Annotated in this window: 406 protein-coding genes, 8 tRNA genes, 3 rRNA genes, 1 other RNA gene, 5 pseudogenes and 1 riboswitch (2 of these 424 cut by a window edge); of the genes and pseudogenes, 132 read left to right on the forward strand and 291 right to left on the reverse strand. The window is 61.3% G+C overall.

Going from position 1 to position 461,373, the window contains the following annotated elements; genetic code table 11:
* A protein-coding gene (locus tag JQS30_RS11280) for a hypothetical protein (RefSeq protein ID WP_213170369.1) crosses the window boundary here: on the forward strand, positions 1–285 show its 3' portion. The gene continues 177 nt to the left of window position 1, outside the view; 285 of the gene's 462 nt are visible here — the last part of the coding sequence; the start codon falls outside the window, past its left edge; its stop codon occupies positions 283–285.
* Between the two features lie 482 nt (positions 286–767).
* On the opposite strand, the gene JQS30_RS11285 is transcribed toward JQS30_RS11280, so the two are convergent.
* The 4 genes from JQS30_RS11285 to JQS30_RS11300 form a co-directional block, all read right to left on the reverse strand.
* Entirely contained in the window at positions 768–1,871 is a 1,104-nt protein-coding gene (locus JQS30_RS11285; RefSeq protein ID WP_213170370.1) for a hypothetical protein, read from the reverse strand.
* Positions 1,872–2,050: 179 nt separating this feature from the next.
* On the reverse strand, positions 2,051–2,959 hold the full coding sequence (locus tag JQS30_RS11290; RefSeq protein WP_213170371.1) for a glutaminyl-peptide cyclotransferase: 909 nt from the start codon (positions 2,957–2,959) through the stop codon (positions 2,051–2,053).
* Positions 2,960–2,961: 2 nt separating this feature from the next.
* Positions 2,962–3,825, reverse strand: a complete 864-nt coding sequence (locus JQS30_RS11295) for a putative RNA methyltransferase (protein ID WP_213170372.1) — start codon at positions 3,823–3,825, stop codon at positions 2,962–2,964.
* Complete coding sequence (locus tag JQS30_RS11300) at positions 3,818–4,453, reverse strand: TetR/AcrR family transcriptional regulator (protein ID WP_213170373.1); 636 nt, start codon at positions 4,451–4,453, stop codon at positions 3,818–3,820. Before JQS30_RS11300 ends, JQS30_RS11295 begins: the two co-directional genes overlap by 8 nt.
* 268 nt (positions 4,454–4,721) lie before the next feature.
* On the opposite strand from JQS30_RS11300, the gene JQS30_RS11305 reads away from it, so the two are divergent.
* Positions 4,722–7,205 carry a beta-glucosidase family protein gene (locus tag JQS30_RS11305; protein ID WP_213170374.1) on the forward strand — a complete coding sequence of 828 codons (2,484 nt, stop codon included), beginning with the start codon at positions 4,722–4,724 and terminating at the stop codon, positions 7,203–7,205.
* Positions 7,206–7,359: 154 nt separating this feature from the next.
* Here the strand turns inward: JQS30_RS11305 and JQS30_RS11310 are convergent, their stop codons facing one another.
* Positions 7,360–7,665, reverse strand: a complete 306-nt coding sequence (locus JQS30_RS11310; RefSeq protein ID WP_213170375.1) for a hypothetical protein — start codon at positions 7,663–7,665, stop codon at positions 7,360–7,362.
* A gap of 234 nt (positions 7,666–7,899) precedes the next feature.
* On the opposite strand from JQS30_RS11310, the gene JQS30_RS11315 reads away from it, so the two are divergent.
* Together JQS30_RS11315 and JQS30_RS11320 are read left to right on the forward strand one after the other, a co-directional pair.
* Positions 7,900–7,972 (forward strand) — tRNA-Asn (locus JQS30_RS11315).
* Positions 7,973–8,087: 115 nt separating this feature from the next.
* Positions 8,088–8,243, forward strand: coding sequence for a hypothetical protein (locus tag JQS30_RS11320; RefSeq protein WP_213170376.1), 156 nt, complete (start codon positions 8,088–8,090; stop codon positions 8,241–8,243).
* A 193-nt stretch (positions 8,244–8,436) separates the two neighbouring features.
* Here the strand turns inward: JQS30_RS11320 and JQS30_RS11325 are convergent, their stop codons facing one another.
* Positions 8,437–8,676 (reverse strand): hypothetical protein, encoded by a 240-nt coding sequence (locus tag JQS30_RS11325; RefSeq protein WP_213170377.1) that lies wholly within the window; start codon positions 8,674–8,676, stop codon positions 8,437–8,439.
* Between the two features lie 1,238 nt (positions 8,677–9,914).
* On the opposite strand from JQS30_RS11325, the gene JQS30_RS11330 reads away from it, so the two are divergent.
* Positions 9,915–10,691, forward strand: a complete 777-nt coding sequence (locus tag JQS30_RS11330; RefSeq protein WP_213170378.1) for an AfsR/SARP family transcriptional regulator — start codon at positions 9,915–9,917, stop codon at positions 10,689–10,691.
* Between the two features lie 586 nt (positions 10,692–11,277).
* Here JQS30_RS11330 and JQS30_RS11335 read toward each other — a convergent pair.
* From JQS30_RS11335 to dnaG, 5 genes are all read right to left on the reverse strand, one after another.
* Positions 11,278–12,141, reverse strand: coding sequence for a ThuA domain-containing protein (locus JQS30_RS11335; protein WP_213170379.1), 864 nt, complete (start codon positions 12,139–12,141; stop codon positions 11,278–11,280).
* A 64-nt stretch (positions 12,142–12,205) separates the two neighbouring features.
* Positions 12,206–13,003 (reverse strand): ABC transporter permease, encoded by a 798-nt coding sequence (locus JQS30_RS11340; protein ID WP_213170380.1) that lies wholly within the window; start codon positions 13,001–13,003, stop codon positions 12,206–12,208.
* Between the two features lie 122 nt (positions 13,004–13,125).
* Positions 13,126–13,968 (reverse strand): ABC transporter permease, encoded by an 843-nt coding sequence (locus tag JQS30_RS11345; RefSeq protein WP_213170381.1) that lies wholly within the window; start codon positions 13,966–13,968, stop codon positions 13,126–13,128.
* Positions 13,969–14,922: an ABC transporter ATP-binding protein gene (locus JQS30_RS11350; RefSeq protein ID WP_213170382.1), complete on the reverse strand. Its 954-nt coding sequence runs from the start codon at positions 14,920–14,922 to the stop codon at positions 13,969–13,971. It lies immediately after the preceding gene.
* 228 nt (positions 14,923–15,150) lie between these two features.
* Positions 15,151–17,034, reverse strand: coding sequence for a DNA primase (dnaG, locus tag JQS30_RS11355; protein ID WP_213170383.1), 1,884 nt, complete (start codon positions 17,032–17,034; stop codon positions 15,151–15,153).
* A gap of 426 nt (positions 17,035–17,460) precedes the next feature.
* Here dnaG and JQS30_RS11360 point away from each other — a divergent pair, with 426 nt between their 5' ends.
* Both JQS30_RS11360 and dusB read left to right on the forward strand, forming a co-directional pair.
* Positions 17,461–19,947, forward strand: a complete 2,487-nt coding sequence (locus tag JQS30_RS11360) for a hypothetical protein (RefSeq protein ID WP_213170384.1) — start codon at positions 17,461–17,463, stop codon at positions 19,945–19,947.
* 171 nt (positions 19,948–20,118) lie between these two features.
* The gene (gene dusB, locus JQS30_RS11365; RefSeq protein WP_213173061.1) at positions 20,119–21,273 is read left to right on the forward strand and encodes a tRNA dihydrouridine synthase DusB; all 1,155 of its coding nucleotides are present in this window, start codon (positions 20,119–20,121) and stop codon (positions 21,271–21,273) included.
* Here dusB and JQS30_RS11370 read toward each other — a convergent pair.
* Both JQS30_RS11370 and JQS30_RS11375 read right to left on the reverse strand, forming a co-directional pair.
* Entirely contained in the window at positions 21,270–22,100 is an 831-nt protein-coding gene (locus JQS30_RS11370) for a hypothetical protein (protein WP_213170385.1), read from the reverse strand. The genes dusB and JQS30_RS11370 overlap by 4 nt on opposite strands.
* Positions 22,101–22,255: 155 nt before the next feature.
* The gene (locus tag JQS30_RS11375; RefSeq protein ID WP_213170386.1) at positions 22,256–23,791 is read right to left on the reverse strand and encodes an alpha/beta fold hydrolase; all 1,536 of its coding nucleotides are present in this window, start codon (positions 23,789–23,791) and stop codon (positions 22,256–22,258) included.
* A gap of 557 nt (positions 23,792–24,348) precedes the next feature.
* On the opposite strand from JQS30_RS11375, the gene JQS30_RS11380 reads away from it, so the two are divergent.
* Positions 24,349–25,665 carry a DUF2254 family protein gene (locus tag JQS30_RS11380; protein WP_213170387.1) on the forward strand — a complete coding sequence of 439 codons (1,317 nt, stop codon included), beginning with the start codon at positions 24,349–24,351 and terminating at the stop codon, positions 25,663–25,665.
* Between the two features lie 82 nt (positions 25,666–25,747).
* Here JQS30_RS11380 and sigJ read toward each other — a convergent pair whose 3' ends face one another.
* The 3 genes from sigJ to JQS30_RS11395 all read right to left on the reverse strand — a co-directional run bounded on the left by sigJ (position 25,748) and on the right by JQS30_RS11395 (position 28,091).
* Positions 25,748–26,605, reverse strand: coding sequence for an RNA polymerase sigma factor SigJ (gene sigJ / locus JQS30_RS11385; protein ID WP_213170388.1), 858 nt, complete (start codon positions 26,603–26,605; stop codon positions 25,748–25,750).
* Positions 26,606–26,663: 58 nt separating this feature from the next.
* The gene (locus JQS30_RS11390; RefSeq protein ID WP_213170389.1) at positions 26,664–27,107 is read right to left on the reverse strand and encodes a carboxymuconolactone decarboxylase family protein; all 444 of its coding nucleotides are present in this window, start codon (positions 27,105–27,107) and stop codon (positions 26,664–26,666) included.
* Positions 27,108–27,239: 132 nt separating this feature from the next.
* Entirely contained in the window at positions 27,240–28,091 is an 852-nt protein-coding gene (locus tag JQS30_RS11395; protein WP_213170390.1) for an alpha/beta hydrolase family protein, read from the reverse strand.
* Positions 28,092–28,771: 680 nt separating this feature from the next.
* On the opposite strand from JQS30_RS11395, the gene JQS30_RS11400 reads away from it, so the two are divergent.
* Together JQS30_RS11400 and JQS30_RS11405 are read left to right on the forward strand one after the other, a co-directional pair.
* Positions 28,772–29,185, forward strand: a complete 414-nt coding sequence (locus JQS30_RS11400; protein WP_213170391.1) for a DUF4234 domain-containing protein — start codon at positions 28,772–28,774, stop codon at positions 29,183–29,185.
* A gap of 414 nt (positions 29,186–29,599) precedes the next feature.
* A complete protein-coding gene (locus JQS30_RS11405; protein WP_213170392.1) occupies positions 29,600–30,151 on the forward strand; it encodes a hypothetical protein in 552 nt (183 codons plus the stop codon).
* 98 nt (positions 30,152–30,249) lie between these two features.
* Here the strand turns inward: JQS30_RS11405 and JQS30_RS11410 are convergent, their stop codons facing one another.
* Entirely contained in the window at positions 30,250–31,449 is a 1,200-nt protein-coding gene (locus tag JQS30_RS11410) for an RtcB family protein (RefSeq protein WP_213170393.1), read from the reverse strand.
* A 427-nt stretch (positions 31,450–31,876) separates the two neighbouring features.
* On the opposite strand from JQS30_RS11410, the gene JQS30_RS11415 reads away from it, so the two are divergent.
* The gene (locus JQS30_RS11415) at positions 31,877–32,089 is read left to right on the forward strand and encodes a hypothetical protein (RefSeq protein WP_213170394.1); all 213 of its coding nucleotides are present in this window, start codon (positions 31,877–31,879) and stop codon (positions 32,087–32,089) included.
* Between the two features lie 46 nt (positions 32,090–32,135).
* On the opposite strand, the gene JQS30_RS11420 is transcribed toward JQS30_RS11415, so the two are convergent.
* Entirely contained in the window at positions 32,136–32,387 is a 252-nt protein-coding gene (locus JQS30_RS11420; protein ID WP_213170395.1) for a type B 50S ribosomal protein L31, read from the reverse strand.
* A 62-nt stretch (positions 32,388–32,449) separates the two neighbouring features.
* Positions 32,450–33,709: a CobW family GTP-binding protein gene (locus JQS30_RS11425; protein ID WP_213170396.1), complete on the reverse strand. Its 1,260-nt coding sequence runs from the start codon at positions 33,707–33,709 to the stop codon at positions 32,450–32,452.
* Positions 33,710–33,803: 94 nt separating this feature from the next.
* Here JQS30_RS11425 and rpmB point away from each other — a divergent pair, with 94 nt between their 5' ends.
* The 4 genes from rpmB to JQS30_RS11445 all read left to right on the forward strand — a co-directional run bounded on the left by rpmB (position 33,804) and on the right by JQS30_RS11445 (position 35,430).
* On the forward strand, positions 33,804–34,043 hold the full coding sequence (gene rpmB / locus JQS30_RS11430; protein WP_213170397.1) for a 50S ribosomal protein L28: 240 nt from the start codon (positions 33,804–33,806) through the stop codon (positions 34,041–34,043).
* Positions 34,036–34,206: a 50S ribosomal protein L33 gene (rpmG, locus tag JQS30_RS11435; protein WP_213170398.1), complete on the forward strand. Its 171-nt coding sequence runs from the start codon at positions 34,036–34,038 to the stop codon at positions 34,204–34,206. Before rpmB ends, rpmG (JQS30_RS11435) begins: the two co-directional genes overlap by 8 nt.
* Complete coding sequence (gene rpsN, locus JQS30_RS11440) at positions 34,206–34,511, forward strand: 30S ribosomal protein S14 (protein WP_213170399.1); 306 nt, start codon at positions 34,206–34,208, stop codon at positions 34,509–34,511. The genes rpmG (JQS30_RS11435) and rpsN overlap by 1 nt, the downstream gene beginning before the upstream one ends.
* Before the next feature lie 670 nt (positions 34,512–35,181).
* Entirely contained in the window at positions 35,182–35,430 is a 249-nt protein-coding gene (locus tag JQS30_RS11445; protein WP_213170400.1) for a hypothetical protein, read from the forward strand.
* Between the two features lie 368 nt (positions 35,431–35,798).
* Here JQS30_RS11445 and JQS30_RS11450 read toward each other — a convergent pair whose 3' ends face one another.
* From JQS30_RS11450 to JQS30_RS11460, 3 genes are all read right to left on the reverse strand, one after another.
* Entirely contained in the window at positions 35,799–37,178 is a 1,380-nt protein-coding gene (locus JQS30_RS11450) for a glycine--tRNA ligase (protein ID WP_213170401.1), read from the reverse strand.
* Between the two features lie 313 nt (positions 37,179–37,491).
* Positions 37,492–38,247, reverse strand: a complete 756-nt coding sequence (locus JQS30_RS11455) for a RodZ family helix-turn-helix domain-containing protein (protein ID WP_213170402.1) — start codon at positions 38,245–38,247, stop codon at positions 37,492–37,494.
* Positions 38,248–38,253: 6 nt separating this feature from the next.
* Complete coding sequence (locus tag JQS30_RS11460; RefSeq protein WP_213170403.1) at positions 38,254–38,613, reverse strand: antibiotic biosynthesis monooxygenase family protein; 360 nt, start codon at positions 38,611–38,613, stop codon at positions 38,254–38,256.
* Between the two features lie 241 nt (positions 38,614–38,854).
* Here JQS30_RS11460 and JQS30_RS11465 point away from each other — a divergent pair, with 241 nt between their 5' ends.
* Complete coding sequence (locus JQS30_RS11465) at positions 38,855–39,139, forward strand: hypothetical protein (protein ID WP_213170404.1); 285 nt, start codon at positions 38,855–38,857, stop codon at positions 39,137–39,139.
* A gap of 2 nt (positions 39,140–39,141) precedes the next feature.
* On the opposite strand, the gene JQS30_RS11470 is transcribed toward JQS30_RS11465, so the two are convergent.
* The 6 genes and pseudogenes from JQS30_RS11470 to JQS30_RS11495 form a co-directional block, all read right to left on the reverse strand.
* Positions 39,142–39,447 (reverse strand): DUF397 domain-containing protein, encoded by a 306-nt coding sequence (locus JQS30_RS11470; RefSeq protein ID WP_213170405.1) that lies wholly within the window; start codon positions 39,445–39,447, stop codon positions 39,142–39,144.
* A gap of 147 nt (positions 39,448–39,594) precedes the next feature.
* Positions 39,595–39,969 (reverse strand): annotated as a pseudogene (locus JQS30_RS17715) (Fur family transcriptional regulator); the annotation flags it as partial.
* Positions 39,970–40,067: 98 nt separating this feature from the next.
* Positions 40,068–40,376 (reverse strand): ArsR/SmtB family transcription factor, encoded by a 309-nt coding sequence (locus JQS30_RS11480; protein ID WP_213170406.1) that lies wholly within the window; start codon positions 40,374–40,376, stop codon positions 40,068–40,070.
* A 25-nt stretch (positions 40,377–40,401) separates the two neighbouring features.
* A complete protein-coding gene (locus JQS30_RS11485; RefSeq protein ID WP_246497888.1) occupies positions 40,402–41,463 on the reverse strand; it encodes a metal ABC transporter permease in 1,062 nt (353 codons plus the stop codon).
* A complete protein-coding gene (locus JQS30_RS11490) occupies positions 41,460–42,239 on the reverse strand; it encodes a metal ABC transporter ATP-binding protein (RefSeq protein ID WP_213170407.1) in 780 nt (259 codons plus the stop codon). Before JQS30_RS11490 ends, JQS30_RS11485 begins: the two co-directional genes overlap by 4 nt.
* A gap of 152 nt (positions 42,240–42,391) precedes the next feature.
* The gene (locus JQS30_RS11495) at positions 42,392–43,501 is read right to left on the reverse strand and encodes a metal ABC transporter substrate-binding protein (protein WP_213170408.1); all 1,110 of its coding nucleotides are present in this window, start codon (positions 43,499–43,501) and stop codon (positions 42,392–42,394) included.
* 358 nt (positions 43,502–43,859) lie between these two features.
* On the opposite strand from JQS30_RS11495, the gene JQS30_RS11500 reads away from it, so the two are divergent.
* The gene (locus JQS30_RS11500; protein WP_213170409.1) at positions 43,860–44,861 is read left to right on the forward strand and encodes an ion transporter; all 1,002 of its coding nucleotides are present in this window, start codon (positions 43,860–43,862) and stop codon (positions 44,859–44,861) included.
* Positions 44,862–44,878: 17 nt separating this feature from the next.
* Here JQS30_RS11500 and JQS30_RS11505 read toward each other — a convergent pair whose 3' ends face one another.
* The 8 genes from JQS30_RS11505 to glpK form a co-directional block, all read right to left on the reverse strand.
* A complete protein-coding gene (locus tag JQS30_RS11505; protein ID WP_213170410.1) occupies positions 44,879–45,865 on the reverse strand; it encodes a hypothetical protein in 987 nt (328 codons plus the stop codon).
* Entirely contained in the window at positions 45,862–46,212 is a 351-nt protein-coding gene (locus JQS30_RS11510) for a GntR family transcriptional regulator (protein WP_213173064.1), read from the reverse strand. The genes JQS30_RS11505 and JQS30_RS11510 overlap by 4 nt, the downstream gene beginning before the upstream one ends.
* Before the next feature lie 215 nt (positions 46,213–46,427).
* A complete protein-coding gene (locus tag JQS30_RS11515) occupies positions 46,428–47,225 on the reverse strand; it encodes an isoprenyl transferase (protein ID WP_213170411.1) in 798 nt (265 codons plus the stop codon).
* 166 nt (positions 47,226–47,391) lie between these two features.
* Positions 47,392–48,138 carry a DNA repair protein RecO gene (gene recO, locus JQS30_RS11520; RefSeq protein ID WP_246497890.1) on the reverse strand — a complete coding sequence of 249 codons (747 nt, stop codon included), beginning with the start codon at positions 48,136–48,138 and terminating at the stop codon, positions 47,392–47,394.
* Positions 48,139–48,181: 43 nt separating this feature from the next.
* Positions 48,182–48,751, reverse strand: a complete 570-nt coding sequence (locus JQS30_RS11525) for a hypothetical protein (RefSeq protein ID WP_213170412.1) — start codon at positions 48,749–48,751, stop codon at positions 48,182–48,184.
* A gap of 86 nt (positions 48,752–48,837) precedes the next feature.
* The gene (locus JQS30_RS11530) at positions 48,838–50,475 is read right to left on the reverse strand and encodes an alpha/beta hydrolase (protein ID WP_213170413.1); all 1,638 of its coding nucleotides are present in this window, start codon (positions 50,473–50,475) and stop codon (positions 48,838–48,840) included.
* Complete coding sequence (locus tag JQS30_RS11535; protein ID WP_213170414.1) at positions 50,472–50,870, reverse strand: hypothetical protein; 399 nt, start codon at positions 50,868–50,870, stop codon at positions 50,472–50,474. Before JQS30_RS11535 ends, JQS30_RS11530 begins: the two co-directional genes overlap by 4 nt.
* A 104-nt stretch (positions 50,871–50,974) precedes the next feature.
* Positions 50,975–52,453, reverse strand: coding sequence for a glycerol kinase GlpK (gene glpK, locus JQS30_RS11540; protein WP_213170415.1), 1,479 nt, complete (start codon positions 52,451–52,453; stop codon positions 50,975–50,977).
* A gap of 257 nt (positions 52,454–52,710) precedes the next feature.
* Here glpK and JQS30_RS11545 point away from each other — a divergent pair, with 257 nt between their 5' ends.
* Together JQS30_RS11545 and JQS30_RS11550 are read left to right on the forward strand one after the other, a co-directional pair.
* Positions 52,711–53,631, forward strand: a complete 921-nt coding sequence (locus tag JQS30_RS11545) for an ABC transporter ATP-binding protein (protein WP_213170416.1) — start codon at positions 52,711–52,713, stop codon at positions 53,629–53,631.
* Positions 53,628–54,680 (forward strand): ABC transporter permease, encoded by a 1,053-nt coding sequence (locus tag JQS30_RS11550; protein WP_213170417.1) that lies wholly within the window; start codon positions 53,628–53,630, stop codon positions 54,678–54,680. Before JQS30_RS11545 ends, JQS30_RS11550 begins: the two co-directional genes overlap by 4 nt.
* A gap of 288 nt (positions 54,681–54,968) precedes the next feature.
* Here JQS30_RS11550 and JQS30_RS11555 read toward each other — a convergent pair whose 3' ends face one another.
* Positions 54,969–55,325: a hypothetical protein gene (locus JQS30_RS11555; protein ID WP_213170418.1), complete on the reverse strand. Its 357-nt coding sequence runs from the start codon at positions 55,323–55,325 to the stop codon at positions 54,969–54,971.
* Positions 55,326–55,527: 202 nt separating this feature from the next.
* Between JQS30_RS11555 and JQS30_RS11560 the strand changes: the two genes are divergently transcribed.
* The 4 genes from JQS30_RS11560 to JQS30_RS11575 all read left to right on the forward strand — a co-directional run bounded on the left by JQS30_RS11560 (position 55,528) and on the right by JQS30_RS11575 (position 58,188).
* Positions 55,528–56,358: a helix-turn-helix domain-containing protein gene (locus JQS30_RS11560; protein ID WP_281398811.1), complete on the forward strand. Its 831-nt coding sequence runs from the start codon at positions 55,528–55,530 to the stop codon at positions 56,356–56,358.
* A complete protein-coding gene (locus JQS30_RS11565) occupies positions 56,355–56,528 on the forward strand; it encodes a DUF397 domain-containing protein (protein WP_213170420.1) in 174 nt (57 codons plus the stop codon). Before JQS30_RS11560 ends, JQS30_RS11565 begins: the two co-directional genes overlap by 4 nt.
* 106 nt (positions 56,529–56,634) lie before the next feature.
* Positions 56,635–57,150: an NUDIX hydrolase gene (locus JQS30_RS11570; RefSeq protein WP_213170421.1), complete on the forward strand. Its 516-nt coding sequence runs from the start codon at positions 56,635–56,637 to the stop codon at positions 57,148–57,150.
* A gap of 132 nt (positions 57,151–57,282) precedes the next feature.
* Complete coding sequence (locus JQS30_RS11575) at positions 57,283–58,188, forward strand: alpha/beta fold hydrolase (RefSeq protein ID WP_213170422.1); 906 nt, start codon at positions 57,283–57,285, stop codon at positions 58,186–58,188.
* Here the strand turns inward: JQS30_RS11575 and rsmI are convergent.
* Positions 58,133–59,164 (reverse strand): 16S rRNA (cytidine(1402)-2'-O)-methyltransferase, encoded by a 1,032-nt coding sequence (rsmI, locus tag JQS30_RS11580; RefSeq protein ID WP_246497892.1) that lies wholly within the window; start codon positions 59,162–59,164, stop codon positions 58,133–58,135. The two genes, JQS30_RS11575 and rsmI, sit on opposite strands and share 56 nt — an antisense overlap.
* Before the next feature lie 164 nt (positions 59,165–59,328).
* On the opposite strand from rsmI, the gene JQS30_RS11585 reads away from it, so the two are divergent.
* The gene (locus tag JQS30_RS11585; RefSeq protein WP_213170423.1) at positions 59,329–59,976 is read left to right on the forward strand and encodes a restriction endonuclease; all 648 of its coding nucleotides are present in this window, start codon (positions 59,329–59,331) and stop codon (positions 59,974–59,976) included.
* A 127-nt stretch (positions 59,977–60,103) separates the two neighbouring features.
* On the opposite strand, the gene JQS30_RS11590 is transcribed toward JQS30_RS11585, so the two are convergent.
* The 3 genes from JQS30_RS11590 to JQS30_RS11600 all read right to left on the reverse strand — a co-directional run bounded on the left by JQS30_RS11590 (position 60,104) and on the right by JQS30_RS11600 (position 63,948).
* Positions 60,104–61,390, reverse strand: a complete 1,287-nt coding sequence (locus tag JQS30_RS11590; RefSeq protein ID WP_213170424.1) for a S1C family serine protease — start codon at positions 61,388–61,390, stop codon at positions 60,104–60,106.
* Between the two features lie 96 nt (positions 61,391–61,486).
* Entirely contained in the window at positions 61,487–63,190 is a 1,704-nt protein-coding gene (locus JQS30_RS11595) for a sensor histidine kinase (RefSeq protein WP_213170425.1), read from the reverse strand.
* 44 nt (positions 63,191–63,234) lie between these two features.
* Entirely contained in the window at positions 63,235–63,948 is a 714-nt protein-coding gene (locus tag JQS30_RS11600) for a response regulator transcription factor (protein WP_213170426.1), read from the reverse strand.
* Between the two features lie 193 nt (positions 63,949–64,141).
* On the opposite strand from JQS30_RS11600, the gene JQS30_RS11605 reads away from it, so the two are divergent.
* Together JQS30_RS11605 and JQS30_RS11610 are read left to right on the forward strand one after the other, a co-directional pair.
* Positions 64,142–64,489 (forward strand): STAS domain-containing protein, encoded by a 348-nt coding sequence (locus tag JQS30_RS11605; protein ID WP_213170427.1) that lies wholly within the window; start codon positions 64,142–64,144, stop codon positions 64,487–64,489.
* 605 nt (positions 64,490–65,094) lie between these two features.
* Positions 65,095–68,769 (forward strand): multifunctional oxoglutarate decarboxylase/oxoglutarate dehydrogenase thiamine pyrophosphate-binding subunit/dihydrolipoyllysine-residue succinyltransferase subunit, encoded by a 3,675-nt coding sequence (locus tag JQS30_RS11610; RefSeq protein WP_425498870.1) that lies wholly within the window; start codon positions 65,095–65,097, stop codon positions 68,767–68,769.
* A 178-nt stretch (positions 68,770–68,947) separates the two neighbouring features.
* Here JQS30_RS11610 and JQS30_RS11615 read toward each other — a convergent pair whose 3' ends face one another.
* The 3 genes from JQS30_RS11615 to JQS30_RS11625 all read right to left on the reverse strand — a co-directional run bounded on the left by JQS30_RS11615 (position 68,948) and on the right by JQS30_RS11625 (position 71,058).
* Complete coding sequence (locus tag JQS30_RS11615; protein ID WP_213170429.1) at positions 68,948–69,370, reverse strand: SH3 domain-containing protein; 423 nt, start codon at positions 69,368–69,370, stop codon at positions 68,948–68,950.
* A gap of 199 nt (positions 69,371–69,569) precedes the next feature.
* Positions 69,570–70,541, reverse strand: a complete 972-nt coding sequence (locus JQS30_RS11620; RefSeq protein ID WP_213170430.1) for a zinc-binding dehydrogenase — start codon at positions 70,539–70,541, stop codon at positions 69,570–69,572.
* A 22-nt stretch (positions 70,542–70,563) separates the two neighbouring features.
* Positions 70,564–71,058 (reverse strand): AAA family ATPase, encoded by a 495-nt coding sequence (locus JQS30_RS11625; protein ID WP_213170431.1) that lies wholly within the window; start codon positions 71,056–71,058, stop codon positions 70,564–70,566.
* Positions 71,059–71,571: 513 nt separating this feature from the next.
* Here JQS30_RS11625 and JQS30_RS11630 point away from each other — a divergent pair.
* Positions 71,572–72,003: an ATP-binding protein gene (locus JQS30_RS11630; RefSeq protein ID WP_213170432.1), complete on the forward strand. Its 432-nt coding sequence runs from the start codon at positions 71,572–71,574 to the stop codon at positions 72,001–72,003.
* A gap of 695 nt (positions 72,004–72,698) precedes the next feature.
* Here the strand turns inward: JQS30_RS11630 and JQS30_RS11635 are convergent.
* Positions 72,699–72,953 carry a WhiB family transcriptional regulator gene (locus tag JQS30_RS11635; RefSeq protein WP_213170433.1) on the reverse strand — a complete coding sequence of 85 codons (255 nt, stop codon included), beginning with the start codon at positions 72,951–72,953 and terminating at the stop codon, positions 72,699–72,701.
* Positions 72,954–74,868: 1,915 nt separating this feature from the next.
* Positions 74,869–75,794: pseudogene (locus tag JQS30_RS11640) on the reverse strand (diacylglycerol/lipid kinase family protein).
* A 254-nt stretch (positions 75,795–76,048) separates the two neighbouring features.
* Between JQS30_RS11640 and JQS30_RS11645 the strand changes: the two are divergent.
* Complete coding sequence (locus JQS30_RS11645) at positions 76,049–76,540, forward strand: hypothetical protein (protein ID WP_213170434.1); 492 nt, start codon at positions 76,049–76,051, stop codon at positions 76,538–76,540.
* On the opposite strand, the gene JQS30_RS11650 is transcribed toward JQS30_RS11645, so the two are convergent.
* From JQS30_RS11650 to JQS30_RS11680, 7 genes are all read right to left on the reverse strand, one after another.
* The gene (locus JQS30_RS11650; protein ID WP_213170435.1) at positions 76,426–77,187 is read right to left on the reverse strand and encodes a sirohydrochlorin chelatase; all 762 of its coding nucleotides are present in this window, start codon (positions 77,185–77,187) and stop codon (positions 76,426–76,428) included. The two genes, JQS30_RS11645 and JQS30_RS11650, sit on opposite strands and share 115 nt — an antisense overlap.
* Positions 77,184–77,897, reverse strand: a complete 714-nt coding sequence (locus tag JQS30_RS11655) for a phosphoadenylyl-sulfate reductase (RefSeq protein WP_213170436.1) — start codon at positions 77,895–77,897, stop codon at positions 77,184–77,186. Before JQS30_RS11655 ends, JQS30_RS11650 begins: the two co-directional genes overlap by 4 nt.
* Positions 77,869–78,096, reverse strand: a complete 228-nt coding sequence (locus JQS30_RS11660) for a hypothetical protein (RefSeq protein WP_213170437.1) — start codon at positions 78,094–78,096, stop codon at positions 77,869–77,871. Before JQS30_RS11660 ends, JQS30_RS11655 begins: the two co-directional genes overlap by 29 nt.
* Positions 78,097–78,153: 57 nt before the next feature.
* A complete protein-coding gene (locus tag JQS30_RS11665) occupies positions 78,154–79,827 on the reverse strand; it encodes a nitrite/sulfite reductase (protein ID WP_213170438.1) in 1,674 nt (557 codons plus the stop codon).
* A gap of 445 nt (positions 79,828–80,272) precedes the next feature.
* Entirely contained in the window at positions 80,273–81,751 is a 1,479-nt protein-coding gene (locus JQS30_RS11670; protein ID WP_213170439.1) for a sensor histidine kinase, read from the reverse strand.
* Positions 81,752–81,852: 101 nt separating this feature from the next.
* On the reverse strand, positions 81,853–82,884 hold the full coding sequence (locus JQS30_RS11675; protein WP_213173067.1) for an SIS domain-containing protein: 1,032 nt from the start codon (positions 82,882–82,884) through the stop codon (positions 81,853–81,855).
* 462 nt (positions 82,885–83,346) lie between these two features.
* Entirely contained in the window at positions 83,347–83,562 is a 216-nt protein-coding gene (locus tag JQS30_RS11680; protein WP_213173068.1) for a biotin/lipoyl-binding carrier protein, read from the reverse strand.
* 107 nt (positions 83,563–83,669) lie between these two features.
* On the opposite strand from JQS30_RS11680, the gene JQS30_RS17860 reads away from it, so the two are divergent.
* Positions 83,670–83,744 (forward strand): 50S ribosomal protein bL37, encoded by a 75-nt coding sequence (locus tag JQS30_RS17860; RefSeq protein WP_425498871.1) that lies wholly within the window; start codon positions 83,670–83,672, stop codon positions 83,742–83,744.
* 469 nt (positions 83,745–84,213) lie between these two features.
* Positions 84,214–84,813 (forward strand): TetR/AcrR family transcriptional regulator, encoded by a 600-nt coding sequence (locus tag JQS30_RS11685; RefSeq protein ID WP_213170440.1) that lies wholly within the window; start codon positions 84,214–84,216, stop codon positions 84,811–84,813.
* Positions 84,814–84,908: 95 nt separating this feature from the next.
* Here the strand turns inward: JQS30_RS11685 and JQS30_RS11690 are convergent, their stop codons facing one another.
* Genes JQS30_RS11690 through JQS30_RS11700 form a run of 3 tightly spaced genes read right to left on the reverse strand, consistent with a single transcriptional unit; the run spans position 84,909 to position 86,144 of the window.
* Positions 84,909–85,055 carry a hypothetical protein gene (locus tag JQS30_RS11690; protein WP_213170441.1) on the reverse strand — a complete coding sequence of 49 codons (147 nt, stop codon included), beginning with the start codon at positions 85,053–85,055 and terminating at the stop codon, positions 84,909–84,911.
* Complete coding sequence (gene arfB, locus JQS30_RS11695; RefSeq protein ID WP_213170442.1) at positions 85,052–85,471, reverse strand: alternative ribosome rescue aminoacyl-tRNA hydrolase ArfB; 420 nt, start codon at positions 85,469–85,471, stop codon at positions 85,052–85,054. The genes JQS30_RS11690 and arfB overlap by 4 nt, the downstream gene beginning before the upstream one ends.
* A 7-nt stretch (positions 85,472–85,478) precedes the next feature.
* Complete coding sequence (locus JQS30_RS11700; RefSeq protein ID WP_213170443.1) at positions 85,479–86,144, reverse strand: TetR/AcrR family transcriptional regulator; 666 nt, start codon at positions 86,142–86,144, stop codon at positions 85,479–85,481.
* A gap of 83 nt (positions 86,145–86,227) precedes the next feature.
* Here JQS30_RS11700 and JQS30_RS11705 point away from each other — a divergent pair, with 83 nt between their 5' ends.
* Positions 86,228–87,412 carry a DUF418 domain-containing protein gene (locus JQS30_RS11705; RefSeq protein ID WP_213170444.1) on the forward strand — a complete coding sequence of 395 codons (1,185 nt, stop codon included), beginning with the start codon at positions 86,228–86,230 and terminating at the stop codon, positions 87,410–87,412.
* 396 nt (positions 87,413–87,808) lie between these two features.
* Here the strand turns inward: JQS30_RS11705 and rsrA are convergent, their stop codons facing one another.
* The 4 genes from rsrA to JQS30_RS11725 all read right to left on the reverse strand — a co-directional run bounded on the left by rsrA (position 87,809) and on the right by JQS30_RS11725 (position 91,180).
* Positions 87,809–88,102 carry a mycothiol system anti-sigma-R factor gene (gene rsrA, locus JQS30_RS11710; protein WP_213170445.1) on the reverse strand — a complete coding sequence of 98 codons (294 nt, stop codon included), beginning with the start codon at positions 88,100–88,102 and terminating at the stop codon, positions 87,809–87,811.
* Between the two features lies 1 nt (position 88,103).
* A complete protein-coding gene (locus JQS30_RS17865) occupies positions 88,104–88,961 on the reverse strand; it encodes a sigma-70 family RNA polymerase sigma factor (RefSeq protein ID WP_281398356.1) in 858 nt (285 codons plus the stop codon).
* 719 nt (positions 88,962–89,680) lie between these two features.
* Entirely contained in the window at positions 89,681–90,208 is a 528-nt protein-coding gene (locus JQS30_RS11720) for a WhiB family transcriptional regulator (RefSeq protein WP_213170446.1), read from the reverse strand.
* A gap of 183 nt (positions 90,209–90,391) precedes the next feature.
* Complete coding sequence (locus JQS30_RS11725) at positions 90,392–91,180, reverse strand: SOS response-associated peptidase (RefSeq protein WP_425498823.1); 789 nt, start codon at positions 91,178–91,180, stop codon at positions 90,392–90,394.
* On the opposite strand from JQS30_RS11725, the gene aroA reads away from it, so the two are divergent.
* From aroA to JQS30_RS11745, 4 genes are all read left to right on the forward strand, one after another.
* Complete coding sequence (gene aroA, locus JQS30_RS11730) at positions 91,179–92,474, forward strand: 3-phosphoshikimate 1-carboxyvinyltransferase (protein WP_213170448.1); 1,296 nt, start codon at positions 91,179–91,181, stop codon at positions 92,472–92,474. The genes JQS30_RS11725 and aroA overlap by 2 nt on opposite strands.
* Before the next feature lie 35 nt (positions 92,475–92,509).
* Complete coding sequence (gene rsgA / locus JQS30_RS11735; protein ID WP_246497897.1) at positions 92,510–93,469, forward strand: ribosome small subunit-dependent GTPase A; 960 nt, start codon at positions 92,510–92,512, stop codon at positions 93,467–93,469.
* 110 nt (positions 93,470–93,579) lie between these two features.
* Complete coding sequence (hisN, locus tag JQS30_RS11740; RefSeq protein ID WP_213173070.1) at positions 93,580–94,374, forward strand: histidinol-phosphatase; 795 nt, start codon at positions 93,580–93,582, stop codon at positions 94,372–94,374.
* 152 nt (positions 94,375–94,526) lie between these two features.
* A complete protein-coding gene (locus tag JQS30_RS11745; protein ID WP_246497899.1) occupies positions 94,527–95,429 on the forward strand; it encodes an arginase family protein in 903 nt (300 codons plus the stop codon).
* A gap of 126 nt (positions 95,430–95,555) precedes the next feature.
* Here the strand turns inward: JQS30_RS11745 and JQS30_RS11750 are convergent, their stop codons facing one another.
* Positions 95,556–96,203: a response regulator gene (locus JQS30_RS11750; protein ID WP_213170450.1), complete on the reverse strand. Its 648-nt coding sequence runs from the start codon at positions 96,201–96,203 to the stop codon at positions 95,556–95,558.
* A gap of 63 nt (positions 96,204–96,266) precedes the next feature.
* Positions 96,267–97,481 (reverse strand): sensor histidine kinase, encoded by a 1,215-nt coding sequence (locus JQS30_RS11755; RefSeq protein ID WP_213170451.1) that lies wholly within the window; start codon positions 97,479–97,481, stop codon positions 96,267–96,269.
* 49 nt (positions 97,482–97,530) lie between these two features.
* Between JQS30_RS11755 and JQS30_RS11760 the strand changes: the two genes are divergently transcribed.
* The 4 genes from JQS30_RS11760 (at position 97,531) to JQS30_RS11775 (ending at position 101,535) form a co-directional block, all read left to right on the forward strand.
* Positions 97,531–97,752, forward strand: a complete 222-nt coding sequence (locus tag JQS30_RS11760; RefSeq protein WP_213170452.1) for a hypothetical protein — start codon at positions 97,531–97,533, stop codon at positions 97,750–97,752.
* Complete coding sequence (locus JQS30_RS11765) at positions 97,752–98,477, forward strand: ABC transporter ATP-binding protein (RefSeq protein WP_213170453.1); 726 nt, start codon at positions 97,752–97,754, stop codon at positions 98,475–98,477. The genes JQS30_RS11760 and JQS30_RS11765 overlap by 1 nt, the downstream gene beginning before the upstream one ends.
* Entirely contained in the window at positions 98,474–100,438 is a 1,965-nt protein-coding gene (locus tag JQS30_RS11770; RefSeq protein ID WP_213170454.1) for an FtsX-like permease family protein, read from the forward strand. Before JQS30_RS11765 ends, JQS30_RS11770 begins: the two co-directional genes overlap by 4 nt.
* A gap of 368 nt (positions 100,439–100,806) precedes the next feature.
* Positions 100,807–101,535 carry a glycerophosphodiester phosphodiesterase gene (locus JQS30_RS11775; RefSeq protein ID WP_213170455.1) on the forward strand — a complete coding sequence of 243 codons (729 nt, stop codon included), beginning with the start codon at positions 100,807–100,809 and terminating at the stop codon, positions 101,533–101,535.
* Positions 101,536–101,646: 111 nt separating this feature from the next.
* On the opposite strand, the gene JQS30_RS11780 is transcribed toward JQS30_RS11775, so the two are convergent.
* A complete protein-coding gene (locus JQS30_RS11780; RefSeq protein ID WP_213170456.1) occupies positions 101,647–102,465 on the reverse strand; it encodes a TrmH family RNA methyltransferase in 819 nt (272 codons plus the stop codon).
* Positions 102,466–102,575: 110 nt separating this feature from the next.
* Here JQS30_RS11780 and JQS30_RS11785 point away from each other — a divergent pair, with 110 nt between their 5' ends.
* Positions 102,576–103,013, forward strand: coding sequence for an NUDIX hydrolase (locus tag JQS30_RS11785; RefSeq protein ID WP_213170457.1), 438 nt, complete (start codon positions 102,576–102,578; stop codon positions 103,011–103,013).
* A gap of 43 nt (positions 103,014–103,056) precedes the next feature.
* On the opposite strand, the gene JQS30_RS11790 is transcribed toward JQS30_RS11785, so the two are convergent.
* From JQS30_RS11790 to hemW, 19 genes are all read right to left on the reverse strand, one after another.
* Positions 103,057–103,710 (reverse strand): GNAT family N-acetyltransferase, encoded by a 654-nt coding sequence (locus JQS30_RS11790; RefSeq protein ID WP_213170458.1) that lies wholly within the window; start codon positions 103,708–103,710, stop codon positions 103,057–103,059.
* A gap of 40 nt (positions 103,711–103,750) precedes the next feature.
* Positions 103,751–104,698, reverse strand: coding sequence for a DMT family transporter (locus JQS30_RS11795; protein ID WP_213170459.1), 948 nt, complete (start codon positions 104,696–104,698; stop codon positions 103,751–103,753).
* A gap of 38 nt (positions 104,699–104,736) precedes the next feature.
* A complete protein-coding gene (locus tag JQS30_RS11800) occupies positions 104,737–105,336 on the reverse strand; it encodes a phosphoribosylanthranilate isomerase (protein ID WP_213170460.1) in 600 nt (199 codons plus the stop codon).
* A 169-nt stretch (positions 105,337–105,505) separates the two neighbouring features.
* Positions 105,506–105,838, reverse strand: a complete 333-nt coding sequence (locus JQS30_RS11805) for a hypothetical protein (RefSeq protein WP_213170461.1) — start codon at positions 105,836–105,838, stop codon at positions 105,506–105,508.
* Positions 105,839–106,144: 306 nt separating this feature from the next.
* Positions 106,145–107,476: an MFS transporter gene (locus tag JQS30_RS11810; RefSeq protein ID WP_213170462.1), complete on the reverse strand. Its 1,332-nt coding sequence runs from the start codon at positions 107,474–107,476 to the stop codon at positions 106,145–106,147.
* A gap of 95 nt (positions 107,477–107,571) precedes the next feature.
* Positions 107,572–108,432, reverse strand: a complete 861-nt coding sequence (locus JQS30_RS11815) for a hypothetical protein (RefSeq protein ID WP_213170463.1) — start codon at positions 108,430–108,432, stop codon at positions 107,572–107,574.
* A 211-nt stretch (positions 108,433–108,643) separates the two neighbouring features.
* The gene (locus JQS30_RS11820) at positions 108,644–109,447 is read right to left on the reverse strand and encodes a M55 family metallopeptidase (protein ID WP_213170464.1); all 804 of its coding nucleotides are present in this window, start codon (positions 109,445–109,447) and stop codon (positions 108,644–108,646) included.
* A gap of 316 nt (positions 109,448–109,763) precedes the next feature.
* A tRNA-Met gene (locus JQS30_RS11825) sits at positions 109,764–109,840 on the reverse strand.
* Positions 109,841–110,069: 229 nt separating this feature from the next.
* Entirely contained in the window at positions 110,070–110,972 is a 903-nt protein-coding gene (gene era, locus JQS30_RS11830) for a GTPase Era (protein ID WP_213170465.1), read from the reverse strand.
* A complete protein-coding gene (locus JQS30_RS11835) occupies positions 110,972–111,304 on the reverse strand; it encodes a cytidine deaminase (protein ID WP_213173072.1) in 333 nt (110 codons plus the stop codon). Before JQS30_RS11835 ends, era begins: the two co-directional genes overlap by 1 nt.
* 1 nt (position 111,305) lies before the next feature.
* Positions 111,306–112,601 carry a hemolysin family protein gene (locus tag JQS30_RS11840; RefSeq protein WP_213170466.1) on the reverse strand — a complete coding sequence of 432 codons (1,296 nt, stop codon included), beginning with the start codon at positions 112,599–112,601 and terminating at the stop codon, positions 111,306–111,308.
* A gap of 5 nt (positions 112,602–112,606) precedes the next feature.
* On the reverse strand, positions 112,607–113,077 hold the full coding sequence (gene ybeY / locus JQS30_RS11845; RefSeq protein ID WP_213173073.1) for an rRNA maturation RNase YbeY: 471 nt from the start codon (positions 113,075–113,077) through the stop codon (positions 112,607–112,609).
* A 26-nt stretch (positions 113,078–113,103) separates the two neighbouring features.
* Positions 113,104–114,129 carry a PhoH family protein gene (locus JQS30_RS11850; protein WP_213170467.1) on the reverse strand — a complete coding sequence of 342 codons (1,026 nt, stop codon included), beginning with the start codon at positions 114,127–114,129 and terminating at the stop codon, positions 113,104–113,106.
* 321 nt (positions 114,130–114,450) lie between these two features.
* Positions 114,451–114,798, reverse strand: a complete 348-nt coding sequence (locus JQS30_RS11855) for a histidine triad nucleotide-binding protein (RefSeq protein ID WP_213170468.1) — start codon at positions 114,796–114,798, stop codon at positions 114,451–114,453.
* Positions 114,799–114,816: 18 nt separating this feature from the next.
* Positions 114,817–115,542, reverse strand: a complete 726-nt coding sequence (locus tag JQS30_RS11860) for a 16S rRNA (uracil(1498)-N(3))-methyltransferase (RefSeq protein ID WP_213170469.1) — start codon at positions 115,540–115,542, stop codon at positions 114,817–114,819.
* 547 nt (positions 115,543–116,089) lie between these two features.
* Complete coding sequence (dnaJ, locus tag JQS30_RS11865) at positions 116,090–117,238, reverse strand: molecular chaperone DnaJ (RefSeq protein ID WP_343076219.1); 1,149 nt, start codon at positions 117,236–117,238, stop codon at positions 116,090–116,092.
* A 31-nt stretch (positions 117,239–117,269) separates the two neighbouring features.
* On the reverse strand, positions 117,270–118,280 hold the full coding sequence (gene hrcA / locus JQS30_RS11870; RefSeq protein WP_213170471.1) for a heat-inducible transcriptional repressor HrcA: 1,011 nt from the start codon (positions 118,278–118,280) through the stop codon (positions 117,270–117,272).
* A 142-nt stretch (positions 118,281–118,422) separates the two neighbouring features.
* Positions 118,423–119,628, reverse strand: coding sequence for a CapA family protein (locus JQS30_RS11875; protein ID WP_213170472.1), 1,206 nt, complete (start codon positions 119,626–119,628; stop codon positions 118,423–118,425).
* A 351-nt stretch (positions 119,629–119,979) separates the two neighbouring features.
* On the reverse strand, positions 119,980–121,197 hold the full coding sequence (gene hemW / locus JQS30_RS11880) for a radical SAM family heme chaperone HemW (RefSeq protein ID WP_213173074.1): 1,218 nt from the start codon (positions 121,195–121,197) through the stop codon (positions 119,980–119,982).
* Between the two features lie 90 nt (positions 121,198–121,287).
* On the opposite strand from hemW, the gene JQS30_RS11885 reads away from it, so the two are divergent.
* Positions 121,288–122,070, forward strand: a complete 783-nt coding sequence (locus JQS30_RS11885; protein WP_213170473.1) for an enoyl-CoA hydratase-related protein — start codon at positions 121,288–121,290, stop codon at positions 122,068–122,070.
* 140 nt (positions 122,071–122,210) lie between these two features.
* On the opposite strand, the gene lepA is transcribed toward JQS30_RS11885, so the two are convergent.
* On the reverse strand, positions 122,211–124,043 hold the full coding sequence (gene lepA / locus JQS30_RS11890; protein WP_213170474.1) for a translation elongation factor 4: 1,833 nt from the start codon (positions 124,041–124,043) through the stop codon (positions 122,211–122,213).
* Between the two features lie 402 nt (positions 124,044–124,445).
* On the opposite strand from lepA, the gene rpsT reads away from it, so the two are divergent.
* On the forward strand, positions 124,446–124,721 hold the full coding sequence (gene rpsT, locus JQS30_RS11895; protein ID WP_213170475.1) for a 30S ribosomal protein S20: 276 nt from the start codon (positions 124,446–124,448) through the stop codon (positions 124,719–124,721).
* Positions 124,722–125,113: 392 nt separating this feature from the next.
* On the opposite strand, the gene JQS30_RS11900 is transcribed toward rpsT, so the two are convergent.
* The 16 genes from JQS30_RS11900 to obgE all read right to left on the reverse strand — a co-directional run bounded on the left by JQS30_RS11900 (position 125,114) and on the right by obgE (position 143,412).
* Positions 125,114–125,383 (reverse strand): hypothetical protein, encoded by a 270-nt coding sequence (locus JQS30_RS11900; RefSeq protein WP_213170476.1) that lies wholly within the window; start codon positions 125,381–125,383, stop codon positions 125,114–125,116.
* Position 125,384: 1 nt separating this feature from the next.
* Positions 125,385–126,371, reverse strand: coding sequence for a DNA polymerase III subunit delta (gene holA / locus JQS30_RS11905; protein WP_213170477.1), 987 nt, complete (start codon positions 126,369–126,371; stop codon positions 125,385–125,387).
* 233 nt (positions 126,372–126,604) lie between these two features.
* Positions 126,605–129,097: a DNA internalization-related competence protein ComEC/Rec2 gene (locus JQS30_RS11910; RefSeq protein WP_213170478.1), complete on the reverse strand. Its 2,493-nt coding sequence runs from the start codon at positions 129,095–129,097 to the stop codon at positions 126,605–126,607.
* Positions 129,098–129,283: 186 nt separating this feature from the next.
* Positions 129,284–130,312: a ComEA family DNA-binding protein gene (locus JQS30_RS11915; protein WP_213170479.1), complete on the reverse strand. Its 1,029-nt coding sequence runs from the start codon at positions 130,310–130,312 to the stop codon at positions 129,284–129,286.
* 84 nt (positions 130,313–130,396) lie between these two features.
* Positions 130,397–131,329, reverse strand: coding sequence for a DegV family protein (locus JQS30_RS11920; RefSeq protein WP_213170480.1), 933 nt, complete (start codon positions 131,327–131,329; stop codon positions 130,397–130,399).
* A 13-nt stretch (positions 131,330–131,342) separates the two neighbouring features.
* Positions 131,343–131,870 (reverse strand): hypothetical protein, encoded by a 528-nt coding sequence (locus JQS30_RS11925; protein WP_213170481.1) that lies wholly within the window; start codon positions 131,868–131,870, stop codon positions 131,343–131,345.
* A 50-nt stretch (positions 131,871–131,920) separates the two neighbouring features.
* Positions 131,921–132,571, reverse strand: a complete 651-nt coding sequence (locus JQS30_RS11930) for a histidine phosphatase family protein (protein WP_213170482.1) — start codon at positions 132,569–132,571, stop codon at positions 131,921–131,923.
* 53 nt (positions 132,572–132,624) lie between these two features.
* Positions 132,625–133,032: a ribosome silencing factor gene (gene rsfS, locus JQS30_RS11935; RefSeq protein WP_213170483.1), complete on the reverse strand. Its 408-nt coding sequence runs from the start codon at positions 133,030–133,032 to the stop codon at positions 132,625–132,627.
* A gap of 150 nt (positions 133,033–133,182) precedes the next feature.
* Positions 133,183–133,803, reverse strand: a complete 621-nt coding sequence (gene nadD, locus JQS30_RS11940; RefSeq protein ID WP_213170484.1) for a nicotinate-nucleotide adenylyltransferase — start codon at positions 133,801–133,803, stop codon at positions 133,183–133,185.
* Between the two features lie 262 nt (positions 133,804–134,065).
* On the reverse strand, positions 134,066–134,599 hold the full coding sequence (locus JQS30_RS11945; protein WP_213170485.1) for a DinB family protein: 534 nt from the start codon (positions 134,597–134,599) through the stop codon (positions 134,066–134,068).
* 121 nt (positions 134,600–134,720) lie between these two features.
* Positions 134,721–135,083 carry an Rv3235 family protein gene (locus JQS30_RS11950; protein ID WP_213170486.1) on the reverse strand — a complete coding sequence of 121 codons (363 nt, stop codon included), beginning with the start codon at positions 135,081–135,083 and terminating at the stop codon, positions 134,721–134,723.
* A gap of 319 nt (positions 135,084–135,402) precedes the next feature.
* Entirely contained in the window at positions 135,403–135,870 is a 468-nt protein-coding gene (locus tag JQS30_RS11955; RefSeq protein WP_213170487.1) for a GNAT family N-acetyltransferase, read from the reverse strand.
* A gap of 172 nt (positions 135,871–136,042) precedes the next feature.
* Positions 136,043–136,159 (reverse strand): 5S ribosomal RNA (gene rrf / locus JQS30_RS11960).
* Positions 136,160–136,310: 151 nt separating this feature from the next.
* Positions 136,311–139,438 (reverse strand): 23S ribosomal RNA (locus JQS30_RS11965).
* A gap of 446 nt (positions 139,439–139,884) precedes the next feature.
* A 16S ribosomal RNA gene (locus JQS30_RS11970) occupies positions 139,885–141,421 on the reverse strand.
* Together the 16S, 23S and 5S rRNA genes form the textbook arrangement of a ribosomal RNA operon.
* 527 nt (positions 141,422–141,948) lie before the next feature.
* On the reverse strand, positions 141,949–143,412 hold the full coding sequence (obgE, locus tag JQS30_RS11975) for a GTPase ObgE (RefSeq protein ID WP_213170488.1): 1,464 nt from the start codon (positions 143,410–143,412) through the stop codon (positions 141,949–141,951).
* 186 nt (positions 143,413–143,598) lie between these two features.
* Between obgE and JQS30_RS11980 the strand changes: the two genes are divergently transcribed.
* Positions 143,599–143,671 (forward strand) — tRNA-Lys (locus tag JQS30_RS11980).
* Between the two features lie 168 nt (positions 143,672–143,839).
* On the opposite strand, the gene JQS30_RS11985 is transcribed toward JQS30_RS11980, so the two are convergent.
* The 11 genes from JQS30_RS11985 to JQS30_RS12035 all read right to left on the reverse strand — a co-directional run bounded on the left by JQS30_RS11985 (position 143,840) and on the right by JQS30_RS12035 (position 157,084).
* Positions 143,840–144,580 (reverse strand): sulfite exporter TauE/SafE family protein, encoded by a 741-nt coding sequence (locus JQS30_RS11985; RefSeq protein ID WP_213170489.1) that lies wholly within the window; start codon positions 144,578–144,580, stop codon positions 143,840–143,842.
* Positions 144,577–145,521 (reverse strand): EamA family transporter RarD, encoded by a 945-nt coding sequence (gene rarD / locus JQS30_RS11990; protein WP_213170490.1) that lies wholly within the window; start codon positions 145,519–145,521, stop codon positions 144,577–144,579. The genes JQS30_RS11985 and rarD overlap by 4 nt, the downstream gene beginning before the upstream one ends.
* Positions 145,522–146,097: 576 nt before the next feature.
* Positions 146,098–146,817, reverse strand: a complete 720-nt coding sequence (locus JQS30_RS11995; protein ID WP_213170491.1) for a TetR family transcriptional regulator — start codon at positions 146,815–146,817, stop codon at positions 146,098–146,100.
* A gap of 64 nt (positions 146,818–146,881) precedes the next feature.
* Positions 146,882–147,580, reverse strand: coding sequence for a DUF4190 domain-containing protein (locus tag JQS30_RS12000; RefSeq protein WP_213170492.1), 699 nt, complete (start codon positions 147,578–147,580; stop codon positions 146,882–146,884).
* 304 nt (positions 147,581–147,884) lie between these two features.
* Positions 147,885–148,097, reverse strand: coding sequence for a DivIVA domain-containing protein (locus JQS30_RS12005; protein WP_213173075.1), 213 nt, complete (start codon positions 148,095–148,097; stop codon positions 147,885–147,887).
* Between the two features lie 229 nt (positions 148,098–148,326).
* Complete coding sequence (locus JQS30_RS12010; RefSeq protein ID WP_213170493.1) at positions 148,327–150,579, reverse strand: transglutaminase TgpA family protein; 2,253 nt, start codon at positions 150,577–150,579, stop codon at positions 148,327–148,329.
* On the reverse strand, positions 150,579–151,625 hold the full coding sequence (locus JQS30_RS12015) for a DUF58 domain-containing protein (protein WP_213170494.1): 1,047 nt from the start codon (positions 151,623–151,625) through the stop codon (positions 150,579–150,581). The genes JQS30_RS12010 and JQS30_RS12015 overlap by 1 nt, the downstream gene beginning before the upstream one ends.
* 99 nt (positions 151,626–151,724) lie before the next feature.
* Entirely contained in the window at positions 151,725–152,702 is a 978-nt protein-coding gene (locus tag JQS30_RS12020; RefSeq protein ID WP_246497904.1) for an AAA family ATPase, read from the reverse strand.
* Positions 152,703–152,718: 16 nt separating this feature from the next.
* Positions 152,719–155,379: a fibronectin type III domain-containing protein gene (locus tag JQS30_RS12025; protein ID WP_213170495.1), complete on the reverse strand. Its 2,661-nt coding sequence runs from the start codon at positions 155,377–155,379 to the stop codon at positions 152,719–152,721.
* Between the two features lie 635 nt (positions 155,380–156,014).
* Positions 156,015–156,326, reverse strand: coding sequence for an AzlD domain-containing protein (locus tag JQS30_RS12030; protein ID WP_213170496.1), 312 nt, complete (start codon positions 156,324–156,326; stop codon positions 156,015–156,017).
* Positions 156,323–157,084 carry an AzlC family ABC transporter permease gene (locus JQS30_RS12035; protein WP_246497905.1) on the reverse strand — a complete coding sequence of 254 codons (762 nt, stop codon included), beginning with the start codon at positions 157,082–157,084 and terminating at the stop codon, positions 156,323–156,325. Before JQS30_RS12035 ends, JQS30_RS12030 begins: the two co-directional genes overlap by 4 nt.
* 67 nt (positions 157,085–157,151) lie before the next feature.
* On the opposite strand from JQS30_RS12035, the gene JQS30_RS12040 reads away from it, so the two are divergent.
* On the forward strand, positions 157,152–157,712 hold the full coding sequence (locus JQS30_RS12040) for a helix-turn-helix domain-containing protein (protein WP_213170497.1): 561 nt from the start codon (positions 157,152–157,154) through the stop codon (positions 157,710–157,712).
* Positions 157,713–157,749: 37 nt separating this feature from the next.
* Here the strand turns inward: JQS30_RS12040 and JQS30_RS12045 are convergent, their stop codons facing one another.
* Positions 157,750–159,303 carry an MFS transporter gene (locus JQS30_RS12045; protein WP_213170498.1) on the reverse strand — a complete coding sequence of 518 codons (1,554 nt, stop codon included), beginning with the start codon at positions 159,301–159,303 and terminating at the stop codon, positions 157,750–157,752.
* Between the two features lie 666 nt (positions 159,304–159,969).
* Between JQS30_RS12045 and JQS30_RS12050 the strand changes: the two genes are divergently transcribed.
* The gene (locus JQS30_RS12050) at positions 159,970–160,182 is read left to right on the forward strand and encodes a phage holin (RefSeq protein ID WP_213170499.1); all 213 of its coding nucleotides are present in this window, start codon (positions 159,970–159,972) and stop codon (positions 160,180–160,182) included.
* Positions 160,182–160,565 (forward strand): hypothetical protein, encoded by a 384-nt coding sequence (locus JQS30_RS12055; RefSeq protein WP_213170500.1) that lies wholly within the window; start codon positions 160,182–160,184, stop codon positions 160,563–160,565. The genes JQS30_RS12050 and JQS30_RS12055 overlap by 1 nt, the downstream gene beginning before the upstream one ends.
* Before the next feature lie 119 nt (positions 160,566–160,684).
* Here JQS30_RS12055 and JQS30_RS12060 read toward each other — a convergent pair whose 3' ends face one another.
* The 4 genes from JQS30_RS12060 to cobA form a co-directional block, all read right to left on the reverse strand.
* Positions 160,685–161,692, reverse strand: a complete 1,008-nt coding sequence (locus JQS30_RS12060) for an acyl-CoA desaturase (RefSeq protein WP_213170501.1) — start codon at positions 161,690–161,692, stop codon at positions 160,685–160,687.
* Positions 161,693–161,987: 295 nt separating this feature from the next.
* Positions 161,988–162,629 carry a LuxR C-terminal-related transcriptional regulator gene (locus JQS30_RS12065; protein ID WP_213170502.1) on the reverse strand — a complete coding sequence of 214 codons (642 nt, stop codon included), beginning with the start codon at positions 162,627–162,629 and terminating at the stop codon, positions 161,988–161,990.
* A 36-nt stretch (positions 162,630–162,665) separates the two neighbouring features.
* A complete protein-coding gene (locus tag JQS30_RS12070) occupies positions 162,666–164,090 on the reverse strand; it encodes a sensor histidine kinase (protein ID WP_246498155.1) in 1,425 nt (474 codons plus the stop codon).
* Positions 164,091–164,233: 143 nt separating this feature from the next.
* A complete protein-coding gene (gene cobA / locus JQS30_RS12075; RefSeq protein WP_213173078.1) occupies positions 164,234–165,424 on the reverse strand; it encodes a uroporphyrinogen-III C-methyltransferase in 1,191 nt (396 codons plus the stop codon).
* Positions 165,425–165,933: 509 nt separating this feature from the next.
* On the opposite strand from cobA, the gene JQS30_RS12080 reads away from it, so the two are divergent.
* Positions 165,934–168,084, forward strand: coding sequence for a transglycosylase domain-containing protein (locus JQS30_RS12080; RefSeq protein ID WP_213170504.1), 2,151 nt, complete (start codon positions 165,934–165,936; stop codon positions 168,082–168,084).
* Between the two features lie 109 nt (positions 168,085–168,193).
* Here JQS30_RS12080 and JQS30_RS12085 read toward each other — a convergent pair whose 3' ends face one another.
* Positions 168,194–168,967, reverse strand: coding sequence for an SURF1 family cytochrome oxidase biogenesis protein (locus JQS30_RS12085; protein WP_213170505.1), 774 nt, complete (start codon positions 168,965–168,967; stop codon positions 168,194–168,196).
* A 35-nt stretch (positions 168,968–169,002) separates the two neighbouring features.
* Here JQS30_RS12085 and JQS30_RS12090 point away from each other — a divergent pair, with 35 nt between their 5' ends.
* From JQS30_RS12090 to JQS30_RS12100, 3 genes are all read left to right on the forward strand, one after another.
* Positions 169,003–170,364: a dipeptidase gene (locus JQS30_RS12090; RefSeq protein ID WP_246497907.1), complete on the forward strand. Its 1,362-nt coding sequence runs from the start codon at positions 169,003–169,005 to the stop codon at positions 170,362–170,364.
* 653 nt (positions 170,365–171,017) lie between these two features.
* The gene (locus JQS30_RS12095; protein WP_213170507.1) at positions 171,018–173,324 is read left to right on the forward strand and encodes an efflux RND transporter permease subunit; all 2,307 of its coding nucleotides are present in this window, start codon (positions 171,018–171,020) and stop codon (positions 173,322–173,324) included.
* Positions 173,325–173,511: 187 nt separating this feature from the next.
* Positions 173,512–173,835: a hypothetical protein gene (locus JQS30_RS12100; protein WP_213170508.1), complete on the forward strand. Its 324-nt coding sequence runs from the start codon at positions 173,512–173,514 to the stop codon at positions 173,833–173,835.
* Positions 173,836–174,111: 276 nt separating this feature from the next.
* On the opposite strand, the gene JQS30_RS12105 is transcribed toward JQS30_RS12100, so the two are convergent.
* Positions 174,112–174,185, reverse strand: a tRNA-Arg gene (locus JQS30_RS12105).
* 430 nt (positions 174,186–174,615) lie between these two features.
* On the opposite strand from JQS30_RS12105, the gene JQS30_RS12110 reads away from it, so the two are divergent.
* Positions 174,616–175,614: a M48 family metallopeptidase gene (locus JQS30_RS12110; protein ID WP_213170509.1), complete on the forward strand. Its 999-nt coding sequence runs from the start codon at positions 174,616–174,618 to the stop codon at positions 175,612–175,614.
* 79 nt (positions 175,615–175,693) lie between these two features.
* On the opposite strand, the gene JQS30_RS12115 is transcribed toward JQS30_RS12110, so the two are convergent.
* Positions 175,694–176,089, reverse strand: coding sequence for an MscL family protein (locus tag JQS30_RS12115; RefSeq protein WP_213170510.1), 396 nt, complete (start codon positions 176,087–176,089; stop codon positions 175,694–175,696).
* A gap of 314 nt (positions 176,090–176,403) precedes the next feature.
* Positions 176,404–176,749: riboswitch (cyclic di-AMP (ydaO/yuaA leader) on the forward strand.
* A 306-nt stretch (positions 176,750–177,055) separates the two neighbouring features.
* Between JQS30_RS12115 and JQS30_RS12120 the strand changes: the two genes are divergently transcribed.
* Entirely contained in the window at positions 177,056–178,069 is a 1,014-nt protein-coding gene (locus JQS30_RS12120; protein ID WP_213170511.1) for a C40 family peptidase, read from the forward strand.
* A 377-nt stretch (positions 178,070–178,446) separates the two neighbouring features.
* Positions 178,447–179,259, forward strand: a complete 813-nt coding sequence (locus JQS30_RS12125) for a TetR/AcrR family transcriptional regulator (RefSeq protein WP_213170512.1) — start codon at positions 178,447–178,449, stop codon at positions 179,257–179,259.
* 253 nt (positions 179,260–179,512) lie between these two features.
* On the opposite strand, the gene JQS30_RS12130 is transcribed toward JQS30_RS12125, so the two are convergent.
* The gene (locus tag JQS30_RS12130) at positions 179,513–180,466 is read right to left on the reverse strand and encodes a sigma-70 family RNA polymerase sigma factor (protein WP_213170513.1); all 954 of its coding nucleotides are present in this window, start codon (positions 180,464–180,466) and stop codon (positions 179,513–179,515) included.
* Positions 180,467–181,011: 545 nt separating this feature from the next.
* Between JQS30_RS12130 and orn the strand changes: the two genes are divergently transcribed.
* Together orn and JQS30_RS12140 are read left to right on the forward strand one after the other, a co-directional pair.
* On the forward strand, positions 181,012–181,638 hold the full coding sequence (orn, locus tag JQS30_RS12135; protein WP_343076220.1) for an oligoribonuclease: 627 nt from the start codon (positions 181,012–181,014) through the stop codon (positions 181,636–181,638).
* Positions 181,639–181,756: 118 nt separating this feature from the next.
* Positions 181,757–181,832, forward strand: a tRNA-His gene (locus JQS30_RS12140).
* A 123-nt stretch (positions 181,833–181,955) separates the two neighbouring features.
* Here JQS30_RS12140 and JQS30_RS12145 read toward each other — a convergent pair.
* Entirely contained in the window at positions 181,956–182,759 is an 804-nt protein-coding gene (locus JQS30_RS12145; RefSeq protein ID WP_213170514.1) for an aminotransferase class IV family protein, read from the reverse strand.
* A gap of 26 nt (positions 182,760–182,785) precedes the next feature.
* On the opposite strand from JQS30_RS12145, the gene JQS30_RS12150 reads away from it, so the two are divergent.
* Positions 182,786–183,184 (forward strand): MerR family transcriptional regulator, encoded by a 399-nt coding sequence (locus JQS30_RS12150; protein WP_213170515.1) that lies wholly within the window; start codon positions 182,786–182,788, stop codon positions 183,182–183,184.
* Positions 183,185–183,227: 43 nt separating this feature from the next.
* On the opposite strand, the gene JQS30_RS12155 is transcribed toward JQS30_RS12150, so the two are convergent.
* From JQS30_RS12155 to secE, 39 genes are all read right to left on the reverse strand, one after another.
* Positions 183,228–183,689: a DUF1707 SHOCT-like domain-containing protein gene (locus JQS30_RS12155; RefSeq protein WP_213170516.1), complete on the reverse strand. Its 462-nt coding sequence runs from the start codon at positions 183,687–183,689 to the stop codon at positions 183,228–183,230.
* Between the two features lie 132 nt (positions 183,690–183,821).
* The gene (map, locus tag JQS30_RS12160) at positions 183,822–184,661 is read right to left on the reverse strand and encodes a type I methionyl aminopeptidase (RefSeq protein ID WP_213170517.1); all 840 of its coding nucleotides are present in this window, start codon (positions 184,659–184,661) and stop codon (positions 183,822–183,824) included.
* Between the two features lie 13 nt (positions 184,662–184,674).
* A complete protein-coding gene (locus JQS30_RS12165; RefSeq protein WP_213170518.1) occupies positions 184,675–185,310 on the reverse strand; it encodes an adenylate kinase in 636 nt (211 codons plus the stop codon).
* 15 nt (positions 185,311–185,325) lie between these two features.
* Complete coding sequence (secY, locus tag JQS30_RS12170; protein ID WP_213170519.1) at positions 185,326–186,663, reverse strand: preprotein translocase subunit SecY; 1,338 nt, start codon at positions 186,661–186,663, stop codon at positions 185,326–185,328.
* 264 nt (positions 186,664–186,927) lie between these two features.
* Positions 186,928–187,386, reverse strand: a complete 459-nt coding sequence (gene rplO, locus JQS30_RS12175) for a 50S ribosomal protein L15 (protein ID WP_213170520.1) — start codon at positions 187,384–187,386, stop codon at positions 186,928–186,930.
* A gap of 2 nt (positions 187,387–187,388) precedes the next feature.
* Positions 187,389–187,571: a 50S ribosomal protein L30 gene (gene rpmD, locus JQS30_RS12180; RefSeq protein ID WP_213170521.1), complete on the reverse strand. Its 183-nt coding sequence runs from the start codon at positions 187,569–187,571 to the stop codon at positions 187,389–187,391.
* Between the two features lie 14 nt (positions 187,572–187,585).
* Positions 187,586–188,185, reverse strand: a complete 600-nt coding sequence (gene rpsE, locus JQS30_RS12185) for a 30S ribosomal protein S5 (protein WP_213170522.1) — start codon at positions 188,183–188,185, stop codon at positions 187,586–187,588.
* A gap of 1,290 nt (positions 188,186–189,475) precedes the next feature.
* Positions 189,476–189,871: a 50S ribosomal protein L18 gene (rplR, locus tag JQS30_RS12190; protein WP_213170523.1), complete on the reverse strand. Its 396-nt coding sequence runs from the start codon at positions 189,869–189,871 to the stop codon at positions 189,476–189,478.
* The gene (gene rplF, locus JQS30_RS12195; protein WP_213170524.1) at positions 189,871–190,410 is read right to left on the reverse strand and encodes a 50S ribosomal protein L6; all 540 of its coding nucleotides are present in this window, start codon (positions 190,408–190,410) and stop codon (positions 189,871–189,873) included. Before rplF ends, rplR begins: the two co-directional genes overlap by 1 nt.
* Positions 190,411–190,428: 18 nt before the next feature.
* Positions 190,429–190,836, reverse strand: coding sequence for a 30S ribosomal protein S8 (rpsH, locus tag JQS30_RS12200; RefSeq protein ID WP_213170525.1), 408 nt, complete (start codon positions 190,834–190,836; stop codon positions 190,429–190,431).
* A gap of 245 nt (positions 190,837–191,081) precedes the next feature.
* Complete coding sequence (locus JQS30_RS12205) at positions 191,082–191,267, reverse strand: type Z 30S ribosomal protein S14 (protein WP_213170526.1); 186 nt, start codon at positions 191,265–191,267, stop codon at positions 191,082–191,084.
* Positions 191,267–191,833 carry a 50S ribosomal protein L5 gene (gene rplE / locus JQS30_RS12210; RefSeq protein WP_213170527.1) on the reverse strand — a complete coding sequence of 189 codons (567 nt, stop codon included), beginning with the start codon at positions 191,831–191,833 and terminating at the stop codon, positions 191,267–191,269. Before rplE ends, JQS30_RS12205 begins: the two co-directional genes overlap by 1 nt.
* Complete coding sequence (gene rplX, locus JQS30_RS12215) at positions 191,833–192,147, reverse strand: 50S ribosomal protein L24 (protein WP_213170528.1); 315 nt, start codon at positions 192,145–192,147, stop codon at positions 191,833–191,835. The genes rplE and rplX overlap by 1 nt, the downstream gene beginning before the upstream one ends.
* Positions 192,147–192,512 carry a 50S ribosomal protein L14 gene (gene rplN, locus JQS30_RS12220; RefSeq protein ID WP_213170529.1) on the reverse strand — a complete coding sequence of 122 codons (366 nt, stop codon included), beginning with the start codon at positions 192,510–192,512 and terminating at the stop codon, positions 192,147–192,149. Before rplN ends, rplX begins: the two co-directional genes overlap by 1 nt.
* 12 nt (positions 192,513–192,524) lie before the next feature.
* Positions 192,525–192,794 carry a 30S ribosomal protein S17 gene (gene rpsQ / locus JQS30_RS12225; protein WP_213170530.1) on the reverse strand — a complete coding sequence of 90 codons (270 nt, stop codon included), beginning with the start codon at positions 192,792–192,794 and terminating at the stop codon, positions 192,525–192,527.
* A complete protein-coding gene (gene rpmC, locus JQS30_RS12230) occupies positions 192,791–193,024 on the reverse strand; it encodes a 50S ribosomal protein L29 (protein ID WP_213170531.1) in 234 nt (77 codons plus the stop codon). The genes rpsQ and rpmC overlap by 4 nt, the downstream gene beginning before the upstream one ends.
* Positions 193,024–193,449 carry a 50S ribosomal protein L16 gene (rplP, locus tag JQS30_RS12235; RefSeq protein ID WP_213170532.1) on the reverse strand — a complete coding sequence of 142 codons (426 nt, stop codon included), beginning with the start codon at positions 193,447–193,449 and terminating at the stop codon, positions 193,024–193,026. The genes rpmC and rplP overlap by 1 nt, the downstream gene beginning before the upstream one ends.
* 5 nt (positions 193,450–193,454) lie before the next feature.
* Positions 193,455–194,213 carry a 30S ribosomal protein S3 gene (rpsC, locus tag JQS30_RS12240; protein ID WP_213170533.1) on the reverse strand — a complete coding sequence of 253 codons (759 nt, stop codon included), beginning with the start codon at positions 194,211–194,213 and terminating at the stop codon, positions 193,455–193,457.
* Entirely contained in the window at positions 194,213–194,698 is a 486-nt protein-coding gene (gene rplV, locus JQS30_RS12245) for a 50S ribosomal protein L22 (protein ID WP_213170534.1), read from the reverse strand. Before rplV ends, rpsC begins: the two co-directional genes overlap by 1 nt.
* Before the next feature lie 27 nt (positions 194,699–194,725).
* Positions 194,726–195,007, reverse strand: coding sequence for a 30S ribosomal protein S19 (rpsS, locus tag JQS30_RS12250; protein ID WP_213170535.1), 282 nt, complete (start codon positions 195,005–195,007; stop codon positions 194,726–194,728).
* A gap of 3 nt (positions 195,008–195,010) precedes the next feature.
* Positions 195,011–195,850 carry a 50S ribosomal protein L2 gene (gene rplB / locus JQS30_RS12255; protein WP_213170536.1) on the reverse strand — a complete coding sequence of 280 codons (840 nt, stop codon included), beginning with the start codon at positions 195,848–195,850 and terminating at the stop codon, positions 195,011–195,013.
* 23 nt (positions 195,851–195,873) lie between these two features.
* Positions 195,874–196,188 (reverse strand): 50S ribosomal protein L23, encoded by a 315-nt coding sequence (gene rplW, locus JQS30_RS12260; protein WP_213170537.1) that lies wholly within the window; start codon positions 196,186–196,188, stop codon positions 195,874–195,876.
* Positions 196,185–196,838 (reverse strand): 50S ribosomal protein L4, encoded by a 654-nt coding sequence (rplD, locus tag JQS30_RS12265; protein WP_213170538.1) that lies wholly within the window; start codon positions 196,836–196,838, stop codon positions 196,185–196,187. Before rplD ends, rplW begins: the two co-directional genes overlap by 4 nt.
* Positions 196,838–197,485: a 50S ribosomal protein L3 gene (rplC, locus tag JQS30_RS12270; RefSeq protein ID WP_213170539.1), complete on the reverse strand. Its 648-nt coding sequence runs from the start codon at positions 197,483–197,485 to the stop codon at positions 196,838–196,840. The genes rplD and rplC overlap by 1 nt, the downstream gene beginning before the upstream one ends.
* Positions 197,486–197,496: 11 nt before the next feature.
* Positions 197,497–197,805 (reverse strand): 30S ribosomal protein S10, encoded by a 309-nt coding sequence (rpsJ, locus tag JQS30_RS12275; protein WP_213170540.1) that lies wholly within the window; start codon positions 197,803–197,805, stop codon positions 197,497–197,499.
* Positions 197,806–198,319: 514 nt separating this feature from the next.
* Positions 198,320–199,513, reverse strand: a complete 1,194-nt coding sequence (tuf, locus tag JQS30_RS12280) for an elongation factor Tu (RefSeq protein ID WP_213170541.1) — start codon at positions 199,511–199,513, stop codon at positions 198,320–198,322.
* 256 nt (positions 199,514–199,769) lie between these two features.
* Entirely contained in the window at positions 199,770–201,821 is a 2,052-nt protein-coding gene (fusA, locus tag JQS30_RS12285) for an elongation factor G (protein ID WP_246498158.1), read from the reverse strand.
* An 80-nt stretch (positions 201,822–201,901) separates the two neighbouring features.
* On the reverse strand, positions 201,902–202,372 hold the full coding sequence (gene rpsG, locus JQS30_RS12290; RefSeq protein ID WP_213170543.1) for a 30S ribosomal protein S7: 471 nt from the start codon (positions 202,370–202,372) through the stop codon (positions 201,902–201,904).
* 3 nt (positions 202,373–202,375) lie between these two features.
* Positions 202,376–202,747, reverse strand: a complete 372-nt coding sequence (gene rpsL, locus JQS30_RS12295; RefSeq protein WP_213170544.1) for a 30S ribosomal protein S12 — start codon at positions 202,745–202,747, stop codon at positions 202,376–202,378.
* 688 nt (positions 202,748–203,435) lie between these two features.
* A complete protein-coding gene (locus JQS30_RS12300) occupies positions 203,436–203,798 on the reverse strand; it encodes a hypothetical protein (RefSeq protein WP_213170545.1) in 363 nt (120 codons plus the stop codon).
* Positions 203,799–204,064: 266 nt separating this feature from the next.
* On the reverse strand, positions 204,065–207,940 hold the full coding sequence (locus JQS30_RS12305; RefSeq protein WP_213170546.1) for a DNA-directed RNA polymerase subunit beta': 3,876 nt from the start codon (positions 207,938–207,940) through the stop codon (positions 204,065–204,067).
* Between the two features lie 107 nt (positions 207,941–208,047).
* Positions 208,048–211,479, reverse strand: coding sequence for a DNA-directed RNA polymerase subunit beta (gene rpoB / locus JQS30_RS12310; protein WP_213170547.1), 3,432 nt, complete (start codon positions 211,477–211,479; stop codon positions 208,048–208,050).
* 1,596 nt (positions 211,480–213,075) lie between these two features.
* A complete protein-coding gene (locus JQS30_RS12315) occupies positions 213,076–214,209 on the reverse strand; it encodes a hypothetical protein (protein WP_213170548.1) in 1,134 nt (377 codons plus the stop codon).
* 338 nt (positions 214,210–214,547) lie between these two features.
* The gene (gene rplL / locus JQS30_RS12320; protein WP_213170549.1) at positions 214,548–214,934 is read right to left on the reverse strand and encodes a 50S ribosomal protein L7/L12; all 387 of its coding nucleotides are present in this window, start codon (positions 214,932–214,934) and stop codon (positions 214,548–214,550) included.
* Between the two features lie 46 nt (positions 214,935–214,980).
* Complete coding sequence (gene rplJ, locus JQS30_RS12325) at positions 214,981–215,517, reverse strand: 50S ribosomal protein L10 (RefSeq protein ID WP_213170550.1); 537 nt, start codon at positions 215,515–215,517, stop codon at positions 214,981–214,983.
* 419 nt (positions 215,518–215,936) lie between these two features.
* The gene (gene rplA, locus JQS30_RS12330; RefSeq protein ID WP_213170551.1) at positions 215,937–216,635 is read right to left on the reverse strand and encodes a 50S ribosomal protein L1; all 699 of its coding nucleotides are present in this window, start codon (positions 216,633–216,635) and stop codon (positions 215,937–215,939) included.
* A 107-nt stretch (positions 216,636–216,742) separates the two neighbouring features.
* Positions 216,743–217,174 (reverse strand): 50S ribosomal protein L11, encoded by a 432-nt coding sequence (gene rplK / locus JQS30_RS12335; RefSeq protein WP_213170552.1) that lies wholly within the window; start codon positions 217,172–217,174, stop codon positions 216,743–216,745.
* Between the two features lie 433 nt (positions 217,175–217,607).
* Entirely contained in the window at positions 217,608–218,366 is a 759-nt protein-coding gene (nusG, locus tag JQS30_RS12340) for a transcription termination/antitermination protein NusG (protein ID WP_246498159.1), read from the reverse strand.
* Positions 218,367–218,773: 407 nt separating this feature from the next.
* On the reverse strand, positions 218,774–219,073 hold the full coding sequence (gene secE, locus JQS30_RS12345; RefSeq protein ID WP_213170553.1) for a preprotein translocase subunit SecE: 300 nt from the start codon (positions 219,071–219,073) through the stop codon (positions 218,774–218,776).
* A gap of 389 nt (positions 219,074–219,462) precedes the next feature.
* Here secE and JQS30_RS12350 point away from each other — a divergent pair, with 389 nt between their 5' ends.
* The gene (locus tag JQS30_RS12350; protein WP_213170554.1) at positions 219,463–220,422 is read left to right on the forward strand and encodes an arsenic resistance protein; all 960 of its coding nucleotides are present in this window, start codon (positions 219,463–219,465) and stop codon (positions 220,420–220,422) included.
* Between the two features lie 72 nt (positions 220,423–220,494).
* Here the strand turns inward: JQS30_RS12350 and JQS30_RS12355 are convergent, their stop codons facing one another.
* Complete coding sequence (locus tag JQS30_RS12355; protein ID WP_213170555.1) at positions 220,495–221,205, reverse strand: TetR/AcrR family transcriptional regulator; 711 nt, start codon at positions 221,203–221,205, stop codon at positions 220,495–220,497.
* Positions 221,206–221,424: 219 nt separating this feature from the next.
* On the opposite strand from JQS30_RS12355, the gene JQS30_RS12360 reads away from it, so the two are divergent.
* The 4 genes from JQS30_RS12360 to JQS30_RS12375 all read left to right on the forward strand — a co-directional run bounded on the left by JQS30_RS12360 (position 221,425) and on the right by JQS30_RS12375 (position 229,009).
* Positions 221,425–221,688, forward strand: coding sequence for a hypothetical protein (locus tag JQS30_RS12360; RefSeq protein ID WP_213170556.1), 264 nt, complete (start codon positions 221,425–221,427; stop codon positions 221,686–221,688).
* A gap of 36 nt (positions 221,689–221,724) precedes the next feature.
* Positions 221,725–222,345, forward strand: a complete 621-nt coding sequence (locus JQS30_RS12365; RefSeq protein WP_213170557.1) for a GNAT family N-acetyltransferase — start codon at positions 221,725–221,727, stop codon at positions 222,343–222,345.
* 141 nt (positions 222,346–222,486) lie between these two features.
* Positions 222,487–225,861 (forward strand): ATP-dependent helicase, encoded by a 3,375-nt coding sequence (locus JQS30_RS12370; protein ID WP_213170558.1) that lies wholly within the window; start codon positions 222,487–222,489, stop codon positions 225,859–225,861.
* Positions 225,854–229,009, forward strand: a complete 3,156-nt coding sequence (locus JQS30_RS12375) for an ATP-dependent helicase (protein WP_213170559.1) — start codon at positions 225,854–225,856, stop codon at positions 229,007–229,009. Before JQS30_RS12370 ends, JQS30_RS12375 begins: the two co-directional genes overlap by 8 nt.
* 18 nt (positions 229,010–229,027) lie before the next feature.
* Here the strand turns inward: JQS30_RS12375 and JQS30_RS12380 are convergent, their stop codons facing one another.
* A complete protein-coding gene (locus JQS30_RS12380) occupies positions 229,028–230,302 on the reverse strand; it encodes a Tm-1-like ATP-binding domain-containing protein (protein WP_213170560.1) in 1,275 nt (424 codons plus the stop codon).
* A gap of 416 nt (positions 230,303–230,718) precedes the next feature.
* Between JQS30_RS12380 and JQS30_RS12385 the strand changes: the two genes are divergently transcribed.
* Positions 230,719–230,868, forward strand: coding sequence for a hypothetical protein (locus JQS30_RS12385; RefSeq protein ID WP_213170561.1), 150 nt, complete (start codon positions 230,719–230,721; stop codon positions 230,866–230,868).
* A 98-nt stretch (positions 230,869–230,966) separates the two neighbouring features.
* On the opposite strand, the gene ssrA is transcribed toward JQS30_RS12385, so the two are convergent.
* The 7 genes from ssrA to JQS30_RS12420 form a co-directional block, all read right to left on the reverse strand.
* Positions 230,967–231,337, reverse strand: a transfer-messenger RNA (tmRNA) gene (gene ssrA / locus JQS30_RS12390).
* Between the two features lie 184 nt (positions 231,338–231,521).
* A complete protein-coding gene (smpB, locus tag JQS30_RS12395) occupies positions 231,522–232,031 on the reverse strand; it encodes an SsrA-binding protein SmpB (RefSeq protein WP_213170562.1) in 510 nt (169 codons plus the stop codon).
* Between the two features lie 118 nt (positions 232,032–232,149).
* The gene (locus JQS30_RS12400) at positions 232,150–233,460 is read right to left on the reverse strand and encodes a M23 family metallopeptidase (protein ID WP_213170563.1); all 1,311 of its coding nucleotides are present in this window, start codon (positions 233,458–233,460) and stop codon (positions 232,150–232,152) included.
* 344 nt (positions 233,461–233,804) lie between these two features.
* Entirely contained in the window at positions 233,805–234,680 is an 876-nt protein-coding gene (gene ftsX, locus JQS30_RS12405) for a permease-like cell division protein FtsX (RefSeq protein WP_213170564.1), read from the reverse strand.
* 25 nt (positions 234,681–234,705) lie between these two features.
* Positions 234,706–235,386, reverse strand: coding sequence for a cell division ATP-binding protein FtsE (locus JQS30_RS12410; RefSeq protein WP_213170565.1), 681 nt, complete (start codon positions 235,384–235,386; stop codon positions 234,706–234,708).
* A gap of 195 nt (positions 235,387–235,581) precedes the next feature.
* Positions 235,582–236,700 (reverse strand): peptide chain release factor 2, encoded by a 1,119-nt coding sequence (gene prfB, locus JQS30_RS12415; RefSeq protein ID WP_213170566.1) that lies wholly within the window; start codon positions 236,698–236,700, stop codon positions 235,582–235,584.
* Between the two features lie 377 nt (positions 236,701–237,077).
* Positions 237,078–237,587, reverse strand: coding sequence for a PadR family transcriptional regulator (locus JQS30_RS12420; RefSeq protein ID WP_246497909.1), 510 nt, complete (start codon positions 237,585–237,587; stop codon positions 237,078–237,080).
* Between the two features lie 729 nt (positions 237,588–238,316).
* On the opposite strand from JQS30_RS12420, the gene JQS30_RS12425 reads away from it, so the two are divergent.
* Positions 238,317–239,141 carry a PP2C family protein-serine/threonine phosphatase gene (locus JQS30_RS12425; protein WP_213170567.1) on the forward strand — a complete coding sequence of 275 codons (825 nt, stop codon included), beginning with the start codon at positions 238,317–238,319 and terminating at the stop codon, positions 239,139–239,141.
* A gap of 85 nt (positions 239,142–239,226) precedes the next feature.
* On the opposite strand, the gene JQS30_RS12430 is transcribed toward JQS30_RS12425, so the two are convergent.
* From JQS30_RS12430 to eno, 4 genes are all read right to left on the reverse strand, one after another.
* Positions 239,227–240,186 (reverse strand): Ppx/GppA phosphatase family protein, encoded by a 960-nt coding sequence (locus JQS30_RS12430; protein ID WP_213170568.1) that lies wholly within the window; start codon positions 240,184–240,186, stop codon positions 239,227–239,229.
* An 87-nt stretch (positions 240,187–240,273) separates the two neighbouring features.
* Positions 240,274–240,798, reverse strand: coding sequence for a DUF501 domain-containing protein (locus JQS30_RS12435; RefSeq protein WP_213170569.1), 525 nt, complete (start codon positions 240,796–240,798; stop codon positions 240,274–240,276).
* 49 nt (positions 240,799–240,847) lie between these two features.
* On the reverse strand, positions 240,848–241,387 hold the full coding sequence (locus tag JQS30_RS12440; protein ID WP_213170570.1) for an FtsB family cell division protein: 540 nt from the start codon (positions 241,385–241,387) through the stop codon (positions 240,848–240,850).
* A 295-nt stretch (positions 241,388–241,682) separates the two neighbouring features.
* On the reverse strand, positions 241,683–242,969 hold the full coding sequence (gene eno / locus JQS30_RS12445; RefSeq protein ID WP_213170571.1) for a phosphopyruvate hydratase: 1,287 nt from the start codon (positions 242,967–242,969) through the stop codon (positions 241,683–241,685).
* 521 nt (positions 242,970–243,490) lie between these two features.
* Here eno and JQS30_RS12450 point away from each other — a divergent pair.
* Complete coding sequence (locus JQS30_RS12450; protein WP_213170572.1) at positions 243,491–244,150, forward strand: hypothetical protein; 660 nt, start codon at positions 243,491–243,493, stop codon at positions 244,148–244,150.
* A gap of 116 nt (positions 244,151–244,266) precedes the next feature.
* Here JQS30_RS12450 and thpD (JQS30_RS12455) read toward each other — a convergent pair whose 3' ends face one another.
* From thpD (JQS30_RS12455) to ppc, 10 genes are all read right to left on the reverse strand, one after another.
* On the reverse strand, positions 244,267–245,178 hold the full coding sequence (gene thpD / locus JQS30_RS12455) for an ectoine hydroxylase (protein ID WP_213170573.1): 912 nt from the start codon (positions 245,176–245,178) through the stop codon (positions 244,267–244,269).
* Between the two features lie 276 nt (positions 245,179–245,454).
* Positions 245,455–246,357: an ectoine hydroxylase gene (thpD, locus tag JQS30_RS12460; protein WP_213170574.1), complete on the reverse strand. Its 903-nt coding sequence runs from the start codon at positions 246,355–246,357 to the stop codon at positions 245,455–245,457.
* A complete protein-coding gene (locus tag JQS30_RS12465; protein WP_213170575.1) occupies positions 246,354–246,782 on the reverse strand; it encodes an ectoine synthase in 429 nt (142 codons plus the stop codon). The genes thpD (JQS30_RS12460) and JQS30_RS12465 overlap by 4 nt, the downstream gene beginning before the upstream one ends.
* Positions 246,783–248,039, reverse strand: a complete 1,257-nt coding sequence (ectB, locus tag JQS30_RS12470; RefSeq protein ID WP_213170576.1) for a diaminobutyrate--2-oxoglutarate transaminase — start codon at positions 248,037–248,039, stop codon at positions 246,783–246,785.
* Between the two features lie 120 nt (positions 248,040–248,159).
* The gene (gene ectA, locus JQS30_RS12475) at positions 248,160–248,927 is read right to left on the reverse strand and encodes a diaminobutyrate acetyltransferase (RefSeq protein ID WP_213170577.1); all 768 of its coding nucleotides are present in this window, start codon (positions 248,925–248,927) and stop codon (positions 248,160–248,162) included.
* A gap of 302 nt (positions 248,928–249,229) precedes the next feature.
* Positions 249,230–250,357, reverse strand: a complete 1,128-nt coding sequence (locus JQS30_RS12480; protein ID WP_213170578.1) for a nucleoside triphosphate pyrophosphohydrolase — start codon at positions 250,355–250,357, stop codon at positions 249,230–249,232.
* A gap of 5 nt (positions 250,358–250,362) precedes the next feature.
* A complete protein-coding gene (locus JQS30_RS12485; protein ID WP_213170579.1) occupies positions 250,363–251,022 on the reverse strand; it encodes a hypothetical protein in 660 nt (219 codons plus the stop codon).
* 420 nt (positions 251,023–251,442) lie between these two features.
* Positions 251,443–255,075 carry a transcription-repair coupling factor gene (gene mfd / locus JQS30_RS12490; RefSeq protein ID WP_213170580.1) on the reverse strand — a complete coding sequence of 1,211 codons (3,633 nt, stop codon included), beginning with the start codon at positions 255,073–255,075 and terminating at the stop codon, positions 251,443–251,445.
* Between the two features lie 255 nt (positions 255,076–255,330).
* Positions 255,331–256,149 carry a metal-dependent hydrolase gene (locus JQS30_RS12495; protein WP_343076136.1) on the reverse strand — a complete coding sequence of 273 codons (819 nt, stop codon included), beginning with the start codon at positions 256,147–256,149 and terminating at the stop codon, positions 255,331–255,333.
* A gap of 532 nt (positions 256,150–256,681) precedes the next feature.
* Positions 256,682–259,423: a phosphoenolpyruvate carboxylase gene (gene ppc / locus JQS30_RS12500; protein ID WP_213170582.1), complete on the reverse strand. Its 2,742-nt coding sequence runs from the start codon at positions 259,421–259,423 to the stop codon at positions 256,682–256,684.
* 499 nt (positions 259,424–259,922) lie between these two features.
* Between ppc and cysC the strand changes: the two genes are divergently transcribed.
* Complete coding sequence (cysC, locus tag JQS30_RS12505) at positions 259,923–261,467, forward strand: adenylyl-sulfate kinase (RefSeq protein WP_213170583.1); 1,545 nt, start codon at positions 259,923–259,925, stop codon at positions 261,465–261,467.
* A gap of 458 nt (positions 261,468–261,925) precedes the next feature.
* On the opposite strand, the gene JQS30_RS12510 is transcribed toward cysC, so the two are convergent.
* Both JQS30_RS12510 and JQS30_RS12515 read right to left on the reverse strand, forming a co-directional pair.
* Positions 261,926–262,561: a vitamin K epoxide reductase family protein gene (locus tag JQS30_RS12510; RefSeq protein WP_213170584.1), complete on the reverse strand. Its 636-nt coding sequence runs from the start codon at positions 262,559–262,561 to the stop codon at positions 261,926–261,928.
* A 222-nt stretch (positions 262,562–262,783) separates the two neighbouring features.
* A complete protein-coding gene (locus JQS30_RS12515) occupies positions 262,784–263,695 on the reverse strand; it encodes an SDR family NAD(P)-dependent oxidoreductase (RefSeq protein WP_213170585.1) in 912 nt (303 codons plus the stop codon).
* A gap of 88 nt (positions 263,696–263,783) precedes the next feature.
* Between JQS30_RS12515 and amrA the strand changes: the two genes are divergently transcribed.
* Positions 263,784–264,395: an AmmeMemoRadiSam system protein A gene (amrA, locus tag JQS30_RS12520; RefSeq protein WP_213170586.1), complete on the forward strand. Its 612-nt coding sequence runs from the start codon at positions 263,784–263,786 to the stop codon at positions 264,393–264,395.
* 172 nt (positions 264,396–264,567) lie between these two features.
* Positions 264,568–265,713 carry an Mrp/NBP35 family ATP-binding protein gene (locus JQS30_RS12525; RefSeq protein WP_213170587.1) on the forward strand — a complete coding sequence of 382 codons (1,146 nt, stop codon included), beginning with the start codon at positions 264,568–264,570 and terminating at the stop codon, positions 265,711–265,713.
* Positions 265,714–265,795: 82 nt separating this feature from the next.
* Here the strand turns inward: JQS30_RS12525 and dapD are convergent, their stop codons facing one another.
* Positions 265,796–266,725, reverse strand: coding sequence for a 2,3,4,5-tetrahydropyridine-2,6-dicarboxylate N-succinyltransferase (gene dapD / locus JQS30_RS12530; RefSeq protein WP_213170588.1), 930 nt, complete (start codon positions 266,723–266,725; stop codon positions 265,796–265,798).
* 39 nt (positions 266,726–266,764) lie between these two features.
* On the opposite strand from dapD, the gene dapE reads away from it, so the two are divergent.
* Both dapE and JQS30_RS12540 read left to right on the forward strand, forming a co-directional pair.
* Entirely contained in the window at positions 266,765–267,865 is a 1,101-nt protein-coding gene (gene dapE, locus JQS30_RS12535) for a succinyl-diaminopimelate desuccinylase (RefSeq protein WP_213170589.1), read from the forward strand.
* Between the two features lie 108 nt (positions 267,866–267,973).
* A complete protein-coding gene (locus JQS30_RS12540; protein WP_213170590.1) occupies positions 267,974–268,663 on the forward strand; it encodes an LOG family protein in 690 nt (229 codons plus the stop codon).
* Between the two features lie 107 nt (positions 268,664–268,770).
* Here the strand turns inward: JQS30_RS12540 and folP are convergent, their stop codons facing one another.
* A complete protein-coding gene (folP, locus tag JQS30_RS12545) occupies positions 268,771–269,655 on the reverse strand; it encodes a dihydropteroate synthase (protein ID WP_425498872.1) in 885 nt (294 codons plus the stop codon).
* 459 nt (positions 269,656–270,114) lie between these two features.
* On the opposite strand from folP, the gene JQS30_RS12550 reads away from it, so the two are divergent.
* The 8 genes and pseudogenes from JQS30_RS12550 (at position 270,115) to JQS30_RS12585 (ending at position 278,992) form a co-directional block, all read left to right on the forward strand.
* Complete coding sequence (locus JQS30_RS12550; RefSeq protein WP_213170592.1) at positions 270,115–271,401, forward strand: M18 family aminopeptidase; 1,287 nt, start codon at positions 270,115–270,117, stop codon at positions 271,399–271,401.
* A 313-nt stretch (positions 271,402–271,714) separates the two neighbouring features.
* Positions 271,715–274,243, forward strand: a complete 2,529-nt coding sequence (locus tag JQS30_RS12555) for an FtsK/SpoIIIE domain-containing protein (protein ID WP_213170593.1) — start codon at positions 271,715–271,717, stop codon at positions 274,241–274,243.
* Positions 274,240–274,887: a hypothetical protein gene (locus JQS30_RS12560; protein ID WP_213170594.1), complete on the forward strand. Its 648-nt coding sequence runs from the start codon at positions 274,240–274,242 to the stop codon at positions 274,885–274,887. The genes JQS30_RS12555 and JQS30_RS12560 overlap by 4 nt, the downstream gene beginning before the upstream one ends.
* Before the next feature lie 134 nt (positions 274,888–275,021).
* On the forward strand, positions 275,022–275,492 hold the full coding sequence (locus JQS30_RS12565) for a DivIVA domain-containing protein (protein WP_213170595.1): 471 nt from the start codon (positions 275,022–275,024) through the stop codon (positions 275,490–275,492).
* Positions 275,493–275,594: 102 nt separating this feature from the next.
* The gene (locus JQS30_RS17395) at positions 275,595–276,089 is read left to right on the forward strand and encodes a hypothetical protein (RefSeq protein WP_246497910.1); all 495 of its coding nucleotides are present in this window, start codon (positions 275,595–275,597) and stop codon (positions 276,087–276,089) included.
* A 147-nt stretch (positions 276,090–276,236) separates the two neighbouring features.
* A pseudogene (locus JQS30_RS12575) lies at positions 276,237–276,398 on the forward strand (DUF3117 domain-containing protein); the annotation flags it as partial.
* Positions 276,399–277,153: 755 nt separating this feature from the next.
* Complete coding sequence (locus tag JQS30_RS12580) at positions 277,154–278,356, forward strand: S1C family serine protease (protein ID WP_213170596.1); 1,203 nt, start codon at positions 277,154–277,156, stop codon at positions 278,354–278,356.
* A gap of 210 nt (positions 278,357–278,566) precedes the next feature.
* The gene (locus tag JQS30_RS12585; protein ID WP_213170597.1) at positions 278,567–278,992 is read left to right on the forward strand and encodes a twin-arginine translocase TatA/TatE family subunit; all 426 of its coding nucleotides are present in this window, start codon (positions 278,567–278,569) and stop codon (positions 278,990–278,992) included.
* 38 nt (positions 278,993–279,030) lie between these two features.
* Here the strand turns inward: JQS30_RS12585 and dapC are convergent, their stop codons facing one another.
* On the reverse strand, positions 279,031–280,149 hold the full coding sequence (gene dapC, locus JQS30_RS12590) for a succinyldiaminopimelate transaminase (protein WP_213170598.1): 1,119 nt from the start codon (positions 280,147–280,149) through the stop codon (positions 279,031–279,033).
* A gap of 129 nt (positions 280,150–280,278) precedes the next feature.
* Positions 280,279–280,605: a ferredoxin gene (gene fdxA / locus JQS30_RS12595; RefSeq protein WP_213170599.1), complete on the reverse strand. Its 327-nt coding sequence runs from the start codon at positions 280,603–280,605 to the stop codon at positions 280,279–280,281.
* 97 nt (positions 280,606–280,702) lie between these two features.
* Here fdxA and JQS30_RS12600 point away from each other — a divergent pair, with 97 nt between their 5' ends.
* A complete protein-coding gene (locus JQS30_RS12600) occupies positions 280,703–280,930 on the forward strand; it encodes a putative acetyltransferase (RefSeq protein WP_213170600.1) in 228 nt (75 codons plus the stop codon).
* A gap of 104 nt (positions 280,931–281,034) precedes the next feature.
* Here JQS30_RS12600 and JQS30_RS12605 read toward each other — a convergent pair whose 3' ends face one another.
* Both JQS30_RS12605 and JQS30_RS12610 read right to left on the reverse strand, forming a co-directional pair.
* Entirely contained in the window at positions 281,035–281,535 is a 501-nt protein-coding gene (locus JQS30_RS12605; protein ID WP_213170601.1) for a hypothetical protein, read from the reverse strand.
* Positions 281,536–281,540: 5 nt separating this feature from the next.
* Positions 281,541–282,014, reverse strand: a complete 474-nt coding sequence (locus tag JQS30_RS12610) for a hypothetical protein (protein ID WP_213170602.1) — start codon at positions 282,012–282,014, stop codon at positions 281,541–281,543.
* Between the two features lie 50 nt (positions 282,015–282,064).
* Here JQS30_RS12610 and JQS30_RS12615 point away from each other — a divergent pair, with 50 nt between their 5' ends.
* Positions 282,065–283,096: an endonuclease/exonuclease/phosphatase family protein gene (locus JQS30_RS12615; RefSeq protein ID WP_213170603.1), complete on the forward strand. Its 1,032-nt coding sequence runs from the start codon at positions 282,065–282,067 to the stop codon at positions 283,094–283,096.
* 143 nt (positions 283,097–283,239) lie between these two features.
* Here the strand turns inward: JQS30_RS12615 and mshB are convergent, their stop codons facing one another.
* Positions 283,240–284,166: an N-acetyl-1-D-myo-inositol-2-amino-2-deoxy-alpha-D-glucopyranoside deacetylase gene (gene mshB, locus JQS30_RS12620; protein WP_213170604.1), complete on the reverse strand. Its 927-nt coding sequence runs from the start codon at positions 284,164–284,166 to the stop codon at positions 283,240–283,242.
* Between the two features lie 468 nt (positions 284,167–284,634).
* On the opposite strand from mshB, the gene JQS30_RS12625 reads away from it, so the two are divergent.
* The 3 genes and pseudogenes from JQS30_RS12625 to JQS30_RS12635 all read left to right on the forward strand — a co-directional run.
* Complete coding sequence (locus JQS30_RS12625; RefSeq protein ID WP_213170605.1) at positions 284,635–285,429, forward strand: hypothetical protein; 795 nt, start codon at positions 284,635–284,637, stop codon at positions 285,427–285,429.
* A 54-nt stretch (positions 285,430–285,483) separates the two neighbouring features.
* On the forward strand, positions 285,484–287,436 hold the full coding sequence (locus JQS30_RS12630; protein ID WP_213170606.1) for a fumarate reductase/succinate dehydrogenase flavoprotein subunit: 1,953 nt from the start codon (positions 285,484–285,486) through the stop codon (positions 287,434–287,436).
* A 2-nt stretch (positions 287,437–287,438) separates the two neighbouring features.
* Positions 287,439–288,185 (forward strand): annotated as a pseudogene (locus tag JQS30_RS12635) (succinate dehydrogenase/fumarate reductase iron-sulfur subunit); the annotation flags it as partial.
* Positions 288,186–288,377: 192 nt separating this feature from the next.
* Here the strand turns inward: JQS30_RS12635 and JQS30_RS12640 are convergent.
* On the reverse strand, positions 288,378–289,136 hold the full coding sequence (locus JQS30_RS12640; protein WP_213170608.1) for an alpha/beta fold hydrolase: 759 nt from the start codon (positions 289,134–289,136) through the stop codon (positions 288,378–288,380).
* Positions 289,137–289,323: 187 nt separating this feature from the next.
* On the opposite strand from JQS30_RS12640, the gene ychF reads away from it, so the two are divergent.
* Positions 289,324–290,397, forward strand: coding sequence for a redox-regulated ATPase YchF (ychF, locus tag JQS30_RS12645; protein WP_213170609.1), 1,074 nt, complete (start codon positions 289,324–289,326; stop codon positions 290,395–290,397).
* 18 nt (positions 290,398–290,415) lie between these two features.
* Here the strand turns inward: ychF and JQS30_RS12650 are convergent, their stop codons facing one another.
* A complete protein-coding gene (locus tag JQS30_RS12650) occupies positions 290,416–290,988 on the reverse strand; it encodes a GNAT family N-acetyltransferase (RefSeq protein WP_213170610.1) in 573 nt (190 codons plus the stop codon).
* A 9-nt stretch (positions 290,989–290,997) separates the two neighbouring features.
* On the opposite strand from JQS30_RS12650, the gene JQS30_RS12655 reads away from it, so the two are divergent.
* The 3 genes from JQS30_RS12655 to JQS30_RS12665 all read left to right on the forward strand — a co-directional run bounded on the left by JQS30_RS12655 (position 290,998) and on the right by JQS30_RS12665 (position 293,625).
* Complete coding sequence (locus JQS30_RS12655; RefSeq protein ID WP_213170611.1) at positions 290,998–291,654, forward strand: phosphotransferase; 657 nt, start codon at positions 290,998–291,000, stop codon at positions 291,652–291,654.
* Positions 291,655–292,145: 491 nt separating this feature from the next.
* Positions 292,146–292,964: a hypothetical protein gene (locus JQS30_RS12660; protein WP_213170612.1), complete on the forward strand. Its 819-nt coding sequence runs from the start codon at positions 292,146–292,148 to the stop codon at positions 292,962–292,964.
* 112 nt (positions 292,965–293,076) lie between these two features.
* Complete coding sequence (locus JQS30_RS12665) at positions 293,077–293,625, forward strand: GNAT family N-acetyltransferase (protein ID WP_213170613.1); 549 nt, start codon at positions 293,077–293,079, stop codon at positions 293,623–293,625.
* A gap of 163 nt (positions 293,626–293,788) precedes the next feature.
* Here the strand turns inward: JQS30_RS12665 and JQS30_RS12670 are convergent, their stop codons facing one another.
* On the reverse strand, positions 293,789–294,184 hold the full coding sequence (locus tag JQS30_RS12670; RefSeq protein WP_213170614.1) for a RidA family protein: 396 nt from the start codon (positions 294,182–294,184) through the stop codon (positions 293,789–293,791).
* Between the two features lie 121 nt (positions 294,185–294,305).
* Between JQS30_RS12670 and JQS30_RS12675 the strand changes: the two genes are divergently transcribed.
* Together JQS30_RS12675 and JQS30_RS12680 are read left to right on the forward strand one after the other, a co-directional pair.
* Positions 294,306–295,274, forward strand: coding sequence for a helix-turn-helix transcriptional regulator (locus tag JQS30_RS12675; protein WP_213170615.1), 969 nt, complete (start codon positions 294,306–294,308; stop codon positions 295,272–295,274).
* A gap of 223 nt (positions 295,275–295,497) precedes the next feature.
* Positions 295,498–296,079, forward strand: coding sequence for a dihydrofolate reductase family protein (locus JQS30_RS12680; protein WP_213170616.1), 582 nt, complete (start codon positions 295,498–295,500; stop codon positions 296,077–296,079).
* A gap of 128 nt (positions 296,080–296,207) precedes the next feature.
* Here JQS30_RS12680 and JQS30_RS12685 read toward each other — a convergent pair whose 3' ends face one another.
* From JQS30_RS12685 to JQS30_RS12715, 7 genes are all read right to left on the reverse strand, one after another.
* Positions 296,208–296,555: a nuclear transport factor 2 family protein gene (locus tag JQS30_RS12685; RefSeq protein ID WP_213170617.1), complete on the reverse strand. Its 348-nt coding sequence runs from the start codon at positions 296,553–296,555 to the stop codon at positions 296,208–296,210.
* Positions 296,556–296,672: 117 nt separating this feature from the next.
* The gene (locus JQS30_RS12690) at positions 296,673–297,491 is read right to left on the reverse strand and encodes a MerR family transcriptional regulator (protein ID WP_213170618.1); all 819 of its coding nucleotides are present in this window, start codon (positions 297,489–297,491) and stop codon (positions 296,673–296,675) included.
* A 55-nt stretch (positions 297,492–297,546) separates the two neighbouring features.
* Positions 297,547–298,035 (reverse strand): VOC family protein, encoded by a 489-nt coding sequence (locus JQS30_RS12695; protein WP_213170619.1) that lies wholly within the window; start codon positions 298,033–298,035, stop codon positions 297,547–297,549.
* 117 nt (positions 298,036–298,152) lie between these two features.
* A complete protein-coding gene (locus JQS30_RS12700) occupies positions 298,153–298,629 on the reverse strand; it encodes a GNAT family N-acetyltransferase (RefSeq protein ID WP_246497911.1) in 477 nt (158 codons plus the stop codon).
* Positions 298,630–298,667: 38 nt separating this feature from the next.
* Positions 298,668–299,504 (reverse strand): phosphotransferase family protein, encoded by an 837-nt coding sequence (locus JQS30_RS12705; RefSeq protein WP_213170620.1) that lies wholly within the window; start codon positions 299,502–299,504, stop codon positions 298,668–298,670.
* Between the two features lie 19 nt (positions 299,505–299,523).
* Complete coding sequence (locus JQS30_RS12710) at positions 299,524–300,063, reverse strand: GNAT family N-acetyltransferase (protein ID WP_213170621.1); 540 nt, start codon at positions 300,061–300,063, stop codon at positions 299,524–299,526.
* 44 nt (positions 300,064–300,107) lie between these two features.
* Complete coding sequence (locus JQS30_RS12715; RefSeq protein WP_246497912.1) at positions 300,108–301,424, reverse strand: alpha-hydroxy-acid oxidizing protein; 1,317 nt, start codon at positions 301,422–301,424, stop codon at positions 300,108–300,110.
* 154 nt (positions 301,425–301,578) lie between these two features.
* On the opposite strand from JQS30_RS12715, the gene JQS30_RS12720 reads away from it, so the two are divergent.
* From JQS30_RS12720 to JQS30_RS12730, 3 genes are all read left to right on the forward strand, one after another.
* Positions 301,579–302,379 carry a GyrI-like domain-containing protein gene (locus tag JQS30_RS12720; RefSeq protein ID WP_213170623.1) on the forward strand — a complete coding sequence of 267 codons (801 nt, stop codon included), beginning with the start codon at positions 301,579–301,581 and terminating at the stop codon, positions 302,377–302,379.
* Between the two features lie 154 nt (positions 302,380–302,533).
* On the forward strand, positions 302,534–303,103 hold the full coding sequence (locus JQS30_RS12725; RefSeq protein WP_213170624.1) for a VOC family protein: 570 nt from the start codon (positions 302,534–302,536) through the stop codon (positions 303,101–303,103).
* Positions 303,104–303,278: 175 nt separating this feature from the next.
* Entirely contained in the window at positions 303,279–303,863 is a 585-nt protein-coding gene (locus JQS30_RS12730) for a GNAT family N-acetyltransferase (RefSeq protein WP_213170625.1), read from the forward strand.
* Positions 303,864–303,939: 76 nt separating this feature from the next.
* Here the strand turns inward: JQS30_RS12730 and JQS30_RS12735 are convergent, their stop codons facing one another.
* Positions 303,940–304,305, reverse strand: coding sequence for a hypothetical protein (locus JQS30_RS12735; protein WP_213170626.1), 366 nt, complete (start codon positions 304,303–304,305; stop codon positions 303,940–303,942).
* A 518-nt stretch (positions 304,306–304,823) separates the two neighbouring features.
* Here JQS30_RS12735 and JQS30_RS12740 point away from each other — a divergent pair.
* Entirely contained in the window at positions 304,824–305,255 is a 432-nt protein-coding gene (locus JQS30_RS12740) for a (deoxy)nucleoside triphosphate pyrophosphohydrolase (RefSeq protein ID WP_213170627.1), read from the forward strand.
* A 169-nt stretch (positions 305,256–305,424) separates the two neighbouring features.
* Here JQS30_RS12740 and JQS30_RS12745 read toward each other — a convergent pair whose 3' ends face one another.
* Positions 305,425–308,733 carry a S8 family serine peptidase gene (locus JQS30_RS12745; protein WP_213170628.1) on the reverse strand — a complete coding sequence of 1,103 codons (3,309 nt, stop codon included), beginning with the start codon at positions 308,731–308,733 and terminating at the stop codon, positions 305,425–305,427.
* Positions 308,734–309,468: 735 nt separating this feature from the next.
* On the reverse strand, positions 309,469–310,215 hold the full coding sequence (locus JQS30_RS12750; RefSeq protein ID WP_213170629.1) for a hypothetical protein: 747 nt from the start codon (positions 310,213–310,215) through the stop codon (positions 309,469–309,471).
* 123 nt (positions 310,216–310,338) lie between these two features.
* Here JQS30_RS12750 and JQS30_RS12755 point away from each other — a divergent pair, with 123 nt between their 5' ends.
* Positions 310,339–311,475 (forward strand): DNA recombination protein RmuC, encoded by a 1,137-nt coding sequence (locus JQS30_RS12755; protein WP_213170630.1) that lies wholly within the window; start codon positions 310,339–310,341, stop codon positions 311,473–311,475.
* Positions 311,476–311,517: 42 nt separating this feature from the next.
* On the opposite strand, the gene JQS30_RS12760 is transcribed toward JQS30_RS12755, so the two are convergent.
* Both JQS30_RS12760 and JQS30_RS12765 read right to left on the reverse strand, forming a co-directional pair.
* A complete protein-coding gene (locus tag JQS30_RS12760) occupies positions 311,518–312,717 on the reverse strand; it encodes a DUF418 domain-containing protein (RefSeq protein ID WP_213170631.1) in 1,200 nt (399 codons plus the stop codon).
* Positions 312,718–312,939: 222 nt separating this feature from the next.
* Positions 312,940–313,902: a 4-hydroxy-3-methylbut-2-enyl diphosphate reductase gene (locus JQS30_RS12765; RefSeq protein ID WP_246497913.1), complete on the reverse strand. Its 963-nt coding sequence runs from the start codon at positions 313,900–313,902 to the stop codon at positions 312,940–312,942.
* 43 nt (positions 313,903–313,945) lie between these two features.
* On the opposite strand from JQS30_RS12765, the gene xseA reads away from it, so the two are divergent.
* Together xseA and JQS30_RS12775 are read left to right on the forward strand one after the other, a co-directional pair.
* Positions 313,946–315,271: an exodeoxyribonuclease VII large subunit gene (gene xseA / locus JQS30_RS12770; RefSeq protein WP_246497914.1), complete on the forward strand. Its 1,326-nt coding sequence runs from the start codon at positions 313,946–313,948 to the stop codon at positions 315,269–315,271.
* Positions 315,268–315,477 (forward strand): exodeoxyribonuclease VII small subunit, encoded by a 210-nt coding sequence (locus JQS30_RS12775; protein ID WP_213170633.1) that lies wholly within the window; start codon positions 315,268–315,270, stop codon positions 315,475–315,477. Before xseA ends, JQS30_RS12775 begins: the two co-directional genes overlap by 4 nt.
* Before the next feature lie 187 nt (positions 315,478–315,664).
* On the opposite strand, the gene JQS30_RS12780 is transcribed toward JQS30_RS12775, so the two are convergent.
* The gene (locus tag JQS30_RS12780) at positions 315,665–316,396 is read right to left on the reverse strand and encodes a DUF4245 family protein (RefSeq protein ID WP_213170634.1); all 732 of its coding nucleotides are present in this window, start codon (positions 316,394–316,396) and stop codon (positions 315,665–315,667) included.
* Between the two features lie 111 nt (positions 316,397–316,507).
* On the opposite strand from JQS30_RS12780, the gene JQS30_RS12785 reads away from it, so the two are divergent.
* The 3 genes from JQS30_RS12785 (at position 316,508) to JQS30_RS12795 (ending at position 319,234) form a co-directional block, all read left to right on the forward strand.
* Positions 316,508–317,395: a carbohydrate kinase family protein gene (locus JQS30_RS12785; RefSeq protein ID WP_246498162.1), complete on the forward strand. Its 888-nt coding sequence runs from the start codon at positions 316,508–316,510 to the stop codon at positions 317,393–317,395.
* Positions 317,396–317,707: 312 nt separating this feature from the next.
* Positions 317,708–318,682 carry an L-histidine N(alpha)-methyltransferase gene (gene egtD / locus JQS30_RS12790; protein ID WP_213170636.1) on the forward strand — a complete coding sequence of 325 codons (975 nt, stop codon included), beginning with the start codon at positions 317,708–317,710 and terminating at the stop codon, positions 318,680–318,682.
* A gap of 186 nt (positions 318,683–318,868) precedes the next feature.
* Positions 318,869–319,234: a DUF488 domain-containing protein gene (locus JQS30_RS12795; protein ID WP_213170637.1), complete on the forward strand. Its 366-nt coding sequence runs from the start codon at positions 318,869–318,871 to the stop codon at positions 319,232–319,234.
* A 23-nt stretch (positions 319,235–319,257) separates the two neighbouring features.
* Here JQS30_RS12795 and JQS30_RS12800 read toward each other — a convergent pair whose 3' ends face one another.
* From JQS30_RS12800 to JQS30_RS12815, 4 genes are read right to left on the reverse strand one after another with little or no spacing between them, the layout of a single operon-like run.
* Complete coding sequence (locus tag JQS30_RS12800; protein WP_213170638.1) at positions 319,258–319,983, reverse strand: response regulator; 726 nt, start codon at positions 319,981–319,983, stop codon at positions 319,258–319,260.
* A 22-nt stretch (positions 319,984–320,005) separates the two neighbouring features.
* A complete protein-coding gene (locus JQS30_RS12805) occupies positions 320,006–321,211 on the reverse strand; it encodes a sensor histidine kinase (RefSeq protein WP_213170639.1) in 1,206 nt (401 codons plus the stop codon).
* A 10-nt stretch (positions 321,212–321,221) separates the two neighbouring features.
* Entirely contained in the window at positions 321,222–322,052 is an 831-nt protein-coding gene (locus JQS30_RS12810; protein ID WP_213170640.1) for a hypothetical protein, read from the reverse strand.
* Positions 322,053–322,079: 27 nt separating this feature from the next.
* Entirely contained in the window at positions 322,080–322,982 is a 903-nt protein-coding gene (locus JQS30_RS12815; protein ID WP_213170641.1) for an ABC transporter ATP-binding protein, read from the reverse strand.
* A 319-nt stretch (positions 322,983–323,301) separates the two neighbouring features.
* Between JQS30_RS12815 and JQS30_RS12820 the strand changes: the two genes are divergently transcribed.
* From JQS30_RS12820 to JQS30_RS12840, 5 genes are all read left to right on the forward strand, one after another.
* On the forward strand, positions 323,302–323,817 hold the full coding sequence (locus JQS30_RS12820) for a DoxX family protein (RefSeq protein ID WP_213170642.1): 516 nt from the start codon (positions 323,302–323,304) through the stop codon (positions 323,815–323,817).
* Positions 323,818–323,936: 119 nt separating this feature from the next.
* Complete coding sequence (locus JQS30_RS12825; RefSeq protein ID WP_213170643.1) at positions 323,937–324,476, forward strand: hypothetical protein; 540 nt, start codon at positions 323,937–323,939, stop codon at positions 324,474–324,476.
* Between the two features lie 491 nt (positions 324,477–324,967).
* Positions 324,968–325,828 (forward strand): endonuclease/exonuclease/phosphatase family protein, encoded by an 861-nt coding sequence (locus JQS30_RS12830; protein ID WP_213170644.1) that lies wholly within the window; start codon positions 324,968–324,970, stop codon positions 325,826–325,828.
* A gap of 308 nt (positions 325,829–326,136) precedes the next feature.
* A complete protein-coding gene (locus JQS30_RS12835; protein ID WP_213170645.1) occupies positions 326,137–326,409 on the forward strand; it encodes a hypothetical protein in 273 nt (90 codons plus the stop codon).
* Between the two features lie 158 nt (positions 326,410–326,567).
* Positions 326,568–328,031, forward strand: coding sequence for an alpha/beta fold hydrolase (locus JQS30_RS12840; protein WP_213170646.1), 1,464 nt, complete (start codon positions 326,568–326,570; stop codon positions 328,029–328,031).
* 124 nt (positions 328,032–328,155) lie between these two features.
* On the opposite strand, the gene JQS30_RS12845 is transcribed toward JQS30_RS12840, so the two are convergent.
* Together JQS30_RS12845 and JQS30_RS12850 are read right to left on the reverse strand one after the other, a co-directional pair.
* Positions 328,156–328,782: an SRPBCC family protein gene (locus JQS30_RS12845; protein WP_213170647.1), complete on the reverse strand. Its 627-nt coding sequence runs from the start codon at positions 328,780–328,782 to the stop codon at positions 328,156–328,158.
* Positions 328,779–329,174 carry an ArsR/SmtB family transcription factor gene (locus tag JQS30_RS12850; RefSeq protein WP_213170648.1) on the reverse strand — a complete coding sequence of 132 codons (396 nt, stop codon included), beginning with the start codon at positions 329,172–329,174 and terminating at the stop codon, positions 328,779–328,781. The genes JQS30_RS12845 and JQS30_RS12850 overlap by 4 nt, the downstream gene beginning before the upstream one ends.
* Before the next feature lie 405 nt (positions 329,175–329,579).
* Between JQS30_RS12850 and JQS30_RS12855 the strand changes: the two genes are divergently transcribed.
* Entirely contained in the window at positions 329,580–330,575 is a 996-nt protein-coding gene (locus tag JQS30_RS12855) for a hypothetical protein (RefSeq protein ID WP_213170649.1), read from the forward strand.
* Between the two features lie 161 nt (positions 330,576–330,736).
* Here JQS30_RS12855 and JQS30_RS12860 read toward each other — a convergent pair whose 3' ends face one another.
* Genes JQS30_RS12860 through tmk form a run of 4 tightly spaced genes read right to left on the reverse strand, consistent with a single transcriptional unit; the run spans position 330,737 to position 334,394 of the window.
* Positions 330,737–331,618: a hypothetical protein gene (locus tag JQS30_RS12860; protein WP_213170650.1), complete on the reverse strand. Its 882-nt coding sequence runs from the start codon at positions 331,616–331,618 to the stop codon at positions 330,737–330,739.
* Positions 331,619–331,654: 36 nt separating this feature from the next.
* On the reverse strand, positions 331,655–332,161 hold the full coding sequence (locus tag JQS30_RS12865; RefSeq protein ID WP_281398364.1) for a methylated-DNA--[protein]-cysteine S-methyltransferase: 507 nt from the start codon (positions 332,159–332,161) through the stop codon (positions 331,655–331,657).
* 15 nt (positions 332,162–332,176) lie between these two features.
* Positions 332,177–333,646, reverse strand: a complete 1,470-nt coding sequence (locus tag JQS30_RS12870) for a DNA-3-methyladenine glycosylase 2 family protein (protein WP_213170651.1) — start codon at positions 333,644–333,646, stop codon at positions 332,177–332,179.
* 55 nt (positions 333,647–333,701) lie between these two features.
* Positions 333,702–334,394, reverse strand: coding sequence for a dTMP kinase (gene tmk, locus JQS30_RS12875; protein WP_213170652.1), 693 nt, complete (start codon positions 334,392–334,394; stop codon positions 333,702–333,704).
* A gap of 117 nt (positions 334,395–334,511) precedes the next feature.
* Between tmk and JQS30_RS12880 the strand changes: the two genes are divergently transcribed.
* The 4 genes from JQS30_RS12880 (at position 334,512) to JQS30_RS12895 (ending at position 338,194) form a co-directional block, all read left to right on the forward strand.
* The gene (locus JQS30_RS12880) at positions 334,512–335,222 is read left to right on the forward strand and encodes a DNA alkylation repair protein (RefSeq protein ID WP_213170653.1); all 711 of its coding nucleotides are present in this window, start codon (positions 334,512–334,514) and stop codon (positions 335,220–335,222) included.
* A 192-nt stretch (positions 335,223–335,414) separates the two neighbouring features.
* The gene (locus JQS30_RS12885; RefSeq protein ID WP_213170654.1) at positions 335,415–335,975 is read left to right on the forward strand and encodes an NADPH-dependent FMN reductase; all 561 of its coding nucleotides are present in this window, start codon (positions 335,415–335,417) and stop codon (positions 335,973–335,975) included.
* Between the two features lie 96 nt (positions 335,976–336,071).
* Complete coding sequence (locus tag JQS30_RS12890) at positions 336,072–337,265, forward strand: hypothetical protein (protein WP_213170655.1); 1,194 nt, start codon at positions 336,072–336,074, stop codon at positions 337,263–337,265.
* Positions 337,266–337,348: 83 nt separating this feature from the next.
* Positions 337,349–338,194 carry an SDR family oxidoreductase gene (locus tag JQS30_RS12895; RefSeq protein WP_213170656.1) on the forward strand — a complete coding sequence of 282 codons (846 nt, stop codon included), beginning with the start codon at positions 337,349–337,351 and terminating at the stop codon, positions 338,192–338,194.
* A gap of 64 nt (positions 338,195–338,258) precedes the next feature.
* On the opposite strand, the gene JQS30_RS12900 is transcribed toward JQS30_RS12895, so the two are convergent.
* Both JQS30_RS12900 and JQS30_RS12905 read right to left on the reverse strand, forming a co-directional pair.
* Positions 338,259–338,594, reverse strand: a complete 336-nt coding sequence (locus JQS30_RS12900) for a plasmid stabilization protein (RefSeq protein ID WP_213170657.1) — start codon at positions 338,592–338,594, stop codon at positions 338,259–338,261.
* A gap of 37 nt (positions 338,595–338,631) precedes the next feature.
* On the reverse strand, positions 338,632–340,743 hold the full coding sequence (locus JQS30_RS12905) for a catalase (protein ID WP_213170658.1): 2,112 nt from the start codon (positions 340,741–340,743) through the stop codon (positions 338,632–338,634).
* A gap of 271 nt (positions 340,744–341,014) precedes the next feature.
* Here JQS30_RS12905 and JQS30_RS12910 point away from each other — a divergent pair, with 271 nt between their 5' ends.
* The 3 genes from JQS30_RS12910 (at position 341,015) to JQS30_RS12920 (ending at position 344,673) form a co-directional block, all read left to right on the forward strand.
* Entirely contained in the window at positions 341,015–342,874 is a 1,860-nt protein-coding gene (locus JQS30_RS12910) for a transketolase (RefSeq protein WP_213170659.1), read from the forward strand.
* A gap of 417 nt (positions 342,875–343,291) precedes the next feature.
* A complete protein-coding gene (locus JQS30_RS12915; protein WP_213170660.1) occupies positions 343,292–343,483 on the forward strand; it encodes a hypothetical protein in 192 nt (63 codons plus the stop codon).
* 290 nt (positions 343,484–343,773) lie between these two features.
* The gene (locus JQS30_RS12920; RefSeq protein WP_213170661.1) at positions 343,774–344,673 is read left to right on the forward strand and encodes a phenylalanine 4-monooxygenase; all 900 of its coding nucleotides are present in this window, start codon (positions 343,774–343,776) and stop codon (positions 344,671–344,673) included.
* A gap of 66 nt (positions 344,674–344,739) precedes the next feature.
* On the opposite strand, the gene JQS30_RS12925 is transcribed toward JQS30_RS12920, so the two are convergent.
* From JQS30_RS12925 to JQS30_RS12935, 3 genes are all read right to left on the reverse strand, one after another.
* The gene (locus tag JQS30_RS12925) at positions 344,740–345,690 is read right to left on the reverse strand and encodes an alpha/beta hydrolase family protein (protein WP_213170662.1); all 951 of its coding nucleotides are present in this window, start codon (positions 345,688–345,690) and stop codon (positions 344,740–344,742) included.
* A gap of 2 nt (positions 345,691–345,692) precedes the next feature.
* Entirely contained in the window at positions 345,693–346,232 is a 540-nt protein-coding gene (locus tag JQS30_RS12930; protein WP_213170663.1) for an ArsR/SmtB family transcription factor, read from the reverse strand.
* A 316-nt stretch (positions 346,233–346,548) separates the two neighbouring features.
* Positions 346,549–347,709, reverse strand: a complete 1,161-nt coding sequence (locus tag JQS30_RS12935) for a saccharopine dehydrogenase family protein (RefSeq protein WP_213170664.1) — start codon at positions 347,707–347,709, stop codon at positions 346,549–346,551.
* 498 nt (positions 347,710–348,207) lie between these two features.
* Between JQS30_RS12935 and JQS30_RS12940 the strand changes: the two genes are divergently transcribed.
* Both JQS30_RS12940 and JQS30_RS12945 read left to right on the forward strand, forming a co-directional pair.
* Entirely contained in the window at positions 348,208–348,549 is a 342-nt protein-coding gene (locus tag JQS30_RS12940; RefSeq protein ID WP_213170665.1) for a DUF1330 domain-containing protein, read from the forward strand.
* Between the two features lie 3 nt (positions 348,550–348,552).
* Positions 348,553–349,173 carry a class I SAM-dependent methyltransferase gene (locus JQS30_RS12945; RefSeq protein WP_213170666.1) on the forward strand — a complete coding sequence of 207 codons (621 nt, stop codon included), beginning with the start codon at positions 348,553–348,555 and terminating at the stop codon, positions 349,171–349,173.
* A gap of 21 nt (positions 349,174–349,194) precedes the next feature.
* On the opposite strand, the gene JQS30_RS12950 is transcribed toward JQS30_RS12945, so the two are convergent.
* Together JQS30_RS12950 and JQS30_RS12955 are read right to left on the reverse strand one after the other, a co-directional pair.
* Positions 349,195–349,890, reverse strand: a complete 696-nt coding sequence (locus tag JQS30_RS12950) for a polyamine aminopropyltransferase (RefSeq protein WP_213173086.1) — start codon at positions 349,888–349,890, stop codon at positions 349,195–349,197.
* A 357-nt stretch (positions 349,891–350,247) separates the two neighbouring features.
* Positions 350,248–350,724 carry a hypothetical protein gene (locus tag JQS30_RS12955; protein WP_213170667.1) on the reverse strand — a complete coding sequence of 159 codons (477 nt, stop codon included), beginning with the start codon at positions 350,722–350,724 and terminating at the stop codon, positions 350,248–350,250.
* Positions 350,725–350,947: 223 nt separating this feature from the next.
* Here JQS30_RS12955 and JQS30_RS12960 point away from each other — a divergent pair, with 223 nt between their 5' ends.
* Positions 350,948–351,793, forward strand: coding sequence for a Crp/Fnr family transcriptional regulator (locus JQS30_RS12960; RefSeq protein WP_213170668.1), 846 nt, complete (start codon positions 350,948–350,950; stop codon positions 351,791–351,793).
* Between the two features lie 164 nt (positions 351,794–351,957).
* On the opposite strand, the gene JQS30_RS12965 is transcribed toward JQS30_RS12960, so the two are convergent.
* The 6 genes from JQS30_RS12965 to JQS30_RS12990 all read right to left on the reverse strand — a co-directional run bounded on the left by JQS30_RS12965 (position 351,958) and on the right by JQS30_RS12990 (position 359,385).
* Positions 351,958–353,943: a hypothetical protein gene (locus JQS30_RS12965; RefSeq protein WP_213170669.1), complete on the reverse strand. Its 1,986-nt coding sequence runs from the start codon at positions 353,941–353,943 to the stop codon at positions 351,958–351,960.
* Positions 353,940–355,097 carry a 5'-methylthioadenosine/S-adenosylhomocysteine nucleosidase family protein gene (locus JQS30_RS12970; protein WP_213170670.1) on the reverse strand — a complete coding sequence of 386 codons (1,158 nt, stop codon included), beginning with the start codon at positions 355,095–355,097 and terminating at the stop codon, positions 353,940–353,942. Before JQS30_RS12970 ends, JQS30_RS12965 begins: the two co-directional genes overlap by 4 nt.
* The gene (locus JQS30_RS12975; RefSeq protein WP_246497916.1) at positions 355,094–355,831 is read right to left on the reverse strand and encodes an NUDIX hydrolase; all 738 of its coding nucleotides are present in this window, start codon (positions 355,829–355,831) and stop codon (positions 355,094–355,096) included. The genes JQS30_RS12970 and JQS30_RS12975 overlap by 4 nt, the downstream gene beginning before the upstream one ends.
* Positions 355,832–356,443: 612 nt before the next feature.
* Positions 356,444–356,516 (reverse strand) — tRNA-Ala (locus JQS30_RS12980).
* A 161-nt stretch (positions 356,517–356,677) separates the two neighbouring features.
* Complete coding sequence (locus JQS30_RS12985; protein ID WP_213170672.1) at positions 356,678–358,051, reverse strand: amidase; 1,374 nt, start codon at positions 358,049–358,051, stop codon at positions 356,678–356,680.
* A 188-nt stretch (positions 358,052–358,239) separates the two neighbouring features.
* A complete protein-coding gene (locus tag JQS30_RS12990; RefSeq protein ID WP_213170673.1) occupies positions 358,240–359,385 on the reverse strand; it encodes a cystathionine gamma-synthase in 1,146 nt (381 codons plus the stop codon).
* A gap of 143 nt (positions 359,386–359,528) precedes the next feature.
* On the opposite strand from JQS30_RS12990, the gene JQS30_RS12995 reads away from it, so the two are divergent.
* Positions 359,529–359,804, forward strand: a complete 276-nt coding sequence (locus tag JQS30_RS12995) for a hypothetical protein (RefSeq protein WP_213170674.1) — start codon at positions 359,529–359,531, stop codon at positions 359,802–359,804.
* Positions 359,805–359,894: 90 nt separating this feature from the next.
* Here the strand turns inward: JQS30_RS12995 and JQS30_RS13000 are convergent, their stop codons facing one another.
* Positions 359,895–360,296, reverse strand: coding sequence for a VOC family protein (locus JQS30_RS13000; protein WP_213170675.1), 402 nt, complete (start codon positions 360,294–360,296; stop codon positions 359,895–359,897).
* Positions 360,297–360,397: 101 nt separating this feature from the next.
* On the opposite strand from JQS30_RS13000, the gene msrA reads away from it, so the two are divergent.
* On the forward strand, positions 360,398–360,970 hold the full coding sequence (msrA, locus tag JQS30_RS13005; RefSeq protein WP_246497917.1) for a peptide-methionine (S)-S-oxide reductase MsrA: 573 nt from the start codon (positions 360,398–360,400) through the stop codon (positions 360,968–360,970).
* A 252-nt stretch (positions 360,971–361,222) separates the two neighbouring features.
* Here msrA and JQS30_RS13010 read toward each other — a convergent pair whose 3' ends face one another.
* The gene (locus tag JQS30_RS13010) at positions 361,223–363,970 is read right to left on the reverse strand and encodes a helix-turn-helix transcriptional regulator (protein ID WP_213170677.1); all 2,748 of its coding nucleotides are present in this window, start codon (positions 363,968–363,970) and stop codon (positions 361,223–361,225) included.
* Between the two features lie 416 nt (positions 363,971–364,386).
* Here JQS30_RS13010 and JQS30_RS13015 point away from each other — a divergent pair, with 416 nt between their 5' ends.
* Positions 364,387–365,892 (forward strand): S1 family peptidase, encoded by a 1,506-nt coding sequence (locus JQS30_RS13015; RefSeq protein WP_213170678.1) that lies wholly within the window; start codon positions 364,387–364,389, stop codon positions 365,890–365,892.
* Positions 365,893–366,078: 186 nt separating this feature from the next.
* On the opposite strand, the gene JQS30_RS13020 is transcribed toward JQS30_RS13015, so the two are convergent.
* The 7 genes from JQS30_RS13020 to JQS30_RS13050 form a co-directional block, all read right to left on the reverse strand.
* Positions 366,079–367,446: a cystathionine beta-synthase gene (locus JQS30_RS13020; protein ID WP_213170679.1), complete on the reverse strand. Its 1,368-nt coding sequence runs from the start codon at positions 367,444–367,446 to the stop codon at positions 366,079–366,081.
* Positions 367,447–367,590: 144 nt separating this feature from the next.
* The gene (gene purE, locus JQS30_RS13025) at positions 367,591–368,121 is read right to left on the reverse strand and encodes a 5-(carboxyamino)imidazole ribonucleotide mutase (RefSeq protein ID WP_213170680.1); all 531 of its coding nucleotides are present in this window, start codon (positions 368,119–368,121) and stop codon (positions 367,591–367,593) included.
* Positions 368,122–368,123: 2 nt separating this feature from the next.
* Entirely contained in the window at positions 368,124–369,290 is a 1,167-nt protein-coding gene (locus JQS30_RS13030) for a 5-(carboxyamino)imidazole ribonucleotide synthase (RefSeq protein WP_213170681.1), read from the reverse strand.
* A 470-nt stretch (positions 369,291–369,760) separates the two neighbouring features.
* Complete coding sequence (locus tag JQS30_RS13035) at positions 369,761–370,381, reverse strand: GNAT family N-acetyltransferase (RefSeq protein ID WP_213170682.1); 621 nt, start codon at positions 370,379–370,381, stop codon at positions 369,761–369,763.
* Positions 370,378–371,616, reverse strand: a complete 1,239-nt coding sequence (locus tag JQS30_RS13040; protein ID WP_246497918.1) for a molybdopterin molybdotransferase MoeA — start codon at positions 371,614–371,616, stop codon at positions 370,378–370,380. The genes JQS30_RS13035 and JQS30_RS13040 overlap by 4 nt, the downstream gene beginning before the upstream one ends.
* A gap of 62 nt (positions 371,617–371,678) precedes the next feature.
* Entirely contained in the window at positions 371,679–372,611 is a 933-nt protein-coding gene (locus JQS30_RS13045) for a UTP--glucose-1-phosphate uridylyltransferase (protein ID WP_425498825.1), read from the reverse strand.
* Between the two features lie 237 nt (positions 372,612–372,848).
* Complete coding sequence (locus tag JQS30_RS13050; RefSeq protein WP_213170684.1) at positions 372,849–374,795, reverse strand: diguanylate cyclase; 1,947 nt, start codon at positions 374,793–374,795, stop codon at positions 372,849–372,851.
* A 102-nt stretch (positions 374,796–374,897) separates the two neighbouring features.
* Between JQS30_RS13050 and JQS30_RS13055 the strand changes: the two genes are divergently transcribed.
* Positions 374,898–375,461, forward strand: coding sequence for a 5-formyltetrahydrofolate cyclo-ligase (locus tag JQS30_RS13055; protein WP_213170685.1), 564 nt, complete (start codon positions 374,898–374,900; stop codon positions 375,459–375,461).
* Positions 375,462–375,667: 206 nt separating this feature from the next.
* On the forward strand, positions 375,668–376,018 hold the full coding sequence (locus tag JQS30_RS13060; RefSeq protein WP_213170686.1) for an FmdB family zinc ribbon protein: 351 nt from the start codon (positions 375,668–375,670) through the stop codon (positions 376,016–376,018).
* A gap of 307 nt (positions 376,019–376,325) precedes the next feature.
* Here JQS30_RS13060 and JQS30_RS13065 read toward each other — a convergent pair whose 3' ends face one another.
* From JQS30_RS13065 to JQS30_RS13145, 16 genes and pseudogenes are all read right to left on the reverse strand, one after another.
* Positions 376,326–377,318 carry an LPXTG cell wall anchor domain-containing protein gene (locus JQS30_RS13065; RefSeq protein WP_213170687.1) on the reverse strand — a complete coding sequence of 331 codons (993 nt, stop codon included), beginning with the start codon at positions 377,316–377,318 and terminating at the stop codon, positions 376,326–376,328.
* 114 nt (positions 377,319–377,432) lie between these two features.
* Positions 377,433–378,395, reverse strand: coding sequence for an NADH-quinone oxidoreductase subunit NuoH (gene nuoH / locus JQS30_RS13070; protein ID WP_213170688.1), 963 nt, complete (start codon positions 378,393–378,395; stop codon positions 377,433–377,435).
* Positions 378,388–379,077, reverse strand: coding sequence for an NADH-quinone oxidoreductase subunit C (locus JQS30_RS13075; protein ID WP_213170689.1), 690 nt, complete (start codon positions 379,075–379,077; stop codon positions 378,388–378,390). The genes nuoH and JQS30_RS13075 overlap by 8 nt, the downstream gene beginning before the upstream one ends.
* Positions 379,077–379,592, reverse strand: coding sequence for an NADH-quinone oxidoreductase subunit B (locus tag JQS30_RS13080; protein WP_281398815.1), 516 nt, complete (start codon positions 379,590–379,592; stop codon positions 379,077–379,079). Before JQS30_RS13080 ends, JQS30_RS13075 begins: the two co-directional genes overlap by 1 nt.
* Positions 379,593–379,759: 167 nt before the next feature.
* Positions 379,760–380,128, reverse strand: coding sequence for an NADH-quinone oxidoreductase subunit A (locus JQS30_RS13085; RefSeq protein ID WP_213170690.1), 369 nt, complete (start codon positions 380,126–380,128; stop codon positions 379,760–379,762).
* A 418-nt stretch (positions 380,129–380,546) separates the two neighbouring features.
* Positions 380,547–382,691: pseudogene (locus JQS30_RS17725) on the reverse strand (dipeptide ABC transporter ATP-binding protein).
* Between the two features lie 8 nt (positions 382,692–382,699).
* Positions 382,700–383,638, reverse strand: coding sequence for an ABC transporter permease (locus JQS30_RS13100; protein WP_213170693.1), 939 nt, complete (start codon positions 383,636–383,638; stop codon positions 382,700–382,702).
* Positions 383,631–384,653: an ABC transporter permease gene (locus JQS30_RS13105; RefSeq protein ID WP_213170694.1), complete on the reverse strand. Its 1,023-nt coding sequence runs from the start codon at positions 384,651–384,653 to the stop codon at positions 383,631–383,633. Before JQS30_RS13105 ends, JQS30_RS13100 begins: the two co-directional genes overlap by 8 nt.
* A 517-nt stretch (positions 384,654–385,170) precedes the next feature.
* Positions 385,171–386,904, reverse strand: coding sequence for an ABC transporter substrate-binding protein (locus tag JQS30_RS13110; RefSeq protein ID WP_213170695.1), 1,734 nt, complete (start codon positions 386,902–386,904; stop codon positions 385,171–385,173).
* A gap of 911 nt (positions 386,905–387,815) precedes the next feature.
* Positions 387,816–389,606 carry an ABC transporter family substrate-binding protein gene (locus JQS30_RS13115; protein WP_213170696.1) on the reverse strand — a complete coding sequence of 597 codons (1,791 nt, stop codon included), beginning with the start codon at positions 389,604–389,606 and terminating at the stop codon, positions 387,816–387,818.
* Between the two features lie 658 nt (positions 389,607–390,264).
* Entirely contained in the window at positions 390,265–392,049 is a 1,785-nt protein-coding gene (locus tag JQS30_RS13120; protein ID WP_213170697.1) for an ABC transporter family substrate-binding protein, read from the reverse strand.
* Positions 392,050–392,579: 530 nt separating this feature from the next.
* Complete coding sequence (locus tag JQS30_RS13125; RefSeq protein WP_213170698.1) at positions 392,580–394,352, reverse strand: ABC transporter substrate-binding protein; 1,773 nt, start codon at positions 394,350–394,352, stop codon at positions 392,580–392,582.
* 636 nt (positions 394,353–394,988) lie between these two features.
* A complete protein-coding gene (locus tag JQS30_RS13130) occupies positions 394,989–396,752 on the reverse strand; it encodes an ABC transporter substrate-binding protein (protein WP_213170699.1) in 1,764 nt (587 codons plus the stop codon).
* Positions 396,753–397,015: 263 nt separating this feature from the next.
* On the reverse strand, positions 397,016–398,782 hold the full coding sequence (locus JQS30_RS13135; protein ID WP_213170700.1) for an ABC transporter substrate-binding protein: 1,767 nt from the start codon (positions 398,780–398,782) through the stop codon (positions 397,016–397,018).
* Between the two features lie 593 nt (positions 398,783–399,375).
* On the reverse strand, positions 399,376–401,136 hold the full coding sequence (locus JQS30_RS13140; protein ID WP_213170701.1) for an ABC transporter substrate-binding protein: 1,761 nt from the start codon (positions 401,134–401,136) through the stop codon (positions 399,376–399,378).
* 548 nt (positions 401,137–401,684) lie between these two features.
* Positions 401,685–403,427, reverse strand: coding sequence for an ABC transporter family substrate-binding protein (locus tag JQS30_RS13145; protein ID WP_213170702.1), 1,743 nt, complete (start codon positions 403,425–403,427; stop codon positions 401,685–401,687).
* A gap of 665 nt (positions 403,428–404,092) precedes the next feature.
* Here JQS30_RS13145 and JQS30_RS13150 point away from each other — a divergent pair.
* Both JQS30_RS13150 and JQS30_RS13155 read left to right on the forward strand, forming a co-directional pair.
* Positions 404,093–404,881 (forward strand): NAD(P)-binding domain-containing protein, encoded by a 789-nt coding sequence (locus tag JQS30_RS13150; RefSeq protein WP_213170703.1) that lies wholly within the window; start codon positions 404,093–404,095, stop codon positions 404,879–404,881.
* Positions 404,882–405,191: 310 nt separating this feature from the next.
* Complete coding sequence (locus JQS30_RS13155; RefSeq protein WP_213170704.1) at positions 405,192–406,337, forward strand: protein kinase family protein; 1,146 nt, start codon at positions 405,192–405,194, stop codon at positions 406,335–406,337.
* Positions 406,338–406,453: 116 nt separating this feature from the next.
* Here the strand turns inward: JQS30_RS13155 and JQS30_RS13160 are convergent, their stop codons facing one another.
* From JQS30_RS13160 to JQS30_RS13195, 8 genes are all read right to left on the reverse strand, one after another.
* The gene (locus JQS30_RS13160) at positions 406,454–408,544 is read right to left on the reverse strand and encodes a HelD family protein (protein ID WP_213170705.1); all 2,091 of its coding nucleotides are present in this window, start codon (positions 408,542–408,544) and stop codon (positions 406,454–406,456) included.
* 210 nt (positions 408,545–408,754) lie between these two features.
* Complete coding sequence (locus JQS30_RS13165) at positions 408,755–410,080, reverse strand: MFS transporter (RefSeq protein ID WP_213170706.1); 1,326 nt, start codon at positions 410,078–410,080, stop codon at positions 408,755–408,757.
* A complete protein-coding gene (locus tag JQS30_RS13170; RefSeq protein WP_213170707.1) occupies positions 410,071–411,414 on the reverse strand; it encodes a radical SAM/SPASM domain-containing protein in 1,344 nt (447 codons plus the stop codon). The genes JQS30_RS13165 and JQS30_RS13170 overlap by 10 nt, the downstream gene beginning before the upstream one ends.
* Before the next feature lie 1,202 nt (positions 411,415–412,616).
* Positions 412,617–413,660, reverse strand: a complete 1,044-nt coding sequence (locus tag JQS30_RS13175; protein WP_213170708.1) for an ABC transporter ATP-binding protein — start codon at positions 413,658–413,660, stop codon at positions 412,617–412,619.
* Positions 413,657–414,814 carry an ABC transporter ATP-binding protein gene (locus tag JQS30_RS13180; RefSeq protein WP_213170709.1) on the reverse strand — a complete coding sequence of 386 codons (1,158 nt, stop codon included), beginning with the start codon at positions 414,812–414,814 and terminating at the stop codon, positions 413,657–413,659. Before JQS30_RS13180 ends, JQS30_RS13175 begins: the two co-directional genes overlap by 4 nt.
* Before the next feature lie 5 nt (positions 414,815–414,819).
* Positions 414,820–415,788: an ABC transporter permease gene (locus JQS30_RS13185; RefSeq protein WP_246497919.1), complete on the reverse strand. Its 969-nt coding sequence runs from the start codon at positions 415,786–415,788 to the stop codon at positions 414,820–414,822.
* Between the two features lie 2 nt (positions 415,789–415,790).
* Positions 415,791–416,792, reverse strand: coding sequence for an ABC transporter permease (locus JQS30_RS13190; RefSeq protein ID WP_213170710.1), 1,002 nt, complete (start codon positions 416,790–416,792; stop codon positions 415,791–415,793).
* Between the two features lie 464 nt (positions 416,793–417,256).
* Positions 417,257–418,894 (reverse strand): ABC transporter substrate-binding protein, encoded by a 1,638-nt coding sequence (locus tag JQS30_RS13195; RefSeq protein ID WP_213170711.1) that lies wholly within the window; start codon positions 418,892–418,894, stop codon positions 417,257–417,259.
* A gap of 908 nt (positions 418,895–419,802) precedes the next feature.
* Between JQS30_RS13195 and JQS30_RS13200 the strand changes: the two genes are divergently transcribed.
* Positions 419,803–420,045, forward strand: coding sequence for a hypothetical protein (locus JQS30_RS13200; protein WP_213170712.1), 243 nt, complete (start codon positions 419,803–419,805; stop codon positions 420,043–420,045).
* 855 nt (positions 420,046–420,900) lie between these two features.
* On the opposite strand, the gene pruA is transcribed toward JQS30_RS13200, so the two are convergent.
* A complete protein-coding gene (pruA, locus tag JQS30_RS13205; protein ID WP_213170713.1) occupies positions 420,901–422,529 on the reverse strand; it encodes an L-glutamate gamma-semialdehyde dehydrogenase in 1,629 nt (542 codons plus the stop codon).
* 326 nt (positions 422,530–422,855) lie between these two features.
* On the opposite strand from pruA, the gene JQS30_RS13210 reads away from it, so the two are divergent.
* Positions 422,856–423,923, forward strand: coding sequence for a hypothetical protein (locus tag JQS30_RS13210; protein ID WP_213170714.1), 1,068 nt, complete (start codon positions 422,856–422,858; stop codon positions 423,921–423,923).
* A 55-nt stretch (positions 423,924–423,978) separates the two neighbouring features.
* On the opposite strand, the gene JQS30_RS13215 is transcribed toward JQS30_RS13210, so the two are convergent.
* The 6 genes from JQS30_RS13215 to JQS30_RS17410 form a co-directional block, all read right to left on the reverse strand.
* The gene (locus JQS30_RS13215) at positions 423,979–424,686 is read right to left on the reverse strand and encodes a hypothetical protein (RefSeq protein ID WP_213170715.1); all 708 of its coding nucleotides are present in this window, start codon (positions 424,684–424,686) and stop codon (positions 423,979–423,981) included.
* A 38-nt stretch (positions 424,687–424,724) separates the two neighbouring features.
* On the reverse strand, positions 424,725–425,813 hold the full coding sequence (locus JQS30_RS13220) for a hypothetical protein (RefSeq protein ID WP_213170716.1): 1,089 nt from the start codon (positions 425,811–425,813) through the stop codon (positions 424,725–424,727).
* Between the two features lie 72 nt (positions 425,814–425,885).
* On the reverse strand, positions 425,886–426,281 hold the full coding sequence (locus JQS30_RS13225) for a hypothetical protein (protein WP_213170717.1): 396 nt from the start codon (positions 426,279–426,281) through the stop codon (positions 425,886–425,888).
* 146 nt (positions 426,282–426,427) lie between these two features.
* A complete protein-coding gene (locus JQS30_RS13230) occupies positions 426,428–426,961 on the reverse strand; it encodes a DUF6912 family protein (RefSeq protein WP_213170718.1) in 534 nt (177 codons plus the stop codon).
* Positions 426,962–427,037: 76 nt separating this feature from the next.
* Positions 427,038–429,965, reverse strand: coding sequence for a preprotein translocase subunit SecA (gene secA / locus JQS30_RS13235; protein ID WP_213170719.1), 2,928 nt, complete (start codon positions 429,963–429,965; stop codon positions 427,038–427,040).
* 132 nt (positions 429,966–430,097) lie between these two features.
* Complete coding sequence (locus JQS30_RS17410) at positions 430,098–430,580, reverse strand: MmyB family transcriptional regulator (protein ID WP_246497920.1); 483 nt, start codon at positions 430,578–430,580, stop codon at positions 430,098–430,100.
* Between JQS30_RS17410 and JQS30_RS13245 the strand changes: the two genes are divergently transcribed.
* The 4 genes from JQS30_RS13245 (at position 430,479) to JQS30_RS13260 (ending at position 435,316) form a co-directional block, all read left to right on the forward strand.
* Positions 430,479–431,186 carry an SDR family NAD(P)-dependent oxidoreductase gene (locus tag JQS30_RS13245; protein ID WP_343076137.1) on the forward strand — a complete coding sequence of 236 codons (708 nt, stop codon included), beginning with the start codon at positions 430,479–430,481 and terminating at the stop codon, positions 431,184–431,186. The genes JQS30_RS17410 and JQS30_RS13245 overlap by 102 nt on opposite strands.
* A gap of 56 nt (positions 431,187–431,242) precedes the next feature.
* A complete protein-coding gene (locus JQS30_RS13250) occupies positions 431,243–432,388 on the forward strand; it encodes a GNAT family N-acetyltransferase (protein WP_213170722.1) in 1,146 nt (381 codons plus the stop codon).
* The gene (locus JQS30_RS13255; protein WP_213170723.1) at positions 432,372–433,409 is read left to right on the forward strand and encodes a GNAT family N-acetyltransferase; all 1,038 of its coding nucleotides are present in this window, start codon (positions 432,372–432,374) and stop codon (positions 433,407–433,409) included. The genes JQS30_RS13250 and JQS30_RS13255 overlap by 17 nt, the downstream gene beginning before the upstream one ends.
* A 710-nt stretch (positions 433,410–434,119) precedes the next feature.
* Entirely contained in the window at positions 434,120–435,316 is a 1,197-nt protein-coding gene (locus JQS30_RS13260) for a L,D-transpeptidase (protein WP_213170724.1), read from the forward strand.
* A gap of 585 nt (positions 435,317–435,901) precedes the next feature.
* Here the strand turns inward: JQS30_RS13260 and hpf are convergent.
* The 5 genes from hpf to JQS30_RS13285 all read right to left on the reverse strand — a co-directional run bounded on the left by hpf (position 435,902) and on the right by JQS30_RS13285 (position 441,677).
* Positions 435,902–436,534, reverse strand: a complete 633-nt coding sequence (hpf, locus tag JQS30_RS13265) for a ribosome hibernation-promoting factor, HPF/YfiA family (RefSeq protein WP_213170725.1) — start codon at positions 436,532–436,534, stop codon at positions 435,902–435,904.
* Positions 436,535–437,488: 954 nt separating this feature from the next.
* Complete coding sequence (locus JQS30_RS13270) at positions 437,489–438,217, reverse strand: ComF family protein (protein ID WP_213170726.1); 729 nt, start codon at positions 438,215–438,217, stop codon at positions 437,489–437,491.
* 16 nt (positions 438,218–438,233) lie between these two features.
* Positions 438,234–439,478 (reverse strand): ABC transporter permease, encoded by a 1,245-nt coding sequence (locus JQS30_RS13275; protein ID WP_213170727.1) that lies wholly within the window; start codon positions 439,476–439,478, stop codon positions 438,234–438,236.
* Positions 439,478–440,689, reverse strand: a complete 1,212-nt coding sequence (locus tag JQS30_RS13280) for a hypothetical protein (protein ID WP_213170728.1) — start codon at positions 440,687–440,689, stop codon at positions 439,478–439,480. Before JQS30_RS13280 ends, JQS30_RS13275 begins: the two co-directional genes overlap by 1 nt.
* A 271-nt stretch (positions 440,690–440,960) precedes the next feature.
* Positions 440,961–441,677: a ferritin-like fold-containing protein gene (locus tag JQS30_RS13285; RefSeq protein WP_246497922.1), complete on the reverse strand. Its 717-nt coding sequence runs from the start codon at positions 441,675–441,677 to the stop codon at positions 440,961–440,963.
* A 335-nt stretch (positions 441,678–442,012) separates the two neighbouring features.
* On the opposite strand from JQS30_RS13285, the gene JQS30_RS13290 reads away from it, so the two are divergent.
* Both JQS30_RS13290 and JQS30_RS13295 read left to right on the forward strand, forming a co-directional pair.
* Complete coding sequence (locus JQS30_RS13290; RefSeq protein WP_213170729.1) at positions 442,013–443,635, forward strand: DEAD/DEAH box helicase; 1,623 nt, start codon at positions 442,013–442,015, stop codon at positions 443,633–443,635.
* 344 nt (positions 443,636–443,979) lie between these two features.
* Positions 443,980–444,231 carry a hypothetical protein gene (locus JQS30_RS13295; protein ID WP_213170730.1) on the forward strand — a complete coding sequence of 84 codons (252 nt, stop codon included), beginning with the start codon at positions 443,980–443,982 and terminating at the stop codon, positions 444,229–444,231.
* 6 nt (positions 444,232–444,237) lie between these two features.
* Here JQS30_RS13295 and JQS30_RS13300 read toward each other — a convergent pair whose 3' ends face one another.
* The 15 genes from JQS30_RS13300 to JQS30_RS17580 all read right to left on the reverse strand — a co-directional run bounded on the left by JQS30_RS13300 (position 444,238) and on the right by JQS30_RS17580 (position 457,446).
* Positions 444,238–444,795 (reverse strand): hypothetical protein, encoded by a 558-nt coding sequence (locus JQS30_RS13300; protein ID WP_213170731.1) that lies wholly within the window; start codon positions 444,793–444,795, stop codon positions 444,238–444,240.
* Between the two features lie 159 nt (positions 444,796–444,954).
* Entirely contained in the window at positions 444,955–446,223 is a 1,269-nt protein-coding gene (locus JQS30_RS13305) for a hypothetical protein (RefSeq protein ID WP_213170732.1), read from the reverse strand.
* Entirely contained in the window at positions 446,220–446,846 is a 627-nt protein-coding gene (locus tag JQS30_RS13310) for a SigE family RNA polymerase sigma factor (protein ID WP_213170733.1), read from the reverse strand. The genes JQS30_RS13305 and JQS30_RS13310 overlap by 4 nt, the downstream gene beginning before the upstream one ends.
* A gap of 340 nt (positions 446,847–447,186) precedes the next feature.
* A complete protein-coding gene (locus JQS30_RS13315) occupies positions 447,187–448,104 on the reverse strand; it encodes a PH domain-containing protein (protein WP_213170734.1) in 918 nt (305 codons plus the stop codon).
* Between the two features lie 4 nt (positions 448,105–448,108).
* Positions 448,109–448,270 (reverse strand): hypothetical protein, encoded by a 162-nt coding sequence (locus tag JQS30_RS13320; protein ID WP_213173118.1) that lies wholly within the window; start codon positions 448,268–448,270, stop codon positions 448,109–448,111.
* Between the two features lie 443 nt (positions 448,271–448,713).
* On the reverse strand, positions 448,714–449,412 hold the full coding sequence (locus tag JQS30_RS13325) for a TrmH family RNA methyltransferase (protein ID WP_246497923.1): 699 nt from the start codon (positions 449,410–449,412) through the stop codon (positions 448,714–448,716).
* A gap of 468 nt (positions 449,413–449,880) precedes the next feature.
* On the reverse strand, positions 449,881–452,178 hold the full coding sequence (locus JQS30_RS13330) for a heavy metal translocating P-type ATPase (RefSeq protein ID WP_213170735.1): 2,298 nt from the start codon (positions 452,176–452,178) through the stop codon (positions 449,881–449,883).
* A 31-nt stretch (positions 452,179–452,209) separates the two neighbouring features.
* A complete protein-coding gene (locus tag JQS30_RS13335; RefSeq protein WP_213170736.1) occupies positions 452,210–452,740 on the reverse strand; it encodes a DUF7144 family membrane protein in 531 nt (176 codons plus the stop codon).
* A gap of 149 nt (positions 452,741–452,889) precedes the next feature.
* Positions 452,890–453,309 (reverse strand): MaoC/PaaZ C-terminal domain-containing protein, encoded by a 420-nt coding sequence (locus tag JQS30_RS13340; RefSeq protein ID WP_213170737.1) that lies wholly within the window; start codon positions 453,307–453,309, stop codon positions 452,890–452,892.
* A gap of 3 nt (positions 453,310–453,312) precedes the next feature.
* Entirely contained in the window at positions 453,313–453,738 is a 426-nt protein-coding gene (locus tag JQS30_RS13345) for an FAS1-like dehydratase domain-containing protein (RefSeq protein WP_213170738.1), read from the reverse strand.
* A gap of 100 nt (positions 453,739–453,838) precedes the next feature.
* The gene (gene rpmG / locus JQS30_RS13350; protein ID WP_213170739.1) at positions 453,839–454,006 is read right to left on the reverse strand and encodes a 50S ribosomal protein L33; all 168 of its coding nucleotides are present in this window, start codon (positions 454,004–454,006) and stop codon (positions 453,839–453,841) included.
* 198 nt (positions 454,007–454,204) lie between these two features.
* Positions 454,205–454,276, reverse strand: a tRNA-Met gene (locus JQS30_RS13355).
* 64 nt (positions 454,277–454,340) lie between these two features.
* Positions 454,341–454,413 (reverse strand) — tRNA-Thr (locus tag JQS30_RS13360).
* 355 nt (positions 454,414–454,768) lie between these two features.
* On the reverse strand, positions 454,769–457,297 hold the full coding sequence (locus JQS30_RS13365) for a putative bifunctional diguanylate cyclase/phosphodiesterase (protein ID WP_213170740.1): 2,529 nt from the start codon (positions 457,295–457,297) through the stop codon (positions 454,769–454,771).
* 26 nt (positions 457,298–457,323) lie between these two features.
* Positions 457,324–457,446 (reverse strand): hypothetical protein, encoded by a 123-nt coding sequence (locus tag JQS30_RS17580; protein ID WP_281398369.1) that lies wholly within the window; start codon positions 457,444–457,446, stop codon positions 457,324–457,326.
* Between the two features lie 671 nt (positions 457,447–458,117).
* On the opposite strand from JQS30_RS17580, the gene JQS30_RS13370 reads away from it, so the two are divergent.
* From JQS30_RS13370 to JQS30_RS13380, 3 genes are all read left to right on the forward strand, one after another.
* A complete protein-coding gene (locus JQS30_RS13370) occupies positions 458,118–458,864 on the forward strand; it encodes a biliverdin-producing heme oxygenase (RefSeq protein ID WP_213170741.1) in 747 nt (248 codons plus the stop codon).
* The gene (locus tag JQS30_RS13375; protein ID WP_213170742.1) at positions 458,861–459,175 is read left to right on the forward strand and encodes a DUF2470 domain-containing protein; all 315 of its coding nucleotides are present in this window, start codon (positions 458,861–458,863) and stop codon (positions 459,173–459,175) included. Before JQS30_RS13370 ends, JQS30_RS13375 begins: the two co-directional genes overlap by 4 nt.
* A 597-nt stretch (positions 459,176–459,772) precedes the next feature.
* Positions 459,773–460,603, forward strand: a complete 831-nt coding sequence (locus tag JQS30_RS13380; RefSeq protein ID WP_213170743.1) for a M23 family metallopeptidase — start codon at positions 459,773–459,775, stop codon at positions 460,601–460,603.
* A 91-nt stretch (positions 460,604–460,694) separates the two neighbouring features.
* Here JQS30_RS13380 and pcrA read toward each other — a convergent pair whose 3' ends face one another.
* Positions 460,695–461,373: the 3' portion of a DNA helicase PcrA gene (pcrA, locus tag JQS30_RS13385; protein ID WP_213170744.1), read on the reverse strand. 1,718 nt of this gene lie beyond the right edge of the window; 679 of the gene's 2,397 nt are visible here — the last part of the coding sequence; the start codon falls outside the window, past its right edge; the stop codon is at positions 460,695–460,697.

The raw sequence follows: 461,373 nt of genomic DNA on the forward strand, positions 1-461,373 counted from the left end.
CTCAATTTGCAGTATACGGTACACGCAGGGGAGCTCGAATGGTTCATGTGGGGGCCGGACACAGCGATGGCTACAGGTCAAATCACGGGAAAGTGGTGCATTCCAGAGTGTCATGATAGCCCATATGAAGCGACAATTATTCTGTGCGACGTCCAGGATAATCACTTTAAGAGATATTCAATTCAAGGCGACTTCCAATGGAATTCTGGCACTAATGACCTCGAAGGTTTGATTAATATTTCAGATCGCGCCCAAGAACATGGGTGTGCTAGTCCCCAGGCTTAGGTTCACCTCAAACATTCAAGGGGGCTGGAGCAAGAATTCTTTCTCCAGCCCCCGCTCGGTGAAGGAGGCGAAAACCAAGAAACGACAGAATCGGTTCATGTCGGCCATATCTTGTCTCGTCGCTTAGAGGTTTCTAGTTTGTTTCTCATTTGATGTGAGTGCCGATAAACTGCACACGGGGATCTGTGAGGAATGCCCGACCATCAGAGAACGAGACCAAGCCGATCATTGGCGCGAGGCCATCATCCGACACACCGCCGCTTTGGCACCCCAGGTTATCGACCAGACCGAGCCATGAGCCAACGCGCCACACAGCCCGGCTGGCACTACGGCTCGTTTCTCAACGGGGCCAGTTATTTCTTCGAACGTCAAGCCGCTCGATAGTCTGCGCGCTAACGACAGCTCGTGGCGTGACACTATCGCGCATGAGTCGGGGGGCTGGAGACCGCTTAAGCGGCTTCCGGCCCCCGAAATGCACGGTTCTAGTTCTCAAGGCGTTCTTCGGGCTCGATGCCCTCGTAACGAGGCCAGGCGCGAGACGAACGCGGTTCGATACCGCTAGTGGGCTGCACAGTGACCACGATGAGAGCCGCCACCGCCGCGGCGACCAGCGGGACGCCCGACCACATGTGTGCGGCGGCCCATTCTCCCGCTTGCAGACGCCCCACAATGAAAAAACCCAGCCACGTGGCGAAGGCCCAGCCTGCGGCGAAGATGATCAAGTCGCGACGGCGGCTCAAATGCGGGCGCACGAACCAGGCCAGCCCGTCGGCCAGCACTCCGCTGAGGAGAAACAGCAACACCATGCCCTTGTTGTCAAACCCGGCCACGGCTCCCACCATGAGGGCAGGGCCGAAGAACAACAGAGTGAAGGTGCCCAGTGGCGTTTGCCAGCGCCGACCCACAAATAGCAGCAGGGTCACGATCAGGACGGTGGTCAGAACGATCGAGGCCAGCAGCGCGACTGTATGCGGGCCGAAGGCCCCGGTGGCGTCGGGTCGCAGCAACTCCACCGTGGCGGGGCCATGGTAGAGGAACGCTATGCCGAAGCTAAGCAGAAGCGTCACGACCGCGAGTACGGCGGAGAGGCTACCCAGGGCGGGCAGGAAATCCAGCGGGCGTGGGGCACTGCCGGTCTCCAGACGGGGCATAGCGGCGAGCCACGGCGCACTGGCCATGAGTATCAAGGTAATCGCGACAGCCAGCTGCGCGGGGCTCATGAGGACCTCGGGGCCGATTTCGACGCCGAAGGTGCCGTGCCAGATGAGGTTGACGAGCCCGGCGATGAGGAACAGGGGCACTGCGGCCACGAGAGGGCCGTATCCGAGCGCGATGGCGGCCAGCCCGGAGCGCCCGGAGCGAATCTGTTGGTAGAGGAGAAGTCCGACCCAGGCGGCTAGGGCGAGCAGGCCGGTATAGAAGATCAGCTGCCAGCTGTTGGCCCCGTCGCCGCGCCCAGTGGCGTGGGACCAGACGGAGACTATGAGCCCACCGATCAGCCAGGTGGATGCGAGCGCGGTGATCGCGTCTTGGTTCCAGCTGGTGACAGGGCGCGGATGACGAGAGGTGTAAAGCAGTTGTTTCATGCGGGCCAGGATTCTATCGAGAGGCGTGTGTGAGGAGTCGTTGGTGTGCGTCCTCACATGCGGGGATGTGGACATGTCTCACATCATTGCAGGTGCCTGCCACTTATGCGCAAAGCCCCAGCCCCGCGCGGTCTCGATGCGAGCTGGTTTCGACCCGGATTCCAGCGGCGCCGCGATTGTCACCGCCGTGGCAGTTCCGCGGCTCCGTCCTCGGGGTCGAGTTCGTGCTCTGGCAAGAAGCGCACCTTGTAGATCGTCGGCCAGCGTTTACCGGTGAGCAGGAACGTGTTGTCGTTGGCCACGTGGGTTATGCCATTGAGGACGTCGTCGGGCCCTAGTTGTTCGCGTTCGTCCTCGTCCAATAGTTCCGAGGCGTCGACGACGGATCGGACTACGCCTTCGTCGGGGTCGATTCCGATGATGTTGTCGGTCTTCCACACGTTGGCCCATACCCTGCCGTTGACATAGGCGAGGTCGTTGATGTCGTGTTGTTCGAGGCCAGCGCGGGTGATGGTCTGTGTTCCCAGAAGCCCGAACGTCTGGGGGTCGCGGAAGGTGAGCGTGGAGGTGCCGTCGCTCATGATGAGGCGGTAACTATCCCGGTCAAGGCACAGCCCCCAGCCTTCTCCGGAGTAGGTTGCCACGTCGAGCACTTCGAGTGTCTCGGCATCGCGCTTGTAGGCGATCCCCTCTTTCCAGGTCAACTGCCAGACGATGTTGTCGACCACGGCGATACCTTCGCCGAATACACGCTCGGGAAGACGGTCGATGCGCAGGATTTCTCCGGTGTAGGCATCGACAATGCGCATGGTGGACTCACCGTATAGACCAGTGCTTTCGTATAGCGTGCCCTGGTGGAATTCCAGGCCTTGTGTGAAGGCCTCTTCGTCGTGGGGGAAGGTGTCGAGGATTTCCACGCCCAGGCTTTCGGGCAACGGATTGGTCCGGCTGACCCGACTTTCACCGGGGATGGCTAGGGCCAGCGCGCCGATGGCGGGGACGGTGAGAAATCGGCGTCGGGTCCAGATTGCCGCAACGCCCTTGGCTTCGCCGTCGTTGGCGCCCGGCAGTACAAAACGGTCTGACAAGGCTACGTCTTCCAGATCGAAACGGTCACTGCCACGGTTATCTTCCAGGGCTCGCTGTGCCTGTTCAGTTGCGAGCGCAGTTTGCCTATGTCGAGGTGGCGGGCACTGGGGCCCATCAGCACTAGAGATTCAATATACGCCAGTGGCCAGGTTGCCCAATAGTCAATGGTCTCCGTGTTGAGGCGGTGAAACCATTGGCCGAGCGATTTTTCGACTCGGCTTTCTTTATCGAGGTCAACGGTCAGCATGTCGAGGCGTTCGACCAGTTGGTGCAAGTGATGCGGTTGCGGAGTGACGACGACTAGATGGCCTTCGGGGTGGAGGATGCGGGCGATTTCGGCGCCGTTGCGGGGAGCGAAGACGTTGAGGACGCAGGCGGCGGAGCCGGTGCGTAGGGGTAGGTGGTCCCAGGCGTCGGCGAGAACCGCCGCAATGCGCGGGTGGGCTCTGGCTGCTCGACGTAGAGCGTATTTGCTGGTGTCGAGGCCAATGCCCAGACGGGTCTGGTTTGAGTCGGGCTCGGAAGAGTCCAGCTGTTCCTCCAGCGTCGCGGCAAGATAGTAGCCGGTACCGCATCCGGGTTCGACCACGCAGCCGGGCGCGGTAGTGCGGCTGGCGGTGGCGACAGCTTCCCGCAACTGCTCGTAGGCTCCCGTGGCCAGGAACGACTCTCGCGCGGCCACTTGGTCGGCGGTATCACCGGTGGTGGTGTTGCCTCGGCCCGTCAGCAGCGGGGCATATCCTTGTTTGGCTAGGTCAAAGCTATGGCCATCCGCGCAGCTGAGTCGCCGCTCTCGCAGGGCCAGGGGCGCCCGACAGTGTGGGCACCACAGCGAGGCCACCGCGTCGGGGGGAAAGTTAGACATAGTCGCTCGCTGTCTCGTCCCAACCCGGATCGATCAAGCGTAGGAACTGGCGCACCAGGTCCTCCATGTCGAGGGCTTGATCATCGTGTAGCCACTGGTATTGCAAGCCGTCGAACACCGCGACAATGAGCGTGGCGGCAGCGTCAGGGTCGAGGCCCGATGGCAAGCGTTGGCCATACACGTCGCGCAGGTGCTGGGCCATGGTCTGCCGCGAGAGGCGATATCGGCTCCGAAAGTACTCACCAGCCGGGTGGTCGCGTGTCACCGATTCGCCCAGGAGCACCGAGAACAACCTCACCAGTTCTGGGCGCTGGGTGTTCACGGCCACCAGCAACGGCAATCGTTCAACAGTCCACAGTGGCCCTGGTATCGCGTCAGGGGTCGAACCATCGGCCTCGCCTCCATTGTCGACCTCGTCGCGCCACTGCAACACCGCGATCAGGAGGTCTTCACGGGTCGGGAAATAGTGGAGCAGTCCCTGCTGGGTCAACCCCACCTTCTCACTGACCGCCCCCAGCGACATGCCCCTAAAGCCTCGTTCGGTGATGACCTCCAGCGCGGCGCGAACTATCTGAGCGCGTCTCCGCTGCCCCCGCGCGCCATGTTGCGCCGTCATTGGTGTGGCCATGTGCGACCCCTTCCCTCTTTGCGCCCGGGCCGCCCCTGGAGGAATGCCCGCGACGACCTTACGCCACAGCACCGCATCTCCAGCCAGGAGATTCCAGTGCGAGCACGCCTGAGAATCGCCGTCTTTGACCCCACCCAAGCACACAGTGCGAGATTATTTGATCACAATCAAATAACATCCCCTACCAGGTATCAGGTAATAGTGTCACACTGGCCACAAGTACACCCATTGACATGCAATAACTCTCATCCGTGAGGACGTGAGCGCCATGAGCCGCACTTGGTCGACCCCACCAGACCGCCCCCACTACGACGACGTCATCGAAACCGCACTGGGAAAACTCGACCTGGATCGCAAATGCGCCCTCTTGGGCGGAGCGGACATGTGGCGGCTACCCGCCATGCCCGACATCGGCCTCAAAGCCATCACCATGTCCGATGGCCCCATCGGCGTACGCGGCCGTCACTGGAGCGCCACCAGCCCCTCCATCGCCCTCCCCAGCTCAACGGCCATGGCAGCCACCTTCAGCCCCGACCTGATCGCCGAACTAGGGCACCTGCTCGCCCAAGAAGCCCACCGCAAAGGCGTCCACGTCCTGCTAGCCCCCACGGTCAACCTGCACCGCTCTCCCCTAGGCGGCCGCCACTTCGAAAACTTCTCCGAAGACCCCTACCTGACCGGAACGATCGGCGCGGCCTTCGTAGCCGGAGTGCAACAAGGCGGCATCGCCACCACCATGAAGCACTTCGTCGCCAATGACTCCGAAACCGACCGGCTCACCGTCAACAACGTCATCTCCGAGCGTGCCCTGCGCGAACTGTACGTACAACCGTTCGCCATGATCATCGACCAAGCCCGGCCCTGGGGCGCGATGGCCGCCTACAACTCGATCAACGGCACCACCGCCACCGAAAACGGGCCACTCCAAAACGACCTACTACGTGATGAACTGGGATTTGACGGCTTTATCGTCTCCGACTGGGGAGCCGCCCGCAACACCTCCCGAGCACTCCAAGGCGGACTCGACATAGCCATGCCCGGCCCCCGCACCGTATTCGGACCCCAGCTGGCCCAAGCCGTACGCGACGGCGACGTCAACGAAAAAGACGTCGACCGCGCCGTCAGCCGCGTACTGCTCCTAGCCGCACGAACCGGGGCGTTGGCCGGAGCTGATCCGGCCGTAGCCCCCAGCCAACGACCCCGCGTCCACAACCCCATCCCCCTGGCCCGCGAAGCCGCCCGCCGCTCAATGGTTCTGGCCCAAAACCGCCCCGCCCTCGGAGAACGCGAAGCGGTATTGCCCCTGTATCCCTACGGACTGGGAACCCTCGCCGTCAGCGGCTTGGCCGCCCGCGACGCCCGCATCCTCGGCGGAGGTTCGGCCACCGTGTTCCCCGAAAACGTCATCTCCCCCCTACAGGGCCTACGCAACGCCCTAGGCAGTGACCGAGTGACCTTCGATATCGGAGCCGATCCCAACGAACAAATCCTCCCCGCCAGCAATGGATTTCAGCTGCGTGCACAAGTCATCCACAAAGACGGCACCACCACCGAAGCCGAACCACTGGTAGACGGAGCCGTGCACTGGATGGGAGAGACTGCCACCGGCATCGACCTAGCCACCGTTGACCGAGCAATGATTATTGGCACCTACACGGCCAACGAAACCGGGCCCCACACCTTCGGCACTAGAGGGGCTGGCTGGTATCGCCTCACCGTCGACCACACAGTGCTCTTCGAAGGCGTACACATCCCCGCCTCCGCTGACCCACTTGAAATGTTCACCGGTCAACCCGCCGAACACGGTGCCATCGAACTGCAAGCAGGCGAACAGGTCAGCGTGTCACTAGAACACCGCCCCATCGAAGCGGCAAGCGAATACCTACCTTCGATCATCTTCGCGCTGATGCACCGACCACCCGAACACGACGCCGAGGCACTCATAGCCGCCGCAGCGTCCTCCGCCGCCAAAGCCGGGGCCGCCCTCGTGGTCGTGGCCACCACCGAACAGGTCGAAAGCGAAGGCTACGACCGCACATCGCTGGCACTACCGGGCCGCCAAGACGACCTAGTCCGGGCCGTGGCAAAAGCCAACCCGCGCACCATAGTCGTGGTCAACACAGGATCCCCAGTCGAAATGCCCTGGCGCAACGAGGTGGCCGCCGTCCTGCTCAGTTGGTTCCCCGGCCAAGAGGCTGGCAACGCGCTTGCCGATGTGCTGTTGGGCGCGGAGGAGCCCGGAGGGCGACTCCCCACGACCTGGCCAGCCACACTGGCCGACGCGCCAGTGCGCAACACCACGCCGGTAGACGGTGACCTGCTCTACGACGAAGACGTCTTCGTCGGATATCGGGCCTGGAAAAAACCGGGCAAACCCGAACCGGCTTACTGGTTCGGCCACGGCCTCGGCTACACCACCTGGGAATACGATTCGATCTCATACCAGCATGGGCGGGCCATCGTTCGCGTCACCAACACGGGAAACCGCAGCGGCCGCGAAATAGTGCAGGTCTATGTCTCCCCCACCGCACGAACCCGCGAATCTGTTCCCGGCGGCATCGAGCGCCTACGTTTGGCGGGTTTTGCCTCGGTGGTGGCACAACCAAAGGAAACCGTCGAAGTGGCGATCGACATTCCCGCCCGCGCATGGCAAATCTTCGACCACGGTTGGCGCACGGTCGAGGGAACCTGGATGGTCACGGCTGGACGCTCCGCTGGCGATCTGCGAATTGGCGTCGACGCTTTTATCTAAACCGCGTATACACAGCACAATGCCGGTGGCCCCGCGGGGCCACCGGCATTGCCTCGTTTCGTGCCGCGGGCGCGGTGTCGCGGCCAAACGCGGCGCCAGTTACCGGCGTGGGGTTTATGAGCGAAAGATCCCGCCACGGCGCAAAAGCACTCGATTACTTGCGGGCCTCTTCGGCTTTCAACTCCTCGTCGATCTCTTCCTTCAGATCGTCAATCTCCGAAGCGAAGCGAGCCGACAGCTCCTCCACCTTCGCACCGAACTTGGTGTCCTTCAACTTGTCTTGGGCGGCCGAAACCGCTTTGTCACAGCCAGCCTTCACCGACTTGGTGGCCGACTGGATACGTTCGTCCTCCCTGAGGCGGCAGGCCATCGAAGCCAGCTGCTCGTAACGCTCGCGACCGGCCTTGGCTCCCAAAACATAGCCAACCGCAAGTCCAGCAACGAAATACCACTTACGCATAGTCTGTCCCTCCTCGGCGGTAATCCTCTTCATTGTGCCCTGTGAGTCAAACTCGGGGGCTCCAACCTGGAAACGAAGTCGCCCACTCACCCCGGAGATGCCGCTGGTGACCAGTGCCCGCCAATACTGCTCCCCCCGTGAAAACCCAAGGCCGACAGTACTGTAATCTTGTCTCCGGTTCCACAGACAGACTCTTCGGAGGAAGTTTGCGAAACCTCTCCTTAAGGGATGTAATCCCCGATAGCTCAATTGGCAGAGCAGCCGGCTGTTAACCGGCAGGTTGTTGGTTCGAGTCCAACTCGGGGAGCAAACTGAGAAGCCCTCTGCACAGGCACTGCGCCTGGACAGGGGGCTTAGTTTTTGTCTCATGTTCTCCTGGCCGAACCCAGTGGCCCACCAAAGAGCCCAGTACAGCCGGGACGATGGCCATCACCCCGAACCTGGGACTGTCCGACGTGACCTGTCCTAGCCAATTCCGCGACTCCGGTGGCGTTGGCCAGGCCGCCCGCAAAGGCCTCCCCGTTGCTGCCAAACACCGCTGGTCCAACCTGATGGAGATACAGCACCACCAGGGATGAGGCGGGCGTATGCACTCTGGCGGACAGCAGCGCTGGGCTGACACCCAGTTACCTTCGCCGCAGGTATGGCACGAAGTAAGGCGACCTATTCGATCGCCCGAACTAAAAGTGGGGTGCCAGTGCGTCACCTGGCACCGTGTGGGCGGTCGGGCGTCCGGGGGAACCGGGCACGAAAAGACCAATCCGGATAGGGTCAGTCCTCTAGTGGCTCATCCCCAAGCAAGTCGTTGATCGTGTGGACGTTCTCCAACACCCGACGTTCATCGCCACGCAGGGCGCAATCTTCGGCGTAGTCACACAAACGCGTGTACGACAAATTGGTGCTGGCAATCAACATATTGCGCAGTGCGCGCAATTCGTCCTCGCTCATTGACGAAGCGGTGGACATGTCAATGGATTCGCTGGCCGGACGTGGTTTAAGTCGCTTGGCCATAGCGCCATCCTCCTTGCGGGTTTCGGGTCTGGGCTCGACGGTTGCCGACCAGAACCACTCATTTCCAAGTTAGTGCCTGGGGCCGACAGCTCTGAGAATTTCGTTCCCGGGCGGACATATGTGACTGTCGACATCTTGCCACCAATACCGCCCTGGGGCAGCAATTGAGTCGACAAGCTGACGAACCAGTCCTTCAATGCAGGGTGTTGAATAGGGCTTGAGCTGCTGTTTTACAAACCGGACGATGGTATGACAGCCAGCCCTTCGAGCGTGACCGGCATCCGGGCCATCGACAACCTGAAAACGGCCAGAAATACTGGTCGTTCGCTGCCCGCACCCCTTCGTTACGGTGAGACGACGTTGATCGCCGCACCGCGTCCGTGCCGTGACCGACACGATCATGGGGCCGTGCATACGCCACGTTCATTCACATTCCGGCGGATGTCCGCGAAGCGTCTGGTTGCCATTCCCCGAAGGCTAGTCGCTTACCTTTCGTAACCACGTCGAGCACAATCTCACCCGGCGCGTCGACGGACAAGAGTGCCCACATTCGGGCCAACTACGTCTCGCAAGAACCAAACATAGCCCCCTTCCCCGAGGGATTAGTGACGCCCCTCACTAGTGAACGCTACGACTGGTGGGGCCAGAGGGCTAGAGAACTGTCTGGAACGCGACCGCAGTGAGTATCAGTGCCAACCCCTTCGACCCCGAAGCTCCGCGAGCGCTGCCCCAGCGGCCCAGGTGGTGAATCTGATGCGGTGTGGCCATTAGACGCGCGCGCCAGGCTGTCGGCTCCCTGAGCGCGATCTCAGCCGCGTCAACGCCGGGAAGGGCCTTGGCCTCGACGTGGATCAACCGAAGCGAGCAAGCGTCGGCCCGGGGCCGGCCCTAACCTGTTCGGTCCGTATTTCTCCCACGCGAGGCCTAGGGCCGAATGGCTTTCTGCGCGCCGCGATGTAGCTGCCGGTCATGCCAGAGGCCGGGCAACTGATGCCAGAGACCGCTTCGGCTCGATCCCCATCACCTACATTCTCGTTTCATTAGTATAGATTCTCATCCAAATACTTCGATGAAACAAGATCACGCATTCCGACTTAATACACAAAACCACTTCGGCAAATTTTGTACCCGATCGGCGTCGTGATTTATCGCAGATAATCGTTTACTCTGGCCATAGCCACGCATGACTGAAGCGAACTTTTATTTCCCCCACCCCTGACTACGAGGTGCTGTCGAGCATGCGAATTCAATTGTGTGGGCCAGTGACGATATGCGGAGACGGGGCACCGCTTTCCCCCACCGGCCGAAAACAACGCGGGATCTTGGCGCTATTGGCGGTCAATAGCGGACAAACCGTCTCTACTGAAACCATGATCAATTGCTGCTGGGACAATCCACCTAGCTCCGCCCGAGCTAATGTTCGGTCTTATGTTGCATCTTTGCGGCGCGATCTTGAATCTGCGTCACACGGGTCATCAAAGCTTTTCAGTTTCAACAACCGTTGCGGCAGCTATCGGCTTTCGCTCGGATCAAACGATGTTGACATAACCGAAATATCCCGCCTCGTCAACGCGGCGAAATCATGTCTGGAAACCCAGCCCGAGACGGCTGTGTCCTACTGCCTAAAAGCCAAGAGAATCTGGCATGGCGATCCGGGCAACGACCTTCCCAACACCTCGTGGTTTGCCATCCATACCATGAATTTGCAGGAACTTCGCCAACGCGGCGATAAGATACTCTCCACCGCACACCTCCTGAGCGGACATCCCTACCATGCCTTGCCCATCCTGCGAAACCTACTGGGTCAAGCTCCCCAACATCCTCAATATCAACTACTTTTGGCAGCTGCGCACTATCTCAATAAACAAACCCCCGAAGCTCTCCACGTCATCCGCTGCGCGCGCGAATCCTTCAATGAGATGGGGCTCGACCTACCCAATGATGTGAACGAACTATTGCAGGCAATACTCAATTCGGATACCGAATTGGTATTGCAGCGCATCAAAGCCAACTGATCTACAGTAATGCATTCGCCCGACCCGATCTAGGCAAGCTGGGATTCGTAGCACCCCAGGCGGTGGGCGAACGACGTCGAAAGACGCTGGCTGAACAACGGCAGCATACCTGCCAGGCGTGGGCATGGAGCGTGCCTTTAAGAATGCCGCATTTCCTGTCTCGAAATCACCGCCGACATGCCTCATTGCATCCGAGATGGGCCCGGCTACCGGACCAAGGCCGCGGCGACTTCAAAGGCAGTCCTGGTTAATTATGACCAGCCCAAGCCACAAATTAGGTAGCGTATCGACAACAACGGCTAAGCACACAATGGGCTGACGAATATCTCGAAACTGCGGCCGGAAACAGATGCGCCCAGCCGACCGGATTTTACTCTCCCGCCCCACATTCCCTCTGCTACCGCCTAGGACATGGCGGGCTGGAGGAAGGGTGGCTACAACTACTAGCCCCACTTCGATGAGGGGACCAACAGCGTTGACCTAAGCCTAATTGGGCCACAGACCTGTGCGATGTTTCCCATTAGCGGTAGCTCCCACCCCAAGCTCAGAGTTCAAGGACGTCCCGCGCGTGCTTACCGATTCTGCCTCACGTGCGCTTCGGTTGGCCCTCAGCGGAGGCCGGTCGCCGCGTGGCCTGCTCTGAACGCGCCACCGCGATTATTCCGCCGGTCGCGACCGCTCCCACCAGCAGTATGAATGCAGCCGTGTAGGGCCAGTGGGGGGCCGCCGCCGTCGAATCTTGGCGTAGCCCAGCGTCGTTTCCAGCCGCCCACCAGGTGGCCTGTCGCAAGAACTTCCCGAACTCCCGTTCGCCCCAGGTGCCATAGGCCCCACCCAGGGAGGTGTAAAAGGATCGCCCATGCCCTAGTTGCTGTTGCCAAGCCACGGGATGCCCCGAGTCCACAGAGGCCACGATAGTCGCGCCCATCTGTTCTGGGTCGCGGTCGAAGGTCAGCCAGTGATCCGATGGCTCCCAGTCATCGCCCATTCCACGCGCGGCCAAGTGCTCCGTGGCAAAGGTGACCTCTTTGCTTGTTTCAGCCCTATCGGCATCGGTCGCCACGGCTCCGATCAGCTCGTGAAAGTAGGGCCATTCGGTCTCGGTGCTGGCGGCCGAACCGACCCCCACAAAGCCTCCGCCTTGGCGCATATAGTCCTCTAGCGCCTGCCGCTGCCCCTGGTCAAGAATCCGGCCCAGGGTGTGCAGGAAGACAACCACGTCGGTGTTGGCCAGCGTATGAGCATTGACATCGCTGGGGTCGCCCTTGGTGTAGTCCATCCCCCAGCGCCGCAACTCCATCCCATAGCGTTCCAGCGCATAGTCAATCACGATCTGGCGCTCATCACTATTGTGAGAATTGGTGACGATGAGAACCTGCGGCTTCGGCTCTTGGGCAACTACGGGAGCGGGGGCGAAGGCCAGCAGGCACACGAAAATCACGCTGGTCACTCGCGTTCCCCACCAAAACCGGGTGTGAGTCAATCGCCGCACGGCACCAACTTAGAGCACCACCTCAGCTGTACATTTTCCGGGTGATGCGCCGCTGCGCCACATAGAGGCCGACGAAGCCGATGACGAGCAGGTACAACACGTTCACCAGCAGCCATGGGCTCAACATCCCCAGGCTAATGCCGCGCACAACCTCGATTCCGTGGTACAGCGGCAGCGCGTACACGACTCCCTGCAAAATGGCCGGGTAGTCCTCCACCGGCACGAACGTGCCGCTGAAAAGGAACATGGAGAACACCAGCGCGGCCATCCAGTCAAAGTCGGGCCAGCCTCGAAACAGGGTCGCGAGCACGAAACCCACGCCGATAAACGCCCAGGCCACTACCAAACAAGCTGGAATCGCCAAGATTGCCCACCATGAGGTGATGAGGCCGAACGCGGCCATGGTGAGCACAAACATGACGATGTAAATACTGCCGCGCACCATCGCCCACATCGCCTCGCCCAACGCGATGTCCCACGGACGCAACGGCGTGTTGAAAATGCCGTCGTAGACCTTCATCCACTTGAGTTTGGCGAAGATATTGATTGACGTCTCAAAGATGACACCCATCATGGCCGAGGTGGCCAGGATGGCGGGCGCGACGAACGCGACGTAGTCCAGTTCTCTTCCATCGGGCAACTCGATGGTGCCGACCAGGGAACCGACTCCAAAGCCGAAGGCCAACAACATGAGAACCGCTTCCAGCCCGCCGGTGACGACGAGAATCCAGTGACGGCTCATCGCCCGATAGTTGCGGTAGGTCATCGACCCAGCGCGTTCCAGGCTGCGACGGTCATACGAATAAGCAATGGCGGACATGATTCTCCACAGGCATACGCCCGGCACGGTTTGGGGCCCTCAGGGCAGGAACAAGAGACGACAACTCCGGGCCAAACGCCGAAGCGGGAGCGAGACAACAACAATGACGCATGTTCACTCCCCTAGTCGCTGAGTCGCTTGTAGATGATGTGACGGGCCGCGAACCAGCCCGCCGTGGCCAAGGCCACCAGGTAGACCACATTCGTCCACATGGGCCACGAGGTTTCCACCCCGGCGGTGAAGTAACGCGCGATCTCGACCCCATGCCACATCGGCGAGGCGTAGACCAACGGCAGGAGGAAACTCGGCATGACGCTGGCGGGGAAGAACACTCCAGAGAACAGGGTGATCGGCACGAGAATGACCCGCTGCACGATGACGAGGTTCTGGTCTCTCTTGATCCAGCTGGCCAGAAAAAACACCCAGGGAGCGATGGAGGCGGCCACTCCAATGGCCGCCAAGATCGCCATCGGCGCCATCCACGGGTTGGCAAATACTCCGAAGATCAGCATCACGGAGGTGAAGAGCAAGCAGCCAAACGGCACCCGAAAAGCCAGCACGTACAGCATGTGGCCGTTGAGGATGTCCACCGGACGAGCCGGGGAGGCATGTTGGGATAGATAGTGGCCGCCCCAATCCTTGTACCCGCCAAAGACCGGGAACGTGAGGTCGGAGTTCATCATCATGAGCACCATGGCGCACAGAGTGCCCGGGAGCACGAACTGAAGATAGGACACTCCGCCCGGCAACAGGCCATCGTCCACATACGCGCCGACGGCGACGCCGAAGGTCACTAGGTACAGCATCGGCATCAACGTCGCGGAAAACAGCGTGCCGTGCCAGGTCTTTCGATACAAGGTCAGGTGATAGCGGGCCAGCCGGTAGGCCGCCGCCAGCGCGTTGGGAGGAGGGCCGCCGCGAACGGCCGTGCCTTCGCCGGTGGGCTGTTGGTCGAGGATGGTCATCTACGCCTCCGCCAGGGTACGGCCGGTGAGACGTAGGTAGACGTCTTCGAGCGTGGCGCGGCGTTCGTAGGCGCTGGAGGGTTCAAGTCCTCGGTCGCGTACTTCGGCGACGGTGCCGCTGGCGTGGTTGGTGTAGATGAGGATGCGGTCGGGAAGTGCCTCGATCTGCCCGTCAAGGTCGGCGAGTTTTTCGGCCAGGTCGGCCAGCTCGGTGGTGTGCGCGCCGTTGAAGCGTAGTTCGACGACTTCTTTGGTCACGTGTTCGGTGATGAGCTCCGAGGGTGAACCCTGAGCGATGATCTTTCCGTTGTCCATGACCACGAGCCGGTCACACAGTTGTTCTGCCTCGTCCATGTAATGAGTGGTGAGGAGAATGGACACGCCGCGTTGTTTGAGTTGGAAGAGTCGCTCCCACACCATGTGGCGGGCCTGCGGGTCCAGCCCAGTGGTGGGTTCGTCGAGAATGATCATTTCGGGGTCGTTGACCAGGCCACGGGCGATGGCGAGGCGGCGTTTCATGCCGCCGGAGAGCTCATCGACCTTGTCTTTGGAGCGGTCGGAGAGCTTGACGAAGGTGAGCAGCTCGCTGGCCTTGCGTTTGGCGAGCTTGCCCGAAATGCCGAAGTAGCGGGCGTAGATTTCGAGGTTCTCATGCACGGTCAGCATGGAGTCGAGGGTGTCTTGCTGGGGAACAACCCCAAGGCGGGATCGGATGGCGACACCGTCGTGTTGGGGGTCGAGGCCCAGAACCGTCAGCTGCCCGGAGGTGGGGATCGACACGCAGCCGATCATACGCATAGTCGTGGATTTGCCAGCCCCATTGGAGCCGAGGAAGCCGAAGGCCTCACCAGCGGCGATGTCGAGATCTATGCCCCTGACAGCCGCTTTGTCGCCATATCGCTTTTCAAGATCACGGGCGTAGACGAGTGTCTCGGGAGTTGATTCAGCAGGCATAGTTGTGAGGTTATGCGATTAGTGTGACAACGTGCCACTGATTTGCGAGCTGGGTTCATACCTTCGATCATCGTTGACCGTCGCCGCGCTGGAAGCCGTGACGAGGGTCTCCCTTTCTGGACCGGATCAGGCCTCGGGATGGGCAGGCGGTCCTAGCGCCCGCTAGTGACTCATCACGTTGGAGGCGGCCTCCGGCCGCACCCGGTCTTGATTGTTCATGTCGGGCCGCTACTGCGTGGAGGTCAAGCCGGGCGCGCCCGATGCCTGATCTTTCAGTGAGCGGCAGTGCTGTTCCATCGTCACCAGCGCCCCGAACAACCTCATGTACTCCTCCTTGTCGGAAGAGGGGTTGACACGTTGCAGCTTCGACTTCAATTGCCGCAGCTCTTCTTCGACCACCGGCAGTTGTAGACGCGCCAAAAGCGGGCGGATATAGGCGATGTCAGGCTCGCCGTTGACGTTGAGCGACTCCACGGCTAGCTCGGCGACTAGCGCCTGCGCGGCTAGGTCCGGGCATTTGTCGGCCACGGCCGCCATCCAGTTCGCGCCGCCTTCGGTGCTGGCGGTGCCCCCGGCCGCTTCGATGGCTTCGCGGATGAGGCGTAGCTGTTGGTCGGTATATGGGGTGGCGTCGACCGCGTCAAAGTAGGTGCCCGCCACAACTGGGTATTGCAAGGCGACTTTGATGGCCTCCCGCTGGGCCTGGTATTGCTGGGAGTTAACGTCCTTACCGGTGATCACGCGCTCGGGCGGGGTGGCTCCCCCCTGCCCTCGCCCTCGGGATGCCTCTTTGACAGCGGCCCGCAACGGCGCCAGGTCCACACCGATGAGGGCGGCGACCCGTCGCGCATAGCCTTGCAAGAGCGCCCGGTCCTTGATGGCGGCCAGCATCGGGGCCACGGCGCGAGTGGCGGCGACTTGACCCTCGACGGTATCGAGATCGTGCTTGGCGATTTCGGAACGCATCGCGAAGTCGATCAGCGGCTCCCGCCCGGCGACCAGGTCCCGTACTGCCGCGTCTCCGCGCTGTTGACGCAGGTCGCATGGGTCCATGTTGTCGGGGGTGATGGCCACGTAGGTCTGGGAGGCGAATTTCTGTTCGTCGCCGAAGGCTTTGCGCGCGGCTCGTTGTCCGGCCTCGTCTCCATCGAATGTGAAGATGATTTCACCGGAAAAGGCGTCGGAGTCGAACAAGAAGCGTCGGAGCACCGAAATATGGTCGGAGCCGAAAGCGGTTCCACAGGTCGCGACCGCCACTGGTACGCCTGCCAGGTGGCAGGCCATCACGTCGGTGTAACCCTCCACAATGACCACTCGCCCTTGCTTGGCGATTTCACGCCGGGCCAAGTCGATGCCGTAGAGCACCTGAGATTTCTTGTATAGGGGGGTCTCAGGCGTATTGAGGTACTTGGGGCCTTGATCATCCTCGAACAGCTTGCGCGCCCCGAAGCCAATCACCGAACCAGAGGTGTCCCGAATTGGCCACATGAGACGGCGCCGAAAACGGTCGATCAGGGAACCGGACCGGGAGGGTTTCGACAACCCGGCCACGGTCAGCTCCTCCGCCGAGAAACCCTTGCGGTGCAGGTGATTGGTCAGCGCGTCCCAAGAGTCGGGGGCGTAACCACAGCCAAACGTCGCCGCCGCGTCTTTGTCAAAAGCCCGCTCAAGCAAGAACGCGCGAGCCACCTGCCCCTCTGGGCTGTGCAACGCCTCGGCGTAGAACTCCGAAGCGGCGGTATGCGCTTCCACCAGCCGTTGTCGTTGGCCGGGTTTGGTACGTCCGACTGAGCTTCGACCTGCGGAGTCCTCATAGGTGAGCTGAATTCCCGCCCGCGCGCCCAGCCTTTCGACAGCTTCGACAAACGTGAGCCCATCGGCTTCCATGACAAAGGCGAAGACGTCTCCACCTACCCCACAACCAAAGCAGTGGTACATCCCGCGCGAGGGAGTGACGTTAAAGCTAGGGGAACGTTCCTCATGAAAGGGACACAGGCCCTTCAGATTGCCGCCGCCAGCGTTACGCAAGGTCACGCGCTCACCGATGACTTCGGCGATATCGACACGGGCGCGCACCAATTGAATGTCGGCGTCCCGAATGCGACCTGCCATGTCACCTCCGCCAATTCATAGTTGCTCGATCCCCTTGTGCGCCGCTGCGTCTTCGTCGCCTCGCAGTGGTTGTGCGCCATGTTTTCTCAACACCGAGTCGTTGTGACCCAGTGTCGGTTTGCGGTGGTTTCCCACAGCCATGCCACCCTGTGAGATGCGACATCGTTTCTGCCCCATTGTTTCCGGTCTTAGCGACCCACAACGGCCCCGACCACAATCCGAACAACGGTGGTCACCATTGTCACCGAGTCGCCACCAGAAGTATTCACACCTCACGTGACCTCGCAATTGACGATGCCGCAAGGTCTTTCGCACCGCTGCCGCAGCAGGTGGAGGCCACCAGATCAGCCTATAGCATTAGCCTCGGCCACTATGTACGCAACGGTGGTCGCCTGAGGGACCGAGCATCCGCTAAAGTCGAATATCATGCCGGACCAATCGCCCGAGCAACCGCAGCAACCGCCGACCTGGCCCCCCAGTGAGTCCACGGCGGAACCGACGCGACCCCCGAAGGTCACTGCCAAAGGCGTCAGCCACATGCAGTGGGAACCTTCGGAGGACGACGGATCCAACGAGCTGCCGCACCCGCATCACAGACCGCAATCGCCGCAGCCCCCTGCCGCGCCTGCGGCCTCTGGCGCCCATGACCCACACGATCCATGGGGCGCGCCTCCCGCCACACCAGCTGGCCAGTCACCTCCGCCAGCACTGGAGACGCGGCAACCGCCTTCGCAACCGCGCGGATACTTCGACGACGGCCCCGCCCCGCACCACGACCCGATGGCTGGCCAGGGCCACGTCGTCGGGCAGCACGACGCCTGGTCTGCGCAGCCAGAGGGGCCATCCGGCGCACACCAGCCTTACGGAAACGCCACTCAGGAAGCTTTCGACCAGCTCTCCGGCCCCGCACACCCTCCCAGCAGCCAGCCGCTGGACTCCACCCAGGAATGGCACCCGGGTCCACCTTCGGGCGAGCATCCACGCCTTCCCCACCAAAGCGGCCCACACGACCACGGCCACGAAGCACACGCCAGCGGGCAACGCGCAGGCGCGGCATTTGCCGATCAACTACGCGAGCAACCAAGCGAGCCCCAGAGCGCGCCCGCTCAAGAGGCGCCTAGCGTGCCCGCGCAGTCCACCCCAGCAGACCACGGCGAAGCTCCGGCGACGATCCAAGTCGAGCCGGAGAAAAAACCCGCCCATCCGCCCACCCATGGGCGGCGGGTGCGCTACACGATCTACGGAGTCGGCGGGCTGATCACCGTGGCGCTCATCATCGCGATCGTGTGGATGCTAGGCGCGCCACCACCGGGCTCTTCCTCCAGCGGCGAGGAGCCCGAAACGGCTCCCGAAACCGACACCACGGCCCTAGTCGACAGCGAGGGACAGATCAATTGGGACCTCTACGAGAGCCTTTCGGCCTCGGCTGGTTCAGCCGAGTGGATGGAATGGCGGCATGGGGAGCCACCTGCGGGAACCGCCGCTGAGGACGAGCAGGCCCAGGTGTTCGAGCCCGAAACCTCAACCGTCGATGCCAACGGGCTGGAACGCCTCTACCAGTACGGTGAGGCCGCCGACGTGACAAACTGGCGCAACGTGCAAGGCCAATTGGCCTTCGTCACCGACAACGACGCCCTGTCTGGAATCGACCATATTACGAGCGTTGAGGTGGCATCCGACCTAGTGGGTTTTACCCCGCGTCCGGGAGGGCGCTGGTCAGACGAGGGCTCGCCTGAACTAGAGCTGGAACAGGGATCGACCGCAGACTGCCTCGCTGAGGTCGAACGTGACCTGGGCAAGCCGGTTGATATGGCGCGCGCCACCGGCATGGAGATGAACGCCCACGCGGTGACGGTCTTCTCCACCGGAATACTCGCCACAACAGGCATCAGCGGCGCGCAGGGTGGCACCTGCCTAGCCCTGCCCGAGGGATATGTGCCCACCGCCGTCGCCCTCACCTCGAACAATGAGTTTTCCTTGGTGACGGCCTGGAATGCCACCGAACGACACGCCATCTTGGCTGTGATCGCGATGGGCGACCAGGCCGGTTCCTACCAGTCTTCGTGGCCCGAGCCCTACCCGGGACTGCCCAATCCTGGCCACTTCGGTTCCGCCCAGCTGCTGGGCGTCGTTGAGCTGCCTGTCTCTGCGCCAACCTCGCTATCGGCCTATTCCAACGCCTCGGCATCCGTGTGGACCAACCGCGCCGGCCAGGTCGGCGGCCCAACCGCCGAGCAAGTCGACACCATCGCCTCGGCTGGTTATGCCCTCGTTGGCTCGTTGGAGGAAAAGCGGACAGTCGTGGTCGACCTGGCACCGCTATTGGCCTATGTCTCGGACAGCTATTTTTCCGGCACTGGCGACATTGACCCCTTCGAGGCCGATCAGGCTCCCCAGATTGCCTCGGAACTGGAGTTCTCCGGCCTGGTCACGGACGTGAACGCACGGGAAGGCGAGGCGGCAGTGTCCACTCGCGACGGCACCGTACACCTGGTGGACACGACGGACCTGCGCTCCCTGGCCACATTGGGCTCAGTTGAGGTCGGCGCTAACCCGACCTGCCTAGAGTGGGGCGCGCACAGTGAGGCACTGCTGGTCACCTCGCGCGCGGACGCGACCATCCAGTGGGTGGGCGACGGCGAGATCACCCGCCAGCTGCGCGATGAGCGACTACATGACCCGATCTGCGCCTCAGAGAACGCACGCACCGACGTGCTGGACTATGCCGGCAGTGCCCCCTCGGTGCTTGTGGCCGACTTCGAAGGTCAAGCACTACACTCCTACCGGTTCGCGACCGCACGATTCGCCAGTGGCGCGGAAATCCAGCTGGAGGGCGACTTCGAATACGGTGGGGCCTACTCCCCCGACGGGAAACCCTTTGCCGTTTCGGTCGCCCTCGACCTAGACGACTGAAGCCGCGCCCACATCAGGTTCACTCCCTGGTCGCCACCGTGACTGGCATGTCATCCTCATAGTGTGACTGTGACCGAATCTTCCTTGGTGGGGCCGGAGCTCTACGGCACTGAGGCCGCCCGTAGTGCCCAAGGCTTCGCGTTGCCCCAGATCCCGGTGATACTCGCGCCAATGGCGGGCATCACCAACATCGCCTTTCGCAAACTGTGCCGCGAACACGGCGCAGGGCTGTACGTCTGCGAGATGATCACCACGGCGGCACTGCTGGAGCGCAACCCGAAGACGATGCGCATGGTCGCGTTCGACTCCAGCGAGAAGCCCCGCAGCCTCCAGCTATATGGGGTCGACCCGATCAATATGCGCCGGGCCGTGCAAATGGTGGTCGATGAGAACCTAGCCGACCACATCGACTTGAACTTCGGCTGTTCGGTCCCGAAGGTCACACGCAAAGGAGGCGGATCGGCCATTCCGTGGAAGCGCGGCCTGTTTCGCCAGATCGTCTCCGAGGCAGTCAAGGCCGCCGCGCCAGCGGGGGTGCCCGTCACAGTGAAGATGCGCAAAGGCATCGACGAGGACCACCTCACCTATCTCGAAGCCGGACGCATTGCCCAAGACTGTGGTGTTGCTTGGGTCGCACTACACGCGCGTACCGGGGCCGACCGCTATTCGGGCGTCGCCGACTGGGAGGCGATCGCCCGGCTCAAGGAAAGCCTCGACGTCCCCGTCCTGGGCAACGGCGACATATGGGAGGCCAACGACGCCATCCGGATGGTCGAACAGACCGGCTGTGACGGGGTCGTGGTGGGACGCGGATGTCTAGGGCGACCCTGGCTCTTCGGAGACCTCGAAAGGGCATTCGCCCGTCGTAACGCGGGCTCCACCGAACCCACCGAACCGCTTCTGCCCTCGCTAGGCGAAGTCGCGGCCGTCATGGCCCGCCACGCGCGTCTACTGGTGGAGTGGATCGACTCGGGCGCCAATCCCGAGGCCACCCCCGGTAAAGTGTCGCGTCCGGAATATCGACGCAACATCAGCGCCGAGGAACACGGCTGCAAAGACTTCCGTAAGCACGTGTCGTGGTACTTGAAAGGATTCCCCGTCGGAGGGGACCTGCGCCGGTCACTGGCGATGGTCTCCAGCCTCAGCGAACTCGACGATCTGCTCGGACAGCTCGACTCTGAGACACCTTTTCCACGGCAAACCCTCGGTTTGCCGCGCGGACGCACGAACACTCCCGGCAAAGTAATCCTGCCCGAAGGCTGGCTGGACGACCGCGACGACGTGACCGTGCCCGATGGCGCCGAGTTGGATACTTCCGGCGGCTAGGTGCCCACCGGAATTTCGGCCAATTCGATCATGTTCACTGACGTCATCGTCGGCTCGTATTTGACTAGCGAGAGCGACTCGATGATCTGTACGCCGTATGAGGTTTCACGTCGGCGGGCTACATAGTCGGCCAGTTCAGCGTTCACGGCGTGTGGAGCCTGGAAAACTACCAAAGCGGCGTGCGCCATGTCGCGAATCCGGGCCTCGTCGATCCCTCGCACCCCGAGCGAGCCCGTGGACTGCTGGTCGATATGGAGGCGTTCGCGCAGCTCCATCAGAGACCGGCTCGGGTAGCCACACGCGAAAACGCCATTGAGGCTACCGCCCAGACCCCGATAGTCGATCGCGAGCGGCCCCAGGTCGGCCACGAGGTCCACTAGCTGGCGGCACACTTGGTCGACATAGTGACGCACCTGCACCTCGGGGACGAAATCTTGGAATCCTTCCAAGCTGCGAACGGTGGTGTGCAGTTGGTTAGGGCTAAACATCAGATGCGCGGAGCTCAAGGCCGCGTTGATGCCCATCAGCTCATCGGTCAGATTGGCTAGGACGTCACCTCCCACCCGTGCCACAACGCTGATGCCCCACCGATGGTCGCCGTGTTGGGGCACCGGAACGGTGTTATAGGTGCCCTTTCGCAGTGCCTGATCACAGTCAGCCCACAGGCTGTCGTACAAGTCCTCCAGGTGAGCTTTGAGATGGTTGTCGAGATACGCGCCCAAGGGGGAGCCACTGTTGGACTCGCTCGCGGGCACAGCCGGTGCCTGCGAGTCACCATTTCCACGCAAGGAGGATAGAGGAACGTGGCCAGGAGCGTCATTGGTCATGAGCCCATTGTCCCATGCAGGCGTACAACGACTATGGCCCCAATGACTCATCGTCGCCAGTGAACCAGTTTGCTCCCTTAGCTTGCCGGGTTCTCCAATGACCGTGGCTGGCGCCCCGAGGTTCACGAATGGATTCCCCCGGGGCAGCAGTTCGCCTAGCGGCCGAAGGGCCCCGGGACCTCAGGTCGGTCGGTGGAACTGAGGTGGCCGTTCGCATCCGCGTCGGCGTAGTCCCGCCGCTGGCAGCTCAGGCCATCCTTAGGAACCACCAGCTCCAGAAAGTAGGCGTCAATCGCCTCGTCGATGCAGGAATAGCCGTGGCCATAGATCGTATGGCCGAAGCCCTCATAGGTCACCAGGGCCGCGCCCGACTGTTCGGCGGCGGATTGGGTCCACTCGTAGACGGTCGCATAGTCGTGCACCGTCCCGATCATGACGATGTCGAGCTCAGGGTCAATATCCAATGGTTCCTGTGGATTCGTCGCCTCGCCGTCGTAACCCAGGCAGTTGAGCGCGTGGGTGTTGTAGGGCGTCCACTGCATATTCGGGAATTCCTCGGCTAGCTGGTCGGCATAACCGGACCATTGGTCGAAGTCAGTGACCGGGTAGTCCCAGTCCAGGCACCAGATCGCCTGGAGCGGGTAGTTGACTATCTCTTGGGCCTGCAGGAGCGCGGCGGCCGGGCTATGTCCTGCACGCAAGTCGGCCAGCAGCTGGCCTAGCTCCTCCCACCCTCCGGGGTTGTTCGCATAGTTAAAGGTGATGCCGTTGAGCTCTTCGAAGCTCAACGGGCCCCGGACCGGGTCGACCAAGTCGCCCTCCCGAGCCGCATCACGTAGCTGGCCATACAGTGACTCAATGTCATCGCCGTGGATAGCGCAAGTGGGCTCGGTGTCGCACCAGGCTACGAAGGCGTTGAAGTTGCGCTCGGCGGCCCGAGTTTCGGTCTCCAAGAATTCCCAGGTCGTACTAAGACTGTGGTCCATGTTCCCGTCGAGCACTAGGGTGCGGACATGGTCGGGATACACCTGCGCGTATTGCTGCCCCATCAGGGAGCCATAGGAATAGCCCAGAAAGTTAAGCTGTTTGTCGCCCAGGGAGGCCCGGATCGCGTCGAGGTCTTCGACCGTCGCCAGGTTGTCGACATGGTCGAATAGCTCACCGGTAAGCGCGCGGCAGGTTCCCACCAGCTGCTCTTGGCCGGTCAGAAGGTGTTGGAAGTCCTCTTCGTTGGAGGGCCAGCGGTATTCCAGGACCCGGTCGATGTCCTCACGATCGCAGTTGATGGTCGCGCTGTCTGCGATGCCGCGCGGATCGAATCCGACCACGTCGAATTTCTCAAGGACCGCCTCGCTCACCCAATGATGGCCTTTGACCGCACCGACTCCCGAACCACCCGGTCCACCCGGGTTCATGACGATTGTTCCAACTCTGGCCTCGGGGTTGGTCGCCTGACGGCGAGCCAAGGCGATCTCAATGGTGTCCCCACCAGGGTCAGCCCAGTTCAGCGGTACGTGGATCGAACCACAATCGACGCGGGGAGCATCTTCGCATTCCTGCCATTGGATTGTGGAGGGTTGATATTGGTCGACGGAGTCGGCTGGGTCAGCGTGTGCCGTCTTCATCAGGAGCGCCGAGGCTCCCACCAACGCGGCCGCCGACACGGCCAAGAGAGGGGATGTTCGTTTCACTATTCGTCTCTCATCCTTGAGGGGTCATGGATGTGACTGGGGAAGGTCGCAGCCAATTCTATTGATCCCAGGCGCCCGCGCGCAGGAGACAATTCCCTGAACAGAGTGTCCACATAGTGCACGAATAGCTACCGGTCGTTATCTTCCCTTGTGAAGAAGGCCCTTGCCCGCCCATGTCGTCAGAGAAACCGGCGAGGTCCACTGAAAAATGCGCATTGACGACGAAGTGGATGGTGACCGAATCACCGCTAGGCCACGTGTTAGCGCATCTTGAAGTAGTGATGACCAGTGGCTTCTACGGCCGCGAATGAATAGCGCAGGCGCGATATCGCCTTCCCCTGCCCTTCGCGCAGACTCACAGTGGCAGCAACTGAGCAAAGGTCGCGATCGGCGCCGAGACCCGGACAATTTCGCATGCGCGCGGTAACGTCACAGCCAGACCAAAGAGAAGGGACCGAAGACGCACCACAGTCGTTAACGACAAGGGAGCACAGTATGAGCCGAAACCCCACCGCGCCAAGTTCCAATACCCGCTTGGGTCAGGGGTGAACAGCACCATGCCTTCATTGAGATCCTCACAGCACAGTTCTACTGCTGCGGCTCCGCGCAAGGACCGGTCTCTCTTTGGGCTCATGGCATACGCGGGCGTGGCTGGTACCGCCGTGGGAGTGGCGATTCTGGCCGCGGACGCGCTCATAGCAAACTTCCTCACCGTTGAAGTGAGCAATGTCGAGTCTGCACGCACCCTTATCGGTTCCATCCTCGGAGGAATCATCACCGTAGCGGTGTTCAGCCTGTGGATGCGGACCGTGGTCGTCGGCCTGGTGTCCGACCAGTTCTCCCCGCGCACCATGGCGGCCTTCCTCAGCGACCGATTTCAACACCGTCTGCTGTCGGTGATGGCCGGTGCGATCGTGATCGAAGCCGTTTTGCTGCTGGGGCTGTCCGAAAACCCCGAAGACCCCGCTCCCCCACTGGCGACGCTAGCGGCCATCGCTGTCGCGCTGCTGGCAGTCGGGGGCGTTCTGTTGGCGATTCGCCGGGCCATCAAGGCTTTGACGTTGCCCGAGGTCGTGCGAGAGCTAACTGAGAAGGTCATCGAAGTGCTCGACTCGCAAGAGCGTAGCGATACCCAGGTGGAATGGCAGCCACCGCACGAGCACGGGCAAACCGTCTACGCGGCTTCCACCGGCTGGGTTCGACGGGTCGACACAGACGCATTGATGGAGGCGATGCCGCCGGGCTGTGTGGTTCATCTGCATACCAGGACCGGGGACTTCGTGACCCATCGCCGGGCCATCGCGACGGTATCGCTAGGACGTGAGAGCGACCGCTGTGAGCTGGAGGCCATCGCCAATGCGATCCATATCGGACGCACTCGCGACGCGTCGATCGATTTGGCGCTGGCGCTGGGGCAGCTGGTGGACGTGTCGAGCCATGCTCTCAATGGCGGCAAGGACTCCGCGACGGCTCACGAGGCGCTGGTACACGTCGGGGCGGCGCTGGAGGAAATCACCGCCGCCCGCCTGCGTCCGGTCCATCGGGCCGACGATGAGGGACGCCGACTGTTCGACGACAAGGCTTGGCTCGCCCACGATCATGTGCGATTGTTCGCCCGCCGCATGCGCGGCGCGGCCGCCATCGAGCCACTCGCGGCCCGCAACATGTTGCAGTTGTTCTGGCACTTGCGCAAGACCGCCCAAGAGGTCGCAGATGCCCAGGTGATCGCGGAGGTCGATCACCAGGTGCGGGTCCTACTCAATCTTGCCGAGCATCACGGCATGGCTGAGCACGAACTAGAACAACTACGCGAGACCGTCGAGGAGAGCTTCACCGATCAGGCCGCCCAGGCACCTCCGCCCACGCGGGAATGATGTCCTGGCCACTGCGCGGACATGAGAAGCGTGGCCGGGCCACACGGTGGATATCGAGAGCCTATATGCGCATACGGCCGACTCACACCCCAGCGATAGTGGTCAGTTTGTCCGGGTTGGAGACCACAAATGCCCCACTGATACGTCCATCATGAACAGCGAAGCTGATCGCCTGGGTGAAATCGGCCAGGCGCATGATCGCTCCGGGCGCGCCATTGAGCTCGACGAACGTCGTCGTCATCCCATCGCGTAGTCCATAGACTCCAGCGAAAAAGCGGCTAGTTTTGTCGGCACCGACGATGGGATTGCGGGCGGCCTTCGTAGCTCCACCGCTATCAGTCCAGGCCACGACTTCCTCGTGCAGAAGCGCGCGTAGCGCCGGAACATCGCCTTGGCACGCGGCGGCCAGGAAGCTCGCCAGTAGCGCAGCGTGTTCGGCTCGACTGGGCGAGAAGTGTCGCTGATCCTCGTCCAGACGTGCCGAGGCCCGTCGAAAGAGCTGCCGGCAGTGTCCTTCGGAGCGCTGGACCGTTTCGGCTATCTGGACGTAGGGAAGCTCAAAGGCTTGCCGCAGTACGTATACGGCCCGCTCCACTGGGTCGAGACGCTCCATAATGTGCAGCGTTGCGATTGCCACCGAGTCGCGTCGCTCGGCCGTCTCAGCCGGGTCTAGTAGCTGCGCTGGCGTTGAGGTGAGCACAGGCTCGGGCAGCCACTGACCCACGTAGGTCTCGTGGCTACCCCGGGCCCGAAGCCGGTCGATGGCGGCACGGGTGACAATGCGCGACAGGTAACGTCGCGGCTGCCGAATCTCTTCGTGGCTGACGCTACGCCACTTCAGGTAGGCGTCTTGCAACACGTCCTCAGCATCGGCGACGCTGCCCAGCAGCCGGTAGGCCAGACCAAACAGCATGGGGCGATGTTCTCCGAGCGGATCCATGCCCAGGACGTTACCGGCTCGGTCCCCTATGCGCGCCATCGAACTCAGCTCCCCTTTCTCACACCGTCTGGGGCGGGGCCTTCCGGGTGGGTACGGCGATTCGGTTCCACACGTTAATGGTGCAGATGGCCAGGAGCAGGTCGGCCAGCTCCTTTTCGGAGAACGCCGCAGTGGCTTGTGACCAAACCTGGTCGGTCACGCCTTCTCGGCCGAGGGTGGTGACTTCGTCGGTCAGGGCCAATGCCGCCCGCTCCCGCTGCGAAAAGAACGGGGATTCACGCCAGGCCGCGACAGTGAACAACCGGCGCGAGTCTTCCCCGGCCGCTAGTGCGTCACGGCTGTGCATGTCCACGCAGTATGCGCATTCGTTAATGATCGAGGCGCGGAGCTTCACTAGTTCCAGTAGCGAGTGCTCCACGGCCTCACGGACATACATCTCCAGGTTGAGTACAGCCTTGTAGCCGTCGGGAGCGGCCTGCGAGATGTCCATACGTTCGCTCATCGTGTTTCGTCCTTACGGTTTGTCGTGGTGTTTCATTCCTACGACGGAGTGAACGACCGCAAACGTGACAGCATCGGCTGTGAAAGGCGACACAATGGGGAGCTTGGTGCTCGCCCGGCCCTGAAGCCTGCCTTAGCTGGGGCAGGTATCGCGGTATTCGACGATGCCCTCACCAGGCTGCGGCGGCGGACACAGCCGGTTCGCATAAGTGGAGTCCTCGTCCAAGAACAGCGTGAACCAGGCCACGACCTGTTCGGTGACGATCCGCGAGGGAGAGTTAGCCACAAAGTGATCGCCGTACAGGTTGAGATAGGCCTTCTGCTGGGAGTTATCGATGGCTTCGTAGAGCGGTTCGGCGTGCTCTTCGTTTGTCGTAACCTGGTCGTACTCACCGCCGATGATCAAGGTGGCGGCGGTCAGCGCCGACCAGTCACGATCGGCGCCGTAGTAGGGAGTGAGGGCGACGACCGCGTCGATGTCGCCCTCGGCGGCGGCTACGAGGGCACCACCTCCGCCCATCGAATGCCCCAATACTCCCCGGCTGTGCGGGTCGGCGATGGCTGAGGCCGCGCTGTCCTCGATGACGTATTCCAGCGCCTCGAGTATCTGCGCACCACGTGCGTCTGGCTGATCGTTCGTCGCCAGCGTGTCCATTGTGAGAAGAATGAACCCGTGCGAGGCCAGCAAGTCCCCGTACCACGAGACCATGTTCTCTCGCGCGCCAAGTCCAGGAGCGGCAACGATCACCGCATAGGTTTCGCTGTTGTCATCCGGGTAGTACAAAGTTCCTCCGCCGAAGCGACCCGCGACGTTCTCTGCCTCCACCGGGTCGGTCATCACCTCGTAGGGGCCTTCTTCGACCTGAGAGTCAAGTTCAAGCGGTTGCTCGTTCCGGTCCTGGCTGCCGCATCCGGCCGCCACCAGCGGGACTGTCGCCACTGCCGTGAGCCACGTGCGGGAGGTTCGGGTCAAAGTTCGTACCATGCGATGCGCTCCCTCGTTTCGTTGTGGCATTCGACCCTATCAATCCGATGGCTGTGCGGTGTTCGCCCAAAATGAGGCCACCGACCGCTTTCACAACTGGCGTTAGAGCAACAGGTAGTACCAGAGTGTGATCAATCGTTTGGCAATATAACCGAACTCATTCGCAATTGGACTCTAGGGGTGGATACATCCCGATTCTCCGGCGAGTTAGTCACCACGCAAAAGGTACTATTAACTCTTATCCAAATCAGTTGTCACGCATACGTATCCACGAATCGCCGCTCTTCAAAGGCGTGCTAGCGTAATGGTGGCATTGCCCAATGCCACCAACCCCCCGCAATCAGCGACCAGACTTTCTGTCCATTGAGTATCGCCTTACCAAGTAACTAGGCTTATGCAAAAGTGCACATTCAAGGCCGCAGGAGGCGAAGTTTACGCAGGTAAACGAGTCGACAAGAACGCCGAAAGCGCCTTTTGCATAAGCCTCATCGGATCACTGAGGTGGCCGCCATGCTCAGTTAGTCCACTTCCGGCCGCGCATCCCAGACTCGATTCCTCTGGCCAGCCAAGCAACCCCTGTTGTATGGATCGAGTACCTCGGGCCCGCGAATGCGGTATCTACCCGCCCCGGTTCGACCAGTGAGGCCGCTATTGCACACCCTGAATTGGAGATACATCCAGTGCTCATTGTCAAACACCGTCAACCAGCCGTCACTTGGATTCTCGGAATCGTCACCCTCGGCATATACAACCTCATATGGATGGCGAAAATCTGTGACGAGGTACAGAATGTTAATCCGCAAGGGCGTAAGAATGTTGGCGGCGCAAATGCCGTCCTTTCATGCCTCTTCGGATTTATCACCCTCATGATTTGGCCGATCATCAATTGGTTCAAATTCTGCGAATCGATGAAACAACAACAGCAAGCCGTCGGCATTGCCCCCTCGTTCAGCACGGGAGTAGCCACGCTACTGGTTTTTGTCTTCGGCACTCACGTCATCTACGTCCAGTCGCAGCAAAACCTAGTAGTGACCACCGCTGAAGCCAATGCGGCCGCGGCAACGCATCACCCTCAGCAGCCCCTGGCTGCCTGAGCGCGATCCTGACGACAAACGGGTAGGCATCACCTGAGGACGGTGACGCCTACCCGTTTGTCGTCGGAGTTTCCCTGGTGAGGACCTCACTGCGCCCACAGCGACGCCGTTGCACACGCTGTCGATGTCCGCAATAGCATGGCCCCCGTAGCCATACTCGACTGAAGGATTGCCGTGTCCAACCCGCTCCACCACCAGAATCCGCACCCGATGGAACCTGGCCCCCACGGCCCCAACCACCCAGCTCAGCCCTACGGGCCCCGTTCTTCCGGCCCAGAGTCCGCACCGAGTATGGGGCAACCAGGCCCTGTGCCCACGCAGATGCCGCCGTCGCCCCCCGTGCCGTATAGCCGGTCACCTATGCCCGGCCCGGCCTCGGCAATGGGTCCTGCGATCCCTGGCACCATGCCCGGCGTGGCCACAACCGTATTGGTGTTCTTGCTATCGATCGTCGCCATCTCCGGGCTTGGAATCTACACAGTGTGGGCGATGTTTCAAGACTTCGTGCCCGCTGCCGTGGCCTATGGGCTCGAGGACGGAAGCGACCGCACCATGGAGTACTTCTTCTACTCCCTACCGATGCCAATAATCTTGTTCGGCCTGATCAGTGCCCTAGGCTTGGCCCGCCGGTGGTTCTGGATTCGCATCTTCACCCCAATCTGGATTGGGCTCCTCATCGTTCCGATCACCTTTGGCATCGGTTTTGGCTTCGTCCTCATTGATGAGGCCTACGAGTCCAACTTCCCCCCATTTATGCTATTCACACTGATCATGCTGGCCACCATGCCGCTACTGATGCTCCTGACGTTCGTCATGATGTTCGCTCCAGGAGTGCGCCGATGGGCCATCAGCAAAACGAAGCGGGCACAGCTGACAATGGCGCAACCGGCCATGCCAGGCCCGCCCAGTCAACCGGGCTTGACCTACCAACACCAACCCCCTGGCGGATACCCACCGCCGAAGTAACCTCAGCTATCGGGCAATACCGGCCCTTTAACGAGGTCAAAAGAATGGTGGCGCACAAACGCTTAGTTCATGCGCCACCACACGTTCGGGCCTCGATATCAGCCCTTGACACAGACGATCTGCTTGAGCTGGGCAACAATCTCCACCAGGTCGGTCTGGGCCGCCATCACTTCGTGGATGTCCTTATAGGCAGATGGGATCTCATCGATCACGCCACCGTCTTTGCGGCACTCCACACCAGCGGTCTGCGCCCGCAGGTCCTCGGCAGTGAACTCGTTGCGCGCCTTGGTGCGGCTCATTTTCCTACCGGCACCATGCGAGGCCGAATCATACGCATTGCCATTTCCCAGCCCACGCACGATGAAGCTTGCCGCGCCCATGGAGCCGGGAATGATTCCCATGTCACCGCGTCCAGCGCGTATTGCGCCCTTCCGGGTGACGAGCAGCTCCTGGCCATCGTGAGTCTCCTCGGAGACATAGTTGTGGTGCGCCGAGATCTCAGGTTCGAAAGAGACCGTGGGGAACTGCCGGCGGATGACACCACGAAGCAGACCCATCATGACCGCCCGGTTGCGCTTGGCGTATTCCTGCGCCCAGTACAGGTCTTGGCGGTATTGCCGCATCTGTGGGGTGTCGGCTACGAACACCGCCAGGTCCGGATCAGGCAGGTCCTGGTTGTGAGGCAGCTGCTTGGCCTTCTCGATGTGGTGCATCGCCAGCGCGTTACCGATATAGCGGGAACCGGAGTGCAGCATCAGCCATACGCGGTCTTGCCCGTCGAGGCACACTTCGATGAAGTGGTTACCGCCGCCGAGGGTTCCCATCTGCTTGTGCGCTTTGCCCTTCAGCGACGAGGAGGCTCCCTTGACGAGGTCGGAGAATCCGTTCCAGAACTCCCACCAGTGGCCGATGTCGAGCTTGATCGCATCGGGGTCGACGGCCCGCTTGTGGGCTCCACGCCCGACCGGAATGTCTCGCTCAATGTTGGCACGCAGTTTGCGCAGGTTATCGGGCAGGTCAGCGGCTGTCAGCGAGGTGAGCTGGGCAGTCATTCCGCAGCCGATGTCGACGCCGACAGCTGCGGGCGACACCGCTCCTTGCATCGCGATCACCGATCCGACAGTCGCGCCCTTGCCGTAGTGGACGTCGGGCATGACCGCCACTCCATGTACCCAAGGCAGGGCGGCGATGTTGTGCAGTTGTTGACGCGCGGAGTCTTCGACTGCGTCTGGGTCTCCCCATAGGCGAATGGGAGCCGTGGCGCGATGGCCTTGCTTGACGAGTTCGGTAAAAGTCATGACACAGCTCCTTTCTGTAGAAACTAACGCTCAGTCCATTGCGGACTCTCATCGCGGGCGCACAGATGCCTAGGAATCCCGTGGTGTGGGGTCTCGGACACACTGGCGGAACGTTGTACGTGCCGTGTCGGTGGTTGAGTCTGGCGTATGGCGCGTCTAGGCGCAACGTATTTGTTTGAGCGCAAGCGAGGCCACGCCACCGGCGCGGCCACATTCTGTGGACGATTGCCGCCCATTCCGCCCCAGGAACGAAGGCGCAGCGTTTTAACTTTGAGACCACACTGATTCGGGGACGGCATTCAGTGAATTCTTTCCCAGCTCAGAAGGCTCTCAAGCGACTCATGTCCGGTTTAGCCTCATAGCAGTTTCGTGCGTTCGACCAATCACACCCCGATGACGCAGAACCACGTGCCATGGGGCGATTGATGTGACCAGCCCCGATATGAACAACTACGAGGTCACTGACATCCATGTCGCCAGTGACTACAATTGGCCGGTCAGTCGGGCCAATGATTGGGGCCTCTTGAAGCTAGCCGGGCCGGTCGTCGGCGGCGAGACGGTCACGGTGGAGAGAGTTGGCGGTGACCCGGCCACGTCTTCGTTCTCTCGCGGAGAGGAAACCGGCCACAACGGAGTATGACTGCTGCGGCCGGTTTCCTAAGTGTGCGGGTATTCGGGTGACAAGGTCACGAACTGGTCTTGCCATAGCGGCGACGGAACTTCGCCACTCGGCCCTCATCGTCGATGACTCGCTGTTGGCCGGTCCAGTACGGGTGTGAGGCGGCCGAAATCTGCACGTCGATAACCGGGTAGGTTTGGCCGTCTTCCCATTCCATCGTCTCGGTGGACGTCATGGTCGAACGGGTGAGCACGGCCCAGTCCGCGCCTTTGTCCCGGAAGATGATTGGTGCGTAGTCAGGATGGATTCCCGGTTTCATGATTCTCCTTAATGGCGTGTCGATAGCTGAGGCCGACGCGGTGTTGCGCGAACGTGGCGAGCTCAGGCGACGTCTTCGTCGGTCAATGGGAAGCAGCCCGCGAAGGGGTCCTCGTAGGACTCCCAGGCCTTGGCCCCGGCCGCGATTTCCTCGTCGGTTAGCAAGCTGTACGAGAGCAAGCGGTGAATGTGCTCCACGTCCATGCCCACTCCTATGAAGGCCAGATGGTTTTCCCGGTCTCCCCATTCGGGGGTCCAGTTCAGGGAGGCCGCGACATGGCGTTGGGGGCTGATGTCGTCCCAGTCGGCGTCTTCGGCGGCTGCCATCCACTTGCCCAGCGACCCCATGGAGACGCCGCCACCGGCGGACTCCCAGGCCACGGCGGTCGAGTGTTGCGAGGCAATCCACAGGTGTCCGCGTCCGCGCAGGCTGATCGAGGCAATGCCGTCCAGTGATTCGTGGAGGCGTTGGGGATGAAACGGGCGGCGGGTGCGAAAGACGGTGGCCGTGACGCCGCAGTCGGCCACCGGTTCGTTGACGCCAACGCCGAAGCCTTCCAGACCCCGGCCAATGAGGTCGGGAGTTGTCTCGGCGTAGCGCTCGCTGCGCAGTAGTTCGGAGGCGAGGGCAGCGGGGGTGAGTCCGTAGGTGTGCAGATGCGCCGCCCACGGGTTCAGCCGCTGTAGCAGCACGCTTACGCGCGCGTCGTCAAAGGTGATGTCGGTGCCAGCCGTCCACAACACCACGGTGTCGGCGTATTCAATTTGACGGCAGGCCACGTCGGCCAGCGCTCGGTGGTCGTTGTCGGCCGCATTGATTCCTCGGTCGGCCAAGTCATCGGGGCTCTCTAGTGACAGGGCGATTGAGGCCGAGTCGCACACGGTCACCACCGAGTCTAGGCGTACCGAGTCGGTGACGGGCTTGCCGTCGACGAGGCACCAGGTGCACACGGCCGCCACTGCCTCGGGTTCGACGGCGGCGGGGAGGGCGACGACGAGGTCGCGGCGCGGGTGAGTCTTGGCCAGACGCACCAGGGTTGGGAGGAGGTCTTCGCGCAACGTGCACGACAGGCACGGGTGGTCCGGGGCGAACTTTTCATCCTCCAGTACTCCATTGCCGTCGCGGACGGTCCGTATGACAGTCCCGTTGACGAGCAGCTCGGTGAGTTCGTGCTCCACCACTAGCAGGGTCGGGTCGGCCTGCAACAGGTTGTCGGCGACGTCTCGGGTGGCCACGGGGTTGAGGCCGGCCAACAGTGTGACCGCGGGCCGCAGATCGTCGCGTCGAGTCGTTCCGGCCCCGGGGGCACTGAGGTAGGTCATTCTCACCCTCCTGATTTCTTGGACACGTCGTTCTTGACCGCGCTGCTATTGAAAACGATTATCATTATATACTCTGCGGCGAAGGAGGTACAGCATGGCCAAAAAGTGTGACGTCACTGGCATCGGACCCAGTTACGGCAACAACGTCTCCCACTCACAGCGCAAAACGCGCCGCCGCTGGGAGCCCAACCTGCAACGGCGACGGTACTGGCTACCCAGCGAACAGCGTTGGATTCGCCTTCGGGTCTCGACCACCGCCATCAAAATCATCGACAAGCGCGGTATCGAGGCCGTCGTCGCCGACATGAGGAAGAGGAAGGGCGCTCATGGCTAAGAAATCAACCGATATCCGGCCGGTCATCAAAATGCGCTCGACCGCAGGCACCGGATTCACCTATGTGACCACCAAGAATCGCCGCAACAATCCCGACCGTCTGCGCCTGCGCAAGTACGACCCGGTCATCAAGCGGCACGTCGAATTCAGAGAGGAACGCTAATGGCCAAGAAGAGCGCCGTGGTCAGGCAACAAAAGCGCACAGTTCTGGTAGAGCGCCACCGCCAAAGGCGGCAAGAGCTAAAGCAGATCATCAGTGACGTGAACACACCGGCCGACGAACGAGCCAGGGCCGTACACAAGCTGGCGTCGCTGCCACGAGACTCCTCCCCTAGCCGCCTACACACTCGCGATGTCGTCGACGGGCGGCCCCGCGCGGTATACCGCAAATTCGGTCTCTCCCGCGTGCGGCTACGCGAGATGGCCCTCCGCGGAGAACTCCCCGGGGTCCGCAAAGCCTCCTGGTGAGGTCTCCCGGCCTCAGCTCGGTCAACGCATCAGAGGCAACAGCCATCGTCACCAAAGGCACATGATGCCTTTGTGTCGCTATGGACTTAAGCATTTTGTGGCTCGCCCGCACACTCGCGCTAACATTTTGCCGCCTCTTTTTCGCGCATTCTTACCCTTGATATCAACGCCGCGCTGGGCCGTCACAGACAAACCTGTGGCGGCCCAATAAAGCCCCTCAACCAAAAGGACTACCCCGCGTCCACCTCATCGGTATCATGTCCCGGCAAAGTGGCAATAAGACCGTTATCAACTCTGATCCGTCGGTAATCACAATTAGTACCGGCGTTATATTTAAGGTCAGTACTTCGCTATCGTTGAATGTCACATTCTTGCCACATTGCGCCGGCCAGCGCCGTGCATAGGTCACGCTCACGCCTCCAGACTGGCGGGCAAAAGGCGGCGAAACACCAGCGTAAGCCTGCCGCCGGTAGGCGAGTCCATCGCCGGGGCCGCCCCAGGAGTCAATCCCACTAGCAATACCGACCATCCCACATTATGGAATTGCTGCTCTCTTACTTGCGAATATCATTTACTGTGGATCAATTCCCTTAGTGACATGGCTCCAAAACCCGTAACCTTTAGAGGTATTGGTGCGTTTAGAGGGTGAATCAAGGAGATGATCCAAGTAATGTCGCAACAATTGCAATCCGGCCGGGCAGTGGAGAACGCCTCCCGCGGCTCAGAGGTGAGCGAACCCGAACCGGCCCCATCTCGAATGGCCAACAACGACCTCGCCGCCTCTAAGGTGACTGTTCCGCAGAGCCCCGCCTCACTCTGGGCCTCGACTTCCCGACCGATTTCGGTGAAGCACAGCTCTGGCGTAGCAACAGATCCGACCGGATGGATTGAAACCTCCAGCATCGTCACCTGCGAATAAACCGCAAGCGCACAGCCTGTCTTCGACACATCTGCCAGCGCTTGGCAACCGGCAACACCACATACTTTTCACACTCTCGCACTGTCACTGAGTCTCTAAGAGCTCCTATCAGGTTTGTTTCCGTGGCGAGGATGGTGTGCTGTCAGTGCGTGGGGAGGCGGAGGCCCTTGTTCATACCCAGCGGGTATGGGCAAGGGCCGACAACGCGGCCAGGCGCGACATCACTCCACCGCAGTAGGAAGAGAAACCTGATAGGAGCTCTAAGCCGGTTGCGCAGAGTTCTCGACCTACACTGTGGGGCGGCAACCAAAGGTTGCCGCCCCACAGTCATATACGAATTCTCACCCCATGGGGTGAGCCGCTGGCAGTTACTTGTTCAGACGTTCAAACAAGTACGTGCTCACCTGGTCCAAGCTCACCCGCTCCTGCGCCATCGAGTCCCGGTCGCGAATCGTCACCGCGTGATCGTCCAAAGTGTCAAAGTCCACCGTCACGCAGTATGGAGTACCGATCTCGTCGGCGCGGCGATAGCGACGCCCGATCGCACCCGCGTCGTCGAAGTCAACATTCCAGTTCTTGCGCAGCTCCGCAGCGAGATCCTTTGCCTTCGGCGACAGTTTCTCGTTACGCGACAGCGGCAGTACCGCCACCTTGATCGGGGCCAGACGGGGATCAAACCGCATCACCGTGCGCTTGTCGACCCCACCCTTGGAATTCGGGGCCTCGTCGACATCGTAGGCCTCCATCAGGAAAGCCAAGACCGATCGGGTCAGACCCGCGGAAGGTTCGATGACATAGGGGGTCCAACGCTCGCCCTTTGCCTGGTCGAAGTACGACAGGTCCGCGCCTGAATGCTTGGCGTGGACACCCAAGTCGAAGTCGGTGCGGTTGGCCACACCCTCCAGCTCGCCGAACTCACTGCCGCCGAACTTGAAGCGGTACTCCAGGTCGATGGTGCGCTTGGAGTAGTGGCTCAGCTTGTCCTTCGGGTGCTCGTAGCGGCGCAGGTTCGCCTCCGAAATACCCAAGTCGACATACCAGTTCCAGCGCTCGGTGAGCCAATACTCGAACCACTCTTCATCGGTGCCGGGCTCAACGAAGAACTCCAGCTCCATTTGCTCGAACTCCCGAGTGCGGAAAATGAAGTTACCCGGCGTGATCTCGTTTCGGAACGCCTTACCAACTTGGGCGATACCAAACGGCGGCTTCTTACGCGCCGAGGTCATCACGTTGGTGAAGTTCGTGAAGATACCTTGCGCGGTCTCCGGACGCAGGTAGTGCTCGTTATCGGTGCTCTCGACTGCCCCGAGGAACGTCTTCATCATGCCGTTGAACATGCGTGGTTCGGTAAAGCTGCCGCGCGTGCCGCAATTGGGACAGGCCAGTTCGTCGAGGCCCTTCTCCGGCTCGTGACCGTGCTTCTCCTCATATGCCTCGATCAGGTGATCGGCGCGGAAACGCTTGTGGCACGAGTGGCACTCGGTCAGCGGGTCGGTGAACTCCTTGAGGTGACCCGAAGCCTCCCAGACCTGGCGAGCGAGGATCACCGCGGAGTCGATGCCGACCACATCGTCACGGCCTTGCACCATCGCCTTCCACCACTGACGACGCACGTTTTCCTTGAGCTCTACTCCCAGCGGCCCATAGTCCCAAGCAGAGCGCGTACCCCCGTAGATCTCGCTGGAGGGGAAGACGAACCCTCGGCGTTTACAGAGGCTGATAATCGGGTCAATGCTGTCTTTGGACATGGTGAATCTACTCCATCCGGCTGGCGGTCGGTGAGAATGGTTTCTCTGAGTTTCGTCGTCGAAAACCCGGTGCGCAAGCTAATTATCCCTCGTCAAGCGAGGTCAGTAGCTGCGGGGAATGGGTGGCCGTGAATACCTTCGGCCCCACCCAGGACGCTAGCCTACCCCGAGGTAGGCCGCAGACCGGCAGCAGTGTCACATGCCCCGGCGCGCCGTCGGCCTCTCGGAGGGCCTGGTCGAGGTCATGCGGGAGAGCTAGCCTCTATGGTCTCGCCAGCGGTAACCATGAGCCACCCACAGCTAGCGGGTACCCCTAGTCGCGCTCCCAGTCGCACACCTGGATGTCCAGGAGGTTATCGCCACCATCGAAGGAGATCTCGAAAAGCCACTCCTGGCCATCGGCGAACTCCACCGGCAAAAGCAGGTCACCGGCCGCAGTCTGACTGACCCGACTAATGTCGGCCGTCCAACCAGAGGTGTCCCAGCCCTGCCATTCCCGCTCGTAAACGCGTTGATCGGCCTCGTCGCGCTTAGAGTTGCACAGGCTCTCATAGGCCGACTGATAGCGCTGCTGCTCGATATCTTCGAGAAATTGGTCAGTCACGGCCACGACCTCCTCGCGCACCGCCGACTCCAACTGAAAGGTCATCGTCACCACAGCGAAGATCACTCCGCCGCACAACAACACCGCTCCGAGGATGCCACCGACGAGGGCCAGCGTAAAACGAGTGCTGTTGCGTTCCTTCGGAGGAGCCGCGAAGGGAACGATATCCCCGTCGAAGTCCGGAGGAGGCGGGCCATGGTAGCCAGGCTGGCCCGACTGTGCCGCGAAAGGTCCTCCTAGAGCCGCAGCGGGCCCGGGCACCGGCTGCCCAGTCATCGGCTGGTCCGCAGCCGAGTCGGAGGCTGGATTCGTAGAGAGGCCCGCAGGGGCTTGAGAGTTCGCCGTGCTGTCGCTCGCGGCGGCTTGGTGGGGTTGTTGTTCGGCCGACGGCATGCTGGTGACATCAGATGAGGGCTGTTGCGCCTGTTCGCTGGACGCGGAAGCGCCCGAATGAGAGTCGGTCACGTCGATTCAGCTCCCTTCGCCAGCCAAGTCTGAGTCTAGAAGGCGCGGTCCACCAGGGCCATCGCTGGAAGCCAAGACCTCAAAACCAGAAGCCTCCGGCTCGGCCCTGCCCAAGAACGGAGTACACATCTTCACACCGAAGTTCGATAGCGCCCGGCGGTAGGAACCAACGTTGTCCCAGGTGGTCAACATAAGCCAGGTTTCGGGCTCATCCACGGCGCGAGCAATACGACCGGTCCGGAAACCCGCACAGGCGCCAAGCGCCTCCAGCGCCGTGGTCGCCTCATGGAGAAACTGTTGCGGGTCATCTCCAGCACCACCGTCGGTGTCTTCGCCCCGCAACCTAAACCTATTAACCACCAACATGTTTGGCCTTCCCTGAATCTGCGATCATAGGGACTCTTTCACGTCTGCACGCGCCACGACCGGGAGGGAGGCTCTCGGCGTTACATACCTGTTCGGTCCCAAAGCGCGCCGACGTTTGTAGACTTCACCTGCGGCCACACTCAAGCGCCTCGGCACACCGCACAGGCCCTGCTCTCTATCGAACCTGGGCCCACCGCACCACCGTGCCCTGGCAAACCTACCGGATCGGAGACGACCGACCATGGACAACAGCGACCAGACGGAATCGACCACCCTAGCTCGCTTTGTGGCGCGAGCGGAGCAATATTCCCCGGTCGCGATCTTCTTGATGGTGGCAGGCGGTGCCGCTGTCATCCTACTCATTCCCGGCATCCTGGGCGGCATCCTGACCCTGGCGTTGGCGGCACTCGCGGCGAGTGTGGCCTGGTTGGGACGAGCCAAGCAGACGGCACCGGGCATGGCCCTCATGCGAATCCTGGCGATCGCGATGCTGACCGGGCTGGGAATATATAAGTTCTTCGGCTGAATTCAGCCCTTGTCGCTAGACTCGGCGGCGGTGGCCTGCTCGGCGGCTTCCAATTCCGCCGCCTCCTCCTCGAACGTTTCGGGATCGAACTCGCCATCGCGTACCCCGGCCACAAAGGCATCCCATTCGTCTTTGGTGTAGATGAGGATGTCGCCGTCCGGATCTTCGGCCATGCGCAGGGCCACGAGGCCATTGCGACCGTAGCCAATCTCCAGCGCACCAGGCGTGCCGTCTTCGCGCTCGGTTCGCTCCCAGGTGGCCGAATCAACGTCGAATTCGCCTTTGAGCGGGTGCTCACGGATGGTCATGGGGCCTCTCCATGTCAATTGTGTTTGGTCACTCGATCACCATCGGCGCTCGAGACTGGCTGACCTGAGGACCTCGACGCGGTCAACACCCACATCGGGCCATACACAGCCACATCCGGCGCGAGGTATGACTAACTGCTCGGAGCTCGAACAGTCAGCACAGCGGCCGAACAGCTCGAACGTGTGATTCACATTGGTAAAGCCGTACTCGGCGGCGACCTTATCGGCCCACGTTTCCACAACCGCCCCTTCGACCTCAACGGTTTTGCCGCAAACCCGACATACGAGGTGATGGTGGTGGCCATCGGAGCACAACCGATAGAAGACCTCGCCGCCGTCAAGCCGCATGACATCGACCGAACCGGCATCAGCCAGCGCTTGCAATGTGCGGTAGACGGTGGTCAAGCCGATGCGCGAACCTTGTTCGCGCAAGGTCGCGTGCAGTTCTTGAGCGCTGCGGAAGTCGCTGACCTGGCCAAGTAGATCCATAATGGCGCTGCGTTGTTTGGTGGAGCGGGCCATCGATTCGGTCGGTGGCTTACCGGTGACGCTCTTGGCTGCGGGGCGGCGTTTGGGGCCGCTGGCGGTGTCCCTCGGCTTGGGAGAAGTGTCGGCTGCCATCAGTCCTCCTCCCGGACGTGTTGAACTGCGTCGGTGACAATGTGGGCAATGTGGTGGTCGGTCAAGGAATAGCTGATCTCCCGGCCAGAGCGCTTGCCCTTGACTACTCCGGCGCTGCGCAGCACCCGCAGATGTTGGGAGATCAGCGGTTGCGGAGCGTCCAACTCGTCGACCAATTCATGGACGCACTTGGGTCCGGCGTTGAGCGCTACAACGATACCGATCCGCGCGGGCGCCGAGAGCGCACGCAACAGCTCCCCGGCTGCTTCGTAGCTGCTGGGTGTCTCTGAGTTCGTCCTACCATCCACACGTCTAAACCTAACGCGCGAAACCTCAGCTGCGACTGCCAGGTCCGGTTTCGGCCATTTCCGAGGCGTCATCTGCGTCGCCAGTGGCATCGGAAACGGTGGGGCCAACGCTTCTGCCGGGCGTGACCTCAAGACTATCGGCGGGGACAGACCCCCCAGAGGTGGGCTCTTGAACAGGAATTTCAGGTTCCTTTGATGCTCGCGCGCCGTCGAGTGGCTGTAGAGGCACTCCCTTGGTGCGTGCCCCGAGGAATCCCTGCCAGCGCCTCCATAGGGCGGTGAGGATCGCGGTGAGAATAAACGCGACCACCCCCAGGAGGACCACGGTGGAGCCGGGCGGCACATCGAGTAGTCCGGCGGCGACCACGCCCGAGCCCGCGGTCACGAACCCAAGCCCCATCGCCGAGAACATCGTGGCGGAAAATCCCCGCGTGAACTGTTGCACCGTCACAACGGGCACGACCAGCAGGGCCGACACCAGCAATAGGCCCACTGCCCGCATGGAAACGGAGACGACCACTGCCGTGGTCACCATGAGCAGGAGGTTAAGGAAGACCACGGGCAGGCCCGAGACACGAGCGTGTTCCTCGTCATGGCAAATCGCGGCCAACCAAGGTCGCAGGGCCAACATGATCGACACGACAATCGCGCCGCCGATACCGATAACCCAGATGTCGGCCTCGCTGGTGGTCAGCAGAGAACCGAAAAGGAAGGCGTGCAGGTCCACGGAGCCACGGTCACTGACCAAACCGGTGAGGAACACGCCGCCAGCCAAACCGCCATAGAACATCATCGCCAACGCGACGTCACCGGAGGTCTTGGAGTAACGCCGCATCAATTCCATCACCACGGCGGCGACGACGGTAGTGGCCAGCGTGGTCCACATCGGTGAGGTGGAGGTAAGGAACCCGATGGCGACACCAGTGAGGGCGATATGTCCGATTCCATCGCCGATGAGGGCCAGGCGTTTTTGGACCAGGAACACGCCGACGGCCGGGGCACAGAATCCGACGATGAGCGCGCCCAGCAGGGCTCGTTGCATGAAGTCGAATTGGAAGATCGTCAGGTCGATTCCGAACAGGGTCATGTGGCACCCCAAATGTTGCGGTCGGGCACGGTGGTCTGGTCGCCGTGGCAGTGTTCGCCCTGCTCTACGGGGTGTTGTTCGGGAGTCTCGCAATCGTGGTCGCCGCTCGGGGCGGGCCCTTCATAGATGATGTCACCCTCGGAGAGCATGAGCGCTCTCTCGACCGTGGATGAAAGGGGGCCCAGTTCGTGGGTGACCAAGAGGACCGCGCATCCAGCGCGAATCCGGTCCCCGACGACTTCGGCGAGGGTGGCTTGGGTGTCGGCGTCCACGCCGACGGTGGGTTCGTCCAGAATCAGCAGGTCGGGTTCGGTGGCGAGGGCCCGGGCGATGAGGACTCGCTGCTGTTGGCCGCCGGAGAGCGTCGTCACGGCTTCCGTGGCGCGGTGGGCTAGTCCGACAGCTTCGAGACTGTCGGATATGACGGCCCGGTCACGCTTACGACTGGGCATGAGGAGTCGACGGTGGGCCAGGCGTCCGGCGGCGACGACTTCACCGACTGTGGAGGGGACACCTCCGGCGACTCCCAAGCGTTGGGGGACGTAGCCGATGCGTTTCCAGTCGCGGAACCGACGCTGTGGAGTGTCGAAGAGCTCAATCTTGCCGGCGGTGAGCGGGGCGAGTCCGAGGATGGCCCGCACGAGGGTGGACTTGCCCGATCCGTTGGCTCCCATGAGGGAGACCGACTCGCCCGGTTGCAGAGTCAGGCTCGCTTCACGCAGGACGGCGCGACCGCCGTAGGAGACGGTCACGCCATGCGTTTCGATAATGGACATCTGGTCGGTGGCGATCCTTTGTCGTTGGTGGGGTCCTACCGCGAACGGGTAGGACCCCGAGGTTCGATCAGTTGTTCTCGCAGTTCCCAGTCGCGGCCAGTTGAGATCATGCGGCCGGCGGCTGGGCGAGAGCTACTGAGGAGCCCCTTTCTTTACCCTTGTTCCCCTCCGAGCGCCTTCACGAGCTCGTCGAGGTTGTCGTGCATTACGGAGAAGTAGTCGGCATCGTCCTCATCGGCGGAGAACCCTTCGAGTGGATCGAGGACTGCGGTTTGGGCGCCGGTTTCGGCGGCGATGGTCTCGGAGATATCTGGCGAGACGAGGGTCTCGTAGAAGATCGTGGTGATGTTGTTGTCGTTGACGTAATTGGTGACCGTCGCCATGCGGCCCGAAGAAGGTTCGGCTTCGGGGCTGAGGCCGGAGATGGCGATCTGGTTGAGGCCATAGCGTTGTGCCAGGTAGCCAAAGGCGGCGTGTGAGGTGACGATGTCGTCGCTTACGCGGTCGGCCAGACGGGTCTCAAATTCTTCGTGCAGGTCATCGAGTTGCTCATTGAACTGGGCGAGATTGGACTCGTATTCATCGGCGCCAGCGGGGTCGAGCTCGGCGAACGTGTCGGCGATGGCGGTGGCGATGTCCTGGTAGCGGATCGGGTCGAGCCACACGTGCGGGTCGATGGAGTCCGGGTCCGCCTCGTGGTGGTGGTCGTGGCCGTGGTCGTCCTCTTCCTCTTCACCGTGGTCGTCGTGATCGTCGTGGCCGTCATGATCGTGGTCATGGTCATGGTCATGGTCATGGTCATGGTCATGGTCATGATCGTGGTCATGGTCATGGCCGTCGTGGTCATGATCGTGGTGTTCGTCGTCGTCTTCGTCGATGATTGTGGTGTCGTCGCCCAGACGCACCATGTCTACGAAGTCAGCCACATTGAGGGCGGTCTCTGGGGTGTGCTCGGCGACAGCCGCGTCCAGTTCGGGCTGCATGCCCTCGAGGTAGACCACGTAATCGGAGTTCACGATCGTAGCCAGATCCTGCGGGGACAATTCGACGTCATGCGGTTCGCCACCAGGAGGAGTGAGGTTGGTGACGGAGACGCGATCTCCACCGATTGACTCGGCGGCGAAGGCCAAGGGATAAAAGGCAGCGGTGATGTCGAGCTCGACGCCTTCGGCGTCGGCTTCTTCATCGGTGGCACATGCGGACAGCGCGGAAGCGGCAAGAGCTCCGGCCAGGGGGAGGGCAAAGAAAGTTGAGCGTCGCATGCTTTCACTATGCGCGCTATTGATAATCATTGCCAACAGCGCATGAATAGGAATATGCCTCATTTGTTCGGATTAGATGCATTCTCGACCCCCTCGATGGATACTCATACCCACTCCAGAGTGACAAACAACACAGCAAAGCGGAGTCTGCTATCCGACTCGTCACCACTTTGAAGTGGCGCAGGAGAAAACCCCTCCGCACCTGTCGCGCCAAGCGTCAATCGCCCACGGGGCCGCCCGGCTCTCAGCTGCGGCTGGGCGGACGCGCCACAGAAGAATGCCACCTGGAATCATCTGCGCCCGCACGCTTGCCGGAGCATCCCAAAGTTCACTAGCGAACAACCGGTAGATTTTTACCGTGTACGAACCCTCCACTAACCAATGCGTCCTCTTGTGCCGCTACCTTGTGTCGTCGACGTGGTTTCAATGGCTGTCCATAACTGTCATCCTCCTCAACGCCATCTCACTGGGAATCGGCACCTACCCCGACGCCGTCGCCACGGGAGGATTCGCACTCGCCTGGGTCGATACCGCAGCGCTGACCTTCTTCACCCTCGAGGTCATCATCGGGCTCATCGCCTTCGGGCGCAGACCGTGGCACTACTTCAAGCACGGCTGGAACGTCTTCGACTTCATAGTCGTCGTCGCCGCCCTCACACCCGGCATGCGGGAAAACGCCACGTTGCTTCGTCTACTGCGGCTGGCCCGGATTCTCAAGCTCTTCCAAGCGTTCCCCAGTTTGCGCGTCGTGGTGATGGGAGCGGCGCGATCGATCCCAAAGTCAATTGGGCTCATCGCGCTGACCATCGTGATCGTCTATCTGTGGGGGATGTTGGGCTGCATCCTGTTTGGCCAGACATATCCTGAACGATTCGGCACCATCGACCGCGCGGCGCTACACCTGTTTCAGCTCATGGTCCTCGACGACGTGGGAAACGTAATGCGCGCGGGCATCGAAGTATCGATCCTGACAATTCCCTACTATTTGACCTTCATCTTCATAGGCGCGTTCATCCTGTTCAATATCTTGATCGGGGTGGTGCTCGCGTCGATGGAAGAAGCACGCAAAAGCGGCCACCCCAGCGACCCCGGCCATGAGGACTCCCCCACGCCCGTCTCTCCAGAGCCGATTGCTCCCGAGGAGGGCAGAGCCATTCCTCAAAGCGACTCGCAATCGCGCTTCGCTGGGATTTCCACCCTCGACCAGACCACCGCGCTGGTCGAACAGGCTCCCGCTGATTCTTCTCAGATGGCGTTGCTCTTGGAACGCACCGCACAGCTACACGAAACCGTTGAGGCGCTGCGCGCGGAATTGGCCGCGCAGCGTGAACCCAACGACATCGTGCGCGAGACCAACTAACCAAAGCTAATTGGCGGTCAAGAATTTTGCGGTGCCTGCTGCAAAGTGCTGATAGTCGACGCGGCTGTCTGCGCGTCGTCAATGCTGATCGTTACCTCACCGAGTGATCCCTTGCGTTGCAAGACCAGGCATTGTCCGCTGCGCAACATGACGGCCTTGCCGCCCGAATAGAAGCGGAAGCCCCATCCACCAACCTCAGAGCCATGTCGCTCTTGCGCCGAGGCCTGTTCGATGTCGTCCAGGGGAATGACCCAACGAGGCCAACCCACAACACCAAAGCGGATCACGACCCCAACTTTGCCCACCGAGACCGAGACGCTACCTAGGATCAGCGTCCCGAAGGCCAGTACTGGCAATAGCGATACAAAGATGAGGTGCGCCGCGAGAGTGAACCCGAGCGATGCGTACACGAGCACTATCGAGCTAATGAGCGAGATCGCCACGACTACCGGCAACCACACCGAGGAGATGCTTCCGCTCCAGGTAAGGCGCTCCCCGGCTTCCAGCGGAAACGCCTCGGCTGGATCGACGGCTTTGCGATTTGCCGCCACGCCCAGAAACCAACCGAGAGTCGCTGCGGCAATCGAAGCTGCCAGTGCGGTGAGGACACCGGGCAAAGGACTGCCGGCTTCCGACCAATGATTCAGTCCGTGGTTGACGTAAATGAGCGAGAAATAGACGCTGGCCGCGAAAGTAGCCCAGCCGAGGCTAAATGAGGTCACGAAACGTGAGTCAATGGCGTTTTCCTCTCCGGCGGCTTTCGCACTCGCCGAATAGAGGTTGAGGCACAACACGATAATGAATTGGATGATCACCAGGCCGGAGGCAAAACCGAGAAACATCAGGTGGCCTTGCGAGCCATTGGGCAGGTTCGAACTGCTCCAGTGGGTGGCCAGTGGGTCCGGAAGGCTAGCTCGGAAGAACGGAAAAGTGCCCCAGATGAGAAGCAAGGCCACTATGCCGCTTCCCCAAGAAATAAGATAGGCGCGGCGCTCAGGAGTCATGGATGAGTCCTTTCGATGAGGGTAATGAGGTCTGCGCGGGTGTACCCGAGTCGATTGGCTTCGCCCAAGAGCTCGACGATCAATTGTTGAAGCTCACCGTGGACTTCAGCGCCAGGGCAGACGCGGATGCCACGCCCGCGTCGAAACTCCAAGAGCCCTTCGTCACGCAAATCGCGGAGAGCTCGCAAGGCGGTGTTGGCGTTGATGTCGAGTTGCTCGGCCAGTTCTTTGGCCGGAGGGATGCGGTCGCCCGGCTTGAGCTTGCCATCGACCAGGGCACGGCGGATACTGCCGGCGAGTTGCTCGTGCAGCGGCAGGGGGTCTTGGGAACTCACTCTAAACAGTATGATGCTAGCAATAATAGCACTATACGGTTGATGGTCATAGTTCCATTAGCACTAAATCACGATGAAGGCTCCACCAGGTCTGGGGACTTGGGGCGGAGGCGCCAAGGCGGCTCCAACGCTGCGAGAGTACGGTTCACACCACACCAACGTGCCGGAAAGACCACAGCGCTTGCCATAGGCCTCCTAGAGCCGCGCCGAAGCTGCGGCGGAACTGGCTATTGACCGCTGGTGGCAGGTACCGGGTTCGGAATCGCCCCGCCCATGCGACGGTCGCGCTCCGTATAGGCCTCACACGCTGCCCACAAATGTCGCCGGTCAAAGTCAGGCCACAACACGTTGTCCATAAACACGAACTCCGCATAGGCCGACTGCCAGGCCAAGAAGTTGGACATACGTTGCTCTCCCGAACAGCGTACGAACAAATCCACATCAGGCAAGTCAGGGTTGTACAAGTAGCGCGCGAATGTCTTCTCGGTCACCCGGTTGGGATTGATCTTGCCAGCTTTCGCGTCCCGGGCCAGGGCTGCGGCCGCGTCGGCGATCTCAGCGCGGCCCCCGTAGTTCACGCAAAACTGCAACGTGAGCTTGTCGTTGTCCCTCGACATTTGCTCAGCCACTTCGAGTTCCCTAATGACCGACTTCCATAGCTTCGGGCGACGCCCCGCCCAACGAATACGCACGCCCATGGCATTGAGCTCGTCCCGGCGCCGGTGGATGACATCGCGATTGAAGCCCATCAACCAACGCACTTCCTCAGGCGAGCGCCGCCAATTCTCCGTGGAGAACGCATACGCCGACAGCGTAGACACGCCCAGCTCCAGCGCGCCCTCAATGACGTCGAACAGCGACGATTCACCCGCCGCATGGCCCTCGGTGCGCTTGAGTCCGCGTTGCTTGGCCCAGCGCCCATTGCCGTCCATCACCAAAGCGACATGCTGCGGGATGAGGTTCGACTCGATCGCGGGCGGTCGAGCGCCGGTCGGGTGGGGGTTGGGTGGCTGGTAGCGGCTCAAGAATCCTCCTAGGCAAGATGTCGGGCCATGTGGCTAGAGACTCCGCCATTCTGCCGCTACCTATTGGCTGCGATTAAACGGCCCCTGTACCACCGTGAGGTCCGCCGAGTCAGCTCTGTGAACCGCGTTGGCCCCCTTTTACGGCCTGCTGGAGCAAATAGCCTCCTCAGCGAGGAACATAGGTGAGGGTATGCAGGGGCCGTTGCGAATGCCATTGGAAATGAGCGGCGATCAAACCAGCCGCTTCGTTACGTTCCCGCACACCCGTATCGACCACATCTGCCCACTGGCCTTGGTCCAGCGCCCGCATCAGCGCTACCGCCGGTGCTGAGGGAATGGACGAGCCAGGCGGGCGGCAATCCGAACACACCGCTCCCCCAGCGGGCACGGAGAACGCTCGATGTTCCCCCTCGCCGCCGCAGGTGGCACAGTTGGTGAGTTCGGGGGACCATCCGGCCGTTTTCATCCCGCGCAGCAAGTACGAGTCCAGTACCAGCGGGCCGGGCAGATCAGTCTCCGCCAGCGCCCGAAACGCCCCCAGCGTGAGCTGGAACAGTTCGACCTCAGGCTCATTGTCTTCGGGCACCAGACGTTCCACGGCTTCGGCGATCGAACACGCTGAGGTGTAGCGACTCCAGTCTGAGGAAATCACGCCACCGTTGAGGTGCATCCCCACCGCTTGGGTGACAGTGTGGAGGCCGCTGCGGCCCTCGATAAGTTGCAAGTCGACGTGCCCGAAAGGGGCCAGACGTGCCCCGAACTTCGAAGAGGTACGCCGCAGGCCCTTGGCCACCGCGCGGAAGCGACCGGTTTTGCGCCCGAAACAAGAGACGATGGAGTCCGCTTCCCCTAGTTTGTAGGTACGCAGCACCACCGCGTCGTCGCGAAAGAACTTACGCATGCCACCGGCCACAGACTGATTTTATCCCTCGCAGCCGACACTTCACGGGCAGTGCTCAGTCCCGGAACGGGTTGATGGCTTCCTCGGAAGTCTCTTCGGCAGAGGGCTCATAGGGCGGGTTGTTACGCAAGGGGTCGTTCTGGGGCGGCACCCCACCCGCGGGCGGGATATACGGCTCTTCGATGTCCAAACTGCCGCGAACGCACCCGGACTGGACCTTGAGAGAGGAGATGTTGGCGACGCTATACCAAAGGTTAATGCCGTCTGGGCGACGAGCTTCCAACGAGTGGAACTCGCCGTCGCCTCTGATGTCTTCAGTGTGGATGTTGTAACCCTGTTTATCCCAGTGTTCCCGGATCGCTTCAAGGTATTCTTCACGCACTATCGGCAGTTTCGAGTCATCACGACTAAACCGGTAGTTGATCTCGATACGAACAAAATCGGTCTCTTGCATCTGCGGGCCATAGCAATCCTGTGTCCTGTAAATGCGGGTCTCGAACCCAATGAAGTCATCAATGGTTTCAACCCAGCTGCGAACCTCTTCCTCCATCAGGCCATACGCCATCACCTGGTCGAATTCTCGTTCCGGCGGGGGCTCGAACCCCGATCGCCCATCACTGCTCATGCATCCTCCCAACACCAGTGGCACCATTGCGAATGCCGCTATCAGCTTCCTCATTCGTGGGACCACGTTTCGTCTTGCCCCCTTCATCACGAAATCATCCCAGTTTGACCGGTAATGATGAATGCGAAATTCCTGCGGGACGGGTTTCCCTCATCCCAGTAAGCGCTATGAGCCTCGTCCGGACGCCAGGTCATATTGTCGCTGGTGAAAGTCTGCCCACCGAACTCGTCACTCACCGGATCTGGGCCGTGTACGCGATCCCAATCAGCCGGAATTTTGATAATGTCAGCAGGCGACCGGGTCGACCACACGTTCTCTGCCCCGATTCCGAGATCATCGGCGTGGTCTGCACGTGTTCCTGGACTGCCGACATTGATGATCTGGTCCACATTGAGGTCGCTGTTGACCGCGGTTTCGCCGATTACCGTGGAACCATACGAGTGGCCCAGCAAGGTTGTCCGCGCACCATCTGAATTCTGGTGGGAAGCATCGATGCCATCCATGAAACGCGCCAAAGGATCAACGGCGCCTTCAGCATAAGACCCCCATGGCGAATGCAGTGCCACATTCTGCGGGGCATCGTAGCCGAGCCAGGCAACGACGGCGGTCGAATCGCCATCAGGACCATATTCCAAAGCGTCGTCAGCCATCGTTTCGGCGCGGCTCAAGGTTCCGCCGAACCCGCTCAAGGTGGATCCAGTGCCGGGAACGTAAACGGCGGTGTTGTCGGCCTCATCAGGGTTGCCAACAGCGACCACCGCTTGGCCATTGCCATCGGTGCTGAAGTCCAGCAAGAAGTACTCAGCTACGAACGCCCCTTCGGGCCCATTACCAGCACGATTTTCGATATTTCCCTTGAGCCGTTGAAGGTCATCGAGAGTCTTCTGCAACTGGTCGCGCGCTTCCGGTCCATACGCACCGTCCACCGGTCCCAAGAACGGCGGGTCATCATCGAAGCCCTTGATCTTCCGCTCATACTCGGCGATCTTTTCGTCCAGCAGAATCCGGTTCGCCGTGTCGCGCGCCTCGGCCGGGAATCCGTCGGTGGGCCCTACTAGGTGCGGATGCGACTCCACTAGGGCGTCACGCTCGGCGGCGGGAAGCTCCAGCCACCAGTCATTGAGTTCTTGCGGGGTCGCGCCGTTTTCAAGAAGGTCGTAAAGCTGATCGATGTTGCGCTCATGGGTGCCGTATGGCCCAGGTCGCCATTCGGAGGGCGAACCAACCGACTTCGCAATAGCCGCTTCAAGGTCGCCGTTGAGATCGTTCGCACGAGACAGGACACTGTCAAGCGTGCCTTGGAAGTAACGGGTGGCCTCGTGGTAGTTCCTGCCGCCCGGCAACTGCCCGCGATCGACTTCGACGATCGCGATGACTGAGCCGCCTTGCGAGACGTGCAGCCCTTCGTACGGCAGCTCCAGTAGCAGATCCGTAAGGTCGCGCTGACACTGAATCAAGCCCATGGCCGTATCCTCAACGGCCGTCCCCAGCGCCCGTGCCTCTTCTACGGCGAGGTCAAGGTCGTCGGTGATCGCGCGGAGGCCGTCGCGCGCGATATCAGCCGTCTGCCCCGCGAAGACTTCTTCAGCGAGAGTCTTGCGCCGAACGTGGTCGGTCTCATCAGATATTTCGTCTAGGTGGTGCGAGAGCCGTAGCCAGCGCTCGGCAGCCTTAACCAGCGGCGCGAAGTCGGCATCGCGCAGTCCCCGAGCGGTGATGCTCACATCGCCTCCAGGGGCACCGACTCATCATTGGTCGGTGCAGGGAGGTCGTTGGGAGTGGATTCGGGGAACAGCTGGGAGTCCAGATTTCGAAACATCGAGGCGGAGAACTCGTCGACTTCCACCTGCTGATGGGCATGGACGGCCAAGAACTGCCCTGCGTGTTTCACATGCTGCCGCAAGGCCGGTATTCGGTGGCTCCGCCAGTCGTCAGTCGCCCTCGCCAGCCGGGCGATGGCGGTGAACTCGCCGGTATCCGCCGAGTCGGCCAAGTCATGGCCCGCAGAGGACACCGGCCGAAAGCGGTCGCGCAGCTCGCTGCCAAGGTCAAGCAGTTGCCTGGCTGCGCGATTGAGCGCATCAGGCTCCATGACGTAGTCGTCGCCGGGAGGACACACGATTTCTCCAGAGGGGGTGGAGGACTAACAGAATGTATCGATCTCACAATACTGTGTAATGGCCAATTCGTGCCTCCCAGCGACTTCCCGCAGGTTACGTGCGCCTACTCGACCCAGCCATCCGACTTCGTAACTGCTTTCTTCCACTGTGGGTAGTCAGCGTCGCGGTCGGACTTGGGCTCCCACGTCTGGGTCTCGATATCCAACTCTTCGAGCGCTTCGAGCGAATCCCACACCCCAGTTGCGATCCCAGCCGCATAGGCGGCACCAAGCACAGTCGTTTCCGGGTTCGCCGGGCGAACCACCGGGACTCCGGCGATGTCGGCCTGCAATTGCAAGAACAGCTCGTTGACCGTCATGCCACCGTCGACGTACAGCGCGTCCAAGGCGGTTCCCGTGTCGGCCGTCATCGCCTCAATGACGTCCCGGGTTTGCCAACAGGCCGCTTCCAGGGCCGCCCGAACCAGGTGCTCGCGACGTACAAAACGTGTCAGGCCACAGATGGTCCCACGAGCATCTGATTTCCAGTGAGGGGCGAACAGACCAGAGAACGCTGGCACTATGTATGCACCACCGGTGTCGTCCACAGCTGCGGCGAGTTCTTCGGTGTCGGCGGCATGCGAAATAAGGCCGATCTCGTCCCGTAGCCACTGGATAAGAGCTCCCGTGTGCGCGATCGAGCCTTCCAACGCATAGTGCGCCGGCTGGCCCTCGATTTGGTAGGCCACGGTCGACAGTAGTCCGTGCTTGGAGGAATGTAGTTCGGTGCCGGTATTCATGACCAGGAACGAGCCGGTGCCGTAGGTGTTCTTGGTATCGCCTGCGCGGAAACACCGTTGCCCTAGCAGCGCCGCATGTTGGTCACCCAGAGCCGCAGCCACTTCGATCCCCTCGAAATCTCCGATTCCGGTGCCGAAGTGGCCCGAGGAGGGCCTGATACGCGGCAGCATGGCCGCTGGGATATTGAGCGTCTCCAGAATGTCGGCATCCCATTCCAGGGTTCGCAGGTTCATCAACATCGTTCGCGAAGCATTGGTGACGTCGGTGGCGTGTTCACCGGTGAGTTTGAAGATCAGCCACGAGTCGATCGTGCCAAAGCACAGCTCACCGGCTTCGGCGCGTTGTTGCAGTTCCGGGTCGTGGTCAAACAGCCAGCGCAGCTTCAGGCCGGAGAAGTACGTCGACAATGGCAGCCCAGTGATGCCGCGAAAACGGTCCACGCCGCCGTCTTCAGCCAGTCGTTTGACCAAGGCATCGGTGCGCAGATCCTGCCATACGATGGCTCGATGCACCGGCTGGCCAGTTTCTCGGTCCCACACCACCGTCGTTTCACGTTGATTGGTGATTCCCAGGCCCGCTAGATCCGCGATCGTCAAGCCCGCTTGGTCGAGCGCGGCGAAGACGACATTCGAGGTTGTCTCCCAGATGTCGTTCGCGTCGTGTTCCACCCAGCCTGGCTGCGGAAAGTGCTGTTTGAATTCCTTTTGGGCACTTCCCACCTTGGTGGCCGAGTCATTGACGATCACGCAACGGCTCGACGTGGTGCCTTGGTCAATAGCGGCGATATAGCGGGCTGTTGACACGATGTTCTCCTCGCGGCTGGTTTTCGAACTTATGCAACACGGGTGTGTTTTCGCTCATGTTTTCACGTCTGCGCGGCGCGCGTCGACGTACCGGACCCCAAGGGCACCGGTTCCCTTCTGGGCGCTACTGACACCACTGTGGCATGCCCATGCCCACGTCCAGGCAGCACTTGCGCCGACGAGTTGCTCCCCAGATGGAAGTCACGGCCATGGCCCTCGCGGCTGGGCTCAGGGCGGCAGGCGGCTACGGTGTTGGCATGTCTTTGGCTATTGAGGTCACTGACCTGCGTAAGGTGTTCACCGATCGACGCGCAGGCGACATAGTGGCCGTGGATGGTGCCTCGTTCAGCGTCGCCGAGGGAGAATTCTTCGGCATTCTCGGGCCCAACGGCGCGGGCAAGACCACCACTCTCGAAATCATCGAGGGGTTGCAGACACCCGACTCCGGCGGCGTGAAGGTACTCGGTCAGTCCCCCTGGCCGCATGACCCGAAGCTGATGCGGCGGTTCGGGGTGCAGTTGCAGGCCAGCTCGTTCTTCCCGTTCCTGAAAGTCGGGGAACAGATCAACGCCTTCGCCGAGCTGTATGGCGTCGGTGGCGAGCAGGCGGCGGCAACCCTTGAGCGAGTCGGTCTAACCGACAAGGCGAAGACTCTCACCAGCAAGCTTTCCGGTGGACAGGCACAACGCCTCTCGATCGCCTGCGCGCTAGTTCACGATCCGGAGTTGTTGTTTCTCGACGAGCCGAGCGGCCCACTGGACCCGCAAGCGCGGCGCAACCTGTGGGACGTGCTGCGCGACATCAACGCCGAGGGGCGCACCGTCGTGCTCACCACCCACTACATGGAGGAGGCCGAGGCGCTGTGCGACCGGGTGGCCATCATGGACTCCGGGCGCATCCTGGACGTTGACTCCCCAGCGAGCCTGGCGCGCGCGCTTGACGCGCCGACCCGGATCACCGTCGCTGCCGGACAGCTGTCCGGTGAACAGCGCCAGCAGCTGGCAAACGCCGGTGACGAGTTGAGCGGGCGCAACGGCGCCGAGATCATCTCAACGCGTGACCCGAAGCGAGTGCTAACCCAGCTCGCGAACTGGGAGGCCCTGGAGGATCTCTCGGTGCACACAGCGAATCTCGAAGACGTGTTCTTGGCTTTGACCGGACGGGAGTGGCGCGAGTGAGCAGTTACCTGAGCCTCTGTAAGGCGCAGTTGCGCGGATTCACCCGCGACCGATCGATGCTCTTCTTCACCATCTTGTTCCCGGTGATGTTCATGGTCATCTTTAACGGCTTCTACGGGGGGCAAGAGGAATCCACGCCCAGTGTGCTGGCCATCGGAGACGTGTCGGTGCTGGATCAGGCTGACGAAGACGAGTTCTCCATCTCCCAGGTGGACTCGCTGGATCAGGCCCGTGAGCTGCTAGCCGACGGCGACGCCCACGCGGCCGTGGAACAGACCGGCGAGGACCTCACCATCTATTACTCCGAGGCCAACCCGATCGCGGCCCAAGCGGCCATCGGCAGCTTGGAGGCGCTGGTCAACGCGTCGAACATCGCGCAGCTGTCCGCCGCCGCGCCCGATATCGAGATGGTCTCACCGCAGACCATCCCGGTCGAGGACGAAACGCTCTCACCCGTGCAGTTCCTGACGCCTGGCCTGTTGGCGTGGGCCATCGCCATTTCCGGCGTGTTTGGTGCGGCGGGCACCATCGTGGATTGGAAGCGCACGAAGCTGCTGCGGCGGCTTCGGCTCTCGCCTGCTCCTGTGACGACCGTGATGGGGGCGCGCATCAGCGTCAGCCTCATGATTGGGCTGCTGCAACTGGCGATCTTCCTCATCATGGCGACTGTGTTCTACGGGTTGCATCTGCCGACGTGGTGGTGGGTGTCGATACCGCTGGTGGTTCTGGCGAACATCTCGTTCCTGGCCATCGGGGTCGTCGTGGGGTCGATTGCCGAAACCGGACCCGGAGCCGCCGGTCTGAGCAACCTCATCGTCATGCCAATGGCGTTCGCCTCCGGGGCGTTCTTCCCGCTGTCACTGTCGCCGGACTGGCTGGCCACACTGTCGCTGCTGTCGCCCATGCGGTATCTCAACGAAGGCTTGCAAAAAGTCATGGTGCAGGGTGAGTCGCCCCTGTCGCTCGGCCCGCAAGTGGGGATGCTCCTGCTGTTCACAGTCGTCATTACCGCAATAGGCGTGAAGTTGTTCAAGTGGGAGCAGGTCTAGTCGCGCCCGAAGCGCCACGGTCCGCCGACGAGACCGGACTGAGAGTCCCCACGCAAGCGGTTCCGTGTCTGGACATAGATATGCCCGGGCGCGTCCTGTATGGGACCGGCGCGCCCGGGCGTTGGTATCTCACCGGGTCAGCCTGGCAGTTGGTGAGGACCAGTGTGGGGTCGGCGTCCGTCAATCCCCACCAGGTAGCGAGAAAACCTCGGTAATGACGGACGCCGACGGGTCCCGTGCGTATCGGAGGCTGGGGGGTCTTCAAGCCTCGGCACGCCCGGGAGTCTGTTAGCCCATCGGGCTGGCGGCTGAAGAACGCGAATTGGCGGGGCTTTCGGGGTTGGTCCGCCAGATGGTGAGCGCTTCGCGTTCGATCCATTCGCGCCACATTTCGCTGAAACGCAACCATTCACAAGACCAGTGGGTGACCGGGCCGGAGTGGCTGCGCAGTGCGGTCATGGTGCAGACCATCTCCGGGCGGCCATCGGCGTGGTCGATAAAGACATGCAACGTATTCGATTCCTGAGCATCATTAGACGTGACCACATAGGAGCGAACATCATCGGTAAAACGACCCCATTCCCGCTTGCCATGAAAGAAAAGCCACTCAAGCGCTCCGGATTTGGCAATCGTGTGCTCTTGCATTCTGAGTCCCCTTCGTAGCGAGCGATGCAAGTCAAGACTAGGTAACGTTTTGGCTGGTGGGAAGAGTGAAAGTTGCTGTCGCAGAATCCTGTCGTGCTATAGAGACAGGTTCTTGCGACAAGAAATCCGAACGCTGAAACACGACACTTATCGGTGAATGTCCTTGTATCCCTTGGAACTTGGCATAGGCCATAATGGCGAGATGAGCAGACCAACTTCATTTACTCAGTGGCGCATAGCATCGGCTATTCGGCGGCTTCGAGAAAACAAAGGGTGGACAGTGCGGGAGGCCGCCGCGAACATGGGAGTTCCCAAGGACGCGATCAACCACATTGAGAATCTTAGAGTTCAAAAGCCCAACCCGATGGTCGTCAGAGGGATGGCCGCCAAACTAGGAGCTGACGAAGAGGTGGCGCTGGAGCTAGAGGCGATGGCGAAGCAGTGTCGGAACCTTGATGCGACTGGGTGGTCCACTTCGTTGGAGTCAGTTCCGCACTGGTTCAAACCTGTGATGTCGATGGAGGCGGAAGCCGCCAGTCACCGAGCATTCTCTCTGAACGTAATCTACGGTTTGTTCCAGTCCGAAGGATACATGCGCGCGATGCTATCGCTCGATCCATCGCATCCTGAGGAAAAGATCGCCGAAAATCTCAACCTACGCCGCAACCGTCAACGAGACATCTTGGGTCATCCAGACGGCCCGCCCGATATGACGGTGCTTCTAAGCGAAGAGTGTCTGGCACGGGTCGAGCACGAAGACTTTTTCCAAGAGCAGGTCGAGCGGCTGCTTGAGCTTGACGACCTTCCTCAAATCGGGATCTTCATCCTGCCGTTCTCTGCTGGCCTGCACCAGTCAATCGACGATTCCTACACCATCTTCGGGTTCGAGGAACCTGACATGCAAGTCATCTACTTGGAAAGCCATCTGATTGGGCACTTCGAGACGGCAAAGAAGGAGGTTGAGCACTTCGGTAGGATGTTCACAGGCTCAATGGTGGCAGCAGTACCTCTAGGAAGAAGTAGATTCGTATGACTAATTGGCGTAAGTCCAGCCGCAGCAATTCCCAAGGTCAGCAGTGCGTTGAGGTCCGCTCTGGCCGCGTGGTGATGCAGCTGCGTGACAGCAAGCTTGGCGACGTCTCTCCGGTCTTCGATATGGCACCCGCCGAGTTCTCGACCTTTTTGAGCAGCCTTAAGCGCTAGATAGTATGGGCGCGTGGTTACTTCGCGGACGATGGCCAGAGGTTGCCTTTATCTAGACGTGATAGCAGAACCGGGCCGGTTTCCAACTAGCTGAGTTGGGAGAGTAGTGCGCTGGCGGGTCAACTCCAAGCGAACTTTATACCAGGACCAATGGGTCCACCTGCGCACAGCTGACGTTGAGCTGCCCGACGGCCGCCACCTAGATCACCGGCTCATCGAGACCGGCCCCGGAGTCGGCGCGGTGGTCGTGGTCGACCACAAAGTCTTGCTGCTGTGGCGGCATCGGTTCATCACCGACACCTGGGGCTGGGAAATCCCCCTCGGCGGCATTGAACCTGGCGAATCCGCCGAGGCCGCCGCCCGGCGCGAAGTCGAGGAAGAAACCGGCTGGCGCCCCACCGGAGCGTTGACCCCACTGACCTACACCCAGCCCTCACCCGGCCTCATCACCTCCGAACACCACATATTCAGGGCCGAGCAAGCCGAGCTCATCGGCGAACCTCGAGACTATTTCGAGTCCGAACGCATCGAATGGATACCCCTCACAGACGTTCGCCGACTCATCGACACCGGCGACATCACCGCCGCAACCACCCTCACCGTCCTGCTCTACCTCGCCTAGCGAGGTAGGCCAGCATTGGTTTAACCCTTGCCTCCAAACGACACGCGCACTCCGGCGCGTGTCGCGGAAATTCGTGCCCAAATCGTGACATTATGTCATTTCGCACAATTTCCGAGGAGGACTTTCATCCGCATGACTGTTCACAGTGCCGTCATCGAACCAGCGCCCCTGGCCGCCTCAACCTGCGAGGTCTCGGTGGCGACTCACTATTGGCAAGGTTACCGCTATTTCTCCCGCCGCCTGCGCTGCGCCAGCCCCCAGCTAGCACCCATCGTGCTCATCGGCGGAGCCTTTCAACGCAAAGAGGAATGGGGCCGTCTGGAGGCAGAGCTGGTGCGTGTCGCCGATGTCCTCAGCGTGGATCTGCCTGGCTGGGGCGCGGCCGATGACCTACCGGTTGGCTGTAGCGTCGACCTACTCGCCGAGGCCCTTGCCCATCTCATAGGCGACTTGGACATTGAGGCGGTCAACGTGTTCGGCGGCTCTTATGGCTCGGCCATCGCCTACCGCTTCGCTCGCCTCAATCCCACTCTGGCCAAGCGGATCGTGCTTCTTGGAACTGCCGGGTCTATACCCTCTTCGCTGCGCGAGGTGTCGCAGAAGTCGCTGACGATGCTGGAATCCGGCCCCCGGTCCGAATTCGCCGAAGCCGCCGTCACCTCACTTATGGCCAGTCCGCCAGGGGCCACAATCGTGCGTGGTCGGGCCGTACAGCGTCTCTTGCAGCGCCAGTTTTTGAACCTCAGCCCCGCCGACGTTGCCAAGTATCGTGCCAACACCGAGCGGCTACTGAGCGAACAGCTCATCGACACCACACAACCGCCCGCCCATCCGACGTTGGTCGTCGTTGGAGAGCATGACCGGCTCACCCCACCGGAGGGGGCGCGGGAAGTCGCCCAAGCATGCACCCAAGGTCAGCTGAGAGTCATCGCCGAGGCCAATCACTTGCTGCATCTACAACGCACCGGGGAGCTGGCCGAGCTCATGATGCGTTTCTACCAAGGTCACGACACCAGCGGCCTACCTTTCCTGCGGTGAGAAGGGCGCAACCGCACCCTGGTAACTGCGAGTCGGTCGACTTTTGCGCCAAAACGGCCCCGTACACGTCACGGCGGGACAGCCCGAACTTACTGGCCACCAGTTTCATCGCATCTTTGCGAGGCATTCCGTCGGCTTCGAGGCGTTCCACCTCCAATGCCAGGTTTTCACTAGTGGCCTCAGAGGCATCCGGGCCTTCCCAGCCAGCCACGACCAGGGTGATCTCCCCTAGCGGCGGTTGAGCCTCAACCCCGGAGAGCACTTCACCGATAGTTCCACGCCGGACTTCCTCATAGGTCTTGGTCAATTCCCGACACAGTGCGACCGGACGGTCAGCTCCGAACGCCTTCCCCATATCCGCCACAGTGGAGATTATCCGACGGGGAGACTCGAAGAAGACCATCGTGCGCGGTTCTTCGGCCAGCTCAGTGAACAGCCGGGTCCGTTCGCCAGCCTTACGCGGCACGAACCCCTCGAAGCTGAATCGGTCACACGGCAAGCCCGACAACGCCAGCGCGGTCGTTACCGCGCTGGGACCGGGCACCGCGGTCACCGCTATCTGGGCGTCAATGGCCGCGCGTACAAGGCGATACCCAGGGTCGGATACCGAGGGCATGCCACCGTCAGTAATGAGGACCAAGTGGGTGCCTTCGCGTAGCAGTTCGAGCAGTTCGGGGGTGCGGCGTGCCTCGTTTCCCTCGAAGTACGACACGATGCGCGCGTTCGTCTCCACGTGCAGGTCGGCCAACAGTCGCTTGAGCCGGCGCGTGTCTTCGGCCGCTATGACGTCGGCGGTGGCCAGTTGGGAGGCCAGGCGCGCCGAGGCGTCACCGGGGTTGCCCAAGGGGGCACCGAGCAGGACCAAGGTTCCAGTGGGTTGTTTTATCACCCGCCCAGTATCGGATACCCTGACCTCGGCCCGTACACCAGCGGCAAAATCGTCCGCATCGGTTTCATACGCCTTTTGCATCAACATGTGGCCTATGCAACGTGAGTACGCACATTGTCAGGTTGTCGACAGAACCTTGGACATGAGCCCCCAAACTTGAGAAAATGTGGTAACCCCAAGGCTACGCGTAGTAAAAGTTCATACGCCACAACAACAATCGACGATTCCAAGAGCTACCTCCGGAGGCAAGTGTGTCTATTGTGATACGTCTCGGCGTTGTCATTGGTGTTCTCGTTGGCCTCTACTTTGCCGTCGGATGGGTTGCCGCCAACTGGATCTGGTTTGCCAGCGCTGCGGCCGTCGTCGCCTCAACTCTTCTCGCCGCCTGGGTTCTGCTGCGTCGTCCCTCTGAGACGCCGGATCGGGCGGTCCTCGCCGCGCGCGAGGAAATCATGCATGATGTCGACCAAATGTCGGTGCCGGTGTTCGACGAGATGGTCACGAAGCTGTTGAAGCGATGTGAAGCTCGCAAGATCAAGAAGTTCGGCCACAAGGGATCGGATCTGGGCTGTTCGTTCGTCCTGACTATGTGCGATGGGCGGCGAGTCGTCGTTCGCTCTAAAAAGGACGACGGCACGATGCGGAAGCGGGGCGCTCGTCATATCCAAGCGCTGGGAGCCGAAACGAATCCGCGCTGGGAGGCGGACATGTCGGTCCTGGTCACCAACGCGGACCTGCATTGGTTGCGTTACGCGGGACGAAACAAGGCCTTGGCCTCACAATTGAACGTCACGCTGATGGACCGTAAGGGGCTCGCGGCATGGTTGACGACTGGCACCCCGCCCAAGGCGTTGCAATGTGAGCCCAAGGCTATAGCGGCGACCGCTTCCAGGCGCTAACTGACCCGACGACGTTGCCAGTGGGGCACGGCTGTTGCCGCGCCCCACTGGGGTCGCATAGTGGCGTTGGCACCAAGTTTTCACAACTTGCGTGGGGTATGGCCTCCAGGTGGAAGGCGATAGTGAGCTAGTTTCCGGCTTGCTGGGCGGCGATATCGATTCTCAGCGTGCCAGTGTCTCCGTCGCGCACGTATGTCACTTCCACGCTCTGCCCTGGCTCGGTACCGCTGACGTAGGTTCGCACGTCCGATCCGCGCAGGATGTCTTCTCCGTCAATGGCCACGATGATGTCTCCTGGCTCTAGTCCGGCCTCCGCGGCGGGGCCCTCGGGGTCCACACGCAAGACCATCGCGCCGTCTTCGACGTCGGCCACCGCCACTCCCATATAGGGCTGCTCGACCGAACCGGTCTCGATGATTTGGGAGGCCACATCGGCGGCCGTCTCAGAGGGGATGGCGAACCCCAGTCCGATGGAGCCGTGTTCGGTCGAGGCGATCGCGGTGTTGACACCGACCAGTTCCCCGTTTCCGTTGACCAACGCGCCTCCGGAGTTGCCCATATTGATCGCCGCGTCGGTTTGGATGAGGCCTTCCAGCGTCGTGGCACCTGCTGGCCCCTGCGGGGCATCGCCGCCGACGCTGATCGCCCGGTCCAACGCCGAGACGATTCCCGAGGTCACTGTCCCTTCCAAGCCCAATGGTGAGCCAATGGCGAGCACCAGGTCCCCCACTTGGATGCCGCTGGAATCACCGATCCTGATCGGTTGCAGGTCACTGGTGTTCTCCACTTGGATGACCGCCAAGTCCTGGCTGGGGTCGGCCCCCACCACCACCGCCTCATCGGTGCGGCCATCGGAGAATCGGACCGTTACGGAATCTGCCCCTGCCACGACGTGGTTATTGGTGATGATGTAGCCCTCATCGGAGTAAATGACACCCGATCCCTCACCGGAACCGGAAACTATGGCCACCACGCTAGGGCTGACGTCTGCCGCCACCGCGGCGATGGTGTCGTCGCTGACGGTCATCGACGGTGAGGCGACGACCTCGGTGCGGTCGGCCATGAAATAGCCAATCGCGCCGCCCACGCCACCGGCAAGCAATGCGATGACCAACGCCCCAGCCAGGAGCTTCCAACCCGACGGTTTGGTTGCCGCCGGTGGGCCTGCTGGTGGAGCGACGCCAGGCGGGACGTTGGCCGTGGCCATGGGGCCAGGCTGGACGTTGCCCGGTGGCACAGGAGGGACGGGCCCGCTGGCGGGTGCGCCATGGGTACTGCTGGGAACTACCGGATTCGCCGCGATGTTCTCGTTCGGTGGCTGGGGGTTTTCCGGCGGGTTCTCAGGGCTGTTTTCCCCGGTGGGCCCGCCTGGGTGGGGTTGTGGGGGTTGATTGTCCATTCCATTGTTCATCATGGAGTCAGCATGCCTCAGAAATTTGAGAAACCCCTGCAAAAAGCACTAAATGTCTCTGGGAAAATGGCGATCGGCACTGAAGTTATCAGCGGGTGTTTAGGAACCGCCGCCCCTAGTGGGCCCGTCGTCATCCGTTCGCGCAGAGGTTTCAGGTCGGTCATTGTCTTCGTCGGGGCCGCTTGGGGGGCCATCATGGCTTTCGCCCTCCCGATCGCCCTCGGATTCGGAGCCTGCGGGCCTATCGGTGGCTTCCGCGTTGGAGACGGGTGCCTCGGGCGTGCCAGGCACCGCGCCGAGGATGCTCTCAGGGCTCGAGGCCCCTGTTGGGCGGCTGGCGCCGCTTTGGTCGGCAAAGCCTAGCCGCACGGTGAATGTTGTTCCCTCTCCCTGTGTGGACTCGACTTGCACCGTACCTCCGTGGGCCCCCACCAGCGCGGCTACGATAGCCAGGCCCAAGCCGGTGCCTCGTTCGGCGTCTTTGGAGCCTTTGCGTCCAGCCCGAGTTCGTGACTCATCGGCTCGGTAGAAACGTTCGAAGACTCGATTGGCGACGTCGGTCTCCATCCCCGGTCCCGTGTCACTGACCTGCAATACCACGTCGGTGTCGTCGGCCCATAGTTTCACCGACACGCTAGTGCCGCTGGGAGTGTGCCGGACGGCGTTGGAGAGAAGGTTGTCGACCACTTGTCGCAGACGGTCTTGGTCGCCTAGGACCATGAACGGCCCGCCTTCGGCCGTCACGTCCCAGTTATGTCCACTATCGACAAGTTGCGCGGCCTGAATGGACTCGGTCGTGATACTCAAGAGATCCACCGGGCGCATCTGGAAGGGCCGTCGCTGATCCATGCGTGCCAACAACAACAAGTCCTCAACCAAGAGCCCCATGCGTTTGGCGTCGTCTTCGATACGGCGAATGTAGTCTTGCCGCTGTTCGGCGGCCAACTCAGGATTGGACCGACACAGTTCGGCATATCCCCTGATCGTGGTCAACGGTGTGCGCAGTTCGTGGGAGGCATCGGCGACAAATTCGCGCATGCGTTGCTCGGACGCCCGGGCCCGCTCCTCGGAGGCCTCGCTATTGCGAATGGAGCGTTCGATCTTGCGCAGCATCATGTTGATCGCCCAGCCCAAGCGACCGACCTCAGTGGCGGGATCACGCTCAGGGACTCGCCGCGAATAATTCCCCGCCGCGATCAGGGCCGCAGTGTGCTCAATGTCACGCAGTGGGTTCAAACTGGCGCGCACCAGACCCACACCGACGGCCGCAAGCCCTGCCAGCACTCCCACGGCGACCAGCAAGTTGATCCACACCAAACCAGCCACAGTGGAGTCAAACTGCTCGAGTCGGTAAGCCAACACCAAATAGCGTTGCGGCTCACCGTCGTTCTCGGCCAGCTCCGCGGCCAAGGAGCCCTCCGGGGGCCAGGCCTCGGCCAGCACCCGCCAACGCGCGTTTCCGTCAGCAGACAGGGCCGTGTAGGGCCGTCCAACGTTTTCTGAGACCTCCGCGTAGTCGATCGCGGGGCGGTTACTCGCATTGCCGGGCACAGTGAAGACCACCACCGGATTGGGGTAGTACAGGATCATGTATTCGCTGGGACGGTGCGGCTCCCGGTTGCCCTGCCCCACGGCGTCTTGAATTTCCTCGGCTTCAAAGTTGGCCAAGCGTTTATGCAGATCCGAATCCACCGTGTGCATGAAATAGGTGTGCAAGGCGACGATCGAAGACACGCTGATGAGAACGAGCGACCCGGCCACCAGGGCCAAGACAGCCGCCACTAGCCGCACGCGCAGAGGCATGCGGTCGAATTTGCGCCTTATGGCCTTCCAGGGCCGCCACTTACTCACCGATTGGGCTCCCGCAGCACGTAACCGATTCCGCGCAACGTCTGGATCAACTTGGGTTCAGCCGTGTCGATCTTGCGACGCAGATACGACACATAGGACTCGACGATGCCGTCGTCTCCGCGGAAGTCGTACCGCCACACGTGATCGAGGATTTGCGATTTCGACAGGACCCGACCAGCGTTGATCATGAAGTACTGCAACAGCTTGAACTCGGTGGGCGATAGTTGGATGGGTTTGCCCGCGCGCCACACTTCGTGAGTTTCCTCGTCCAACTCCAAGTCGGCGTATTGCAAACGAGCGGGGCGGGGCAGATCGCCCTGACTGCGGCGCAACACCGCACGGATGCGGGCGACGACCTCATCGAGGCTAAACGGCTTGGTTACGTAGTCGTCGCCGCCGACAGCCAAGCCCTTCACAGTGTCTTCTGTGGCGTCCCTCGCGGTGAGATATAGCACTGCGGTCGAATCGGATCCCGACCGTAGCCGTTTGACCACCTCGAAACCCTCCATATCGGGCAACATAACATCGAGAACCACCAGGTCAGGGCGGTGACGAGGCACTGCTTTGAGCGCTTCCTCCCCGGTCGTGGCGGTGTGGACCTCGAAGCCGGCGTAGCGCAAAGAGGTGGCGAGGAGCTCACAAATGTTCTCATCGTCCTCAACGACCAGAAGTGTGGCTTCGCTCTCGGTACGTGACGGTGATTGGGCCATAATCCCTATCTTTGCTCATCCAGACTGGGTTCTACCTGTGGGAACTCTGAGAATACGCCGAATGCCGCGCCACGCCCAACCCATGGGCGAGGCGCAATGAGACTGTCAATTGTCGTCTCGATCCGATAAGCTGAAAAGCCACCCGGGCACAATGCGCCTGTGGTGTCAGACAACCAGGGCGGGTAGGCAACTAATGACGCTGTCAATCGACACCAGCACTGCTGACAACGGAGACGTAACCATCACCTTGAGTGGCGAGGTAGATTACGCCACAGCTCCCAACATCCGGCAGACCATCACCGATCTGCTCGAATCCCAGTCCATCCCCACCATTCGCGTTGATGTCGCGAAGGTGACGGTGCTGGATTCGACCGGAATCGGCACCATCGTGGTCGCCTACCGGATTGCGCGGGACATGGGCGTTGCCCTGCGGGTAACCAACCCCAACCGGTTCGTCACCCGCCTGTTTGCAGTGGTCGGGGCCGAGGAGCTCCTCGAGGAGCCCACCGATACCTTTGCTAACACTGCAAAGACCAGCTAGTTCACTCAGACGTCGTCGCGATCTCCAGTTGACGCGCCCAAGCGCGATCTACTGGGTTTGTGGCGGCGTTTCTTTATGTGTCCGATCTCAAACGGACACGCCCGCAGGTGGGCGCCACCAAGGCGACCGCCCCTCGCGCTGTCCCCGACGACGCGCCAGCACAGTCGCCTTCTGCCTGACTTTTGTGGCCGCTACCCATTAACATTGACTCTTGGCCCTGTGGTGAGTTCCAAAGCCTGTGGTCGCCATCATCAATGCTGGCCCCGCGAGCAGGTCGAACAGTGGTGAAGGCCCGGATGGCAGCACGCCTAACCGGTGCCTACGCAGTGGTCGCGCACCTGGACAAGTTTCCCAAAACCGAACGAAGCCGGGCGAGTGCGCACATCGTGTCAGGTACCACTAGTGAGGTGCTCCGCAGGGGACCGCGCTCAACTACCAAACCGTTTTACGAGCCAGTAGGCTCATACCCTAAGGACAATACTGTCCACTCACGCAATGACGCATACAGAAGAGGCGATCTAGCCGTGGCGACTCCAGGCAGCACGTCAGCAGGTAATTCCAACCCGCTAGAAAATTTCGGACACAATGAGTGGCTGGTCGACGAGATGTACGAGCGTTATCTCGACGACCCCAATACCGTCAGCGCCGGATGGCGCGAATTTTTCGCCGATTACCGCAAGGGCGACACGACCAACAACAGCTCTAAACCAGCAGCGACAACGTCGGCGGGCTCCGAGTCCTCGGCGTCGGATGCGAAGAAACCTGCACCCCGGGCCAAGCAGGCCCCAGAGGCAACTCCCGCTGCCACGCCTCAACCGCGTACTCAGGCACCCACGGAGCCTAAGCCGACTGCCGACAATAAGAACCGACGCGCCAAGTCCGACCAGAAGCAGAAAGACAGCCTGAACGTGAACCAGCCGACGCCAGGGGTAAAGCCCCTCAAAGGCATCGCCGCCAAGGTCGCCAGCAACATGGACGCCTCCTTGGAGATCCCCACCGCCACCAGTGTCCGAGCGGTCCCTGCCAAGCTGCTCTTCGATAACCGGATCGTCCTGAACAATCACCTGCGTCGCGGCCGTGGCGGCAAGGTCTCCTTCACGCACCTCATCGGCTACGCGCTGGTCAAGGCCGCGCAGCTGCACCCGGGTATGAACAACTCATACCAGGTCATCGACGGTAAGCCACAGGTCGTAACGCCCGAACACATCAACTTGGGTCTCGCGATCGACCTGGCCAAGCCCGATGGTTCCCGCACCCTCGTGGTGCCCTCCATCAAGAACTGCGAAGACATGGACTTCCGCACCTTCTGGGGTGCGTATGAGGACCTGGTCCGCAAGGCTCGCAACAACAAGTTGACGATGGATGACCACACTGGGGCCACCTTCACGTTGACCAACCCCGGCGGCATCGGCACCGTCCACTCGGTGCCGCGCCTCATGAAGGGGCAAGGGCTCATCGTCGGAGTCGGCGCCATGGAGGTGCCCGCCGAATTCGCCGGAGCCTCCGACGAGACGCTGGCGGACCTAGGCGTCTCGAAGATCATGACGTTGACCTCGACATACGACCACCGCATCATTCAGGGCGCGGAATCGGGCGACTTCCTCAAGACCGTCCACCGTCTGCTGTTGGGCGAAGACAACTTCTTCGACGAGATCTTCACGTCGCTGAAGATCCCCTATGAGCCGGTGCGTTGGGTCCGCGACGTCGCCAAGACCTCCGAAGGTCAAATCGACAAAACCGCCCGGGTCATCGAGCTCATCCACGCCTACCGGGTACGCGGTCACCTCATGGCCGACACCAACCCGCTCGACCACGACTCGCGACACCACCCCGACCTGGACATCCTCTCGCACGGACTAACTCTGTGGGACTTGGACCGCACCTTCCCCGTGGGCGGATTCGCAGGGCAACAGCGCATGACGCTGCGCGACATCCTCGGAGTGCTGCGCGACACCTACTGTCGTCGAGTCGGCATCGAGTACATGCACATCCAGGACCCCGAAGAGCGCCAGTGGTTGCAAAAGCACATCGAGGTGCCTTTTAAGAAGCCTGATGTCACCGAACAAAAGCACATCCTGGGGCGCCTCAACGCCGCCGAAGCCTTCGAGACATTCCTGCAGACGAAGTTCGTCGGGCAGAAGCGCTTTTCCCTCGAAGGCGGCGAATCCCTGATTCCGCTGCTAGACCAGGTGCTCACCAATGCCGCTGACGAGTCGCTGGACGAAGTCGTTATCGGCATGCCGCACCGCGGGCGTCTCAACGTGCTGGCCAACATTGTCGACAAGCCGCTCAGCCAGATCTTCACCGAGTTCGAGGGGCACATGGACCCCAAGACCGTGCACGGCTCCGGCGACGTCAAGTACCACCTGGGCATGACCGGCGAGTTCCACACGCCCGACAGCCGTGCATCCACCACCGTGTCCGTGACGGCCAACCCATCGCACCTAGAGGCGGTCAACCCTGTCGCCGAGGGCATCGTGCGCGCCAAGCAGGACCGCCTCAACCTGGGCGAGGATGGCTTCACAGTGCTGCCGTTGCTCATTCACGGCGACGCGGCCTTCGCTGGGCAAGGCGTCGTGGCCGAGACACTGAACCTGTCTCAGCTGCGCGGCTACCGTACCGGCGGCACGGTCCACGTCATCGTCAACAACCAGGTTGGTTTCACCACCGCCCCGGCTCACTCCCGCTCCAGTCTGTACTGCACAGACGTCGCGCGTATGATCCAGGCCCCGATCTTCCACGTCAACGGAGACGACCCCGAAGCGGTCGTGCAGGTGGCGGCGCTCGCGTTCGCATACCGTCAGAAGTTCCGCAAGGACGTCGTCATCGACATGGTCTGCTACCGTCGGCGCGGACACAACGAGGGCGATGACCCGAAGATGACCAACCCGATGATGTACCAGGTCATCGACGAGAAGCGCTCGGTGCGCAAGCTCTACACCGAGGATCTGATCGGTCGGGGCGACATCACCATGGACGACGCCGAAGAGGCTCTCGCCGACTACCAGCAAAAGTTGGAGCGGGTATTCCACGACACCAAGGAAGCCCTATCGGGCCGAGCGGGGCCGGTGCCACAGCGCATCCAGACCACGCCGTACTCCGATGTCAACACCGCCACCGATGCCGAGACGATCGCGATGATCGGCAAGGCGCACACCACTTTGCCGGACGGATTCCGTCCCCACAAGGTGGTGCAGCGCATGCTGACCAAGCGCGCGGACATGGCGACCTCGGGCAATATCGACTGGGCGTTCGCGGAGATTCTCGCGTTCGGTTCGCTGGTCTCCCAAGGGGTTCCGGTTCGACTGGCCGGGCAGGACTCACGACGTGGCACGTTCGTGCAGCGTCACTCCGTCGTGGTCGACCAGGAGACTGACGCCGAGTACATGCCCATCGCGAACCTGGGCGAGAACATCGAGCGCTTCTTCGTGTACGACTCGCTACTTTCTGAGTTCGCGGCCTTGGGCTTCGAATACGGCTACGCGGTGGAAAACCCCGAAGCGCTCGTGCTGTGGGAAGGTCAGTTCGGCGACTTCGTCAACGGGGCCCAGTCCATCATCGACGAGTTCATCTCCTCGGGTGAGGCCAAGTGGGGCCAACGCTCCGGCGTCGTCATGTTGTTGCCGCACGGCCATGAGGGTGCTGGCCCCGACCACACGTCGGGGCGCATGGAGCGTTTCCTACAGCAGTGCGCTGAGGACAACATGCGCATCGCCAACTGCACGACCCCGGCGAACTACTTCCACCTGTTGCGCCGCCAAGCGCTGGACCCGGTCAAGAAGCCACTGGTTGTCTTCACTCCCAAGTCGCTGCTGCGTCACAAGAAGTGCGTCTCCGACGTCGAGGCGTTCACCTCAGGCTCTTTCCAGCCGGTGTTGTCCGACCCAGCCGTCACCGCTGGCACGGTGAAAGCCGAGAATGTCAAGCGGGTGCTGCTGTGTTCGGGCAAGGTCTACTACGACTTGGAGAAGGCGCGCGAGGAACGGGGCATCACTGACACGGCGATCATTCGCCTCGAACAGTTGTTCCCACTTCCAGTCGACCAGATCCGGTCGGCTCTGCAGTCGTTCCCCAACGCGGAGGACACCTGCTGGGTCCAAGAAGAACCAGCCAACCAGGGAGCCTGGCAATACATCGCGCTGAACCTGTTGGAAGACCTCGAAGGCGTGCATCTGCGCCGCATCTCCCGTCCGGCGGCGGCGGCCCCGGCGGCCGGTTCTGCCAAGGTCCACGAGATCGAGCAATCGTCGCTGATCGATGTGGCGCTGCCAAAGACCTAATCCCAGGCAGGGGCCGACACAAGTGTCAGCCCGGGATTGTCGCTAAAGACAGCGCGGAATTAATGGCTGTGGGCCCGTCCAAGTGGATGGGCCCACAGCCATTGTCCGTTGAATTGGTCTGAGAAACCCCTCGTCGCAGTGCCACCGGTGATGAGGAACGATGAGCGGTCGGGCAGCCCTATGGGGCTTCAAAGAGCCCCTGGCGTTGCAAGCACGAGGACAGGGCCCATCCTTGGCGATCGGCAAATGTCACCTTCACCCACTCATCTTCGAAACCTAGGCCAGCGCAGCCAAACGCGCGGTCGCCGGTTTGCGTCGTGCAGTCCCCTTGCACCTCATGACCGTGCGGAATGCGGCCCATCGTGTAGGCGACCATGCTCGGCTCTTCCCGAACGTTGGTTCCGAAGTATCCCTGTGCGATGTAGCTGCACAACGGAGGTAGCGTCTGCTCGGGAAAGTTCCCGAAGACGCCCTCGGCTGGCCGTTCCTCGTGAGCGAACGCGTTTCCGGCGATCAAACCGGCGAGAAATGCGCTACCGGCGGCGATGATGAGGAGACGCCGAACGAATCCGCGGCGCCTCGGTGGCGATGAATATGGCATTGCCCCTCCTGGTGTGGATGTCTCGACGCTGCGGTGAGATCGGCGTCGACAACCTCTCCTAGGATGGATGGCCACAGACCGGCATGAGCGGACAATGGCCTAAAGCCTTTGTCGCGTTACCGACATCGCAGTCTAGGGCCCAGAAATGGCGATAGAGACACGCTGGCAATGCCTCGCAGGCAGGTGCCGAAAATATCAGTCACGGCTCCACCACGACCTTTCCAAAGGCCTTCCCCGATTGCAGATGCCGCAGGGCCGATTCGGTCTCGCCCAAGGAAAAGCAACTATCGATGATCGGCTCGACGCCGTTTCGTTCGCAGAAATCCAACAGCTGCGACAGTTCCTCCAGGGTGCCCATGGTGGAGCCGATCAGTTCGATTTGGTGGAAGAACAGTCGCCGCAAGTCCACCTGCGCGCGATGGCCGCCGGTGACTCCACACAGCACGACCCGGCCACCCGGCTTCGCGCAATTGATCGAGTGGTTGAGTCCTTCTCCGGCAACGGAATCGACCACCACGTCCACCCGCCGTGGTAGATGCGCGCCAGGCTCGAAGGCCCGCGTCGCGCCAATCTGGAGGGCCCGGGCCCGGCGGGCGGCTGTTCGGCTCGTGACGTACACCGTCGCGCCCAGCGCCCGGGCCAGCACAATGGCGGCGGATGCCACTCCCCCACCCGCGCCCTGGACCAGCACGGTTCCGTCGCGAGCTGGCAGGCGCCCGCGAGTGGTGAGCATACGCCAGGCGGTCAGATAGGCTGCCGGAATGCAGGCCGCTTGCGCGAATGTCATTGCCGGGGGTTTACCAACCAGGTTGCGTTTCGGTGCCCATACGTACTCGGCGAGAGTCCCCGGGTATTTCTCGGACAGAAGAGTTCGCTGCGGGTCCATGGTCTCGTCACCGTCGCCTGCGGCGTGGTCGCCGATGACAGAGTGCACAATGACCTCCCGTCCCTCATCGGTGATTCCGGCAGCATCACAACCGAGGATCATGGGGCATTGGTCGGAGCCTAGACCGACTCCCGCGAGAGACCACAGGTCATGATGGTTCAGCGCGGCCGCCTTGACCTGGACCCGGACCCAGTCTTCAGGGACGGGTGGAGGATCGATCTGCGCGACGCTCAGCGCGGAAAACGGATTATCGGGGCAGGTGGTCCTAGCGAATGCGGCGAGCATTCTCCGAGACTAAATGGCTGGGCTACCCCGCCGAGCCGCGGCTGGCCTCCGCTATGACTTCAAGCTGATCCGCGACCTCACCCACAAAGACCTGGGTGTCGATCTCGTGGGTCGACGTCTGTCGCAGTAGCGGCTCCACGCTATCGATATAGCGCACGATCTCCTGGCGTTCGTCGGGGTTCTTGCCGTAATCATTGCCCGGTCGCGTTTCCACGCGTTCGAGCACGATCGCGGTGGGAGCGCTCAAGAGCACGACCGCATCGAACTTCGGATAGAACTGCCCTTGATTGGAAACACAGGCGGATACGTACAGATCGCCCTTTCTGTGGCCGTCCAAGAGCGCATTGATACGGTCTGGCCGCCACAGCTGTTCGGTCTCGCCATCCTGGGTGGGAACCGCTTCCTCAAATTCAGGGTGATAGTCGGTGTCCACCACGCGGTGACCACGGGAGGCGAGTTCGACCAGAACGGTGGACTTACCGGTACCGGACATTCCTGTCACCAATATTTTTGACATCTGCGGACGATAGCAACGGTGACCGACATTGTCGGCCACGGCGCATAGTCGCACATGCATTGTCACCAGAGGCCAACGATCAGGTTGCAAAACGACCGGGGCCAGTGTCGATATCCCGACACCAGTGCCTGCGGCGAGGGCAGTAACCGATGCCGCAGGACATCGTTTTGCCCAGTACAGGCGCTACCCGGGGGCGACTAGAACTGTTCGCAGAGCCCACTTCCCCCTCACCAGAAGCAATGATTAAGAATATGAGGAAAATGAACTTCGAGAATCAGGACGCGCGCACGCTCCCTAGCAGTAGCAATGACCGACCTTGCCCAGGTGCGGTAAAGTTCTCGCCTCACGAGGGCGAGGATGGAACGCGAAGCACGCTCAAACCTACTATGGTAGGGGGACATGATGTGGTCATGTCCCCCTATTCTTGATATATCTATTGAAACTGGGACAAGCCGGATTGATCGGGTTGTCCGCGAACGTACTCACGACGACAACGGAGGGGAGGCAACGGCAATGAAGACTGGCGACGATGTCTTGCTGTTGGAAGTCCCCTCGGGCAGTGAATACATGTCCGTGCTCCCCACGGCAACCGCTGGCGTGGCAACGCGACTAGGGTTCGGGCTAGCCGATATCGAGGACCTCCGGGCGGCTGTCAATGCCGCCGCGACCTTGTTGCTCGAGTCTTCCTCGGCAATTGGCACCACCCTGCGATGCCGACTAGAGGTATCGGCCACCGACCTCATGATCTCCATCGAAATGCCCGGCCGCCGCGAACTACCTAGTTCCTCGGCCTACCAGTGGCAAGTGTTGCAAGCTTTGGCGGGCGATGTCTCCACCGCAATTAGTGAAACCGAGACGCACATTCAGCTTCGGCAACCGCGCCCGCCCACCGAGGCCGATATGGACACACACCCCCATCAAGCCGCAGGCCCCTTCGTATATTGACCCCAGGCTTAAGCAAAACGCACTTTCGGCGCTTACGTCGGCTCGTCTATCTGCGTAAGCCTTGCCCCCGCGGCCTTGCTTTTGCACTCCTACCTAAGCCTCCCAGTACACCAGACGCACTCAGACCAGCATTGCGACTCCAACCGTTGGCTCGTCGGTACCGTTTGGACCACAACGTGAATCAAACCTGTGGGCGATCGGCTGGACTACTGAGATTTGCTCCACCTCACCGGCACCGCGAAGACCACACATCGCACGTACCTGGAACCAACCGCTGGCAATCCCGAGCGGCACCGGACCGGAGCCTGGTGAAGCGCAGCTTTTCCGTTCACCGCGAGACCATGGTGGTCCTCAAACAGGCAAAATTATGGCCCGGCATCGCTGCCGGGCCGGACGTACATTTCTGTACGGTGGTTTAGGGCGTGATTCCGTCTGGAATTCTGCCGCTCCTAGGCGGCCGCCCAAACCCATGTTTTGTTGTCGTGTTGGTGTTTTCGAGACTCGAAGTACAGTCCGCTTGGTGGGCTAGACCGTGGCGTCGCAGTCGCATTTAGGTGCTTGGTCAAAGTCGAAACTTAGACACTCGCTACCACGACTCCATCGTGCTTGGTTCCCGCTGAGAATGACGCGGCTTTCCTCGCCAATTCTCCACACGACCTGTGTGCACGAGGGCATTTGAGCCTACCCTTGGCGTGTTATGCCTGGACAGCGAGTGTACGCAGGCCACTGCGACGCTTGAGCTCACGGCGCTCGACTTCGCTTAGTCCGCCCCAGACTCCCGCGTCTTGGCCAGACTCAAGGGCCCACTGCAAGCACGACTCCGATACCGGGCAACGACCGCAGACAGCTTTGGCCTGCTGAATCTGACCCAGTGCCGGACCGGTGTCTCCAATCGGGAAGAACAGTTCCGGGTCTTCGTCTCGGCAAATAGCCCGGTGGCGCCAATCCATCAGTGCAACTCTCCTTGCTGAGTAAGTAAACCATTGCTTGGTTTTTTGTTTCCTTAGTGAACTGCGAGGGGCATAGAAAATGCCTCCGGGCAATCCGGCGAACCCGCATCGGCGCGTTCTTATCGTCTATTAGTTGTGGGCGTTAAGCCACCCTGGGCAACAGGTCGTGGATGGCTTCTACACCGCACGTATGAAACGTCCACTTCGAGTACCGCATGGCCGGGGGAACGCCGAGCCTGGCGTCGCCCAATAGGCGTGAGTGTCTTCGATTCCCTATCGGAAGCGAAACTCTAACCTCTTTGCACCAGTCGCATCAACTTTTACAGCGTGTCGCGTTTCTATCCTTCGGGTCCGCCACCAGATTCAACCTTGAAGGCCTGGTAGAGACCCTGCAACACGCCCAAGTACCACCTTGTGAATACTTTCACAAGGGCGCGGTTTGTTCAAGAGGTTCAGACCCAGAATCTTGTCCGGAGTGAGTGAACTCACCGGGCAGGTCCACAAGTGGTCATTACTTGTCAGTCCCTGGATCACAATCCCAGCCTCTAATTGAAGCTTAACGATGATTCCGCTCAGTGACCGCTCGATTGAGCAAAGTCACTAAGGCCCACCTCTCGAATTTCCACCCACCTCCCGACACATTCGTCGGGGCTGGAAGTGAAACCCGCGTTACCAATTCGCAATCGTTATGCCGCAGCCGAACCGGCGATGTACCTAACAGTTGGTTGACAAACAGTCAATCAAACTGTCATCCCACCGCTGCCGAAACAGACAAATGAGAAATAGGAGTAGGTCAGTGATTCCGAAGGTCGCAACCTTTTCAGGGAACCAAGAGCCGCGATCGCCTTGTGAGGCACGTTGCCCATAGGTTCCAATGAAGTTGGCGACCGCACCGCGTTTCCCTGTTCGCCGGTAGGCGAATCGTAAAAACCGGTCGGTGATTCACCGCCTTAACGCCAGCCCACCTCAGCTGCGCCATCAGACCGCTGGGCACTCGTGGAAAACTCCACGAGCCGCACCCACGCTCAGGTGTACCAGAGCAACTCGAACAACGATTCACGTCGCTGACGTGTGTGCCCACCGTGCTGTGAACACGACGCCCACGAATAACGTCTTGGAACTGCTGCGCTGAGAACACCACGCGAGACAACTCATCGAGACGCCATCTCGCAAACTGCATTGGGAGCGACCACAGAGAACCTGGGTCATATCGGGAGTCTCATAAGGCGGACCTCATGCTGACCCCCGAAGCGAATTGCGAATCGGCTCTGGCAAGATCAATTCTGATAGACCCTCAGCGAGAGCTTCACTACGGGATTTCCTAAATAACCTGTCACGAACGACTGTCGCCTGGCCCAGCCATTCAGCGACGCTGTGACAACAGCGGCCCTGGACGACGGGTCGTGGTAGCAGCCCCTCGCGATCGGCCTCCCGAGACGAAGAAGCTCGCCAACTGGGTCCCCATGAACAATGGGGAGAACCAATCTGACACACTGTGACTGACGCTGGGAACCCGGTAACGGAATCCTCGCCAGCCGCGCTTGAGCTCTCATAAGAGCTTGCGGGCTTAAGCGGGAATTACGGTCGAGTTCCAGCCTGCCCGAAAGGGCCAGCCACGCATGTGTGAGTCGTTTGCCGCGACTCAACCATGCTGATACGCACCGAAGTGTGAAAACTATATGTGATTATAGGAAGTTTCGGTCACCTTATTACGAGTTGAGCGTTCTTAACTCGATTCCGGTGGCAATGCCGTTAAGAGGCATTGTCAACCTTGCCCGCTGCTCAACATCTTGTCAACAGTTATAACGACTGTTTTAGACAACTGTTACGCAAAAAACCGCAGCGAATCCTTGGTTGTACGCAGAGTGTCTAGATGCACCGTTTCCCGTGCACGCCACGGTAGCGGTCGATGCTGTCAGCACACCACCCGCAGCGCGTTCGGTATCGCTTGAAACTGCACGTCGTCGTGCTCGCCCAGGTAGTCCCCATCGAGCTGGAAGGCCTCAGGCCGCGAAAAACGCAACCGGAAACTCTCCAGGTCGTGATATGAGTCCACCTGCTTGCCACTGGGGCCCTCACGGCCGGTCAGGACTTGAGCGGCCGATCTAGCGGCGGCCGACAATCCAAGTTTACGCACCAGGAGGAGGTCAAGTCCAGCATTAAAGGATGCCCGCGCGTTGAGATTCACCGGCAGCTCTCCCAAATACGTCCACGGGGCGGTGTTCTGGATGACCGCGGAGCCACGACCATGTTTGACAGTGCCATCCGGCAGCTCCAGCTCCACATCCGGCTCTTGCCGATCAGGAGCGGGCATGAGCTCGGCCAGCCCCGCCCTGAAGTACAAACCAGGTGTGGCCTGCTTACCCAGTTCCCGATAATGCTCGACGCGACGGATAACCGCCGCGTCCCAACCGATACCAGCGCAGAAGGTGAAAAGTCGCCCAGCGGCCCGGCCCAAGCTAATGCGGCGGAATTTGCCCTCCCGAACGGATTTCAAAACCTGGGCGGCGGCCTCAATGGAATCATCGGGTAGCCCCAATGCCCTGGCAAACACGTTAGTCGAACCGCCGGGCACCGGAATGAACAGCGGCGCGTCATCGGCGCTGCGACCGTCACCGACTAGACCATTGACGACTTCATTGATGGTCCATCACCGGAGAGGGTCGCCACCGCGTCTACGCCGCCTTCGGCGCCTTCGCGGGCCAAATCCATAGCGTGGCCACGGTACTGCGTCTCTTTGACCTCTACATCGAACTGACCTGTCAGGGCTGAGATCAGCACCTGACGCGCCTTCGACGACGTCGTCGTCGCGGCCGGATTCACAATTAGAAGGGCTCGCACGGGTGCAGACTATCCTTGAGGCACCACCGTTGCCAATCGAACCCGGCTCAAACTAGCCGCTCACGCTGGCTTTCCCCATCTACGGGAACGATGAGGTGAAACGAGTGTCGCCTATCCCACACACCGGGGCTATTCCTTGCCAGAAGTCGCCCCCGTACGCCGCCCATGGGCCCGGCCGCCGGGCCCATGGGCCCCTAGCCACAGACTGGATGGGCATGGACATCAGGCCTCGGCCACGTCGATACAATTTTTTCGTGACAGCCCATGAAGCCACCGGGTCCGATGACCACCATGACGAGACCGATGACGACGTCCGGCTGCCCTGGCAGCTGTGGGCTGCCATCGGGCTCATTTGCGCCCAAGCGGTCGCCCTGATAGGCCTAGGCCTCATCATGGCCCTCAAGACGGTCACCGGCGAAGCTCAGTTCCTGAGCGCGGCAATTGGTGAAATCGTCGTCGTGCTCGGCGTGGCCACGCTTCTGCTCTACTTGGCCAAAAGACTACGCGGGCGGCATGCTTCCGCTCGTGGCCTCAGCGTTTTCATGGGCCTGCTATGGCTGCCCATCGGATGGTTTCTGCATCAAGCTGGGCTTACCGACTGGACCTTCGTGGCATGGGCCATTGCCGTGACTCAAACAGTCTTGCTGGTCGTGGCCCCGACGAGAGAAGCCCTCGGAGTGGAGACGCGCCTGCCGATGGCAGCCGATATCGACGAGGAGCCCGATTCCGAGACGCCCAAGGGCTGACCGACAAAGATCGCTCCCCCCTCCCTGGCGGAATGCATCGCAACGTCCGACAACTTGCCCGGGGCGATGAAATACGACACGGCGGCAACGCGACGCGCCCCTTGGGCCCGCAACTGCCGCACCGCCTCGGCGGGTCTAAGCCCCTCCCCCGTGGCAAATCCAGCCAACGCCGGAACTCCCAGAAGGCGGCCCGTTTCGGCCGCGACCGCGTGAATGTGGGAGCGGCCGGCCGCGACTCGCGTGCCAGCCGCTCCCACGACCACACCATCGCAGTCGGGCAGGCCCACTACCAAACTGCGTGCATGTGAGAGGGTCCCCACCGGTGTGGCCTGGTGAATGTCGATAAATCCGCTCGCCTCGGCCGCAATGCGAGGGACGTCGATGCGAGCGTGGTAGGCGTTGGTCAGCAGCAACGGCACGAGAGTCGCGCTGAGATGCCCCTGGTCGGCCAATTCGCGCAATGCGGTCAACGGATGCGGTTGGTCGAATTCAAGGAACGAGGCGTGGGCCCCACAGCGTTCGGCCAGCGCGCGGACCACCGGCGCGGATCGCGGGTCCGGGCTGCCGTGGGCTACGAGTAGCACGGCCTGGTTTGACCGCCGCTGGGACCGAAACTCGTCGGGACGGTCCTGATCGTGAGGTCTCATACGTGGAGTCCGCATTCGGATTTGTCGAACATCGCCCATCGTCCAGCGCGGGGATCTTCTCCGGGGGCGGTACGACGTGTGCACGGCCAGCAGCCCACGGAGCCATATCCGTTGCGTAGTAGCTGGTTGACCGGAATATCGTGTTTCTCAATGTAGGCGTCGACGTCGGCCTCAGTCCACTTGGCGATCGGTGAGACCTTGACTTTCTTTCGCGAGGGGTCGAATCCCACCACTGGGGTGTCGGCTCGCGTTGGCGACTCGTCGCGCCGGAGGCCGGTGGCCCAGCCGTCGTAATCGGCTAGGGCGTCGGCTAGGGGGAGAACTTTTCGCAAAGCACAGCATTCGTCGGGTCGGCGGTCCCACAGACGGGGGCCAAATTCGCCGTCTTGGAGCCCGACGGTCTGGCGTGGCCTGATGGAGCGGACGTTAACCGGGAAGGTGAACATCACTTCGTCGCGAACTTCGAGAGTCTCGGGGAAATGCAGGCCCGTGTCCAGGAAGACCACGTCAATACCGGGAGCCACAATGCTGGCCAGATGGGCCACCACGGCGTCGGCGAACGAAGAGGTGACGCAGAAGCGTTCACCGAATTCGCCGACGGCCCACTCCAGGATTTCCAGAGCTGAGGAGTCTTCTAGGTCGCGTCCGGCTTGGTCGGCCAGGTCTTTGAGTTCAAAAGGGTCACGTGCTGGGGTGGTTTGTGACGTCATTGGGTATCACCATTCCTTGGAAGGCCACGGTGAAGACGCGGGTGCAGCTGGTGCAGTGCCAGGCGCCTCGCACGGCCTTGGGTTCAGCATTGGCTGGATGGGGATCAGTGGTCTCCTCAGGCTCGCTGGGAGCCCAGGGGCGGAGGTCTTCATCGGCGCAGTAGGGGCAGAAGTAGGGGACGACGCGGGCGTTACTCATGGGGTTCCCCTTTCCTCATCGCCGACTGGCCCAGGTTGAGCGCGGTGGGTAGTGACCTCATTTGAGGTCCTCCTCATCAGCGCGGGTGGCCCAGTGCGCGAAGGTTTCGCCTTCGTTGCGCTGGTCCAGGTAGCGACGCGTGACTTTCTCGACATAGTCGGCCAGGTCGGTCGCGGCGACCTTGTGGGCGCGCAGCTTGCGGCCCAGCCCGGCGTCGAGCCCGTGGCCTCCCCCAAGGTGGACCTGGAAGCCTTCTGCTTGTTTGCCATCGACGGTGACAAGCTGCCCTTTGAGGCCGATGTCGGCGGTTTGGGTGCGCGCACAGGCGTTGGGGCAGCCGTTGACGTGTACGGAGATGGGAACGTCAAGCTCCGGGACGCGCTTTTCGAGCTCGGCGACGAGTTCGGCGGCGCGGTCCTTTGTGTTGACGATCGCGAGTTTGCAAAATTCGATGCCGGTGCAGGCCATGGTTGAGCGCCGCCACGGCGAGGGGTCGGCGTGTAGTCCAAGTTCGCGTAGGTCTGCTTTGGCCTCTTCGACCCGCTCTTCGGGCACGTCAAGCAGGAGCAGTTTCTGCATCGGTGTTGTGCGAATGCGGTCGGAGCCGTACTTCTGGGCGATATCGGCCAAGCGGTCAAGGTGAGTACCGGTGAGCCGCCCCGCCACAAGAGCGGTGCCAAGGTAGTACTTACCGTCAGCTTGTCTGTGCGCGCCCACGTGGTCCACAAGCTTGTCTGGCAACGGCGGCGCGTCTAGGTCGGCGAGCTTGTAGCCCAGGTAGTCGTCCTGCAAGATGTCGCGGAACTTCTCGACCCCCCAGTCCTTGAGGAGATATTTCAGGCGAGCGCGCGTGCGCAGACGCCGGTAGCCATAGTCGCGGAAGATACCGACGACCCCGGCCCACACGTTGGCGACCTCGGCCGGACTGATCCAGGTGCCAAGCCGCTGAGCGAGCATCGGGTTGGTGGAGAGCCCACCGCCTACCCACAGGTCGTATCCGGGTCCGTGTTCGGGGTGCACCGCTCCTAGGAAGGAGATGTCGTTGCATTCGTAGGGGATGTCGGGCAGCCACGAGATGGCGGACTTGAACTTGCGTGGCAGGTTCGAGTACGCCTTGTCGCCGACGTAGCGGGCGGTGATCTCGTCAATAATGCCGGTGGCGTCGAGTACTTCGTCGGCGGAGACCCCCGCCACGGGGCTGCCGAGGATGACGCGGGGGCAATCGCCACAGGCTTCCTGAGTGTGGAGGCCAACCTCTTCCAGACGTTTCCAGATGTCGGGGACGTCCTCGATCCGAATCCAGTGCAATTGCACGTTCTGGCGGTCGGTGACGTCGGCTAGGTCGCGGCCGTATTCTTTGGCCAGCGCGGCGACGACTCGCAGCTGGCGCACGCTGAGTTGTCCGCCGTCGATGCGGATACGCAACATGAAGTACCGGTCGTCGAGGTCCTCGGGTTCGAGTAGGGCGGTCTTACCGCCGTCGATTCCGGGTTTGCGTTGGGTGTAGAGGCCCCACCAACGAAGGCGTCCGCGTAGGTCGGCGGGGTCGATGGCGTCAAATCCGGCGTGGGCGTAGATGTTTTCCACGCGGGCGCGCACATTGAGACCGTCGTCGTCTTTTTTTACCTGCTCGTTCTTGTTCAAGGGCTCGCGATGCCCCAGCGCCCATTGCCCTTGGCCTTTGGGCCGGGAGGGCTTACGGGGGCGAGGGTTGCGGGTAGGTGTAGTCACGTTTCTCCAAAGGTGCGCTTTGCGAATGCCGCAGTGGCTGAGCGGGCATTCGCATTCTTTGCCATTCGCTGCCGAGTCTTGAAAAAGAGATCTTCGCAGGTTGAGTTACCTGCCCAGAATTGGCTGATAAGGCGACGATGCCGCAATTACATGTCCGAGTGACACGCAGCGCTGAACACACGCCCGAAGTCCACGTGGAGGCGAGCCACGAGGAGCAGGCGTGAAGGTTGTTCGGCTGACATGGTGAAAGATTGACACAGTCCGCCGCTGGTCTCACCCGGCGTTGCCAATCTGCCACATAGTGGGACGCCTGGTTTGTCTCCGGTGGGGTTCCGATCCGCTCGTGACGTTCGTCCGGTTGTGTCTGCTGGCGCATGGATGTGTGGGACGGCCCAGGGGCCGCCCCGTGTTTGAGGCGACGGCTCCGAGAGCGAGGTTGGAGGGATCATTGCAAGGCAAACTCGACGATGGCTTCTGTTCCGCCGCCTTCGCGGGGACGCATCTCGATGGTCCCGCGCAGTTCTCCGGTGACGAGGGTGTGCACGATCTGTAGGCCGAGCCGGTTGGAGTTGTCGACCCGGAATCCAGCCGGGAGACCCCTTCCGGCGTCGAGGACTGTGACATTGAACGTGTCGCCGGTGCGACGCACTCGCACTATGACTTCTCCAGTCTGGCCTGGCGCGTAGGCGTGCTCCACGGCGTTTTGCAGCAGTTCGTTGACAACCATGACCAACGGAGTGGCTTGTTCGGAGGGCAGGACACCGAAAGAGCCGTCCCTGCGGACGCTCACTCGCGATTCCGTGGCGGCGACTTCTCCGGCCATTGCGGAAACCCTGTCGACGATGGAGTCGAAGCTAACCGATTCATCGGAGGACTGTGCGAGCGTTTCGTGCACCATCGCGATGGAGGCGACACGGCGTACAGATTCTTCCAACGCGCTGCGAGCCTGGGGCGACCCCATGCGTCGAGCTTGTAGCCGCAACAGTGCGGCGACGGTTTGCAGGTTGTTCTTGACTCGGTGGTGAATCTCGCGGATGGTCGCGTCTTTGGTCACAAGTTCTCGGTCCAGCCGCCGCACTTCGGTGATGTCGCGGACCAAGATGAAGGCCCCGGCTGGTTCGCCCTGCGGACGCAGTGGCAAGGCTCGCATGAGAACTGTGGCTCCGCGTGCCTCAAGCTCCTTGCGGCGAGGGGTGTCTCCGGCCAGCGCGACTTTGATGCGCCGAGCGGCGTCCTTGCCCACGGCGGGATCGTTGGGCAAGGAGCGGGTGAGTTCGACCAGGTTCTCGCCCTGCAGGTGACCCGAGACTCCCATGCGGCGATAGGCCGACAGCGCGTTGGGCGAGGCGTAGCGGACGATTCCGTCTGGGCCGATTCTGACGACGCCGTCGCCGATGCGTGGAGCGGTGGTCGGTTCGCCGGGTAGCAACGGCGGGGGAAATCCGCCCTCGGGAATCATTTGCACTAGGTAGTCGGCAGTCTTGAGGTAGTTAAGTTCCAGGTGGGAGGGGCCACGGGTGTCGATGAGATTGGTGTCGCGGGCGACGATGGCGATGATTTTCTTGCGGTCGCGTCTGCGCACGGGCACCGCTTCGTGACGGGCGGCGACTTGGTCGCGCCACACGGGGTCGCCTTCGCGAAAGATGCGTCCCTCGGTGAAGGCGGCATGGATGTGGGCGGCCTCGGCCCCGTCGACAATCCGCCCTACTTGATCCTCGTAGTATGCCGTTTGCGCCGTGGTTGGCCGCACTTGCGCCAAACACACATATTTTCCCGCGTCGCGCTGGACTGGGGCCCACAGCAGCAGGTCGGCGAAGGATAGGTCGGCTAGTAGCTGCCATTCGGCCACTAGCCGCTGTAGGTGGGATACGGAGTTGGACGACAGGTCGGTATAGGAGTGGATGACGTCTCGCAGAGTTGACACGCAAGCAACAATACTCCCCCGCCCTAGACCGGACACCGTACGCAAACGACGCGCCCTCCCTGCGGGTGACGCGCCGTGGCCTTGGAGTTCTCGACTCCTTATTAGTAAGTCTCGGTGATCTTCTTCAGGCCGCGCGGCGCATCGGGGTTCTCTCCCCGGGCGATGGCGATGTGCATGGCCAGTTCTTGCAACGGCAGGATGTCGAGCATTGCCGCGACGCGCTCATCAACGTCAGGGCTACTCATGCGGGCCGATTGGCCGGGAAGGTCGTGGGGTCCGATGGTGACGATGTCGGCACGCCGCTCGTCGAGTCGGGTCAACACCTCGCGCATGGCGTGGCCGCCGGGCCCGGATCCGACTATGGCCAGCACTGGCACGGCTGAGTCGGCCATGGCCAACGGGCCGTGCAGTAGGTCGGCTCCCGAAAACGCCAGGGCCGGTACGTAGGAGGTCTCCATGAGTTTGAGCGCGGTCTCTCGGGCGGTCGGGTAGGCGTAGCCACGTCCGGTCGTGATCAGTTTCTGCGCGAAACGGTATCGCTCGGCCAGTTCTTTGGCCACGGAGTTCTCTAGGGCTTGCGAGGCGAGGTCGGGCAACTGTGCCAACAGCTCCTGTTCGGGCGCGGCCAAGGTCCCCGTTCCGGTGCGTATTCCTTCGATGAGCATCAGGAGGGCCAGCAACTCGGCGGTGTAGGTCTTGGTCGCGGCGACAGCGCGTTCGTGACCGGCCGCGACATCGATGTGCAGGTCGGCGGTTTCGGCTAGTGGCGAGTCGGGGTTATTGGTGATGGCCAGGGTTGTGGCCCCGGATTTACTCGCGGCTCGCAGTACGGCGGTGAGGTCGGGGGAACCGCCGGACTGGCTAACACCGACGACGAGACTGCCAGCGTAGTTTGGGGTGCCGCCGTACACGCTCATGACCGAAGGGCTGGCCAGGGAGGCCGGGATGCCAAGTCGAATTTCGCTGAGGTAGGTGCCGTAGAGGGCGGCGTGGTCAGAGGTGCCGCGCGCGGTGAACACAATCGAGCGTGGTTTGAGCTCAGAAATGCGGGCGGCCACGGCCGCGATCTGGGCTGCCTGATTACTCAAAAGACCTGCGTAGACCTCGGGTTGTTCTCCGATGTCCTGGTGCATTCCCACACCTGGAATGGTGTCGCTGTCGGGTGCGTTCACGGGTGGCCTCCTGACCTCAGAATGAATTGCGTGATTAATTAAAGCTTACTTTCTGATTGCAAATGACGTCAACCTCCTCATTTCGATCACAATCAATCACACACACATGAGGTTGGCGGACCCTCAAGCACGACGAACCCGCCGTTTCCACATGCATGGCCTCACCTTCGCCCCCATTCCTAGGGCTAGCCGGGCGGCCGGGCGATCGGGAAACGTCGAGTCCATCGACAGTGTTTGCATGCCAGCAGAGACCTCTTTAGGAAATGACCGGTGCCAGCACGTGGTCAGCGGGGAAACCACCAGTTGAAAGACCAACCACGTACTCCACTTAGGAGGGACTGCGCACCGGGGCGCGAAACTAGAGGCCTCTGTAAAGCTAGACAGCCTTCGCACCGCCAGGCCGACAGCCACCACTTGTTTCCTTTATTCCAGCACTGCGATGAGGTCGCCCTCTTGAATGACATCCCCAGCGGCCACGGCAATCCGCGCGACCCGGCCAGGCTCCTCTGGCACCGCAGGTATTTCCATCTTCATCGACTCCAGTAGCACCAGGGTCTGACCTGCCTTGACCTCCTGGCCGACCTCAACTTCAATGCGCAGAACGTTCGCAGGAATTTCGGCTCGCACTTCTTCGGCCACGTCGGGCTCCTCTCCTTGGTCGTCGCTCAGACAGTACGTCGACAACTCTGCGGCGCGTTCCACAGGCCCCGGTATTGTGGGCCCCTGATCCAATTAAAGGAGGAGTCATGGCTCGTCGCGCACGGAAACGCAAAGGTCGCAAAAAAAAGGCCGCCAACCACGGCAAACGACCGAACAGCTAGGGTGGACGCACTGAACCGGTCCCGGTGAGGGCGGCACCGCCCGGCCCGCCTGGATTCGCGGTTTGGCAATTCGTACAGTGAGATGGGTCCCGACAGGGCCTGTGATGAGGAAAGGCGTCGGAGGTGCTGCAATGACTCCGACGGCATAGGTGGCCTAACCTGGGGAGACCCCGGAATGACCACCCGCCCGAATTTCGCGTTCGGGCCGCCACAGCCAGACATAATGTCTGGGCCCATCTCAAATGAGTGGCCTATGCAAAGTGGGTTGGAAAGGCAATCGCGACACCGCCTAGCGGATGGACGATGACTCGTCAGTGTCGCTGGCAAATGCCCTCCAGCTCGCTTTTTCATAAGCCCAAACGAGTGCTGTAGCCGTTGGGACACAGTACCTTTGAACGAAGCGTTACTTTACTAATGCTTCGGTGATCGCCCGAAGATGTGCCCCACCCTGAGACAAGAACCGAGACGGATGAGCGAACAACCACGCAATACCCGCGAAAAGATCCAAAAAACCGCTATCGAGCTGTTTTCAGAACAGGGATACGAACAGACCTCGCTGCGTGAAATCGCGGACCGTCTCGGAGTGACTAAGGCGGCCCTGTACTACCACTTCAAAACCAAGGAAGAGATCGCGGCAAGTTTCTTCGACTCCTATGCCTCCGATGTCGACGAGATCTGCGAGTGGGCCGAGGGCGAACCGCGCTCCATCGAGACCCGCATCGAGATCGTTCGGCGGTACTCCGAAGTCATCCAGGCCCACGTCCCCGTCTTGAAATTCATGTATCACAACCAAGCCGCACTCTCACGGCTCGACCGGGGCTCGATTTTCCGAGAGCGAATCATCCGGCTGCACAATCTCATGGTCGACGAGAACGACCCCCTGATCAACAAATTGCGAGCCTGGGATTCTCTCAGCAGCCTGTACTCGGCGTGGATCACATATCGCGGCGCTCGCCACGCCGATCCCGGCGAACTATACGACGCGTCGATGCAGATCTCCATCAGTCTGCTCCAAGCTAATGACGCGGGCACAGATACGCTGCCTTCGCAGGTAGCGGTACCTGAATAGGCCAGCGCCCCGGTAGCGACTCCTGGTCGGATCCGGCCCGCATGCCGCAGGTGGTCAACGTGGGCCCCAATTCACCGGCCAATTTCATTCGGCCCTCACGCTAGCCAGCGCCAGTACATCGGCTCATTCGCCAAGCAGCTGCGGTCAGCGTCTTTCTTCGGCAAATCCGAGAGCTTGTCTTCGCTAAAGCGGGCCGATTCGAACCGTGGGGCGCGCAAGGCCCGCTTCGGGGTCGTGCTCACGGATAGTCGTTGCGGCGCAGGCGTTTGGTCTGGCTACGGCGGCGTTTGTTTTCCTTGCGGCGACGCATGGCTGCCCGGGAGGGCTTCGTGGGGCGCCGAGGCGGGGGTGGCGGCTTAAGCGCCTCCCGCAGAATCTGCGCCACCCGCTCCCGGGCAGCCTTGCGGTTTTGCAGCTGAGAACGGTACTCGCTGGCCGCCACGGTCAATACCCCGTCGGTTAGCTGACCGGACAGGCGCGACAATACCCGCTCACGCAAGTTTTCCGGCAAGGCTGCCGTCAGGCGTAGGTCGACGGACAATTCGGCGCGAGAGTCGGTGGTGTTGACACCCTGTCCGCCGGGTCCGGACGAACGCGAAAACCGCCACACTAGGTCAGCCTCAGGTATGACGACCTGTTCGGTGACATAGATAGGCATAGCGGCGTTACTCCTCTTGAAGGTCGCGGAGGTGGGCCCGACGTGATCGACAATCGCACACGTGCCGACCGTAGCCGACCGCTGGCAAGATGGCCTGGTCGACGATGTTGGCCAAGTCCTTTTCACTGGGCATGGTTCTCTGTTCGGTGACCATATTGATGACCAGGGCTTCCCCGATCTGCGTTACCACCGGGGTGATCAAGCCTGAATCAAAGTAGCCGTTGGCGGCGTAGTGTCGCAACACAGTTTGCGTAAAGGTCCCGCCCCGAGGTGTGAACACCCGCTCGGACAAGGCCTGCATGAGCCGAGCGTCACATCCGGGGTCATTGAAGATGGCACACACCGCCCGCCCGCTACAGGTGTCCATCCACTCCACCAAAAGCCGCAGAGCTCTAATGAGGTCTCCCCGCAGGTCATCAGCTTGAGGGGAGGGCTTTTCCACCGGATACAAGTTGAATAGGGCCTCCAGCAGCAAGTCGGTGGGGTCATTCCAACGCCGGTACAACGTGGTCCGAGCGGTGGCGGCGCGCTTGGCGATGCCCTCCATAGTCAGGCGGCCGAGCCCCACCTCAGCCACTTCCTCCAGTACGGCCTGGTGAATCGCGTCTATGAGTTCCTGACCGCGTCGCCGCGTCCGAACTTCTCCAGAATTTCCTTCATCGTGATCACCCATAGGCAAAACCCCCACCTTTTAGATACAAGACTGTATCGTAAACTCATTTACGCTACACAAACGTATCTAAACCAGGAGGCGTCATGCCCGTAGCAACCCCCCAAAACACCCAACACCCACTCATCACCCACCAAAGATCCCTCGCCCCGGATGTAGCCCGCGGCTTTATGCTGCTGTTCATCGCCTTGGCACACGCTCACCTGTTCGTGTGGGGGCAAGAATTCGGATTCCGGGGATACCCCAATGAAATGGGACTGATCGACCAAGTCGTCGCCGGTTTGCAGCTTCTCTTTGTCGACGGACGCGCCATGCCGATGTTCGCCGCCCTGTTCGGCTACGGACTCGTCCAGCTAACCACTAAGCAGCTCAATTCCGGCATGGAATGGCCCCGCGTGCGTAAACTCCTGCGCCGCCGCAGCCTGTGGCTAGTGGTCTTCGGATTCTTCCACGCCCTGCTGTTGTTCGCCGGAGACATCATGGGAACCTATGGCCTCATAGGCCTCATATTCGCCGGATTCATCGTCCGCAAAGACAAGGCGCTCCTGTGGCTAGCCGCCATAACCGGGGTCGTGCACATCGCAATAGGATGGATACTGGGGCTGGCAATTTTCGCGGTCGACAATGAGGGAGCCATCTCCGAGAACGCGATGCTCTCCGAGACCTTCCGTAGCGGGGCCATCGAACGAGTGCTGATGTGGAGCATCGGAACCCCGCTGTTCCTGATGGCAATGGTACTTACCGCCTTCGCCCTCGGAGTGCTAGCCGCTCGAAGCCGCCTGCTGGACGAACCCGAACAAAACCGCCCCTTGTTGCGAAAGATCACCGTCGCAGGATTCGCCATCTCGCTAATAGGCGGAGCGCCCCTGATGCTCACTCAAGTCGGAGTCTGGGAAAACTCCGATGCGGTCGGAGGGGCGCTGTTCACGCTGCACAGCATCACCGGAATCGCTGGCGGCCTAGCTGCGGCGGCACTAGTGGGGCTGGTCGCCAGTCATGTGCGGGGCGAACCCGGGCCGATCACGCGAGCCCTGTCGGCGGTCGGCCAGCGCTCCATGACCTGCTACCTGTTGCAGTCGGTGGCGTGGACGGCGCTGTTCTACCCCTATGGTCTGGGTTTGGGAGAGCACTTGACACACGCGCAGGCTTCCGGAGTGGGCGTGTTGGTGTGGCTGACGACGGTCCTGATTGCCTCGCTTATGGCCAGGGCCAATAAGCGAGGCCCCGCCGAAGTTCTGCTGCGCCAGCTCACCTATGGACGCCAAAGGTAAATGACCACAGTTCCCTGAGCTCGAATCGTGGCCCCTGACCTGGAAGCGTTCCGGGCGGGGGCCACTTGCCGCTGGAGAAAACCATGTAGATTCGGGCACTCCGGTTAGTTCAGTGATCAGCTACCCCGAGGTGCCAATTGACCAGGTGACGGTTGCCGACCGCCGGTAGACAGCGCGGCCATAGGCAGGGGCATCACCGAGGGATTCTCGGCATGTCACTCTGTCGTACGTAATACCGCGCTCAGGCTGGGTATCCGAAAATCATCCGCTAGCGCCTCCGACGGCGGGCGATCGGCGAAATGTGAGGCCATACTTTCCACATCCAGTCGCGGGAAACATCCCGCTGACCGTTCGCTGGCGTTATTAGTGCCGGTGCGATTTGGGCCTGGGGTCGGCCTAGACTTCGTCGACCTGCTTTTCGGCGCAGAGGTTCGCCAGCTTGGTACGCAAGCGGTCCTTTACTTCCTGTGGCGCAGTCTCACCGGTGCAACAGCGGTGTACCAACGTGCGCACTTCTTGCTCGATCCCGTACTCAGCTAGGCACGGCGAGCACTCTTCGAGGTGTTGCCGGATGGCCAAGCGCCGAACTTCGGAGCACTCCGCGTCCAGATACAGATAGACCTCTCCGATGACTTCGCTGCACTCGATTTCCGCTCGTGCTTCGGGTCGGTTCCCGGGCTGGAACGTCACTTTATGCCTCCGATATCCCCGTCAAGCCACGCCCGGTGGCATAGGCGCTGAGAGTTTCCCGCAACTGCCGACGTCCACGGTGTAGACGCGACATGACGGTCCCAATCGGGGTGCCCATGATCCCGGCAATCTCCTTATAGGAAAAACCTTCGACATCGGCCAGATACACGGTCAGCCGGAATTCCTCGCCCAGCTGAGCCAACGCTGTTTTGACGTCGGAATCGGGCAGCCGGTCCATCGCCTCCATCTCAGCCGAACGCAGCCCTGAGGACGTGTGAGATTCGGCTTCGGCCAGCTGCCAGTCGGTGATCTCGTCAGTCGGCGACTGCGTGGGTTGCCGCTTCTTCTTGCGGTAGGAGTTGATGTAGGTGTTGGTCAGAATGCGGTACAGCCAAGCTTTCAGGTTCGTTCCCTGCCGGAACTGGTGAAACTTGGAGAATGCCTTGAGATAGGTCTCCTGCACCAGGTCTTCGGCGTCGGCTGGGTTGCGCGTCATGCGCAAGGCAGCTCCATACAGCTGGTCGACCAGCGGCATGGCTTCCCGCTCGAAACGCTCCCGCTGTTCCTCGGCGGTTTCGCCGACCGGGTTCGTGTCGTCGGTGTCAGATGTAGAGGAAACGTTTGACTCCTGGGCCACCTTTTGCCTTCCCTTGGCTTTTGCGGGGGATGCGGATTTCATCAGATCCGCGCCCTCATGCTGTGAGCCTACGGGAGGCCGATGGCCTTCGGCATTGATTTGCGAGTGGATCTCGTCGTGGTAGGCACGACACTGGGCAACCCAGGCAGGGGTGTTCGTAGCGGGTGAATCAAGCAGCTTGGTGATTCCCCGGTCGTCGCATGGCTGGACGGCCATCATCATATGGCGGACTCCGTTCAACGAGGTTCCACTCTCATCAGGCGCACGGCGATCGTCGCCTGTATGCGCCTATGCACCGTCCAACATCGGGTCTTCGGTATTCATTCCCCGCCGAGGTTGTGATCTAGATCCGCCTGGGTGGACCCAGAGTGTCTCGTTGCCGTTCCACCACAAATGTGAGCCTCACTTTCCTCTGCCGCAACGACAGGCACATTGCGTAACTAGTGAGGCCTCTGATCGTTAAGCCCAATGGATCCGATTTCGGGTCTCCATCGCACAGGTCATTCCCTTCGGGGCTGTCGCTCGTCGACCGTTGACGATCGTGGCGTCTCAGTCGCGGTCGAACTCGGCTCTACGAGCACAGGGCAGGTGCGACCTCCCAGTACCTGCCCCGGTCTAGCGGGATGACACCCCCGCTAGACCGGGGAGGCCTGTCTTTCGATCCAATCCGGATCTCGCAGCCGCCCCACTCGCATATGCCCCGCCGTTTGCGGGCCTCGATGGGCGCCGGGCCGCGTTCCTCGCTCCAGGCTCATCGAGCCAGGCTCCGCGAGTGCCGCGCGAAAGGCGCCTTAAAAAGACATTCTGGATGTGAACGCTAGGCCGATTGCTCTCGCGGCAGGCCCGACATCCATGCACTGAGCAGGTCCGATGCGCATCGAACAAGAACACGAGGGTGGAGCGGGCCCAGTGGGTCCGCTTCCTACTCCGTCGCTGGCCGCCTATGCTGCGGCCCCCGCCAGCTCGGAAGCGGCGGCAAAAACGTCAATGCTCTCGCTGCAGTGGCTCCGCGAACCTCGCGCAGACGCAGCGGTGCGATGGGTCGGGTTAGCGCAGTCACGGCCAGTCTGGGCCGAGCCACTGCTCAATTCTCTGACCGGTTCGCCGAGGTGACACAGGTCGACTTCTTCAACCTCGTCCCACCATTCGTCCCAGGCCATTTGCAGTACTCGACGTTCGCTAGGCTCTGTACCGCCCCACACCCCGAAACGGGTCTTCGATTCCAAGGCCCGCACGAGACAGGCGGTCTTGACCGGGCAACCCTCGCAAACGGCAAGCTGTTCACAGGCTTTCGCGCGGGGCGGTGGGAACATAAAGTCAGGGTCGACCGACGCGCAATTGCCCTCGGGCAACCAATGCGCCTCGCTCATCCGGTAGCGCTTGGAAAGTTCACTGCGGAATTCGATCGCAGCTAGAAGCCGGGCATCATTGTGCGCGGCCGCTACCTCCTCAGGACGGATTCGCCGCATACTTCCTCCTTTATTGCCATTACGCATAAAAAGAGTCGCGACGCGGACCGAAAATACTTCTTTCGAGTGTCGGTTACCCAACAGTTATATACATATAGCCAATGGGAGTGCGCCTGGCGTGGTAGGCAGCCGCCCAGGATGCGAACTCACAGCGCCTGCGCAGGTGACGGCAGGTGTTAGCACCTACAGGCCGGGAAGAGTCGGTTCGGTGGGGTCGTCTTCCTCGAGGGCCTCGAGCAGTTCAGGGCCGTCATTGGTGACCCGACCCACTGCTTTGGAAACTCGCCGGGTCTCCAAAGTCAGCACGTCCTCCAGGTCGGGACCTGCCAGCAGCTGTCGCGCGTCAGCCTCTTCAAGGCCCAACCAGGCCGCATAAGCGTCAGGGGGCAGGATCAGCGGCATGCGGTCATGAATCTCTTCGAGACCGCCAAAGGAATCACAGGTGAGAATCGTGAAACTCACTATCCGCTCCTCCCCCTTCCCCCAGGAATCCCAAAGACCAGCGAAAACAACTCCACCGGGGCGAGTGATGAAATACGGTTGCTTGCCACCCCCGGGCAATTTTTGCCACTCAAACCAACCATCGGCCGGGACCAAAGCGCGGCGGGTGGTGAACGGACGCCGATACGCCTTCGACGTTTGCACCGTCTCTGACCTGGCATTAAACATCCGAGAACCGATCGAAAGTTCCTTAGCCCACGGCGGAATAAGACCCCAGCGCGCCAAGTCAAGCTTTCGACTTCCCAGCTGGTTGGTCACACCGGCGCCAGCGGGTGCCGAGGTGCTCATCCGCACGATTGGCGCCTTCGTGGTCGGGGCGATGTTGTAGCGGGGTCCCCATGCGCCATCAGTTCCATCAAGCGCGTCAAACAGCGTCGCCAGATTCGTCGTCACCTTGGTATTGGCATACCGTCCACACATACGCCACACCATAGCCGCCCTCACCGACAATGGGGCTAACCTGGAGAACATGACAGATACCGCTGCACCAGCCGAACAGGCGTGGACCGCGCCAACAGCCACACGGCCGCTGAACGCGCGGGTGCGCTTGCCCGGCTCGAAGTCGCAGATGGCACGGGCGCTGATATTGACCGCGACCGCGACCTCGCCGTCAACCATCGTCCGCCCACTGTATTCGCGCGACTCATTGCTCATGGTGGAGGCCATGCGTTCCCTGGGAGCGCGCATCGACACCACCAATGAGGACCGGTGGACGGTAGAACCAGCCACGTTCGACGGTGATGTCGACATCGACTGTGGATTGTCCGGAACCGTCATGCGATTCGTTCCCCCCGTGGCGGCACTGGCCCACGGCCAGGTGCGTTTTGACGGCGACCCGCACGCTCGCAAACGGCCCAACTCCGGGGTGATCGCGGCGCTGCGCGCACTGGGCGTCACCGTCGAGGACGGAGGCGAAGCCGCCTTGCCGTTCACCGTTTTGGGCAAGGGCACGGTGCGCGGCGGGGAAGTGATCGTGGACGCCTCCCAGACCTCACAGCTGATTTCGGGGCTACTGCTCGCCGCTCCCCGCTTCGAACAGGGAATTGACATACGCCACGAAGGGCCGCCCGTTCCCTCGGCCCCCTACTTGCACATGGCCGCGCACATGTTGCGCGAAGCTGGCGCGGAAGTGGAGATCTCGGCAAACCGCTGGCGGGTCTCACCGGCGCGGCTGCCCGGACGTGAATGGATCATTGAGCCCGACTTGCAAAACGCCGCGCCATTCTTGGCTGCCCCACTCATAGCGGGTGGTTCGGTCACCGTCGAAGGCTGGCCGCAGACGACAACACAGCCCGGGGCGCTTCTACCCGATATTCTGGCCGATATGGGAGCCCAGGTCAGCCGCGACGAAGATGCTCTAACCGTCACCGGTGGCACCGAGATATCGGGCATTGACCTTGACTTGTCGCACGCCAGCGAACTAACTCCCACCCTCGCCGCGCTATGCGCCTTTGCCGATGGGCCATCCCATATTCAAGGCGTCGCGCATATTCGCGGACACGAGACCGATCGTATCGCCGCGCTGGCTCGTGAGCTCTCCGGAGCCGGGAGCGAAGTGTTGGAAACCGACGATGGCCTGATCATCCACCCGCAACCACTGCGCGATACCACTTTCCACACCTATGCCGACCATCGCATCGCCCATGCAGGTGCCCTCCTAGGGCTCGGAGTCGACGGTGTCGAGCTCACCGACGTGGCCTGTACGTCCAAGACCATGCCAGAATTCGTCGCGGTTTGGGAAAGCATGATGGGAGCACGGCCCTGAGAACGCGGAAAGACTGGGACGAAGAAGATGTGCGGGTGCGCCCGGGCAAACGGTCACGCCCACGCACCAAAATCAGGCCCAAGCATGAGGACGCCGTCGACGGGTTTGTGATGGCGGTCGACCGGGGACGCTACACCTGCCGGGTCGAAGACCGAGACGTGACGGCGATGAGAGCCCGCGAACTGGGACGACGCGGCGTAGTCGTCGGCGACCACGTCAAACTAGTCGGCGATCTGACCGGCAAGAAGGACACACTAGCGCGCATCGTGAAGGTCCAACCGCGACGGGGCCAACTACGTCGCTATGCCGATGACGACGCGACATCCGCCGAACGCATCCTGGTTGCCAATGTGGACCAACTCGTGGTCGTCTCGTCACTAGTCGACCCGCCATTGCGGTATGGATTCATCGACCGCTGCCTCGTGGCGGCCCTAGACGCGGGCGTACAGCCGGTCCTGAGTCTGACCAAATGCGACCTCGACTCAGAGGGGGTGGCCGCGGTCGAGGCCTACTATGCCGACCTCAACCCCATCATTGTCACCTCACGCCCCGAAGAGCCAGTCGACTCGGTTCGAGATGTCCTGCGCGACAAAGTCAGCGTCCTCATCGGCCACTCAGGAGTCGGAAAGTCCACACTAGTCAACCGGCTAGTCCCGGGAGCGGACCGGACCACAGCGGCCGTACGCACTATCGGTAAAGGTAGCCACACCTCCACCAGCGCCGTCGCCCTAGAACTGCCCGCAGGCGGCTGGGTTATCGACACGCCCGGAGTGCGATCGTTCGGGCTGGCCCACGTCACCGCTGACTCCCTCATCGAGGCATTCCCCGAACTCATGGAGGTCGCCGAGGATTGCCCCCGCGGCTGCGTCCACACCCTTGAGGTCGGCGAATGCGCCCTCGACGAGGACATTGGCCCCGACGACTCGCGACGGGGGCGACTGGAGTCATATCGCAGGATGTTGGCATCGGTATCCGCCGCCGAAACCCGGTACTGAGTCGCACGCCCATACCTGCGACGTGGTGACGGGCTGTGAGGTCCAGCAGCCCAGGAAAACGCCATAGGTGCCGGTCGCTAACGACTCTGAGTAGGATCAACCTCATGGCGATCCCTAGTTACCACGACGACCTAGCCCTGGCACACATGTTGGCCGACTCCGCCGACGGCATCGGTATGGAGCGATTCCGAGCCAACGACCTGAAGATATCCACCAAGCCGGATATGACCGAGGTTACCGACGCCGACATGGCCATCGAAAAGACCTTGCGGTCGACGCTGTCGCGGGCTCGCCCACGCGATGGAGTATTGGGCGAGGAATACGGGACCGACGGCGGTGCCTCCGGACGCCAATGGGTCATCGACCCCATTGATGGCACCCGCAATTACGTGCGCGGGGTTCCGGTCTGGGCCACTCTCATCGCGTTGTTCGACCAAGGTGAACTCGTCGTGGGTCTGGTGAGCGCCCCGGCACTAGGTCGACGCTGGTGGGCGCTCAAAGGAGCGGGCGCATGGGCGGGTCGCAACCTGCGCGGAGGCAAGAAACTGGGCGTCTCGAAAGTGCGCCGTCTGGCCGACGCCTCGGTGTCCATCTCCTCGGTAAGCGGCTGGGGCAAACTCGACAAACAAGATCGCATTTTGCGGCTGGTCAATTCCGCCTGGCGCGAGCGAGGCTACGGAGACTTCTTTTCGTATGTGTTGCTGGCCGAAGGCGCGGTCGACATCGCCACTGAGCCAGAGGTCGCGCTATGGGACCTAGCGCCCCTGGCGCTCATCGTGGAAGAGGCTGGCGGCACATTCACCGACCTCACCGGCGAGTCCGGCCCTGACGGCGGCTCGGCGCTGGCCACCAATGGCCTGCTGCACAACGAGGTATTGCAGATTCTCAGCGACGAAGGATCTTGAGAATCGTGGGCGGGTGGATCGCGATGTGCGATATCCATACTCGTTGACTCGCCCTCAGGTGGCAAGATCACCGGTGAAGGGCATCCTCAGTTACGGATTCACTCTGTGGCCACACCTCCACGGGATCGAACATTTGTGCGACAATGTTCGGCATGAAGTCAATCACCGTGCTCGATGCGCCTTCGAACCTGGGATTGCGAGCTCTCGATCCCAACGTTGAACCTGGTTGCTTCCTGCTACCGGAAACCTTGCGGTCGGAGGGCCTCCTCGAGCGTCTCAACGCAGACGACGGAGGCCGCGTGCCCGCTCCGTCCTACCCCCATGCGGACTGGAAGCCAGGAGACGGAGTCCGCCACGCGGAGGCCATCGCCTCCTATAGTGCACGGCTGGCCTCGCGGCTGGAAGCAATCCTGGCCAAGGACGAGTTTCCGCTCGTCCTTGGCGGGGATTGCAGCATCCTCTTGGCCCCGATGTTGGCTATGCGCCGGCGGGGTCGATTCGGACTCGTGGCGTTGGACGGCCCCGATTTCCGCCATCCGGACAATTCAGATCACGTCGGGGCTGCCGCCGGCGAGTCCCTAGCGATGGTGACCGGTAGGGGCGATCGCCGCCTGACGAACATCGACGGTCTGGCGCCCTATGTGAGAGACCAGGACACTGTGCTCATCGGCATGCGCGAAGACGATGAGTTCCGGCAAGAAGTCGAAAAGACCCTCACCTCGGTGCTGGCGACCGAAGTGCATCAGGAGGGAGCAGGCTATGCCGTACGGCAGGCATTGTGGAACGTGGCCGAGTGTGAAGGCTTCTGGGTGCATGTGGACGCCGATGTACTCGACCCCACCGTCATGCCTGCGGTTGATACACCTGAGGAGGGCGGGATCGACTTCCCGCAGCTGCAAGAGATCCTGGCAGGGCTGCTAGCCTCGCCCCATTGCGTCGGCATGGATGTGACCATCTACGACCCACTACAAGACGGTGATGGCAGTGCCGGACGCAACCTCACCAACGCCATTGTCGCGGCTTTGCACGCGGCCGGCCGAGGCGTCGTTTACTGACTCCATGATCAGGTACCCCGGAGCTGGGCACCAACACAGGCCTTATAAGCGCTCACTCTGGCGGGTAAGCGGCAACGCCTACGGGCGTTTTCACAGCCGCAACCACGTCCTTGCCCAACTCTTCGCTCAGTCCACGACCCCGTTCTTCCACGCCCAAGCAGCGATCTCGACCCGGTTGCGGGTGGAGATCTTCAGCTTGATCGACTCCAGGTGCGTCTTCACAGTCGACAGCGACAAGTGCAACTCAGCGGCGATTTCCGGATTAGTCTTTCCGCGTGCCACCAGTTCGATGACGTCCAGTTCCCGCTCGGTCAAACCGGCCTTCTTCCACTGGGCGGTGTTAGGCCGCCTCGTCATGTGTTTCAACAACCGCACCGTCACCGCCGGGGACACCATCGCTTCCCCGCTCGCGGCGGCTCGTACCGCCTCCAACAGCAGCGTCGGGCCCGAATCCTTGAGCAAGAACCCCGTCGCACCGGATTCCAGCGCCTCGTAGACGTATTCGTCCGTGTCATAGGTGGTGACAATGACGATCTTCGCGGGGTGGGACGCTTGCGGGCCCATCAACAACCGCGTGGCGTGCAGGCCGTCTTGCCGAGGCATCCGAATGTCAAACAAGCACACGTCGGGACGGTGTTGGCGCGCCAGCGCCACCGCCTCGACACCGTCAGCGGCCTCGGCGACGACGTCGATGTCTGGCTGCGATTCCAGCACTGACCGGAATCCGGCGCGCACCATCGCCTGGTCGTCAGCGATCAAGACCCTTATCGGCATGGATGTGTCCTTTGAGCTTAGAGGGTGGTAGGCGGCAACCGCCCCGGCGGCGCTGCGCATGGTCTATTGTCGCTGGTGGAGATCAACGGTGGGCTCGGACTCCGACGAAGGAGACTGACCGGTCATCGGCGGCACCGGCAGGTAGGCGTTGACCTCCCAACCTGGGGCCTCGCGAGGACCGAATCGAATTTGGCCACCCAGTGCCTCCACCCGCTCGGCCAGTCCGACCAAGCCAAATCCGCTGTCCCCAAAGGTCTTGGCGTCCTTGCCACTTCCGTTGTCGCGCACCGAAACATCGATCCCGCCCTTGGCCTGAGCGACCACAACCCGCACGGTGGAGGCACTGCGCGCGTGCTTGTGCACGTTGGTCAATGCCTCTTGCACCAAACGGAACACTGTCGCCTCTACCTCGGGAGTTGCTTTCCGCAGCTGCGGAGACAGGTAACAGGTGGCGTTGATGCCCGCGGTGGAGAACCGTGAGACCAGGTCTGGGATTTGCCCAATGTCGCCCAAGGGACGTAGCTGCGTCGCGTCCTGTTCGTCACGCAACATCGCCACCATCCGCCGCATGGAGGATAGGGCCTGCGCTCCGGCGTCTTCGATCTCTGAGAAGGCCTGCCGGGCCGCATCAGGGTCGTGAGTGGAGGCAAACTGAGCAGCTTGGGCCCGGACCACGATCCCAGTGACATGGTGGGCGACAAAGTCATGAATCTCGCGCGCCATTTCCAAACGTTCCTCGTTACGAGCATCGTTGAGCGCCTGCGCCCGCCGCGTATCGACCACATAGAGATACGCGCCCACACAAACGGCTCCCGCCAACGGGAAGAACAGAACAAACTCCGAGGCCAAGAACGTGAACGCGTTGTCGGCAAACCTCAACGGGCCCAGCAAAACAGCGGCGATGAGAAGACCAACCGCCAGCCGCCCCCGAGGCGCCGCCCACTGCCGTACCCCCCACACCAGCAACAGCAGCAAGGCGGCGAATTCTGAGAAACCCACCGCAAAGGGCACATACAGGGAGGCACTAGCGAGGGTTGTCGCCAGAGAAGCCCCGGCGGCAAAGAGCAGGACACCGGTGCGACCGGGCCGGTAAAACCACAGCGATCCGATAGCGATCAGGCTCGACACCAGGACAAAGGGGTTGAGCGTCCCGGACATTCCCTCAGCGAAGGTCAGCAGTAGCAGCGCCCCGATGACTCCGCCCATGAGTAGGGGGCGGCCCCATCGGTGTACTGCTTCCACCAGCGATCCGAGCCTGGTTATCTGCTTGCTTGTCACGCAGCCCAGGTTATCCCCACGATCTGGCCCCATCGGCCATTCGGCCGATGTGCAAGCCGAAACATCGGCCCGCGGGCCGATCCGCGAACGCCTGCGCTGGACGAACCTAGAAGGCATGGATCTCATCAACTATGTCGGACTACTGACCGCGGGCGTCGCCACTGTCGTTTTCGTGGTGTCCGGCGTTCTCCTCCCCTTCTTCAACGACGCCCCTCTCACCAAAAAACCCAAGTCCGCGATCTCCGCGCACACTCCCAGCAAGGAGCTGTAGTGAACAATCACCCAACGCCCACTGTCTTGCAAGCGACAAATCTTCAGAAGCGATTTGGAAACACGGTCGCATTGGGCGGAGTCGACCTTGTTGTCCCACGTGGCCAGTCCCTAGCGATCATGGGGCCCTCAGGTTCTGGCAAGTCGACGCTGCTTCACGCTCTAGCCGCGATCCAACCTCCCGACGAGGGCGAAGTACGACTGTTCGGGGAACGGATCGACAACAGGTCCGAATCGCAGCGTTCCCTGTTGAGGCGCACGAAGTTTGGATTTCTCTTCCAGTTCGCTGGCCTACTCACTGAGCTTCCCGCCGTGGACAATGTCGCGCTGCCACTGTTGTTGGCGGGCCAGCCACGCGGCAGAGCCATCGCCGCGGCACGAGAGTGGATGCGCTGGCTCGGATTGACGGGTCTGGCCAACAACCGCCCCGGTGAGATGTCAGGCGGGCAGGCTCAACGGGTCGCGTTGGCCCGTGCGCTGGTGATGGAACCTGCGGTGGTTTTCGCCGATGAGCCCACCGGAGCCCTCGACCACGCCACCGGCGTCGAAACCATGGCCACGCTCCACAACGCGGTGTGCGCCAACCAATCGACTCTGATCTTGGTCACTCACGACCCGGAAGTGGCGCACACTTGTGACCGGATCATCGAGATATCTGACGGTCTCTTGACATCGGATCGTCTCGTTGATCGGTCCACCAAACGCGAGGGGACCGCCGTCGCATGAGAACCCTCTTGCCTCTAGCCCACCGCATCCTCCGCTGTGGAGGAAAGACCACCCTGCTCTCATCGGGTCTGACGTTCATGGCCACGGTGACGGTCACCGTGCTCCTACTGTTCACTGTGGCTGCCAACGTGGCGTTTAACGATCGGTCAGAGCGCACCGAATGGCGCGCGCCGGAGGAAGTTTCCCAATCTGAGGCGACTGTGATCGTGGCCTCGCATCGCGACTTCTTCGACCAGTTGCCCGTCAGTCGAATCGACATCGCCCCATTGGAGAACGCAAGCACCGATGACATACCTCCGGGTCTGGATTCAGTGGTGCGACCTGGCCAGGTGTATGTCTCACCGGCCCTAGCCGCTTTGATGGCTGAGAATCCCGAAAGCGAACTGGCTGACCGATATCCTGGGGAAATAGTCGGTCAGATCGGGCGTGAGGGCCTAGTGCATCCTGACGAATTGGTCGTTGTGGTCGGCCATTCCCCGGATGATCCAGCCATGTCGATGCCTCGTATCGGTCCCGACACCTACGGACCGGCCTTCGCCGCTTCCTTCGACACCGGCACACCGGCGGGTGGGTACGGGCTGTACCAGATCCTCATGGCCGTAGCCACGGTACTGATGGTGGTTCCGCTGCTGATCTTCGGTGCGGCGACGGCTCGGCTTTCAGTGGAACGGCGCGACCAACGGCTAGCGACGATGCGACTGGTCGGCGCGACTCCCGCGCAAATTGTGGGCCTCACCGTGATTGAGAATGTCCTCGTCGCCATCGCGGGAGCGCTGGCGGGTGCGGCAATGTGGTTGGCGATCATCCCGGCCATCGCACGCATCCCCATCGACGGCGGCCACTGGTTCGCCGCCGATCTGTGGCCGGGTCTAGCCCTGTTTTCCGCTACGGTGGCCCTGATTCCCGTTTTGGTGGGAGTTGCCGCGATAGCTGGTCTGCGTCGCATCGTCATCAGCCCGCTAGGCGTGGCGCGGCGGACTTCCCAACCAAGACTCACCGTCGCCCGGGTGGCGGTCCTAGCGGTGGCAGTGGCCGGGTTCCTCACCGTCGCAGCTATGCGCCCTGGGTCGGAAATGCTCTTCGGCGCCCTGATACTTGGCTTCATGGCCGCGGTGCTGCTTGGCTTCAACGTGGCCGGGCCTTGGATCGTGCAGCTCATCGGGCGCCTGTTTGGAAAGTTCGCCCGGACTCCCGAGCGTCTGTTGGCCGCGCGCCGCCTAGTGGCCGACCCACGCTCAGCCTGGCGCACCGTCGCGGGAGTGGCGCTTACAGGATTCTCGGCTGGGTTCATTGCTCTGCTGCCCATTGAGGGCATACCGGAGGACGCCTACGGAGCCGATCGGCTGACCGCCTTTGTTCCCAGCGGCCAGGCGCAGGAACTGGCACAACGAGTCGAAGCCGAGTCCTCACATGCGATCTCGGTGACCTCCGACGACATGTCCGGAAGCTACGCCATCGTCACGGTGGACATATCCTCCGGAAACACCGAAGCGGCACGTACCGAGCTGAGCCAGATAACCAACGGGGCCATGATCGAACACATAAACGACTGGGCGGTGGAAGGCCAGCTCATGAACACCAGCATTCGTACAGGAACAATAGTGGTATTGGCGGTGTCGTTCCTGACCGCGATTGTCTCGGCAGCGATTGCGGGAATGTCCTCGGTCATGGCACGTCGGGAGATATATCACCTCATGCACTTGTCTGGAACTCCACTGCGAGTTCTCAACCGGGCGCGACGACAGGAAACATTGCTGCCGTTGCTCATCATGGGGCTGGGATCGATCGGTATCGGAATGACCTTGGCCTCCCCGTTTTCGACCGCATTCGGTACCGACCCCATAGGGGTCGCCATCCTCGCCATCACCGTCACAGTCGGGTTCGCAGGGGTGATTCTGGCCAGCGCGGCGAGCCGTCCCCTATTGCGATCTGTGGTCACATCTGCCACTATTCGCGAATAGTGTCGGATTGCGGACTTTCGACCAATCGTCAGTGAGGTGCTCGTCCGATCAGCCGCAACAGGGACGTGACGTACGTACGGCCTGAACTGCGATTAAACAGTGGAATAACTTCCTGGTTCTGTAGCTCAGCTCTAGGCCCTTTGGCCTGAGGCTGAGCTACAGTGTTGATTCCTCCCCTGTTGACATCGCCGTCGGCGAACCGTCGAGGCTTTTCCAAAGACGCACTGGCGATCGAGCTCGACCAATGCCGCTAGCGGTGACGATTACACCGCTAGAAGAGCTGATGAGGCCACCAACAGCGTCTTTTGCGTCAGTCTTGTGGTCACACGAGGGCGGTGCGGCAGCTTCACCACTAGTTAGGAGCTAGATTGCACCCTCCGCAGATCATCGCTCACCGCAGCCGATTTGGGAAAGCCGAGAATTGTGTGGAGGCGCTAGCGGCGCTTCCCGACTTCGTGGCCGGGGCCGAAATCGATGTACGACTTAGCGCCGACGGTGCCCCCGTGCTCATCCATGACGACAACGCATCCCGCACCACGGGAACCGATGCCGAGATCGCCCAACAGCCATTCGCGCAGATCGCGAAGCTACGCCAACCCGGCGACATAGAAATCCCCAGCCTGAACGCGTACTTGCAAAAAGCCGCCGACTGCAATATATCGACGCTACTGGTCGACTTGAAGAAACCCAACCGGGCGACAATTCACGTAGTGCAAGCAGCGTTGGCCGAGTCTGGCCTTGCTGACCGCTGCATTTTGTTGGCCCGATCGATAGGAGCGCTCAAGCGTATCCGCGAAGCGGGCGTGCAGTACCGGATCGGCTTGTTCGGTGTCACCATCGACAATGTGCACCAACGCCTGGAGGCCTCAGCGGAACTCAACCTCGAGCTCATGTGCATCAAACCAGGCAATACCCGTTACCTAGAGAATCGCCCGGCGGTGAAAAGTGTGCACGATGCTGGCTTGCGCGTAGGTGCCTCAGCGATCTACCGGCCCGAGGTTCTCGAAGCCGCCGTTGCGGACGGCTGTGACTACATCCTGACGCACGCCTTCGACAAGCTGCCCCAGTCCGTGCGAGGGACCTCAGCACCACTGTGAGGATTGTGAGACCACCGGCGTCCACAGCACCCGCACAGCAAAGGGCCCTGGACGCCGGTAGCTGTCGTCAGCCGCAGACACGGCAGGCGGCGAAAGCGGGCCGGATTTGGCTCATCCGCGTTGACGTACGACCTCATAGAGTGCGATCGCGGCGGCGCTGGCCGCGTTGAGGGAGCTGGCAGATCCGGACATCGGGATACGCACCAAGTGGTCGGCTTGTTCCTTCCACGCATGTGAGAGACCACGGGTCTCGTTTCCGATCAAGAGGAGCGTGGGTGAGGTGAAATCGTGCTTGGCCATGTCACTGTCGCCATGCTCATCGGTGCCAATGAGCTGCGGGCGTACGTCGAGGCCACGGGCCCACGAACTGACTTGGGCGGCGGACTCCGCCCGGATCAGCGGAACAGCGAACAGGGAACCGGTCGAGGCGCGGACTGACTTTGGATCGAACGGGTCAGCGGCGTGGCCGGTGAGTATCACGACATCGGCCCCGAAGGCATCGGCGGAACGAATCAGCGAGCCGACATTGCCGGGGCTGGTAGGCCGGTCAAACACCAAACCCAGGAACTGTGGCCCGACCGATAGCGTTCGTAGCACTTCGGCGGCGGTAGCGCTGGGCAGGGCAACTTGGGCTATCAGTTCTGGGGTGCCATCGGCCTTCTCACCCAACTGCGCCATAAGGTCGCTGGTGAGAGCTGCCTGTTCGGCGGCCGTGTTGTCGAGAACGTGTTCAGCCCATTGCGACAAGCGCCGATCGCAGTCGTATAGCAGCGTCTGAATGTCCCATCCGTGCTCAATGGCGAGCGTGATCGGTCGAACGCCGTGGACCAGGAACGATCCGAGCTTGCTGCGTTTGGAACGATTGGTCAGCATCGCCTCCCACTGTTGGAAGCGAGCGTTACGCACACTGACTTTGACTCGACGCACCACAATGTCTCCTTACCGCAGCACTGCTGACGTTCTCCCCTTGCCGCCCAAGGTACGGCCTCACCCATTCCGGGGTGTCCCAGGGTCGGCTATCGAACGATAGGGTGAGTCACATGGAACCAGCTCGTCATCGCGTCGCCGTCTACGTCACCCGGCAACGGCAGGGGACGACTGAATTGCTGGTCTTCGCTCACCGCGACTATCCCGAAGCGGGAATTCAAGTGCCCGCTGGCGGCGTCGATACCAACGAGACATTGCATTCGGCGGCGACGCGGGAAGTACGCGAGGAAACTGGGATCGACGTGAGCCTCGGTGAGGCCCTCGGGGTTCAGCTGCTGCCCCATCCCACTACTGGGCAACGGCGGATCACAGTGTTCTTTCACGCCACCACCACCCAGACGCCATCACAGTGGACACATACGGTGGTTTCGGACGGTGAGGACAACGGCCTGGTCTTCGAGTGTCGCTTCATTCCAATTGAGGAAGCCAACCTGCTGGGCGGGCTCGACGAGTGGCTGCACTTGGTGCCTAAGAACCTGGTCACCAACTAATGGAACAGCGGTGGCGAATCCCGCTCACCGCCGCCCGAGGTCCTCAAACGTTCTCCTCGCCGAGGAACATCGGCAAAGCCTCCTGGACTCCTTCCATCCGTACATCGATGCGGTCGCTCATTTCCCAATCGGTGCGGCTCAACCGGAAGCGGTTGGTTTCGCGCAGGCGCCCCTCGACCGCGCTGCGTTCAATCCCATCGAGCCGGTAGCCGACCTTCGCGGATACACGGTTCGAGGCCACGTTGTCGACGTAGGCGCCTGAACAAGCCTCTTCGGCACCGAGTCCAACAAAGGCAAAGTGCAGCATCGCCCGCCGCATCTCAGTGCCGATTCCCTGACCTTGGACTCGTCGGCTCAACCATGAACCCGACTTGATTTCCTTGGTCACTGAGAAGTCGCGCGCGGCAATGTCTTGCGCACCGACAATGGCACCGTCGACAAAGACGCCGAACTGCAACGACCACTTCTGCGGCGTCCAGGTGGACAACATCGACCAGTGATGCTGCAACAGGCCGCGCCCCAGCTTCATGGGAGGCTGCGTCGACCACGGGAATATGAACGGCATCTCGTCGGCGGGGTGAATTCCCTCGATCGCCACCTGCGCCAACGCGTTCAACTCCGCAAAAGTTGGCAGGCGCATTTCCAGGCGCTGGGTGCGAATCCGAATGCCGTAGGCGGGAAAGTAGTCGTATTCCATTCCAGCATTGTCCATTTCCAAAGCCAACTGGGCAATTGGTTTACCGCTTCGGCTGGCTGGGCCTATCAGGTACCGTCACAGGCGGCAACCAAGGTCCATCAGGTTTGCGGCGACGCGAAGGGGCCAGGCCGACAACGACTCCGACCCCGACCAAAATCGCTCCGATGATGTCGGCCGAACCTGGTTCCCCGGTGGCCAGCACCCAGGCCGCCGCGACGGCGCTGACCGGTGCGACGCCCGCGCACAGCCCAGCCTTATCGGCTCCGAGGCGACTGATCGCGGTGTACCACATGACGAAAGCGACCGCAGTGACCACAACGGACAGATACAGTAGAGCGATGATTTGGGTCCGGTCTGGCATCGGCATGAAGCCTGCCCCATCCGCGATGACCCCGCTGACCAGCAACAGAGGCACCGCCAGCGCCGAGGCATAGGCCGAGACCCGCAGTGGACCGAATTTCGGCAGCAGGGGCACGGCCAGCAAGGTAAAGGCAACCTCGGCGGCAAGTGCCCCAAGCGCCCACAGGAGTCCGATGAGGCTGCCACCGCCGAAGCCCTGCATAATGGCGACGCCTGCGGTCACCACCATCGCGGCGGTGACGAGGCGAGCGCTGGGGCTATGGCGGCGCGCGATGGGGTCGGCAATGGCCAGTACTACCGGGACCCCGCCTATGATCGCGCCGACCGCGGCCGGATCGGCGTTCTTGACCGCCTCGACATAGCAAACGTTGAACGCGGCCAACCCAGTCGAACCCAACAAGGTCAAACGGCCCAGCTCTCTTCGGGTGCAGCGCAGATGCGCGACTTTGAGAAACCACAACAACGCGAAGAGGGCGATGGCGGCGCCCGCGTAGCGCAGAGCTTGGCCGCCGAAGGTCGGATAGTCGCCAAGCGCAGCTAGCACTGCGGCCGAGCTGCCCACGATGATCATGGCGCCCAGGGCGTACATGGTGCCAGTGACCGTCGTGGATGGGTGCGTTGCGCTCATGAAACAACCCTAGTGCGGCACAACCAGATCCGCCGACGCTACTGGGCGCAGCGAGCCGCGGCGACGAAGCGGCGGATCAAAGAGGGGTCCTTAACCCCTCGGGTCTTCTCGACGCCGCTGGAGACGTCCACTCCCCATGGTTTGGCCTGGGCGATGGCACGAGCCACCGTGTCCGGACGCAGCCCGCCGGCGAGCAACCACTTTCCGGTTGGTCGTGAAGGCAGGCAACTCCAGTCCCATTCCTCCCCCGAACCTGGACGCGGCGAGTCCACAATCAGGTAGTCCTCGCCGAAGGCCCCGCACCTAGTATCGGCCTCGGTTGAGCCCGCGATGGCCCGCACCTGGGCGAAGGGGAGATCGCGCAGAGCTGCGAAATCGGCCTGAGTGTACGCCCCGTGCAGTTGCACGGCACGTAGCCCGACCTGCGTTGCTATCTTCCGTATTTCGTCGGGTCCCTCCTGAGCGAAAACTCCGACAGTCAAGACCGAGTCCGGTACGGCTGCGGCTAGGGATCGGGCCCGGTCGACGGTTACCTGGCGGGGGCTGGGGCTCAGGAGGAACCCGATAGCGTTGGCTCCAGCGTCAACAGCCGCCTCAACGTGGGAGAACTCCGTCAGTCCACAGATCTTCACGAACATGACAGGACCCTACCCCACTGTGCGTGGGCTGGGTCGGGCTTGCGGGTGTAGGTGTCGCAGGCGGCGCTGGCGCTGAGGTCGATCGGTCGCACCAGGATGTAGCTGGGACGATGGATGACGCCGGGCGCTCAGCGCCGCTAGCTGGCTAGGGAAACGGACTTAGGGCCGTTTACCACCAGCTCCAACCATCTTCATCCTCGTCAGTGGGGCTGACGCTCCACCAACTCCAACCATCCTCATCCTCATCGGTGGGGCTGACGCTCCACCAACTCCAACCATCCTCATCCTCATCGGTGGGGCTGACGCTCCACCAACTCCAACCATCCTCATCGGAGTCGGCGGGTTGGAGCTCGCCGAGCTCGACCAGGGTTTTCGGTTCAATCTCAGTGGCGTGAGCGGTAGCTGGAGAGGCGATGGCGACGGCTCCGGCCGCCAGTGCGGCTGCGCTGAGGGCGGCGACGGATCGCTTGAGTGCTTTCGTGCGGGGGAGGGCGGATTTCACGTTGAATCTCCATTCAAGTGTCTCGCATTCAGCGGCGCGAGGAGTGACTCAGAGGTGTCACCTGGTTCGCGCGCTCGGTACCCCGACCGTAGCAACTACATTATGGATTGTCACTAGTGGACTATTGATGCGCTTCGCGCAACTGCGTGGCCTCAATCGCCCGGCAGGCCGAATTTACGCAGGTAGACAAGTTGATGAATCCGTTGGAGCGATTCCTACCCCAGATGCGTCGCATACTTGACCATAGTCGTTCTTCCACCACTAGGAACTTCATCCGTCGCATGTATTCTTTGGAGTGAATGCCTGCTAGGGCGCTGTGGCCTCGGCGTGGTTCAATTGATCCGCTTCCACCCGCGCGCTCCAAAATTTTGAGCACACCAATAGCAATGCGCTTAGCATCATGACCGCCGCTGCGATCCACAGTGCAATACTGACGCTCAATAGCTCCGCCAGGAGTCCACCCAACGGAGCCCCAATGACAATCATGGCTCGGTTAAATGAGCGCATGGTTCCAATCATGCGGGCCAACAGGCGATCGGGGGTGACCGCGAGCCGGTATCCCGACTCCAGCGGGCTCTCAACCCCCATCGCCAGCCCAAACAGAAACTGTCCAAAGCCGGCGGACGCGGCGGCGAGCATGAGCCCAGGCGGCCAATCCAGCACCGACTGGTAGGGCTCTCCGGTGACGGCCGCATTGTCGGTCATCGCCATCGAAATCAGGGGCGCGGCGGCCAAGGCGGCGACGCCGATCGGCTGTACCAAGCGGGCGATCGAGATCGTCCGGCCGGTGCCCCATCTCTCTCCAATCCGCAGCGAAACGGTCGTGCCGATCACGGCCCCCACCCCGGCGCAGCCGAGCACAAGACCCAGCCCCAGTGCGCCCAAGTGCAACTGGCGCAAGATCAGGAACGGCACCACGGCGCCCATCATGGAAGCACCGATAAACCAAATATGAGTACTCACTGACATGGGGCCCAATGTTGGGTGACCGTACACCCAGCGCAGCCCTTCCCCGATGCGCTTGCCGACCGTGGCTTGTTTCTCCTGTGGAGGTTCAAGATCCGGATAGGTGCTCTTGATGACCAAGAGGCATATTGCCGAGAAGTAATATGACAGCGCGTCCACCATCAGCGCGATCGGGGCGGTGACAAGGGCCACAAGAGCGCCAGCTACGGCGTTACCCGTCGTCTGCGCGACAGTCTCACTTTGTTCCAATCGGGCGTTGGCCTTCGTCACCAGCGGACGTGGAACTAGCTGCGGGATGAACGAGTGGAAGGCCGCATCGGAGACCAGAGCCAGGGTTCCCATCACGAAAACAGCGACCATGAGGCCTGGCATATTGAGCACGCCCACGATCGCGAGCACGCCAATGAGGATCAAAACGGTACCGCGCCCAATGTCGCCAGCCACCAGCACGGTACGGCGGCGGAACTTGTCCACCCAAATGCCAGCCAGGAGGCCGAACATCAAGTACGGAGCCCACCGGGCGGCATTGACCAGGCCCTGGTCAAAGGCCGTGCCGTCCATCGTGACCACAATGAGAACGGCCAAGGCGACCGTGGTGATATAGGTGCCGAAGTCCGACACGGTAGAGGCCAGCCAAAAACCGACAAACCCTCGGTATCGCCTTAGCTTCATAGGCACCTTCTCTCTCCACTGGAGACGGTACCGGTTCACCTAGCGTGTGGGGTATCTCCATTCGCGGCCACCGTCACGCTGACTGGCCTCATCGTTCAGTGACCAGAGTGGTCTTCTTCCTGATCCGCTTCAATCGTCTCCTCGGCCTCGACGGTGAACTCAGCGGTGTAGACCTCACCGTCGACCTGGAAGTCAAGATAGAGGAAGTATGTATCGACAGTCGGCGCCTGCGCATGGAACTCGACTCTCGCGTCGGGGGATGTAACGCCTTGTTCAGACTCACCCATTGGATGCACATGCAGGTAAGCCAAGTCGCTCTCGCGTAGAACCACTAGGTGGCCGTACGCCCCCAGGTAGGGCTCCAACTCCGCTACAGGCTCACCGTCGCGGCTAATGTCGAATGTCAACATCGAATCGGACCCGACGCCAAGGTCACCGCTCAGGGTGATGTCAAGTCCCCCAACTGTGGCCTGGTTCGACGGCGAGCGCTCAGAAGCGTCCTTGACATCGCCAGCCACCTCGAACGTGCGGGAGATGGTCAGCCCTTCACCGGATTCGGCGGCCACGAAGTCGGCATAGAGCCGGTAGGTTCCCGCTTGATCCCATTGCCAGGGGACCGACCAGACACCGTGAGCGTCCATGTCGGGATGGACATGGCGAAATTCCTCACCAGTGGCGTGCACAGCGATCAGGTGCAGGTCTTTTTCGTGTGACTCTTCGAATTCGGTGACGACCGAGCCGTCGGGACCACTGATGGTGAACGAGAGTTCTCCGCTGACATTGACCTCTTCGGGCGCGCTGATGGAGTCGAAAGTGAAGCCGTCTTGGGACTGCGCGAGCCCCGGCCCAGCATCGGTTTCGTCGTCGCCTGTGGCCAAGTGGGTGATGAGAACCGCTCCGGCCACCACCACGGCGGCTCCGGCGGCTATGAGGCCAATTCTCGCGTTTGCGCGCATGTTAGTTACTCACCCTCGTCGCGTTCGTTTCTCGAGCTAGCACGGGTAGGCCCCTACCGAGATGTCTTTGGGTTATGGCAGGTGCGGTGGTTGTCATTGCACTTCCTTGGTTTTATACCCTTAGGGGGTAGCCGTATACTAGCTTATACCCCCTAAGGGTATAGCAAGCGACTTCGCGTCACCCCAACCTGCCCGCCAACCACCCCAGCCGTTAACCGAGCTTCGCCCATACGGAAATGAGCCCAATCAACTCCTGCGGCGAATCCACTTCCCGCATGACCGTGCGAGTTCCAGTGCGCGTCGCGCCTGGCACATACGAGGCCAGCTCCGCCCCAGTCGCACTAGTCATCTCGGCTTCCAGCAAGAGTCGATCGGGGATGTCCAAAACCGGATGTTCCCCATAGCGCACCGCCTGCTCAGAGGCTTGCCGAATCGCGGCGCAAGCTGCGGTGGGATGCATACTGTTAGCTGCGGTAAATCCCTCGACAGTCTTGACCTCAACCGCGGTCACCGTCGGATACACATTGCGCGCCTCCGCGCAAATGACGTCATCCCCGGAGACCAAGACCGTGGGGACTCCGCAACCAGCCGCAAACAACGAGTTGATCCGTAGCTCTGAGGCGATCTCCCCGTTCAGGCGGATTTCGGCGAACGCGGCCGAAGAGAATGAGTGCGCCAAGACGCCGATCTGCCCGCCCGCAGCGTGATAGCCGACGAACATGGCCAGATCTACATCAGAGGTGACGCCGTTGACCATCCCGTGCGCCTTCGGACGACCGACGACTACCCGGGCCCGCTCGTCCAGCTCATCGTGCAACAAGTTATCCATGGGGCCGTGACTGTCATTGACTGTCACCTTCGTCGCGCCACCATTAAAGGCGCCCGCAATTGCGGCATTTGCCTCCCGCGTCATCAACGCCTGCGCCCGCGCGTAGCCACTACCACCGGGGAGTACTTGCTCCTTGGTGGCGACGCCAGCGACGCCCTCCATATCGACTGAAATATAAACATGCATGGCTGCCACTCTTTTCTGCGCCCGGAAACTACTGATCTCAGTGGCAACCTACCGGCTCCCAGCCTCGGCCAACAACAGGCTGTTCAAGACTGGGCTCACAGATGGCTGTGAACCCAAACCGATTGAGTGCGAGCTCGACCGATTCCGTCCGCGTAAAAGCCTCTCCCACTAACGCCACGTCATGTGCTGTGCCTGGCCACGTGACGATCCACGGCCCGCCAAGGCGATCCCGTGGAGTAGGACGCATTGAGGCGGGTGGGAAAATACCTTGCAAGACAACAAAAAAGCCAGGACCTAAGTCCTGGCTTTTTCTACTTGGTAGCGGGGATAGGATTTGAACCTACGACCTCCAGGTTATGAGCCTGGCGAGCTACCGAGCTGCTCTACCCCGCGTCGACTTGTTCAACACTACAGCATTCACAACCACGTCCGAAAAGGCGGGGTGCGTGAGGGCCGTCACCGTGTGTCGAATCAGCAAAACCGGAGCGTAAGCGCCATATTGCGAGGTACCGACCCGTTCATCCGCTCTGCGACAGCCGCCAAAATCGGGCTTCGAGGCCCCATTGTTGCCACGAAAGAGCGCTTCGCAATTGTTGTGACTGTGGGCACATGCGGATAAGAATCAGAACCCCAGGCGGCGCAATAGCTTCGGGTCCCGCTGCCACTCTTTTGCGACACGAACATGCAAATCCAGATAAACCCGCTGGTCGACCAGCTTGGCGATATCCTTGCGGGCCTTGGTGCCGACCCGTTTCAGACGCTCGCCCCGGCGGCCGATCACAATGGATTTTTGGCTGTTGCGCTCCACGAAGATCTCCGCGAAGATCCGCTTCCGTGGGCTACCGTCGACCTCTTCGTCCTCGATGTCTTCGATGACAACCGCGATCGAGTGAGGAAGCTCATCCTTAACGCCCTCTAGCGCCGCCTCGCGGATCATCTCCGCCATGAGAACTCGCTCGGGCTCTTCAGTGATCATTCCGTCCGGGTACAGCTGCGGGGACTCCGGCAAATGCCCTGACAAGACCTTCGTCACCGCGTCAATGTTCTCGCCGGTCGTAGCCGAGCAGGGAACAATGTCAGCGAACTCCCCCAGCTCCTGCACGGTCATCAGCTGACGTGCCAGCTCGTCCTTCGAGACCAAGTCAGCCTTGGTCACCACCGCGATGACCTTCGCCCTCAAGTCGGTGATCTCGCGGGTGATGAAACGGTCGCCTGGGCCGACCTTTTCGTTAGCCGGAATACACAACCCGATCGCGTCAACCTCGGTCCACGTTTGGCGCACCAAATCGTTGAGCCGCTGCCCCAGCAGGGTGCGCGGCCGGTGCAGCCCAGGAGTGTCCACCAGGATCAACTGCGAGTTCTCCTGATGCAGGATGCCACGAATCACATGCCGGGTCGTCTGCGGTCGGTTAGAGGTGATCGCGATCTTGGAGCCGATAATGGCATTGGTCAAAGTGGATTTTCCGGCATTGGGTCGTCCCACGAAGCAGGCAAAACCTGCCCTGTACGGCTCTGTGTCAGCCACTAAACTGCGGTTCCTATCTGAGTTATTTCTCGTTTGACGACCGCGTAAACCGGGGCCGTCTTCGTCACATCGGCGACGGCGGCCACGCCCGCCTCGTCGGAGTCAGTACCGAACAGAACGGCGGCCTCCAGCTTGTCGGCCCCCGCAGCGGCGGCTTGCGCAACCGCCGCTTGCAGCGCGGTCAACCGCAAAGACGGAAGATCGACCGCGGCCGAGGCATAGGTGCGCCCCAGACCATCGCGTACCGCCGCCCCCACTGTCTGGTTGATGCGGGCGGCCGAGGAGCGGGCCAGAGTGAGGAGTTTGGAATCTTCGGCGGTCAATTCGTCCATATTAGGCATTTGCTTCCTCTTTCAAAGTCGAGGAGGGGCGCGGTAGGTCGGCAAGCTTGCGCACCAGCACTGTCTCGATGCGTCTGCGCCTGCCTGAGGCTCCCTCCGCGGTCAGTTCTAGGCCACCCAGAGCCGCCACATCGCCCTCGATCGGCACCTTTCCCAAATGATGGGCCAAGAGACCACCGACGGTGTCGACATCGACATCTCCTAGCTCCACGGCGAACTGTGCTTGTAGTTCCTCCACGGCTAGACGCGCGGTCACCCGCGCGGTACTGGCCTGCTCATCCAACCACTCGACGGGAGGGCGTTCGTCGTCGTACTCATCGGTGATCTCGCCGACGATCTCCTCCAAAATGTCCTCGATGGTGACCAGGCCAGCCGTACCTCCGTACTCGTCAACCACCATGGCGATATGGATGCGCCGCGTCTGCATATCCCGCAACAAGTCGTCGACCGGCTTGGATTCGGGCACGAACGACACTTGCCGCATCACCTCCCGCACGGGAGGATTCCGCTCGCCAAGGTTGACCAAGTCCTTCAAATAGGCCACACCGCACACGTCGTCGAGATCATCACCCACGACCGGAATCCGCGAAAACCCCGAACGCAGAGCCACTTTCGTCGCCTCGGCGGCACTGGCGTCGGCCTCGACCCACACCATTTCGGTGCGCGGCACCATCACACCACGCGCGACCGTGTCGCCCAGCGCGAAGACCGACTCGATCATGTTGCGCTCTTCGTGTTCGACCGCTCCGGAGCGCATACCGGCATCGACCAATTCCCGAATCTCGGTTTGCGAGGTGGCGAAGGGGCCTTCACGGAAACCGCGACCGGGAGTGAGCGCATTACCGATGGCGATCAAGAGGCGCGTCAACGGCCCCAGAGCCTTGCTGAGGAAGCGGACTGGACCGGCCGATGCCAACGCCACCGGGTAGGCGTGCTGGCGTCCAATGGTGCGGGGGCCCACGCCGATGACGACGAACGTGACCACCGACATGACGGCGACAGTCAGCCCCAGGGAACCCCAACCAAACCCCCAGGCCTTAAAACAAGCCACGGCGACCATCGACACGGCCCCCACTTCGGAGGAAACGCGCAACAAAATCAGGAGGTTGACGTGGCGGGGCAGGTCCGCGCAGATGCGTTGCAGGGCGGCGGCTCCCCGCACCTTCTGTTCGGCGAGTTCGGAGCTGCGGGCCGGGGACACCGCCCCAAGCGCGGAGTCGATCATGGCGGCCACGCCAGCGAAAAACACCAGGGAGGCCGCGAGGCCAAGGAGCGTGTAAGTGGTCATGTCAGTTACTTACCTGCGGCGAGTCTCTGTTGTCGCCACGCTTCGAGCAAGCGGTTTTGCAGCCCGAACATCTCTTTGGCTTCGTCGGGCTCGGCATGGTCGTAGCCGAGAATGTGCAGGACACCATGGACGGTGAGCATGTGCATTTCCTCGGCGGTGGAATGTCCCGCCTCGGCGGCTTGGGCTCGCGCGACGGCCGGGCACAGCACCAGGTCCCCCAGAATCGGGGTGGTGGGTTCCAGGCCATCCGGTCGCCCGGGAATGGCCTCATCCATGGGAAAGGACAGCACGTCGGTGGGCCCGTTGCCGCCCATCCACCGGTGGTTGAGCTCGCTCATGTGGTCGGTGTCGACGATCAGGACGGCCAGCTCGGCGAGCGGGTTGATGTCCATCTCGTTGAGGGCGAACCGGGCGACGTCGACGATGCCGTTGTCATCGACATCGTCGGAGGTTTCATTGACTATCTCAATGGACAATGAGGTCTCTTTCATCAGTGCGGGGGTTACCGCGGTCGCTTGCCACGAGCTCGGCGTTGCTGGCTGTGTTCCTTCACCGCGTCCCATTTGTCGTAAGCATTAACAATATCGCTAACGAGCTGGTGGCGCACTACGTCGGAGGCGGTGAGCGTGGCGAAGTACACGTCGTCGATTCCCTCGAGGATGTCGCGCACGATCCGCAAACCGGAGGTGGCTCCGCCAGGTAGGTCAACCTGGGTGACGTCACCGGTGACGACCATCCGGGTGCCGAAGCCAAGCCGGGTGAGGAACATCTTCATCTGTTCGGCCGTGGTGTTCTGCGCCTCGTCGAGAATGACGAAGGCGTCGTTGAGGGTGCGACCTCGCATATAGGCCAGCGGCGCGACCTCGATCGTCCCCGCTTCCATGAGTTTGGGGATAGAGCCCTCGTCAAGCATGTCGTATAGCGCGTCGTAGAGAGGTCGCAAATACGGGTCGATTTTTTCCGAGAGAGTTCCCGGCAAGAAGCCCAGTCGCTCGCCCGCCTCGACAGCGGGTCGGGTGAGGATGATCCGGTTGACTTCCTTGTTCTGCAACGCCTGCACGGCCTTGGCCATGGCCAGGTAAGTCTTTCCGGTTCCAGCGGGGCCGATTCCGAAGACGATCGTGTTGTTGTCGATCGCTTCGATGTACTGGCTTTGACCAATTGTCTTGGGACGGATCGAACGCCCGCGTTTGGAGATGATGCTGTGCGTCAGCACGTCGGCGGGACGCTGGTGCGGTGACTCGGTGAGCATATTTTCGGCCCGGCGCACCACATCGGGGTTAACCGGCTCCCCTTTTTCGACCAGAATAATGAGTTCCTTGAGAAGACGTTCCAGGCTGGCAATTTGACCGTTGGCACCCTTGAGGGTGATGGTGTCCCCGCGTACATGTACGTCCACGCCTTGGGCATTGCGTTCCAAGTACCGGAGGTTTTCATCGGACGAGCCGAGCAAACCCAACATGGTCGTGGGGTCGGCTACGGTAATGGTCCGCAAAATTTGGTTGGCTACTGTCACACGGTCGGTCATATGCTTCGCCCCAACGGGGCTGTTCGCCACCTGCCTTAGTCGAATCAGTGCTCCGCTGCCCACTCACCTCATGAGTCCGATAGTCGGGTGTCACTGCGTTGATCAGCGGTATTTCCCAACCGCTCTTGGTTTATCCATGATATCGCCGCGCGAGAGAATCGGGCAATCCATTACCCGATTTATGCCATTTCAGCCGGATTGAACACAAGTGAGGTGTGTCTCCGCCGCGAGTCCGGTCTCGCAGCGGCGCGGCGCTACGAGAGTCGGGGGCCAACGTCCGGATAGGGGCGTCGGGTCACCTTGATCGGACAGTCACGCACGTTAACCCCCCAGCATTGGCCCCAACGGTTTACCACCGAGAACGTGCACGTGAGCATGGTCGATCTCTTGGCCCCCGTTGCGGCCGGTGTTCGCGATGAGGCGCCAACCGGTCTGGTCCAGGCCTTCTCCTGTGGCGACTTCGGATGCCACGGCGATCATTTCACCGGCCAAAGAGGGGTCCGCGGCGGTGACTTCCGCCAAATTGGCATGGTGTTGGCGCGGAATGACTTGGATGTGAGTGGGGGCGGCGGGGGCGATGTCGTGAAAGGCGATCACGCGCTCAGTCGAACGAACGACCCGGGCGGGAATCTCCTCACCTACGATCTTGCAGAAGATGCAGTCACTCATGTCTATAGATCGTACCGGTTACCAGCGGCCTAGGCGGGACTGCAAAACCGATAGCGCGGCTGGGCCCGCAGTGGAGGTGCGCAAGACCGTCTGGCCCAGACGGATCGGCGCGCCAAACTGGGTAAAGGCGGCCAGCTCCTCTGGAGTCAGGGAGCCTTCGGGCCCAATGATGAGGATGATGTCGCCGTCACCAACCAGGGAGACCCCGGAGAGCGGCTCAGTGGCTTCCTCGTGGAGAAGGAGCACTTGGGTGGCTTCGCGCAGGCGTTGGACCAGTTGTTTGGTGGTGTGGACTTCAGCGATGGTCGGCAACGTGGCACGGCGGGCCTGTTTAGAGGCTTCGCGGGCGACATTGACCCACTTTTGGCGGGATTTTTCGCCCCGGGGTCCCTTCCATTGAGTGATGGAGCGGGCCGATTGCCACGGAATGATCTCGTCAACGCCGATCTCGGTCATCATTTGGGTGGCGCGCTCTCCCCGGTCTCCTTTGGGGAGAGCCTGGGCGACGATCAAGCGAGGGTTGGGGGCGGGAATTGTCCGCCGGTGGCTCAGGAGGAGGTCAAGCTCGCCCTTGCGGACTGCGGTGACCTCGGCGTCGGCTAGATGGCCACTGCCGTCGGAGAGCGTGAGCTTCTCGCCCACTCGCAGGCGTTGCACATCTGCGGCATGATGTCCCTCGGGGCCGTCCAAGGTGGCCTGGTCGGTCGCGGGAAGCGCCTTGATGAGGAAGACCGGTTCGCTCACGTGTTGTTTCTCCTTGTACGTGCCGGGGCAGGCCTGCCCATGGTGTGGTCGCAACGGGGACTGTCGGTGCGATCTTGCCAGGTTACTGAACAGATCGGCTTATCCGAAGTCACAGTGAGTCCTCCGCCAGCCTGGCGTCACCGCGGGAGGGTGGCGCGCGGATGGTCGGCGTTGGTTTGGCAAAGGCGAACCTCGAGGCTGACCGGCCGCGCCCTTTGGTGCCGTTAATTCACAGGCGATGACATCGGCCTTTGAGGCCACCTGTGAGCCCTTGCGGGGGCGCGGCGATAGAAATCTTCAGGCTGGCCCTCCCCGGTCGAGAAGGGATGAGACGGCGGTGCCCATCGATAAAGATCGGCACCGCGCCCACGTACGTCTTGGTATGCCAAGCAGGAGCCCACGAGGTAGGCTCCGAGCTCTTCCTGAGCCACCGCTGACCACGGTGAATGACGCCTGACCAGTCACGTCACGGCGCTCAGGTTGGATGGCCCCAAAGCCGCTGAATCGCATGGCCAGCGGCCAGCCATATTGCCCGGATGGTGAACCGTTACGAATGACCGTTAAACGCATCACGCATCCGTGCGAAAAAACCCGAGCCCTGCTTAACCTCGACGATTTCCTCGTCACGGACTTTGGCGAGGCGCTTGAGCAGCTCTTCCTGTTCACCATCGATCTTGGTGGGCGTACGTACCTCAAGTTTCACGTGCAAGTCCCCGCGAGCACCGCCACCGCGTAGCTTCGGGACGCCCTTGCCGCGCACCTTGATGACGGTTCCCGACTGGGTTCCTGGCGAGACTTCGATCTCGTCCTTTTCCCCGTCCAAACCCTCCAAGTCCAGCTTCGTGCCCAACGCGGCGGCCGTCATGGGGATGCGGATCTTGCTGTACAGGTCCGAACCCTCCCGGGTAAAGACCTCATGTGGCTTCTCCCGCACCTCAACGTACAAGTCACCGGCTTCACCGCCACCGGGCCCAATTTCTCCTTCGCCGCCAAGACGAATGCGCATGCCGTCTTCGACCCCGGAGGGAACCTTGACAGTGATCTTCCGGCGCGACCGCACCCGGCCCTCGCCGCCACACTTGCCGCAGGGGCTCTTGATGATGCTTCCGTAACCGGAGCACGCCGAACAGGGACGCGCGGTGCGTACCTGGCCAAGGATCGTACGCTGCACCACGTGCACTTCACCGGCCCCGCCACAGGTCGAGCACGACTCGGGCTTCTCATTGCCTTCGGCACCGTGCCCGTCGCATCCGTCACACAAGATCGCGGTGTCGACCGTAATCGGGGCTTCGGTCCCAAACGCGACTTCCTCCAACGACAGGTCCAGGCGCAACAGTGCGTCGTTGCCGGGCCGCTTGCGCGAACGCGGACCGCGCCGCATTCCCGCGCCCATTCCCCCGCCTCCGAAGAAGGCGTCCATGATGTCTTCGAACCCCATGAACGGACCGCCCGCGCCAGGCCCACCGCCCGCACCGGGCTGTGCGTACGGGTCGCCCCCGGCATCGACGATGGCCCGCTTTTGCGGGTCCATGAGCACCTCGAAGGCCGCGTTGATCTCCTTGAACTTGTCAGCCGAGTCAGGCGAGTCGTTCACGTCCGGGTGGAATTCGCGCGCCAGCTTCCGGTAAGCCTTTTTCAACTCATCGGCAGTGGCATTTTTTTCCACCCCGAGAATCCCGTAGTAGTCCTTAGCCACGTGTGTACTCATCAGTCTCTTCGTAGTGGGTTTACTGGTTTTGTTCCAAGATTTCGGATACGTAGCGGGCTACCGCTCGCACCGCAGCGATAGTACCCGGATAATCCATGCGGGTCGGTCCGACAACTCCCATATTCCCCACTGGGGTACCGGCCCCGTAGCCAGTGGCGACCACGGAGGTGGCGTGGAAGTTGGCGTTTTCGTTCTCATCACCGATGCGAACTTGCAGCATTGCGGTGTGGTCGACGTGCCCTAGCAGTTGCATGAGCACGACTTCCTCCTCCAAAGCCTCCAGGATGGATCGCAGCCCGCCTTCGAAATCGGTGCGGGTGAGGTTGGCGGCCCCTGCCACAGCCAAACGTTCGTCTCGCCGTTCCACGAGTGTCTCCAACAACATGTTGGAGAGCGCTTCGACGGTCGTGCGCAACTCGGGGCGACATTCATCGGCCAGCGCGTATATGAGCGGCGGCGTCTCCGAGAGTGGTTGCCCGACGAGTTTTTCGTTGATGAGGCTGCGGATGGCGGTCACGTCGGCTTCAGAGGTGTCGGTGGGAAGTTCGACGTGACGTTGTTCGACTCGCCCTGTGTCGGCAATCATGACGAGCATGAGCCGACGCGGGGACATGGACACCAACTCGAGGTGGCGTACCCGCGAGCGGGACAAGGACGGGTACTGCACGACGGCGACTTGGTGGGTGAGCTGGCTGAGCAGCCGCACGGTGCGCAAGACGACGTCGTCGAGGTCGATGGCTTCTCCGAGGAGCCGATGCACGGCGCGCCGTTCGGCGGCCGATAGCGGCTTGATCTTGCCGAGCCGGTCGACGAACAGTCGATAGCCCTTGTCGGTGGGAATACGTCCGGCTGAGGTGTGTGGCTGATGTATATAGCCCAGTTCTTCCAGGTAGGCCATATCGTTGCGCACCGTGGCCGCGGAGACGCTGAGCCGCTGGTTCTCCACGACAGTCTTTGAACCAACGGGTTCATGGGTGGCGACGTAGCCCTCAACGATGGCGCGCAAAACTTCTAGCTTGCGGTCGTCCATCGAGTCACTACCTTCCTGCTAGTTGTGCCTGTCCGGTTTAGGGGCGCGATCGAGACGTCCCCCGTTCGGCTTCGGCGAACACCGTGCTGAGCCCGGATCCGCATCACTTAATTTTGGCACTCAACGCCCTAGAGTGCCAAGTTTAGCCCGAGCCTGTGACTGACCCGGCGCCGAGGCATAACGCCTGGTCATCACCGGGGAACTGGAGCACTCCATCGTCGGAGACAGTGACGGCGTTCTCACCGAAGTCCGCAGGAGATAGCTCATTGACCTCGGCAAAGGTGCCCTGCTCGGCATCGAGCGTGGGGCGGCCGTCACCGGCCATGCGAGTGGGCACGATATGGCCGCCGACCACGTGGCCCGTGTCGGGGTCGATATCGACTTGCAGGATCGCGCCCAGCCCGAGAATGCCGGTCCCGTTGAGAACAGAGCCGCCAAAGTTGCCGATGCTGTAGGCGATGAGTCCGCCGTTGTACATCTCCATGCCCCGGATGACGTGAGGTCCGTGTCCGACCACGAGGTGGGCGCCGTTGTCGATACAGGTGCGGGCGAAGGCCACCGTGTTGCCACGGTCCTCTCCCAAGTACTCCTCGGTCCCCTCTGGGGTGCGGCGGGCGTCCACACCCTCGGCTCCGAGGTGAGCCGTCGCCACCACGATGTCGGCAACCTCGGAAGCCGCGCGGACCAGTGCGGCAACCGCGTCGAGATCGCGTACGTCGGTGAACATGTAGTAGGGGGCGAAACCGACCGTCGCGACGGTGACTCCCTCCACCTCGATCTGTGTGATCTGGCCTTGCATGCCGGTGAGTTTCATGCCCGCGTCTGCCACGGCCTGCTCGGTTTCGGCCGCGCCATCGGGGCCGGCGTCCCAAGCGTGATTGTTCGCGACATTGAGCACGTCGAAACCGGCATCGGCGAAGATGGCCGCGTATTCGGGAGGCATACGGAAGTACGAGCAGCTTCCTTCGCATTTGACCCAGTCGTCGCGCAAGGAAAGCGCGCCTTCGAGGTTGGCGATGACCACGTCGCCTTCTAGGTGGTCGACGACCTCGTCGAAGAAGTCGACTCCGCCATTGGCGGGGAGCTGGTCGGGTGCCGCCCCGAGCACGGTGTCACCGACGTGGGTTATGCGGATGGTGGTGTCTTCGGGCTCTGGAGACGGTTCTGGGGAGGGGGGCATGGACTCGGCACCGCCCTCACCTCCCAGATCGGTGGGTTCCTCCTCTGAGGAGCAGGCAGCGACCACGGCCAGGGCGGGCACGGTGGTGAGCAGGCTGCGGCGGGCGAGACGTGCCCGTGGTGGCGAGGTGGGGGCGGGCAAAGCGGCATCTGGGTCCAGAGGTGACATGAGGTGGATTCCCTCCATGGGAAACGCGGTGCGCACTGGCACGTTCACGTTCGGGCGAACTGTGGAATTGGGCAAGACGCACAGATAGGGATTACGTGCTTGTTTCGAGGTTTCTTTCCTGCTGTGGTGGCTCATGGTTGAGGGGAATGGCAATTTCTCGCTATTCCTAGGCTCACTTGCCGGCGTTATCGCACTTTGCGGACATCTGACCGCGGGTTCGCAAACGCTGGTCACTGCCGGTGCCCACCCACGCTGGTGGGGCATGGTTCGCACCGACTCCGGTTAGGGACCTCATCCCCGCCCTCCTCACCGCGGGCCACACCTAAGCCAGGCTTTAAGTATGAGGGTGTTTCAGGTGGTGAGGTCGCGAATGACCGCGTCAGCTAGCAGCCGACCGGGCAACGTCAACTGGATCGTGCCCTCTTCGAAGGCATCCGCATCGGCCAGACCGTCGGCAACGACCTGCCTAGCTGCGGCAATACCATCTTCTCGCAGCGACGATACCCGCATCCCGTCCCTGAGACGAGTCCGAAGCATCACAGTCTCCAAATATTGATCGTCAACTGTAAGGCTTTCGTGATCTTCGATGGGCAATCGCGACTCTGACAGGGCCGCCGCATAGCGGGCCGGGTGTTTAACGTTCCACCAACGCACACCAGGCAGGGACGAATGCGCGCCGGGCCCGGCACCCCACCAGTGGCCACCCCGCCAATACTGGAGGTTGTGTCGGCAGTGGTCGCTGTCGGAGCGAGCCCAATTGGACACCTCATACCAAGTGAAACCTGCCTGGGTGAGCAGCTTCTCGGCAGCAAGATAACGGTCGGCCGCCACATCGTCGCTGGGCTGAGGAACCTCATTGCGGCGGACCCGACGAGCCAGGGCCGTGCCTTGCTCAATGATGAGAGCGTAGGCCGAGACATGGTCGACGCCCGAGTCAATGACGGCCCGCAGGGTGTTCTCAAAATCGGCAGCCGTCTCACCAGGAGTTCCATAGATGAGGTCAAGGCTGACATGGTCGAAACCAGCCGATCGGGCCCAGCCGACCGCGTCCAGTGCCCGTTGAGGTGAGTGTTGCCGATCAAGAATGGTCAGCACATGCGATGCGGTTGATTGCATCCCCAAGGAAAGGCGAGTGAAACCGCCCTGGCGCAGCTGGCGCAGGTAATCGGCGCTGACCGACTCCGGATTGGCCTCAGTGGTAACTTCAGCGTCCGCAGCCAATCCAAACTGATCGCGAATCTCGCCCAAGATGGCGACAAGATCCCCAGCGGGAAGCAACGTCGGCGTCCCTCCGCCGAAAAAGACGGTATCGACCTTGGGCACGGTGGGGAACCGAGCGGCGGCAAGCCGGATCTCAGCACGCACCTGCTGGGCATATGCCTCCCGGGACACCCCCGGGCCTAGCTCTGTGGCCGTATAGGTGTTGAAATCGCAGTAACCACACCGGGAAGCGCAAAAGGGCACGTGGACATAGAAGCCAAAGCCCGCCGAACTCACCTCTGGCGAGGCGGCGGCCGAGGACAACCAGTCCGGGCCCAACGGCTTCTGTCCACCGGCTGGGTTCGACATCATACTGGCGTTCTCGTCGCCACCTGTGCCGTACGGCGTCGATGAGGAGGAGGCGGTCATGCGCTTAGTCACACCTATTACGGTAGCTCTATGGCAGGTGCAACTTCGGAAACGTTCGTCAAGTATGAGGCCGCCGACGGCGTGGCCACGATAACCCTCGACAGCCCTACACATCGCAACGCGCTCTCCAATGAGCTCCTCGCGCAGCTTGAAGCGGCCCTACACCGCGCTAGCGGCGACGAGGAGGTACGTGTTGTTGTCCTTACCCACACCGGTCGTGTCTTCTGTGCCGGGGTCGACTTGGCCGCGACGGCCCAGTGTCAGGCGGCGGGCGAACTGCCCGCGGCCGCGCTGCCCCAAGTACTGGCCGCGATCTGGGAATGTCCGAAAACAGTGATCGCGTCAATCAGTGGCCCCGTTCGCGGAGGCGGGCTCGGTTTGGTAGCCGCCGCCGATATTTCAGTGTGCGCGGCCGAGGCCACCCTGGCGTTCACCGAGGTTCGACTCGGTGTCGTACCAGCGGTGATCGCGCCGGTGGTACTCCGCAAGATTCGTGCCACCGACGCGAGGGAACTGTTTTTGACCGGTTCGACGTTCGACGGCCGCCGGGCCGAGGCCACCGGCCTCGTGACACGGTCGGTGCCAGCCGCGGACGTCGAAGCCACAGTCAACGGTTTCGTCACTGATCTGTTGCAAGGCGCCCCCGGCGCCCAGGCAGGCGTGAAGCGGTTGCTCAGCGCACACGAGGATGTCCGCGGCGAACTAGAAGCAGCGGCGAAGACATCAACCGAGTTCTTCCTCGGCGAGGAGGGACGCCACGGAGTCCAATCATTCCTGGCTAAGAAGTCCCCAGACTGGGTGGTACCGGAGTAATCCCGATACCCCACAGACCCCAGCTCTAACAGCGGTGTGGGGTGTTCGGCGCCCGCCGAACACCCCACACCAGCACATCAAAGCCAAAACCGTTCAACGCCCACCCTCGGCGTTCGTCTCACGGCTAGGAGACAAACAACCTAGTTCTCGTCCGTGCGCAACGCTGCGATGAAAGCCTCTTGTGGGACGTCTACCCGCCCCACCGTCTTCATCCGCTTCTTACCTTCCTTTTGCTTCTCCAGCAGCTTGCGCTTACGGCTAATGTCACCGCCGTAGCACTTGGCCAGCACGTCTTTGCGCATCGCGCGAATGTTCTCGCGCGCGATCACCCGCGAACCGATCGCGGCTTGAATCGGTACCTCGAATTGCTGACGAGGAATGAGCTTCTTCAGGCGCTCCGCCAAGCGCACCCCATAGGCATAGGCGTGATCGCGGTGCACGATCGCCGAAAACGCGTCCACCCGTTCCCCTTGCAGCAAGATATCGACCTTGACCAGGTCCGCCTGCTGCTCGCCGGAACGCTCATAGTCCATCGACGCATACCCTTTGGTGCGCGACTTCAAGTTGTCGAAAAAGTCAAAGACGATTTCGGCCATCGGCAAGGTGTAGCGCAGTTCGACCCGCTCGGGCGAGAGATAGTCCATGCCCTCCATGTTTCCGCGCCGGGACTGGCACAGCTCCATGATCGCGCCAACGTACTCCGAGGGCGTCAAGATCGTAGCCTTGACCATGGGCTCTAGGACCGACTCGTTTTTCCCCTCGGGGAACTCACTGGGGTTCGTGACCTCAATTTCCGTACCGTCTTCCATCGTGACCTGGTAGACCACGTTCGGAGCCGTCGAGATCAAGTCAAGGTTGGACTCTCGTTCGAGGCGTTCGCGGATGATCTCCAGGTGCAGCAGCCCCAAGAATCCACAGCGGAAACCGAAACCGAGCGCCGCGGACGTCTCGGGCTCGAATTGCAAAGCCGCGTCGTTGAGTTGAAGTTTCTCTAGAGCTTCCCGCAAATTGGAGTAGTCGGAGCCATCGATCGGGTACAAGCCCGAGAAGACCATCGGCTTCGCCTCTTTGTATCCAGCGAGAGCATCCTCAGCGGGACGACGGGCATTCGTGACCGTGTCACCGACCTTCGACTGGCGAACGTCCTTCACCCCGGTGATCAGATAACCGACCTCGCCTACCCCGATAGCACTGGACTTGATCGGCTCAGGGGAGATGACACCCAGTTCCAATAGCTCGTGGTCGGTACGAGTCGACATCATGCGGGCCTTGTCACGCGCCTTGAGCTCACCGTCAATCACTCGCACATACGTGACCACACCGCGATACGTGTCGTAAACAGAGTCAAAGATCATCGCCCGGGCCGGGGCGTCAGCATCACCGACCGGAGGACGGAACCGCGTGACGATGGCGTCCAACAGTTCCTCGACCCCCGCTCCGGTCTTACCCGAAACCTGGAAGCAGTCATCAGGGTCACCGCCAACCAGATTTGCCAGTTCCTCCGCATAGCGTTCCGGCTGCGCGGCAGGCAAGTCGATCTTATTGAGGACCGGGATGATCTCCAGGTCGTTCTCCATCGCCAAGTACAAGTTGGCCAACGTCTGCGCCTCGATACCTTGGGCCGCGTCGACCAGAAGCAACGCACCCTCGCAGGCGGCCAACGATCGGGAAACTTCGTAGGTGAAGTCCACGTGGCCAGGAGTGTCGATCATGTTCAGGACGAACTCGGTACCAGCATTGGGCCCAGACCGGGCCGTCCATGGCATACGAACGGCCTGGCTCTTAATCGTGATGCCGCGCTCGCGCTCGATGTCCATACGGTCGAGGTATTGGGCACGCATTTTGCGCTCATCGACCACTCCGGTGATCTGCAACATCCGGTCGGCTAGCGTGGACTTGCCGTGGTCGATGTGCGCAATGATGCTGAAGTTACGGATCGCTGCGGGATCCGTCGAGCCAGGCGCGTAAGTCACGTTAGCCTTTCTTACTGTTCGAGTTCGTCAATGCTGCGGGCGTATCACAATTCTGCCTTATGCGCTCCTGGGGCACAGTTGGCCTCTGGTCACTTGTGTGCTCACCCCCTTTTAGCAAGGGGAGCGTTTGCCTACGTGTGTGTAGGTATGCCCGGATCCAGTCCAGGCCGAAAACATGCCAAAGTAGCGATGCGGGCCCCGATATCACCGTTCCCGCGCAGGTCATACAGACCGGCCCTGACCGCCTGTGGCACTCGTCTCCTGGTAACGTTGTTAGCTGCGTGGATTGCGCACGTGCGTATCTCTGGAACCTGGTCGCTGAGGCGGCCGGTTGCAGCACGGCCGCGTAATACCCACTCAATCCAGAAAACACATCTTCGAATCGAGACCGAGGCTTCACGCGTGGCGAACATTAAGTCCCAGATCAAGCGCAACCGGCAAAACGAAAAGGCCCGGCTGCGGAACAAGGCCGTGAAGTCGTCGCTGAAGACCGCCATCCGGAAGTTCCGTGAGGCGTCGGCAGCCGACGACAAGGCCGCCGCCCAGGCTGAACTGCGTAACGCTACCCGACTGCTGGACAAGGCAGTGAGCAAGGGCGTTATCCACAAAAACCAGGCGGCCAACCGCAAGTCCGCCTTGCACCAGCAGTTCAACAAGCTGGAAAAGACCAGCGCCTAATTTAGGAGCGCAACTGTTGCCGTCCAAAAAGAGGCGTACACAGTCGCAGGCTTGCAAAGCAATCAAGGCTCGCGCACTCGATCTTGTTCTCGCCTAGCCTGGCTAAGAAGCGTGTGATACGGCTGATGCCGGGTCGAACTTTCGTTTTCAGCTAGCGAGCGATCAGCTTTAACGCCGTACCATCGTCGAGGTTGGGTCACCACTTTACCCAAAGGTTGACCCAACCTCATTGCAGACGAGAAAACCCCGCCTCCCCGGCGGGGTTTTTCATTGTGGGCAAATAAAAGCAGAATGAAAGAAATATGCGGACTCAAGCAGCTAGTTGTGCTCGGGGAAGGCTGGATTCCAAGCCGGTCCGCCCCACCCCACCGCTACCGCAGGCTTGAGACCCTTCACGTCCCACCTGGATGTTTCGTCGCCCCCGCGATGACGTCATTGATCTTCACCATCGCGGCGACCGCCAACGGCAATGCGAGCACCACCCACCACGACACCTGCTCAGTCAAAGCCAGCAGGACCGCCAATGCCACGCTGCCCTCAAAGAACACAACGGACCAGGCGCTAGACAGTCGGATGTTCTTTAGCCGCAACGCTCGCGCATAGAAAGTTTGATGTGTTTGCTTGCGAGGCGGCGTCACCCGGCCCGTACGATACTCGGTCACGTCAGGCCCCTTCCCGTGCCGAGCCAATGGCCAGAATTGCGCGTTCCAGCGCCCATCCCCGATCTTCCATGCCGCCCTTGACGTCGGCGTTAACGTTTGCGCACACCTGCATCGCCTCGGCCAGCCCCACGGCGGTCCAGCCACGGGCGAGTTTGCGAGCCTTGTCGATCTGCCACGGAGCCATACCCAAGGATTTAGCGATCTGCTGAGATCCACCTCGCTCACCGACCACCCGGGAAACACTGCGTACCGACATGGCGAGGGCGTCGGCCAAGGGAACCGGATCGACCCCAATTTGCATCGCCCAGCGCAATGACGCCAATGCTTCGCTGGTGCGGCCTGAGACTGCGGCGTCTGCGACGGCAAATCCGGTGACTTCGGCCCGGCCCTGGTAGTAACGGCCGACAGCCTCGATGCTGAGGTTGCCTTCGGTGTCTGCCACCAGTTGGGCGCAGGCGCTGGCCAGTTCGCGCAGATCGGTGCCGACGGCGGCGATGATGGTATCGGCAATGTCGGCCGAGGCCGAACGGGGGGAAGCCCCGGCGGCTTTAAGCTCGCCCCGGACGAAGGCCGTGCGGTCCATCGCTCGTTTGATTTTCGAGGCTCGCACCATTTCCACAGTGCTGGGGCCTTTGCTCTCTGCCATTTTGCGGAGCTTTTCGGCCAGTGCCTTACCTTTGTTGCCCCCGGCGTGGCACAGGGCCAAGTAGACGTCAGGTTCGGGCTGCGAGGCGTACTTTGCGACCACCTCGCCCACGTCTTTGGGCACGTTCTGCGCGTCTTCGACGATGGCGATGGTGGCTCCACCAAGCAGCGTGGGACTGGTGATCTCGGTGAATCGACCCGAGGTGAGGTCACCGCCCGCGACGCGATGGACAGCAGCGTCGGGGTCTTCCTGGGTTACCGCAGCAGTGAATTCGCTGGCGGCACGCTCGGCGAGAAGTTCTTCGTCACCCAGAATTAGGCGAATTGCTGCTATTGAGGCCACGGTTCTATCCTTGCATGTTTGCGGTTGCCATTGAAATCGTAGGTGAACCAGCGTCGTATCGGCAGAGGCGTTGCCATCTGATACGCCCACGTTACTGCGAGGTGGGCACACTGTCTGTGGTCGTGTACTCCTTTCGGGGAATCTCTTTGGGCATAGGCGTTGTACACGGTGGTCTCTCAAATTTCTTCGAATTGGGTACCCATTGGTCAATGAAACTCGTGAGCGGTCAGCGGTCACGACGAATCCTGAATGAGTAGTTGCCCATTCTTAGCTGTGATGGTGACGGTTCCATAGATGTCAGTACGTTTCACCAGCACACCTCCCTGTGAGAATCTGCGGAGCATGTCGGGGTCGGGATGCCCATAGGTGTTGTTCTCTCCCACGCCAATGAGAGCGACTTGGGCGTCAACGGCGTCGAAGAAAGTCTCTTTGGAGTACTTCGAGCCATGATGTGGCACTTTGAGGATGTCGGAGTCGAGGTCGAGTCGCGCTTGCATCAGTTCCCGTTGAGCTTCGATCTCGATATCTCCCGTCAATAGGGTCCGTACCCCCGCAGTGTGCGCGGCGACAACCACGGAGTTGTTGTTCGAATCCGAGCGTGTTCCTCTCCATTCGCCACCCAACGGTGCGAGAACCTCGATCGTGGTCTCTCCGATTTCAAAAGTCTGGCCCGCCTCGGCGGCGATGACCTCTGCGGAGGAATTACGGCTCTGAGAGGGATTCGGTCTCGCGGATACTCCGGATTGGGGTGAGGATCGAGTTTGTTCTGCCAGCGGGGGTAGGTGCTCAAACGAATCGGCCATCATGGCGTGGCCGTCTTCGGCTCCAGCGGGAGGGGGCACCAAGATCGCATCGACACCGCGTCCCCGCAAGGCTCCCCGGATGCCTCCAACGTGATCCATGTGGAAGTGGCTCACCACGATCAGGTCGATGTGCCGAACGTCCAAGTCTTCGAGGCATTGGTCGATGTCCTCGTCGTTGGGGCCGACGTCGACCACAATCACGCCGTCGTCTCGACCCGGGAGCACGATCGCATCGCCTTGCCCCACGTCGCACATGGTCAGTACCCATCCGTCGGGATATGAGGTATTCCCTAGCCACATCACCGGAGACAGCAGCACTCCGATCAAGCTCACCGCAACGATCCACCGACGCGGCGTGGCGAATCGCAGCGCAATGAGCACGGACACGATCAGAGCCCCTAGCGCGATCGCCCACAAAGTTCCCGATGGCCAGGCCACCGTGCCGCCAGGAACACTCGCCCCAGTCTGAGAGAGAAACATGAGCCACCGCGCTGGAAGAGCCGCCATCTGAGCCACCAGCTCCCCCACCGGCATCCATATTGCCGCCGATGCCACTGTCGCAACGGAAAGCACCACAGCTGGGGCTGCCACCAGGGTTGCCGCCATGTTGACCGGAATCGCCACCAGGCTGACCTCACCACCGATGGCGACAAGGAGAGGCGTGAGTGCGGCCTGGGCGGCCACGGGAATCGTCACGGCTAGAGCTACCAGCCGTGGCCATCCTCTGTGTTCGAGGCGACGAGCCCAGCGAAACGCGAACCCGATGAGCCCGACGCAGGCTGACACCGACAGGGCGAATCCCCACTGGGCAGACAGGCCGGGGTCAAGTAGCAACAGCAATGTGACGGCCCCGCTCAATGCCGATAGACCTGAGCTTGGCCGGCCCAAGGCGAAGGCGATGAGCACAATGGTGGCCATGGCGGCAGCCCGCATCACCGGCGGCTGCGGCCCGACAATGACGATGAACGCCACCAGCGCCGCAACTCCGAGGACCAGCCGCGCTACTGGCCCCGCCCGCGCCGCTGCGGCGATGAGAAGCACCACGCCAAGAACGAGGTTGGTGTGGTACCCGGACGTCACGACTAGGTGTGCCAGACCGGTAGTGCGGAAGTCCTCAATGAGCTCGAGACTCATGGCGGACGCGTCACCGAGAGCAAGACCGGCGATAAGGCCAGCCTCATCGTCGGTGAGACCTGCCGTTGCCGTATGCAGACCCTGATGGAGCGTATTTGCCCACCGTTGCCACCATCCGGCGGCGCTCACCATCTGGGGTGGACCGCGAGAAAAGATGACAGCCGAGAGCAACTGCCCGCGCTCGGGGTGCTGCAATTGCGCCTCGACGACCACAGTGTCACCGGCGGTGAAGGACAGTGTCTGCCGGCCCGCGGCGAGCTGTGGATCGTCGCCACCGCCTGGGTCTACTGAGGTAGGTGCTGAGGGGTCAATATGGCTGTTCTCGGTTGCCTGCCAGTCCTCAGCCCTGCCGATGAGCAGCACGCGATACTGGCCCTCGATGTCGCTTTCGACTCCATTATTCGCAGAGAATGCCTCCAACCGTGCCGCGACTCGGACATAACCTGGGTTCCGCGCCAGTTCACGAGGATGCTCAGTCAGCCTCACCTGAGCCGATCCCGTTTCTCCACGTTTGGCCCAGGTCGCCAGCGGTTCCGCATCCCGAGCGGCCACATGCAACGACACCACGATCGAACCCAACACAATGCCAAACGCCAGGGTTGATATCGCGCTCCGAACCGGCCCCGTACCAGCCAGAAAAGATAGGCCCAATGCTGCCAGCGCAACCATGACCGCGACAAACCCTGAAGTGTGAAGCCCGAACAAACACGCTGCCCACACCCCACAAGCGACCAGCAGGAGGCGAGTATCCCTCCACATCGTCCAGTCCGGTTCGGCCCGATGCCGCACGTGGCCATTCGATATCACTAATCCCCCGTTCTTGACCCGCTTCGCCACTATTGGCGCGTGCATTTCCTCGACTTCGAGTTGGGGCGGGTCGATGACGACGACATCAATGTCCTCACGCTCACCGCACTAGCTCCCCTACGTTTGAGAGCACGCCCAAACATCAGCTGTTGCCGGGCGATATAGCGGTCACAAGATGATGTCGTCGCGGAACTTTTCCAACATGGCGGGGCCGATCCCACTCACTTGCAAGAGATCCTCAGCCGATTGGAACGAGCCATTCTGATCCCGGAACTCCACAATGCGCTCTGCCGTGACTGGTCCCACCCCGTTGAGCGCTGTCAGTTCGGTGGCGCTGGCCGCGTTCACATTCACTCCCGCCGGGCCGCCTGAGGACGGGTGTCCTTCATCGGTATCTGCTTCCACGTCGAGGACCGCTATCAAGTCACCGTCGTTGAGGATGCGAGCAAGATTGAGCATTCCGGGGTCGGCACCATCTACCAAGCCTCCGGCTTCCTTGATGGCATCGGCTACTCGCGCGCCATCGGGCACTTCCACGATTCCAGGATTAACGACGGCGCCCGCGACGGAGACGACAATGGTCGTCTGAACCGTATCCATCGGTGCTGCCACTGGCGCAGCTGTGGCGGAGGGAGGGTCGGCTGGTTTCGGCCACGAAAGAGCCGCTACTGAAAACCCGGTGGCGATGGCGATCAGAGTGACGACGACAAGGACGGCCCGGTTTGTTCCAGACAGCGCCATTCGCAAACGAGGGGGCAAACGCCGCTGGATGGCCTGCGCAACGACCTGGCCTCTCGTGTGCGGCCCGCGCGAGAGGCCAGATGATTCGCTAGCGAAGACGGTGCTTGCCTGTTCCTTGGCATCCGGTGGAGAGGGTGGTGTCTCAACGTTGTTGCGCGATAGCCCCAACCGCGACACGCGCTGCGGGACTGAGCCGTCGCACGTGTCGATCGTTTCCTGGCAGCAGCGCTCCCATTCGGTGTCGCCGGCAGCAAACGCAGTGAGATCGGAGCCGGCTTGGGTTCCGTCTCCTCGAACCCGGGGCTGCCATGCTTGGGGAGCCGGGCTTTGGCTATGTTTTGGCGCGCCGCCGGAATGAGCGCGCGATTCTCTTGGTTGTTTCCCGGTGTGAGGGGCCGGTTCCTTTCGCAAGTGTGCGTTGGCGACCGCTGGTGATTCGGTGTGAATAGTTGTCATGCACGAAATAACGAAAGGGCGGTTACGGGGACACTAAGGAATTTTTCCGCCTGTGGATAACCGGTGGCTTCGCAAAGCCCCTGGCTAGACTCCGAGGCCGCGCAACAGCCTTACGATTCGGATCTTCTGAGTGTCGACTAATTCACCTGGACGACGATGCACGACAACGCCGACGAGGCCGGGTCCGCAGTGAGCACCCACGGCCGCACCAACCTCAGTGATCTGAAGGTTAGCAATCTGCGAACCTAGCTGATGCTGAAGTTCGGTGGCGAGGGTTTGCGCTCGAGCGGCCGCTCCAAGATGGTGAACGGTCACGTCCAGCCTCTCCTGAGATTCGGCGTCGGTCACCGCCAACGACGTCAATGTCTTCACACCTTTAAGCGGTGTACGCACCTTGCCGCAGACTTGAATCTGACCAGTCGCTGTGACTTGGAGGATTGGCTTGACTGACAACGCTGTTCCCACCAGTGCCGCGGCCGCGCTGATGCGCCCGCCTCGGCGCAAGTACTCCAAAGTGTCGACATAAAAGTATGTGGAGACACGCTGCCTGGCTCGTTCAGCGGCGGATGCGACATCCTCCCGCGCGGCCCCGGCCTCGGACGCCGACACAGCCTCCAGGACCGGATAGCCCAGGCCCATGCCCACTCCGCGTGAGTCGACCACATGCACACGGCCGTCAAACTCTGCGGCGGCAAGGCGGGCAGCCTCAACAGTTCCGGACAGTGCACTCGCCAGGTGTATGGAGACCACCGCGTCAAAACCGTCTTGGTCGAGAAGTTGTCGGTAGAGTGCCGATAGCTCACCTGGGGAAAGGCGAGAGGTGGTAACGGGCTGTTTGCGACTGTTGAGCGCCTCGGTGACCTGGGCGCTACTAATGTCGCGACCTTCACGTCGTTGGAGCGCGCCCAACAGTACTGGGATGCCCACTATTCGCAAGGGGATGTGCCGTGTATCAGCCTGAGCCAACGTCTGGGCCGACAGCCCAGCGGTCGAATCGGTAACTACGGCAACACTCACCCTGTAACGGTACCTAATCGTTCAATGTGGCTTGCGATACGACGAATGGCGTTCCCTGCTGGCAGAAACTCATCACGTTCTCGTCTACTTCACCGTGCAAGGTGACGTCATTACCGGCTTGCATGACGGCCTCGTCGCCACCGAACAGGCCATAGACCACGCCGTCCTCGGCGGTCATGACTAGGCAGCCGTGTTCGACACCAGCTTCGATGGTGCCGGAGATGGTGGTGGCGCCGGTCGATTTGTCGTCGGAATCGCCGTCGCTAATGCCGTCGCTGGGGTCGATGGAGGGGGGTGCGGTCGGTTCGTCCGGATCGACGCATTCGGCCATGTCTTCATCCTCATTTTCGAAGTCGGCATCCTCGGGGCATGGTTCCTCGACACTAGTGGTCGAGTCGGTGTCCTCGCCACCCTCGATGCCTTCGTCAGCTTCGTCGCATGCGGTGGCGAAGCCAAGCAGCGCGACGCTGGCAACCACGGCCAACAAGCGCTGAATCACTCGCCAGTACATGTCTTGCTGGTGTTTCAGTTGCGTATCCATGCTCATTTGACGAACGGATCCCCACTTTGGTTGCCAATATCGAGGAGATTTTATGCCTGCTGGGCGCGGGCCAAGGGAGAACTGCCGATTTCGTGAGGCGCACTGGGGCCCAAGTTATACCCAAATAGGCGCCATTTTCCGCTTTTCATCTGCCGCAGCTCCGCCCAGTGACAGTTGTCGAGACCACCCAGTGCCCCGGAGACCGCCACGTCCCAGCCGAGCATCACGCTGACGGCCTGGCGGGCCGAACCACCATGACAGACCACAATTGCGGTACCATCCTGCACTTTCTCGGCAATATCGCGCATGGCCTCGCTGGCCCGCTGCGACAGCTGCTCCCACGATTCAATCTGTGGGTTCTGAAGCGGCTGCCCCTTGCGCCAGCGGGCGGCGTCCTCGGGATATTTTTCGCGGATCTCGGCGTTGGTCAGGCCTTCCCATGGCCCATACTCGCGCTCGCGGAGGCGTTCATCGGTGGCGATCGAGATCCCCACCAGCTCGGCCACCGGCGAGGCCGTGTCAAAGGCGCGCCGCAGAGGGCTGGCGACAATCAGGTCCGGCTCGTATGCGGCCAGACCAGGGGCAGCCAGATCGGCTTGCTGGCGTCCAGCCTCATTCAGGTCGATGTCGGACGCGCCTTGTATGCGGCCCGCCGCGTTCCAGTCGGTCTCGCCGTGTCTGGCGACAATGATACGACTCACGAGTGATGCGCTCCTTATGTGGATCTATGGGCGGTGTGACAGTCTAGGCGAACTTACTCGGCTCGCTTTGCCGCCGTATTCCCATCTTCCCCTGCGGGCACGACATCTTCAAACGGGATGGCCGGGCAGTCTTTCCACAGCCCGTCGAGGCCATAAAATTCACGCTCTTCAGTATGTTGCACGTGAACCACGATGTCGCCGTAGTCGAGCAGAACCCACCGGCCGCCCTGCTTGCCTTCTCGACGCAGTGGTCGCGCGTCATGCTGTTTGATCAGCTCAGACTCGACAGAGTCGACGATGGCGTTGATCTGGCGGTCATTGGGTGCTGAAGCGATCACGAAGACGTCGGTGATGAACATCTGATCGCTGACGTCGCGAATCGAGATGTCACGGGCCAGTTTGTCGGAAGCGGCCTTCGCGGCGGTGAGCGCGTAATTGTGGGCGAGGTCGGTCGCAGTCATTGTGTCCTTAATGTCTTTCTCGGTCGGCCAGCCTTGCGGGAGCTCGCTTTCATGGGCGGGCCGCCACGGTACTTGGATAAAGTTTACGCAGCTAGAAATACGCATGAGCATCCTGGCCGGGGGCGAGGGGCGTGAATTACGTCATCGCTGTTAGCGCCGGTAGAGCCGCTGCTGAGCGATGTAGGCGACGACGGGGCTGGGCGTCAAATAATGCAACGGTTTGCCCTGCTGGGCTCGCATCCTGCACACGGTCGACGACACCTCGATGCCCGGCATATCAACGAAGATCACCTCAGCGTCCTCAGGTAGCTTCACGCGCTTCCGAGAGTGTCCGGGGCGGTTGACCACTACAAACGTGACTTGTTTCCAAAGGTCCTCGATGCGATGCCACGTGTGCAGTCTCTCCAGCGTGTCTGCCCCGATAATGAAGTAGGGCCGCACCAGACGGTCATATTCGGCCACGACCGCAGCCACGGTGTCGACAGCGTAGGTAGCTCCTCGACGTTGGACATCGACACCACTTACTCGGAAACGGTCGTCCTCCTGCGTGGCGAGCCGCGTCATAGCGAGTCGATGCTCAGAGGCTAGGACGCCAGTCCCAGATTTCTGCCACGGGTCGCCGGCGGGAACGAAGACAACCTCGTCGAGCTGAAGCTCGTCGAACGCTTCACTCGCCGCCGCCAAATGGGCAAAGTGAATCGGATCAAAGGTTCCCCCCATGATGCCAATCTTGCTAGCCGAAGCATCACTGTGCGTCACTGACGTGCCCATATCCCCACTGTTCTGTATGCCTTCCCGCCTGGCGGTGCGGTATCTAGCAACGCTAGCAGCGCGAAGAGCGGAACAACTGGCTTGGCCAAGGTGACATGCACTAGATCGCCCACCCGACTGGTGCGGCTGATCACGCGCATTGAATCGAATCGGACAGAGAGGCTTATGCAAAAGTGCAAATTCAAGGCCGCAGGAGGCGAAGTTTACGCAGGTAAACGAGCCGACGAGAACGCTGAAAGTGCCTTTTGCATAAGCCTCAGAGCTATTGGCCGACCTTCCCATCAATACGCTCACGCAACAGGTCGGCATGCCCGTTGTGACGGGCATACTCTTCGATCATGTGGATGAGCACCCACCGCAATGACATCGGGCCACGCCACGGATCAGATTTCTTCCCGGGAGTATCGAGGCTCGGAATCTGGCTGACCAGCTCCTCCGCAAACGCCACCTCATGTCGCCAGGCTCTCCAGGCTTCCTCCACCACTGCGTCCTCGGCCACGGCTCCGTCGAAGTCCGCATCGGGATTCTCTTTTGTACACAGCAAGCGGGGAATGTCGTTTCCGGCCATAATGCGCCGGAACCAGGAGTGTTCTACGTCAGCCATATGCCGCAACAGTCCTAGTAGCGACATCGACGAGGGTGCGACTGATCGAGTCGCCATTGCTTGCGCGTCCAAGCCTGAGCACTTCATGGCAAGCGTCTCGCGCTGCCAGCGAAGAAATCCAATGAGTGTCGCACGTTCATTCGCCATCGGCGGAGGGTCGGTTCGGTTATCGCCATCGAAGTGATCATTCATGAATGAATTATCAGTGTTAAAGACTTTTCGCACAATTGAGTATTTGTTAGCGGGGATGAAAATAGCCTCCCGCGGTGGGTGCGGAAGGCCTAGGTCAGCGTTTGGAGTATCGAACTATTTGTTAGATGAGCTGGCAATGCGTCAACTGCCAGCCGACTGGCCGTTGTTCACGCAGCTCCATGACGCAGCTTCGGACTCGTTTCCCCAATTCAAGGCTGGCCACGACTTCAAGGCAGTGCGGAAGCGGCTGAGCGGCTCGTAGGATCCGAGCACCACATGTTGGGCCAGGGCGGAGCCTGCCTAGCTGGCGCAGCACGTGTGCGACTGAAAAGATCCCCTGTTTGGTCGCCCAGGACGTTGCCTCATTGAAACGGCGGCGACCGGCAATGATCTCGAGGAAGTACATCATGACCGCATGGGCTGCTCCAGGCAATGGAGCGGGCGGATTGCCAATGTCAGCTCCTACGAAAGCGGGCTTCGACATCAGTGTTCTTCCTCCTCTTTAAGAAGATAGCTACCCGTTGGTAGCTCGTACTGATGTCGATCCTAAAACCCCTAAACGCCCATTTATGGACAACACGCCGCCACTAGTCCAGCTTTTCTATATCAGCGTTGTAGCTTTCCCACAATGCCGACATTCATTGATCCACATATCAGCAGGACAGGGCGGTGGGCGGGTTTTTGATTTTGTAGGTTGTGACAGTTCACCTTAGATGACGCCTGCAACTGTCGGCTACACGACAATTTATAGGCATCACAGCCAACGCCTGTGCCGCAATGGAAGTTCGGACAGCAAAGCCGTATCAGTCTTCTTGGAGAACCGAACCAGATTCGGTTCTCGTATCCGTGACCTTCTTGACAAAGCGCAGCCCCGTCGAGGTGAATCCCATTTGTTCGTAGAAGGCATGTGCCGCTTTGCGTTTGGTGCTTGAGTTCAGGGTCAGCCGATGTGCCCCGTGTTGCATTGCCCAGCGTTCACATTCGGCGACGAGCGCACGCCCAATACCTTGCCCGCGGGCCTGTTCATCGACCACGAGCGCCAGCAGCTGGGCGGCGGGTTCATCGTTTTCGAAGGGCATGATGAGATGGCCTCCGGCAAAGCCGGAGATAGCACCGCGGTCAGTTTGTGCGACCCAGGCCGCATAATCCTGTTGCCCACTGATGCGGGCTAGTCGCCTAGCGATGGCATCGGGGCCGGCTGGATATCCCAACTGGTTAAAGAGCGGTTGTAGTTGGTGTGCGTCGCGTGTCGTGGTGGGGCGTATCAGCATGAGCTTGATGTTTGTTGCCGTAGTGTGTATGCGTGTTTGGGTGGGTTTGGTTGTTTGGGGGGGGTGTAGTGGTCGAGCTGGCGTGTGTGGGGGTGTTGTGGGGGTGGTGTGCGAATAGAGGGCTCTCCTTGACCACAACGGTCAAAGAGAGCCCTCTATTTGTGTGTTGGATGCTTGGCGGTGTCCTAGTCTCCCACACCCTCTCGGGTGCAGTACCATCGGCGCTGGGAAACGTAACGACCGGGTTCGGTATGGGTCCGGGTGTAGCCTTCCCGCTATCGCCACCAAGCAAAACGGTGAAACAACTATTTTTATGTCTCGCACTCACCTCGGTGGTGCGGCAGACTGGTGTGTGTTGTTTCAGAATCGTATAGTGTGCGTGCGTGTGTGTTGTGTTTGCTGCGGTGATCACATGCGCCACACACAAGAGTGTGTGTGGGTGTGTTAAGTTCTCGGCCTATTAGTACCAGTCAGCTCCACACATTGCTGTGCTTCCACTTCTGGCCTATCAACCCAGTCATCTTCTGGGGGCCTCTCCCCACCTATGGTGGGACGGAAACCTCATCTCGAAGCAGGCTTCCCGCTTAGATGCTTTCAGCGGTTATCCTTCCCAAACGTAGCCAACCAGCCATGCCCCTGGCGGAACAACTGGCACACCAGCGGTTTGTCCATCCCGGTCCTCTCGTACTAGGGACAGCCCTTCATCAAGTTTCCTACGCGCGCGGCGGATAGAGACCGAACTGTCTCACGACGTTCTAAACCCAGCTCGCGTGCCGCTTTAATGGGCGAACAGCCCAACCCTTGGGACCTGCTCCAGCCCCAGGATGCGACGAGCCGACATCGAGGTGCCAAACCATCCCGTCGATATGGACTCTTGGGGAAGATCAGCCTGTTATCCCCGGGGTACCTTTTATCCGTTAAGCGACACCACATCCGTACGTTGGTGCCGGATCACTAGCCCCTACTTTCGTACCTGCTCGACACGTCCGTCTCACAGTCAAGCACCCTTATACGCTTACACTCACCGACTGGTTTCCAACCAGCCCGAGGGTACCTTTGGGCGCCTCCGTTACCATTTAGGAGGCAACCGCCCCAGTTAAACTACCCACCAGGCACTGTCCCTCAACCCGATAAGGGTCGTAGGTTAGACGCCTAAGACAACCAGAGTGGTATTTCACCAATAACTCCACAACCACTAGCGTGGCTGCTTCACAGTTTCCCACCTATCCTACACAAGAAGCCTCAAACACCAATACCAAGCTATAGTAAAGGTCCCGGGGTCTTTTCGTCCTGCCGCGCGAAACGAGCATCTTTACTCGTATTGCAATTTCGCCGGGCCTGTGGTTGAGACAGCGAGGAAGTCGTTACGCCATTCGTGCAGGTCGGAACTTACCCGACAAGGAATTTCGCTACCTTAGGATGGTTATAGTTACCACCGCCGTTTACTGGCGCTTCAATTCACCACGACAGACCCGAAAGTCTTAATGGATCCTCTTAACGTTCCAGCACCGGGCAGGCGTCAGTCCATATACATCAAATTACTTCTTCGCATGGACCTGTGTTTTTAGTAAACAGTCGCTTCCTCCGCTTCACTGCGACCACCACCAGCATCTAGGCGCATGCCCAACCAGTGATGGCCCCCCTTCTCCCGAAGTTACGGGGGCAATTTGCCGAGTTCCTTAACCACAGTTCACCCGAACGCCTCAGTATGCTCTACCTGACTACCTGTGTCGGTTTAGGGTACGGGCCGCATCGCACTCGCTAGAGGCTTTTCTCGACAGCACGGGATCACTACATTCACCACATATGGCTATGCATCAGCGCTCACCCTGCGATGTCACCACCGCTGCATTCCCGGATTTACCTAGGAACACGGGCTACCACCTTGCCCCGCCTATTCCACCAGACGGTATAGCTACCCCACTGCGTCACCCCATCACTACACTACTAAGGAAAGGGACCCTAACACACACAACAACCCCCACCACCCAAAGGGCAGCAGAAGCCGCGCACATGCCAGTTAGCACAATCCCGTTCGCACTATACGCACAACGCGGGTACCGGAATATCAACCGGTTATCCATCGACTACGCCTTTCGGCCTCGCCTTAGGCCCCGACTAACCCAGAGCGGAACAGCCGTCCTCTGGAACCCTTAGTCAATCGGCGGGAGGGATTCTCACCCTCCAAATCGCTACTCATGCCTGCATTCTCACTCCCACGCATTCCACAGCTCCTCACAGAACTGCTTCACCACACGCAGGACGCTCCCCTACCCAAACCAGCCACCACATGGATGACTGTATTTGCCACGGCTTCGGCGGTGTGCTTAGCCCCGCTACATTATCGGCGCGAAACCACTCGACCAGTGAGCTATTACGCACTCTTTCAAGGATGGCTGCTTCTAAGCCAACCTCCTGGCTGTCTACGCGACCACACATCCTTTCCCACTTAGCACACCCTTAGGGGCCTTAGCCGGTGATCTGGGCTGTTTCCCTCTCGACTATGAAGCTTATCCCCCACAGTCTCACTGCCACCCACCACTTAGTCGCATTCGCAGTTTAGCTGATCTCAGTAACCAATAAGGCCCATTAACCAACCAGAGCTCTACCACAACCAAGCTAGGTATGACGCTGCACCTAAATGCATTTCGGGGAGAACCAGCTATCACGGAGTTTGATTGGCCTTTCACCCCTACCCACACCTCATCCCCTCAGTTTTCAACCTAAGTGGGTTCGGGCCTCCACGACCTCTTACAGCCGCTTCACCCTGGACATGGGTAGATCACTCCGCTTCGGGTCTAAAACGCACAACTCAACCGCCCTATTCAGACTCGCTTTCGCTACGGCTCCCCAACACTGGTTAACCTCGCTGCACACCTTAACTCGCAGGCTCATTCTTCAAAAGGCACGCCATCACCCACCCCGCACACAAAAGCATACGGCCAGGCTCTGACGGATTATCAGCACATGGTTTCAGGAACTATTTCACTCCCCTCCCGGGGTACTTTTCACCATTCCCTCACGGTACTATCCACTATCGGTCACCGGAAGTATTTAGGCTTACCAGACGGTCCTGGCAGATTCACACAAGACTCCACGAATCCTGTACTACTCGAGAACAACACCAGATGCACACTAAAAGGGCCTTCACCTACGGGACTCTCACCCACTACGGCAGCGCTTCCCAACGCCTTCAGCTAACCCCAAGCACACACCCGATCCCCGGCAGGAAATCACGGCATCATCTCACAACCCCAGATCCGCAACGGCTGCCGCCTTGACACGAACCTAGTTTAGCCTCCTGCGCTTTCGCTCACCACTACTCACACAATCACTACTTGTTTTCTCTTCCAGCGGGTACTGAGATGTTTCACTTCCCCGCGTCACCACAACCCGCCCTATACATTCAAGCGGGAGCGACCGAGCACAAACCCGGCCAGGTTTCCCCATTCGGACACCCTGGGATCACAGCCCTGCTGGCGACTCCCCCAGGCCTATCGCGGCCTCACACGTCCTTCATCGGCTTCCGGCACCAAGGCATCCACCATGCGCCCTACACAACTTAACCACACAACACATGCAATCAAGCAAACAAAACAAAGACACTCACGCACACTATACAAATCTCAAACAACACACCACCACCACAAAAACCCCCAACCCCCTCCAAAACTCAACCCCCCACCCACCCCCACAACAGGGAACAGACAGAGAGCCAAATCTCAAAGAAAACCCATAAAGGAAAACGGGAATCTTCGTGGTACCAGTCCAGAGGTTGTTACCTCAGGACCCAACAGGATGCCACCACCAGCACGCCCCACCATCACAGGCAGAACCGTACAAGCAGTGTTAAGGATAGAAAATGTGCTTAATATAAAGAATCGCGCTCACACGAGCAAACCACCAACACCACACCAGAACCAAACAACTAACCAACAGTCAGTCACTTATGCACTCGATGCGTTTGGTGGTCGTCGATGACGCATCCCTGATGGATGCGTATGAGCTCCTTAGAAAGGAGGTGATCCAGCCGCACCTTCCGGTACGGCTACCTTGTTACGACTTCGTCCCAATTGCCAGCCCCACCTTCGACCACTCCCCCCAGATAAATCTGGTTGGGCCGTGGGCTTCGGGTGTTGCCAACTTTCGTGACGTGACGGGCGGTGTGTACAAGGCCCGAGAACGTATTCACCGCAGCGTTGCTGATCTGCGATTACTAGCGACTCCAACTTCACGAAGTCGAGTTGCAGACTTCGATCCGAACTGAGAACGGCTTTACAGAGATTCGCTCCACCTCACGGCTTCGCAACCCGCTGTACCGTCCATTGTAGCATGCGTGAAGCCCTGGACATAAGGGGCATGATGACTTGACCTCATCCCCACCTTCCTCCGAGTTAACCCCGGCAGTCTCCTGCAAGTCCCCACCATAACGTGCTGGCAATACAGGATAAGGGTTGCGCTCGTTGCGGGACTTAACCCAACATCTCACGACACGAGCTGACGACAGCCATGCACCACCTGTCACCCAGTCCGAAGAAAACCCTATCTCTAGGGCAGTCCGGGTGATGTCAAACCCAGGTAAGGTTCTTCGCGTTGCATCGAATTAATCCGCATGCTCCGCCGCTTGTGCGGGCCCCCGTCAATTCCTTTGAGTTTTAGCCTTGCGGCCGTACTCCCCAGGCGGGGCGCTTAATGCGTTAGCTACGGCACAGAACAAACAAATGCTGCCCCACACCTAGCGCCCACCGTTTACAGCATGGACTACCAGGGTATCTAATCCTGTTCGCTCCCCATGCTTTCGCTCCTCAGCGTCAGTACAAGCCCAGAGACCCGCCTTCGCCACCGGTATTCCTCCGCATATCTGCGCATTCCACCGCTACACGCGGAATTCCAGTCTCCCCTACTTGCCTCAAGCCCGCCCGTATCCGACGCAAAACCCCGGTTAAGCCGAGGCCTTTCACGCCAGACGCGACAGGCCGCCTACGAGCCCTTTACGCCCAATAATTCCGGACAACGCTTGCCCCCTACGTCTTACCGCGGCTGCTGGCACGTAGTTAGCCGGAGCTTATTCATAACCTACCGTCAACACAAGAAAACCTGTGCCTTCGTCAGAAATAAAAGAGGTTTACAACCCGAAAGCCGTCATCCCTCACGCGGCGTCGCTGCATCAGGCTTTCGCCCATTGTGCAATATTCCCCACTGCTGCCTCCCGTAGGAGTCTGGGCCGTATCTCAGTCCCAATGTGACCGACCGCCCTCTCAGGCCGGTTACCCGTCAACGTCTTGGTAGGCCATCACCCCACCAACAAACTGATAGGCCGCAAGCCCCTCTCAAACCAGAAACCCTTTCCACACCCCCACATGCGTGGGAATGTGAATATCCGGTATTAGCCCGCGTTTCCACGAGTTATCCCAAAGTCTGAGGCAGGTTACTCACGTGTTACTCACCCGTTCGCCACTCGAGTACTCCCGAAGGAGCCTTTCCGTTCGACTTGCATGTGTGAAGCACGCCGCCAGCGTTCGTCCTGAGCCAGGATCAAACTCTCCAACAAAAAACTATGTTAAAAAGACACCTGACCGAATTTAACAACAAAACACCAGCACAAAAAATGCCAATAATAATGTCAAGGAAAAGACAGTCAAACAAAGACCAAACAAAACACACACAACAGCAACCAGCCAAAACCAGCCACCATCAACGCGCACCCTGCAGGCCCACACATCGACTATCCAAACACCCTGTTGAGTTCTCAAACAACAACCCCCACCCAGACACAACCCAGCCAAAACCAGACCACAACCTGAGAAGAGCAACCCGACTAACATACCAAACCGAATCCCACCCAAAACCAGGGGGGCCCAACCAGTAGCTAATCAAAAAGTCTCATATCGACCAAATATCCGGCCAGTGGCTTTTCAGCCCCGCTGTCCGTTTCCCTCGGCGACAAGACAAACTTTACGGGACCCTAAACAACCCCAAAACGCGGGGGTACGTGGTCGCCGACACACAGCGGTTGACCTGGAATTATTTCAGATAAACCCGCTGTGTGCCGGAGAATTGCGTAATTTCGACCGACTGCTAGCGCTTCTTGCCGCGCTTGGCTTCCTCTTGCGCAACGCGCTCCAGCAGTTCGGATCGGCGCAACTTTCGCTCCGAGAGACGTTCGCTGGCGCGTTTACGGTCGTTGGCATCGAAGCGGACGTCGGTGCCACGTGGACCCACCACATTGGCGACGGCCTCCGGATCGGTGGGCTGCCATTCGAACTCCCACGTGCCGATGCGCACGACGCTGCCCGCCACCGCGCCCATCTTCGCGAGCTTCTCTTCCACCCCGAGGCGTGCCAGCCTGTCGGCCAAGTAGCCCACGGCCTCCTCATTGTCGAAGTTGGTCTGACGCACCCACCGTTCCGGCTGCGCGCCGAAGACGATGAACTCCGCGTCGCCAGTGATGTCGGCGGGCGCGGGAAGAACTTCGAATCCAGAATCATCCACCGCCTTCGGTCGGATGACGATCCGGGTGGATTCGACCTCAGGCTGATTGGCGCGGTGCTCTTTGACCGCGTTGGCGAAGGCAAACGACAACTCTTTGAGACCTTCGCGGTTCACAGCGCTAACTTCAAAGATCGGCCACCCATATTCCTCAAGGTCGGCGCGCACAATCTCTGCGAGGTCCTTGCCATCAGGAATGTCAATCTTGTTGAGAACGATGAGACGGGGACGGCCGCTCAGACCGCCATACTCGGCTAGCTCGTGTTCCAAGGCGTCGATGTCGGCAACCGGGTGCCGCTGAGTCTCCAGCGAGGCACAGTCGACCACGTGAGCCAAGACCGCGCAGCGCTCGATATGCCGCAAGAATGTCAGGCCAAGGCCCTTACCCTGAGCGGCTCCGGGGATGAGCCCGGGAACGTCCGCCACCGTGTAGGTGGTGGCTCCAGCAGAGACCACGCCCAAGTTGGGCACGAGCGTGGTGAACGGGTAGTCAGCGATCTTCGGCCGGGCCGCCGACAATGCGGCGATCAAAGATGACTTTCCCGCCGATGGGAAGCCCACCAGACCGACATCCGCTACCGATTTGAGTTCAAGAACGATATCGAACTCTTCTCCCGGTTCACCCAGTTCGGCGAATCCAGGGGCACGGCGCCGCGAACTGACCAACGAAGCGTTACCCCGCCCCCCTCGCCCGCCACGAGCGATGGTCAGTTCAGTTCCCTCGCCGACAAGGTCGGCCAGTTCTTCACCGTCCGCATTGCGCACGATGGTTCCATTGGGAACCGGGAGCCGCAGCGTTGTGCCCTTGGCGCCGTCCCGATTCGATCCTTGGCCTTGGCCGCCGTTGGTGGCCTTAGCTTGTTTTTGAAAGTGGTAGTCAAGCAAGGTATGCACGTTGGGATCGACGTAGAGCACCACGTCGCCGCCATGCCCACCGTTGCCCCCGTCCGGGCCCCCCAGCGGCCTGAACTTTTCCCGGTGGATAGAAGCACAGCCGTTTCCGCCAGCACCAGCAATCACGCGCAGGCTGACCTGGTCTACAAAAGAAGTCACCTCACCAGCCTAACCACGTCGACCGGCCCCCCTAACTCCACACTGTCAACGCGTGATAAAGTTTCTCTCGGTTCGCGGGTGATGCGAACGGTTTCGGCCACAACGTCATCACTCCACCGTTTCTCCAGATATCCAGCTAAAACAGTGGAGTTGCCGCCTGGTTTCAGACGGCAGGAGAAAATGCCAGCGCCGCTAGCTCAACTGGCAGAGCAGCTGACTCTTAATCAGCGGGTTCGGGGTTCGAGTCCCTGGCGGCGCACAAAAGCAAGGTCCCTGAACTGGTTTTTTACTAGTTCAGGGACCTTTTTCGCGCGTGGAGAAAAGTCACCGGCGGCGTTTGTGAGCAGTTATGGAGCGGGCGTTCTCCCTTAGCGTCGGACACTCCGGCCAGAAAAGCATTTCGAGGTGGTACACGACACCTTTATCGCTAGGCCAGTACTGTGGCGCGGGTTATGACGGAAATCGAGCTGATCACCAAGAGAGTCAGCACAACTTGTCGGAATGTTGCGGCATTGAGCTGTCGGAAGAGTCGTTCGCCGACAAATATTCCCAGGAACAGGGCGGGAATGCCCATCAGAAGAGTTTCACCGATTGTTTGTGTCAATTGGCCCGAGACCGCGAACCCAGTGAGGGCTGCCAGCCCAGTTCCCGCAAATGCCAATGCCAGGGTCGCCCTCTGCACACGGGGTTCCAGGTTCATTCCCTGCAACGCGGCTACCATCGGCGGGCCATCGATGCCAGTGGAGGCGAAGGAAGCGCCGGAAAAGAAGCCGACCGCCGCGACGGCTTTGTGGCCTCCGGGGATGGTAACTCGCCGCCATACCAAGAATGTTCCCAGCAGGACGACTATGGCGATGACGACCATGAGGATTTCGGCCGCCAAGACTTTGAGAATCCAGACCCCGAAGGGCACACCGGCTATGCCGAAACCGAGGATGAGTCCTGCCAGGCGGCGATCCACATGCGAGAAGTCTTTGTAGGCGATCCACAGGCTCAAAGGTGCGGCCATGATCGCTGCCACGATGACCGCGGTGACCGGATCAATGAGTAGCGCCATGGGTGGTACTGCCACTAGTGAGAAACCGAAGCCGGCGGTCGTGCGGATCACCGAGGCGACAAGGAGGACAAAGAAGGCGCCAAGCAGCACCAGGATCGGAAGGTCAATCATCGGTTGGCAGTCAATTCCACGGCAGTTGGTTCATCGGTCTCCGGGCGAGACATTGGGGTATGGCGATTGCGTCGTGTGTGGTGAATGGCTTCGGTGCTGAATATGAGCAGCGCCAGCCACACGAGGCTGAACCCCATCCAGGAGATCGCGGTCATTGGTTCGTTGAAGAGGAACACTCCGGTGAGAAAGTGGAGGGTCGGCGCGATGTATTGCAAAAGGCCGATGGCCACCATGGGGATGCGGTTGGCGGCTCCGGCGAAGAACAGGAGGGGTACCGCCGTTGCCACTCCGCCGCTGGCCAAGAGTAGGGCATGTCCCCAGCCGAGGCTGGTGAAGGTGTCTTCGCCGACCGAGGTCAGCCATACGAGAAAGAACAGGGCGGGGACGGTCGCCGCGGCGGATTCGATGAAGAGCCCTTGGGCGGCGGGGAAGCCAATTCGTTTTTTGACGGCGCCATAAGCGGCGAAGCAACTGGCGAGGATGAGCGCGATCCACGGAGGTCGTCCATAGTCGTAGGTCAAGATGAGAACGGCCATGCCGCCTAGCCCAACGGCTACCCATTGGATGGGACGCAGCTTTTCTTTGAAGAACAACAGCCCAGCCAGGACAAAGAACAACGGGTTGATGAAGTAGCCCAGCGCGGTTTCGACGACGCGATCAATGTGGACTCCATAGATGTATACGCCCCAGTTGATCGAGATGAGGACAGCGGCCACGGAGATGCCGATGATCTTGCGGTTTTGGCCCTTGAGCTTCTTCAGCTGGGCGAATTGCCGCAGCGCGACGAGGATGAGCGCGGTGAATACTGTGGACCACAGGACTCGGTGGGCGAGAATTTCCAGGGCCGACGCCGGGGCGAGCAGCTTCCAGTAGACCGGAAACAAGCCCCAGAGGACGTAGGCGAGCACGCCATATACGTACCCGATGCGGGAGTGGTTCACGCACTTAACGTTATAGATGACCGTGCATCGAAAGCCAGAAAATAAAATGTGTTTAGCGACACCGAACGGCTTCGGCATTCTAGCAATAATCCCAGCGTACGGGCTCGCGGCTGTCGAAGCGGAGTGCACTTTTCCTACCCGCAAAGTGGAGTTAACCCCTGGGATTTTGCTCGCCTGGGGCCATCGGCCAGGGTGCCTCGACTAGGTGGAACCGGTTGGGAAGTGGGCTGGGCCCGAGCGGAGCCGAGGAGTAGCAACAAGTTCCCAGTGGCATTTCGTGAACTATGAGACGTTCGTGAACAATGCGCGGCGTCCGCTCGGACCCAGTATTTTCGCTCTATGTGCTCGTAGAGCCTTATATGTAGCCGACAACACTGCTACTTGTAGGTAGTACTTTAGCGGCACCCAGTGCCAGGCGCAAGACATGGAGTGTCAATTCCTAGCGCATGGGGGACCTCTTCGTGACGAGAGAACCTCTGACCTCGGCTTAGAAATGGCACGGAGTGCCACATTGATGCATACGACTCGACAGTCTTAGGAACAGTACGGCTCAACGAGGCAAACCGGTCCCCGGAACTACTTCTGGGAAGCCAACGCCGCCCGCACCGCCGCCACCGCCTCGGAGGGCGTGCGGCCCGTGTGGGCCACGGTGACCACGAGAGTCTCCGGCTGTTGGGCACCAGCATCCACAGAGAAATTTGCCAGTCCCGCTCGCACGAGTGACAAAGCATGCTCAAGCTCAGCCTCAACATCGCTTTGACCGCCCGAACGCAGCCACTGGCGCAGAACATGGTTGTGGGCGGCCACCACCGCCGCGGCCGAAACTTCGGCCAGGAGCGGACGATCGACAGTGTGAGAGCCCTGCGCCGTTTCCCGCTCCGCGCGTTCCAACAAGTAGCGGGCAAGCAGTCGCTCATAGCGGGACACGACGGCCTTCTCATGTTCACGCAGGGCCGGAACCTGACGAAGCAAGTGGTAACGGGTCACAGAAAGTTCGGCATCGGCCACATACATGCGCATGACCTGCCAGATTCCACGGCAAATGACTTGGAGTGGGTCTTCGTCCTCACCGGCTTCGTCCAGGACGGCGGCCACCTGGGCAGCCGTGTCATCGTGGTCGGGGAAAATGACGTCGTCTTTACTTTGGTAGTAACGAAAGAACGTCCGGCGCGCGACACCAGCGGCAGCGGCGATCTGATCGACAGTGGTCTCGTCGTATCCGCGTTCGGTGAAGAGCCGGACTGCCGCTGTGGTCAGGTCGCGCCGGGTCTGGAGACGTTGCGTCACTACTGTCACGTCATCCAAGCCTACACGTGGTCACACATGATCAGTCGCGATCGGAACCGCACCGCTTCGTGGTTCACGCCAGCCGGGCCATGACGATAAGAAGTGCGATCAACGCGAAACCGACAGCGACCAGCCCCATGACGAAACCGGATATGGCGATGCCCCGCCCTGAATAGCGGGCGGGATTGCGTCGAATTCGCCGCAGGCTCACCAGGGAAAGCGCCACTCCTCCCCCGCCACCGAAGAACAGGGTGGGAACGATTAGAACAAGACCACCAATGATGGAGACGGCCGAGACAATCATGGCCACAACCCCCAGCGGGAGAGCAGCAATACTGGCGACCATGCCGCCGATCCCTGGCCCCGAGGGGATTTTTGGCATCGGGGGAATCCACAGCGGAAATCCTGCCTTGCTCGGGAGTACTGGCTGCGGGGGCCAAGGATAGCCAGCTGGCACCCCTGCGTAGGTCATCGCACCTGGATACGGGTACGCGGTCGGTTGCGCATAGGCCATGGGCTGTTGAAAACTTCCCCCGGGCACAGCCGGAGGCAACACGGGCTGGTTGGGCTGGGAAGCCACCGTAGTCGAATCAGAAGATGGTTGGCCTGGGGACGGCACCGAGCTCGAGCCGGAATCCGGTGAGTGGCCAGCCGGGCTCGACATGTTCGGCGCGGAGTCGGGGGCCGACCCGAGTCCCTGTTGCTCCCCACCCGAAGGAGAGGAGTGGAAGCCGGGCTCCGGCGCGCTTGGGGTAGTGCCTGGGTCGCTCATTGGCCCCAGTTTAGCGAGGCATCGCATCGTTTGCTGGAGGGTACGAGAGGAACCGGAATAAAACTCGAGATAAGAGTCACTGAATACTCCCACCGCCAAGAGAAACAGCTAAGACGTTGCGGGCTATAGGCCCGCAACAGGTTGACCGTCGCGAAGACCCTGCTCACATAGGTGCTCTACGGGTCGAAACAGGGTCGTCGCAAACCAAGGCGACCACGACGACATTGTCGGGCCGGCACAACGTCGGCGGCCTCTGAGAAGTGACCGAACAGAGACGCCGAACAAAAATAGGGTCGGACACTGCCTATTCGCTAAGGGTGCGAGCTACCTGATCAAAGTATTCGTCAACTTCTGCGGTGTCATAGCCGCGCAGAGACATTTGAAAACCCATATCGCGGAGTGCTTCGGGATGCGGGGGAACACCTTCGTTTATCGCCCTGCGAATGCGACGAATCGCGGTGTCAACTTGATCTCGGTCGTACCCACGAAATTTAACTGAGAAATAGGGGTTACTCATGGCACATAGTTTGCCAGGTCACTCCAAGCCGTATGCAGGCACCTACCAATTGTTGACCCTCCTGCATTAATGCAGCTCAAAGCCCTGTTTTTTGTGATAATCACACAGATTTCGTGGCGTAGCCGAGCAGAATAGGCAGTTACGCCATAATCCGACAAAACCATGCTTCACTTGCACCACAGCACGATCGAGAATGTCGGTTCTGCGCATTGTGCGCGTTTCGCGTTGTTCACGTCAGCAGCTTTTTCCATAGCGGCAAGTAATTGCGAGCCCTCGCGACATAACGCTTGACGCAGCGCATCGCCTCGAAGGCCTGATCGTCAGAAACTTGAGCGGGCGCGAAATGGGCATGGTTAACCAATTGTGGCAATTGCCCGAGTGCCTCGACTAGAGCTGACCTATCCATTGCGGGGCCATAAATCAGCTTCTTAATCCAACCTTCTTTACGATTTGGATCGATGTCTGATCGTCTAGAAGTCGCAATCACCGACATCGTCTCGGAAGCAGTAGCCGAAGCGGCCACCTTGATACCCAGACGCTTCGAGGTCGCCACAACCTCACACCAGGCACCATCCACCCGGTCAGCCGCCGAACCACCGAAGAGACGACGTCGCAGGCGCATGCGCCGCCGAATCTTCAAAGCCACCGGCACCGCCAAGAGCATCACCGCCACCAGCGCGAACCAAACCCACACCGGGATGCTGCGGGCCTGATCCAACTCCAAGTTGTGGTCCAAGTCCGCGTCCGACTCTTCCAACGACTCATCGTGATAGTCCTCGGCGTTATCACCCTGCGATGAATCGTCTTCGCTTTCCTCTTCCTCTTCTTCCTCCTCCTGCTCCAGCTCCTCTTCGGGTGGGATGGGCTCGAAACCATCCTCGGGCAAAGGATCGAACCTAACCCAGCCAACGCCGAGGAAGTTCACCTCCGGCCACGCCATCGCGTCCCCCGCCGTAACGGTCGAACTGCCCTGCTGAGCCTCAAAGCCGATAACAACGCGCGTGGGAAGGCCAAGAAGTCGACCCACAACCGCGAACGTCGCGGCAAACTGTTCACTAGTACCGCGCTGGCCTCCGTGTTCGGGGTGGGCCTGCAAGAAAAACTCCAGGTTCGGGTAGGCGTGTCCAGAAGGCGCGTCCTCGTCAAACGAGTAATGCTTGCCCAAGAAGTCGGCCAACCCCTGCGCTTGAGCCGCTGGAGTGTCGTAATTGGCGCGAATGTGTTCGGCCAACACCAACATCACCTCAGGTACACCCGGCGGAGTATTGAGATAGCCCAGATCAGACTGGTCGGCCCGGGCACCTTCGAGCGCCTGAGAATCGATTTCGGTCGGCATGGACGTGATCTCATAGGTGTCACCGGTGCGCAGCCCATCAGGCGTCAGCAATGTGCGCGAAACCCCATCGATGGCCACCGGAATACCGGTGACCGTACGGGGATCAGCGGCCGCAGGCAACAACATCCCGTCCAACTGTTCGACAGTGACCGTTTGGCTCAGTGGACCAACCCCGGGCGCCTCACCGGGAAGTACCGAGCCCGCGTTGCGGTAATTGTTGCCTGTCTGCCAGGTGACACCGTCATACTCTGTCAACACGGCCAATCGCAGCCAATCGGCCTCACTCATGTTCGTATGCAGAAGCTCCTGCTCAGGCCGCTGTGACCAGCCTGAGATACGGATCAGCGGATTGAGGTCGCGGTCAGTCAGCTCCGGCGGCTCCACATACTGGCGCGGATCACTGGGTTGACCGGCGAACATGCCCGCTGCCCACGGAGCGGCAAACGCCATGGCCAGCGCTAGTACTCCAGCCGCGGCCAGGGAGCCGGTTCGGCTGAGGGCAGATCGAGCGGTGTTAGAGCCGGACAATCCGTCACCCACGATGGCGTCGCGGTCGGGTCGAGCCGCAGGTTCCGTGGCCGTTACCGCGAGAGCCACCGCCGCGACGGCGGCGAACGCGAGACCCCACCAGGCGTTGAGGTCGGCGTTGGGCCCCACCAAGTAAAGCGACGCGCCATAGAGTGCGGTTGCGGGCGCGAGTCCGGCCAGCATCTGCCCAAAACGTACAGCGAACTCACAACCTGCCGCGGCGGCCACCCAGGTCAATAGAATCGGCAAGACAACCGTGTCTGGGGTCGCCTCGATGGGCATGAGAGCGGTGAGCGTGCGTGGGACGGCGTTGACGAGCGCGTCAAAGAATGTGGCCCCGTAGGGCTGCGACAGATCGGTGGTGACCAGGACGGCCGCAGCGAGCATGGTAAACAATCCGGCGATCGAGACCAGCCATGCCAAGGTCGCTGATCGGTTACGCAAGAGAATGCCGATGGTCACGGCAGCGAAAGCGGCGATCGACACGAGGACTGTGAGCACGTGGCCGGTATAGACGCGGCCGGAGGCGGCCCCCGCCAGCGCGCACAGGGTTATGAGGCATAGGGCAACGGTGGCCATGCGGAGGCGGTAGCTAGTGACCCGCAGCAGGCTCGACATCAGGCGTTGCCTCCCCGATCCCACGCGGTGGCGAAATCCTCCCCGGTGGCCGCCTGCACCACGGGGATGCCGGAGGTCACAGTCGCCGAGGCGCTGAGGCCCTTGCCGATCCGCACTGCCACCAGCTCGGGGTATTTGCGCCGTAGTCGAGCCAATTGCGCGGCCGGGAGGTCTTCTTTTGCCCCGCAAATCCACACGAGGGTGTCGCCCGAGAAGTGCGTTTGTACCCGGCTGATGAAGTCAGCTTGACGGGTTTCGGCGTCGGGCTCCACTTGAGCGAGAGCGTCGCCATAGTCGGCCGCGCCAATACCGCCGATGTGTTTGTGGCAAGCGGTCGCGAACGAGACGTGATATTCGGCGCGGAAGCTGGCCACTAGCACCGAATAGGCCGCTTCGCACGCGGCTTCGAACGATGCGAAGTCCCACGCTTGCGGTCGATTGTCCAGCGCGATGACGATCGTCGGAAGTGAGGTGTCGATGTGTTCCTTGACCATCAGCTGCCCGATGCGGGCCGAGGTGCGCCAGTGGACGTGGCGCAGCTCGTCCCCGATGACGTATTCGCGCAGTGCGTGAAAGGTGAGGCTGCCCTGCTCGATTTTGTCGGTGGCGCCTTCGAGGGAACGAGCCAGCCCATCGGGGGTGCGCCGGAGCCGGCGCAGGCGCGGATGCACCCACAGTCGTTCAGTGTGCCCATATCGTCCCCCAGAGGAGGCCAGGCCGAAGAGGTCGCGGCGGGCCACAGTCAGAGGCCCGGTATCGAACACTCCCCGTTTATGGCCTGGCACGTCGTAGGTCGCGGTGGTCTCTTGTCCCGGCCGCAACTGGGCGAGGGGAACGCTGATGCGCTGCGAACCGCATACGTCGATGGCTCCAGCGGTGATGGGACGCCACCGGCTGGCGTTGCGCAGGCGCAGATTGACTTCGGCGGTTTCGCCCACGGTGATCCGGTTCGGTTCCAGCTGCCGAATCACGTCGAGTCGCGGGCTGGAAATGGCGATACCAACGGCCGTCACAAACGCCATCAAGGCCACAACGCCCAGAATCACCAGCTCTGGGTATGAAAATGCCGCACCAAGCGCAACGAGAACAATCGATGCGCAGCCCAGACCGATGCCCCGAGGTGTGACCGGACCGAACATCAGCGTTTAGGCCGAAGCGGGGAGGGGGACGGAGACAGTCTCGCACACCTGTTCAACGATGGTGGCGCCCGTTACGCCACGCATGGAGGCATCGGGGGCGACTTGGACGCGGTGGGCGAAGACGGCCACGGCAAGCGCTTTGACATCTTCGGGAATCACGTAGGCCCGGCCCTGCGAAAGCGCGAAAACACTAGCGGCGCGGGTCAGGGCGATCAGTCCCCGGGGACTGACCCCGACCGCGACCTCTGGGTGCCCGCGAGTCGCGGCGGCTAGGCGCACCAGGTAGACGTAGAGAGGGTCGGCGATGTAGACATGTTTGGCTAGGTCGGCCATCTGCGCGACGGTGTCGGTGTCGACGATGGCCGGAATGCCCTCGGGTGAACGCTGATGAGTACCGCGCAGCACTTCTATCTCGGCGGCTTCGACCGGATAGCCCACCGAGAGCTTGACCAGGAATCGGTCCAGCTGCGCTTCGGGCAGGCGGTAGGTGCCATCCATCTCCACGGGGTTCTGGGTCGCCACGACTAGGAACGGCTGCGGGACCGGGTGCGGCTGACCGTCCACGGTCACGTGATGCTCTTCCATGACCTCCAGCAACGAAGACTGCGTCTTCGGGCTGGCGCGGTTGATTTCATCGGCGATGACGATGTTGGCAAAGACTGGGCCCGGGTGAAACTCGAACGACTGCGCCTGTTGGTTGAAGATCGTCACCCCGGAGACATCGGAGGGCAGCAGGTCGGGGGTGAACTGGATCCGGCGCCACTGCCCGGCCACCGCGGCGGCGATGGCTCGGGCCAGTGTCGTCTTGCCAGTGCCGGGAACGTCTTCGAGTAGCACATGGCCCTGCGCGAACATGGCGGTCAGCGCCAAGCGCACGACTTGCGGTTTGCCCAGCACGACCGTGTCGATCGCGGAGGCGAGTCGTTCGAAGGTCTCCGCGAACGCGTTTGCCTGCTGCTGGCTCACCGGGGCTTGCTGCTGCACGTCGGCTACTCCTTAATCAGCAGGCGGGAAGCGGTCCGGTCGAGTTCTTTCCCTCACCGTTGATGTCGAAGTAGGCGAAGGGAATATAGGACTCGTTGTTTCCGTAGTCGATCCGAATCCAGATGTCGGTGGAGTTCTTACCGGGGTTGTACTCCCGGTAGATACCGCGGTGGTCTTCGTTGTTCGGGTGGATGAGTTCTCCGCCGCCCCAGTAACAGATGGTGTTGAAGGTCTGACCGGGCCCCGTGGACCCACGCTGTGCGCTGCTGTGGTTGTTCTGCGCCCGGATCGAAATCCGGTCACTGTCGGTTCCATCGCAATAGGTGTCGTCGGCCGGGTCTGAGCAAACGAACACGACCGTTCCGCCCACATTACTGGTCGAACCGGAGCCAGTAGCAGTGTCTTCGCCCGCAGGTGTGGCAACTCGCACCTGTACGTCATAGTTGGTGGACGAATTCAACCCGTCTACGGTCAGTTGCGAACAATTGCCGTTTGCGTTGCGGTTGTTCACCGTCATGGTGCAGCTCGCTTCGCCTCCAGCGCCACCGTCATCGATGCTGAACGACGCGGTCATGGTCGTGGCGGTAGCGGAGACGCCGTCGATGACCACCGAGGGCGGCGTCAAAGTGTTGGCCGTGGCCGTGGCTGGCTCGGACTCGCCTGCCTCATTGACCGCCACCACCTGGACTTCGACCTGTTCTCCGTCGGCAAAGCCGTCGAGAGTGGCCGTGGTTCCATCGGTTGAGGTGGTTTGTCCACCCGCGCTGACGCGGTATTCGGTGACTACGCTGCCATTGGCGCGGGCTTGGTCCCAGCTGACATTGATGGAGCCAGAGCTGGTCTGATCGGTCTCGGCGTACATGTTTCCAGGAGCGTCCGGGACGTCGAATGGGGTGACGGTGTCGGACAATGGGGATGGTTCAGAGGCCGAACCCGAGTTGGCCACGGTGGTGACCTGGAATGCCACGGGCTCACCGACGCTCAGATCCTCAGGGGCAATCGAGGTGGACGTTCCGTTGGCCTGACCGACCGAACGGCGGTCACCATCGGTATTGACCTCTTCGATGGTGTAGTGGCTGATCGGATTGCCCTGGTCGTCGGCTTCGGGCCACGACAGGTCCACTCCCCCGCCTGGGGTCACTGTGGCATCAACACTGGATACCGCACCGGGGACCTCGTCTGAGGGCATGACCGGCCCGGTCGATACCGGTGGGCCAGAGCCTTCGCCATTGAACGCGGTCACGGTGAACTCGTAGGTCTCTCCGTTGGTCAAGTCTGAGATGTCGACGACCCGTTGGCCAGGCGCGACCTCGCGAGTCTCGCCGTTACCTTCGATCTCGTACTTGGTCAGGGCCGAGCCGTTGTTCGGCGCGGCTTCCCAGGAGAGGGTGACTTCGCCGTTGCCGCCGTTGGCGACAAGACTGCCAACTTCGCCCGGCGGGCCGATCTCCGGCTCACCGTCGGCGCCTTCATCTCCCTCTTCACCCTCGTCACCGGAATTGTCCTCGTCTTCGGGTTCATCGATCGGAGGCATGTCTCCACCGAGAATGTCGTCGCGAGCCTTGTCGGCGCGACGGGCGTTTCCGTTGTCGTCGATGACGACCGCAGTGTTGGAATAGGGGGCGTTGACGAACAACATGCCGCCAGCGCTGTATAGCTCCAGTGGCCCATTGTTGGAGGGCACCTCAATGCGGTCGATCTCTTGACCGTCTAGGTTGTAGACCCACAGGAGGCCTGCGGTGCCGTCGGGCACGTAAATGCGTTGGTTGAATTCGACGGCGGCGCCCAGCAGCGGTGTGTCGTTGGCGGAGATGTTGAAGGTCTGTGAGTCGCCCTGCCCGTCGACGGTGATGACACCGGGAGGGTTGGTGACAGTCAACGCCGCGATAGTGCCGGGGCTGGATTCGGCCATTTTCTCCGGGCCCACTAGTTCGAGTGGGGTGGAGGTCAGGTCTCCATCGCGCAAGGTCGTCATGGTTTTGAGCGTGGAGTTGAGGACGGCGACGCCATCCTTGAGCACCGTCAGGCTCAGATCTTGGGCTGGGGCGGCGACGGTGTAGGACTCACCGGCGACCGCGCCGGACTGGCGGGGCGCAACTTCGACCAGGGTTCCTTCCCGGGGCACGCCCAACCAGAGGGTGCCATCCTCATCGAAGGTTCCGCCGGTGATTCCGGGCGGGAATTGCAAAGGGGCCCCGACTTCGGCCAGGGTGGTCGGGTCCACTTGGCGGACGATGCCTTGCAAGCGGTCGACGATGAACGCCCCGTCGCGGTGCATGGCCAGCCGCACCCCTTCCCCTGGGGCGGTTTCGGCGGTGGCCGTGGTGGCGAGGGTCTTCAGGTCAATGGCGCTGACTTTGCCGGTGGCGATGTCGCGCATCATGAGGTGGCTATCGGTCTGCTCGATCTGCACCATGTTGCCTTGGGCGTCGGGCATGGCGTGGCGAGTGTCGGCGGAGGCGGTGAGGCCGTTGATGCGGGCCATTTCCCCAGAAGGGGTGGTCCACAGCCACATCATTCCATCGTCTTCGTCCATGTCACGGCTGAAAGCTCCCGCCCCCAGCAACGTAGCCACCAACGCGCCCACGAGGATCACGGGCATGATGATGGCGATCGCTAGACCTTTGGTGTTGAGCTGGCGGAGGTTGATTTTTTCAGGGCCAGTCTTGGTAACCATGGGGTGGTACCTCTTAGTGTCCACGCTGGGGAAGTGTCAGCATTTTATGAGAGCTGTTGATAGTACACCTTACGAGGCTAGGCCAACCTCGCTACTGACTCTATTAATAGCGCATCACGGATTGATTACGGTGACTGGTCTCTGGCGATGAGGCGCGTTCTAGCTGCAAAGATCTTGCTGATTCCCACAGAATTCTTGACCGCCCACTTAGGATGACGGCCTCGGTGCCCCTTCTGTCAGGCGGGGCCACTTGGTACATATTGAAAGCAACGCGCGACTATTGTCATTTGGTCAACACAATGAGTAATAAATAGTCGCTTTCGCCCTTGACTGCGCCTTTTGTAACTCGATTTGGGGTTGCGTAAGGCAGTGACGCATAGGCCGAGTGGTCGGATCGATGGTCAGGGCCAGAAGTAACTGTAACTAGGTGTGGGCCCGGAGAGTTTCGTTAGTTCTCAGGCGCTACCCGCCAAGGACCACCCGTGGGTCTAGGTCCGGTAGTTGAGGTGTTTCAGTGGCGAGGACGGGGTGCTCTGTCAGTGACCGGCCAGGCGGAGTTGTTTATTCATTCCCAGCGTGCCGAGTACACGGCCAGGTGCCGCAGCACGCCACCACAGAGCCTGAGGGGTCCTGTGTCACCACGTGCCCAAGAGCAAACGGATGCCGGCCACGACCCCGGCCGCCGCGATCACCACGAACGCGAACGGCACCTTAAGCCACGCCAAGAGTCCACCAATGGCGACCCCGGCGGGCAATGCCCAGCCATGCGGCGTATTGGACTGTGGCATTGCCGAAATCACGATCATCGCTACGAGCAAGAGAACTGCCGCTCGTTTGAGAAGCTGCTGTGCGTCCTCGGTCAACGAGATGCGGTCGCGCAACAAGGGCCCGGCCAAACGCAATGCGTACGTACCCACGGCTAGGGCCACTATGGCGGTCATCGTCATGTTCGACCAACCTCCGTCGCATTAGGGCGACTGTCGCTGTTTTTTTCGTCCGCCTGTGGGGACACGGGGGCTTTCTTGCGTCGCGGCAGTGCCACAACCAGTCCCAGCAAGGAGAACAGGACGGGAAGCCCCGGCGGCAGGAACGGATACGTCACCAGGGCGATCGTCGCGCCCAGCACTGCGGCTCGCAGCGTGATTTTGTCACGGAGACTGGGCAGCACCAGGACTATCAGCGCGGCCGGCAACGCGGCGTCGAGCCCGAACACTTCAGGGTCTCCGATTGTTTGCCCAGCCAGCGCCCCGACGAGAGTCCCTACGTTCCAGGTAAAGAACAGCCCTAGGCCGGTGGCCCAGAAGGCCGTCTGCGCTCGGCGTGGATCGGAGTCATTGGCCAAGGCGAAGGCGGTGGATTGATCGATCAGAACGTGGCTGCCGATGAGCCGGGTGATCCATCCGCGGTCGTAATGGTGGGCGATGGCGAGGCCGTAGGGCAAGTGGCGGGCGTTGAGAATGATGCCGCCGATAACGGCCGCAAGAGGGCCTCCGCCTGCGGCGATGACGCCGACGGCGAGAAATTGGGATCCGCCTGCGAACACCAGAAGCGAAATGGCGCAGGGAATCCACCATGGGGAGCCGTAGCTGACTGCGAGGGCGCCAAAGGAGACGCCGACGAGCCCCATGCCCAGGTTCAGTGGAATGAGGTCGCGGGCCAGTTCACGACCGAGGGAGGTGGGTTTTGTTCGCTCTGCCGAACTCATGTTCACTATGGTGATAGGCAGTGGCACTGTTTGTCAAATCGATTAAACACTCCATTATAATGAACACGTGACTTCCAGCACTAATGCGCCCATCGATGCCATCGCCGCCTCCGTGCAACGGGAAAGAACGAACGCCGGCCTCAGCCTGACCGAGTTGTCGGCCAGGGCTGGCGTCGCCAAATCCACGCTGTCTCAGCTCGAGGCGGGCAAAGGGAATCCCAGCGTGGAAACACTGTGGGCCATCAGTACCGCCCTGGGACTCCCTCTATCGCGCATCGTTGACCCACCCCGGGCACATGTACACATCATTCGCGCTGGACAGGGGCCGACCATCACCGCCTCCGAGGCGGATTATGAGGCGACGCTGCTGTCGGCGTGCCCCCCGAACTCCCGCCGTGACATCTTTCTCATCACCGCCCAACCGGGCGACGCGCGCCGCTCGGCATCTCACACCCTCGGCATCGTCGAACACGTCATCATCAGCCACGGCCGGGCCAAAGTAGGCCCCGCCGACAGTCCTATGGTCCTCAACCCCGGTGACTACATGACCTATCCCGGCGACGAGCCGCACTACTTCGAGGCACTCGAACCAAACACCCGGGCCATACTCATCTCTGAAATCAACTGACCCCAGTCCCAAGGCAGGCTCGGAACAGGGGCCGCCTCTAGCCGATACGTTTGATTCCCCGCAAAGAAAGCATGGCCGCGACTGTGACGGCGACCAGCATCAGGCCCACAGTCACCGCCCCCAGGTTGAGTCCGGCGGTGAATGCCTCCCGAGCAGGGTTCAGCAGCTGGTGAGCGAACTCCGGCGGTCCCTGCTCGGCTGCGGCAAGAGCAGCGGGCAGATTATCGCGCACGCTCGGGTCAACCTCGCCCCCGTCGGGGTTGTGAGGCAAGTCCGCCTGAGCCATCTGGCGCGCGTACACCGCGGTCATGACACTGCCGAAGTACGCCACCCCTAGCGCAATGCCTAGTTCGGCCGCAGTCTCGGACAACGAGGCGGCCGACCCTGCCTTGGCTGGAGGAGCGGCCGAGACCACCAGGTCAGTTCCCAAAACAATCATGGGAGCTAGTCCGACGAACATCAGGACCGAGCCGACGATAAGGGTCGCCAAACCGCCATCAGTGTCTACCTGTGTGTAGAAGCCATATCCTGCCACTGCCAAGACCAGGCCTGTGACGATGACATAGACCGGCTGTACGTGGCGAGCCAAGATGGGGGCGATGATCGCCATGGCAATGTTTCCCACCAAGCCCGGAAGAAGCCAGAGTCCGGCATGCAGTGCGCTCAATCCCTCGACAAGTTGCAGCTGTTGCAACAACACCATGATGAAGCTCAACGCGATGTGCACCAACAGCAAGACGACCAAGGCGGCGCTGAAGGTCGAGTTACGAAACAGGCTTAGATCTAGCAGAGGGTTGGGCAGGCGGCGCTGCCGGCGGGCGAAGACCAGGCCCATGAGCAGCCCGATGCCAATGGCCAGCAACGCAGCTGGCTGCAGCCCTGACTTTGCCATTTCCTTGAACCCATAGACGATCGGCAATAGCGCCGCCAACGACAACGCCACGCTGACGAGGTCAAGACGTCCGGCGGAGGGATCTTTGAACTCTGGCAGTATGAACGGTCCAGTGGCCAGCAACAACACCATGACGGGTACGCCCAGCAGAAAGACCGAGCCCCACCAGAAGTACTCCAGCAGCAGCCCGCCCACAACCGGGCCCAGGGCGATCCCGCTCATGAAATTCACCAGCCATATCCCGATGGCGATTGATCGCTGACGCGGGTCGACGAAGATGTTAGAGATGAGCGCAAGCGTCGAGGGCATAAGAGTGGCACCGGCGATTCCCAGTAGAGCCCGCGTCAAGATGAGCATCTCGGCCGACTGCGAGTAGGCCGCCAACACCGAGGCGCATCCGAAGGCCGCCGCGCCTATAAGCAGCAGTTTGCGGCGCCCGATCCGGTCCCCCAGAGTTCCCATGGTGACGAGGAACCCAGCGATCATAAAGCCGTAGATGTCTAGAATCCACAGCATTTGGGTGCTACTGGGAGCCAGCGCCGCCCCCAGTTGCGGAGCAGCCAGGTGCAAGACACCCACGTCCAGTCCCAATAGCCACGTGGGCAGGACCAGGATGCTCAGACCCCACCATTGCCGGGGCGATGCTAGGGCACGGGTGTGCGGGTTCGCCGCCGACACAGAGTCGGTCACAGTGGACATCAGTAGTTCCCTCTTTCGCTTGGTTAAGCAGCGCGGTGCACGCAGGCGGTGTCCCGGCGCGAACATGGTCTTCGTCACCGGGCAGCTGGTGCCGAGGGCGGTGGTGTCTGGGCGAGCGGGTGGGATAGCCCCGCTGAAGTCCGGACGCTCGCGCTTCGACGGTCCGCTTGTGGCTGCGCGTTGACCCGTCCATGCTGAGTCAGCCCACTTCGGATTCACTCATGAATAACTTGTGGCGTCATTCGGTGGCAGGGACTATCGTGGGCCGGTGGCCCGTATATGTCGTACCCCTGCATTAGAATTAAGGGCACGGGTCGGATACACCACCTGCATAGGCCATGGACACGTGGCATGCTGGCTGGCGACGCCGCATGTGATCGATTCGGTCGCAGTTGGTGGCAACTGGCCTCGACGCGACGCCACGTCGCTTGGGCACAGGTCAAGCGGTCCCATTAATCGACGCCCACCGTCCCTGACTCGCCCGCACCGTCGTCGCCGCCCATGGATTTGACAAGGCGACGTCGACGTTTAAGCGCGCAGCAGGTGCGTCGCGGCCACAAGGAAACCACAACTGCGGTGACGTGATACGTCCCGCACATAATGGACACGCCATCGGCGGTTCAACCTCGGAATAACCCCATAACCACATTCCAAGGAGCACCCATCATGTCCCAGCGAACCAGGGCCTATATCTACCGAATCTCGATCCCTGTCGTAGCACTCTTGGTTTTCTACGGCATCATCGCCGAAGGAGCCGCCGCACTATGGCTGGGACTCATCGGAGCCGTGTTGGGAATCGGCGACATCGCATTGGCCGCCAAACACACTCCTACGCAGGTCGCGGAACCGCACACCGACACCTCGGGTGGTAACAAATAGTGAGTTCATGGGAAATGAGCGGTGATGCCGCCAATCAGCAGCTGGCCCTCACGGCGGCCAAGACCGTCGTCAAATCACTGGCCCGAGGCATAGACGCACCGATCCACTTGGTGCCGCAGCTGTGGCCACAAGTGCAGGTTGACCGTGATGCGATCGCGTTGACGCTCATGGACGCGCAGTTGCAGCTGAGTACCCGGGCCAGTGAATTCGAGGTCCGCATGCGCCACATCATCGCTTGGCGCGGACATTTTGCCGACTTGCTGCGAATCGACGCGAAGGCCCCGCATCGGCTGCGGCAGCTAGTCATGGAGCTGGAGACAGCCCAAGAGGCCAACCGGGCCTCTCAACTGGCCGACGCCCACAATGGGGACGCTCCGGCCTAGCGAAGTCGGGATTCTCACCCTCATACGAAATTGGGCCCCAACCACAAAGGTTGGGGCCCAATTCTCTAGGCATATTCACTTAAGAGCGTCACACTAAGTCGCCTGCGAGGCTGACTCTACTAAGCCGCAGCCCGGGCTTCGTCACGCTCGATGGTGAGCTTCTTGATGCGCTCTTCGCTAGGCCACTTGACGTCAGTTGCCCATCCGAACTTCTCGAAAATCCAGATGAGACGGGCCGTGGTGTCAATCTGTCCCTTCAGCACACCGTGGCGAGCTGAGGTCGGGTCGGCGTGGTGCAGGTTGTGCCAAGACTCTCCGAAGGAGGCGATGGCCAACGGCCAGACGTTCGCGGCTTTGTCACGAGCTTTGAACGGGCGCTCTCCCACCATGTGGCAGATCGAGTTCGTCGCCCACGTGGTGTGGTGCAGTACCGAGACACGTACAAGTCCGGCCCAGAAGAAGGCAGTCAGGGCACCCATCCACGACATCGTGATGAGGCCACCTAGGACGGCTGGGAGCAGGAAGGTCAGGATCGTCCACAGCCAAAACAGGCTGGAAACGCGGACTAGGTCCTTATCACGCAGCAGGTCGGGGCAGTAACGTTGCACGTTGGTCGTGTTGTTGCGCTGGAACATCCAACCCATGTGCGAGTGCCAGAATCCCTTGGTGATGGCCCAAGGGGACGTGCCGAAGAGCCACGGCGAGTGAGGGTCACCCTCTTTATCGGAGAAGGCGTGGTGACGGCGGTGGTCGGCGACCCAGCCAATGGGGTTGCCCTGCACGGCCATCGAACCAAGGATCGTGATGAAGATCTTGAGCGGACGATTGGCTTTAAAGGAACCGTGCGTCAACATCCGGTGGTATGCGAGCGTGACACCGTGACCGGTGACAAAAAAGAAAACCAGCGCCAGCACGATGTCGGTGACGCCCAGCAAGCCGGTCGTCCAAGCGAAGGGCACTGCTGCGGCCAACGCGATCATCGGGCCAATCAGGAAGATGTAGACCAGGGACTGGTGTCCGACGCTGCGCTTTTCTCCCATGGCCGGTTTGGGCCCGGAACGTTTCGCTGGCTTCGGTTTGTCGATGGTCGGCTGTGGCGCCGCGGGGTTTTCTATCAATGTCGTCATGAGGTCGCTCGTCCTGTCTTAATCGGCTGCTGCGATACCTCTAATCATTGTTCATTTGCGCTGGGAAAACAGTAGGTTCATCACCCGAATCCAAAGGGGGGTTTACCGCCTTGCCAGGTGGGGTTTTCCGCCTCCGTCAGGGGGCCTAGGCCCCCTGACGGAGGGAGCTTTAAGGTCCATAACCCGCAAATCAGACAACTACTGGCAAGTCAACTAAAAAGTAGCCACTCGCATGTCACTGACGGTGACCAGCTATGGGCCAATAACCCGTCCGGTCTCGAAAACGGAGTGCGCCTCAGGAGTCTTCGAGATAGGCCAGCACCGCCAAGACCCGGCGGTTGTCGTCCTCAGACTGGGCGAGCCCGAGTTTGCGAAAAACATTGGCGGAGTGTTTGCCCACAGCTTTCTCGGTGATATGCAAGGCTGCCGCGATGGCGGCGTTGGAGCGCCCCTCGGCCATCTGCGCGAGGACTTCCTGTTCCCGCGCCGATAGGGCCTGCAGCTGATTTTGCTGCCCACCCAGAAGCTGCGAGACGACCTCGGGGTCCATCGCGGTGCCGCCAGCGGCGACACTACGCAACGCGGCGATGAAATCGCTCACGTGTGAGACGCGGTCCTTCAACAGGTAGCCCACGCCACCGCGTCGGTCACGCATGAGCTCACGGGCATAGAGCTGCTCGACATACTGGGAGAGGACCAGAACCGGAAGATCCGGCAACTGGCGGCGCGCGGCAATAGCGGCGCGCAGCCCTTCATCGGTGAAAGTAGGAGGGAGACGAATGTCAACGACGGCCACGTCAGGCTGATGTTCGAGCAAAGCCGCCGTCAAGTCCGGCCCATTGTCGACCGCCTCCACAACCGTGCAGTCGTGGGCTTCCAGCAGGCGGATCAACCCGTCGCGTAGCAACGAGTTATCTTCGGCCAGCACAACATCCATTATCGCCTCCTGAGACTCAGATTTTCCGTGCGGGCGTTAGCTTTGGGTGGCATCGTGAGCGCGAGAGAACTCCTCGGCCCCACCGCCGGGGCCCTTTTTCGAGGACCCTCCAGTTCTTTTCGACCGGCCCGACTTCGATTTGCGTGAACGGCGTCGGAAGTTAGTCTTCTCTACCGCCTCGGCCTCATCGGCGCCGCTGTCCTGCAACTGGCAGGGAATGGCAATAGTGACTGTGGTCGGCCCACCCTGCGGGCTATCAATGTCGATCGTGCCGTCAAAGGCGGAGACTCGCCGACGGACGCCCTCGAGGCCGCCGCCAGTCTCGGCGGAGGCTCCTCCGATGCCATCGTCTTGCACTTCGATGACGAACTGACCCGCGACGTAAGCGACGATTACCGCCACCTTGGACGCATGGGCGTGCTTGGTGATATTGGTGAAGACTTCGCTGGTGGCGAAGTAAACAGCTGATTCAACCGTACCTGGGAGTTTGCCCGTGACCTTGTAGATGATCGTCACCGGTAGAGGATTGGCCAGAGCCATCGCCTGCAGCGCGCCGGAGAAACCCCGATCTGCCAACACAGGAGGATGGATGCCGCGTGCGAGGTTGCGAATCTCATTGAGCGCATTCTGGCTCTCGTCGCGCGCCTCAGCCAAAAGCGCCTTGGCCCCCTCGGGATCGGTATCCACCATATCCTCGGCCATACCGATGCTCAGTCCCAGCGCCACCAGCCGAGCCTGTGCCCCGTCGTGCAAATCCCTCTCGATACGGCGCAGCTCAGCGGCAGCGGTGTCGACTGTGTCATCGCGCGATTCGCGAAGTTGAGAAACCTGCGCCGACAACCGCATGGCCGCCGTGGGACCAAGCAGCTTGGCACCAACTCCGGCATACCAACGCATGAGTCGTTCCGTCCAGTGCCACCACGCTGCTCCGAACAACACGCCCAAAGGCACCAACATCAGGGTCTTGGCAACGGAATCAAACTGGTAGAAACCGACGTTGCCGAGAGTTTCCCTGACTCCGTCACTAAAGAAAAACAGGTACAACAACGGCTGGACGATCAAGTAGGCACCCACGGCGAAAAAGCCAATGAGCAGGCCATACATAAGGGCACCGAGGGTGGAGTTAATGCCGAGCCACGCTACATCCCGCCACGTCGCGGGGTCGCGGATCAGCCACAGCGCCCTTCGGTCAAGCGACCCACGCGGCCAAGGCCGGTACGGATTGGACACCGGCGTGTCGAGCCGATCGGTGAAGATTCGCCGCTGCGCGCCCGCCCACGCCCGAATCTTCCAAATCAAGGCGATGGTCAGCGGGATACCCACCCAAAACAGGACCAGCACACTAGCGAGCGCGGCGGCCACGATGAGGAGCATCCCCATCAAAGACAGTGAGCACAGCAGAATCGAGCTGACGAGGGTATGAGAACGTCGCTGGATTCCGTCGCTGAATTTCTCCATCATGGTGGCCACAGATAAGTAGCGTAGCCTGACCACCCGTAGGCGTTCGACAGCGCAGGGCCTCGAGATCCCGGCTCGACAGCAAGTCGTGGAGACCAAAGCGCTCAGGTGGGGAAGCTGCGGCGCGGGTAGGCCCGGCTACCGGCTCAACTTTGCACGCTGCGAGATCGCGCCGCGACCTCGCCAATGACAATGACGGCTGGAGAACGGACCTCACATTCGGCCAGGCCGCCAAGGGTAGTGTCCCGCACCAGCTGATGGACGGTCGTGGCGTTTTCAACGATACGAACCGGCGTCTGGGCGTCTTTGCCGCCAGCCAGCAACGCCGCCGCGATCTCGGCGCGATTCTTGACGGCCATAAGCAGGATCAATGTGCCGTTGGAGGCTGCCAGCGCCTCCCAGTTGACCCGGCTAGTCGGATCGAGCGGGGGAACATGGCCCGACACCACCGTGAAGTCGTGGACCACTCCCCGCTCCGTCACGGGGATGCCAGCCGCAGCGGGACCGGCGATGGAGCTGGAAATGCCGGGAACGACATGAACGGGAATCCCCGCGTCGACACACGCGTCGATCTCTTCGGCTCCCCGCCCGAAAACGAATCCGTCGCCGCCTTTGAGCCGGACGACAAACTTCCCGGCGCTGGCCCGCTGAACTAGAAGCGTGTTGATCGCCTCTTGGGTGGTGTGTCTCCCATAGGGCAGTTTGGCCGCGTCGATCAGTTCGACGTCGTCGTCAAGTACGTCGAGCAGTTCGAGCGGTACCAGCCGGTCGGAAATGACGACCTCGGCGCGCTGGAGGAGGCGTAGTCCGCGCAATGTGATCAGGTCCGCGTCGCCGGGTCCGGCCCCTACGAGGGCGACGCCGACCGGAGCTTGCTTCGCGCGGCGTCGCCTCGCGCCCAGGTCGCCGTCTTGCAGCTGATGGCTGAGCTGCTGGCGCACGTCCTTGGCTCGCAGCGGGTCGCCCGAGGCAAGCACGGCTATCTGGAGGCCGTCCCAGGAAGTGGTCGCGGCGGCCCAAGCGGTCGAGTCCTCCGCGTCATCGGCGCGGCTGCAGAAGGTCCGCTGCTTTTCGCATTCGCGGGCGATCTGTTCGTTGGCGTCGTGGTCATCGGTAGCGGCCAAGACCAACCACGCACCGTCGACATCAGTGGGGCGGAAGGTCCTTTCGCTCCAGGAGAGGTCGCCTCGGCGAGCCAGATCGGACAAAGTGGTGGTCAGGCGGGGAGAGATGATGTGGACTTGGGCTCCGGTGCTGAGCAGACGTGGGACGCGGCGGGCGGCGACCGAGCCACCTCCAACGACGAGTACCCGACGTCCCGATAGCCGCAGCCCCATTGGGAAGGTCAACTCCGTGCGGCTGGCCCCACCTGAGTTGTTCTCACCGGGGCGGCCGTCCTGGGGTGGGCGTTGTTGTTGTGCCACGGGCGTGGCCTCCTCGTTGCCGTGCTTAACTGTGTGCTCTTCCAGCGGTGGGCTACTGGGCTGCGAGTGCCGCGCTTTCTCCTCGCGGGCCATCTCGGACCTCGGCCGGGCTCTTGCGACACACGGACTGCCCTCGGTCAGCCTAGGCCGACCATATAGCGGAATCAGTTGATGCGCTGTGTGATCCCCGCAGGGGGCTCTGCCTTCGCGCCCTCGGTTGGGAGCCTGGCACCTATCGACAGCGTCGGCGTGTCGCATCTGCGATAGCCCGAGGCGATTTTTCCATGTTTACAGGCTCTCGTGCGCATACGGCGTGCTTGCATTTGCGTACAGGTGAGCGAAAGATCCCGAAAGGGTAACTTTCTCGCATCTACCGTGATCGTAATCACCAGAATGTCGCATTTGTCATTTACCGTAGAAGGATGCAGCTTCAATCCCAACTCTTCGAACCTCCCAGCGAACAACAGCGGCCCGCTGAAGGCGTCTATCGACTGCTGCGCGCTGGCATTCTCGTGGGATTGTCCGTTGCCATTTTGGTTTTTCCCGTGGTGGTCATGGGCGGTTTGAGCGCCAAGGCCGGAGCGAGCGCTATTGACCAGTTGTCGGTGGAGTTGGCCGAGACCAACCCTCCACTGACCAGCTACGTATACGCGGCCGACGGCGAGACCCTGATCTCGCTGTTCTACGACGAGTTTCGCCGTCATGTCGATCTCGACGAGATCGCGCCTGTGATGCAGCAAGCTCTCATCGCCGCGGAGGACGCTCGTTTCTACGAGCACAATGGCGTGGACTACCGAGGAATTTTGCGGGCGGCCGTAGCCAACCAAGCAGGCGGCGAAGTCGAACAAGGGGCCTCGACTTTGACGATGCAATACGTGCGGGGGGCTCTACAACACAATTCCGAATCCATTGAGGATGTCATCGCGGCGACCGAACAGACCGCCGACCGCAAGCTACGCGAAGCCAGGCTATCGATGGCGCTGGAAGATCAGCTCACCAAAGATGAGATCCTGGAGCGTTACCTCAACCAGGCGTACTTTGGGCACAACGCCTACGGAATCTTCGCCGCCGCCTACATCTATTTCTCCAAGCATCCCAGCGAGCTAGAACTCGACGAGGCGGCGCTTTTGGCCGGGCTAGTACAGGCCCCCTCCGACTACGACCCTGTCTCCTCAGACCAAATCGCGGCCGAGCAACGCCGCAATTGGGTACTCGACCGGATGGTGGAGACTGAGTTCATTTCCGCCGCTGACGCCTCCGAAGTGCACTCAACTGGCATCGAACTCAACGTGAGCAACCCGCCCAACTCCTGCATCGGCATCACCGGTGAGATCAGCGAGCATGGCTTCTTCTGCGACTATTTGCGGCTGTGGTGGCGCACGCAGGAGGCATTCGGTGACACCCCGCAGGAGCGGGAGACCAACTTGCGGCAAGGTGGCTACACCGTCATCGCCACCCTCGACCCCGACATGCACCAGATCGCCGCCGACCACATCAATGATCAGGTATCCCCCAACTCCAAGCACGCCTTGGGGGGAGTGCTCATGGAGCCGGGGACCGGGCGCATCAAATCTTTGGCACTCAATCGGAACTACAGCCTCGACCAGTCCAACAACGGCGCCCACTCCAACCCAAGCAGTTCCCAGATCGGTAACTATCCCAACACCGTGAACGCCCTGCTGGGAGGCGGAAACGCCTCCGGGTACCAAGGCGGGTCGACGTTCAAGGTCTTTGTGATGTTGGCGGCCCTGGACAATGGCTACACACTTGACCACGCCATCAACTCACCTCACCGCGTCACGACTGGCTATATCACCGCCGGGGGACGCGCCTCCTGTGGCGGACGATGGTGCCCGCAGAACGCCAACGAGTCGATGGCGGGCAACCGTGACATGTGGTCGGGTTACGGGATGTCGGTCAACACCTATTTCGCGCAACTCATCCAGCAAGTCGGGGCCGACGAAGCCGTGCTCATGGCTGAACGTATGGGGCTGGAATGGCGCACCGAAACCGACCGGCTCTACGCCTCGCCCGAACGACGCAGAGGCTGGGGACCGTTCACCTTGGGCGTATCGGACGTACAGCCCATCGAAATGACCAACGTGTTCAACACGCTAGCCGGGGAAGGTCAGTATTGTGAGCCGCTACCGGTGTTGCGGGTGATCGACCCCAACGGCCAGGAACTTGATGTCGCCTCTCCACGATGCAAGCAAGAACTCGATGTCGACGTGGCCCGCGCTGCGGTGGACGCGGGGCTATGTACGACCGAAACTCACCCAGACGATTCGGTGTGCGGTGAATGGGGTACCGCCGGTGACGTTGGCCGCACCGTCGAACGCCAGGTCTCTGGCAAGACTGGCACCACCGACTCATTCCAAGCCGCGTGGTTCTTCGGATCGACTCCACAATTGACCGTGGGAACGTTCATGGCCGACCCTGACTACATGTTCAACACGGTCGGTCGCAACCGCACGATGATTCCCCGCGAAACCGCCGCAATGATCTTTCGGGACGTTTTGGAGGGCGAGCCGAAACTCGAATTCACCAGACCGTCGTCCAGTATCCGGGGATGACGGCCCCGAAAACACACTCAGATACGGCCCAGCGTCGATCGGCGGGGTTAGAGCTGCGGCTCTGGCCCCGCCCACGAGGAGGACCGAAGGTTCGCAGGGACCAGGCCGGTCAGTCTTCCGCCAGTTCCTCGGCGACGCTGCGCTTGCCGGTGGTGACTCCCCCACGTCCCTGGGCTTCACGGCGAGCAAGAACGACAAACCCGATCGGGATCATGCCTGCGAACAGCCACCACTGCACCGCGTAGCTGTAATTTTGCCAAGCTCGATAGCTGGGCGGATTTTGCACCTGGAAGGGTGCCGATGCCTCCAGGTCCCCCACGTAACCGGCCCGAAGCTGGTACGGAAACTCCGCGGCGAGCTGGTCAACGTTGATGACCCTTGAGTGCCAGCGCCCGTCCTCTCGACTGACCTGGCCACCACGCGGTTCGGGCTCGTAGACTCGCCCGATCACGGTTGTTTCACCAGTGGGAGCGGGAGGAATGTCGGGCACTGCGCCCCCCTGTGCCGCGGCGATCCATCCTCGATTGATGAGGACGGCGCTGCCGTCGTCAAGTAGCAGCGGGGTGAGGATCTCGTAGCCATTGCTGCCATCTTGCGGGCGGGCCCGAATCACGATCTCATTGTCGGTATCGAATTCGCCGGTGACTTCGACGACAAGCCAGCGGTCGTCATCGTCGAGCGCCACCTCGGCGGGCAACACGTGTTCAAAGGCAGCGGGGTCGGCCCCGGCCCCGGCCTGAATGCGGTCGTTCGCCGCCGATCGCTCGGTGGCACGCCCTTGCTGCCAGGTGGCTAGCAGGGCACACACCAACACCGCCACTAGCGCGAAGGCCGCTAGGCCCAGCCAGCGCGGTGAGGTGAGGAACCGGTACCCCTGACGCACAGGTGTGAGTCTAGAGGTTCCCTAAGATGGGGGTCATGTCTGATCTTTCACTTGCGGTCCAGGCCGCTATGCCCGGGGTTCGCGCTGACTTGGAGCGGCTAGTCCGCATTCCCTCGGTGGCGTTCCCCGGTTTCGACCACTCCCACGTTTCGGCGTCAGCGCAGGCCGTTGAGCAGCTTCTTCGCGAGGCCGGGATGGAAACTGAGATCGTGACGGCGGCGACTCCCGAGGGAGAGCAGGGGCAGCCGGCTGTCATTGGTCGTTTGCGTGCGCCCGAGGGCGCGCCGACTGTGCTGCTGTATGCCCACCATGACGTGCAGCCTCCGGGCGATGCCGAGGCGTGGGTACAGGACGATCCGTTTGAGCCCGAGGAACGCAACGGGCGTCTGTATGGTCGTGGCGCGGCCGACGATAAAGCCGGGGTCATGGCTCACTTGGCGGCGCTGCGCGCGTTCGATGGCAAGCCGCCGGTAGGGGTGACAATCTTCCTCGAAGGTGAGGAGGAGTTCGGTTCAGGCTCGCTGTTGAACCTGATTCAAGATCACCGTGACAAGCTTGAGGCCGACGTGGTGGTCATCGCTGACTCAGTGAATTGGAAGGTTGGCATTCCCGCGTTGACGACCTCGCTGCGTGGCCTGGTCAACGTGTTCGTGGATGTGCAGACGCTGAATCAGCCCGTGCATTCAGGTTTGTTCGGTGGTCCGGTTCCCGATTCGTTGACCGCGCTATGTCACGTGTTGGCCGCCCTGCACGATGAGAACGGCGATGTGGCCGTCGAGGGTCTGGTCGCGCGAGACGCCAGTGAGCTGGACACCGATGAGGAGAGTCTGCGCGCTGAGTCGGGGATGCTGCCGGGGACGGAGTTCATTGGCACCGGGCGCTTGACATCGCGGCAATGGACCAAGCCCTCGGCCACAGTGCTGGGGATTAGTGGCCCGGAGCCCGAGACCGCGGCGAACGCCTTGCAGGGAGCTTCGCGGGCGAAGGTGTCGTTCCGTATCGCCCCCGGAGACAATGCCGAAAGCGCGTTCGCGGCGATCAAGGCACACATCGAGGCTTCGGCCCCCTGGGGGGCCACGGTGTCAGTGACCCCGGAAAAAGGCGCGGCCGATCCGTGCGCCATCGACGCGACGGGTCCCTATTTCGAGGCCGCGCGGGAGGCGTTCACGACTGGTTGGGATGGGCAAGAGCCCGTCGATGTCGGCATCGGTGGTTCGATTCCGATGATCGCGATGTTCCAAGAAATGTTTCCGCAGGCGGCGATCCTGGTGACGGGCGTGGAGGACCCGGATTCACGCGCCCACGGCCCCAACGAGAGCGTGCACTTGGGCGAGTTTGAGCGCACATGTGTGGCTGAAGCGCATCTGCTGGCGAATCTGGCAAAACTGCGCAAGTAGTATTCGCGCAGCTGGGGCCCGAAACGACAGTGTTCGTTTCGGGCCCCATTCTTGTGTGCGCAGCAGGCCGCTAGGGCCCGAGGAGGGTCTTGACGTGTTCGTCCTTGTTCCGGGCCTGCTCCTCGAGCCCCTTCTCGACCACCTCTTCGAGGCTGACGCGCAATTCCTATCCCGATCCCAATACCTGTTTCACACTCCTGGCCTCCGCGCGGCGCACCTGCTACCGTCGCGCCGCGCGTAACCACAGCCTGGACCAATACCCGCGCGAAACCGACCCCCTACGACGGCACGCCCGCGACCTGCTACGCGCTGACGGACTCATCAGAACAGGCGGAGGACTCCGTCGACCTGTTCGTCTTGGCCGTCATTGGTTGGCTCAACTCCGAATCCCCCTGCGTCGAATCGATCGCCCGCCAGCACCACTGTGATCTCTCGGCACTACATACCGGCGCGGAATGCGGCTTCGGGATTAAAGCACCGCAGTCACAGACGGGGCCTATCATCGACAGCGAAGCACAACATGTGCCAAATGGCGTCGCGTCGCTGCGGGAGTGGCGCGACGCCACCTCTACTCATCGTTGCAGTCATCTTCCGATGTTTCGGATACTGTTTTCACGCAACTACCCAACATCTGACCGAATGGTGAGTCCTCCATGCGCCAGCCTTCCGACGCGCCCTTCCTCGCCTCACTGGTCCTGCGCTGGCCCGCTCTCGTCATCGTCGCGATCCTCCTGCTCACTGGCGGATTTGGATATTTCTCCACCCAGGGCACCACGGTCGACGCCAATACGTTTGACAACGAAACCACCGAAGTCCTCGACCTGCTTGACGCCGAATTTGGCGATCAGCAGGCGGTCTTGCAACTGATTGTCACCGCTGAGGACGGTATCCGCGGCGGCGCGGCCCTGGAGGCCGCCATCGACATCAAGCAGGCCGTTCTCACCGGCGCTCAGTCAGGTTCGCTTGCCGACCCACAGGGAAACCAACCAATCATCGCCTACAGCGACGGCGTCGAAATGGCGGCCGACAACGCCGGAATCGAGCCCGATTCACTCACCGACGACGAGCTCGCCGCCCTGTACGACACTGCCGCCGAGCAGGCACCCGCCGAAATACAGCGCCTGCTCGATTCCCTCATCGCCGACCAACAGCAACCCGAGTCGGGCCTGATCCTCGTGTTTCAAGACACCACCGGGCTCGACAGTGACCAGGTCACCGCGGCCCAACGGGACATGGGTGACTTGGTCGCCGCCCTCGACCTACCCGCAGGCGTCACCGTCGAGCCCTTCAGCCTGGAATTGTTGATCAACGACCAGGACATCGGGGCCGAAGTTGGGCAACTCTTCGGCACAGCCTTGCTGGGCATCATGATCGTGCTCGCCATTGTCTACTGGGTGCGCCCCCAAGCTGGTGCCCGCTGGCTCGTCACGCGCCGTACCCTCGCCGACGTAGCCATCACCCTCGGGGTCATCGTCATGTCGGTGATTTGGATGCGCGGCATCGGCACCCTGTTGGGGCCCGGGTACGCCGACCTCATCGGACCCTTCTCTCCACAGACCGATGTCGTTCCCATCCTCCTGGTCGGACTTGGGGTCGACTTCGGCGTCCATATGTTGGCCCGTTACCGGGACGAGCTAGGAGCTGGCCACAGCCCCAACACCGCATACCGCACTTCGGCGGCAACCATCGGCGTCACGCTGGCTGTGGCCACGGTCGCGACCGCGATTGGTTTCCTCACCAACTTGACCAGCCCGGTCGAATTCATCCAAACTCTTGGCGCTTTGGCCGCTATCGGCGTCACCTCAGCCTTTCTCATCACCCTGACCTTCCTGGCCGCGATACGCATCTTGCTGGATCGCCGAGCCGAACGCGGGAACAAGCTTCCCGCCGCTTCCTTGGCTGGTCAGTCACAGCAACGACTCCCCCGCGCCGCCCAGCGCGCCGTCTGGTTCGCGCAACGCGCCCCACTGCGTGTCCTGGCGGCGGCGCTGCTGCTGACCGCCGCTGGAGCATACGGATTCACGCAGCTAGACGCCCGTTTCGACCGCACCGACTTCGTTCCGCAAAACGCGCCGCAGCTTGCCACGTTGCAACAGCTCGAAGAACAGTTCGGCGGCGGCCTCGAGGAGTCAACCCAAGTGTTGTTGCGGGGAGACCTCTCGACTCCTGAGGCTCAATCGGCGCTGGAGGAATCCCTCAGCCGGGCAGAACAGATCGACGCGGTCGATGCAGTGCGGGGAGAGCCCGAGATCAACGATGAGGGCTCAATCGGGCGGGTCGACCTACTGACCAACGCGCGGCTGTCCGGGGCTCTGGATCTGTCCGATGACCTCATTGCCGCTTTCGCGCCGCTGCGCGACATCGGAGTGGAGACCGTTCCCGCCTCCATCGAAAAAGCCCAAGCCGAACTCACCGAACAAATCAGCGGCACCCAGGCACGTTCCCTGACGATCGCGCTCGCGGCGGCGACGCTGTTGCTCATCGGTTTTTACTGGCGCACCGAACGACGCCCGCTTCTGGGCATCGTGGCGTTGATGCCAGCGGCGATTGTCCTGTCATGGACATTCGGCACGATGGCTCTCACCGGAATCCCGCTCAACCCCGTCACGGCCACGTTGACAGCGCTTTCCATCGGGATCGCTGTGCCCTTTACCGTCTATATCGTCTCCCGGTTCCTCGAAGAGAGGCGCCATCATGAGGCCATCGAGGCCCTGCGCCGCACGCTGCGACGCACTGGCGGCCCATTGGCGGGCTCAACGGTGACTACAGCGATCGGGTTCGGAATCCTGATCACTTCCAGCTTGCTGCCGTTCAAGCAGCTGGGATACATCATCGTCTACGTGCTTATCTTCTCGATGATCGTGTCGCTCTTCGTCTTGCCCAGCCTGCTGGTGCTGTGGGACCGCTGGAACAATCACGCACCGTCAAGGCATGTGAGCGCACCCAAACCGAAGGAATGACGCCTCACCACCCCAGGCAGGCGGATTAATTCCGTGGTCGCGTTCCAGCGTGCAATTAGTCGCCGCAGCTCCTCCCCCGATGGGCTGCCGCCAACTAGCCCGCCATCGGGCACGTGAGTAAAGAGGCGTCTCAACCCAAGTACGCCAATGCGGTCACCAATCCGCTACGGGCAGGCATAATCGCTAGATGACCGACATATACGCGCTTTTGCACTACTACCCGCACACCGACGACGAAATAGCCTACCGAGGCCGCCTACACACCAGTACAGACCATAACCACGACCCACCAATCAAGGTCGGAGTCATTCAAGGAAATGAACATGTCACCGAGCACCTGGCATCGTTGATTGACCAGGGGGCACCGGCGAAGCTAGATATCTCCTGGGAAGGTTCCACTCGGCAATTCGGTCCTGGAGAATTCACCGTCCATTCGGCTAGCCCGGGCGACGAACAAGTGCGGATCACGTTGGACGGCAATCTGAGCTTCACAGACCTACCACCGGATTGAGGGCAAACGATCCTCACCGACCCTGGGAAAATCTGACCGCTTCTGAACTGGTGGCGGCCTGACTCAAACGGTTGCTCTCAGTGACCAACTAAAAAGGGTATCGATGGCCCAGCGTCTGCGCATACTGGCTTTGGGGGACCACGTTAAGAACGAAGCTTTCACCGGTCGTGACACAAGCGGTGACACGAAACCGGGCTCAGCGCGCAAGCGATTCCGCAAGCGACCGAAGCGGCAACGACACCGCAGGTCAAAGAGCCGCAGAAGAGGGAGAGAAAGCGCGCCAGGCAGGATTCGAACCCGCGACCAAGAGCTTAGAAGGCTCCTGCTCTATCCAGCTGAGCTACTGGCGCCCGGGTGCACGTAAACACCACCGGAAAGCCTACCGTGGCCGCGCACTTCTTCGACAAGACCCCATTCACAGTGTTGCCTAGATGATCTTGCGTTTCGGAAAATCTGGTGCGAGGTCGCGGGAGTTGAGCAACTGGAAGCCCCGTGGGGTGCACCGCTGACCTGGAGTGAGGCTGCGGCAAGGGGCTAAGGACAGAATTCGGGGCACCGCAAGGAACAGGTGATCAAGTGATCCTTTGCGGTGCCCCGGAATTGCTGACCCAGATCAATAAGTAGTCGCTCACTTGCCTGAAGTCAAGGTAATCGCCGCGTGTTGTTGCCAGGTTGTTATCCGTTGCGCCGCAAGTGTCGTCAATCTGACTTAACGCCAATAGCGCTGTAGCGACCATGTGGCACACTGGGGTCATCCGACCGTGAAGGAGCCCCACTGGAATGGCCGACAACCAACCAACCTCACGCCAGCCGGTGACACTGCGGGGAATCTCCTCGCGCGCCTGGGAGCATCCGGCCGATCGCGGCGCTCTCGTGGCGCTACGGGAGCTGCGCGGCTTTGACGCGGTCTTCAAGAAGCTCTCCGGTCTCTTCAACGAGCGCGCCATCCGTCTGACCTACCTGGGCTCGGCGGTGCGTGTTGACCGCCACCAGTACACACGGGTACACGAGGCATATATGAACGTCGCCGCCGTGCTGGACGTGGAGAAACCCCCAGAACTCTTCATCACCCGCAACCCCGATCTTGGCGGCATGTGCATTGGAATTGACCGCCCCATCATCGTTATCAACTCCGGCAGCCTCGATGTGCTGGACGAACCCGAGCTGCGGTTCCTGCTAGCCCACGAACTGGGCCATGCGGTCTCCGGCCATGCCCTCTATCGCACGATGCTGGAGTGGCTGCTGCGGCTAACCTCAGGCATCTCCTGGATGCCGCTGGGAGCCATCGGCCTGCGCGTCATCATTGCCGCATTGTGCGAATGGAGTCGCAAGAGCGAGCTGTCAGCAGACCGCGCAGGGACGCTAGCCACCCAGGACCCCGCGGCCGCACTGCGAGTCATGGCGAAGCTGGCCGGTGGGGGCGACTTGTCGGACGTAGACCAAACCGCGTTCCTCCAACAGGCCAAAGAGTTCGAAAGCGGCGGCGATTTGCGGGAGAGCTTCCTCAAATTGATGCTGTTGGAACAGCGAACGCACGACTTCGCCGTGGCCAGAGCCGCAGAGCTGCAGCACTGGATACACGATGGCGACTACCAGGAGTACCTCTCGGGTTCCTACCCGAAGCGAGAAGACGACCGAGACGCATCCATTAGCGCTGAGGCCAAAGCCGCGGCGAAGTCCTACAAAGAAGCGTTCGAATCCACAGGCGATCCATTGGCAAGCCTCGTTCGTAAGGTCCGCGACAGCTTCACCAGCGACTCCGGCCAAGAGGGAAAGTAGTTTCGGCCCCGGTTGCCCGGGGACCGATAATCATAGGACCGCGCCAGCCCCCTCGAAGAGGACGACCGATAACGCAGGGTCAGCCATTGCTTCCATCTGCGGGATTCTGGCCAGCGCGCAGGGAATCGCGAATTTCGCGCAGTAGCAAAATCTGCTCGTCTACTTGTGCGGCTTTGGGCTTGGAGAACCGTGCCGCGAGCTTGTTGGCGGGGACCACGATCACGAAGTACACCGCGGCCGCCGTCATGGCGAACACCAGCAGCCCGTTGATGAATACCGCATAAGGGAAAACGACTCCGTTGATGGCGAATTCGCCGCCGACTTCGTCCCCACCGGTGACCAGAACGATCAGCGGCTCCAGGAACGCTGTTCCAAAGGTGGCGACCAGCGCCGTCAAGGCACTGCCCATGACGACCGCCACCGCGAGTTCAATAACGTTGCCGCGCAGCAGGAACTCTTTGAAACCCTTCAGCATGACTGTTCTCTCCTTGAATTGTCGAACTATGCGAACGGCTGGGACCAGATTGGGCCTGGCCCCACAGCCAGGTCCGGGCGAGTCTTGCGCGGATCGGCCCGGAGTAGGCCCCGCATGGGGCAGTTACCACCTTCGCCCGGTTTGCCCCCTCTGACGGTAGCCTCCGCGAATGCGACCACTTGAGGCCCTCCGCCCCAGTCAAAGTCGGAACTTTGTGTGGAAGTTCTCTCAGGGGGCTTGGCTTTTAAGTAAAACCGCAGTACGTTTCGTTGATACTCCCGGTCGAGACGCCAAGGACGCGAAACCGTGTCCGCTCGATTGGGCCGCCGAATCACAACTGTGAACCGGGGACCCACTTCACATGATGCGATCCACGATCAGTAATCGTCGCGTCACGGGGCGAATCCCGCACACACAGAGTCGCGGTTTAACAGAGCTGAGGAATCCAAAAGCTCTGTAGACAATGGAAGTCGCGCCGCAGCCGGTGACACCGCTGCCAGCCAGGCCGACGACCATGCGGTGGCCAGTGGGCCAACCCGGAACGGCACCCCCGCCGATCTGGGTGACCACCACCCTCCACCGCCCGACTCTTACAGCAGGTAGGGCGATCTTCCCGCCCGAGCCCGACAGCTAACTCGGTAGGCGGCACAGAGCTTTACTCAACCTAGCCACCGCACGGCCATGGCCGGTGATGTGTTCGAACAGTGAACCCCAAAGGGGACACACTCACCGCACTTTGGTGGGTGCAGATGTGCATATTCGTGGGCGTCTGTCCCTCTGTGCGCTGGCGAAAGCTTGGGTAGGGCTCGTCGGAAGAAAGGTCCACTCGGCTTGTCTACACCAAGCTATTTCCATAGAAGTGCCTCTACGGGCCGTCACAGACGGGCAAAAGAGGCCCATAAAACCACCCATCCGTGGGCGCTGACGAAACGATCGTTGGCGCTGGCTGGAGTCACCGTCCTTTCCATGGGCATCGCTGTGTTGGGGCCGGCCAGCCCCGCCGCGGCCGATGGACAGAAGGTCGGTAACGCAGTTACCGCCTACGGCCTCACCGCCGCCACTACCCCAGAGGTGACCGATGTCGACCTCGACGAGGCCACTATCGATGAACTCGATGAGCATCTCGAAGAGCTTGACGAGGCGATGGAAACCGCCGAAGCGCAACTGGGCGAATTGACCGAGGCGCATTCGCAAAAGCAGGCAGCCATTGACGCGGCCAACGGCGTCATTGCCGATAGCTCGGAGCGTTTTAGCTCCGTTTCGGAGGCTGTGGGCAGCGGCGAGACTTTGGCTAGCAGGTTGGGGGCGCTCGCTCATTCGACGAAGGGCGCCTCGGATGCTCTTGCCGAGGCAACTGACACGGTCAATCGCAAGCAGCCGATCGTCACGGCTTTGGTCGGTGAGGTGGAGAGGGCGCAGAGCATCCTCTCCGACCTCGACGAACACATCGACTCAGTTGAGTCTGTGATCGCCCAGCTGGAGGAGGAAGCGGCACGGGCCCAAGCTGAAGCGGAGGCGGAAGCGGCCGCTGAAGTTTCCCGGGCAGAGGAATCGGCGGCAAGCAGTTCTGACTCCTCGTCGGATTCGTCCAGTTCGGGTTCGAGTTCGAGCTCCAATGAGGCCACCTACAACGCCAGCGCGGCCCAAAACGCCGTGGACTTCGCCTATAACCAGATTGGAAAGCCGTATGTCTTCGGCGCTGCGGGGCCAGGTTCTTACGATTGTTCTGGTCTGACACAGGCTGCCTTCGCGGTCTCTGGTGTCAGCCTGGCGCATAACGCCGCTACCCAGATAAACCAGACTCAATCTATTGCTCGCAGCGATCTGCGGCAGGGTGACCTGGTGTTTTATCAAAACGGCGGCCATGTGGCGATCTATATCGGCAGCGGTGAGGTCATTCACTCTCCCAAACCCGGTGACGTTGTCAAGGTTGCGCCTGTGGACATGATGACCCCGACTAGCTACGGACGCGTCGGCTAGCTGCGGGGCCGCACCTCAGGCCTAAAATTTAGGCGCCATGTGGCGCTGTGGATATACGAAATCGAGTCAACAGACACCAAGTGCCCCGGACAATGCGCCCGGGGCACTTGGTGTGCGCGGGCTGGCGCGGTTGCCAGGGGCCTGGAGGTAGGTGAGCGTTGGGATGCCTGGGGAAGTACATTGAGAGGTCTTCGACGGCCTGGGGCGGCAAGCCCTGGGCGGTTGGCGGTGCGGCCGGGTCTTGGGGTCACGCTTCCCTACGAGCGCATCTTTTCGCCACTAAGGGGCTATTGCCTCTGGGTGGCAATGATGGTGCGGTTACCTGTTGATATAGTCACCGGAACCTCTTATCCCCCGTATATTTTAGGGCAAACAGCATGATGTCTTTTGCTTCGCAACCCCCAGGGTTTACCCAGTCCTCACAGGAGGATGCTGACCTTGCTGAAGCCAGCTCCGATCCTGATTCCGACGTCCCTCCTCATGGCGCTATGGCCCGGGGAGAGCTGTCCTTGCGTGAGATTAAGAAACGCCGCACCCGTGCCGAATTGGCAGACGCCGCGCTAGATCTGTTCTCCCGGCAAGGATTCACCGAGACCACGCTTGACCAGCTGGTCGGGGCCGTGGGCGTCTCTAAACGCACGTTTTTTCGCAATTTTGATTCCAAAGAGTCAGTGGCCATCGCCACCGAACTTGACCTGTGGAAGGTTCTGCGCTCTCGGGTTGCCTATGGCATCCAAAACTCTCCGCAGGGCACGCCGCTGCTGGCGATGCTGCGGGACTCGTTTCTCGACACTCTCCGAGTCATGCCCGACGGCTGGGAGGAACGCTTCTTCACGACCCGGCGCTTTATCGCCCATCACCCGGCCGTGCAGGCTGCGGCGCTGCGTGAGTCCGACCAAGTCCAGCGCGATATTGCCAAGCTCGGCCCCTATATGGGATATGACGAGGACGACATGGAGTTGCTGCTGGTCATCGAGATAGCTTTGAGCGCTTGGCGCACGGGCGCGAAATCGTGGGTGTCCTCCCGCAAAATCGGTCGCCATCGCCGCGAGCCGGGCAACCTCATCGACAACGTTCAAACCGCTTTCGAGAAGGTCAACTCGTGCGCCGACCTGCCTTTGGGTGGAGCGGTGCGCTTAGGCACCGTGTCGCCCAATGATGCGAATAAACGCGAACGCCGCGCTCCTTAACCAGCGCGGCGTTGTCGTATTGGCCTTCCACCGTTGCCAATGAGGCCTCTGCGGTGAAACTCATCCGTGGACACGGCATTGTGTCCCAGATGCTGCGGTAATGAAGTTGTGGCTGTGTGTTCGCACAGCCTTAGCGAGCGGCCCATCGCCAACCGGGACCGATGTGGTCAAGGCGGAGCGGACTGCGATGTTGAGGGCTATCGGGCGGGGCGTGCCCCTCCCAGCGTGGCCCAGAGCGGCCCCGAGGTGAGTTTCAAGCGGCCTCCGCCATGGCTTGCTCGCCGGCCAGTTCCTTCAGGCGCGACAACGCCTGGATTTCCAGCTGACGAATCCGCTCCCGCGACAGCGAGAACCGCTGCGCGACCTCGGTCAGGGAGTGCTCGCGGCCATCTTCGAGGCCGTAGCGTGCCCGCACGATACCGGCGGATCGCTCGTCCAAGTGCCCCAGCATGACGTCAATGCGCTCTCGTTCCAGGCCTGCGATCACAAGCTCCTCTGGCGAGGGATCGTCTGAATCGGCCACGAGGTCACCCAGCTTGGTGTCTCCGTCGTCCCCAATCGGAGTATCCAAGGACACGGTGTCTTGGGACCAGCGAATCAATTCGTTAACGCGCTCCACGGTGACGCCCAAAGCCTCGGCGACCTGGTCGGGTTCCGGCTCGGCCCCCAACTCACGAGTGAGCTGGCGGGTCACGTTGCGCATACGGTTGACGTCTTCGACCAGATGCACCGGCAGGCGCACTGTGCGCTCCTGCTGCGCGATCGCACGGCTGATCGCCTGACGAATCCACCAGGTGGCATACGTCGAGAATTTGAATCCGCGTTGGTAGTCGAACTTCTCCACGGCTCGTACGAGGCCGGTGTTGCCCTCCTGGATCAGGTCCAGCATGGGCATACCCGAGCGCACGTAGCGGCGGGCAATCGAGACGACCAATCGCAGGTTCGCCTTGATGAATTGTTCTTTGGCGCGAGCGCCTTCTTCGATAATGCGGTCGATGTCTTTGGCGCTGACGACGTCGGGCAATGCCCCGTCGCTCAACAGATGCTGGGCGAAAAGTCCGGCTTCGACGGCCTTGGCCAAGTCGACTTCGGCTGCCGCGTCCAGCAACGGTGTCTTCGAGATCTCGTGCAGGTATACCCCGACCAAGTCTCGTTCTTCAGCGACCTCTTCGGTGGTGAGTGTAGGTGCAGTAGGTGCAGTGTCCACGCTCAAGGTCTCCTCCAGCTTCTCGTCCCCCCACGCCGCGTAAGCGGTGCGTTTATTACAACGCCTGCCTCGCCGCGTAGAATTCCGTGACCCGGTGTCATTTGGACCACTTTTACCAAATCGATGCGAACTCCCCGCTAGGATTGCCGGGGATCTATATTCGTAGGAACCGCCGCTTTGGATGGCTCCACGGTCACCGTTCGTTCGCGCGATCGGCTAGTAGTGGCTCGGACCCGAATTTTTCGGGTCTACTGGTTAAACACCAATGGAAGCCAATTATGATCCCTTTGAGACCGAGGTCACTTATTTTTCCGGTCCGCTACATTGCCGACCGTTACCTTTAACAGGTACACGCGACATAACCATAAAAGGTTGAGAGTGTTTCGTAAAGCGACGGCAATCACGGCACAACCGCACCAATGCGGACTCATTTGGCACCTACGCTGCACCTATACCTTTCGCCTCGTGACCAACAACACCCCCTAATGTCGACTCGAATACTGCGGTGAGGTCGTCCCGGCCACGTGACAACGCCGCGTACAGTTATCGGGATGAATGAACGACTGGTGTGGGTTGACTGCGAAATGACCGGCCTCAACCTCCAAGAAGACGCGTTGATCGAAGTAGCCGCGCTCGTGACGGAGCCGGACCTGACACCGTTGGATGACGGTATCGACATCGTCATCAGTGCTGAGGACGCGAAATTGGACTCCATGGCCAAAATCGTCGCCGACATGCATGCGAAGTCCGGGCTCACCGACGAGGTCCGAGCGGCCACGACCACGATGTCCGAGGCTGAAGATCAGATTTTGGAATACGTGGCGAAGCATATTCCCGATCCGCGCACAGCGCCGCTGTGCGGCAATTCGATCGCCACTGATCGGACTTTCCTCGCTCGGGACATGCCTCGATTCAACGACTACCTGCACTACCGCATGATTGACGTCTCGTCTCTCAAAGAGCTGTGTCGTCGCTGGTACCCACGCGTGTATTTCCACCAGCCCGAGAAGGGGCTTCGCCATCGGGCGCTTTCGGACATCTTGGACTCGATTCGAGAACTCGAGTACTACCGCAAGGCTGTCCTCGTGCCACTTCCCGGGCCCGACTCCGAGGAGGCCAAAGCGATTGCTGCGTCTTTGGCGCCCGAGACGGCACTAGTCGAGGAGAATTAAGCCCCGCTCACTTAGAGAGGGGACGTGGAGACTGTTGCCACACAACCCCCTTGCACAGCCCCCATCGGGACGGGCTATCATAGATCGGCGGTAACACCTCAGGGAGTTACACGCGATGGTGGTCGTAGCTCAGCCGGTAGAGCGCTTGGTTGTGGTCCAGGAGGTCGCGGGTTCAAGCCCCGTCGATCACCCCAAATGTAAAGGGCCCGAACCGTTCGGTTCGGGCCCTTTTTCATACCCCGTTACCTTGTCGCGGCACTCATGCGGCACCTCAGGAGGCTGTAGTCGCTGCGCGGCAGGATATTCCGAATCCTCTCCTACGGGCGCGTCGGTGTCTGGTCGGAATAACACTCGTGCAGCAGCTGCGTGAATGCGGGATCCAGCGCCAATGGCCGCTGGCCAATCCTGGAAATGGGAACCGCCGGAGTCCAGGAGTTCATCACCACTGCCGACATGTGCTCAGCGAGGTCGGCCCCAGTAATCTCACGAGTCTGTTGGGGAATGCCACGGGCCTTCAAACCGCGGCTGAGGATACGCATGGTGATTCCCTGCAGCATGTCGGCTCGGGGCCAGATCACACTCTCGCCGTCCCACAAGGCCAGGTTCCATATAGTCGCCTCGCTCAGCCGCCCAAACCGGTCGGTGAACACCGCGTCATCGAAACCGCGTGCGTTGGCCTGCCGCAACAGCAGCGTCTTGGAGACCTCGCCAACATGTTTGACGTGCGGAAGATGGCGTTCATGTTCCACCAAGTCAAGCGCCAACGGGCCGGTGGGTGGTTGGGCCGGTTCGGTGACCTTGACGAGGACGTCGAGGGCCGCCCTTTCACCGGCGGAAGCGAACTCTCCCGGCCGTGATGCGACATAGCACGTCAGGGACGCATCTGCGGGAGCCGTTTCGAGCGCACTGCGAAGGTGCTCACGCATGGTCGAATCTGGTAGGTGCTGTCCGAATAGGTCGTCGCTGGCGTCACGCAACCTGGCCAAGTGCAGGTCCAAGCCACGCACCCGGTGGTTGCGGACTTGCATCGCGGTGAAGTGAGCGAACCCTGCGAACGCCACAGCCGAAAGGTCGCCAACGTTAGCCGGATTACGATTGAAACGGGTTATCGAGATGGTCATAGGCTCGACAGTAGGAGTTGACACTAGTGGCACAGGCAAGTCGACCGGACGAAAAACCGCAACTACGCATCGGCGAACTGGCCAAACGCACTGGTGCCACACCCCGTATGCTGCGGCACTACGAGAACGAGGGCCTCATTGAGGCACAGCGTTCCTCGACTGGCCAGCGGCTGTTCTCCTCCTCAGCGGTCGAGCAGGTTCATCACATCCGAAGGCTATTGGCGGTGGGGTTGCCTCTTGCCGTTATCGGAGAGCTTTTCGGCTGTATCCGTGACCCCCAGCGGCTTGAACCGTGCGCGGTCCCACTACTTGCCGAACACCTACACGCATATGACAGCCGGATCGCGCAATTGTCCAGCACCCGGGACGCCCTCCAAGGGCTTATTGACGCCTCGACTTCAGACCCATTGGAGACCTCTAGTTGAACTCGCCGCACAGGCACAAGGAGGCCGCCGCAGCTGGAGAAGACTAGTCGTCGGGGTCCAGTTTGCTCATGATGGTGATGGCCACGGCGATGACTCCCATAATTCCGACCGGCCAGATGGGCCAGAAAGACTGCAGCTGCAGCGACGCGATCGAGGATATTCCCCAAATCCCCACGGTGATGCACGTGACCCACACAAACGCGATCCAGATGCCTTTGTCATCTGAGCAATTTTCGCTGGAGTTCTTAGCGGCCTCACGCTGCGCGACCTCTTCGGGAGTGAGATCTATCGAATGGACCGATGGGTCCAAAGCCCGCGACTCATCGGGTAGATCATCGAAAAGTCGCTGGAGTTCGCCCACGGTCTTCACCGCGTACACATCCCGGGTGCGTTCGTCGAACTCGCCGATGTCCAACCGGCCTTCATCGAGCGCCTTCTGTAGGCGTGCGATGGCGCTCTCCCGATCAGCGTGGGAAAGGCGGATATTCTGCTCATCTGGGGTCATGAGAGGACTCCTCGGTAGACGGGCTCAATGATTTCTGCTCGACAACGGTGAACGCCGCGTCGCCGAGCAGTCCCAGAAGTGAGTTGTCTTCGGGAAGCGTCGCGCCCGTCAGTAATGTCGCCTCAGGGCGAACTAAGCGTTACGGGCGCGGGAAGACGCCAGTTCGCCAAGCTTCTCGACTCCCCCGTCAGGGGCCGTCAACACCCACAAACCATCATCGCAAATCGCGATCGAGTGTTCGGAGTGGGCGGCCAGGGAGCCGTCAGCGGTAACGATCGTCCAATTGTCGTCCAACTCAGCTGTGTCCGGCGAGCCAAGCGTCACCATGGGTTCAATGGCCAAAGCCATACCCGGGCGCAGTTTCGGGCCGCTGTGTGCTGGGCCATAGTTGAGCACATGCGGGTCTTGGTGCATTTCCGTGCCTATTCCATGGCCACCGAAGCCTTCGACAATACCGAAGTCGCCAGCACCCTCAATATAGCGCTCAATGGCGTTGGAGATGCCTCCAAGACGCTTTGAGGAGCCCGCTGCCCGGATGCCGGCCCACAGGGCCTCATCGCACACCTCGATGAGCTCAGCGGCACCCTCGTCGATACGACCGACGGGGAGCGTGATCGCCGCGTCACCATGCCAGCCGTTGAGAACCGCGCCGACATCAATCGAAATGATGTCGCCCTCGGCCAAGACGGCGTCATCAGCGGGGATCGCGTGAACGACCTGATTATTTACCGAGGAGCAAATCGAACCCGGGTACGGGCCCGCGCCGATGTCGTAGCCCAGAAAAGACGGCTCGGCCGAATGCGACCGGATGATGTCCTCGGCAATGCCGTCCAGTTCCCCAGTCGACACCCCCGGGACCACGGCCTTGCGCATAGCCTCATGCACCGCGGCCACGATAAGCCCCGCCTTGCGCATGAGCTCGAACTGCTCAGAGGTCTTGTACTGAATATTCTGCCGACCGCGCCGAAACATCTGTCCCCTATACCTAGGTGTGCTGCCGCAGTGCCTGCAAGGCCCGCTTAGTGACCTCGGAGACCGGGCCCAAAGCGTCGATGCGCACCAGCTTGCCTTGCTGGCGGTAGAAATCCACCAGGGGCGCCGTCTGCTCGGCATACACCTTCAGACGGTTCGAGATGGTTTCGGGCCGGTCATCGTCACGCTGGTAAAGGTCCTCCGAGTCCGCATCCTGGGGAGGATCGAACTCGAGGTGGTAGACCTTCCCGGTGGAGCGCGACACGCGACGACCCGAAAGGCGTCGAATGACCTCTTCGTCAGACACATCCAGCTGCAGCACCCCGTCCAGGGCGACATTGAGCTCGCCGAGTCGACGATCTAGCTCCTGCGCCTGTTCGGTGTTACGCGGATATCCGTCGAGGAGGAAACCCACAGCGGCATCGTCCTGAGCTAGACGGTCGGCCACCATTTTATTGGTGACTTCGTCGGGAACCAGGTCCCCTGCGTCCATGTAGCTCTTCGCTTCGATCCCCAACGGGGTGCCGCCAGCGACATTGCTGCGGAAGATGTCTCCAGTGGAGATCTTTGGTACGCCCAGTTCGGCGGCTATGTACTCCGCTTGGGTGCCCTTTCCGGCCCCTGGGGGGCCGACAAGTACCAGTCGCACGTGTCACTACTCCTTTTAGCGCAGGAATCCTTCGTAGTTCCTTTGCATGAGCTGGCTCTCGATCTGTTTCACAGACTCCAGACCAACGCCAACCATGATCAAGACAGCCGTACCGCCGAACGGGAACTGCGCGAACAACTGCTCGTTTCCGAAGGCAACAATGGCCAGGTTGGGAAGGATAGCGATCGTTCCCAGGTACATCGCCCCAGGGAACGTCAGACGTGACAAGACTCGCGAAAGATAGGAGGCGGTGGGACTGCCGGGACGCACGCCAGGAATGAACCCGCCGACCTTCTTCATGTTGTCGGCGATGTCGTCGGGGCGGAACGTGATCGACACGTAGAAGTAGGTGAAGAACACGATCAGCAGGAAGAACAGGCTGATGTAGACCCACGAGCCCTGGTTGATCAGGTAACGCTGGACGAACTGGCCCCAGCCGCTCTCGACGTCGGTTTGCATCTGCATGGCCAGCGTCGGAATGTACAGCAGAGACGAGCCGAAGATGACCGGGATAATACCGGCCTGGTTGACCTTCATCGGGATGTAGGTGGAGGTACCGCCATACATCCGGCGACCAACCATCTTCTTGGCGTACTGCACCGGAATCCGGCGCTGCGACTGCTCAATGAAGACCACAGCGACCATGATCATGATGCCGATCGCGACGATCGTGCCGAACATGAACCAGCCCTCGGACTGCTGCAGCTGCCAGAACTGGCCTGGCATCATCGCGGCGATCGAGGCGAAGATCAGCACGGACATGCCGTTACCGATGCCCTTTTCGGTGACCTGTTCACCAAACCACATGATCAGGGCCGTACCGGCCACCATGACGATCACGATGGTGAAGACGCTCAGCCAGTAAGGCGCGCTGCCTTCAGTGTTGGACAGGTCGGGAATGATCGGGTCGGGACACTCAGCCCCGAACAAGATGCCCGACCGAGCCAACGCGATATACCCCGACGCCTGCAACAGCGCTAGGGCCAAAGTCAAATAGCGCGTGTACTGGGTGATCTTGGCTTGGCCGACTTGGCCTTCCTTACGCAACTGCTCAAGCCGCGGAATCACCACGGACAACAGCTGCATAATGATCGAGGCGGTGATGTAGGGCATAACGCCCAAGGCGAACACCGACAGTTGAAGCAATGCGCCACCGCTGAAGAGGTTCAACAAACCAAAGACACCGGTGTCATCATCCGGCATCATGTCCAAACACGTCTGGACAGCTTCATAGGACACACCTGGGCTCGGCGTGTTCGCACCCAGGCGATACAACGCAAGAATCAGCAGTGTAAACAGAATCTTCTTGCGCAGATCGGGGGTCCGAAACGCACTGACGAAGGCGGAAAGCAACGCAATTCCTCCAGCAGCTGCGCCAGCTCACGGCGGGGCCAAAAGTGAGTTGGGCTAAGTGTTTGATGAACGTACAGGGGTAAGTAGCGGGGTTCACATACACAAACCTCGCCAAGCGACTTTAACAGCCATGCCGCCACCGGCACACGGCGGTAGGTGGCTAGTCGCCCAGAGAACAAACTGCGGTGAACACACGGTCACGTACAGGCAGAAAAACGGGCTGAGGGAAGACCCCCAGCCCGCCTTTTAGGAAAAAACGTCGCCTTACTTGGCGAACTTGTCGATGACCTCTACCGACCCACCAGCGGCCGTGATGGCCTCACTGGCAGAAGAGGAGAAGGCGTGAGCGGTAACCGACAGCTTGACGCCGCCCAGGTCACCCGAACCCAGCACCTTCACCGGCTGGTTCTTACGAACCGCGCCCTTGGCCACCAAGTCCTCCACACCAACCGTGCCGCCCTCAGGGAACAGCTCAGCCAGCTTGTCCAGGTTGACAACCTGGAAGACGACCTTGTTGTGCGGCTTGAAACCCTTCAGCTTCGGCAGGCGCTTGTGCAGAGGAATCTGCCCACCTGCGAAACCGAGCGGAACCTGTTTGCGGGCCTTGGTTCCCTTGGTACCGCGACCAGCGGTCTTACCCTTGGAACCCTCACCACGACCCACACGGGTCTTGGCCTTCTTCGAGCCCGGAGCAGGCTGCAGGTCGTGAATACGAATCGTCATGACTACTGCACCTCCTCAACCGTCACCAGGTGGTGAACGGTCGCGACCATGCCCCGGAATTCGGGACGGTCTTCCTTGACGACGCTGTGGTTGATGCGCTTCAGACCCAGCGCCTCAATCGTGGCGCGCTGATTGGGCTTACACCCAATCGTCGAACGCTTCTGAGTAATCTTCAAACGTGCCATCTGTGCAAATCCCCCTACGCCTCGAGACCGGCGCGGGCGCGCAGCAGACCCTGCGGAGCGAAGTCCTCCAGCGGCAGGCCACGGCGCGCGGCCACGGCTTCCGGGGACTCCAGCTGCTTGAGGGCAGCCACCGTCGCGTGCACGATGTTGATCGCGTTCGCCGAGCCCAGGGACTTCGACAGCACGTCGGAAATTCCGGCGCACTCCAGCACCGCACGCACCGGGCCACCGGCGATAACACCGGTACCAGCGCTGGCGGGCTTCAGGAGCACGATGCCGGCGGCCTCTTCACCCTGCACCGTGTGCGGGATGGTGCCGTTGATGCGAGGTACCTCGAAGAAGGACTTCTTGGCCTCTTCGACGCCCTTGGCGATCGCGGCGGGCACTTCCTTGGCCTTGCCGTAACCGACGCCAACCTTGCCTTCGCCGTCACCGACGACGACTAGGGCGGTGAAGGCGAAGCGACGCCCACCCTTGACAACCTTGGCAACGCGGTTAATGGTGACGACGCGCTCGATGTGCGGGGACTTTTCGGCCCCACGGCCGCCGTCACGGCGGTCACGACGACGGCCGGAGCCACCGTCTTTTCCACCTTGCTGTTGTTGACCAGCCACTAGCTGATTCCTTTCATTGCTATAACGCCAGCCGGTCGGCTGACTCGCTCTTGCCCACTGCTTCGAACCGCCACAGGGCAGGCCGAACGACAGTACGCAACCTGTTAAGTATGCATGATGGCCAGCACAAAGACGCATGGGCCTCACCTTGTGCGACCAGGGCCACCGATCATTTTGGCAACCATGCTGGCTCACCAACGTAGCCTCGATCAAAGGCCTTTAGGCCAGCGGAGTTTCCCAGCCGGAGTCACGGCCTAAGGGAAAACACCCCTATGCGCTCATTTCCGATTTGTCGTGGTCTCGGGTCTAGGGCCAAGCTGCGTCGTACGGCCACGCCTGATCGACATTTGCATCCTCAGTGAAGCGCGCCGCCTTATTGGCAGACGCTATCTCGAGCCGTCACCAGCCTGATTGCGTGACCAAACGCTACGAGGTCTGCGGCCTGTAAAGCGACAATCACTCGACTGCGCCCAACTCGATGAGTTCTCACTCACCCTGCTCCTGACAGCTTAGGAGCAGGGGCACTGCGAATCCCTCAAGACCGGGCAAAGCTGCACCCATTGACACCACGACAGACTCTCGCCACCGAGTTGATCATCTGCGGACGGAAAGTCACCCGTATCGCCACACGCAGGGGGCTCTCGGAACGTCAGGTACGAAGAGAACTGGACTCAGGACTGAGCGCATTGGGGGTTTCACATCGCCATCAACTAGCTATTGCCTTCCATCGCCATTCAGGCACACCGGTAGAAGCTGATCCAATTCGAGACTGAAACTCGCTCCTAACCCGAATGTCCATATTGTCAGCAAGTGGACTTGCCGTTGACAGCGCATAGAATGCCACCGCTGGAGACGCTGGCGGGTAGCCCTCCGCCTGTTTCCTCGGGTTGTCGTTCGCCCTCCTGTGGTGGGCAACGGCCCCTCTGGACGGCGAACTCACACAGATGGCAACAGTCCGAAACCTGATCGGAATGACAGGTTTGGCCGTCCTATGTGTCGCCTGGCTCGGGATCTACCGGGGATGGCTTCCTCACGTGGGTCTGTGTGTAGGCCCGACCTTCTTCTCCGACAGTGCCGTCACCTCGCCCTGGTGGGCGCCCCCTGGCCTGGCCGGTTCACGACGACGGCGGGGCCGCCTGGGCTATGGCCCTCACCCTCGTGCTGGCCGCAACGGTTTTCGGCCTCCTGTCACGCCAGCGACCGAACTCCACGACTCTCACATAGTCTCCGTAACAACCGAGGGCCGGATGGAAGCTGCGCTTCCATCCGGCCCTCGGGCACGTTTTGTGCTTAGAAGTCCAAGCCACCTTCACGGGCGGCCTCGGCCAGTGCGGCAACGCGACCGGCGTACTTGACGCCACCGCGGTCCAACACGACCTTCTCGACACCGGCGGACTTGGCGCGCTCGGCGATGAGCTTGCCAACTTCCTTGGCGACATCGGACTTGTTGCCCTCGACGCTCTTGACAGACGCATCGAGACTTGACGCGGAGACCAGCGTGTGGCCCTTCACGTCGTCGATGATCTGAACCGAGATGTTCTTCGAGGAACGGAACACTGCCAGGCGCGGGCGCTCGGCGGTGCCGAATACCTTCTTGCGCAGGCGGTAGTGGCGGCGGTTGCGACCGATACGACGCTTCGCCGACTCGCTCCCAGAGGGGCGACGCTTGGCTAGGGTACTTGACATTACTTACCTGCCTTCCCAGCCTTGCGGCGAATGGTCTCTTCCACATACTTCACGCCCTTGCCCTTGTAGGGCTCCGGCGGACGCTTCTTGCGGATGTTAGCGGTCACTTCGCCGACCAGCTGCTTGTCGATTCCTTCAACGTGCAGCAAGGTGGGCTTTTCCAGCACGAAGGTGATGCCCTGCGGGGGTTCGACCACGACGGGGTGGCTGAATCCGAGAGCAAGCTCCAGGGTGGTGCCCTTCAGCTGGGCCCGGTAACCGGTCCCGTTGATTTCCAGGCTGCGACGGTAGCCTTCGCTCACACCAATGACCATGTTGTTGACCAGGGTGCGGGAGAGGCCGTGACGGGCCTTTGAGTCACGCTCGTCGTCCGGGCGGTTCACTTGCAGCGAACCGTCGTCCTTCTTTTCGATCGTGATGGGGTCAACCAGCGTGTGGTTGAGTTCCCCTTTGGGGCCCTTAACGGTGACGGTCTGGCCGTCGATGGTGACATCGACGCCGGAGGGCACCGCGATGGGCGAAATACCAATGCGCGACATTGCTTGTTACCCCCTCAGTTACCAGACGTAGGCGATGACTTCGCCGCCCACGCCACGCTTGCGAGCCTGACGGTCGGTCAGCAGGCCTTGGGACGTGGACACAATGGCCACACCCAGGCCGCCGAGCACGCGCGGCAGCTCAGTGGACTTCGCGTAAACCCGCAGGCCCGGCTTTGACACGCGGCGGACTCCGGCGAGGGAGCGCTCACGGTTGGGGCCGAACTTTAGGTCCACGACGAGCTTCTTACCGACGACGCCTTCAGCAGGCTCCTCGACTCGCCAGCTAGCGACGTAGCCTTCCTGCTTGAGGACTTCGGCGACGTTGGCCTTCAGCTTCGAGTGAGGCATTTCCACGACCTCGTGGAAAGCCTGGTTGGCGTTACGCAGACGGGTCAGCATGTCTGCGATCGGGTCGGTCATTACCATGATTTGTTACCCTTCCGCCCCGGTTCCGCCTAAATATGCTGGGCGGCCTGTGGCGATAGATGGATGAAAGGAGAGCTAATGGAAGCAACTCACCGCAAACCATCACTGAATAAATACTGTGAGATCAGCTCCTGGTTTGCGAGGACGTGCCCAGGGTGAAACTGACAAGGCGGGAGGGTTCCCTAGTACGAACGTACTTGGGAACCCGACCAACACAGCGCAGTTTCTTCCTGGGTGCGCCGCAGCTACCAGGAGGCTTTGTGGACGCCTGGCAGCTCGCCGCGGTGGGCCATCTCGCGCAGGCAAACACGGCACAGACCGAACTTGCGGTAAACCGCCTTCGGACGGCCGCACTTCTGGCAGCGGGTGTAGGCGCGCACGCCGAACTTCGGCTTTTGCTTGGCCTTGTGGATCAGAGCCTTTTTAGCCATTAGTTCTCCTTGTACGGGAAGCCCAGCGACTTAAGCAGCGCGTGGCCTTCCTCGTCGGTGTTCGCGGTCGTCACAACCGTGATGTCCATACCGCGGACCCGGTCGATCTTGTCCTGGTCGATCTCGGGGAACACGGCTTGTTCGGTCAGACCGAACGTGTAGTTACCGTGCCCGTCGAACTGCTTGGGGCTCAAACCCCGGAAGTCACGGATGCGGGGCAGCGCGACCGACAGCAGCCGGTCGAGGAACTCCCACATACGGTCCCCACGCAGAGTGACCTTGGCACCGATCGGCTGGCCCTCACGCAGCTTGAACTGCGCGATGGACTTGCGAGCACGGCGCACCACTGGCTTTTGACCAGTGATGACGGTCAGGTCGTTGACGGCTCCATTGATGAGCTTGGAGTCGCGCGCGGCCTCGCCCACACCCATGTTGACCACGATCTTGACCAGACCGGGGATCTGCATGATGTTGGCGTACTCGAACTGTTCTTTCAGCTGCGGCGCAATCTCAGAGCGGTAACGCTCCTTGAGGCGCGGCGAAGATTTGGTTGCAGTGTCAGTCATTAGAGGTCCTTACCCGTCCGCCTCGAAATGCGAACCTTGCGACCGTCATCCCCAATGCGGTACCCAACCCGGGTGGGCTGGTTATCCGCGTCAAGCACCATCACGTTCGAAATGTGAATGGCGGCTTCTTGGGTGACGATCCCACCGGTGCGGGACCCACGGTTGGTCTGACCGACCTTGGTGTGCTTGGTAACCCGGTTTACACCTTCGACCAGGACCCGGTCCCGCTTGGGGAAGGTCTCGAGCACACGGCCCTCTGCACCTCTGTCTTTACCGGCGATAACCCGTACTCGGTCGCCTTTTTTCACCTTCATTACAGCACCTCCGGCGCGAGGGAGATGATCTTCATGAACTGCTTGTCACGCAGCTCTCGACCCACGGGCCCGAAGATGCGGGTTCCCTGCGGCTCGCCATCCTTGATAAGTACAGCGGCGTTTTCGTCGAACCTGATGTAGGAGCCGTCAGGACGGCGACGTTCTTTGGCAGTCCGCACGATGACGGCCTGCACAACATCGCCCTTCTTCACTCCGGCACCCGGAGTGGCGTCCTTGACAGTGGCCACGATCAGGTCGCCGATGCCCGCATAGCGTCGGCCGGAACCGCCCAAAACCCGGATGCACAGCACTTCGCGTGCCCCGGTGTTGTCGGCGATTTTCAGCCGCGACTCTTGCTGAATCACGTCCTGATCTCCTTACTTGGCCTTCTCAAGGATCTCAACGATGCGCCAACGCTTGGTCTTGGAAAGGGGGCGCGTCTCCATGATCTGCACCCGGTCGCCAATGCCACACTCGTTGGACTCATCGTGAGCCTTGTACTTCTTGGTACGACGCATGACCTTGCCATAGAGCGGGTGCTTAACCCGGTCCTCGACTTCGATCACTGCCGTCTTGTCCATCTTGTCGCTCACGACCAGGCCCTGAAGAACCTTACGCCGGCCGCGAGTAGTGGTTTGCTCGCTCATTCGTTACTCTCTTCCGGCGCGGCACTCAGGCCGAGCTTGCGCTCGTTCATGATCGTGTAGATCCGAGCGATTTCCTTACGGACGCCTTTGAGTAGGTGGTTGTTTTCCAGCTGGCCGGTGGCTGCACGAACCCGCAGGTTGAACAGCTCTTCCTTCTTGTCCAGCAGTTTGGTTTCGAGCTCCTTGTCGCTGAGCTCGCGCAGCTCACCAGGTTGGATACCGGTAGCCATTACGCCTCACCTACTTCACGCGTCACGATGCGGCACTTCATGGGCAGTTTGTGAATAGCCCGCTGCAATGCCTCACGTGCCGTCTCCTCGTTGGGGAACGACAGTTCGAACATCACACGGCCCGGCTTCACATTGGCGACCCAGAATTCCGGTGAACCCTTACCCGAACCCATACGGACTTCGGCTGGCTTCTTCGTCAGAGCGTGGTCGGGGAAGATGTTGATCCACACCTTGCCGCCACGCTTGATGTGCCGGGTCATGGAGATACGGGCAGCTTCAATCTGCCGGTTGGTGACGTAGGAGTGCTCCACGGCTTGGATGCCGTATTCACCAAACGTCACCCGGGTGCCGCCCTTGGCCTTGCCTTTGCGCTTCGGCCGGTGGGGCTTGCGGTAGCCCTTGGGGGGCTTACGTGGCATAAGCATGTCAGTTAACCCTCCTGACCAGTCTTCTTCTCGGCACCGCGGCCTTCGCCACCGCGTCCGCCACGACCGCCACGGCGACCGCGACCTCCGCCGTCACCGGTGTCCCGGCGGCGCTGGACCTGCTCGGCCTGCTCTTTGAGCGTGGCCTCACCCTTGTAGACCCAGACCTTCACGCCAATGCGGCCGAAGGTGGTGTGAGCCTCATAGAGTCCGTAGTCGATGTTCGCGCGCAGCGTGTGCAGGGGCACCTGGCCCTCGCGGTACTGCTCGGAACGGGACATTTCCGCACCACCGAGGCGGCCGGAGCACTGAACCTTGATGCCCTTGACCGTCGGGTTACGCATGGCCGACTGAATGGCCTTACGCATCGCGCGACGGAAGTTGACACGGCTGGTCAGCTGCTCGGAGATGCCCTGGGCAACCAGCTGAGCGTCGACATCGGGGTTCTTGACCTCGATAATGTTCAGCTGAACTTGCTTACCGGTGAGCTTCTCCAACTTGCCGCGCAGGCGGTCGGCCTCGGCGCCTTTACGGCCGATGACGATGCCCGGACGAGCGGTGTGGATGTCGACGCGAACCCGCTCACGGGTGCGCTCGATGTCGACCTTGGCGATTCCGGCGCGCTGCAGACCGTCCGTCATGAGCTTGCGGATCTTGACGTCCTCGCCGACGTAGTCGGCATAGTCCTTGTCGGCGTACCAGCGGGACGTCCAGTCGCTGCTGATGCCGAGGCGGTACCCGTGCGGGTGAACCTTTTGACCCATTAGTTGGTCTCCTTCTCGGCGGTGTCGGTGGTCTCGTCAGCGCCCTCGGACTTCGCCTCCGTCGACTCCGTCGCCGCAGGCTTGGCCTTGGGGCGGCGGATCGGTCCGGAAGCCACAGGCGCGGCCTGGACGGCCTCGACAACCACAGTGATGTGGCTGGTGCGCTTGTTGATCCGGAACGCCCGGCCCTGAGCACGCGGCCGGTAACGGCGCATGGTCGGGCCTTCGTCCACGAAAATCTCCGAGATCAGAAGCGATTCGGCGTCGAGTCCGAGGTTATTCTCGGCGTTGGCCATCGCCGAGGCGATAACCTTCCCGACCGGTTCGCTGGCGGCCTGCGGAGCAAATTCCAGAGTCGTCAGCGCCTCGTTGGCGGGCATCCCACGCACGAGGTCCACGACGCGGCGCGCTTTACGAGGAGCGACACGGACATACCGCGCCACAGCCCGCGCGCGCGGGGCCTCTTGGGCCTCCATTACTGCCATCGTTAATCCTTCGTTCGTTTCCCGCGGCTAGCGCCGACGGCTCTTTCGGTCGTCCTTGTCGTGGCTACGGAAGGTACGCGTCAAAGCGAACTCTCCGAGCTTGTGGCCCACCATCGACTCAGTGACGTAAACGGGGACGTGCTTGCGTCCGTCGTGCACACCGAACGTCAGTCCGATGAAGTCAGGAGTGATGGTGGAACGCCGCGACCAGGTCTTGATGACGTTCTTGCTCTTGGACTCGATCGCCTTCTGCACCTTTTTCTCCAGGTGCTCGTCGATGAACGGTCCCTTTTTAAGACTGCGAGCCATGTGTTAACCCCGCTTCCGGTTGGCATAGCGGCGCCGCACGATGAGTCGGTCGGAGCCCTTGTTCTTCTTACGGGTGCGGCCTTCCGGCTTACCGTTCGGGTTGACCGGGTGACGGCCACCAGAGGTACGGCCCTCACCACCACCGTGCGGGTGGTCAACCGGGTTCATAACCACACCACGCACCGTGGGACGACGTCCCTTCCAGCGCATGCGTCCGGCCTTGCCCCAGTTGATGTTGCTCTGCTCGGCGTTGCCGACCTCGCCAACGGTGGCGCGGCAGCGGGTGTCGACCAAGCGGATCTCGCCAGAGGGCATACGCAGGTGGGCGTATTGTCCTTCGCGAGCCAGCAGCTGGATTCCCGTTCCGGCCGAGCGGCCGAGTTTGGCTCCTCCACCGGGCTTGAGCTCCACGGCATGAATCACAGTACCGACTGGCATGTGACGCAGCTGCAAGCTGTTTCCGGGCCGGATGTCGGCACCTTGGCCGTTCTCAATCCGGTCGCCCTGATTGAGGCCCTTCGGGCAGATGATGTAGCGCTTCTCGCCGTCTGCGTAGTGCAGCAACGCGATGCGGGCGGTACGGTTCGGGTCGTACTCGATGTGAGCGACCTTCGCCGGCACGCCGTCCTTGTCGTGGCGACGGAAGTCGATGAGGCGGTACTGACGCTTGTGTCCTCCCCCGCGGTGACGCGTGGTGATGCGTCCCTGCGAGTTACGGCCACCAGTCTTGGTCAGCGGACGCACCAGCGACTTCTCGGGTTGCGAGCGGGTGACTTCAGCGAAGTCTGCGACGCTCGACCCACGACGACCGGGGGTCGTCGGCTTGTGTTTGCGGATACCCATTGGTACTTACTCCTCCAACGCCGCTACGAGACCGGGCCGCCGAAGATCTCACCGAGACGACCGGGGTCGCCATCGACGGTGATGATCGCGTGCTTGACGTTCTTGCGTTTGCCCCAACCGTCACGAGTGCGCTTGCGCTTACCCTGACGGTTGATGGTGTTGACGCTCTTCACCTGCACATTGAAGATCTGCGCAACGGCGATCTTGATGTGAGACTTGTTAGCGCGGGTGTCGACCTCGAAGGTGTACTTGCCCTCACCCAGGAGGGTGTAGCTTTTCTCCGAGATGACCGGCTTAATGATGATGTCGCGCGGGTCGGCGATTTTCACGTCGCTCATGCGGCGGCCTCCTGGTCACGGTTCTTCGAGGCCAGGAACTCATTTAGCGCAGCCTCGGTGAACACGATGTCCTCGTTGTTGAGAACGTCGTAGGTGTTCAGCTGGTCGGCAGGCAGCAGGTGCACGTGCGGCAGGTTCCGCAGGCTCAGCCCGTCGGTCTCCTGCTCGCGAGTGAGAACCACCAGTACCTTGTTCGACTCGATGATGTTGCCCAGCGAGGCGATGGCCTGCTTGGTCGAAGGGGTGTCCCCTTCAACGAAGGAGGTGATCGCGTGGATCTTCTCGTTGCGCACCCGGTCGGTGAGGGCGCAAGCGAGAGCCTGAGCCTTCATCTTCCGAGGGGTCCGCTGCGAGTAATCGCGCGGCTGGGGGCCGTGCACCACGCCACCGCCGGTGAACTGGGGAGCGCGGATGGAACCCTGACGGGCCCGACCGGTTCCCTTCTGGCGGTAGGGCTTACGGCCACCACCGCGGACTTCACCGCGGGTTTTGGTGGAGTGAGTGCCCGAGCGACCAGCAGCCAGCTGAGCGGTCACCACTTGGTGCATCAGCGGGATGTTCGGTTCGACATCGAAGATGTTCTCCGGCAGCGAAATGGTCGTGCCGGTGGCTTTACCCGAAGCGTCCTTGACGGCGATTTCCAAGCTCATTAGGCACCAGCCTTCACTGCCGAGCGAATCAGAACGGTAGCGCCCTTGGGTCCGGGCACGGCGCCCTTGATGAGCACCAGGTTCCGTTCGGTGTCCACGCCCTGCACGGTCAAGTTCTGAACCGTGCGGCGGTTGTGGCCCATACGTCCGGGCATACGCATGCCCTTGAACACGCGACCGGGGGTGGCGCAGCCACCAATGGCTCCGGGGGCGCGGTGGACGCGGTGAGCACCGTGGCTAGCCGGCTGACCGGCGAAACCGTGGCGCTTCATGACACCAGCGAAACCTTTACCTTTGCTTGTTCCGGTGACGTCGATCAGCTCGCCTTGTTCGAAGGTGTCGACCTTGACTTCCTGTCCCAGCTCATATTCGCTGGAGTCGGAGGTCCGGATCTCGACCAGGTGACGGCGCGGAGCCACACCTGCCTTCTCAAAGTGTCCCGTGAGCGGCTTGGTGACGCTCTTGAGCTTGACGTCGCCGAAGGCCAGCTGAACGGCTGCGTAGCCGTCCTTGTCTGGCGTACGGATTTGCGACACGACGTTCGGGCCGGCCTGCACAACCGTAACCGGCACAGAACGGCCGTTTTCGTCCCATACCTGGGTCATACCAACCTTGGTACCCAGGATGCCCTTGACTTGCCTGTCCATGTGTGTGGTCCCTACAGCTTGATCTCGATGTCGACACCGGCCGGCAAATCGAGACGCATCAGCGAGTCGACCGTCTTCGGGGTCGGGTCGAGAATGTCGATCAGGCGCTTGTGCGTGCGCATCTCGAAGTGCTCGCGCGAGTCTTTGTATTTGTGCGGTGACCGGATAACACAGAAACGGTTAATCTCAGTCGGCAACGGCACCGGACCGGAGATGTTGGCGCCCGTACGGGTCACCGTCTCAACGATCTTGCGGGCCGAGGAGTCCACGACTTCGTGGTCGTAGGCCTTTAGCCGAATGCGGATCTTCTGTCCCGCCATGGTTTCCTTACTCTCAAAATCCCTGGTATTACAGGCTGCTCTCCGCAACCTGCGGTCGGGCGTGTCGCGAGCTTTACACAGCATTCTGCCAAGCCAAAAGGCATGTGGCACTGGAGAGAACGACTGACCCCCCTCTGGAGGTACCAGTCATCATCCAGGCAGAAGTTTCCTCCTGCGGAGATGATTATGTAGCTCGCCCTAAACCCGCCTGTAACGGTCCCGATCAGCAAGAATGGCAAAACGCCTATGTCTTCTAGACACTGCCTACTGGGGCCCGCGAGCCGGGCGTGAGCATCAGACCCCAGACGGGTCCCGATGCGAACGCAACCTGTTCATTATGCCCGACCAGCCAGCAGAGCTATAACCGGGGGTCGGGAGACTATGAAGCAGATTACGCGGATGCGTTGTATCGTCGTCAGTTTCTCGCCGCTTCAAACCGAATACCTGAGGCGATCGGAGAAGCGGACAGGAAAATCCGGGTGGTGGGGACGAACCCCACCACCCGGGAAACTAACTACTTGATGACCTTGGTCACTCGTCCTGAACCAACGGTGCGGCCACCCTCGCGGATCGCGAAGAGCAGTCCGTCGTCCATGGCGATCGGCTGAATGAGCTCGACCTTCATGTCCGTGTTGTCACCGGGCATGACCATCTCGGTTCCCTCGGGGAGGGTCACGACACCGGTCACGTCGGTGGTACGGAAGTAGAACTGCGGGCGGTAGTTGTTGAAGAACGGCGTGTGGCGGCCACCCTCATCCTTCGACAGGATGTACACCTGAGCTTCGAACTCGGTGTGGGGAGTGGTCGTGCCGGGCTTGGTGACAACCATGCCGCGCTCGACTTCTTCACGCTTGGTACCACGCAGCAGCAGACCGACGTTTTCACCCGCGCGGGCGTCATCGAGGGTCTTGCGGAACATTTCGATCGCGGTGACCTTGGTGTTGATGGCCGTTTCCTTGATGCCGACGATCTCGACCTCTTCGTTCGGAAGCAGCACACCGCGCTCGACGCGACCGGTGATGACGGTTCCACGACCGGTGATCGTGAAGACGTCCTCGACCGGCATGAGGAACGGCTTGTCCATCTCGCGCTCGGGCTCCGGAATGGAGTCGTCGACGGCCTGCATGAGCTCGGCTACGGCCTCGCCCCACTTCTCGTCGCCTTCGAGGGCCTTCAGGGCCGAAACCTTGACGACCGGGAGGTCGTCGCCGGGGAACTCGGCGTCCGTCAGCAGCTCACGGACCTCCATCTCGACGAGCTCGAGGATTTCCTCGTCGTCGACCATGTCGGACTTGTTCAGAGCCACAACGATGTAGGGAACGCCAACCTGGCGGGCCAGCAGCACGTGCTCGCGGGTCTGCGGCATCGGGCCGTCGGTGGCCGAAACAACCAGAATCGCGCCGTCCATCTGCGCGGCACCGGTGATCATGTTCTTGATGTAGTCAGCGTGACCAGGGCAGTCTACGTGCGCGTAGTGCCGGGTCTCGGTCTGGTACTCGACGTGCGAAATCGCAATCGTGATACCGCGCTGCTTCTCTTCAGGCGCGTTGTCGATCTCGTCAAACGGCGTGTACGGGTTCAGGTCCGGGTGCTTGTCGTGCAGGACCTTCGTGATCGCAGCGGTCAGCGTGGTCTTCCCGTGGTCAACGTGACCGAGGGTACCAATGTTGACGTGCGGCTTAGTCCGCTCGAACTTTTCCTTCGCCACTTCGTCCTCCTGATGGGCTTAATCTTGTATGCGTTGACAATCCATGCCGCAGTCCGAACTTGTCGGAGATTGAGGCACACAGCTCCCCCATTGGGGCGCAGCGGCGCTGCACAATTGCAGGGAACTTTGGATTAGCTGGATTACCTGGAGACTCGCTCTCCACACATTGGCTGGGCTGTCGAGAAGTCGTCTACTTTCGTAGACGCCCTTCCGTCGCCTTGGCACAGCGTGGTGAGTAGAGCCCCATAACTACCGGCTATTCGCCGGTGGCCTTGGCAATCACTTCCTTCGCCACGTTCGCCGGCACTTCGGCGTACGTGTCGAATTGCATGCTGTAGTTTGCACGGCCTTGCGTCTTGGACCGCAGGTCCCCGACGTAACCGAACATCTCCGACAGCGGCACTTGAGCCTTGACCGTACGGTCGTTGCCTCGCTCGCCCATTTCTTGGACGATGCCGCGACGAGAGTTGATGTCACCGATGACATCACCCATGGTTTCTTCCGGGGTGATGACTTCGACTGCCATCATCGGTTCGAGCAGTACTGGTTTGGCGCGACGAGCGGCCTCTTTCAGCACCATCGTACCGGCGATTTTAAAGGCCATCTCCGAAGAGTCGACCTCGTGGTACTGGCCGTCGACCAGTTCCAACTTGACACCCACCAGCGGGTATCCGGCCAAGACACCGAATTCCATCGCGTCTTTGGCACCGTGTTCCACCGAGGGAATGTATTCCTTCGGAATACGTCCACCGGTGATCTTGTTCTCGAACTCGAAGATCTCTTCGGAGTCTTCCAAAGAGAGCGGTTCGACGTTGACGAGTACCCGCGCGAACTGACCGGAACCACCGGTCTGCTTCTTGTGCAGGTATTCGACCTTTTCCACGCGCTTCGAAATGGTCTCACGGTAGGCCACCTGGGGCTTACCGATGTTGGCTTCCACGTTGAACTCACGGCGCATGCGGTCCACGAGGATGTCCAGGTGCAGCTCACCCATACCCGAGATCACGGTCTGGCCGGTCTCGTCATCGGTGACCACGCGGAAGGTCGGGTCTTCTTCGGCCAGACGCTGAATAGCGGTGGCCAACTTGTCCTGGTCGGCCTTCGACTTGGGCTCGATGGCCACGTCGATAACCGGCTCCGGGAAGATCATGGATTCCAGCACGACCTGTGCCTGCGGGTCAGTCAGCGTGTCACCAGTGGTGGTCTGCTTCAAACCCTGGATGGCGATGATGTCGCCAGCCGCGGCGGTCGAACGCTCTTCGCGCTTGTTGGCGTGCATCTGGTAGATCTTGCCGATGCGCTCTTTGCGTTCCTTGGTCGAGTTGATGACCTGGTTACCGGTCTCAATCTTGCCCGAGTAAACCCGAGCGAAGGTGAGACGACCAAGGTGCTTGTCCGTCTGGATTTTGAACGCCAGGCAGGAGAACGGCTCGTCGACATCGGCGTGACGCTCAGCTGGCGTCTCTCCGTCGGTGAGGGTTCCCTGAATGGCGGGGACGTCCAGCGGGCTGGGCAGGTAGTCGACCACGGCGTCGAGCAGCGGCTGCACGCCCTTGTTCTTAAAGGCGGTGCCACACAGAACCGGGTTGATCGCCAGCTCGTTGGTGCCCTTACGGATGGCGGCCTTGATCTCCTCAGTGGAGATCTCTTCGCCTTCCAGGTACTTCATCGCGAATTCGTCGTCGACGTCAGCCAGGGTCTCCAGCAACATCTCACGGTATTCGGCGGCCTGGTCGGCTAGGTCGGCCGGGATCTCTTCGGTCTCATAGTTCTCGCCGAGACCGGTTTCCCCGCGCCACACCTTGGCGTTCATCTCCACCAAGTCGATGACTCCGATGAAGTCGGCCTCGTTACCAATCGGCAGCTGCAACACAGCCGTGTTGGAGTTCAGGCGGTCCTTCATCATTTCGACACAGCGGAAGAAGTTGGCGCCGGTCCGGTCGAGCTTGTTGACAAAGCACATCCGGGGAACGCCATACTTGTCGGCCTGACGCCACACGGTCTCAGTCTGCGGCTCGACGCCAGCGACACCGTCGTACACGGCGACAGCACCGTCCAGGACACGCAGCGAACGTTCCACCTCTACGGTGAAGTCAACGTGACCGGGGGTGTCGATGATCTGGATGGTGTGGTTATCCCACTCACACTTGGTGGCGGCGGAGGTGATGGTGATACCACGCTCCTGCTCCTGCTCCATCCAGTCCATGGTGGCCGCGCCATCATGCACTTCACCGATCTTGTGAGAGATACCGGTGTAGAACAGGATGCGCTCAGTGGTGGTCGTCTTACCAGCATCAATGTGGGCCATGATGCCAATGTTGCGAACATTGGCCAGTTTGGCGTTTGCCTTTGACACGGTTGCCTTCTTCTGGTCGGTAAGGGTCGCCACTACCAACGGTAGTGAGCGAACGCCTTGTTGGAGTCGGCCATCTTGTGGGTGTCTTCGCGGCGCTTGACAGCGGCCCCGAGACCATTGGATGCATCGAGGATTTCGTTCTGGAGACGCTCGACCATGGTCTTCTCACGACGATCGCGCGAGTATCCGACCAGCCAGCGCAGGCCCAAGGTGGTGGCGCGCTGCGGCCGGACATCGACCGGAACCTGGTAGGTAGCGCCACCGACGCGGCGGCTACGAACCTCGAGGGTCGGTTTGACGTTGTCCAGGGCGCGCTTCAAGGTGATCACCGGATCGGTGTCCGTCTTCGCCCGGCAGCCTTCCAGGGCGTCGTAGACGATGCGCTCGGCCAGACGGCGTTTGCCGCGGAGCAGCACCTTGTTGATCAGTTGGGTGACCAGCACCGAGTTGTGCACCGGGTCGGCGGTTAGAGGCCGACGCGGAGCAGGGCCTTTACGCGGCATATCTTATTTCTCCTTCTTCGCGCCGTAGCGGCTGCGCGCCTGTTTGCGGTCGCGGACGCCCTGGGTGTCGAGGGTTCCACGGATGATCTTGTAGCGGACACCAGGCAGGTCGCGAACACGGCCACCGCGCACCAGCACGATGGAGTGTTCCTGCAGGTTGTGTCCTACGCCAGGAATGTAGGCAGTGACTTCGACACCGCTCATAAGCCGAACACGGGCGACTTTGCGCATCGCGGAGTTCGGCTTCTTGGGCGTGGTGGTGTACACGCGGGTGCACACACCGCGCCGCTGCGGGCTGCCCTTCAGCGCCGGCGTTTTATTTTTGCTGATCTTGGCCTTGCGGCCCTTACGGACCAGCTGCTGAATTGTTGGCACCGGGTCTCTCACTCCCTTCGGCCCCACAGGGGGCCGAAACTGCTCTTGCGTGACTGTGGAACTTCTTCAGGGCTCACTCAGGCGCATTCGACTGAATGTTGTGACCCCTCGCAGCTCCATGGCTGTTTTGTCACCTCTGTGTGAGGTGAGGTCAGGTGGCGTCGTGTGGCAAAGTTCTCCGCTCCCCGCACTCGGGCGTGTCGAACCAATCTGAGCCCCAGCGGGCGCGTTGGATCTCTTGGCGCAACCAGCTCGTAAGGTCGAAGCCTTGGCCGGTCTTGCGAGGCGCATTGCGTGCCGGTGACGCCTGGCGAAGTGGGCCCCGAGTTGTCCGCGAGGACGGTCGGGGGCTCGCTGCCATACGGGCACGCACACCTGACCCAGACATAGTCTGGGCGCAAGGGAGAAGCCTACCTACACTACCGAACGGCATGAACGCCGACCCACCAGCCACGACCTGCCGTGTTAGGCATCACCGGTCGGGGCTCGACATCTTTGTTCTCTTTGGTTCTACGAGTGCGGTAGACACACCATTCGTAAGGATACCGTCTGCGCCAATACCACAGACAAGCAGGGGTCGGAGGCAAAATCTCACGCCACAGCCACACCATCGCCGCAGCTATGTGCGCGCTGAGACCCGCCCGCCTTTGGCGCCGGGAACACCGCGACAGGCCAGGGCTGATGGCCGCTACACGGTATTGCCATCGAATTGCGGCTGCCCAGCGCCACTAGCCAGGGAAATCACCCATATGAGCAGTCCGATGACCAGCACGGTCGCGGCCAGCCCCAGGGCAGTCCAGGCAAGAGCACGGATGCGGCGCAGCTTGGCCGCCCCCAACAGCCAGCCATCGGAGTCGCGGATATCACGCTCTGCCTGCCGGGCCAAAACCAGTGCAAACGAGGCGGGAATCGCTCCCCCGACGAAAGGAGCCAGGCACAGCCCAACCCCAGCGAGGACAAACGCCGCGATCACCTTTGAAGACGGTACCGGGTCCGGGTCCACCGGATGGCGCTGCGACGTGGCGTGGATGCCGCTGTGGCTATACGTCACTGGGCTTTCCCTCCCCTGGGCTCTCATAGACAACACAGTATCGCCTCTGAATGAGGCCGAAAGAGGTCGGTGAGCATGCCATAAACAAGTGGGGCCCCTTCCTGTCGGAAGGTGCCCCACCTCATGTTCGCTTTAGATGGCCGATAGCGACCTCAACGTCAACCCATTCACCTGCGATGAACGTGTCTTGCTAAGACGCATACGCCAACGTGAGCCTCAGACGCGATGCGGCGGGGAGACTATCCCCGGTAACGCGCCTAGCCGATCTAGTACTCGTACTCTTCCAGCGGAACTGCCCCACCGGTACCGAACCCGAACGTCGGAGTCGTGTCCTCGTAACCACCCAGGCTGTATACCGCTGCCTTGGCCTCCTCGGTGGGCTCGACCGACACGTTGCGGTACTTGGAAATACCAGTACCGGCCGGGATGAGCTTACCGATGATGACGTTCTCCTTGAGACCAATCAGCGAGTCGGACTTAGCCGAGATAGCAGCCTCGGTCAGCACGCGAGTGGTCTCCTGGAACGATGCCGCCGACAGCCACGACTCGGTGGCCAGCGAAGCCTTGGTGATACCCATCAGCTGCGGGCGGCCGGAGGCCGGCTCGCCGCCAGTGGCAACGATGTTGCGGTTGGACTCTTCGAAGTCCAAGCGGTCCACCAACGAACCGGGCAGGAACTCCGTGGTTCCCGAGTCGATGATCGTGATGCGCTTGAGCATCTGCCGCACCACAACCTCGATGTGCTTGTCGTGAATCATCACGCCCTGCGAGCGATACACTTCCTGGACTTCGCCCACCAAGTGTCGTTGCACCTGGCGCGGGCCCAGCACGCGCAGCAGCTCGTGAGGGTCGATAGTTCCCTCGACCAGCTTCTCACCAACCTCGACATGGTCGCCGTCGGCAATACGCAGACGCAGACGACGCGGAACCTTGTCCACGACAACCTCTTCGGAGCCGTCGTCCGGAGTAAGAACGATCTTGCGGCTCTTCTCGGCGTCCTCGATGCGAACCGTTCCGGAGGCCTCCGCGATCGGGGCCTTACCCTTCGGTACCCGCGCTTCGAAGACTTCCTGCACACGAGGCAGACCCTGCGTGATGTCGTCCCCGGCCACACCACCGGTGTGGAAGGTACGCATCGTCAGCTGGGTACCGGGCTCACCAATCGACTGAGCGGCGATAATACCGACCGCTTCACCAATGTCAACCTTGGTTCCCGTCGCCATCGAGCGGCCGTAGCAAGCCACACACAGGCCCAAGCGGGACTCACAGGTGAGCACGCTGCGCACCCGCACTTCGGAGACGCCCGCGTCGATGAGTCGCTGCACGTTGTCCGGGCCCAAGTCGGCTCCGGCCGCCAGCAGCAGCTCGCCCTTCTCGTCCTCCACGTCGGTGGCGAGAGTACGGGCGTATACGCCCGTCTCCAGCTCATCGTGACCGATGAACTTGCCGTCGACCTCCATGGAGATCGGCAGACGGATGGCGCGGTCGGTCTCACAATCGGGCTCGCGGATGATGACGTCCTGGCTAACGTCCACCAGACGACGGGTCAGGTAACCGGAGTCAGCCGTTCGCAGAGCAGTGTCGGCCAGACCCTTACGCGAACCGTGCGTAGAGATGAAGTACTCCAGCACCGTCAACCCCTCGCGCAGCGAAGACTTGATCGGGCGCGGGATGATCTCACCGTTGGGGTTGGCCACCAGACCACGCATACCGGCGATCTGACGCAGCTGCAGCATGTTACCGCGAGCACCCGAGTTGATCATCTGCCACAGAGAGTTCTCCATCGGCAGTGTCTGCTCCAGGTCACCCATGACCTCGGTCGTGGCCTTGGTCCACAGTTCGGTCAGCTCGCCCCGACGCTCTTCGAGCGTCATCAGACCACGCTGGTACTGCTTCTCGATACGGGCCGCGTCGGCCTCGTAACGTCCAAGAATCTCCTGCTTGTTGGCCGGAGGCACGATGTCTTCGATGCCGATGGTCACGCCCGACCAGCCGGCCCACTTGAACCCGTAGTCCTTCAGCGCGTCCAGGCAAGCGCCCAGCTGCACCTTCGAGTAACGCTCCGAGAGGTCGTTGACGATCTCGGAGAGCTGGCCCTTGCGAACCTCGAAGTTGATGAAACGGTAGGTCGGCGGAAGCGTCTCGTTGAAGATGACCCGGCCCAACGTGGTCTCCACGGTGAGCGCGTCACCCTCGGTCCAGTCCTCCGGCGGAGTCCACGGGGCGACCCCAGGGCCATTGTCCACGTGCACCACGCTGTCGACCCGGATGCGAATCGGGCTTTGCAGATCCAACTCACCACGGTCGAAGGCCATGCGGGCTTCACCATCGTCGACGAAGGAGCGACCCTCACCGACCAGCCCATGACGCATGTGCGTCAAGTGGTACAGACCGATGATCATGTCCTGCGAAGGCAGGGTCACCGGCTTACCATCCGAGGGCTTCAAAATGTTGTTGCTGGAGAGCATCAGAATGCGTGCTTCAGCCTGAGCTTCGGCGGACAGCGGCACGTGCACGGCCATCTGGTCACCGTCGAAGTCGGCGTTGAAAGCGGCACACACCAGCGGGTGGATCTGGATGGCCTTACCCTCGACCAGCTGCGGCTCGAACGCCTGGATACCCAGACGGTGCAGAGTAGGCGCACGGTTGAGCAGCACCGGGTGTTCGGTGATGACCTCTTCGAGCACATCCCACACGACCGGGCGCGAACGCTCGACCATCCGCTTGGCGGACTTGATGTTCTGAGCGTGGTTAAGGTCAACCAGACGCTTCATGACAAAGGGCTTGAACAGCTCCAGGGCCATCTGCTTAGGCAGACCACACTGGTGCAGTTTCAGCTTCGGACCGACCACGATGACCGAACGGCCCGAGTAGTCGACACGCTTACCAAGCAGGTTCTGACGGAAACGACCCTGCTTACCCTTCAACATGTCCGACAGCGACTTCAACGGACGGTTACCCGGTCCAGTCACCGGACGTCCACGACGACCGTTGTCGAACAGGGCGTCGACCGATTCTTGCAACATCCGCTTTTCGTTGGCGACGATGATCTCAGGCGCGCCCAAGTCGATAAGTCGCTTCAGACGGTTGTTGCGGTTGATAACACGGCGATACAGGTCGTTGAGGTCCGAAGTGGCAAAACGGCCACCGTCGAGCTGCACCATCGGGCGCAGCTCCGGCGGAATAACCGGAACGCAGTCGAGCACCATGCCATTGGGCGAGTTGCCCGTGGCCTGGAACGCGGCGACCACCTTGAGGCGCTTGAGCGCCCGCAGCTTCTTCTGGCCCTTGCCCGTGGCAATGACGTGGCGCAGTTCGTGAGCTTCAGCGGTCAGGTCCAGCGTGTCAAGCAGCGTCTGGATGGCCTCGGCGCCCATACCGCCCTCAAAGTACTCGCCGAAGCGGGTACGCAGCTCGCGATAGAGCATTTCGTCACCGACGAGCTGACGGGGGTGCAGCTTGCGGAAGGTGTCCATGACCTCGTCAAGGCGGTCGATCTCCCGCTGTGCCTTGTCGCGGATCTGGCGCATCTCCCGCTCGCCGCCCTCTTTGACCTTGCGGCGAACGTCGGCGCGAGCGCCTTCGTCCTCCAGCTGAACCATGTCGGCCTCAAGCTTGGAAGCGCGCTCCTCGATAGCCATGTCGCGCTGCTGCTCTAGCTGGCGCTTCTCGGCCACGATCTCATTTTCCAACGTGGGCAGTTCGCGAGTGCGAGCCTCATCGTCCACGGCGGTGATGACATAGGAGGCGAAGTAAATGACCTTCTCAAGGTCCTTCGGGGCCAAGTCCAACAGGTAGCCCAGGCGCGAGGGCACGCCCTTGAAGTACCAAATGTGGGTGACCGGAGCGGCTAGCTCAATGTGGCCCATCCGCTCACGACGCACCTTGGAACGCGTGACCTCCACGCCACAGCGTTCACAAATGATGCCCTTGAAGCGAATACGCTTGTACTTACCGCAGTAGCATTCCCAGTCACGGGTGGGGCCGAAGATCTTTTCGCAGAACAGACCATCCTTTTCCGGCTTCAGCGTCCGGTAGTTGATGGTTTCGGGCTTCTTGACCTCACCGTGCGACCATTGCCGAATGTGCTCGGCCGTGGCCAGACCGATTTTTAGCTCGTCGAAGAAGTTGACGTCGAGCAACTCATTTCCCCTTGCGTAATAGAGCCTTTCTCGGGCTCTTAAAAGCCTGTGTTACCGATTTTGAGGATGGTGGGACGAGCCTTGACCCGCCCCACCACTGAACTCGCTTAAGCTCCTTCGAGATCGACGCTGGAGGGTTCATCCCTCGACAGGTCGATGCCGAGCTCTTCGGCTGCACGGAATACTTCGTCGTCGGTTTCGGTCAGCTGTACCGACTTACCGTCGGAGGACAAAACCTCGACATTGAGGCACAGCGACTGCAGTTCCTTCAACAGCACCTTGAACGACTCAGGGATACCGGGTTCGGGAACGTTCTCGCCCTTCACAACCGCTTCGTAGACCTTGACGCGGCCGACCACGTCGTCGGACTTGATGGTCAACAGCTCCTGTAGCGCGTAAGCCGCGCCATAGGCCTGCATGGCCCAACATTCCATTTCTCCGAAACGCTGCCCACCGAACTGAGCCTTACCGCCCAGCGGCTGCTGGGTGATCATGGAGTACGGACCGGTGGACCGGGCGTGAATCTTGTCGTCAACCATGTGGTTGAGCTTCAAGATGTACATGTAACCCACACTGATCGGGCTGGGGAACGGCTCCCCGGTACGGCCGTCGAACAACTTGGCCTTACCAGAGCGTCCCACCATGCGCTCACCATCGCGGTTGGGCAGAGTGCTTTCCAGCAGACCCTGCACCTCGTCGGGGTTGGACCCGTCGAAGATCGGCGTGGCGACCTTGGTGCCCGGTTCGCTGGTGTCGGCGTCAATGTCCTTAAGAGCCTGCTGCCACTGCTCGTCGAAATTCTCGACCTTCCACCCGGCTTTGGCGGCCCACCCAAGGTGGACTTCCAGTACCTGACCGATGTTCATACGGCCAGGCACACCCAGCGGGTTGAGGATGATGTCGACGGGAGTGCCGTCCGAGAGGAACGGCATGTCCTCGGCTGGGACGATCTTGGAGATAACACCCTTGTTGCCGTGACGTCCGGCCAGCTTGTCGCCATCGGAGATCTTGCGCTTCTGGGCGATGTAGACGCGCACCATCTCGTTGACACCGGGGGACAGTTCATCGCCGTCCTCACGGTTGAAGGTGCGCACTCCGATGACCGTTCCCGACTCGCCGTGCGGCACCTTCAAAGAGGTGTCGCGCACTTCGCGGGCCTTCTCACCGAAGATCGCACGCAGGAGTCGTTCCTCCGGCGTCAGTTCGGTCTCACCCTTGGGCGTGACCTTACCGACCAAAATGTCACCGTCTTGGACCTCGGCACCGATACGGATGATGCCGCGCTCGTCCAAGTCCGACAGCATTTCCTCGCCGACGTTGGGGATATCGCGGGTGATCTCCTCGGGCCCCAGCTTGGTGTCACGGGCATCGACCTCGTGCTCATCGATGTGAATCGAGGTGAGCACGTCATCTTCGACCAGACGGTTGGACAAGATGATGGCGTCTTCAAAGTTCTGACCCTCCCAGGCCATGAACGCCACCAACAGGTTCTTACCCAGCGCCATTTCACCGTTGTCGGTACAAGGACCGTCGGCGATCTGCTGACCGGCCTCGACCCTCTCCCCCTCGGTGACCAATGGGATCTGGTTAATACAGGTACCGGCGTTGGAACGGCGGAACTTGTGCAGCAGGTAGGTACGGCGGTATCCGTCGTCCTGGTGGATCGTGATGTAGTCGGCCGAGGAGTCCTCGACGACACCGCTGGCTTCGGCGATAACGACATCGCCGGCGTCGATGGCGGCACGGTACTCCATGCCGGTTCCCACCAACGGCGAGTCCGTCTTGATCAACGGCACGGCCTGACGCTGCATGTTGGCGCCCATGAGCGCACGGTTGGCGTCATCGTGCTCCAAGAACGGCACCATCGCGGTGGCCACGGAGTTCATCTGCCGCGGCGAGACGTCCATGTAGTCGACCTCAGCCTGAGCGACCAGTTCGAACTCTCCACCCCGACGACGACACAGCACCTCGTCCTCGGCCAGCGAGCCGTCAGGATTGAGCTTCGTGTTCGCCTGGGCGATGATGAGGCGGTCCTCTTCATCGGCGGTCAGATAGTCCACGTGGTCGGTCGCGACGCCGTCAACGATCTTGCGGTAAGGCGTCTCGATAAACCCGAACGGGTTCACGCGGGCATACGTCGACATGGTGCCGATCAGTCCGATGTTCGGACCTTCCGGCGTCTCGATCGGGCACATACGTCCATAGTGAGACGGGTGCACGTCTCGCACGTCCATGCCAGCGCGGTCACGGGCCAGACCACCGGGTCCCAGCGCCGAGAGTCGCCGACGGTGGGTCAGACCGGCGATCGGGTTGACCTGGTCCATGAACTGCGACAGCTGGCTGGTTCCGAAGAACTCGCGGATCGCGGCCACGACCGGGCGGATGTTGATCAGCGTCTGCGGAGTGATCGCCTCCACGTCCTGGGTCGTCATGCGCTCGCGCACGACGCGCTCCATACGCGAAAGACCGACCCGGATCTGGTTTTGAATCAGCTCGCCAACGGTGCGCAGACGACGGTTACCGAAGTGGTCGATGTCGTCGGCGTCGTATCCGGACTCGCCCGCGTGCAGGCGCAGCATGTACTCGATGGTCGAGGCCAGGTCGGCTTCGGTGAGTACTCCGGTGGAGATGGGCAGTTCAAGCTCAAACTTCTTGTTGACCTTGTAACGACCCACTTTGGCCAAGTCGTAGCGCTTCGGGTTGAAGAACAGGTTGTCCAGCAGCGTCTGGGCGTTGTCCTTCGTCGGCGGCTCACCTGGGCGCAGCTTGCGATAGATGTCCAGCAGCGCCTCGTCTTGGGCGTTGATGGAGTCCTTTTCCAGCGTGGCCATCATGAGTTCGGACCAGCCGAACTTTTCGCGGATCTGGTCGGCGGTCCAGCCGATGGCTTTGAGCAGGACGGTGACGGCCTGGCGACGCTTACGGTCGATGCGGACACCGACAGTTTCACGCTTGTCGATGTCCAGTTCCAGCCAGGCACCGCGACCGGGAATGACCTTGACCGAGGTCAAGTCACGGTCGGAGGTCTTGTCCGGCTGCTTGTCGAAATATACGCCGGGGGACCGGACGAGCTGGCTGACCACGACTCGCTCGGTTCCATTGATAATGAAGGTTCCCTTGGGCGTCATCATGGGGAAATCACCCATGAAGACCGTCTGGCTCTTGATCTCGCCCGTGGTGTGGTTGATGAATTCGGCCGTAACGAACAACGGCGCGCAATAAGTGAGGTCCTTCTCGCGGCACTCCTCGATGGGAGCCTTGACCTCGTCGAAGCGAGGGTTGGAGAAGGACAGGGACATCGTGCCCGAGAAGTCTTCAATCGGGCTGATCTCTTCTAGGATCTCGTCCAGACCACATTTGGCGTCGTCGCCGGCTGACTGCCGGTAAGCGTCGTTTCCGATGAGCCAGTCGAACGAACTGGTCTGTAGCGCCAGTAGGTCCGGGACTTCCAGTTGCTCATCGATCCTGCCGAATGACAGACGGCGAGGTGCGTGCTTGCTTTTGCTGAAGCTGGTCTTGCCAGTGCGGGAAGCTGCCAAGATTCGTCCTTCCGAGGACCTGAGTGTGTATCGACCGTCATTGCTACCTCATCGGTGACCATCACGTTGGTTGTTAACACCCAGGATTGATCATCTGCGGACACGGTTCCGGCCCCAGATTCGACACTCTGGAATGAACCAGGTGGCGTATCCGTTGACCGAAGGTGTCCAGATGCCAAACCCGCCGTCGGGATTACGTTCGCACTTGCGCAGGCTCCCGGGGGGAACCCACCTGGTGACAAGAATGCCGGTCAGGTGCCAGTGCTGAATCCGTCGGGCCCGTCGTACGCAGACGATGCCGACAGTTGGAGTGCGGACACTTCCGACGCGAGCATGAAGGAGAACCTGAAAAGACCCACCAATGATCAACGCCAAACCACGAGAACGATTTACTGTGGTGCGAAATGACCTGACAACCCTACTGTCAGACGCCTGTCGCCAACGACATGAAGGCGCGAGAAGGCAGCGCAACTTAGCAGTCTATACGGCAGCTGACCGGATGTCAATTGACCCCCGGCGTCGTGGTGGCTAAAGCGGATGTGATCTCTGCCGCGCCCGTAGCTGCCTCGCCTTCCTTGGGTTCGTGTCAGCCAGTGGTGGGTTGCCTGGATCACGCGGTGGGTGCGTGATGACGCTCGCTGACAGTGTCGTACTTATCTTTCCCGCGGTTCGCCGCAGCTGTGAGGCATATCGCCCTCACGCGCGGTGAACCTGGTTGGTTACGCAAACAGTTTGCCTTGTTCGCAGTCACATCGTCAAGTGTCGCAGCGGCTTTGGACACCCCGGGGCTCACGAACGCTCACTCAACGTCAGGAATAGCAGCAGGACAGAGGCCGATTGGCGGCGAATGAGCAGCCCGGATTCTCTTCGGATAATTCTGGGCCGTTTGCCTCATGTGGGGTGATCTGGCGTAGAAGAAGAGGCGAATGCGCCAACGCGGAGACATTTTTAGGGGGTGCCGGTTACCGGCACCCCCTTCTTCCATCGTCTCGGCGAGCAATCCCCTCCATAGCTCGCCGCCCACGACGGACATAACCAGGCTCGTAGCGTGCCTGCCGACCGGCGCCTGTTGCTCCCCTAAGCAACGAGCGCCCCCCTTGGTCGGCGGTGGCACTCTCACGCGAGCCTTTGAGAAAAGTCCATCTGAGCGCAGTTTCGTGCGACCGGTTGCGTTCAGTTCTCTCGGTTCGTCGTTGCGAACTCAACGCACCGCGGCAGTGGTCAATCACCAGAGCCCTTGACCGTATCGCGGTTGTCAAGAGCTTCGCGTTGGTGCTTCGTTGCCCCAGCCACGTCCTGGAACTCATGCTCCACAACGCGATGGCGTGCTGAAGTCAACGACCCCGCGCGTATCGCGCTACAAAAATCTGACGCGCCGCAGCGGCAATCGGTTCCCTCGTGACGTGAACCAAATGGCTGTATCAGATAAACGATCCCGGCTGAGGTAAGTTACGCCCCAGCGGCATGGGCCTTTAGTGACGCCCATCCCCTCCATAGTGGTGACCCACCGTGGCCTCGGGCAGGGGGGCCACAGCCCATAAAGGTGGGGCCGGTGCGGTTGCGTAGCAACCGCACCGGCCCCACCGAAGCGTTAGGCTATTGCGACAAAAGCGCTTGCAGATCTTGCAAGTGTTCCTTCATTTGGTCTTGCCAGGCGACAAACTCGGATTCGAGATCGCGCATTTGCTCCAGCTGTAGTTCCAACCAGGCACCTCCGATCACATCAGACGCCTCGGTCTCCTCGTTGCATTCGGCGAAGGTCCCGGCCAGGTCGAACTCGTGGGCGCGGATCTCCTCGTAATCACTCAACGAAGGGTCCGGGCTCGGCCCTTGGTACCAATCATCCGATCCCAGAGCCTCGGAGGTACCGAAGTAGAGCATGGTGAAATACACATCGACCTGCATGGCCCCCTGCTCGTCGAACTCCCATTCCCCCTGGCCATTGTCGGCCAGACACGTCTCGAAGGCCAGCTGAGTCTCGACGACCTCGTCGGTACGCATGGACTCAACCTGCTCGTTCCACGTCATCAGCTGCGGCATTTCCGGCCGATACGTGAAATAGGACCATTCATCGTCAGTGACCGTTTCAGAGACGATTTGTCCACCGCCATAGACCGCGTCAACCATGTCGCCCTTACAGCCCTCAGGTTTGGGCTCAGTCCCCATGGAGCCCGTCTCAGAGACGGCGTCTTCCTCAACCTCCTGCACCAACCAAGGGCTGCGATACTCCATCAGCTCCGTGCCATACAGGGCCGTATAGTAGTCGCGCTGATAGTCAGCTGGCTGCTCGAAAAACTCGTAGTTGTCCGAGCCACGTTGAGGTCCATCGCCAGGCCCCTCGCCGCTCTGGGGAGCTTCACGCCACATGCCGAAGGCGTTCTCCTCAGCTTCTTCAACCGAGAGCAATACCGGCATCGATGGGTTCTCTTCGGTGAGATTGTCGCGCTCAGGTTCAGGATGAGCTTCGGTCTCTAGCGGGTCATGAATATCAAAACCCTGGTCCTCCATACATTGGCGCAGGAAGCGAGCTTCATGCTCCGAAAGCTGATTCTCCAGATCAATCCCATCGTTGAGAATCTGGAGGTATTTGCTCTCCTCGGGGTTACGCTCGTCGCTGTCATCGCCTCCGAAGACGCCACATCCGCTGCCAAGGGCCACAACCAATGCGGCTCCCGTCGCCACCGTGATTTTGGTTCGCCTGCCAGTACCGATGCGATGAGGACTAGACATGGGGTGCCTCCCGGGGATCGAAGAAATGTGAGATTGGGGTGACTTCAAGGTAATCGTCTGTGGCTGGTTTCAGGTTGCGTGAGCGTAACAATTTTTTGCATATGCCGCCAAGGCCACGGACACGACAAAAGGGGGCACGCCCCGCATTGGGACGTGCCCCCTTCACAAGCCAGATATCGGCCGGACCGATATCGCGCTCTCACAAGAAGTTCTCAGACGAAGCGATACTCGCTCACGTCGGCTCATGCACCAAGGTGCACCTCGACCTGCGCATAAGGGCAACTATCGCCCGCGCTGGCGCGCGTGGAGACTATATGAGAGCCGAGGCTCGCCAGGAATTACTTGAGGGAGACGGTGGCGCCAACGGCCTCGAGGGCCTCTTTGGCCTTCTCGGCGTCTTCCTTCTTGGCGCCCTCGAGGACGGCCTTCGGCACACCCTCGACGAGCTCCTTGGCTTCCTTGAGACCCAGGCTCGTGAGGCCACGGACCTCTTTGATGACCTTGATCTTTCCGTCGCCAACGGACTCGAGAACGACGTCGAACTCGGTCTTCTCGGCAGCGGCTTCTTCACCACCGGCGGCGGCGCCACCAGCAGCGGCTACGGCTACGGGGGCGGCGGCGGTGACGTCGAAGGTCTCTTCGAATTCCTTGACGAACTCGGACAGCTCCAGGAGGGTCATTTCCTTGAACGCGTCGAGCAGCTCTTCTGTGGACAGCTTAGCCATGGTGTTTCCTTCCAGTAAGTCGTTTGAGATGGGCGTGCGAGTGTGCTTACTCGCCCGCGGCTTCCTTTTTGTCGCGAAGGGCGGCGGACATACGCGCCACCTGAGACGCCGGAGCGGCGAACAGGCCAGCGGCCTTCTGCAAATTGCCCTTCATCGCGCCGGCAAGCTTGGCCAGCAGTACTTCGCGGCTCTCGAGGTCGGCGATCTTCTGGAAGTCGTCAGTGGACAGGGTCTTCCCGTCCATGACGCCACCCTTGATCACCAAGGCCTCGTTTTCTTTGGCGAAGTTCTTCAGACCTTTGGCGGCCTCGACCGGGTCACCTTCGATAAAGGTGATGGCCGTGGGACCGGTGAAAAGGTCTTCGAGGTCGGTCAGACCGGCCTCGGCGGCAGCTCGCTTGGCGAGGGTGTTCTTCGTTACCTGGTAACGGTTACCCTCACCGAGGGAACGGCGGAGCTGTGCGAGCTGGTCAACGGTCAGACCACGGTACTCGGTGAGTACGGCGGCGTTTGACTTGTTGAAGCTCTCGGTCAACTCGGCGACAGCAGCTTTTTTAGCTGCGAGGATTTCCTTCTCAGCCATGCTTCCCTCCTCTCTTCGGCTGAATCCAACCTGATTTCCGTTCGTAGAGGAGGCACAAAAAAATGCGCCCCTCTGCACGGGACGCGGCATGGCACTACTAGACACCAATGGGTGTGAAGAGTGTTTCTACTCGCCCTGCGCAGGTCGCCCGCCCGGGTTCCCACTCGTGTGAGTCACGAGCACATGGGAAGTGGGGCTGAACTTTCGGCCGACACTTGGTCGGCGACCAACGGTCTTCGGGTATTGGAAAACTACGTAAGCCTAGCAGGGACAACACTAGACAGATGGGGGCGGGGGCCCACAGTGGGCCAGATAACTTTCCCAGGCACCAGATACAAAAGGTGGGTGTGCCTCGTCCCTGGACGAGGCACACCCACCTCACTATTCATGGCTCCTAGATTAGGGAGCCACGTCGTTGACTAGGCCGTGACAGCGGACTTCGAGGGGTCAACCGGGATGCCCGGGCCCATCGTCGTCGTCAGCGTGACCTTCTTGAGGTAGACGCCCTTCGAGCTGCCGGGCTTCAGACGCTGTACTTCTTCCAACGCCGCCACGTAGTTCTCGGCGATCTGCTCAGCGGTGAAGCTGGACTTGCCGATGATGAAGTGCAGGTTGGAGTGCTTGTCAACGCGGAAGGTGATCTTTCCGCCCTTGATCTCAGCGATGGCCTTGGCCGGGTTCGGCGTGACAGTGCCGGTTTTCGGGTTCGGCATCAGACCGCGCGGGCCCAGGATTCGCGCGATGCGACCGATCTTGGCCATCTGGTCAGGCGTGGCGACAGCGGCGTCAAAGTCGAGCCAGCCGTCCTGGATCTTCTTGACCAAGTCGTCGGAACCGACCTCGTCCGCTCCAGCCTCGGTAGCGGCCTCAGCGGCCTCTCCGGCGGCAAACGCGATGACGCGGACAGTCTTACCGGTCCCGTGCGGGAGGCTGACGGTTCCGCGAACCAGCTGGTCGGCCTGGCGCGGGTCGACGCCCAGACGCATGGCGACCTCAACGGTGGAGTCAAACTTGACTCCGGAGGTTTCCTTAGCCAGCGTCGCCGCTTCCAGCGGGCCGTAAAGCTTGGACTTGTCGACCTTCTTGGCCGACTCCTTGTAGGTTTTCGAGCGCTTCATTTACGCATCCTTCTCAAACTGGATGTTGTGGTGAGGGCATGGCGCAAGGCCCTGCCACGGGCGGTTGCCCGTCACCGACTCAAAAGGTCGGCGGGCGACCGGATGATTTAGCTGTTGACGTTGATACCCATGGAGCGGGCGGTGCCAGCCACGATCTTGGCGGCGGCGTCGATGTCGTTGGCGTTGAGGTCCGACATCTTCTTTTCGGCGATCTCGCGGACCTGGTCCATGGTGACCGTTCCGACTTTGTTGCGGTGCGGTTCGCCGGAGCCTTTCTGCACGCCAGCAGCCTTCATCAGCAGCTTGGCCGCAGGTGGGGTCTTCAGCTTGAAGTCAAAAGACCGGTCTTCGTATACGGAGATCTCGGCCGGGACGATCTCACCACGCTGGTTCTCCGTGGCCGCGTTGTAGGCCTTGCAGAACTCCATGATGTTGACGCCGTGCTGACCGAGCGCAGGACCCACAGGCGGAGCGGGAGTGGCTGCGCCACCCGCCAGCTCCAGTTTGAAGGTCACAACAAGCTTCTTGTTAGGAGCCATTGTCTTCTTTCCTGGGCGACACAGGAGTGAGCCATAAGAGGCACCCCTGCTGGATTTACCGTGAATCAACCCGTCGGGAGACGGGTCGTGATGAGCTGTTGCCAGCTCTGACGTGCCCTGAGTGTGCTGCGAGGCCCCTTGGCCTCACCATGCGAATTCAGGGCAACTTCCCTAGGGTACCTGGTGGTTTACCTCCCCCTAGTACTGAGGTGGGTGAGGTGCGCCACCGGCGAGGCCTCGGTGGTGCTATGCGCAAGGCCCGCCTAGGAAGCCCGTGGGCGATCGCGCCTTGCCGGCCCACATCGCAGACGAAGGCCCATCGGCCCAGCTGAGCGCCAGGTTCGAGGCCAAGGAGCATCCACAATTGTGGAATTCACTCCCGTGGCCTCGAGGCCTGGCCCGCGCTGGACGGATGGGCCCCGCTCGTACTTGCTTAGATCTTGGAGACCTGGTTGAAGTTAAGCTCAACCGGAGTTTCACGTCCAAAGATCGACACAAGCACCTTTAGCTTTTGCTGTTCGGCATTGATCTCAGAAATCGTGGCTGGCATCGAGGCAAAGGCACCGTCGACCACAGTCACCGACTCGCCCTCTTCGAAGTCAACCTTGATCTTCGGCTCGCTACTGGAGGCCGTGTCGGACTCGTCGCTAGTGGTCTCCTTCTCCGGCGGCAACAACCACTGGATGACCTCATCCAAAGGCAGCGGGGAGGGACGGTCGGCACGGTCGATGACGCCCACGAAACCGGTCACTCCCGGGGTATTACGCACGACCGAATACGACTCAGGAGTCAGTTCCATGCGGACCAGGACATAGCTGGGGAATACTTTGGCCTCGACTTTGGACCGCTTGCCGTTCTTGATTTCCACCTCAGTGTGGGTGGGGACTTCAATCTGGTAGATGAAGTCTTCCATGTCGAAGCTCTGGATGCGACTTTCCAAGTTCGACCGAACCCGGTTCTCAAAGCCCGCATAGGAATGCAACACGTACCACTCACCGGGGGCGAACCGCAGTTGAGCACGCAGTTCGGCGGCCCGGTCCACCTCGGGGGCCTCGTCGGCAGTTTCTTCCTCGGCCGACGCGGTCTCGTCGGTCGACACGGCCTCGTCCGCGGTCGAGGGCGTGCTCTCCGGCACCGGGGAGGTCACCTCGTCAGTCGCGTCGTTCTTTGCCGCCTCGTCGAACTCAGACACGCTCAAGCTCACATTCCTTCTTCACATCTGCCGCCGTTGGAGCCCCCACGGCGGCTATAGACAAATAAATGGCACCAGTGTTACGCAGACTGCGTCCTACACTGATCGCACCATTATCAGACTAGCTGGTAGGAGTAGTCGGGTTGACTTAGGCACAGAGAATCAGCCATAAATCACCCAGCGAGACCAATCCCGACACTCCTTGGCGGTGCCGGAATTGCAGCCTCGACGGCTATGGCATGGGCGTGGAGTCGTCCGCGCTCATGCGAAGGATCAACACTCGACCGGCTGGGCCGGTCAACGATGGGGTGAAAGGCTTGCGCACTAGCGGATTCAGGAACCGCCGGAGGCACATTTGAAACCCTGGAGGAACCGGAAAAATACTCCCGCGCAAAAGCCGGAAGGGTTTAGCTAACACCGAATGCGCGCTGCATGAGGTCGCCGAAGAGCATGTCCAGGACACCGATGTAGCTCATGATGACCAAGACAAAGATCAACACCACGATCGAGTAGGTGATGAGCTGTTTCTTCGTCGGATAGACGACTTTGCGAAGCTGCTCGACAACCTCACGGAAGAACATGGTGACCTTGCCGACCGGGCCCTTGCGCTTGTCGGACTTACGGCCCTTTCGGCCCGATGTGCCCTTTTTGCCTTTCGGGCTGTCAGCGGCCTCAGCGTTGTCGGAGCGGCTAGTCTCGTCGGCCACGTCAGCTTCCTCCAGAGTTAATTGCGCATTCGCCATTGGGGGTCACAATAGCTCCCGACTTAGTAGGGATCGGGCAGCAGCTTTGACAGCATACCTGACCGGCAGAGGGGTATCTCTGGCCCGCCTGTGGGGAGCCTAACGTAACCCCGATTCGACGTCGTAGTGGGATGAGTCGCAATCTGCGCCCATCCGGCCAGCTGTACGACAACTCACCCCATACTGGCCCGAGCCGGGCTCGTCCGGAGCCCTACTCCAGCCCAGGAACTGCCGCCAAGACGAACGGCGAACCGTACCCGTTGTCGCCTCCCCGTTAATCTGAGCCGCACGGCGATCCACTCCGGCTCATTCGGTCGCACCCGAGACCGGTTTAGCGAGGCCAAGGAGATCCATTGAGCACATGGGAGCGGCTACAAAGCCTCTTTGTGGCCACAGCGGCAGCGGCAGGGCTCGCCGCCGGTTGGCTATGGCCGGTGGGCGAACTAGCCGGTCACCTCGTCTTGCCCTCCCTCATGCTCATGCTGGTCGCCATCTTCACCCAAATCGACACCGCTGACCTCCGCCACGCGCGCCGCGCACATAGGGTTGTGGGCGCGAGCCTCGTCCTCAACTTCCTCTTCACCCCCGCTCTAGCCTGGGCGCTCGGAGCGGGACTACTGGGAGACTCACCAGACTTGCGAATCGGCCTCCTGCTGCTTCTAGTCACCCCCTGCACCGACTGGTACCTCGTCTTCACCGGCCTCGCCCGCGGCCACCTGGGGATTGCCGCCGCTATATTGCCCATCAATCTGGTACTCCAACTACTGTTGCTGCCTCTCTATGTCCTCCTGCTCGGAGGCGAAGCCGCAATGATCGACAGCCGGACCCTGATCGGAGCCGTCGTCCTCGTCCTGGTGATCCCACTGGTCGTCGCAGTGCTGCTCAGAGCCGCATCCGGTCGCGGTAAAACCGGTCCCCGACGTCGCGCACTCCTCATAGATCGGGCGTCCCGCATCGTGCTTCCCTTGCTGTACGTCGCCATATTCGCAATGTTCGCCTGGCAGTCGGCCATCGTGACCTCGCATGCGAGGGACCTTCTGGCGTTGCTGCTCCCACTGGGTCTGTTTTTCCTCATCGTTCCAATCGTGGCCACCCGGACCGCCCACACAATGGGGCTGGAACGAGACCAGCGGGCCACGCTGGTCATGACGAGCGTGGCCCGCAACTCCCCCATCGCGCTGGCGGTGGCCGTGGCCGCGTTCCCCGACCGCCCCCTGATCGCGGTCGCGCTCGTGGCCGGGCCACTCATAGAGTTGCCGGTGCTGGCCGTTCTCAGCCAATGGCTGCGAGGCGCGTCTGGGCCTCGACGTTAGCTCCTCCTCGATACACCGTGACCCGCGACTGGCCCCGCTACGACGAACCTGCTCGATACCGGGTTTGGCTGCCTAAAGACGGTGGTCTCTCTGGGAAAAGAAATAGTGCTCAATACCGTCGAGAACCCGAGCCAAGCCGTATTCGAACCATTGGTCGAAGCCCAAAAGCACATCGTCCTTGTCAGTGAGCCGCTGAGGATGCGCAGAGTTCTCAGCCAGGGGAAATTGGGAAGCCAGGTGAGGGAATCTGCCGCTGGCCAGCTGATCGGAAAACTCCTCGAAGCGCCGCGTCGAGTCGTAGGGCACCACATCGCCTGCGGTGGAGGCGATGGCATCGATCGAGGGGTCCTCGGAGGCGGGGAGCATGGCCGCACCCTGCACGTAAGCGCTCAAAGTGAGATAGAGCCACATAGGGTCTCGACGTTCGCACGCGACCACATTCGCGAGAATTGCCATCGTTCGTTCGACGGCCTGCAACAGCCGTGGGGTCAATGGCGGCCGACTCTGCGCGAGGAGCCCCAGCAGCCACGGATGCCTGCGGTAGAGCCGCCACTCCTGGCGGGCCTCGTATTCCAGTTGCGCACGCCAACCAGCTGGTTCCACCTGCGGCCGCTCATAGGACGACAGCACCTGTTCGACCATGGCGGAGACGAGATCGAACTTGGAGGGAAAGAACCGATAGAGCGTCATGGTGGCGACTCCAAGTTTTGACGCGACGCGACGCATCGTCACCGAGGCGATGCCTTCGGCGTCGGCCAAGGAGATCGCCTGTTTCCAAATCACCTCGGCAGTGAGAGTTCCCGGGTGGGGCCTCCCAGGTCGGGATACATCCGTTGGCTGTGCGAAAGCCGCTGCCTTGCGACGACGGTACGCGCGAGCTTGACAGGACCGTGAACAGTATCGACGGCGGCGACCTCGATTAATCTGCGTGAGCTGGCGTCCGCACTGCTCGCACTGGGACTCCGGACTCATCTTCCTCCTTTTCATCACGGCGCTTTAACCGTGACGAAACTGTGGAACGGCGTGTTCAACACGGATATTTTTGGCAAATGCGCGAAATACAGCGTACAAACCACTGGGCGGGCATCGCCTGTGAACCTCGCGAAATCCGGCCAAACGCGAGACATCGAAGTGTCGATGAGGCGCATGAAACAACTTGAAACTCTCGGCCATCTCACCCAGGTGATCGCACAACCACCCGCACGTCGAAGGCAGACGCGCCAGACTAAGTTCGGCGACCGCATCGAAACCGGACACGTCCCATAGACGACACCCTGAAAAGGACCCAAGGGAGCAGCAACGATGAATGACATAAAGGTGTGGAAAGCCGGACCCGACGACATTGACCACGTCACCGAGGTCGTCACTCGGGCTGGAGCCGATGAAGAGGTTTCCCGGTGGCTCATGCGAGGCCTCAGCGAAGACCAAATCAAGGAATACGTCGGTTTGACGAAGGACTCATATATCAAGCCTGCGTTGACCAACGACGAAGTACTCCTCGCCTCAGACGCCTCCGGTGACATTGCCGGCTTTTCGATCTGGATGGCGATGGAATCCAATGAACGGTTCCACAACAAAGCCCAACACCTGCGCGGGGCCACAGCGCAACCAGGACAAACGATTCTCGAACGCCTGCTCGTGGTGACCGAAAGAAGCAACCAACACCGGCCCTCGACGCCACACCTGTACTTGCAGTCGATCGCCGTCGCCCCCACTCATCGAGGGCAAGGAGTGGGCGGGGCGCTCCTGCGCCACCGACTGGAAAACGCAGACCACGACCATCAACCGGTGTACCTAGAAGCCTCGACAAGGCGCAGTAAAGCCCTCTACGAACGCCACGGATTCACCGCAATGGGCTCTGTGGTGACCTTGCCCGAAGGGCCCCAACTGCAACCGATGTGGCGTGAACCAAAGCGCATCTGAAACCCACCTGCAATCGCCACAAGCAACCAGCTAGCGCCTCCCCCGTAGGTCGTCAAGCGGTGCCCGGGTACCGACCGGGCACCGCTTGACTCACGCTTCGGGAACTCCCACAACGTCACAGACATATGGTTCGATGGGACCGTGTCACGTCCGCAGTTTGCATTCGCCCCACCCACAACCGGTTCCAGTCGTGCCCTCGATCAGTCGACCTTCGACGCGGCCCAATCCGCCGTGATCAACCATCGGCAGGGGCCGCTTCTGGTTCGCGGCGGACCTGGCACCGGTAAGACCGAAACACTCCTGGCGGCTGCGGCGCACAAAGTACAAACCGGCACCGAGCCCTCCCGCGTCCTCATGCTGGGTCTGCGCCGCCGCGACTCCACCTATCTACGCAATCGCATCAACGCCATGACCGCATCTCATTCCTCAGAGGAGGTCAACGTATTCACCTTCTCGGCATACGCGCTAGCGATCCTGCAACGACACGCCCGAGCCCACCAGCTGCGGCTGCCCAGGCTCTTGACCGGACCTGAGCAGGAAACCCTGCTCAGGGACCTGTTGGCGCTGCGAGACTTCGGGTGGCCCGACCATCTCACCGCGGCCACGGCGACATACGCATTCACCCAGCAACTGCGTGACCTCATCCTGCGCTGTGGGGAGCGCGGCATCACCTCAGCGGAGCTGGCCCAGTGGGGTCGCCGCGAGGACCGGCCCGAATGGGAAGCCGCCGCGTCCTTCCTCGACGCTTACGTGTCAACCCTGGCCACCATGTCAGCCTCCGGCGGCGACCTGTTCGACACCGCCGAACTCGTCCGCGTCGCCACCGCCCGCGTGCGCGAGACCCCCGATGCCTCTGGTCGCCCCAGTTGGATATTCGTAGACGACTTCCAAGACGCCACGGTCGCCCACATGGAGTTGCTGCGCGCCATCGCCGGGCCAGGAGCGAACCTGGTCGCCGCCGCCTGCCCCGATCTGGGAGTCTTCGGCTACCAAGGAGGCGACCCCGAGTTGGTGCGTCAATTCCCCGACTCCTTCACCACCGTCGCGCAAAAACCAGCGGCCACGATTCAACTCACCCACGCCCACCGCGCGGCCGAATCTGTCTTGGGGGCCACCAACACGCTCGCGTCACGACTGCGCGGCCCCGCCCACGACCGGGCTCGGCAACCATCGACCGTGCCCGAAACCGCCCCCGATGTCGCCGCCGACAACGTCGAACTCCCCCCAACGTCGACTGCCGAGATCCCGGCTGTGGAGGCCCAATCCGATCAGAGCCACGCGCCGGAGACCGACCGCGTAGATGCGCTCACTGGGGCGGTACAGGTCGTCCATCTCGCCTCCACCACCCAAGAGGCCGCCTATATCGCCGACTCGCTACGCCGGGCCCACCTCCTGGATGGCGTCCCCTACTCCGACATGGCCGTCATCACCCGGTCTGCCCGCAGCCTTCCCGACATTCGCCGCGCCCTCCACCACGCGGGCGTACCGGTCCAGCAAGCTGCTGACGACACCGCGCTGGCGGCGCAGCCGGTGGTCCGGGATCTGCTGCGCCTGATCACCTGTGGCCGCGATCCAGCCCTGGTCGACGCGCCCGTTGCCGAAGCACTGCTGCTGTCGCCCTATGCCGGTGCCGACCCGAACACGTTGCGCCGCCTCAAAGTCGAACTGCGTCGCCGCGCCGGGCAACACGATAATTTCCGTCCCGCCTCCGAACTGCTAGTTAATTTCCTGCTTGAACGCGGCGAGAACCCCGCCACCGCGCTGGAACTGCCCGAGGAGGAGTGGGCGGGCCCCGCGTTGAAACTCAAACGTCTCCTCGAGACGGCCGCCACTTCCGATGGCTCGATCACTGGGACCCTGTGGAACGTGTGGGACCAGTCCGGCCTTGCCGACCGTCTACACCGCATAGCGCTCTCAGATGATCGACGCTCCGCCAGGGCCGACGCCGACCTTGACGCGATGGTCGCCCTGTTCGACCTAGCAGGCGACTACGCGACGAAACTGCCCGGCGCGAGTGTCGAAGTCTTTTGCCACCATGTTCTCCACCAACAACTGCCCGGAGACTTCCTCTCCCCACGGGCCCATATCGCCCAAGCCGTCACGCTCACCACCGCTCACGCCGCCCACGGCCAGTTTTGGGACCTTGTCGTCGTCGCCGGAGCCAGTGAAGGAACATGGCCCAACCTTCGCCCACGTGGCTCAGTCATGGGGGCCGAAGCGCTGGTGGATCTCCTGGCTGGACGCGGCGACACCGACGTCATCGCTCAGCTACTCGATGAAGAACGCCGACTGTTCTATGTGGCCACTACTCGCGCCCACCGGCGGCTCCTGGTGACAGCGGTGGAATCCGACGACACCCAGCCGTCCCGGTTTACCAGCGAACTTGGCGTGAGGCCCATATCGCTACGGCGGCTCCCCCGGCCGCTGAACCTCGCCGCGCTCACCGCCGGGCTACGCCAAGCCTCCGTTGACGCCGTCGAAGCAGCCGGAATCACCGAAGCGGACATACCCGACTTTGGTACCCGCTCGCTGCGCGAGCCCGCCCATCGCACCGCCGCCGACGCGACCAACCTCCTAGCCCACTTGGCGCGCTCCCAGGTCTCAGGAGCTGCCCCCTCCCAGTGGTGGGGCATCGCTCAACTATCCGACGAACGCGCTTTGACCTGGGCCAACGACACCATCCGGGTTTCCCCCTCCCGGGCCGAGAAAGTCCAACAGTGCGCTCTGCGCTGGGTCCTCGAATCGCACGGCGGCGACACCTCCGATGATCTCCCCCGCTTGTTGGGAACACTGCTGCACGGGGCAGCCGAAGAAGTCACCAAACAACCCGAGGCGCCAGCGCGCGACATTCTCGAACACGTCGTCAACGAGCACTTCCACCGCCTCCCCTTCGAGGCGACCTGGCAGGCCGACCAAGAGCGTGCCCGCCTCGGTGGCATGACCGAACGCCTGGCCGGATGGCTGGAGGCCAACCGTAACCAGCTCCTTGCCGCCGAACAGTCCTTTACCGTCGCCATCGAAGTCGGGCCCGATAAACGCAGCGTCGTCATCTCCGGGCAAGCTGACCGCCTCGAACGCACTCCCAACGGTGACCTGTACGTCGTTGATCTCAAGACCGGAAAGAACGCCATCAGCGCGGCCGAGACCGAAACCAATCCACAACTGGGCATCTACCAACTCGCCATCGAAAACGACGGGTTCGCCGATCTCGCCGGTCCCCAGGCTCGCTCCGCGGGAGCGGAACTCATCTACCCGGCCATCGACAACAAACACATCGCCAAGCGCACCCAAGCCGCCCTCAGCGAAGCCGAAAACCCCGACTGGGCTCGCGAACTCGTCGCCGAGGTCGCCGAACAGATGGCGGGTGACACCTTCACCGCTCGCCACACCAGCGCGTGCCGAACTTGCTCGGTGAAGAACTGTTGTCCCCTCACCGACGAAGGCAAACACATCACTGACATCGCGCCCCACCACGATGAAGCCCCCTCCCAGACCGAAGGAGGCAACGATGAGTAGCTCTCCTCGCTATAGCGCACTTGGACTGGCCAACCGGCTGGGCGGGGACTCCCCCGCTCCCACCGAGGAGCAACGCGCCGTCATCGAGGCCGGGTTGAGTCCCATGCTTGTCATCGCGGGCGCAGGCTCCGGAAAAACCTCCACGATGGCCGACCGAGTTGTCTGGCTCATCGCCTGTGGACTGGTGAAACCAGAACATATCCTCGGCCTGACCTTCACCCGCAAGGCCGCCGCCGAACTCACCGCCAAAATCCGCACCAAGCTCGCCCGCCTAGCCGCATCGATCGAATCGCTGGACGACCTAGCCGGAGAACCAACCGTCTCCACCTATAACGCCTATGCGGCTAGCCTCGTCACCGAACACGGCATCCGCATCGGCATCGAACCGGGCACCCACGTCATCACCGACACCGGGCGATGGCAAATGGCCCGCGACCTGGTGTGTGCCTGGGACGGGGAACTGACCGAATTCAACGCCGGGATCGACCGCATCACCGAACAAGTGTTGGCGCTATCTGGCGGAATGTCCGAGCACCTGGTGGACGCCTCGGCTCTCACCGACTTCGACGAGTACCTCGCCGAGCAGCTCTCCGTGCGAGCTGGGAAGCGTTCCAACGCCGAATTCCGCACCCTGCACTCGGTGACCCGCCAGCATCGGCAACTTCTGCCGTTGGTCAAGGCCTGGCAGGAACGTAAACGTGACTCTGGCGTCATGGACTTCGCCGACCAGCTGCAACTAGCCGAGCAGCTGGTATCCGCCGCTCCCGAAGTCGCCGCCACCGAGCGAGAACGCTGGCACGTGGTGCTGCTGGACGAATATCAAGACACCTCGCACTCGCAAGTGACGTTGCTACGAAAGCTCTTTGGCGATGGGCATGCCGTGTGCGCGGTGGGAGACCCCAACCAATCGATCTATTCGTGGAGAGGAGCCTCCGCCGGCACCCTGGAGCGTTTTCGAGCGGATTTTCCCACCGCCGAGGGGGAAGCCGCCACCGAAGTTTTCCTGACTCGTTCCTGGCGGAACCGGGCCGAGATCCTCGAGGTGGCCAACACTGTCTCCGAGCCGTTGCGTTCGGGTGGAGGAGTTCCACAGTTGACCGCTGGAGTCGACGGGGTCGGAGTCGTGGCCACCTCGCTCCATGCGACCGCCGCCGACGAAGCCGCCTGGGTCGCCGAACAGTTCAGCCAGAAGTGGTGGCCCCACAGTGACACCGGCCAGACTGCCGCCACGTTGGTCCGCAGCCGCAGACAGATCGCCCCCCTGATGCAAGCGTTCGACGCAGCCGGGTTGCCCTTCGAGGTCGTGGGTTCAGTCGGGCTGCTCTACTACCCCGAGGTCGCCGAAACCGTCGCGACGCTTCGCGCCACCGCAGACCCAACCTCAGGTGCGGCACTGTTGCGGCTTCTCACCGGCCCCCGAATACGGCTAGGCCCCCGAGACATGCAGGCGCTGTGGGCGCGGGCGCGCGAACTGGTAGCCGATGTCAGTGGTTTCGAGCCGATGCAGTTTGCCAGCGAAGCCGAGCCATCCCTATCGGACGCTCTCAATGATCTGGGCGACCCCGCTGCGTACAGCCCTAGTGGCTATCAACGGCTCCAGCGACTGCAGCGCGAACTGTCGTGGTTGCGGGAACGCTGCGACCAGAGCCTGGCGGACATCGTGCGCGACGCCATCACCGTGACCGGCCTCGACGTCGAAACTCTTCTCCATCGAGGCGAGTTGACGCACCTGGACGACTTCGTTGACGTGGCCGCCTCGTATGACTCCAGCACCCACTCAGCCGGCATCAACAGTTTCCTGTCATATCTGGAGACGTCGAAGGATCGGGAACGCGGCATGGTCATCGAGGGCGCTTCCGTGACCGCCGGGGTCATCCAGATCATGACCGTTCACGCGGCAAAGGGCCTCGAATGGGATGTCGTGGCCGTCCCCGGTCTGGCCCAGGGAGTTTTTCCCTCGACTCGCGCGGGCTCAAGCTGGGTTAGCGATCCTTCGGTATTGCCATTTCCACTGCGCGGGGACGCCGCAGAGCTGCCGATGCTCTTCCTGGATGAAGCGGAAAACCCGACCCAGGTCAGCAAGGCAATCAAGGCTTTCAAACACGATTGCAAAGAGCATCGGGCTTGCGAAGAAAGGCGGCTGGCCTATGTGGCCATGACCCGCGCCCGCCATACTTTGCTGGCCAGCGCGTATTACTGGGAGCCCGAGAGTGTCAAACCACGGCAGCCAGCGGCGTTCTTGTCGGAGGCGCGGCTGGGAGCCACCGAGGTGGGTCCGTGGTTGACGGCTCCTGGGGCGACCAATCCGTTGGAGGAGGATGCTCCGACGAAGACGTGGCCGGTGGTGGCGCCGTTGGGTCATCGGCAGGAGTCGTTTGTGACGGCCGCGCGGTTGGTCGATGCCGCTATGCGAGACGGGGAGGGCCTGGTCGAAGGGGACAGTTTTCCGGCTCTGAGTGGTTCTTCTCAGGCGCGATATTGGCGCCAGCAGGCTGCGCTGCTGTTGGCTGAGCGGGAAGAGCGGGCTCGCAACGTGATCTTTTTGCGTCGGCCTGAGCGGATGTCGGCCTCGCAGGTGCAGGCGGCAAATGCCGATCCGCAGGCATATTTGCGTCAGTTGCGGCGGCCTTTGCCTCAGCCTCCGCATGAGGCGGCGGGGCGCGGAACCGACTTTCACGCTTGGGTGGAGGAACACTTTCAGCATCAGCAGACGCTTCCCTTGGAGGAGTTCAGCGACGGTCAGGATGTCGTTGAGCCCCAGATGGAGCGATGGCGGCGCAATTTCGAAGCTAGCCAGTGGGCGCAGCGGGACATCCACGCGACTGAGGTGCCGTTCGTGATCGATGTGGACGGGATTCCGGTACGTGGTCGTATTGACGCGGTCTTCGCGCGCCAGGACGGCCGGTGGGATGTGGTGGATTGGAAGACTGGCCGGGTCCCTATTGGGGAGGCCGCTGTGGCTGCCGCAGCTCAGTTGGCGATCTATCGAGTTGCGTGGGCGCGGTTGGCGGGCGTGGACGAAAGCGCAGTCGAGGTGGCTTTTTATTACGTAGCTGACGATGTGACTGTTCGTCCGGCCGATCTTCCGAGTTTGGATTCGCTGTCGCAGTTCTTGCGGGTGGGCCCTGGGGGTTTCTCTAGCTCCTGACTGTGGGGTTGCGGCCAGTTAGCGAATGCGATCGGTCTCCTGGGCTATATAGGTGTGGAGGGTTTCGGCCATCGCTTCGGTGAATGCCGGGTCGTTGATGTGGGTGTCCATTTCGATGAGTTCGACGCGGCTGAGGTCGAGGGTGGCGCGGATGGCGTCGAACATGGCTGCGTCGGCTTCGGGGTCATGGAAGGGTTGGCCGGGCGCTCCGTACTCCGACATGCCTTGCAGCGGTAGGTAGAGGGCGGTTCGCATAGAGCTGGATGAGAGCCGGGAGGCAACGCGCTTGCCGAGTTCGGCGGCTTCATGCGGCAGGGTGCGGACGATGGTGACGGCGGGGTTGTGGACCATGGTTTGGCGGTCGGCGAAACGCTTCGGGATCGTATCGGGGGTGTGGAAGTTGATCATGTCGAGTGCGCCAGTGGAGACCACGTGCGGGATGTGGGCTTTGCCGGGGCCGGTGAGTCGGTCGGGGCGACAGGGGAAGACACCGCCGACGAGTTCGTCGGCCAGTTCGTGGGTGGTGACGTCGAGGACTCCGGCGAAGTGACCTTCGCTGACGAGTCGTTCAAGGGTTCGTCCGCCTACTCCGGTCATGTGGAAGACGATGACTTCGTATCCGAGCTGGTCGAGGCGTTTGCGGGCCGCGGTCACTCCGGGGGTGGTGACTCCGAACATGCTGGCGGCGAGCATGGGGCGGGCGTCGTCAAGGGTGGGTTTGGTGGCGGTGACCATCCCGGCGAGCGCGGCGGCGGCGTTGGCGAGGATGGGACCTGAGATGCGGTTGACCCCGGCGATGTCGGTCACGGCGGGAAACAAGACGAGGTCGCTTTGTCCGACGTAGGCGGCGGCGTTGCCGGTGACGACAGCGGTAGAGACGATGGCTTTGGGTACGCCGAGAGGGAGCGCACGGAACGCACGGGCTCCGATGGAGGTGCCGCCGGTGCCCCCGAGGGCGAGGGCGCCGTCGCATTTGCCGTCGGCGAAGAGTTTCGTGATGACTTCGGTTGCCCCGGTGGCCATGGTGTCGACGGCGACGGCTCCGGTTCCTGCGGCGAGTTCGCTGATGTTGGCTGCGGCGGCATCGGCCACTTGGTCGCGGCCGATGTCGGGGGTGAAGGCGGGTGCGCCGAGGACTCCAGTGTCGACTACGAGGACGTTGATGTTTTCTGATTTGAGGCGGTCCTTGACGTAGGCGAATTCTTCGCCTTTGGTGTCGAGGCAGCCGACGAGCACAACAGTGGGCAACGCATCCTCCTGGCCTGGTCCCTGCGGTGGGTCCAGTATCGTCACATAATTGGCGAGAATCTATCAGCAATCTGACTTAGTCGTGGTCGGCTCTTTGGTTCCGGTGGGGTTGTCTCACAAGGCGTCGGGCTTGCGCATCTGCTCGTGGGGGTGGTGGTCGCCTGAGCAAATGCTGGCGGCCAAGGCAGAGACGTTCCGTCCGCGCGGTATCGCTCGCCGCCTTAGAGAAATGACGATCAACGGGCTGCCTAGCCAGCCGGTGGGGATCTCGTGACGGCCGGCTGGTGGAAGGTTATCCACAGGGAAGAATTCGGTTGTTGACGCCCTAACTGGATTTTTGGGAAACTGGAATCGGGGGACCCCTGAATGAAGAATTTTCATCTTCACGGATGGGTTTCGGCGCGAACCATCGCAATTAACCCCACGCGGTACCGCGCAATCGCCGATGCGGAGCGCAGACATTGGAGCGCTACCCCATCATCACGGTGCCAGGCCAGGACATCACCTGGGGAGAGATACACGTGGGCAGCCGCAGCTCATTTATCGACGCCGGGTTCACCCAGGTCGCTCACCCCACGAAACGTCGCGTGGTCATGCGACTGGAGTTCTAGCCCTCCTGAGGTGGGCCGATCATGCCCAACGTGGGCCGAACATGCAAAGAGAAAGGCCCGGCACGAGACGGTATTAGCCGTCCGTGCCGGGCCTTCGCCGGTGGAGCTGCAGGGAATCGAACCCTGGTCCTCCGCTGCGTCAGTGAGACTTCTCCGGGTGCAGTCCGCTGTGCCTTTCCTCAAGCCCCACCGATCACGCGGACGAGTCGGTGTGACGGGCTCCAGCCACTGTTCATGTCGCCTACAACCCCGTGGCCGGGTTGAAGGTCTAGCGTCCTATCTGATGCTGGCTACCGGGATCGGACGCTCATCCGGACCAGCAACTTCACAATCGCTTAAGCAGCGAGGGCGAAGTCAGTGCGTTTTGCGTTGGCACTTGTTGTTTTCCAACGTTGGTTAACGAGACAGCGTTGGCTTCCTCGACCCGCTTCTCTCACATCAACATACGGAGTCGAAACCGATCAGCCCCTTGTTGATGCGTCAAGCATCCCTATGCAGTTGTCTGAATCGGTCACTACCTGCGAACCGATTCCATCACGGCCCCGAGAATGCCGCTGTCAATATCCTATCCCATGTCACATACGTGACGAAAGCGAGTTTTCTGACTCAACAATCACACGCTGAACTGGGAATATACAGGCAGCCGAGGTTGGCTAGGCCTTGCCCTTCGTACGCAGGCCCGCGCTGCGCTCGATTTCACGCTGCGCTTCCCGCTTGGCGATAGCCTGCCGCTTGTCGTGCGACTTGCGCCCCCGGGCCAAAGCCAATTCCATTTTCGCCCAGCCACCGGAGAAATAAACCGAAAGCGGGATCAGCGTCACACCGGCTTCGCTGAGCTTGCCCTCCAACTTGGCGATCTCAATGCGGTGCAGCAACAGCTTGCGGATGCGCCGGGGCCGGTGGTTCGTCCAGGTGCCGTAGTCGTACTCGGTGATGTGCAGGTTATGAACCCGCGCTTCGCCACCGTAAATTTCCGCATAGGCGTCGGTGATGTTGCACTTGCCCTCACGTAGAGACTTCACCTCGGTTCCGGTGAGAACAATCCCCGCCTCATAGGTGTCCAGGATGTCAAAGTCAAACCGGGCACGACGATTTGTCGTCACAAGCTTGCGCTCAGGACCGGTCTTGGCCGCGTTGGTCTGGGTTTTCTTCTTCTTGGACACGCTGCAATGTTAACGGGTACGCGAAGGCGACGTCGAGTGGATTAGTGTCGCGCCGCGTTGAGACAGTAGCGCCCACTTCGCCCCGCGCCCAGTGGCACGGCCCTGGCCAGGGCGCGCTCTACCGGCACAGGCAAGAGGGTAGGTAGCCCAACGGATTGACCTGGTTTCCGTTGACCCGCACTTCAAAATGTAGATGGTCTCCCGTGGAGGAACCAGTCGTACCCACGGCTCCGATTCGCTGCCCCCGGCTCACATGTTGCCCATGGTTAACGTCAATGCGCGACTGGTGCGCATAGCAGGTCGACAGGCCATTGCCGTGATAAATGCACGTGAAAAGGCCGTATCCGCCCGACCAACCAGCGGTGACGACATTGCCTGACTCGGAGGCGTAGATCGGCGTGCCACCGGCTGCGGCGAAGTCAGTGCCTCCATGGAGGCGCACCGTTCCGTAGATGGGGTGGGTGCGATACCCGAAATCAGAAGACTTCCAGCCATTAACTGGCTGAGCGAGAGTCGAGCCTCCGCCCGATCCGCTTCCAGACCCGCTGCCGGAACCACTACCCGATCCGCTGCCGGACCCGCTACCTGACCCACTGCCGGACCCGCTGCCGGACCCGCTATTGCGGTCTCGTTCGGCCGCGGCGGCTTGGGCCCGCAGTTCCTCGGCTATGCGGTCGGACTCCGCGTCCAGCTGGGCCCACAGATGCTCGGTTTCGGCCCGCTCCTCTTGAGCCACGGACAACGCGTCTTCCCGGTTGGCCACGAGGCTGACAACTTCGGCCCGGGCCGACTCGGCGGCCTGCTGTTGCTCCTGTGCGTACGAGAGCGCCGCCTCAGCTTCGCGACGCGCCGCCTCAGCCTCAGTCCTGGCCGCCGCCGCCAAGCTCTCGGCGTTGGAGGCTTCACGACGTGCCAGAGTTACCTCCTCGACCGCTTGATTCTTCCGCTCGACGAGCATCTCCAGGTATGACATGCGTTCAAGTGCCAAGGACGGCTCATCGGCCGAGAGAATGGCGTCAAAGGTCAGCAGCTCAGTGCCCCGATAGGTCGAGGAGAGCAAGTTAGCCCGCTCGGTGCGCGTCTGATCTACCGCCTCGGCCGCGTCGGCCATCTCCGCTTCGGCCTCAGCCAGTTCCTCGGCAGCCCGGTCAGCTTCCCGTTGCGCGGCATCCGCCTGCACTTCCGCCGCCGCGACCCGGCCACGGGCCTCATCGACCGCGGCTTCGGCATCGGGCAGTCGCGCCTCGGCCTCGGCCAGCTTTTGACCAGCCTCCTGAGCCCGATCGGTCGCCCCCTCCAATAGAGAAGCCATCTCGGCTTTCTCCTGTTCAATGCGATCAAGTTCACTTTGGGAGGTTTGTGCCTCAACGGGAGAAGACATGGTGACTGCGAGGAGTATCGCGCTGAATGTCACCCCTAGTCGTCTCATAACCGGTGAGTCTATGACACATTCACCTTTGGAATGTCTCGAACACGTCATTTAACACTTTTAGCGGACATGAGGCGAAATCAGCTCCCAGGCTCTTGGACTCCGGTATCGGCCCACTTCAATGGCGTCCCCGCTTCCCCTCCATGGGTCTGTGAGGCCGTTTCGGGGGAGGAAGCGCGCTCCCGCGACGCTGCGAACATGACTGTGGGGAGTCCCGATTTCTCGGAGACTCCCCACAGTCGGGCGGCCTATGCGAAAAGTGGCCTTAGAGCCTGGGGCGAATATTCTCCCCAGCCATCCAAGGACCACACCGGCCGCATAAGCCGAGTGATTGAGCAGGTCGGCTAGACTTTGATGTTGAAGCGCAGCGTAATCCAAGCGGTCACCGCACTAATCACCGACGCCACGCCAAGCAAGACCGGCAGCACCAAAAGCACCGCCTGCCACGTCAGTGGCGGCATCAGTCCGAATAGGTCAGAGAACGCCCCATCGATGACGAACACCTTCGCCGCGCACAGCGTTGCGAACGCCACTAGCGCCCCGATGACCCCGGCGAACACCGCTTCGAGAACAAATGGAGCCTGCACGAACCAGTTGGGCGCGCCCACCAGCTTCATGATCGAAACCTCGCGGCGACGTGAATAAGCTGCCACCTGGATGGTGTTGGCCACCAGCATCAGTGCCGCCACACCCTGCACCAGCGCGATGATCAACGTCATGTTCTGCGCGCCGCTGAGAATGTCGAAGACCTTTTGCAGCACTTGCTTTTGGTTGATGGACTGGTAGATTCCCTCGCGCTCACCGAAGTCGACGATAAGGTCATCGGCCTGGTCAATGTTGTTCATGCTGACGCGGAAAGCCGCTGGCAGCACTTCGGGATCTACCGCGCCGACCATGTCTGGGGCATCGGAGAACGTCTCTTGGAAGCGCTCCCAGGCATCTTCCTTAGTCTCATAGACCACTTGCGCGGTGCGCTCGTCACCACGCAAGTCCGCGTGCAACTGATCGCGTGTCTCATCGTCGATGTCCTGATCTAGGTACATGACGACTTCGAGGTTGGTCTGGTAATACTCCTCCACCAGGTCGACCTGGTGGTACAACAGCAGTCCCGCGCCTAGCATCGACAGAGATACCGCCATGGTGATGATCATGGCGACGGTCATGCTGATGTTGCGCCACAGCCCGAGGAAAACCTCGGACATTACATATTTTGCGCGCATCGCTTAAGTCTCTCTACCTTCCGCTTTATCCGTAGACGCCTCGGGACTGGTCCCGCACGACCTTGCCGCCTTCGATTTCGATGACGCGGCGGCGCATCTGGTTCACGATATTGGAGTCGTGGGTAACCATGACGATGGTGGTCCCGGTGCGGCTGATGCGGTCCAGCAGTCGCATGATCTCGATGGAGGTGTCCGGGTCGAGGTTACCGGTCGGCTCGTCGGCCAACAGCAGCAGTGGCCGGTTGACGAACGCGCGCGCGATGGCGACACGTTGCTGCTCTCCACCGGACAACTCGTGCGGGTAGCGGTGCTCTTTTCCACCGAGTCCCACTAGTTCGAGGACCTCGGGAACAACCCGGCGGGCCACCGAACGCGGCTTACCGATCACTTCCAGAGCAAAGGCCACGTTCTCCGCGGCGGTGCGGTTGGGGAGCAATCGAAAATCTTGAAACACGCAGCCGAGGGTCCGCCGATAGGCGGGCACCTTCCATCGACGCATGGAGGTTACGTTGCGGTCCCCGACGGTAATAGTGCCCTTGTCCGGGATCTGTTCGCGCAACAGGAGTTTGATGATGGTGGATTTGCCTGCACCGGTCGGTCCGATAAAGAAGACAAACTCGCCCTTGTCGATGAAGACGTTGATATCTTCCACCGATGGCCGGTTGGACCGGGGGTAATGCTTCGAAACGCCGTCTAGCTCAATCACGATGGTGGAGTCTACGCGCAAAAGCTGCGGATCGCATAACCGGTGCCGCTACCAGAGCCATCACATAACGACCGATTCCGCCGAAAAGCCACTTACGCTCGGCGAAATCATCCGTTTGTACTAGTTCGCCTCATATGTTCGCCTGAGTCGAGCAACGTCACAGGGTACGCACCGTAGGTGAACCGAGAGCGCGCGCTAGGCGTTCTCGTCGTTCTCGCTCGACATCCGCCACCGAATCCCGGCCTCTAGGAAAGCGTCGATGTCCCCGTTGTAGACCCCTTGCACGTCCGAGGTCTCATGGCCGGTGCGCAGGTCCTTGACCATCTGGTACGGGTGCTGCACGTAGGAGCGCATTTGATCACCCCACGAAGCGGTCACGCTGCCGCGCAGTTCGTCAAGCTTCGCGTTCTGTTCGTCGCGCTTGAGCTTGTTGAGCTTCGATTGGAGCACCGACATCGCCGTGGCTCGGTTTTGCAGCTGGCTGCGTTCGTTTTGGCACGACACAACGATCCCAGTCGGCAGGTGGGTGATGCGGACCGCGGAATCGGTCGTGTTGACTCCCTGACCTCCCGGACCGGAAGCCCGGTAGACGTCGATGCGGATTTCGTCGTCGGGAATCTCGACCTGTTCGGTCTTTTCGATCACCGGAACCACCTCAACGGCGGCGAAACCAGTCTGACGGCGCTTCTGCGTGTCGTACTGACTGATACGCACCACCCGGTGCGTCCCTTGTTCTACCGAGAGCGTCCCGTAGGCGTACGGGCCCTTCACGGCGAATGTGGTGGACTTGATCCCCGCTTCTTCGCCATAGGAGACGTCATAGACTTCGGTGTCGCGGCCATGCTTGTCGGCCCACCGCAGGTACATCCGCATCAGCTGCTCGGCGAAGTCACAGGCGTCGTTGCCTCCGGCCCCGGAGCGAACCGAGACGACGGCTTCACGCTCGTCGTACTCGCCAGAGAGCAACGTCCGGATCTCCAGCTCGTCGATTGACTTGCGCAGGGACTTGAGTTCACCTTGCACCTCACCCTCGGCCGAGGCGTCGTCCTCGTCCCCCGCCAGTTCCCACAGAACCTCGACATCGTCCAAACGGGAGTGCAGTTCACTGATTCGGTTGAGCTCGCTTTGCACCCAGGAGAGCCGGGAGGTGACCTTTTGGGCATGGTCGGTGTCGTCCCACAGGTCGGGCGCGGCGGCCTCGGCCTCCAGTTCCTTGAACTCACGCCGAAGTTTCGGCAGGTCAAGCACCGATTCGACGGCGCTGAGGGTCTCGCGCAGACTACGTACTTCTGAGGAAACATCGACACTGGTCACAATTGACTACCTTACGTCTGCGAGCGCGACCACTTTCATGTGGCCACGTGCGCATCACTCCCCCACGCTTTCGGGCCCGACAGTCCGGGAAACTGGCTCGCGGGTGACTCTAGAGGTGACATATGCGATTCCGAATCCACCTCGAGGACGCTGGTGGCCCCTGTGGAATCGAGAATGGGACGCCCGAGTGTTTCGGAGCGTCCCATCGAAGTAGCGGCTAACCCGTACATTGCCGTTCGCAGCGTCAGAAGCATCGGACTCCAAGGAGGCGGAGTTTCGACGGTCCTGTGACCGGTTGGTCGGATGCGAACGGTTTGGTCATCACTTCGTCCTCCGGGTGTACCCACGTGCGTGGGGCAGAACGAAGCGGTGCAGACTTACTTCTGGCGTGCTTTGAGCCAGTTGATCGCCGAACGGTGGTGACCGATCGCGAAGTCCATCGCCGTCGAAGCGCCGGCGTCTTCCCCCGCCAGTTCCTTACTAATTGCCCGAGCTTCGGACAATGCTTCCTGATGCTGTTCCAAAGCATCCGCATACATTTCAGAGAGCGTGGCCGGAGACATGTGCTCCATAAAGGCCGTACGCAGAGCGATAGGGTCTCGCAACTTGCCTATCGTGGTTGGTTCATTCAACCAACGAGAGAACGCTCGCCTTCCGTTGGCCGAAATTGAATAGGGAACCGAAGCGCGCGGCCCCGGCTTTCCAACGCGAACATATCCCACTTCAGCCAGTGCCGGGAGTTCGCGATAGACCTGACTTCGAGTCATAGTCCAGTAGGGCCCCAGGCGATTGATGGCTTCCGCCATCAACTGACCGCCTGTCATTGACCCTTCGTGTAGCAGACCCAGTAGGGCCGCTGATGTGTCGTTGAGTATTTTTCCTGCCATGAGGCCAGGATGCCATGCTGCGAGGGCCTTTGCAAGTGGACTCCTCTACTGTGTCATGTTGTCGTTGATTTTAGACAGTCACTTGTGAATTAATTGAGTGCACATGGGCGGCAATTGCCTCACGAGCAATGACTCGTATAAGTAAGTTGTACGCAAACAGGTCCGACACCATGCCTATTCGGGTGAGCCGTGGCATTGTGCCCAAAAACGGCAGTTACTCCAGCACATCCGCCTTTAATAAAGCGACCCTTACGGCCACTTGAGACCGTCGGAATCCGCTTACAAATGTTCACTACCGGCTTCAACTGAGCGCAATCGAACCCCCGACTTGCAACCCTAGAGCATACCCGAGGACCAATTCCCGGAAGAATCAGAGCCATATTCACAATTAGGCATAGTTAGATAAATATCACTCACTTCAAGTGAACAGCCGCTCGCTCCTATCAACCAGGCCAAGAGAAAGCGCTTAAGCGCCACCGCACCCTATCTAGTTGGTTGCCCAATACACACAGCACCCCGGCTCCTGACCGCCCGTGGCCGACGCGGAACCCGAACAGTCGAACGGGCCTCAGCCAAAGTGGGTTGCCCAGTTACACTCAGGCATCATGTTCGGTCAATTTTGCGGTCGACGAACTCCTTCCCTAGGCGGTAAACACATGAGGAGGCTGGCATTGCGGGCCCAGCACACCTGCGGCGACAGCCGTTCGGCTCGTCACTCGGCGGTGACCTGTGACTAAAGCAAAGCCCAGGCTCGTCTGGCACCTCGGTGCCTCCACCGACGTTGGCCAAATCCGGGACATCAACGAAGACTCCTACCTAGCGCACCCCGAGCTCATCGCCGTAGCTGACGGCGTTGGTGGTGCGGCGGCTGGCGAGGTCGCCAGCGCCATCGCCATCGAGCAGATGCGGTCCCTAGTCACGGGCAAGGAGGTCCGCGGCCCCTCGGCTGAGGCCTTCGATGATGCGGTGGTGGCGGCTCGCGAGAAGATCCGCAGTGTGGTCGAGGACAACCCGGAGTCTGAGGGTATGGGCACGACGTTGACGGCGTTGTGGCTGGGTGAGGATGAGGTCACGCTGGCCCACATTGGGGACTCGCGTGCGTATCAGTTGCGCGGGGACGACTTTGTACAAGTGACTGTCGATGATTCCTATGTGCAGCATCTCATTGATGAGGGTGCCATCACCAAAGAAGAGGCGATCGATCATCCGTATCGGTCGATGGTGACGCGGGTGTTGCAGAGCAAGGAGGCCCCCACGCACTTTGAGTCGCGTCCGGCGCGGGTCGGTGACCGGTTCGTGGTGTGTTCGGATGGTCTGACTGATGTGGTGAGAGAGGAAACCGTCGAGGACGTGTTGCGGGAGTTCGCTGACCCACAAGCGGCCTCGGAACGGCTGGTGGAGTTGGCGCTGCGGGCGGGCGGGCCCGACAATATTACGGTCGTGGTGGCTGACATTAAAGAGGCCACAGTCGATCCGAAGGCGGTTGTCTTCGGGAGTGGATTCGCGTTGATGTTGCTGGCCGTCGGTGGCTTTGCCTGGTGGGCAGTCGGTTAGCCACGGTTGGCCATCTGGTGCAACCGTCCGCGGACAGCTTAGGGGTGGGTCACCGTGGTGGCCCACCCCGCTCGCGTGGTGGGGGCTATTTTCCGGCCGAGGCGGCGATGCCGTCGAGAATGTCGTGTTCGGAGGCAATGACCGAGCTCGCTCCGGTTCGCTCCATGATGGTGCGCAGGACGAGGGAACCGCCGATGATGACGTCGGCTCGGCCAGGGTGCATGACGCCGATGGCGAGGCGCTGCTCGTGAGTGGCTGTGGCCAGTCGGTCGGCCACTTGGCAGACTTGTTCGTAGGTGACCGGGGTGCCGTCGATGGCATCGGCGTCGTACTTGTCGAGGTCGAGGGCTATTCCGGCCACGGTCGTGACGGTCCCGGCCACGCCCACAAGTTCGACTGAGAGTCGCTGTGGGTCGACTGTGGCCAAGGCGGAGTCGACGAGGGCGCTGATATCGGCCTGGGCTGTGGCCAGTTCGGTGGGGGCGGGCGGGTCGGAGTGGATGTGTCGCTCAGTCATGCGTACGCAGCCGATGTCGACGCTGCGAGCGGCGAGTACTGCGGTGCCCTCTCCTCGCACGAACTCTGTTGATCCGCCGCCGATGTCGATCACGAGGCGTTGGCCTTCGACCTCGGGCATCGTGGCGACGGCTCCGCCAAAGGACAGCCGTGCCTCTTCGTCGCCAGAGATCACCTCCGGTGGGGTACCGAGTGTCGCGGTCACCATCGCGGTGAACTCTCCGGAGTTGGCCGCGTCTCGGGTGGCGGACGTGGCTACCATGCGTACTGCTTGGACGTCGTGGTCGCTAATTTGTGCGGCATAGCCCTCTAGGGCCAGCCGGGTGCGTTCGATGGCGGCGGGTGCGAGGCGGCCCGTCTTGTCGACTCCTTCGCCCAGACGCACGACTTCCATCCGTCGGACGATATCGGCTAGGCGGCCATCACTTCCAACTTCGGCGATGAGGAGGCGGATCGAATTGGTGCCGCAGTCGATCCCAGCCACACGATGCCCGCCTGAGGCGGCGGTACTGGTGCTTTCACGTGCCATGTCATGCCTCTCTAAGACTGGTCGTCATTGCGTTGGGCGTAGTGGTTCGAACCTGGGCGGTTGAGGCTGCGGTGGCCAGGTGCGGCCTCATTCCTCGTCGCTGACACACGAACCGTTTTGCCACCAGGCGTCGAGCTGTTCCAAAGCTTCCTCACCGAAGCGGTTGAGGCCCTCCGGGCTGGCCAGGGCATGGCCGACGTGAACGTGAAGGCATTTGACGCGATCGGGCATGCCTCCAGCTGAGATGCCGTCGATTTCGGGGACATCTCCCAGTTGGGAACGTCGTTGCAGGTATGCCTCGTGGGCGCGCCGGTACGACTCTGCCAATTCGGGGTCTTCGCTCAGGCGCTGGCTCATCCGCTTCATCTGACCGGAACCTTCGAGGGTTCCGATGGCGCTACAGGCTTTAGGGCAGGTGAGGTAGTAGAGCGTTGGAAACGGGGTGCCGTCTGGCAGTCGCGGTTCGGTTTCGATAACGCCGGGCTTCCCACAAGGGCACCGCCATGCCACGGCGTTGGCGCCACGGATGGGTCGGCCCAGTTGTTGACGGACGGCCTCGGCGTCGGCGTCGGTTACGTCCTGTGGCTGCTGGTTGCGATGAAAGTCGGTCACACTCGTCCTGTGGTTCGAATCAGATGGAATGGGTTTGCCTTACGGCCGTCTACTGAGTGTCAACATCGTCGGTGCCGAATTGGTCGGCGTCCTCGAAGATGTCCTTCATGTCTTCATACCAGGGCCGATACTCGTCTTCGTCGTCTGAGCCCGATGGGCCCGTGGAGGTTGGGTCATCCTCGTCGATGACGATGATGAGTTCTTCGCCGGGTTTGACCAGCATCAGGCGGGAGCGAATCTGCGAGGCCACATATTCGGGGTCGTCCCACTGTTCGCGTTCGGCCTCAAGTGAGTCGATGCGCTCGCGCTGTTCGGACTGGGAGTCTTGGAGTCGATTGATCTCGATGCGCTGCTCGACGAAAGTGCGTAGTGGGTAGGCGTATGCGAGAGCGAGGATGGAGAGCACTAGGGCCAGCGCGGCGGCGCGTTTGGACAGCCGGCCTCCGTTGCGTATGCGTACCCGCTGTGCCTGGACGCCGGAGCGGTCGCTGCGGCGGCGGGCGGTTGCTGGCGGGCGGCGGCGGGCATGGCCTCGCCCTGGGCCGGAAGCGGGAGCCCCGGGACGGTTGGGGCGGCGGCGTGTACTCACGAGACCTAGCTTATCGAAGGTGGAGGGCGCATGGAGCGAGGTCGGCTGCCGGGGGCGCAACCGGCGCATCATCGGCGGGTCTCACCGGCGAGGTTATCCACTGCCGAGCAGTCGAGCCCTCCGGTGTGCTCGTGCGGGCGCCCGTTGAGATGGCGTCGTGACGGTTGCCGTTGCACGGAGGTGGGCCCGGGTGAGTTATCTCCCGGGCCCACTCGCGTGGTGTGACGAGAAGCCTCTTGGGTTCAGGCTTAGCTCATTGCCATGTCACTTCATGACCGGCGTAAGGCCATGGAGCCTAGCTTTGCGGCGTGAACTTGGGGAAGGCACCGGCGCCGGCGTAGCGGGCCGCCTCGCCCAGGTCTCCCTCTATGCGTAGCAACTGGTTGTATTTGGCGACTCGTTCCGAGCGCGCCGGAGCGCCGGCCTTGATCTGTCCACATCCGGTGGCCACGGCCAGGTCGGCAATCGTGGTGTCTTCGGTCTCGCCCGAACGGTGGCTCATCATGCAGCCGAAACCAGCCCGGTGGGCCAGGTCCATCGCGTCGAATGTCTCGGCCAGCGAACCGATCTGGTTAACCTTCACTAGCAGTCCGTTCGCGCTTTTCTCGGCGATGCCGCGGCGGATGCGCTCGGGGTTGGTGACAAAGATGTCATCTCCCACCAGCTGCACCTTGTCGCCGATCTTCGCTGTCAGGCTCGCCCAGCCGGCCCAGTCTTCCTCGTCCAGTGGGTCCTCGATCGACACGATCGGGTAGTCCGCCAGCAGCTGCTCGTAGTAGTCGGCCATGTCCTGGGAGGTTTTCTTCTCGCCCTCAAAGACGTAGGCGCCGTCCTTGTAAAACTCCGAGGCGGCCGCGTCCATAGCCAGCGCGACATCGGTTCCGACAGTGAATCCGGCTTTTTGGATGGCTTCGACGATGAGGTCCAGCGCCGCCCGGTTTGAGGACAGGTCCGGCGCGAAGCCACCTTCGTCGCCCAGCCCGGTCGAGAGTCCCTGACTCTTCAGGACTGCTTTGAGGGCGTGGTAGACCTCGGCTCCATAGCGAACGGCCTCTGCGAAGGTGGCGGCGCCGATCGGCGCGATCATGAATTCTTGGATGTCGACGTTGGAGTCGGCGTGTGCCCCGCCGTTGAGGATGTTCATCATCGGGACGGGGAGAATGTGCGCGTTCGGTCCGCCCAAGTAGGCGTACAGCGGCAGGTTGGCACTGGTCGCGGCGGCCTTCGCCACCGCCATCGACACGCCCAGGATCGCGTTTGCTCCCAGGTTGGATTTGTCGGCGGTGCCGTCCAGTTCCAGCAGCTTCTGGTCAATGAAACGCTGGTCAGAGGCCTCGAAGCCGATAAGAGCCTCGGTGATGGGGCCGTTGATGTTCTCGATAGCCTGCTCGACGCCCTTGCCGAGATAACGGTTCGGGTCGTTGTCGCGCAGCTCGACGGCCTCGAATGCGCCAGTGGAGGCGCCTGAGGGGACCGCGGCCCGGTGCAGAGTGCGGTCGGAGAGCAGAACTTCCACCTCGACGGTGGGATTGCCGCGCGAATCCAGGATTTCCCGAGCTCGAATGGTGTCGATGAGAGCCACTATTTCTCCTAAGAATAGGGTCAATTTAGGTCGAGCCAGCCCCACTCTGCGCTGGCCTCATGCTCGCCCACACCCGATTTGCGAAATGGTTGACGCGGGCGCGGTTCGGGCGAGATCACTTCGCCCTAGACTACGCTGCGGCCGGTGGCACTCCCGGGTTAAGGTGGGGAAAAATCACTGATTGATCACCATGAGGCTGATGTTTACGCGGGCGAACCTGCGCCATGACGTCGCCATTGGATTCCGTGCCGCCACTTTGTGGCCGGTGAGACTTTGTCGGCGACCTGAGCCGCCATTGGGCCGCGGAAACATGACTGAGAACTCACACCTTTCCGGCGTTGGCAACCGAGCGCTGTTTGGATCGCGTCATGTTTGTGGACCGGTTAAACGGCCGCACACGGCCAGTTCACTCGACGCTGGGTATGTCGGGGGCCTGGCGTCGTTTGCGTGAATGTCCAATCGCACTTGTCTACGTCGCACCGCTGTCGACCTCGATCGTCCCCACACTTGGAGCTTCCCCTATGTCTGCATTCCCCCGGGCTGGCCGCTTGGTGTCCATTGTCGCGTTGGCGGCGGTGGCTACCCTCAGCGCCTGTTCTGACCCCAATGGCAATGGCGGGGGCGATCCGCGCCAGGATTATCAAGTCCTGGATGAGCTAAGCAAACGAGCAACGAGTGGAATAGACCACTCCTATACCGCTGACTACATGGTGGGTTCTGGTAGTGACCAGCTGCGCCTGGTGCGTGACGCCGAGGGTGACCGGATGGCGATAGGTCTGATGGATGAACTGCATGTGTTTACCCCGGCCTATACCGCGTATTGTCAGGCGGGCGAATGCACTCGTGAGGATGAGCATGGCCTGGACCTAGCCGAATGGATGCGCGACCTCACCCCTCAGTTGCTACCTGCCCAGTGGGACGCCAGCTACTGGCTGTCAGCCCTGGACGCGGACTCCAGTGCGGATATCGATTACCACGACACACGTCTTGCTGGTGAGCTGGCTGACTGCATCGAGGTGGCGGGAGCCGTGGAGTCGCCGGTGAGCGCCTTTGAACTGTGTTTGACGACCCATGGCGTCATCGCCAGCCTCACGGCGGTAGTCGATGGTGAGGAGCTGCGAGTCAAATTGACTAGCATCGCCAATTCCGTCGACGAAGAATACTTCACGCAGGTCAAGTAAGGTTTGAAGCCCCAGCCGGTGGGGTGGGCCAGGAGAGCCTGGCCCACCCCACCGGCTTTTCTTCCCCGGTTTTGGCGACGCTAGCCGCGTTCAGCACCACAGTGGCGCGTGCGTTCTCACGAGGCCATGGCCTTCGTCGGGCTGCCGATCGGCTCCACTGTGCGCGCCCCTAGATAGGTCGGTCGAGGCTGCGGGGCGGCGAAGGGTTCCACCAGCGCGTTCTCGACGCTGTTGAAGACGATGAAAAGGTTTGAGCGCGGATATGGCGTGATGTTGCCGTTGGAACCATGCATGCAGTTGGCATCGAACCACAGCCCCGATCCTGCTGGCCCGGTGAATTGTCGAATGCCGTGGCGGTCGGCCAGGGCCCGCAACGAGGCGGTGTCTGGGGTTCCGATCTCCTGCTCTTGCAGCGAGGTGCGGTAGTAGCCCTCAGGGGTGTCACCGACGCAGGAGACGAACGTGCGGTGGCTGCCCGGCATGATCATGAGCGACCCGTTGTAGTCGTAGTTGTCCGTCAGCGCTATCGACAGACTGACCGCACGCATGCGTGGCATACCGTCCTCGGCGTGCCAGGTTTCGAAATCGGAGTGCCAGTAAAAGGAGTTTCCGCCGAATCCGGGCTTGTAGTTGACGCGGCTTTGGTGAATGTACACCTGTGAACCCAGGATTTGCCTCGCCACGCCCGCGAGCCGCTCATCGTCGATGAGGCGGCGGAACTCCTCGGAAATATGGTGAATGTCGAAAATCGAGCGGATTTCCTGGGAGTTCTTCTCTCGCACCACTCGCTCGTCACCGTCGAGCCTGGGGTCAGTGAGAAGGCTTCGCAACTCCTGTTGGGCAGAACGTAGTTCGGAGTCGGTCAGCAGCTTGTCGATGCTAGTGAAACCGTCTTGGGAGTGGCCGGTGAGTTGTTGCCGATTTAGGGGGCCGTCTTCAGCCTGCCCGTAGACGGTTGGGTCGAGTTTGCGCGGGATCATTGCCGGTCGGTGGCTTACTCGCGTTGGATAAAGGTCTTGAGTAGTCATCGTGCTCTCCTCAAAAGTCTTTGGTCACGGTCGCGTGTTTGCCGTTGTGTCCTGGTTCCTCCTTTCGACGTCGTTTGCGCTGTCACTGTGGAGTTATATCGGATGGCACTGAGGTGACATCGGTCTATCTACACTGTCACACACGCCGAAGGGCCCCACTCGGTCTTATCCACAGCAGTGAAGATTGCTGCTCAAAGACCGGGTAGGACCCTCGGTATCCCTGACTGGCTCTCCTGGGCGCCACCGCGCCCAGTACGTGCCATATCCGGTTATGTACTAAATTGGCTCGACGTCACGGGCGAGAAAGTCCGGGCGGGCCTCATCGGCTCGATAGGGCTCGCCACATTCGTTCTCGACGCTATTGAACGCCACCACCAAGTTGGCACGGGCAAACGGCGTGATGTTGCCGTTGGTGCCGCGCATCAGATTGCAGTCAATCCACGTTGCCGAACCTGCCGGGCCGTTGAGCTGTTGGATACCGTACTTCTCAGCCAGCATCCCCAAACTCACGTCGTCGGGCGTCCCGATCCGCTGATCTTGCAACGCGGACTTGTAGTGTTCATCGGGCGTGTCTCCGACGCAGGAGACGAACACCTTATGCGAACCGGGCATGACCATCACCGAACCGTTGTGCTCGGTGTTGTCAGTCAAGGCCAACGACAACGTCACCGCGCGCATACGCGGCATGCCGTCTTCGGCGTGCCAAGTCTCAAAGTCAGAGTGCCAGTAGAACGGCGTACCGACCAAACCTGGCTTATAGCTAATGCGGCTGTGGTGGATGTACACCTCAGAGCCCAGAATCTGCCTGGCCACTCCGGCGACGCGCTCATCGGAGATCAGCTCGGCGAAAAGCTCAGAGTTGCGGTGCACATCGAAGATCGAAAGCACCTCTTGGCGTTCGTCCTCACGCACCACATGCTCATCGTCACCCTGATCGGCGCTGGTGGCAGACTTCTGGGTTTCTTGGAGGAGACGGTCCATCTCCTCGGCGTACTTTTCCACCTCGGCGTCATTGAGCAGTTGTTCAATGTCGGTGTAACCTGCGGCCTCGTGATGAGCCAGCTGTTCAGCGGTCAACATCCCGTCTTCGGGCTTGCCGTAGACGGTCGGGTCATCGTGCCGATACAGCAGTGCTGGCTCGCGGCTGCCACGGGTGGGGTACATATCGTGGACGGTCATGAGGTGGCCTCCTCGTCGTCCTCTGTTAGCAGCGGGTAAACGCCGTTTTCGTCGTGCACCTCCCTTCCCGTTACAGGTGGGTTGAATACACAGACGCAACGCAGATCCTCGTGCGCGGTCAGCGTGTGGCGTTCACCCCCGTTGAGCAGATACATCGTTCCCGGGGCCAACTTGTGTGTTTCCCCGGTCTCGTGATCGGCAAGCTCGCCAGCGCCTTCAATGACGTAGACGGCCTCGATGTGGTTGGCATAGCACATGGTCGTGGAGGTTCCCGCGTATAGCACAGTGTCGTGCAGCGAGAATCCGACCTTGTCCTTGGCCAGTAGTAGACGCCGGGAGCGCCAGGTGCCCTCGGCCTTGTCGCGGTCGTTACCCAGAACATCGTTCTCGGAGCCGACGAGGTCTTCCAAACGACGGACGATCATCTAGGAGTTCCTCCCTACGGCTTCGACGGCGTCGGCAAGGATGCCGATGCCTTCCTTGAACTCGGCGTCCGATGTCGTCAGCGGCGGCAGGAACTTCACGACCTCGTCTTCGGCTCCGGCCGACTCCATGAGAAGTCCGCGCTGGAAGACCTCGGAACACACCTTGGAGGCGTGCTCGGGGTTTTCGAAGACCAGTCCGCGCGCCAGGCCTTGTCCACGGGTGGACATGTTGAGGCTGGCGTGTTCGGTGATGAGTTCCTTCAGCTGGCCGTCGAGCCATTCACCGGTTTGGTGAACGCTGTTGGCTAGCTCGTCGGTGCGCCAGAAGTGCTCCAGCGCCGCCGTGGCGGTGACGAAGGCGGGGTTGAATCCGCGGAAGGTTCCGTTGTGTTCGCCCGGCTCCCATACGTCCAGTTCCCGCTTCATCATGGTCAGGGCAAATGGCATACCCAGACCGGAGAGGGACTTGGAGATGGTGACGATGTCGGGTTGAATACCGGCGCGTTCGAAGGAGAAGAACGGCCCGGTGCGTCCGCAACCCATTTGGATGTCGTCCACGATCAGGAGCATGCCGTATTCGCGGCACACTTCCTGTAGCCCTCGCAGCCATTCGTCCGAGGCGACGTTGATGCCGCCCTCGCCCTGAACGGTTTCGACGATGACAGCCGCTGGCTGGTCCAGGCCTGAACCGGAGTCCTCCAGCAGGCTTCGTAGCCATAGGAAGTCGGGCATCTGCCCGTCCATGTAGTTGTCGAAGGGCATGGTGGCCACGTTGTTCAGCGGCACACCCGCGCCTCCACGCTTCATGGAGTTACCGGTGACGGCGAGCGCCCCCAGAGTCATCCCGTGGAAGCCGTTGGTGAAGCTGATGACTGTCTCGCGGCCGGTGTATTTACGGGCGAGTTTCAGTGCCGCTTCGACGGCGTTGTTGCCAGCCGGTCCTGGGAACATAACCTTGTAGTCGAGCTGACGCGGAGTCAGGATGATCTCGTCGAAGGTCTCCAGGAAATCGCGCTTGGCGACAGTGAACTTGTCCAGGCCGTGGATGATGTTGTCCTCGGCCAGGTAGTCCAGGAGTGCTTGTTTGATGACCGGGTGGTTGTGCCCGTAGTTGAGCGAACCGGCCCCGGCAAAGAAATCGATGTATGATTTGCCGCTTTCGTCCTTTAGACGGCTGCCCGACGCGGTGGTGAAGACGGTCGGCCAGCTACGGCAGTATGAACGGACTTCTGATTCGACTTTTTCGAATACCTGCATAGTCTCTTAGGGTCGGCCTATCGAGCTGTCTCTGCTTCCCAGGGCAGTGCAAGCGGTTGCCTGGACCGCCGCTGAGCGCTTACCCGGGCGGCAAAACGTGGGACCCGGGTAGGGCGATGTTTAAGCGTCGGACGGAACCGGGCCGATCCTATGCAGGACCTCCGGTTCATGCCCTTCGCCTAGCATCTGCTCAGAGAACAGCACGTCACGCGTAAGTTCGGCGTTATGCCCTTCGGCAAACGACTCAAACAGCCGCATGGACGCTTTGTTGTCCGGAGTCACCGTCGATTCCACGAAGTTGACTCCTAGCGGGCGTAGCCGGTTCCACAAGTGGTCGAGCATACGCCGCGCCAAACCTTGGCGACGATAGTGAGGAGACACCGCAACTTGCCAGACGAACAGGGTGTCGACCGATTCAGGGCGTCGGTATCCGACGATGAAGCCCGCGATGCGGTCTCCGTCGCGGACCACCACGGAGTCGGCGGCGAAATCGCGGCCCCACAGCACGTAGAAATAACGTGAGTTGAGGTCGAGATTGCCGATTTCTCCGACAAGATGCCAGATAGCTGCTCCATCGTCAGCGGTTGGCTGATCGAAGGTGAGCTGAGGCTGGTCGGTCGCCGTTGAGTTCGGGCCTGGTTCGGCACCGCTTTGGACGGCTGGGTTCTCAAAGGCGGGGTTCTGGTGAACCGTGCCTCTAGAAGTGCCGCCATAGGAGGCACTGGCAGTTGCGTCGTTCTCCACGCCCTGGTTCCTCGGTGAGGTAGGGCGCTTTTCGGGCTCGCCTGCTTCGTCACCGAACTCGTCGGCGGAGGAATAGGCGGTCTGGCGATCAGCGGTGTAGTGCTGAGCGCCTTTTCCGGTGTCACTATTTTCGCCAAGTGGCATGTGTACGAAAATAGCAAATTTTTGCCCGCTGGGTAACCCCTAGACTCAGAGTTGTCGAGTCAAACACACTTATCGGTATGCGATTTGACCAGCAAAAAGTTATTTCTTCGTTATGGGTCTAAAATGGAACGAATGCTCGGCGAGCACTATTCACATACATGCATAAGATTCGATCTACAGTGATTGCACTGGAACTTCGCCGTCCTTTCGGGCGCACCAGAGTGATCTCTAGACAGCCCGGCGAAAGGTCTCCGATGCCACTCAGTGGCGTCACGCCGTGGACAGATTGGCTATGATGCAGCTCACTGATGCTGCTCGCCACTATCGCCATCCCCATCGTTGCCGGGCAGGCGACGCACCTGCCCCCCAGAGGCCACCACAAAACGCATCGTATTGCGCAAGGCCAGCTCAGGGTCGATGCCGTTCTGCAGGGCAACCCGAATCACCGCCAGCAACATGATCCCCGTACCCACCTCGTCGAGCATCAATCGCGAAGCCGACTCGGGCAAGACCGGAACCTCAATGGGCCGCCCCGCCATCGCAAAGCGATCCATGACCTTCGCCGCATAAGCCAAAGCGGGCAGCTGCTCAGAGACCCCAGTAGCCGGATCGTCCCTACGCTCAGGTTTCTCGGCGGCCTTGGCCTCATCCCACAGCTGGAACAAATTCGCCGGATCGGCCTCGCCAAAAACGTGAGGATGGCGACGAATCAGCTTATCGATGAGGTCAGAGGCCACATCGTCGATACTGAACGGCTCCGAAGCATGCTCCGAGGCGATCCGAGCGTGCAACAGCGGCTGAAACAACACGTCGCCCAGCTCCTCGCGCAAGGCGTCCCGGTTCTCATCGGTGATAGCGTCAAGCGCCTCGTAGGTCTCCTCCAGCAAATACGGAGCCAGAGACCGATGCCCTTGCGCACTCTGCCAAGGGCAGTCAACACGCAACTGGTCAATGATCTCCACCAAGTCCAACAACCGCGCCCCCGGCGGATCCCAAGAACCATAGAGGATCTCCAAGCTAATCTCACCGGATGCGGTGCTCGCGGCGAACTCCTCGACCAAAACCGCGTCAATGCTCTTGTCGGAATCGGAATCCACCGGAGCGGTGCTAGCCAGCCACACGCCACCATCTTCCAGCAGCTCCAACGCCTCCGCCGCTGAGCCTGCCAGCGCCACGTCCACTCCCGAGGCGCACAATGCCTCAATCTGAGGATGTTCAGCCGGCGCTACGACCGTCACGGAGGAGCGAACCGTGTCCCACGCCTCGGCAGACAGCAGGCCCGCAGGCAAACGCGGGGAGGTGACCAGCCAGTGGACGACCGTCTTCAGCCCAGGCCCGGCCGCGTCCGCACGCGAGGCCGCGCCACCTTCGGACAACGACGAATCGTGAGTCGAAGGGCGGCGCGCGTCATCGGCGTCGGTGGGAGTCATCGGTCCTAAAACTCCAAGACGTACAGGCCAGCCAGCTCAGGGCTTTCGGCAAGGATCTCCTCGGGCAGAAGCTCCAGCCGCACATCGCCGTAACGAGGGTTGATCTTGATGTCATAGTCGCCGACTTGCTCACTCAGGTCCTCGCTGGCCAGGGAGAGCGCCACCAAAAGCGGAAGATGCTGGTATTCGGGGTTGATCTCCCCGTGCAGACCATGCTCGGTCAAGTCGTTCTGCACCGACTGCAAGTGTTCGTCGGTGATCTGGTCGGGAATGTGGTCTTCCAGCAGGGCGGAAACAATCTGCCCCCGATATACGGACTCTTCAGTGAACAGCTGCTCAATCGTGCCAGGGTCCGACCACGCGGGCGTGAGAATCCCCTCCGAGTCCAAACCCATCTGGCGGCCCAATTCCACCCAAGTGACGGCCGCGACTAGGCTCTGCCGCTCTTCGGAAAAGTCCGCGTGGCCCTGCTCGGCCAGATCGAAACCGCGCGCTTGGAGGTGCTCGTCGATATAGCTGTCGACGACTTCCTCATCAATACGCTCATCGCCGACGAAGACCGCCGCGCCCTGTTCGACCTGACATCCGGTCAAGGCGAGGGTGGCGGTGAGTCCGAGGCCCGCCATGGTCAGGAGTCTGCGCTTGGTCGCGGAAGTGTGCCGCATCTGAACCGCCTTTGTACTCGTGCACGTGTTTGCGAGTGCACTGATTTTGTGAGGTGCATTGCCGTCGATGAACACATCAGGGCCGGGCTCGGGCCACTTAGCCCCGCCTCGTCTGGAGGTGAGGCGCGACAGCCGACGGCACCGTTTGGATGAGCCCTGTGTGTATCGGGGTTCTGTGCTGTGAGGGTAGTCGCACCTACTGCGCTCGTCCCCTGAGGGGCCGCCACCGGTGAGGATCTCACGCTTTAATGCCCCGATCACCAAGATCGGTGCCGCGTCGTGAGTTCACCAGTGATACGTCCAAGGTGCGGGGTCATACGATCGGTGGCGATTCCATTTTATCCCACTGTGGGCATTGAGCGCCTGGCATTATTCCGCCGCCGTCTGCGCTCAGCTCGGCCGCCCATCACCGTGCCGCCGTTAGTTGGCCACAGGTTGACTGTGGTCGCTGGGCTGGGGAAACACATCGGTGATGAGATCGGCGCACCATTGCAAGAGCGGCAGGCCTTCCATTGGCGTGCCACCCACCCGGGCCGTCGACGGGCGCTTGATGGAAATGAGCCCGGCGGTGTCCTTGTACACGGCTTCCGGGTAGTGCCGTTTCAGCCGCATTTGCTTGGAATCGGGCAGCGTCACCCGTGAGAAACGCAAGTTGCGTCCCTGGAGTGCCACCTCTTGCAGCCCGAAGCGACGGGCCAAAAGGCGGAAGTTCGCCACATGCAGCAAGTTCTCCACCGAGTCGGGCAGGGCTCCGTAGCGGTCCTCCAGTTCTTCGCGCACCGCATCTAGTTCGGCCTCGTCACGCACTTCGGCGATCTTGCGGTACATCTCCAAGCGCAGCCGCTCCACTGAGATGTAATCGACCGGTAGGTGGGCTTCAACCGGCAGCTCGATCTTCACTGGCGGGAGTTGTTCGTCCTTGGCTCCCTTGTAACGGCGCACCGCGTCGCCAACCATGCGCAAGTACAGGTCGAAACCGACATCGGCGATATGTCCCGATTGCTCGGCTCCCAAGAGGTTTCCGGCCCCTCGAATCTCCAAGTCCTTCATGGCCACATACATGCCCGCCCCCAGCTCCGAATGCTGGGCGATCGTGGCCAAACGCTCATGCGCGGTGTCCGATAGGGGCTGCTCGGGCGGATACAGGAAATAGGCGTACGCGCGTTCCCTGCCACGCCCAACCCGGCCGCGGATCTGATGCAACTGAGACAGCCCCAGGTGGTCGGCGCGCTCGACAATCAGGGTATTGGCATTGGGAATGTCGATGCCCGACTCCACGATGGTGGTAGAGATGAGGACGTCGTATTCGCCTTCCCAGAAGCCCTGCATGATTTGTTCGAGCTGCTTCTCCCCCATGCGCCCGTGTGCGGTGGCGATGCGCGCCTCCGGCACCAAATCACGTAGCGTGCGGGCCGCCTTATCGATGGACTCCACCCGGTTGTGCAGGTAAAACACTTGGCCATCCCGCAGCAGTTCCCGACGAATCGTCGCGGCGACCTGCTTGGCCTCCCACGCCCCCACATAGGTCAAGACTGGATGGCGTTCTTCCGGCGGGGTGGCGATGGTCGACATCTCCCGGAGGCCGGTGACCGCCATTTCCAAGGTGCGAGGGATCGGCGTGGCCGACATGGTCAGCACGTCCACCGAGGCGCGCAACGCCTTCAGCTTCTCCTTGTGCTCAACTCCGAACCGTTGCTCCTCGTCCACGATCAACAGACCTAGGTCCTTAAACCGGGTCTCCGACTGCAACAGTCGGTGGGTCCCGATGACGATGTCAATCTCTCCCTTGGCCAGCCCCTCCTGGATCTGGCGGGCCTCGGAAAGTGTTTGGAAGCGCGACAGTTGCCGGATACGAATCGGGAACTGGCCCATACGCTCTTGAAATGTCTTCAAGTGCTGGCTGGCCAACAACGTCGTAGGTACGAGAATGCCGACTTGTTTACCGTCTTGCACCGCTTTGAACGCGGCCCGCACGGCAACTTCGGTCTTTCCATAGCCAACATCCCCGCATACCAGGCGATCCATCGGCATGACGGCTTCCATATCGCGCTTAGTGTCAACGATGGCCTGATACTGGTCGGGGGTTTCGATAAAGGCAAACGAATCCTCCAGTTCCTGTTGCCAAGGCGTATCGGGCGCGAAGGCGTGCCCCTGCGTAGCTTGGCGGGCCGCGTATAGACGGATCAGCTCGGCGGCGATCTCCTTGACGGCCTTACGCGCCCGATTCTTCGCCTTGGTCCAGTCGGAGCCTCCCAGCTTGTGCACAGTCGGCATTTCGCCGCCCACGTAACGCGACAGCTGGTCGAGTGAGTCGGTGGGCATGAACAACCGGTCACCGGGCTGGCCTCGCTTGGAGGGGGCGTATTCGATGACGAGGTATTCCCGCTGGGCTCCACCGATGGTGCGGCGCACCATTTCGATATATTTGCCGACGCCGTGCTGCTGGTGGACGACGTAGTCGCCTTCTTTGAGTTCGAGAGGATCGACCGCTCCCTTGCGGCGGGCCGGTGCGCGGCGAGCTTGGCGAGCGCCAGCGGATATCTTGCCGCCAGCCACATCGGCGGCGGTGATGACAGCCAGGCGGGCGGTCTCATCGACGAAACCCACTGGCAACGGCCCCACGCATACCAGGACCGTCCCGGCCTCCATCTGCTCGGGTTTGGCCTCCACTCGGGCGCCAACGCCGAAGTCTCCCAACTGTTCGGCGGCGCGTTTGGCCCCGCCAATCGCGGGATAGACCAAGGCGACTTGCCAACCCTCAGCTGTCCAGCGCTTCACATCGTGAACGAGGTCCTTGGAGTTTCCGTGATAGCGCGGGGCGGCCGCGGCGGCCATCTGCACCGAAACATGGTTATCGAATTCGGCTGACAGCGCAAGGCCCGATTCACCGGTGATGGCGGCTAGCTCAGCGGCCGCGGAGTCGGACTCCTCCGGCGCCGAGGCGAAGGGGCTAATGGTCCACCAGCCATGGCCTAGGGCCAGAGCCGAGGTACGTGCCTGGGCGAGGTCGCGGAAAGTGACCGCTCCTAGGTCGATGGGTGCTTCGGATCCTGCGGCGGCCGCGGACCAAGAGGCTTCGAGAAATTCGGTGGAGGTGGCGACCATTTCATGGGCGCGGGAGCTGATGCGCTCTGGTTCGACGGCCACCACCAGCGATCTGGCGGGGAGGTTCTCGTGGAGTAGCTCCATTTGGTCGGCCCCGCACAGGACTGGCAGGAGTGATTCCATGCCTTCTTGTGGGATACCTTCGGCAAGTTTTGAGCACATATCCGCCAGGTTTGGATAGGTATGCGCCAGCTCCTGGGCTTTCTGGCGGACCTCGGGGGTGAGAAGCAGCTCCCGGCAGGGCTCGGCGATGAGCTCGGGAACCTTGTCAAGGGAGCGTTGATCGGCAACGGAAAAGTAGCGCAAGGAGTCTATTTCGTCGCCGAAGAATTCCAGCCGGATTGGGTATTCGGCCGTGGGTGGGAAAACGTCGAGGATGCCGCCGCGTAGGGCGAACTGGCCGCGCTTTTCGACCAAGTCGACGCGCTCATAGGCGAGGTCGTGCAAGGCATTGGCCAGGCTGGTCAGGTCTTGTTCGTCGCCTTCGCGCAGGCGGATGGGCCGCAGTTTCCCCAGACCTTTCAGTTGGGGCTGCAAAGCTCCGCGTACGGGTGTGACGACGACTTTCAACGGCGCGGTGTGCTCGTTGGAGTGACCGACGAGTCGGTGTAGCAGTTGGATGCGGCGGCCCACCGTGTCCGAGCGCGGGGAGAGGCGTTCGTGCGGGAGGGTTTCCCAGGCCGGGTAGTAGCCGATGTTCTCTTCGGGCAGGTAGGCGGCGAGAGCGGCGGTGAGTTCCTCCGCTTCGCGGCTGGTTGCGGTGATGACGAGGAGGATTCCATCGCTGAGTTGTCGGGCCACAGCGGCCAGCGCGGTGGGCCGGGCTCCGGGTACGGCGACCAGGTCGAGTGCCGTGGGGTGGTCTTGGCTGGCCAGGTCGGTGAGTTTGCGCAGAGCCGGAGCGTGTGCGGCGGCATTGAGTAGTGGGAGAAGTTGCGGTTCGGTCACTGGTTACACCCCGGGATTTGGCACGACGAATAGCCGAGATTTCTCTCGGCGGAGGGGCTCGGTCTGGCCCCAGAGGGTCGGCGAGCCACCCGGACTACCTTACTGGGCGCATCGGACATTGTCCCGGCCATAAAGGCCCACCAGCACCGAGGGTGAGCCGGGTCACCATCCGGAGTTGGTGGGAGTTGTTTTGGGACGGACGAATCTCGGTGCCCGGGCGGCGACTGGGATTATGCGCGCGGTGGGCGGTGGGGCTTAGGCCTGCCGGATGAGACCGGTGACCATTGTTTGCACCTCGGGGACGTTCCAGAACATGCCAATGAGGGTGAGGATAGTGAGGGCGGGCATGAGGTATTTCTTTTCGGCCACTCCTCCGGCGCGCAATGCCATGAAGTCGGGCAGGCCGACGTCGTACCAGACTTTGCCGGCGATGGGGATGGGGAACAGCACTGGGCAGCCCATTTTGGTGATCATGTCGCCAAGGGTGTGAATGAAACAGCCCATGGCCATGGCGATGCCCAGCAGGGCATAGGAGCGGTCTGGGGGGAGGACGTGGAACATGCCAAAGGCGCACACGAGCGAGGCGCCGGTGGTGATGATCCAGCCCTTGTCGCGGGCGGTGTTGGCCATGAGGCCGCGGACTGCCAGACCGGTGAGGAAGAACAGGATGCCGATGACGGCTGGTTTTCCGAAGTTGCTGGCTAGCGCGCCGGTTCCGAATCCCATGAGGATGGCGAAGACCCAGGTATGGGTGAAGGTGCGGTGACCATTTCGTCTTGTGCCGTCCTTTTTGGTCCTAGTGGCCATGTATATGCCAATGCAGAGGCGTTCGACAATGTTGGCCAAGACCATGGACACGCGACCGAAGGATCGGGCCACTGTGGAGCCGCCGCGGTTGGTGAGGACGCGACCGGCGCAGTCGATATCGGGGAAGAGCGCGGCCCCAGCGCAAATGATGGTGCCGACGGCGAGTTCGGCGGGGTGCTGATGGATGTCGAAGAAGCTTGAGGCGATCGCCGAAGCTCCGAGCCAGGCGGCGGCACCGGACATCGCGTGGGTGGGGCCCATGACCATGGTGGGGTCTCCTCATAGGAGTGTCAATCGGGGAGCACGAACTCGAACGAGCGTTGTCCGGGCGTCCACGGTGACGTTTGCGTCGGCTCGTCTACCTCTGCGGACGTCCTCCCCTGCGGGCGTGCAGGAATGACCCGAATAGTGCTCAAGAATTCATGGTCTAGGTTGCCAGACGGGTGCAACCTTGATTATTCGGGGTGAGCAGTGTGTCCGAGATCTTCTGGGCACAAAGCCGACCGTGAGCGCTCGAGGGCACGCGGGCATCGCCGAGGTGGGGAATGGAGTTTGCCAGCCCTTAGAGCTCCTATCAGGTTTGTTTCCGTGGCGAGGATGGTGTGCTGTCAGTGCGTGGGGAGGCGGAGGCCCTTGTTCATACCCAGCGGGTATGGGCAAGGGCCGACAACGCGGCCAGGCGCGACATCACTCCACCGCAGCAGGAAGAGAAACCTGATAGGAGCTCTTAGGTGATCTCGATACGAAGCGGCCCAAGGAAAGTTTTAGTTTCCCTGGGCCGCTGTATAGCTCGTTGGTATCAGCCGGTGTTGCGCAATCCGGCGGCGATGCCATTGACTGTCACCAGAAGCGCCCGCTTTAGCTGTGGGTCCACCGCGTCGCCTTCAGATCGGTAGCGGCGCAGCAGCGATACCTGCAAGTGGTGCAGGGGCGCCAAATAGCGGTCGCGGACGATGAAGGTGCGTTGCAGCTGCGGGTTGGTCTCGAGCAGTTGCGATCCGCCTGTGAGGTTGAGCAGTTCGGCGCAGGTGCGCTCGTACTCTTCTGTGATCTGGTCGAAGATCGAGTGCAGGTGGGGCGGAACGAGGGAATCGACATACAGCCGCGCGATGTCCAGGTCGGTCTTGGCCAGCGTCATCTCTACATTGGATATAAAGTTGCCGAAGAAACGCCATGAGCCGTACATGTCTTTGATTTCTTCGCTGAGCCCCGCTTCGCGGGCGGCCTTGAGCCCGGTGCCGACGCCGTACCAGCCGGGCACGATTTGGCGAGACTGGGTCCAGCCGAACACCCAAGGAATGGCTCGAAGGCCGTCGAGGCCTGCGGCCATATTGGGACGTTTTGCTGGCCGTGAACCGATGTTCAACGCGCCCAACAGTTCGGTGGGGCTGACCGCCCAGAAGTATTCGGCGAGCCCCTCTTGTGTCACCAGGTCCCGATAGGACTGCTTGGCTTCCTGCGAAATTTGGTCCATGATGGAGAACCAGTTGTCGAGGACGGCCGTGTCGTGACGCGGCTCCACATGCAGCAGTGTCGCCTTCAGCGAGGCGGCGACGGTCAGTTCCAGGTTCTCGCGGGCCAGCGCGGGAAGTGTGTATTTGTCGGAGAGCACCTCACCTTGCTCGGTGATCTTGATCGAGCCGTCCAAGGTACCCGAAGGCTGGGCGAGAATCGCCTCGTAGGTTGGCCCGCCGCCGCGACCGACGGTGCCCCCACGGCCGTGGAAGAGCCGCAGCCGCACCCCATATTTGGCAGCCGTGTCACGCAGGCGGCGCTGCGCGGCTTGAATCGACCACTGGCTGGCGGCGATACCGGACTCCTTATTGGAGTCGGAGTAGCCAAGCATGACCTCTTGCACGTTGCCGCGCGCTTCCACGATTCCTCGATAGGCGGGCAGGCTCAAGAGGCTGTCAATGAGTGTGTCGGCGTTGTTGAGTTCCTCGATGCCCTCCAGTAGGGGAACGAAGCCGATGTCGGCACGACGGGCGTGAACGTCGATGAGGCCAGCTTCGCGGGCCAGGATCGCCGGGGCGAGCACGTCTGCGGCATCGTGCGTCATGGAGATGATGTAGGACTCGACGACTTCGGGACCGAATTGCTTGCGGGCATCGCGAATCGCGGAGAAGACCCCGAACGTCTTGCGGTTGGCCTCAGTTAGGTCGACGTACATGCTTGAGAGGGGGCGATGTCCCGAAAGTTCCCGGGCCAGCAGCTGGTTTCGTTCGTCGGCGCTGAGCGAAGCGTAGGTGCGGTCCAGTTCTCCGGTGGCGTCGAACATCTCCGCTAGCACTTCATGGTGGGCGTCGGAATGCTCCCGCACGTCCAACGTGGCTAGCTGCAACCCAAAGGCGGCGACGGTGCGCATGACGCGGTCGACAATGCCCCGGGCGGCCAACTGCCCACGGTGGCGGGCCAGCGAGTCGCGGATCAACTGTAGGTCGGCCAAGAGTCCACCGGCGTCGAGGTAGTCGACCCCCTCGCGGTGTTCCAGGCCCTCGGCATGGCGGCGGCGGGTGTTACCGAGTTTCGCGATGATGCAGCGGGCCTTGAGCCGGATCGGTTCCTCGGAGTGGACTCGTTGAAAACGCTTGGCAATGTCGAGGTGCTCCAGGTCCGCGTGCAAAGACTCCATCAGTTCGGGGGTCGCCGGCTGGATCGCCTCGGAGACCGACAACTCGCCAAGCAGCTCCCCGACCGCTCCTTCGGCGGCGGCGATGCCGTGCTCATGCTGCATGATGAGCACTTGCCGCGTTACGTCCGGAGTGACAAACGGGTTGCCATCGCGGTCGCCACCGATCCAGGTGCCAAACCGCAGTGAGGCTTCCTGCGAGCGAGGGGGTGCGCCCAGGTGAGTGAGGACTTGGGAAAGGTCGGTGAGGACCTGCCCGGCCGCGTCGCGGTACAAATCGGCCAAATAGTAGACCGCGTTGCGCGCCTCGTCGGTGGGTTCGGGGCGTTCCACGCGCAGCTCATCGGTCTGCCACAGCATGTCGATGATTTCTGCCAGCCGGGCATCGGTGGCTTCGGTGTGAGCGCACCCGATGGTGGCCTCATCGATGGCTTCGGACTCCAAGAGATCTGCGACTTTGCGTAGCTTCGCCAGGATCGAGCGGCGGGCCGCTTCGGTCGGGTGAGCGGTGAACACAGGGCGAACTTCGAGGCGTTCGGCGGCTTCGGTCACCCGTTCGGGGCTGATTCCGGCTGCGGCGATCTCAGTACAGGCCCGTTCTAGCCATCCTCCGGACTCCACCCGCAGTCGACGCAGGTCTCGGGCCCGGTGGACCTGCTCGGCGATGTTGGCCAAGTGGAAGTACGTCGCGAAGGCCCGGGCGAGGTCAACCTCTTCGGTTACCTCCAGCCGGGCGAGGCGACGTGTGACGGCGGTGGGGTCGGTGCGAACCAGGGAGCGCACTTCCTCGACAAGTTCGAGCAGCTGCGGGCTGGCTTGGCGAACCAGGGATTCGCCCAGCAAGTTGCCGAGGCGGCGGATGTCGGCGCGTAGCTGGGTGTCGTCTGTCTGGCCGGTATCGCGGGTCTCCATGTAATTAGTCTCCGTCATAAATAGGCAGGAGGGGCGGCGCATGAGGACGACACTGTCCACCACTGGGCCAAATCCTACGTTAGAGACAGCACCTTCGTCTGCTCGTGGCCAAGGTGCCACCGTCCACTGTTTGAGCGGCCCGGAGGTCTTACCTGTTCCCCTTTTAACGTGGGCGTCCCACGGGCCGCAAGGGGACCAGCCGCTGTGGAAGCACGCGAGAGCTTTGCGTATCTTCATACTCGGCGGCTCCACCAAGTTCGGCAATGCCGCCGACGGCTACGCAAACGCCTCCGGCCTGTCGTAGGGACACGCTACGTTGGGAATGCCTTGCCGCAGAGGAGGGCGTGGACAGTGGCTGCGGCGCGGCCGCGCGGCCCACAACAGCCCGACCTGAGGTCGCCATGAGTATCGATAGGAACAAAGAGTTAAGAATCGATGCGGCATGTCACACATGACCTAAGGTTGGAAAGACCACCGGCGAGGAAGGGACAGCACGGCAATGTCTGACTGGGTTTTGCCTGATGAAATTCTGGCGGAGGCCCCAAGCCATACCCCGCTCCCCCACGAGCTGGCGGACTTGGAGCTGCTGTTGTGTGGCGCCTACCAGCCCCTGACCGGTTTCATGAGCGCACAAGAGGCCCGGCAGGTCTCTGAGGCGGCACGACTGTTGGACGGCAGTTCGTGGCCCACCCCGGTCACGTTGGACATCCCCACTTCCATTGCCGAGGAGGTCGACCACGAGGAACGCCGCCGCCGAGTCCTACGCATCACCGATGCCGAGGGCGCGCCGGTAGCCGCGGTCGAATGCCACCAGTTGGACCCACTGGGCCCCGACATGGTGCGGGTGGGTGGGCCCGTCCGCCGCATCGCCGAGGCCGAAACCGGGATCTTCTCTGATCTTCGCGCTACGCCTGAAGAGGCCAAGGAAACGTACACAAAGCCGCGAGTGCTCGCCCATATCGTGCAAGGCCCCTTGCACCGGCCCCAGCTGGCACAAATCACCCGTGCCGCACATACACTCGCCGCGCACGTTCTCCTCATGATCCCCACCGGCAACGCCGTGGCCGGATCGCCGCCGCTGCGTCTTCCCGCCGCCGCCTTGGTGCGCTCGATTCTGGCTGCCAAGGACCGGCTCCCAGCGGCCACGATCATTACCGTTCCGCTGTCTCAAAGGGGCGACAAGATTCGTGACGGGCTGCTATCGGCCCGCGTCGCAGCCGCCTACGGCGCGACACATCTGCTGACTGGCTCGGGCGCGCTCTCCGGTGGCACCAAGGTGCGGGCCATGCTGCCGCGCGAATTGGGTTATGACACCCGGGACGGCCAGTGGCGCGCCATTGACGAGATCGAGCCACCATTTCAACGCGCGGGCCTGACCGACGCGGAAGTGGCCGACATGCTGGACCGAGGGTTTGGGTTGCCTGAGTGGCACACCCCTCCTGCGGTCGCGGCCGAGTTGCGCCGTACTCGGCCGCCACGGCGTGAACGCGGACTCGTGGTGTTCTTCACCGGTTTGTCTGGCTCCGGAAAGTCGACGATCGCCCGGGGTGTCCATGAGACGCTCGTGGAATCGGGAGACCGAACCGTGTCATTGTTCGACGGCGACGTGGTGCGTCAGTTGCTGTCCTCGGGGCTCGGATTCTCCCAGACTGATAGGTCGACAAATGTGCGCCGAATCGGCTATGTGGCCGCCGAGGTCGGACGGCACGGTGGTATCGCCCTAGCGTGTCCGATCGCTCCTTATGTGGCCGACCGAGACGTCGCCAAGGCGCTGGCGGATGCGGCTGGCGCGGATTTCGTGCTTGTGCACGTGGCGACACCGTTGGAAGTGTGCGAGGCGCGCGACCGCAAGGGCCTGTACGCGAAGGCGCGGGCGGGCAAGATCAAAGAGTTCACGGGGATCAGCGACCCGTATGAGGAACCGACCAACCCCGAGCTGACCATCGACACCTCCAAGATCAGCGTGGACCAAGGTGTTGACAAGGTTATGGAGTATCTGACCGATGGGGGATGGCTGGAGCCTTCGGGCTTGCATCTGGGGTGAAGGCCAGGCTCGCTCCTTATGCGAGGCTCATAGCCTGCACACGTGAGTGACTTGGTTGCGGGACCGAGGTTGGAGGCCTTTGGCCGGGCGGGGAACTTGAGGGTTTGAGTCCACTGCGTAAAAGGGCGCGGATGAGGCGGTTTCGTTCCTAGCCCCCGAAAAACCGAACTGTACCGGGCTCCCCTCCCCTATACCCACCATCCCGCCACCGTCCAACCCCTGGAAACGCCAGTGCGCATGGCCACGGCGCATTCGCACCTTAGGCAGATGCGCTGCTCGTGTCCCGATATGCGTTTGTGGGCCCGGGCAATGGCCAAACGAGACAATCGCCCCGTTTATGCATATAGCATGACACGAGCTTCCAGAAAAATGCTGAAGACTCGCGGAGATGCCCACAAATGCAAAGAAAAATATTGTCGACGTTCCACAAAGCTGGCGGCTTGGTTTTAGGTAAGCGCTTAGAAGAGCGTGCTCCAGTAAAACCAAAACTCGATGCCGATCAGCCCGACGATAAGCCCCACCCACAGCACTAGGCCCAACCAGTGGAAACGCAGCAGATCATCGACCGGTCCCCGCCATCCCCGCGAGACCGGGAAAACATTGTTCTTGAGATTGAAAACCGTCAGGAACCAAAAGGTCGGCAGCATCGCCGTCCACACCACCATGCAATAGGGGCACAGAACACCGATGTTGAACACCGACTGGTAGATCAGCCAATGGATGAACACGATGCCACCCAAGGCCCCCACCCACAGGCCACGCCACATCCACAGTGGAAAACGTGCACCAGCCAAGAGCGCGACTCCGAAGACCACGACGACCGGGAAGGTCATCAAACCGACCAACGGATTAGGGAAACCGAACAGCATCGCCTGATTCGTTTCCATGACCGAGCCGCACGACAGCAACGGGTTGATGTCGCACCCCAGCACATGCTCAGGGTTCATGAGCATCTCGAAACGCTCATAGGTCAACCCGAACGAACCCGCGAGACCGACTACCCCACCCAGCGCCAAAACCAGGCCCGTCACCCAGCGCGCACGCAGGGGATCCGGAAAAGACGAGACTGACCGGTCAGCATTGGACGTAGTCATGGAGCCATCCTCCACAGATGCGTGAGGCTCGGTGTCCGCCAGCTGAGAATTCATCATGCGGGAGTAACGACCGAGTCGGGTAATAGTTTCGACTGCCATGCGACAAACGGCCCACCCGGGAGAAAATCGCAGCGCTCGCCAATGTCGCTAGCGTCGCATCCCCGCCCCGGAAGGCACACAGAGCCCGCAGCACCCGTGGCGCACGGCCCCGATCACAGCGGCCTATGCCCGAATACTATCCCCACCATCGACCACCAGGATCTGACCTGTGACGTAGGACGCCGCCGGACCGCAAAAGAACGCGACCGCGCTGGCCACCTCATCTGGCGTACCCGGACGACCAATGGGGCTATCCAAGCCACGCTGCAGTTCCGGGACCGTCGAGGACCCGGTACGGACCAGGCCCGGAGCGACCGCGTTGACCGTGACACCGTCAGCGATGAGTTCCACCGCCAGCGAGCGGGTCAAACCCGCGACCCCGGCCTTCGCCGTCGCGTAGGCGCCCTCGGCTGGCACTGCGTTCACCACGCCGTTGGCCGCCGCCACATTGACGACCCGCCCCCAGCCACGTTCGGCCATACCTTGCACAAAGGCTCGGCTGACCAAGAACGCCGTGTCCAGGTTGCGAGCTACTTCGCGCCGCCAGTCCTCCACCGACATCTGAGCGACAGGGCGCACCACCGCTGGACCCGTCTTCGAGGTCAGGCCCGCATTGTTCACCACGATGTCCGGCTCACCGACCTGCTCGTTCACCGCGTCGGCCAAACCGGCCACCTCGGCGTCGTTGGTCAAATCCGCGACAAAACCCGTGGCGTCGATCTCCTCGGCCCGCTCGTGAATCCGTTTTGTGGTCGACACGATCGCGACCTTGGCACCGGCTAGGCGCAAACGATGCGCCACCGACATACCGATGCCATCAGGGCTTCCAGCGCCGGTGACCAACGCGATCCGGCCCGCGAGGGAGTCAAGTTCCTGCAGCCGGCTGGGATCCGCACTGGGCTGATCAGATGAACTAATACGAATGTCGATGGTGTCCTCCGGTGAGAGACCGTCGATCGTTTCCCGTTGCGCAGCAATTGCTTCGCTGGTAGCGGCAATGCTGTGACCGGCTGTAGGGCGGACTGATCGTTGCATGGGCAAATCCTCTCACGTATCGACCAAAAATCCGACCCTCATCGGGGCGTGGCAACAGAATAGTCTCCGCAAGTGTCACGATGGACCGATGAGTGAACTCGCAAACATCTTGTGCACCTTGGCCAGGGACGCGATCGAGACAACGTTGCACGGTGGGAACACTGCCGATTTGGTGGCATCGTCCAAGGACGCCGTCGACGAGAGCGACCGAGACTTCATGGGAGATCCAGGAGCGACGTTTGTCACCTTGATTCGTGATGGAAAGCTAAGGGGATGTATCGGCTCACTGCGAGCGGTGCGGTCGCTGGCGGCGGACGTGGCGCGCAATGCTTCCTTGGCAGCGGCTGACCCCCGCATGGAGCCGGTGACGCTCGAGGAATTGCCCGACATACACATCTCCATTTCAGTGTTGTCGAAACCGACTCCATGGCACGTGGACAACTTTCGCCAACTGTGCGCGGGGTTGCAGCCCGGCATCGACGGAGTGACACTGCGCGATGGATCTCGACACGCCACCTATCTGCCAGCGGTATGGGAACACTTGCCCGACCCCGAGCGATTCGTGGCATCACTGTTGAAGAAGGGCGGTTGGCCCGAAGAGTTCTGGGAGAACATGCGCGTGGTGGGTCGGCCGTGGCCACCGGCAATGGCGGTGGAACGATACAAAACCACCACCTACGAGGAGCCGCGCACCCAATAGCAGCCCAGACACTTTTACCCCAAAACGTAGCTATACCGTCATATAGCCCACATCGATCTAAAGGCACCATAAGTTGCGATTCGGGCGGGCGCACACGCCGCGTGTATGTAAGGGTTCACCCTTCGGCTCCTTGCGTTAGCAGCTCGAACGCAACGGAAGTTACGATTAGGTCATGTCAGATGCTTCCGTGATCACCGAGGCCGTCCGAGAGGCCCTCGGGAAGGTCAACGATCCTGAAATTCGCCGTCCCATCACAGAGCTGGGAATGGTCGACACCATTGATGTCGACGGGTCCACAGTCAATGTCCGCATCCTGCTGACCATCGCCGCGTGCCCGCTGAAAGACCAACTCCTGCGTGACGTGACCCTCGCCGCGCAGACGGTCGAAGGCGTTGTCGACGTCAATGTCGAGTTCGGCACCATGACCGATGAACAGCGCAAAGACCTGCAAACAAAGCTGCGCGGCAGCAGCGGCGCGGGCAGTGAGCCAGTCATCCCGTTCAACCAGCCCGGCTGCCGGACCCGCGTCTACGCGGTCGCCTCGGGCAAGGGCGGCGTCGGTAAGTCGTCAATGACGGTGAACTTGGCGGCGGCCCTGGCCAAGCGCGGCCTGAGCGTCGGAGTGGCAGACGCCGACATCTACGGCCACTCCGTCCCGCGCATGTTGGGGTCCGAAGAGGTCCCCACGCAGGTAGAAGACATGATCATGCCGCCGCAGGCTCACGGCGTCAAGGTCATCTCAATCGGCATGTTCACCCGTGGCAACGCCGCTGTGGTGTGGCGGGGCCCCATGCTGCACCGCGCTTTGCAACAGTTCCTGGCAGATGTTTACTGGGGCGAGTTGGATGTTTTGCTGCTCGACTTGCCGCCCGGCACTGGTGACATCGCGATTTCGGTGGCGCAGTTGCTTCCGGGCGCGGAGCTGCTAGTCGTGACTACTCCACAGCAAGCCGCCGCTGAGGTGGCCGAGCGGGCGGGCGCGATCGCAACCCAAACTCACCAGCGCCTCGCAGGCGTGGTGGAGAACATGTCCTGGATGACGATGCCCGATGGCACCCGAACCGAACCCTTCGGCGCCGGCGGAGGCCAGCAGGTCTCCGACGCGCTGACGAGGGATTTGGGTGCCAATGTGCCGCTGCTAGGACAAGTGCCGCTGGACCCGACCTTGCGCGAGGCTTCCGACAACGGCGAGCCGATCGTGCTATCGAACCCGGAAAGCGAAGTGGCCAAGGCCATTGACGCGGTGGCCGAAAAACTAGCTGTGCGCCGCGAGAGCCTCGCGGGCAAGCCGCTGGGCCTCTCCCCTGCCGGACGCTAGGGGAGCATAAGTCTGTGTGCCAGTGGGGGGCCGAACCCGTTCGGGTTCGGCCCCCCACTGTGTCTGTGTCTAGACAGTAGTTCTAGTTGTGCGCGTGGAGCTGGTCGTTGAGCTCGCCCCATGTGCCCTTGCGCGGGCGGGCCTCAATGGCTCCGGTTTGGGAGTTCGTCCACAGCATCAGGTTGTTCTTGCCCGATAGCGCGGCCGCTTTGACCACACCGCCGTCGGGCAGGGACACTTTGGCCCCAGCCGTGACATAGCAGCCCGCGGCGACAACACAGTCGTCGCCCAACGAGATACCCAGTCCGGAGTTAGCCCCCAGTAGACACCGCTCGCCGATCGCGATGACTTCCTTGCCTCCGCCGGAAAGCGTGCCCATGATCGACGCGCCACCACCGATATCGGAGCCGTCACCGACGACAACCCCGGCCGAAATGCGTCCCTCGACCATGGAGGTGCCAAGCGTTCCAGCATTGAAGTTGACGAATCCCTCGTGCATGACCGTGGTGCCCTCGGCCAAATGCGCGCCCAAACGCACTCGGGAAGCATCACCGATCCGGACCCCGCTAGGCGTCACATAGTCGGTCATCTGCGGAAATTTATCCACTGACTTCACGTGCAGCTGCTGGCCTTGTGCCCGCAGGTTCAACCGCACTTCAGGCACGAGCGTCGGCGGGATTGGCCCCAGGTTGGTCCAGGCGTTATTGGGAAGCAGCCCAAAGATGCCTTCCAGGTTGATCGAGTGCGGCACCACCAGGCGGTGTGACAGCAGTTGCAGCCGCAGGTAAACATCGGCCGTGTCGACCGGTGGCTCTGCCAGCGAGGTTATGGCCACGGCCGCACCTCGGGTGAACGTGCCACTGGGGTTGGCCGCGTCAACTTCGGGCTTCTCGCGATCGGGCGGGAAATCTCCTAGGCCCAGCTCGCTAAACCACACGTCAAGTACTGTGCCGTCGCTGGTCACGGTGGCTACACCGGTGCCCCACGCGGCGTCTTTCACAAAATCACTCACCCCTTCAGGCTATCGGCCCGAAGAGTACAGTTCTTAAGCGTGACGCAATTGAGTGAGGAAGTACTCCGCGACCCGGTGGCATGCACGCGCGCGCTGTGCGACATTCCGTCGGTATCAGGAGACGAAGAAGCCATTACCGCCGCGATCGTGAGCGCTTTGGGTGACCGGTCGTACCTGAGTTTGCAGCGGCTGGGCAACACGCTGATTTATCGCACCGACTTGGGCCGTGACAAGCGGATCATGCTGGCCGGGCACACCGACACCGTCCCGGTTAACGACAACTTCCCGACCCGACTCGAGGGCGATACCTTGTGGGGCCTAGGGACGTCGGACATGAAGTCGGGTACGGCTTTGGCACTGTGGATTGCGGCTAATCTGGACTCCGACCAGTTCGGCGGGTTGGACAACCTGCCCTATGACCTGTCGTTCGCCTTCTACGACTGCGAAGAGGTTGAGGCGGACCGCAACGGGTTGAACAAAGTGGCCAAGGCTCACCCCGCCTGGCTCGACGCTGACTTCGCGATCTTGTTGGAACCGACGTACGGCCTGGTCGAGGCTGGCTGTCAGGGAACATTGCGCGCCCGGGTTCACACCTCGGGCAAGCGTTCACACTCGGCGCGCTCATGGTTGGGTGACAACGCCATCCACCACGCGGGTGAAGTGTTGAACAGGTTGAAGGCCTATCCGGCCGCAGAGGTCGACATTGACGGTTGCCTGTATCGGGAGGGTCTCAACGCGGTGTTCGTCAACGGTGGCATAGCCGGAAACGTCATCCCCGACTCGTGTTGGGTCGAGGTGAACTACCGCTTCGCCCCAAATAAGAGCGTCGAGCAGGCTTTTGCGCACGTGAACGAGATTTTCGAGGGGTTCGAGGTGGAACTCACCGACTCTTCTCCAGCGGCTCAGCCTGGCCTGGACCGCTCGGCGGCGCAGCAATTCGTACAGGCGGCGGGGGGCGAGGTCAACGCCAAGTTGGGATGGACCGACGTGGCACGTTTCTCGCAACTGGGAGTTCCCGCCATGAACTTCGGTCCCGGTGACCCGAACCTCGCGCACACGCACGAGGAACACGTCGAACAGGACAAGATCCGCCATTGCGCACAGGTGCTACGGCGATACTTGAGCCAGAACAATCACTAAGACACGCTCTCTTGGTAGTCCACTGGGTGCCTTTCGCACGCGGCGAAAATCGATGTGCGAAAGGCACCCAGTGGACAGCTAAGGACGACGAAGAGAATTGAGGCTGACATGGTAGGTCGCCGCAAAGTAACAGCTGACGAGCACTTGTTGGACTCACAACGATCCGAAGAGTGGAAACAGCGAGCCGCATGGAGGTCGTTGCGTATTCTCTCGGAGTTTGTGGACGGCTTCGAGACCCTCTCAGAATTGGACCAGACGCAAGCGGTCGGAGTTTTCGGTTCGGCGCGTTCGGGCGAAGGAACCCCGGAGTACACGTTGGGCCGCGAGCTGGGACGCAAGCTCGCGGAGGCCGGATGCACCGTCATCACCGGCGGCGGTCCAGGCGCGATGGAGGCCGCGAATCGGGGGGCGCAGGACCGAGACGGAATGTCGGTCGGGTTGGGCATCGAGTTGCCCTTTGAACAGGGCATCAATGCCTACACGGATTTGGAGGTCGACTTTCGTTACTTCTTCGTCCGTAAGGTGATGTTCCTGAAATACAGTCAGGGATTCTGTGTGCTTCCCGGCGGCTACGGGACGATGGATGAGCTGTTCGAAGCTTTGACGTTGGTGCAGACGAATAAGGTAGGCAAGTTCCCCATCGCCCTCATCGGCACCGAATTCTGGGGTGGTTTGGTCGACTGGCTGCGCGACACGATGGCCAAGGCGGGCAATATCAGCTACGCGGATCTCGATCTCATGATCGTCACAGACGACCTAGACGAGGCAGTCGATCATATGGTCTCCAACTGCAAGTGACGTCAGTCGAGACCGAACCGAGCCCCGCAGTCGCGGATCCAGCTTTGGTTATGTGGAACTCGCGGCTGCGGGTCGGTCGTCGCCGGTCACATGGCCGAGAATCACCCTTAGAGGCTTCGCATGGGGGCTTTCGGCTCGCGGCTGCCTTGAATAGTCGCCACCATGTCCAACAACTCCCGCGTGGCACGGACATCGTGCGCGCGGAACATGCGCGCCCCGTTGAGCGCCGAAACCGCCGTCGCGCCCAAGGTCCCGAATAGCCGTTCCTTCGGAGGCAGGTCGAGAGTCTCGCCGATGAAGTCCTTACGCGACAGCGCCACCAGCACTGGCCAGCCAGTTGCGGCCAACTCGCCCAAACGCCGCGTCAGTTCCAGCGAGTGATAGGTGTGTTTGCCGAAGTCGTGGGTCGGGTCGATGAGTATGCCGTCGGGTCGCACCCCCCGCTGGACCGCGTATTCGGCCGATGTGACCAGGTCGCGACGCACCTGGTCAACCACGTCGTCATATACCGCCTTTTTCACGATCGTGCGCGGAGCCAGCCCCCCGGTGTGAGAACAGACCAACCCGGCCCCGGTGTCGGCCGCGGCCGCATAGATTCCCTTGTCCCAGCCAGCCCAGGTGTCGTTGATGAGGTCGGCTCCGGCCGCCACCGCCGCCCGAGCCACCGCCTCGTGAAAGGTGTCGATCGAAATCAGCACTCGTGGGTGCATCGTGCGCAGCGCGGCGATGAACGGGACGGTCCGTTCGATCTCCTCCTCCACTGGAAGCGGTTCCCCCTCACCTGCTTTGACGCCACCGACATCGATGATGTCGGCCCCTTGCGTCACCGCTTGGTCGGCTGCCTCTATCGCTTTGTCGAATGCGAACGTCGCTCCTTGGTCAAAGAATGAATCAGGGGTGCGGTTGACGATCGCCATCACGGCGAATTCCCCCTCCGCGAACTCCCGGTATCGCTCTTCAACGCCCAGTCGCAGTGTTGTCATGTCGGCTATCTTTCCACCACAGTCGCCTCTCCGTCGACCTGGCGCGGATTCAACGCCAGTGAATGCCCTAGCTGAGCCAATGATTCGCACAGTGAACAAATAGCCTGGCCGGACCCATTTTGGACACCATCGAGTCCGGTATCTCACCGGGTTGAAGTCACGGCGGCCCCTCAGCGGTGGGCAGATAGTCTGGTGTTGCCTGTCACGGGGGTCAATTCGTCGTCCACAGTGCTACCGCGCTCGCGGTCGGACCTGTACATCGGGTGCTCTCACTCCCGGGCATCATCGCCAGCGGGCAGGCTCGGTAAGTTTCCCCACGTCCATCTACATAAGCCACCACGACGACCACAGCGACTGGTTGTCGGCCCGCCACTGACCATGGCGCGGTCTCGAGGCAGCGATGATTATGCTCATGGTCGCCGCCCGCAGCGCCGAATCGCACACTGTCAGCAGATCAAGGAGTCACCGATGCCCCGTTTTGACCGCTCTCTGGCCGAGGACTTGGCGGCGTATATCCACGCCAGCCCGACTCCGTCTCACGCCTGCGAGCAGGCCGCCGTTCGTTTGCGTGCCGCAGGTTTTCAACAGCTTGCCGAGACGCAACAGTGGCCGACCGAGCCCGGCGGCTATTTTCTGATCCGGGGCGGTTCGCTGGTCGGCTGGTATGTGCGCGAATCCGGCCAGTTCCAGCACGGTTTCCGAGTGTTCGGAGGGCACACCGACTCGCCCACATTGCGAGTCAAGCCGCTGCCTGACGTGGGCAAGGCCGGTTGGCAGCAAATCGGCGTAGAGATTTACGGCGGGGTACCGCATGACACGTGGCTAGATCGGGACTTGGGAGTGGCGGGGCGTTTGGCGCTGCGCAGCGGCGAGACTGTCCTAGTCCATGTGGATCGGCCACTATTGCGGGTTCCGCGGCTGGCGATCCACTTGGATCGAAGGGTGAACGTCGACGGCAATAAGCTCAACGCGCAGACGCAGATGACGCCGATTTGGGGCCTGGGCGAGCCAACGCAGGGTGAGTTTGTTGCCTTCCTAGCCGATGAGGCCGGGGTCGACGCGGCCGACGTGCTTGGTTTCGATGTGGTCACGTGTGGCACCGAACGCCCAGCTTTCTTGGGCCGTGACAGCGAATTCTTGGCCGCACCCCGGCTGGACAACCTTATGAGCACTCACGCGGGGGTCGCGGCTTTGATCGCGGCCGCGCAAGAGGAGTCGGATGTCGTCCCGGTCCTGATCGCCAACGATCATGAAGAGATTGGCTCCGTATCGTATTCGGGCGCGCAGTCTCCGCTGTTGGATACGGTGTTGCGTCGCTTGATCGGCACCGATGGGGCATGCGACCCGGCCACGGCCGCCCAGGTGCTCGCCCGCTCGGCGATGATGTCTTCGGACACCGGCCACGCGGTTCACCCCAACTACGCGGAACGTCATGAGCCGGACACACATCCGTTGCCCAACGGCGGCCCCATGTTGAAGATCAATGGGGAACAAAACTATGCCACCAGCGCCGAGGGCCAGGCGTTGTTCACCCGTGCGTGTGAGGCGGCCGAGGTGCCTTCGCAGTTTTATGTGCAGCGCAATGACTTGCCGTGTGGTTCGACCATTGGGGCAATCACCTCGGCACGGCTGGGAGTGCAAACGGTTGATGTCGGACCGGCGATCCTGTCGATGCATTCGGCCCGGGAAATGTGTGGAACGGACGATACGCATTACTTGGCACAGATGGCGTTGGCCTTTATGACCGGGGCGTAGAGGCTGGCGCAAGCGGCGCTTTCGGCGTTCTCGTCGGCTCGTTTGTCTGCGCAAACTTTGCCTTCTGTGGCCTTGGACGTGGCTTTTTCATAAGTCTCATTGAGTGCCGCTTGCGGTTCAAGCGAGGCGGTTGTCGTGCTTGGGCCGGTTGTTCGGTGCGTGTGTGCCGCCGATGGCCCGATGGTGGTCTTTCCATACGAGGTTTAGTCACTGGCCGGGTTTGTCGCGAGCCCGGTCAGGGCCCCTTTGAGGGTCACGTTCCTCCTCGATCGACCGGTAGAGTTTCCCTTAACCGGCAATGGGGAGGAACCTGATGGGTTGGCGCGCAAAACTGGAGCACACTGCGGCCGCGATCCGCGCCGCGACGTGGCTTGCCGATGAGGCCGGTCGTCGGCTTGAGGACAAGGTCGCTCATTCTTCGATGGCCTCCACTATGGCCAAACAACGCGAGATTGTCACCCTGTTGCACGAAAGCGCGATTGCCGCTACTCCCGGCTGGCTGGGGCTCGATATTTCGTCGGTAAGCGAGGATGAGCCGCTGGCCGCCGATCCGCCTGGGTCATCGGCGATTCGGCTGGGACGGGTGGAGCTGGATGAGCGCCATTCTTTTCCCGCGTTGGTGCGCCTGGTCGGATCGGGTCATCTGGTCGTCGATGGTGACGCGGCCGACGCGCGGGTCTCTTCGTTGTTGCAAACGTTGATGGTGCGGCTGGTGGCCGCCTATCCCAAGATCGAGTTCTCCTTGGTCGATGGGGTGACGCTGGGCCAGGTCTTCGCTCCGTGTGCTCCGTTGGTGGACGCTGGTATCGCCGAACCGGTCGCGACGGATCATCTTTCGCTGGGCAAGGTCTTGACTGAGGCGGAGAAGCGCATTCAGGAGGTCCGAGACGCGGCCGCACGGTCTGAGTCAATTGCTGACCAGCCTTATCATGTGATCGTTGTCGCGGGGCTGCCTCCACAAATTGGCAAGACGCTACGGGAGCGCATCGCCGCGATCGCTCATGCTGGGCCTCGCGCCCATACCCATGTGATCTTGTGTGGTTGGCGGTCGGCACTGCGCCATGAGCCGCCACCTGCGATCGAGGGTGGCACGTATCTGTCGATTGGGGACGATGTGACGCTGTCGGACGTCCCGCTGCCGGTGGAGTTGGATGAGGCTCCCTCTCCTGGCCTCATGCGCTCGGTGTTTGGTGGACGTGCCCGCCAGACTCAGCGGGCGGCGACCTTGGGTGTGGAGGATTTGATTCCCGAGCATTTCTGGGCGGAGTCCTCGGCGGCGGCTTTGACGACGGTTATTGGTCGGGATGCCCGGGGCGATGTGCCGGTGTCGTTCGACGATGCCACGCCGCATTGGCTCATTGGCGGGCGTACTGGGGCGGGGAAGACTGTTTTCTTGCTCGATGTGCTCTACAGTCTTTCGGCCCGCTACGGTCCCGATGAGTTGGCGCTGTATTTGTTGGACTTCAAGGAGGGTGTTTCCTTTTCGGAGTTCACCCCGTCGATGGGCGATGAGTCTTGGATTCCGCAGGTGAAGGCGGTCGGGGTTGAGTCGGACCGGGAGTATGGTGTGGCGGTGTTGGAGGCGCTGCGGCGAGAGTTGTCGCGGCGGGCCTCGATCATGAAGCGAGCGGGGGCCACTCGATTGGCCAAGTTGCGCCAGCTGATGCCCGATGAGCACCTGCCGCGCATTGTGGCCGTCATTGACGAATTCCATGTGCTGTTCAACGGCAATGATCGCCTGGCTCGCACCGCCGTGGCACATTTGGAGGAGTTGGCGCGTAAGGGCCGATCCTATGGGGTGCATTTGGTGCTGGCCAGTCAGACAATTTCGGGTATCGAGGCGTTGTACGCGAAGAAGGATTCGATCTTCGGGCAGTTTCCGTTGCGGGTGGCGCTGCCGGGTGCCAGTCACTTGTTGGACGAGCGCAACGAGTCGGCGGAGGGCCTTACTGTGGGCCAGGCTGTGATCAATACGGCCGGGGGCGCTCCCGGGTGGGATCGCACGTGTCAGTTCCCCGATGCTTCGGCGTCCGAGGATGCTTTGGCTCAGTTGCGGCACAAGTTGTGGTCGGCGCGGGATGTCAATGCGGCCCGGCCGGTGGTGTTCCAGGGCTTCGATGAGCAGCATCTGGTAGCTGATCCGACCTATCGAACATTGTCGGCGCAGGGGCTGCCGCGGGCTTTGATCGGCCGCGCCGTGGACGTCGATGTGTCCACAGTGTCTTACACATTCGACGCGAGTCCTGGACGTCACTTGGCGGTGTTGGGCACTTCCACTGTGGGAGTCGATGTCGTCTCGGCTGCGGCGCTGTCGGTGTCACGGCAGCACGAGCCGGGGTCGGTGAACTTCGTTCTCGCCCCGTTGGTGGCCGCTGCCGATGAGGCGTGCGCCGAGTTGGAATCGGCGTTCCAGGACGCTGGCCACAGCTTCACTAAGATCACTGCCGCCGAGCTTCGTGACTCGGTGATGTCCTTGAACAACAATCCCACCCCGACCTACTTGGTTCTCTTTGGTGCTGACGCGGCCGCGACCACGGTGGCGCCCAAACTTTTGCACCTGATGCAGCACGGCCCTTCCGGTGGCGTTCACGTTCTTGGCTGGTGGCGCGGTGCTCGGCGTTTCGCCACTGATATGGGTGGGCCTTCCGGGCGCGAGGCCTGCGCCGGGATTGTCGCTCTCAATGTGTCAGCCCAAGAGTTGGGCAATGTGTTGGGCGACCCGACCTGTGATTGGACGGCCCGAACCAACCGGGCCTTGTTCATTGACCGCCATGCCAACACCACAACGCTGACCGTGCCTTTCGTCAAGCCCGGCCGTCTGGAGGAGGACGTATCCCTATGAGCCTCAATCGCTATGACGACTTGCTGCATCAGCTTTCCAAGGAACGTCGTGACTCGGCCTCGGCTACGACCAAGTCCGGGGCCGAGACGACCCGGCAGCGCACGCAGTTGCAAAGTCTGCGCGCCGCCATCGGCGAGGAGATCGAGGAAGTGGCACAAGGATGTGGTGTCCTGCGCTGTAGCGCCCCGAACTTCAACCCTTCGGCAGACGACGCGAGGCCTCAGGTCGACTCGATTGACATGGCCTTGAGCGAAGGCCGGGCGGCGCTGCGAATGGCGGCGGATCATCGCATGGCCACCATGCGCGCCGCCCAGCGTCCAACCTTCTTGCCCAAGGCCCATCACGTGGTGCGGGAAATCCTTGTCTACGGAACCACGATGGTGGCCTGTTTCGTCTTGCAGGTGATGTGGTGGAATTCTGCCGATGGCGACACTGCGGCATTGTGGTGGCTGATCTTCTTGCCGCCGGTGTTCGCCGCCGCGGTGGGATATCTGCTGGTCGGTTTCGCCAACAAGCCTCGTACGCCCCTCTTTGACCGGCATGGCAAACCGATCAAGACCGTCGTGCCGCACAATCCGCGCCTGGGCGTGGTTTTGGCGTTGGTCACGATGGGGCTGTTCGCGTTTACCGTCTTCGGCGGCTAAGCCACCGGTGGCGCTGGCGCAGTGTGCTCGGGCGACAGTGAGGCAAGCTTGGGCAAGTGTCGTTGTATCCCGATGTGGCGCCGGGATTCCGATGCTAGAGCATGGGTAGGTATAACGCGGATGGGTGGGACTCGATGACCTGGTTGTTGCTGTTGACGGTGGTTGTTGTGGCCGGTTTTCTGGCCTACGCGATCGCGGTGTGGGCCGCTGGGAGAGAGTCGTTGGAACCGGAGGCCTCGACCTCGGGGTTCGCCGACGGCCGCATTATCGATGAGAGGTCGGTCGCGGCGGTCACTTTCGACACAGGCCCTCGCGGCTATCGCACGAGCCAAGTCGATGAGGCCTTGCGGAGACTGGCCTGGGAGCTGGGTCGGCGAGATGAGTACATCGCGCAGCTGGAGGAGCGACTGCGTCTGGCCAGGGAGGCGAAGAAGCCACAACCGGAGGTGGTGATCGCCGAAAACCTGCTGGACGAGGGCGAGAAAGACAACCAGGCCGCAGCGGATGCGTCGGCCTCTTCGGCTGCCTCGGATGGACCCTCCCAGGCAGCCCAGCGGGACGACAATGGCCCCTTGGGAGACTCCGCCCCTGGTCGTGACAACTAAAACCGGCGACATGTGCCCAGTTCACCCTCTGGTTCGTATTTGAGACCACGAAGATAGCCAGGCAACCCTAAGTTGTTGAGTCAACCGTGGTGAAATGTTCCCATGCGTTACTGGTTGCTCGGACTGCCGAGTGAGGAATTCACCGACCAACAAGCCTATTCCTACGATTCGGTCGCCCTTCCCGGCGGTGCGGCCTCCCCCGTCAACGACGGTGACAGCGTCGCTGTGGCCGGGCCTGAGGGCGTCTTTGCCGTCGGTGAAGCGCGCGGCGGAGTGGTGCGCTACAGAGCCCGCACCGAGGAGGTGGTACAGGCCGAGGTGGGCCTGGGACTGTCACTCATCGACCAGGAACGTTTGGCCGCGTGGACCGCGCCGTTTGCCAATTCGGCGGTGAACGGCCAGCGCCGCGATTGGCTGGTGACTTTGTCGTTGCCGGTTGAGGCGTCGACGAAGGGCGAGGCGGTGCGACAGTTTTGGTCGTATGTGCGTTCGTTGGGGCCATCCGAGCTACCCACCTTTGTGGCTCCGTATGGGAATGAACTGGACGGCCAGGCCTATTTGCTCGGAGTTGAGCACGAACAAGACCCAGAAGAGTAACATTTAGCCCCACATGGGTGGTTTTGGCCGGTAACTATCACAGTACCGGTGGGGCGAGTTGTCGTCTGCCCGATCGATCAGGGAAAATTAGCGGTACCAATATTCAGTCGCACCAGATTGCGACACTGAATCGAGGGGAGACTAAGTATGGCGGCCATGAAGCCGCGGACTGGTGATGGTCCGTTGGAAGTAACCAAAGAGGGCCGCGGAGTCATAATGCGGGTCCCGCTCGAAGGCGGCGGTCGACTGGTAGTCGAGATGACTCCCGAAGAGGCCGAGACCCTCAGCAAAGAGCTTGAGAACCTCGCCAAATTACCCCACGTCGCTGCGCCATCGCACCTGCTTTCCCTCACTTCGGATCTAGTCTCAGCGTTTGAACTAGCACCTACGGCCAGGTCTCGTGCGATTGGTCGCATTGCTTCGTCATGCGCAGTCGCCTCTTCGCCGTTCGCCTCGTGGCGAGGGTCGATAGGCATGCTGTTGTAGTCCACATGGGCTGGCCGGAATCTTCTAGCCGGTGGTGGGGACTACGGCGACGATCGCTGTTGTGACGATTGCATCGTGATGACCCCCTTGATGCACCAGTCACGGTTGTACGCATCGGCCAGAGGGGCCTTGGCGTGAACGTTCGCCTCGGCTGTTGTGGATACGCCGCGGCCCTGCCTCGCGCACGTTGCACCCCAGAATCAACGTCTCGAGCCGGGGCTGCTGTGTTTTACGCGGTCGATGGCACGCATATACCCCCTTCCTGCGGGCCTTGTCGTAGGCGGCCCTCTGTGAGGCAGGATTGCAGACGTGAGGCGTTCCCACAACCCCCAGGTTTCGACTTCTGACGGGTGGCACGTCAATGCCTGAAAATCAGGCTTGGTTTCACGAGCCAAAAGTGGCACTGTCAGGAACAATGGAACGACACCCCGCGAGGGGACAAGCCGCAGGTGCCACAGTGTCACTTGTCAGTGCGGCGGGCCGCCATTTTGTCTACTGGTGGCCTGTGGTCGGCACACACCACCTGCGTTCATTCTCAGCAGTCCACACCGCGATATGGCGCCGAAAAGGACCACGACATGACTTATGGCAACACTGAGCCCTCAGCTTGGTGGAACCCCGATGCCGAGCAAGACCCGTGGCGTAATCCCCATAGCCACGCTGTCGTCGAACACACCGCCGCGCCTGTGGGTCCTCCCACAGAGCCGCTGCCCGAGCCGGAGCCGGTCTCCACGGCGCGGACGCCGCTTGGCGTGGTGGTGGCCGTGTCGGTAGTGGTAGCACTGGTGGCGGGAACTCTCGGAGCGGCGCTGGGCATTTACGCTTCCCGTGCCGGTGGTGGTTTCGCGAGCGGCCCGATTTCTGGGGCCGACCCTATTACCGACCGGGAGATGTCCTCGGCCGCCGAGGTGGTTGACAATCTCATGCCGTCGGTGGTCACGGTTCTCACTGCGGGGGGCGGGAACGGTTCTGGTTTCTTCATCAGCGAAGACGGCCTAGTGATGACCAACGCCCACGTCGTCGACGGCAGTTCTAGCTTGCAAGTGCAGCTGTCCAATGGCGAGGTGCACCAAGGCGAGCTGATTGGTTCGGACCCGGAGACGGACGTGGCGGTGTTGAAGGTCGAGGGCGAGGATTTCCCGCCGGTGGTGTTCGCCGATTCTGATGAGCTCAATGTGGGGGATCCGGCGCTGGCGGTGGGTGCTCCGTTGGGTTTGAGCAGCACGGTGACGCAGGGGATGATCTCGGCGTTGGATCGTCCGGTCGTCACTGAGGACAATATGGGGGATACGGCGGCGATTATGGCCGCGGTGCAAACGGATGCGGCGATTAACCCGGGTAACTCTGGCGGGCCGCTGACGGACGCCGGTGGCCAGGTCATTGGGGTGAACACGGCCATCGCTGGTTTTTCTGATGAGCGGGGCAATGCTGGCAGTATCGGGATCGGTTTTGCCATCCCGATCAATCATGCCCGCCGGATTGCCGAGGAGTTGGTGGCGACGGGTTCGGCTTCGCGTACGGTCATGGGCGCTGAGGTGGGTGCCTCGTCGATCGGTGTTGGCGTGGAGCTGTCGACAATCGTGCCCGGTTCGCCCGCCGAGGAGGCGGGGCTGGAGGATGGCGACATTGTGACCAGTTTTAACGGCGCGACGGTGACGGACAATCTGGAGCTGGTGGCGCTGGTGCGTAAGTACGCGCCGGGCACGACGGTCGAGGTGGTCTATCAGCGCAATGGGGCCGAGAACTCCACTGAGGTGACGTTGGCGGCCGACACGGGCTGACCCCGGGTGGCCTCTTGGTGGGGTCGTTCCTGAGCTCGACGCGGCTGGCGTGGGGGTGGGCCTAGGCGGATTTGTGGTTTCTGGGCGGCTTCAGGCGTGGTTGGCCCCCGGGAGGCGTCGGGGGTGTCTTTGCTTTAGCCTCGCGGTTGCACTGTGCTCTTGGCAGGACTTAAGCTGGTGAGGTCCCCGCTGCTATGAAGGAGAGTCGCGTTGAGCAACATTGGTTGGCCCGGTTTCCTGGTCTTGCTCCTGCTCGCCTTGTTCCTGTGGGGCCCTGACCGGCTGCCGCAGCTGTTGAAGGACATCCGAGGCTTTATCCGTAAGGCTCGTCAGATGGCCTCGAAAGCCGCCGCCGACTTGTCCAAGGAGGTCGGCACGGACATTAAGGTCGAGGATCTGCATCCGAAGACGTTCATTCGCAAGCATGTGCTGAGCGAAGAGGACGAGGCGATGCTGAAGGACCCGCTACAGGGCGTTCTCAAAGACCTCGATCGGGAGACCGACGCGGTGAAGCAGTCGTTTAGTCAAACGGCGTCGAGCCTGGACGCGCCGTTGGACGAGTCCTCCTCTGAGTCCTCCTCTGGTGGGCAGTCCGGTGGACGCCGCCGTTCCTCCTCGTATGGGGACGCCACCTAAGAGGTGGGCCGTACAGCCTTCACCGAGCTGTGCTCTGTCTAGGGGCCTGTACGGAGTCGATCCGCCGCCGCGGCTATACGCTCGTCGGTGGCCGTCAAACCAATCCGCACGTGATTGGCCCCCGCCTGTCCATAAAACTCTCCGGGGCCAGCCAGGATGCCCAGCTGTGCCAGGTACTGCATCGTGTCCCAGCAACTTTCGTCCCTGGTGGCCCACAAGTACAGCCCCGCCTTGGAATGTTCGATGCGGAAACCGGCCGCCTGGACGGCCTCGGTGAGCACCTCGCGGCGGCGCCCATAGCGCAGCCGCTGCTCGGTGGCGTGCTCTTCGTCTCTCAAGCATGCGATCATGGCCTGTTGCACCGGCCAGGGCACGATAAAGCCACCGTGCCGCCGTAGCTGCCACAGCTGATCGATAATGTGCGGGTCCCCGGCAATGAAACCGGCCCGGTAACCGGCCAGGTTCGAGCGTTTCGACAGTGAATGCGCCGCGATCAGTCCTGTCAGGTCGCCGTCGTTGACGCGCGGGTCCAGCACCGATGTCGGCCAGTCGTTGGCATCGAACCACACTTGGTAATAGCATTCGTCGCTGACCAAGATCACATCATTGGCCCGCGCCCAGGCCACCAAGTCACGCAGGTAATCCACGCTCGCGATCTCACCGGTGGGGTTGGCCGGGTAGTTGATCCACGCCAACGAGACCCCTTCGACGTCGCGCGGATCAGACGCGGCGACCACCGTCGCTTTCGCCAAGAGTCCCCCGACCTCATAGGTCGGATAGGCCAGATGGGGAATGGCCACCACGTCCCCGGCTCCCAGGCCCAACTGCCAAGGCAGATTCGCTACCAGTTCCTTCGAACCGATCGTGGGTAGAACTCCGACATGTTCGGGTACCTGCGTGTGGCGGTCCAGCCAATGCCGCATCGCCGCCTGAAGCTCCGGCGAGCCGGCCACATTGGGGTACCCGGGCCGCGCCGAGGCCTGCGACAGTGCCCGCTGTATCGCCTGCGGCACCTCATCGACCGGGGTGCCGATGGACAAATCAACGAGGCCCCCCGAATGCTCACCTGCCAGTTTGCGATAGGACGTAATACGATCCCATGGAAACTGCGGCAGGCGGCGATTCGGCGAGGCCTCGGTAAAGCGACGTGTTGACACACGGCCAAGTCTAAAGGCCGTTTTGGCGACCTTCCCTCTCGGCTCTCAGCGCCTGAGGTTTCGACCGCATGGGCGTTGCGAGCAAGTGGGGTGGCTGATGGTCGGGCTAGGAAAAAGCCAGGTGCGTCGTTACTGCTTTGAGGGTTCGGGTGGTTGTCCGGCCACGAACGGGTCATCCTTCTCGATCTTGCCGATCTTGGAAGCCCCTCCCGGAGAGCCCAGCTCGTCAAAGAAGTCGTAGTTGGCCTTGGTGTAGCCATCCCACTCTTCCGGGACGTCATCTTCGTAGAAGATAGCCTCGACTGGGCACACCGGCTCGCAAGCCCCACAGTCCACGCATTCGTCGGGGTGGATGTAAAGCATGCGATTGCCTTCATAGATGCAGTCCACGGGGCACTCATCGATGCACGCCTTGTCCAGCACATCCACGCATGGCTCAGCGATGATGTAGGTCACGCGTCGTCCTTCCTACGTCGCGCAGCTCGACTAGCTGCGTTGAGATGACGGTAAGAGCCTATTAAACATGTAATTTCAAGGGTAGACGGGTGGTCGAATGTTGGGACCAGAGCACGTGGGGAAACGAGTCGCAATTCGCATTTCCCTGTCCGATGGAGCCCCAGGCAGGCGCTTTACGGACATACTTGGTCAGCTAGTCGCTTTCGACGACACAACATTGACCATTGACCGGGATGGGGAACAGATCATCGTTGAACGCTCCCACATCGTGGCGGGCAAGCCAATCCCCCCGAAGCCGACCCGGCGGCCGCGCCGCAAAGACTGAATGCGGCTCGACGCGCCTGAGTCGGGTTCCTACCCTAGTCGTAGCTCACTTCGGCGACAGATGCCAGCCCGAAGCGACACCACTGGGTAGGCCCAGGGAGTGGCTTAGACCGAAGCGGCCTGCTTGGGGTTGGCCCGTCGCAGGTGGTATTCCTCAGTCGCCTTCAGGTCCTGTCCCAGCTTGTCGATGCCCAGCGCGACGCCAAGCAGGTGGCCGATCAGCCAGCCGAGCAACATTTGCGCGAACAACAGCGGAACCTGAGTGAAGAATGTGGTCACGTCGGGGAAATTCCCGCCCACCAGCATCGGGTTGATCAGAGTCGACACCAACACGACCACCAAGAACGTGGGCAGAAGTTCCCCGGCGATGTCGCGCTGCTCCAGACGAATCGACCAGGATAGTCCACCCGCGGCGGCCACGAAAACCAAAAGGCCAGCCGCCACCAGGGTCGTCAGGTCGACCATGGCCAAGCTGAGCGATTCATTGTCGACCGCCCGCTGATAAATGAAGCGGCCAACGAGATTGCTCAGCCACAGCGCGAATCCGAACAAGGCGATCGAACGCCAATGCTGCGGGAGTCGAATCTTAGCCAAAAACTTAGCCACGGTTATTACTCCTCGGGGTTACGTGACGGGCGGGGTCGAAGCGTGCCTTGGCGCGGGCCAGCGATGTTCTTATACAGTGCCACGGCGGCTCCGGCTGCCCCGGCTAGCAACATGGCGTACCCGGGCCAGGTATTGATAATAATCAGTGAGCCTGAGCCGGTGGGCGAACTGGCTACCAACACCACGGCGAACCAGGCGCCGATGGGCAGCAACGAAGCCCACCGGTTGGCCACCCACCAGGAGGCCAAACTGGGCAAATAGTAGTTACCCAGGAAGGCGATGACAGCGGCGATGGGTATCGGTATCGCTGCGATGCGGGTGGGCACCAGGAAGGATTCCAGCAACGCCAGCACGGCCGCGCCCACAGTCACCACAATGCCGCCACCAATACGGATGGCGTATTCCACAGTGCCGGGCGCGTCGGCATCCTCGGGGGTCCGCGTTGCCTCTTCGAGACGGAGGTCGGGTGGCTGGCTCACGATATCGATAGTAGTGGCGAGCCATCTCTAGACTCATCCCGGTGAGGACGATGAGCACCCCGACCATTCCGGCCCCGGCCGAGCCCGCTAGCGGGGCAGCGCAACCTCGCTGGTTCCAGCGGCGACTCGTGCGGGCGGCCTCGTGGGCGCTGACCGCAGGCGCCGCCGCGTTCACCCTCGTGCGCTTGCTGGGCCTAGAACAGGGATGGCTGCTGGTAGTGGCGGTGGCGTTCACCCCCTATGTTGCGCTTCTGGCCCCGTTGGCGCTAGCGGCGTTGGCCTGGGCCCGCAGCTGGTGGGCCTTGGGAGTCACCCTCGTGTGTGCGCTATCGCTGGCCATCACGGTCCTCCCTCGCGCCATCGGTGACTCAACGCCCGGTGGCCCCGCCGACGGGCCAATCTTGCGCATCTTGTCGGTCAATCTCGCCGTGGGACAGGCCGAGGAGGAAGCGGTCATCCACATGGCCCGGGAATGGGACATCGACATCCTCAGCGTGCAGGAGGTGACTCCACTCAGCGCTGACCGTTTCCAGCAGCTGGGTGTCGAAGAGCTGTTCGCCCACTCGATTGTCGAGACCGGATGGGCGGCCGAAGGTTCGGCCATCTATTCGGGGTATCCGCTCCAGCGGCTGCCGGAGGTCGAACCGGACGGGATCTTCCATCAACCAGCGGCAAAAGTCGACATTGGAGCGGGAATGACGGTGAACCTGATGGCCGTACATGCCGCGGCACCGCGCTCTGCTGAGCGGATAGACAACTGGGAACGCGATTTCGAGCAATACCCCACCGGCGACGAGGAGGAAATGTGGATTCTCGCTGGCGATTTCAACGCCACACTCGACCATCGCAATATGCGCGATCTGCTCAACGAGGGGTATCTCGACGCGGCCTCAGTCATGGGCGACGGATGGAAGGCCACGTGGTTTACCGAAGGCCGGTTCATTAAAGGACTATTGCGGCCTCCTCCGGTAACACTGGATCGGATCGTCATCGATGAGCGCGCAGAGGTACAAGACTTCCGGGTGCTGCCCGATATCGGCTCCGACCATCGCCCCGTCTACGCCCAGATCCGGTTGCCGTAAAACTGCACAGGCACCTAGGTCGCAGTGAGGCTTATGAGAAGTGCAGCCTCAAAGTCGCTGGCGGCCTCGGCTGATAGCCGCACTTGTAAAGGCCCCTTACCCGCTCCCCCATCGGTGGGCAGAGGGGATAAGGGGCACATCGGCTAGGCGAACAGGTCAGTTTCCCAATTGTGCGGACCCTTGCCGGGCCCTCGTTCGCCTTTGACCAAGATGTAGTGCTCGGCGAGGATGGACTCGATGCCTAGCTTGGCCGCCATCGTGTACAGCCAATCTTCGGGCGCGATTTGCGTGGCATGGGCCGACATCGCCGCCAGTTTCTTGGGCCCAGCGGCCTCTTCGGCGACAATTTCGGTGGTCACAACGTCGTCGTCCACCCCAAAGGGCAGGTCATCGACCGAGGTGATGTCGCCAAAGGGGTTATCCTCAGAGCCCGCGAACTCCTCGAAGCTCTTGGCCAAATCGCTCTTGGGCACAGTCGTCCAGTAAATCTTGCGGATGGCGTGGGCTTGGCCCAGGTCGGGCCGGTAATCGGTGTCCTCGGCCAGCTCGGCGGCCCGCATCGCGACCCGGTGGGCCTGAATGTGGTCCGGGTGCCCATAGAAACCGAAGTCGTCGTACGTCACCAACACTTCGGGCCGGATCTGGCGCACGATCGCCACTAGGTCGGCGGCGGCCTCGTCCACGTCCGCGCCCCAGAAGGCGCGTGGATGGTCGTTGGCGGGTGTGCCCATCATTCCCGAGTCCCGCCAGCGCCCGGCACCGCCCAGGAAGCGCCAGTCTTCCAGCCCGAGGGCGTCGGCCGCTGCGGCCATTTCGGCGTAGCGGTAGCCTCCGAGTTGGTCGGCTTGGGCGGCTTCGAGTCGGGCTAGGTGGGGGGTCTTGATTTCGCCTTCTTCGCCGAGGGTGCAGGTGACGAGGGTGACGTCGACATCGTCACGGGCGACGTAGTGGGCGATGGTGGCGCCGGTGCCGACGGTTTCGTCATCGGGGTGGGCGTGCACGAAGAGAAGGGAGCGTCGGTCGGTTGCGGTTTGCGGGTTTGTCCCGCTGGTGGTGTCTGGTTTCGACATAGGCGCAACGGTAGCGCGTGGGACCGACATTGGTCACCTGTTGCGCCTCGGAGGTCACACTGACCCCTAAGGACACAAGAAAAACCTTCAACTTTTACCGACGAAATCCATCATTGCCATTGATTGTGACGAACCCCATCTGTGATGTGCGCCCGTTACGCGGTAATGTGCGAAGGTCAAGCGGCCGCTCGGGAGGTAGCCGGTCGCGGGCGCATATATACGACACGCTGTGTGGACATCATCGGCTCGCCGACACTGTTCGGAATCCTCACCAGCGCCATCAGCCAGGCGCTGCGCGGACATGCGCATAAGCACGGGTTCGACGCGGTCACCACATCGCGGCCCACCCCTGGCCATCGGACAGCCCGGCTCGCCGGGCGCACCGCGATCTCGGACAGAACGCGGACCGGTTGTGAGGGTCGGTGAACTCCGCGCAGCGCTTTCGGCACAAAGGAGCTATGAGGCCGGATGACCATCACCGAAGACAGCGGTGCCAGAGCCGCCATCAATAAGAAGCATCTACGCACCGATCGCTGGTGGCTGGGGCCCGCGATCACCGTCATCGGACTGTTCGCCTGGGTCGCCTACGCTACGTTCCGTGTCTTCTACCAGGGAAACTACTGGGTGGGCGACTACCATTACCTGACCCCGTTCTACTCCCCCTGCGTCTCCCAGGGCTGCCTGCCCGAGGCATCACTGTTCGGACGGATTCTGCCCGACCATCCGCTACTGCCCTATGCGGCCCTGAGCCTGCCCCTGTTGCTGATGTTCCGTATGACTTGCTACTACTACCGCAAGGCCTACTACCGGTCAGTGTGGATGGCACCGGCCGCGTGCGGGGTTCCCGACGGGCACGCGAGCTACACCGGCGAGACCCGGTTCCCGCTGATTTGGCAAAACAGCCACCGCTACTTCTTCTACGCGGCCCTGGCCATCACCCTCATCAACACCTGGGACGCGATCATCGCCTTCCAAAGCCCCGCCGGGTTCGGCTTCGGGCTGGGCAACATCATCCTGGTGGGCAACGTCATCTTGCTGTGGTGCTACACGTTCGGCTGCCACTCCTGTCGGCACGTCATGGGCGGCCGTATTCGCCACTTCTCCCAAAACCCGATCCGCTACAAGCTGTGGACCATATCGAGCTACCTCAACGTTCGACACATGCAGTTCGCTTGGATCACGCTCGGATCGCTGGCGTTGACCGACTTCTACATCATGTCCGTCTCCGCTGGTTGGATCACCGACCTCCGCTTCATCAACTAAGACTTCCGCGACGTCTGCTGCGTTAGCGAACTTGCGACACAAGGTGAGAAACACATGACCGATCAACCACACACCGAAGAGATCACCCGCCTATCGTGCGACGTCCTCGTCATCGGCGCGGGTGGAGCTGGCCTGCGGGCCGCCATCGAAGCCCGGCTGGCGGGCAAGAAGACCATCGTCATCTCCAAATCCCTCTTCGGCAAAGCCCACACCGTCATGGCCGAAGGCGGCGCGGCCGCCGCCCTGGGCAATGTCAACAGCCGCGACTCCTGGAAGGTCCATTTCCGGGACACCATGCGCGGTGGCAAATTCATGAACAACTACCGCATGGCACAGCTACACGCCCAAGAAGCCGCCCAACGGGTGTGGGAGCTGGAGACCTATGGGGCACTGTTCGACCGCACCGCCGACGGCAAAATCAGCCAACGCAACTTTGGCGGACACGAATACCCCCGCCTAGCCCACGTCGGCGACCGCACTGGCCTAGAGATGATCCGCACCCTGCAACAGAAGATCGTCTCGCTGCAACAGGAGGACCAGCGCGAGCACGGCGACTACGACGCGCGCTTGCGAATCCTGGACGAAACAACGATCACCCGCCTGCTGAAGGACGGCAACCGCGTCAGCGGTGCCTTCGGCTATAAGCGTTCCAACGGGGAACTGCTGGCCATCGAGGCGCCCGCGGTCGTGCTCGCCACCGGCGGTATCGGCAAATCCTTTAAAGTCACCTCGAACTCCTGGGAATACACCGGCGATGGCCACGCGCTGGCGCTACGAGCCGGGGCGACGCTGCTGAACATGGAGTTCATCCAGTTCCACCCAACCGGCATGGTGTGGCCGCCGTCGGTGCGCGGCATCCTGGTCACCGAATCGGTACGCGGAGACGGCGGCGTACTGCGCAACTCCGAGGGCGACCGGTTCATGTTCAACTACATCCCCGACGTCTTCCGCGCCCAGTACGCCGAGACCGAGGACGAAGGCGACCGCTGGTACACCGACCCGGACAATAACCGGCGACCGCCCGAACTGCTGCCGCGCGACGAGGTGGCTCGTGCGATCAACGCCGAGGTGAAAGCCGGGCGCGGCACCGAACACGGCGGGGTTTTCCTCGACATCGCCTCCCGCCGCGACGCGGACTACATCACCAAGCAGCTGCCTTCGATGTACCACCAGTTCAAAGAGCTTGCCGACGTCGACATCACGGCCGAGGCCATGGAAGTGGGACCGACCTGCCACTACATCATGGGTGGCATCGAAGTGGCGGCCGAAGACGCGCAGACGAAGGTCACCGGGCTCTACGCGGCCGGTGAGGTCGCCGGTGGCATGCACGGCTCCAACCGGCTGGGCGGCAACTCCCTGTCGGACCTGCTGGTCTTCGGAAAACGCGCCGGGGAACACGCCGCCGCCTACGTCGACGGCCTCGAAGAGCGGCCGAAACTGGCCGAGTCGCAGATCGAGGTAGCCACCTCCGAGGCCCTGCGACCCCTACAACCGACGAGTGGCAAAGCCGAGAACCCATTCGGGCTGCAATCGGAAATGCAAGACATCAACCATTCGCTAGTCGGCATCATCCGCCGCGCAGAGGAGCTGGAAGAGGCCATCGACAAGCTGCGTGGCCTGGCCGACCGCATCAACAACGTGCGGGTACCTGGGGGCCGGGCCTATAACCCCGGCTGGCACCTAGCCCTGGACTTGTACAACATGCTGCTGGTGTCCAACTGCACCGCTTTGGCCGCGCTTGAGCGCTCCGAATCGCGCGGTGGGCACACCCGCGAGGACGCGCCGAAGATGGACGCGAAGTGGCGCAAGATCAACCTCGTGTGCGCCACGGCCGACAAAGACACGCCGATCACGGACAGTCGGGTGTCGTTGAAACGCCAACCGGTGCCGACGATCCCCGCCGAGCTGCTGGAGCTATTCGAGCCCGACGAGCTAGCGAAGTACCTGACCGAAGAAGAACTCCATCTCGGCCTAGCGGCCGCGACTGACGCAGAGGACGGTGAATAGCCATGAGCAATACCCGAGTATTCCGCGTCTGGCGGGGAGACGCCGAGGGCGGCGACTTCAGCGAATACAAGGTCGAGGTCAACGAGGGCGAGGTCGTCCTCGATATCGTGCACCGTATTCAGGCCACCGAGGCTCCTGATTTGGCCGTCCGGTGGAACTGTAAGGCTGGTAAGTGCGGCTCGTGCTCGGCCGAGATCAACGGCATGCCCAAATTGATGTGCATGACGCGCATGAGCACCTTCGAGGAGGATCAGGAAATCACCTTGACTCCCCTGCGCACGTTCCCGGTGGAACGTGACTTGGTGTGCGACGTGTCGTTCAACTACGAAAAGGCGCGCCAGATGCCCGCGTTCGCTCCCCCGGAGGGCCTGGAGCCCGGCGAATATCGCATGCAACAGGTCGATGTGGAACGCAGCCAAGAGTTCCGCAAATGCATCGAATGTTTCCTGTGCCAAACAACGTGTCACGTCATTCGCGACCACGAGGAGAATAAAGAGGCCTTTTCGGGGCCCCGGTTGTTCATCCGCGCCGCAGAGCTGGACATGCACCCGTTGGACGCCGAGGACAATCGCGGCTCACACGCCCAGGACGAACAGGGCTTGGGCTATTGCAACATCACCAAGTGCTGCACCGACGTGTGCCCGGAAGGCATCAAGATTACCGACAACGCGATCATCCCCATGAAGGAGCGCGTCGCCGGAGACCGGTACGACCCGCTGGTGTGGCTGGGCCGCAAGATCTTCCGCCGTGACGCCAAGGACGCCTGAGGACAGCTACAGGGTGGCGCTGGCTCCGAGTGGAGTCGGCGCCACTTTCTCGTCTTTATGTGCGTGGTCGGGCACTGAAGCGGCAAGGGGCACCGGCGGGATCTGCCACCGGACCTAGCCGCGTCTGAACGCCGGTCCAGGGAGTATCAGCGGGGCTTTCCATCTCCATGCGGGTCAGCCAATCGTCGATGAGTTGGCCAACCATCGCTGGCTGGTCCAGGTGCGCGTTGTGCCCGGCCGCGTCGATGACCGCAAAAGCGGATAGTGCCGCAACAACTGTGCTTGGTCGGCGAAACCGACCACCTGGTCTTGTCGCCCGGTGATGATGAGGGTCGGGCCATCGAAGCCCCCGCGCCGTTCCTCGGGCTCCATGTCGAGCGAATAGTTCGCGCTGATGCGGGCCACGGCCTCTGCGTCGTGGTTGCGCAACCCTGGCAGAGCCGCTGAGCGAAATCGCTCCCAGTTCTGCGGCGACTGCGTCACGGCCATGTTCTCGTACTCGCTACGGTCCTCATCTGCCAGCGAAGCGAGTAGGTCCGGGTCTTTCACCAGCACGGTTCGGGGTGGCAACTGACGGCGGGCATGGTCGGCGACCGCCACCGGACACAGCAACCCCAAACCGATCACGTGCTCGGGCATGACGGCAGCAACATGGCGGGCAAGCATTCCGCCGAAGGAATTCCCCAACAGCGCGAACCGCGTAGTACCGAACATCGACCTCAGTTCATCCACCAGATGGTCGGCCAGCGCCTGGGCGGAGTCGATACTTGGCACTGGCTCCGAAGCGCCGTATCCGGGTAGGTCGAGGTAGATCCGTTCCCACCGGTCGTGGCGGGCGATGCCCTCGTCCAAAGGCATGAGGAGGTGGTGGTCAACTGGGTGACCGTGGATGAGGACCAACGGCGTCCCGGTGCCCCTGCGGACTGTGCGCATGCTGACGTTTCCCATTCTGATGTGCGGTGCGGGGCTCTAGGTATGCCCGACAAACCACTTAAGGTCAGCATATGGCCGGGGTACGACAATTCCGGCTGTGCGTCCGTTTGGCGCTGGGGAGTGAACTGGGCCTAGCCGGGCACCCCCACCTGTTCGACGCCCTCATGGCAGCGGCCATAATGACCTGGTGAAACTCTCTATCGGCATCGTCGGCCTCCCTAACGTCGGCAAAAGCACCATGTTCAACGCTCTGACCCGCTCGGACATCCTGGCGGCGAATTATCCGTTCGCCACGATCGAGCCCAACGTTGGAGTGGTGGCCGTGCCCGACGACCGGCTGCCCAAGCTGGCCAAGATCTACGATTCGCAGAAGATCATGCCCGCCACGGTCACGTTCGTCGACATCGCGGGCCTGGTGCGTGGGGCGTCCGAGGGGCAGGGCAAGGGCAACCAGTTCCTGTCCAATATCCGAGAGTCGAACGCGATCTGCCAGGTGGTGCGCGTTTTCGAGGACGGCAATGTCACTCACGTGGACGGCAAGATCTCGCCGTCGGACGACATCGAGACGATCAATACCGAGCTGATTCTGGCCGACATGCAGACGGTGGAGAAGGCGCTGGTGCGCTTGGAGAAGGAGTCGCGGGTCAAGAAGGACGTGCTGCCGAAGCTCAAGGCGGTCCAGCAGGCGCGCGACATCCTCGATAGTGGTCAGACGATCTTCGAATCCGGTATCGACACCGAGGAGATCTACGACCTGCACTTGTTGACGGCTAAGCCGTTCATCTACGTGTTCAACGTTGATGAGGGCCAGGTGGCCGATGCCGAGTTGAAGGCCAAACTGGAAGCCTTGGTCGCTCCGGCGCAGGCGGTGTTGTTGGACGCTAAGTTCGAATCGGAGCTTATCGACCTGGACGAGGACGAGGCCGCGGAGATGTTGGAGTCCACCGGCCAGTCTGAGCCGGGCCTGGACCGACTGGCCGAGGTGGGATTCTCCACCTTGGGCTTGCAGACGTATTTGACGGCCGGGCCGAAGGAAACGCGCGCCTGGACCATCCGGCAGGGGGCGACTGCTCCCGAGGCCGCTGGCGAGATTCACACCGACTTCCAACGTGGTTTCATTAAGGCCGAAGTGGTTTCCTTTGACGACCTCATGGACGCCGGAACCATGCAGGCGGCTAAGGCCGCTGGCCGGGTCCGCATGGAGGGCAAGGAATACGTGATGCAAGACGGCGACGTGGTGGAGTTTAGGTTTAACGTGTGACGACTACGGGCCGTGTGGTCAGGGCAGGTCGAGCCGCATGAGAACACGCGGGAATCCGTTCAGAACGGATCTGGTCTCCGAGACCTGGGCGAACCCGGCGCGCTCGAACAGCGCCTTGGTGCCGACGTACGCCATGGTCTGATCGACACGCTCGCCGCGGTTGTCGACGGGGTATCCCTCGATCGCCGGTGCGCCTCGTTCCCGCGCGTATGCGACCGCTCCGTTGATGAGCGCGTGCATCACACCCTGCTTCCGGTGGCCGGGGCGCACCCGGAAGCACCATAGCGACCAGACGTCGAGATCGTCGATGTGTGGGATGAGCCGGTTGCGGGTGAAGCTCGTCTCGCGCCTGGGGTGCAGAGCTGCCCATCCCACCGGCTCCGCGTCGCGATAGGCGATGACGCCGGGCGGTGGATCCTGCGCGCACAGCTCGCGCACCTTCTCGGCGCGTGCGGTTCCGCGCAGCGCGTTGTTCTGCTTGCTGCCGACCCGATAGCTCAAGCAAAAGCACACGTTCGACGTCGGCTTCTTCGGCCCCACGAGCGCGGCGACGTCGTCGAAGTCCACCGCGGGAAGTACTTCAAACCTCATTCCTGAAGTATGCCCGCTACCACTGACGCTCGCGGCCGGTCGGCGGACCACCTTTCGGCAGCGGCAACGACCTTGCCCAGCGCCATGGGTGGGTTCACACGTGGGCACCTGGCTCCTACGGACGTTGGGCGTGGGCTGGACGTGCCGGTACCGATGGGGCGAGACTCTCAAGGGCGGATTGTCACGGAGTTCGTTGACGGGGTTGTCGCGAGTGACGGTCGGCCCCTGACTCATGCCCAGCTGCGACAGGTCGAAGGGACGGTCAGGGCCATCCACGACGCGAATGAGGAGCTCGACGCCGCAGGCCTAGGGCTCGATCCTGCGCTCATACCGGTGTCCGCGCCCGACCTGGTATGCCTTGGGGACCTCACACCATGGAATCTCGTATTGAGGGAGCGATCGGTGTCTATCGATTGGAGTGGTGCTGCCGCGAGTACCCGGCTGTGGGACCTTGCGTACTCCGCGCAGGCGTACACGCTCAACGATGCGTCCCTCGATCCGGATGCGTCCGCACAGGCACTCCGCGCGTTCGTCGACGGATATCGTGCGGACGCCGAAGCGCGCAGCGCTCTTCCAGAGACGCTCGCGCAACGATCCTGGGCGATGGTCGAGTTGCTTCGAGATGATGATCGCGACGGCGTGGAACCTTGGGGACCATGTTCCTAGAGGGCCACGGCGAGCATTGGCCAGTGGCCGCTGAGTATGTGGAGCGTGGCAAGGATCTGTGGCACAACGCGATCCGGGTTCACGTGTGATGGCCTTCCCTGCCCGAACGCGGTGGAGTTTAGATTCAACGTCTAGCGTTATTGGCAAGCTTCGTAATTCGCTGGTCATGTGAGCAGATTGTTCGACTTCCCAAGCACCGAACGGATCTGGCGCAAGCGGCGAGGCAAGGACGTCAACCGAGTTTTGCAGCGGACAACCTTGCGAAAGTTGGAGTTGGTCCACGCTTCCACTGGCGTGGGGGACTTCGGATCCTTCCGGTGAATCGACCGTAGTGGTAGCCGGGCGATCGACATAGGCAGCACAGTATTCGCGTGAACGCTCAGTGTCCCATGTACTTCGTCGGGAATGAAGGAAGCGCAGTAGCTGCCTAACTCATCGATTACCTCTGACCTGGTCGAAGTGACCACGCTGGCGCGGGCGACAATACGCGTATGAGGCATATGTTGTCGCTGCGCGACTGGACGCGAGAGGACCTCTACGAGCTGTTCGAGCGCACGAGTGGCTATGTGGCGGAGGTTGGGAAGCAGTTCGACGGCGCCGTGGCGATGTTCTTCCCCGCGTCGAGTTTGCGTACCCGGTTCGCCTTCGAACGAGGTGCGGCGCAAATGGGACTCCAGCCGATCCTCTTCCCACCAGAGTGCCTCGACAAGCCGGAAGACCTGATCGATGTCGTCGGTTACCTCGCCCAATGGGCCAGTCTTGCCGTCGTGCGCCATCCGGACATCGCCGTGCTGGAACGCATGGCGGTCGCGAACGCGCTGCCGGTGGTAAACGCGATGACGGAGGTGAACCATCCGTGCGAGGTGCTTTCGGACTTGTACGCCTTGTCACGGGAGGTCAATGCGCTGGAGGTGCGCTACTTGTTCGTGGGCGCGGACGGGAACATCGCGAGGGCATGGTGGGAGGCCAGCCAAGCATTCGACCTCGACATCCGTCAAAGCTGCCCGGCTGCTCTCCGAGTTTCCGGTATGCCATGGGAGGAAGATCTACGCCAGGCGATCACGACAGCTGACGTGGTCATCACAGACGGGCCCGGAATCCATGCGGAGGAACTCACCGCTTACCGGATGACGGCGGCCCTCCTCGAGGGCGGGCCCAGCGGGATCCGGCTCGCGCCGTGCCCTCCATTCGTGAGAGGGAGGGAAGTTAGCGCGGATGCCATCGACCATCCGGCCTTCGTGGGATACGGCTTTAAGCGATACCTCAAGCCAGTGCAACAGGCCGTAATGTCCTTGGCAATTGCGCCGTAGGTTGCATCGGCCACAAACCGGTGGAGTTTGGACTCAACGTCTTGGGTTACTCGATAGACGACGTGACTTTGTCAAGCTCAAATCGCCTTGACTGGGTTGGGACAATGCGTTCATGACCCTCCCAACCCCAACCTTGGACACCGAGCGGTTGCTATTGCGTCCGTTCACCGACACCGACGCCGACGATCTCTTCGCGTTGCAAAGCGATGCCGACGTCGTGCGCTATTGGGACTCCCCACCATGGACCGATAGAGTATCGACCGTGCGGTTTTTGGCCAGTTGCGAAAAGATGGCCGCCGACGGCAGCGGTGCCCGCGTGGTGATCGAACGTAAATCTGACCAAGCTTTTGTCGGCTGGTGCACCTTCAACAGCTGGAATCCCACCTTTCGAAGCGCCTCTTTGGGCTATTGCCTCGCCCGGACGGCTTGGGGGCACGGCTATGCCACGGAGGCGGCGCGGGTGCTGCTCCAATGGGCCTTCGACACGCTCGACCTAAACCGGGTTCAGGCTGAAGCAGACACCCGTAACGTGGCCTCGGCCCGGGTGCTGGAGAAGCTCGGCTTCCTCCATGAGGGGACCTTGCGGGAGGACTGCATAGTCAATGGCGACGTGTCGGACTCTTGGGTGTACGGCCTGCTGCGGCGCGACTGGGCAGGCTAAACGTACGAGCCAGACTTCGCGATCTATCCGGTGCTAACGGCGATAAGGCGTACGGTCTCTAGGGTCGCCAAGATGATCTGTCGATGCCCTGAGCAGACGTCTCCCCAATGAGCTGTTGCTCGTGTCAGCCGAGCCGACACGAGCAACAAGAGTGGCCACGTCCTTAGGCGACGGCGGTTCCTTCGAGTTCGATCATTTGGCCGGGGATCGCCAGCCGATTCACCTCGAGCATGGTGGTCGTCGGGGCCACTCCTGCGGCCCCCAACCGCGACGCCAGTACCCCGTAGTGCGGGAACAGCGCGTCAACGTCAGTGGCGTAGACGTTGAGGCGCACCAGGTTCGCCAACGACATACCGGCCTCGGCGAGCACAGCTTCCAGGTTGTCCACTGCCAGCGCTAGCTGGGCGGCGATGTCTCCGTCGTGTTCGGGTTTCCCCTCCTTGCTCATGGCGGTCTGTCCCGAAATGTAGAGGGTCCGGGTCTGTCCGGTGACGACCTCGCCCTGGTTGAATCCCATCTCCAACGACCACGTCACCGGGTTGACTGCTGTACGTTCCATTGCCACTCCATTCGTTGCCAACGCCCGGCGGTCTGGTGGCCACCGTCTTCAACGTGAGCAAAAGCCAGTCTTCCAATAAATCACGACACCTTGTGTCATGTTTTTTGGTAAGAATGAGGCTATGCGTGCGGATCGGTTGGTCTCGCTGGTGCTGCTGCTGCGCCAGCGCGGCCGGATGACTGCGGACGAGCTGGCCGGTGAGCTGGAGGTGTCCGCTCGGACCGTACTGCGCGATATCGATTCTCTGTCGACGGCGGGTGTCCCGGTCTATGCCGATCGCGGGCGACATGGTGGGTTCTCGCTGCTACCTGGCTTTCGCACCGAACTCACTGGCTTGAATCATGAGGAGGCTTTGGCGCTTCTGACTGCTGGATCGGGGCGCGGTGAACAGGTCTTCGGCCTCAGCACCGCGCTGGCCTCAGCAATGCGCAAGGTGGTCGACGCCCTGCCCGAGGGGCATCGATCGAACCTTGACGAGGCCTCTATGCGGTTCCTGGTCGAGCCGGAAACCGATCTGCTGTCGCGACGTGAGGCTTCGGAGGAAGTGGCGGGTGCGGTGATGGCCCAGGTCCGACGGGCGGTACTCACTGGGCATAAGCTCCGTTTTCTCTACGCCGCGCCGGATAAGGAACCCCGCTGGCACACCGTTGACCCCATCGGTCTGGTCACTGTTCGCGGCCGGACCTACTTGCTGGCTACCAAATCCGATGCGGATCGCACCTATCGTCTGTCGCGCGTGTTGGAGGCCGAAGAGCTAAGTGAGCCTGCGGAACGTCGAGGGCAGGTTGACCTGGACCGCATCTGGGCCGAACGTAGCGCACGGTTTCTCTCTAAGAACCATCTTTCGGTGCTGGTGCGGGTCAACCCCACGCGGCAAGATGAGCTACTGAAAACAGCGCGGGCCGTCCGAGCCCAGGAGCGTGAGGCTGACGGCTGGGTTCGGCTGGAGGTAACCTTTGAAGATCTGCGGCACGCGGTTTGGGCGTTGTGGCAGCTTGACACCGATGCCGAGGTTCTCGCCCCCGATTCGTTGCGCTCCGCCTTGCGGGACCGGGCTGCCGCCCTTGTCTTCCGCTATGAGGGCTCCTGACTTTGGCTATGGCCGCGGGCTCTCTCGATGGGAAATGCGGCCGCCACTTCTAGGGGCAGCGCGGTCAGATGGTTTTTAGACTCGGTGGTTCGGGTGTTCCACGCACAGGACAGTCGTGAGTCGCCGCGACCGGGCACCTCAATGGAGAGCCTGCCGGGAGTGTCACCTTTTCAAGCTAGTCTCTTGATGTAACCAGCTCTAACTGACCCAAGAGGAGTCCATAATGGGCAAGCTTGTGGTGTGGAATGTCATTTCGGTCGATGGGTATTTCGAAGGAGACCAGCGGTGGGATCTGCGGCTCCATGAACATATCTGGGGTGAGGACTTGCGCCAGTTGAGTCTGCGAATCGGGCAAGAGGCGGGGCTACTCGTTTTCGGGCGGACCACCTATGAGGGGATGGCCTCTCATTGGTCGACCGACACGACCGAGTCGGAGATCGCCCAGTACATGAACGCCATTCCCAAGCTCGTGGCCTCCCGTACTCTGACCGATCCGCAGTGGAACAACACCGAGGCCACCTCAGACCCCATCGGAGATTTGCAGCGCCGCAAGCGACTGGACGACCGCCCCATTTACGTCTTCGGCAGCGCGAATCTGGTGGACTCTTTGCTTGCGGCCGATCTGGTCGACGAACTATTGCTCGGCGTCGCACCGGTGGTGCTTGGTTCCGGAACACCACATTTCAAACACGGTGCCGCTAAACGTCCGCTCAGTCTCATCGAGTCCCGCCCCCTTGATACTGGCGGCGTCCTGCTTCGCTATCGGGTCTCCCATGTGCCAGCCGCGTCAGCGTCCGACCAGTGACCATTACGGCCCTGGATGTAGCCGCATTGTGCGCATGTCGATGATCGGGCTGGAACGTTTGCCCTCAGGCGGCTGTTCCCCGGTCACCCGCTCCACACCGTTGGTTTCGGCGTTTGCGGGGCGCGAGGTTAGGCGTCTGCCGAGCCCTCTCGGTAGATCTTGGCGCGAGCAATCTTGCCGTCTACCACGTCAAAGACAGCGATGAGGGCGGCTGTGCGTTCGTTGCCCTCGTGCGTCCAAGTCTCGGTCATTTCAGCTGCGACCGTGTCGCCTCCGTCAATGATGCGGTGGAGGCGCAAGTGCGGGGTGAGGCCTTCCATCGCGGTGGTGAAGAACTCGCGCAGCTGCCCTTCGGGGACGGTGTATTGCCCGGTCACCCAGGTGGCGTCCGGGGTGAAGTCGACCAGTAGCGCCTCGGGATCTGCGGCGTTGAACGATGCGACGTGGCGGTGGATAAGTTCCTCGGATGTGCTCATGCGCCCATTATGTCAACGAATGCTCAGTCCGTCATATGGTTATTTTCCAGTGAGCACCGGCAACCCTCGTTCCATAGCCGATGGCCCGGCCGGGTTTGTTGCACAGCGTGCCGGCCGTCATTCCCAGGTCGCGCTGTCCGGATCTACTCCGTTAGCCTGCGCGTTTGCACGGATCACGTCATGAAACCACAGAGTGAGGCCCGGCCCCAACGCGTCGTAGTACTCCGTGTAGCCGGGCTCCTCGGCGAACATGTGCCCCAGGCACACCTGCATCGCGTGGGTGCAGTCGAAGTGGCGCGACATCATGGCCCGGTGTCGTTCGGCCAGCGCGTTCGCTTCCGCCGAACCGGGCGAGACATTGGCGCGCTTCGCCTCAACCAGATCGGCGTTGAACGCGTGGGACTCGGTGGCGATGATCTTCCAGTCCTCACGTGTCCGGTTGGCGGCGCGCTCGGCATACTGTTTCCACTGGGCGTTGCCGCCCCAGCGTTCCTCGGCCTGGTCCGCCCAGGCCGGGTCCCAGTCGTTGCCGAAGATCTCGACCTGTTCCTCGGGGCTCAGGCGGATGCCGGTGGCGGAAGCTTCCATCATGCGGTCGACCGCGCCGACCATGTCTTGCAAACGGGAGATGCGCTCGACCAGCTGCGAACGTTGTTTCCGCAGCTGGTCTTGCACGTCCGCGTTCGGGTCGTCTAGGACGTGTTTGATGTCGGCGAGGATGAAGCCCAGCTCGCGGTAGACCAGCACCCGGTGGATTCGGGCGACGTCCTCATCGGAGTACACGCGATACCCCGCCCACGTGCGGTTACTCGGACGCACCAACCCGATGTCGTCCCAGTGGTGCAAGGTTCGGACGCTGACGCCGACGAGCGCCGCCAACCGGCCAACCGTGAGCCGCTCAGTATCGGTCTCTGGCTGAAAGGGTTCCCGCCTCATCACCCGAATGTATCGCACCGGCGGGAAAACGACACGGTTCACAGCAGCTCGGCACTCACGTTCCAGGCAGGTCGATTCCCAGGTCGAGCAGGTTCTCCGCTTGCGGGCCTGCGGTGGGAAGCGGCAGCGCGGCCGTCATCACGACGCGCGCGCCTTCGGGTGTGGTGACGGTCAGCTCGACGGCGTTCCATGGCTTCTCGTCGGGGCCACTAGTGCATCCGGGTACGAGTTCTTCGCAGCGGGTGGCTATCTGGTCCAACTGGTTGTGGACGCAGGCAAAGCTCACGGTGGACGACGGCGTCTCTTCGACCTGGTCGGCGGGCACCAGCAGGACGTCCTGGAACGCCCAGCGGCGCAGATGGGTCAGCTGGGGGGCCGAGAACAGGTCGCCGAAGCCCAGCCCGCGGCACCAGAAGTCCTTCGACTGCTCGATATCGACGCTGGGGATGATCACGAACATCGGCATCAGGTAGAGCTCCCGGTAGATGTCGGGAGCGACCGCATTAGGGCCCGGGTCGGGGACCGGAGATGGGTAATGTTTCATGCTGACAGTCTTGGGCCTCCCGTTACGTGAGGGTCAAGACTGAATCGACCACATGAGACATAGCCCTCACCCGCACGGAGGCCGGGGCACTGAGGGCTCGAATAGCGGCGGGCGAGCTCAGTCGAGAGCGAGCTTCATGCCCACGTGGGAGGCGACAAAGCCCAGGCTTTCGTAAAAACGTCGCGCGTCTGGGCGCTGTGCGTCGGTGGTGAGCTGGACCAGCTTCGCACCCCTCTCCCGGCCATATTCGATGGCCCAGTGAAAAATGGCGGTGCCCAGGCCAGTGCCTCGCTCCGAACGAGCCACCCGCACCGCCTCGATCTGGAGGCGCAGCGCCGCCGCACGCGAGAGTCCGGGGATCAGGGTCAGCTGCATCGTGGCGACGACCTCTCCGTCTTCGTTTCGCACGGTCGCGAGGAACTGGGCCGCGTCGGCGTCGATGGCGGCAAAGGCTGCACGGTACGGGCTCAGGTCGTCAGACTCGCGCCCCGCGCCGAGCACATCGTCGCGCAGTAGGGCCACGATCGTCGGCACGTCATCTTCGCGTGCCCGCGTGACGGAAAAGGTGCGGTCTGCCAGCTTCAGTTCGTTCACATCGGCGATTCTGCCAGCGTCTCTTGGCCCCAGTTAATCTAGATCGCTCGAAGGAGACGTGCCGACCATGCATTAAGGCGCTGGCGTAGCAGTCGGGCCGTGATCTGGGGTCGTCCGATGCCAACATAGTTGGCCGCCCACGCCTCGACTGCGGGGTCGGCCTGCGCGGCCGCCTGCCGGTCCCACAGTTCAAGGTCCTTGACCGGCCCGCAGATGCGCTCGTACTCGGCTCGAAAGGACTCGGCCGCCGCGACGGAGCCAAGCAACACGAGGTCTTGCCGAAACCAAGCGAGGTCAACGGCTCGCGGCGCGTGGCGCGCGCCCGACCAGTCGACAACGCCCGTCAGCTTCCTCGCCTGCCAGAGTGTGTTTCCAATCCAGAGATCGTAGTGCGTCAGGACGCGTTCACTTGTGTCGAGGCGATCCCACTCGGCCTGGGCTGCCTGAGCGATCGGGCTGTCTCCGGGCGGGACTCGGGCGGGGGCTAGTCGAAGCCCAGATCCATCGAGTGCGTGTATGCGGGCGAGCATACGGGCCAGTGGAGCAGCCATGGCTTCTGGCGGAAGCTGGGGGTGCGGTGTTGATCCGGGGACACGCGTGGTGAGGACGACCGGCGAGGCCGCGCCAGCGACCGCGACGAGATGTGGAACGGCATCGCCCAAGGGTTCCAGGCGTTCTAGGATGCCGACCTCGTGCGTTGCTGCTGTGTCCTCTGGGGGAAAGACGCGGGCCACGTACTCGTCGACTCCATCGGAGACCAGGAACGTCCGAGCATGCTGTCCGCCCGCGAGCGAGTGGACCACCCGCAAGGGACGCCCTATCTGCGCCGATAGTTCGGCGAGGGACTCTTCAATATGTTCGCTGTTCAGAGCCATATCACTCAGCAAGGCCAGGTCAGGCCGTAGCTATCCAGTAGCGGAGCCTGCCATGGCGTTCGTCTTCGAGCGCTCCTCCGTTGGCCTCGATAGTGCGGCGCGACGCGATGTTGTCGTCCGAGCACGTCACCAGGACTTCTTCGATACCTAGGCCGGCGGCGTAGGCCAGGGAGGCGGCGAGGATCGCGGTGGCATGGCCCTTGCCGCGCTCACCGGGGCGCACCGAGTAGCCGATGTGGCCGCCCATCTCCAGCAGGAAGCCGTTGAGTTCGTGACGAATCGATGTGCGGCCAATCCAGCGGTCACCTTCGACCCACCACAGGGCCGAATGCGGAACCATGCTGGAGGACTCCGGTATCTCGGAGCGGTCGGAAAGCAGGTCGGCCACCAGCATCGTGAAACCGTCCTCAGTGGCCAGCAGGTCGCGAGTGTAGTCGATATTGCGAGAACTCCACGCCCCCATCAACTGGTCAGCCTCTTCCCCAGCAGCGGCAAAGTCGTCCCAGGACGAAAGGAAGGCAGCTTGATATGTCACGTCGGGGTCGGTCAGTGTTGGCATAGCTCAATTGTGTACGCCCCGCAGCGGGACACCAAACGGTTTTCTCACCCGGCGTCGGTGAGGCATTCGGCCGTAATGTTCTCCACATCCGAAACCCCGGCTAGGCCCATCGTGATGTCCAGCTCCGCGTTGAATCCGTCTAGAACCGCCGTAGCTCCCTCGGCTCCGCCCACCGCTAGACCGTAGGTATAGGAACGACCCAGGCCGACAATGTCGGCCCCCAGCGCCAGCGACCGAAACACGTCGGCTCCGCTACGGACTCCGCTGTCGAAGATGACCGGCACGGCGGAGTCGACCACCTTGGCGACGCCAGGCAGTGCGTCAATGGAGGCGATCGCACCATCGAGTTGCCGTCCACCGTGATTGGACACCCAGATCGCGTCCACGCCGCTGTCGAGGGCCTGCCGCGCGTCGTCTGGATGTTGGATTCCCTTGAGGATGATGGGCAACCGCGTGTGCTCCCGCAGGAAGCTCAAGTCGCTCCACGTGAGGTCGGGTCGCGAGAACTCCTCCTGAAAGGTCTCCACGGCCGCCCTGGGGTAGGGCGAACGCAGGTTCTCCCGGAAGTTCCCCGGGTAGCGCTTGGCCATGGTCATTAGCGCCCGCATCGCCTGCGGGGTCGGTCGCGGCGTCTCCTGCGGCTTAACCTCGGCAACACGGCGATCCACTAGGTCCTGAAAGACCGGGTCGGAGGTGTATTGGGCGATTCCCATGCCATGAGCAAATGGCAGGAAACCATGGTCGAGATCGCGGGTGCGCCAGCCGAGCATGTGCGTGTCGACGGTGACGGCGATGGCGGAGGCTCCCGCCTTCTCAGCTCGCCGCACGAAGCTCAACGCGAGGTCATCGTTGCGACTCCAGTACAACTGGAATATCCAGGGAGTGTCGCCCAGCTCCTCGGCGATGGCCTCCATGGGCACCGACGCTTGCGAGGAAACCGTCATAGGGGTACCGGTGGCGCGGGCGGCTCGCGCGGCGGCTAGGTCGGCATCGGGGTGTGCGACTTCCAGCACCCCGATCGGGCTCAACAGCAGTGGCGTGGGGAAGTCGATTCCGATGGCGGTGCTGCGCAGGTTCCGGTCCGAGACGTCGCGCAACATACGAGGGATGATGCGTCGCTTGCTAAACGAGGCGACATTGGCCGAGGCGGTACGTTCGGCCCCGGCCGCGCCCTGAATGTACCCCCAGCTGCGAGCGTCTACCGCTTTTTTCGCCGCGTTTTGCAACGCGACGGGGTTGGTGGGGGCGGCTTGGCGACGGCCGGACAGGCCCTCACGGTAGATCCGGCTCTGTACTGCTCGCCCCAGCGGCACCGCGGAGGTGGGTCGGGCTTGTTCGGGGGCTTGCGTTTCGTCTGCCACGTCGATGCCTACCTTCCTGGTCTGATTACCAGTGACGCTACCGCTTTTGGCTTTGCGGCGACAATTACTCCTAGGGGAGGCTAAGGGCGGGGCCATTGGGAGCGACGGCTACGGAGAAGCCCTCGAAGTCTGATATGCACCTTTAGAGTGATATATGCCTATTTTTTTGGCCTCTGGCATGGACCACCCCGTCAACGAAGATGGAAGTTCGACCAGAAAAGCGCGACGCGAATGCGTACGCGGACAGCGAATGTCGCAGCTTGTCGATACGGTGACAAGTACCGCTGAAGGCTGCGAGAATAATGAACAAGCTACGGAGAGGCTGGTGCGAAAGCGCGAATTCAAGGCCGCAGGAGGCGAAGTTTACACAGGTAAACGAGTCGACGAGAACGCCGAAAGTGTCTTTTGCACAAGCCTCGGAATAGGCGAGGAGAACACCGTGAGCGAACACCACTTTTTCAATGACGCTCCACATATAAAACCGCGCATTATCGAAACCGACGACTTTCCCACCGTCGTGGTGGCCAACTCACAGCTCGCCATGGCCGAAATGCCGCTATTTATGGACGAATCGTTCAACGCCATCATCCGCATTCTCGAAGAGAACGACATCAACCCCATCGGTCCCGCTTTCGCCTTGCACCGTCGCATCCCCGACCAGACCGCAGACTTCGAGGTGGGCTTCCCTGTCGACAAGGAACTCATCGACGAGGTCCTCATCTCCGATCAGCTCAGTGTCAGCCCCTCCACGCTGCCAGGCAACCGAATCGCCACTGTCTCCTATATCGGGGCCTACGACGGGCTGCCAGACGCCTGGGGTTCCTTCATGGACTGGGTCACCGGAAACGGCCACTCCCCCGACTTGCCCTTTTGGGAGTTCTACGTGACCGAGCCGACGCCCGATGTCGAACCGTCGGCCCTCCGAACCGATCTGTACGTTCCCTTGGCCGACTGAAAGGCCCAGCGTCCTCAGTCGACTTTTGTCCACTATCAACTTGGCTACAATCGGCGAAGCCCGAAAGAACCTGGCACGATCAGCTGAGGAAACCACGATGACAGAACTGACACACACCCACATCAGCCAACAAGCACCCTCGTAGCGCTACCTGTTGGGCGGTATCGAGATTCAGGGGCGCGCCAAGAGCTACGCAGACGCGGTGAACTTTGCCGCCTCTGTTGGGAAGCTGGCCGATAAGCACGACCTCGAAGCGGAGATTTGCCTGCGCACACCGACCGTTCACCTGCGACTAGCCGCGTCCATGCGCGCCGGGGTCCATCCCGAACACATCGAGCTGGCCAAAGCCATTGAGGACCTAGAGGCAGCGGCAGACGTGCCCCTAGAGGCAGCTTCTGTCAGCACAATGGAAATCGCCATCGACGCGGTTGACATTCCCAAGGTGAAAGCGTTCTGGATGGCACTCATGGGCTATGAATCCATCGGCCCCTTCAGCCTGATCGACCCCAATCGGGGCCTACCATCGGTGTGGTTCCAGCAAGCCGACCAAGCCCGAAGCCAACGCAACAACATTCACTTCGATATCCACCTCAGCCCCGAACAGCTCCAGCCCCGCATTGAGGCTGCCCTCAATGCGGGTGGCACCCTGCTGAGCGATCTCAAGGGAACCGATGGTGGGGAAGTTCGTTCCGCCGCCCCGCTGGCATCGGCTACTGCGTACTAGCCGACCCCGAAGGCAATGAAGTCTGCCTGTGCCTAAATCAGCGCGGTGCCACGTAAGGAAGACATCCGCCTCCGCCGTCGGGCCACTGTGGTACCCAAACCTGAAAACGGGTTGCCGGTCCACTGTGAACGGCATAGGTGCCACCAAGTTCTCTCTACTTGCACACGAGGTATCCATGAGCCCTAAGACGACGGCACTCAACACCGACATTGACCCTTTTCCATACTCCACAGAGCGTCTCATTCTGCGCCGGTTCGGCCCACCAGACGCAGACGATGTGTTCTCCTACCGACAGCTCCCCGAGGTCGCCAAATACCTCTACCTGATCCAGCCGTGGACCCGCGAGACGACCGCGCAAGACCTCTCCATTCAAGCAAAGGCAACATTCGCCGCCGACAATGACGACTTGCAATTGGCCGTAACCCGCCCCGAGGATCCCCGCGTCATCGGGGAAGTGCGGCTGCGCATAGAAAGCATCGCCGCAGGCCAAGTCGAGATCGGCTACATCTTCCACCCTGAATTCCAAGGGCGAGGGTACGCCACAGAGGCCGCCACAGCGCTGCTAAGGCTGGCATTTGACACCTACGGCTTCCACCGGGCCTATGCCCGCCTCGACGAAGAAAATCGCGGCTCGGTCGCGCTGTGTCGGCGCTTGGGGATGCGCCAAGAGGCCCGCCTAGTCGAGAACGACATACGGGATGGGGTGCGGGGCACAGAGCTGATTTTCGGGATGCTCGCCTCCGAGTGGCACAGTCGCTAAACAGGCAATGACAGCCGGGGCCGTCTCATAGATGGGGTGATGGCACAGCGCGCGCAGAGGTGGTGGCAGCGGACTCCTACACGGCGCGTTTGAACCAACGTCCCAAACGCGAGCCTTGACGAGGTAGCGAAGCCTCATGGTCGCCAAAGGCGTCCCCGGCAATCACCCGGTAGGCGTCTTCGACCCGCCCCGCGAAAGTCACGTCGTTGGCGTTGACTCCATCTGGGCGGCTCAGCTCGATCAACGTCACCCCGGATTGGCGCGTGACGTCGGGCCGAACTCCTAGAGTGTCCGACACAATCTTGATGCGTTCTTTGAGAGCCGCGTGTTGGCTCTCGTCGATGGGTAGCTCTCGGCACAGCCGGGTGTCGTCATTGACCCAGCCTCGCAGCTGTTGCAGCGCGTCGTCCAGCACCTTGTCACCTTGTTCGTGGTTGGCCATCTTTACAACATCGGCAGTGGCACATGAATCTGGCGCCCATAACGACCCGACGTAGAGTCGAGGTCGTGACCAGCTCCGCCGGTGGCGGTGAATCCGCGCCGAGGAGCAAGCCTCCATGGAGGCATTCGGTATCTCACGAAGTAGAATCGATACTGGGTCGATTGTCTATCGCGCTCGCAGATGAGCCCTGTTTGTCATCTGTTCCCGAATTGTCGCCAGTTCTTTATCTTCACTTCCCGAGTGTTCCTGCTTCAGAGCCACTTGTCCAGAGTCACAAATCAGACAACTTGGCCTTTAGTACTGCCTTTGTGACGCCAGTCGACTAATTCAGGGCGCAAACACGACAGAACAATCTGTTCGTCTAAACATCGATCATCCGTTCGGATGATAGCCGCGAAGAACTCGACGCAAGGGAGTCGCAGAAACACTATTTGCGCACCACTCTTCGTGTTGCGAGACAACTGCACAGGGTTGCCCCGAAAATATCCTGCCCGGATCGATCGCACTAAACTGAGCCCATGAACAACAAAAGGACCATCGTCGGGGCAGCAATCATCTCCGACGACGGACGGGTCCTGGCCGCTTCCCGCGCCGAGCCCGCCCCCATGCGAGGCCAATGGGAGTTTCCCGGAGGTAAGGTCGAACCCGGCGAGACCGAAGTGGACGCCCTACGCCGAGAATGCATCGAAGAAGTCGGCGTCGACATCTACGTAGGCCCCCGCCTAGGCGTCGATATTCCCATCAAGGACGACTACATTCTCAAGGTCTACCTAGCCCGTCTGCGCCACAGTGACGACACTCCACAAGCCCTTGAACACCTCGAAGTGCGGTGGCTTAGCGCCGAGACCCTCTACGACGTCCCCTGGCTCCGCGCTGACCTGCCACTAGTGCGGGAACTGGAAAAGCTGCTGCCGAACCGAATCCAAGACGCCCTGACCGCCGCCGATTAGTCCGGACCCGCGCAATGCCAACCAACGGCGCTGCGCCTCGATCGAGGACAGCTGGGGTCGCGACGTAGACGTCGCGACCCCAGCTTTATGCAGTTGTGCTTCCTATTCGGTCACTCCTGGCGGCGCCACACTCCTGAAGCCCCGCAAAGAAATGCCGAAACCTCTCGAATTAGCAGCCCAACTCGTTCAACGTGAAGTTCTGCATATTGGTCGTACCCGCACTGACGCTCACCTGGGCGAACTCGGCCGAGTAGCCGTCCTTCGAGATGATCACGACGAACGAACCGCTGGTCACCCAGTACTCGTAGAACCCGTCAGCGTCGGCGATGAGGTCAAACCTCTGCCCAGTCGACGAGTTGAACTGCACCTGAGCGCCAGCCAGCTCGACCACGTCACCACTACAGGTGGAGGCCAGAACCGTACCGACGACCTTGCCCTGGTCAGGCTGCGGCACGACGCGCATGGACACGTCAACCACCGGCAGGTCGTTCGGCGACGCGCCACCAGTAACCAAAGTGGTCGTGTACAGACCCGGTGTAGCCGAACCGTAGTCAGCGCTGGCGGTCGTGGTCACAGAAACCGTGACCGTCTCGCCCGCGTCGATGAAGACGGTGTCGTGATCGACCGAGACCCAGCCGGTTCCGGCCTGATCGGACACGCCCTGCATCTCGAAGTCACCCTCACCCAGCGAGAGGGTGATTTCTCCACCGGCGTCGCCGATGTTGGTGATGTCAAGCTGATGGGTCCAGAAACCGCCCTGCTGCACAAAGGAGTTCAACGAGGACTTGTCGGTGACGAACTCAGTGGTTCCCAGTGCGAAGTCGGCACCCACCACAGAGCTGTTGTCGATGTCGAGCGTCTGGGAGTACTGGCTGAAGTCCGGGTGCGAAGCGGTGACATCCACGTCGCCGGTCGCTCCCGTGAACAACCAGTAGCTGCCGTCGCTGTCAGTCGTGACCGAGAAGTCGCCAGCCGAGACGGTGGCGCCTTCGATGGCGTTGCCATTGGCGGAGTCAGTCACTTCGCCACGGACGATGCCACCCTCTTGCGCCTCACAGGTGTCGGGTCCAACGGCGACGTTGTCGACCATCCACCACCAGGCCCAGGTGCCGTTGTTCTCGTAGTGGAACTTGACCTGCGCCTCGGTGGCGTCGGCCCATTCACTCAAGTCGACCTCTTCAGAGGTGCCTCGCAGCGCGGAGTCCTTGAACCACACTTCCTCCCAGGTCTCGCCAGCATCGGGGCTGAAGAGCACCGTCGCCGTCGAGTTGCCAAGGTGGCGGTAGTCGTTGTCGAACGTGAGCACCGGAGTGTCAGCCTGAGCCAGGTTGAACACCGGGCTGATCAGCTCAGTGTTGACCTGGGTACCGGAGCCGGCACGGTCGGAGTCCGCGATGGCGAACCCACCCTCACCGGGAGTCTGGTTGGAGCGGCTGGATTCGAACGCCCACGGGGCATCCTCGTGATCCACTACCGTCCAACCGGCCGGGGTCGAACCGCCCTCAAATCCCTCACCGAGGATCGCGGCACCATAGCCGGGGGCCAGACAGCCCGCGGTGTGCGGCACTTCGATCACGTCGGAGGCGGCGCTGATGACGCTGACCTCAACCTGTTCGTAGCCCGGGTAGTTCACGTCGACCACGAGGTCGTGTTCGCCCTCTGGCAGGGTGACGGTGAAGTCACCGGTCAACGGGTCGGTCGTGGTCGAAACGCCCGCTCCGACCACGGTAACCGTCGCGTCCAGCGGCCAACCGTGTTCACCGGCGTCCACCACGGTTGAGGAGAACTCGCTACCGGGCAACGTGTCCAGTTGAACGTCAAAGACAGCGTTCTCGTCTTCGACGATCTCCACGGTGCCGGTGGCGGTCTCGTAGCCAAACAGCGAGACGCTGATGTCGTACTCGCCGACCATCAGGACCGGAACCGAGTACTCACCGTCGGCGTTAGTGGACGTGGAGGTCGACATCGGGCCAGTGACCTCGACGGTGGCGCCCGCGAGGGCCTCACCGTCGGCATCGGTCACGACGCCGCCGAGCGAACCGGTGTCGCCCATCGGAGAGGCCATAACGGCCGCGAGGGCGTCCAGCTTTCCGTGGCCGTAGACGTTGTTGTAGAACTCGTCTCCACCACAGCTGGTGTCGTTGGTGTGGTCGTCGTGGAAGGTCGTCTCGTTCAGAATCTCCCAGATGGCGTCGACGTCGCCCGACAGTGCCGGGGCGGCCGAAATCATCAAAGCGACCGTGCCAGCCACGTGCGGGGCGGCCATCGAGGTTCCGGAAATGGTGTGGTAACCATCGCCGGGCCATGCCGAGTACACGCTTTGGCCGGGAGCCGACAGCTCCGGCTTGATGTCCGCCTCAGCGTCCTGGCTGGCGCCACGGCTGGAGAAGGACGAGATCGGTCCGGACTCGGAGTGCGAACCAACCGCGAAGGCGTTGAGGTAGCCACCGGGCGAACCAGTGGTGTTACAGCTAGGTCCGCTGTTACCGGCGGAGAAGACCGGGAAGATTCCCATTTCCCACCAGGCGTCGACCATGCCCTTGAAGATCGGGTCATTGGCCGGGGTTCCCCACGAGTTGTTCACCACGTGTGGGGCCTTGGTCGGGTCCGGGTTCTCACCATTTTGGTCCGTCGGAGCCGCGATCCACTGTCCGGCTTCCAGCAGCGGCGGAGCTTGCCCACCGGGGCAGCAGCCGTTGACGGCGATCCAGTCAGATCCCGGGGCAACACCGAAGGCTACGCCGTTGGGGTCGGTTCCACCGGTCATCGTTCCGTGAACGTGGGTTCCGTGACCGTTGGTGTCACAGGTGTCCGCACTTCCACACTGGTTGTCGACGTCGAAGAAGTTGTAATCGTGGTCGAAGTTTCCGCTACCGTCGTTGCCGCGGTAGGAGTCCACTAGGGCCGGGTGGTCAAATTGGGCACCGGTGTCGATCGACGCGACTGTGACGCCTTCGCCGGTGACGCCCAGTTCGCTCCACACCGCAGGTGCGTTGATCTCGTCGACGCCCCAGGTGAAGTCGTTCAACGGTTCATAGTCGTCGCCCAGATCCACCGGTTCGATGAACTCGGGTTCGGTGTAGGGAATGATTTCGTTAACCTCGGCGCGCTGGGCGACTTCGCCCAAAACGTCGATGTCTCCGTTTACACGGATGGTGTTGACAATCCAGTATTCCTGGTGGTCGATTCCGCTCTCAGAGAGATACTCAAGGAGGTCGCCCTGAGTAGCGGCGGCCTGGGCTTGGAGGGCCTCGACCGCTGCGACGCCTTTGGCTTCCTTTGTGGAAGCCGCGGTGGAGGCGGTGAAGTCCGCCTCGTTGTCGAGCATGAGCCAGAATTCGGATTCGCCCGAGGCCTTGACCTCATCGAGGACGTCCACGTGCACTTTGGCCTCGATCGCGGCCTCAGCGCTAGCGAATTCATCAGATTCGGAAGGGGAGCCAAGAGCATCCTCTGCGAAGCTGGGACTGGCGGCCATAGCCGATACCAGTACTCCAGCTCCTGCAACGGCTACTGCTCGGCGCCATCGTCGTTGGTTTCTCGCCACGACGGCTCCAATCATGTAGTTCTTCCGGGGTCCCGCCGGGGTGACGGGATCAGCCGCATCGCCCATTTGGGGATGGGAGGAACGAACTCTCGGACATTCCGCAAAGGGTTGTGCTCTGTGGGCACGTGGGGGATTGAGGTTGTCTGAGAGGCTCGTTCTGGCAATGCGCTGCACCACATATTGACGTTTATTCAGAGTCAAGGCAAGGGCGGTATTACCGTTTGCGCCGGATGTGGGCGCAGATTTCGAGCCTCAGAGCACAGTGGACCACCCTGCCAAGAATGGACACAATGGACTGACAAGTTTGCCAATCCAGATACGCGACACATCAACGTACAGGAGTAACGAATTCGGAGCTAGTTTGACTAGTCGTCACAACGAATACCAATTGCGACATAGCTCGCGCGGCCATATGTGACGTTCGCGGCTCCATCACCGGCTCCCCCTCGTCCCTCATAGTGAGAAATGTCACTGAATATTGCTCATGTCATCGCGCAGAGCGATGACATGAGTCCAGAGCGAAATGACAGCGTTTGCATAGGTGCTTATCAATGTGACACACGGAGATTGAGTGATGGCACAGCAGTGCCGTGCCCTATGGAAACAGAGAGAAGGGACAGCCTATAGACACACCTGACATGGGTGGAAAGTCGAAGCAGGCATGGATTAAAAGTCGAAACCACCGAAGTCCATATCGCCCCCGGCGTCGCCGCCAAAGTCGCCCCCGGCGAAGTCATCGCCTCCGGCGTCCATGTCCTCCCCCATCCCATCGTCGCCGGCGTCCCCTGCCCCACCGTCAACAGCGCCAGTGGCAAAGGCGGGCGCCAATAGCGCCGAAAAGATCATCATCGCGCCAACACCAGCCAGGGCTCCGGTCGCGGCGGGACGCCACCACGGAGTGGAGTACCAGCCCGCCGGGACGGGCTTGCCTTCGACATGACCGCCTGGGTAATAGTGCTTGTTGTCGGCATTGGGCCGCGGCGAAGCGGTAATGGTCTGGCCCTGCACTTCGGTCGACAGATCTTCCTTCAGCGTTCCGGCCCGGGCCTGGCCCGGCAGCAGTTCCACGGCAGGCCCTGGGTCCATGTCCATGGCCTCACGGGCCGCACGCACGTAGTGCAGACCTTCGACGGCAGTCTCCTTGGCCAGCGCGTACTGCCGCACGGTGGTGGAACGTTCAAGCTGCGACCCGGCCGCCGTATAGCGCTCGCCCGCGTCGGCCAACGCCTGACCGGCCGCGACGTTGTCGGCTGGTGGCACGAGGTTCATGGTTTGTCCGCCGAGGCGTTCGTACAAGCGCTGCGCCTCTTCGCGGGCGTCTGCCAGTTGGGCTTCGGCTCGCTTCTTGTTTTGGGACATGAGGTAGAAGCCCACCCCGACAGCGATGATCAGCAGTACAACCCAAAGTTCCATGCGGCCAATGCTACCTGGGGTCTGGCTGTTGGCGCATCGTCGGTTTTTTGCATGTAGTCGCTGTGGCCAACGCCCACGGCTCGGCCTCCAGTCGAAGTCGGGGACGCCCTCTACGATGTGAGGATGGAATGGGTGCTATTGGCAATTGTGTGCGTTTTGGCCGGTGCGGTTGCGGGTTGGTTCGCGGGTCGGGCCAAGCAGACTGCTCAGTTGGCGGCTCTGTCGGCCCGCTTGGAGGCCGCCGGCGAGAACGAGACCCGCTTGGAGCAGTCGTTGCGGGCGGTGTCGATGGAGGCGGCGGCGCATTCACGGCAGGCCGTCGGCGATGTGCTAGCGCCGCTCCATGATTCGTTGCATCGCTATGAGCAGCATTTGGGTGATGTCGAGCGGGCGCGGCGGGATGCGTATGCCCAGTTGCGGGTGCAGTTGGGGAACGTGGCGGATGTCAACGAGTCGCTGCGCAATTCCACATCGCAGTTGTTGCAGGCGTTGCGTACTCCGCAGGTGCGTGGGCGCTGGGGCGAGGTGCAGCTGCGTCGCATTGTGGAGATCGCGGGCATGGTTGATCACTGTGATTTTTCCGAGCAGGTCTCGGCCGATGTCGACGGTTCAGTGGTGCGTCCGGATTTGGTGGTGCGTCTGTCGGGAGACCGGCAGCTGGTGGTGGACGCCAAGGTTCCGCTGAATGCCTATCTGGGGGCGATGGAGGCCGACGATGAGGCTGATCGAGAAGCGCATCTGGTGTTGCACGCCAAACATGTGCGTTCTCATGTGGAGGCTTTGAGTAAGAAGAACTACTGGCGGGCGATGGCGGATTCGCCGGAGTTCACGGTGTTGTTTGTTCCGGCGGATACGTTTTTGGACGCGGCGTTGAAGCACGATGCGTCGCTGTTGGAGGACGCTTTCGGCAAGGGCATCATCTTGGCGTCTCCGGCTACGTTGATGGCGCTTTTGCGTACGGTGGCGCACACGTGGCAGCAACAGGCGTTGACGGAGAACGCACGTTTGGTCCATCAGTTGGGCCGGGAACTGCATGCGCGCCTACAGACGGTCGCGGGCCATTTCGTGAAGCTGGGTTCGTCGTTGGAGGCGGCGACGGGGGCGTATAACGCGGCGGTGGCTTCGGTGGAGTCGCGGTTGTTGGTGACGGCGCGACGGTTCCATGATTTGGGGGTGGCCACTGAGGTGCCGCAGCAGGTCTCCCAGGTGTTGACCACGACGCGTAAGCCGTCCTGGGGAGGTGAATCCGACGAGTCCTAAGGCTCGCCGCGTGTGCGCCCAGGACGGCTGCGCGGCTTGGGGTCAGTTCGTGGGCTTGGCTTGCTTGGCGGGTCGGTAGACAAGGGTGCGCAGTAGTTTGTCCGCGGGCCCGGGTTTTCCGGCGGAGTCTTGGGCTCGCATGAGGACGATGCCGCTGACCCAGATGAGGAAGGCGATGGTGACGGCTCCGGCTCGGTGGGTGTGGTCGCCGATTCCAATGAGGTCGGGGTGCATCACCACGGCGATCATGACTGAGCAGTAGAGGTAGAGCGTCAGCGATCGTTGTCCACCTGCGGCTAGCGCGCGGGTGATGGGGCCTCGGCTGCGTTCCAGCCGGATGCCCAGCAACGCGAACGCGGCTACGTAGCCGATGCCGCCGATGATTCCGGTCAGGATTTGCAATCCTGAGGTCAACCCGTAGGCAGCGTCGCTGAGGTCGAGGGCACCGGCTCCGGCCAGAGCCATCGGTAGCGCGCCGAGTACTGAGATGGTGATGCCGCCGATGGCGAGTTTACGCAACGTGTGGCGGTGGCGTTCCGGGTCGTCCAGGTATCCCTTGCGCCCCATGATGATGCCGATGATGACCAGGATCAGCGTCGGGAAGAAGAACACGTTGAAAAGTGGCGCGATGGGCCCACTGACCATGCGCTCGACCCAGTCGGTTGCGGTGAGGTAGCCCGGAATGGCAAAGTCGCCTTCGTCCATCTCCTGGGCGTAGGCGCCCATGGCCAGGGAGCCCAGCATGATGACCACGACGTAGTAGACCGAGACTATGGCTGCCGCGCGGGCGAGAACTGTGCTGGGGCGGAACAGCAGCCAGGCGAGGATCAGTGTCGCTAGGCCGTAGGCGGCCAGGATCTCGCCGGGGAACACGAGGATGGCGTGTGCGATGCCGAAGACCAGCAGCCAGAGTGCACGACGTTTCAAGAGTCGGCGGGAGTCTGCCTCGGAGGTGCCTTTCTGGCTTTGCCGGGTCACGAGCATGACCATGCCGATACCGAACATGATGCCAAAGAGCGGGAAGGCGCGGTTTTCCAGCAGGAGGGTGGCGGTGAAGCTGACGGTTTGATCCAACCCGCTGCCGCCTGGCATGGAGCCGTAGCCACCCACGTCGGATGCGGTGAGGTAGATGCCCGAATAGGCCATGGCGATGAGCAGCAGCATAAAGCCCCGAGCCAGGTCGGGAGTTAGTTTGCGTTGGGGGATGGAGGTGGGTGTGGTGTGGGTGTCGGTGGTGGGCATGGCGGCCTCTCGATTGATGGGGCTCTAAGACGACGTGGTCGATGGGTGGGCGACAACAGTCAGCCCACCCATAATCGCGTCCTCTGTACCCAATTACATCAGGTGGTTCGTCCCACAGCAAGCCAATTACACCGAATGCGCACCTCATTAACCGATTTTTCCCACCCAACACGAAAGCCGACCCCCCACAGGGAGTCGGCTTTCACCTCCAGCGGCGCCGCACTACTGTGCAGATGCGGCGGCTTTCATGTCTTTAACCAGCTCACGAGGCAAAGCAAAGGTGAGTTTCTCCGTCACCGGCTCATACTCCTTGACGTCGCCAAACCCACGCTCAGACAAAAACGCGAGCACATCGTCAACAAGATTGTCCGGGACCGAGGCCCCCGAGGACAGGCCGACAGTCTCAACCCCATCGAGCCACCCCTCCTCAATCTCGTGCGCGAAGTCGATCAGATGCCCATCCTTGGCCCCAGCCTGCACGGCGACTTCCACCAGGCGCACCGAGTTCGAGGAATTCTTAGAGCCGACCACTAGCACCAAATCACATTCGGGAGCGATCTCCTTGACCACCTGCTGTCGATTCTGCGTCGCATAACAAATGTCATCCGAAGGTGGCGACTGCAGCAACGGCAGCTTCTTTTGCAACCGATCAACCGTCTCCATCGTCTCGTCCACCGACAAAGTCGTCTGCGACAACCACACAACCTTCGAGGGGTCACGCACCGTCACGTTTTCCACATCATCCGGGCCATCAACCAGCTGGATGTTCTCCGGTGCTTCCCCAGTGGTGCCAATGACCTCCTCATGGCCCTCGTGACCAATCAGAAGAATGTCAAAGTCATCGCGGGCGAAACGGCGAGCCTCCTGATGCACCTTGGTCACCAACGGACACGTCGCGTCAATCGCCTTAAGGTTGCGCTCCTCAGCCTGGTCATGCACCTCTGGCGCGACACCATGGGCGGAAAACACCACAATAGAACCCGGGGGCACTTCCTCATTCTCTTCGACAAAGATCGCGCCCTTGTCGCGCAGCGTGTCGACCACATGGCGGTTGTGGACGATCTCCTTGCGCACATAGACGGGGGCCCCATACAACTCCAGGGCCTTCTCCACCGTCTCGACAGCTCGGTCCACCCCGGCGCAGTATCCACGGGGCTTTGCTAGAAGTACTCGTTTCGCAGCCACGTCATCGATGGTAGCTGTCTGGTCCGGGGGTTACAGTAGGCCCGTGCCTCACAACTCAGCTGAGACAAGCGACACAACCGCACCAGTCACGCCCGGTGGCCACAACCCTGCGGACCGTTCCACAGCGGAACCAGGCAAAAGCCCCGAGGCGGCATTTCCGGTCCGGGAACTCTCCGCGCGCATCAAAGGCTGGATCGAACGGCTCGGCCATGTATGGACCGAGGGCCAGGTCACCCAGATCAACGTGCGCGGCGGCTTCGCCTACATCAACCTGCGCGACCCCTCCGCGGAAGCCACACTCAACGTGCTCGCGCCCCGCGCCATCGCCCAAGCCGTCGAGCCTCCACTCCAAGCCGGATCCCAAGTCGTCATCGGTGGAAAAATAGACTGGTATACCCCGCGCGGCACCCTGTCATTGCGCGCAACCGAAATCCGACCAGTGGGCCTGGGGGAACTACTGGCCCGCCTCGAAAGACTCAAGAAACAACTTGACCAAGAGGGGCTCTTCTCCCCCGCGCGCAAAAAACCGCTTCCGTTCCTGCCTCGCGGAATCGGCCTCATCACCGGACGCAACTCCGACGCTCAACGAGACGTGCTCAAGAACGCCCAGGCCCGCCTCCCCGCCGCCCACTTCATCGTGCGTGAGGTCGCCGTAGGGGGAACGCAAGCGGTCCCGCAGGTAACCTCGGCGCTGGCCGAACTGGACACAAATCCGCAGGTCGATGTCATCATCATCGCTCGCGGCGGTGGCGCGATGGAAGACTTGTTGCCGTTTTCGGACGAGACTCTCTGCCGCGCGGTCGCAGCCGCACAAACACCAGTGGTGAGCGCGATCGGCCACGAGCCGGACACACCGTTGCTGGACTTCGTCGCCGACGTGCGTTGTTCAACCCCCACCGCCGCCGGCAAGACAGTAGTCCCCGACCTCAACGAGGAAACACAGCGCCTGAATGATGCCCGGCTACGCTCCGCTCTAGCGCTCAAAGGGTTGCTTGACCGCGAGCAACAGCGCCTCGAGTCAGTGCGGGCCCGCCCCTGTTTGGCCGATCCACACTCGATGTTGACCGAGCGAACCGAAGCGATCGCCACCTTGCGGCTGCGAGCCCGAACGCGGTTCGCCAGCCGCCTCGAACAGGCCGAAGAGTCGCTGGTACACATACGGGCACGCGTGCGCTCACTGTCGCCGCAATCGACACTTGACCGGGGCTTTGCCATCGCGCTCACCGACGACGGGCAGATCGTGCGAGACGCCGAGCATGTCCAGACGGGGCAAGGCCTGCGGCTCAAGCTCGCACGCGGGAGGCTGCGAGCCGACATCACCGAGACCACACCACATCGTGACAGCCACACCGAAGAGGACACAACATGACTACCGAGCAGCTCAGCTACGAGGAGGCCCGTGCCGAACTCGTCGAGGTCGTGCAGAAACTGGAAGCCGGGGCCGCCACACTCGAAGAGTCCCTCCAGCTGTGGGAACGCGGCGAGGAACTGGCCGACCTATGCCAGTCACATCTGGAAGGCGCGCGCGAACGCCTCGACGCCCGCATGGCTTCCCGAGCCGAAACCACCGAGTGACTCACGCTTGAGTTGAGCGCGCGGCACAAGTTGCGTCTCGTGACGAATAATCACCCGCTCGCAACGTGCCGACTAGTTCCTGCCCACCGGCAGCGAGTCCCCGCAGGCCCAACCGGGAAAGGCACCACACAGCCCGCTCAGGAGTGACGAGCCTTGGGCAGCGACAACAGCGACGGTGTTGCCTCAGTCACTCCGTGCGTTGGAACTGTTGCTCAGTCCATGTCGCGACGTCAATGCCCTCGGCCAAGCCCGCAGCCAACTGCTCGATGTCGTTGGTCTCCCCCTGCTGAGCCAACATGGCGACCGTCACGCCGTCCAGCTCGCTCACCCAGGCCAGCACACTGCCCGCGCCCAGATACACCGTCCATCGTTCCCCGGCCACATCGGTGGTCTCCCGCAATGTCGCCCCACCGGGGAATTCGATGCTGACATACTCTTCAATGCTCGCCGTGGTCTGTACTACTTGGTAGCCCTCGCCTTCTGGCGAATACCAGCCCACCCGAGCCACCACCGCGTCCTCGTTTTCGCCCTGCCGGGACGAGAACGCCTGCGAAATGGGCTTCCAGTCATCTGACAGCTGCGGCACCCGCACATCCAAGCCCGCGCCCTGCGCCGACACATATGTCCCGCTGGGGTCAATCATGCTGACCGAACGGTCTTGCGCCAGCCAGTTCCACGCCACGAACACCAACGCCAAGGGCACCAACAGCACCGCCAAAGACATCGACATGTCCCGGAAACGGCGCTGCTTGGGCCGCATATGGGACGGGGCGATGACGCGCGGGTGGCCCTCGGAATTCTCAGGCACACTGGAAGCGGCGGCGTCGCCGTCGCGACCGCTCGATTCGAAGTCGCGCCCCTGGTCAGCGTCCTGTACGTCGTTCTCAGCGGCATCGGGCTCGCGTTGGGAGGAAGACATGGCCCCATTTTCTCGCACCCGTAAGAGAACTCCCCGCCGACCCCACTGGAAGTTGAGCACCCCACCTGGTAAAACAGTGACACCGGCGGAAGGAGCCCCTCGTTGATTCTCGTGGCAGGCGAAAATCTCATTGACCTCGTACCCGAAAGCGGTGGCCTCTTGCGGCCCACCTGCGGAGGAGGTCCAGCCAATACGGCAGTGGCCTGCGCCAGACGGGGCATCCCCATCGGGCTCATCGGGCCCGTCGGCGGCGACGTCTTTGGGCAAAAGACGTGGGAACGCTTTGTGCGTACCGGCGTCAAACGCACCTATCTCCAGCGCACCGACCTACCCACCTCGATGGCCCTGGCCATGGTCGATGACAAGGGCCAGGCCATCTACGACTTTTGGACCACCGGCACCGCCGCCTTCGCGTGGGAGGGCACCGAGCCGCCCCGGGCGGATCAAGACGATATCGACTCAATCCACTTTGGCTCACTGGCGGCCTACTTGGAGCCCTCGGCATCCATAATCGAGAACTGGATCAACCGTTCCCGCCAGCACGTGCCCATCTCGTTTGACCCGAACATCCGGCTTGCCGCGATGGGTGAAATCGAAAAGGTGCGGGAACGAACCGAGCGGCTCGTTGGCCTATCGCACATCGTGCGTGCCAGTGAAGACGATCTCGTCACGCTCTATCCGACCGAGACGATCAAGTCGATCGCGCAGCGTTGGCTAGAGGCCGGACCCCACCTAGTCGTGGTCTCACTGGGCTCTTCCGGAGCAGTGGCGTTCCACCGCAAGTTCACGCTGACCGAAGCCGCACCGCAGGTACGGGTTGCCGACACCATCGGAGCCGGAGACGCCTTCACCTCCGGGCTACTGGGGTGGCTGACCTCGGCGGGCTGGATGAGCCTGGATCGGACCGGCGCCTGGGGTAACCCCACAGTCGTGCAAGCCGCGCTCAAGTATGCCTGTCATGTGGCCGCCGAAGCATGTCTAGTCCCCGGAGCCCCATAGAGACCCCCTCCCGCGCGTAGAGAATTCATAGGAAAAATTGACACCCGAGTGCGGGCAAGACCATCTGCCACCCGCACTCTAGAATTCATCACCTGGCACATCCTCCAGCCGTGCCTGTGTCACCCCGCAGCCGCTCCGAATGCGACGACTCGGAGTTGCGGCGAACTGCGCATTTCGGCATTCCCGCTGCTTGTGCCCCATAACATGCCTTTATCGCCCGAGTCCCAGAATAAGAATTCCCCGTCGGTAGATCCCGCTGGGACTTATTCTCGGATGTGAGAATAACTTCCCATTGCTGGGAGGGAGGGAACTATGACCACGAACCCGCAGATCACCGTCCTCATCGACGATAGTGACCTCCATAATGAGCTGCGTGCCGACGTACGCGGCGGAATGGCCTCGCACCCCAAATGGATGCCCCCCAAATGGTTCTACGACAAACGCGGATCGGCCCTGTTCGAACAAATCACTCAGCTGCCCGACTACTACCCCACCCGCTGCGAGACCGAGATCTTGCTCGAGCATTCCAAGGACATCGTCACCGCCGCCAAGGCGCACACGATTGTCGAGCTGGGCTCGGGGATGTCGGAAAAGACCCGGATTCTGCTCGACGCTTTCCACAACCACGGCGACTTGCGGGCCTACTACCCATTCGACGTCTCAGACGTGACCGTTGAAGACTCTCTAGAGATCCTCACTCAGACCTATCCGCATCTGAAACTCGGCGGAGTCGTCGGGGATTTCACCCGGCACCTGCACCATCTGCCCACCGGCGAAGGCCGCCTCGTCGTCCTTCTTGGCAGCACCATCGGCAACATGCTCCCCACCGAGCGAGCCGAACTACTGACGAATCTGCGGCAAGAACTCAAACCCGGTGAACAGTTCTTGCTCGGCGCCGACCTGGTCAAAGACACCCAAACCCTGATCGCCGCCTACGACGACCCCCAAGGCGTCACCGCGAAGTTCAACAAGAACCTTCTTCACGTGCTTAACCGCCATTTCGACGGTGACTTCCAACCAGAGAACTTCTCCCACGTCGTGATCTGGGACGACAAGGCCGCAGTCATCGAGATGCGCCTCCGCGCCCAGAAAGGCATGCGCGTGGACCTGTCGGCTCTGGACATGGAGCTCACATTCCAAGCCGGTGAAGACCTGCACACGTCGGTGTCAACGAAGTTCCGGCCCGACGCCCTGCGCGCGGAACTGGACGCGGCGGGCTTCGGCGTCACTCACCACTGGGACGATGAACGCAACTATTACACTCTGCTGCTGGCCGAAGCCATCTAAGGCACTGAGGGCAGCGGCGTCAACCGCGTCTGGCCCTCTGGTTAACCTGCGAGAACTTCTCCTGCGGCGCTGGTGGAGTCGTATTTTGCATAAGAGGCCAAAGGCACCTTCAACCTGCGGAAACTAGCCGGTTCGCCTGCACTTTCTCACCTTGTCGGTTATGAATGGGGGAAAGGAGTGCGATTCATGGCGATACACATTGAACGAGTCTATGGCTACTCACCTAGCTCGCAACCGGCGTTCCTCGTCGACCGACTATGGCCGCGCGGAATTAGCAAAACAGACCTCGATGGCGTCGAATGGGCCAAGGACGTAGCACCTTCACCACCGCTACGAATCTGGTTCGGGCATCGCGCCGAGCGTTTCGACGACTTCGCGCGGCGTTACCGCCGGGAATTGGAGGGTAGAGAAGGCCCCCTGAAGGCACTGCTCAAGGCAGCGAGCAAGGGAGACATCACACTTCTGTATGCCGCGAAGGACCCCGAGTGCAATCACGCCCTCGTGCTCCGTGACTTCCTCAACGAACGTGTTTCGGCCCAGTCCGATCGTTAGCCCAAACACATCCAGCGACGGTTCTACCCCGCGCATAATGAAATCTCTGAGAGCTGGCCCAGCGACAAAACCGCTGGGCCAGCTAAATTCTGCTGCGGAGCAACCAGACCCGCGTTGTAGGCAAAGATCACCGCGTGAACGCGATCGCGCACCTGAATCTTGTTAAATATCCGCCCCACGTGCGTCTTGACCGTCGACTCTGACACATGGAGGCGTTGGGCGATTTCAGTGTTGCTCCAGCCCTGCCCGATGACCGTCAAGATCTGGCGTTCCCGGTCGGTCAGTCGCGCCAATGGCTCGGTAATGGCCCGGCTGGGCGCTACCGGCTCCGCGTTGATAAACCGGTCGAGCAGCCGTCGCGTCAGCCGAGGTGCGACGACGGCGTCTCCGCTGGCCACAGCCCGGATGCCGGAAAGAAGGTCCTCGGGCTGAGCGTCCTTGATCAGAAAGCCCGAAGCTCCGGCCCGCAGGCCCGCCATAGCGTATTCATCCAGGTCGAATGTGGTCAGCAACAGCACCCTAGTGGGCCCGTTGTCGGCCACAATGGCACCAGTGGCGGCGATGCCGTCCATCTTGGGCATGCGAATGTCCATCAGCACCACGTCCGGGCGTAGGCTTCGCACCTGTTGGACCGCCTGAGTACCGTTCTCGGCCTCCCCGACCACCTCTAGGTCCTCTTGGGTCTCCAGCAGCATGCGAAACCCCATACGCTGCAAGGCATGGTCGTCCACGATCAATACGGTCGTCACAGCAGCCCATTCCTCTTTTGTGTCAGGTCGGCAATGTCAGGGTGACGTGCCAACCTCCGGTCGCCTTCGGCCCGGCCTCCAACGTGCCCCCGTACGCCTCGGCCCGGCGACGCATTCCGAAGATGCCTTGGCCGGATTCATTCTCCTTGCTAAGTGAGACCGAAGGTTGCTGCCTAGCTGAGGAATCCGCGGGCACAGGGCCTGTGTTGGTAATCGTAACGGCCAACCGCTCAGCATTGGCGCTGATAGTGACCTCAGCGCTACGGGCGGGGCTACCGTGGCGCAAGACGTTCGTCAGCGATTCCTGTACCACCCGATAGACGACAAGCCCCATTCCCGGACTCATCTGCGGCAGCTCACCCTCATACCGCAGGCCTACCGCTAGGCCGGTTGCGCGGACTCGCTCGACCAGCGACTCCACGTCAGGCAGACCCGGTTGCGGGCTCAGTTCAGCGGGCTCTTTGTCATCTTGCAATACATATAGGACTCGGCGCAGTTCCGAGAGCGCTTCTCGACTGGCTGAACCGATAGCGTGCATGGCCTCTTCGGTCCGTTCGGGTGAGGAGCGCGCGGCATAGGCACCCCCATCTGCCAGCGCGGTGATGACGGCGAGATTGTGCCCGATGATGTCGTGCATTTCTTGGGCGATGCGGGAACGTTCGGCGGCGACGGCCTGATCGGCGGCCGTTTCGCGCTGGGCGAGCTGGTATGCCCTCCGGCTGCGAATCAACCATCCGAACAACAGCACGAACAGCCACGGCATGACCATGTTTTCTATCAAGGTATTGGCGTGTGGTTCGGGCCAAGGCCCAACGGTGAGGAAGATATTGGCCGCGATGAGGACGCCGAAGCTCAGTAGTGCCTTTATTGGGCTGCGCAAGGCCACGTTGAATAGTGCGATCACCACCGCCAGTTCGGCGCTGATGGCCTGGCCGGTTATGACGGCCAGCGTGACCGGCACGGCTTGCGCCGCCAGCACTGCGACGGGGTAGCGGCGTCGCCATATCAGCGGTATCACATGCAAGAGCCACATGGCCAGCGGCAAGGCGAACGTGGGGCCGAAGTCTTCGTGCCAGTGGCCCCACTGGCCGAAGACGTAGCTCAATACCGCGACTAGCAGTAGTGCGGCGGGCAGCGCGATATCCCACTTCAGTGGGCTCCGGGAGTCGAAGTCCCGGGCCCACTGAGTGAGGCTACGTCGCTTGGTACGAGGCTGTGAGGGCGTCACTGGCTTATCTTCACACGTCGCGGTGTTTCAATGTGGCAGCTCCGGCCGCGAGGAACACGACGAGCCAAGCTAGGCACATTAGCGTGGCCACTCCCGGCGACGGCCCGGAGGCGACAGGGTTGAGTTCGGTCAGCGGCAGCACCGTCTGGGCCGGTAGGTAGGGAATGAGGTCGGTGGCGCGTTCGCCAGGCAACAAGTGCAGCAGATTGGGCAGTAGCAGGAATATCCCCACGAACGTGGTGATGCCACCGGCGGTGTTGCGCAGCAATGTGCCTAGCGCTAGCCCCAATAGTCCATAATAGACTACGCTGAAGGTTATGCCTGCCAAGGTGCGGATGACGCCGTCGTCTGTCAGACCCACTGCCAGCGGGTGATCGCCTAGTTGCGCTTGGGCGACGAAGTACGCCGCAAGGGTGACTGCCCCGAAAATGACGGCGGTGATCGCGGTGAACACGATGGCCTTGTTACGAAGCAATCCGGTGCGGCCGGGGGTGGCGGTGAGAGTGGAACGGACGCTTCCGGTGGCGAATTCGCTGGTCATCAAGAGCACGCCAAGGATGCCCATCAGGATTGAGCCGAAGCTGATTCCAAACAGGGTGGAGCCAATTGGATCGATCCCGGCGACCTGTTCGAAATCGCTAAAGCTGCGGGCGGCGGGGATGGTGACCGCTATGGGAATGACCGCGGCGAGGATCACCATCATCCAGGTGGAGCGCAGGGACCAGAACTTGGTCCACTCGCTGAGTAGTTGCCCTCGAAAAGACAGGCGGTACGGTCTGGCGTTGCGCGCGGGGGTGGGTGCCTGGGCGACGTCGATGGGGCTGGCCTGGGTAGTGGTCATGGAGTTCTCCTTTGGCTGTGGGCGCTGCTATTTGCTGCGGTACTCGAACGCGTCGCGAGTGAGGTCCATGAAGGCCTCTTCGAGTGAGGTCTGGTGGGTGGTCAGTTCGTAGAGGGTGATGCCGTGTTGAGCGGCGACCGCCCCGATGCTGCGGGCTTCGAGGCCACTGATGGTGACGGTGCCTGGTTTGACTGGCTTGACGCTCACCTGTGGGCCACGTAGATGGTCGAGCAGTTCCTCAATGGTGGGGCTGGAGACTTGGACAGTGCCAACTCCGGCGCCCTGAAGGAAATCGTCCATGCTTTCGTCGGCCATGAGCTTGCCTTTGCCGATGACCACAAGGTGGTCGGCGGTTTGCGATAGCTCGCTCATCAAGTGTGAGGACAGAAAGACAGTGCGGCCTTCGGCGGCAAGACTGCGCAAGAGTTCCCTAATCCAGCGCACTCCTTCGGGGTCGAGGCCATTGACGGGCTCGTCGAGGATAATGATTTTGGGGTCTCCCAGCAGCGCCACTGCAATGCCGAGCCGCTGCCCCATGCCTAGGGAAAAGCCGCCGGGGCGTTTCTTCGCCACCTCCGATAGGCCGACGAGGTTAAGCACTTCATTGACCCGGCTGCGTGGGATGCGGTGGGTGTGAGCCAAGGCCATGAGGTTGTTGAAGGCGCTGCGTCCGGGGTGGAGCGACTTCGCGTCCAGAAGGGCTCCGACTTCGGTCATGGGCGCGCTCAGGTCGGCATAGCGCTTACCGTTGACGGTCACGGTGCCAAGGGTGGGTGTGTCGAGGCCGACGATGGCGCGCATGGTGGTCGATTTGCCAGAACCATTGGGGCCAAGGAAACCAGTGACTTTGCCCGGTTTGATGGTGGTGGTGACATCATCGACGGCGACTTTCTTGCCATAACGTTTGGTGAAGTTCTGAATTTCGATCATGATTGCAACGCTATGGGCCGACCAGGTGGGGAACATCGATCCGTGGCCGGATCTTCGGGCCGGGTTGTCGTACCTGGGGCCTATACCCACAGACCTAAGCCCCGGGCTTCCGGAGCGCCCCGGCCTCCTATCACGGCACCAACCTGGGGCTTCTCATATTTTGGTACCCGTGTTCGCGTGGGGGGCGAATTGTGTCGGTTCGCAGAGGTTTACTAGGTGGGGGTGGGCGTTCCTCCCGGTGGAATCTCTCCCACCAGCGCCTCACCTCGACTCGTCGCCTCGATTGCGTTCTGAGTCGTTCTCTTTCTTAGGAGTGGGTATGGGTTTGAAGTATCCGTTGCGGCCGTCGGGCTCCGGTTTGGCGCTGCATCTGCGAGCGTTCACGATTGTGATTGCCCGCCTAGCGGTTGGTCTGGTGTTTGTGGCGCACGGGTGGCAAAAATTTGTGGACGCCGGTATCGATCAGACTGCTGCGGGGTTTGACTCCATGGGAGTTCCGGCCCCACAGTTCTCCGCCTATGCGGTAGCGAGTATCGAGATGGTGGCGGGGGCTGCGCTCATTTTGGGAGTCTTGCTGCCTTTGGCGGGGATTCTGCTGGCTGGCGTCATGATTGGCGCTTTGGTGATGGTGCATTGGCCGACGTTCTATGTGGGCAACGGCGGCTATGAGTTCGTGTTGGTGTTGGCCGCGGCGAGTTTGATGATCGGATTCTCCGGCGGAGGTACCTGGTCAATTGACGGTGCCATCGCCTCATCGCGGGCGAAGCGGGAGGCTGCCGAAGCTTCTGATTCCGTAGTGGAGCCGTCGGCGGAGACGTCGGCCAGCCAGAACTAGGGTGATGCCGGTGGCCCTGGACGGTGTCACCGGCTACCTGGGTTCTGCCGTTGAGGCATGGGCTGAGGCCAAGGCGATACGCGATTATTCTTCAATGGGGTGCTTGATAGCGTGCGCAGGTGACTCGACGTATGCGCATTTTCATCGTCCCGCTGCTTGCCGTGGCCGCCTTGGTGGCCGGTTGCACCACTGAAGTGCGCGACAAGCACGATACGGCCGATGAGCTGGCGTTGAAGAGCCGCGATTTGTTGGAGGACTTCAACGCCAATGGCGTAGGGCAGCTAGAATTTTCCGCTTTTGTGGACAATCCTTGTCACGACGAGGAGCTGGAGCTGTATCAGCTCATCATGCAGTATTCCTTGGAGGTTGAGCCCGACGAGGCTCGCGCGGTGTTGCGGCGCATGCATCGGGTGTGGGTCGAGATTCTGGGCTACTCCGAGCTGGAGTCAGCAGGTGTGGTCCGTGGCACCTCTGGTCTTATGTTCACTCATGTGGCCCACGACGGGTTTCGCTATCGGGCCACGATGCAACCGGATCGCAGGTCGATCACGGTCAGCGTGGCCTCGGGTTGTTTTGAGAATCGGGACGACAACCCGTGGGTAGACCCGGTCGAGGTCGTTCCGACGACGCCTCCAGCCGCGCCGGATGCGGAAGGTTAAGGGCACCGGAGCGCATTCCTCTTGGCCGCATGTGGCCGCTCGGTGCCACACACCGCGCGGTCTGGCCGGGTTGGATGCGCGATGGGCCTGGAGTTGTTTCTTAGCCGATGGGCTGCGAGATGAATCGACCGACATTGCGGCGGCCTGGGTGAGGTCGAGGTGAGGCTTGAATCCGCGTTCAAAGAGTGAAAAATCTTCACCTAGGGACCCCTGATTTCATTTTCCCAAACTTCACAATTCGCCGTCAAGGTCAAGTCCTATGCCTGTGGATAACTATGGGACCTGGGCTGATGCCAACGCCATGGTGCTTGAGAACCACCCGCCTGCCGTTCCGCCAACGGAGGCCACGGCCCCAACACCGCCTTGCACTACGCCGACGGCACAGCTTTCACCATCGGCCACGACCGCAAACACCGAAACGATCGCGGCAACTGCGTGGACCAACACCACCAGTGCGCCTAGGCTGGCCGGTAAACCTGCGAGGGGATGCCATGTCGCGCCTGCGGATCATGACCTACAACATCCATCACGGAGCCGACCCGGCCAACCGCCTACACCTGGCCGCAGTCGGGTTCGCTATCCAACAGTGCCAACCAGACATCATCTGCCTCCAAGAAGTCGACCGCTTCTGGGGCCCACGATCGGACTATGCCGACCAAGCCACAGAACTGGCCACCCAGCTTGGCATGCACGTGCGCTACGGCCCCTCCCTTGACCACGATGGCCGTCAGTACGGCAACGCCATCCTCTCCCCCTTCGACATCAACAAAGCACACGTCGACCGCTTGCCGACCGAAGACAACCAAGAGCCCCGTACGGTTCTCTGGGCCCAAGTCCACACTCACTGCGGGCCCGTCACCGTCGCCACCACCCACTTCAGCGCTGGCCGCCGCTGGCGACAGATTCGCGCTCGGCAAGCGGCCGCTCTAGCTGACCTAGCCCAGAGGTGGCCAGAACCCATTGTCGTGGCTGGGGACTTCAACAGCGCATACCCGTCCGAGGAGTTGGAGGCTCTCACCGCGAAGCTGCGTTGGGCCCGACACCCGAGGCGCACCTGGCGCTCCCTGGGAAGCATCATTAAGCGCCCCTTTGGCGCCACCTACCCCAGCGCTTGGCCCTTCCTGCATCTGGATCGAGTGCTCACAAGCCCGCAGTTCGGCGTCCGGCGACTATCGGTGCCGTCCTTGCTGGCATCGGACCATCGACCTCTGGTCGTGGATCTGGCGACCACCTTAGGTTCTGCCCAAGGGCGGCAAACCAAGGCAGACGGCGGATCGTTGTCTCCGATCGCATCATCGTCACTGGCCAAACAATGCGGTGCCTCTGGGCCGGTGGGCTCCAAAACGCGCTGAGTCATTCTCCTGACAACCACCTAGACCCCGACAAAGGCGACAGATAGCGTTCACATCGAAAGACTGTTCTGACAGCAGAAAGCACAGGAGGTGATCGCGGGCCGCGAACCTGACGAGCCCACCAGCCTCATAGACGCCACACGTGCAGCCAAGAGCTGGAGACGTTGGCCCTAGCCCGCACAACTGATAGGGGTTAGGCGCGTCAACGACACACAGTGCTGACACGTCGCGCCATGAAACAGAACGTTCAATGCAAGAGACCCAGTCACTCCGCTGGGATTCCGCACGACCTATTAAGGGGGAGCCGGATGGAACAGACTGATTACGTGGCCCAGGTGGAGCACCTTGTGCACACGATTCAACCGCGCATCGGAGAGAACTTCACCGAGCTGTTCGCAGAGATGCTCTACAACGGTGAGCACCCCGTCGCCCTCCAAGCGCTAGCAGACTTGGCCATACAGCGACGCTTCCCCTTGTCTGGCCAACAAATTCAAGCCTTCGCCACGCTGGCCCATCATCCCCCACGCGACGAGTATCTCCTCTCCAAGATCGACGAATTCACCACCGCTGCGACTCCCTGAGCCGGGCCCAACCAGGCAGGGCGCCAGCACCCTTTCGCTCATGACATATGTCATCGACGCCGGTGCACTTCCCATCGCCAACGGTGACATTTGCCCCTGCTCGGCTTCGGTTGCCTCCCATAGGTTTGGGCGTCATACCCAACCATGGAGGAGAGCATATGAGAAGGGCAATAGCGGCGGTGGCGCTTTCAGCGGTCGCCGCCACGGCCACCGGATGCGCCGTGGACTCCACATCGGAGCCCGCGCCACCGGAGTCCTTGGAATGGCACGAATGCGCTGCGGAGCTGGGAGAAGCCGGGCTGTTGTGCGCATCGGTCACCGTCCCGCTCGACTGGAACGTGGCCGAAACGGGCACGCCGTGGAATGAACACCACGGGGAAACCATTGATCTAGCCCTTTCCAAACGCCCCGCCGACTCCGGTGACTCCGAGCGCTATGCGTTGCTCAACCCAGGTGGGCCCGGTGCGTCGGGGCTGAGCGTGCCAGCCAACGCCGAGGCCCTCTTGGGCACACAGGTGACCGAGCATTTCAACCTCGTGGGCTTCGACCCACGCGGGATCGGCTCCAGCGCGGGAATTTCGTGTCAGGTTTCCCTGGCCACCGTCATTCCAGGTGAGGCCAGCGAATTCGAAGAACTGATGTCTACCAAGCGCAGTGAAGCACAACAGTGCGAGGCCGACAACCCACAGTTGGGCTATGTGGACACCGCGAGCGCGGCCCGCGATATCGACGTCATCCGCCAGGCGCTTGGCACCGAAAAGATCAGTTGGTACGGATGGTCCTATGGCACCCAGTTGGGCGCGACCTTTGCCGAGCTCTTTCCCGACGCGGTGGAGTCGATGGTGCTAGACGCGATGTACGACCACTCACGACCGATGCCCGATCTCATCGACGAGCAGACCGCTGCCCGAGAAGCCGGTTTCGACAGTTTCGCTCAGTGGTGCGATGGTAGCCACGACTGTGCGGTGGCGGGCGATACTGCCGCGACTTGGGATGATGTGGTGGCCGCGGCGGATTCACGGCCATTGCCAGCCGAGGATGCTCAGCCAGGGTCACCTCACCATGTGAATTCGGCGGCGATAGCCGACGCCACGGCCGCGCTCCTGGCCAGCCCCACCGTCACCTGGCCCATGTTGGGCGAGGCCATCGCTTCGGCGTCCGAGGGCGACGGGTCGTTGTTCGCAAACATGTTGGCCGCCGACGATGCCGTCGCTTCGATGGTGGCGGTGCGGTGCCTGGATTGGCCCGTGGACGACCAGTTGAGCGACTTCGCCTCGATTGCCCAGCGTGCCGAGGCCGCCTCGGTGGAGTTTCCTCGGTTTGGCGCTCACGCCTACTGGTACTACGCCGGAGAATGTCTCCAGTGGCCGCACGCGGCCACTAACCCACCGGAGCCCTACGCCATAGATGAGGACGTCTCCATCCTCATCGTCGGCGGGCACGGTGACCCGGCCACCCCGTTCACCTGGGCTCAAACCGCAGCTGAGGCCATCGATGGAGCATCGTTGCTGACTTTCACCGGCGATGGGCATGGCGGTTCGGTCAATTCCGAATGCGTCAGGGAACAGACCGCGTCGTTCCTGCTCGGTAAAAGGGCGGACATTGCCACATCGTGTGCTTAAGAGATCGGGCACCCGCACCTCAATTAGCGCGCAGCTATCGCTGCGGATTCGAGGTAAACCTACGGCGGGGCAGCGATTCTGGCCTGGCATAGCCGGATGATTCGCTACCCCGCCGTCATGGGAGCTATTCCCGTTCCGAGCCTTCTTGGCCGCCGGTGTAGACATTGATCGTGCGGGCGGCCATCGCCTTGGCCTCGGCGATGTCCGCGCCACTGTCGATGTGGGCCTGAGTCCATTGTTGAGCGCTTTGCGACATGAACGAGACGGCCTCGTCACTTTCAAACCATTCGGGAGAACGACCGAACTCGGTACCGACCGTGTGCGCCGCAAGACTGCCCAGCGCCATATCCCAGCCAATTCCGGTGGCTGCCGGCCCGAACTCGGCCCAGTGCTCATCGTCGGGAACAAAGTGCTTCAGGGTCAACCGGGCGTGTTCTCCCTCAGATTCCAACAATGCTTCCAACTCGCTGTACTTGTCGTCGAATTCCCAAGAGACCAGGAGAGCGCGGGGAGGCTCGCAGGACTTGATGGTCCCGGAGGCGTTTCCCTCCAGCTGGTAATGACCACCGACGGAAAGGTCGCCAGTCACGGGCAGAAACCACCGAGGCAGGCGCTGTGGGTTTGTGCACGCATCCCATAGGTCTTCCAGATCGGTCTTGTAGACGTGGCTGAGCGAGACGATGAATCCACCCTTGGGGCCATCGTGAATATGCCTGGCCGAGTCGTTCAGGTATGACATGAGGTCGTTCATGATGTTCTGTGTCCTCTCTCGTGATGTGTGTCGTGATTGGCCACCGCGCCGTCGGCGGATTTACGCACCCGACGCTGTCGTTTTCCGCGAGCCACTTCGGTCTCCAAGGCCAGCAGGCGCGGCTCCCATTCGTCGCGGAAGCGCTCAAGCCAACGGTCGACTTCACGCAAAGGCTCTGCACACACCGAGTAAAGGCGACGTGTCCCATCGGGCCGTACTCGCGCGAGCCCCGATTCACGCAACACCTTGAGATGCTGCGAAACCGCTGGTTGCGAAATGGAGAACTCCGAGGCCACAGTCTTTGCCACCTCTCCGGCGCTGCGCGGCCCTGCGGCGAGCAGCTCGAGGATACGACGGCGAACAGGGTCGCCCAGTACGTCGAATACCTCCATGGCCACATCATATAAGCACTGACTTAAATAAGCAAGCATTTATATTTTGGTATCCGGGATTCGTGATTCGAGCAGAGAATTGGGCGAATATGGGTATTATTGCGCCTTTACGACATTATTCACCATTCACCGGTATGTCATGGGATGAATTTTCGGAATTTGCGCGGAAATGATTGACAATGCTCAAAAATCTAGATATTCAAGACTTTCGATCTATTTCTCAGTAGAGAGTATGTTGCGGCTCCTAACCTCCAGGGTGCCCGCAAAGACAGCGATTCGGGACAGGAACGACGGAATCAACATGCCGGGACTCGTCAGCCCCACGCTCATTTCGGGCCCACAACGCTGTCGCCCTCACCAGCGAGCCTGCTCCGGGCCCGCCTCCACAATTACAAGGAGATATCGATGCGTCGAAAGACCCTCCTCCAGGGCAGCGTCGTTACCGCAGCGGCGATCTTGGCCTTTTCCACCCTGCCCGCTCACGCGGAGCAACCAGAACAGCCCGATGTCAGTGACGACTACGCCGAAGAAATCGACTACGAGGCCCTCGCCGACGAGTTGCGGCTTGAGAACGCCTGGGTTGACCCCAAATCGACCCTCCAGTTCGGAGAACAGCCCCTTGCTTGGGCCACAACCGCCGCGCATAACGCGGCCGCCAACGCGAACTGCTCTGTCAGCAAAGACCACGCTCTGGCCATGTCCATCGCGATGACGTGGCCCGAGGTCTCGCCATCGGGCGCGGCGCCCTCCCCCATGACCCTCTCCCGCTACGACACCCAACCCACCCTCGGCGACCCCGAAAACCGCGCGCCCGGCCTGTGGTTCCACCCCGGCATCGGTGCCTGGCAGCTGGACTCGGCCGGACTGGGCCAGCCCTACACCGCCGATGAGGCTCAGGACGTCGAGAACGCCGCCAACGGTATGGCCCCGCACGTGGTGAATCGCTACTGCGCCCTGCGTAACAACGGTTCCTCGGCCGCCAACGCCCGCGCTGGGGCATGGCAGCCCTGGCATGCCTGTTCCAACGGAGCGTGCGAGGACATCTTCCACCGCATCCTCCATGAGGGCATCACCACGGTGCCGATTAGCCGCTGGGGCGGAGGCGAGATGCGCCGCTGTTGGATCTCAGGCGGAGCCACCGACTGCTTGTATGTGGACCCGGCCAACGCCGAGGGCTCCAGCTGGTGGGCGGCCCCCGGCGGGGGACAGTCTCCGATTTCGGCCCCGTTCTACGTATGGCGCGATGGCAACCACGAAGTGCGCTATTGGATGGACATCGACTCAGGAGCGGCGACAGATGTCATGGCTACCCGGCCCTTCAATGGCAACGCCCGCGACAGCCTGACCTGGACTAGCCACAGTGGCATGTGCGATATGACAGCGAGTCGCGGCGATTGCTAACGGCTGTTGCCCGCTGACCACACCGTACAAGGACAGGTGACGATTCCAGTTGGGGTACGCGGCGCTTGGGCCGCGTACCCCAACCTCGGTTAGTGCCCCTTAGCCAGTGCTCAGCAGCTTTGCCCAATCGCGGAGCGAAACGAAAGCTGCGCACGGGGTACTTAGTCGAGTGTCCCGTTAGCAATAATGTCCTGGGCCCGGTTGAGAATCTCTTTTGCTCGTTGGCCGTATGCAAAGACTTCCACTTCGTTCTCGGTGAGGATTTTTCCGGCTTCGGCCCAGAACGCCTGGGCCTGAATCGATTCGAGACCTGCCTCTTCGTGACAGGCGATGTCGACTTCGGCCAGCTCACGTTGAGCGGCTTCAAACTCGGCCACCGCGCTCGTCATGTCCTCACCGGATGAGGTGGGGCGGAGCCCGGCGTGATAGGCCGCATCGGCGGCGTAAATGTCGGCGTCTTCAGGAATTTCGAGCTCTGGGTACCCGGCCTGCTCCATGCAAGCGGCCCATTTGGCCCTGGCCGCCACCACCTCATCGGTGTCCTGCCAAGTGGTGGCCGCCGCCGCAGTAGCCACGGAGTACATGTGGAAAAACGAGCGCTGATCGTCCTCCAATAGCACCTGGTTGGCCTGGCCAATACACCCTGCGGTAGCCCACCGCACAGTGCGCCCATTCTCCAATTCGATGTCGTCGAACTCGTCATTGCCGTAGGCAGCGGCGTACATTCCATCGTGCTCAGCGGGAGTCAGCAGGTCGTTAGCGGTGGGGCCGCCTTCCCAGTACCGGTCAACGAGGATATAGTCCCGATCCCACACATCGCCACCAAAGAAGTCGACCTCGGCAGCGGGATAGCCCGCGTTCTCCAAACAAACTTCGGCGACTCGTTCTCTGGCGGCAAGAAACTCAAAGTGCAAAACTCGGTTCTCGGCCACGATCGCGGAAAAGCGGTCTGCGGTATCGGAAGTATCGGTCGCTTCGCTGCAGCTAGCAACTGAGGCAACGACGCCTAGGAGAGAAACAATTGCGATAGATCTCTTGAACATAAGGTCCTTGGTATCCAAAGAATATGAGGCTAGAGCTCAAAAAAGGGCCGGGGAGATGACCTGGCGCTCCAGTTCCAGCAGTGTTTGCTTGCGTTCGAGTCCTCCGCCGTAGCCGGTGAGGCTGCCGTTGGCTCCGATGACGCGGTGGCACGGGATGACGATGCTGATCGGATTGCGACCATTGGCAAGCCCGACGGCACGGGAAGCCTTGGGGTTTCCAAGCCGGGTGGCAAGCTGGCCATAACTCCAGGTGTGGCCGTAGGGGATCTTTTGCAGCTCGGCCCATACTCGCCGCTGGAAGTCGGTGCCGCGCAAAGAAAGCGTAAGCGAGAACTCTTGCAGCTGGCCGGCAAAGTAGGCCGTGAGTTGTTCCTTCACGGGGCCGAAGACGGATTCGGAGTGCGTGCCGAAGTCGGCATTTTCGGGGACGTGCCGGTGCTCTTCCATGTAGATCGCGGTGAGCGCGTCGCCTTCGGCGACGAGCTTTAGCGTTCCGATGGGACTGTCCATGAAGGTGTGTGCGAGTGATCCCGTGGTCGCCATCGCGGTGTCCTTTCCTCAGCCAACCGGCAGGCGGTTGATGTCGTGGTCGAGTGTGGCCCAGAGGTATTGCACGGCATAGGAGCGCCACGGACTCCATGCTTTTGAGTACGTCTTGAGCCGCCCGGGTGTCGCGGGCAAGCCGAGCTCCTTGGCCGCGTTGGCGATCCCCAGGTCGCCCGCGAGGAAGACATCGGGGTCGCCCAGGGCTCTCATAGCGATGCTGTCGACAGTCCACGGCCCAACCCCGGGCAGCGCCTGCAGAGTTACTTTCGCCCGTTGCAAGTCGGCTCCCTGATGCAGGCTCAGGCGTCCCTCGGCCACTTCGGTGGCGATGGTGCGGATAGTATCGCGCCGCCGCTGCGGCATCGCCAACACTGACAGGTCGGCTTCGGCCAGGGTCTGCGCGGTCGGGAATGTCCAACCCAAGCCGCCCTCGTTGTCCTCCACTGGTGTCCCGTGGGCTTCGACGAGGCGGCGCGCATGGGTGGCGGCGGCTTTGGTGGATACCTGTTGGCCGAGCACTATGCGCACGGCCAGCTCAAATCCGTCGACGCTGCGGGGCACTCGCCGCCCCGGGCTCTTGCGCACCAGGGCCGCCAGGTCCGCATCCTCACAGAGAGCCGCGTCGATGGCCTGTGGGTCGGCGTCGAGGTCGAGCAGCCAGCGGGCCCGGCTGATTCCGGCGGTGACATCGCGCAGGTCGGCCAGCCGCAAGCGGCAGTCGATGTGCTCGGGTTCTGGTCGCACCGACAGGATCGCGGGGCCGTGTGCGAGCGACATGGTGCGTCGCAGTGCGCCGTCGCGCCATTCCTCCACGCCGGGGATCGCGGTGGCGGCTAGGTGGCCGAAGAGGTTGTCCGGGCACAGCGGCTGGCGAAACGGTAGCCGGAACCGCAAGAGACCAGCGCTGGAAACCTGGCCGCTGAGGGAACGTTTCCGCAGTTCGGTGGGTGCGGTGGCGAAGACCTCGTGCACGGTGTCGTTGAAGCTGCGGATGCTGGCGAATCCGGCGGCAAAGGCGATTTCGCCCATCGGCAGGTTGGTGGTTTCGATCAGCAGCCGCGCGGTTTGGGCGCGTTGGGCCCGAGCCAAGGCCAGGGGGCCGGTGCCAAGTTCGGCCCGCAACTGGCGTTCGATCTGTCGGACTCCGTAGCCAAGTTGTCGGGCCAGGCCGGGTACGCCGTCGCGATCGACCACGCCGTCGGCGATGAGGCGCATGGCCCTGGCGACGAGGTCGGCTCGTTCGTTCCACTGTGGGGAACCGGGGCTGGCGTCGGGGCGGCAGCGTTTACAGGCTCGGTATCCGGCCTGCTGGGCCGAGGCGGCTGTGGGGTGAAACGAGATGTTTTGCGACTTTGGTGTCATGGCCGGGCACGAGGGGCGACAGTAGATGCCGGTGGAGGACACAGCGGTGAAGAACCACCCGTCGAAACGGGGGTCCTTGGTTTGGACCGCCCTCAGGCAGCGGTCAAAGTCGGTGTGCATCTCTTAAGCGTGACCGCCGGGGCCGACAATTGCTAGCGAAAAAACGACTTCGCGCTCAGAGCGCGTCGATGTGTTTGAGCAGCTGAGCTGTCACAACTTCGGGGTCGGCCGTGCCGTCGATTTCGGTGAGGGCGTCGCCCATCTGCTCATAGACGCCGACGATTGACTCGATACGGGAGCTCGACTTTTCCTCATGCTTGAGTTTCTCTCCGCGCGCGGCGAGGCGGCGCTTGAGTTCCTCAGTCGGCACCCGCAGGTAGAACGCGAGGTCAGGACGCGGAATACCGCCGTTGATCGCGGTCAAGAGGGCTGGGTCCACTCCCCGATGGATGAACACGCCAAAGGTGGCGTACACATAGCGGTCACAGATGACTGTTGCCCCACGTCGTAGGGCCGGGTCGATCATTTCCATGACGTGGCGCCGCCGGTCGGCGGCCGCGAGCAGGGCGAGGATGTGCGCGGTTTCGACCGCGCCTCCATCACTTTCGAACGCCTGCACTTCGCCGAGGCGGCGGTACCAGTCGGTCGGTTGCCGCGTGTCGAGGACTTCTTCGCCTCTGGCTCGTAGCCGCGCGGTGAGGTTGTCGATCTGGGTGGTCTTTCCACAACCGTCAAAGCCGACGATCGTGATCAGGCGTCCGGGGCCATTGTTCCCGGCGCGAAACACCTGGTCGACGGTGTCGCGGTCTATGGTGGGTGTCGAAGAGACCGCAGGCGCTGGTGGGGTGGGTTTGCTCGGGGTAGACATGCGCCTAAGGTAACTCAGCCTGGCTGTGAAGGCCTGCCGATGCGTTCGAGTACCTCCTTTGCGTCACACCTGGCACCTATTCTGTAGGCACGATTCGCTACTGGAAAGTTCATCACCATGTCAGATGCCGCAGCCGCTTTCCGAATGGACCTCGCCGCTCTCTCCACGGATGAGCAGGTGGAGGACGTCGCCCGTTTTTTCTATTCCGAGGATAATCCGTGGGGCGCGGATAATCAGATTCTCGGTGTCAGCATTGGCACCATCTTTCCTCTCGCGAAGCGGCATTCCTCGGCTATGTCCGTGGGTGACCTCGAGACGCTGTTGGAGGACCCTCACTATGAGGTCCGCATGGGGGCGGTGGCGATCATGGACTTTCAGGCCCGTCACAAGCGCACCCCCTCCTCTGTTCACGGTGAGCTATACGAGCTGTACTTGCGGCGACATGACCGCATCAACAACTGGGATCTGGTAGATCGTGCCGCTCGGCGGGTCATTGGGGAGCACCTGCTCGAAGGTCGGCGCGAGGTGCTCGACGCTCTGGCCACCTCGGATAATCCCTGGGAGCGACGCACCTCCATCGTTGCCACGTTCGCCTTCTTGCGCTTGGGGCAGGCCGAGGACACCTTCCGCATCTGCGCGGCCTTGCTGGCCGATTCGCATCCAATGGTGCAAAAGGCCATTGCCTCCTGGCTTCGCGAAGCTGGCAAGGTATCGCCCGAGGAATTCCGGTCTTTCCTCGATGACCACCACGCTTCGATGAACCGAGGCACGCTACGGCATGCCGTCTCTAAATTGACTCCGCAGCAGCGGCGGCGCTATCTGGGTTGAGGGCAATGGGTTTGGGGCAAATCTGGCGGGCGCCACCGATTTAGCGAAGGCCCTGTTGCCGACAACCGGTGGAATCATGCTGGCTGTTCTTGCACCGGGCTTAGCCTTCGGTGACACTGTGGAAACTGGCAGTGTGACTTAGGTGGTAGTCATCGGGCATTGTCATTGTCCACGTCGTTGAAGGAGAGAACCGTGAAACTTCACGTCATCATCGCCAGTACCCGCCCTGGACGAGTGGGAGATCAGGTTGGTGAATGGTTTGCCGCCCAGGCCCAAGCGCATGGGAGTTTCCATGTGCGCCTGGTTGATCTAGCAGAGGTGAATTTGCCTTTCCTGGATGAACCGGCGCATCCTTCGGCGCGAAAGTACACGCACGAGCACACGCGCGCATGGAGCGCAACGATCGATCAAGCCGACGCCTTCGTGTTCGTCACGCCCGAGTACAACAACGGAATGAACGCGCCGTTGAAGAACGCGCTGGACTTCCTGTACCACGAGTGGGCGTATAAGCCTGCGGGCTTCGTCAGCTATGGCGGGGCCTCGGCGGGGCTGCGGGCGGTGCAGATGGCTAAGCAGGTCGCGACCACCTTGCGTATGTATGTGGTCAGTTCCGGGGTGGCGATCTCCAAGCGGCAGCGATTCGAGGAGGGCCGGTTGCGTCCCGACTCGGGCATGGAGCGTGCCGCGAGCGGCATGCTCGATGAGCTGGCCAAGGTCGCGCCAGCGATGCGCAGCCTCCGCGAGGCCACCTAAGGAGATGTAAATTCCGCTCACATTGGACGATTTCTCCCCAATGGTGCCGTTCTAGACTGAATGGGTCCCGATTCTCTGCCAGCGAGGACGGCCCCCATGAAAACGCAGCACCATGACCGCATCGGGTGGACCCACTACATCCGCAAGATGGGTAGCCGCAGCTACCACGACCGCTACGACGTGATGCCGGACAACCATCGCGGTTGGACCAACCGCCCGCACCGGATGCAGACCTACGAATGGCCGCACCTGATCGAGGCGCATACGCTGGACCAAGTGCGCGACGGCGACAGCCCCCAGCTCACCGTGCCCGCGGAAATGGCAATGCTCGACATCCTCCTGACCGACAACGACAACATCGGCAATTCGTCGATATTGCTCCTAGACGGCAAACTCCTCTGCGCCGGAGACGGGCGCTACCAAATACCGCTAGCGCCCGGCCCGCACACGGTCGAGGCGCAAAATGTGCGCGCCGCCCAAGTGAGCATTGTCGCGCGAGCCGGGGAACGGATCTGCCTCACCACCGAACGCGGTATCGGCCTCATCGCTCAGGTAAAAGCCCCCTCAGAGTTCCTGCGACCGTTCCAACCTCCGTCGCGCCGCCGGTGGAGGTTGGGTGTCCTCGGATTGAGCACCGGCGCGTTCGGGGCTGCGGCGGCCGCTGGCGCGCCGGGCATCGGCGCACTCATCGGCGCAATGGTCCTGGTAGTCGGCCTGAGGCTCACCATGCGCACAAACCACCGAACGCTCCTCAAAGCAATCACACCATGGAACGTCGATCTGGGCCGCAGTGAACAGATCGACCTACCCGGTGCCGGGCAGGCGAGTCAAAAGACGTACCGGCCCGTGCCCAGACCCCGGAAGAAAACCACCGGGCTCCTGGTGGAGTACGACCTCAGGCTGCATCGAGTAGCGGCGAAAAAATCCCCTTGGGAATCCTCCACTCACACCGGCGACAGCCCCTCCCTCGTGCGCGCCTATGCCGCGCCGCCGAAAATCCGCATCGATGGCCACACGCTCCCCTCGACCTGGGGGGCATGGCTATATGAGCTCAAACCAGGGACCTATGAGGTCAACATTGGAGTCGACGCCGACACTCCCAACCAATTCGCCCAACGCAACACTGGACGCACCACCCAACACCGCACCGCCCAGGTCACCATTAGAGCGGGCAAGGTTACCAAGATTCGCGCCCGAGCCCACGTCTACCGAGTATGGCGTCCCGAAAACGACCAGGTCGAATCCTTCACTCCTCGACTAGACCTCAGGCTGTCGGTCCAACGATCGTGAAAACGCCGTTTGACAACACCGCTAATGGGTACCCGACGTAGGAGCAACGGCTCACCAACCAACGACGGGAAACGGTAGCAACGATGACTCAACCAGCCCAGCAACAAGACCCTCCCGGCACGACCGCGAAAATGCGGCCGCAGCCACGCGACGCAATGGCCGACTATGACGGACGTGGGCTCCTGAGCGGAAAGCGAGCGCTCATCACCGGTGGAGACTCCGGAATCGGCAAAGCCGTGGCCATCGCCTTTGCCAAAGAAGGCGCCGACGTGGCCATCGCCTACTTGGAAGAACACACCGACGCCAAAACCACCGCAGAGCTCGTAGGCAAAGCCGGCCGCACCTGCGTTCTCCTTCCGGGCGACCTAGGCGACCGAGAACAGTGCGCCTCAGTCGTCGAAAAAACGGTCAGCGAGCTAGGAGGGCTGGACATTCTGGTCAACAACCTCGCCACCCAGGCCCCTGTCGATACCCCCGAAGAAATCAGCGACGAGATGTGGCTGCACACGTTCAATATCAACATGCACAGCTACTTCCGCGTCACCGCCGCCGCGCTGCCGCATCTGGGCGAGGGCGACGCCATCATCAACACCAGCTCCGTCAACGGGCTGCGGGGAAATAAGGTCCTCATCGACTATTCGGCGACCAAGGGCGCGATCATCGCGTGGACACATTCGATGGCCCAGGCGCTGGCCGACCGAGGCATTCGCGTCAATTGCGTCGCGCCCGGACCTGTGTGGACTCCACTCATTCCCTCCACGTTGGAAGCAGAACACGTCGAAAAGTTCGGCCAAAATGTGCCATTGGGGCGCCCGGCCGAGCCCGATGAGCTGGCCCCATCGTATGTATTCTTCGCCTCCAACCAGCTGTCCTCCTACTACACCGGGGAAGTGCTGGCCGCGCTCGGCGGCGAGACCCTACCCGGATGAGAACTGGCAGCTACCGGATCCGAACCGGTGGGGGCGGGGCTCACCCCGCCCCACCGCTCTCGCGCTAAGCGTTCTTCAGCGCTCGCTCCAACTGTGCCTTCGTCATCGTGGATATACCTTGAATCCCGGCCCGGCGCGCATCCTCATACAGCTGCCGCTTGGTCGGTCCACGCTCCTTCGACGAACGCGACGACCGCAAGCCTCCCCGTCGATAGGACGAGATGTCGTCGGTGGACACCCGACTGTGCTGCTCGGCATGCCCAGAACGGGCCCGTTCCTTGTTCACCGTCCGCGCGGCCACTTCCTTGGCCCGCTGAGCGCTGCTCCCCCGTTCTTTCGCCTGCGACTTGATGTGTTCGTATTGTCGTTCCTGCTTCTTCGTCCATGCCTGTTGCGGCATCGGGGTTCACCTTCTCTCTTCATGACACCGGTCCACCTCAGGCGGCAATGTGCCCCGTATCCCGATCCCACGAACGGTGCTTGGCAACCTGTTGGGCGAAGCGGTCCACAAATTCGTCCGGGAGCTCATTGCCCATCGCCGTTGTGGTGACTACTCCGCGATCAAGCGCGACCGCCCCCGAATCGGCCAGCTGACCGAACACCTCACAAACCCGCAGCAGGTCAATCCCCTTCCCAAACGCCGCGACTGGCTTGCCGTGCTTAAACGCCTCACTGACGAAATGCCGGGCGTGCCCGTTTGACTTCAACGCCGCGACGCTATCGGGTCCACAGGGGACCACCACCGCGTCATAGAGGACCGAGGCGACCGTTGACATGGCCCGATCAGCCTTAACCTCCACGCCATCGGCCGAGCGAATCCCCCCATCTGCGAGCCCGAGTACCTCCACCGACGCACCGCGCTGCGACAAGTCGCGCCTCAACTTGGTCACTCCACCCCCATCGACCCCATCGGCCGCCAAGATCGCGACCTGCCGGGTGTCGATACGTTCCACCGGTTCACGCAGTTGGGAGAGAGCCGGTGAACTCTGGCCGTGGTTGGGGCGAGTCTCCTGACTGGGAGGCACCACCCCGATCCCAGCGGCGACCTCGCGCGCCAAAGAGTGGTCAACGTTGTTGATTTGCTCAACAGCGCGCTGGCGAATATCCATGTCGCCGACCTTGCCCAACTCAAAACGGAACGCATCCACAATGTGGGCCTTTTCCGGGTCAGTCATCGAATTCCAAAACAGAGTCGCCTGACTGTAGTGATCCTGAAAGCTCTCACTGCGCTGGCGAATCTTGTGGCCCTCGATCTTCTCGGTGTAATGCTTGAAGACCTCGCTATCGGCTATCGCCGGGCAGCCACCGCCGACGGTGCTTTCGGAGTAAGCCGCGCGATTGCGGTGGATGCGCTGCTGGCCGTAGCCGTCGCGCTGGTTGTTGTGCACTGGCGCGACCGGCCGATTGACCGGGATCTGCGCGAAATTGGGGCCACCCAGACGGATCAACTGGGTATCGAGGTAGGAGAAGTTCCGCGCCTGCAACAGCGGGTCGTTGGTGAAGTCGATGCCCGGCACCACGTTCGCGGTGTGAAAAGCGACCTGTTCGGTCTCGGCAAAGAAATTCTCCGGGTTGCGGTTGAGGACCATCCGCCCGACCGGCCGTACCGGCACCACTTCCTCGGGAATGACCTTGGTGGCGTCGAGAAGGTCGAATTCGAACTCAAACTCCTCGTTCTCACTGACCAGCTGTACGCCCAGTTCCCATTCCGGCCCATTGCCCGCCGCGATCGCCTCCCACAGGTCCCGGCGATTGAAATCGGCATCGGCACCGGCGATCTTCTGCGCCTCATCCCACACCAACGAATGCGTGCCTAGCAGTGGCGTCCAATGAAACTTGACGAATGTGCCCCGACCTTCGGCGTTGACTAGGCGGAAGGTGTGTACTCCGAAACCTTGCATCATGCGGTAGCTGCGCGGGATCGCCCGGTCAGACATCAGCCACATAATCGCGTGCAGCGTCTCCGGTTGCAACGACACGAAGTCCCACAACGTGTCATGCGCTGAGGCCGCCTGCGGGATCTCGTTGTGCGGTTCAGGCTTCACCGCGTGAACGAAGTCGGGAAACTTGATGCCGTCTTGGATGAAAAAGACCGGGAAGTTGTTGCCCACCAGGTCATAGTTGCCCTGCTCGGTATAGAACTTCGTGGCGAAACCCCGAACGTCGCGCACCGTATCGGCCGACCCGCGCGAACCGGCGACCGTGGAAAAACGCACGAATACCGGCGTTTTCACGCTCGGATCGGTCAGAAACGGCGCGACCGTGTAATCGGACAAGCTCGCATCGTATGCCTGAAACGTCCCGTACGCCCCCGCACCCCGCGCATGCACGACCCGCTCGGGTATCCGCTCGTGATCGAAGTGGGTGAGTTTTTCGCGGAAGTGAAAGTCATCCATCAGGGTCGGCCCACGGCCGCCCGCGCTCAATGAGTCATCAGTGTGATCGACTTTGATGCCCTGCTGGGTGGTCAGGTGCGCGTCGGTGTCGTCGACCCGCGAGTGTTCAAGTTGGGAATCTTTAGCGTCGTGCGGCTCTGCCCTGTCACTCATACGTCCCCTCCTTCGCCATTGACCATGGGGATACCCAGCCGCAGGAGGGCTAAACCCGCCCGTGGTGAAAATTCACCGATATCCACACAGCCCCAGGAGGTTTAGAACCGGCCAAAACGGGAACTCCTAAGAAAAGAGGCGCGCACGGTTGTATCCGTCGCCAGCGAAGGCTCGGTGCACCCAGGTGAACTAACCACCGATCTGGCCACCTCGGATCCGCAAGCGCGCCGCGAGCACACAACCGGCATAGCCAGTGCAATAAGGAGAAACCGTGACCGACACCGACTTGCGACCATTCGACACCACTTTTGTCACCGACCTGGCCCGGCAACTGCGGGTTGACTCAGTCCGCTGCACCTCCGAAGCCGCCTCGGGTCACGCATCATCGGCGCTCTCCGCCGCCGACCTAGCGGCAGTCCTGCTCTCGCAGCACCTACGTTATGACTTCGACGCCCCCGAACTTCCCGGCAACGACCGACTTGTTTTCTCAAAGGGCCACGCCTCGCCCCTGTATTACGCGATGTTGCGCGCCGTTGGAGTCATCAGCGACGAAGAATTGCTTACGTATCGTCAAGCGGGCAGCCGACTCGAAGGCCACCCCACCCCGCGCCTGCCATGGGTCGACGTCGCCACCGGCTCCCTCGGCCAAGGACTTCCCATCGGCGTGGGGATGGCAATCGCGAACAACCGCCTTAACGACCTGCAAGGACGCACCTGGGTGCTGTGCGGCGACGGCGAAATGGCCGAAGGCTCCATGTGGGAGGCGTTCGCGCACGCCCAGCAAGAAGGCCTCGACCGGCTCACCGCGATTGTTGACGTCAACCGCCTCGGACAACGCGGCCCCACCCGTTACGGCTGGGACACCAGCGTCTACCAGAAGCGACTCGAAGCCTTTGGCTGGCACGTCGTCGTCGTGGACGGCCACGACCTCAACCAGATCAACGACGCGTTCGAAGAGGTGAAACAGGTCTCTGACCGCCCTAGCGCGATCTTGGCGCGAACAGTCAAGGGCAAGGGAGTGGCCGCGATCGAGGATCAATCCGACGCGCACGGCACTCCCGTGCCCGACTTCGATTCAGCGGTCTCGGAACTGGGGGGCCAGACCGACGTACAGGTGACTGTGGCTGTGCCAGATGTCCCTGGCACAAGGCCGCAACGGAGTTCGGCTCAGGTGGAATTGCCTACCTTTGAGGTGGGCGCTGAGGCGGCCACACGCGACGCTTTCGGCGAAGCGCTCAAGGCCCTCGGCGCGGCCCGCAGCGACGTGGTGGTCTTGGACGCGGAGGTCAGCGACTCGACGCGCAGCCGTTTCTTCGCCGAAGCCTATCCAGACCGGTTCGTCCAGTGTTACCTGGCTGAACAACAAATGATCGCCGCCGCCGTTGGGATGGCAAAACTGGGCTGGACACCCTACGCGGCTACATTCGCCGCGTTCCTCACCCGCGCGCACGATTTCATCCGAATGGCCGCCGTCAGCGACGCCGATTTGCGTCTCGTTGGCTCCCACGCCGGAGTTGCCATAGGTCAGGACGGACCCTCACAAATGGGGTTGGAAGACCTCGCCATGATGCGCGCGACCTGCGGCAGCACCGTTTTGTATCCGTGCGACGCCAACCAGGCTGCCGCGCTAGTGGCCTCGATGGCCGATGTTTCCGGCATCAGCTACCTGCGCGCCAATCGCAACAAGGCTCCGGTGATTTATGAACCTGGCGAGGAATTCCCCATCGGCGGCAGCCGGGTGCTACGGGAATCAGACAACGACCAAGTCACGTTGGTCGGCGCGGGCATCACGGTGCACGAAGCGCTCGAAGCCGCACGTACGTTGGCCGATAAGCACGGCATCAACGCACGGGTGATCGACATGTACTCGGTGAAACCGGCCGACGTTGACACGCTACGCAAAGCAGGCCTCGACACCGGCCTCATCATCACCGTTGAGGACCACTGGCCGCATGGAGGCCTGGGAGACGCTGTGCTCGACGCGGTCGCTCCGCTGGAACGCCCCTCGAAGGTCGCCAAACTGGCGGTACGTCATATGCCAGCCTCAGGCACTCCAGCCGAACAGCTACGCAAAGCCGGAATCGACGCAGAGTGCATCGTGGCCGCGGCTCGCACCATGCTGGTGGGTTGACTTCTGACTGAGGGGAATCCGGCAAGAATCAATTCGGACTTTCGAATGAACGGGACTGACTCTTGTCGTTGAACTCAGCTGAAGCCGCTATCGACCACCGTACGTCCGCGAGGGCTTCACCGTCACAAGCCAGCCTCATGGACACCTTGCGCTACTGCGGGGAGAGTCCTTTTGCCAACCATCGCCTGCGGCAGCATCAAACGCGGACCCGCGATGATGGCCGTGGCCAAACAGGTGGGCTGGACCGCTCAGCTCAGTACAAGAGGCCAACCGCGTCCACAACGAAACCCTAAGCCCCTCTCGCCTGCCAGCCGTGACAAGCGAGGGGCCGTGGGGAAATCCCAGCCACACAGCGCATTGATGCCACAGGGCGAGGATCGCACCAAGTATCGCTATCGAAAAGGAAGGACCACCACCATGCGCAACCCCATCCAACGCTTCATCGGCATGTGCCGCCGAATATTGGCCCATTGGCAAGTTCCACCGGAACCGCCGCCGCACGTTGGCCGGATCTCCTCAGGCGAGCCCGCTTCCGAGGAGGCGGAACCCCAACAAGAGCAACCCGAACCTGAGGAAAAGAGCGGGGAAGATTCCCCGCCTCGCCAATGAAGCGGCCGTCGGGATCATGCTGGGGCGTGGCAACCCGCAAACCAAGAGTTGACCGAAGCCACCAAACAAGACCGCAAGTGGCGACTCATCGCAGCGCACCAACCCACCGATTTGCAGGTCAAAGCACCCACCCAGGCGTAATCCACGCGGAATACTCCAGAAGCGCCCATAGGCCACCGAGAAAACCAATCACGACAGCTGATCGCTTCTAGCGCTGACAAATCTGAGCAAATATGCCAGTAAAATTGGCTTCTGTTGACACGCGATTGCAAGGCTGGTGCAATAGTTGCATGTTCGAAGAGGCACAGTATTTCGCGCCGGTCAACACCGACTCCGACGGTTCAGTGGTCGTGGAACTGGGGCAAGGACATCCAGGTTTCGCCGACGAAGAGTACCGCCAGCGACGTAACACGTTGGCCGCACTCGCCTTGGACTGGAACCCAGGCGACCCCGTGCCGGTGGCCGAATACACCGAGACTGAGCATGAGGTCTGGCGTTTGGTCAGCGCCGAACTGGCCACCAAGCACCGTACGCTCGCCACCAAGGAATACCTGGAAGGCGCTGAAACGCTGCAACTGCCAGCGGACCGAATTCCCCAGCTGTCCGAAGTCTCGCAAATGCTGGCCCCTTTGACCGGGTTCACGTATCGTCCCGCTGCCGGCTTGGTCCCACTGCGGGACTTTTACGGCGTACTGGCCGATGGAAACTTTTACTCCACGCAATACATCCGCCACCACTCGGTACCGTTCTACACCCCGGAACCGGATGTGATCCATGAGGTCATTGGCCATGCCAACGCGCTGGCTTCCGAACGGTTCGCCTCGCTGTATCGCATTGCCGGGCAGGCGGCGCGACGTGTGGTCTCCGAGGAGGCACTGGAGTTCGTCTCTCGGGTTTTCTGGTTCACCCTTGAGTTCGGGGTCATGCGCGAAAGCGACGGCCTGAAGGCGTATGGGGCGGGGATATTGTCCTCGTACGGGGAAATCGACGAGTTCCGCTCGATGACAATCAAGCCCCTTGACCTGGGGGTCATGGGCACCATCGAATACGACATCACTAAGTACCAGGATGTTCTTTTCGAGGCCAAGTCCATGGAACATCTGGAAGATGTCGTGGGCGAATTTTGGGCCACCTGCGATGACGATTCCATCGCCAAGCTGCGGGCCGAGGCCGAGGCTCGCAACAACTAGCACTGTGGCGGAGGGCGCGAATCGATTCGGTTCGCGCCCTCTTCTTGCCTGCGTATCGGTTATTTCTCAGGCGGTGACCAAAGTTTGAGCCGCTTGTTGCCGGTCGCGTAGGAATGATTCGATGATGGCCAGGTAGCCTGGCGCGAGCTGGTCGCGGCGAGGAATCGCCGGGTCGGGGTCGGCGATGAAGAGGCCGTGGTTGGCGCCTGGGAAGACGACGAAACCGTGATCGGCTGGCGCGGGCGGTAGATGTTCGGCAAAGATCGCCAGGCTCTCTTGCACGGGAACCAAACTGTCTGCGCCTCCGAATAGTGCCAGCAAGGGGCAGTGCACTTGTGGAAGGACGTGGGCCGGGTCGAAGTCAAGGATTCGGCGAAAGAACTCCAGTTCGGCGACGGTGTTGCCCGCGAACGTAACGGTGGAGTACCACGGCCGGTCGGCAAGGCGTGACTGGTCGGCCAGGATGCCCTCGATATCCTCGCCTCCGCGCAGCCGCTCTAGGCGTTCGTCGACCCAGGCCATCGCCTCGGCTTCGATTGCCTCGGGGTGGCCTGCCTCGGCGAGTTCCTTGTTTAGGCGGTCGCGTTCCTGTACGGCGGGGGAGGTTCCCGGGCCCGAGTGGCAGATGACAAAGTCCACCTCTTCTGGGGCGAGGGCGGCCGCCAACAGGGCCACCCAGCCGCCTTGGCTGATGCCATATAGCCCGACCTTTTGGCCGGCGGTTGCCGGATGTTCACGCAACACGTTCAGCGCCGCAAGCGATTCCTCGGCCCGGTCTTCGAACGATTGGGCGGTCCAATGCCCAGGTGATCCACCGCAACCGGGTTTATCGTGCCGCAAGGTCACCGAGCCGGCCTGGCCGATCCATTCGGGCCAGCCTCCGTAATCGAGACGGTCTCCGTCCCCGGAACCATCGACGAGGACGACGCCTGGCAGTGGTTCATTGTGGTCGGGGAGGCGAATGATTGCTCCCAGGTCGCCGACGGCGGTGGGCACCTGAGTATCGATTTCTGGCATGGTCAGTCTCCGTTTTCTGTGTGTGGGGTTCCGGCGATGAAGATGCGGACGAAGCGATGGTCTTCGGGCCAGTCGGTGCGGTCACTGAGCCGGTCGATGTAGGGAGCTAGGACGGCGTGCAGCTGATTTCGCACCTCGGCGAGCTCCTCGGCGGTCATGGGCACCGTGGAGCCGCCCAGGAATCCGGTGTCACGCCATGGTTCGGCCTCCTGTTGCGACCGCCAGGAGAGGATGCGTTCGGCTTCGCGCTGCACGAACACGCGTTCTAGCTCTTCGGCGGCGGCGCCTGTGGGCGACCAGCTTTGCTCGATGTCGGTGAGCCGCCAGGGCCTTTCGCGGGCGTCACCGGTGGGCTCCGCTTGTTCGACATACCCGTATTTGGCCAACTGGCGAAGGTGAAATGAGCAGCTGGCCTGGTTCGAGTTCAGACGTCGGGCACATTGGGCGGCGGTGGAGTCGCCATACGTTCCGAGCAGTTCGATCAAGTCAAGTCGCAACGGATGAGCCAACGCCCGCATGGCCCGTGGGTCGGTAATGCGCATTTACCAAAGATATCTTTGGCGTTTGCATATGTCAAAGCTATCTTTGGTTATTTTTCGCTCGCACCCACAAGTTATCCACAGGCGACGAACTTCCCTTTGCCACCCAAACCGGATTTTTGCGATAATGAAATACGGGGGTCCCAGGTGAGAAAAACTCACTTCCTCAGTTCTGGGACCTTCAACTCCGCCAGCGCCACCAGTGGGTTCAGGTTTTTGCGGGCATATCGCCAGGTTGCCCGCCTGGGTCGGCATGACCGCACGTGGCAAGGACATGCGCGGTCATGCAACGCCTTCGCCGGGCTGTTTCGAGTCTGATCTAGGCCGATTCCTCTTCGGTCAGCGATACCGTGTGCGAGGTGGCAAGACCGTGTTCGGCCAGGAATTCCAGCCAGCGTTGGGCGGTTGCCTCATCGTCGGTCGCTCGATGCAACCCTGGTGCGAACTTGCCCTGCACCATCTGGCTCAAAGCGAACACGAATGAGTTGGTGACGCAGCGAGCCATCGCGGTATCGCGCTCGTCTCCGATGGTGTCGAGCGTGTATTCGCCCTGCCAGCGGCGAGAGCCCTGTTTGACCTCAAGCGTGACTGTCAGCAGCACCCGGTCACGGTCGGCCTCCGTGGTGGGGTATTTCTGGGCCAGTTCGTGAGCGAGCGCGGAGATCCGTTCCTCGTCACGCGAGGCCACAGCCTCGAAGACTGGTTTCCAGGCTTGCCGCCATCCGTCCGGGCGCAGGGTTCCGCGCACGAACTGGTCGACCTGCCAGGTTGAGGGGAATCCGTATTGCTCGACGAAGCCGATGCTGTCGCGGTTGGGGTAGACCTCGAAGGTTTCGCCGTTGACCTGGTGTTCGCGGGTGGCTTCCCATGGCTGCTCGGCGACGATGGCTTTGCCGCCCTCGATGTAGCGGGCCTGACTGCCTAGTGCTTTCAGGACGCCGACGGGTGCCCAGCTGAACTGGTAACGGAACTCCCCCGGTTGCGCGGGAATGCCGCCGCAGTAGGAGCGAAGTGTCACCGCCTCGGCGACGTCGCCAACGTCATTTCGGGCTTGGGCGACCAGGCAGTGCGCCATCAGGTGGTCGATGCCAGGATCGAGCCCGGCTTCGGTGAGGATGACCAGCCCTTTTTCGACCGCTTCCTCTCCGGCTTGGGCCATTTCCTCTGAGGTGTAGCTGGTGCAGGCGAAGTGCGCCCCGGCCTCGAGCGCCGTCCGTAGCAAGTCGGCATGGTGACTGGCTGGAAGCATGGATACGAGCACATCGCCGGGCCGCAATGCCGAGGCGAGGTCGTCGACGTCAAGCCCCCGGTGTTCGAGCTCGGGCAGTCCCAGTTGTTCCAGCCGTTGTGCTGCCCGCGCCCGATTGCGTCCCCAAACCACGACCGTGGCTTGAGTAGACAAGAAGGACAGTCCTTCATGGCCGGTGGACATTCCGATGCCAACCCAGTGGATGGTCGGGGACGTGGATTCGAGGTTCATGTGGTCTCCAGTCGGTGGATGGCTGCGCTGAGCGTGGCGTGGCTGCCCTTTGCCAGCGGATTGTTCAGACAGGTGGGATGCCTGGTTCCGGGCGTGGTCGTCGCGGCGGCGGGAATCGGGTGGGCGGATGGGTGGTGATCCGCCTCCGGTTGGGTCCCTCCGCCAAGGACCGTACCGGCTCGGCTCAGCTTGTCAACTATGCCCACACCGCACGCACGTGGCTGGCGGCAGGCACATTCCGGCCGCACTGCGTTGCTGGACAGGTCAACCATCTGCCTCCCATGCGTCGATTCAGTGCCCGGTGGCGATAGCCGGTAGCTCGCGGCCTCGCTGAAGCCCCGTGCTCCGATGGCGCCCAAGGTGAGTATCTGTTTTCGGCTGTCGAGACTTGTACGATAAGAGGTGTTCACGCGCTGTCGTAGATGGCGCTTCCCGCAAGGCGCGCGCTGAGTCTCGCAGTCGCTTCTCAGTCGTGGTGCCGCGCTAGGAGGGAGTCATATGCCCGCATACGCGGTCGGCCTGTTTCGCACGAAGGAACTACACGCGGACATGGTCGAATATTTGGAACGTCTTCAGGCCACTCTCGATCCCTTCGGCGGAACGTTCCTCGTGCATGGTGGTGAAGTCGAGTCGCACGAAGGCGACTGGGACCGTGATGTGGTGATCATCGAGTTTCCCGGTATGGACGAGGCCCGCGACTGGTACAACTCCAAGGCGTATCAAGAGATCCTGCCTTTGCGGACCCGGCATATTGAGGGGGACGCCTTTGTGGTGCAGGGTGTTGGCGAGGGATACCACCCGCAGCAAAAGGCCGACTTCTTCCGCCAGAAGTTGAACTGACCGATGGCGCGCCGCATCGAGAAGCTCATTCGATTTTGGGACCGGCAGGCTGCCACCTACGATGCGAAGACCCGCCGCGCCGAAAGGCGACTATTGGCCGCCAGCCGCCGTTGGGTTTGTGGCCGGGCTCGGGGTGTGACGCTGGAAATCGCGGTCGGAACCGGGGCGAACTTTCAATATTATCCGGCCAACGTGGACCTCGCCGGCGTCGACTGGAGTGCGGCGATGGTAGCGGCCGCCACTGCGCGCACAGTGGAGTCAGGCCGCGAGATCCAGCTACGGCAGGCCGATGCGGCCGCGCTTCCCTTCGCTTCCCAGAGTTTCGATGCGGTGGTGTGCACGTTCGCCCTCTGTTGTGTGCCTGATGAGCGGGCCGTGTTGGCCGAGGCCATTCGGGTACTCCGGCCCGGTGGTGACCTGTTGCTGGCCGACCACGTGGCGGCGACGTTTTGGCCGCTGCGGATCGTGCAGCACCTCGCCGACCTCGTTAGCGTTCCGTTGGTGGGCGAGCACTACACCCGCCGCCCGCGCCCCATCCTCGAGCAGATGGACATCGAAATCGTCGACGGCCAGCGGCATTCGCTGGGAGCGATCGAGCACATCCACGCCCGCAAGCGAAAATGACGGGTAGATCGTCCCCGTGTCCTATGTGCGTTTCGCCGTGTAGACCGTGTTGAGCGCCTCGCGGTCTTGTAGCGGGTTGGGAAACGTCACTCGGTGGGCCTCAACCTCAGCGAAAACACCGGCGAGGAGTTTGGTGAACGATTCCTCGGGTGGGTCGTTCGACCAAAGAGCGAAGACCCCGCCAGGGCGCAGCCGCGCCGCCACCCTGGCCAGCCCGGCCGAGGAATAGAATTCCGCGTGATCTGGGTGCAGTACGTGCTGTGGTGAATGATCTATATCGAGCAGGATCGCGTCCCACTGGCGTCCGGTCGGGGCTTGGAATTCGGCAAAGAAGTCTCCGTGCGCAATCTGAGTCCGCTCATCGCCGGTCAGCTCGGATGCAGCGGGGACCAACCCGCGCCGGTGCCAATCGATCACCGGTGCCAGTGCCTCTATCACCGTCAGTTCCCGGACTCGATGGTCGGCCAAGGCGGCGCGCGCCGTGTAGCCCAGCCCCAGGCCTCCAACGACGACTTCCAGATCATCACCGGCGCAGGCTGCCAAACCCAGACGTGCCAGTTCGACCTCAGCGACGGTAAACAGGCTGGACATGAGGTACTCCTCGCCCAACTTCACCTCGTAGACCTCGGCGTCGACGGTGAGGTCATGGCGGCGGCGCAAGCTGACCTCGCCCATCGAGGTTTCCTGGAAATCGAGTTCTTCGAATCGTGCGGGAATGTCGGGCTCCTTCGAGGACGAGTGTCTCAATCGGTGGTGGGCGAGGACGCAAACTCGATCTCAGCCTATGGGTGAATCCGTCACCGTTGCCCACCGCGACCTCTGGCGGCTGGGATACGACAGCTTGGCGATTGGTCATTCCCTGAGAGCACATGTCACTCCAGCCACTTAACAAGGTCGCCACGGTGAGTCTATCCCCGCACATGGCCTTGTCGTTTCCGGTGGACGATGTTGAGCATCGTCCACCGGAAACGCCCCATGGATTCCCGCTAGAAGGGGTCACTACTACGCTCTTGTCCGTTTACTTCGGCAGTTCGTATTTCAGCGTTTCCCTCGCAGAGGTAGTCAGTGCCTTGGTTAACTGTTCGATTGACGCAGTTTGCTATGACACTTCGGCGCGACGAGAGCAATAACAGCTCCCATAACAAGGCCGAAGATCATGTGACCCATAAGCGACTTCCATTGCATGGTGTCGATTGTGAGGACCATTTCGCTCATCCCTAGGAAAATCGGCATGAGGATGAGTGCCCCAAGTACCCACCAAATGACACCCCACATCGCACCAAATGCCAGCCCGTGGACGAAACTCTTCACCGCCGAACCAAAGATAAACGCGAAAGTCACACCCAGCCCAATTGAAATGATGAGGTGGACAATCCATCCAACTACGACAGCCTCCGAATTCACCATCATGGCGACCATCGGAAGCATGCCCTCGACATGCATCACAATTCCGAAAGCGAGACCACCTATCAGGCCGCCAGCAATCCCGGGCATTGCCCGCGCCAAGAGCGCTTTAAAACCAGTGAAACCCACAGAATCAACGGTCGCCATCTCTATCAACTCACTTTCGCTACGCCTGCCCTATGGCAGGTCTAGGTGGTGAAAGCACTGATCGTATTGACACCCAACGGAGACTTCTGTGATTCAGGGCACATATCGATGAAGTCGCGGGAAGTAGCGAAGATGCACCGCCTTGTTGAAGAAATCGGACAAGCGCCTCTACGGTGACGGCGGATACAGAAGGCGGCTACCATGGGCCGGTACCGTTTCGGCCATGGTTAAGGACATGAGGAATGAGCGCATCGCGACCTCGACGAACATCAGCCCATGCGGTGGCGCACATGAGGGTGCGACTTTGGAACACCTCATCGAGGCTCGCCTGGCGCCAGGAGTGCCTACCGGACAGGAGAGCACTGCTGTGAGCGATATGCCCACCGATGAAATCAAGAATCGTTATCTTTCCGAAGTTGATATCTTTCGCGACCTCAATGACGGGGAATTGCACGCAATCGCCAAGCAAGCCCCCATGCGAGTCTTCGAACGTGGCCATGTCCTCTTCTCACCAAGGCAAAGCGTCGAGACCCTTTTCATTCTCAAAGTGGGCACAGTCCGCATTTTTCGTATCGGTCCTGATGGACGTGCGTTGACAACGGCGCTATTGGAACCAGGCACAATCTTCGGTGAAATGGTGTTGCTGGGACAACACATGTATGACCAATACGCCGAGATAATGGACGAGGCCACCATCTGCCTGATGGATCGCGGCGATGTCCACAAGTATTTGCTGAGCAACCCCAAGATCGCCCTGCGGGTGGCTGAAGTACTAGGCCGCCGTCTCATTGAGACCGAGCAACGTTTTTCCGACGCCGTCCTCAAGACCGCGCCACAGCGCATTGCCTCGACTTTGCACACGTTGGCCCGCAAGGAGTACCGGCGTGGCATCCGCAGCGCGACTCCAAACGTGCGAATCACCCATGAACAGCTGGCCGACCTGGTTGGTACGTCTCGTGAAACCACCACTAAGGCCCTGGGCACACTCTCTGAAAACGGCATCATAAAACTAGGGCGAGGTAAGATCACCATCCTCAAACCTCTGGCTCTTCGCGAAGCCGGAGAGTAGCGGCCTGTATGAGGACCCTTCGTTGCCAGATACTGCCTTGTCAGCACATCGAACACCTGGGTGAACTTCTCATTTCATTTCGAAAAGAGCCACAAAACCCCTGTCTCGGCAACACTCATTCTGAGGCATGCTGAACTGGGAAACGGCGCAACGGGTACACACAGCTATGAGACCCGGTGCATCTGCTCAGCATCCCGTTCGATCCAACCCTTGCCTTCGGCCGCGATCCCTTCTAGCAGACCGAGCGCGTGGGTAAACCCTGCCGCGTCCAGATTGATTCGGACGAAGTCGAGATCCTCAACGATCGGATTAGACGTGGAGGTATCCATCTCAGTGACGCGGATTTCCCGTGTAGGCCCGTTCGTCAAGGTCAGTTTCAAGGTGATACCACCTCGGCCTGCTCTCTCGGCAACGTGGACCGACGAGAGCGCGTCAAAACGGAAGTTGTTGCGTTCCTGCCCCTCGAAAATGGAATGTTCAAAGTCCAATTCGGACTTAACCTCGCGGACGCCGTCCTCGGTCATGAGAAAGAGACGTAGTTCGTAGCGGGAGAACCGCCACGGGCCGCCCTGATCACGGTGCCGCTTGCGATTGCGCGCCGGCGCCTGAAACATCGCCCAGGAAATCACGTCACGCCAAGACAGCCGGTAGTGGCGCAGGGCTTCGTCGATCAAGACAGCCCTGTCGCAGTCAAGCCACCTTTCCATCTCGAACTCTTTGGGGCGGGTGGAATACAGTTTCTGCTTCCATCGAAAGTAAGCCTCCATACGTTCCTTCTGCTCCGCTTCGGCTTCCTCCTCATCATCGAGGTATCGACGTCGCTCGCTGAAAATGCGGTATTGCCGCGACAATCCGTAAGCACTGCCGATCACCATTGCCAGGACCGTGACAGAGACCGAAAGCGGTGCAGTCTGAATGGTGCCCACGATGATCGCCAGAGCACACACGGACGCGACCGTCAAAGACAGAACGCACCTGAGCGCCGTTTCCTGATCTAGGCGATAGCGCGTCCGGTAGTCATAGAAGGTTCCATCGAGCAATTGACGGCGGACCTGCTGAGCAATGTGGCCGATCAACCAGTTGACCCGTCCGATGGGGATTCTCTGTTCCCGGTATAGATGAGCGATCTCGTTCCTGAGGTGACCCCGGATGCCCGAGGTCAGAACCAACCACATGTCCGGGTCAACTCCATGTGGCCGGTAGCGGGCGAAGTAGCGGGTGAAACTACGACTGACCTGATTGGCGAACCCCGAGTCTCCACGAGTCTCTGTCGTATAAGTCGAACAGTACTGGCTGTCTTTGAACCGAATGCGGTCAAGCCGATAGCGCCATTCCAAAACATCTCGTACCCCGACGTAACCGGCGATAAGGACCACAGGAAACGCCAGTAGCGGTACCAGCAGGACGTTAGTGAGAGCCGTCCAACCGAGATAAATGGTAGCCAGCATGACGATGCCGATCGCCGCACTGGCGGTGGCTTGGTCCGAAGTGGTGACGTTTGGTCGCTCCACCTTACGCACCCGGGGCTTGATCGGGTCGGGATGGAAGTACGCCCATACTCGCTTCGTACGATTACTGCCAAACCTATCTGCAGCCGCATGCTTCTTCGTCTCACCCCACAGCTTGTCCCTAGTGGCTCCGGAGAGGACCAGACTGAGATGGCGCTCGATCTTCACGCGCAAGTGTGATTCCAGCGCAAGGATTTCCTTCTCAGCGGTTTCCAGGTCACTGCCTGTGCCGTTGATGTGGCAGAGAACCTGACGAATCGCCTCCAACGCGGTTTGATACTCACTGGGCGGGTAGCGACGACCACTAATAGCGAACTCGTCAAGGTGATTGCGCTCGTCGCGGGATAGATCACGGTACGTTCGTTTGCTGAGCATGGCCAGCGCCCAGTAAAACCGAACCTCTGCGTTGTCCAAGCCGCTGGCGATGGCGTTGCTGATGAGCTTGATGGCTTGGGACGGAATACCGTCGTTCAAGTAGCGCAGCCCTGTGGCGAACTTCTCCTGAGGACTCGGTTGAGGGGACATCTGGTACACAGTCGCGTTGTGCACCTCTTCGGCCTGGATGCCAATTGTCGCATTGGGTCCCGCGCTGTTGTAGACATTCGCCCCTTGGGGTGGTGAGCTAGGAGGGACATGGTTCACGTCAGCCCTCCCAGCGCCGCAATCACCAAAGTGACATGAGCCGCGGCACTCGTCGTTCCGGCCACGAGGCCGCTGAGCCGTTTCAGGGCAAGAAACGACTTCTTCTTGCCGCGGTCTCCGGCTTCTTTCAGACCGGATTCAGCTGTCTCCAGTTCGTCTTTGGCCGCTTCGTATGTATCGTCATCGACTTCGCCATTGGAGCGATCGCGATCAAGACAAGTGCGGAGCTCGACTAGTACCGAGAGAGGGTCTCTTGGAGTATCGTGGCCCGGGCCCGAATTCATCGTTACGGTGCTGCCGGAAACTGAGGAAGCCTGTATTCCAACGGGCCCAGAAGAAATGTTGTAAACGGTGCCGGCCGTTGTGGTGCGGGGTTCTGGCATCGTCGAGGTCATGGTTTCCGTCCTTTGAGTTATCAGGTCTTCCGCGAGTTGGATGGCGAATGCGGAAGCATTCGCGGCGGCCCGTGGCTGCCACGTGCCATCGTTGTTGGAGCCTTTGGTCCCGTCTGCGAAGTCGCTTATTCCTCTCACGATTGCCACCGGCGTCGTTTCGTTGAGGTGACCTGCTTGAGAGACTCCCGCAGCCTCCATCTCGATCGCGGTGGCATCGTTGAATCGCTCACGAATCCATTGCGCTTCACGCGAGATTCGCGAGTTCTGCACGATTTCCCCGGCGGCAATGGGACCGAAGTGGACTTTGGGATGTTCTACCTCGGAGGGCAGCCGTGCCGTCCAATCGGAAGAACGGGCAAGCGACTTGGCGAGCTGGTCTATTGAATGGTTTGCCTCCCAGCTGCGCGGACGCGTTTTGAGCCCGTCGTCTTCACTGGTACCTCCGTGATAGGCGTACACGCGCGAAGCAACGACGATGTCTCCTAGGGGAGTGCCCCACAACGCGCCCGCTACTCCTACGAAGAACACCGCAGTGGGGTTGAATTGCCGGATAGCGCGTTCAGCGATCACGGCAGCCGATTGATTACCCACCCCGGTGAGCCCCAATACCACCTTGCAATCAGTGCCACGAATCGTTCCTCGCTCGAACCGGGTGCCCGCGGGGTGAACGTGCAGTGTGAGCCTGTCGAGGTGCATTCGGACTGCGGCGTACTCGAGATTCAACGCCGTCAAGACGACAACGCTCTTGCAGTCGATCATCGCTTTTCTCCGGTTCCGGTAGATGATTCGGGGCGCACCAACGGCGGGTGCAACGTCACGGCAGAGCCAGCGCGGAAGACACGCGCAGGTCGCCCCTTCGCGGGACGGCGGTCGGTCCCGACGGGTTCGATGAAGTTAGGAACGCTCTGAACTTTGCGATAGAAGTTGCGCAGGTCGAGCTCTACATCCCAGACCGCTTCATAGACCCGCATAAGCTCTGCGATCGTGAACTTCTCGCCGCAAAAGGCGGTTGCCAGAGGTGTGTGTTCGAGCTTTGTCCGTGCCCTTTCCACCGCGTCCTCAACGATCTGGCGATGATCGAATGCCAAATTCACCTTGCCCGACAGCACATGCCCGACCGGCCTCCACTCCGCAGAGGAAGCGTCGGTACCCGCAACCGGCTGGGGGAGACCTGGAGCGACCGCCAGATACGCGATGGACAACACCCGCCCACGCGGGTCACGCCCGGGCGCGCCATACGCGCCCAACTGTTCGATGTGCAACCGGGTTCCGTCGAGATCGGCCTCTTCCCGAAGTTCACGCAGTGCCGCCGCCAGGATGTCCTCGCCCGCGTTGTTCAGGAATCCGCCTGGCAACGCCTCGCAACCTGCGAAGGGCTCGATGCCACGTTTGATCAACAAGACATGGAACGCCGACGCCCTCAGAGTAAGAATCACCAGGTCAACGGCGACCAAGATCTCGGGTGGCGACCATGGCTCTTCATCTACGGACACTACTGAACTCCTTTTATTGTCAACATGACAATAAAAGTACAGATGCTGGGCCACAAGCACAACCCCCAAAGCGGAAAATAGGATGAACATGCGCAGAGCCGATCTGGCCCCATCGACAGCACCGCCGGAACACTGCCCCAAGACCTGCGCGAATGCCGGATCGAGACTGCTGTCGGAATCTCGACTGAAGTCTGCCTTGCCGTGCCAGCAGAGGGCATCGCGCATCTCGCGACCGTTTGGCGGAGCCCAAAGATGTACCTCGAAGCGAGCGATTGCCGATCTAATCGGCTTGCCGCGTGTACCGCGTCCAGTGACCTGTCTCGGCGGGATGAGAGTTACGCTCGATAGTGGATAGCTGGGCGGGTAACCCAAGCACGGGCCGTATCGAGCCTGGATAACAGAACACCCACAAGGGATGATCCTTGTGGGTGTTTTTGCTGTTCAGATGTGGTGGAGCTAAGGAGATTCGAACCCCTGACCGGCCGATGCGCAGCATCGTCATGAATGCGGTCATGCCATGGAAGCGCGCTATCGGCTACGTTGAGATTCCGTGCAACACCTGCTGAAGAATGCAAAAAACCGGCCCTCATTCGAGAACCGGTTTTGTAACTGTGGAGCTAAGGAGATTCGAACTCCTGACCTCTTCCATGCCATGGAAGCGCGCTACCAACTGCGCCATAGCCCCTCGTATACCTGGAGGTTTGTGTCCCTTCGTGGCGACGTCCCATAGTTTACATACCGGCCCCGACTTCCCGCCACAGGGGGCACGGGTGGTTGTGACGCAGGTCTAGCCGCCCTTCCGCACACGTGAATGCGCCAGCCCTTCAACACCGAGACGCTGCGGTTTCACTTCCACTTGATGGCTGTCGAATAACGACGGGGCCTAAGTTGCGCCCACAGCTGCGCCGCCAGGTCGAACAGCCGGTCGGTGCCGCCCGGTGGGGCCACGAGCTGGACGGTGGCCGGCAACCCATCCCCACGGGTTCCGACGGGCACCACCAGGGCGGGGAGGCCACTGAGCGCAAACGGCGCGGTGAACGCCGCCGCCGCCGCGGTGTGCCGCAGATTCGCCCGCAGTCCTTCCCGGGACCAGGCCTGCGCCGCCGGCGGCGGGGAGGGCATACCGGGGGTCATGAGGATGTCATAGTCATGGTCGGCAAACCAGTCTTCGAGGTGCTGCCGCACGCGCGCGCCATCCCCCAGCACCCCGCCGAAGTATCCACGCAGGAATGTGCGCTCCCCAAGGGCCACGAGGCGGCGAGTACGACGCTGGAGCCGGTCGGATTGGGCACGCTCGGCGCGCAGGTAGGCTGCGGCCGTCCACGCCCCCGAGGAGGCCCCGGCCAGTCGGGGACCGAACTTTGGGTTGGCGCGGGCGGTGTCGTGCCCGGCGTCGGTAAGCAGGCGGACTGTGTTGAGTAGAGCCTGCGTCGCTTCGTGGTCGACCGTCGTCGGCAATGGCAAGACCTGGGCGTTGGAGGCGGCGACACGGAGGCGACCCAGTTCGGCGCTGGGGCGGGCGTGGCGACGACTCAACGCCGCGTAACCAAGCTTGACGTCGTCCACTGTGGTTGCCAGGATGCCGACCATCCCGCCTAGCCACCGAGTGGCCTCCATGTCAGCGGTGGCCGGTTCGTGTTCGGGACTAAAGCCGAACAGGCCACACGCGGCGGCGCTAGTGCGCACTCCCCCAGCGGTTCCGGGGCCGTCTAGGCCCACTCCAATGGGCACGGCCGCTCCCGCGACGGCCAGCGCGGTTCCACCCGAGGGTCCGCCGACTCCGCGGTCGGATCGCCACGGGTTGCGCAGTAGGTGGCGTCCGTCCTCTGTGGTTGGCCAGAGGGCGAGTTCTGAGGAACGTCCGGTGCCGATGATGATCGCGCCAGCTCCTCGGAGTCGTTGCACCGCTTCATGATCGACTTCGTGGATGGGAAGTACCGATGAGTGTGATCCCAGGCGTGGTGCCAACCCGGTGATGCCGATCTGTTCGCACACGACGACCGGAACGCCGGCCAGTGGCAGGCTGGAGAGGTCGGGCAGGTCGTCGACGGTGGCGGCTTCGGCGAGCGCGTCGATGGTGCGCATGTGGGTGAGTGCCCCGGCAAGGTGTGGGTTTTCCTCGATCGGTTGCAGGTGTTGGTCGACGACGGCGGCGGCGTCGGCGTCGCCTCGGCGGACGGCGCGCGCGATTTGCCTGGCGGTGACTCCGGACCAGCTCAACGGGTGGCCTTTCTTTCCGGGGCGGGTGTGACCGGGAGGGTGGCAAGTGTCGCCACGGTTGCGCATGGCGTTGGGGTGGCCGTGCTCGGTCAGCCTACTGGGCCCTCGGGGCGGTGGGTGATCATGGCAGGGGTCGGCCGGGCCACCAAGGTGGAGGGCACCTTGCCGGGTGCCCTCCGGGTGGTGCGTTAGCCGAAGGCTTGTTCCAGGTCGGCCAAGAGGTCGTTGACATCTTCGATGCCCACTGAGAGGCGTACGAGGTCTCCGGGCACTTCCAGCGGGGAGCCTGCGGCGGAGGCGTGTGTCATGCGGCCTGGGTGTTCGATGAGTGATTCGATGCCGCCCAGTGACTCGGCCAGGGTGAAGACCTTGGTGCGGTTGCACAGGTCGACTGCGGCTTGTTCTCCGTCGCGGTGACGGAAGGAGACCATTCCGCCGAAGCGGCGCATTTGTTTGGCGGCTTGTTCGTGGCCCGGGTGGCTTTCTAGTCCTGGGTAGATGACTTCGGCGACGTGCGGTTGTTCGCCCAGCCAGGCGCTGACTCTTTCGGCGTTGTCGCAGTGGCGGTCCATGCGCACCGCTAGTGTTTTTACGCCGCGCAGGGTCAAGAAGCAGTCGAAGGGGCCGCTGACGGCACCGATGGCGTTTTGGTGGAATCCGATTTTCTCGGCTAGTTCGTCGTCGTTGACGATCAGGGCGCCGCCGACGACATCGGAGTGCCCACCAAGGTATTTGGTGGTGGAGTGGACGACGATGTCGGCTCCCAGTTCCAGAGGCACTTGCAGGTAGGGCGAGGCGAAGGTGTTGTCGACGACTAGGAGCAGGCCTCTGTCTCGGGCCAAGGCGGCTAGGCCGGGGATGTCGGCGATGCTCAGCAGCGGGTTGGTGGGAGTCTCGACCCAGATCATTTTCGTTTCGGGGCGGATCTTGTCGGCCACGGCCTCGACGTTGGTGACGTCGGCGGGGTCGTATCCGAGGCCCCAGCGGGTCGCGACTTTGTCGAATAGCCGGTAGGTGCCGCCGTAGGCGTCGTCGGGAATGACGACGTGATCTCCGGGGGAGAGCACGGCACGTAGTAGCGTGTCCTCAGCGGCGAGGCCGGAGGCGAAGGAGAAGCCGTGCCGTCCCATTTCAAGTGCGGCGAGGCAGTCTTGCAAGGCGGTGCGGGTGGGGTTGGCCGAGCGGCTGTATTCGTAGCCTCCGCGCAGTCCCCCGACCCCGTCTTGGAGGTAGGTTGAGGTCGCGTAGATGGGCACGATGACGGCGCCGGTTGTGGGGTCAGCTTCCTGCCCGGCGTGGATTGCCCTGGTGCTGAATCCTTGGTTGTGTTCCATGTGTGGTCTCTCCTGGCCCCTCTAGTTGCTTTTCGCCTCAAAGACTGCTCGCTTCTAACGCTAGCTGACAGGGATGCCACGCATTAGTGCTGGCGCAGTATGGTGCTACCAGATTATTCCCCCATAGGTTTGGAGCATCACTCATGCCGTATGAAGAGGCTGAAGTATTTGAGATGGATGTCGATGGCGACGGTAAGCCCGACACCGTCGGCGTGATGAAGAACGCAGAGGGACACACCGAGTATCACATCGACACGACTGGTGACGGTAAGGCCAATATGAAGGCCGTGGACTTTGACAACGACGGTGCCATTGACAAGGTTTCGATCGACACCACTGGTGACCAAAATTTTGACACGGTCGTGGAGGACACAACCGGGGATGGGGTTCTCGACTCGAAGAAAAGCGTTGAGGGCTGAGCCCCTCCCGTTTTTAGGCGGAAGGGACTGCCGGTTCGACCAGGGCCAGGGGCTGCTTGGTCCACAGTGCCAGGCAGCCCTCCCGCCTCCTCATTCGGTGGCGGTCGCCGCCCGTTCGGCCTCGGAGCGGACGATGCAGAATTCGTTTCCCTCCGGGTCGGCTAGGACCACCCAGCCAGAGCCGTCGGGGCGAACGAAGTTGTCGGCCACCACGCTCGCCCCCAGTTCTACGAGACGCCGCACTTCCTCCTCACGGGTGCGGTCGGATTCCAAGTCCAGGTGAATCCGGTTCTTAATGGTCTTTTTCTCCGGCACGTTGATGAAGAGGAGTCCGGTGCCCTCCGCCTCTGCTGGCCCCACATAGTTTTCGGTGTGGTCGGGCCCGTTGGGGTCGTCTTTGTCCTCAACCCAGCCCAGGGCCTCACCCCACCACAGCGCCTGTTTGTAGGAGTTCTCCGCGTCGATGGTGATGGCGTGAAGTCGCGCTACCAATGTTGCTCCTTGTTGTCACTGCGCCCGTTTGTGCGCTCTGCCTCATGCTGACAGTATTCGTTGCCACCGACAATCGATTAATTTCGTGTCAGACTTGCCCCATGAGCGCATTGAAACACCCGGTCTTGCAGACTCCTATCGACGCGGACTGGCCTGAGGGTCTCCAGGTCGCCTATTTCGGGATGGGGTGTTTCTGGGGAGCCGAACGTCTCTTTTGGCAAACCGAGGGCGTCTATGCCACGGCCGTGGGCTATCAGGGCGGGCACGTTGAGCGGCCCGACTACGACGCGGTTTGTCGTGAAAGCACAGGTCACGCCGAGGTGGTGCGGGTCGTCTACGACCCGGCCCGGGTTGACTACGAGGCGCTGCTGAAGGTGTTTTGGGAAAATCACGACCCGACGCAGGGAATGCGGCAGGGAAACGACGTCGGTAGCCAATACCGGTCGGTCATTTTCACCACGACGAAGCCGCAGCTAGAGGCCGCCCAGCGCAGCGCTGCGGCCTTCGCGCCGGTTGTGGCGGCGCATGGCCGCGGCGCGATCACCACTCACATCGGGCAGGCGCCGCAGTTTTGGCTGGCCGAGGACTACCATCAGCAGTATCTGTACTGGAATCCATTGGGGTACTGCAATCACGGCCCCAATGGGATGAGCTGCCCGATCGGGATTAAATAGCCTTGACCGACCTAGTTGAGTCCTTTAAGGTGAGTTCGTCCTGCCCTAGGCGCGCTGGCTCCGGATGACCGCGCCCCATTTGGAGAGGGAGGCTGTCCGTTCGAGCCGGACCAGGTCCGGGGGACGTCTCGTAGAGGCGTCCCCAAGCCATCTCATGCCGGTGGCCAGATTCCACGTTCGTACCCGGTGCCCCGAGACCTGGTCCTCGCCTTGAATTCCACGGCCAATATCCGCCTCGCTCTGAATCCAGGCTCAGCTTTCGATTTGCTCGGACCTTTCCCACTGATAGTTGGCCAGTTGAGTGCGGCTTTGGATGCCAAGTTTGCGATATATGCGACTCAACCGGGACTCAATCGTCTTCACACTCACGTTCAGTGCCGTAGCTGTTTGCCGGTTACTGGCCCCGCCTATGACGAGTTTGGCGATCCGCGCCTCTCCGGTCGTCAACGGCCCATAGCCAGAGGTCTCAGTGGTCGGGGCGTCCTCCAAGAGCCGCTGCTCGGCGTCGACCTGCTCAATCCACGGCCCCGCTCCACACTCGGCAAACAGCTCCGAGGCCTGCCCTAGCAACTGCCGGGCGTGACCGCGCCGACGCCGCCGCCGCTCCAGTACCCCCATCGCCAAGATCGCCCTGCCCTGCTCGATACGCAAACCCATGCGAGCGAACCCCGAGCGGGCCCGTTCGAGCAGCTCGGCGGCCTTGGCGTGTTCACCGGCAGCAACCCGACAGGACGCCTCGGCCACGTCCATACGCAGCTGCACGTTCTCCCGGCCCAGTTCCGCGGCGCGGTCCCGGGTGTGCGAAATCAGCGACCACGCCGCTTCCACCTCGCCTGTCTGCACCAGCGCCTCGGCCAATTCTCCCCGCCAGTGCAAGACCGACGGATCGCCGACATTGCAGCGATCTTCCAGGCTCTGCACCTCGCGCAGCTTCTCAACGGCCGCCGCGGACCTACTCGCGTGCAAGTCCAGCTGCCCCAGCACAAACAGGTTGCGAATGGTGAAAACCACATCATGGTCTTCCCGCGCCGCCGCCAGCCCCTGCCCGGCCAAGGTCGTGGCCCGCCGATGGTCGCCCGCTGCTGTCTCGATTAGCGCCGAGACGTACCACAGCGGGCTCAACGACAGGTCAGAGTGCGCCAAATGAGCTAGAGCACGATCGATCAACTCCCGCGCCTCGACACAGTTGCCGCTACGCAACTCGATCTCGGCGAGGCTGCGCAGTACCTCGGTCAGCGCCTTCAAATCTCCTTGCTGTTTGGCCAACTCCAGCAAGGCGCCAAACTCCGAGCGCGCATCATCGAGGCGGTCGTCAAAGAGCGCGTGCCGGGCCCACACAAAGCGAGCCGAGCCGGGGATATCGGTCGCTGGATCGGGGTGAATCGCATAGGCCCGGGCGATGGTGGTCTCGGCAGCAGGATCGCCCAGCATCCGCTGTACTCGACCAACCATCGTCATGGTCTGCATGTGGATCCAGGCGTTGCCGGAGCTCTCGGCCAGCTGTTCGGCCCGCCGGGCCTGCTCCAGGACTTCGCAGAGGTCGCCGTCGATAATGTGGGTACGCCACGCCCGCCACAAGGCCAGCTCCGCTTGCAAGGCCGGATCGGTCTTGGCATTGGCCGCGGCGGCGCTGAAGATCTCCCGCACCTGTTCGAAATCCTGGCCAGCCGCGTTGATGACCGCCAGTTGCGCCCGCAACCGATCGGACGGATCACCGCCCCGTTCGAACACCGCCCTTGCCGCCCGCTCCACCAAGGTGATGCGTCCGGCCGCAGCCGCCAATTCAGTGGCGGCGACCAACCGTCGGGTCGCCTCCGTATCGTCCTGGGCCGGAGTGTGATCAGCTGCCAATAGCGACAGCTCCGAGGCCAGCACCAAATCGCCCCGCCCTTTGGCCACCGCACAACCCCGGTCAAGTTCGGCGGCTAGTTCCGCATCGGGGCCGTCAGTGGCCATCGCCCGGTGCCGCACCGAGGCAACCGAGTCGGCCACGACTTCGGCCAGGCGCCGATGCACCCGCTTGACCGTCACTGAGGACGCCGCAGCCAGCAACGCCTCGGACGTCGATTCGGCGTGGAATGTCACCAAGCCTGTCGCGTCCACCGCCGTCAGCCCTTCCCGAGTGGCCTCAACTAGGTCCTCATGGACCTTGGAACAACCGGCGCGGCGAAGCATCGCCTCGGTCGGATGCAAAGCCATAGCGGCGACTAGCAAAGTATGCTGCGCACGCGGCGATAGGGCCGCCAGCTGCTCATGCGCAATCGTCTCCACGGCCGGACCAAAGGAGGGGGCGATTCCGTCGCTACCACTGGCACGCATAGTGCCACCGATGCGCAATGCCAGGTCGACCCGGCCCCCACTGGCTCGATGGATGCCCGCCACATGTCGGTTGGGCAACTGCAACGGAGCCAACACCTCCACGATCTCGGCCAGGTCCCACGGGGGAATCCCGATCTCGTGCTGGGCAGTCGCTCCCAATTTGCGATACAGCCCCGGCTGACGGGCCGCCAGCAACAGCCGCAACCGGACCGGGCTGACGTGCTTCCACAATTGCGAAAGCAACTTGAGGCTGGAGGCATCGATGTGATCGGCCGGGTCGATCACCAACCACATTGGCCGCTCCCCGGTGAGCACCCGAAACAAGTCCCGGACCCCCAGATGCACCGCCACCGTGTCAACCTGCTCCATCGGCGAGGCATTCCGGCGCAGCAGAGTCGACACCGCGTCCCGACGCGGAGGAGTCAGATCGTCAATGAGCGACTCATCGACCTCGCACAAAAGCTCTGCCAGCGTCGCATAGGGAGCACAACGGTCGGTCGGATGCGCCCGCATGATCAACGCGTCATCGACATCGCTCAAGAACTGATCAATCAGAACACTTTTACCTACTCCCGGCAAACCACACAAAATCGCCCGATAATTCACGGCCAACGACTTGCGGACATGCGACAAGACACCGAGGCGCTCAATCGGCGGGCAAAACGTTATAGGGACGGACATGTGATTCACGCTCCTCGCAGACCGGAATACTACCCGCAAGTGATCTTGTGGGGAAGCCGTTGCGGTCCACACAGGGGCTTCCCCTCCTCAACCCACCTGAGCTGACGAGGGTTTCCTCCCATTGCCAAGTATCGAATTATGCCGATACGCTTCCCCTTGTCTGAAGCTTGACCACCCCTTGGCCTCAGACACTCGCGGTGGCCGCAACAAACAGCATCCGGTGCGGCCACCCAAACTAGAGCTCTACTCACACGATCGCTCACAACCAGGCCGATAGCTGATTTACCTGCGTAAATGCTACCTCCAACGGCCTGACTGAGCCTATCTGAATAAAGCTCTCCTACTGGTTTCCCGGCCTAGGCGACCTCCCACGTTGATTCCGTGAGGCCTTCCGAGAATCCCGAAAGGTACCCCTCATGACATTCAAGAAAGTTATGGCCGGAATCGCCATAACCGCGCTGGCAGTGGCTCTGCCGTGGGCCGCGACGGCCCACGCGGAACCAACCGAGGTGCCCCCAGAAGTGTCCACAGCGGCCAATCCCACCGATCAACTCCTTGCCGACGAGGCCAGCACCACCATCGTGAACGGGACCCCGGCCTCATATGTCGACCACCCATTCATCATCACCGGGCTGCGCGTCGGTGGCGGCGGCCCACAGGGTGCCTCCTGCACGGCCAGTGTGGTCAACGAACGGCAAGTCATCACCGCCGCACACTGCATGATCGACGTCAGTGGCGCCAAAAGTTACCTCTACGGCGACGACGACCTCAACTCGCCAGGTGACGAACTGTGGCGATCCGAAGTCGTCGAATACCTGCCTCACCCCAACTACGGTGGGCCCAACGGCTGGCGCCAAGGCCATGACGTGGCCATCGTGACCGTCGCCGACGACATCCCCGTGGCCCCTTCCGACTGGGTCACCGTCGCGACATCCGCCGACAGCGGACTGACTCAGCCTGGAGCCGAAGCCTTCACCCTGGGCTTCGGACAGCAGTCATCCGGCGGAGCCTCTGGTGTGTTGATGGGAACCACCCTGCCCATCAACAACCACAATGACTGCCAAGTCTTCGACGTGGTGGTCAACCCCGACCAAATGATTTGCGCCGGTTACAACGACGGGCGCACCGGAATCTGTTCGGGTGACTCCGGCGGCCCCCTCATCGTCGACGGCGTCGTCGTCGGCATCACCTCGTGGGGCTCCAGCATGTGCGACCGGTACAGCATCTTCGCGAAAATGACCGGCCAGCTGGGCGACTGGGTCGATTCGGTCCTCGACCAAGAACCGCCCGAAGGGTTCACCATCTCGGTCGACCCCGCTAGCGGAGAAGTCGACGCCGGTGAATCCGTCACCGCCACTGTCAACACCGAGACCCTCGCGGGCAGCGACCCGCAAGAGGTCACGCTGTCGCACACCGGTTCAGGCGCGGATGTGACTGTCGAATTCGCCTCGGAGACCATCATCTCCGGAGAATCCACCGACGTCACCTTCACCGCCGCAGCAGAGGCTGCCGACGCCCTAGTGGACATAACCATCACCGGATCGGGAACCGTCGACCACTCGACTGGTTACACGCTCACCATCGGCGACGGGCCGCCAGCGCCGGATTGTTTCGCTGAGAACAACTCCGCGCAACCTATCCAGTTTGGTTGGATGACCACGTCCAATCTGACGCTGGAGTGCGGTGGGGCCACAGGCACGATCACGGTTGACATCGACGTGACACACGCTGCGGCATCTGACCTGTGGTACATGCTCGTGGCCCCAAATGGGACCACGCACACCCTGAAAAACATCGGCCAACCTGACTCTGGCACGTACACGGCCAACGTCGGCACCGTCTCGGGAACCTACACGCTGCAGATTTTTAATCTCAGCTTCCAAGACGGGACCCTCAACGCCTGGTCGGCCGGTCAGTCCTAACTGCCAAGGTCTACTCGACCTGTGAACTTGGTGTCGTCTGACTTCGGTCGACACCTCCGATCGGCCCCCAATGGGTGCGACATTGGGGGCCGTCACCCTCTTAGCCCGAGGCTAAGCAGCGGCGCTGCCGGAAGCGCGAGGGGCACCGACCGTACGGTCGGTGCCCCTCGCCTAGTCTCCATGCCGCTAGTTTTCCACGTACGCCAGCAAATCCTGTCGGGTCAACACGCCGACGGGTTTACCCTCGGCCAAGACCAGTGCCGCGTCCTTGTCGGCCAGCAAGGCGACCGCGTCGGCCACGGTGGTACCAGAGCCGATCGTCGCCAGCGAGGAGCCGATGTGTTTCTCCACCGGGTCGTGCAACGAGGCCTTGCCGTTAAACAGCGCGTCCATTAGCTCTCGCTCGGCCACCGCGCCTGCGACCTCTCCCATCACCACAGGCGGCTCAGCCTTAAGCACCGGCATTTGACTTACGCCGTACTCACGCAAGATGTTGATCGCCTCGCGCACCGTGTCGGTGGGGTGCACGTGTACCAGCTCGGGGATATCGGAGGATTTCGCCGCCAGCACGCTCCCGACGGTCGTGGCGCTGTCGCCCGCGGAGAGGAAACCGAACTCGGTCATCCACTTGTCATTGAAGATTTTCGAAAGGTAGCCGCGACCGCCATCGGGAAGCAGGACCACAAATGTGTCGTCAGCTGTGGCGTTCTTGGCGGCTTTCAGGCCAGCCACGACCGCCATTCCGGCGGAGCCGCCGACCAGGAGGCCCTCTTCGCGGGCCAGGCGGCGCGTCATGTGGAACGATTCGGCGTCGGTGACTTCGATGATCTCGTCACAGACATTGCGGTCGTAGTTGTCCGGCCAGAAATCCTCGCCGACGCCTTCCACCAGGTAGGGGCGACCAGTACCGCCCGAATAGACCGACCCTTCCGGGTCGGCTCCGATGATCTTGACGCGCCCGTCGGAGGCTTCCTTGAGGTAGGTGCCGGTGCCGGAAATGGTGCCACCGGTGCCCACGCCCGCCACGAAGTGCGTTAGTTCGCCATCGGTCTGCCGCCATAGTTCCGGGCCGGTGTCGGCGTAGTGAGAGGCCGGGTTGGCTGGGTGGGAGTACTGGTTGGGCTTCCAGCCGCCTTCGATTTCCTCGGCGAGTCGGTCGGAGACGCGGTAGTAGGATCGCTCGTCTTCGGGGTCGACGGCCGTGGGGCAGACGACGACTTCGGCCCCATAGGCCTTGAGGACGTTGCGCTTGTCCTCGGCGACCTTGTCTGGGCACACAAAGACGCAGCGATATCCGCGTTGCTGAGCGACCATCGCTAGGCCGATGCCGGTGTTGCCGCTAGTGGGCTCGACGATCGTACCGCCGGGTTTGAGCTGTCCGCTCTTCTCTCCCGCCTCGACGATGCGCTTGGCGATGCGGTCCTTCACCGAGCCGCCCGGGTTAACGTACTCGACTTTCACCAGTACCGTGGCGGCGATACCCTCGGTAACCGAGTTCAGCCGCACCAGCGGCGTGTTGCCAATGAGGTCCAAGACCGAATCATAGTAATGCACCGCCCCAGACTACAACGCCCGCTTCACCAGGCACATCACCCTTAAGCATTCATCCCATGAATACGGTTTCCCGCAGGCTGGACACGGTGATCCTCGGATCGCGCGTGGGGCGGACAATCGGCTTCAGCGTCGCCGTAACCGTGCTCAGTCGCGGTGACTGATCTTGTACCGCAGCTGGGCGTCCTTCTCGGCGACCATGCGCTCCATGTCGACTTGGTAGTTACTGACAGCCTCGCGCAGTTTGTCATCGTTGATGCCCAGCATGCGCACGGCTAGCAAACCCGCGTTCGCGGCTCCGCCGATCGAGACCGTCGCGACCGGAACTCCTTTGGGCATTTGCACGATCGACAGCAGCGAATCCATGCCGTCGAGGTGTTTGAGTGGCACAGGAACGCCCACGACGGGCAGCGGCGTGGACGAGGCCACCATACCGGGAAGGTGGGCCGCTCCCCCGGCTCCGGCGATGATGACTTTCAAGCCTCGGCCAGCGGCGCTATCGGCGTAGGCCATCATGCCGTGTGGGGTGCGGTGGGCCGAGACGACGTGCACCTCATAGGGAACGTCGAAAGAATCGAGAGCCTCCGCCGCTGCCTCCATTGTGGGCCAGTCGGAGTCCGAACCCATGATGATCCCAACGAGGGGCCGGGGATGGGGCTTTTTGGTCGACTCAGTCATGACTACACCCTACCGTCACGTAGCCACGCAGCCGCGCGAGCTGCTCTGCGGCGCAGTTGATCAAGGTCGTCACCACAGACGTTGACGTGTCCAATCTTGCGACCCGGTCGCACCGCCTTGCCGTAGAGGTGCACCTTGACACCCGGGTCATCGTTCATAAGATGCTGGAGCCGTTCGTCCAATCGGGGGCCGCCTCCCCGGCGGGCCTGTTCCCCCTCGGGGCGGTGATAGCCGCCGAGCACATTGGCCATAACGGTGAATGGGGCGACCGGGGCTGTGTCACCGAGCGGATAGTCCAGCACCGCGCGCAGATGTTGCTCAAATTGGCTGGTGACGGCACCGTCCATGGACCAGTGGCCGGAGTTGTGCGGCCGCATGGCCAGCTCGTTGACGGTGATACCGGTCGGGGTCTCGAACAGCTCCACGGCCAGCATCCCGCATACGCCCAGTTCCTGGGCAATGCTCATGCCCAGTTCGGTGATCTCCTTGGCCACCTCAGGGTCCAAATCGGGCGCGGGGGCGAGGACCTCCACGCACACACCGTCGCGCTGTACGGTCTCCACCACCGGGTACGCCTTCATCTCGCCGGACGGAGAGCGGGCGATCTGAATGGCCAGTTCCCGTTGCAGCTGGGCCTTCTCCTCAGCGATAAGGCGAATACCGGAGTCCAGGACAGCCTCGGCGGCCGCCAAGGAATCGATCATCCACACTCCCTTGCCGTCATAGCCGCCCCGGGCTGCCTTGAGAACGCAAGGGAAACCGAATGCCTCTAGGTCATCCAGCGAGGTGATCGGGGCCCAGCGTGGCATGGGCGCGCCCATGGTGTGCAGCTTTTCGCGCATGAGCTGCTTGTCTTGGGCGTACTGGAGTGCCTCGGGGCCGGGCTGGACTTCGACGCCATCGGCCACGAGTTGGCGCAACGCGGAGCCGGGGACATGCTCATGGTCGAAGGTGACGACGGTGCAGCCGGAAGCAAAGCGGCGCAGCGCGGCCAGCTGCGTGTAGTCGCCATAGGTGACGTCCGTGGCAACGACGGCAGCCGATTCGTCATCGGCGGCGGCTAGGACACGCAGGCTTTGCCCGAGTGCGATGGCGCTCTGATGCGTCATGCGGGCCAGTTGCCCGGCTCCGATCATCCCGACGATGGGCAGTTGGGTCGCGCCGTCCACCAGGTGGCTCCTCATCCGCAGCTGGTTGGGAGATTCGCCCAGGATGCGCGGCCCGATAGCGGCACGCGTATACCCATCGGCCGCGATAGTGGCAGCTTCGCCAGCCGGTGTTCTCGCCGAGGCGATGGGCGATTCCTGGACAAACCTCGTGGTCTGGTGCCCCCTACCAGGGTGGCCGATCGCAGCGAGACTGCTATCGCAGGTTCGTGCGCGGCCCGGACCAGCTGGAGTGAGCACGTCAAACGTAGCCTAACGGCCCCGACACGCAGGTCAACGGCAATACGCGGCCCAGTGAGTTACGTCAAACCCGGACAAAACATAGGATGAATTCGCCGGTGCGTGGCCTAACTTCCTACCGGTCGCCTTGCGGCGCAAGCTGCGCCCATGTGGCCGGGAACGAATGTCGGATTGCCGTATCGAACTCACGCGCCCGCCCTTCCCCGAGGTGAAAGCGGTTTCACCGGCCTCGACTAAGAGACGGTGAAGTTGCGCTCTAGCCGGTCGATCATGCGCTCGCCATTGAGGTCCTCGACCGTGATCGCGTACCCGTAGTGGTCGCGCCAAGCCCCATCGATGTAGAGGTACTTGGGATGCAACCCTTCCTTACGCAAGCCCAACTTCTGAACCACCCGGTTCGATGGCTCGTTTTCGGGGCGGACATTGACTTCCAGGCGGTGTAGTCGCCCCGTCGTCAACGCATGGTCGATCACCAACGCCATCGCCGTGGTGGTGATGCCACGTCCGGCGTGTTCCTGGTCTATCCAATAGCCCACATACGCATTGCAAAAGGCCCGCCGCACGATATTGCCGACCGTGAGACCGCCGACTAGTTCATCATGGACACAAATCGCAAACGGCCATGTGGTGCCAGCCTTGGCGCCCTTGCGAAAGACCTTGAGCATGTTCTTGTACGCGGCGACCGAGTGCCCCTTGTACCAGTCACCACCTGGGGAAGGCTCCCACGGAGACAGCCACACTTCGTTGGCGCGACGCAGGCGGCTCCACCGCGATGCGTCGGAGCGCCGGTAGGGTCGCAGCGAGATTTCACGGCGGTGCAGTTCGGCTGGCCAGCCGGGGTTTTTCAGACTCATCGTCGCCTGTCAAGGAGTAGTACGTCTACAGTCGAGCCAGCGGGCACCTGAGTCACCCTCTCTCCCAACACCATCAGGCCCGTAGCGTCGGCGAGGTTGGAAAGGGTGTAGGCTCCACTGCTCATCGGTGCCACTGTATATCCCCCTCCCCTCCTTTCAGCGACGCGGACTGGCCGGAATTCACGCAAACTCGATGGAGAATGGACCCCTTCGATGAGGTTGGCCCGCACGCTCTGACGAAACACGGGCTCGGCCCCCGCCAATCGCAGAATCAACGGCCGCGCCAACACCTCGAAACCGATCATCGCCGCCACCGGGTCGCCGGGGAGACATACGATCGGCACCTCTTCGGGGCCAATGAGGCCAAAACCCATTGTCTCGCATAGATACAGCGCCACCGGGTCAAAGTCCACCGTGCCATCGCGTTGCAGGGTTCGCCGCACCATGTCGCCGGGCCCAGTGGCGGTGCCACCGGTGGTGATGATGAGGTCCGCGCGCAAGATCTGGTCGTCCATGACCACCCGCAGCGCCTCCGGGTCGTCATCACAGATCCCAACTCGGTAGGCATGTGCCCCCGCCTCGGAAGCGGCGGCAGTGAGCAGATGTGAGTTCGCGTCCACCAATTGTCCGGGCTGGGACGGGCGACCCGTGTCAACCAGTTCGTCCCCCGTCGCGATGACCACCACGCGCGGAGTCGGTCGCACGGTCACATCAGCGACTCCGGCCGCCGCCATCAGAGCGACCAATTGCGGAGTAATCTGTCGACCAGCATGAGCCACAACGTCACCCGAGGCACGCTCCGAACCGGCCTCACGCAGGCCGTGCCCACGCTTGGGGGCCTGATAGACCTCGACGGTAGCCATACCCTCGTCGGTCCACGCCGCCGGAATGACAGTCTCCGCGCCGACAGGCAACGGGGAGCCCGCCGCAACCGAAAAGCACGTACCGGGCACCAAACGCACCGGCCGCCACGACGAGGCGGCCAGGTCACCCAGAACCCTAATGCCGGCTGGGCGTTCCGGGCTCGCCCCATGCACGTCCTCGATGCGCGCGGCATATCCGTCGATCGCCGCATAGTCGAATGCGGGAAGCGGGCCCGGGACGGCCACGTCTGCGGCCAAGACGCTGCCTGCTGACTGCGTCATGTCCACGTCGGTGGGCGGCAACGGCCGGACAGCCGCCAGAGCCTCTTTGAGGAACTCCGCCAGCGCCACCGGCTCGACCGTCTCCTTCACCTGCTTCTCCCCCGTCCATTCAATGAATTGCGAATACTTTAGTGCCTCGGCTAATAGTGGGATTACAGTTTCGCAGCAAATTCACGCAACCAGGTACGAAACTCGGGCAAGTCGTCGCGTTCGCTGGCCAATTCGACAACGGTTTGGAGGTATCCCAGTGGTTCGCCGGTGTCGAAGCGGTCTGAGGAGACGATGACGGCGTGGACGCTGGTGCCTTGGGCGCGCATGGTTTCCATGGCGTCGGTGAGTTGGATTTCTCCTCCGGCTCCGGGGCCGGTGTTGTCGAGGACGGGGAAGATCTCGCTGGGCAGGACGTAGCGGCCGACGAGGATGTAGTTGGAGGGCGCATCGGCGATGGCGGGTTTCTCGACCATGCCGGTGACGCGGACGACGTCGTCGCTGTCGGGGAGAGTCTCGATGGCGGCGACCCCGTAGCGGACGACTTGTTCGGGTTCGACTTCCAGGAGGGCTAGGACGATGCCGCCTTTTTCGGCCTGTACGTCAACCATGCGGTTGAGCAGGGGGTCGCCGTCGCGGTAGAACTCGTCAGCTAGCAGGACGGCGAACGGCTCCTCGCCGACGTAGGAGGCGGCGCGGCCGACCGCGTGGCCCAGGCCGAGAGCTCCGCCTTGGCGGATGGCGTAGACGTTGGCGAGTCTTTCGGGTTCGCGGATGGCTTCGAGTCGGGCCTTGTCGCCTTTTTTGATGAGTTTGTCTTCGAGGTCGAAGCGGGCGTCGAAGTGGTTTTCCATGGCTTCTTTGCCTCGGGCGGTGACTAGGAGTGAGTCGAGGCCCGCTCCAGCTGCTTCGGCGACGATGAATTGTAGGACCGGTTTGTCTACTACCGGGAGGAGTTCCTTGGGTACTGCTTTGGTGGCCGGGAGGAATCGCGTGGCGTCACCTGCGGCGGGGATGACGGCCTTGCGGGCGCGGCGCGGTTTGGCTTCAGACATGCTTGCAGCGTAGCTGGCTGGTCGGCGTAGGTGGGGAGACACCACCCGGACGATGTCGTATTAGTCGTCTTTGCCCAAACTGATGTCGTTGGGCGTGTCGCTCTATACAAATATTGGGCGTGACACGAGTGACGCTATGGCAAAGGTGCGCCGAAGTGGCGGTGCCGATGGTAAGTGAACGCTCGCATTGCGCGTGGCCGGTGCGCGTTTGTGATCGTTGGGGCGTGCTTTGTAGTCGGGGTGGATCTCGCTGGTGGAGGTCTTCTTGTGACCGAAGGGTCAGTGCGCTTGGGCGACTCTCCAGGTGTCGCGTCCGGCTGATTTGGCCGCGTATAGGGCGTTGTCGGCGGCGGAGATGATCTCACCGGTGTTTGATCCGTGTTCGCCGAAGACGGCGATACCTAGGGAAATCGTGATGTTGAGCTGAATGGATTGTTTGTCGCCGGGGAGGCGGACGGTGAAGGGCTGGCTGGAGACGGCCTGCGAGAGACGCTCGGCGACGGTGTTGGCTCCGGCGGTGTTGGTTTCGGGTAGCAGCACCATGAATTCTTCGCCTCCTTGCCGGAATGCGGAGTCCACGTCGCGGATTTGGGCGTTGAGGCGGCGGGCGACTTCGGCGAGGACTTGGTCGCCAACGGGGTGGCCGTAAGTGTCGTTGACGGCTTTGAAGTGGTCGAGGTCGATGGCCAGTAGGGCAGAGGGCCGGTTGAAGCGACGGACTCGGTCAATTTCGCGTTGGAGCGACACTTGCAGGAAGCGGTAGTTCCACAGCCCGGTGAGTGGGTCGGTGAGGCTAAGACGTTCGGCTTGGCGGTGCAGCAGCACGTTTTCGACGGCGACGGACGCCTGTTTGGCGAAGGTGCCCAGGGTTTGCAGGTCGGAGGAGTTGAATTCTTGGCCGCCGTAGCGGTTGTACAGGACCAGCACGCCCAGGGTGTTGCCGACGGGTACATGCTCCAGCGCGGTGCCGCCGGGGCCGGAACCGGTGAAGGGGACGGCGATCATGGTACTCGCCCGTGGTTCTCCGGCGACGCGGACATAGCCGCCGGTTTCGCCCTCGACGATGCGGCCCCGGAACGGTTTTCCAGCGGCCGCGATGCCACCGAGGATGCCATGGCCGATGCGAACGCGGACGACGTCGTCGATTCCCAATTCGCCTTCACCTGCTCGCTGTACCAACAAATCCGGGTCATCGACGTCGACTAGGACGATCAGTCCGGCTGAGGCTGAGGTGGACACGATCGCCGTCTCTAGGATCACTTCGAGGATGCGGTCGAGGTCCAGGGTTGAGGAGAGGGTTTGTCCGAGCCGCTTGAGTTGGCCGCGTATCTGGTCGCGACTGGAGGTGAGGGCTTGCACGTATCGCTGCAGTTGCATGGTCATTTGGTTGAACCGGGTGGCTAGGTGCGCCACTTCGTCGCGGCCGCGCACGGGCACGCGGGATTCGAGATTGCCGTCGGCGACTCGGCGGGTGGCTTCAGACAGATCGGTGAGGGGGCGGGTGGTGGAACGGGATAGCCAGGCGGCCAACGCGACCGCGCAGATGGCGGAGATCGCCACCATGGAGGCGAGGGTCCAGTACATGGGGGCCATGGAGGAGGCGGGCACGCCGATATGGATGGGAAGGACGCTGTCGGCCGTGATGAAGTCTTCTTCGGTATCGGAGATGCCTGCGGTCAGTGGCGGGTCGCGGCCGTCTATCAACGTCAAGTGGGAGTCGGTGGCGCGGGCCAGCTGATCGAGAAAGTTCTGGTTGACCAACCGGGTCGCGGTGTAGGTGGCGATGAGGTTGCCCTCGGAGTCCTGTAGCTCTCCTGTCGCCGAAAGGGCGACGATCGCTCCCTGCGAGGCTGCTTGGGGGATCGGTTCGTCGCATACGGCGTGGACACCGTTGGGCATCGCCGCGCCGTAGAAGTGTTTGCTGTCACCATTGTCGACGACGACGCTGTCAGCGATGTCGCGTTGGACAATGAGTTGTGCGATCTCCCCGGCGACGTCTTCGCCGGTGTGCGAGTGGGCCAACGCCATCGTGGCCGCGGAAGTCTGGATACGTTCGCACGCGGTGCCGATGGTGGATTCGACCATGACGGAGGCACGTTCCAACTGCTCGGCGGTCCGGGTGTCGGAGACAGCCGTGACGATGACGCCGACAAAAATCGCTCCGACCAACACGGGCCCGAGCACAACGACAAGAAAGGCTGTCGTCAGTCGCGCGCGCAGTGACACTGAATCCTCCTCATCATCTTCCATTGAAGATTACACAGTGCGATCGACCAGATACAGCCTCCCGTTAGCTATCCGACAGCGAGGCCTGAAAAAATGGCAGGTATGAGCCGCACAACAGGAGAAAAAAACAATCTTCGCAACGACATGCTGGCCCGCCGCAGAGAGCTGACAACGACACAAATGGCGCAAGCCGACGAAGCGATCTTCCTAGCGCTGGTGGAGTTTCTCGACCGACTGCCAAGGAAGTCCTCCCAACGCCGCATTGCCGCGCACCAGCCATTCGGAACCGAACCGGGCGCGACCCTGCGGCCCCGCCTGCCGCAACGGCTCGAAAGCGCGGGCTGGGAGGTCCTGTTGCCGATCACGTTGGCGGACAACGATCTCGACTGGCGGCGCATTGACTCCGATGCCCCTTTGGGGGTGGGCGCGATCACCGGTTGCCTCGCGGTGATAGTGCCAGCCCTGGCCGCCTCCGCCTCCGGCATGCGACTCGGCCGCGGGGGCGGCTCATACGACCGGGCGCTAGCCCGAGTGGACACGGCACCCATCGTTGCGCTGCTGCATGATACCGACTTCCCGGTGGAGGTGCCCAGCCTGCCGCATGATCGAGCAGTGACGGCGGTCATAACCCCTTCGGGGGGAATTTCACCCTGCCCCAGCGCGTGAAGTTGTGCCATCACAGCCCTACTGTGACCCGCGCGCGCTGAGTTTTGGATCACCACGCGCCACGCAGCGCACCCAACAGCGAAAATAGTGTGCTTGGCGCCACTGCCCTTTGCGGAAGGAAACGCTAAGATGGGGCGTTGAATTAATCTGAAAAAGCTGGCCAGAGTGTGCAGAAACTGGCAGCACATCATCAACGGAGGAATGAAGTGCCCGTCTACCAGTACCGCTGCAACGCCTGCGGAGGCGATCTCGAAGCCCGCCAGTCGTTCACCGACGCTGCTCTGACTGACTGCAGCGAATGCGGCAAGGCGGGAACGCTGCGGAAGGTCTTCAACTCAGTTGGCGTGGTCTTCAAGGGATCGGGCTTCTACCGCACCGACTCCCGTTCACAATCCACTGTGGCCGCCCAGCGCAGCCCGCAGGAGTCCTCTTCCTCAACTAAGACGGAGTCGACCTCAGAGACCTCCACGACCAAGTCGGAGTCGTCCTCTAGCGCGACATCCACCGACTCGGCAGCAAAATCAAAGCCTAAGGCGGCCTCAGCGGCGAAGTCATAACCTGGTGGCGATGGACACCATTGCCACCGGTGGGGTGTCACCAGATTTTCATAGAACGCAGGCAGGCCACAGCCCAGTACCGCAAGGTATTAGCCTCGGCGGGATTAACTCAGGGCTACCGGCTTTACCCAGGAGCGGCCCCATCGCGCCCCGAGAGCGCACAATTCGGAGGTAGGTGGGCCTGCCGACAGGTCACCACCTAGACATGGCTTCGGGGGTGGCAACCGCGTATTGCGGTTGCCACCCCCGAAGCTCTTGCGGCTTGTGAATCCTTCGAATCCACAGTTACGTCGCAAAGAACGCTTGGCTACCAGGTCGTCGTAGCGCTCGCCTGTTGCCGGCGACGCCACCACAGGAACGCCGCGCCCGTCGCGGCCAACGCCGCCCCGGCGGATACTCCGATGATGGTGGCTGAGCCAGTCGTCGGTAGCTTCGGCTGCGGCGGCACTTCCTCCGGCGGTACTTCCTGGGGTGGCAACTCGAAGGTCAAGACGCGCCACACTTGATTGTGCCAACCACTCGGATCTGACACGTCGACTCTCGCCCCGGCTTCGATCGCCCGTCGCTCAGTCCCCAAGAGAAGGACTTCTTCGGACGAGTCTCCATTGCGGCCCTGATCGTCATGGTCGTCGTCCTTGGTCGACAACGCCTCAGCCGCTTCGTCTAGGATTCCCGCGTCCGACGCCGACCCCTCGGGATTCGGCTGCGCCGGATTGGCGTGCGCCGGATCGAAGGTGCCGCTGGTGTGCAGGAGGAGATCTAGTCCGTCCCCTCGCTGTCGGAAGCGCAGAGTCCAACTGGTGTCGTGCTCGGTGCTCTCACAGTCCTCGACGATCACATCTGCGATGCGGTTGCGCCCGGGAACCGGTCGGGTGTCACCGCTGTCGCGGTAGGAGTCCGGGTCAACCACCAGACACGAACCGTCGGCGCGGGAGATCTGGATGTCCACTCCGTGGAACTGGCCAACATCATAGACTTCGCCGTTCTCCTCGAGGAATTCCTCATCCCCAACGAGATCGACGCCAGCCTCAGCCTCGCCCAAAGCGGAGAACATCCACACTTGGCCATCGTTCTCAGGGTCAGCGGCGTGATGGTTGTGCTCAAGGGCCAGACCGTTGTCACCCCAGGTGAGTACAAGCCCGTCGTCTTGTTTTGGGTGCAAGAGAGCGGCGACGTCGAAGTGGCCTGCTTGGGTGTCGGGCACGTCGTATTCGAACTGGGCAAGTGCTGCGGTGGCACCAGCAATCGCGGTCGTGGCAGCGAGTCCGGACGCTGCGGCATATGTCAGAAGTTTACGCACCCGCGAATTAGATCAAATTAGGACTTTTCACGTTACCGGGGGTGCACTCTTCGCACTTGGATAAATACCCTGCGTGATGTCAATATGGCTGCCTTGCGCTTCCCCGATGGCGGACTACAACCAAGCCAGCTTGACGGTCGCGGTGAGGACCAGTTGCGCCAAAGCCAAGGGCACCAAGCCCTTCCAACACAATGACTGGATCTGATCGACCCGCAGCCGAGGCCACGCGACCCGCAGCCAGATGACCACCATCGAGACAAGGCCCACCTTCAGCAGCGTCCATAGCCAACCCAGCGCGTCCGGCCCGGGGCCCAACCACCCGCCCAGGAAAAGCACGGTCGTCAAAGCCGAAATGACGACGATGCCCGCGTATTCGGCTAGCAATAGCAAAGCGAATCGCAAGCCTGAATACTCAGTGAGATAACCAAACACCAACTCAGAGTCGGCCACCGGCGAGTCAAAAGGCGGCCGACGGATCTCCGCCATTCCGGCGATAAAGAAAATGACCGCGGCCGGGGCCTGCCAAATCAACCACCACGGCTCCCATGCCTCAACGATCCCGGACAACGACAACGTGCCTGCCGCCATCGCCACCGAAGCGGCGGCGAGCACCAAAGGAAGCTCATAGGCCAGCAGTTGTGCCGCAGCTCGCAACCCACCAATGAGGGTGTATTTGTTGGCACTGGCCCAGCCAGCCATCAGCACGGCCATCACACCAATGCCAATGAGCGCCAACACGATAAACAAGCCCGCGTCCGTTGCTTGACCAACCAAGTCATTGGGACCCAACGGAATAAAAAGCAACGCCAACAAGTACGGAATGAGTGCCACGGCCGGGGCCAGCTTAAAAACCTGCTGGTCTGACTTCGCCGGTACGAGATCTTCCTTTTGCACGAACTTGAGGCCATCGGCGATCAACTGGGCCCAGCCATGGAAACCGCCCGCGTGCATGGGGCCCAACCGGCCTTGCATATGCGCCATCAGTTTGTGTTCAGTTTGCCCAATCACCAGCGGCAAGATCAGAAACGCCGCCATGACACCGCCCAGGCGCAGCAAGATCTCAACCCACTCAGGCATCCTCGTCCTCCCCCGCCGAGGCAGCATCGCGCCTCGCGCCATCCTCATCGGCTAGGCGCTCCGAATGACGCATCGGTTCCCCGAGCTTTCCCCAGGCAGGGTCATCAGGAACCCCCAGCGGACGTTTAGGAGCACGTTTGGGCCGCTTGGATGGCTTGGCGTCAGCCTCAGCAGAGGGCTTGGCCGCCGGACGGCCACCTCCGGGCTCGACCTCACCCGGCCACTGCTTGACAACCCGACTAACGAGCACAAAGTCCTTACGCAGCGGGTGGCCCCTAAACTCAGACGGGAGCAACAGCGGCCGCAAATCCTCATTGCCGCAAAAGTCGACGCCGAACATTTCGTGGGTTTCGCGCTCATGCCAGGCAGCGCCCGGAAACTGCGACACCAGGGAATCGACAACCAAATCAGAAGCCGGAAGCATCGTGCGCAGCAACACGCCCCGATGGCGGTCAAGGTTCCACAGGTGCGCCACCATGCGCATCCCGTCTTCAGCTTCGTCAACTGCTGACAACCAGTCGAAAAAGCCGCACCCCAACCGGTCGCGCACCGCTACTGCGGCCGACAGCCAGGATTCGCTCTCCACATCGACCACGACGCGAGGGCCGTCGCCGTTCAACTGCGCGACATCCAAAGACAGCGTCTGGGCAACATGGCTATACCAGTCGTGCTCCTGGGCCATCACTCATCCCTGCTCTTCGGCTGAACCAGCGGCGCCCGCAACTGACCGCGGCGACGAGCCCGCGGCCCGGCCTCCTCGGAGGCAATCTGCTGTTGTAGCTGGGTAATGCCGTGCAACAGCGCCTCCGGACGCGGCGGACAGCCAGGGACATAGACGTCAACGGGAATGATCTGATCGACCCCCTTCGTCACGCTATAGGAATCCCAGTAAGGTCCGCCCGAGTTCGAACACGCGCCGAAGGAAATAACATACTTCGGCTCCGGCATCTGGTCGTAAAGACGCTTGACAGCCGGGGCCATCTTGTCAGTCACCGTCCCCGACACCACCATCAAATCCGCCTGGCGGGGACTGTGCGCAAAGGGAATCACCCCGAGCCTCATAAAGTCATGGCGGCTCATGGAAGCTGCGATGAACTCGATGGCGCAACAGGCCAGCCCAAAGTTAAACACCCACAGTGAATAACGGCGGCCCCAGTTAAGAATGAAACGAATCGGCTCGCCCAGCACTCCCCCGATACCGCCAGTACCGAAACGGCCAGAGGTGAGACCACTACCGCGCCGGGCCGGAATAGGCAGACTCACCAACGCCGAGCTTTCCGAATCGGAATGTCTCACAGCAGGAGCCCGCGATGAAGAGCCCTCGCCAGTGGCACCGGCGGAATCCGTGTTCTCCTCGGCCGGATCTACTGCCATTTCAAGACCCCTTTACGCCACGCGTAGGCCAACCCGAGAGCCAACACCCCAACAAAAATTCCCATCTCCACCGTGGCAATAAGCCCAAAGTCAGCGAAAACGACCGCCCACGGGAAAATGAAAACAGCCTCCACCGCGAACAGAACGAACAAGAACGCGTAAACGTAGTAGCGGATCTCAACCTGGGCCCAGCCGCTGCCAACCGGATCAACCCCGCACTCGTACGTCTCAGCCTTGGCCGCCGACGGGTCGTTACGACGCAGCAGCCAATTGGCCATCGACGCCACAAACACGAAACCAATGCCAACGGCCAACAGCAGCCCCAAGGTCAGGTAACTGTGCAGATAGGTGGCGGCCATATGCCCACCCTAGTAGCTCCATGGGCTTTTTGGGAAGATGTCGCATTCGAGCGTGGCAGACCTGTTATCTGGTCGCCAGCTAGCCGCCAGCGAACCCCTACAGCATCGCAACCGGTTCACTTTCGCGCTGTGGGCGCTGAAAGCCGCTTCCCTTGCGAAGGCAGCGCCTATTGCCTCCCACATGCCTAAGGGCCCCCTAACCCAGAAAGTGGTGTGGCCCCGGCATATGCCGGGGCCACACCACTTAACGCTACGCCACCGGTGGAGGCGATGAAGCTTCACACGTGACGCCTTGCTTCACCAGCCGCCTCCGGAGGAGGCGGCGAGATCCAGCGCCGCTCGACGCTTCACCAACCGCCTCCAAAGGAGGCGATGAGGCTCTGCACTGAGTTTTTTACTTTGCAGAACCACATCGCCTTTAGAAAAGGCGATGTGGTTCTGCAAAGTGACACGCGGCCAGAGTTTGGCCAGGGTGGTCAGACCGCAAGACCGGCAGCTCCTCAATGCAGCGCTGCTTGTCCGAGTCGCCCAGTTCCTGGAACTTCGGGCAACGGGTGCGGAAGCGGCAGCCCGACGGGGGCTTGCTCGGGTTCGGCACGTCACCTGTGAGAACGATGCGCTCACGAGACCGTTCAAGTTGCGGGTCAGGCAACGGAATCGCCGACATGAGCGCCTGGGTGTAGGGGTGAGCCGCACCAGCGAACAGCTGTTCGGTCGTACCCTGCTCCACGATCTTGCCCAAGTACATAACCGCGACCCGGTTGGCGATGTGTCGCACCACCGACAGGTCGTGCGACACGAACAGGTAAGACAGGCCCAGCTCTTCCTGGAGTTCCTCCAGCATGTTGATCACACCGGCCTGAATAGACACGTCCAGCGCGCTAACAGGCTCATCTAGCATCAACACGCGCGGCTCCAGCGCCAAAGCCCGGGCCACCCCGATACGCTGCCGCTGCCCACCCGAGAACTCGTGCGGGTAGCGGTTACGGTGCTCGGGGTTCATACCCACGCGCTGCAGCAGGTAGTTGACGCGCTCACGTCCACCATCCTTGAACAGGTTGTGAATACGCAGCGGCTCGGCGATGATCTCGAAAACCGTCATACGCGGGTTCAGCGAAGCGAACGGGTCCTGAAACACCAGCTGCATGTCCCGCCGAATCGGCTGCATCTTCTTGCGCGACAGCTTCGTCAGGTCCTTGTCCTGGTAGAACACGCTACCCGACGTGGGCGAGATGAGATTCATCATCAGACGAGCGGTCGTGGATTTACCACAACCGGATTCGCCCACCAGCGCCAACGTCTCATTGGCGGCGATGTCGAGCGACACGTCGCACACCGCGTGAACGTCACCGATCTTGCGACGAATGACGCCCTTGGACCGCACCGGGAAGTGCTTGACGAGGTTACTCCCCGAAATAACTGGCTTCGCGGTCGTGTCGTTGGTGTCTTCGGTCAGAACGTTCATTTACCGTCCCTCCCCTTCAACAGTGTGGTCGACATCCATGTCCTCGTAATTGGCGTGAATGAAGACGTCTTGCGGCCTCTTGCCCTCAAGCTGCTCGGCAAAGTGGCACGCCGAAACGTGGCCCTCGCCGACCTGGAGCAGGTCCGGTTCGGTCTCATGGCAAATGTCCTGCGCCATCGGGCAGCGCGGTGCGAAAGGACAACTCGGCGGCAGGTTTAGCATCGACGGAGGCGTCCCGTTAACCGGAGTCAACCGGCGGCCGCGAGCCTCGTCCATACGTGGCAGCGAACCGACCAAGCCCAACGAATACGGCATCCGCGGACGATAGAAGATATCGTCCACCGTGCCGACCTCGACGGGCTTGCCGGCATACATCACCAAAACGCGGTCAGTGTGACCGGCGATGACACCCAAGTCGTGGGTAATCAGCACCATGGCCGCGTTGACCTCGTTGCGAGCCGCCTCCAGTGCCTCGAGCACCTGCGCTTGGACTGTCACGTCCAAGGCGGTGGTCGGCTCGTCGGCGATGATGACGTCCGGGTTGTTGGCCATCGCGATCGCGATCACGATGCGCTGCCGCATTCCACCGGATAGCTCGTGCGGGTAGGAGTCGACGCGCTGCTCCGGGTTCGGAATCCCGACCGTTTGCAGGAGGTCGATCGCCCGGGCGCGAGCTTCCTTCTTCTTGACGTCCTTGTGGTGCACCTGGATGGCCTCGGCCAGCTGGAACCCGACGGTGTAGACCGGGTTGAGCGACGTCAGCGGGTCCTGGAAGATCATCGAGATCTTCCGTCCTCTAATCGGCGAAATCTGGGCGTCAGTCAAGCCCAGCATTTCGCTGCCCATCAGCTTGACCGACCCGGTGATCTGCGCGGTCTTCGGCAGCAGGCCCATGATCGCGGAGGAGGTCACGGACTTACCCGACCCCGACTCACCCACGATGCCCAAGGACTCACCGCGACGAAGCTGATAGCTCACGCCACGCACGGCCGTGACTAGGCCGTCGTCGGTCGGGAAGGAAACGTGGAGGTTGTCCACGTCCAGCACGACTTCTCCACGTGCTCCGCCAGTGGCGGTCGAGGAATCTGTTGCGGGCATATTCATGCTTATCGCCTCACCATCGTCTGTCGCGGGTCCATCGCGTCGCGGAGGCCGTCACCAATGAAGTTGATCGTCAGCGCGATCATGATGATGAAAATACCTGGCACATAGAACAGGTACCAACGTTCGGTAAACGGTGCCCCTCGGGCGTCATTGATCAGTAGACCCAGGGAAGTGTCCGGTGGCTGAATACCGAGACCCAGGAAGGATAGGGTCGCCTCCGCGAGAATCGCGAACGCGATCTGCAAGGTGGCCGACACCAAAATGACACTCATCGTGTTCGGCAACAAGTGCCGGAAGATGATGCGAAGGTCTGTCGCACCCAGCGACTTGGCCGCCTCGATGAATTCCTTCTCACGCAGCGACAGCACTTCAGCGCGGACCACACGGGCCGTACCCAACCAGCCGAATAGGCCGATGATGAGAGCCATGTGGAACCAGGTGGCACCGCCACGGATCTGACCGGCGAGGGCGGCCGTGATCACCAGGAACGGAATGACGAACATGATCTCCATGAAGCGCGAGATCACCGCGTCGATCATGCCACGGAAGTACCCGGCTACAGCCCCAATGATAGCGCCCAGGCCGGTGGAGAGCAGGGCCACGAGGAAGGCCACCTTGAGCGACTGCCCGGTGGCGCGCATGGTGGTACCGAACATGTCGCGTCCGGCCCGGTTGGTCCCGAAGGGGTGTTCGGCCGAGGGCGGTTCCCACGGCAGCAAGTCGGGGTTGACCCGGTAGTCGTATTTCCACAGGTGCGGACCGATAAAGGCAAACGCCACGATGATCAAGAAGACGATTAGCGAGCCCACAGCCAGCTTGTGCCGGAAGAACCGGGTCATAATCATCTGTAGCTGCGTGCGTTCTTTGGACGTGATCGCCTCTGCGTCGACACGCTTGCCGCCGCCGGCGGGTTGAGTGGTAGGTGTAGTCGTGTTACTCATATCGAATCCTCGGGTCAAGTACGCCGTACAGCAGGTCGGAGACCAAAATGCCGATCAGGACTAGGATGCCGGAAATCAACAGGAACGCCATGAGGGCGAACGCGTCGGTGTTCCGAATTGTTTCGATCGCGTACTGACCGAGTCCACGCCAACCAAAGATCTGCTCGATGACCACCGAGCCACCCAGCGCGGTCGCGACACCCAGCGGGCCGAAGGTCGCGATCGGGATCAGGGCGGTACGCAGAGCGTGCCGCCGCATGACCGTGCCATTGCGGACGCCCTTGGCCCGAGCCAGTCGCACATAGTCGGAGTTGAGAACCTCCAGCATCGCCGCACGCTGATAACGGGCGGCCGCCGCGTAGCCGGTCAACATCAACACGAATGTGGGGATGATCAGATACGGCATGGCGTCCACGAACACCTCCCAAGGATTACCTTGGAAGCCTGCCGAGGAATCTCGATAAGTCTTAAATACGCTGGTGCTGAACAGCTGATTAAGCTGCACCCCAGCTTCCTTCATAAACGCCGCGAACCAGAACGTCGGCATCGCCAACGCCAGGAAGCCGACAAATGTCAGCACGTAGTCCACTATTGAATACTGCCGGACCGCCGAGATCACACCAGTGATGATGGCCAGACCGATCGAGGCAAACGTGGCGAACAGGACCAAACGCAGGGTGACCATGAATCGGCTGCCGATTTCCTCGCCGATGTCATGGGAGGGCCCTTGCACGGACGGCCCCCACTTTCCCTGGATGAGACCGATGTCGCCGCGGTTCTCAGGGATGCCTGTCAGCCACAGCCAGTACCGTTCAGGCGTGGAGCGGTCGTAATAGAGCCGCGCCTCGATGGCCTGAATGGTCTCTGGCGGGACCTCTTCACCGGACTGCTGCAGTTGGAACACTTGTTCCTGAACTGGGTCTCCGGAAATTTCCACTAGGACAAACGCGAGCATTGATGCCCCGATAAGAACCGGAATCATCATCAACAGGCGTCGTATTGTAAAGACAACCATGTTTCCTCGTAACTTTTCTTGGGCGGGACCAGAGTTAGCGAAGCGCGGTGCTGTTTTTCATATGCGCCCCGCCGCTGCCGGCCGGGGTGTGTCATTCCGACCTGCTGGCGGCTCTGGGAGGTGAGTGGGTGGACCCGACGAGGTTCCGCTGGCTGTGGTGCCCCACTGCTGGGGCACTCGGACCGGGATCCCACTTAGGTAGTGGCGAGAGCCTACAGGCCCTCACCACCTGGCCGAGCCGGGTTCGGATGCGAGTCAGTGTGGGTGGTACACCTCCTCCTTAGCTACCCGGCTGCGACACAGGCTGATTCTCCATGAGGCGTCGGGCCAGAGCCCTCCGCCCCAGGTCTTCGCGCTGCTGTTGCCTCGATACTGCTGCCACTGGTCATGTTGTCCCAGCTTAGGCCGCATACTGCGGTCTGGGGTGGCAAAGACGGGGATAAACGCACCTTTTGGGGCGAAAATCCTCCGTTGCGGTAGGAGGCGCGCAAAGGGGAGAGAATCAGCCTGTGTCGAGTTATGCATCGATAACTCCCCATTCGGCCATGTTGTAGAGGGCTCGCATGTTGGAAGCCCAGTTATCGCGAACGTTGACCATACGGTCAGACACCATGATCACTACCTGCGTATCTGCCAGCGGGAGTGAATAGGCCTGAGCGATGGCCGCTTCAACTGCTGCGTTGGTTCTCTTCGCTGCCTCATCCATGTCGGTGGTTTGTTTGATTGCCTCGACCAGCTCATCAAGTTCGGGGTCATCAAGTTTCCCGAAGTTGCTGGCCGAGTCGCTAGACCAGTACTGACTGGGCGCGCCTGTGAACGTTGGGGTGCCGCTCCAGGTGAATGCGACCAGGTCGTAGTTCTGTTCGCTGAGCACCGTGGTCAATTGACCGGCGGAGATGGACTCGAGGATGACCTCGACTCCCATTTCTCCAAGCTGTTGTTGGACCATTTCGGAAACAGCCTGCATGTCGGCGTCATCCGCGTTGGCCCGCATGGTCAGACTTACCTGATTACCCTCTGCGTCCAACAGTTCGCCCGAGCTCGAGTGCGTGTATCCGGCGTCCACGAGCAATTCGTGAGCCATCGTGACGTCGCCCGAACCTTGACCGGTGAGGGTCAGATGGTCGACGTGGTGGTCATCGGAGTTGCGGAAGATGTGGTTGGTCTTGCGCTCGACGCTAGGTTGCACGAGCCCAACAGTGGAGTCGTTGAGCGTATCCACATCGATCATGGTGAAAATGGCGCGACGTAGCTCGAGGTCATCCACCGAGTTGGTGTTGAAGTCAATGTGCGTCCACGAAGGCCCCTCATGAATGCGGTAGCGAATGCCATCGGCTCTGGCCAGTTGGCTGATCATTTCGGCCGAGACTGAGGCGGGGGCGGCGCCGTCAACGCTGCCCTGCCGGATCTCGGTGATGATTTCGGAGGGCTCGATCACCTGGAGCGTGATGGAATCGAGGCTGACCTCGGCGCTACCGGCGTAGTCGGGGTTGGGTTCATAGATCACATAGTCGCCAGCGACGCCATCGCTGATGCGAAAGGGGCCGGCGGACCACGTGGGAACAGTGTCGTCCAAGTATTCCGAGGAGGCGGCCATGACTTCGGCATCGTGGCGCCAGTCGGTGAACCCGGCTGCTTCGACAATGTGAGCAGGATGGGTCACGACGGTGTGGTAGAGCCACTCCGGGTCGAGGTGTCCCTCTTCGTAGGTCACGACGATGGTGCCCTCGTCGGTCTCGTCGATGCGCGCGACATTGCCGCCGTAGGCACGGGAGGCCACAGAGCAGTCCAGGCACTTCTCGGAGTCTCCCGAGAGCTGGTACCAGCTGTAAATGAAGTCGTCGAGAGTGACGGGGTTACCGTCACCCCAGTTGGCGTCCTCGTTCAGTTCGTACTCCACCTGCATCGGAGATTGCGAAATCATGGTCGGTTCATTGGCCCAAAGGGCATCGTTATAGTCCCAGGTTCCGTCTGGCTGCCAGAATCCGGTTTCGGTACTGAGGCCCGCTAGGGCCTGGTACTTCTGCACGTTGAGGTTCTCGGCGCGAACCACGTTCCAGCCTTGCCAAGCGTTGTCGAGCGCCCAGGTAATGTCACCACCTTTCGAGCGCTCACCTGAATTACAGGTTGTCGGGCTGTCGTCGCAGTCCTCGAATCCCACGGTGTCCTCAATATCGCCGTTGGCGCAGGCGGCGAGGACGATCGCGGTCGAGGTTGCGAGAGCAACTCCGACGACCGATTTTCTCTTCACGTACATCCTTCTCCTCTTAAATCACACGCGAAGCAGCCGATACCCGCAGGTTCGTGACCGCATCCACACAGCCACGGGGATTCTCGAAACCAGGTGCACTCTGGTCGATATATGGTGGAGAATCGCCTCGGCCGATACGCGTGACGTGCCATACAGCCTTGCACATAAGAGGCGCAATTCCCCTCACTGAAAGAAACCTGGTCTCCAACCGTGATCGGACCGTTATCAGCACCGATTGAAGTCCGCTTTATTCACTTGAATTCGCAAGCACATATGTTTGCTAATTTATTTTGCAATTGCCCACTCAGCGTCACTCGACGCGATTGAGCACCTACGGAATGCGAACATGAGAGCTGTATCACCGTGCTGTATCCCAGGTCACCCCTCCGTTATCATTCCGCAATAATGCGGACCTTATGAATGTTTATTCGGTGGATTTCCCTATCCCCATTGGACTATTACCCGAATTTTCCACTAATTGAATGCGCTATTCATTCACTCAAATCAGATGTTTTCCGATTGGGGATAATACGATCGTCGAACCCACTAGGCCTATTTAGCCGATGGTGCGCATCACGAAATGGGCGCTCATTCTCCACAGCTGACAACGGACGCATCCCAAGGCAGACGCGCCCTGCGGGCACCACAAGGCCCCAGAACGCGCCCACAGGTAACGGGCAAAGAAAATGGGTGGAGGGCGTAGCCCTCCACCCACAGCTGTGAGCATATTCCCTTTATTCGATTTTTATTAGCTCGATGGGCTGTATCCGCATTGTGTTTGTTAACTCGTGAGGCCAATGTGAACTGGCCTCACGAGCGATGTGCGGAGCTATGGAGCTTCAGCCCGGGCGAACAAGCTAGCGTCCAAGGGCACAAGGCCCCCTTTCCCTAACCCAACGAGCTGACGTGCGCTAGCTCAACGAAGCCGCGGCGGCATCTTCGTCGGCATAGCCCCACTCACCGATGTTGTACAGACCACGGTTGGACGAGCTGGGGTTGTCACGGACGTTGACGAGGTTCTCGTCAGCCATGATGACCACAGGCTGGTCAACCAGAGGAAGCACGTAAGCTTCCTCAACCAGCAGCTCGATCGCCTCGTTGGTGTACGCGGCTGCCTCGTCGATGTCGTTGGTCGTCAGGATCTTCTCGATGACCGCGTCCAGTTCCTCGTTCGAGAGGTCACCGAAGTTCGAACCCGAACCGGTGTACCACTGTTGCTGCGGAGCGGTCGCGAATAGCGGGCTGCCCGACCAACCGAAGACGATGAGGTCATAGGCACCCTCGGACAAGACTGGACCAAGGTCACCAGCCGGGATCGAGTCCAGCGCCACGGTGATACCAATATCGGCCAGCTGCTGCTGGGTGATTTCGGCGATGTCCGAACGGATCGTGTCGTCCACGGCCGCGCGGAAGTTAAACGTGACCTGCTCTCCCTCAGGAGTTAGCAGATTGTCGTTGGAGTCCCACTCGTAACCGGCGTCCGCAAGGATCTGCCGAGCCGCATCGTGGTCTCCGGTCCCCTGCGTCGAGTTCGCGTAGGCGTCAAAGTGGTAAGGGCTGTCAGCGGAGAACGAGTGGTTAACCTTGCGAACCTGGTCGTCAACGGCCAGGCCGAAAGTGCGGTCCACCATTCCTTGCACGTCGATCGCGGTGAAGACAGCCTTGCGCAGCTCGACATCAGACAGGAACTCATTGTTGGTGTTGATGTCAATGTGCGTCCACGAGGGACCAGGGCCGGTGTGGTAGTTAACGCCATCCAGGGAACGAATGTTGTCCATCTGGTCGGGATCGATCGAAGCCGGGCTGGCCATGTTCACCGAGCCTTGACGCAGCTCGGTCACGATCGACTCCACATCCGGAATCACCTGCAGTTCGACCTCATCAAGAGTGACCTCAACGTCGCCGACGTACTCGGGGTTCGGCTCCAAAATCACGTACTCGCCAGCCGAGGCGTCACGGATCTTCATCGGACCGGCCGACCAGGTCGGAACATTGGTCGAGTGCCACACGGCAGACTCGCCCATGACGTCCGGGTCGTCCATCCAATCCTCGAAACCTTCATTTTCGATGATGTGGGCGGGGTAGGACAGGATTGACTGGAAGGGCCATTCCGGGTTGGCGTAGCCATCCACGTAGGTGACGGTGATTTCGTTGTCGCCAGTCTCGTCGATGGACTCGACGTTTCCGCCCCACGCGGTGGAAGCGGGCATGCAGTCTTCCTGGTTGCAGTGGTCGGCGTTGCCTGACCAGCTGTACCAGTTGTAGATGAAGTCCTTGTAGGTGATCGGCGTGCCGTCACCCCAGTTGGCGTCGGGATTGAGGCTGTACTTCACCGTCAGCGGGTCCTCCGAGACCAGCTCAGGTTCGCCGGTGACGATGGCCGAGTTGTATCGCGGCGTGGTGTCAGGCAGGAACTCCAACGTATCCGGGTAGATCGCTCCGATGGCCTGCACGGCATAGACGTTACGGTCCGAGGCCCGGTTGGTGTTCCAACCGGTCCAACCGGAGTCGATGACAGCCGTGACTTTCCCGCCCTGCACTCGCTCGCCGGAGTTGCATCCATTCGGGTCATCCACACAGTCGTCGAAGCCGAAACTGTCGGAACTACTGTCGCCGTTTCCATTGCCGCCGCAAGCGGTCAGCGTCAGCACCGCCGCACATGCGACGGCAAGCCCCGAAAGGGACTTTCGTTTGATATTCATGTGTCCTCCATATGGTGCACGAGTGGAGGGTGCTAGGGCTTGAATCGGCCATGCGCGCCGTGCATGGTTCCCGATTCGTTCACCGGTTAGGTGGATGCTGTTGCCCAGTCGCCACTCGCGTTGAAAACTCACTGTGACACAAAGGTGAGCCAAGTTACCATCTACTGAGAACAAATGCAGCTCATTCGTGACTGGGCCGTGATCTATTAATTGTCAAGAACTCGGGGCCTGAGCAGGGGTTTTGCCCGTTTAGTGTGGTAACGACCAGTAGCCGACTCATCACATATGCCCTTTTTTTCCGCATTCTGGGACGTCGATTCGCCCGCTATTAGTCCCGCTGGAACGGTTTCGCCCATACTGGCCGTCATCGACGTTCCCCGTCGAATGACCTTCTATGAAGGTGACAGGGCGAAATGGGTGCCGCTGCGAAATTTCCAATCGTCACACCTTTTTAGCGCTCCACGGCTAGCTGACACAAGAATGGGTGGAAGGCATGCCTTCCACCCGTGGCCGGATATGGAAACCCGGCATCGAGTCGATCATCATCTAAGATGAAAGGTTTACCGGGCCCGCGCTGGACGCGATTGTCGGCTCACCGACCTACGTGCGGTTGAACCGGTGCGCCACCAGCCCGGGCCGAGACCAAGCTAGGAGCTGACTAGCTCAACGAAGCCGCGGCGGCATCTTCGTCGGCATAGCCCCACTCACCGATGTTGTACAGACCACGGTTGGACGAGCTGGGGTTGTCACGGACGTTGACGAGGTTCTCGTCAGCCATGATGACCACAGGCTGGTCAACCAGAGGAAGCACGTAAGCTTCCTCAACCAAAGCGGCGATCGCTTCGTTAACAAGATCGGCGGCCTCGTCAATGTTGTTGGTCGAGGTGATCTTCTCTACCGCCTCATCAACAGCGGCGGAAGACAGGTCGCCATAGTTCGACGATGACCCGGTGTACCACTGCTGCTGTGGAGCGGTGGTGAATAGCGGGCTGCCCGACCATCCGAAGATGATGAGGTCATAAGCGCCCTCGGACGTCACCGAGCTGAGGTCACCGGCGGGAATCGACTCCAGCACAATGTCGATGCCGATCTCGGAGGCTTGCTGCTGGGCGATTTCGGCGATGTCCGAACGGATCGTGTCGTCCACGGCCGCGCGGAAGTTAAACGTGACCTGTTCCCCTTCAGGGGTCAGCAGATTGTCATTGGAGTCCCACTCGTAACCGGCGTCCGCAAGGATCTGCCGAGCCGCATCGGCATCCCCGGTCCCCTGCGTCGAGTCCGCGTAGGCGTCAAAGTGGTAGGGACTATCGGCCGCAAAGGAATGGTTAACCTTGCGAACCTGGTTATCGACGGCTAGACCGAAAGTGCGGTCCACTATGGCTTGAACGTCGAAGACGGTGAAGACAGCCTTGCGCAGCTCCACGTCAGACAGGAACTCATTGTTCGTGTTCGCGTCAATGTGCGTCCACGAGGGGCCGGGCCCAGTGTTGTACCGAATACCGTCCAGGGAACGAATGTTGTCCATCTGGTCGGGATCAATCGAGGCCGGGCTGGCCATCTGCACCGAGCCTTGACGCAGCTCGGTCACGATCGACTCCACATCCGGAATCACCAGAAGTTCGACCTCATCAAGAGTGACCTCCATGTGCCCGACATAGTCGGGGTTCGGCTCCAAAATCACGTACTCGCCAGCCGAAGCGTCACGGATCTTCATCGGGCCCGAAGACCAGGTGGGGTAATTTTCCGAATGGTAAATCGCGGACTGGCCCATCACGCCCGGGTCGTCCATCCAGTCTTCGAAACCGGCTTCCTCGATGATGTGGGCGGGATAGGACAGCACGGTGTTGAACTGCCATTCGGGGTCGGCGTGGCCATCCACGTAGGTGACGGTGATTTCGTTGTCGCCAGTCTCGTCGATCGAGGCGACATTCCCACCGTACTTAGTCGAAGACGATAGGCAGTCTTCGACGGTGCAGTGGTCGGCGTCGCCCGACCAGCCGTACCAGTTGTAAATGAAGTCCTTGTAGGTGATCGGCGTGCCGTCACCCCAGTTAGCCTCGGGGTTGAGGCTGTACTTGACCGTAAGCGGGTCCTCCGAGACCAGCTCAGGATCTTCGGCGAAGATCGCGGGGTTGAACAGGGGCGTGCCATCAGGCTGGAACAAGACGTTCTCGGGAAACACCGCTCCCATCGCCTGCACGGCGTAAACGTTACGGTCCGAGGCCCGGTTGGTGTTCCAACCGACCCAGGCCGAGTCGATGACAGCCGTGACCTTCCCGCCCTGCACTCGCTCACCAGAATTGCAGTTGTTCGGGTCATCCACGCAGTCATCGAAACCGGCTCCGTCGGCGCTTCCGTCGCCGTCGGTGCCACAGGCCGAGAGGGTCAAAGCAAGCGCCGCGGCGATCGCCGTCCCCATCACGGACTTTCTTTTGCGAATCATGTGTCCTCCATAGCTATGCCAGGCGGGTGGACGGGGCTTTGCCACGACAGTGTTCGCCCAGAAGTGCTGTCGTGTTTCGCCTTCGACCTTTCGGGCCCAAGGCTGGCAGGCACCGCCTCCTGGCGTTACCGCCATCACTTTGTCACATCGGTGAGCCAAATTACTGTGGCCGTCAGCAAACGCGACCTTTTCGTGATTGCCCCGTGATGTTGAGTTCCCACCTCAAAAACAGCATGCGGCCTGGAGAATATCCATTATCTACCGTTCTGCCCGATAGTTGATCACCCCTTTTTTCCGTATTTGACATATAAAATGATTAGTTGGCACAGGCGACCAGACGGTGACGGATTACTTCAGGTAGACCGCTGCTTTGAAGATCACCTTCGTTGTCAGTGGCACCCAAATTACTGTGCGGACTATGTCGCAAGTGGAATTGACGGTGAGTTGGACGTCTTAAGTTCTTGCCTGGGACGGCTGTGGGGCACGACCGTTTTTGGTCGTGCCCCACAGCCGTACGAGTTACGACAGTGTTACTCGGTGCCTTCGGCGTAGCCCCATTCGGCCATGTTGTACAGCGCGCGGATTGAGGTGGCCCAGTTGTCACGAATGTTGACCAAGTCCGAATCCGCCGCAATCAGGACTGGTGCGTCGATAATCGGAAGCACATAGGCCTCGTCGGTGACGGCGAGCACGGCCTCGTTGGCGCGGTCGGCGGCCTCAGCCAGATCCGTCGTGCTGCGGATGTTGCTGGTGAGCTCGTCGACGAGTTCACTGTTGAGGTTTCCGTAGTTTGACGCGGAAGTGGAGTGCCAGTGGTTGTGCGGCTGCGCGGTGAAGCGAGGGTCAGTCGACCAGGAGTAGGTGATCATGTCGAACTGACTTTCGTTGAGGACCGTCGCAAATTCGGTACCTTCGAAAGTGTTGACGTTAATATGGATGCCGATCACACTCAGGTAGTGCTGGGTGAGCTCGGCCATCGTGGTGCGCAACCGGTCTCCGGCCACCACCCGGAATTCCAGCTCCACCTCATCGCCCTCAGGGGTGAACAGGGTGTTTCCCTGGCGATCCCAGGTATAGCCTGCCTCTTCCAGGATCTCCCGGGCTGCCATCTCATCGCCTGTTCCCTGCGGAGAGTCGGCGAATGCGTCGATGTGGAACTCGGAGTCGTTCTTAAAGGTGTGGTTGGTCTTGCGCTCAAGGCCCTCTACCGTCAGCCCAAAGGTGCGGTCGATCAGGTCCTCAACGTCAATGGCGGTGAAGACCGCTTTCCGCAACGCCGGATCCTGGAGCAGGTCGGATTGCATGTTGAAGTCGATATGAGTCCAGTTCGGACCGACAGATAGGAAGTGGTCGACGCCCTCGATGAAGTCAATCTGGCCCACCGATTCGGGGTCAAGGTTTCCTGGCGCGAACCCTTGAACCGTCTCCTGCCGCATCTCAGTGATGATGGAGTCTTGGTCGTTGAAGACCTCGATGGTGATGGTGTCCAATGTGGGTTTGATCGAGCCGGCCCAGTCTGGATTTGGCTCATAGATGATGTAGCTGCCAGCCTCGGCCGATTGCACCCGATAGGGTCCCGCAGTCCAGTCCAGCGGAATTGTGTCGGAGAAGTACCAAAAGGATTCGCCCATCACATCTGGGTCACTGGCCCAGTCCTCGAAACCATTGGCCTCGGCAATATGTGCCGGGTAGCTGAGCACCATGTGGTACTTCCACTCCGGGTCAATGTAGCCGTCGTTGTAGGTAATGACGAAGGTGTTGTCACCGGTCTGTTCGATGTCGGAGACGTTCGCGCCCCATGTGATAGCACTGGACTCGCAGTCCGCTGGCGAGCACAGCTCCTCGTTTCCCGAGCCTTGGTACCAGTGCCATAGAAAGTCGTCGAGTCCAATGGGAGTGCCGTCGCCCCAGTTGGCGTCAGGATTGAGTTGATATTGAACCTTCATCGGGTCTTCTTCGATCAACTCCGGCTCTTCGGTGAGAATGCCGTCATTGATACGCCACTCGCCGTCAGGGTGCCACTCCCCTATCTTGGGTTGCTTGCCCGCTAGCACTTGCGCGAGCCCCACCGAACGGTCGGCGGTGGCCCACTCATTCCAACCGCCCCAACCAGCGTCTAGCGCCCACACGACGTCACCGCCCTGTCGGCGTTCCCCGGAGTTGCAGGTGGCTGGCTCGATCTCGCAATCATCGAAGCTACCGCCCATGCCTTGATTGGCGCCACCGTCACCGCAGGCCGTCGCGCCCATGGCCAGAGCGGCGAACAGCGCCACCCCTGCGACGGCTTTAGGTTTGTTAAACATTGGTCTCCTCACATCATGGCCAGGAGCAGTTGGGGGAATTAAGGGTGTTCGTGACAGATTCACGTTTCATGCCACACATAAGCACATATTGGCTTCCTGGCCGGAACGACCAGCTTGTCACAAATAGGCGCGATCTGACACGAGGGGATCTGCAAAAGGTGCCCACTCGTGATGAAACCGTTATCAATGTGACTAATGAGCCCAATTGCGCACAGAAGATGTTTGAAGCCACCAATAGGGCATAGCGCCAGGTCAGTCGTCTGACACCACGTTACTCAAGGGCTCAGGGATCGATCACGCTCCCCAGTGGACCCACGAGATCGTTGAGCGCCTCCGGGCAACCTCCCACAGCGTAGCCACATCACGACAGGCAAGAAAAGTGCGTATCGAGCGCAGACTCGATCGACGATTCACTTAATAGCGCCCATAGACAGTGGACATGACAAGGCTCCGGTGGTTCCCTTCTGAGGAACCACCGGAGCCGATGCCATCGGGATGATGGAGATTTAGGCACACTCCACAGTCCTAAGCGGTCTAAGACTGCCCTAGCTGCGTTCAGAAGTCGTAGCGGTTGGCCCACTTCTTTGCGCGACACGAGGCGGAGTGTTCACTGTGTTCAGTTATCGAACTGTGAACTCACTCGGAGCTCCAGCCCCACTCATGGATGTTGTAGAAGGTGTTGAGGTTCGTCTGCGTGTTTTGACGCACGTTGACGAGGTTCTCGTTGATGACCAACAGCTCCGGGCTGTCCGACTGCGGCAGCACGTAGGCCTCGGCGACCACCGCTTCCACGGCGGCGTTCGCGCGAGCGGCGGCCTCGTCCATGTCGGCCGTCTCAAAGATCGAGTCGACCAGTTCGTCCACTGCCGAGGAATCCAGCTGTCCGTAGTTCGACGTCGAATCCGAACGCCACTGAGCCGACGGGTTGTTGGCGAACTCAGGCGAGCCGGTCCACTGGAAGTTAATGATGTCGAACTCGGCGTTGTCCAGCGTACGGCTGAAGTCCTCAACCGCGTAAGTGCTGATGGAAGCGTCGACACCGAGATCGATGAGGTACTGCTGTACCAGCTCGGCGGTGGTCTGCGCATCGGCACCAGTCGAAGGCACTCGATATTCCAAGGCCACTTCGACGCCGTCGGGAGTCAATAGTTGGTCGTCTTCCCAGGTGTAGCCAGCGTCCTCGAGAATCTCGCGGGCGGCCGCGGTGTCACCGGAACCGTGACCGGCCTGCGCGACGTAGTCAACGTGATAGTTGTCGTTGTCATTGCGGAACACGTGGTTGGTCTTAGGCTCAGCGGCCTCAAAGGTCAGACCAATGGTGCGGTCAATGACGTGTTGGACGTCGATAACGGTCAACACGGCGTGGCGCAAGGCCTCATCGCGCAGGAACTCGTTTTGGACGTTCAGCGTAAAGTGACGCCAAGCCGAACCGCCGGTGAGCGCGAAGTTCACTTCTTGGGCGCTCTCCAGGGTCTGGATGACCTCGGGGTCGTAACGGCCCATCGAGGCACCGTGCACCGAACCCTGGCGGATTTCGGTCACGATCGACTCTGGATCGTCCATCGACTCAATGCGGATGCTTTGCGCCAGCGGACCGTCTCCGGTCCACTCTTCGTTGGGCTCCAACATGATGTAGTCGCCGATGACGCCGTCTGTGATGCGGTATGGCCCCGCGGAGTACTCCGGAACCGTGCCCGCGAAGTTCTCCAGGGACTCGCCCATGGCCACTGGGTCGCTCTTCCAGTCTTCGAAGCCATACTGCTCGGCCAGGTGAGCCGGGTTGGTCAAGACGACGGCGTATTTCCATTCCGGCGTCAGGTAACCGTCCCGGTAGACCACGTGAACCGTGTTCTCGTCGACTTCCTCGATGTCGGCCACGTTCGAGCCGTACACCGTGGTGCGCGGCTGGCACTGTTCATTGCACAGGTCCGAGTCGCCCGACCAGGCATACCAGTTGTAGATGAAGTCGTCCGCGGAGAACGGCGTACCGTCGCCCCAGCCACCTTCGGGGTTGAGGTTGTACTCAACCGTGAGCGGCTCCTCGCTGACCAAGTGGGGTTCTTGGGTCAAGACATGCGGGTTGTGCTCCCATGAACCATCGGGAAGCCAAAACCCTACGGTCGGGAACACCGGCTGAATCGCCTGGCGCGTGTAGTTGTTCATAGTCTCGGAGTGGACTTCCGACCAACCGGACCAGTCGCCGTCGATAACCCACACGATCTCTTTGTCGCCGGTGGCGTTGGGGTCAAAGTTGCAGTTGTTGGGGTCGTCATCGCAGTCTTCGAAACCACGGCTGGCGGAGTCGCCATCGGTTCCGCCGTTGCCGCATGCCGTGAAGGCCATAACGGCAGCGGCGCCCATGGCAACCGACGCCATGAGCCGCTTGTTGTGAATTTTCATCGTGCTCCTCCCATAGGGGCTAATTCTGGAGTGGAAAAGGAGAGACTTTCGCATTTTGGGTTCGAGAGCAAACCCATTTCTTCGCAGCGCGGCTGAAGGAGAGTCGCCGAGACCGGCGCCGCGACCACAGTAGAGGTCTGGGGAGGCAGACGGGGACGGTCATTAAATATGACCGCCCCCGTCTGTGTGTTCTCATGGCACTGACATCGCCGTAGGCCCGCAAGGGCCTAGTGCCAGTACCAGTTCAGGTGGCCCAAGGGTGTTTAGCCCTCTTCGGCCCAGCCCCACTCGGCGATGTTGTAAACACCGCGCTGCTGCGAGGCCCAGTTGTCGCGAACATTGACCAGGTCCTCGCTGATGAGGATCAGGGCCGGGGACGCGGCGATCGGCAGGACGTAGGCGCCCTCCTCGACCAGGATCTTGCCGGCTTCGTTGGCGTATCCGGCAGCTTCGTCGACGTCGGTGGTCGACAGAACCTGCGCGGCCAGCTCGTCGAAGTCATCGTTGGCCCAGCCACCGAAGTTCGAACCAGATCCACCGCTGAACAGCTGGGTGGGGCCGGTGGCGAAGGTCGGAGAACCGATCCACTGGAAGCTAACCACGTCGAACTGCTGCTCCATGAGCACCTCGGTGAGCTCACCGTCAGCAAAGCTGGACAGGCTCACGTCGATACCGATTTCGCTCAGGTAGGCCTGGAACAGTTCAGCGGTGGTCTGAGCGTTGTCACCCTCGGCGGGCAGACGGTACTCAAGCTCCACGGCGTCGCCGTCCTCAGTCGTCAGCGTGTCACCTTCCCAGGTGTAGCCAGCCTCTTCCAGGATCGCGCGAGCGGCCTCAACGTCACCGGTGCCCTGCGTGGAACCCTCGTACAGGTCCACGAAGTAGTCCGGGTCGTCGTTACGGAAGAAGTGGTTCAAGGCGCGCTCGGCGTCTTCTTGGGTCAGACGCGTCGTGCGGTTGAGGATTTCCTCGATGTCAACGGCGGTCAGTACGGCCTTGCGCAGTTCCACATCGCTGAGGAAACGGCTCTCGGTGTTGAGGTCGAAGTGGCTCCAACCAGGTCCGGCCGCGACGTTGTAGCGGATGCCGTCAACGCCGTCCAGGGTCGAGATGTCGTCGGGGTCGAAACGGCCCGGCGTGGCGCCGTGGATCGTGCCCTGACGCAGTTCGGTGATGATCGCCGAGGTGTCGGAGAACACTTCCATGCGGATGTTCGACAGCGTCGGCTGAACGTCGCCGGCGTATTCTTCGTTGATCTCGTAGGAGACGTAGTCGCCCATGTCGGCGTCAACGATCTTGTACGGACCAGCGGTGTACTCCGGAACAGTGTTCACGAAGTTGACCAGCGACTCACCCATGACCTCAGGGTCGGTCTTCCAGTCTTCGAAGCCGTATTCCTCGGCCAGGTGGGCCGGGTTGGTCAGCACCGTGGCGACCATCCACTCGGGCGTCTGGTAGCCCTCGTTGTAGGAGATGACAATGGTGTTGTCTTCTTCACCTTCGGTGATGTCCTCTACGTGCGGGCCCCAGCCCAACGAGCGCGGCTCACACTGCTCGTCACAGAAGTCTTCGTTGCCCGACCAGGCATACCAGTTGTAGATGAAGTCATCGAGCCCGATCGGCGTACCGTCGCCCCAGGTTCCCTCAGGGTTGAGGTGGTACTGGACCTGCATCGGGTCTTCGTTGATGAGTTCCGGCTCTTGGGTGAGGATGTGGGTGTTGTAGTGGAAGTCGGCATTCTGGTCGAAATAGCCGATCCGCGGAGCCACCGGCTCCAGGACGTCACCGGCGGACTGGCCGTAGGCACCGTGTACCTCGGACCATGAGGCCCAGCCACTGTCCAGACCCCACACCAGCTCCTCGCCGTCGAATGCTTCGCCGGAGTTGCAGGTGGTCGGGTTCTCGTCACAGTCTTCGAAGCCGACTCCGGCGCTGCTGCCATTCGAGCCTGATCCACCGCACGCTGACAACAGCAGCGCGGCGGATGCCGCGGCTGACACGCCGAGCACCGTCTTCTTCTTACGGAACATGTATTTTCCTCCATTGTTGGGCCGGGCGGATTTGCAAGGTAGCGCCGCACAATTTCGCTTGAACCCGGATATCATCCGCGCTCGTGTCACCTAGTCTCGCGACTGCGCAAGGGTATTCCCGGCCCTGTGGCCATAGCCTTACATAAACAAGTGCGTGGTGACAGTTACAGGTGGCGAACTGGTGCGTACTCGTGATGCATTTGTTATGCGTCACAACAAAGCAAAAAGTAGTCGGACCATATCATTGGGTTACCTGAATTTGGGTCACTTGAGCAGGGAAAATGCCGTGTCGCCGAAAAATGATGTGGTGGGCGGCATTCATTGGCGCAATCACGAAAACTGTTCTCGATTAATCAGTCAAGTGTGTCGGGCGCCACACATAGCGCAAGCGCCTGACCACCACAACTAGGCGCACTCACATCGGTAGCACGAATCAATCGGCGACAATCAGCAACCGCCAATATGAAAACTCTACGTTGGTGTTTCTCGCAGCCCTAGCCGCGAGAAACACCAACCGCTTCTTAACCTATTCAGCCTACGACGGCATTGGCTTTTGTCGCGCACGTTGAACAATGCGGGCGACTGGCGAGGTATCAAGCACTTCCCTCGTCAAGCCAACCCCATTCCTCAATGTTGTATAGGCCTCTTTGCTGAGAAGCCCAGTTATCGCGCACGTTGACCAAGTCCTCGTGAACCATGACCAAGACCGGGTTATCGGTGATGGGAAGGACGTAGGCCTCTTCGACCACCGCTTCCACCGCCGCGTTCGCCCGGGCGGCCGCCTCGTCCATGTCAGTCGTTTGCAGGACTGACTGAACCAGCTCATCGATGTTCTCGTTCTCCAAGTTGCCGAAGTTCGAGTTCGAGGTCGAATGCCAAAACTGGCTCGGGGCAGAGGCAAAGGTCGGTGAAGAGATCCACTGGAAGCCAATGACGTCGAATTGCGCCCCCATCAAGACCTCCGTGAGGTCACTGGGCTCATACGTCACCAAGGTCACCTCGATCCCAATTTCGCCCAGGACGCTTTGGAACAGCTCTGCCTGCACTTGAGAGTTAATGCCCTCAGTGGGAAGCCGGTATTCCAACGTCACCTGCTCGCCATCGGGGGTAAAGAGCTTGCCTTGCTCCCAGTAATAGTCGGCGTCTTCCAAAATCTCCGAAGCGAAGAAGACATCCCCCGAGCCCTGCCCAGTTGAGGTCACATAGTCGACGTAGTAGTCGGTTCGGGTCGGGAAGATGTGGTTGCCGCGAACCTCCACCTGGTCATGGCTGAGACGAACCGTGCGGTCGAGGACCTGCTCGATGTCGAACGCGACGAGTACGGCCCGGCGCAACTGCTTGTCTTGCAGGAACTGGTTGTTCATATTCAGGTCAATGTGGCTCCAGCCGGGCCCGGGGGCCACGTTGTAACGGAAGCCAGAGCTACTGCGAAGAGCCGAAATATCGTCGGGGTCGTGGCGACCCGGCGTCGCCCCGTGGACGGTCCCCTGCCGCATCTCAGTGATGATGGCGGAGGTGTCCGCGAAGTACTCCATCCGGATATTGGACAGCACCGGTTGCGTGTCGCCCAGATAGTCCTGGTTGATTTCGAACCGGACGTAGTCACCCATTTCCGCGTCAACGATCTTGTAGGGACCGGCCGAGTACTCGGGCACGGTGTTCACGAAGTTGACCAGCGACTCGCCCATGACCGTCGGGTCGGTCTTCCAGTCCTCGAAACCGTACTGCTCGGCCAAGTGAGCCGGATTGGTTAGCACGGCGGCGAACTTCCACTCCGGAGTGAGGTAACCATCGACATACCTAACGACGATCGTGCCCTCATCAGTCTCAGAGATCTGCTCAACATTGGGACCCCACGCCCCAGAACGCGGCGAGCACAGGTCCTGATCGCACATATCGGGGTCGCCAGACCACGCATACCAGTTGTAGATGAAGTCGTCGAGCCCAATGGGGTTGCCATCGCCCCAGTTCGCGCCCTCCTTCAGGAAGTATTCGACCTCCATCGGATCCTCGTTGATCAGCTCAGGTTCCTTTTCAAAGAGAGCCGAGTTGAGAACCCATTCGCCATCGGGATGGAACGTACCGGTGCGGGGGAAGACTGGCGAAATCACGTCTCCAGCTGCCGCACCGAAGGACGAATGCACCTCTGACCAGCTATTCCAGCTGGCATCTAGAGCCCACACCACTTCCTCTCCGTCGCGACGGGGGCCGGAGTTGCATTCGGCCGGGAAATCCTGACAATCATCGAAGCCCTGGCTGCGATTGTCATCTCCCGAGCCGCCACAGGCGGTCAGCATCAGCGCCGTTGATGCCGCAATCACCACGCCCGTAGCAAAATTCTTTTTAACGAACATCTGTTTCTCCTCATATGCGGAGCTAGCTGGCGCAAGCGCGCCGTAGCGCCCGTCGAAGACGGGGGTATGTCACCGGGGTCGGTCTAGCTCCACCGATAAGCCTGCCACCCAACGCGTCGGTAGCGCACGTTTGAACCGGCTCTGGTACTCCGTTGTAATACAGATGTGACCTGCGAAAATGTTCTCAATTCCGGGCAATTGAGCCATTGGAGAGTTATTCGACCATCCCAGTGCATAGCCATATCCGCCATTCGGTTGAGGAGACACTAGCCGATCGACTAATAAGGTCGACTGCCCAAAAAAACGCTTTCGCCAGCCCTGTGATACCGAGGCGCAACCGTCGGTAGGCAAAACCGCGGATACATCGGCACGATGGCCCCAGATACTGGCTCACGCCCGGAGCAAAACCCACCCGAACCTAGATAAACCAAGGGCCCGAACACGTGGTGTTCGGGCCCTTGGGGCCGGCTTGAGCCGACAGGCCAGCGAGCGATATCAAGTGACCGTCCAAGCAAAATTGCCCACAGCGGCACTCAAGGGGAGCGGACCTATTGAGCCGCCAAGCCCCACTCGGCCATGTTGTACATCGCCCGGCTCTGGGTGGCCCAGTTGTCGCGGACATTGACCAGTTCGTCATTGGCCATGATGATCACCGGCGTGTCGGTTATCGGCAGCACGTAGTGATTCGTCACCGCCTGTTCCAGCGCGGCGTTAGCCAGCTGGGCCGCCTGGTCCATATCGGTGGTCTCCATGACCTCCTCAGCCAACGAGTCGAGCACCTCATCGTCGAGACCGCCATAGTTCGAACCAGACTGTGAATGCCAGTACTGGTGGGCGTTTTGCGCAAACGTCGGCGACCCAGTCCATCCGAAGTAGACCATGTCATAGTTCTGGCCCGACAGAACGTCACCAAGTTCACCGGTGGCGATCTGGTTGAGCTGGATGTTGATACCCAGGTCGCCCAGCTGCTGTTGGAGCAGTTCGCCGTAGGTCACGTTGATCGAGTTGTCGCCCCCAAAGCGGAATTCCAGCTCGACGGGTTCTCCATCGGGAGACAAGAGCGCGTCGTTGTTGTCGAACGAATAGCCCGCTTCTTCCAGAATGGACCGAGCGGCCTCGAGGTCACCGGTGCCCTGTGCGGTGTCAGACAGGTAGTCCTCGAAATAGTCGTTGTCGTTACGGAAGATGTGGCTAAGCTTGCGCTCCAAATCCTCCATGACCAAACGGTGTCCACGGTCAAGCATCGCCTCGACATCGATGGCGGTAAAGATGGCTTCCCGCAGCGCGTCGTCCGACAGGAACTCGTTGTTCATGTTCATGTCGATGTGATTCCAGGCCGGACCGGCCGAGACACGATAGTTGATGCCTTGAGTTCCCTGGAGCTGTTCCAACATGTCCGGGTCGACCGCCGAGGGCGAAGCGCCGTCAATGGAGCCGTTGCGCAGCTCGGTGATGATCGACTCGACCGACTCGATGCGCTGGAGCGTGATCTTGTCCAAAGTCGGCTGGATCGAACCGGCCCACTCCTGGTTGGGTTCCAAGATCACGTAGTCCGACACGGCGGCGTCAGTGATTTTGTACGGCCCTGCGGTCCAGGTCGGCACCGTCGAGACGAAGTGATTGACCGACTCTTCCATGGCAGAAGCGTCGTTCTGCCAGTCAAAGCCTTCCGCTTCAGCGATGTGGGCCGGGTGGGAAAGGACTTCCTGCATCATCCACTCTGGCGTCAGGAAGCCGTCGCGGTAGGTGACGATAATGGTCTGTTCGTTGTCACCTTCATCGATGGAATCGACGTTGGCTCCATACGAAGTCGCGGGCGGGACGCAGCCTTCACACAGGTCTTGGTCACCGGAGCGGGCATACCAGTTCCAAATGAAGTCGTCGACGTTCACGTTCGTGCCATCGCCCCATGTGGCCTCGGGGTTGAGGGTGTACTCGACCTGTAGCGGGTCATCCGAGAGCATCTGCGGCTCCTCGGCCAACAGGCCGTCGTTGTAGACGAAATCGCCTGCTTGGTTGAATTCGCCAACACTGGGCAGGGTCGCCAAGATCGCCTGGCGGGTGTAGACGCTGGAGCTTTCCGTACTGACCAAGCTCCATCCTTCCCAGCCCGAGTCGATGGCCCAGTTGATCTCGCCGCCGTCGCGGCGCTCGCCCTCGTTACAGGTGACCGGGTTGTCTTCGCAGTCTTCGAATCCGGCCCCGGCGGGGGTGGCGCTTCCGCCGCCGCAGGCGGTGAGGACTAGGGCCAGCGACGTGGCTGACACCAGTCCAAATACTGATTTCTTCATCAACATCTCTCTCCTCCGAAAGTGAGCCGGGAGGCGAACGAGTCGACACGACGTTCTCGCGAGCCAATGCCCGCGCCAAACCTGGTCGCATCATTGAGACCAAGGCGAGGCTGGGCCATATGACACAGGACCATGACCGCACCCGGCCAGGTCATGGCCACGGATGGGGCATCGGGGTCCGGAGTGGGTGTCGGTCGACCGTTGGAGGTCGCCTTCCGGCGGTGTTGCGACCACCCTGACACATAAGTTGAGAACCCAGCCGCAACAATGTGGTTTCGTGGCAGCCTCGTGACAAAGATGTTATGCGGCCTGTGAACTAGCCCTCATTCGAAAATTCCGCAATGGACACTTCGCTCTCTGCACTGAGATTCTGGAGCTCTATTGCCATTGCCACCTCAATTCACCTCACATTTGCTCTTCTCTCCACTGTCCTCAGTATTCACATAGTGCAGGTTCTGCACGTGCCTGACGGGTGGATGAATATGACCTGCGTGGTGAGCTCGTCATCGGCCACCACGGGCGCAATCCCGTTGAACCAACCGATGAGAGGGCCAAGCTGACGTACCAGCCTTCTCATCGGGTATTCCAGTGGCCTAACAGAAGCTAAACGGTAGTAGAGGATTGATCTCTCAACCGGCACACCCAACCTGAAGGAGCAGTTGAGTATGGCGAGTATTGGAATCATAGGAGTCGGCGAAATCGGGCGAGCCCTGGTCACTGGACTACAAGACACCAACTCCCCGCCCCATGTATGGCTTTCGCCTCGGAATGCGCCAACGGCCTCAGCGTTGTCAGCGCAATTCGAGGCGGTGCGGGTGTGCGCTGATAATCAGGAAGTGGTCGACCATTCCCAGATCGTCGTGATATCGGTGCGTCCATCGGACCAAGACGCAGCTCTAGACGGTCTGCGGATAAGTCGCGAGAAGACAGTAATCAATGTGATGGCCGGAGTATTCAACGACGACCTGCGTCGGAGGCTGTCCACCGAAGCGGCAATCGTGCGAGCCATACCGCTCCCGGCGGTGAGCCAATGCCAGGCCATCACCGTAGTTAGCCCATCGCATCCGCAGGTGAACGAGCTCTTCGATCAACTGGGAGGTTCGTTGCCGGTCGCAAGTGAAGACGAACTCAATGTCTTCTCCGCGTTGACGGCAACTTTGAGCACTCAATACCGATACTTGACGACCACTGCCGCATGGGCTGTCAGTCAAGGACTCTCAACTGAGGCAGCGGATCGTTACGTTCGCGGCCTCTTCCAGGGCATCGGCCGGGCGCTGGAGGACCGTAGTCACACCTTGGATGAACTCGCGGCTAGACATGAGACCCCGAACGGAATCAATCACCGAATCCGCACCACATGGTTTGACGAGGCCAATGTTGGCGCGTTGACCAGCGCTCTTGACGAACTACTGGCCTCCCTCTCCCCACCCAAACGAGGAACGACTTGCGACTAGTGGGGGGTGATTACTGCCCCGGTACCCGAGGATCAAGCCGGGTCCTCGGACTTGGACCGCAATCGCAAAATAAAGCAGGTGAGCGCCTCGGCAGAAGCATGTAACGGTTCTATGTACCCAGCTGGGGAATGCCTCGCGACTGACATGTCTTGCAGGTGAAAACCATGCTCACAGCTGAATCATGTAGCAGCTCCGGTGTGAGGCGGGACGGGATCAGAACTATCACCTCATGTGAGAGGCTGGCCAAAGCTCCTGTCACGGTGTCTCCTACGCGGTCGCACGAGGGGCGGGTGCCAGCCTGGAGGTAACGTTGAAAAGCCCTGAGAAGTCGCGCCGCCCTCGTCTAGCCGCCCACGGAGCTGTTTCCACTTGGCTATCGCTATGCAGCGATCGCAAACTACGTGAGCTCGTGGACGCCGCCACACCGGTCGGTTCCGGCATCGGCGGGACGACTGTCCTGCTGGAGGTCGACCGAACCCCTGTCTTCGTCAAGCAGGTACGTCTGACCGATCTCGAACTACAAGCTGAGAACGTTCACTCCACCGCAAATCTGTTCGAGCTACCGCTTTCGTGCCATTACGGCCTGGGCAGCATCGGTAGCCCCGGGTTTGGAGCGTGGCGGGAGCTGGCCGTACACACTATGACGACGAACTGGGTGATCGCGGGAGACTATGAGGGCTTCCCCTTGATGTACCACTGGCGGGTGCTCCCGGGCACTGGCGAGCCGCTTCCCGATGAACTGGCCGATGTGGAACAAGCTGTCGACTATTGGGGTGGTGGCCAGGGAATACGTCACCGGATCGAGGCTCTACAGGAATCCTCGGCGAGCCTCTTTTTGTTCCTGGAGTACTTCCCGCACAACTTGCATGACTGGCTGAGTGAACCGGTCAAGGCCGGAGACGAGGCTGCGGCGCGAGCCTGCGCCATGGTCGACAGCGAGTTGGAAGCTGGCATCTCGTTTATGAACGCCCACGGGTTGCTTCACTTCGACGCCCACTTTGAGAACATCCTGACTGACGGCCAGCGGCTTTACTTCGCCGACTACGGCCTCGCGATCTCCTCACGCTTCGAACTCGCCCCAGCCGAGGCCGACTTCTTTGCCCAACACCGCAGCTACGACCGGTGCTATACCGCCACCCACCTAGTAAACTGGCTGGCCGTGGCTTTGCACGGGCACGAACCGGAGGAACGCAGGGCGTTTGTGCGTTCCTGCGCCCAAGGGATGCCTGGGCCGGGAACTCCGCCGGCGATCGCGGCACTTCTCGTCCGTCACGCGCCAATCGCCGCCGTGATGGGAGATTTCTATCGCCAATTCCAACGGGAGGACCGGGCAACGCCCTACCCGCTGGAGGCAATCCGGCGGGTCGAAAAACCAGACGACGCGCCTGAGTCCACGAAGCCATATCAGGAGGCCTATGCAAAAGCGCACATTCAAGGCCCCAGAATGCGGAGTTGAGACAGGTAAACAAGCCGCGAAAGTGCCTTTTGCATAAGCCTCCAGGCTGTTGACCTAGCCCGGCCCTCACCGGCCGCCGAGGCGGAGGCACCCCAAGGAAATTTGCGGGAAAAGCTCTAGCCGACGCCCATCTCCTGGGGCAACGACAGGGAGTGCACCAGGGTTAGGCGCGACACCGCGCGGGTCACGGCCACATACAACAGGCGCAAACCAATACGTTCGACCGCAGCGATATGCGCGGGTTCCACAACCACCACATGATCGAACTCCAAGCCCTTAGCCACCGAGGCGGGAATAATCTCCACACGCTGCGTCTGTGCCAGCGTCGGACCCAACGCCTCGATCAGCGCGGGGACATCCGCATCGTGGGCGATGACGCCCACCAGTCCTTCTTCGGCCAGCGCCTGGGTGATGGCTTGTTTGGCTCCCGTTAGCGGGTTTGGCGCGTGCACGTGGTCTAGTTTGCCGTCTCGGCGGATGGACTTCGCGGGTGCGACGTCGACGTCTAGGTGCGGCAGCATGTTGTTGGCCAATTCCACGATGGCCTCTGGTACGCGGTAGCCGATGGTCAGTTCGCACAGCTCGGCTTCGGGTTTGCCCAGGTGGCCGAGTAGTTCTTTCCAGCTGTGCGCCGCCCATGGAGTTGTGCCTTGGGCGAGGTCGCCGAGGACGGTGATTGACCCGTGGGCGCTGCGGCGGGCGATGGCGCGGGCCTGCATTGGCGAGAGGTCTTGGGCTTCGTCGATGACGAGGTGTCCTGACAGGTTCGACCAGGTCAGGCAGGATTCGAGCTCGTCGAGGAGGACGATATCGGCTGCTGTGAGTTTGAGCGACCGGCCTGGCATGGCCAAGTGGTCTTGTTCGCTGGTGGTGAGTAGTCCTTCGCAGCATTGGGCGCGAAAGTCGCAGTCGGTGTAGAGGCGCCGTAGGACGTCTTTGGCTTTGAGGCGGGGCCATATGGCGTCGAGGAAGCCTTTGACGACGGGGTTACGGCCGATTTTGCTTTCCCATTTGCGGTCGGGTGACTGTCCGGTGCGTAGTTCGGCTTGGCGTCGGATGCCCGAGATGATGCCCTGTTTGAGGAAGTCGAGTCCGGCTAGGTAGGTCTGGTGCTCGTTGCCCGCGTCGGTGGCGAGGTCTGAGAGGAATTGGTATCCGAGTCGCCAGCGCCAACCTTCGTCGGAGATGACCATGCCTTCGGGTTCTTGGCCGATTTTTTCCAGTGCTGTGGGGACGGTGCTGACGTGGGACCAAACGGCGCGGCGGCAGATTTCGGCCATGCGCTCGTTGTGTTTGATGTATGCGGCCTCGGGTGTGTCGGTGTGTTTGGCGGCTTGGGTTGACAGCAGGGTGTCGATGGTGAGTTGGCGTACTGATGCTTCGCCGAGAGTGGGGAGGACTTGGGAGATGTAGCGCAGGAAGTTTTCGTTGGGGCCGATGATGAGGAGGCCGTTTTTGGCTAGTTGTTCTCGGTGGGTGTAGAGCAGCCAGGCCGCGCGGTGTAGGCCGACGGCGGTTTTTCCGGTGCCGGGTGCGCCTTGGACGCATAGGGACGTGGAGAGGGCGCGGCGGATGAGTTCGTCTTGTTCGGGTTGGATGGTGGCGACGATGTCGCGCATGGGGCCGGTTCGGGGGCGTTCGATTTCGGTGGCGAGGATGTCGGAGGTGGCGTCGATTCCGGCGGTGAGGTCTTCGTCTTCGAAGCCGGTGATGGTGCCGTTGCCGAATCCGAATCGGCGGCGTTTGAGTACGTCTTGGCGGTTGTGGACGGAGGCGCGGTAGTAGCGTTCGGCGACGCGGGCCCGCCAGTCGAGAACGAGGGGGTGGTAGGACTCGTCGCGGATGTGGCGGCGTCCGATGTGGTAGTCCTCGTCGGGGTTGGTTGGTTCTTCCCCCATCCACAGGCGTCCGAAGAATAGGGGGATGTCGGGTCGGTGGCGGAGGTCGGCCAGACGTTGGGCGCGGTGTTTTCCTAGCGCGAAGGCGACGGTGTCGTCTGAGGTGATGTCGGAGATGGCGAGGTTTTTGCTGCCTTCGGCGATTTCTTCGCTGGCGAGAGCGGTGAGGTGGTCGGTGGCCTCGTACATGTCGGCCATGGCGGCGGTGGCGCGTTCGAGGTGGGACCGTTCGGCGGCGAGTTCGTGTTCTAGGTCGGGCGCTGGTGACGGTTCGGTTGTGGATACAGGTGTGGACCCGGTTGAAGACATGGTGGATTTGTCCTGACTAGAGCAGTGATTCTGACACGGCTCCACCGACCCCAGAATTGCTCGCGCGACTTTGGTCGTGCCGGTATGAGTGGGCATTTCGCGAGATAGCGGGTTCGGCTCGGTGACCAGCGATCCAACTTAGTCGACAGTTATAGCGGTCGTCAAATCCTTTTTGGGATAGCGAGGGTTGGGATTGAGGTGGCGGTCGGTTTACTCAGGGGTGTTCGCGGTGGCGAATTCCTTTTGACGTCGTGCGATCTCGGAGCCAACTGTTCGCAGTTTGTGGCGGCACCAGATCCCGGAGAGGATGAGTCCGACTGCGGCGGCCATGAAGATCGCGTCGATGCGTTGCACGTTCATGCCCCACCATGTCAGGTTGAGGCCGGCGAGGATGGTTCCGGCGGCTGTGGTGCTGATGGCGATGCTCAGCAGGCCGGCTATGCGCACGGTGAGGCTGAATAGCGAGGTGACTCGCCCTAGTTTTTGGCTGGGTACGAGTCGCACCATCATGGGGAAGGCGATCACGTTGAAGATCCCCATCGCGAAACCAAACCCGCCGTTGATCACTAGTGCGGTGGCCAGGTCGGGTGTCCGTGACAGGGCTAGCAGTAGCGCTCCGGCCGTTATCAATGCCAGGTAGAGCAGGGCGGGTGCTCGTTCGGTATCGGCTAGCCTGCTGCCGAGCAAGGACCCGGCGATGGAGCCGCCTCCGAATATCGCCACCATGATCCCGTACCAGTAGGCGGAGGAGTTTAGGTTTTCGAGGACGAAGAAGATTTGTAGTGTTCCCACCATGCTCATTGCGGCGGTGCCGATGGTTCCGGCCACGAATATGTCGCGTACGAAGCGGTCGCGGGTCACGCTGTGCCAGCCGTCGCGAAATTCGATCCCGAATGATGGCGGTGCGGAGTCGACGGGCTGGGGTTTTTCTTCCCAGCCGGAGGTTTTGCGGGCCGCGATAAGCATGAGGAAGGAGAATACGAATGACATGGCGTTGATGAGGAACGCGGCGGCCACTCCGGCTACGGCCATGACTGCGGCCGCCAAACTTGGTCCGGCCATCTGGGCGATGTTGCCTTGGGTGTGCAGGTAGCCGGTGGCTCGCCCCAGTTTGTCGTCGGGGACGGTGTGCCGGATGGTGACAATTCGGGACGGCATGAGGAACTGTCCGGCGCCCGCGGTCACCATCGCCACCACGCAGATGAGCCCTATTAGCAGCCACATTGGTGTCGCCTCGGCCCATTGCCACAGGATGATGGCGGTGGCTGCCATGAGGCAGGCCATGATCGCGTCGACGGCCATCATCGTGCGCCATTTGTTCCACCGTTCGGCCAACACTCCCGCTATGGGGGCGACCACGATAGACACGGCGACCGACAGGATCGATATGAGGCCAATGACCATGGGGGCTTGGGTCATTCCGGCCAGCAGAACTCCACCGATCCAGATCCGCAGTGCGTTGGAGTTGAGCTGGTCGCCGGTGACGCTGAGTAGCCCACCGGCGAACATACGCCGGTAGGTGGCGTTTATGAGCACACTTGCAGCCCGTTCATCTGGGCGATCAGGTCAAATCGCTCCTGCACGTTGAACTTGTAGGCGGGGCATGGTGGGTTTCCTTCGTCCCACTGTTTCGGGCAGGCCCCTCCACATACGGGCAGCATTTTGCAGGTGGCGCACCAGGTCTTGCCACTTTCGACTGTTTCGGTCCAGTCGTCGTAGGGTCCGACGGGTCGCACTGTCAGTGGTAGTAGTTGGACCTTGCCCAGTGAGTCGGCCATCTCATGCTTGGGCACGAGCGGATGTTCGGTGCAGGAGAAGACGTTTCCTGAGCTGGAGATGACTTCGGAGCGCAGTGCCGTCGCCGAGCACACGGTGCCGACGATGCTTTCGGGCAGGATCGACACGTGTAGTCCGTGGTCGATCATTCGCTCGTACCAGTCCAGTTGCAGCTTGGAGAATTCGGAGCGTTCCACTTCGATCGCGGAGACATCGTTGCCCCACGAGTAGACCGGGACGAGGTTGAAGTCCACTTGGTCTTGGAAGAACTCGTGTTCGGCCATGAGGTCGATGTATTCATTGACCCATTCGCGGTTATTGACATCCACGTTGGTGCGCAGGCGGATGTGGAAGCAGCCGAGGTCGTCGTCTGCTAGGACCTGTTTCAGTACCGAGATGATGTGATCGAACGACCCTCCGCCTTTCTTGAGGGGGCGGTGGGTGTCGTGAATGCGGGCCGGTCCGTCCAGGGTGATTTCCAGGTGGGAGACCTGGCAATCCCGGATCAGTTCGCGGGCCTTGGCGTGTGTCAGCAAGCTGCCGTTGGTGACCATGGTGGCCTTGTAGCCTTTGCCGAGCCTTTCGCATTCGGCTATGAATTGGCGGCTGAGGTCCACCACGACGGGGTATCCGGCCATTGGTTCGCCGCCGAACCAGGAGATGTTCACCTTTTCGGTGGCTTCGTCGTTGATTCCGGCGAGTACTCGTTTGGCCACCGCGTCACGATGGCTGTCGGTGAGTTTGCCGGACTTGTGCAGCTGTCCGCAGTATGAGCAGCCCATATTGCAATAGCTGCTCGGTAGGAGAACGTAGTTGCGGAGGGCGAGGCTGCGGTTGGAGCGTCGTTGCCGGTTGAGCACGAAGTCGAGCTCATTGACCTCGGCGTCAACCACCGCTTGAATCTCTCTCAAGTCGCTCAGGTGCTCTTGGGCGATGGCCTCAACGTGGCCATTTTCCAACTGCGCCACGACGTCGCTGGGGAAACAGGCGATGGTACCGGTCCGAGTCGCATAGATCATCCGGTAGTCGATGTCATCGTCGGCGCGATATTGAGATCCACTGGTGTGCAGATAGTCGCTAACTTTTAGTTTCATGAAAAATCAGACACTCCTCGCAGAGTAAGAGGCTTATGCAAAAGTGGGGTTCAAGGTAGCCGGGAACGAAGTGTCCGCCGAGTAAATGGGCCGACGCGAGCGAAGATGACTTCTATTGCATATGCCTTTATGCGGGTTATGCAATAGCGCGCGTTCAAGGCCGTACCAGGCGGTGCTTACACAGGAAAACGAGCCGACGAAAGCGGCGAAAATGCCTTTTGCGTGATCCTCTATGAGAGTTGAGCCGGGGCAAATTGTATGTCATGGGTCGGCAGTTGCCATTTGTCAGTAGAGTGCAAAAATACTACTGCCGTGTTCGCTCTACGAAAGGGCGGCTGGAGAGCGACCCGGCTCATCTGTTCGACGGCCGAGTCGCTGGGTCAACTATTCGACCTGGCAGGAGCAGTTGCCGCCGTGGCAACCGCAGTTAACGCCACGGTTGCGGTTCTCGGGGTTAGTATTGGCGGCTTTCATCTTCAACATGATTATCTCCTCGAAGGTTGATTCACATCCCATGGCGGGTTCCATGGCATGTAAGTCAGGAGACTATAGTCCGGACGCACTCTTATCGCATATGTAACGCATAGCTTTCAGATTGAAAATGATACCCATTAAGAAATCTCCACATTAGCGGAGATTCACGGTACCAAAGTGACAGGGCGAGATCTCCATTCGCCGCAATTCACTCGCTTCATCGCATTCACTACTTCGGTGAATTTGCTCCCCAAAGGCGCTCTATTCACCGTTGAAAAAGGACCATTCGCAGGGCAGTTTTAGAGCCAAGAGGGCTACTTTTACAGCGAGGCTTAGAGCTCCTATCAGGTTTCTCTTCCTACTGCGGTGGAGTGATGTCGCGCCTGGCCGCGTTGTCGGCCCTTGCCCATACCCGCTGGGTATGAACAAGGGCCTCCGCCTCCCCACGCACTGACAGCACACCATCCTCGCCACGGAAACAAACCTGATAGGAGCTCTACGGGCCCCGCAAGGCCACTGGCCTCGACGGCCCCACCGGTGAGTGGGCCACCGCGCGATCGAACCGCGATGCGGTCTCCATGAATCCACATAGCAAGAGATCCCCCGGTAACGCTCTGACTGGGTTGGAAAACCCGGTTAGAGCGCCTACGGAGGACCTCTTGTCAATCAATGTCCCTTCGCGCACGGGGGCCCAGCTCACCCTGGCAAGGAATCGGCCTAAAGAGCCGCTAGACAATTTCCGCTTTGTCCTGCTGGATTTCCAATGTGCCCGAGGCAATGTCCTCGGCGAAGTGGCACGCCACTTTGTGAGGCGCGGCTTGTCCCGACTGGGCCTTATAGGACCGCAGCAAGGGCACTTCGGTCCTACACCGATCCTGCGCCCACGGACAGCGCGTGTGGAATCGGCAGCCCGATGGCGGATTAGCTGGTGATGGCAGGTCCCCTTGCAACAAGATCCGCTCGCGTCGATCTTCCACGTCCGGGTCCGGCACCGGGACAGCCGACATCAGTGAGCGAGTGTAGGGGTGCGCGGGCTCCGCGTAGAGCATGTCGGAGTCGGCTTCTTCGACCACCTGCCCCAGATACATGACGCCCACTTTGTCGGCGATGTGACGCACGACCGCCAGGTCGTGAGCGATGACGATATAGGCCACGCCGGTCTCCTCCTGAATCTCCTCCAGAAGGTTCAGGACCTGAGCCTGAATCGACACGTCCAGGGCACTGACGGGCTCGTCGCAGATGATCAGGTCGGGGCGCAGCACGGTTGCCCGCGCGATCCCTATGCGCTGCCGCTGACCGCCGGAAAACTCGTGCGGGTAGCGAGTCAACGACGTGGAGGGCAGACCCACCGCGTCCAAGACCCCGTGCAGCATTTTGCGACGGGCGACCTTGCCTTTGGCCAGGCCATGGGCGATGAGCCCCTCGGAGAGAATTTCCTCGACACACTGACGCGGGTCGAGCGAACCCATCGGGTCCTGGAACACCATTTGTAGGCGCTGTCGCGACTTACGCATGTCCTCGGTCGATAGGGCCGCCAGATCAACGCCGTCGAAGTACACATGGCCCGAGGTGATCTCGTTGAGTCGCAAAATAGCTCGCCCCAGAGTGGACTTGCCGCATCCGGACTCGCCCACCAGCCCATAGGTCTGGCCGGGTTCCACTTCCAATGTCACCCCGTCGACCGCGCGGACGTGGCCGATCGTGCGCTCGATGAGAATGCCCTTTTTGATGGGAAAATGGACCTTGAGGTCCTCTACCTTCAGCAAGCTCACGCCTCGGCCTCCTCATTGTCGTCGGTCGACTTCTCGTCCGAGTGACTTCCTGACACCGCCTCGGCTGCGGTCTCCACCGTAGCCAGGTCGTCGGTGGGATTATGCGGTTGGGCTGGATTGACACAGCGGTGACGGTGCGGATAGTCCTTACCCGAACCTTCCCGCCCAGAACCGTAGGTGCTACCGATCTTGGCCGTGGCGTCCTTCTCCAGCTCGCCATAGGCGCCTAGCAAGACCAGCTCGGGAGTTCCCTGTAGACATTCCATTTCATAGCGGTCGCAGCGCGGCGCGAAGGCGCATCCGTCTCGCCAATCCACAATGTCGTTAATGGAGCCGCGAATGGGCTTCAGAGGTTCCCCCCGAGCCGAGTCCAGCCGAGGAATCGAACCCAGCAGGCCCGTGGAGTAGGGGTGTGTGGGCCGGTGGAACAGGTCACGCCGCTCGGCGGCCTCGACCACTCGGCCCGCATAGAGCACATTTACCCGGTCGCACAATCCCGCGACCACACCTAGGTCGTGAGTGATCATGAGAAGCGCCGTGCCCTCTTGATCCACTAGCTCTTTGAGAAGCTCCAGGATTTGCGCCTGAATGGTCACATCCAGAGCCGTGGTCGGCTCATCGGCGATCATGAGGCGCGGTGCGCAAGCGACGGCCATCGCGATGAGCGCACGCTGACGCATACCGCCGGAGAGCTCGTGCGGATACTCCTTGAGTCGCCGGGTCGGGTCGGGGATGCCGACCCGCTCCAGCAGGTGAGCTGCCTCTTTCTTGGCCTTCTCCCCCTTCAAGCCGCGGTGACGTTTGAGGATCTCAGTGACCTGTAGCCCGACAGGGACCACGGGGTTGAGCGACGAGAGCGGATCTTGAAAGATCATGGCCAACTCGGTGCCGCGCATATCACGTAGCCGACTGCGCGAGATCGACAGCAAGTCGGTTCCGTTGTAACTGACCTCGCCGCCAATGTCGACTCCGCGGCGAGGCAGCAAGCCCATGAGCGCCAACGACGTCACTGACTTTCCACAGCCGGACTCGCCAACCAAACCAACGACCTCGCCGGAGTCCACGTCGAACGAGACACCATCGACTGCGCGGTTGGGGGCTCGGTTCTTCTTCGTGAAGGCGACCGACAGCTCGTTTACTTCCAGCAGTGACACGCCACTCACTTCCTCAACTTCGGATCTAGGGATTCACGCATCGACTCACCGAGCAAGGTGAAGCCGAGGGCCGTGATGATAATGGCGATGGCCGGGAAGATGGCCATAAACGGCGCCGGTCCAATGAAGCGCTGCGCGTCGGCCAACATGCCGCCCCACTCGGGGTAGGAGATATCGGCCGAGCCCAAGCCAAGGTAGGACAGAGCCGCCGCTTCGATAATGGCCGTGGCCAGTGTCAAAGTCGCCTGCACCAAGATCGGCCCCATCGAGTTGGGAAGCACATGGCTAAAGACGATCTTCGGGCGCTTCACTCCCAAAGAGACCGAGGCGGTCACATAGTCAGACTGCGATTGGGCGAGCATGGAACCGCGCAGCAATCGGGCGAAGATGGGAATTTGTGCCACACCTACCGCGATCATCACCGTCGTCAGGCTGGGCCCGAGAATGGCGGCGACCGAGACGGCCAGCAACAGGGCCGGCACCGACAGCATGATGTCGACAATGCGCATCAGAAAGTTGTCGACCCGTTTGCCCCAGCGGCCGCCCAGTCCCGCGCATGCCCCGGCCGTACCGCCCAACAGGGCCCCGAACACGAGCCCCAGCAAGGTGGCGACGACTCCGACTAGCAGTGATTGTCGCGCCCCGACCAGCATCCGGGAAAGTAGGTCGCGCCCGGCATGGTCCAATCCCAGGAGGTTCTCCGCGCGCGGCCCGACGAAGATGTTCTGGTTGGGGAACACGTCGCCACGCCACAGCTGCGCGGTTGGGTCGTGTGGAGCGATCCAAGGAGCCAAGACCGCCAAGACAACGAAGATTCCCACGATAATCGCACCGGCGATCGCCATGGGGCTGCGCCGCATTTGTCGCATCGCCTCCACCCACAGGTTCGCACCCGCGGTGGCATCCTTGCTCGCCGATAGCTGAGCGAGCCGGTCGATCTTGTCTACTTTGTTTTGCTTCAATGTGGACATCATGATTACTGCACCCGCACTCTCGGGTCGAGGAGCGTGTAACACAGGTCCACCAACAAGTTCACGATGACGAACACCACCGCGATGAGGAGAATCGACCCCATGATGGCTTCGTAGTCGCGGGTTTGGGTGGCGTTGTATACGAAGGAACCCAGACCACCGAAGTTGAACACCGACTCGGTCAGGACCGCTCCGGCCAGTAGCGCCCCGGTCAACAGACCGGTCGCCGTGACCACCGGCAACATCGCGTTACGCAAGACGTGGCGGGTTTGAATGACGTGGGCCTTCAAACCTTTGGACTCGGCGGTGCGCACGAAATCCTCTCCCAGGGTTTCCAACACACTGGCACGGGTCATACGGGTGATGACCGCCAGCGGAATCGACGACAGGGCCAAACCGGGGAGAATCAAGTGTGTCAAGGCATCACCGGTGACATGGAATTCTCCGGTGATGATGGAGTCAAAGACTCGCAACCCGGTGATGTTCGTATACGACAACCCGGTCGTCAGACGTGAACCGGCGGGCAGCCAGCCCAGCTGAACGGCGAAGACTTCCTTGAGCATGAACGCCAGGAAGAAAACCGGGGTACAAATGCCCACGAGGGAACCGGCCACAGCTCCGAAGTCGAGGATTCCGCCGCGTTTGCGAGCGGCGAGGTACCCCAGCGGCACACCGACAAAGAAGGCGATGATCATGGCCATCATGGCCAGTTCGAACGTGGCTGGGAAACGCTCGGCAATTTCGGTCGACACTTGGCGACCTTGCAGCGTCGTGCCCAGGTCAAATTGCAGCAGCCGCTGCATGAACAGCCCATATTGCAGCCAGATCGGTTCATTCAGACCGAGCGCTTCGCGTGCGGCCTCCCGGTCCGCCGCAGTGGCGTTGTCGGGCAAAAGCGCGTTTTCGGGTCCGCCGGGCAATGCCCTGACCCACGCGAACAGCAGCACAGAGAGCCCAAACAATGTGGGAATGAGCTGCAATAGTCGTTTGACGATATATCGCAACACCGTGAAGTCCTATTAGCTATCAGGCGTCGATCGAGCGGTACGTCGCGACGGGCGCGTGGGCGAACGAGCACATGTGAGGATGCTCCCCAGCGCCAATCTGCTACGTATCTCGACCAAGGTCTCGCCTTAAGGGTCCTGCGAACCCGCTGCATTCCATGACTTGCGGTTCATGGGTCCATAGCCGGTACGTTGTCGTAGATTCAGTTTCCGGGGCAGGAAGCGGGGTTCGACAGGGTTGTCAAGAGATGTCTCTCAAAAGCTCTCAAAGAGGTCGGGATATTCGGATGTGGTCTCAGGGTCGCTGGCTGAGCTATTGAAGCGACCAGATCGGATGTGATGGTGATATTCGTGGGTAGTGGGGCCCAAGCACATTCGCTGAACCTGAGCCCCACAACCGGAGGTTTCATCGAGGTCGAACCCAAGCTGCTATCCGAAGCCCGGACTCGACCTATCTATGCGGTTGGTTACTTGAAGCTCACCTCGGCGAACATTTCCTGCGTCAGCTCGGAGATGTTCGGCGGGTTCACGTTGTCGGCGAAGACGATCGAGGGCGGCGACGAGGAGATTGGCAGCCCCGGCAGCTCATCCATGATCAAGACGTTCGCTTCTTGCAGCAACTGGGCACGAACGTCCGGGTCCGGCTCCGCGTCAACTTCGGCTAGCTTGTCGAAGACGTCGTCGTTGTCCATGCCGAATTCAGGCGTGTACGAGTCGAACCAGGTTCCCAGGAAGTTGTAACCCTCGTTGAAGTCGCCGGTCCAGCCCAGCAGGTACATCTCGCAGTCTCCGCCGTTGGCGGCGGGGATGTAGTCGTTCCACTGCATCGGGACCTCGACGATCTCGACTCCGACAGCTTCCAGGTCGCTCTTGATGGACTCGAAGATGTCCTGCACGCTGGGCATGTAGGGCCGCGAAATGTCGGTCGGCCAGCAGAATTCCAGGCTCAGGTCTTCGTGACCAGCGTCGGCCAGCATGCTCTGGGCGGTGTCGGGGTCGTAGTCGAACGTACGGACGTCCGGGCTCCAAGCACTCAGAGTGGAAGGCATGAACTGGGTCGCGACCTCTCCACCCTCAGGCAGGATTCGGTCGACGATGTCCTGGCGGTTGACAGCGTGGGCCAGTGCCTCGCGAACCTCAAGATCGGCCAGAGCTTCGTTGTCCTGCTGGAAGGCCAGGTACAGGATGTTAAAGACGCCACGGGCGGGAACCTGATAGCCGGCTTCGGCTAGCTCCACCGCGTGAGCGGGCGGAACCAGGTCGTATCCGTGGATCTCACCAGACTCCAGGGCCTGCTTGAGAGCGGTCTCGTCGTCGTAGGCCTTGAAGATGATCGATTCGACGCCAGCGGGCTCGCCCCAGTAGTCGTCAAAGCGGTCCAGCTTGATCTCGGCGGCCGAGTGGTCCCATTCGGAGTACTGGAACGGGCCGGTTCCGGCGAGGACGCCGACTTCCTGCGTATAGGACGGAAGCGGGTCGCTGGAATCCTGCATTTCGGTGTCATCGATCTGCGCCAGGGAGTCTGGGCTGATGATTCCGAAGGTGGCCATGGAGAAGGCGCCCGGGTAGTTCGCGCTCACCTCGTTGAGCTCGATGACCACGTCGAGGCCGTCTGCGGTGCAGCCGGCGTAGTTGTCGCGACCACGGTCGGCGGCCGGGTCAGCGTGGCTACCGAACAGGTTGCCCCAGTAGTAGGTCACGGTGTTGGACTGCATTGGTTCAGGGAAGTTGTACCAACGGTCGAAGTTGGCACAGACGACATCGCCGGTCAGTTCGGCTCCATCGTGGAATACTACGTCCTCGCGCAGATTGAACGTCCATGTTAGACCGTCTTCGGTGACGTCGTAGTCTTCGGCTAGACCGGGCACGATTTCGTTTCCGCCGGACTCATGGTCCAACAGCGTGTCGAAAACCTGGCGGGTCACACGGAAGGTTTCACCTTCAGAGGTGAATACCGGGTCTAGAGTGACCGGCTGCCCGTGGACACCGAAGATGAAGGTACCGTCTCCGTCTCCGCCGCCTGTATCAGCGGTACACGCTCCAGTGGCTACCACTGCGCCGGCAGCGACCACTGCGAGCAGTTTCTTCGCAGTAAGTTTTTTCATTTCATCGCCTCACAAGAGGGGGGTATGACGTCCGTCATGCATTGTGACCCTGACCTTAGTATTCACTCAGGTGAATGTGAACGCCTGGGGGGTAGGTGATGCATAACCGTGATTCTTACCGTGGCCACCTCGTGACCCCCATCGCCTCATCCAAACCACGATCCATGACAAGACACCATAACCAGGAATTATGTAGTCACAGATCCTACACGCCCCAGTGATTTACATCATCATCATTGACAACAGTCGATACGCGACCGCTACCCACCGGGTCGCTTTTCACCCTACAGACTGCTCAATGAAATGCAATTGGGCATAGACACATCGCTATGTCTCGATCCCTTAAATTGCTCGAATTGTCAAAGATGGGATAAATTCCCCATAATGCTATATATGTCTCGTGGTACTCAATAGTCTCTGCTCCTCGGCCGAGCGTGACGCTTCCCAAGCCTGCTAGCCCCTCATGCGACTCCAGTACGACCACGAAGGCGCGGGATTTCCCCTGCCGCGACATGACCTCCTCACGGGTTCCCCTGTCACTCCTTGATTCATCACAAATACAAATCAGTTGCGCTACTGCCACCGGCGTGCGAGGATTCAGACATGATCATTTAGAAACGCCGTTCAGTGCTGGCAGAGCCCCAACCACGTGTCGGCCCCAGCACCCACATAAGCGTCCGTTCATTCACGCGCCTCTGCGAGGCTCACATCCGGCCGTTAGCCCAGTATTCTCCAGCCCGATACACATACGTGGCCCTTCAATGGAATATTGGCGGCGACCGCCGGGAGGAGACTCGGCGCCAGGACTACAATTCTGCTGCTACAGCAGGCGCGTTTTTATTTGATTCCAGCACCCAAAGGCAGCTAGTCGAGCCGCATCTGGGCCCGCTGGGTAGGGAGTCGCAGTTATGCCGCAAGAACCCACATCTGACCACCTGGCCAAAGGCCAGACCGCTGAACCAAAGTCCGAAAAGGACGACGACGCGGCACCGGCACAAAACCGCGCCGAGCGCCGTGCCGCCGCCCGCGGGAAATCCAAGGGCAAGGCCCAGGCCGCCTCTGCGGTCGGCAAGGGAGACACCAACAAAACTCACTTTGCCACCAAGCCAGCCGGAGGTGGGCCGAAGTTCATGCGCCGCAAAGCCTCTTAGCATCGGCGCTGCTGTTGAGAATCCTCGAACCTCCGAGTCGAGGAGGACCATAGCCCACCGCGATGCCTAGTACAAAAGTCGGCACGATCGTCTTAGTCGATCGTGCCGACTACTTTGTTCGCACAATTTCGCAGGCGCACAGGCGCATACGTTCAGCAGGCCTTCGGATCGCAAACTGCTCAGTAAGATGGCGCTCGCTGGACAGGAGCGTGACCTGCCTAGCGGACTGAGACTGTAATCGGGACGCCCGGTGAGCGTGGATGGCACCGCCTTCCACCACCAGTCCAACTAGCTCAGTCACTACCGAGGGAGCGATGCCGGGGTCGCTTTGGGCAATCTCACCGCTGCTACAGGCCGCCAGAAGCAGTGCGCTAGCGAAGGCAGCGATACCAATGCGCCAAGTGCTCTGATGGGTCCGCGCCGCAGGGAGAGGGACTCGTGAGGTCATTATCTAATGCTCCTTTTTGGTCCTTCTCGATACCGTTGGCGCAGAAGAGAATGAGTGGCCTAACCTATTAGGTTTCGGGATAGACGGACAATTCGAATGCCCCTCATGCCGAGCCTGATGCCAGGGAACCGAATCCCGTTGCTGGCAATCGTGCACAGCAATCAGCCACCGCCAATGGGTTGGCTAAGTCCAACCGCTGGCTCGTGCCCGTGAACCCGTTGACTGGAGCACAGAATCGGGGCGCCCCGACGCACAACGCTCGGCTGGGTTTTCCAGCCGAGCGTTGTGCTATGCCAGAGGGATAGACCCGATCATCACTCAAGGCCTTCGTAGCGGGCCCTCGATCCAGGCCGGGTTCGTACCCCTCATGATCTATTGGTTGCTTTGCGGTGAAGGAAGACTGAGAACTAGCCCTGGTGCGGGTACTTGTACTCAGTGGGCGGGACGAAGTTTTCCTTAATGGAACGCGGAGAGACCCAGCGGACCAGGTTCTGCCACGAACCGGCCTTGTCGTTGGTGCCCGAACCACGGGAACCACCGAACGGCTGCTGACCAACGACAGCTCCCGTGGGCTTGTCGTTGATGTAGTAGTTGCCCGCGGCGAAACGCAACGCTTCACTGGTGCGGCCGATGACCTCGCGGTCAGTGGCGAACAGGGCACCGGTCAGCGCGTAAGGCGCGATGTCGGCGGCCTGGTTAACCACGGAGTCGAACGCATTGTCCTCGAACACGTGCACACCCACGATCGGACCGAAGTACTCGGTGTGGAAAAGCTCATGGGTGGGGTCTGAGCATTCGATGACCGTCGGGTCCACAAAGTAGCCCACCGAGTCATCGGCGGTTCCACCGGCGAGAACCTCGCAGGAGTCGTCCCCGGAGACCCGGTCGAACAGCGCGGTGTGCTTGTCGAAGGCGCGCTTGTCGATCACGGCACCGCCGAAGTTCGAAAAGTCGGTCGGGTCGCCATAGCTGACATCACGAGCCATCTGCACAACCTTGTCGCGTACGCCCGCTTCCCACAGGGAACGCGGTACGTAGGAGCGAGAGACCGCCGAACACTTCTGGCCTTGGTACTCGAACGAGCCGCGCACAATCGCCACGGCCAGCTCATCGATATTGGCGCTCTCGTGGGCGATGATGAAGTCTTTACCACCGGTCTCACCCACCAGACGCGGGTAGGAACGGTAGTTGGCGATGTTGGTGCCCACGGTCTTCCACAGGTGCTGGAACACCGCGGTCGAACCGGTGAAGTGAACACCGGAGAGGTCCTTGTCGCTCATGACGACGTCCGAGATCTCCGGCCCCGGTCCGTGCACCATATTGATCACGCCATCGGGCAGACCGGCCGCACGCAGAACCTGCATGGTGAAGTGGGCCGACAGCAACTGGGTCGAAGCGGGCTTCCACACGACCGTGTTCCCCATCAGCGCCGGGGACGTCGGCAAGTTACCGGCGATGGCGGTGAAGTTAAACGGCGTGACCGCGTAGACGAAGCCGTCCAGCGGACGGTGGTCGGTCCGGTTCCACAGGCCTTTCGAGGAGATCGCCTGCTTAGAGTAGATCTGCTCGGCGAAGTGGACATTGAACCGCAAAAAGTCGATCAGTTCGCACGCAGCGTCGATTTCGGCCTGCATGGCCGTCTTCGACTGGCCCAAGATAGTGGCACCGTTGATCGTGTCGCGCCAGGGTCCGGCAAGCAACTCAGCGGCCTTCAAGAAGATGGCCGCCCGGTCCTCGAAAGGCATCCGGCTCCAGGCCGGGGCGGCCTTCTTCGCGGCAGCCACCGCGTCGGCGGCCTGCTCGGACGTGGCGGCGTGGGCAACACCGAGCACGTGAGCGTGTTTGTGAGGCTGTACGACCTTAATCTCTTCGCCGCCACCGCGACGGTCCTTGCCGCCGATGTGCATGTCAAGCACGTGCTGGGTTTTGGCGAGCTCACCCAGGCGGTTGAGCAGACTGTCGCGCTCGGCAGATCCGGGTGCGTAGTCGCAGACCGGTTCATTGACCGGGGTAGGCACGGTGAAAAGCGCGTCCATCGCTTAGCTCCCTCATAGGTTTGGCATCGTTGGCAATCGGAGGGGATCCCACGGGAGGTGGAGTCCACTACCTCCCGCATTTCACGGGGCCGCAGGCCCGGCTACCCCCTGAGATACTCGGGTGAACTGGGTCGTTCACGTCGGCAAACGTCCCGGTGCGAACGCGGCGCGTGCCCGAGCGAAGGAGGCGGCGATCTGTGGGCCCGTGAGAGGTCCCCGCAACCCCTTCATCCTCGCATAACTCTCCTCAAGCTGCCTAGGTATGAGAGGAAGGTCGCGCCGGTTGCCCAATGTGTTGAGCATCCCCGACCACGTAGGCTGGCGTTGTGAGCAATGCCGATCCCACCGCAGGCGCCAACGATGCGACCATCGACGACGACAGCACCTCCCCGAACGCACCCCAGGACTCACCTGGGCGAGTCTTGTCCCCGCTGACCGCCGGGGTTCTGACCATTATCTCCTTGGGCTGGCTAAGCCTCTACATCGTCAGCCTCTACAACATGCTGGGGGCGGAGCTTTCGGTCAATCAAGGCGCGATCGTGCTCTTGGCTTTGAGTCTGTCGGGTTTCTTCCTAGGCGGTACATATGCCGGGGCTGTGATGGGCCTCATTTGGGCCGAATGGCAGACCCACTCCAGCGGCCCGGTGTCATACATCCCCCGATGGCTTATGGCCATGCTCGGCGCGCTCATCGTCGCGATGATCACCTGCGTCACCGTGTTTCTGTTGTTCCTGGGGAACCCTGGTGCGGCCGGGTTGCTCTCAGGTGGCCTCGCCATCTCTATCCTGCTAGGTGGCACGCTGGGCATTTTCCGCCGCCGCACCGCCATTGCCGCGGGGCTGGTGGCCTTTATCGCGCTGCTGATGCTGATGATCCTGCGCGGATACGCGATGGACCCGATTTTCACCCTGTTCGAACAATTTGTCGAGGTTGACCGCGTCCTGGGCTACCAGATGTCGCAGATGCCGCTGAACCTCATCGGTGGCATTGCCTGCGGCATCGTCGCCTTCGCGTTCCTGCGCCTCACCCGCCTAAAGGCGAACCTGTGGACCTACATGGTGGCCGGGGCGATCCCGGGGCTCATCTGGTTGGGCGCTGAGATCCTCAATCGCGTTGTCGGTTCGATGCTGCTGAACATGGTCACCAACCTGCACGTTCTAGACGTCGCCAATCGGCAGATGGCGCTTGAAGCCCAGTTCAATGGTGCGCTAACTGTGTTGTTCGCCGGGGCGACCACCGCCGTGTTGGCATTCGGCCTGCTCTTGTCCCATGACGAGGACAAACCCACAGAGGACGAGGCCGACGATGAGACCAGCAGCAAGAACCCGGCTGACGATGATTCGCTAGCCTCAGCGACCGATGCGGAAGAACCCGCCTCACCGCCCAAAGAATGACGCGAATTCAAAAGTCCCCACTGGTGAGAACCCAGCTTGAGCGAGCCCGGGGAGTTCAATAGCGAGCAATGCTGTGATCGAGAACCGCCCGGTAGGCCTCATCCCGCACATCAGCCAGGAAAGCCACCACCCCGTCGCCAACAAGCGATGCGGGAACCTCGCCATCCATACGCAAACCGACCTGGACATATAGGTTCGCTACACAACTGATCAAAAGGGCATCGACGGGATTAGGGCTCGTTCGGCCATCAATAAACAAATTTAGCGAAGCCCCCTGGAAGCCTATACTTTCATTAACCGCAGCCGTCGAAAGTGACCACTGCTCAAAGCCCGCCGAACGATACGGCTCAGGAATAGAGATCCTTGTACTGCGAATGTCGATCGAGGAAACAGAGCTATGCATCCATTCGTCGACTCGGCCGTGTAGGTCATTGGAATCGCTTCGACACGGAGGGCCAAAGCTATTTGGCTCATACTGGTGTAGATGAATCACGACGTTGATTAGTTCAGTTTCGTCGACCGCGAGTGCTTTCACTTCACAAGTGATACCTTCACCACCTTCGGTAGCAGCCGGAAAACCGTGGGTCCCCTCAACCTGTGCCCCAAGCAATGCATGCTCACCAACGTGCCCCCGCACTGCATCTGACTCGCACACCGATTCCGGAGGAATCTCCAAATAAAAACCCACCAAATCAGAGCGATCCTGCCATCGAATAAAGAAGAAAACGCCCACCATAGCCACCAAGCCAGCGACTACGCCCACGAACAAGAGCCATCGCGACGAAAACCCGAAACGAAACATCAAAACCTCAACCCATAGCCAGGCACCAACGCCGCATAGCCCGGACCATCAGAGGAACCCAAACCTCCAAAAACCGAAAACTGTGCTGATAGATCCTGCGCATTTTGACTACTTCTTTGGCTAAACAACTTGGTAACCTCCTCAAAAGCATCCACAATCTTTTTCCCCACTTCATCAAGAAGTGCCGGCTGAATATTCATATCGTACGGCTCCTCCGTGATCTCACCGTTAATCTCCGGTGACGATTCGACAGATTGCCGCATTTCCGAGAGAGCCCACGTAGAAATTCCGGCAACGGTACCGATGGCAGCCAGAAACACCGACAGGGGCGGAATTCCAAGAAACATGAGCGACCCAAGACCAGCCACCCCAGTAAGACCACCAATCGTCGCCAGATGATCAGGCGTTACCCCTCCGTCACTTAGTTCCAGATTCACCTGTCTAATGATTCGATCGAAATTCACTTTGAGGGCATCGTGGTTGGCTTCTTCGGCCATGAGCGCCACTGCCAATGTTTCATTAAGGTAGGTGTGGGCCACCATCGCTCCTGGCAAAGCAAATGAAAAATTTCGCCGGAATTCCTCGGCCGCATCCTGATTCCATTTGTCTTCAGAGGTGGCTTCGATGATGGCCCGAACCGCATCATCATTGATCACCTTCACATCGACTCCTTTGTCACGAACTGTCGCCAAGTCAGGCAGTCCTAGTTGATGGAGTTTACCGATCCGGTCAGTGAAATCTTGGCTCACAGCGGCGAGCTTACTTTTCATATACCGCATTTCTGGGGTAGGAGCGAGATAGGGTTCCGCGATATTCATAATTGCCGAAACCACATCAGAGGCATGCATCTGCGCATCAGAGTGAGTCCTCAGCTCTAGATCTTCCGGGAGCTGTCTCGGAATCCATCGCTGGAGTACTTCCGAGTATTTCGGTGCCTGAATCCAACCACCAGTAGATGAATCCGGGTTCATATACTCGTTTGGTATTCCTTTTAGAATATATTTGACTGCGTTGTTATAGAGAGGTTCGTGCAATCCTTGGATACCTTGTTTGAGCCGAAAACCAGAAGGCACGGTAAAATTTGACATGGGAGTACCGATCTACAAGTCGAAGATAGCTAAAAAGGGCCCATACCGTCACTTTTAGAGTCCATCGTGTCGTCAAGTAGCGAAATCGGGCTCCGTATTCCCCGGATATGACGGTGGCTCTTCATCCCAAGGCGCACTCGAACCTTGACTCAAGATATCTTCTGCATATTCGTCGAAGATTTCCTGCAATTCACTTTCTTGCGTCCGAGCTTCCTCTGCCACATGCATAAGAAACTTACTGACGGCTCTAATATGAGCACTGGATTCATAAAGAATCTGGTAATAAAATTCGCTGCATTCAATCCAAGTCTGTTCGACTTCAGAATTGTGAGCGAAAACTGATTCGCGGCTGCGCGACGCTACTCCGACTTCATTTGCAATGTCGTCATAGAAGTTGGCTAGCCTTCGGATCTCGTTTTCAGCCACAGCTTCAAGTTCTGAGGGAATGATGACGCGGTCATTGGCCATTCGGGGTAAAGCCTTTCAAACTTCGGCACCGGTGGGTATACCAACGGCCTATGCGTTAACCACGGGGCTGGTCGGCGCTGGCGAGGGATTACAGATCACGTCCGCAATCGCGAACATCATGATTCTATCGCTCACTCGCCATTACGTCAGTTTTCGAAACGCTTCAGAATTTCAGCCAGCTCGGCCGGGTGATACCACTCCAGGTGATGTGCCTCAAGAGCTTCCACTATCGCGGTAGCCTCTTCGTCGCCTTCCATCGCCTGGGGCCATGCGGCCGCTGCTGCGGCTACGTCTTCGCTGGCGTCGGCCGAGTCCACATGGATCGCCGCGACCTTGCGTGCCGGAATCTCACCGCTCACACGGACCCGACTGTCGCCCTCGCTCTCGGCCAGCACCGCAATCGCCTCGCCGGGAACGTCGGCGGCCACCACGACGCGCAATCGCCGCTGGTTTGCTTGTCGGCTCAAGAGATCCAGCGCCCCCACCGAAGCGCGAGTAAAGGCGACGAATTCCAGATCTTCCTCGTTGGTGCCCTCCCCAACGAACTGGCGCAGCTGCGGCGTTACCGCGTGGGCTATCGCGGCCATGGGCAATGCGTCTGCATCGGCTTCGCGCAAAAGAGTGCCCGCCTCCAGCTCTCGCAGCGACGCCAAGGTTCCAGGAAGATAGATCCGTGTCATAGAAAAAGCTTAACGGTTGCCCCGCCACCGTTCACGGTGACGGAACAACCGTCAAAAACACCTAAACTAGCTCGAGTTACTTCGCGCTGGGTGCCCCGTGACACCGCTTGAACTTCTTGCCTGAACCGCAGTGGCACGGGTCGTTACGTCCCGGCCCCTGGGAAGCCCGAGCTTGCTGCGGATTGGCCTGCTGGGCGGGCGGAGCCTGTCCACCACCGGCGGGCCCGGGGCGGCGACCAGCCCGGGCCGGAGTTACCGCCCGCCGGGAACCAGCGCGGACGGTCTTACGGGCCTCGCCCTTGGCGTTGTTGTTCCCGCGCAATGCGGCGGGCACTTCATCCTCGGCGTTGGTTTCCCGGACGCCAACGGCTCCGCCGGAACCGGCTTGACCATCGATGATCGGGGCCGAGTAGCGCAGCTGCTTGGGTTTGCTGACCGGTTCCAGTCCGCGGATGTTGACTTCGGGTTCGTCTGCGGCCTCGGCGCCGGATTCTTCCTCGCCGTCCTTCTTCTTGGGCTTGATTTCAGCGTTGAAGAGGAAGCGCATGGTGTCTTCCTTGATGCCGTCGAGCATCACGCCGAACATGTCGAAGCCTTCGCGCTGGTACTCGATGACCGGGTTGCGCTGGGCGTAGGCGCGCAGATTGATGCCCTCTTTGAGATAGTCCATCTCGTAGAGGTGTTCACGCCATTTGCGGTCGATGACTTGGAGTAGCACGCGCCGTTCCAGGTTGCGGATGAGTTTCTCGCCAAACTCTTCCTCGCGCTCGGTGTAGTACTCGTGCGCGTCCTTCTGGATTGCCTCCAGCAGGGCCGGGGATTCGAGGTTTTCGATCCCGTCGGCGTCCTTGATCACTTCTTCGGCGGTGATACGGATCGGGTAGAGCAGTTTGAGCGCGCGCCACAGTTCGTCCAGGTCCCAGTCCTCGGCGTAGCCGTTGGCGGTCGCACCGTGAACGTATGCTTCCAGTACGTCATCGACCATGTTGCGGATCTGCTCAGAGACGTCTTCTCCGGCCAGCACGGTGCGGCGCTCTTCGTAGATGACGTTTCGCTGCTTGTTCATGACCTCGTCGAACTTCAAGACGTTCTTACGGGTCTCGGCGTTGTGGCCCTCGATTTGGGACTGGGCGCTTTGGATCTGCTTGGAGACCATCTTCGATTCGATCGGCACGTCGTCGGGGACGCGGAGCCGGTTCATCATGGCCTTGACAGCGTCGGCGTTGAAGCGGCGCATCAGGTCGTCCGATAGCGACAGGTAGAAGCGGCTGCGTCCGGGGTCGCCTTGACGCCCGGTACGTCCACGCAGCTGGTTGTCGATGCGGCGGGAATCGTGCCGCTCGGTTCCCAACACGTAGAGCCCTCCGAGCTCACGTACTTCGTCGCCCTCTTGGGCGCACAGCTCCTCGTATTTTTCGAGGGCGGCTTCCCACTCCTTGGCGTAAGTTTCCTCGTCGGCCTCGTCGATATTGCGGGCCCGTAGGTCAGCGGCGGCGTGGAACTCAGGGTTGCCGCCCAGCAGGATGTCGGTACCGCGACCGGCCATGTTCGTCGCGACGGTGACGGCGCCCTTTTGTCCAGCCTGGGCGATGATGTCGGCTTCGCGAGAGTGGTTCTTCGCGTTGAGGACATCGTGTTTGACACCGCGTTTGGTGAGCATCTGGGAGAGCATTTCGCTTTTTTGCACCGAGACGGTGCCCACGAGGACGGGCTGACCCATCTCGTGGCGTTCCACGATGTCGTCGACGACAGCGGCGAACTTCGCTTCTTCGGTCTTGTAGATGACATCGGGTTCGTCGACTCGGATCATCTCCCGGTGGGTGGGAATCGGCACCACACCAGTGTCATAGACGCGCTGGAACTCGCCCGCTTCGGTCATGGCCGTACCGGTCATGCCCGAGAGAGTCTCATACATGCGGAAGTAGTTTTGCAGGGTCGAGGAGGCCAGTGTCTGGTTTTCCTGCTTGATCTCCACGCCTTCGAGGGCCTCAATGGCTTGGTGGATTCCCTCGTTGAAGCGGCGGCCGGGCAGGACACGTCCGGTGAATTCGTCCACGATGAGAACTTCGCCGGAGTCGGAGACGATGTACTCCTTGTTGCGGCGGAAGAGTTCCTTGGCCTTGATGGCGTTGTTGAGGTAACCCACCAGCGGAGTGTTGGAGGATTCGTAGAGGTTTTCGATGCCTAGCCAGTCCTCGACGTAGGCGACGCCCTCTTCGGTGACGGCGACGGTGCGTTTGGCGTCGTCAACGTCGTAGTGTTCGCCGGATTTCATCCGTCCGACGATTCCGGCGAATTCCTTGTACCAGCGGGGGGCGTGTTCGGCGGGTCCGGAGATGATGATCGGGGTTCGCGCCTCGTCGACCAGGATCGAGTCCGCCTCGTCGACGATGGCGAAGTTGTGACCGCGCTGTACCAGGTCATCCAGCGAGGAGGTCATGTTGTCGCGCAGGTAGTCGAAGGCGAACTCGTTGTTCGTGCCGTGCGTGATGTCGCAGTTGTAGGCTTCGCGGTGTTTGGCCGAGCCTTCGCCGGGCAGCACCACGCCCACGGTCAGTCCCAGGAAGCGGTGAATTTCGCCCATCCACTCCGCGTCGCGTCGGGCCAGGTATTCGTTGACCGTGACGATGTGGACGCCTTTGCCCGAAAGGGCGTTGAGATAGGCGGGGAGGGTCGAGACCAGAGTCTTTCCCTCACCGGTCTTCATTTCGGCGATATTTCCCAAGTGGAGGGCGGCACCACCCATGATCTGCACGTCGTAGTGACGCATGCCCCGCACTCGCCAGGCGGCCTCACGGACGGTCGCGAAGGCTTCGGGGAGCAAGTCGTCCAAGGTTTCGCCGTCGCCCAGGCGTTCCTTAAACTCGTCGGTCATGGCCCGCAGTTCGTCATCGGAGAGCTTCTTGAAGTCCTCTTCCAGGCTATTGACGGCCACGGTGATGGCTTTAAGCTTCTTGAGAATGCGGCCTTCACCGGCGCGCAATAGCTTTTCAAAGATGGCCACGGAATTGTCAACTCCCAAAACATGCGGTCATAACGTCTCTGTGCGCAATGGTGCCTGCGCGGGTACACAACTGCCAATGGTACTGCTTAATCCGGCTGGCTCCGATGCGGCGTAGGCCTCACTACTGAGCGTTCATAGGTCTTCTCGCTTCTGGGCGGCACCGTTGGAGGCCTTGGCCGTTTGGGTGCTGGTGTGCAGGGAATCGATGGCGGCCCGGGAAGACGAGCCCGCCTCGGTGACGTAGGCCACTATGCGGATGTCGGAATCGGGCACGTGCAGAATTAGGCACTGGACCTCTACTGGCCCCAAACGCGGATGAATAATGCGCTTGCGCATGTCGCGTTGGCTTCTGACTTCGTGTTCGGCCCACAGCCGGTTGAACTGGCTGCTATCGCCTCGCAGGTCTTTGACCAGCTCGCGGAGCCGTTCGTCACCACTGCGGCGGGCATAACTGGCACGCAAGTCGGCCACGCAAGCCCGGGCAAAGGTTGCCCCGCCGGGATCAGTCAGACGTTGCGGCGCGGTGGGGCCGCAGAAGAGGGCCCGCAACAAGTTGGGGTGCTCATCGGGGCCCGAGACCCACAACGCGGCAAAGAGGCCCAGGCGGCCCTTCACAGCGAAGGCCTAGACGTCGCTCATCTGCACCTCGACGTCACCGACCCAAGCAGTATCGCTTCGGCGGCCCAAACTATCGCTAAACGCCATGGGCGACTTGACGCACTGGTCAACAATGCCGGGATCGCGCGGGGCCATGCTTCGAGGAACACAAGTCAGCTCACCGTCGAGCTTTTGCGCGAGGTTTATGAGACCAACGTATTCGGTGTCGTCGCCGTGACAAATGCCCTGATTCCGCTGCTGCGGCAGTCGCGCTTTGCCCGGGTGGTCAACGTCTCCAGTGATGTCGGCTCGTTCGCGACCGTTCTGCGCGCCGACACCCCGCTGGCAGGGCTGCAACCGGCGGCCTATGGTTCGTCCAAGACCGCACTCAACATGCTGACGGTCTCCTATGCGAGGGAGTTTCCAGCTTCGGAGATCACCTTCAACGTCGTCACTCCGGGCTATTGCGCCACAGACCTCAATGGAAACACTGGGACACGCAGTGCGAAGCAGGGAGCCCAGGCGGCCGTGGATGTCGTCTTGAGCCTGGCCCCGCTCACAGGCACGTTCCGCAGTGACGGCACCATCGACTACTTGGATGCCGATGGCCAGGTCGACTGGTAGTTCTACGCTGAAGAGTACGCATTGCGGCATTATGGGTCGGCGGCCATAATCGAGGCATGGAACCCATGACTTTGAAGGTCGACGAGCTGATCATGCGCCCCTGGGAACTCGCCGACGTGCCCGCCCTGACCAAGGCATTTGCCGATCCGCAGGTGAAGAGGCACATGATGATGCCCCAACCGTGGACCGACGCCAATGGGCACAACTTCGTTCGTCAAAACGATTCACGCTGGAACGCCGATAGCCCCCGGTGGGCCATCGTCGACAGCGACAACATATTGCTGGGCGGCGCGGGCATCACCCGGTTCCTCAACGACGAATATTCCGTCATGTACTGGACCGCCCCTGAGGCCAGGGGCCGCAATGTCGCCACCCGCGCTCTGCGCGAAGCCACCCGATTCGGCTTCGACCAGATGCGCTTGCATCGCCTCTGCTGGGACGCCATCGTGGGCAACCACCTTTCGCGCCTGGTGGCGTTGAAAGCCGGATACACGATGGAGGGCATTCAGCGCCAGGGCGGGAACCAACGCGGGACGTGGCGCGACCTGTGGATGGGCGGCATTTTGGCCGGGGAGATTCGCGAAGCGGGCGAGCAGGTCGAAAACTACGCGATGCTGCGTCAACGTGCCGCTTTGTTCGACCTGGATGCCCCGACCATCGAGTTGGACAATGGCACTCGACTGCGCCCGTTTCACGAAGGCGACCTCGATGATCTGACCCGCGTATGCCAAGACCCCGAGGTACAGAAGTGGACGACGGTCCCGCGCGATTACCAACGCAGCGACGCCGACGACTTTCTGACATTCAGTCGTTCTCAATGGACGAATGGCACTGGCGTGGACTGGGCACTGGCCGACCAGAACGACCGCTACTGCGGCACGGTGGGTTTGTCGATGAAAAGCTTCGACGCGACCCAGGCCCGGATTGGCTACTATGCGGCTCCATGGGCGCGAGGCAAGGGATGGATGGGCACGGCCCTGCAAGCGGCGATCGACTTCAGTCGTGACTCACTGGCGGCGACGACAGTGACATGGGACGCCTACGCCGGTAACGACGCCTCCTGGCACCTGGCCAAGAAGCTTGGCTTTGCCTGGGAGGGAGTCAAACAGCGGCGCTGGCGCCATGAACGGTCGCAAAGGGTTGACATCTGGACTGCCTCACTGCTTCATTTATTGAATGTCATGGATGCAGCGCGCACGTGAATTTCGCGCGGAAACTGAAGCGTGTGCGCTGCGAGCGGCCGCCGACGACGCCGAGCTCGCGGCCATTCCCGCCAAGATGCGGCCCGATTCCCACTGCGCCACTCTGGTGGCGGTGCGCAGGCGTAAGGTCGTGGGCGCGCTGCAAGTGACGCAGCTGTGGGGTGCGGCATCGGTGCAGTTTTGGGTTCATCCGCAGTCGCGTGGCTCACGGCTAGCCGCTTCCATGGTGCAGACGTTGGCCTCGGCGTTGTTCGCGTTCGGAGTGCATCGGCTCGAAACACGGGTTCCAGTCGCGCAAGTGGATGCGATTAGGGCCGCGATGCGGGCGGGCCTACGGCCAGAGAACCTGGCGCGGGGCGCTTTCGGGGGCGAGGACGGACTGACCTTGGCCCTGACGCGAGGTGACCGAGTGGGCCCGGCTCCCCGGATTCTGCCGGATCTGCCGGGCGGAGTTCTCAGCGACGGAGCGGTCTCGTTGCGAGCGTTGGACAATTCGGTGACCGATGCCTCTTACGCGAATCGTTGCCTGCCCGAATTTGTGGAGCAGGCCATGCCGCAAGTGGCTCCGACCTATGAGTCGATTAGGCGATTGTGCGATTTCGGCAGCGACGTCGATTGGCTGCGTGGAATTGCGGCCCGACTGGTGATTTCGTCCGATAAAGGCGGGTTTCGGTCTGACTATTGCGGATCGGTGAATGTCTACAACGTCTCCGCGCGCATTGGCGAGGCCATGATCGGATACGAGTTGTCGCCCGAGGCTCGCGGCAAAGGCTTGGCGACTCGGGCGGTGCGGCTGTTGTGCGATTGGATGTTTGACGACGTGGGCTTTGCGCGCCTTTCGGCGGGAACCGATGTGCACAACATCGTGTCGCAATCGGTTCTGCGTCGCAGCGGCTTTCGCCTGGAGGGCACGCTGCGCGGAGAGCTGCCAGGGCCCGGACTCACTCGGCGGGACATTTTGCGCTGGGCCAAGCTCAACCCGAAGGTGGAGACGAAGGCGACCGCCTTGGGGATGGGTTAGGCATTCCGGCCGAGCCAATTCGGCCACGGCCCGATCTCTTCCAAGTGACCCGGAGTGGCTTCGTGCCTCCGGACGGCCACATCACCGCAGACGTTCAGGCTAAGGCTCATCCTCCACCTGCGGCACAGTATGCCCCGGTCAGGCACATGTGGTCGACCGCCGCGGGCCGCTATCGGCTCTGGTTGCGGATTTCAGGTTCCCATCCGAGTGCGTTTGCCCAAGGCACAGGGCCGGAAGCTGGGCCGCTTTCTTTGCCGGGGCTCATTCACTGGCGTGCGGGGTGATACAGGTTGCACGCGCTCGGTGAGCACACCTAGCGTGAAACTATTACACTTATCGGTGAGCCCGCAGGCCGGACTGAATGAAATACGGCACGTCAGACTACTGAAATCCCCAATGTCCGCATTTGCGAGCAATGCCGTTATCGGTGGGTGCGTTCGGGGTTTGAGTGCGAATTACAGGCGTGAAATTAATGGCATAAAAGCCACAAAAGTCTCTGCTTCAGTCATCCTGACCCCAATACGACCGGGCGACAGAGAACGACAACTAGTGGCGCTCGGTGTCCATTTCCGACTTGGAGTAACGGCCCGGGAGCCTATGCAATACACGGCGGCCCATACAGCGCCAGACAAAGCTGTCAATGGCTGCAACCAAGTGACCCTCTTCATGCGTCACTTTTATAGACACCAAGACGACTTCTGAGGACACCGATGAAGCCACAGAAACCACACCTTCGCCTCCTGCCAGTGATAGCCCTGCCTCTGCTGGTTTTGAGCGCGTGTGGGTTCGGCACCGCGAACGCCGATGCCACTATTCACCCTGCCCCCATCGAGCCCATCATCACGTTCGACAACGCCGCTGGCGAGGCGAGCGACAAAACCACCGTCAAGCTCAACGAAGAGGTCACGTTGTCGGTCGTCGATGGAGAATTCACCTCCGTCGAAGTCACCTCCGACCGCGGAACTGAGCTAGAGGGCGAGTTCAACGACGACAACACCGCTTGGGTCTCGACTGCCACCGTGGAAGCCGAGGCCGAATACTCCGTGGCGGCGTCAGCGCAGAGCCCGGACATGGAAGTGGACTTCGCGCAAAGCTTCCTCACCCCCGCTCCCGAGGGCTCAGCGTTGAAGGTCTCAGACGTGACACCCAATCTTGACGGGGAAGTCCTGGGCGTCGGCGCGCCCATCATCGTCACCTTCAATCAAGACGTGCCTGACCGTGGAGCCGTCGAGAGGCGTCTAGAGGTCTCCTCGGAGAAAGGCCACGAGGGCGCGTGGCGCTGGATGAGCGATAACCAGGCCATTTACCGCACGGCCGAATACTGGGACGCCTATCAAACCGTCACGTTCTCAACCACCTGGGAGGGCCAGAACCTCGGTGGTGACCTGTGGGGCGGCGAAAACTACAGCACCGATTTGACGATCGGGGCCTCACAGCTGTCGGTCATCGACCCCTCGGCGCACACGATGACCGTCTCCATTGACGGCGAGGTCGCCCGCACATTCCCTGTCAGCGCGGGCAAAGCCACCACCACTGAATACACGACGGCCTCGGGTGAACACATGGTCATGGCCAAATCAGCCACTGAGCGGATGATCTCGCCTGGCCGCGACGAGGACGACCCGGAGTACTACGACGTCGAGGTGGACTGGGCGGTGCGCATCAATGCCACTGGTGAGTATGTGCACCAGGCGACGGCCTCGGCATCGGGGGTTCTTGGCCAGGCGAATGTGTCGCACGGGTGCGTGAACGCCTCGGCGGACGACGCTAAGTGGTTCTATGACATCGCCCAGCGGGGGGATGTTGTCGACGTCATCAACACCGATCGGCAGATGCCTTGGGACAACGGCTGGGGCTACTGGATCCTGTCGTTCGACGATTGGAAGGAAGGCTCGGCGCTAACCTAAAGCCGAACCGGTGACTTCTGTTGCGATGCAACAATGTCCGCAGCCGCCGTAAGTGTCGGCTAGCTGACACTTCACAGCCGTAACGGATGTCGATTACTGATCGTTAGGACCCCTGTCAGCACATTTTGCACAAGCAAGATGGCTACAGGGGTCTCTTTTCGTCTGAGACCGTTCGCCTGCGTCGCCACCATCGACGCGGGCGAACACCCTCCAAAGGGCATCGACTACGGTCGCTGGGCTTGACGATTGTCAGTGACACTCCGGTCAGCCATGCGATACCAGCTGCCCACGTCGATGCCCTCTACATTCTTAGCTCTCCCATGTGGAGGGCCCTTTTGCTACATGTGCTCCGCTGTCGCCAACCGGACTCAACTGACTGATGCCACCGCAGCGCGTCACTCTTTCTTCTAGCGACACTTGAACAATCATTGTTGCGGTTCCGAATCGGCCCCTTTGCCTAAGCTTCCTGGAATGCCAAGCTGCCACGCTTTCTGACTTGACACACAGTGGGGGTGCGACAGTTACGTAAAACTGTCGCACCCCCACTGCTGGGTCCGCCTCCGCGTATAAACGGAGAGCTTGAGCCTACATTTCGAGGCGGAGTATGCCGTAGTCGAACGCGTGGCGGCGGTAGACCACCGATGGTCGGCCACTTTCCTTGTCGTGGAATAGATAGAAGTCGTGGCCCACTAGCTCCATGTTGTGCAAAGCATCGTCCACGGTCATCGGTTCACCCGAGTGCGACTTCTCCCGGACGATATGGCCCGGCTCGTGGTCCTCGACCAAATCTTCGAATGGATCAATGTCCTCAGAGATGAACCGGCCGGCGCTCGTTGGCTTCGGCGGCTTGTGCTCGGCTTCCAGCGGCGGGAGCGGCGGGGCATCCAGTACTTCGGCGGCGGTCCGCGATCCTCGCGAACGGCGGCGATCTGCCGCGCGCCGCAACCGATTACTCAGCTTGTTACAGGCTAGTTCGAAAGCGGTACGGAAATCGGCGTCGCTGGCCTCGGCCCGAATCACCGGCCCCTTTGAATGACAGGTGATCTCGACGCGCTGGGCATGATCGTGTTGGCGGGGGTTGGGCTCGTGATACAGCTCGACGTCGACATGGGTCGACTTACGGTTGTACTTGGCGATCTTGGATTCGAGTTTTTCCTCGACTAGGTCACGGAAGTGTTCTGGGACCTCGACGTTACGGCCCTTGATAATTATTTCCACTTCGGAACCTCCCAGGCAAACCCCCGATGTGCGGGGATCGTTGAAGAATAGAACTATGAGCTCGCCGGCTATGGGTTCGCGTTCTTGTGTTTGTCAGAATATGCGCCAGTCGCGTCCATAAGCGGGACTTGCCGAAATTGCGGCCATATTGCCGCCGAGGCGCAGCACCTGCCGCTGAAACACACTGCGAATGCGGGGGCGAACCTTGTCCGGTCGCGGACCTGCGGGCGGTACCCGACGATGGCCTATCCGAAGCCGAACGTGCCTCGCGAACGCAATGCTGCTGGAGAATGCCGCCAAATAAGAAAAACGAGCGTGAAACTCAAAGCCCAGGTGCTTCCAGGACGGAGGGTTGCGGCCAACAAGTCGCACGAACGTTGTCAGATCAGTGACATTCAAACTGGCGTTACGGAATGGGTTCACAACCTCCTCTCGCCTACGAATGTGGGTTCGTGAAACGGAACTCCCTGCGGTATACCGACTATTGCGGCCCTATCTGGGCTAGCGATACCTGGAGGGTGACACTCTAGGGGGTGGTTCCCCCAGCCCCATTCACGTCTGCGAAGGCGCCGATGCCCTCGATTGTTCGTCAATCGAAAAACCACCAGGGTCGACAAAGCCGCCAAGCGCGCGAATTGAGGTATCCGATCTAGACTCGGCCCCCGGAAGGTGGCGTTCCCATCGCCGTCCCTCCTTATGTTGCTCCGTAGTCCCAGGCGCTTGCCGCGCCCGATAGTCAGCTGGAGCTAGCAGTTGAGTCATATCGGCAGTGAGTGTGCCTTACCGTACGGTAACCCGTATCGGCGTGGTCGTCCCTTCTTCTCCCTACTCGTTACCGTTCCGAGATCTTGAGACTAGCGCGAAGTGAAGCGAAAGTCACCCCTTCGGGCCTCACAAATTTCACGCAAAAGTCACCGGTGCTTTTCCTTCACTCGCAAAGCCCAAATGGGGGTTTCAGCGCTGGTTGGAGCTTGTGCGCTGTTCGGGTGCGAGCCGGTTCGGAGCCGCCGCGAACGTGACCGCCGAGGCCACCTCGATCCCGGCGGCGCGAAGCGCGGCCGCCGCCGCGCTCAACGTCGCTCCAGTGGTCACCACATCGTCGACCAGAATCACTGCGCACCCGCCCAATACCCCGGCCGCCCGCGGCCGCAAGGACAGAGAATCGAAGGCCGCGCGTTCCCGCTGGGACAAAGAGAGCCCCACCGAGTCTGCCCGGCGAGACACCCTCAACGCCTGGTAACCGTGTAGGAAGACCTTCTGGGCCCGCAAGAGGCGCAAAAGAACCTCCATATGGTCAAACCCCCGCCGTCCCCGGGCTGCGGACGTCGATGGAATGCCCACCACGACAGGAGTGCGGCCGCTGCGGCCGATCTCCTCCTGCGCCAAGCGCAATGGCTGCGCCATTGCCTGGGCCAGACACGTGGCGAGCTCCCGGCGAGGAGTCTCCTTATACGCATTGAGGACCGCCGAGGCAGTGCGGTCATAGGGTCGGGCGGCTATGACAGGTGGACAGCGGAGCGACCTGGGCCCAGGAATGTAGACATGAGCTGTGGACACTTGGCGCTGGCACGGTGGACACAGTCCGCCCCTGCTCGCTCCGTCCTCCTGGCATACCGCGCACGCGGCCGGGAAGAACAGCTCCAGCGTCGACTCCCAGGCCCGCCGCATTAGTGTCGCTCTCATGGCCACATAACGAGCCTCAGCTGCGCAAGGTGACGGCCGGGGCGACCCGGCTGGCCCTCCACGCCGGGTAGACCCCCGCGATGACGCCCACCAAAGCCCCAATCACCGGGCCAGCCGCCAGCAACAACGGGTCAAACACAAGCTGCCAGTCGCGGAAGATGGACACGAAAACCGTGACATTGACCCCCAGAACCGCGCCCACAATCCCGCCAACGAGCCCAATGAAAACCGACTCCCACACGAACTGCATCGCCACGGCCCTCCGAGGCGCGCCCACCGCGCGGCGCAACCCGATTTCGGTACGCCGCTCCATCACCGAGACCAACGCGGTATTGGACACAGAAACCGCACCGATGACCAATGACACGGCGGCTAGCCCCAACAGAAGCGCTTCCATTTCGTTCTCGACGCCTTGCCGGAAATTACGCAGGTCCGAAGGAACCGCCACTTGCAAACTCTCGGGGGCTTCGGGGTATAGCGCCAAGGGAGCCTGTTCGCCGACCTTGTCAGCTGCCCCGAGGTTGGTGCGAATGAACATCTCCGAGGAGCCAAAACCACTCGCCCCGGTCAAACAAGGTTCGGGCGGGATCGCGACAGAACCGGTGAACTTGGCTTCGCCCACCGGCGCGCGAAAGATACCGATAACGGTGTAGCCCTCGCCGTCAAGGAAGACCTTCGGCGATCCATCCAAACCGGTGAAACCCAAATCTCGCGCGATCGTGGACTCAAGCATGGCGACATTGTCCGATCGCTCCATATGCCCTTCGTCAAAGGCGCGGCCTTCCAAGACAGTGAAGTCATAGGCCTCAATCGCACCCGGCTCGACCCCAGCCACGGGAGCTGAGCGGCTGTAATATTGCTCGGCTGTACGAGAGATGGCCACGTCCTCGTTGGCAAAACACGTGAGCCCGCCCGAGGAGACCCCTTCGATACCACGAACACGTTGTGAGCCGTCCAGAGACGGGTTACCGCTGAACGAAGACGGGTAGGCGACAGTGACCTGAGTGGCCAGCGCTTCGTCAAAGCGTCCCGAGATGGCTGACTGGGCTGTTGTGGAGAGCCCAACGGTGGCTACGGTGGCGGCAATGCCCAAAGCGATGCCGGCTGCGGTGAGCCAAGCGCGTACGCTTCGGCCTCGCACAGAGGCGAAGGCCTCGTAGATGATGCCTAGCGTCGTGACTCCGAATCGACTGTCCTCACGGGTACCGACCGGCCGTTCCTCGGAGTTCTTCGATCGCCGTTTACCAAACGGAAGGCGCACTAGTTCCCCCGGTCGCGGAATGCCACGATGACGCTGTCTCCAGCTGACAGATCGCCATCGACGAGTTCAATGACACCGGTTCCCTCGTGCTGCAACGTCACATTGACGGCGACGTCGCGGTCTGGTTCGCCTCCGTTGCGGACGGTGACTTTAGTGGTACCTGAGGTGTCGGTCCAGACCGCTGACAGGGGAACTATGAGGGAGTCCTCCTCGGAGCGAGCCCGGATGACGCGTACCGCCTGGCTGTCGCCGGGGGTGAGGCTGTCGAACTCCTCGGAGTCGAATTCGAACACGGCCACGTTGCTCGAGCCGCCGGTCTCGCCCCACTCGTTGGGTTCCTCTTCCTCGCGCTCCTCGATCTCAAAGCCGGGGACTTCGACTCCGTCGAGTGGGCCAGAGCCGTAGATGAGTTCGGCGTCCTCGCCCACTGATAGCAGGTTCTGGCGGTCCTCGTCGTTGAGCTGTGCCTCGATCTGCCAGGTGCCTCCGACCAGCACCATGACGGTGCCGCCTTCGGGCAGTGGGGCGGCTAGGTCGGCCTCGATCGAGCCGACCTGAATGGGGAACTCTGGCACGAATGTCACCTCCCCAGCGGGCAACACCAGCACGTTTCCGGGGGCTGCTGGGTTGTCCTCACCGACGCCGTCGCCCAGTTCGGGCATTCCTCCGGCGGGTCTAGTGGGAGCGGTGTAGCCACGCGCGTCATATAGTTGCCTGACGTCGTGGGCGGTGCGGGCGTCGAACGTACCGGTGACGGGCGTGCCGTAGAGGTAGGCGAGCGCCTGCTGGAGCTGTTTGACGTCGGGGCCCTCGGATTCGCCTTCGACGAGGTCGCGGTAGGCGGGGATCGCGCCGTTGAGGGCGATCAGCGGACGCCCGGAGATCTCCATCAAGACCGTGCCGTTGTTGACCTCGTCGCCGACTTCTAGGGGGATTTTCGACGTAATGGCGACGTCGCCTTCGGCCATGTCTGGCTGCGCGATCACGTCGATGTCTCCGGTGCGCGTCGCGGTGCCGGAGATGGTGAACTCGTCGAGCAGCTGCCCGGATTCGACCTCGACGGTGATGATCGAGTCGTCGGGGGCTTCTGTCTCTTGGGCCAACTGCTCGGGGGTGCGCGCCTGGGAGGCGTAATACCAGGCTGTCGCTGTCGCTCCGGCGAGCAAAATTGCCAAAGCGGCCGATAGAATGTGGCTTTTTCTCAATTGCACGGCGTTCCTCCTGCCACGGAAGCGCACGCGCCACCGCGATTAGTTGCACCCGAGGAATCTCGGTTCGATAACAACTCGTGGAGGACGGTCACTACTTGAGTCCTCAAGGGAGCAACTGGGGTTTGCGAAGGGGGTGGGCCCATGCGTCGGGAGCCTCAAACGCAGCTCTGTGGACGTAGGCCCACAGCTGACCCGCTTTCAACTCTAAAACAAGGGAGCAAGCCCGAGTGTGGCGAGTCACGTCGAGGCTGCCGCTGAGGGGGAGACAACGTCAGTTGGACAGTCCGATGGCCTTCATACGCTCAGCGTGATTGTTGGTGAGTCGTCGCAACAACTCCCCCACCGCCTGCAAGTCGCCCGCACCCAGAACAATCAAGTCCGTGAGCCCTTCGGAATCCGAGGCGGCACGCTGGGCCTGAGTCAGGGCTTCGCCCACCAGACGGCGGGCCCACAGAGCCAATCGCCCGGCCACGGCCTCGTCCTGGCTGATCGCAGCCTTGATTTCGCGCACGAGGAACTCCGAGTGCTTCTCATCGGGTAGAACCCCGCGCACAAGCTCACGGTCGGCCGGTTCCAGGAACTCCGCCACCTCGCGGTGGAAGTCGTAGGAGATCGCGTCGCCCACGTATGCCTTGACGAGACCCTCTAGCCAATCGCGCGGAGCCGTCGAGTCGTGGAAATCGGTCACGGCGGTCATGAAAGGAGCCATTACCGTCTCCGGTTCGTAACCCAGTTCACGAATTCGGTCCGCCAGCGCGTTGTAGTTAGCAATCTCACTTGCCGCCAGTTGGGCCATCGCCGCCCGCCGTTCGACGTCTGGGGCCAGGCGGCTGTCTGCTGCCATCCGGTCAAAGGCCAATAGCTCCCCATACGCAAGCAGGCCAAGGAGTTCCACGACCGAGCGAGCGCTGGGAACGTAACCGTCTGGACCACCGGTTGACGCCACGTCGTCGGTGCTTTCGATGGAGGAGTTTTCTGTATCAGACACGTCGGAAGGTTACCGCTTGCTGATCTTGCGGCAATCAGCGAGTACGATAGGTACGGGGTTCGAGCCCGGGCGAGACAGGCCCCTCGCCATGTCCGCCGAGTTGGCTCCCCGCGCAGTCTGGACGGTTGAAGAGTCGAAATGAAAACCAGGCTGCATGACCGAACATACTGCCAATAGACAGAGAGCTCGGCGATGAGCGCCACGAATGCTCTGGCGTCTGAGGACTGGAAGAACCGCTGCGGAAAGCGCAATCGCACTTGAAGCGGCTGACAACGAACGTTGACCACGCCTTGACCAGAGACCACGGTGATTCCGCCGCAGCGGTGAAAGAAACTGTGAACAACGAAACTTCCCACAACACCAATCCCACGACCCCGACCACCAGCGAATCCGCATCTGAACCCGCCACCTCGGCCCCCGAGACCACTGTCGGTCCGACCTTTGCCGAACTAGGTGTGCGCGAGGAATCGGTGCAGGCGCTGGCTGAACTCGGCATCCACCACGCCTTTGCGATTCAAGAGTTCGCGATTCCGATCGGAATGCGCGGCTCCGACGTCATTGGGCGCGCGCCGACTGGCACCGGTAAGACCTTCGGGTTTGGCCTGCCGATGATCGACCGCATTCTCTCCGCTGAAGAGGGGGCTGACGGACGCCCACAGGGCCTCGTCCTCGTTCCCACTCGCGAGCTGGGGCTCCAGGTCGCCCGCGACCTGGAGAACGCTGGCAAGACCCGAAACATCCGCGTGCTGCCCATTTACGGTGGCCGTGCCTACGAGCCGCAGATCAAGGCTCTCAAGACGGGCGTGGACATCGTCGTCGGTACGCCTGGACGTCTGCTGGATTTGTACAAGTCCAAGCACTTGCAGTTCGATGGCGTACACAAGGTCGTCCTAGACGAGGCTGACCGGATGCTCGACTTGGGCTTTGCCGACGATGTCGAGAAGATTCTGGGCATGCTGCCCGAAGACCGACAGACCATGTTGTTCTCGGCGACTATGCCGGACACGATTATGGGCCTGAGCCGTCGGCACATGTACCGCCCGGTCACCGTCTCGGCCGATGTCGACCCGGCGGAGACCGACGCGAAGCCGAACACCGAGCAGTTCGTCTACCTCACTCACGCGCTCAACAAGGCCGAGGTGCTGGTGCGTCTGCTACAGGCGGAGGGACGCGGTCTGTCGATCGTCTTCTGCCGTACTAAGCGGGCCGCGCAGAAGCTTTCCGATGAGCTGGAGTTCCGCGGTTTCGCGGTGGGTTCGGTGCATGGTGACCTGGGGCAGAGCGCCCGGGAACGGTCGCTGCGTGCCTTCCGCTCCGGCAAGATCGATGTCCTAGTGGCGACCGATGTGGCCGCCCGTGGACTCGACGTCACCGACGTGACGCACGTGATCAACTACGACACCCCCGAAGAGACCGAGTCCTATGTCCACCGTATTGGTCGTACGGGCCGTGCGGGGGCCAAGGGTGTCGCTGTTACCTTCGTGACCTGGGAGGACCTTCCGCGCTGGAAGATCATCGCCAAGACTTTGAAGTTGGATCTGGGCGACCCGGTGGAGACTTACCACACGTCCGACCATCTTTACTCTGACCTGAATATCCCCACCGACGCTGCCAATAAGGTGCTGCGCTCGGAAAATGGTCGAACCGGGTTGGAGAGCGAAGCCGAAATCAAGGACGACGAGGAGAGCCCGCGTCGGGGACGCAATCGGCGTCGTCCCGCGCAGGGGCGATCGCGGACCCGGGACAAGGGCCGCAGGGCCGAGAGTGGATCTGAGGCGACCAGCGACAACCGTTCGCGTCAGCGCACCCGCTCGGGTCGACCGAAGCGCGGCCAAGCCGCCGCTGAGGGAGGCTCGGCTCCGAAGAGCGCTGCCAGCGGAACGGGTAGTTCCGAGTCGCAAGGTTCGCGTCGCCGCCGTCGTCGACGGCGTCCCAGCGGCAGCTCCGAATCGGACTAGTCGCGTTAACCTCAGCGTTCACCCATGCCTGCTGCCCAGTCTTTGGTTCACTCGTTGACCACTGCGGGCGGCTAGGTCAGGGAACATAAGTTTCAACGGGCGCACCGCCGGGCCGAGCCCGGCGGTGCGCCCGAGGGCTAAATTTTCGTAACAACGCCAGCCGGCCAGTCGCCTATCGGGCGATTCACCGGCTGGCGTTGTGGCGCATGTACCGTGATCGCACTCTGTGGGTAGATTTCATATCCGGCCACTGCGGTCGGGCATTGTTCGCTCATCACGTGGGGCTCCCCCCATTCGCCCCGTTCGCTCAACTGCGATGGAGGCGCAAACGCTAGCCTGGAGGCATGAGCGACGCCACGAACGCCGACGACTCGACAGAGGGGGCACAGTACCCTGGCCCGCCAGTTGGCCAACGCCCACCGCCTGGTTGGCAAGTCGAGCAAGTTCACCATCCGCAACAGCCGCGTTCTCTCCCGCCGCAAGACCACGCACAGATCAACGCCGCCCATGAGAGGGCTAGCCGGTTCACGTCGATCGTGGGCGGTTTGGGCATCATGGCGTTGCTGGTGTTGTTGATCGTCGGCAGCTGCGGCTAGGTGGGGTTATTCGGTTCCCCACACCATCTCAGAGCCGGAGTGGCCCACTTCGAATACCATCCATCCACCGAGCCCGATGAGCGCGATGGCGATGATGCCAAGGACGATCATGATGATCCGGCGGCCCTTGTTCGCAGGGTCATCGGAGGTGCTTGGCCCATTGGGTTCACCGTTGGGGTCAAGTGGCTGCGTGTCCGCACCGCCGTTGGTGGCCGCCGCGTTGCGACGGGCTTTTTCCAGCACCCCGAATAGCCACAGGACGGGCGCGAGTCCCAGCAGAATCCACAGCAGACGGTCTCCGTACGAGGCGTGATCAACGATGGCCTCGGGCCAGTTCCCGTCCGGAGTGAGGTGACGGCCGTCAGCCAGCTCGCGCCCCGACCACACCGCACCGAATACAGCGGCGGGGGCCAGGATCGACAGGATGAACACGACCCAGCCGATGCGTCGCCGCAGCGGCGCGATGAGCAGGTACACCAGTGCGGCAATGAGCAGTAGCGGCACGAAAACTAGGGGCGCGTGCACGGCCAATGGGTGGATAGGCAAGTCCATGAAGGTAGTCATAGGGACCATTAAAACCTAGATTTGCCAGGCGGACATGCAGGGAGGCCAAGTAGATCCAGTTGGGTACCCGAAATGTTGACAAACCTGGTCCGGCGCGACTGGACCGCCTTCGCACCTCGGCCTGCGGAGAGTCCACGGTAGAGGAGGTGCGGGCCGCTGTCAGCGGACGACTTTGACGGGGGCGATCGCCTCGTCGGGGACCTCCAATGGCACCCAGTCCTCTCCAATGTCTGGCTGTATCCACCAAACTTCGGCCTCGTCGCGCGGCACGAAAATGGTCCATGGCTCCTGTTGAGAGGCGAAGATGCGCCCGCCGATGTCTTCGTGGAAGTAGCTGGCTCCCCATTCGCGCTCCGCGTGGTCCCTATACAGGTCATCGGCAAAGGCGAATGCTTCGCCAATTCCAGCGATGTTGGGGTCTAGATGGGAGTGTCCCGGAGCCAGGCAGGCGTCGCGGTCTGATTGTGGGCCCCCGTACCGATCGCCTTCGCGCAGGTCCACAAGGCAGACGGGGGCGTTGCCGTCCTTGCCAGCGAACGCGACGACCTGTTCGAAGCCAGCCTGGGCCATTTCGGCTAGGTGATACCTCTCAAAGACAACCCCGCCTCGCAACTCCGAAGTCTCTAGGAGGGCTTGGGCGTGGCTGGCTCCGGTCTGGACCACGAGGGTCTCGTCATTCCATCCGAGGATGTCGTGTCCGATCGGCACTATCGCGTCAACGTCGTTGATGTCTTCGGGTTCAGGCTCCTGAACGTAACTTTCGCGAATGATGTAGAGCCTTCGGTCATGCCCGAATTCGGTATCCTCGGTCAGCAGGATCGACTGGTTCTCGGCGTTGACATAAGTGTGTTCGAAGGGGACCTGGAGCGGCAATATATAAGTCATCGGACCAAGCGCGCCGCGCCGGTGTACGACGGTCTCGCCCAGTTGCTCATCCATGGCGTAATAGGTGCCCTCGACATTAAGCGCGGCTGTGACGTGATCGGATATGGCCTCCAGGACCTCCCCTTGAGAGGTCTGAATCTCGACGGCATCTTCGTTTGCCACGAGCAGGTCCACCTGGAAGTCGGCCACGCTCACCGCATTGGGCCGCTCGGTTGCGGCGTGGCCGCCACCGGGTTCGGTCAGCTCCTGCACGATGTGTGTTGACACGACGCCCCCGATGGCCAGCACGCTCGCGGCCGCGCCTACAGCGGCAATCCGACGGCCCCGCCGAATCCTGCGTCCACGGCGGATCGCGGTTGTGGCCACGTCGCCTGCGGGAACCCCACAGCTGGCCCTGCTGCTGAACTCACTGCGAAGCAACTCTTCCAGCCACTGGTCGGAATCGGCAGGTTGGGAGGGACCGGCCTTTTCCCCAAAGCCACTGGTAACCCGTTCATCGGTCGATTTCCGGTGAAAGGGGTCGTTCGATGGTCGATCACTCATACCTTCGCCCCCTGTTCTTCTTGGTCCGTTCCAAATAGCGCCCCGGCGCGTGACTGAAGTTTCTTTCGCAGCCCGCTTAGGCCCCGTGAGGCCTGGCTCTTGACAGTCCCGGTGGAGATGCGCAGAATTTCGGCGATCTGAGCATCTGACTTATTTTCGTAGTAGCGCAGAACCAGCACCGCGCGCTGACGCTTGGGCAACTTGCGAATGTGCCGCCAAAGGGCTTCTCTGGCGGCGATCTGTTCGGCGAAGTCGTCGGTGTCGGCGCTGGCGCGGCCGCCGATGCGGTTGGTCTCGTTACTGGCAAGGTTGTCGGGCGCGGCCGGGGAGGTGATCTCGGAGTTGGGGACGGTGCCGTCAGTGGGAATTTCCTGATTAGAGCGCTTGCGCCACCAGGAGGCATTGGTGTTGTAGAGGATGCGGCGGGTATAGGCGTCGACGGATTCGACCTCGCGAATGCGACCCCACGCCAGGTAAGTCTTGGCCAAGGTTGTCTGCACTAGGTCCTCCGCTGTCGCCCAGTTTCCGGTCAGCAGGTAGGCAACGCGATGGAGTGAGGCTGAACGTGCAACCACAAACTCGCGGAACTCCTCGTCATGGGATGACGTTTTCTTGGCGCTCACGCGTCTCCTAACCAACTACCTAGTAGACGTTGTGACGTCCGCATAACGTTGCGCGTTCGAAGGGCAATTATTTTGCTTGGGATTTTCCTCGCGCAACGGGGAGATGGGGACCGTGAATCGCCGGCCCGGGGCCTTATGCGGGGGTATGCAACCGGAATTGTACCCAGGGAATCAAGGCGTGAAATAAGCCCGTCCTCTGGTGGTACCGGTCTCACCGCACTCGTGGAGTCCCCAGCGAGGAGCCGTCGAGGTAGCGGCCATCAGGGCGGACCGAAGGGGCCCGACCAAATAGTTTGGTCGGGCCCCTCGGATCGTGATCTTTCGGATCGCCGGTGTCCTCTTAAGCGTCACCGCCGGTGCGGGCGTCACGGCGCGAGGACGACTCTGGCTCAATCTCTACTTCTTCTTCCGAATCCCGTTCGTCGACGGCTTCGGGTTCGTACATTTCCTCGCAAATTTGCAGGTATAGCTCGTTGGGGTTGGGCAAGTGCGCGATCTCGCGGAGTGCCTGGTCCTGACCGGCCGACTCGATGATGAACGTGCCGTAATTGAGCATGCGCCCCATGGGAGTCTGCTCGTACTTCATGTCAGTCACTCGCATAAGCGGCATCATGGCCACTTTTCGCGTGACGACACCGTTGATAAGCATGACACGCTTGTTGGTGAGGATAAAGCGGTCCATGTACCAGTCGATGAGTTTCCACCCGACGTAACCCAAGACAATCGCCCAGGTGATGAAGGTGATCGACAAGGCAAGCTCACGAGAGTCGGACTCCCATTTAAGGAACAGGCCCGAGACGAATCCCATGATGAAGGTGGATAGCGCGCCCAGGATGCACCAGGGCATGAGGTGGACCCAGTGCCGCCGCCACTCGCCTCGGTACTTTTCAGTGGGAAACAGGTACCGAGCGGAAATGGGTGATGGGGCGTCGGGGACGCGCGGGGCTTTGAGGCCGCTGAGCATTCCGGCTTCGGAGAAGCGCACTCCCCCAAGGATGCTCTGGGCGGTTTCGGGGAGTCCGCCGCTTTCAGGCGATGGCGGGCCTCCTGACGAAGTTCCGGGGCTAAAGGTGACGGGCGCTCCGGATTGCTGCGCGCTCGGTGAGTTCTCGGCACTGCCGCTCTGGGGGGCAGGGTCACCAGAACTACCGCTACCACCGATTACGGACTCGGAACCGTCGGTGGAGGCGCGGGGATGTGGGGGGGTTAGCGGCTCGGTGTTCCTTTCCGCCGGGCCGCCTGCGCCTGCATCGGTCATCGCATCAGCCGGTCACCAAGTTGGTGAAGAAGTTCGCGAAGCCGTTGGCGACGTCCATAATGCCGCCAGCTAGTGAACTGACGACGTTCCCCGCTTCATCGGGCCGGTAAGCAACGAAGAAGACCAGAAACGCTAGACCGCCCCAGGTCAGAATCTTTTTCAACATCTCTAGCCCCTCCCAGGGACCTGGCTGAACCTTTTGTCCGTCTCCAGGCGTGTGTGAGTTTATCGTACAAAAGCGATGCTGCATATAGATTAGCGGATAGTTCCCAACCACTCACGCCCTCAACGCTCCGGCCGTACCGAAATAAACCGTAAATGGCGTGTCTTTCCAGGTGAGAACCGGTTTGTTGACTTTGCGCCCTCCCGTTTCAGGTCAGACGCGAAACCGCTAATCCGGCATCATCGTAATCTGCTCTTAGTGACGCAGAGTACCGCACGCTATGACGCTATGACCTCAGCTAAAGAGAACTTGCCACCCAAACTAGGCGTATCGTCGCCTATCCGACAGGACGGTTGAGCTGTCAAACTTCACAGGCAATCTGTCGAGTAACCACGAAAAAGCGACAGGGCGCGAGAACAAGGGCACAGAAAGCCCTTCCCGACAACTCACAGGGCCCCATCGGCCCCATCGGCCCCACAGGCCCGCTCCGTTTCAAACACATGCTGGCGCACCCACGTATGCATGGCGATCCCCGACGCCACCCCGGCGTTAATCGAGCGAGTCGAACCAAATTGCGAGATTGAGCACACTTGCGAACACACCTCGCGAACGGCCTCAGAAAGGCCTGGCCCCTCCTGGCCAAAAACCAGCACACTTCGACGCGGCAAAGACGCCGTCTCCAACGCCACCGACCCCGGCAAATTGTCGATACCCACCACCGACAACCCCTCCGAAGCCGCAAAATCGACGAAATCCTCCACCGTCGGATGGTGATGGACATGCTGATAACGATCAGTAACCATCGCCCCGCGCCGATTCCAGCGCCGCTTGCCGACGATATGCACCGCCTGGGCGGCAAAGGCATTGGCATTGCGCACGACCGTACCGATATTGAAATCGTGCTGCCAATTCTCAATCGCCACATGAAACTCATGCCGTGAAGAATCCAAATCCTCCACGATCGCCTCCCGAGTCCAATACCGGTAACGATCGATGACATTGCGACGGTCACCACCGGCCAACAACTCACGATCCCAATGATCGCCATCAGGCCACGGCCCCACCCACGGCCCCACCCCGATCGACGTCTCAAACGGATCAGGGGCGGCACCAGAAGTGGATTCAGGCTGAGTTGACTCGGACACAAAACCATGAAACCCGACGCATCAGAAGAAACTAAAGGCGGGTCGCCAATACAGACGCCCGTCACACCAGCGAAAACGGTTTCGGTTGGGCCGCGGACCTTGCCACATCCGCAACCCAACCGAAACCCGCACACTGAGAATAAAAGTCTGCACCCCGATGGCACACCAACCGGGCCAAACGCGCGGCGATCACGCCACCAACGCACCCAGAACCCCTCCGCAGTCGAGGGGACGCCAAAACAAGGCGCCGCCCACACGGTGCAACCGCACCGCACAACTGCCACGGGGACCCTGTAACTTTCCCCCTCCGCAGTCGAGGGGACGCCAAAACAGGGCGCCGCCTCGACTGCTACGGGGGAAACAGCCGAGGCGACGGACTAATAGTACCTATCGCAAGTTGATCTTTGGACGGGCACCGCCCGAGATCCTTTAGGGCACAAGGGATCTCACTGGGTGATACCTTCGTTATCAGTCCTTAATGGATGCGATCGTTTTGGTGGCTTTCGGGGCCTCGGAATTCGCGTCTTCAGCCATGGGAGTGGCCTTGAAACGTTGCAGCCGAGAACTGTTAGCCACCACGGACAACGACGACAGCGCCATTGCCGCTCCCGCGATCATCGGGTTAAGCAAACCCGCGGCCGCCAAAGGCAGCGCAGAGGTGTTGTACGCGAAGGCCCACACCAGGTTTTGCTTAATGTTGCGCAAAGTACGTCGCGCCAACCGGATTGCCGTCACCGCAACTGTCAAGTCCCCTCGGACCAAGGTCATGTCGCTAGCAGCCATCGCCACATCCGTCCCCGTGCCCATGGCGATACCCAAGTCAGCCTGCGCCAAGGCCGCGGCGTCGTTGATGCCATCGCCGACCATGGCCACGACATGGCCCGCCTCCTGCAGCTCCTTGATCTTCGCCATCTTGTCTTCGGGCATAACCTCGGCAATGACCTCATCAATGCCGACCTCCCGCGCCACAATCTGGGCCACCGTCTGGTTGTCCCCAGTTAGCAGGATCGGGCGCAAACCCAGCTTCTTCAGTTCCGACACGGCCACGGCGCTGGAGGGCTTAATGGTGTCGGCCACCGCGATCAAACCCCGGACCGCCCCTTCCCAAGCCACGGCAACCACAGTGGAACGATTACGTTCGGCCTCGCGCCGAGCCGCGACTAGGTCGGCCGTCAGCTCCTCGTCGCTGAACTGGCTGACGCGGCCAACCGTGACCCGGATTCCGTCCACCACTCCGGCGACTCCGTGCCCGGCGGTGTTATGGAAATCCTCGACCTCGCCCAGCTCGCCCAGCCTCTCGCGTGTCCCATCGGCGATGGCGCGGGCGATCGGGTGTTCGGAGGCGTTTTCGACGGCCCCGGCCAGGCGGAGTACCTCCTCGGTTGCGACACCGGCTGAGGGTATGACCTCTTGCAGACTCAATTCCCCGGTGGTGACAGTGCCAGTCTTGTCCAGCACGATCGTGTCCACCCGACGGGTCGACTCCAAGACTTCAGGCCCACTGATGAGAATTCCCTGCTTAGCGCCGCGTCCGGTGCCGTTCATCAGTCCCAGCGGTGTGGCCAGCCCCAATGCGCAAGGGCAAGCGATGATGAGCACGGCAATCGCGGCGGTAACGGCGGGACCAAGACTGTCGAAGTACCACCAAGAGGCGAAAGTACCGATAGCCAAAAGAACCACTAGCGGCACAAAGACCGCCGAAATCCGGTCGGCCAGTCGCTGCACGTTCGCCTTGCCCGCTTGAGCGGCCTCGACCATGCGTGCCATCTGCGCCAGCTGCGTATCTGAGCCGATCTTTGTGGCGCGCACAACCAGACGGCCCGAAGAGTTGACCGTCGCGCCAACCACTTCATGACCTTCGGTCACCTCGACTGGGACTGATTCACCGGTGAGCATGCTTTCGTCGACCGCTGAGGCACCTGAGACGACAACTCCGTCGGTGGCGATGGCCTCGCCGGGACGCACGATGAACTCGTCCCCCACTTGCAGGTCACCAACGGGAACGCGAACCTCAACTCCGGCCTTGACGATGGCCACGTCCTTGGCGCCCAATTCCATGAGCGCGCGCAGGGCCTGGCCAGCCTTACGCTTCGAGCGGTACTCGATGTAACGCCCCAGCAGAATAAAGGCGGTGATACCCGCTGCCGCTTCGAGATAGAGGTTGGCCGAAGCCTCTCCAGCCCCAATAGTGAAGCTAAACGGGTGCGTCATGCCGGGCATTCCCGCCATGCCCCAAAACAACGCGTACACAGACCAGCCGAAGGCGGCGAGTGTCCCCATCGAGACGAGGGTGTCCATGGTGGCGGCACCATTACGCAGGTTCTTCCACGCCGCTCGGTGGAACGGGAAGCCTCCCCATACGACAATTGGGGCCGTCAAGGTCAGGGAAAGCCATTGCCAGTTGTTGAACTGCAACGGCGGAATCATGGCCATCGCGATGACAGGGGCAGCCATGATGAGAGAGATATAGGCCCGCTGGCGTAGCGAGATGAGCTGCGGATCCGCACTGTCGTCGTCCTCGGTGCTGTCGGCGGCCTCAGAGGTCGCAAGTGGGTCGGCTACGGGAGTAGCCCCATAGCCGGTCTTTTCCACAACCCCGATGACGTCCTCGACGCTCACCGGCTCGGCGGCTTCAATATAGGCGCGCTCGGTGGCGAAGTTGACCGAGGCCTCGACTCCTTCGACCCGGTTGAGTTTCTTAGTGATGCGAGCCGCGCATGCCGCACACGTCATACCCGTGATGTCAAGCTCGATAATGTTTGCCATAAACCGACCATACCCCTTGGGGGTATATGCGTCAACGCTTGGTGGAAGATGTCACCCCTCGCATCCCGCCCCCATTGGCGGGCATACGTTCCTTGGTCACCTCCGCCGACCAGGGAACTGTGAAGATTGCCCAAATGACCAGCAACGCTAGACTCAAAGACACGGCCGCCCACCAGTGGTAGACCGGCAGCAACACGAACTGGTCCACGGCCACAATGCCAGCTAGGACGACACAGATCCGTCGAGACCAATCAGTGGAGCCGAACAAGAATCCGGCCACTACCAGGACCAATGCCGCCAGCACCAGATGGAATACACCCCACCAAGCCGATTCGAAAGCAAAGATATACCCCTCGGGGGTCTGGGCGAGGCCGTCTGAAACTAGCAGCGCATAGCCGATGATCGCCTGGTAGATGCCCAACACAATCAGGAAAATCCCGGCCACCGCCAGCCGCTGCGCGCCCTGCGGCACCACGACGTGGTTAAGTACCCACCCCCGGTACCGCCGCGCGTCGAACATGGCCGTCCGAAAAGCACTCCGCAAAGCTCGATATACCCGCATATCTATATTGCACAGCAAAATGCCCTGCGCGGGAAGTCGAAATATAGACTCACACCGATAAATGGCACATCGGCGGCGACGTCAGTACGGTGTGGGCGCCACCAGCGCGCGGACGCAACCGCCCCGCGCGGCCGTCGCCACGGTCACTCTCAACGCAACGTGGCCCGAGCCGGAGCCAACACCTTGTCCGCTCCCGAAGTCACCACCAGATTGATCTCCAGTGCGCCGTCCTCGTGCAACTTACGTACCTTCGCGGTCACCACGATCTCGGCTCCCGTATCGGCGGGAACCACCACCGGCTTGGCGAAACGTGCGGTGAAGTCCGATAGCTGGGCGTCCAAACCCACCTGTTCGACCCATTCGGACACGGCACGGGAGGCCAGGCCCATCGTGTACATACCGTGAGCGATGACATTGGGGAGGCCAGCGGCCTTCGCCGCGGCCTCGTCCTGGTGAATCGGGTTGTGGTCACCTGAGGCTTTTGCGTACTCGACCAAGTCGGCCCGGTCAATGGGGAACGATCGCGTGAAGAGTTCGTCGCCAGCGGAAAAGTCAGTCAAGGTAGCCATGCGTCACTTGCCCTCCATCGCAGCGTCCCCAGCGACGAACAAAGTCGTCCACACCTTGGCCACCTGTGCCTCGTCACCGGACTTGCCTTCCTCGGCCACATCGGTCCGCAGGCTCAAGAGCTCGTTACCCGCCACGGTCTTGATCGATTCAACCGTCACCGTGCAGGTGAGGCTGTGGCCAATTTCAACGGGCCGGAGGTAATTGAACCGCTGCTCACGATGCAGCACACGGGTGAAGTCCAAGCCGAAATCGGGATCATCGACCAAAGAGTTGGAGGCTGGCAGGGTCAATGAAATCAAGTAGGTGGGCGGCGGGGTCGACTCATCGGCGAAACCAAGCGAACGCGCGAAGGCCGCCACGGACTGGGCCGTGATCGTCACCGGTTGCGTCGCCGGTAGAGACCGGCCGACGTAGGAGGGGTTCAACACCTTATCCACACCTCAAAACAAAAGCTGCCGCGTGAACGACAGCTTAAGGGACTTGCTTATATGTGACTCACCTGCGTGCCCAAGAATGGGCCGCTGCGTGCTAGCGGGTTTCGCGGTGCGCAGTGTGAGTGTTGCAGCGCGTACAGAACTTCTTCAGTTCCATACGGTCGGGGTTGTTGCGGCGGTTCTTCTTCGTGATGTAGTTACGGTCCTTGCACTCCACGCACGCCATGGTGATCTTCGGACGGACATCAGTAGCCTTGGCCACGGTGAGTGCTCCTCATCGACGTAGCACCGCGCAATCAAACTCTGCAAACCAGTGCCGATTAACGCGAACTTAAACGGACAAATTCAGGTACCTACTCACAAGCAACAGCCAGCTCAGCAGGATTTCGTAGTTAAGAGCTAATGTAGCACCGAGACGAGATCGTCAACTGAAGCTGGCATCGGATTGTGAGTTAACCCGTAGCGATGGCCGGGATCGAACCGGCGACACAACGATTATGAGTCGTATGCTCTACCACTGAGCTACACCGCCACATCCTGACCGCACATCCTGGAATGAGCCCCTGCGAGGGGAACTACCGGGATGAACAGCTCAGAGCCCCAAAACGGAATCGAACCGTTGACCTTCTCCTTACCATGGAGACGCTCTGCCGACTGAGCTATTGGGGCCTGCCCGATACAAGTCACCATCGGCGTATCCGCCTTTGGTCCCTCGTGGCCGGGCCTCAACAAGATTACACGACACCGACGCGACGCCAAAGTGGGGGTTGCACCATATCGAGACCTAGGACACGCCAAGCGGGTCAACAGGGAAGGCACCGGCATCGGATCTGAAACGAACGACCAGGCACATAGCTACGGGCCCAAAGTCGATAGACGTGACCGATGTTGAGGTGCCAACACCTGCGACAACTGCACCAGTGGCCAACATCACCACATAGCGGCCAGGTCCGACCGAGACCGCCGAGAAACGGCCACTGCCCCAATGCGTCCCAGGGTGGACCTCGCCCGTCGAGCACTCTTGCTACGACGTAGGGCGTCCTACCCAGCGGCTGGGACCACCTTCATGACCCGATTCCAACGTCTCGCGCCACGCGACGAATCGCTCGGCCGGGAGTGGATGAGAAAAGTAATTGCCCTGCCCAATGTCGCAGCCGATCGCTGTCAGCTCCTCGAGCGTCATGGCGCTCTCCACTCCCTCAGCCACGACGGTGAGCGAGAAGTGGCGTGCCAAGTCCAACACCGCCCGCACAATCGCCCGATCACCCTCATCGGTGGTCATGCCCTGCACGAATCGCAGGTCGATCTTGACTTCCTGCACCGGTAGACGCCGCAGATACGCCAATGACGAGTAGCCGGTACCGAAGTCGTCCACCGACAACTGCACTCCCAGCTCATGGAGCCGGTCCAAGTTCGGCAATAGCCGCGACCGGTCTGAGACCATGACGTCTTCGGTAATCTCGAACGTCAATTGAGACGGCTCGACCTCGAACTCGGCCAGATACGCCGCCACCCGATCCGGGAACGACAAGTCAGCCAGCGTCTTGGGCGAGAGGTTCACCGCCACCGACATCGGGTCATCTTCGCGAGACCAGGCCCGCGCCGCGACCAGCGCCTGCCGCAACACCAGCATCGTCAACCGGCCCAGCTGGCCGGTGTCCCCGGCAACCGGGATGAACTCAGCGGGCGAGACCGGCCCATAGTTTGGATGGTTCCAGCGCGCTAGGCACTCCACCCCCACCAGCTTGCCGGTGGACAGGTCGATCTTCGGTTGGTAATGCACCTCTAGCTCGTCGCGATCCAGCGCCCGCCGCAAATCGGCGGCCAAACCAAGGCGACGCAGGCTCTCCGACTCCAAGCTAGCCAGATACGTCTGGACACCGCCATCCAAGTTCTTCGCCACCTGAGTGGCCGTGTCAGCGCGCTGCAACAGCTCGTCGGCGCTGGAGGCAAAGTCCGGATGCGTCACGACCCCGATGGCCGCGCCGATATCGACGGTGAGGCCCTCGAAGTGGAAGGGGGCCATGATCTCCTCATGCAGACGCTGCGCCAATGCCGTCGCATCCTCTCGGCTGGGCAGGCGCGTCTGCAAAATGAACTCGTCGGAGTCGATCCGGCCAATGAAGCACCCGTCCGGGGCCAATTCTTTGAGTCGGCGGCTAAATTCCAGCAGCAGCTGGTCTCCGGCTTCGTGGCCCACCGCGTCGTTGACTTCACGCATGCCGTCGACATCGAACATCAACACGGCGACCACTTCGTCTTTGACCGTGATGTCAAGCGCCTCTTCGATGGCTTGTCGGGTGCGCCGCCGGTTTGCTAGTCCGGTCAAGGAGTCGTGGTAGGCGTCGTAGCGCAGTTGGTCGATCAACCGGGTGTTGTCCACCGCGATGCTGATGTGCGCGGCGATCGTCTCCAGCATCGCCAAGTCCGAATCCCGGAAGCGGGTCAAGTCGCCGCCAAAGCGGTTAGTGACCGCCAAACAACCGTAGATTTGGTTGCCCGATCGCAAAGGCACCATCATTGCCTCGGTAATTCCTGACCCTGCGAACAAATCTCGCCACTCGTCGGGGCGCTTGGTGGGGTATACCAGCAGGCTAGATCCAGTGTCGACAACGTGCTGAAGTGCCTCGTCGGGAACAGTGCCCAGGTCGGTGAGGCCCGTTTCGTCAACGGTCGCCGTCAAAGACACCTCGCCAAATCGACTCTCGGCCGGGACCCACACGGTTGCCGCTTCGGCCGAAAGGAGGCGACGCAGTTGCCCCAACATGGCGTCGAGGACGCGGTTGTCCTGCATCGATTCCGATACCAGGCGAGTGAAGTCGTTGAGTTCGCCCAAGAGTCGGCGCTGGCGACGCAGATCCATGAAGCTGCGATAGGTCGCGGCGGTGGCCACCACGAGGGCGGCTAGGGGGATCAGTGCCCACCAGGTCGCGCCCAGAGAAATGACGATGATGGTGGCGATGATCGCGTTGACCGTGGAGACGGCAAAGCCGATCAGGAGGCCGGGCCATCCGGTGAGCGCTTGTCGCCAGCCTTCGAGCACACACAACACGGCGGTGATGAGCATCCAGCCGACCATGGATGACACGCATGAGGCAACGATGAACGCCAGCCACGTGCGCGGGTCGTGCGCTCCCTCCAAGCCGATGAGCAAGACCACGATCACCGCGGAGCCCGTTTGCACACCAGCGGATGCGACGTTGTACACAGCCTTGATCGCGACTGTCCGTTTACGCAGGTAGCGACTCAGGTAATAGACAAAGGAGCCCAGGACTCTGGTCGCGATGACCCAAAAGGGCGGCAGAAAGAACAGCGCCAGACATAGGGAAATGTCGACGGCGTTGAAGGCAATGGTTTGGCGGCGCATGTCCGCCTGGATGTAGAGGGCGTGCGCGCCAATGGTGGCGAGCACGAAAAATGCGGCCTGCGGAAGACCCACCCCTTCCCCAGGCCGCCAAAATCCAACGAGCATCCCTGCGGCGCCCAAAGAAACCACGACCGCCATGGCCCAAGTCGTGACACGGACACGCTGGCGGCTGAAGTTCTCGGACACTACAGAATCATGACTCATTCAATGGCTTACTGCCAGTCGGCATCCTTAAAGGAGACCTGCCAGTCGGCGTCCGAAGAAGCGACCTGCCAGTCGGCGTCTTTAAGTGCGAGCTGCCACTGCGCGTCCTGCTTGGCCTGAATCGAGATCATTTTTCCTCCTAGTGGGTGCAAAGGATGAGCGGTATACCGAGGGATCGGTCGTACAATGCTTACACATCGTGGGGTGATATGGGTAGATCTGGGGTCTATATGCCGGACGCAACTGAACGCCTCACTCAATCGAGTTAGACGGTAACGAAGAAGTCACCCTGAACAATATTCAGATCTCAAGTCCCGCAAGATGATCGCTAGCACTCTAGGAGACACTATATCGGACCCTTCACCGGCGCGCTAATGACGCGCCCACAATAATGGCAACTTCCTGATCACACCGCGCTTTTTCGCATGCCTCCACTACTGCATGTCACTAAAACCACCTCTTTGCATGAGCGCGGTGGCCACAAGTCGATAAGAACTGGACCAACGGCTATCGCCAATAGCTCGTGCGGCCCAGCACGCACCGGCCGACTCTCCATCCAGGCGCACAAAGGCTTCCGGCCACCCTTCGCGGCCGCCATGACGACTGGAGCATTGAAGTCGAGCTCCACCGCCCCAGACCAGGCAACACCCACCGAACATTCGCTGCGGCAACTCGCGATTCGGCCCCAGCCGCCACCCACCCGGTGGCAGGTGAGGCGAAGTCCTCACCTGCTCTCCCTGACCTGGCCAGCCATCATAAAATAGGTTAGCCTTCCCTTAGTTAACGGCCTAAGGAGACGTGAATGACCGCGACCACCCCAGCTCACTCGCCCGCTGAGCTGCACTTTTCGCAACAACTGCGCGAAGCGACGTGGGCCATACACCAAGGACTCGACCCCACCACGACCGAACCCAAGCCCGAACAGGACCCACCCACCGAGCAGGGCAAGGGACTGTTCGACCGGCTATTCGATGGTTCCCTAAGCCAAGACGAATACGCGTTTTGGCACGCTCAGCAATACTTCATCTACCGCGAATTGGAAGCCGCCACCGAAATCTGGCGCAGCCATTCCACGGCAGGTCGTTTCGTCTTCGACGAACTAATGCGTAAAACCGAACTAGTCGCAGACCTTCAATTCCTCATCGGGAACAATTGGCGTGAATCGATCACACCTTTGCCAAGCACACAGCAATACGTGCATCGGCTCTCCGAAGCGGCCCACCAATCACCATTGGTATTCATTGCGCACCACTACACTCGCTACATGGGCGACCTATCTGGCGGCCAGGCATTCAAAAAGGCCGCCATTCGCAACTATGGCTTCGAACGGGCTGGAGTCGGCTTTTACCATTTCGATCACATCAGCTCCCCGAAACGGTTCAAAGACGAATACCGGTCGCGTCTGGACGCGGCGGGCTGGAACTCTCAGGAGCGGCAAACCATCATCGACGAGGTCATCCTCGCCTACCAGCTCAACAGCCTCCTGATCTCAGAGCTGTCCCATCGAATCGACACCGAGCCCTCACCGAAGGGAGAGCGCCAGCGATGAGTGCTTCGAACAACCCCTTTCCCCCCGACGTCATCGACGCAGTCCGCCGCCACATGAACGACGATCACGCTGCGGACACCTTGGTGATGTGCCGGGGCGTCGGCGGCCACCCAGACGCCACAGCAGCCGAAATGACCGGAATGGACGGTGAAGCTGGCATCTACCGCCTCACCCTTCCCGAAGGTGAAAAAACCATTCGTATCCCATGGGAACGTCCGTTGACACAACGAGCGGAAGTGCGCCCGGAAGTAGTCCGCATATACACCGAATCCTGCGCCATTTTGGGACTGGAGCCACCGACGTCACATTGAGCCGCTATTCAATCGGCTTATTCATCTGCCACCTCTGGGGGCACAAATAATCACGACCGGGCAGTGGTCCCTCAACGCCCCCAACGCGAACCGGGGCCACTGCCCGGGCTATCCCTACCCGAACCACCAGCGACCCAAGCGGTATCAATTGTTGGCCACCGAATTCGCCCCCAGTTACGCGAGAGGAACAGCACCCGACGCGGCTGTCCTCTAGCACTACGAAAACCCAGCCGAAGCCAACCACGCGGCTTATGCAAAAGTGCAGATTCAGGGCCGCAGGAGGCGAAGTTTACGCAGGTAAACGAGCTGACGAGAACGCTGAAAGTGCCTTTTGCATAAGCCCCCACGTGGGCCCGTACAAACCCATGACACGCCAGGAGCGGGAAATATCGCTCGACCATCCCTAGCCGCGCTACAGTCCTGAAGTTGTTTCAGAAGGACTCTTGTCGTAGCACTGCGGTTATCGCCGCTGCCAGGACAACCGCGCCGCCGCTCTCCCCCAGCGACAATCACGCTGGCCCAACCCGACAACGGCGATCCACGTCCGCCTCACATGAAGCGGCCACGCGCGGGAGTCCTCGTGTCCCGGAGGAACGGATGGATGAATTTCCCAATCTGGACGTCGCACCCCTTCGTCGCCATGCTGCTCGCCCCCATCGACTTCGAGGGCAGCATCGCGCCAGCTGGACCGACGAGCTGGCCCCACTCCTCAACAACAATCAGCGTCGTTATGCCGCGGTCGTCAGTACTGCGGTCATAGGGGCCAGCGCGGTGGTACTGGGAAGTGCCGCCGCGCTTCCGGATTCACAACCTGGCCCCACTCAAGGCGATCTAGACATCAGCTACCTGGTGAACGCAGCCGAACCGGGTGCCGACGTCGAAGGAGTGCGGTTTCCGGCCACAGCTGTCACCGGAAGCGACCACGAGCCCTCAACGAACCGCGCCGAAACCGAACAACGGCCTCAGGCCGACCAGGATGGGGCCGAGGTGGAACCGAGCGATATCTCTCCCATCGCGATACAGCCCTCCCAAGTGCAATGGACGTCCATGGTGGACGAGGTGCGCCTGACGTCGCTGTTCGGTCCCCGCTGGGGTCGTTCGCACAACGGGATCGATCTCGACGGAGTACGCGGAACTCCGATCTACGCCGTCTCTCCCGGAGTGGTCACGAAAGCCGGTTGGGCCGGAGGCTTCGGAAAATTGATTGTGATCGACCACGGTGACGGACACGAGACGTACTACGCCCACGCCTCGGCGTTGCATGTAGCGGAAGGAGACGAAGTAGAAGCTGGTCAGCACATCATGGACATGGGAAATACCGGCTACTCATTCGGAGACCACCTGCATTTCGAAATTCACATGGATGGACAGCCGGTCGACCCGCTACCACATCTGCGCCAACTCGGTTTGGACCTAGAATCCACGTGATACCGCCCAGTCAACGCAACTGCGGGAACGCATCCGCCCCGGGGCCTCCCATGTGTACGGATCGCTCAACTTCGCCCGCTCCTGGGTGACCTCAGAGTTTACTGATCGGAGCCACCCGCAAAATGATCCACTTCGGCTCGCCCCCACCAAAGTCGATGCGCGCCTGCGCTCGAGGCCCGGAACCCTTGAGTTCAACGACATGCCCCAGACCAAACTTGTCGTGCGACACCCGGTCCCCAATGTCAAGTGCCGGCACATCCGAGGGCTCCTTCATGACAATGGGTTGCCCGAAACTGGCCATGGTACGCGTCTTCACCCCCAACGCCGAGCTACCGATGCCCTTGGAAGCCGAAAGCGGGTCTGGCGAGTCCCACTCGATAAGTTCACCGGGGATTTCACGCAGGAACTGGCTAGGCGTGTAAAACTCGGGCCGCCCGAAAATCGTTCGCGTGCTCGCGCGGGTCAGATGCAGGTACTTGCGGGCACGGGTGAGCCCGACATAGGCGAGGCGACGTTCCTCCTCCAGTTCCTTCTGGTTGGCCTTACTGCGTTCATGCGGGAACATGCCTTCGTCAAGCCCGGCCAGGAACACGGCGTCGAATTCGAGCCCTTTGGCTGTGTGCAGGGTCATCAAAGTGACCACACCGCCTTCGTCCGCAGCGGTGGGCACTTGATCGGCGTCAGAAACCAACGCGACGTGTTCGAGGAAACCGGCGACGGTCGGCTCGATCTCGCTGGAGTTCGCATCCAGTGCGGCCAGTTCATCCTCG

Origin of the sequence: Natronoglycomyces albus (assembly GCF_016925535.1) — a bacterium.
Taxonomy (GTDB): domain Bacteria; phylum Actinomycetota; class Actinomycetes; order Mycobacteriales; family Micromonosporaceae; genus Natronoglycomyces; species Natronoglycomyces albus.

Excerpts from the sequence above, each read along its gene's own strand:
- JQS30_RS11285 (WP_213170370.1), bottom strand. The coding sequence starts at position 1,871 with ATGAAACAACTGCTTTACACCTCTCGTCATCCGCGCCCTGTCACCAGC.
- JQS30_RS11295 (WP_213170372.1), bottom strand. The coding sequence starts at position 3,825 with ATGTCTAACTTTCCCCCCGACGCGGTGGCCTCGCTGTGGTGCCCACAC.
- JQS30_RS11300 (WP_213170373.1), bottom strand. The coding sequence starts at position 4,453 with ATGGCCACACCAATGACGGCGCAACATGGCGCGCGGGGGCAGCGGAGA.
- JQS30_RS11305 (WP_213170374.1), top strand. The coding sequence starts at position 4,722 with ATGAGCCGCACTTGGTCGACCCCACCAGACCGCCCCCACTACGACGAC.
- JQS30_RS11310 (WP_213170375.1), bottom strand. The coding sequence starts at position 7,665 with ATGCGTAAGTGGTATTTCGTTGCTGGACTTGCGGTTGGCTATGTTTTG.
- JQS30_RS11320 (WP_213170376.1), top strand. The coding sequence starts at position 8,088 with ATGGCCATCACCCCGAACCTGGGACTGTCCGACGTGACCTGTCCTAGC.
- JQS30_RS11325 (WP_213170377.1), bottom strand. The coding sequence starts at position 8,676 with ATGGCCAAGCGACTTAAACCACGTCCGGCCAGCGAATCCATTGACATG.
- JQS30_RS11330 (WP_213170378.1), top strand. The coding sequence starts at position 9,915 with ATGCGAATTCAATTGTGTGGGCCAGTGACGATATGCGGAGACGGGGCA.
- JQS30_RS11340 (WP_213170380.1), bottom strand. The coding sequence starts at position 13,003 with ATGTCCGCCATTGCTTATTCGTATGACCGTCGCAGCCTGGAACGCGCT.
- JQS30_RS11345 (WP_213170381.1), bottom strand. The coding sequence starts at position 13,968 with ATGACCATCCTCGACCAACAGCCCACCGGCGAAGGCACGGCCGTTCGC.
- JQS30_RS11350 (WP_213170382.1), bottom strand. The coding sequence starts at position 14,922 with ATGCCTGCTGAATCAACTCCCGAGACACTCGTCTACGCCCGTGATCTT.
- dnaG (WP_213170383.1), bottom strand. The coding sequence starts at position 17,034 with ATGGCAGGTCGCATTCGGGACGCCGACATTCAATTGGTGCGCGCCCGT.
- JQS30_RS11360 (WP_213170384.1), top strand. The coding sequence starts at position 17,461 with ATGCCGGACCAATCGCCCGAGCAACCGCAGCAACCGCCGACCTGGCCC.
- dusB (WP_213173061.1), top strand. The coding sequence starts at position 20,119 with ATGGCGGGCATCACCAACATCGCCTTTCGCAAACTGTGCCGCGAACAC.
- JQS30_RS11370 (WP_213170385.1), bottom strand. The coding sequence starts at position 22,100 with ATGACCAATGACGCTCCTGGCCACGTTCCTCTATCCTCCTTGCGTGGA.
- JQS30_RS11380 (WP_213170387.1), top strand. The coding sequence starts at position 24,349 with ATGCCTTCATTGAGATCCTCACAGCACAGTTCTACTGCTGCGGCTCCG.
- sigJ (WP_213170388.1), bottom strand. The coding sequence starts at position 26,605 with ATGGATCCGCTCGGAGAACATCGCCCCATGCTGTTTGGTCTGGCCTAC.
- JQS30_RS11390 (WP_213170389.1), bottom strand. The coding sequence starts at position 27,107 with ATGAGCGAACGTATGGACATCTCGCAGGCCGCTCCCGACGGCTACAAG.
- JQS30_RS11395 (WP_213170390.1), bottom strand. The coding sequence starts at position 28,091 with ATGGTACGAACTTTGACCCGAACCTCCCGCACGTGGCTCACGGCAGTG.
- JQS30_RS11410 (WP_213170393.1), bottom strand. The coding sequence starts at position 31,449 with ATGACTTTTACCGAACTCGTCAAGCAAGGCCATCGCGCCACGGCTCCC.
- JQS30_RS11420 (WP_213170395.1), bottom strand. The coding sequence starts at position 32,387 with ATGAAACCGGGAATCCATCCTGACTACGCACCAATCATCTTCCGGGAC.
- JQS30_RS11425 (WP_213170396.1), bottom strand. The coding sequence starts at position 33,709 with ATGACCTACCTCAGTGCCCCCGGGGCCGGAACGACTCGACGCGACGAT.
- rpmB (WP_213170397.1), top strand. The coding sequence starts at position 33,804 with ATGGCCAAAAAGTGTGACGTCACTGGCATCGGACCCAGTTACGGCAAC.
- rpmG (WP_213170398.1), top strand. The coding sequence starts at position 34,036 with ATGGCTAAGAAATCAACCGATATCCGGCCGGTCATCAAAATGCGCTCG.
- rpsN (WP_213170399.1), top strand. The coding sequence starts at position 34,206 with ATGGCCAAGAAGAGCGCCGTGGTCAGGCAACAAAAGCGCACAGTTCTG.
- JQS30_RS11445 (WP_213170400.1), top strand. The coding sequence starts at position 35,182 with ATGTCGCAACAATTGCAATCCGGCCGGGCAGTGGAGAACGCCTCCCGC.
- JQS30_RS11450 (WP_213170401.1), bottom strand. The coding sequence starts at position 37,178 with ATGTCCAAAGACAGCATTGACCCGATTATCAGCCTCTGTAAACGCCGA.
- JQS30_RS11460 (WP_213170403.1), bottom strand. The coding sequence starts at position 38,613 with ATGTTGGTGGTTAATAGGTTTAGGTTGCGGGGCGAAGACACCGACGGT.
- JQS30_RS11465 (WP_213170404.1), top strand. The coding sequence starts at position 38,855 with ATGGACAACAGCGACCAGACGGAATCGACCACCCTAGCTCGCTTTGTG.
- JQS30_RS11470 (WP_213170405.1), bottom strand. The coding sequence starts at position 39,447 with ATGACCATCCGTGAGCACCCGCTCAAAGGCGAATTCGACGTTGATTCG.
- JQS30_RS11485 (WP_246497888.1), bottom strand. The coding sequence starts at position 41,463 with ATGACCCTGTTCGGAATCGACCTGACGATCTTCCAATTCGACTTCATG.
- JQS30_RS11490 (WP_213170407.1), bottom strand. The coding sequence starts at position 42,239 with ATGTCCATTATCGAAACGCATGGCGTGACCGTCTCCTACGGCGGTCGC.
- JQS30_RS11495 (WP_213170408.1), bottom strand. The coding sequence starts at position 43,501 with ATGCGACGCTCAACTTTCTTTGCCCTCCCCCTGGCCGGAGCTCTTGCC.
- JQS30_RS11505 (WP_213170410.1), bottom strand. The coding sequence starts at position 45,865 with ATGACTCCTGAGCGCCGCGCCTATCTTATTTCTTGGGGAAGCGGCATA.
- JQS30_RS11525 (WP_213170412.1), bottom strand. The coding sequence starts at position 48,751 with ATGAGCAGTGATGGGCGATCGGGGTTCGAGCCCCCGCCGGAACGAGAA.
- JQS30_RS11545 (WP_213170416.1), top strand. The coding sequence starts at position 52,711 with ATGTCTTTGGCTATTGAGGTCACTGACCTGCGTAAGGTGTTCACCGAT.
- JQS30_RS11555 (WP_213170418.1), bottom strand. The coding sequence starts at position 55,325 with ATGCAAGAGCACACGATTGCCAAATCCGGAGCGCTTGAGTGGCTTTTC.
- JQS30_RS11560 (WP_281398811.1), top strand. The coding sequence starts at position 55,528 with ATGAGCAGACCAACTTCATTTACTCAGTGGCGCATAGCATCGGCTATT.
- JQS30_RS11565 (WP_213170420.1), top strand. The coding sequence starts at position 56,355 with ATGACTAATTGGCGTAAGTCCAGCCGCAGCAATTCCCAAGGTCAGCAG.
- JQS30_RS11575 (WP_213170422.1), top strand. The coding sequence starts at position 57,283 with ATGACTGTTCACAGTGCCGTCATCGAACCAGCGCCCCTGGCCGCCTCA.
- rsmI (WP_246497892.1), bottom strand. The coding sequence starts at position 59,164 with ATGTTGATGCAAAAGGCGTATGAAACCGATGCGGACGATTTTGCCGCT.
- JQS30_RS11590 (WP_213170424.1), bottom strand. The coding sequence starts at position 61,390 with ATGATGAACAATGGAATGGACAATCAACCCCCACAACCCCACCCAGGC.
- JQS30_RS11595 (WP_213170425.1), bottom strand. The coding sequence starts at position 63,190 with ATGCCTCTGCGCGTGCGGCTAGTGGCGGCTGTCTTGGCCCTGGTGGCC.
- JQS30_RS11600 (WP_213170426.1), bottom strand. The coding sequence starts at position 63,948 with ATGGCCCAATCACCGTCACGTACCGAGAGCGAAGCCACACTTCTGGTC.
- JQS30_RS11605 (WP_213170427.1), top strand. The coding sequence starts at position 64,142 with ATGACGCTGTCAATCGACACCAGCACTGCTGACAACGGAGACGTAACC.
- JQS30_RS11610 (WP_425498870.1), top strand. The coding sequence starts at position 65,095 with ATGTACGAGCGTTATCTCGACGACCCCAATACCGTCAGCGCCGGATGG.
- JQS30_RS11615 (WP_213170429.1), bottom strand. The coding sequence starts at position 69,370 with ATGCCATATTCATCGCCACCGAGGCGCCGCGGATTCGTTCGGCGTCTC.
- JQS30_RS11620 (WP_213170430.1), bottom strand. The coding sequence starts at position 70,541 with ATGCTCGCCGCATTCGCTAGGACCACCTGCCCCGATAATCCGTTTTCC.
- JQS30_RS11625 (WP_213170431.1), bottom strand. The coding sequence starts at position 71,058 with ATGTCAAAAATATTGGTGACAGGAATGTCCGGTACCGGTAAGTCCACC.
- JQS30_RS11630 (WP_213170432.1), top strand. The coding sequence starts at position 71,572 with ATGAAGACTGGCGACGATGTCTTGCTGTTGGAAGTCCCCTCGGGCAGT.
- JQS30_RS11635 (WP_213170433.1), bottom strand. The coding sequence starts at position 72,953 with ATGGATTGGCGCCACCGGGCTATTTGCCGAGACGAAGACCCGGAACTG.
- JQS30_RS11650 (WP_213170435.1), bottom strand. The coding sequence starts at position 77,187 with ATGAGACCTCACGATCAGGACCGTCCCGACGAGTTTCGGTCCCAGCGG.
- JQS30_RS11655 (WP_213170436.1), bottom strand. The coding sequence starts at position 77,897 with ATGACGTCACAAACCACCCCAGCACGTGACCCTTTTGAACTCAAAGAC.
- JQS30_RS11660 (WP_213170437.1), bottom strand. The coding sequence starts at position 78,096 with ATGAGTAACGCCCGCGTCGTCCCCTACTTCTGCCCCTACTGCGCCGAT.
- JQS30_RS11675 (WP_213173067.1), bottom strand. The coding sequence starts at position 82,884 with ATGCACCAGGACATCGGAGAACAACCCGAGGTCTACGCAGGTCTTTTG.
- JQS30_RS11685 (WP_213170440.1), top strand. The coding sequence starts at position 84,214 with ATGAGCGAACAACCACGCAATACCCGCGAAAAGATCCAAAAAACCGCT.
- arfB (WP_213170442.1), bottom strand. The coding sequence starts at position 85,471 with ATGCCTATCTATGTCACCGAACAGGTCGTCATACCTGAGGCTGACCTA.
- JQS30_RS11700 (WP_213170443.1), bottom strand. The coding sequence starts at position 86,144 with ATGGGTGATCACGATGAAGGAAATTCTGGAGAAGTTCGGACGCGGCGA.
- JQS30_RS11705 (WP_213170444.1), top strand. The coding sequence starts at position 86,228 with ATGCCCGTAGCAACCCCCCAAAACACCCAACACCCACTCATCACCCAC.
- JQS30_RS17865 (WP_281398356.1), bottom strand. The coding sequence starts at position 88,961 with ATGATGATGGCCGTCCAGCCATGCGACGACCGGGGAATCACCAAGCTG.
- JQS30_RS11720 (WP_213170446.1), bottom strand. The coding sequence starts at position 90,208 with ATGCGGCGAATCCGTCCTGAGGAGGTAGCGGCCGCGCACAATGATGCC.
- aroA (WP_213170448.1), top strand. The coding sequence starts at position 91,179 with ATGACAGATACCGCTGCACCAGCCGAACAGGCGTGGACCGCGCCAACA.
- JQS30_RS11725 (WP_425498823.1), bottom strand. The coding sequence starts at position 91,180 with ATGTTCTCCAGGTTAGCCCCATTGTCGGTGAGGGCGGCTATGGTGTGG.
- JQS30_RS11745 (WP_246497899.1), top strand. The coding sequence starts at position 94,527 with ATGAAGTCAATCACCGTGCTCGATGCGCCTTCGAACCTGGGATTGCGA.
- JQS30_RS11750 (WP_213170450.1), bottom strand. The coding sequence starts at position 96,203 with ATGCCGATAAGGGTCTTGATCGCTGACGACCAGGCGATGGTGCGCGCC.
- JQS30_RS11770 (WP_213170454.1), top strand. The coding sequence starts at position 98,474 with ATGAGAACCCTCTTGCCTCTAGCCCACCGCATCCTCCGCTGTGGAGGA.
- JQS30_RS11785 (WP_213170457.1), top strand. The coding sequence starts at position 102,576 with ATGGAACCAGCTCGTCATCGCGTCGCCGTCTACGTCACCCGGCAACGG.
- JQS30_RS11790 (WP_213170458.1), bottom strand. The coding sequence starts at position 103,710 with ATGGAATACGACTACTTTCCCGCCTACGGCATTCGGATTCGCACCCAG.
- JQS30_RS11795 (WP_213170459.1), bottom strand. The coding sequence starts at position 104,698 with ATGAGCGCAACGCACCCATCCACGACGGTCACTGGCACCATGTACGCC.
- JQS30_RS11800 (WP_213170460.1), bottom strand. The coding sequence starts at position 105,336 with ATGTTCGTGAAGATCTGTGGACTGACGGAGTTCTCCCACGTTGAGGCG.
- JQS30_RS11810 (WP_213170462.1), bottom strand. The coding sequence starts at position 107,476 with ATGAAGCTAAGGCGATACCGAGGGTTTGTCGGTTTTTGGCTGGCCTCT.
- JQS30_RS11815 (WP_213170463.1), bottom strand. The coding sequence starts at position 108,432 with ATGCGCGCAAACGCGAGAATTGGCCTCATAGCCGCCGGAGCCGCCGTG.
- JQS30_RS11820 (WP_213170464.1), bottom strand. The coding sequence starts at position 109,447 with ATGCATGTTTATATTTCAGTCGATATGGAGGGCGTCGCTGGCGTCGCC.
- JQS30_RS11835 (WP_213173072.1), bottom strand. The coding sequence starts at position 111,304 with ATGGACGAATTGACCGCCGAAGATTCCAAACTCCTCACTCTGGCCCGC.
- JQS30_RS11840 (WP_213170466.1), bottom strand. The coding sequence starts at position 112,601 with ATGACCACTTACACGCTCCTTGGCCTCGCGGCCTCCCTGGTGTTTTTC.
- JQS30_RS11850 (WP_213170467.1), bottom strand. The coding sequence starts at position 114,129 with ATGACCGACCGTGTGACAGTAGCCAACCAAATTTTGCGGACCATTACC.
- JQS30_RS11855 (WP_213170468.1), bottom strand. The coding sequence starts at position 114,798 with ATGAGTGACTGCATCTTCTGCAAGATCGTAGGTGAGGAGATTCCCGCC.
- hrcA (WP_213170471.1), bottom strand. The coding sequence starts at position 118,280 with ATGGACGACCGCAAGCTAGAAGTTTTGCGCGCCATCGTTGAGGGCTAC.
- JQS30_RS11875 (WP_213170472.1), bottom strand. The coding sequence starts at position 119,628 with ATGTCACCTCTGGACCCAGATGCCGCTTTGCCCGCCCCCACCTCGCCA.
- hemW (WP_213173074.1), bottom strand. The coding sequence starts at position 121,197 with ATGTCGAACCCAGCCGGTGGACAGAAGCCGTTGGGCCCGGACTGGTTG.
- JQS30_RS11885 (WP_213170473.1), top strand. The coding sequence starts at position 121,288 with ATGGCAGGTGCAACTTCGGAAACGTTCGTCAAGTATGAGGCCGCCGAC.
- JQS30_RS11915 (WP_213170479.1), bottom strand. The coding sequence starts at position 130,312 with ATGACAACTATTCACACCGAATCACCAGCGGTCGCCAACGCACACTTG.
- JQS30_RS11925 (WP_213170481.1), bottom strand. The coding sequence starts at position 131,870 with ATGGATACGCAACTGAAACACCAGCAAGACATGTACTGGCGAGTGATT.
- rsfS (WP_213170483.1), bottom strand. The coding sequence starts at position 133,032 with ATGACTGCGACCGACCTCGCCCACAATTACGCGCTCACCGCCGCGAAG.
- nadD (WP_213170484.1), bottom strand. The coding sequence starts at position 133,803 with ATGGGCACGTCAGTGACGCACAGTGATGCTTCGGCTAGCAAGATTGGC.
- JQS30_RS11945 (WP_213170485.1), bottom strand. The coding sequence starts at position 134,599 with ATGAATGATCACTTCGATGGCGATAACCGAACCGACCCTCCGCCGATG.
- JQS30_RS11950 (WP_213170486.1), bottom strand. The coding sequence starts at position 135,083 with ATGTCGAAGCCCGCTTTCGTAGGAGCTGACATTGGCAATCCGCCCGCT.
- JQS30_RS11955 (WP_213170487.1), bottom strand. The coding sequence starts at position 135,870 with ATGCTGATACGCCCCACCACGACACGCGACGCACACCAACTACAACCG.
- JQS30_RS11985 (WP_213170489.1), bottom strand. The coding sequence starts at position 144,580 with ATGATTGACCTTCCGATCCTGGTGCTGCTTGGCGCCTTCTTTGTCCTC.
- JQS30_RS12000 (WP_213170492.1), bottom strand. The coding sequence starts at position 147,580 with ATGAGCGACCCAGGCACTACCCCAAGCGCGCCGGAGCCCGGCTTCCAC.
- JQS30_RS12005 (WP_213173075.1), bottom strand. The coding sequence starts at position 148,097 with ATGAGTAACCCCTATTTCTCAGTTAAATTTCGTGGGTACGACCGAGAT.
- JQS30_RS12010 (WP_213170493.1), bottom strand. The coding sequence starts at position 150,579 with ATGTCGAGCCTGCTGCGGGTCACTAGCTACCGCCTCCGCATGGCCACC.
- JQS30_RS12025 (WP_213170495.1), bottom strand. The coding sequence starts at position 155,379 with ATGGTTACCAAGACTGGCCCTGAAAAAATCAACCTCCGCCAGCTCAAC.
- JQS30_RS12030 (WP_213170496.1), bottom strand. The coding sequence starts at position 156,326 with ATGACGATGACCGCCATAGTGGCCCTAGCCGTGGGTACGTACGCATTG.
- JQS30_RS12035 (WP_246497905.1), bottom strand. The coding sequence starts at position 157,084 with ATGAGTTCGGCAGAGCGAACAAAACCCACCTCCCTCGGTCGTGAACTG.
- JQS30_RS12045 (WP_213170498.1), bottom strand. The coding sequence starts at position 159,303 with ATGTCCACTGTGACCGACTCTGTGTCGGCGGCGAACCCGCACACCCGT.
- JQS30_RS12050 (WP_213170499.1), top strand. The coding sequence starts at position 159,970 with ATGTCCCAGCGAACCAGGGCCTATATCTACCGAATCTCGATCCCTGTC.
- JQS30_RS12060 (WP_213170501.1), bottom strand. The coding sequence starts at position 161,692 with ATGACGACATTGATAGAAAACCCCGCGGCGCCACAGCCGACCATCGAC.
- JQS30_RS12065 (WP_213170502.1), bottom strand. The coding sequence starts at position 162,629 with ATGGATGTTGTGCTGGCCGAAGATAACTCGTTGCTACGCGACGGGTTG.
- JQS30_RS12070 (WP_246498155.1), bottom strand. The coding sequence starts at position 164,090 with ATGATGGAGAAATTCAGCGACGGAATCCAGCGACGTTCTCATACCCTC.
- cobA (WP_213173078.1), bottom strand. The coding sequence starts at position 165,424 with ATGGGGCTGCGGCTATCGGGACGTCGGGTACTCGTCGTTGGAGGTGGC.
- JQS30_RS12080 (WP_213170504.1), top strand. The coding sequence starts at position 165,934 with ATGCAGCTTCAATCCCAACTCTTCGAACCTCCCAGCGAACAACAGCGG.
- JQS30_RS12090 (WP_246497907.1), top strand. The coding sequence starts at position 169,003 with ATGTCTGATCTTTCACTTGCGGTCCAGGCCGCTATGCCCGGGGTTCGC.
- JQS30_RS12095 (WP_213170507.1), top strand. The coding sequence starts at position 171,018 with ATGCGCCAGCCTTCCGACGCGCCCTTCCTCGCCTCACTGGTCCTGCGC.
- JQS30_RS12100 (WP_213170508.1), top strand. The coding sequence starts at position 173,512 with ATGACCGACATATACGCGCTTTTGCACTACTACCCGCACACCGACGAC.
- JQS30_RS12110 (WP_213170509.1), top strand. The coding sequence starts at position 174,616 with ATGGCCGACAACCAACCAACCTCACGCCAGCCGGTGACACTGCGGGGA.
- JQS30_RS12115 (WP_213170510.1), bottom strand. The coding sequence starts at position 176,089 with ATGCTGAAGGGTTTCAAAGAGTTCCTGCTGCGCGGCAACGTTATTGAA.
- JQS30_RS12120 (WP_213170511.1), top strand. The coding sequence starts at position 177,056 with ATGGGCATCGCTGTGTTGGGGCCGGCCAGCCCCGCCGCGGCCGATGGA.
- JQS30_RS12125 (WP_213170512.1), top strand. The coding sequence starts at position 178,447 with ATGATGTCTTTTGCTTCGCAACCCCCAGGGTTTACCCAGTCCTCACAG.
- JQS30_RS12145 (WP_213170514.1), bottom strand. The coding sequence starts at position 182,759 with ATGACCATCTCGATAACCCGTTTCAATCGTAATCCGGCTAACGTTGGC.
- JQS30_RS12155 (WP_213170516.1), bottom strand. The coding sequence starts at position 183,689 with ATGACCCCAGATGAGCAGAATATCCGCCTTTCCCACGCTGATCGGGAG.
- map (WP_213170517.1), bottom strand. The coding sequence starts at position 184,661 with ATGTTTCGGCGCGGTCGGCAGAATATTCAGTACAAGACCTCTGAGCAG.
- rplO (WP_213170520.1), bottom strand. The coding sequence starts at position 187,386 with ATGACGATTCGTATTCACGACCTGCAGCCTGCTCCGGGCTCGAAGAAG.
- rpmD (WP_213170521.1), bottom strand. The coding sequence starts at position 187,571 with ATGGCACGTTTGAAGATTACTCAGAAGCGTTCGACGATTGGGTGTAAG.
- rplR (WP_213170523.1), bottom strand. The coding sequence starts at position 189,871 with ATGTCAAGTACCCTAGCCAAGCGTCGCCCCTCTGGGAGCGAGTCGGCG.
- rplF (WP_213170524.1), bottom strand. The coding sequence starts at position 190,410 with ATGTCGCGCATTGGTATTTCGCCCATCGCGGTGCCCTCCGGCGTCGAT.
- rpsH (WP_213170525.1), bottom strand. The coding sequence starts at position 190,836 with ATGGTAATGACCGACCCGATCGCAGACATGCTGACCCGTCTGCGTAAC.
- JQS30_RS12205 (WP_213170526.1), bottom strand. The coding sequence starts at position 191,267 with ATGGCTAAAAAGGCTCTGATCCACAAGGCCAAGCAAAAGCCGAAGTTC.
- rplE (WP_213170527.1), bottom strand. The coding sequence starts at position 191,833 with ATGACTGACACTGCAACCAAATCTTCGCCGCGCCTCAAGGAGCGTTAC.
- rplX (WP_213170528.1), bottom strand. The coding sequence starts at position 192,147 with ATGAAGGTGAAAAAAGGCGACCGAGTACGGGTTATCGCCGGTAAAGAC.
- rpsQ (WP_213170530.1), bottom strand. The coding sequence starts at position 192,794 with ATGAGCGAGCAAACCACTACTCGCGGCCGGCGTAAGGTTCTTCAGGGC.
- rpmC (WP_213170531.1), bottom strand. The coding sequence starts at position 193,024 with ATGGCTACCGGTATCCAACCTGGTGAGCTGCGCGAGCTCAGCGACAAG.
- rplP (WP_213170532.1), bottom strand. The coding sequence starts at position 193,449 with ATGCTTATGCCACGTAAGCCCCCCAAGGGCTACCGCAAGCCCCACCGG.
- rpsC (WP_213170533.1), bottom strand. The coding sequence starts at position 194,213 with ATGGGTCAAAAGGTTCACCCGCACGGGTACCGCCTCGGCATCAGCAGC.
- rplV (WP_213170534.1), bottom strand. The coding sequence starts at position 194,698 with ATGGCAGTAATGGAGGCCCAAGAGGCCCCGCGCGCGCGGGCTGTGGCG.
- rpsS (WP_213170535.1), bottom strand. The coding sequence starts at position 195,007 with ATGGCTCGCAGTCTTAAAAAGGGACCGTTCATCGACGAGCACCTGGAG.
- rplB (WP_213170536.1), bottom strand. The coding sequence starts at position 195,850 with ATGGGTATCCGCAAACACAAGCCGACGACCCCCGGTCGTCGTGGGTCG.
- rplW (WP_213170537.1), bottom strand. The coding sequence starts at position 196,188 with ATGAGCGACGTGAAAATCGCCGACCCGCGCGACATCATCATTAAGCCG.
- rplD (WP_213170538.1), bottom strand. The coding sequence starts at position 196,838 with ATGAGCTTGGAAATCGCCGTCAAGGACGCTTCGGGTAAAGCCACCGGC.
- rplC (WP_213170539.1), bottom strand. The coding sequence starts at position 197,485 with ATGGACAGGCAAGTCAAGGGCATCCTGGGTACCAAGGTTGGTATGACC.
- rpsJ (WP_213170540.1), bottom strand. The coding sequence starts at position 197,805 with ATGGCGGGACAGAAGATCCGCATTCGGCTAAAGGCCTACGACCACGAA.
- fusA (WP_246498158.1), bottom strand. The coding sequence starts at position 201,821 with ATGGCCCACATTGATGCTGGTAAGACGACCACCACTGAGCGCATCCTG.
- rpsG (WP_213170543.1), bottom strand. The coding sequence starts at position 202,372 with ATGCCGCGTAAAGGCCCTGCTCCGCGTCGGCCTCTAACCGCCGACCCG.
- JQS30_RS12315 (WP_213170548.1), bottom strand. The coding sequence starts at position 214,209 with ATGTCTAGTCCTCATCGCATCGGTACTGGCAGGCGAACCAAAATCACG.
- rplL (WP_213170549.1), bottom strand. The coding sequence starts at position 214,934 with ATGGCTAAGCTGTCCACAGAAGAGCTGCTCGACGCGTTCAAGGAAATG.
- rplJ (WP_213170550.1), bottom strand. The coding sequence starts at position 215,517 with ATGGCTGAGAAGGAAATCCTCGCAGCTAAAAAAGCTGCTGTCGCCGAG.
- rplA (WP_213170551.1), bottom strand. The coding sequence starts at position 216,635 with ATGAAGCGCTCGAAAACCTACAAGGAGTCGGCCAAGAAGGTCGACAAG.
- rplK (WP_213170552.1), bottom strand. The coding sequence starts at position 217,174 with ATGGCTCCTAACAAGAAGCTTGTTGTGACCTTCAAACTGGAGCTGGCG.
- JQS30_RS12365 (WP_213170557.1), top strand. The coding sequence starts at position 221,725 with ATGAATGACATAAAGGTGTGGAAAGCCGGACCCGACGACATTGACCAC.
- JQS30_RS12375 (WP_213170559.1), top strand. The coding sequence starts at position 225,854 with ATGAGTAGCTCTCCTCGCTATAGCGCACTTGGACTGGCCAACCGGCTG.
- JQS30_RS12400 (WP_213170563.1), bottom strand. The coding sequence starts at position 233,460 with ATGAGACGACTAGGGGTGACATTCAGCGCGATACTCCTCGCAGTCACC.
- ftsX (WP_213170564.1), bottom strand. The coding sequence starts at position 234,680 with ATGCGCGCAAAATATGTAATGTCCGAGGTTTTCCTCGGGCTGTGGCGC.
- JQS30_RS12420 (WP_246497909.1), bottom strand. The coding sequence starts at position 237,587 with ATGGCAGGAAAAATACTCAACGACACATCAGCGGCCCTACTGGGTCTG.
- JQS30_RS12430 (WP_213170568.1), bottom strand. The coding sequence starts at position 240,186 with ATGGCACGTGAAAGCACCAGTACCGCCGCCTCAGGCGGGCATCGTGTG.
- JQS30_RS12450 (WP_213170572.1), top strand. The coding sequence starts at position 243,491 with ATGTCTGCATTCCCCCGGGCTGGCCGCTTGGTGTCCATTGTCGCGTTG.
- thpD (WP_213170573.1), bottom strand. The coding sequence starts at position 245,178 with ATGACTACTCAAGACCTTTATCCAACGCGAGTAAGCCACCGACCGGCA.
- thpD (WP_213170574.1), bottom strand. The coding sequence starts at position 246,357 with ATGACCGTCCACGATATGTACCCCACCCGTGGCAGCCGCGAGCCAGCA.
- JQS30_RS12465 (WP_213170575.1), bottom strand. The coding sequence starts at position 246,782 with ATGATCGTCCGTCGTTTGGAAGACCTCGTCGGCTCCGAGAACGATGTT.
- ectB (WP_213170576.1), bottom strand. The coding sequence starts at position 248,039 with ATGCAGGTATTCGAAAAAGTCGAATCAGAAGTCCGTTCATACTGCCGT.
- ectA (WP_213170577.1), bottom strand. The coding sequence starts at position 248,927 with ATGCCACTTGGCGAAAATAGTGACACCGGAAAAGGCGCTCAGCACTAC.
- JQS30_RS12480 (WP_213170578.1), bottom strand. The coding sequence starts at position 250,357 with ATGACTCCCACCGACGCCGATGACGCGCGCCGCCCTTCGACTCACGAT.
- JQS30_RS12485 (WP_213170579.1), bottom strand. The coding sequence starts at position 251,022 with ATGCGGCACACTTCCGCGACCAAGCGCAGACTCCTGACCATGGCGGGC.
- JQS30_RS12495 (WP_343076136.1), bottom strand. The coding sequence starts at position 256,149 with ATGGTCATGGGCCCCACCCACGCGATGTCCGGTGCCGCCGCCTGGCTC.
- ppc (WP_213170582.1), bottom strand. The coding sequence starts at position 259,423 with ATGGAGACCCGCGATACCGGCCAGACAGACGACACCCAGCTACGCGCC.
- cysC (WP_213170583.1), top strand. The coding sequence starts at position 259,923 with ATGTCTGACTGGGTTTTGCCTGATGAAATTCTGGCGGAGGCCCCAAGC.
- JQS30_RS12510 (WP_213170584.1), bottom strand. The coding sequence starts at position 262,561 with ATGACTACGTCCAATGCTGACCGGTCAGTCTCGTCTTTTCCGGATCCC.
- JQS30_RS12515 (WP_213170585.1), bottom strand. The coding sequence starts at position 263,695 with ATGCAACGATCAGTCCGCCCTACAGCCGGTCACAGCATTGCCGCTACC.
- amrA (WP_213170586.1), top strand. The coding sequence starts at position 263,784 with ATGAGTGAACTCGCAAACATCTTGTGCACCTTGGCCAGGGACGCGATC.
- JQS30_RS12525 (WP_213170587.1), top strand. The coding sequence starts at position 264,568 with ATGTCAGATGCTTCCGTGATCACCGAGGCCGTCCGAGAGGCCCTCGGG.
- JQS30_RS12540 (WP_213170590.1), top strand. The coding sequence starts at position 267,974 with ATGGTAGGTCGCCGCAAAGTAACAGCTGACGAGCACTTGTTGGACTCA.
- JQS30_RS12550 (WP_213170592.1), top strand. The coding sequence starts at position 270,115 with ATGCCCCGTTTTGACCGCTCTCTGGCCGAGGACTTGGCGGCGTATATC.
- JQS30_RS12555 (WP_213170593.1), top strand. The coding sequence starts at position 271,715 with ATGGGTTGGCGCGCAAAACTGGAGCACACTGCGGCCGCGATCCGCGCC.
- JQS30_RS12560 (WP_213170594.1), top strand. The coding sequence starts at position 274,240 with ATGAGCCTCAATCGCTATGACGACTTGCTGCATCAGCTTTCCAAGGAA.
- JQS30_RS12565 (WP_213170595.1), top strand. The coding sequence starts at position 275,022 with ATGACCTGGTTGTTGCTGTTGACGGTGGTTGTTGTGGCCGGTTTTCTG.
- JQS30_RS17395 (WP_246497910.1), top strand. The coding sequence starts at position 275,595 with ATGCGTTACTGGTTGCTCGGACTGCCGAGTGAGGAATTCACCGACCAA.
- JQS30_RS12580 (WP_213170596.1), top strand. The coding sequence starts at position 277,154 with ATGACTTATGGCAACACTGAGCCCTCAGCTTGGTGGAACCCCGATGCC.
- JQS30_RS12600 (WP_213170600.1), top strand. The coding sequence starts at position 280,703 with ATGTTGGGACCAGAGCACGTGGGGAAACGAGTCGCAATTCGCATTTCC.
- JQS30_RS12615 (WP_213170603.1), top strand. The coding sequence starts at position 282,065 with ATGAGCACCCCGACCATTCCGGCCCCGGCCGAGCCCGCTAGCGGGGCA.
- mshB (WP_213170604.1), bottom strand. The coding sequence starts at position 284,166 with ATGTCGAAACCAGACACCACCAGCGGGACAAACCCGCAAACCGCAACC.
- JQS30_RS12625 (WP_213170605.1), top strand. The coding sequence starts at position 284,635 with ATGACCATCACCGAAGACAGCGGTGCCAGAGCCGCCATCAATAAGAAG.
- JQS30_RS12630 (WP_213170606.1), top strand. The coding sequence starts at position 285,484 with ATGACCGATCAACCACACACCGAAGAGATCACCCGCCTATCGTGCGAC.
- JQS30_RS12640 (WP_213170608.1), bottom strand. The coding sequence starts at position 289,136 with ATGCGCACAGTCCGCAGGGGCACCGGGACGCCGTTGGTCCTCATCCAC.
- JQS30_RS12650 (WP_213170610.1), bottom strand. The coding sequence starts at position 290,988 with ATGAGGTTTGAAGTACTTCCCGCGGTGGACTTCGACGACGTCGCCGCG.
- JQS30_RS12655 (WP_213170611.1), top strand. The coding sequence starts at position 290,998 with ATGCCCGCTACCACTGACGCTCGCGGCCGGTCGGCGGACCACCTTTCG.
- JQS30_RS12660 (WP_213170612.1), top strand. The coding sequence starts at position 292,146 with ATGAGGCATATGTTGTCGCTGCGCGACTGGACGCGAGAGGACCTCTAC.
- JQS30_RS12665 (WP_213170613.1), top strand. The coding sequence starts at position 293,077 with ATGACCCTCCCAACCCCAACCTTGGACACCGAGCGGTTGCTATTGCGT.
- JQS30_RS12670 (WP_213170614.1), bottom strand. The coding sequence starts at position 294,184 with ATGGAACGTACAGCAGTCAACCCGGTGACGTGGTCGTTGGAGATGGGA.
- JQS30_RS12675 (WP_213170615.1), top strand. The coding sequence starts at position 294,306 with ATGCGTGCGGATCGGTTGGTCTCGCTGGTGCTGCTGCTGCGCCAGCGC.
- JQS30_RS12680 (WP_213170616.1), top strand. The coding sequence starts at position 295,498 with ATGGGCAAGCTTGTGGTGTGGAATGTCATTTCGGTCGATGGGTATTTC.
- JQS30_RS12685 (WP_213170617.1), bottom strand. The coding sequence starts at position 296,555 with ATGAGCACATCCGAGGAACTTATCCACCGCCACGTCGCATCGTTCAAC.
- JQS30_RS12690 (WP_213170618.1), bottom strand. The coding sequence starts at position 297,491 with ATGAGGCGGGAACCCTTTCAGCCAGAGACCGATACTGAGCGGCTCACG.
- JQS30_RS12695 (WP_213170619.1), bottom strand. The coding sequence starts at position 298,035 with ATGAAACATTACCCATCTCCGGTCCCCGACCCGGGCCCTAATGCGGTC.
- JQS30_RS12705 (WP_213170620.1), bottom strand. The coding sequence starts at position 299,504 with ATGGCTCTGAACAGCGAACATATTGAAGAGTCCCTCGCCGAACTATCG.
- JQS30_RS12710 (WP_213170621.1), bottom strand. The coding sequence starts at position 300,063 with ATGCCAACACTGACCGACCCCGACGTGACATATCAAGCTGCCTTCCTT.
- JQS30_RS12720 (WP_213170623.1), top strand. The coding sequence starts at position 301,579 with ATGCCTATTTTTTTGGCCTCTGGCATGGACCACCCCGTCAACGAAGAT.
- JQS30_RS12730 (WP_213170625.1), top strand. The coding sequence starts at position 303,279 with ATGAGCCCTAAGACGACGGCACTCAACACCGACATTGACCCTTTTCCA.
- JQS30_RS12735 (WP_213170626.1), bottom strand. The coding sequence starts at position 304,305 with ATGGCCAACCACGAACAAGGTGACAAGGTGCTGGACGACGCGCTGCAA.
- JQS30_RS12740 (WP_213170627.1), top strand. The coding sequence starts at position 304,824 with ATGAACAACAAAAGGACCATCGTCGGGGCAGCAATCATCTCCGACGAC.
- JQS30_RS12745 (WP_213170628.1), bottom strand. The coding sequence starts at position 308,733 with ATGGCCGCCAGTCCCAGCTTCGCAGAGGATGCTCTTGGCTCCCCTTCC.
- JQS30_RS12750 (WP_213170629.1), bottom strand. The coding sequence starts at position 310,215 with ATGGAACTTTGGGTTGTACTGCTGATCATCGCTGTCGGGGTGGGCTTC.
- JQS30_RS12755 (WP_213170630.1), top strand. The coding sequence starts at position 310,339 with ATGGAATGGGTGCTATTGGCAATTGTGTGCGTTTTGGCCGGTGCGGTT.
- JQS30_RS12760 (WP_213170631.1), bottom strand. The coding sequence starts at position 312,717 with ATGCCCACCACCGACACCCACACCACACCCACCTCCATCCCCCAACGC.
- JQS30_RS12775 (WP_213170633.1), top strand. The coding sequence starts at position 315,268 with ATGACTACCGAGCAGCTCAGCTACGAGGAGGCCCGTGCCGAACTCGTC.
- JQS30_RS12780 (WP_213170634.1), bottom strand. The coding sequence starts at position 316,396 with ATGTCTTCCTCCCAACGCGAGCCCGATGCCGCTGAGAACGACGTACAG.
- egtD (WP_213170636.1), top strand. The coding sequence starts at position 317,708 with ATGACCACGAACCCGCAGATCACCGTCCTCATCGACGATAGTGACCTC.
- JQS30_RS12795 (WP_213170637.1), top strand. The coding sequence starts at position 318,869 with ATGGCGATACACATTGAACGAGTCTATGGCTACTCACCTAGCTCGCAA.
- JQS30_RS12810 (WP_213170640.1), bottom strand. The coding sequence starts at position 322,052 with ATGACCACTACCCAGGCCAGCCCCATCGACGTCGCCCAGGCACCCACC.
- JQS30_RS12815 (WP_213170641.1), bottom strand. The coding sequence starts at position 322,982 with ATGATCGAAATTCAGAACTTCACCAAACGTTATGGCAAGAAAGTCGCC.
- JQS30_RS12820 (WP_213170642.1), top strand. The coding sequence starts at position 323,302 with ATGGGTTTGAAGTATCCGTTGCGGCCGTCGGGCTCCGGTTTGGCGCTG.
- JQS30_RS12830 (WP_213170644.1), top strand. The coding sequence starts at position 324,968 with ATGTCGCGCCTGCGGATCATGACCTACAACATCCATCACGGAGCCGAC.
- JQS30_RS12835 (WP_213170645.1), top strand. The coding sequence starts at position 326,137 with ATGGAACAGACTGATTACGTGGCCCAGGTGGAGCACCTTGTGCACACG.
- JQS30_RS12840 (WP_213170646.1), top strand. The coding sequence starts at position 326,568 with ATGAGAAGGGCAATAGCGGCGGTGGCGCTTTCAGCGGTCGCCGCCACG.
- JQS30_RS12845 (WP_213170647.1), bottom strand. The coding sequence starts at position 328,782 with ATGAACGACCTCATGTCATACCTGAACGACTCGGCCAGGCATATTCAC.
- JQS30_RS12850 (WP_213170648.1), bottom strand. The coding sequence starts at position 329,174 with ATGGAGGTATTCGACGTACTGGGCGACCCTGTTCGCCGTCGTATCCTC.
- JQS30_RS12855 (WP_213170649.1), top strand. The coding sequence starts at position 329,580 with ATGCGTCGAAAGACCCTCCTCCAGGGCAGCGTCGTTACCGCAGCGGCG.
- JQS30_RS12860 (WP_213170650.1), bottom strand. The coding sequence starts at position 331,618 with ATGTTCAAGAGATCTATCGCAATTGTTTCTCTCCTAGGCGTCGTTGCC.
- JQS30_RS12865 (WP_281398364.1), bottom strand. The coding sequence starts at position 332,161 with ATGGCGACCACGGGATCACTCGCACACACCTTCATGGACAGTCCCATC.
- JQS30_RS12870 (WP_213170651.1), bottom strand. The coding sequence starts at position 333,646 with ATGCACACCGACTTTGACCGCTGCCTGAGGGCGGTCCAAACCAAGGAC.
- tmk (WP_213170652.1), bottom strand. The coding sequence starts at position 334,394 with ATGTCTACCCCGAGCAAACCCACCCCACCAGCGCCTGCGGTCTCTTCG.
- JQS30_RS12880 (WP_213170653.1), top strand. The coding sequence starts at position 334,512 with ATGTCAGATGCCGCAGCCGCTTTCCGAATGGACCTCGCCGCTCTCTCC.
- JQS30_RS12890 (WP_213170655.1), top strand. The coding sequence starts at position 336,072 with ATGAAAACGCAGCACCATGACCGCATCGGGTGGACCCACTACATCCGC.
- JQS30_RS12895 (WP_213170656.1), top strand. The coding sequence starts at position 337,349 with ATGACTCAACCAGCCCAGCAACAAGACCCTCCCGGCACGACCGCGAAA.
- JQS30_RS12900 (WP_213170657.1), bottom strand. The coding sequence starts at position 338,594 with ATGCCGCAACAGGCATGGACGAAGAAGCAGGAACGACAATACGAACAC.
- JQS30_RS12905 (WP_213170658.1), bottom strand. The coding sequence starts at position 340,743 with ATGAGTGACAGGGCAGAGCCGCACGACGCTAAAGATTCCCAACTTGAA.
- JQS30_RS12915 (WP_213170660.1), top strand. The coding sequence starts at position 343,292 with ATGCGCAACCCCATCCAACGCTTCATCGGCATGTGCCGCCGAATATTG.
- JQS30_RS12920 (WP_213170661.1), top strand. The coding sequence starts at position 343,774 with ATGTTCGAAGAGGCACAGTATTTCGCGCCGGTCAACACCGACTCCGAC.
- JQS30_RS12925 (WP_213170662.1), bottom strand. The coding sequence starts at position 345,690 with ATGCCAGAAATCGATACTCAGGTGCCCACCGCCGTCGGCGACCTGGGA.
- JQS30_RS12930 (WP_213170663.1), bottom strand. The coding sequence starts at position 346,232 with ATGCGCATTACCGACCCACGGGCCATGCGGGCGTTGGCTCATCCGTTG.
- JQS30_RS12935 (WP_213170664.1), bottom strand. The coding sequence starts at position 347,709 with ATGAACCTCGAATCCACGTCCCCGACCATCCACTGGGTTGGCATCGGA.
- JQS30_RS12940 (WP_213170665.1), top strand. The coding sequence starts at position 348,208 with ATGCCCGCATACGCGGTCGGCCTGTTTCGCACGAAGGAACTACACGCG.
- JQS30_RS12945 (WP_213170666.1), top strand. The coding sequence starts at position 348,553 with ATGGCGCGCCGCATCGAGAAGCTCATTCGATTTTGGGACCGGCAGGCT.
- JQS30_RS12955 (WP_213170667.1), bottom strand. The coding sequence starts at position 350,724 with ATGGCGACCGTTGATTCTGTGGGTTTCACTGGTTTTAAAGCGCTCTTG.
- JQS30_RS12960 (WP_213170668.1), top strand. The coding sequence starts at position 350,948 with ATGGTTAAGGACATGAGGAATGAGCGCATCGCGACCTCGACGAACATC.
- JQS30_RS12970 (WP_213170670.1), bottom strand. The coding sequence starts at position 355,097 with ATGATCGACTGCAAGAGCGTTGTCGTCTTGACGGCGTTGAATCTCGAG.
- JQS30_RS12990 (WP_213170673.1), bottom strand. The coding sequence starts at position 359,385 with ATGGAACACAACCAAGGATTCAGCACCAGGGCAATCCACGCCGGGCAG.
- JQS30_RS12995 (WP_213170674.1), top strand. The coding sequence starts at position 359,529 with ATGCCGTATGAAGAGGCTGAAGTATTTGAGATGGATGTCGATGGCGAC.
- msrA (WP_246497917.1), top strand. The coding sequence starts at position 360,398 with ATGAGCGCATTGAAACACCCGGTCTTGCAGACTCCTATCGACGCGGAC.
- JQS30_RS13010 (WP_213170677.1), bottom strand. The coding sequence starts at position 363,970 with ATGTCCGTCCCTATAACGTTTTGCCCGCCGATTGAGCGCCTCGGTGTC.
- JQS30_RS13015 (WP_213170678.1), top strand. The coding sequence starts at position 364,387 with ATGACATTCAAGAAAGTTATGGCCGGAATCGCCATAACCGCGCTGGCA.
- purE (WP_213170680.1), bottom strand. The coding sequence starts at position 368,121 with ATGACTGAGTCGACCAAAAAGCCCCATCCCCGGCCCCTCGTTGGGATC.
- JQS30_RS13035 (WP_213170682.1), bottom strand. The coding sequence starts at position 370,381 with ATGAGTCTGAAAAACCCCGGCTGGCCAGCCGAACTGCACCGCCGTGAA.
- JQS30_RS13055 (WP_213170685.1), top strand. The coding sequence starts at position 374,898 with ATGAGCCGCACAACAGGAGAAAAAAACAATCTTCGCAACGACATGCTG.
- nuoH (WP_213170688.1), bottom strand. The coding sequence starts at position 378,395 with ATGCCTGAGTGGGTTGAGATCTTGCTGCGCCTGGGCGGTGTCATGGCG.
- JQS30_RS13075 (WP_213170689.1), bottom strand. The coding sequence starts at position 379,077 with ATGGCCCAGGAGCACGACTGGTATAGCCATGTTGCCCAGACGCTGTCT.
- JQS30_RS13085 (WP_213170690.1), bottom strand. The coding sequence starts at position 380,128 with ATGGCCGCCACCTATCTGCACAGTTACCTGACCTTGGGGCTGCTGTTG.
- JQS30_RS13100 (WP_213170693.1), bottom strand. The coding sequence starts at position 383,638 with ATGAGTAACACGACTACACCTACCACTCAACCCGCCGGCGGCGGCAAG.
- JQS30_RS13105 (WP_213170694.1), bottom strand. The coding sequence starts at position 384,653 with ATGGTTGTCTTTACAATACGACGCCTGTTGATGATGATTCCGGTTCTT.
- JQS30_RS13115 (WP_213170696.1), bottom strand. The coding sequence starts at position 389,606 with ATGAATATCAAACGAAAGTCCCTTTCGGGGCTTGCCGTCGCATGTGCG.
- JQS30_RS13120 (WP_213170697.1), bottom strand. The coding sequence starts at position 392,049 with ATGATTCGCAAAAGAAAGTCCGTGATGGGGACGGCGATCGCCGCGGCG.
- JQS30_RS13125 (WP_213170698.1), bottom strand. The coding sequence starts at position 394,352 with ATGTTTAACAAACCTAAAGCCGTCGCAGGGGTGGCGCTGTTCGCCGCT.
- JQS30_RS13130 (WP_213170699.1), bottom strand. The coding sequence starts at position 396,752 with ATGAAAATTCACAACAAGCGGCTCATGGCGTCGGTTGCCATGGGCGCC.
- JQS30_RS13135 (WP_213170700.1), bottom strand. The coding sequence starts at position 398,782 with ATGTTCCGTAAGAAGAAGACGGTGCTCGGCGTGTCAGCCGCGGCATCC.
- JQS30_RS13140 (WP_213170701.1), bottom strand. The coding sequence starts at position 401,136 with ATGTTCGTTAAAAAGAATTTTGCTACGGGCGTGGTGATTGCGGCATCA.
- JQS30_RS13145 (WP_213170702.1), bottom strand. The coding sequence starts at position 403,427 with ATGAAGAAATCAGTATTTGGACTGGTGTCAGCCACGTCGCTGGCCCTA.
- JQS30_RS13150 (WP_213170703.1), top strand. The coding sequence starts at position 404,093 with ATGGCGAGTATTGGAATCATAGGAGTCGGCGAAATCGGGCGAGCCCTG.
- JQS30_RS13160 (WP_213170705.1), bottom strand. The coding sequence starts at position 408,544 with ATGTCTTCAACCGGGTCCACACCTGTATCCACAACCGAACCGTCACCA.
- JQS30_RS13170 (WP_213170707.1), bottom strand. The coding sequence starts at position 411,414 with ATGAAACTAAAAGTTAGCGACTATCTGCACACCAGTGGATCTCAATAT.
- JQS30_RS13185 (WP_246497919.1), bottom strand. The coding sequence starts at position 415,788 with ATGATGTCCACATTGAAGCAAAACAAAGTAGACAAGATCGACCGGCTC.
- JQS30_RS13195 (WP_213170711.1), bottom strand. The coding sequence starts at position 418,894 with ATGAAAAAACTTACTGCGAAGAAACTGCTCGCAGTGGTCGCTGCCGGC.
- JQS30_RS13200 (WP_213170712.1), top strand. The coding sequence starts at position 419,803 with ATGCCGCAAGAACCCACATCTGACCACCTGGCCAAAGGCCAGACCGCT.
- pruA (WP_213170713.1), bottom strand. The coding sequence starts at position 422,529 with ATGGACGCGCTTTTCACCGTGCCTACCCCGGTCAATGAACCGGTCTGC.
- JQS30_RS13220 (WP_213170716.1), bottom strand. The coding sequence starts at position 425,813 with ATGTCAAATTTTACCGTGCCTTCTGGTTTTCGGCTCAAACAAGGTATC.
- JQS30_RS13225 (WP_213170717.1), bottom strand. The coding sequence starts at position 426,281 with ATGGCCAATGACCGCGTCATCATTCCCTCAGAACTTGAAGCTGTGGCT.
- JQS30_RS13230 (WP_213170718.1), bottom strand. The coding sequence starts at position 426,961 with ATGACACGGATCTATCTTCCTGGAACCTTGGCGTCGCTGCGAGAGCTG.
- JQS30_RS13250 (WP_213170722.1), top strand. The coding sequence starts at position 431,243 with ATGGAACCCATGACTTTGAAGGTCGACGAGCTGATCATGCGCCCCTGG.
- JQS30_RS13255 (WP_213170723.1), top strand. The coding sequence starts at position 432,372 with ATGCAGCGCGCACGTGAATTTCGCGCGGAAACTGAAGCGTGTGCGCTG.
- JQS30_RS13260 (WP_213170724.1), top strand. The coding sequence starts at position 434,120 with ATGAAGCCACAGAAACCACACCTTCGCCTCCTGCCAGTGATAGCCCTG.
- JQS30_RS13270 (WP_213170726.1), bottom strand. The coding sequence starts at position 438,217 with ATGAGAGCGACACTAATGCGGCGGGCCTGGGAGTCGACGCTGGAGCTG.
- JQS30_RS13295 (WP_213170730.1), top strand. The coding sequence starts at position 443,980 with ATGAGCGACGCCACGAACGCCGACGACTCGACAGAGGGGGCACAGTAC.
- JQS30_RS13300 (WP_213170731.1), bottom strand. The coding sequence starts at position 444,795 with ATGACTACCTTCATGGACTTGCCTATCCACCCATTGGCCGTGCACGCG.
- JQS30_RS13305 (WP_213170732.1), bottom strand. The coding sequence starts at position 446,223 with ATGAGTGATCGACCATCGAACGACCCCTTTCACCGGAAATCGACCGAT.
- JQS30_RS13315 (WP_213170734.1), bottom strand. The coding sequence starts at position 448,104 with ATGACCGATGCAGGCGCAGGCGGCCCGGCGGAAAGGAACACCGAGCCG.
- JQS30_RS13320 (WP_213173118.1), bottom strand. The coding sequence starts at position 448,270 with ATGTTGAAAAAGATTCTGACCTGGGGCGGTCTAGCGTTTCTGGTCTTC.
- JQS30_RS13330 (WP_213170735.1), bottom strand. The coding sequence starts at position 452,178 with ATGGCAAACATTATCGAGCTTGACATCACGGGTATGACGTGTGCGGCA.
- JQS30_RS13335 (WP_213170736.1), bottom strand. The coding sequence starts at position 452,740 with ATGCGGGTATATCGAGCTTTGCGGAGTGCTTTTCGGACGGCCATGTTC.
- JQS30_RS13340 (WP_213170737.1), bottom strand. The coding sequence starts at position 453,309 with ATGGCTACCTTGACTGACTTTTCCGCTGGCGACGAACTCTTCACGCGA.
- JQS30_RS17580 (WP_281398369.1), bottom strand. The coding sequence starts at position 457,446 with ATGATCTCGATTCAGGCCAAGCAGGACGCGCAGTGGCAGCTCGCACTT.
- JQS30_RS13370 (WP_213170741.1), top strand. The coding sequence starts at position 458,118 with ATGACCGCGACCACCCCAGCTCACTCGCCCGCTGAGCTGCACTTTTCG.
- JQS30_RS13375 (WP_213170742.1), top strand. The coding sequence starts at position 458,861 with ATGAGTGCTTCGAACAACCCCTTTCCCCCCGACGTCATCGACGCAGTC.
- JQS30_RS13380 (WP_213170743.1), top strand. The coding sequence starts at position 459,773 with ATGGATGAATTTCCCAATCTGGACGTCGCACCCCTTCGTCGCCATGCT.